This is a genomic window from Breoghania sp. L-A4 (assembly GCF_003432385.1).
GTDB lineage: Bacteria > Pseudomonadota > Alphaproteobacteria > Rhizobiales > Stappiaceae > Breoghania.
The window spans coordinates 4,054,037-4,509,670 of the sequence record NZ_CP031841.1 but is presented as its reverse complement, the minus strand read 5'-3'; the positions used below and the strand labels follow the sequence as shown (position 1 = coordinate 4,509,670).

At 64.8% G+C, this 455,634-nt stretch carries 396 protein-coding genes, 2 tRNA genes, 1 other RNA gene, 28 pseudogenes and 1 riboswitch (2 of these 428 only partly in view); of the genes and pseudogenes, 255 read left to right on the top strand and 172 right to left on the bottom strand.

The window, feature by feature from the left end:
• The 10 genes and pseudogenes from tkt (D1F64_RS20635) to D1F64_RS20590 all read left to right on the top strand — a co-directional run.
• A protein-coding gene (gene tkt / locus D1F64_RS20635; protein ID WP_117414752.1) for a transketolase crosses the window boundary here: on the top strand, window positions 1-531 show its 3' portion. It extends 1,434 nt beyond the left edge of the window; 531 of the gene's 1,965 nt are visible here — the last part of the coding sequence; the start codon falls outside the window, past its left edge; its stop codon occupies window positions 529-531.
• Between the two features lie 2 nt (window positions 532-533).
• Window positions 534-1,747 (top strand): annotated as a pseudogene (locus D1F64_RS20630) (phosphoglycerate kinase).
• Between the two features lie 2 nt (window positions 1,748-1,749).
• Window positions 1,750-2,829, top strand: a complete 1,080-nt coding sequence (gene fba / locus D1F64_RS20625; protein ID WP_117413959.1) for a class II fructose-bisphosphate aldolase — start codon at window positions 1,750-1,752, stop codon at window positions 2,827-2,829.
• A 32-nt stretch (window positions 2,830-2,861) separates the two neighbouring features.
• Window positions 2,862-4,318, top strand: a pseudogene (locus D1F64_RS20620) (form I ribulose bisphosphate carboxylase large subunit).
• A 41-nt stretch (window positions 4,319-4,359) separates the two neighbouring features.
• Entirely contained in the window at window positions 4,360-4,749 is a 390-nt protein-coding gene (locus D1F64_RS20615; protein WP_117413958.1) for a ribulose bisphosphate carboxylase small subunit, read from the top strand.
• 165 nt (window positions 4,750-4,914) lie between these two features.
• Window positions 4,915-5,874 carry a CbbX protein gene (gene cbbX, locus D1F64_RS20610; protein WP_117413957.1) on the top strand — a complete coding sequence of 320 codons (960 nt, stop codon included), beginning with the start codon at window positions 4,915-4,917 and terminating at the stop codon, window positions 5,872-5,874.
• Window positions 5,871-6,563: a ribulose-phosphate 3-epimerase gene (rpe, locus tag D1F64_RS20605; protein ID WP_117413956.1), complete on the top strand. Its 693-nt coding sequence runs from the start codon at window positions 5,871-5,873 to the stop codon at window positions 6,561-6,563. Before cbbX ends, rpe begins: the two co-directional genes overlap by 4 nt.
• A complete protein-coding gene (gph, locus tag D1F64_RS20600; protein WP_117413955.1) occupies window positions 6,560-7,249 on the top strand; it encodes a phosphoglycolate phosphatase in 690 nt (229 codons plus the stop codon). Before rpe ends, gph begins: the two co-directional genes overlap by 4 nt.
• Complete coding sequence (locus tag D1F64_RS20595) at window positions 7,249-7,962, top strand: HAD-IA family hydrolase (RefSeq protein WP_117413954.1); 714 nt, start codon at window positions 7,249-7,251, stop codon at window positions 7,960-7,962. Before gph ends, D1F64_RS20595 begins: the two co-directional genes overlap by 1 nt.
• A 33-nt stretch (window positions 7,963-7,995) precedes the next feature.
• Window positions 7,996-8,706 (top strand): annotated as a pseudogene (locus D1F64_RS20590) (rhodanese-related sulfurtransferase); the annotation flags it as partial.
• Window positions 8,707-8,753: 47 nt separating this feature from the next.
• Here the strand turns inward: D1F64_RS20590 and D1F64_RS20585 are convergent.
• Window positions 8,754-9,869: a YeeE/YedE family protein gene (locus D1F64_RS20585; protein WP_117413952.1), complete on the bottom strand. Its 1,116-nt coding sequence runs from the start codon at window positions 9,867-9,869 to the stop codon at window positions 8,754-8,756.
• Window positions 9,870-10,345: 476 nt separating this feature from the next.
• On the opposite strand from D1F64_RS20585, the gene D1F64_RS20580 reads away from it, so the two are divergent.
• From D1F64_RS20580 to D1F64_RS20560, 5 genes are all read left to right on the top strand, one after another.
• Entirely contained in the window at window positions 10,346-11,320 is a 975-nt protein-coding gene (locus D1F64_RS20580; RefSeq protein WP_117413951.1) for a phosphotransferase family protein, read from the top strand.
• Entirely contained in the window at window positions 11,317-12,099 is a 783-nt protein-coding gene (locus D1F64_RS20575; protein WP_117413950.1) for a glucose 1-dehydrogenase, read from the top strand. The genes D1F64_RS20580 and D1F64_RS20575 overlap by 4 nt, the downstream gene beginning before the upstream one ends.
• 97 nt (window positions 12,100-12,196) lie before the next feature.
• Window positions 12,197-12,991, top strand: a complete 795-nt coding sequence (gene otsB, locus D1F64_RS20570) for a trehalose-phosphatase (RefSeq protein WP_117413949.1) — start codon at window positions 12,197-12,199, stop codon at window positions 12,989-12,991.
• A gap of 297 nt (window positions 12,992-13,288) precedes the next feature.
• Window positions 13,289-14,770, top strand: a complete 1,482-nt coding sequence (locus tag D1F64_RS20565) for a glycoside hydrolase family 15 protein (RefSeq protein WP_346432271.1) — start codon at window positions 13,289-13,291, stop codon at window positions 14,768-14,770.
• Between the two features lie 38 nt (window positions 14,771-14,808).
• Entirely contained in the window at window positions 14,809-16,200 is a 1,392-nt protein-coding gene (locus D1F64_RS20560) for a trehalose-6-phosphate synthase (RefSeq protein ID WP_117413948.1), read from the top strand.
• A gap of 8 nt (window positions 16,201-16,208) precedes the next feature.
• On the opposite strand, the gene hppD is transcribed toward D1F64_RS20560, so the two are convergent.
• Window positions 16,209-17,321 carry a 4-hydroxyphenylpyruvate dioxygenase gene (gene hppD, locus D1F64_RS20555; protein WP_117414751.1) on the bottom strand — a complete coding sequence of 371 codons (1,113 nt, stop codon included), beginning with the start codon at window positions 17,319-17,321 and terminating at the stop codon, window positions 16,209-16,211.
• Window positions 17,322-17,443: 122 nt separating this feature from the next.
• Between hppD and D1F64_RS20550 the strand changes: the two genes are divergently transcribed.
• From D1F64_RS20550 to D1F64_RS20480, 15 genes and pseudogenes are all read left to right on the top strand, one after another.
• Window positions 17,444-17,911, top strand: a complete 468-nt coding sequence (locus D1F64_RS20550) for an Lrp/AsnC family transcriptional regulator (protein ID WP_205470557.1) — start codon at window positions 17,444-17,446, stop codon at window positions 17,909-17,911.
• A gap of 322 nt (window positions 17,912-18,233) precedes the next feature.
• Window positions 18,234-19,832: a GMC family oxidoreductase N-terminal domain-containing protein gene (locus D1F64_RS20545; RefSeq protein ID WP_162901748.1), complete on the top strand. Its 1,599-nt coding sequence runs from the start codon at window positions 18,234-18,236 to the stop codon at window positions 19,830-19,832.
• 153 nt (window positions 19,833-19,985) lie between these two features.
• On the top strand, window positions 19,986-20,339 hold the full coding sequence (locus D1F64_RS23630) for a hypothetical protein (protein WP_162901687.1): 354 nt from the start codon (window positions 19,986-19,988) through the stop codon (window positions 20,337-20,339).
• A gap of 351 nt (window positions 20,340-20,690) precedes the next feature.
• Window positions 20,691-20,915, top strand: a pseudogene (locus D1F64_RS24905) (GMC oxidoreductase); the annotation flags it as partial.
• Between the two features lie 330 nt (window positions 20,916-21,245).
• Complete coding sequence (locus tag D1F64_RS20535; RefSeq protein WP_117413945.1) at window positions 21,246-21,626, top strand: LysR family transcriptional regulator; 381 nt, start codon at window positions 21,246-21,248, stop codon at window positions 21,624-21,626.
• A gap of 40 nt (window positions 21,627-21,666) precedes the next feature.
• A complete protein-coding gene (gene modA, locus D1F64_RS20530) occupies window positions 21,667-22,461 on the top strand; it encodes a molybdate ABC transporter substrate-binding protein (RefSeq protein WP_117413944.1) in 795 nt (264 codons plus the stop codon).
• Window positions 22,462-22,465: 4 nt separating this feature from the next.
• Window positions 22,466-23,170 carry a molybdate ABC transporter permease subunit gene (modB, locus tag D1F64_RS20525; RefSeq protein WP_117413943.1) on the top strand — a complete coding sequence of 235 codons (705 nt, stop codon included), beginning with the start codon at window positions 22,466-22,468 and terminating at the stop codon, window positions 23,168-23,170.
• Complete coding sequence (gene modC / locus D1F64_RS20520) at window positions 23,170-24,273, top strand: molybdenum ABC transporter ATP-binding protein (RefSeq protein ID WP_117413942.1); 1,104 nt, start codon at window positions 23,170-23,172, stop codon at window positions 24,271-24,273. The genes modB and modC overlap by 1 nt, the downstream gene beginning before the upstream one ends.
• Before the next feature lie 656 nt (window positions 24,274-24,929).
• Window positions 24,930-26,720 carry an ATP-binding protein gene (locus tag D1F64_RS20510; RefSeq protein ID WP_117413940.1) on the top strand — a complete coding sequence of 597 codons (1,791 nt, stop codon included), beginning with the start codon at window positions 24,930-24,932 and terminating at the stop codon, window positions 26,718-26,720.
• A gap of 42 nt (window positions 26,721-26,762) precedes the next feature.
• Window positions 26,763-28,118, top strand: coding sequence for a sigma-54 dependent transcriptional regulator (locus D1F64_RS20505; RefSeq protein WP_117413939.1), 1,356 nt, complete (start codon window positions 26,763-26,765; stop codon window positions 28,116-28,118).
• A 256-nt stretch (window positions 28,119-28,374) separates the two neighbouring features.
• Window positions 28,375-29,379, top strand: coding sequence for a DctP family TRAP transporter solute-binding subunit (locus tag D1F64_RS20500; protein ID WP_117413938.1), 1,005 nt, complete (start codon window positions 28,375-28,377; stop codon window positions 29,377-29,379).
• Window positions 29,380-29,696: 317 nt separating this feature from the next.
• The gene (locus D1F64_RS20495) at window positions 29,697-30,260 is read left to right on the top strand and encodes a TRAP transporter small permease (RefSeq protein ID WP_117414749.1); all 564 of its coding nucleotides are present in this window, start codon (window positions 29,697-29,699) and stop codon (window positions 30,258-30,260) included.
• A gap of 10 nt (window positions 30,261-30,270) precedes the next feature.
• Window positions 30,271-31,671 (top strand): TRAP transporter large permease, encoded by a 1,401-nt coding sequence (locus D1F64_RS20490; protein ID WP_117413937.1) that lies wholly within the window; start codon window positions 30,271-30,273, stop codon window positions 31,669-31,671.
• A gap of 311 nt (window positions 31,672-31,982) precedes the next feature.
• Entirely contained in the window at window positions 31,983-32,186 is a 204-nt protein-coding gene (locus D1F64_RS20485) for a cold-shock protein (protein WP_117413936.1), read from the top strand.
• Between the two features lie 219 nt (window positions 32,187-32,405).
• On the top strand, window positions 32,406-33,632 hold the full coding sequence (locus tag D1F64_RS20480) for an adenylate/guanylate cyclase domain-containing protein (RefSeq protein ID WP_162901685.1): 1,227 nt from the start codon (window positions 32,406-32,408) through the stop codon (window positions 33,630-33,632).
• Here D1F64_RS20480 and denD read toward each other — a convergent pair.
• Together denD and D1F64_RS20470 are read right to left on the bottom strand one after the other, a co-directional pair.
• On the bottom strand, window positions 33,602-34,573 hold the full coding sequence (denD, locus tag D1F64_RS20475; protein ID WP_117413934.1) for a D-erythronate dehydrogenase: 972 nt from the start codon (window positions 34,571-34,573) through the stop codon (window positions 33,602-33,604). The two genes, D1F64_RS20480 and denD, sit on opposite strands and share 31 nt — an antisense overlap.
• 68 nt (window positions 34,574-34,641) lie before the next feature.
• Complete coding sequence (locus D1F64_RS20470) at window positions 34,642-35,514, bottom strand: isocitrate lyase/phosphoenolpyruvate mutase family protein (protein WP_117413933.1); 873 nt, start codon at window positions 35,512-35,514, stop codon at window positions 34,642-34,644.
• A 154-nt stretch (window positions 35,515-35,668) separates the two neighbouring features.
• Between D1F64_RS20470 and D1F64_RS20465 the strand changes: the two genes are divergently transcribed.
• Entirely contained in the window at window positions 35,669-36,154 is a 486-nt protein-coding gene (locus D1F64_RS20465) for an Rrf2 family transcriptional regulator (protein WP_117413932.1), read from the top strand.
• Window positions 36,126-36,857, top strand: coding sequence for a class I SAM-dependent methyltransferase (locus D1F64_RS20460; protein WP_117413931.1), 732 nt, complete (start codon window positions 36,126-36,128; stop codon window positions 36,855-36,857). The genes D1F64_RS20465 and D1F64_RS20460 overlap by 29 nt, the downstream gene beginning before the upstream one ends.
• A 16-nt stretch (window positions 36,858-36,873) precedes the next feature.
• Here D1F64_RS20460 and D1F64_RS20455 read toward each other — a convergent pair.
• A pseudogene (locus tag D1F64_RS20455) lies at window positions 36,874-38,705 on the bottom strand (IlvD/Edd family dehydratase).
• 400 nt (window positions 38,706-39,105) lie between these two features.
• The gene (locus tag D1F64_RS20450; RefSeq protein WP_117413930.1) at window positions 39,106-40,797 is read right to left on the bottom strand and encodes an FAD-dependent oxidoreductase; all 1,692 of its coding nucleotides are present in this window, start codon (window positions 40,795-40,797) and stop codon (window positions 39,106-39,108) included.
• Window positions 40,798-40,978: 181 nt separating this feature from the next.
• Here D1F64_RS20450 and D1F64_RS20445 point away from each other — a divergent pair, with 181 nt between their 5' ends.
• Entirely contained in the window at window positions 40,979-41,317 is a 339-nt protein-coding gene (locus D1F64_RS20445; RefSeq protein WP_162901684.1) for a hypothetical protein, read from the top strand.
• Window positions 41,318-41,492: 175 nt separating this feature from the next.
• Here the strand turns inward: D1F64_RS20445 and D1F64_RS20440 are convergent, their stop codons facing one another.
• The 3 genes from D1F64_RS20440 to D1F64_RS23625 are packed head-to-tail and all read right to left on the bottom strand — an operon-like array spanning window position 41,493 to window position 45,768.
• Window positions 41,493-43,835 (bottom strand): heavy metal translocating P-type ATPase, encoded by a 2,343-nt coding sequence (locus D1F64_RS20440; protein WP_117413929.1) that lies wholly within the window; start codon window positions 43,833-43,835, stop codon window positions 41,493-41,495.
• Entirely contained in the window at window positions 43,832-45,310 is a 1,479-nt protein-coding gene (locus D1F64_RS20435; RefSeq protein WP_162901683.1) for an adenylate/guanylate cyclase domain-containing protein, read from the bottom strand. Before D1F64_RS20435 ends, D1F64_RS20440 begins: the two co-directional genes overlap by 4 nt.
• On the bottom strand, window positions 45,271-45,768 hold the full coding sequence (locus tag D1F64_RS23625) for a hypothetical protein (protein WP_162901682.1): 498 nt from the start codon (window positions 45,766-45,768) through the stop codon (window positions 45,271-45,273). Before D1F64_RS23625 ends, D1F64_RS20435 begins: the two co-directional genes overlap by 40 nt.
• A 196-nt stretch (window positions 45,769-45,964) precedes the next feature.
• On the opposite strand from D1F64_RS23625, the gene D1F64_RS20430 reads away from it, so the two are divergent.
• Window positions 45,965-47,347 carry an FAD-binding oxidoreductase gene (locus D1F64_RS20430; RefSeq protein WP_117413927.1) on the top strand — a complete coding sequence of 461 codons (1,383 nt, stop codon included), beginning with the start codon at window positions 45,965-45,967 and terminating at the stop codon, window positions 47,345-47,347.
• 92 nt (window positions 47,348-47,439) lie between these two features.
• On the top strand, window positions 47,440-47,799 hold the full coding sequence (locus D1F64_RS20425; RefSeq protein WP_117413926.1) for an ArsC family reductase: 360 nt from the start codon (window positions 47,440-47,442) through the stop codon (window positions 47,797-47,799).
• Window positions 47,800-48,001: 202 nt separating this feature from the next.
• Here D1F64_RS20425 and D1F64_RS20420 read toward each other — a convergent pair whose 3' ends face one another.
• Window positions 48,002-48,409 carry a D-Ala-D-Ala carboxypeptidase family metallohydrolase gene (locus D1F64_RS20420; RefSeq protein ID WP_117413925.1) on the bottom strand — a complete coding sequence of 136 codons (408 nt, stop codon included), beginning with the start codon at window positions 48,407-48,409 and terminating at the stop codon, window positions 48,002-48,004.
• A 348-nt stretch (window positions 48,410-48,757) separates the two neighbouring features.
• Between D1F64_RS20420 and D1F64_RS20415 the strand changes: the two genes are divergently transcribed.
• On the top strand, window positions 48,758-49,183 hold the full coding sequence (locus D1F64_RS20415; RefSeq protein WP_162901681.1) for a glyoxalase superfamily protein: 426 nt from the start codon (window positions 48,758-48,760) through the stop codon (window positions 49,181-49,183).
• 108 nt (window positions 49,184-49,291) lie between these two features.
• On the opposite strand, the pseudogene D1F64_RS20410 reads toward D1F64_RS20415, so the two are convergent.
• The 5 genes and pseudogenes from D1F64_RS20410 to D1F64_RS20390 all read right to left on the bottom strand — a co-directional run bounded on the left by D1F64_RS20410 (window position 49,292) and on the right by D1F64_RS20390 (window position 54,004).
• A pseudogene (locus tag D1F64_RS20410) lies at window positions 49,292-50,262 on the bottom strand (transposase).
• A 315-nt stretch (window positions 50,263-50,577) separates the two neighbouring features.
• Window positions 50,578-51,378, bottom strand: a complete 801-nt coding sequence (locus D1F64_RS20405; protein WP_117413924.1) for a creatininase family protein — start codon at window positions 51,376-51,378, stop codon at window positions 50,578-50,580.
• A gap of 72 nt (window positions 51,379-51,450) precedes the next feature.
• Window positions 51,451-51,579, bottom strand: coding sequence for a DUF2474 domain-containing protein (locus tag D1F64_RS20400; protein WP_117413923.1), 129 nt, complete (start codon window positions 51,577-51,579; stop codon window positions 51,451-51,453).
• The gene (gene cydB / locus D1F64_RS20395; protein ID WP_117413922.1) at window positions 51,579-52,595 is read right to left on the bottom strand and encodes a cytochrome d ubiquinol oxidase subunit II; all 1,017 of its coding nucleotides are present in this window, start codon (window positions 52,593-52,595) and stop codon (window positions 51,579-51,581) included. The genes D1F64_RS20400 and cydB overlap by 1 nt, the downstream gene beginning before the upstream one ends.
• A complete protein-coding gene (locus D1F64_RS20390) occupies window positions 52,592-54,004 on the bottom strand; it encodes a cytochrome ubiquinol oxidase subunit I (protein ID WP_117413921.1) in 1,413 nt (470 codons plus the stop codon). Before D1F64_RS20390 ends, cydB begins: the two co-directional genes overlap by 4 nt.
• Before the next feature lie 241 nt (window positions 54,005-54,245).
• Between D1F64_RS20390 and D1F64_RS20385 the strand changes: the two genes are divergently transcribed.
• On the top strand, window positions 54,246-55,154 hold the full coding sequence (locus D1F64_RS20385; RefSeq protein ID WP_117413920.1) for a putative metalloprotease CJM1_0395 family protein: 909 nt from the start codon (window positions 54,246-54,248) through the stop codon (window positions 55,152-55,154).
• Between the two features lie 184 nt (window positions 55,155-55,338).
• Here the strand turns inward: D1F64_RS20385 and gfa are convergent, their stop codons facing one another.
• The 8 genes from gfa to D1F64_RS20345 form a co-directional block, all read right to left on the bottom strand.
• A complete protein-coding gene (gfa, locus tag D1F64_RS20380) occupies window positions 55,339-55,962 on the bottom strand; it encodes an S-(hydroxymethyl)glutathione synthase (RefSeq protein ID WP_205470821.1) in 624 nt (207 codons plus the stop codon).
• A gap of 719 nt (window positions 55,963-56,681) precedes the next feature.
• Window positions 56,682-57,308 carry a protocatechuate 3,4-dioxygenase subunit alpha gene (pcaG, locus tag D1F64_RS20375; RefSeq protein ID WP_117413918.1) on the bottom strand — a complete coding sequence of 209 codons (627 nt, stop codon included), beginning with the start codon at window positions 57,306-57,308 and terminating at the stop codon, window positions 56,682-56,684.
• Between the two features lie 3 nt (window positions 57,309-57,311).
• The gene (gene pcaH, locus D1F64_RS20370; RefSeq protein WP_248304526.1) at window positions 57,312-58,049 is read right to left on the bottom strand and encodes a protocatechuate 3,4-dioxygenase subunit beta; all 738 of its coding nucleotides are present in this window, start codon (window positions 58,047-58,049) and stop codon (window positions 57,312-57,314) included.
• A 262-nt stretch (window positions 58,050-58,311) separates the two neighbouring features.
• A complete protein-coding gene (locus D1F64_RS20365; RefSeq protein WP_117413917.1) occupies window positions 58,312-58,656 on the bottom strand; it encodes a hypothetical protein in 345 nt (114 codons plus the stop codon).
• Window positions 58,657-58,816: 160 nt separating this feature from the next.
• On the bottom strand, window positions 58,817-59,113 hold the full coding sequence (locus D1F64_RS20360; RefSeq protein WP_256372882.1) for a type II toxin-antitoxin system RelE/ParE family toxin: 297 nt from the start codon (window positions 59,111-59,113) through the stop codon (window positions 58,817-58,819).
• Complete coding sequence (locus tag D1F64_RS20355; RefSeq protein WP_248304525.1) at window positions 59,103-59,339, bottom strand: type II toxin-antitoxin system ParD family antitoxin; 237 nt, start codon at window positions 59,337-59,339, stop codon at window positions 59,103-59,105. Before D1F64_RS20355 ends, D1F64_RS20360 begins: the two co-directional genes overlap by 11 nt.
• A 125-nt stretch (window positions 59,340-59,464) precedes the next feature.
• Window positions 59,465-60,217 carry a sulfite exporter TauE/SafE family protein gene (locus tag D1F64_RS20350; protein WP_117414744.1) on the bottom strand — a complete coding sequence of 251 codons (753 nt, stop codon included), beginning with the start codon at window positions 60,215-60,217 and terminating at the stop codon, window positions 59,465-59,467.
• 426 nt (window positions 60,218-60,643) lie between these two features.
• On the bottom strand, window positions 60,644-61,987 hold the full coding sequence (locus tag D1F64_RS20345; protein WP_117413915.1) for an 8-oxoguanine deaminase: 1,344 nt from the start codon (window positions 61,985-61,987) through the stop codon (window positions 60,644-60,646).
• 365 nt (window positions 61,988-62,352) lie between these two features.
• On the opposite strand from D1F64_RS20345, the gene D1F64_RS20340 reads away from it, so the two are divergent.
• On the top strand, window positions 62,353-62,619 hold the full coding sequence (locus tag D1F64_RS20340; RefSeq protein WP_117413914.1) for a type II toxin-antitoxin system ParD family antitoxin: 267 nt from the start codon (window positions 62,353-62,355) through the stop codon (window positions 62,617-62,619).
• The gene (locus D1F64_RS20335) at window positions 62,592-62,891 is read left to right on the top strand and encodes a type II toxin-antitoxin system RelE/ParE family toxin (protein ID WP_117413913.1); all 300 of its coding nucleotides are present in this window, start codon (window positions 62,592-62,594) and stop codon (window positions 62,889-62,891) included. The genes D1F64_RS20340 and D1F64_RS20335 overlap by 28 nt, the downstream gene beginning before the upstream one ends.
• A gap of 28 nt (window positions 62,892-62,919) precedes the next feature.
• Here D1F64_RS20335 and D1F64_RS24900 read toward each other — a convergent pair.
• The 4 genes and pseudogenes from D1F64_RS24900 to D1F64_RS20325 all read right to left on the bottom strand — a co-directional run.
• Window positions 62,920-63,003: pseudogene (locus D1F64_RS24900) on the bottom strand (RidA family protein); the annotation flags it as partial.
• A gap of 92 nt (window positions 63,004-63,095) precedes the next feature.
• Window positions 63,096-63,905 (bottom strand): toll/interleukin-1 receptor domain-containing protein, encoded by an 810-nt coding sequence (locus D1F64_RS23620; protein ID WP_162901680.1) that lies wholly within the window; start codon window positions 63,903-63,905, stop codon window positions 63,096-63,098.
• 169 nt (window positions 63,906-64,074) lie between these two features.
• Window positions 64,075-64,620 (bottom strand): hypothetical protein, encoded by a 546-nt coding sequence (locus tag D1F64_RS23615; protein ID WP_162901679.1) that lies wholly within the window; start codon window positions 64,618-64,620, stop codon window positions 64,075-64,077.
• Window positions 64,617-65,006: a RidA family protein gene (locus D1F64_RS20325; RefSeq protein WP_117413912.1), complete on the bottom strand. Its 390-nt coding sequence runs from the start codon at window positions 65,004-65,006 to the stop codon at window positions 64,617-64,619. The genes D1F64_RS23615 and D1F64_RS20325 overlap by 4 nt, the downstream gene beginning before the upstream one ends.
• A gap of 322 nt (window positions 65,007-65,328) precedes the next feature.
• Here D1F64_RS20325 and D1F64_RS20320 point away from each other — a divergent pair, with 322 nt between their 5' ends.
• From D1F64_RS20320 to D1F64_RS20285, 8 genes and pseudogenes are all read left to right on the top strand, one after another.
• On the top strand, window positions 65,329-66,342 hold the full coding sequence (locus D1F64_RS20320; protein ID WP_117413911.1) for an ABC transporter substrate-binding protein: 1,014 nt from the start codon (window positions 65,329-65,331) through the stop codon (window positions 66,340-66,342).
• A 272-nt stretch (window positions 66,343-66,614) separates the two neighbouring features.
• The gene (locus D1F64_RS20315; protein WP_117413910.1) at window positions 66,615-67,445 is read left to right on the top strand and encodes an ABC transporter ATP-binding protein; all 831 of its coding nucleotides are present in this window, start codon (window positions 66,615-66,617) and stop codon (window positions 67,443-67,445) included.
• 62 nt (window positions 67,446-67,507) lie between these two features.
• Window positions 67,508-68,302: an ABC transporter permease gene (locus D1F64_RS20310; RefSeq protein WP_248304812.1), complete on the top strand. Its 795-nt coding sequence runs from the start codon at window positions 67,508-67,510 to the stop codon at window positions 68,300-68,302.
• Between the two features lie 46 nt (window positions 68,303-68,348).
• Complete coding sequence (locus D1F64_RS20305) at window positions 68,349-69,635, top strand: cytosine deaminase (protein WP_248304811.1); 1,287 nt, start codon at window positions 68,349-68,351, stop codon at window positions 69,633-69,635.
• Window positions 69,632-71,048, top strand: a pseudogene (locus D1F64_RS20300) (FAD-binding oxidoreductase). Before D1F64_RS20305 ends, D1F64_RS20300 begins: the two are co-directional and overlap by 4 nt.
• 272 nt (window positions 71,049-71,320) lie before the next feature.
• Window positions 71,321-71,902 carry an NAD(P)H-dependent oxidoreductase gene (locus D1F64_RS20295; RefSeq protein WP_117413907.1) on the top strand — a complete coding sequence of 194 codons (582 nt, stop codon included), beginning with the start codon at window positions 71,321-71,323 and terminating at the stop codon, window positions 71,900-71,902.
• A 175-nt stretch (window positions 71,903-72,077) separates the two neighbouring features.
• Window positions 72,078-72,743 carry a MarR family winged helix-turn-helix transcriptional regulator gene (locus tag D1F64_RS20290; RefSeq protein ID WP_117413906.1) on the top strand — a complete coding sequence of 222 codons (666 nt, stop codon included), beginning with the start codon at window positions 72,078-72,080 and terminating at the stop codon, window positions 72,741-72,743.
• Between the two features lie 545 nt (window positions 72,744-73,288).
• Window positions 73,289-74,248 carry a DMT family transporter gene (locus D1F64_RS20285; RefSeq protein ID WP_117414743.1) on the top strand — a complete coding sequence of 320 codons (960 nt, stop codon included), beginning with the start codon at window positions 73,289-73,291 and terminating at the stop codon, window positions 74,246-74,248.
• Window positions 74,249-74,260: 12 nt separating this feature from the next.
• Here the strand turns inward: D1F64_RS20285 and D1F64_RS20280 are convergent, their stop codons facing one another.
• Together D1F64_RS20280 and D1F64_RS20275 are read right to left on the bottom strand one after the other, a co-directional pair.
• A complete protein-coding gene (locus D1F64_RS20280; protein WP_117413905.1) occupies window positions 74,261-75,166 on the bottom strand; it encodes an NAD(P)-dependent oxidoreductase in 906 nt (301 codons plus the stop codon).
• 401 nt (window positions 75,167-75,567) lie between these two features.
• On the bottom strand, window positions 75,568-76,701 hold the full coding sequence (locus tag D1F64_RS20275) for a 5-methyltetrahydropteroyltriglutamate--homocysteine S-methyltransferase (RefSeq protein WP_117413904.1): 1,134 nt from the start codon (window positions 76,699-76,701) through the stop codon (window positions 75,568-75,570).
• 269 nt (window positions 76,702-76,970) lie between these two features.
• On the opposite strand from D1F64_RS20275, the gene D1F64_RS20270 reads away from it, so the two are divergent.
• From D1F64_RS20270 to mscL, 5 genes are all read left to right on the top strand, one after another.
• The gene (locus D1F64_RS20270; protein WP_117413903.1) at window positions 76,971-77,345 is read left to right on the top strand and encodes a hypothetical protein; all 375 of its coding nucleotides are present in this window, start codon (window positions 76,971-76,973) and stop codon (window positions 77,343-77,345) included.
• Window positions 77,314-77,775, top strand: a complete 462-nt coding sequence (locus D1F64_RS20265) for a hypothetical protein (RefSeq protein WP_162901678.1) — start codon at window positions 77,314-77,316, stop codon at window positions 77,773-77,775. Before D1F64_RS20270 ends, D1F64_RS20265 begins: the two co-directional genes overlap by 32 nt.
• A 74-nt stretch (window positions 77,776-77,849) precedes the next feature.
• Window positions 77,850-78,953 (top strand): LacI family DNA-binding transcriptional regulator, encoded by a 1,104-nt coding sequence (locus tag D1F64_RS20260; RefSeq protein WP_117413901.1) that lies wholly within the window; start codon window positions 77,850-77,852, stop codon window positions 78,951-78,953.
• A 153-nt stretch (window positions 78,954-79,106) separates the two neighbouring features.
• Window positions 79,107-80,069 (top strand): 2-hydroxyacid dehydrogenase, encoded by a 963-nt coding sequence (locus D1F64_RS20255; RefSeq protein WP_117413900.1) that lies wholly within the window; start codon window positions 79,107-79,109, stop codon window positions 80,067-80,069.
• A 130-nt stretch (window positions 80,070-80,199) separates the two neighbouring features.
• Window positions 80,200-80,634, top strand: a complete 435-nt coding sequence (gene mscL, locus D1F64_RS20250; protein ID WP_117413899.1) for a large-conductance mechanosensitive channel protein MscL — start codon at window positions 80,200-80,202, stop codon at window positions 80,632-80,634.
• A 14-nt stretch (window positions 80,635-80,648) separates the two neighbouring features.
• On the opposite strand, the gene D1F64_RS20245 is transcribed toward mscL, so the two are convergent.
• From D1F64_RS20245 to D1F64_RS20230, 4 genes are all read right to left on the bottom strand, one after another.
• Complete coding sequence (locus tag D1F64_RS20245) at window positions 80,649-81,017, bottom strand: DUF4112 domain-containing protein (protein ID WP_117413898.1); 369 nt, start codon at window positions 81,015-81,017, stop codon at window positions 80,649-80,651.
• 4 nt (window positions 81,018-81,021) lie between these two features.
• Entirely contained in the window at window positions 81,022-81,180 is a 159-nt protein-coding gene (locus D1F64_RS20240) for a YqaE/Pmp3 family membrane protein (RefSeq protein ID WP_117413897.1), read from the bottom strand.
• Between the two features lie 628 nt (window positions 81,181-81,808).
• A complete protein-coding gene (locus D1F64_RS20235) occupies window positions 81,809-82,990 on the bottom strand; it encodes a pyridoxal phosphate-dependent aminotransferase (protein ID WP_117413896.1) in 1,182 nt (393 codons plus the stop codon).
• Window positions 82,991-83,187: 197 nt separating this feature from the next.
• The gene (locus D1F64_RS20230; protein ID WP_117413895.1) at window positions 83,188-84,384 is read right to left on the bottom strand and encodes an aminotransferase class V-fold PLP-dependent enzyme; all 1,197 of its coding nucleotides are present in this window, start codon (window positions 84,382-84,384) and stop codon (window positions 83,188-83,190) included.
• A 346-nt stretch (window positions 84,385-84,730) separates the two neighbouring features.
• Here D1F64_RS20230 and D1F64_RS20225 point away from each other — a divergent pair, with 346 nt between their 5' ends.
• Window positions 84,731-86,149 carry a short-chain fatty acyl-CoA regulator family protein gene (locus D1F64_RS20225; protein WP_117413894.1) on the top strand — a complete coding sequence of 473 codons (1,419 nt, stop codon included), beginning with the start codon at window positions 84,731-84,733 and terminating at the stop codon, window positions 86,147-86,149.
• Here D1F64_RS20225 and D1F64_RS20220 read toward each other — a convergent pair.
• Window positions 86,128-86,445: a hypothetical protein gene (locus D1F64_RS20220; protein WP_117413893.1), complete on the bottom strand. Its 318-nt coding sequence runs from the start codon at window positions 86,443-86,445 to the stop codon at window positions 86,128-86,130. The two genes, D1F64_RS20225 and D1F64_RS20220, sit on opposite strands and share 22 nt — an antisense overlap.
• Window positions 86,446-86,611: 166 nt before the next feature.
• Here D1F64_RS20220 and D1F64_RS23610 point away from each other — a divergent pair, with 166 nt between their 5' ends.
• The 5 genes from D1F64_RS23610 to D1F64_RS20200 all read left to right on the top strand — a co-directional run bounded on the left by D1F64_RS23610 (window position 86,612) and on the right by D1F64_RS20200 (window position 91,179).
• A complete protein-coding gene (locus D1F64_RS23610) occupies window positions 86,612-86,782 on the top strand; it encodes a hypothetical protein (protein WP_162901677.1) in 171 nt (56 codons plus the stop codon).
• 289 nt (window positions 86,783-87,071) lie between these two features.
• Window positions 87,072-88,091, top strand: coding sequence for a fatty acid desaturase (locus D1F64_RS20215; RefSeq protein ID WP_117414742.1), 1,020 nt, complete (start codon window positions 87,072-87,074; stop codon window positions 88,089-88,091).
• A 223-nt stretch (window positions 88,092-88,314) separates the two neighbouring features.
• Complete coding sequence (locus D1F64_RS20210) at window positions 88,315-89,403, top strand: GTP-binding protein (protein ID WP_117413892.1); 1,089 nt, start codon at window positions 88,315-88,317, stop codon at window positions 89,401-89,403.
• Window positions 89,404-89,654: 251 nt separating this feature from the next.
• On the top strand, window positions 89,655-90,629 hold the full coding sequence (locus D1F64_RS20205) for a WD40 repeat domain-containing protein (protein WP_117413891.1): 975 nt from the start codon (window positions 89,655-89,657) through the stop codon (window positions 90,627-90,629).
• A 22-nt stretch (window positions 90,630-90,651) separates the two neighbouring features.
• Entirely contained in the window at window positions 90,652-91,179 is a 528-nt protein-coding gene (locus D1F64_RS20200) for a DUF2937 family protein (protein WP_117413890.1), read from the top strand.
• A gap of 3 nt (window positions 91,180-91,182) precedes the next feature.
• Here D1F64_RS20200 and D1F64_RS20195 read toward each other — a convergent pair whose 3' ends face one another.
• Window positions 91,183-91,725: a DUF2585 domain-containing protein gene (locus D1F64_RS20195; protein WP_117413889.1), complete on the bottom strand. Its 543-nt coding sequence runs from the start codon at window positions 91,723-91,725 to the stop codon at window positions 91,183-91,185.
• A gap of 223 nt (window positions 91,726-91,948) precedes the next feature.
• Here D1F64_RS20195 and D1F64_RS20190 point away from each other — a divergent pair, with 223 nt between their 5' ends.
• Window positions 91,949-93,538, top strand: a complete 1,590-nt coding sequence (locus tag D1F64_RS20190; protein WP_117413888.1) for a gamma-glutamyltransferase — start codon at window positions 91,949-91,951, stop codon at window positions 93,536-93,538.
• 4 nt (window positions 93,539-93,542) lie between these two features.
• Here D1F64_RS20190 and D1F64_RS20185 read toward each other — a convergent pair whose 3' ends face one another.
• Both D1F64_RS20185 and D1F64_RS20180 read right to left on the bottom strand, forming a co-directional pair.
• Entirely contained in the window at window positions 93,543-94,127 is a 585-nt protein-coding gene (locus tag D1F64_RS20185; protein WP_117413887.1) for a mobile mystery protein B, read from the bottom strand.
• Window positions 94,127-94,597 carry a mobile mystery protein A gene (locus D1F64_RS20180; protein ID WP_117413886.1) on the bottom strand — a complete coding sequence of 157 codons (471 nt, stop codon included), beginning with the start codon at window positions 94,595-94,597 and terminating at the stop codon, window positions 94,127-94,129. The genes D1F64_RS20185 and D1F64_RS20180 overlap by 1 nt, the downstream gene beginning before the upstream one ends.
• Window positions 94,598-94,891: 294 nt before the next feature.
• Between D1F64_RS20180 and D1F64_RS20175 the strand changes: the two genes are divergently transcribed.
• Window positions 94,892-95,800, top strand: coding sequence for a LysR family transcriptional regulator (locus tag D1F64_RS20175; protein WP_117414741.1), 909 nt, complete (start codon window positions 94,892-94,894; stop codon window positions 95,798-95,800).
• Between the two features lie 33 nt (window positions 95,801-95,833).
• Here D1F64_RS20175 and D1F64_RS20170 read toward each other — a convergent pair whose 3' ends face one another.
• From D1F64_RS20170 to D1F64_RS23600, 5 genes are all read right to left on the bottom strand, one after another.
• Entirely contained in the window at window positions 95,834-96,748 is a 915-nt protein-coding gene (locus D1F64_RS20170) for a Glu/Leu/Phe/Val dehydrogenase dimerization domain-containing protein (protein ID WP_346432270.1), read from the bottom strand.
• A gap of 1,554 nt (window positions 96,749-98,302) precedes the next feature.
• Window positions 98,303-99,313, bottom strand: coding sequence for a TIGR00341 family protein (locus D1F64_RS20165; protein WP_162901676.1), 1,011 nt, complete (start codon window positions 99,311-99,313; stop codon window positions 98,303-98,305).
• Between the two features lie 41 nt (window positions 99,314-99,354).
• The gene (locus D1F64_RS23605) at window positions 99,355-99,513 is read right to left on the bottom strand and encodes a hypothetical protein (protein ID WP_162901203.1); all 159 of its coding nucleotides are present in this window, start codon (window positions 99,511-99,513) and stop codon (window positions 99,355-99,357) included.
• A gap of 129 nt (window positions 99,514-99,642) precedes the next feature.
• On the bottom strand, window positions 99,643-99,807 hold the full coding sequence (locus tag D1F64_RS20160) for a DUF3309 family protein (RefSeq protein WP_117413885.1): 165 nt from the start codon (window positions 99,805-99,807) through the stop codon (window positions 99,643-99,645).
• A 121-nt stretch (window positions 99,808-99,928) separates the two neighbouring features.
• Window positions 99,929-100,075: a hypothetical protein gene (locus D1F64_RS23600; protein WP_162901675.1), complete on the bottom strand. Its 147-nt coding sequence runs from the start codon at window positions 100,073-100,075 to the stop codon at window positions 99,929-99,931.
• A 198-nt stretch (window positions 100,076-100,273) separates the two neighbouring features.
• Between D1F64_RS23600 and D1F64_RS20155 the strand changes: the two genes are divergently transcribed.
• On the top strand, window positions 100,274-101,383 hold the full coding sequence (locus tag D1F64_RS20155) for a DUF1007 family protein (protein WP_162901674.1): 1,110 nt from the start codon (window positions 100,274-100,276) through the stop codon (window positions 101,381-101,383).
• On the top strand, window positions 101,380-102,441 hold the full coding sequence (locus D1F64_RS20150) for a nickel/cobalt transporter (RefSeq protein ID WP_248304524.1): 1,062 nt from the start codon (window positions 101,380-101,382) through the stop codon (window positions 102,439-102,441). The genes D1F64_RS20155 and D1F64_RS20150 overlap by 4 nt, the downstream gene beginning before the upstream one ends.
• Here D1F64_RS20150 and D1F64_RS20145 read toward each other — a convergent pair.
• From D1F64_RS20145 to nthA, 3 genes are read right to left on the bottom strand one after another with little or no spacing between them, the layout of a single operon-like run.
• Window positions 102,438-102,812, bottom strand: coding sequence for a nitrile hydratase accessory protein (locus D1F64_RS20145; protein ID WP_205470554.1), 375 nt, complete (start codon window positions 102,810-102,812; stop codon window positions 102,438-102,440). The genes D1F64_RS20150 and D1F64_RS20145 overlap by 4 nt on opposite strands.
• Entirely contained in the window at window positions 102,799-103,458 is a 660-nt protein-coding gene (gene nthB, locus D1F64_RS20140; RefSeq protein WP_117413882.1) for a nitrile hydratase subunit beta, read from the bottom strand. The genes D1F64_RS20145 and nthB overlap by 14 nt, the downstream gene beginning before the upstream one ends.
• Window positions 103,455-104,135 (bottom strand): nitrile hydratase subunit alpha, encoded by a 681-nt coding sequence (gene nthA, locus D1F64_RS20135; protein ID WP_117413881.1) that lies wholly within the window; start codon window positions 104,133-104,135, stop codon window positions 103,455-103,457. Before nthA ends, nthB begins: the two co-directional genes overlap by 4 nt.
• 184 nt (window positions 104,136-104,319) lie before the next feature.
• Here nthA and D1F64_RS20130 point away from each other — a divergent pair, with 184 nt between their 5' ends.
• The gene (locus D1F64_RS20130) at window positions 104,320-105,183 is read left to right on the top strand and encodes a dienelactone hydrolase family protein (protein ID WP_117413880.1); all 864 of its coding nucleotides are present in this window, start codon (window positions 104,320-104,322) and stop codon (window positions 105,181-105,183) included.
• A gap of 57 nt (window positions 105,184-105,240) precedes the next feature.
• Here D1F64_RS20130 and D1F64_RS20125 read toward each other — a convergent pair whose 3' ends face one another.
• Window positions 105,241-106,011 (bottom strand): gamma-glutamyl-gamma-aminobutyrate hydrolase family protein, encoded by a 771-nt coding sequence (locus D1F64_RS20125; protein ID WP_117413879.1) that lies wholly within the window; start codon window positions 106,009-106,011, stop codon window positions 105,241-105,243.
• Window positions 106,012-106,299: 288 nt separating this feature from the next.
• Here D1F64_RS20125 and D1F64_RS20120 point away from each other — a divergent pair, with 288 nt between their 5' ends.
• The 8 genes from D1F64_RS20120 to D1F64_RS20095 all read left to right on the top strand — a co-directional run bounded on the left by D1F64_RS20120 (window position 106,300) and on the right by D1F64_RS20095 (window position 114,734).
• Window positions 106,300-107,400: a TRAP transporter substrate-binding protein gene (locus D1F64_RS20120; protein ID WP_117413878.1), complete on the top strand. Its 1,101-nt coding sequence runs from the start codon at window positions 106,300-106,302 to the stop codon at window positions 107,398-107,400.
• A gap of 367 nt (window positions 107,401-107,767) precedes the next feature.
• Window positions 107,768-108,586, top strand: a complete 819-nt coding sequence (locus D1F64_RS20115) for a hypothetical protein (protein ID WP_205470553.1) — start codon at window positions 107,768-107,770, stop codon at window positions 108,584-108,586.
• The gene (locus D1F64_RS25220) at window positions 108,586-108,714 is read left to right on the top strand and encodes a hypothetical protein (RefSeq protein WP_256372881.1); all 129 of its coding nucleotides are present in this window, start codon (window positions 108,586-108,588) and stop codon (window positions 108,712-108,714) included. Before D1F64_RS20115 ends, D1F64_RS25220 begins: the two co-directional genes overlap by 1 nt.
• A 21-nt stretch (window positions 108,715-108,735) precedes the next feature.
• Complete coding sequence (locus tag D1F64_RS20110) at window positions 108,736-111,210, top strand: TRAP transporter large permease subunit (RefSeq protein WP_205470552.1); 2,475 nt, start codon at window positions 108,736-108,738, stop codon at window positions 111,208-111,210.
• A gap of 2 nt (window positions 111,211-111,212) precedes the next feature.
• Window positions 111,213-111,398 carry a hypothetical protein gene (locus D1F64_RS25555; protein WP_205470551.1) on the top strand — a complete coding sequence of 62 codons (186 nt, stop codon included), beginning with the start codon at window positions 111,213-111,215 and terminating at the stop codon, window positions 111,396-111,398.
• 98 nt (window positions 111,399-111,496) lie between these two features.
• Window positions 111,497-111,904 carry a TRAP transporter small permease subunit gene (locus tag D1F64_RS20105; protein WP_248304523.1) on the top strand — a complete coding sequence of 136 codons (408 nt, stop codon included), beginning with the start codon at window positions 111,497-111,499 and terminating at the stop codon, window positions 111,902-111,904.
• Between the two features lie 142 nt (window positions 111,905-112,046).
• Complete coding sequence (locus D1F64_RS20100) at window positions 112,047-113,636, top strand: TRAP transporter large permease subunit (protein WP_117414738.1); 1,590 nt, start codon at window positions 112,047-112,049, stop codon at window positions 113,634-113,636.
• A 777-nt stretch (window positions 113,637-114,413) separates the two neighbouring features.
• Window positions 114,414-114,734: a TRAP transporter large permease subunit gene (locus D1F64_RS20095; protein WP_117413877.1), complete on the top strand. Its 321-nt coding sequence runs from the start codon at window positions 114,414-114,416 to the stop codon at window positions 114,732-114,734.
• 61 nt (window positions 114,735-114,795) lie between these two features.
• Here the strand turns inward: D1F64_RS20095 and D1F64_RS23595 are convergent, their stop codons facing one another.
• Window positions 114,796-114,972: a hypothetical protein gene (locus D1F64_RS23595; RefSeq protein ID WP_162901202.1), complete on the bottom strand. Its 177-nt coding sequence runs from the start codon at window positions 114,970-114,972 to the stop codon at window positions 114,796-114,798.
• A 272-nt stretch (window positions 114,973-115,244) separates the two neighbouring features.
• Between D1F64_RS23595 and D1F64_RS20090 the strand changes: the two genes are divergently transcribed.
• The 9 genes and pseudogenes from D1F64_RS20090 to D1F64_RS20050 all read left to right on the top strand — a co-directional run bounded on the left by D1F64_RS20090 (window position 115,245) and on the right by D1F64_RS20050 (window position 128,915).
• Window positions 115,245-118,712 carry an indolepyruvate ferredoxin oxidoreductase family protein gene (locus D1F64_RS20090; protein WP_117413876.1) on the top strand — a complete coding sequence of 1,156 codons (3,468 nt, stop codon included), beginning with the start codon at window positions 115,245-115,247 and terminating at the stop codon, window positions 118,710-118,712.
• A 337-nt stretch (window positions 118,713-119,049) separates the two neighbouring features.
• Window positions 119,050-121,053 (top strand): AMP-binding protein, encoded by a 2,004-nt coding sequence (locus D1F64_RS20085; RefSeq protein ID WP_117413875.1) that lies wholly within the window; start codon window positions 119,050-119,052, stop codon window positions 121,051-121,053.
• A complete protein-coding gene (locus D1F64_RS20080; RefSeq protein ID WP_117413874.1) occupies window positions 121,050-121,868 on the top strand; it encodes an ABC transporter ATP-binding protein in 819 nt (272 codons plus the stop codon). The genes D1F64_RS20085 and D1F64_RS20080 overlap by 4 nt, the downstream gene beginning before the upstream one ends.
• A gap of 23 nt (window positions 121,869-121,891) precedes the next feature.
• A complete protein-coding gene (locus D1F64_RS20075) occupies window positions 121,892-122,845 on the top strand; it encodes a branched-chain amino acid ABC transporter permease (protein WP_117413873.1) in 954 nt (317 codons plus the stop codon).
• 9 nt (window positions 122,846-122,854) lie between these two features.
• Window positions 122,855-123,933 (top strand): annotated as a pseudogene (locus D1F64_RS20070) (branched-chain amino acid ABC transporter permease).
• 126 nt (window positions 123,934-124,059) lie between these two features.
• A complete protein-coding gene (locus D1F64_RS20065; protein ID WP_117413872.1) occupies window positions 124,060-125,388 on the top strand; it encodes an ABC transporter substrate-binding protein in 1,329 nt (442 codons plus the stop codon).
• A gap of 248 nt (window positions 125,389-125,636) precedes the next feature.
• Complete coding sequence (locus D1F64_RS20060; protein WP_117413871.1) at window positions 125,637-126,476, top strand: ABC transporter ATP-binding protein; 840 nt, start codon at window positions 125,637-125,639, stop codon at window positions 126,474-126,476.
• Window positions 126,477-126,558: 82 nt separating this feature from the next.
• Complete coding sequence (locus tag D1F64_RS20055) at window positions 126,559-127,584, top strand: ribonuclease T (protein WP_117413870.1); 1,026 nt, start codon at window positions 126,559-126,561, stop codon at window positions 127,582-127,584.
• 86 nt (window positions 127,585-127,670) lie between these two features.
• On the top strand, window positions 127,671-128,915 hold the full coding sequence (locus tag D1F64_RS20050; RefSeq protein ID WP_117413869.1) for an AMP-binding protein: 1,245 nt from the start codon (window positions 127,671-127,673) through the stop codon (window positions 128,913-128,915).
• Here the strand turns inward: D1F64_RS20050 and D1F64_RS20045 are convergent.
• The gene (locus tag D1F64_RS20045; protein ID WP_117413868.1) at window positions 128,906-130,870 is read right to left on the bottom strand and encodes a PAS domain S-box protein; all 1,965 of its coding nucleotides are present in this window, start codon (window positions 130,868-130,870) and stop codon (window positions 128,906-128,908) included. The two genes, D1F64_RS20050 and D1F64_RS20045, sit on opposite strands and share 10 nt — an antisense overlap.
• Entirely contained in the window at window positions 130,842-132,845 is a 2,004-nt protein-coding gene (locus D1F64_RS20040; protein ID WP_117413867.1) for an ATP-binding protein, read from the bottom strand. Before D1F64_RS20040 ends, D1F64_RS20045 begins: the two co-directional genes overlap by 29 nt.
• A gap of 129 nt (window positions 132,846-132,974) precedes the next feature.
• Here D1F64_RS20040 and D1F64_RS20035 point away from each other — a divergent pair, with 129 nt between their 5' ends.
• From D1F64_RS20035 to D1F64_RS20015, 4 genes are all read left to right on the top strand, one after another.
• On the top strand, window positions 132,975-133,511 hold the full coding sequence (locus D1F64_RS20035) for a response regulator (protein ID WP_117413866.1): 537 nt from the start codon (window positions 132,975-132,977) through the stop codon (window positions 133,509-133,511).
• Between the two features lie 577 nt (window positions 133,512-134,088).
• Window positions 134,089-135,117 (top strand): ferrochelatase, encoded by a 1,029-nt coding sequence (hemH, locus tag D1F64_RS20025; protein ID WP_117413864.1) that lies wholly within the window; start codon window positions 134,089-134,091, stop codon window positions 135,115-135,117.
• 201 nt (window positions 135,118-135,318) lie between these two features.
• Window positions 135,319-136,338 carry an SPFH domain-containing protein gene (locus D1F64_RS20020; protein ID WP_117413863.1) on the top strand — a complete coding sequence of 340 codons (1,020 nt, stop codon included), beginning with the start codon at window positions 135,319-135,321 and terminating at the stop codon, window positions 136,336-136,338.
• The gene (locus D1F64_RS20015; RefSeq protein WP_117413862.1) at window positions 136,335-136,796 is read left to right on the top strand and encodes an NfeD family protein; all 462 of its coding nucleotides are present in this window, start codon (window positions 136,335-136,337) and stop codon (window positions 136,794-136,796) included. The genes D1F64_RS20020 and D1F64_RS20015 overlap by 4 nt, the downstream gene beginning before the upstream one ends.
• Window positions 136,797-136,933: 137 nt before the next feature.
• On the opposite strand, the pseudogene D1F64_RS20010 reads toward D1F64_RS20015, so the two are convergent.
• From D1F64_RS20010 to D1F64_RS20000, 3 genes and pseudogenes are all read right to left on the bottom strand, one after another.
• Window positions 136,934-137,584: pseudogene (locus D1F64_RS20010) on the bottom strand (flagellar motor protein MotB); the annotation flags it as partial.
• Between the two features lie 103 nt (window positions 137,585-137,687).
• A complete protein-coding gene (locus D1F64_RS20005; RefSeq protein ID WP_117413861.1) occupies window positions 137,688-138,455 on the bottom strand; it encodes a MotA/TolQ/ExbB proton channel family protein in 768 nt (255 codons plus the stop codon).
• 368 nt (window positions 138,456-138,823) lie between these two features.
• Window positions 138,824-139,788, bottom strand: a pseudogene (locus D1F64_RS20000) (KpsF/GutQ family sugar-phosphate isomerase).
• Window positions 139,789-140,265: 477 nt separating this feature from the next.
• Here D1F64_RS20000 and D1F64_RS19995 point away from each other — a divergent pair.
• The 3 genes from D1F64_RS19995 (at window position 140,266) to D1F64_RS19985 (ending at window position 144,323) form a co-directional block, all read left to right on the top strand.
• On the top strand, window positions 140,266-141,687 hold the full coding sequence (locus tag D1F64_RS19995) for an outer membrane beta-barrel protein (RefSeq protein WP_162901672.1): 1,422 nt from the start codon (window positions 140,266-140,268) through the stop codon (window positions 141,685-141,687).
• A 161-nt stretch (window positions 141,688-141,848) separates the two neighbouring features.
• On the top strand, window positions 141,849-143,099 hold the full coding sequence (locus D1F64_RS19990) for a lytic murein transglycosylase (RefSeq protein WP_117413859.1): 1,251 nt from the start codon (window positions 141,849-141,851) through the stop codon (window positions 143,097-143,099).
• A gap of 165 nt (window positions 143,100-143,264) precedes the next feature.
• A complete protein-coding gene (locus D1F64_RS19985) occupies window positions 143,265-144,323 on the top strand; it encodes a GDSL-type esterase/lipase family protein (protein WP_162901671.1) in 1,059 nt (352 codons plus the stop codon).
• 77 nt (window positions 144,324-144,400) lie between these two features.
• Here the strand turns inward: D1F64_RS19985 and D1F64_RS19980 are convergent.
• Window positions 144,401-145,829 (bottom strand): annotated as a pseudogene (locus D1F64_RS19980) (glutamate synthase subunit beta).
• A gap of 13 nt (window positions 145,830-145,842) precedes the next feature.
• Complete coding sequence (gltB, locus tag D1F64_RS19975; RefSeq protein ID WP_346432332.1) at window positions 145,843-150,480, bottom strand: glutamate synthase large subunit; 4,638 nt, start codon at window positions 150,478-150,480, stop codon at window positions 145,843-145,845.
• Between the two features lie 928 nt (window positions 150,481-151,408).
• On the opposite strand from gltB, the gene D1F64_RS19970 reads away from it, so the two are divergent.
• The 5 genes and pseudogenes from D1F64_RS19970 (at window position 151,409) to D1F64_RS19950 (ending at window position 155,232) form a co-directional block, all read left to right on the top strand.
• Window positions 151,409-151,714, top strand: a complete 306-nt coding sequence (locus tag D1F64_RS19970) for a DUF2282 domain-containing protein (RefSeq protein WP_117413856.1) — start codon at window positions 151,409-151,411, stop codon at window positions 151,712-151,714.
• Window positions 151,715-151,802: 88 nt separating this feature from the next.
• Window positions 151,803-152,698, top strand: a pseudogene (locus D1F64_RS19965) (DUF692 domain-containing protein).
• Window positions 152,682-153,464: a DNA-binding domain-containing protein gene (locus D1F64_RS19960; RefSeq protein ID WP_117413855.1), complete on the top strand. Its 783-nt coding sequence runs from the start codon at window positions 152,682-152,684 to the stop codon at window positions 153,462-153,464. The pseudogene D1F64_RS19965 and the gene D1F64_RS19960 overlap by 17 nt, the downstream one beginning before the upstream one ends.
• 81 nt (window positions 153,465-153,545) lie before the next feature.
• Window positions 153,546-154,118 carry a DoxX family protein gene (locus tag D1F64_RS19955; RefSeq protein ID WP_117413854.1) on the top strand — a complete coding sequence of 191 codons (573 nt, stop codon included), beginning with the start codon at window positions 153,546-153,548 and terminating at the stop codon, window positions 154,116-154,118.
• A gap of 58 nt (window positions 154,119-154,176) precedes the next feature.
• Window positions 154,177-155,232: a low specificity L-threonine aldolase gene (locus D1F64_RS19950; RefSeq protein ID WP_117413853.1), complete on the top strand. Its 1,056-nt coding sequence runs from the start codon at window positions 154,177-154,179 to the stop codon at window positions 155,230-155,232.
• A 158-nt stretch (window positions 155,233-155,390) separates the two neighbouring features.
• Here the strand turns inward: D1F64_RS19950 and D1F64_RS19945 are convergent, their stop codons facing one another.
• Window positions 155,391-155,840 (bottom strand): Hsp20 family protein, encoded by a 450-nt coding sequence (locus D1F64_RS19945; RefSeq protein ID WP_117413852.1) that lies wholly within the window; start codon window positions 155,838-155,840, stop codon window positions 155,391-155,393.
• 364 nt (window positions 155,841-156,204) lie between these two features.
• Here D1F64_RS19945 and D1F64_RS19940 point away from each other — a divergent pair, with 364 nt between their 5' ends.
• Both D1F64_RS19940 and D1F64_RS19935 read left to right on the top strand, forming a co-directional pair.
• Window positions 156,205-156,630: a hypothetical protein gene (locus tag D1F64_RS19940; RefSeq protein ID WP_117413851.1), complete on the top strand. Its 426-nt coding sequence runs from the start codon at window positions 156,205-156,207 to the stop codon at window positions 156,628-156,630.
• Between the two features lie 143 nt (window positions 156,631-156,773).
• Entirely contained in the window at window positions 156,774-157,715 is a 942-nt protein-coding gene (locus tag D1F64_RS19935; RefSeq protein WP_117413850.1) for an alpha/beta hydrolase, read from the top strand.
• A 48-nt stretch (window positions 157,716-157,763) separates the two neighbouring features.
• Here the strand turns inward: D1F64_RS19935 and hisN are convergent, their stop codons facing one another.
• On the bottom strand, window positions 157,764-158,558 hold the full coding sequence (gene hisN / locus D1F64_RS19930; protein WP_117413849.1) for a histidinol-phosphatase: 795 nt from the start codon (window positions 158,556-158,558) through the stop codon (window positions 157,764-157,766).
• A gap of 431 nt (window positions 158,559-158,989) precedes the next feature.
• Window positions 158,990-159,870: pseudogene (locus tag D1F64_RS19925) on the bottom strand (N-formylglutamate amidohydrolase).
• A gap of 311 nt (window positions 159,871-160,181) precedes the next feature.
• On the opposite strand from D1F64_RS19925, the gene D1F64_RS19920 reads away from it, so the two are divergent.
• The 6 genes from D1F64_RS19920 to D1F64_RS19895 all read left to right on the top strand — a co-directional run bounded on the left by D1F64_RS19920 (window position 160,182) and on the right by D1F64_RS19895 (window position 163,812).
• Window positions 160,182-160,541, top strand: coding sequence for a response regulator (locus D1F64_RS19920; RefSeq protein ID WP_117413848.1), 360 nt, complete (start codon window positions 160,182-160,184; stop codon window positions 160,539-160,541).
• Between the two features lie 160 nt (window positions 160,542-160,701).
• Window positions 160,702-160,775: transfer RNA gene (locus D1F64_RS19915), tRNA-Val, on the top strand.
• A 234-nt stretch (window positions 160,776-161,009) separates the two neighbouring features.
• On the top strand, window positions 161,010-161,135 hold the full coding sequence (ykgO, locus tag D1F64_RS19910; RefSeq protein WP_117413847.1) for a type B 50S ribosomal protein L36: 126 nt from the start codon (window positions 161,010-161,012) through the stop codon (window positions 161,133-161,135).
• Window positions 161,136-161,304: 169 nt separating this feature from the next.
• A complete protein-coding gene (locus D1F64_RS19905) occupies window positions 161,305-161,949 on the top strand; it encodes a tetratricopeptide repeat protein (RefSeq protein WP_162901670.1) in 645 nt (214 codons plus the stop codon).
• A gap of 205 nt (window positions 161,950-162,154) precedes the next feature.
• Window positions 162,155-162,868, top strand: a complete 714-nt coding sequence (locus D1F64_RS19900; RefSeq protein WP_117413845.1) for a hypothetical protein — start codon at window positions 162,155-162,157, stop codon at window positions 162,866-162,868.
• Window positions 162,869-162,894: 26 nt separating this feature from the next.
• A complete protein-coding gene (locus tag D1F64_RS19895) occupies window positions 162,895-163,812 on the top strand; it encodes a hypothetical protein (RefSeq protein ID WP_162901669.1) in 918 nt (305 codons plus the stop codon).
• A gap of 22 nt (window positions 163,813-163,834) precedes the next feature.
• On the opposite strand, the gene pyk is transcribed toward D1F64_RS19895, so the two are convergent.
• From pyk to D1F64_RS19875, 4 genes are all read right to left on the bottom strand, one after another.
• A complete protein-coding gene (gene pyk / locus D1F64_RS19890) occupies window positions 163,835-165,274 on the bottom strand; it encodes a pyruvate kinase (protein ID WP_117413843.1) in 1,440 nt (479 codons plus the stop codon).
• Window positions 165,271-165,687, bottom strand: a complete 417-nt coding sequence (locus D1F64_RS19885; RefSeq protein ID WP_248304810.1) for a DUF1036 domain-containing protein — start codon at window positions 165,685-165,687, stop codon at window positions 165,271-165,273. The genes pyk and D1F64_RS19885 overlap by 4 nt, the downstream gene beginning before the upstream one ends.
• 114 nt (window positions 165,688-165,801) lie before the next feature.
• Window positions 165,802-167,124, bottom strand: coding sequence for a glycerate kinase (locus D1F64_RS19880; RefSeq protein ID WP_117413841.1), 1,323 nt, complete (start codon window positions 167,122-167,124; stop codon window positions 165,802-165,804).
• Between the two features lie 58 nt (window positions 167,125-167,182).
• On the bottom strand, window positions 167,183-168,160 hold the full coding sequence (locus tag D1F64_RS19875) for a DMT family transporter (protein ID WP_117413840.1): 978 nt from the start codon (window positions 168,158-168,160) through the stop codon (window positions 167,183-167,185).
• Between the two features lie 138 nt (window positions 168,161-168,298).
• Between D1F64_RS19875 and D1F64_RS19870 the strand changes: the two are divergent.
• From D1F64_RS19870 to D1F64_RS19860, 3 genes and pseudogenes are all read left to right on the top strand, one after another.
• Window positions 168,299-169,089 (top strand): annotated as a pseudogene (locus D1F64_RS19870) (N-formylglutamate amidohydrolase).
• 19 nt (window positions 169,090-169,108) lie between these two features.
• A complete protein-coding gene (locus D1F64_RS19865) occupies window positions 169,109-169,414 on the top strand; it encodes a DUF1244 domain-containing protein (protein ID WP_117413839.1) in 306 nt (101 codons plus the stop codon).
• Between the two features lie 231 nt (window positions 169,415-169,645).
• The gene (locus D1F64_RS19860; RefSeq protein ID WP_117413838.1) at window positions 169,646-169,927 is read left to right on the top strand and encodes a DUF2312 domain-containing protein; all 282 of its coding nucleotides are present in this window, start codon (window positions 169,646-169,648) and stop codon (window positions 169,925-169,927) included.
• Window positions 169,928-169,986: 59 nt separating this feature from the next.
• Here D1F64_RS19860 and D1F64_RS19855 read toward each other — a convergent pair whose 3' ends face one another.
• Window positions 169,987-170,823 (bottom strand): DUF3445 domain-containing protein, encoded by an 837-nt coding sequence (locus D1F64_RS19855; RefSeq protein ID WP_248304522.1) that lies wholly within the window; start codon window positions 170,821-170,823, stop codon window positions 169,987-169,989.
• 218 nt (window positions 170,824-171,041) lie between these two features.
• Entirely contained in the window at window positions 171,042-172,856 is a 1,815-nt protein-coding gene (locus D1F64_RS19850; RefSeq protein WP_117414737.1) for a M3 family oligoendopeptidase, read from the bottom strand.
• Between the two features lie 360 nt (window positions 172,857-173,216).
• On the opposite strand from D1F64_RS19850, the gene D1F64_RS19845 reads away from it, so the two are divergent.
• The 8 genes from D1F64_RS19845 to D1F64_RS19810 all read left to right on the top strand — a co-directional run bounded on the left by D1F64_RS19845 (window position 173,217) and on the right by D1F64_RS19810 (window position 183,663).
• The gene (locus D1F64_RS19845; protein WP_117413836.1) at window positions 173,217-174,836 is read left to right on the top strand and encodes a sigma-54 dependent transcriptional regulator; all 1,620 of its coding nucleotides are present in this window, start codon (window positions 173,217-173,219) and stop codon (window positions 174,834-174,836) included.
• Window positions 174,837-174,983: 147 nt separating this feature from the next.
• Window positions 174,984-176,717 carry a L,D-transpeptidase family protein gene (locus D1F64_RS19840; RefSeq protein WP_117413835.1) on the top strand — a complete coding sequence of 578 codons (1,734 nt, stop codon included), beginning with the start codon at window positions 174,984-174,986 and terminating at the stop codon, window positions 176,715-176,717.
• 223 nt (window positions 176,718-176,940) lie between these two features.
• Window positions 176,941-178,455, top strand: a complete 1,515-nt coding sequence (locus D1F64_RS19835; protein ID WP_248304521.1) for a DUF882 domain-containing protein — start codon at window positions 176,941-176,943, stop codon at window positions 178,453-178,455.
• A gap of 260 nt (window positions 178,456-178,715) precedes the next feature.
• Window positions 178,716-180,113, top strand: coding sequence for an AarF/ABC1/UbiB kinase family protein (locus D1F64_RS19830; RefSeq protein WP_117413834.1), 1,398 nt, complete (start codon window positions 178,716-178,718; stop codon window positions 180,111-180,113).
• 79 nt (window positions 180,114-180,192) lie between these two features.
• A complete protein-coding gene (locus D1F64_RS19825) occupies window positions 180,193-180,555 on the top strand; it encodes an aa3-type cytochrome c oxidase subunit IV (protein ID WP_205470550.1) in 363 nt (120 codons plus the stop codon).
• Between the two features lie 31 nt (window positions 180,556-180,586).
• Window positions 180,587-181,768 (top strand): Re/Si-specific NAD(P)(+) transhydrogenase subunit alpha, encoded by a 1,182-nt coding sequence (locus D1F64_RS19820; protein ID WP_117413832.1) that lies wholly within the window; start codon window positions 180,587-180,589, stop codon window positions 181,766-181,768.
• On the top strand, window positions 181,768-182,256 hold the full coding sequence (locus D1F64_RS19815) for a proton-translocating transhydrogenase family protein (protein WP_117413831.1): 489 nt from the start codon (window positions 181,768-181,770) through the stop codon (window positions 182,254-182,256). Before D1F64_RS19820 ends, D1F64_RS19815 begins: the two co-directional genes overlap by 1 nt.
• A 15-nt stretch (window positions 182,257-182,271) precedes the next feature.
• The gene (locus tag D1F64_RS19810; protein ID WP_117413830.1) at window positions 182,272-183,663 is read left to right on the top strand and encodes an NAD(P)(+) transhydrogenase (Re/Si-specific) subunit beta; all 1,392 of its coding nucleotides are present in this window, start codon (window positions 182,272-182,274) and stop codon (window positions 183,661-183,663) included.
• 66 nt (window positions 183,664-183,729) lie between these two features.
• Here the strand turns inward: D1F64_RS19810 and D1F64_RS19805 are convergent, their stop codons facing one another.
• A complete protein-coding gene (locus tag D1F64_RS19805) occupies window positions 183,730-184,317 on the bottom strand; it encodes an NAD(P)H-dependent oxidoreductase (protein ID WP_117413829.1) in 588 nt (195 codons plus the stop codon).
• Between the two features lie 152 nt (window positions 184,318-184,469).
• On the opposite strand from D1F64_RS19805, the gene D1F64_RS19800 reads away from it, so the two are divergent.
• Window positions 184,470-186,071 (top strand): hypothetical protein, encoded by a 1,602-nt coding sequence (locus tag D1F64_RS19800; protein WP_117413828.1) that lies wholly within the window; start codon window positions 184,470-184,472, stop codon window positions 186,069-186,071.
• 114 nt (window positions 186,072-186,185) lie between these two features.
• Here the strand turns inward: D1F64_RS19800 and rpsU are convergent, their stop codons facing one another.
• Window positions 186,186-186,416 carry a 30S ribosomal protein S21 gene (gene rpsU, locus D1F64_RS19795; protein ID WP_117413827.1) on the bottom strand — a complete coding sequence of 77 codons (231 nt, stop codon included), beginning with the start codon at window positions 186,414-186,416 and terminating at the stop codon, window positions 186,186-186,188.
• Window positions 186,417-186,750: 334 nt separating this feature from the next.
• On the opposite strand from rpsU, the gene D1F64_RS19790 reads away from it, so the two are divergent.
• On the top strand, window positions 186,751-188,139 hold the full coding sequence (locus D1F64_RS19790) for an MATE family efflux transporter (RefSeq protein WP_117413826.1): 1,389 nt from the start codon (window positions 186,751-186,753) through the stop codon (window positions 188,137-188,139).
• Window positions 188,140-188,165: 26 nt separating this feature from the next.
• Complete coding sequence (locus D1F64_RS19785) at window positions 188,166-188,546, top strand: glyoxalase superfamily protein (RefSeq protein WP_117413825.1); 381 nt, start codon at window positions 188,166-188,168, stop codon at window positions 188,544-188,546.
• Between the two features lie 15 nt (window positions 188,547-188,561).
• On the opposite strand, the gene D1F64_RS19780 is transcribed toward D1F64_RS19785, so the two are convergent.
• The gene (locus D1F64_RS19780; protein WP_117413824.1) at window positions 188,562-189,656 is read right to left on the bottom strand and encodes a 5-(carboxyamino)imidazole ribonucleotide synthase; all 1,095 of its coding nucleotides are present in this window, start codon (window positions 189,654-189,656) and stop codon (window positions 188,562-188,564) included.
• Entirely contained in the window at window positions 189,649-190,146 is a 498-nt protein-coding gene (gene purE, locus D1F64_RS19775; RefSeq protein ID WP_117413823.1) for a 5-(carboxyamino)imidazole ribonucleotide mutase, read from the bottom strand. Before purE ends, D1F64_RS19780 begins: the two co-directional genes overlap by 8 nt.
• A 201-nt stretch (window positions 190,147-190,347) precedes the next feature.
• Here purE and D1F64_RS19770 point away from each other — a divergent pair, with 201 nt between their 5' ends.
• The gene (locus D1F64_RS19770; protein WP_117413822.1) at window positions 190,348-190,974 is read left to right on the top strand and encodes a GGDEF domain-containing protein; all 627 of its coding nucleotides are present in this window, start codon (window positions 190,348-190,350) and stop codon (window positions 190,972-190,974) included.
• A gap of 54 nt (window positions 190,975-191,028) precedes the next feature.
• Here D1F64_RS19770 and D1F64_RS19765 read toward each other — a convergent pair whose 3' ends face one another.
• A complete protein-coding gene (locus D1F64_RS19765; RefSeq protein WP_117413821.1) occupies window positions 191,029-191,235 on the bottom strand; it encodes a DUF465 domain-containing protein in 207 nt (68 codons plus the stop codon).
• A gap of 541 nt (window positions 191,236-191,776) precedes the next feature.
• Here D1F64_RS19765 and D1F64_RS19760 point away from each other — a divergent pair.
• Together D1F64_RS19760 and D1F64_RS19755 are read left to right on the top strand one after the other, a co-directional pair.
• Window positions 191,777-191,956 carry a DUF465 domain-containing protein gene (locus D1F64_RS19760; protein ID WP_117413820.1) on the top strand — a complete coding sequence of 60 codons (180 nt, stop codon included), beginning with the start codon at window positions 191,777-191,779 and terminating at the stop codon, window positions 191,954-191,956.
• A gap of 223 nt (window positions 191,957-192,179) precedes the next feature.
• Window positions 192,180-192,809 (top strand): MarC family protein, encoded by a 630-nt coding sequence (locus D1F64_RS19755; RefSeq protein ID WP_117413819.1) that lies wholly within the window; start codon window positions 192,180-192,182, stop codon window positions 192,807-192,809.
• Window positions 192,810-192,861: 52 nt separating this feature from the next.
• Here D1F64_RS19755 and D1F64_RS19750 read toward each other — a convergent pair.
• A pseudogene (locus D1F64_RS19750) lies at window positions 192,862-194,486 on the bottom strand (acyl-CoA synthetase).
• Between the two features lie 111 nt (window positions 194,487-194,597).
• Window positions 194,598-195,365: a sulfite exporter TauE/SafE family protein gene (locus tag D1F64_RS19745; protein WP_117413818.1), complete on the bottom strand. Its 768-nt coding sequence runs from the start codon at window positions 195,363-195,365 to the stop codon at window positions 194,598-194,600.
• Window positions 195,366-195,629: 264 nt separating this feature from the next.
• On the opposite strand from D1F64_RS19745, the pseudogene D1F64_RS19740 reads away from it, so the two are divergent.
• Both D1F64_RS19740 and D1F64_RS24895 read left to right on the top strand, forming a co-directional pair.
• Window positions 195,630-197,519 (top strand): annotated as a pseudogene (locus D1F64_RS19740) (propionyl-CoA synthetase); the annotation flags it as partial.
• A 144-nt stretch (window positions 197,520-197,663) separates the two neighbouring features.
• Window positions 197,664-198,455: an SDR family oxidoreductase gene (locus tag D1F64_RS24895; protein WP_248304809.1), complete on the top strand. Its 792-nt coding sequence runs from the start codon at window positions 197,664-197,666 to the stop codon at window positions 198,453-198,455.
• Between the two features lie 590 nt (window positions 198,456-199,045).
• Here D1F64_RS24895 and D1F64_RS19735 read toward each other — a convergent pair.
• The gene (locus D1F64_RS19735) at window positions 199,046-200,869 is read right to left on the bottom strand and encodes an ABC transporter transmembrane domain-containing protein (RefSeq protein ID WP_117413816.1); all 1,824 of its coding nucleotides are present in this window, start codon (window positions 200,867-200,869) and stop codon (window positions 199,046-199,048) included.
• 221 nt (window positions 200,870-201,090) lie between these two features.
• Here D1F64_RS19735 and rpmE point away from each other — a divergent pair, with 221 nt between their 5' ends.
• Window positions 201,091-201,315 carry a 50S ribosomal protein L31 gene (rpmE, locus tag D1F64_RS19730; protein WP_117413815.1) on the top strand — a complete coding sequence of 75 codons (225 nt, stop codon included), beginning with the start codon at window positions 201,091-201,093 and terminating at the stop codon, window positions 201,313-201,315.
• A gap of 171 nt (window positions 201,316-201,486) precedes the next feature.
• Here rpmE and D1F64_RS19725 read toward each other — a convergent pair whose 3' ends face one another.
• Both D1F64_RS19725 and D1F64_RS19720 read right to left on the bottom strand, forming a co-directional pair.
• A complete protein-coding gene (locus tag D1F64_RS19725; RefSeq protein ID WP_248304808.1) occupies window positions 201,487-201,936 on the bottom strand; it encodes a DUF1465 family protein in 450 nt (149 codons plus the stop codon).
• A 634-nt stretch (window positions 201,937-202,570) separates the two neighbouring features.
• Window positions 202,571-202,765: a DUF1192 domain-containing protein gene (locus D1F64_RS19720; protein WP_117413813.1), complete on the bottom strand. Its 195-nt coding sequence runs from the start codon at window positions 202,763-202,765 to the stop codon at window positions 202,571-202,573.
• Window positions 202,766-202,837: 72 nt separating this feature from the next.
• Between D1F64_RS19720 and D1F64_RS19715 the strand changes: the two are divergent.
• From D1F64_RS19715 to D1F64_RS19695, 5 genes and pseudogenes are all read left to right on the top strand, one after another.
• A pseudogene (locus D1F64_RS19715) lies at window positions 202,838-203,835 on the top strand (NAD(P)H-quinone oxidoreductase).
• 373 nt (window positions 203,836-204,208) lie between these two features.
• Complete coding sequence (locus D1F64_RS19710; protein WP_162901667.1) at window positions 204,209-205,531, top strand: PAS domain-containing protein; 1,323 nt, start codon at window positions 204,209-204,211, stop codon at window positions 205,529-205,531.
• Window positions 205,492-205,896 carry a hypothetical protein gene (locus tag D1F64_RS19705; RefSeq protein ID WP_117413811.1) on the top strand — a complete coding sequence of 135 codons (405 nt, stop codon included), beginning with the start codon at window positions 205,492-205,494 and terminating at the stop codon, window positions 205,894-205,896. Before D1F64_RS19710 ends, D1F64_RS19705 begins: the two co-directional genes overlap by 40 nt.
• A gap of 32 nt (window positions 205,897-205,928) precedes the next feature.
• Window positions 205,929-206,579 carry a response regulator gene (locus tag D1F64_RS19700; protein WP_117413810.1) on the top strand — a complete coding sequence of 217 codons (651 nt, stop codon included), beginning with the start codon at window positions 205,929-205,931 and terminating at the stop codon, window positions 206,577-206,579.
• A gap of 229 nt (window positions 206,580-206,808) precedes the next feature.
• Window positions 206,809-207,531, top strand: coding sequence for a cell cycle transcriptional regulator TrcR (locus tag D1F64_RS19695; RefSeq protein WP_117413809.1), 723 nt, complete (start codon window positions 206,809-206,811; stop codon window positions 207,529-207,531).
• Window positions 207,532-207,614: 83 nt separating this feature from the next.
• Here D1F64_RS19695 and D1F64_RS19690 read toward each other — a convergent pair whose 3' ends face one another.
• From D1F64_RS19690 to tkt (D1F64_RS19645), 10 genes are all read right to left on the bottom strand, one after another.
• Window positions 207,615-208,646, bottom strand: coding sequence for a peptidoglycan -binding protein (locus D1F64_RS19690; protein WP_117413808.1), 1,032 nt, complete (start codon window positions 208,644-208,646; stop codon window positions 207,615-207,617).
• 16 nt (window positions 208,647-208,662) lie between these two features.
• A complete protein-coding gene (locus D1F64_RS19685; RefSeq protein ID WP_117414735.1) occupies window positions 208,663-209,670 on the bottom strand; it encodes a flagellar motor protein MotA in 1,008 nt (335 codons plus the stop codon).
• A 130-nt stretch (window positions 209,671-209,800) separates the two neighbouring features.
• Entirely contained in the window at window positions 209,801-210,601 is an 801-nt protein-coding gene (locus D1F64_RS19680) for an inositol monophosphatase family protein (RefSeq protein WP_117413807.1), read from the bottom strand.
• 125 nt (window positions 210,602-210,726) lie between these two features.
• Entirely contained in the window at window positions 210,727-211,290 is a 564-nt protein-coding gene (gene efp, locus D1F64_RS19675; RefSeq protein WP_117413806.1) for an elongation factor P, read from the bottom strand.
• Window positions 211,291-211,519: 229 nt separating this feature from the next.
• Window positions 211,520-212,668 (bottom strand): tetratricopeptide repeat protein, encoded by a 1,149-nt coding sequence (locus D1F64_RS19670; RefSeq protein WP_117413805.1) that lies wholly within the window; start codon window positions 212,666-212,668, stop codon window positions 211,520-211,522.
• Window positions 212,665-213,324 carry a thiamine phosphate synthase gene (locus D1F64_RS19665; RefSeq protein WP_205470547.1) on the bottom strand — a complete coding sequence of 220 codons (660 nt, stop codon included), beginning with the start codon at window positions 213,322-213,324 and terminating at the stop codon, window positions 212,665-212,667. The genes D1F64_RS19670 and D1F64_RS19665 overlap by 4 nt, the downstream gene beginning before the upstream one ends.
• Window positions 213,325-213,489: 165 nt before the next feature.
• Window positions 213,490-214,515 carry a class I fructose-bisphosphate aldolase gene (locus D1F64_RS19660; RefSeq protein ID WP_117413803.1) on the bottom strand — a complete coding sequence of 342 codons (1,026 nt, stop codon included), beginning with the start codon at window positions 214,513-214,515 and terminating at the stop codon, window positions 213,490-213,492.
• Between the two features lie 89 nt (window positions 214,516-214,604).
• Window positions 214,605-215,801 (bottom strand): phosphoglycerate kinase, encoded by a 1,197-nt coding sequence (locus tag D1F64_RS19655; protein ID WP_117413802.1) that lies wholly within the window; start codon window positions 215,799-215,801, stop codon window positions 214,605-214,607.
• A gap of 186 nt (window positions 215,802-215,987) precedes the next feature.
• Window positions 215,988-216,998 (bottom strand): type I glyceraldehyde-3-phosphate dehydrogenase, encoded by a 1,011-nt coding sequence (gene gap / locus D1F64_RS19650; RefSeq protein WP_117413801.1) that lies wholly within the window; start codon window positions 216,996-216,998, stop codon window positions 215,988-215,990.
• Window positions 216,999-217,100: 102 nt separating this feature from the next.
• Complete coding sequence (gene tkt, locus D1F64_RS19645; protein ID WP_117413800.1) at window positions 217,101-219,089, bottom strand: transketolase; 1,989 nt, start codon at window positions 219,087-219,089, stop codon at window positions 217,101-217,103.
• 493 nt (window positions 219,090-219,582) lie between these two features.
• Here tkt (D1F64_RS19645) and D1F64_RS19640 point away from each other — a divergent pair, with 493 nt between their 5' ends.
• The 9 genes from D1F64_RS19640 (at window position 219,583) to D1F64_RS19600 (ending at window position 224,325) form a co-directional block, all read left to right on the top strand.
• A complete protein-coding gene (locus tag D1F64_RS19640) occupies window positions 219,583-219,864 on the top strand; it encodes a DUF4164 domain-containing protein (protein ID WP_205470546.1) in 282 nt (93 codons plus the stop codon).
• 5 nt (window positions 219,865-219,869) lie between these two features.
• The gene (locus D1F64_RS19635; RefSeq protein WP_117413798.1) at window positions 219,870-220,247 is read left to right on the top strand and encodes a cell division protein ZapA; all 378 of its coding nucleotides are present in this window, start codon (window positions 219,870-219,872) and stop codon (window positions 220,245-220,247) included.
• Between the two features lie 324 nt (window positions 220,248-220,571).
• Window positions 220,572-220,892 carry a RebB family R body protein gene (locus tag D1F64_RS19630; RefSeq protein WP_117413797.1) on the top strand — a complete coding sequence of 107 codons (321 nt, stop codon included), beginning with the start codon at window positions 220,572-220,574 and terminating at the stop codon, window positions 220,890-220,892.
• A gap of 54 nt (window positions 220,893-220,946) precedes the next feature.
• A complete protein-coding gene (locus D1F64_RS19625; RefSeq protein WP_117413796.1) occupies window positions 220,947-221,270 on the top strand; it encodes a RebB family R body protein in 324 nt (107 codons plus the stop codon).
• A complete protein-coding gene (locus D1F64_RS19620) occupies window positions 221,267-221,611 on the top strand; it encodes a hypothetical protein (protein ID WP_117413795.1) in 345 nt (114 codons plus the stop codon). The genes D1F64_RS19625 and D1F64_RS19620 overlap by 4 nt, the downstream gene beginning before the upstream one ends.
• 89 nt (window positions 221,612-221,700) lie before the next feature.
• Window positions 221,701-221,856, top strand: a non-coding RNA gene (gene ssrS, locus D1F64_RS19615) — 6S RNA.
• A gap of 88 nt (window positions 221,857-221,944) precedes the next feature.
• On the top strand, window positions 221,945-222,556 hold the full coding sequence (locus D1F64_RS19610; RefSeq protein ID WP_117413794.1) for a 5-formyltetrahydrofolate cyclo-ligase: 612 nt from the start codon (window positions 221,945-221,947) through the stop codon (window positions 222,554-222,556).
• Window position 222,557: 1 nt separating this feature from the next.
• The gene (locus D1F64_RS19605) at window positions 222,558-223,379 is read left to right on the top strand and encodes a TIGR00282 family metallophosphoesterase (RefSeq protein WP_117413793.1); all 822 of its coding nucleotides are present in this window, start codon (window positions 222,558-222,560) and stop codon (window positions 223,377-223,379) included.
• A 196-nt stretch (window positions 223,380-223,575) separates the two neighbouring features.
• The gene (locus D1F64_RS19600; protein ID WP_117413792.1) at window positions 223,576-224,325 is read left to right on the top strand and encodes a YebC/PmpR family DNA-binding transcriptional regulator; all 750 of its coding nucleotides are present in this window, start codon (window positions 223,576-223,578) and stop codon (window positions 224,323-224,325) included.
• Window positions 224,326-224,401: 76 nt separating this feature from the next.
• On the opposite strand, the gene D1F64_RS19595 is transcribed toward D1F64_RS19600, so the two are convergent.
• The 4 genes from D1F64_RS19595 to D1F64_RS19580 form a co-directional block, all read right to left on the bottom strand.
• Entirely contained in the window at window positions 224,402-224,905 is a 504-nt protein-coding gene (locus tag D1F64_RS19595; protein WP_117413791.1) for a hypothetical protein, read from the bottom strand.
• Window positions 224,906-225,093: 188 nt separating this feature from the next.
• Complete coding sequence (locus D1F64_RS19590) at window positions 225,094-225,594, bottom strand: N-acetyltransferase (RefSeq protein ID WP_117413790.1); 501 nt, start codon at window positions 225,592-225,594, stop codon at window positions 225,094-225,096.
• Between the two features lie 123 nt (window positions 225,595-225,717).
• The gene (locus D1F64_RS19585) at window positions 225,718-226,482 is read right to left on the bottom strand and encodes a sulfite exporter TauE/SafE family protein (RefSeq protein ID WP_205470545.1); all 765 of its coding nucleotides are present in this window, start codon (window positions 226,480-226,482) and stop codon (window positions 225,718-225,720) included.
• A gap of 159 nt (window positions 226,483-226,641) precedes the next feature.
• On the bottom strand, window positions 226,642-227,037 hold the full coding sequence (locus D1F64_RS19580; RefSeq protein WP_117413789.1) for an FKBP-type peptidyl-prolyl cis-trans isomerase: 396 nt from the start codon (window positions 227,035-227,037) through the stop codon (window positions 226,642-226,644).
• Window positions 227,038-227,253: 216 nt separating this feature from the next.
• Here D1F64_RS19580 and ruvC point away from each other — a divergent pair, with 216 nt between their 5' ends.
• The 7 genes from ruvC (at window position 227,254) to D1F64_RS19545 (ending at window position 234,457) form a co-directional block, all read left to right on the top strand.
• Entirely contained in the window at window positions 227,254-227,817 is a 564-nt protein-coding gene (ruvC, locus tag D1F64_RS19575) for a crossover junction endodeoxyribonuclease RuvC (protein WP_117413788.1), read from the top strand.
• A 4-nt stretch (window positions 227,818-227,821) separates the two neighbouring features.
• Window positions 227,822-228,439: a Holliday junction branch migration protein RuvA gene (gene ruvA, locus D1F64_RS19570; RefSeq protein WP_117413787.1), complete on the top strand. Its 618-nt coding sequence runs from the start codon at window positions 227,822-227,824 to the stop codon at window positions 228,437-228,439.
• A gap of 351 nt (window positions 228,440-228,790) precedes the next feature.
• On the top strand, window positions 228,791-229,834 hold the full coding sequence (gene ruvB, locus D1F64_RS19565; RefSeq protein ID WP_117413786.1) for a Holliday junction branch migration DNA helicase RuvB: 1,044 nt from the start codon (window positions 228,791-228,793) through the stop codon (window positions 229,832-229,834).
• Between the two features lie 141 nt (window positions 229,835-229,975).
• A complete protein-coding gene (locus D1F64_RS19560; RefSeq protein ID WP_117414733.1) occupies window positions 229,976-230,131 on the top strand; it encodes a DUF3096 domain-containing protein in 156 nt (51 codons plus the stop codon).
• A 265-nt stretch (window positions 230,132-230,396) separates the two neighbouring features.
• Complete coding sequence (locus D1F64_RS19555; protein WP_117413785.1) at window positions 230,397-232,517, top strand: methyl-accepting chemotaxis protein; 2,121 nt, start codon at window positions 230,397-230,399, stop codon at window positions 232,515-232,517.
• Window positions 232,518-232,662: 145 nt separating this feature from the next.
• Window positions 232,663-233,268, top strand: coding sequence for a TetR/AcrR family transcriptional regulator (locus tag D1F64_RS19550; protein WP_117413784.1), 606 nt, complete (start codon window positions 232,663-232,665; stop codon window positions 233,266-233,268).
• Window positions 233,269-233,362: 94 nt separating this feature from the next.
• Window positions 233,363-234,457 (top strand): alkene reductase, encoded by a 1,095-nt coding sequence (locus D1F64_RS19545; protein ID WP_117413783.1) that lies wholly within the window; start codon window positions 233,363-233,365, stop codon window positions 234,455-234,457.
• Here D1F64_RS19545 and D1F64_RS24025 read toward each other — a convergent pair.
• Window positions 234,427-235,431 (bottom strand): hypothetical protein, encoded by a 1,005-nt coding sequence (locus tag D1F64_RS24025; RefSeq protein ID WP_205470544.1) that lies wholly within the window; start codon window positions 235,429-235,431, stop codon window positions 234,427-234,429. The genes D1F64_RS19545 and D1F64_RS24025 overlap by 31 nt on opposite strands.
• A gap of 37 nt (window positions 235,432-235,468) precedes the next feature.
• On the opposite strand from D1F64_RS24025, the gene ybgC reads away from it, so the two are divergent.
• From ybgC to D1F64_RS24015, 13 genes and pseudogenes are all read left to right on the top strand, one after another.
• Complete coding sequence (gene ybgC, locus D1F64_RS19535) at window positions 235,469-235,921, top strand: tol-pal system-associated acyl-CoA thioesterase (RefSeq protein ID WP_117413782.1); 453 nt, start codon at window positions 235,469-235,471, stop codon at window positions 235,919-235,921.
• A gap of 328 nt (window positions 235,922-236,249) precedes the next feature.
• On the top strand, window positions 236,250-236,963 hold the full coding sequence (gene tolQ, locus D1F64_RS19530) for a protein TolQ (RefSeq protein WP_117413781.1): 714 nt from the start codon (window positions 236,250-236,252) through the stop codon (window positions 236,961-236,963).
• A gap of 8 nt (window positions 236,964-236,971) precedes the next feature.
• A complete protein-coding gene (tolR, locus tag D1F64_RS19525; protein WP_117413780.1) occupies window positions 236,972-237,421 on the top strand; it encodes a protein TolR in 450 nt (149 codons plus the stop codon).
• Window positions 237,422-237,423: 2 nt separating this feature from the next.
• A complete protein-coding gene (locus D1F64_RS19520; protein WP_117413779.1) occupies window positions 237,424-238,410 on the top strand; it encodes a cell envelope biogenesis protein TolA in 987 nt (328 codons plus the stop codon).
• Between the two features lie 177 nt (window positions 238,411-238,587).
• Window positions 238,588-239,855, top strand: a pseudogene (tolB, locus tag D1F64_RS19515) (Tol-Pal system beta propeller repeat protein TolB).
• Between the two features lie 208 nt (window positions 239,856-240,063).
• Window positions 240,064-240,531 (top strand): peptidoglycan-associated lipoprotein Pal, encoded by a 468-nt coding sequence (gene pal, locus D1F64_RS19510; RefSeq protein ID WP_248304520.1) that lies wholly within the window; start codon window positions 240,064-240,066, stop codon window positions 240,529-240,531.
• 178 nt (window positions 240,532-240,709) lie between these two features.
• Window positions 240,710-241,684 carry a tol-pal system protein YbgF gene (gene ybgF / locus D1F64_RS19505; RefSeq protein WP_205470543.1) on the top strand — a complete coding sequence of 325 codons (975 nt, stop codon included), beginning with the start codon at window positions 240,710-240,712 and terminating at the stop codon, window positions 241,682-241,684.
• A complete protein-coding gene (tilS, locus tag D1F64_RS19500) occupies window positions 241,668-243,092 on the top strand; it encodes a tRNA lysidine(34) synthetase TilS (protein WP_162901666.1) in 1,425 nt (474 codons plus the stop codon). Before ybgF ends, tilS begins: the two co-directional genes overlap by 17 nt.
• Window positions 243,093-243,205: 113 nt before the next feature.
• Entirely contained in the window at window positions 243,206-245,128 is a 1,923-nt protein-coding gene (gene ftsH / locus D1F64_RS19495) for an ATP-dependent zinc metalloprotease FtsH (RefSeq protein WP_117413776.1), read from the top strand.
• 190 nt (window positions 245,129-245,318) lie between these two features.
• Window positions 245,319-246,665: a phosphoglucosamine mutase gene (glmM, locus tag D1F64_RS19490; RefSeq protein ID WP_117413775.1), complete on the top strand. Its 1,347-nt coding sequence runs from the start codon at window positions 245,319-245,321 to the stop codon at window positions 246,663-246,665.
• A 554-nt stretch (window positions 246,666-247,219) separates the two neighbouring features.
• Window positions 247,220-247,969, top strand: a complete 750-nt coding sequence (locus D1F64_RS19485; RefSeq protein ID WP_117413774.1) for an outer membrane protein — start codon at window positions 247,220-247,222, stop codon at window positions 247,967-247,969.
• A gap of 142 nt (window positions 247,970-248,111) precedes the next feature.
• The gene (locus D1F64_RS24020; RefSeq protein ID WP_205470542.1) at window positions 248,112-248,429 is read left to right on the top strand and encodes a hypothetical protein; all 318 of its coding nucleotides are present in this window, start codon (window positions 248,112-248,114) and stop codon (window positions 248,427-248,429) included.
• Window positions 248,411-248,839, top strand: a complete 429-nt coding sequence (locus D1F64_RS24015) for a hypothetical protein (protein ID WP_205470541.1) — start codon at window positions 248,411-248,413, stop codon at window positions 248,837-248,839. Before D1F64_RS24020 ends, D1F64_RS24015 begins: the two co-directional genes overlap by 19 nt.
• 227 nt (window positions 248,840-249,066) lie before the next feature.
• Here D1F64_RS24015 and D1F64_RS23590 read toward each other — a convergent pair whose 3' ends face one another.
• On the bottom strand, window positions 249,067-249,954 hold the full coding sequence (locus tag D1F64_RS23590; protein ID WP_162901665.1) for a hypothetical protein: 888 nt from the start codon (window positions 249,952-249,954) through the stop codon (window positions 249,067-249,069).
• Between the two features lie 171 nt (window positions 249,955-250,125).
• Here D1F64_RS23590 and D1F64_RS19475 point away from each other — a divergent pair.
• Window positions 250,126-251,297, top strand: a pseudogene (locus tag D1F64_RS19475) (phosphoserine transaminase).
• A gap of 186 nt (window positions 251,298-251,483) precedes the next feature.
• Window positions 251,484-253,069 (top strand): annotated as a pseudogene (gene serA, locus D1F64_RS19470) (phosphoglycerate dehydrogenase).
• A gap of 165 nt (window positions 253,070-253,234) precedes the next feature.
• On the opposite strand, the gene D1F64_RS19465 reads toward serA, so the two are convergent.
• Window positions 253,235-254,164, bottom strand: a complete 930-nt coding sequence (locus D1F64_RS19465; RefSeq protein WP_248304519.1) for a DMT family transporter — start codon at window positions 254,162-254,164, stop codon at window positions 253,235-253,237.
• 129 nt (window positions 254,165-254,293) lie between these two features.
• Between D1F64_RS19465 and D1F64_RS19460 the strand changes: the two genes are divergently transcribed.
• Window positions 254,294-255,394, top strand: a complete 1,101-nt coding sequence (locus tag D1F64_RS19460) for an AraC family transcriptional regulator (RefSeq protein WP_117414730.1) — start codon at window positions 254,294-254,296, stop codon at window positions 255,392-255,394.
• Here D1F64_RS19460 and D1F64_RS19455 read toward each other — a convergent pair.
• Window positions 255,357-256,388 (bottom strand): alpha/beta fold hydrolase, encoded by a 1,032-nt coding sequence (locus tag D1F64_RS19455; protein ID WP_117413773.1) that lies wholly within the window; start codon window positions 256,386-256,388, stop codon window positions 255,357-255,359. The genes D1F64_RS19460 and D1F64_RS19455 overlap by 38 nt on opposite strands.
• Window positions 256,389-256,487: 99 nt before the next feature.
• Window positions 256,488-257,398, bottom strand: a pseudogene (locus D1F64_RS19450) (DMT family transporter).
• A 341-nt stretch (window positions 257,399-257,739) separates the two neighbouring features.
• Between D1F64_RS19450 and D1F64_RS19445 the strand changes: the two are divergent.
• The 3 genes from D1F64_RS19445 (at window position 257,740) to D1F64_RS19430 (ending at window position 261,424) form a co-directional block, all read left to right on the top strand.
• On the top strand, window positions 257,740-259,032 hold the full coding sequence (locus D1F64_RS19445) for an adenylosuccinate synthase (protein WP_117413772.1): 1,293 nt from the start codon (window positions 257,740-257,742) through the stop codon (window positions 259,030-259,032).
• Window positions 259,033-259,970: 938 nt separating this feature from the next.
• Entirely contained in the window at window positions 259,971-261,194 is a 1,224-nt protein-coding gene (locus D1F64_RS19435; RefSeq protein WP_117413771.1) for a hypothetical protein, read from the top strand.
• Between the two features lie 154 nt (window positions 261,195-261,348).
• Window positions 261,349-261,424 (top strand) — tRNA-Glu (locus D1F64_RS19430).
• 209 nt (window positions 261,425-261,633) lie between these two features.
• Here the strand turns inward: D1F64_RS19430 and D1F64_RS19425 are convergent.
• The 6 genes from D1F64_RS19425 to D1F64_RS19400 form a co-directional block, all read right to left on the bottom strand.
• Window positions 261,634-262,938, bottom strand: coding sequence for a sensor domain-containing diguanylate cyclase (locus D1F64_RS19425; protein WP_162901664.1), 1,305 nt, complete (start codon window positions 262,936-262,938; stop codon window positions 261,634-261,636).
• Between the two features lie 160 nt (window positions 262,939-263,098).
• Window positions 263,099-263,872, bottom strand: a complete 774-nt coding sequence (locus D1F64_RS19420; protein WP_117413769.1) for a glucose 1-dehydrogenase — start codon at window positions 263,870-263,872, stop codon at window positions 263,099-263,101.
• Window positions 263,869-265,176 carry a histidinol dehydrogenase gene (gene hisD / locus D1F64_RS19415; RefSeq protein WP_117413768.1) on the bottom strand — a complete coding sequence of 436 codons (1,308 nt, stop codon included), beginning with the start codon at window positions 265,174-265,176 and terminating at the stop codon, window positions 263,869-263,871. The genes D1F64_RS19420 and hisD overlap by 4 nt, the downstream gene beginning before the upstream one ends.
• 147 nt (window positions 265,177-265,323) lie before the next feature.
• Window positions 265,324-266,496, bottom strand: a complete 1,173-nt coding sequence (locus D1F64_RS19410; protein WP_117413767.1) for a HAMP domain-containing sensor histidine kinase — start codon at window positions 266,494-266,496, stop codon at window positions 265,324-265,326.
• Window positions 266,497-266,689: 193 nt separating this feature from the next.
• Entirely contained in the window at window positions 266,690-267,352 is a 663-nt protein-coding gene (locus tag D1F64_RS19405) for a response regulator transcription factor (protein ID WP_117413766.1), read from the bottom strand.
• A gap of 2 nt (window positions 267,353-267,354) precedes the next feature.
• Window positions 267,355-267,714 (bottom strand): PepSY domain-containing protein, encoded by a 360-nt coding sequence (locus D1F64_RS19400; RefSeq protein ID WP_162901663.1) that lies wholly within the window; start codon window positions 267,712-267,714, stop codon window positions 267,355-267,357.
• A 127-nt stretch (window positions 267,715-267,841) separates the two neighbouring features.
• Here D1F64_RS19400 and D1F64_RS19395 point away from each other — a divergent pair, with 127 nt between their 5' ends.
• The 3 genes from D1F64_RS19395 to D1F64_RS19385 all read left to right on the top strand — a co-directional run bounded on the left by D1F64_RS19395 (window position 267,842) and on the right by D1F64_RS19385 (window position 269,053).
• A complete protein-coding gene (locus D1F64_RS19395; protein ID WP_162901201.1) occupies window positions 267,842-268,114 on the top strand; it encodes a hypothetical protein in 273 nt (90 codons plus the stop codon).
• Window positions 268,115-268,208: 94 nt separating this feature from the next.
• Entirely contained in the window at window positions 268,209-268,493 is a 285-nt protein-coding gene (locus D1F64_RS19390; protein ID WP_117413763.1) for a PepSY domain-containing protein, read from the top strand.
• A complete protein-coding gene (locus D1F64_RS19385) occupies window positions 268,493-269,053 on the top strand; it encodes a cytochrome b/b6 domain-containing protein (RefSeq protein ID WP_117413762.1) in 561 nt (186 codons plus the stop codon). Before D1F64_RS19390 ends, D1F64_RS19385 begins: the two co-directional genes overlap by 1 nt.
• 150 nt (window positions 269,054-269,203) lie before the next feature.
• Here the strand turns inward: D1F64_RS19385 and D1F64_RS24890 are convergent, their stop codons facing one another.
• Window positions 269,204-269,365: a hypothetical protein gene (locus D1F64_RS24890; RefSeq protein ID WP_248304518.1), complete on the bottom strand. Its 162-nt coding sequence runs from the start codon at window positions 269,363-269,365 to the stop codon at window positions 269,204-269,206.
• Window positions 269,362-270,159 carry a cyclase family protein gene (locus tag D1F64_RS19380; protein WP_248304517.1) on the bottom strand — a complete coding sequence of 266 codons (798 nt, stop codon included), beginning with the start codon at window positions 270,157-270,159 and terminating at the stop codon, window positions 269,362-269,364. Before D1F64_RS19380 ends, D1F64_RS24890 begins: the two co-directional genes overlap by 4 nt.
• A 294-nt stretch (window positions 270,160-270,453) precedes the next feature.
• Between D1F64_RS19380 and D1F64_RS19375 the strand changes: the two genes are divergently transcribed.
• From D1F64_RS19375 to D1F64_RS19355, 5 genes and pseudogenes are all read left to right on the top strand, one after another.
• Complete coding sequence (locus tag D1F64_RS19375) at window positions 270,454-270,945, top strand: VOC family protein (RefSeq protein ID WP_117414729.1); 492 nt, start codon at window positions 270,454-270,456, stop codon at window positions 270,943-270,945.
• A gap of 62 nt (window positions 270,946-271,007) precedes the next feature.
• Window positions 271,008-272,155 (top strand): annotated as a pseudogene (locus tag D1F64_RS19370) (acyl-CoA dehydrogenase).
• 24 nt (window positions 272,156-272,179) lie between these two features.
• The gene (locus D1F64_RS19365) at window positions 272,180-272,752 is read left to right on the top strand and encodes a flavin reductase family protein (protein ID WP_248304516.1); all 573 of its coding nucleotides are present in this window, start codon (window positions 272,180-272,182) and stop codon (window positions 272,750-272,752) included.
• 105 nt (window positions 272,753-272,857) lie between these two features.
• Window positions 272,858-273,598 carry a TetR/AcrR family transcriptional regulator gene (locus D1F64_RS19360; RefSeq protein WP_117413761.1) on the top strand — a complete coding sequence of 247 codons (741 nt, stop codon included), beginning with the start codon at window positions 272,858-272,860 and terminating at the stop codon, window positions 273,596-273,598.
• Window positions 273,599-273,949: 351 nt separating this feature from the next.
• Entirely contained in the window at window positions 273,950-274,879 is a 930-nt protein-coding gene (locus D1F64_RS19355) for an IS110 family transposase (protein ID WP_117411581.1), read from the top strand.
• 132 nt (window positions 274,880-275,011) lie between these two features.
• Here the strand turns inward: D1F64_RS19355 and D1F64_RS19350 are convergent, their stop codons facing one another.
• Window positions 275,012-275,371 (bottom strand): hypothetical protein, encoded by a 360-nt coding sequence (locus D1F64_RS19350; RefSeq protein ID WP_117413760.1) that lies wholly within the window; start codon window positions 275,369-275,371, stop codon window positions 275,012-275,014.
• On the opposite strand from D1F64_RS19350, the gene D1F64_RS19345 reads away from it, so the two are divergent.
• Together D1F64_RS19345 and rpoH are read left to right on the top strand one after the other, a co-directional pair.
• Window positions 275,370-276,425 carry an RluA family pseudouridine synthase gene (locus D1F64_RS19345; protein WP_117413759.1) on the top strand — a complete coding sequence of 352 codons (1,056 nt, stop codon included), beginning with the start codon at window positions 275,370-275,372 and terminating at the stop codon, window positions 276,423-276,425. The genes D1F64_RS19350 and D1F64_RS19345 overlap by 2 nt on opposite strands.
• Before the next feature lie 180 nt (window positions 276,426-276,605).
• Window positions 276,606-277,514: an RNA polymerase sigma factor RpoH gene (gene rpoH, locus D1F64_RS19340; protein ID WP_117413758.1), complete on the top strand. Its 909-nt coding sequence runs from the start codon at window positions 276,606-276,608 to the stop codon at window positions 277,512-277,514.
• 92 nt (window positions 277,515-277,606) lie between these two features.
• Here rpoH and D1F64_RS19335 read toward each other — a convergent pair whose 3' ends face one another.
• The 5 genes and pseudogenes from D1F64_RS19335 to nrtS all read right to left on the bottom strand — a co-directional run bounded on the left by D1F64_RS19335 (window position 277,607) and on the right by nrtS (window position 282,535).
• On the bottom strand, window positions 277,607-278,281 hold the full coding sequence (locus D1F64_RS19335) for an outer membrane protein (protein WP_117413757.1): 675 nt from the start codon (window positions 278,279-278,281) through the stop codon (window positions 277,607-277,609).
• Window positions 278,282-278,672: 391 nt separating this feature from the next.
• Window positions 278,673-279,643: pseudogene (locus D1F64_RS19330) on the bottom strand (IS110 family transposase).
• 295 nt (window positions 279,644-279,938) lie between these two features.
• On the bottom strand, window positions 279,939-280,889 hold the full coding sequence (locus tag D1F64_RS19325; RefSeq protein WP_117413756.1) for an ABC transporter substrate-binding protein: 951 nt from the start codon (window positions 280,887-280,889) through the stop codon (window positions 279,939-279,941).
• 22 nt (window positions 280,890-280,911) lie between these two features.
• A complete protein-coding gene (locus D1F64_RS19320; protein ID WP_248304807.1) occupies window positions 280,912-281,568 on the bottom strand; it encodes an ABC transporter permease in 657 nt (218 codons plus the stop codon).
• 323 nt (window positions 281,569-281,891) lie between these two features.
• Window positions 281,892-282,003: riboswitch (TPP riboswitch) on the bottom strand.
• Window positions 282,004-282,256: 253 nt separating this feature from the next.
• A complete protein-coding gene (gene nrtS, locus D1F64_RS19315) occupies window positions 282,257-282,535 on the bottom strand; it encodes a nitrate/nitrite transporter NrtS (RefSeq protein WP_162901200.1) in 279 nt (92 codons plus the stop codon).
• A 124-nt stretch (window positions 282,536-282,659) separates the two neighbouring features.
• On the opposite strand from nrtS, the gene D1F64_RS19310 reads away from it, so the two are divergent.
• Genes D1F64_RS19310 through D1F64_RS19300 form a run of 3 tightly spaced genes read left to right on the top strand, consistent with a single transcriptional unit; the run spans window position 282,660 to window position 286,412 of the window.
• Window positions 282,660-283,508: a xanthine dehydrogenase family protein subunit M gene (locus D1F64_RS19310; protein ID WP_117413753.1), complete on the top strand. Its 849-nt coding sequence runs from the start codon at window positions 282,660-282,662 to the stop codon at window positions 283,506-283,508.
• Window positions 283,509-283,533: 25 nt separating this feature from the next.
• A complete protein-coding gene (locus D1F64_RS19305; RefSeq protein WP_117414727.1) occupies window positions 283,534-284,028 on the top strand; it encodes a (2Fe-2S)-binding protein in 495 nt (164 codons plus the stop codon).
• Window positions 284,025-286,412 carry a xanthine dehydrogenase family protein molybdopterin-binding subunit gene (locus D1F64_RS19300; protein ID WP_117413752.1) on the top strand — a complete coding sequence of 796 codons (2,388 nt, stop codon included), beginning with the start codon at window positions 284,025-284,027 and terminating at the stop codon, window positions 286,410-286,412. The genes D1F64_RS19305 and D1F64_RS19300 overlap by 4 nt, the downstream gene beginning before the upstream one ends.
• 3 nt (window positions 286,413-286,415) lie before the next feature.
• On the opposite strand, the gene D1F64_RS19295 is transcribed toward D1F64_RS19300, so the two are convergent.
• From D1F64_RS19295 to D1F64_RS19275, 6 genes are all read right to left on the bottom strand, one after another.
• Complete coding sequence (locus D1F64_RS19295) at window positions 286,416-288,179, bottom strand: ATP-binding protein (RefSeq protein WP_162901662.1); 1,764 nt, start codon at window positions 288,177-288,179, stop codon at window positions 286,416-286,418.
• 190 nt (window positions 288,180-288,369) lie between these two features.
• Window positions 288,370-288,504: a hypothetical protein gene (locus tag D1F64_RS25215; protein ID WP_256372880.1), complete on the bottom strand. Its 135-nt coding sequence runs from the start codon at window positions 288,502-288,504 to the stop codon at window positions 288,370-288,372.
• Between the two features lie 547 nt (window positions 288,505-289,051).
• Window positions 289,052-289,480: a CBS domain-containing protein gene (locus tag D1F64_RS19290; RefSeq protein ID WP_117413750.1), complete on the bottom strand. Its 429-nt coding sequence runs from the start codon at window positions 289,478-289,480 to the stop codon at window positions 289,052-289,054.
• A 422-nt stretch (window positions 289,481-289,902) separates the two neighbouring features.
• Window positions 289,903-290,787: a polysaccharide deacetylase family protein gene (locus D1F64_RS19285; protein WP_117413749.1), complete on the bottom strand. Its 885-nt coding sequence runs from the start codon at window positions 290,785-290,787 to the stop codon at window positions 289,903-289,905.
• 373 nt (window positions 290,788-291,160) lie between these two features.
• A complete protein-coding gene (pcaD, locus tag D1F64_RS19280; RefSeq protein WP_117413748.1) occupies window positions 291,161-291,958 on the bottom strand; it encodes a 3-oxoadipate enol-lactonase in 798 nt (265 codons plus the stop codon).
• A gap of 11 nt (window positions 291,959-291,969) precedes the next feature.
• Window positions 291,970-293,070: an LLM class flavin-dependent oxidoreductase gene (locus D1F64_RS19275; RefSeq protein ID WP_117413747.1), complete on the bottom strand. Its 1,101-nt coding sequence runs from the start codon at window positions 293,068-293,070 to the stop codon at window positions 291,970-291,972.
• Window positions 293,071-293,202: 132 nt separating this feature from the next.
• Here D1F64_RS19275 and D1F64_RS19270 point away from each other — a divergent pair, with 132 nt between their 5' ends.
• Window positions 293,203-294,120: a LysR family transcriptional regulator gene (locus D1F64_RS19270; RefSeq protein WP_162901661.1), complete on the top strand. Its 918-nt coding sequence runs from the start codon at window positions 293,203-293,205 to the stop codon at window positions 294,118-294,120.
• Window positions 294,121-294,529: 409 nt separating this feature from the next.
• Here the strand turns inward: D1F64_RS19270 and D1F64_RS19265 are convergent, their stop codons facing one another.
• The gene (locus D1F64_RS19265) at window positions 294,530-295,633 is read right to left on the bottom strand and encodes a C4-dicarboxylate TRAP transporter substrate-binding protein (RefSeq protein ID WP_162901660.1); all 1,104 of its coding nucleotides are present in this window, start codon (window positions 295,631-295,633) and stop codon (window positions 294,530-294,532) included.
• 432 nt (window positions 295,634-296,065) lie between these two features.
• Here D1F64_RS19265 and D1F64_RS19260 point away from each other — a divergent pair, with 432 nt between their 5' ends.
• The 3 genes from D1F64_RS19260 (at window position 296,066) to pobA (ending at window position 299,654) form a co-directional block, all read left to right on the top strand.
• Window positions 296,066-296,674 (top strand): TRAP transporter small permease, encoded by a 609-nt coding sequence (locus D1F64_RS19260; protein ID WP_117413744.1) that lies wholly within the window; start codon window positions 296,066-296,068, stop codon window positions 296,672-296,674.
• Window positions 296,675-296,711: 37 nt separating this feature from the next.
• Window positions 296,712-298,031 (top strand): TRAP transporter large permease, encoded by a 1,320-nt coding sequence (locus D1F64_RS19255; RefSeq protein ID WP_117413743.1) that lies wholly within the window; start codon window positions 296,712-296,714, stop codon window positions 298,029-298,031.
• Window positions 298,032-298,484: 453 nt separating this feature from the next.
• On the top strand, window positions 298,485-299,654 hold the full coding sequence (gene pobA / locus D1F64_RS19250; protein ID WP_117413742.1) for a 4-hydroxybenzoate 3-monooxygenase: 1,170 nt from the start codon (window positions 298,485-298,487) through the stop codon (window positions 299,652-299,654).
• Between the two features lie 46 nt (window positions 299,655-299,700).
• On the opposite strand, the gene D1F64_RS19245 is transcribed toward pobA, so the two are convergent.
• Window positions 299,701-300,879: a hypothetical protein gene (locus D1F64_RS19245; protein ID WP_117413741.1), complete on the bottom strand. Its 1,179-nt coding sequence runs from the start codon at window positions 300,877-300,879 to the stop codon at window positions 299,701-299,703.
• A gap of 472 nt (window positions 300,880-301,351) precedes the next feature.
• The gene (locus D1F64_RS19240) at window positions 301,352-301,846 is read right to left on the bottom strand and encodes a DUF1134 domain-containing protein (protein ID WP_248304806.1); all 495 of its coding nucleotides are present in this window, start codon (window positions 301,844-301,846) and stop codon (window positions 301,352-301,354) included.
• Between the two features lie 394 nt (window positions 301,847-302,240).
• On the opposite strand from D1F64_RS19240, the gene D1F64_RS19235 reads away from it, so the two are divergent.
• The 7 genes and pseudogenes from D1F64_RS19235 to D1F64_RS19205 all read left to right on the top strand — a co-directional run bounded on the left by D1F64_RS19235 (window position 302,241) and on the right by D1F64_RS19205 (window position 309,426).
• Complete coding sequence (locus D1F64_RS19235; RefSeq protein WP_117413740.1) at window positions 302,241-302,702, top strand: hypothetical protein; 462 nt, start codon at window positions 302,241-302,243, stop codon at window positions 302,700-302,702.
• Between the two features lie 228 nt (window positions 302,703-302,930).
• Complete coding sequence (locus D1F64_RS19230; protein ID WP_117413739.1) at window positions 302,931-303,575, top strand: histidine phosphotransferase family protein; 645 nt, start codon at window positions 302,931-302,933, stop codon at window positions 303,573-303,575.
• 154 nt (window positions 303,576-303,729) lie between these two features.
• Window positions 303,730-306,449 (top strand): annotated as a pseudogene (locus tag D1F64_RS19225) (chemotaxis protein CheW).
• Window positions 306,446-306,937: a chemotaxis protein CheW gene (locus tag D1F64_RS19220; protein ID WP_117413738.1), complete on the top strand. Its 492-nt coding sequence runs from the start codon at window positions 306,446-306,448 to the stop codon at window positions 306,935-306,937. The pseudogene D1F64_RS19225 and the gene D1F64_RS19220 overlap by 4 nt, the downstream one beginning before the upstream one ends.
• Window positions 306,938-306,975: 38 nt before the next feature.
• The gene (locus D1F64_RS19215) at window positions 306,976-307,341 is read left to right on the top strand and encodes a response regulator (protein ID WP_117414725.1); all 366 of its coding nucleotides are present in this window, start codon (window positions 306,976-306,978) and stop codon (window positions 307,339-307,341) included.
• Between the two features lie 25 nt (window positions 307,342-307,366).
• Window positions 307,367-308,542, top strand: coding sequence for a chemotaxis response regulator protein-glutamate methylesterase (locus D1F64_RS19210; RefSeq protein WP_162901659.1), 1,176 nt, complete (start codon window positions 307,367-307,369; stop codon window positions 308,540-308,542).
• Entirely contained in the window at window positions 308,539-309,426 is an 888-nt protein-coding gene (locus D1F64_RS19205) for a protein-glutamate O-methyltransferase CheR (RefSeq protein ID WP_117413736.1), read from the top strand. Before D1F64_RS19210 ends, D1F64_RS19205 begins: the two co-directional genes overlap by 4 nt.
• Window positions 309,427-309,779: 353 nt before the next feature.
• Here the strand turns inward: D1F64_RS19205 and D1F64_RS19200 are convergent, their stop codons facing one another.
• Window positions 309,780-310,475 carry a response regulator transcription factor gene (locus tag D1F64_RS19200; protein WP_117413735.1) on the bottom strand — a complete coding sequence of 232 codons (696 nt, stop codon included), beginning with the start codon at window positions 310,473-310,475 and terminating at the stop codon, window positions 309,780-309,782.
• Between the two features lie 369 nt (window positions 310,476-310,844).
• Here D1F64_RS19200 and fliI point away from each other — a divergent pair, with 369 nt between their 5' ends.
• Complete coding sequence (fliI, locus tag D1F64_RS19195) at window positions 310,845-312,170, top strand: flagellar protein export ATPase FliI (RefSeq protein WP_117414724.1); 1,326 nt, start codon at window positions 310,845-310,847, stop codon at window positions 312,168-312,170.
• Between the two features lie 29 nt (window positions 312,171-312,199).
• Window positions 312,200-312,610: a flagellar export protein FliJ gene (gene fliJ, locus D1F64_RS19190; RefSeq protein ID WP_117413734.1), complete on the top strand. Its 411-nt coding sequence runs from the start codon at window positions 312,200-312,202 to the stop codon at window positions 312,608-312,610.
• A 280-nt stretch (window positions 312,611-312,890) separates the two neighbouring features.
• Here fliJ and D1F64_RS19185 read toward each other — a convergent pair whose 3' ends face one another.
• Both D1F64_RS19185 and D1F64_RS19180 read right to left on the bottom strand, forming a co-directional pair.
• Complete coding sequence (locus D1F64_RS19185) at window positions 312,891-313,625, bottom strand: HAD family hydrolase (protein ID WP_117413733.1); 735 nt, start codon at window positions 313,623-313,625, stop codon at window positions 312,891-312,893.
• Complete coding sequence (locus tag D1F64_RS19180; RefSeq protein ID WP_117413732.1) at window positions 313,622-314,578, bottom strand: aminotransferase class IV; 957 nt, start codon at window positions 314,576-314,578, stop codon at window positions 313,622-313,624. The genes D1F64_RS19185 and D1F64_RS19180 overlap by 4 nt, the downstream gene beginning before the upstream one ends.
• 321 nt (window positions 314,579-314,899) lie before the next feature.
• On the opposite strand from D1F64_RS19180, the gene D1F64_RS19175 reads away from it, so the two are divergent.
• From D1F64_RS19175 to D1F64_RS19150, 6 genes are all read left to right on the top strand, one after another.
• Complete coding sequence (locus D1F64_RS19175) at window positions 314,900-316,717, top strand: diguanylate cyclase (RefSeq protein ID WP_117413731.1); 1,818 nt, start codon at window positions 314,900-314,902, stop codon at window positions 316,715-316,717.
• 84 nt (window positions 316,718-316,801) lie between these two features.
• A complete protein-coding gene (locus tag D1F64_RS19170; protein WP_117413730.1) occupies window positions 316,802-317,236 on the top strand; it encodes a paraquat-inducible protein A in 435 nt (144 codons plus the stop codon).
• A gap of 200 nt (window positions 317,237-317,436) precedes the next feature.
• Window positions 317,437-318,795 carry an NAD(P)-dependent oxidoreductase gene (locus tag D1F64_RS19165; protein ID WP_117413729.1) on the top strand — a complete coding sequence of 453 codons (1,359 nt, stop codon included), beginning with the start codon at window positions 317,437-317,439 and terminating at the stop codon, window positions 318,793-318,795.
• Window positions 318,796-318,807: 12 nt separating this feature from the next.
• A complete protein-coding gene (gene preA, locus D1F64_RS19160; RefSeq protein ID WP_117413728.1) occupies window positions 318,808-320,115 on the top strand; it encodes an NAD-dependent dihydropyrimidine dehydrogenase subunit PreA in 1,308 nt (435 codons plus the stop codon).
• A complete protein-coding gene (locus D1F64_RS19155; protein ID WP_117413727.1) occupies window positions 320,112-321,047 on the top strand; it encodes a DMT family transporter in 936 nt (311 codons plus the stop codon). The genes preA and D1F64_RS19155 overlap by 4 nt, the downstream gene beginning before the upstream one ends.
• An 85-nt stretch (window positions 321,048-321,132) precedes the next feature.
• A complete protein-coding gene (locus D1F64_RS19150; protein WP_117414723.1) occupies window positions 321,133-322,059 on the top strand; it encodes a glutaminase in 927 nt (308 codons plus the stop codon).
• A 10-nt stretch (window positions 322,060-322,069) separates the two neighbouring features.
• Here D1F64_RS19150 and D1F64_RS19145 read toward each other — a convergent pair whose 3' ends face one another.
• Complete coding sequence (locus D1F64_RS19145; RefSeq protein WP_162901658.1) at window positions 322,070-322,342, bottom strand: hypothetical protein; 273 nt, start codon at window positions 322,340-322,342, stop codon at window positions 322,070-322,072.
• Between the two features lie 92 nt (window positions 322,343-322,434).
• Here D1F64_RS19145 and D1F64_RS19140 point away from each other — a divergent pair, with 92 nt between their 5' ends.
• A complete protein-coding gene (locus D1F64_RS19140; RefSeq protein ID WP_117413725.1) occupies window positions 322,435-323,367 on the top strand; it encodes a LysR family transcriptional regulator in 933 nt (310 codons plus the stop codon).
• A gap of 13 nt (window positions 323,368-323,380) precedes the next feature.
• On the opposite strand, the gene D1F64_RS19135 is transcribed toward D1F64_RS19140, so the two are convergent.
• Window positions 323,381-324,292: a branched-chain amino acid ABC transporter permease gene (locus tag D1F64_RS19135; RefSeq protein ID WP_117413724.1), complete on the bottom strand. Its 912-nt coding sequence runs from the start codon at window positions 324,290-324,292 to the stop codon at window positions 323,381-323,383.
• A 103-nt stretch (window positions 324,293-324,395) separates the two neighbouring features.
• Here D1F64_RS19135 and D1F64_RS19130 point away from each other — a divergent pair, with 103 nt between their 5' ends.
• Window positions 324,396-324,872, top strand: coding sequence for a hypothetical protein (locus D1F64_RS19130; protein ID WP_117413723.1), 477 nt, complete (start codon window positions 324,396-324,398; stop codon window positions 324,870-324,872).
• Window positions 324,873-324,881: 9 nt separating this feature from the next.
• Here D1F64_RS19130 and rutR read toward each other — a convergent pair whose 3' ends face one another.
• Both rutR and D1F64_RS19120 read right to left on the bottom strand, forming a co-directional pair.
• Entirely contained in the window at window positions 324,882-325,550 is a 669-nt protein-coding gene (gene rutR, locus D1F64_RS19125; protein ID WP_117413722.1) for an HTH-type transcriptional regulator RutR, read from the bottom strand.
• Complete coding sequence (locus D1F64_RS19120) at window positions 325,547-326,185, bottom strand: TetR/AcrR family transcriptional regulator (RefSeq protein ID WP_117413721.1); 639 nt, start codon at window positions 326,183-326,185, stop codon at window positions 325,547-325,549. The genes rutR and D1F64_RS19120 overlap by 4 nt, the downstream gene beginning before the upstream one ends.
• Before the next feature lie 441 nt (window positions 326,186-326,626).
• Here D1F64_RS19120 and D1F64_RS19115 point away from each other — a divergent pair, with 441 nt between their 5' ends.
• On the top strand, window positions 326,627-327,964 hold the full coding sequence (locus D1F64_RS19115; RefSeq protein WP_117413720.1) for an aspartate aminotransferase family protein: 1,338 nt from the start codon (window positions 326,627-326,629) through the stop codon (window positions 327,962-327,964).
• A gap of 90 nt (window positions 327,965-328,054) precedes the next feature.
• On the opposite strand, the gene D1F64_RS19110 is transcribed toward D1F64_RS19115, so the two are convergent.
• Window positions 328,055-328,984 (bottom strand): IS110 family transposase, encoded by a 930-nt coding sequence (locus D1F64_RS19110; RefSeq protein WP_117411581.1) that lies wholly within the window; start codon window positions 328,982-328,984, stop codon window positions 328,055-328,057.
• A 694-nt stretch (window positions 328,985-329,678) separates the two neighbouring features.
• Here D1F64_RS19110 and D1F64_RS19105 point away from each other — a divergent pair.
• From D1F64_RS19105 to hydA, 4 genes are all read left to right on the top strand, one after another.
• Complete coding sequence (locus tag D1F64_RS19105; RefSeq protein WP_117413719.1) at window positions 329,679-329,963, top strand: cupin domain-containing protein; 285 nt, start codon at window positions 329,679-329,681, stop codon at window positions 329,961-329,963.
• A 10-nt stretch (window positions 329,964-329,973) separates the two neighbouring features.
• On the top strand, window positions 329,974-331,230 hold the full coding sequence (locus D1F64_RS19100) for a Zn-dependent hydrolase (RefSeq protein ID WP_117413718.1): 1,257 nt from the start codon (window positions 329,974-329,976) through the stop codon (window positions 331,228-331,230).
• 40 nt (window positions 331,231-331,270) lie between these two features.
• Window positions 331,271-331,498 carry a hypothetical protein gene (locus tag D1F64_RS19095; RefSeq protein ID WP_117413717.1) on the top strand — a complete coding sequence of 76 codons (228 nt, stop codon included), beginning with the start codon at window positions 331,271-331,273 and terminating at the stop codon, window positions 331,496-331,498.
• A 437-nt stretch (window positions 331,499-331,935) separates the two neighbouring features.
• Complete coding sequence (gene hydA / locus D1F64_RS19090; RefSeq protein ID WP_117413716.1) at window positions 331,936-333,390, top strand: dihydropyrimidinase; 1,455 nt, start codon at window positions 331,936-331,938, stop codon at window positions 333,388-333,390.
• 53 nt (window positions 333,391-333,443) lie between these two features.
• On the opposite strand, the gene D1F64_RS19085 is transcribed toward hydA, so the two are convergent.
• The gene (locus tag D1F64_RS19085) at window positions 333,444-333,857 is read right to left on the bottom strand and encodes a cupin domain-containing protein (RefSeq protein WP_117413715.1); all 414 of its coding nucleotides are present in this window, start codon (window positions 333,855-333,857) and stop codon (window positions 333,444-333,446) included.
• Window positions 333,858-334,001: 144 nt separating this feature from the next.
• On the opposite strand from D1F64_RS19085, the gene D1F64_RS19080 reads away from it, so the two are divergent.
• From D1F64_RS19080 to D1F64_RS19050, 7 genes are all read left to right on the top strand, one after another.
• Window positions 334,002-334,769, top strand: a complete 768-nt coding sequence (locus tag D1F64_RS19080) for an ABC transporter ATP-binding protein (protein WP_248304805.1) — start codon at window positions 334,002-334,004, stop codon at window positions 334,767-334,769.
• Window positions 334,770-335,315: 546 nt separating this feature from the next.
• On the top strand, window positions 335,316-336,197 hold the full coding sequence (locus tag D1F64_RS19075) for an ABC transporter permease (RefSeq protein WP_117413713.1): 882 nt from the start codon (window positions 335,316-335,318) through the stop codon (window positions 336,195-336,197).
• Window positions 336,194-337,360, top strand: a complete 1,167-nt coding sequence (locus D1F64_RS19070; RefSeq protein WP_117413712.1) for an ABC transporter permease — start codon at window positions 336,194-336,196, stop codon at window positions 337,358-337,360. Before D1F64_RS19075 ends, D1F64_RS19070 begins: the two co-directional genes overlap by 4 nt.
• 146 nt (window positions 337,361-337,506) lie before the next feature.
• Window positions 337,507-338,439 carry an ABC transporter substrate-binding protein gene (locus D1F64_RS19065; RefSeq protein ID WP_248304804.1) on the top strand — a complete coding sequence of 311 codons (933 nt, stop codon included), beginning with the start codon at window positions 337,507-337,509 and terminating at the stop codon, window positions 338,437-338,439.
• A gap of 94 nt (window positions 338,440-338,533) precedes the next feature.
• Window positions 338,534-338,977, top strand: coding sequence for a BLUF domain-containing protein (locus D1F64_RS19060; RefSeq protein ID WP_117413710.1), 444 nt, complete (start codon window positions 338,534-338,536; stop codon window positions 338,975-338,977).
• Between the two features lie 90 nt (window positions 338,978-339,067).
• Window positions 339,068-340,387: a ferredoxin reductase family protein gene (locus D1F64_RS19055; protein ID WP_117413709.1), complete on the top strand. Its 1,320-nt coding sequence runs from the start codon at window positions 339,068-339,070 to the stop codon at window positions 340,385-340,387.
• A gap of 134 nt (window positions 340,388-340,521) precedes the next feature.
• A complete protein-coding gene (locus tag D1F64_RS19050) occupies window positions 340,522-343,065 on the top strand; it encodes a bifunctional DedA family/phosphatase PAP2 family protein (protein ID WP_162901657.1) in 2,544 nt (847 codons plus the stop codon).
• Between the two features lie 1,017 nt (window positions 343,066-344,082).
• Here D1F64_RS19050 and hpaD read toward each other — a convergent pair.
• The 4 genes from hpaD to D1F64_RS19030 all read right to left on the bottom strand — a co-directional run bounded on the left by hpaD (window position 344,083) and on the right by D1F64_RS19030 (window position 348,012).
• Complete coding sequence (gene hpaD / locus D1F64_RS19045; RefSeq protein ID WP_117413707.1) at window positions 344,083-345,066, bottom strand: 3,4-dihydroxyphenylacetate 2,3-dioxygenase; 984 nt, start codon at window positions 345,064-345,066, stop codon at window positions 344,083-344,085.
• A gap of 188 nt (window positions 345,067-345,254) precedes the next feature.
• On the bottom strand, window positions 345,255-346,772 hold the full coding sequence (gene hpaE / locus D1F64_RS19040; protein ID WP_117413706.1) for a 5-carboxymethyl-2-hydroxymuconate semialdehyde dehydrogenase: 1,518 nt from the start codon (window positions 346,770-346,772) through the stop codon (window positions 345,255-345,257).
• A gap of 35 nt (window positions 346,773-346,807) precedes the next feature.
• Complete coding sequence (locus tag D1F64_RS19035; RefSeq protein ID WP_117413705.1) at window positions 346,808-347,185, bottom strand: 5-carboxymethyl-2-hydroxymuconate Delta-isomerase; 378 nt, start codon at window positions 347,183-347,185, stop codon at window positions 346,808-346,810.
• Between the two features lie 251 nt (window positions 347,186-347,436).
• Complete coding sequence (locus D1F64_RS19030; protein WP_346432269.1) at window positions 347,437-348,012, bottom strand: hemerythrin domain-containing protein; 576 nt, start codon at window positions 348,010-348,012, stop codon at window positions 347,437-347,439.
• A 273-nt stretch (window positions 348,013-348,285) separates the two neighbouring features.
• Here D1F64_RS19030 and D1F64_RS19025 point away from each other — a divergent pair, with 273 nt between their 5' ends.
• The 4 genes from D1F64_RS19025 (at window position 348,286) to D1F64_RS19010 (ending at window position 353,278) form a co-directional block, all read left to right on the top strand.
• Window positions 348,286-349,503: a lytic murein transglycosylase gene (locus D1F64_RS19025; RefSeq protein WP_117413703.1), complete on the top strand. Its 1,218-nt coding sequence runs from the start codon at window positions 348,286-348,288 to the stop codon at window positions 349,501-349,503.
• A 266-nt stretch (window positions 349,504-349,769) separates the two neighbouring features.
• Window positions 349,770-350,432: a transporter substrate-binding domain-containing protein gene (locus D1F64_RS19020; RefSeq protein WP_162901656.1), complete on the top strand. Its 663-nt coding sequence runs from the start codon at window positions 349,770-349,772 to the stop codon at window positions 350,430-350,432.
• Between the two features lie 222 nt (window positions 350,433-350,654).
• Window positions 350,655-352,571, top strand: coding sequence for a PAS domain S-box protein (locus D1F64_RS19015; RefSeq protein WP_117413701.1), 1,917 nt, complete (start codon window positions 350,655-350,657; stop codon window positions 352,569-352,571).
• A complete protein-coding gene (locus D1F64_RS19010; protein ID WP_117413700.1) occupies window positions 352,541-353,278 on the top strand; it encodes a response regulator in 738 nt (245 codons plus the stop codon). The genes D1F64_RS19015 and D1F64_RS19010 overlap by 31 nt, the downstream gene beginning before the upstream one ends.
• A gap of 84 nt (window positions 353,279-353,362) precedes the next feature.
• Here D1F64_RS19010 and D1F64_RS19005 read toward each other — a convergent pair whose 3' ends face one another.
• The 5 genes from D1F64_RS19005 to D1F64_RS25210 all read right to left on the bottom strand — a co-directional run bounded on the left by D1F64_RS19005 (window position 353,363) and on the right by D1F64_RS25210 (window position 357,505).
• On the bottom strand, window positions 353,363-354,115 hold the full coding sequence (locus D1F64_RS19005) for an ABC transporter permease subunit (protein WP_117413699.1): 753 nt from the start codon (window positions 354,113-354,115) through the stop codon (window positions 353,363-353,365).
• 8 nt (window positions 354,116-354,123) lie between these two features.
• On the bottom strand, window positions 354,124-354,924 hold the full coding sequence (locus tag D1F64_RS19000; protein WP_248304515.1) for an ABC transporter ATP-binding protein: 801 nt from the start codon (window positions 354,922-354,924) through the stop codon (window positions 354,124-354,126).
• Window positions 354,911-355,672: an ABC transporter permease subunit gene (locus tag D1F64_RS18995; RefSeq protein WP_117413697.1), complete on the bottom strand. Its 762-nt coding sequence runs from the start codon at window positions 355,670-355,672 to the stop codon at window positions 354,911-354,913. The genes D1F64_RS19000 and D1F64_RS18995 overlap by 14 nt, the downstream gene beginning before the upstream one ends.
• A gap of 66 nt (window positions 355,673-355,738) precedes the next feature.
• On the bottom strand, window positions 355,739-356,713 hold the full coding sequence (locus D1F64_RS18990) for an ABC transporter substrate-binding protein (RefSeq protein ID WP_117413696.1): 975 nt from the start codon (window positions 356,711-356,713) through the stop codon (window positions 355,739-355,741).
• A 93-nt stretch (window positions 356,714-356,806) separates the two neighbouring features.
• On the bottom strand, window positions 356,807-357,505 hold the full coding sequence (locus D1F64_RS25210) for an FCD domain-containing protein (protein WP_117414722.1): 699 nt from the start codon (window positions 357,503-357,505) through the stop codon (window positions 356,807-356,809).
• Window positions 357,506-357,673: 168 nt separating this feature from the next.
• Between D1F64_RS25210 and D1F64_RS18980 the strand changes: the two genes are divergently transcribed.
• Window positions 357,674-358,360 carry a fumarylacetoacetate hydrolase family protein gene (locus tag D1F64_RS18980; protein ID WP_117413695.1) on the top strand — a complete coding sequence of 229 codons (687 nt, stop codon included), beginning with the start codon at window positions 357,674-357,676 and terminating at the stop codon, window positions 358,358-358,360.
• Window positions 358,361-358,591: 231 nt separating this feature from the next.
• Here D1F64_RS18980 and D1F64_RS18975 read toward each other — a convergent pair whose 3' ends face one another.
• The 7 genes from D1F64_RS18975 to D1F64_RS23585 all read right to left on the bottom strand — a co-directional run bounded on the left by D1F64_RS18975 (window position 358,592) and on the right by D1F64_RS23585 (window position 365,597).
• On the bottom strand, window positions 358,592-358,849 hold the full coding sequence (locus D1F64_RS18975) for an acyl carrier protein (protein ID WP_117413694.1): 258 nt from the start codon (window positions 358,847-358,849) through the stop codon (window positions 358,592-358,594).
• Window positions 358,846-359,331 (bottom strand): 2-oxo acid dehydrogenase subunit E2, encoded by a 486-nt coding sequence (locus tag D1F64_RS25205; protein ID WP_205470540.1) that lies wholly within the window; start codon window positions 359,329-359,331, stop codon window positions 358,846-358,848. The genes D1F64_RS18975 and D1F64_RS25205 overlap by 4 nt, the downstream gene beginning before the upstream one ends.
• Window positions 359,332-359,336: 5 nt before the next feature.
• A complete protein-coding gene (locus tag D1F64_RS25200; protein ID WP_205470539.1) occupies window positions 359,337-360,041 on the bottom strand; it encodes a biotin/lipoyl-containing protein in 705 nt (234 codons plus the stop codon).
• A 6-nt stretch (window positions 360,042-360,047) separates the two neighbouring features.
• Window positions 360,048-362,051: a pyruvate dehydrogenase (acetyl-transferring) E1 component subunit alpha gene (gene pdhA, locus D1F64_RS24865; RefSeq protein WP_117413693.1), complete on the bottom strand. Its 2,004-nt coding sequence runs from the start codon at window positions 362,049-362,051 to the stop codon at window positions 360,048-360,050.
• Entirely contained in the window at window positions 362,048-363,802 is a 1,755-nt protein-coding gene (gene acsA / locus D1F64_RS18960; protein ID WP_117413692.1) for an acetate--CoA ligase, read from the bottom strand. Before acsA ends, pdhA begins: the two co-directional genes overlap by 4 nt.
• A 164-nt stretch (window positions 363,803-363,966) precedes the next feature.
• Entirely contained in the window at window positions 363,967-364,461 is a 495-nt protein-coding gene (locus D1F64_RS18955; protein WP_117413691.1) for a DUF1097 domain-containing protein, read from the bottom strand.
• A gap of 722 nt (window positions 364,462-365,183) precedes the next feature.
• Window positions 365,184-365,597, bottom strand: coding sequence for a hypothetical protein (locus D1F64_RS23585; protein WP_162901655.1), 414 nt, complete (start codon window positions 365,595-365,597; stop codon window positions 365,184-365,186).
• A 584-nt stretch (window positions 365,598-366,181) separates the two neighbouring features.
• Between D1F64_RS23585 and D1F64_RS23580 the strand changes: the two genes are divergently transcribed.
• Window positions 366,182-366,826: a hypothetical protein gene (locus D1F64_RS23580; RefSeq protein WP_162901654.1), complete on the top strand. Its 645-nt coding sequence runs from the start codon at window positions 366,182-366,184 to the stop codon at window positions 366,824-366,826.
• Window positions 366,827-366,985 (top strand): hypothetical protein, encoded by a 159-nt coding sequence (locus D1F64_RS23575; RefSeq protein ID WP_162901653.1) that lies wholly within the window; start codon window positions 366,827-366,829, stop codon window positions 366,983-366,985.
• Here D1F64_RS23575 and D1F64_RS18945 read toward each other — a convergent pair.
• Window positions 366,982-368,025 (bottom strand): NADP-dependent oxidoreductase, encoded by a 1,044-nt coding sequence (locus D1F64_RS18945; RefSeq protein WP_117413689.1) that lies wholly within the window; start codon window positions 368,023-368,025, stop codon window positions 366,982-366,984. The two genes, D1F64_RS23575 and D1F64_RS18945, sit on opposite strands and share 4 nt — an antisense overlap.
• 170 nt (window positions 368,026-368,195) lie before the next feature.
• Between D1F64_RS18945 and D1F64_RS18940 the strand changes: the two genes are divergently transcribed.
• The gene (locus D1F64_RS18940) at window positions 368,196-368,666 is read left to right on the top strand and encodes a MaoC family dehydratase (protein WP_205470538.1); all 471 of its coding nucleotides are present in this window, start codon (window positions 368,196-368,198) and stop codon (window positions 368,664-368,666) included.
• A 19-nt stretch (window positions 368,667-368,685) separates the two neighbouring features.
• Window positions 368,686-369,615: an SDR family NAD(P)-dependent oxidoreductase gene (locus D1F64_RS18935; protein WP_117413687.1), complete on the top strand. Its 930-nt coding sequence runs from the start codon at window positions 368,686-368,688 to the stop codon at window positions 369,613-369,615.
• Between the two features lie 30 nt (window positions 369,616-369,645).
• On the opposite strand, the gene D1F64_RS18930 is transcribed toward D1F64_RS18935, so the two are convergent.
• The 6 genes from D1F64_RS18930 to D1F64_RS18905 all read right to left on the bottom strand — a co-directional run bounded on the left by D1F64_RS18930 (window position 369,646) and on the right by D1F64_RS18905 (window position 376,018).
• The gene (locus tag D1F64_RS18930) at window positions 369,646-370,983 is read right to left on the bottom strand and encodes an NADP-dependent malic enzyme (protein ID WP_117413686.1); all 1,338 of its coding nucleotides are present in this window, start codon (window positions 370,981-370,983) and stop codon (window positions 369,646-369,648) included.
• Between the two features lie 74 nt (window positions 370,984-371,057).
• Window positions 371,058-371,765, bottom strand: a complete 708-nt coding sequence (locus D1F64_RS18925) for an aspartate/glutamate racemase family protein (protein WP_117413685.1) — start codon at window positions 371,763-371,765, stop codon at window positions 371,058-371,060.
• Window positions 371,765-372,604 (bottom strand): ABC transporter permease, encoded by an 840-nt coding sequence (locus D1F64_RS18920; RefSeq protein WP_117413684.1) that lies wholly within the window; start codon window positions 372,602-372,604, stop codon window positions 371,765-371,767. Before D1F64_RS18920 ends, D1F64_RS18925 begins: the two co-directional genes overlap by 1 nt.
• Window positions 372,605-372,608: 4 nt before the next feature.
• Window positions 372,609-373,478 carry an ABC transporter permease gene (locus tag D1F64_RS18915; RefSeq protein WP_117413683.1) on the bottom strand — a complete coding sequence of 290 codons (870 nt, stop codon included), beginning with the start codon at window positions 373,476-373,478 and terminating at the stop codon, window positions 372,609-372,611.
• 113 nt (window positions 373,479-373,591) lie between these two features.
• Window positions 373,592-374,884, bottom strand: coding sequence for a PotD/PotF family extracellular solute-binding protein (locus D1F64_RS18910; protein ID WP_117413682.1), 1,293 nt, complete (start codon window positions 374,882-374,884; stop codon window positions 373,592-373,594).
• 123 nt (window positions 374,885-375,007) lie between these two features.
• The gene (locus D1F64_RS18905) at window positions 375,008-376,018 is read right to left on the bottom strand and encodes an ABC transporter ATP-binding protein (RefSeq protein WP_248304514.1); all 1,011 of its coding nucleotides are present in this window, start codon (window positions 376,016-376,018) and stop codon (window positions 375,008-375,010) included.
• A gap of 245 nt (window positions 376,019-376,263) precedes the next feature.
• Between D1F64_RS18905 and D1F64_RS18900 the strand changes: the two genes are divergently transcribed.
• On the top strand, window positions 376,264-377,007 hold the full coding sequence (locus D1F64_RS18900; RefSeq protein ID WP_117413680.1) for a GntR family transcriptional regulator: 744 nt from the start codon (window positions 376,264-376,266) through the stop codon (window positions 377,005-377,007).
• A 33-nt stretch (window positions 377,008-377,040) separates the two neighbouring features.
• Here the strand turns inward: D1F64_RS18900 and D1F64_RS18895 are convergent, their stop codons facing one another.
• Window positions 377,041-377,340, bottom strand: a complete 300-nt coding sequence (locus tag D1F64_RS18895) for a hypothetical protein (RefSeq protein WP_117413679.1) — start codon at window positions 377,338-377,340, stop codon at window positions 377,041-377,043.
• Between the two features lie 527 nt (window positions 377,341-377,867).
• Between D1F64_RS18895 and D1F64_RS18890 the strand changes: the two genes are divergently transcribed.
• Window positions 377,868-378,089 (top strand): hypothetical protein, encoded by a 222-nt coding sequence (locus tag D1F64_RS18890; RefSeq protein ID WP_117413678.1) that lies wholly within the window; start codon window positions 377,868-377,870, stop codon window positions 378,087-378,089.
• A 98-nt stretch (window positions 378,090-378,187) separates the two neighbouring features.
• Here the strand turns inward: D1F64_RS18890 and D1F64_RS18885 are convergent, their stop codons facing one another.
• The gene (locus tag D1F64_RS18885) at window positions 378,188-379,474 is read right to left on the bottom strand and encodes an ATP-grasp domain-containing protein (protein ID WP_162901652.1); all 1,287 of its coding nucleotides are present in this window, start codon (window positions 379,472-379,474) and stop codon (window positions 378,188-378,190) included.
• A complete protein-coding gene (locus D1F64_RS23570) occupies window positions 379,471-381,792 on the bottom strand; it encodes a DUF1631 domain-containing protein (protein ID WP_162901651.1) in 2,322 nt (773 codons plus the stop codon). Before D1F64_RS23570 ends, D1F64_RS18885 begins: the two co-directional genes overlap by 4 nt.
• A gap of 735 nt (window positions 381,793-382,527) precedes the next feature.
• Here D1F64_RS23570 and D1F64_RS18880 point away from each other — a divergent pair.
• From D1F64_RS18880 to D1F64_RS18860, 5 genes are all read left to right on the top strand, one after another.
• Window positions 382,528-384,033, top strand: a complete 1,506-nt coding sequence (locus D1F64_RS18880; RefSeq protein ID WP_117413677.1) for a radical SAM protein — start codon at window positions 382,528-382,530, stop codon at window positions 384,031-384,033.
• A gap of 39 nt (window positions 384,034-384,072) precedes the next feature.
• Window positions 384,073-385,380: a radical SAM family heme chaperone HemW gene (gene hemW, locus D1F64_RS18875; RefSeq protein WP_117413676.1), complete on the top strand. Its 1,308-nt coding sequence runs from the start codon at window positions 384,073-384,075 to the stop codon at window positions 385,378-385,380.
• Window positions 385,381-385,518: 138 nt separating this feature from the next.
• On the top strand, window positions 385,519-386,976 hold the full coding sequence (gene amrS / locus D1F64_RS18870; RefSeq protein ID WP_117413675.1) for an AmmeMemoRadiSam system radical SAM enzyme: 1,458 nt from the start codon (window positions 385,519-385,521) through the stop codon (window positions 386,974-386,976).
• 28 nt (window positions 386,977-387,004) lie between these two features.
• Complete coding sequence (gene cpaM, locus D1F64_RS18865; protein ID WP_117413674.1) at window positions 387,005-387,658, top strand: corrinoid protein-associated methyltransferase CpaM; 654 nt, start codon at window positions 387,005-387,007, stop codon at window positions 387,656-387,658.
• 1 nt (window position 387,659) lies between these two features.
• Window positions 387,660-388,916, top strand: a complete 1,257-nt coding sequence (locus tag D1F64_RS18860) for an HgcAB-like fusion protein (RefSeq protein WP_117413673.1) — start codon at window positions 387,660-387,662, stop codon at window positions 388,914-388,916.
• 337 nt (window positions 388,917-389,253) lie between these two features.
• Here the strand turns inward: D1F64_RS18860 and D1F64_RS24860 are convergent, their stop codons facing one another.
• Window positions 389,254-389,592 (bottom strand): hypothetical protein, encoded by a 339-nt coding sequence (locus D1F64_RS24860; RefSeq protein ID WP_248304840.1) that lies wholly within the window; start codon window positions 389,590-389,592, stop codon window positions 389,254-389,256.
• Here D1F64_RS24860 and D1F64_RS18855 point away from each other — a divergent pair.
• From D1F64_RS18855 to D1F64_RS18840, 4 genes are read left to right on the top strand one after another with little or no spacing between them, the layout of a single operon-like run.
• The gene (locus tag D1F64_RS18855; protein ID WP_248304801.1) at window positions 389,512-390,525 is read left to right on the top strand and encodes a M14 family metallopeptidase; all 1,014 of its coding nucleotides are present in this window, start codon (window positions 389,512-389,514) and stop codon (window positions 390,523-390,525) included. The two genes, D1F64_RS24860 and D1F64_RS18855, sit on opposite strands and share 81 nt — an antisense overlap.
• On the top strand, window positions 390,525-391,331 hold the full coding sequence (locus tag D1F64_RS18850; protein ID WP_117413671.1) for a hypothetical protein: 807 nt from the start codon (window positions 390,525-390,527) through the stop codon (window positions 391,329-391,331). Before D1F64_RS18855 ends, D1F64_RS18850 begins: the two co-directional genes overlap by 1 nt.
• Complete coding sequence (locus tag D1F64_RS18845; protein WP_117413670.1) at window positions 391,328-393,067, top strand: alpha/beta fold hydrolase; 1,740 nt, start codon at window positions 391,328-391,330, stop codon at window positions 393,065-393,067. The genes D1F64_RS18850 and D1F64_RS18845 overlap by 4 nt, the downstream gene beginning before the upstream one ends.
• Window positions 393,067-393,966, top strand: a complete 900-nt coding sequence (locus D1F64_RS18840; RefSeq protein ID WP_117413669.1) for an alpha/beta fold hydrolase — start codon at window positions 393,067-393,069, stop codon at window positions 393,964-393,966. Before D1F64_RS18845 ends, D1F64_RS18840 begins: the two co-directional genes overlap by 1 nt.
• Window positions 393,967-394,220: 254 nt before the next feature.
• Here the strand turns inward: D1F64_RS18840 and D1F64_RS18835 are convergent, their stop codons facing one another.
• A complete protein-coding gene (locus D1F64_RS18835; RefSeq protein ID WP_117413668.1) occupies window positions 394,221-394,682 on the bottom strand; it encodes a DUF3775 domain-containing protein in 462 nt (153 codons plus the stop codon).
• Between the two features lie 596 nt (window positions 394,683-395,278).
• Here D1F64_RS18835 and D1F64_RS18830 point away from each other — a divergent pair.
• The 3 genes from D1F64_RS18830 (at window position 395,279) to D1F64_RS18820 (ending at window position 398,646) form a co-directional block, all read left to right on the top strand.
• A complete protein-coding gene (locus D1F64_RS18830) occupies window positions 395,279-396,409 on the top strand; it encodes a type III PLP-dependent enzyme (RefSeq protein WP_117413667.1) in 1,131 nt (376 codons plus the stop codon).
• 11 nt (window positions 396,410-396,420) lie between these two features.
• Window positions 396,421-396,978 carry an N-acetyltransferase gene (locus tag D1F64_RS18825; protein ID WP_117413666.1) on the top strand — a complete coding sequence of 186 codons (558 nt, stop codon included), beginning with the start codon at window positions 396,421-396,423 and terminating at the stop codon, window positions 396,976-396,978.
• Window positions 396,979-397,260: 282 nt separating this feature from the next.
• Window positions 397,261-398,646, top strand: a complete 1,386-nt coding sequence (locus tag D1F64_RS18820; protein ID WP_117414721.1) for a homospermidine synthase — start codon at window positions 397,261-397,263, stop codon at window positions 398,644-398,646.
• A 232-nt stretch (window positions 398,647-398,878) separates the two neighbouring features.
• Here D1F64_RS18820 and D1F64_RS18815 read toward each other — a convergent pair whose 3' ends face one another.
• A complete protein-coding gene (locus D1F64_RS18815) occupies window positions 398,879-400,591 on the bottom strand; it encodes a thiamine pyrophosphate-requiring protein (RefSeq protein ID WP_117413665.1) in 1,713 nt (570 codons plus the stop codon).
• Between the two features lie 173 nt (window positions 400,592-400,764).
• Between D1F64_RS18815 and D1F64_RS18810 the strand changes: the two genes are divergently transcribed.
• The 6 genes from D1F64_RS18810 to D1F64_RS18785 all read left to right on the top strand — a co-directional run bounded on the left by D1F64_RS18810 (window position 400,765) and on the right by D1F64_RS18785 (window position 408,768).
• Window positions 400,765-401,727, top strand: a complete 963-nt coding sequence (locus tag D1F64_RS18810; protein WP_117413664.1) for a TAXI family TRAP transporter solute-binding subunit — start codon at window positions 400,765-400,767, stop codon at window positions 401,725-401,727.
• Between the two features lie 8 nt (window positions 401,728-401,735).
• Window positions 401,736-403,676 (top strand): TRAP transporter fused permease subunit, encoded by a 1,941-nt coding sequence (locus D1F64_RS18805; RefSeq protein WP_117413663.1) that lies wholly within the window; start codon window positions 401,736-401,738, stop codon window positions 403,674-403,676.
• Between the two features lies 1 nt (window position 403,677).
• Entirely contained in the window at window positions 403,678-404,505 is an 828-nt protein-coding gene (locus tag D1F64_RS18800) for an IclR family transcriptional regulator (protein WP_117413662.1), read from the top strand.
• Between the two features lie 172 nt (window positions 404,506-404,677).
• Window positions 404,678-406,270: an FAD-dependent oxidoreductase gene (locus D1F64_RS18795; RefSeq protein WP_346432268.1), complete on the top strand. Its 1,593-nt coding sequence runs from the start codon at window positions 404,678-404,680 to the stop codon at window positions 406,268-406,270.
• A gap of 275 nt (window positions 406,271-406,545) precedes the next feature.
• Complete coding sequence (locus D1F64_RS18790; protein WP_117413661.1) at window positions 406,546-407,319, top strand: sulfite exporter TauE/SafE family protein; 774 nt, start codon at window positions 406,546-406,548, stop codon at window positions 407,317-407,319.
• Window positions 407,320-407,478: 159 nt separating this feature from the next.
• On the top strand, window positions 407,479-408,768 hold the full coding sequence (locus tag D1F64_RS18785) for a lytic transglycosylase domain-containing protein (protein WP_117413660.1): 1,290 nt from the start codon (window positions 407,479-407,481) through the stop codon (window positions 408,766-408,768).
• A 28-nt stretch (window positions 408,769-408,796) separates the two neighbouring features.
• On the opposite strand, the gene D1F64_RS18780 is transcribed toward D1F64_RS18785, so the two are convergent.
• The 9 genes from D1F64_RS18780 to D1F64_RS18740 form a co-directional block, all read right to left on the bottom strand.
• Window positions 408,797-409,180: a cytochrome c3 family protein gene (locus tag D1F64_RS18780; RefSeq protein ID WP_162901649.1), complete on the bottom strand. Its 384-nt coding sequence runs from the start codon at window positions 409,178-409,180 to the stop codon at window positions 408,797-408,799.
• Complete coding sequence (locus tag D1F64_RS18775; RefSeq protein ID WP_162901648.1) at window positions 409,123-410,769, bottom strand: cytochrome c3 family protein; 1,647 nt, start codon at window positions 410,767-410,769, stop codon at window positions 409,123-409,125. Before D1F64_RS18775 ends, D1F64_RS18780 begins: the two co-directional genes overlap by 58 nt.
• Window positions 410,766-411,347: a hypothetical protein gene (locus D1F64_RS23565; RefSeq protein ID WP_162901647.1), complete on the bottom strand. Its 582-nt coding sequence runs from the start codon at window positions 411,345-411,347 to the stop codon at window positions 410,766-410,768. Before D1F64_RS23565 ends, D1F64_RS18775 begins: the two co-directional genes overlap by 4 nt.
• On the bottom strand, window positions 411,347-412,171 hold the full coding sequence (locus D1F64_RS18765) for a hypothetical protein (protein ID WP_117413656.1): 825 nt from the start codon (window positions 412,169-412,171) through the stop codon (window positions 411,347-411,349). Before D1F64_RS18765 ends, D1F64_RS23565 begins: the two co-directional genes overlap by 1 nt.
• A complete protein-coding gene (locus D1F64_RS18760; protein ID WP_248304800.1) occupies window positions 412,159-413,874 on the bottom strand; it encodes a 4Fe-4S dicluster domain-containing protein in 1,716 nt (571 codons plus the stop codon). The genes D1F64_RS18765 and D1F64_RS18760 overlap by 13 nt, the downstream gene beginning before the upstream one ends.
• A gap of 16 nt (window positions 413,875-413,890) precedes the next feature.
• On the bottom strand, window positions 413,891-414,925 hold the full coding sequence (locus D1F64_RS18755; protein ID WP_248304513.1) for a cytochrome c family protein: 1,035 nt from the start codon (window positions 414,923-414,925) through the stop codon (window positions 413,891-413,893).
• A 92-nt stretch (window positions 414,926-415,017) separates the two neighbouring features.
• On the bottom strand, window positions 415,018-416,277 hold the full coding sequence (locus tag D1F64_RS18750; protein WP_117413654.1) for a 2Fe-2S iron-sulfur cluster-binding protein: 1,260 nt from the start codon (window positions 416,275-416,277) through the stop codon (window positions 415,018-415,020).
• 43 nt (window positions 416,278-416,320) lie between these two features.
• Entirely contained in the window at window positions 416,321-417,817 is a 1,497-nt protein-coding gene (locus D1F64_RS18745; RefSeq protein WP_117413653.1) for a hypothetical protein, read from the bottom strand.
• A 32-nt stretch (window positions 417,818-417,849) separates the two neighbouring features.
• Entirely contained in the window at window positions 417,850-420,111 is a 2,262-nt protein-coding gene (locus D1F64_RS18740; RefSeq protein WP_162901645.1) for a multiheme c-type cytochrome, read from the bottom strand.
• A gap of 601 nt (window positions 420,112-420,712) precedes the next feature.
• Here D1F64_RS18740 and D1F64_RS18735 point away from each other — a divergent pair.
• The 5 genes from D1F64_RS18735 to D1F64_RS18715 all read left to right on the top strand — a co-directional run bounded on the left by D1F64_RS18735 (window position 420,713) and on the right by D1F64_RS18715 (window position 423,799).
• Window positions 420,713-421,138, top strand: coding sequence for a hypothetical protein (locus D1F64_RS18735; protein WP_117413651.1), 426 nt, complete (start codon window positions 420,713-420,715; stop codon window positions 421,136-421,138).
• A gap of 112 nt (window positions 421,139-421,250) precedes the next feature.
• Complete coding sequence (locus D1F64_RS18730) at window positions 421,251-421,970, top strand: MotA/TolQ/ExbB proton channel family protein (protein WP_117413650.1); 720 nt, start codon at window positions 421,251-421,253, stop codon at window positions 421,968-421,970.
• The gene (locus tag D1F64_RS18725; RefSeq protein WP_117413649.1) at window positions 421,960-422,343 is read left to right on the top strand and encodes a biopolymer transporter ExbD; all 384 of its coding nucleotides are present in this window, start codon (window positions 421,960-421,962) and stop codon (window positions 422,341-422,343) included. The genes D1F64_RS18730 and D1F64_RS18725 overlap by 11 nt, the downstream gene beginning before the upstream one ends.
• A gap of 41 nt (window positions 422,344-422,384) precedes the next feature.
• A complete protein-coding gene (locus D1F64_RS18720) occupies window positions 422,385-422,807 on the top strand; it encodes a biopolymer transporter ExbD (RefSeq protein ID WP_117414718.1) in 423 nt (140 codons plus the stop codon).
• Window positions 422,804-423,799, top strand: a complete 996-nt coding sequence (locus D1F64_RS18715) for an energy transducer TonB (RefSeq protein WP_117413648.1) — start codon at window positions 422,804-422,806, stop codon at window positions 423,797-423,799. The genes D1F64_RS18720 and D1F64_RS18715 overlap by 4 nt, the downstream gene beginning before the upstream one ends.
• Before the next feature lie 37 nt (window positions 423,800-423,836).
• Here the strand turns inward: D1F64_RS18715 and D1F64_RS24855 are convergent.
• Window positions 423,837-423,954 (bottom strand): annotated as a pseudogene (locus D1F64_RS24855) (IS3 family transposase); the annotation flags it as partial.
• 207 nt (window positions 423,955-424,161) lie between these two features.
• On the opposite strand from D1F64_RS24855, the pseudogene D1F64_RS18710 reads away from it, so the two are divergent.
• A pseudogene (locus D1F64_RS18710) lies at window positions 424,162-424,792 on the top strand (glutathione S-transferase family protein).
• Window positions 424,793-424,970: 178 nt separating this feature from the next.
• On the opposite strand, the gene D1F64_RS18705 reads toward D1F64_RS18710, so the two are convergent.
• Both D1F64_RS18705 and D1F64_RS18700 read right to left on the bottom strand, forming a co-directional pair.
• Window positions 424,971-426,164, bottom strand: coding sequence for a CaiB/BaiF CoA-transferase family protein (locus D1F64_RS18705; RefSeq protein ID WP_117413647.1), 1,194 nt, complete (start codon window positions 426,162-426,164; stop codon window positions 424,971-424,973).
• A 158-nt stretch (window positions 426,165-426,322) separates the two neighbouring features.
• The gene (locus tag D1F64_RS18700; protein ID WP_162901644.1) at window positions 426,323-427,261 is read right to left on the bottom strand and encodes a LysR family transcriptional regulator; all 939 of its coding nucleotides are present in this window, start codon (window positions 427,259-427,261) and stop codon (window positions 426,323-426,325) included.
• Window positions 427,262-427,410: 149 nt separating this feature from the next.
• Here D1F64_RS18700 and D1F64_RS18695 point away from each other — a divergent pair, with 149 nt between their 5' ends.
• From D1F64_RS18695 to D1F64_RS18685, 3 genes are all read left to right on the top strand, one after another.
• Window positions 427,411-428,538: an iron-containing alcohol dehydrogenase gene (locus D1F64_RS18695; protein WP_117413645.1), complete on the top strand. Its 1,128-nt coding sequence runs from the start codon at window positions 427,411-427,413 to the stop codon at window positions 428,536-428,538.
• 71 nt (window positions 428,539-428,609) lie between these two features.
• A complete protein-coding gene (locus tag D1F64_RS18690; protein ID WP_117413644.1) occupies window positions 428,610-430,043 on the top strand; it encodes an aldehyde dehydrogenase family protein in 1,434 nt (477 codons plus the stop codon).
• Between the two features lie 516 nt (window positions 430,044-430,559).
• On the top strand, window positions 430,560-432,740 hold the full coding sequence (locus D1F64_RS18685) for a glutamine synthetase III (protein WP_117414717.1): 2,181 nt from the start codon (window positions 430,560-430,562) through the stop codon (window positions 432,738-432,740).
• Window positions 432,741-433,276: 536 nt separating this feature from the next.
• Here the strand turns inward: D1F64_RS18685 and D1F64_RS18680 are convergent.
• The 3 genes from D1F64_RS18680 to D1F64_RS18670 form a co-directional block, all read right to left on the bottom strand.
• The gene (locus D1F64_RS18680; RefSeq protein WP_117413643.1) at window positions 433,277-436,345 is read right to left on the bottom strand and encodes an efflux RND transporter permease subunit; all 3,069 of its coding nucleotides are present in this window, start codon (window positions 436,343-436,345) and stop codon (window positions 433,277-433,279) included.
• A 14-nt stretch (window positions 436,346-436,359) separates the two neighbouring features.
• Window positions 436,360-437,457 (bottom strand): efflux RND transporter periplasmic adaptor subunit, encoded by a 1,098-nt coding sequence (locus D1F64_RS18675; protein WP_162901643.1) that lies wholly within the window; start codon window positions 437,455-437,457, stop codon window positions 436,360-436,362.
• A gap of 176 nt (window positions 437,458-437,633) precedes the next feature.
• On the bottom strand, window positions 437,634-438,305 hold the full coding sequence (locus D1F64_RS18670; protein WP_117413641.1) for a GntR family transcriptional regulator: 672 nt from the start codon (window positions 438,303-438,305) through the stop codon (window positions 437,634-437,636).
• Between the two features lie 421 nt (window positions 438,306-438,726).
• Here D1F64_RS18670 and D1F64_RS18665 point away from each other — a divergent pair, with 421 nt between their 5' ends.
• The 9 genes from D1F64_RS18665 (at window position 438,727) to D1F64_RS18625 (ending at window position 449,480) form a co-directional block, all read left to right on the top strand.
• Window positions 438,727-439,503, top strand: a complete 777-nt coding sequence (locus D1F64_RS18665) for a class II aldolase/adducin family protein (RefSeq protein WP_117413640.1) — start codon at window positions 438,727-438,729, stop codon at window positions 439,501-439,503.
• Between the two features lie 72 nt (window positions 439,504-439,575).
• Window positions 439,576-441,123, top strand: a complete 1,548-nt coding sequence (locus D1F64_RS18660; protein ID WP_117413639.1) for an ABC transporter substrate-binding protein — start codon at window positions 439,576-439,578, stop codon at window positions 441,121-441,123.
• 139 nt (window positions 441,124-441,262) lie between these two features.
• Complete coding sequence (locus D1F64_RS18655; protein WP_117413638.1) at window positions 441,263-442,231, top strand: ABC transporter permease; 969 nt, start codon at window positions 441,263-441,265, stop codon at window positions 442,229-442,231.
• The gene (locus D1F64_RS18650) at window positions 442,231-443,070 is read left to right on the top strand and encodes an ABC transporter permease (RefSeq protein WP_117413637.1); all 840 of its coding nucleotides are present in this window, start codon (window positions 442,231-442,233) and stop codon (window positions 443,068-443,070) included. Before D1F64_RS18655 ends, D1F64_RS18650 begins: the two co-directional genes overlap by 1 nt.
• A gap of 10 nt (window positions 443,071-443,080) precedes the next feature.
• On the top strand, window positions 443,081-444,709 hold the full coding sequence (locus D1F64_RS18645; RefSeq protein ID WP_117413636.1) for an ABC transporter ATP-binding protein: 1,629 nt from the start codon (window positions 443,081-443,083) through the stop codon (window positions 444,707-444,709).
• 61 nt (window positions 444,710-444,770) lie between these two features.
• The gene (locus D1F64_RS18640) at window positions 444,771-446,219 is read left to right on the top strand and encodes an ArgE/DapE family deacylase (RefSeq protein WP_248304512.1); all 1,449 of its coding nucleotides are present in this window, start codon (window positions 444,771-444,773) and stop codon (window positions 446,217-446,219) included.
• A complete protein-coding gene (locus D1F64_RS18635; protein ID WP_248304799.1) occupies window positions 446,104-447,054 on the top strand; it encodes an NAD(P)-dependent oxidoreductase in 951 nt (316 codons plus the stop codon). The genes D1F64_RS18640 and D1F64_RS18635 overlap by 116 nt, the downstream gene beginning before the upstream one ends.
• A 22-nt stretch (window positions 447,055-447,076) precedes the next feature.
• Window positions 447,077-448,123, top strand: a complete 1,047-nt coding sequence (locus D1F64_RS18630) for a histone deacetylase family protein (protein ID WP_117413634.1) — start codon at window positions 447,077-447,079, stop codon at window positions 448,121-448,123.
• Between the two features lies 1 nt (window position 448,124).
• Complete coding sequence (locus D1F64_RS18625) at window positions 448,125-449,480, top strand: aspartate aminotransferase family protein (protein WP_117413633.1); 1,356 nt, start codon at window positions 448,125-448,127, stop codon at window positions 449,478-449,480.
• A 1,468-nt stretch (window positions 449,481-450,948) separates the two neighbouring features.
• Here the strand turns inward: D1F64_RS18625 and D1F64_RS18615 are convergent.
• Entirely contained in the window at window positions 450,949-452,079 is a 1,131-nt protein-coding gene (locus tag D1F64_RS18615) for a M20/M25/M40 family metallo-hydrolase (protein WP_117413631.1), read from the bottom strand.
• Between the two features lie 185 nt (window positions 452,080-452,264).
• On the bottom strand, window positions 452,265-453,323 hold the full coding sequence (locus tag D1F64_RS18610) for a COX15/CtaA family protein (RefSeq protein ID WP_117413630.1): 1,059 nt from the start codon (window positions 453,321-453,323) through the stop codon (window positions 452,265-452,267).
• A 269-nt stretch (window positions 453,324-453,592) separates the two neighbouring features.
• Here D1F64_RS18610 and D1F64_RS18605 point away from each other — a divergent pair, with 269 nt between their 5' ends.
• Window positions 453,593-453,805 (top strand): DUF2842 domain-containing protein, encoded by a 213-nt coding sequence (locus tag D1F64_RS18605; protein ID WP_117414716.1) that lies wholly within the window; start codon window positions 453,593-453,595, stop codon window positions 453,803-453,805.
• A gap of 304 nt (window positions 453,806-454,109) precedes the next feature.
• Here the strand turns inward: D1F64_RS18605 and D1F64_RS18600 are convergent.
• Together D1F64_RS18600 and D1F64_RS18595 are read right to left on the bottom strand one after the other, a co-directional pair.
• A pseudogene (locus D1F64_RS18600) lies at window positions 454,110-454,529 on the bottom strand (PaaI family thioesterase); the annotation flags it as partial.
• A 122-nt stretch (window positions 454,530-454,651) separates the two neighbouring features.
• A complete protein-coding gene (locus D1F64_RS18595; protein ID WP_117413628.1) occupies window positions 454,652-455,113 on the bottom strand; it encodes an Lrp/AsnC family transcriptional regulator in 462 nt (153 codons plus the stop codon).
• A 125-nt stretch (window positions 455,114-455,238) separates the two neighbouring features.
• Here D1F64_RS18595 and phhA point away from each other — a divergent pair, with 125 nt between their 5' ends.
• Window positions 455,239-455,634 carry the start of a phenylalanine 4-monooxygenase gene (gene phhA, locus D1F64_RS18590; RefSeq protein WP_117413627.1) on the top strand. 399 nt of this gene lie beyond the right edge of the window, so only the first 396 of its 795 coding nucleotides appear in the window; it begins with the start codon at window positions 455,239-455,241; its stop codon lies off the right edge, out of view.

Genomic DNA, 455,634 nt, shown 5'->3' with positions numbered 1-455,634 from the left:
GTGTTCCGCCCCGCCGATGCCATGGAAACGGCGGAGGCCTGGGCCTGCGCGCTTTCCCATCCCGACCGGCCCAGCGTGCTGGCGCTGACGCGGCAGGCGCTGCCGGCGTTCCGCACCGATGCGCGGGACGAGAACCTGGTGGCGCGCGGCGCCTATGTGGTCCGCGAACCGGTGGAGGGGCGTACCGTCACCCTGCTGGCAACCGGTTCGGAAGTGCCGCTGGCGCTCGAGGTGGCGGACCGGCTGAAGGCCGAGGGTATCCACGCGGCGGTCGTTTCCATGCCGTGTTTCGAACTCTTCGCCGAGCAGCCGGTCGCGTATCGCAAGGCGGTTCTGGGCGCTGTGCCGCGTATCGCGGTGGAGGCCGCGATTGCGCAGGGCTGGGACCGCTGGATCGGCGACGACGGCGTCTTCATCGGCATGGACGGCTTTGGCGCGTCGGCGCCGGCCGCAGATCTCTACCGCCATTTCGGCATTACCGCGGAGGCGGTCGTGGATGCCGCGCGGGCCTGCGTGTCGGAGGAGGTGTGATCATGGTGATGCGCAACATCGACAGCGTCGATCTCAATGGCCGCACGGTGCTGGTGCGCGCCGATCTCAACGTCCCCATGTCCGGCGGTCATATCACCGACGACACGCGGATCGCCCGCTTCGCGCCGACCGTCGCCATGCTTCAGGCGCGGGCGCCCGCGTGGTGGTCATGTCGCACAGGGGCCGTCCCGATGGCGAGGCGGATCCCAATCTGTCGCTGCGTCCGGTCGCAGCCGCGCTGTCCGAACTCCTCGGCGCGGATGTCGCCTTCGTGCCGGACTGCATCGGCGTGGTCGCGGAAGCCGCCGTCGGCATGCTGCCGCCGCGCGGCGTGGCGCTTCTGGAAAACCTGCGCTTCCACGAGGGTGAGACCGCCAATTCGGCGACCTTCGCGCTGCGGCTCTCCGTGCTTGGCGACATCTATGTGAACGACGCCTTCTCCTGCGCCCACCGCGCGCATGCCTCGACCGCGGCGATCACCGACATCCTGCCGCCTTTCGCGGGACCGTCGATGATCTCCGAAATCTCCGCGCTGACCCGGGCCCTCGACGCACCCCAGCGCCCGGTGGCGGCGATCGTCGGCGGCGCCAAGGTCTCGTCGAAAATTGCCGTGCTTGAGCATCTGGTGTCGCGCATGAACGCCCTGGTGATCGGCGGCGGCATGGCGAACACGTTTCTCGCAGCCCAGGGTCACGCGGTCGGCGCCTCGCTGCAGGAAGCCGGCATGCATGCCACCGCGTTGCGCATTCTGGAGCGGGCGGAAGCCTGCGGCTGCGAGATCCTGCTGCCGCACGACGTCATCGTCGCGGACCGCTTTGCGCCTGACGCCGAAACCATGAGCGTGCCGGTCGCTGTCATCCCCGACGGCTGGATGGCGCTCGACATCGGCCCCGCCACGCTGGCGGCGCTGATTGAAAAACTCTCAGGCTTCCGCACGCTGTTGTGGAACGGCCCGCTCGGAGCTTTCGAAATGCCCGCGTTCGCAGGCGGCACCATCGCGCTGGCGCTGGCCGCGGCCGAACGCACCGAGGCGCGGCAACTGGTCAGCGTCGCGGGCGGCGGCGACACGGTGGCCGCACTCAACATGGCCGGGGTGGCCGGCCAGTTTACCTATCTGTCCACCGCGGGCGGCGCGTTCCTGGAATGGCTGGAGGGCAAGACTTTGCCCGGCGTCGCGGCCCTCACCCTGTCCGAACCCCAATTCATGGAGGCCTGATCATGGCGCGTATCACGCTGAGACAACTGCTCGACCACGCCGCCGAATACGGCTACGGCGTGCCCGCCTTCAACATCAACAACATGGAGCAGGGCCTCGCCATCATGGAGGCCGCGAAGGTCTGCGATGCGCCGGTGATCCTGCAGGCCTCGCGCGGCGCGCGCACTTATGCCAACGACATCATGCTGGCGAAGATGATCGACGCTCTGGCCGAGATCTATCCCGACATTCCGCTGTGCATGCATCTCGACCACGGCAATCACGAGTCCACCTGCGCCACCGCCATCCGCCACGGCTTCACCTCCGTGATGATGGACGGCTCGCTGGAGGCGGACGCGAAGACGCCGGCGTCCTATGACTACAACGTCACTGTTACCGCCCGGGTGGCGGAGATGGCCCATTGGGTCGGCGCCTCGGTTGAGGGCGAGCTCGGCGTGCTGGGCTCGCTAGAGACCGGCGAGGGCGAGGCCGAGGACGGCCACGGCGCGCAAGGCAAACTCAGCCATGACCAGCTTCTGACCGACCCCGATCAGGCGGTGGATTTCGTCGCCCGCACCCAGGTCGACGCGCTGGCGATCGCCTGTGGCACCTCGCACGGCGCCTACAAGTTCTCCCGGCAGCCCACCGGCGACATCCTCGCCATGAATGTGATCGAGGAAATCCATGCCCGTCTGCCCGGTGTGCATCTGGTGATGCACGGCTCGTCGTCGGTGCCGCAGGAACTGCAGGACATCATCAACGCGCATGGCGGGGAGATGCCGCAGACCTTTGGCGTGCCGGTGGAGGAGATCGAGCGCGGCATCCGGCACGGGGTGCGCAAGGTCAACATCGACACCGACTGCCGCATGGCGATGACCGGCCAGTTCCGGAAAGTGGCGCGGGAAAATCCGCGTGAGTTCGATCCGCGCAAATTCCTCAAACCCGCGATGGACGCCATGCAGGCGCTGTGTCTGGACCGCTTCCAGCGGTTCGGAACCGCCGGCAACGCCTCCAGGATCAAACCCCTGCCGATGAGCGAAATGGCCGCGCGCTACGCAAGCGGTCTGCTCGACACGCAAGCCGCCGCCGCCAAGGCAGCCTGACGGAAACCAGAGATTTTTGAAGGAACGGACCCATGGACAGCACGACCACGGAAATCAAAGGCAAGGAACGCTACAAGGCCGGCGTCCTGAAATACGCCCAGATGGGCTATTGGGACGGCGACTATGAGCCCAAGGACACCGACGTGATCGCGCTCTTCCGCATCACGCCGCAGGACGGCGTCGATGCGATCGAGGCCGCCGCCGCGGTGGCCGGGGAAAGCTCCACCGCCACCTGGACGGTGGTCTGGACGGACCGGCTGACGGCATGTGACAGCTACCGCGCCAAGGCCTATCGGGTCGATCCGGTGCCGGGCACGCCGGGGCAGTATTTCTGTTACGTCGCCTACGACCTGATCCTGTTCGAGGAAGGCTCGATCGCCAATCTCACCGCCTCGATCATCGGCAACGTCTTCTCCTTCAAGCCGCTGAAGGCGGCGCGTCTGGAGGACATGCGGTTCCCGGCGGCCTACGTGAAGACCTTCAAGGGTCCGCCCACCGGCATCGTCGTGGAGCGCGAGCGGCTGGACAAGTTCGGCAAGCCGCTGCTCGGCGCCACCACCAAGCCCAAGCTCGGCCTGTCGGGAAAGAACTACGGACGCGTGGTCTACGAGGGTTGAAGGGCGGTCTCGACTTCATGAAGGACGACGAGAACATCAACTCGCAGCCCTTCATGCACTGGCGCGACCGGTTCCTCTACTGCATGGAGGCGGTGAACAAGGCGTCGGCCCAGACCGGAGAGGTCAAGGGCCACTACCTCAACATCACCGCCGGCACGATGGAGGAAATGTACCGCCGCGCCGAATTCGCCAAGGAGCTCGGCTCGGTCATCGTCATGGTCGACCTGATTATCGGCTGGACGGCCATCCAGTCGATCTCCGAATGGTGCCGCCAGAACGACATGATCCTGCACATGCACCGCGCCGGGCATGGCACGTATACGCGGCAGAAGAACCACGGCATCTCGTTCCGCGTCATCGCCAAGTGGCTCAGGCTCGCCGGCGTCGACCACCTGCACGCCGGCACCGCCGTGGGCAAGCTCGAGGGCGATCCGATGACCGTGCAGGGCTACTACAATGTGCTGCGCGAGACCCGCAACGAGGTTGACCTGCAGCGCGGCGTGTTCTTCGACCAGGACTGGTGCGATCTGCGCAAGGTCATGCCGGTGGCGTCGGGCGGCATCCACGCCGGCCAGATGCACCAGCTGCTCGATCTCTTCGGCGACGACGTGGTGCTGCAGTTCGGCGGCGGCACCATCGGCCATCCGATGGGCATCCAGGCGGGCGCCACCGCCAATCGCGTGGCGCTCGAGGCCATGGTGTTCGCCCGAAACGAGGGCCGCGACATCGCCAATGAGGGCCCGGAAATCCTGCGCGCCGCCGCCAAGTGGTGCAAGCCGCTGGAAGCCGCCCTCGATACCTGGGGCTCCATCACCTTCAACTATACATCCACCGACACGTCGGATTTTGTGCCCACAGCCAGCGTCGCCTGACAGCGGCCGCGGTCTGACCCGAACCGGACAAGGAGACCACAATGCGTATCACCCAGGGATGCTTTTCCTTCCTGCCCGACCTCGATGACGAGCAGATCGTCGCCCAGGTCGAATACTGCCTGCGCAACGATTGGGCGATCGGCGTCGAGTACACCGACGATCCCCATCCCAGAAACACCTACTGGGAAATGTGGGGCAACCCGATGTTCGACCTGCGTGACGCCGCCGGCGTGATGATGGAGCTGAAGGCCTGCCGCAAGGCCAATCCGGACTGCTACATCCGGCTCAACGCCTTCGACGCCACCCGCGGCTTCGAGACGGTGCGCATGTCGTTCATCGTCAACCGGCCCGAGGTCGAACCGCATTTCGAGATGACCCGCACCGAGGTCGCCGGCCGCACCGTCAACATCACCATGCGGACGGTCGGGTAGGGCCCGGCAGAAGACGAGCCGCGCGCAGCCCCTCTCCCCCTTGTGGGGAGATGCCCCCGTTAGGAGGCAGAGGGGGGGTGAGCGGCAGGCACCGGAGTTCGTGGCTCACCCCCCCCTGTCGGCTTCGCCGACAGAGGGGGGCGCAAAATATCTTGTTTCCGAAGGATCGCCAGTCATGCCCGACACCCCCTCGCACCCGATGCACCGGCGAGCGACGCACCGGAGAAGCCCGCCACGGTCGATCTTGCCGCGGATTACCGAGAGTCCGGCGTCGGCGAGATCCTTGAGGAACTCGACCGCGATCTCGTCGGCCTGAAGCCGGTCAAGCAGCGCATCCGCGAGATCGCGGCGTTGCTGCTGGTCGAGCGCGCCCGCAAGACGCTCGGCCTCGTGCATGAAACGCCGACGCTGCATATGAGTTTCACCGGCAATCCCGGAACCGGCAAGACCACGGTGGCGCTGCGCATGGCCGATCTGCTCTATCGGCTTGGTTACGTGCGCAAGGGGCATCTGGTGTCGGTCACGCGTGACGATCTGGTCGGCCAGTACATCGGTCATACGGCGCCCAAGACCAAGGAAGTCCTGAAGAAGGCCATGGGCGGCGTGCTGTTCATCGACGAGGCCTATTATCTCTACCGGCCCGACAACGAGCGCGACTACGGCCAGGAGGCCATCGAGATCCTGCTGCAGGTGATGGAGAACCAGCGCGACGATCTGGTGGTCATTCTCGCCGGCTACGCCGACCGCATGGACACGTTCTTCGCCTCCAATCCGGGGTTCCGCTCGCGGATTGCCCATCACATCGATTTCCCGGACTATTCGGACGACGAGCTGCTGCAGATCACCGAGAAGCTGCTGGCCGAGCAGAACTACCAGCTCAGCGACGAGGCGCGGGCGGTGATGCAGCGCTACATCCCGCTGCGCCGGGAACAGCCGCATTTCGCCAATGCGCGCTCGATCCGCAACGCGCTGGACCGGGCGCGGCTGCGGCAGGCGAACCGCTTGTTCGAGAGCGCAAAGGGGCCTATGACGGCGCAGGAACTGTCCGTCATCGAGGCGCAGGACATTAGCGTCAGCCGGGTGTTCGAGCAGCCCAAGACCGCGCAAAAGGATGCCGCCGAATGAGCTCAGACCTCGTCATCGCCCCCTCCATGCTGGCCTGTGACTTCTCGCGCCTGCGCGACGAGATCGTCGCGGTCGAGACCGCCGGCGCCGACTGGATCCATCTCGACGTGATGGACGGCCATTTCGTGCCCAACATCACCTTCGGGCCCGACGTCATCGCCGCCATGCGCCCGCACACAGCCAAGATCTTCGACACCCATCTGATGATCGCGCCTTGCGACCAATATCTGGAAGCCTTCGCCAAGGCGGGCTCGGACATCATTACGGTGCACGCGGAAGCCGGTCCCCATCTCGACCGCTCGCTGCAGGCGATCCGCAACCTGGGCAAGAAGGCCGGTGTGTCGCTGAACCCGGCGACGCCGGAAAGCGTCATCGAATATGTGCTCGACCGGCTCGACCTGGTGCTGGTGATGAGCGTGAACCCGGGCTTCGGCGGCCAGAAGTTCATCCACGCCATGGTCGACAAGGTCGCGCGCATCAAGCAGATGATCGGCGACCGGCCGATCGACATCGAGGTCGATGGCGGCGTCACCGCCGAGACCGCGCCGCTGGTCGCCAAGGCCGGCGCCAACGCGCTGGTCGCGGGCTCCGCCGTCTTCAAGGGCGGCACGCCGGAAACCTCCGATGTCTACGCCCGCCAGATCGCGGCCATCCGCGACGCGGCGCACGCCGTTCGGGCGGCCGCGTGAAGGCCGCGATCTTCGATCTGGACGGCACGCTGGTCGACAGCGTGGGGGCGATCGCCGATATCGGCAATCAGCTTGTCGGCGAACTCGGCCTGCCCGCGCTCACTGTCGCGGAGGCGCGCGGCTATATTGGCAACGGGGCGGCAATGTTCGTAAAGCGCGCGCTGGAAGCGCGCAATTTCCCCGTTACGGATGACGCGCTTGAACCCCACGTCGAGCGGTTCGAGGCGCTCTACGCCGCCGCGCCCGGCGAGGCCAACACGCCGTTTGCCGGCGCCGAGGCGGCGCTGCGCATACTGACGGCCCAGGGCGTCGCCATCGGCCTGTGCACCAACAAGCCCGAGACCCCGACGCTCAACCTGCTCGACGCGCTCGGCTGGTGCGAGCTGTTTGGAGCCGTCGTTGCGGGCGATACGCTTGCGACCCGTAAGCCCGATCCGGCGCCGCTGCACCATTGCGCGCGGCTTCTGGGAGCCGAGGTGAGCGATGGCGGCGTGGTCTATGTCGGCGACAGCGAGGTCGACGCGGCCACGGCGCAGGCGGCTTCCAGTCCCTTCGTCCTCTTCACCGAGGGTTATCGCAAGACCCCGGTCGCGGACATGGGCTGGCAGGCGACGTTTTCCGATTTCGCCCAGCTTCCCCAGGTGCTCGCCTCGCTGCCCCGCCTGCGGGCAATGGACGCTGTCTGATGGCGCGCGCGCTGATCTTCGACGTCGACGGCACGCTCGCCGAGACCGAGGAGGCGCATCGCGCGGCTTTCAACGCGGCCTTCGAAGACGCCGGGCTGGCGTGGCATTGGGACCGCGCGCAATACGAAGCGCTTCTGAAGGTCACCGGCGGCAAGGAGCGCATCCGCCATTTCGTGCGCAGCACCGGCGGCGATCCGCGGCACGCCGAGAACGCCTTCATCCGCGCCCTGCATGCGGAAAAGACCCGCCACTACACAGGCATCGTCGCGGGCGGCGGGCTGGAACTGCGCCCCGGCGTGCGCGAATTGATCGACCATGCGCGCAAGACCGGCCTTCGGCTGGCGATTTCCACCACCACGACGCTGGCCAATGTCGAGGCGCTGCTCGGCGCGGCCTTCGGCGGCATGGATCTGTTCGAGGTGATCGTCGCCGGCGACATGGTGGCGCAAAAGAAGCCCGCGCCCGATGCCTATCTGGAGACCCTGCGCCGGCTGGATCTTGCCCCGGCCGAGTGCCTGGCGCTGGAGGATTCCGCCAACGGCCTGCGCGCGGCGCTGGCCGCGGGTCTCGACACGCTGGTAACGCCCTCGGTCTATACGGCAGGCGAGGATTTTTCCGGCGCGCGCGCCGTGCTGCCCGATCTCGGGGCTCTGCAAGCCGTCGGCTGGGATGTGGATCACCCGTCTTTGCAGTCCGCGTCCCACCGCGTATAAGCGCGTCAACCGTCCCCGGCAGCCAAAGCATCCATGACCGAACTTCTCGTCGCCGCGCTCTACAAGTTTGTCTCTCTTCCGGATTTCCGCGAGATGCGCGATCCGCTGCACGGCGTCTGTGTGGAGAATGGCGTTTTCGGCACGCTGCTCCTGGCGGCCGAGGGCATCAATGGCACCATTGCCGGACCGGAGGCGGCAGTGCGCGCGGTGCTGGATTTCCTGCGCGCCGATCCGCGCATGGCGGATCTGGAGCACAAGGAATCCACGGCCTCGTCCATGCCGTTCAGGCGCATGAAGGTGCGGCTGAAGAAAGAAATCGTCACGCTCGGCGTGCCCGTTGATCCGAACCGGTCCGTGGGCACCTATGTGGCGGCGGAGGACTGGAACGCGCTGATCTCCGATCCGGATGTGGTGGTGATCGACACGCGCAACGACTATGAGGTCGAACTCGGCACGTTCGAGGGTGCGATTGACCCGAAGACGCCGAGTTTTCGCGATTTCCCCGCCTTCGTCGAGGCGTCCACCGCACTCGCCAACAAGCCGAAGGTGGCGATGTTCTGCACCGGCGGAATCCGCTGCGAGAAGGCGTCGTCCTATCTGGTCGAGCGGGGGTTCGGCGAGGTCTATCACCTGCGCGGCGGAATCCTGAAATACCTCGAGACGGTGCCGGAAGATGAGAGCCTGTGGCGCGGCGAGTGCTTCGTCTTCGACGAGCGCGCGGCGCTGGGCCACGGTCTGGCTGAAAGCGCGCGCGACGCCGATGACGCGCCCGAGAGCGCCGGCTGAGCGTACTACCGCACCAGGGTGAGCGCGGATTCCGGAGCCGGCGTCACGCTATCTTCCTGTTCCTGAGCCAGTTCGGCCTTGCGGTCCATCAGCCAGTCCGTCAGCGCGGCCGAGGCCCAGATCGTCGTCAGAGTCACCCAGGCGGTGATCGCGAAGATCGAGCCGCCGGTAACGCCCGCGCCGACCGCGCAGCCGCCGGCCAGCATGCCGCCGAATCCCATCAGCACCGCGCCGATGATGTAGCGCCGCATGCTCTGGCCGTCGCGAAAACCTTCCAGCTTCAGTTCGCGCGCCGACGAGGCGGCGAGGAAGGATCCCAGAAACACGCCGGGAACCAGGCCGATGCTGAAGTCGAAGGCGCCGCCCGGCGGGCTGAGAAACAGCATCAGCGCATCGGCGGAGGGCCCCGTGAACGTCATGCTTTGCAGCGGGATCGGGTCGAAGGCCTGTGAGGCCAGCGAATAGGTGAAGAACCAGCCGGCGGCGACAGTCAGCCCGACGCAGAAGGCGGCCACGCTGCGGCCCAGAGGCAGGCGGGCGCGGATGGCGAAGGCCACGGCGGCGGCCAGAAACAGCAGGCCGAAAACCAGGCCCGATCCGGCGCCCGTGCCCAGGATCGCCAACAGATCCGCCGTCTCTCCGCCGTCGATCGCCCAGAGTGCCGCAAGCTCGTTGCGCAGCGGCGAGAGAATACCGCGCAGCGAGGCCTGGGCGGTCACCGCGAAAATCAGGCCCGAGAGCAGCGCGCGCAGGTTGCCGTTGGCCGAAAGCACCAGGAGCCGGCTGGCGCAGCCGCGCGCCAGGATCATGCCGGTGCCGAACAGCGCGCCGCCGATGGCCGCGCCAGACAGGCTTGAGCGCGCGGCAAGCTGGCGCGCTTCTGACACGTCCAGCCATCCCGTCTCGATCAGCCCTTGCGTCGCCGCAACGGCGCCGCCGAACGTCAGCAGCCACACGGATGTCTTCACGCCGATCGATCCACGCGCGAACTCGATCACCGCGGCGCGCAAGCAGAAGCGGCTGCGCTGGGCGCAGATGCCGAACGCCATGCCGATCAGCAGCCCGCCGAAGGCCGCCGTGCCGCCCTCGCCAAGCCAGTCAATGAAACCGGTGAGATCCATCGCGATGTCCGTCGGTCGCCGGGGTGTGTCCAGGCTTTAACTCGTATTCGTATATATGAATTTAATGGAGGACGCGCGCGCCGCGTTGATCTGCCTCAAGCGGGTGTTATACCAACGGTCGTAACGAATGACCCATTTGATGGAGCCAAACCGGTTCATCCGGCAAGGCGCGTCGCGCGGCGCGACCCGCCTGGTCGGGCAAGCGGCGCAACGCTGTCCGGTGGACCGGTTTGGCCCACCGAAGGCCGGTTTTGCGCAACGACTGGACAGCGTCGCGCTTCTTGAACGATGCTCCTGCATCGCCCTGCGAACCGTTCCTTGCCAGACGTCGCGCAAAACCGGTCAAATGAATCATTCGTTATGACCGTTGGTATTACTGTGGCGTCGGACAACACAAGAATGTTTGCGGGAGGTACGATGGGGGAGGCGGTCTCGACACTCGATGACGCCCGGCTGGGGCTTATCTTCAGGCGCATGTGCCCGGCTTTCGCGGACCGCTGCGGGCGGAGAAATTCGCCGGCGGCCAGTCCAATCCCACCTTCCGCATCGAGGCGGAGAGCGGCACCTACGTGCTGCGCCGCAAGCCTCCGGGCAAGCTCTTGAAATCCGCCCATGCGGTGGACCGCGAGTTCCGCGTGATGACCGCGCTGCGCGGCACCGAGGTGCCCGTCGCCGATCCCCTGCACCTGTGCGAGGACGACGATGTCATCGGCTCGATGTTCTATCTGATGTCGTACAAGTCGGGCCGTGTGTTCTGGGACCCCGCCCTGCCGGAGCTGCAGCGCGAGGAGCGCGCCACCGTCTATGACGAGATGAACCGGGTGCTCGCCGCTCTCCACTCGGTCGATGTCGAGGCCGTGGGGCTATCGGATTTCGGCAAGCCGGGCAGCTATTTCGCCCGCCAGGTGTCGCGCTGGGGACGCCAGTACCGTGACAGCGAGACCGGGGCGATTCCCGACATGGATGCGCTGATTGCCTGGGTCGAAGCCAATGTGCCAGACGACGACGGCCGCGTGGCGCTGGTGCATGGCGATTTCCGCATCGACAATCTGATCTTTGCGCCGGACGCGCCGAAAATCATCGCCGTGGTCGACTGGGAACTCTCGACGCTCGGCCATCCGTTTTCGGATCTTGCCTATCAGTGCATGCAGTGGCGGCTGCCGCACGACGGGCTGTTTCGCGGGCTCGACGGGGTCGACCGCGCCGCCCTCGGCCTGCCGACCGAAGAGGCTTATGTGGCGCTTTATTGCGAGCGCATGGGGCTGTCGGGCATCGACGACTGGACCTTCTGTCTGGCGTTTTCCTTCTTCCGTCTCGCCGCCATCCTGCAAGGCGTGAAGAAGCGCGCGCTGGACGGCAACGCGTCGAATCCGGAGCGGGCCTTGGAAATGGGCACGCTGGTGCCGGAGCTGGCGCGCATGGGCGGGCGGCTGATCGGGAGCGGCGGATGAGCGGTGGATCATGTGATGGGCGCTATTCTGGCAAGACCGTCCTGCTGACGGGAGCGGCCGGTGGTTTCGGCCGCGCCGCGGCGTTGCGTTTCGCCTCCGAAGGGGCCGCGCTGTTCCTCTCGGATCTCGACGAGGCCGGGCTCGCGGACACGGTGGCGTTGCTGCCCGAGGGCGCGCAGGCGCGCGCCACCCGTTGCGATGTGGCGGATGAGGCCAGCGTCGCGGCGATGGTCGACGATGCGCTTGCGGCCTTCGGCCGCATCGATGTCGCCGTCAACAACGCGGGCATCGCCCATCGGCATGCGAAGATCGCCGACACGGATCTTCAGACCTTCGATCGCATGCTGGCGGTCAACCTGCGCGGGGTGTTTCTGTGCCTGCGCGCGGAACTCAACGCCATGAAGGCGCGTGGCGGCGTCATCCTCAATGTGTCCTCCGTCGCGGGCGTGCTCGGTGCGCCGCTGCTGGGCGCTTATGCGGCCTCCAAGCATGGCGTCATCGGCCTGACGAAGACGGCCGCCGCCGAGGCCGCGCGCGACAACATCCGCGTCAACGCGCTGTGTCCATCATATGCCGACACCGCCATGCTCACCGATCTCACGGTCACCATGCGCGGCACCCATGAGGACGCGACCGCCCGGCTGGTGCGCGGCATTCCGATGCAGCGGCTCGTGACCGCCACGGAGGTCGCCGCCGCCATGGCCTGGCTGTGCTGCGATGAAAACAGCTTCATGACCGGGCACGCCGTGCGGCTGGACGGCGGCGGCACGGCGGTTTAGGTGTCCGATGTTGCCGCCTCTTGAGAAGGCGGGTGACGTTTGCGTTGTGCAAGGGCACAGGGTGGCATTCGCACTCCGCAACGCATAGATTGTGGTCATGGGTTCTCCGCCTCTGCTTGCACCCAATGCCGCGTTGTTTCTCGATTTCGACGGAACCTTGGTCGACATCGCACCGACGCCTGCAAGCATTCACATTCCTGAAAAATTGTCTTCGTTGCTGGAGGACCTGATCGCGGCGTTCGACGGTGCGGTCGCGTTGATCACGGGGCGTCCGTTGAGCGAAGTCGACGGCTTTCTTGCGCCTCTCAAATTGCCCGCCGCCGGTCTGCACGGATTGGAGCGGCGAATGGAGTCGGACGAGGCTATCGAGAGGGTTGAAACCGGTCCCGAGCTGAACACGCTGCGCGAACGCATCGCGGGAGCCAGACTGCTCGATGATGCCGTGCAGCTTGAGGACAAGGGGCTGGCGCTCGCCGTGCACTATCGTCAGGCGCCGGAGCGCGGACCGGATATCGCCGCCGGCCTCGCCGCCGCCAGCGCTGACCTGCCGAGCCTGCACATGATCCACGGCAAGATGGTCGTCGAATTGAAATCCGGTGCCCAGGACAAGGGTCGGGCGCTGGCCGCCTTCATGGAACTGGTTCCCTTCGCGGGGCGTTATCCCGTTTTCGTGGGCGACGACGTCACGGATGAAGACGGATTCGCGGCCGCCGCGCGGCTGGGAGGCTTCGGCGTGAAGGTGGGCGCGGGGGAGACCTGCGCTGCATATCGGCTGGCCGGTATCGAAGCGGTGCGGGGCTGGCTGGAAAGCGCCGTCCGCCACGTCGGTCGCCTGGAAGCGTCACAACCCTACCCCCTGGACAAGGACCACAAAATGGATGTGAAACCTTGAGTTCCCTCGATCTCGCCATGATCGGCAATTGCTCGATTGCAGCCCTCATCGATACAAGGGCACGCCTTGTCTGGTGTTGTCTGCCGCGGTTCGACGGCGATCCCGTCTTCCATGCGCTGCTGGGTTCCAGGGACGGGAACGCGGATGAAGGGCCTTTTCCATCCAGCTGGAAGGCTTCGCGCGCAGCGAGCAGACCTACGTCGAGAACACCGCGGTCCTGAAGACGCGGCTTTATTCCGAAGATGGCAGCGCCATCGAGATCACGGACTTCGCCCCCGCTTCATTGCGCGTGGTCGCATGTTTCGTCCCATCGCTCTCGCGCGGCGGGTGGAGCCGCTCTGCGGCCGGCCTCGCATCGCGGTGCGCGTGCGTCCGCGGTTCGACTACGGGCGCACGCCGGCGACCGTGACCTTCGGCTCCAATCATCTGCGTTACATGGATGACGATCTGGTGCTGCGTCTGTCGACCAATGCGCCGATCACCTACATCCGGCATGAGACGACGTTCTCGCTCGACCGGCCGTTGTCGTTCTACCTGGGGCCGGACGAGTCGCTGTCGGATCACCCCAACACCCTGTTGCGCTCGTTCGAGGAAAAGACCACGGACTACTGGCGCCACTGGACCCGCAGGCTCGGTCTGCCGATGGAATGGCAGGAAGCGGTGATCCGGGCCGCGATCACACTGAAACTCTGCACCTTCGAGGAAACCGGCGCGATCGTTGCCGCCATGACGACTTCGGTGCCCGAGGCCGCCGATTCCGGCCGGAACTGGGACTACCGCTTCTGCTGGCTGCGCGATGCCTTCTTCGTCGTGCGCGCGCTCAATTCGCTCTCCGAAATGGAGACGATGGAGAACTATCTGCGCTATCTGACAAATGTGACCGCGATGATGGACGGCGATCATCTCAAGCCGGTCTATGGGATCGGTCTGGAAAGCGATCTGAAAGAAACCATCATCGACATGCCGGGCTACAGGGGCATGGGTCCGGTCAGGGTCGGCAACCAGGCGCATGAGCATTTCCAGCACGATGTCTACGGCAACGTGGTCCTTGGCGCGATCCAGGCCTTCTTCGACCAGCGGCTTCTGCACAGCTTCGGCGCGGAGGAATTCACCCGGCTGGAAGATTCCGGAGAGCGCGCCTACGCGCTGTATGCCTCCGCGGATGCCGGCATGTGGGAACTGCGAACCCGGGCGCGGATCCACACGTCTTCCTCACTGATGTGCTGGGCGGCCTGCGACCGGCTTGCCAAGGCGGCGTCGCATCTGGGGCTCGCCGAGCGCGCCGCGCACTGGCGCGGGCGGGCAAAGGAGATCCATGCAGTGATTTGCGAGCGCGCATGGAACGACAAGCTGAATTCATTCGTTGAAAGTTTCGAGGGCACGGACGTCGACGCCAGTCTTTTGCTCATGGCCGAGGTCGGTTTCCTGCGCGCGACCGATCCACGCTTCATTGCGACGGTCGATCGCATTGGAGAGCGCTTGCGGCGCGGGAACTTTCTGTTCCGCTACGCGGCGGCGGACGATTTCGGCACGCCGGAGACCGCCTTCAACATCTGCACCTTCTGGTACATCGACGCCCTGGCGCGGATCGGCCGCAAGGATGAAGCGCGCGAGATTTATGAATCGATGTTGGCGTGCCGGAATCACGTGGGGCTGCTGTCGGAAGACATTGATCCGGCCACCGGGGAGCTGTGGGGCAATTTCCCGCAGACCTATTCGATGGTGGGAATCATCAATGGCGCGATGCGCCTGAGTTCCGGGTGGGAGACGGTGATCTAGATGTTCGAGGCCGGACAGACACCGGAGGTTGCCGAGCGATGACGCGGCTTGTCGTTGTTTCCAATCGTGTGGGCCCGCTGAGGGACACCGGAAAGGCCGGCGGCCTCGCCGTCGGACTCGTGGATGCGCTAAAGCAAAGGGGCGGACTATGGTTCGGCTGGAGCGGGCGGATATCCGAGGAAGGGACCTTCGGCGTGCTTCACAATGAGGGCGAAGGCAGCGTGGAGCTGGCCACCATCGACCTCACCCAACAGGATTACGACGAGTTTTACGCTGGCTACGCCAACCGGGCGCTTTGGCCGGCGCTGCATTACCGGCTCGATCTGGTGGAGAATGAGCGTCATTTCGAAGACGGATATCGCCGCGTCAACCAGCGTTTCGCCACACGGCTGAAAGCGCTGCTAAGGGCCGATGACATTCTGTGGGTTCACGACTATCACTTCATTCCGCTGGGGGGCTGCCTGCGTGCCATGGGGGTCGAGAACCCGATTGGCTATTTCCTGCATGTGCCGTTCCCGGGACCGGATGTGCTCACGGCGCTGCGCAATGCCAATTCCCTGGTGCGCGAGCTGCTCGCCTATGATCTCGTCGGCTTCCAGACGGCTGGGGATTGCGGCAATTTCCGCCGCTACGTTCGCGAAGAGCTCGGCGGCGGCATGCGCGAGGGTGGCCTGGTCGAGGGATTTGCGCGCAAGACGGTTGCGCGCGCCTATCCCATCGGCATCGATACGGCGGGTTTCGCCGAATTCGCCGGTTCCCCCATTGCCAAGCGGCACCAGCAGCGCCTGGCGCGCGCGATGGGCGGCCAGCCGCTGATCATCGGGGTCGACCGGCTCGACTATACCAAAGGCATCCCCCAGCGGCTCAACGCCTTCGCCCGCTTGCTCGAGGATTATCCCGAGCATCGCGGCCATGTTTCCTTCATGCAGATCGCGCCGTTGTCGCGCTCCGAGCTTGACGCCTACGCCGACATCCGGCGGGAACTCACCGAGCTTACGGGCGCCATCAACGCGCGCTTTTCCGACATGGACTGGACGCCGGTCAGACTCATGTTCCGTTCGTTTGCGCGCATGGCGCTCGCCGGCATCTACCGGGAAAGCCGCATCGGCCTTGTCACGCCTTTGCGCGACGGCATGAACCTGGTCGCCAAGGAATTCGTCGCGGCCCAGGATCCGGACGATCCCGGCGTTCTCATCCTGTCGCGTTTCGCGGGTGCGGCGGAGGAGCTGAAGGAAGCTCTGATCGTCAACCCGTTCGCCGAGGAGGAAGTGGTCGAGGCCCTCCAACGGGCGTTGCGCATGAAGCCGGACGAACGCAAGCAGCGCTGGAAAGCGCTTTTCGGCCGGCTGGCGACAAATGACGCCAACGCCTGGAGCCGGCGTTTTCTTGCTGACCTCGCGGGGACGACGGACGGCCAGCTGGTGGCGTGAGGCGGCTGCTACTCCGCCGCATCCACGCTGATGACGCCGCGGCGGATCTGGTCTTCCTCGATGCTCTCGAACAGCGCGCGGAAGTTGCCCTCGCCAAAGCCCTCGTCGCCCTTGCGCTGGATGAACTCGAAGAAGATCGGCCCGATCACGGTCTTGGAGAAGATCTGCAGCAGGATTTTCGTCATGCCGCCGTTCACCACGCCCTCGCCGTCGATCAGGATGCCGTGCTTCTTGAGCTTGTCGATGGGCTCATCGTGGCCCGCGACGCGGGTCTTGCTCTTCTCGTAGTAGACCTCCGGCGGGCCGGGCATGAATTTCAGCCCGTTGTCGGCAAGCCGGTCGGTGGCGTCGTAGATCGCATCGGTGCCCACCGCGATGTGCTGGATGCCCTCGCCGTTGTATCTCTTCAGGTATTCGACGATCTGGCTGGTCTCGTCCTTGGATTCGTTGAGCGGGATGCGGATCTTGCCGCAGGGCGAGGTGATCGCCCGGCTGACCAGGCCGGTGATGCGGCCGTCGATATCGAAATAGTGGATCTGGGTGAAGCCGAAGAGCTCGCGGTAGAAATCCCACCAGGTGTCCATGTTGCCGCGATAGACGTTGTGGGTCAGGTGATCGAGATAATAGAAGCCCACGCCTTCCGGCTTGGGATCGCGCGCGCCCAGCCATTCGAAGTCGGCGTCATAGGCCGAGCCCTTCTCGCCATAGGTCTCGACGAAATACAAAAGCGAGCCGCCGATGCCGACGATCGCCGGCACATCCAGCGCCTTGTCGTCGGCCAGATAGGGCGTCGCGCCCTTGGAGACCGCGTGATCGAAAGCGTGCTGCGCGTCGACCACGCGCCAGGCCATCGACGCGGCACACGGGCCGTGCTCGTCGACGAAGCGCATGGCGTGGGAGCCGGGTTCCGCGTTCAGCACATAGGTGATGTCGCCCTGGCGGTAGAGCGTGATCGCCTTGCTCTTGTGCCTGGCCACCGGCACATAGCCCATCTTGCGGAACAGCGCGTCGAGCTTTTCGGCCTCGGGGCTGGCGAATTCCACGAATTCGAAACCGTCGGTGCCGGCCGGGTTGTTCTCAGTGATGGTCGCGACAGGCGCGTCGTGCGGAAACGGTCCCATGAAATCCTCCTCATGCCAGGGTCCGCACAGTATGCGGGGAAATCCATGCGACATGCGTGCAATTGCGCGTTAGATTGCCGATAAGATGCACAAATCATGCGGCATATGCTACAAGTGCGCACATGATTGCCTCTCTCGACGGTTTTGACATCAAACTGCTTGCATTGCTTCAACGCGATGCGGCGCTCACCAACCAGCAGGTGGGCGAGCGCATCGGCCTGTCCGCCTCCCAGGTCTCGCGCCGCCGGGCGCGGCTGGAGGCCGACGGCATCATCCGCCGCATCCGCGCCGAACTCTCGTCTGACGCCCTGGGGCTGATGGTCACCGCCTTCATCGGCGTGACGCTGAATGCGCACTCGCGCAACAACTCCCGCCGCTTCCGCGATCTCATCCAGGCCATGGACAGCGTCCAGGAGGCGCATGCGCTCACCGGCGAGATGGACTATCTGATCAAGATCACGGTTGCGGATCTCAAGACCCTGGCCCGCGTCATCAACGACGATCTGCTGGCCCATGAGGCGGTGCAGAACGTGCATTCCTCGGTGGTTTTGGAAACCATCCGCGACGACAACGCCCTGCCGCTGGGGTGAGGCAAGGACACACTGCGCGAGCAGAGACCGCTCCGCGAGCCCGCCGTATTCGTTCCCTCTCCCCGCCGGGGAGAGGGTCAGGGTGAGGGGGGGCTGCGATCCGCTCGGACGACACGCCCCCTCATCCGGCCCTGGCGGGCCACCTTCTCCCCGAGGGGAGAAGGCAGGGGCCACAAACGTCCATCCGCTATTCCCCACGGCTCATCACCCCGCGCAAAGCGGTTGTGCAGGCGCCATGCTTGTCTTTCCCCGTGCGTGCGGGCATCGTGCGCGTGAAACGATCCGCGCAAAGCGGACGGCAGGGGAGTGAACGGTGCGGGATCTGGGCAGCTGGGACTACATCATCGTCGGCGCGGGATCCGCCGGCTGCGTGCTGGCCAACCGGCTCTCCGCCGACCCGTCGGTCAAGGTCTTGCTGCTGGAGGCGGGCGGGCGCGACAACTACATCTGGATCCACATTCCCGTCGGCTATCTCTATTGCATGGGCAACCCGCGTACCGACTGGGGGTTTCACACCCAGCCCGAGCCGGGGCTCAACGGCCGCGCCCTGATGTATCCGCGCGGCCGGGTGCTCGGCGGCTGCTCTTCGATCAACGGCATGATCTACATGCGCGGCCAGGCGCGCGACTACGACCACTGGCGCCAGCTCGGCAATGCCGGCTGGAGCTGGGACGACGTGCTGCCCTATTTCCGCAAGTCCGAGGATCACTACCGCTGGGACGACGCTTGCCACGCGCGCGGCGGCGAGTGGCGGGTCGAGGAGCAGCGGCTGTCGTGGGATGTGCTGGACACGTTCCGCGAGGCTTGCGCCGAGGTGGGCATTCCGCGCACGGACGATTTCAATTCCGGCGACAATTTCGGCTCCAGCTACTTTCAGGTCAACCAGCGCCGCGGCGTGCGCTGGAACACCGCCAAGGCGTTTCTGAAGCCGGCAAAGAACCGGCCCAATCTGCGCGTCGTCACCCATGCCCAGGCGCAGAGCCTGATCATTGAGGAGGGCCGCGCGGCGGGCGTGTCGCTGAAGCTGCGCAGCGAGGACGCGGTCGCGCGCTGCGAGGGCGAAGTCATCGTCTCCAGCGGCGCCATCGGCTCGCCGCAGCTCCTGGAACTCTCCGGCATCGGCGATCCGGCGCGGCTCAAGCAACACGGAATCAATGTCACCCACGCGCTGCCGGGCGTCGGCGAGAACCTGCAGGACCATTTGCAGATCCGCACCATCTACAAGGTGCAGAACGCGGTGACGCTGAACCAGCGCGCCGGTACATTGTTCGGCAAGGCGAAGATCGCGCTGGAATATGCGCTCAACCGCTCCGGCCCCATGTCCATGGCGCCGAGCCAGCTCGGCGTCTTCGCCAGGACCGATGAGACGCAGGAGAGCGCCAACGTGGAATATCACGTGCAGCCGCTGTCGCTCGACAAGTTCGGCGATCCGCTGCACGCCTTTCCCGCGATCACCGCCAGCGTGTGCAACCTGCGGCCCGAAAGCCGCGGCGGCGTGCACATCGGCTCAAGCGATCCCCATGCGCACCCGGAGATCCGCCCCAACTATCTCGCCACTGCCGGCGACCGGCGGGTTGCGGCCGATTCCATCCGGCTCACGCGCAAGATCATGGGTGCGCCCGCCATGGCGAAACACGCGCCGCAGGAGCATCTGCCGGGACCGTCGGTTGAATCGGACGAGGATCTGGCCAGGGCCGCCGGCGACATCGGTACGACGATCTTTCACCCCGTCGGCACCTGCAAGATGGGCGACGATCCCATGGCCGTGGTCGACAGCCGGCTCCGCTTGCACGGGCTCGCGGGCCTGCGCGTCGTCGACGCCTCGGTGATGCCGACGATCACCTCCGGCAACACCAATTCCCCCACCATCATGATCGCCGAAAAGGCCGCCGCCATGATCATCGAGGACCGCAGGGGATAGCGCGCGGGGCAGAACATGTATTCCCCGGGACGGACCCTCGGTTGTCCGGGTTTATCGTGCCCGATAACGGCGTTTCCCCAAGGGGTTGCTGAGCCGGTGCTGGTATGCTCATGTTGGAGTACAGAGATTAAATTGATAAAGGGGGATATGGCTTTGACAAAGAAGTTGTTTATTATTTCGCTAGCCGTAGCGGCGCTTTCTGTAATAGCTCAGACTGGCGCGTCTTCCGCCGAAACAATGACTGCCGACCAGATAAAGAAAGAAATACTAGGCAGGTCCTTGAATTATAGCGGGGCGTTTTCTGGAAAAATAACGTACCACAACAACGGAAGTATTTCCTACACTGCCAAGGGGAAAAAGTTCACCGGCCAGTGGCGTTTCAAACAGAACAAATTTTGCACCAATCTTTCCAGCAGAATCCGAAATCAAACCTGGAATTGCTTTACCTTCTCGAAAAAATCAGACGGCCGCTACCGGACAAGTCTTGGCTACAAGGTGTGGCGATAGGCCCCCGATCCCGGGCAATCGTCCGGTCTGGCCTTGAAAGCGCTCGCCTCTTGTCTCGCCGTGGATGGAACGGCTTGCCTGCGGGTGGAACGAGGGTCGGGCAAGTGCCGACGATGGTCCTCTGTCTGAACCGTGGCCGCACCCTTCAACGGGGATGCGGCACGTAATGCGGCGGCTCGGAAACGAATGTCATTGCCGGCCTGCGATGGCGGCTGGAGGTCCGGGGCCGTCGTGGAGGGCCTGGAGCGACCGGCGCGCGGGTGCTTGACCGGTGTCCCGCGCGCCCGCATCCTCGCCTTCGGCCCGGGCAAGGCCGACCTGCTGCAGGCCGCCGCCGAAACCGGCTCCATCCGCACCGCCGGCGACATCGGCGCGACGATCTTCCACCCCGTCGGCATCTGCAAGATGGGCGATGATCCCATGGCCGTGGTCGACAGCGGCTTGAGGCTGCGCGGGCTCTCCAGCCGGCGCGTCGTTGACGCCTCCGTGATGCCGACGATCACCTCGGGCAACACCAATTCCCCCACCATCATGATCGCCGAAAAGGCGGCGGCCATGATCATCGAGGACCGGCGAGGGCAAGATGCCGCGTGTTATCGCCCGAGCGCTATACCCTCCGGCGTCATCACCCGGCGAAGTCCGGGTGATCCACTCTGGGTGCTAAAGCCTTCAGGCCCACGGATCGACACTGAGCCAGCGCTCAGAGCGAAATCGCAAGATCCTCACGAAACGGGGAGGAGAGTGGATTGCCCGGGCTTCGCCGGGCAATGACGACTGCGGGGACCTGCAGGCATTCTCTTACGATGGTTATCCCCGGCGCGCAGTGCCGCTTTGCAGACCCGGGACGCGTCATCCCGGGCCGAACGTCCGCTTGACCATCTCCGCCGCGCACATCACTTTGCCTGCATGACACCCTCGTTTCCCAAATGCCGCCTTCGCATCGTGCTGGCGCCGGGCGTGGCCTTCGGGCCGGGCAAGGCGGACCTGCTGCAAGGCCTTGCCGAGACCGGCTCCATTCGCGCCGCCGGAAGCCGCCTGGGTATGAGTTACAAGCGCGCCTGGAACCTCGTCGGCGCGCTCAACCGCGATTTCGCAGAGCCGCTGGTGACCACCGAGAAGGGCGGTGCGGGCGGTGGCGGCGGCGCGCGGCTGACGCCGCTTGGACATGAGCTTCTGGAGCGGTTTCGCCGCATCGAGGCGGTGATGCTGGAGGCGGGCGGTGCGGACCTCTCGGTGCTTCAGGGCGCTGTCAAATCACCGCTTGACGGTGCGGGGGAGGAAAAATAGGGTCGATATGTCTGATGAAACATATCGTGCCGGAGTCCTCATGAAATTCTGTGTCCGTCCCCTGATCCGCGCCCTGCTGGTGGGCGCGGCCGCCGCCGCCTGCACGCTTGCCGCGAGCATGAGCGCGCACGCGGCCGAGACGCCGGTGGTCTTCGCCGCCGCCAGCCTGAAGAACGCCATGGAGGACATCGGCGCGCGCTATCAAGCGAAGACGGGGACGAGCTTCGTCTTTTCCTTCGCCGCAAGCTCGGCGCTGGCGCGGCAGATCGAGGCGGGCGCTCCGGCCGACGTCTATGTCTCGGCCAATGTGGACTGGATGGATTATCTCGAGCAGCGCGGATTGATCGATGCCTCCTGCCGGGTCATTGTTGCCGGCAACACGCTGGTCGTCGTGGCTCCCAGGGACCGGGCCGAGCCGCTCGATCTGGCAAGCGCCGAGGCGGTGATGGCGCGGCTGGGCGACGGCCGGTTGTCGCTGGGCGATCCGGATCACGTGCCCGCGGGCCGTTATGCGCAATCCGCGCTGCAGGCCACCGGCCTGTGGCCGCGCGTTGCGGACCATCTTGCGCGCGGCGACAACGTGCGCGTGGCCCTGGCGCTGGTGGCGCGCGGTGAGGCGCCGCTCGGCGTGGTCTACGGCTCGGACGCGGCGATCGAGCCCGATGTCGCCGTGGTCGCCCAATTTGCGGACACCACCCATGCGCCGATCGCCTATCCCGCCGCTCCCGTGGCGGCCTCGCAACACAAGGATTTCGCGTTGGATTTCGTCGCCTTTCTCCTGTCCCCCGGCGCGCGCGAAGCCTTCGCCGACGCCGGCCTGAAGCCCGTGGACTAGCCGCATGCTGCCGGGGGGCTCACTGACCGACGCGGAGCTCGAGGCCATCGGCCTGACGCTGAAGGTCTCCGGCACGGCGCTGCTCGTCGCGCTGCCGCTGGCGGTGTTCGTTGCCTATGCGCTGGCGCGCTGGCGGTTCCCCGGCCGCGCGATCCTCAATGGCCTCGTGCATCTGCCGCTGGTCATGCCGCCGGTGGTCACCGGTTACGTGCTGCTGATCCTCTTTGGCCGCCAGGGCGCCATCGGCGCCTTTCTCTACGAGGTCTTCGGCGTCTCCTTCGCCTTCCGCTGGACGGGCGCGGCGCTGGCCGCCGGCGTCATGGCGTTTCCGCTGATGGTGCGCCCCATAAGGCTGGCGATCGAGGCGGTGGATCCCAAGCTCGAGGAGGCCGCCTCGACGCTGGGTGCCGCGCGCATCGTCAGCTTTGCCGTCGTCACCCTGCCGCTGGCCATGCCTGGCATTCTGGCGGCCGCCATTCTCGGCTTCGCCAAGGCCATGGGCGAATTCGGCGCCACCATCACCTTCGTCTCCAACATCCCCGGCGAGACCCGTACCCTGTCGCTGGCGCTTTACACCTTCACCCAGACGCCGGACGGCGATCTCGCGGCGCTCAGGCTGACGCTGGTCGCCGCCGTCATCGCCTTCGCCGCGATCCTGGCGTCCGAAGCCGTCTCACGGCGCTTCGCCAACCGGCTGAGGGGTGAGTGATGCTGTCGGTGGATATCCGCAAGCGGCTGGGGACTTTCGACATCGACGCGCGGTTTCAGACCGATGCGGCCGTCAGCGCGCTGTTCGGCCAGTCCGGCTCCGGCAAGACGACGATCGTCAACATGATCGCCGGTCTGGTGACGCCGGACGAGGGCCGCATCGAGCTCGACGGCCAGGTGCTGTTCGACAGCGCGCGCCGTATCAACGTGCCGGTCGGCAAGCGGCGGCTGGGCCATGTGTTCCAGGAAAGCCGGCTGTTTCCGCATCTCACCGTGCGCCAGAATCTCACCTTCGCCCATTGGGCGGGGCGCCGGCGCGGCACACGGCCGCTCGATGAGGTGGTTGAGCTTCTGGCCATCGCACCCCTGCTCGAGAGGCGGCCGGGGCGGCTGTCGGGTGGCGAGCGCCAGCGGGTGGCCATCGGCAGGGCGCTGCTGGCCGACCCGCGCGTGCTGTTGATGGACGAGCCGCTTGCCTCGCTCGATCAGGCGCGCAAGGCGGAGATCCTGCCCTATCTCGACCGGCTCAGGCGCGAGGCAGGCATTCCCATTGTCTATGTCAGCCATGCGCTGGACGAGGTGGCGCGGCTGGCCGAAACCCTGGTGATTGTCTCGGGCGGCCGCATCATGGCCAGCGGCCCTCTGGCCGAGATCATGACCCGGCTGGATCTGGGACCCGCCACGGGGCGGCACGAAGCCGGCGGCGTGCTCGAGGGCGTGATCTCGGGCTTTGATGCGCGCTGGGGGCTGCATCATCTCGATATCGAGGGGCGGCGGCTCGAGGTGCCGGCGCTGAAGGCGGACGTTGGTGACCGGGTGCGGCTGCGCATCCGCGCCCGCGACGTGGCGATCGCGCTGGAAAAGCCCGCCGGTCTCAGCATCCGCAACATGCTGGACGTCGAGATCATCGAGATCACCGAGGAGACGGGCCCCTATGCCGAGGTGCTCTGCGCGCTCGGCGAGCAGCGGCTGCGCGCCCGGCTGACCCGCGCTTCCGTCGTCGAGCTGGGTCTCGCGCCGGGGCTGCGGGTTCAGGCGCTGGTCAAGAGCATCGCGGTCGACCGGCCGCTGGTGATCGCGGGCGGCGAGGCTGCGCCGCTTTAGGGACCGCCAGCGCGCCGCCCGTCAGATCCCTTTTTCGGTGAGTGTCATCCGCCACTCGTCAATATTGACATGCCAAAATTATTTTGTATCGTGCATATCAAATGTATTTTTATGAAAACAAACTATAGGTGCGTCATGATCTTTCGATTTTCATTTCTATTCTTGGCTGCAATGGTTTTTTGTTTTTCTGAGGCGAAAACTACATCCGCATCGGAGTTGTCGCGGTCCGTGTGTGCGAAGCGGGTGAATGATAAATCTATTCGGATTGGATATCACGCTTTCGCCTACAGCGCGGATCGCGAGCATTGCGGGTGGGCCTGGAACAAGGATTCGATCCGGCACGCGCAAGCCCGCGCCATGCGCGGCTGCAAGAAATTCAAGGGCGCAGACTGCAAGATTGTGCACAGCGGCTGCGAGCCATCCGGGCGGACGTCCTGCGGGAAGTGAGGACGTCTGATATGGTTGTGAGACACCGGGGAGTGACTTGCGGTACATAGCCGGCGGGTGACGGTTCCGCGCGGCGGATTTTGGACGCCTCGAGCGGACCCTTCAGGTTGGATCTGTCCGCGGCCGCGCCTCGCAGGGCGTCCGCCCGCAACCCGAACCTCGGTGCAATTCCCCGAGAGCTTACGGCACGGCTGGGGTATATTGCGGCCATGAGACTGTTTCATCGCCTCGCCGCGCGGCGGCTGATATCGCTGGTTCTGGCCGGTTGCCTGATCGTGACCCTGCTGGTCGCCTGGGCCACCGCGCATGTCGCCGAGCGGTTGTTTCTCAACGAGATCGGCACGCGGGCGCAGGCGACGCTGGAGCTGCAATCCGCCGCGCTCGACAGTCTGCTCGACAAATACCGCATTCTTCCGCCGATCCTGGCGCGGCGCCCCGATCTGGTGGCGCTGGTGCGCGCGGGGGACCGCGAAGCGGGCCAGCAGATCGCGGTGAGCGCGGCGGGCATGACGGGCGCGGAAGAGGTTCGCATTCTCGATGCCGCCGGCCGGCTCATCGCGTCCTCGGATTTCGAGGCCACCGGCAACGCGTTTGACGAGGAGATCGTCCAGGCCGTCAATCAGGCGCGGCAGGGGCGGCTGGGGCGCCAGTTGCTTGTCACCAGTCCCGGCCAGCCGGCAAGCTATGTGTTCGCCGCGCCGGTGCGCTTTGAGCGGCGGATCGTCGGCGTCGTCGCCGCCCGTGTCGCGCTGGAGCGGGTGGAGCAGGCCTGGGCGCTGGCCCGCGATCCGGTGATGGCGCTGGATCGCACCGGACGCATTGTCGCCAGCAACCGCGCCGCGTGGCGGGGGCTGCGGCTGGCGGGCGGCAGCACGCGCGCCGGCGACGACAATCTGTGGGCAGAGCCGGTGATCCGCGGTGCGCGCAAGCTGCACAGTCTGCCGGTGGCCGACGGACGCCGGCTTTATCTGCGCGCGGAAAAGCCCCTTGCCGTGCTCGGCTGGTCGGTCGCGGTCTTCGCCGACGCGACGGCGGCGAGCCGCGAGGCGGCGACCGCAACAGCCGTCGCGATCCTGCTCTGCGTGATCGCCTCGGGCGTCGTCTGGGCGCTTCTGGAGCGGCGGCGGCAATTCGTGCGCCACATGCGCAGCCAGCGCGCCTCCGCGCTGAGGCTGGAGCGCCGCGTGCGTGACCGCACCCGGGATCTGACAAAGGCCAACGCGCGGCTGGCGCGCGAGGTCGCCGAGCGGCAGGCAACGGAGGCCGCGTTGCGGCGCGCCCAGGACGACCTTGTGCAGACGGCGAAGCTGGCGACGCTCGGCCAGATGTCGGCGGCGCTCAGCCACGAGTTCAACCAGCCGCTGGCGATCATCCGCTCGCATGCCGACAACGCGGAAATCCTGCTGCAGCGCGGCCGCGCGGACGCCGCGGGCGAAAGCTTGCGCAAGATCGCCGGCATGGTGGATCGGATGGCCAGGATCTCGGGCACCCTGAAGGGGTTCGCGCGCAAGCCGGGCAAGGACGTGCAGCCGGTCCCGGTCGGTCCGGTGATCGACGAGGCCCTGATGCTGCTGTCGCCGCGCATCAAACGCAGCGATGCCGAGGTGCGCTTCAATCGGCCGGGGGCGGATCTCGCGGCCATCGGCGACCATATCCGGCTTGAGCAGGTGGTGATGAATCTCGTGGGCAATGCGCTCGACGCGGTGGAGGGCATCGCCTATCCGCGGGTCGACATCCAGGCGCAGGCGGACGACGGCGAGGTGATCATCCGGGTCGCCGACAATGGCACCGGCGTCGACGCGGCGACCCGCGATCAGATCTTTGATCCGTTCTTTACCACCAAGGATGTCGGCAAGGGGCTTGGCCTGGGGCTCTCGATCGCCGACAAGATCATCCGCGACTTTGGCGGCCAGATCGTGCTCGAGGACGGCGAGAGCGGCGAGACGGTGTTCTGCATCCGTCTGCCGCGCGCCCGAGCCCGCGCGGCCGCGGCCGAATAGCGCGCGCGATCGCGCCGAACCGAATGATGAAGTGGGAATTGCATGGATCAGGCGACGGTTCTGTTTGTCGACGACGAGGACGAATTGCGTGAGGCGCTGGCCCAGGGGCTGGAGCTCGCCGGCCACGATGTGCTGGCCTTCGCTTCCGCCGAGGAGGTGACCGGCAAGCTGGCGCGCAATTTCTACGGCGTGCTGGTCACCGACATCCGCATGCCGGGCACCGACGGCTTCGCGCTGATGAAGACGGCGCTGGATATCGATCCCGCGCTTCCCGTCATATTGATCACCGGCCACGGCGATGTGCCGCTGGCGGTCGAGGCGATGCGCGGCGGCGCCTACGATTTCATGGAAAAGCCCTTCGCGGTGGCGCGGCTGACGGCGGCCATCGAGCGGGCGCTGCATCAGCGCCGCCTGGTGCTGGAAAACCGGGTTCTGAGGGAGCAATTGGGCGACAGCGCCAGCCTGGCCGCGCGTCTCGTCGGCCGCTCAGGCGTCATCGAACGGCTGCGCGCCACCGTGCATGCGCTCGCCGATACCGACGCCGATGTGCTGATTCTGGGGGAAACCGGTTCGGGCAAGGAGGTCGTCGCGCGCGCCCTGCACGACGAGGGGGGACGCAAGTCGGGCCCCTTCGTGGCGCTCAACTGCGGCGCGCTGCCCGCCGACATCATCGAGTCCGAGCTGTTCGGCCACGAGCAGGGCGCGTTTACCGGCGCCACCCGCCAGCGCATCGGCAAGCTGGAGCACGCCAACGGCGGCACGGTGTTTCTCGACGAAATCGAATCCATGCCGCTCGAATTGCAGGTCAAGCTGCTGCGCGTGATCGAGACGCGCTCCATCGTCCGGCTCGGCTCCAACAAGGAGATCGCGCTCGATGTGCGGTTCATCGCCGCCACCAAGGACGATCTGGAAAAGGCCAGCGAGGAACACCGCTTTCGCCAGGATCTCTATTACCGCCTCAATGTGGTGACGGTCGCCATTCCGCCCCTGCGCGACCGGCGCGAGGACATCCCGCTGCTGTTTCACCATCTGGCGCGTGAGGCGCGGGCGCGCTATCGCCGCGAGATCCCGGATCTGGAGCCGGAGATGCTGGCCGGGCTGATGAACCGCGACTGGCCGGGCAACGTGCGCGAGCTGCGCAACGTGGTCGACCGCTTCGTGCTCGGGCTTGGAACCGGGGGGGAGGCGGGCGGCCTCGCGGCGCCGGCGGGCGACGGCGAGGCGCTGCTTTCCACCCGTGTCGGTGACTTTGAGAAGGCGCTGATCGCGGCCGAGCTGAAACGCCAGGGCGGCAGCATCAAGGCCACCTACGAAACGCTCGGCCTGTCGCGCAAGGCGCTCTATGAGAAGATGAAGAAGTACGGTCTGGCCAGGGATGTCGCCGAGGCCGATTTCTGAGGCGGCGGCGCTGTCCGCACGGCTCCGACGCCCTCAATGGGTCGATTCCGACACATGGGCGCGGTTTCATGTTGCGATTCACGCCCATCATAAGGGGTCTTCCGGACGTGCCGCTGGGGAAGTCATGCGCGTCTCTGGCCTATTTGCGCCATATTTACTAAGATCGCGCATCTGGCACGCGGGTTGCAGTCCTGTTGATGCCGTACAAATCTCGCCGGCGACTGTCGGCGTATGCCAATGTCTGGGAGGACATCTCATGAAGAAATTTGCTCTGGTGGCCGCAACGGCCGCCACCTTCGCCTTTGCAGCTCCGGCTCTCGCCAGCGAAGGCTGCGACGATGGCGAAATGGTCATCAAGTTCAGCCACGTCGTCGCCGCCACGGGTCACCCGAAGGGCGATGCCGCAACGCTGCTGTCCGAGCGCGTCAACAAGGAGATGGACGGAACCGCCTGCATGCAGGTGTTCCCCAACTCGCAGCTGTTTGACGACGACAAGGTGATGGAAGCCCTGCTGCTGGGCGACGTCCAGCTCGCGGCCCCCTCGCTGTCGAAGTTCGAGGCCTACACCAAGAAGTTCCGCCTGTTCGATCTGCCGTTCCTGTTCTCCAACCTCGACGCGGTTGGCGCCTTCGGCAACTCTGAAAAGGGCAAGGAACTGCTGACCTCGATCTCCGATGTCGGCTACGTCGGCCTGGGCTACTGGCTCTCCGGTCTCAAGCAGTTCTCGGCAAACAAGCCGCTGCTGGTGCCGTCTGACGCCAATGGCCTGAAGTTCCGCGTGCAGACCTCCGACGTGGCCGTGGCCATGATCGAGGCGATGGGCGCCAACGCCCAGAAGCTCGCCTTCAAGGAAGTCTACGGCGCCCTGCAGACCGGCGTTGTCGACGGCCAGGAGAACTCCTGGTCCAACATCTACACGCAGAAGTTCTTCGAGGTTCAGGACGGCATCACCGAGACCAACCACCAGGTGCTCGCCTACCTGCTCGTCACCTCGGATGAGTGGCTGAACGGCCTGGAGCCGGCCGTGCGCGACCAGTTCCTGAAGATCGCCTCTGAGGTCACCGATACGGCGAACGCCAATGTCGCGGCTCAGGAAGCGGCCAACCGCCAGAACATTCTGGATGCCGGTTCGGTGATCCGCGAACTGACGCCCGAGCAGCGCGCCAAGTGGGTGTCCGCCATGAAGCCGGTCTGGGAGAAGTTCCAGGACGACATCGGCACCGACGTGATCGATGCCGCCATGGCCGCCAACGGCAGCTAAGCGTCTGCACCAGCCTGACAATGAACGGGGAGGGGCCGGGTCCGGCCTCTCCCGCACCCCTGTCCGCAGATGTCCTCGCATGAGGCGTCTGCGAGGACGGGGCGGCGGATCCATCGGATCCGGGCAGTTCGGGGGAAGCCGTGTTCGCGCGAAATTTCACTCTCATTGCGATTGCCGCGCTGGCGATTGTGGCCGTCTATGCGGCCGCCGTCACGCCGATCGTCTCCTTGGTCGCTATCGTGGCGATCCTGTTCCTTGCCGAGCGGCGCTGGCCGGACGGCGTGCGCAATTTCGAGGAAAATGTCCTCGCCATCCTGATGGCTGCGATGACGATCGTTTCCTTCACGCAGGTGGTCGCGCGCTACGGCTTCAACTCCGGCTGGGGCGGGGCGCTCGAGTTCACCCGCATCCTGTTCGCCTGGATGATCCTGTTCGGCATGAGTTACGGGGTGAAGATCGGCTCGCATCTGGGCGTGGACGCCGCCATCCGGCTGTTTCCCAAGCCTCTCTTTCACGCGATCGCCATCTTCGGCGCGCTCTGCGGCGTCGCCTACGCGGTGATCCTGATCTACAGCGACTGGCTGCAATATCTGGGCATCGGCACGCGCGGCGGCGCGGTCGACTACTGGTCCAAGATGTTCAAGATCGGCATCGGTCTCGACGACCTGCGCTATCCCGACCTGATCCAGGAGCTGTTCGGCACTCAGGAACGGGTGCAGCGCTGGATCGCCTATCTCATCCTTCCGGTGGGCCTCGCCCTGTTCGCCTATCGCTGCCTGCAGGCGGCCTGGGCGATCCATACCGGCGAACGCGAGATGATGATTGCCGCCCATGAGGCGGAAGATCTCGTTGCCGAAAACAAAGACGTGTTGAAGGACTGAGGAAAACACCATGGAAGCCGCAGTCCTCTTCGTCATGGTGCTCACGCTGCTGTTTCTCGGCGTGCCCATTGCCATCTCGCTCGGCCTGTCGAGCGTGCTCGCCATCGCCTTCTTCTCCAATGACTCGCTGTCGTCGGTGGCGCTGCAACTGTTCACCGCCTCGCAGAACTACACCCTGCTGGCGATCCCCTTCTTCATTCTCGCCTCCGCCTTCATGTCGACGGGCGGCGTTGCGAAGCGCATCATCCGCTTCGCGGTTTCCTCTGTCGGCCATGTGCGCGGCGGGCTGGCGATCGCGGCGGTGTTCTCCTGCATGCTGTTTGCCGCCCTGTCCGGCTCCTCGCCGGCGACCGTGGTCGCCATCGGCACCATCGCCATCGCCGGCATGCGCGAGGTCGGCTACACCAAGGAATTCGCCGCCGGCGTCATCGCCAACGCGGGGACCCTGGGCATTCTCATTCCGCCGTCCATCGTCATGGTGGTCTATGCGGCCGCCACCGACGTGTCCGTCGGCCGGATGTTCCTGGCGGGCGTCGTCCCCGGCATCGTCGCCGGGCTGATGCTGATGAGCGCGATTTACGTCTATGCGCGCATCAAGAATATGCCCAAGCAGCCCTTCGTCGGTTTCCGCGAGATCGCGTCATCGGCGCGCGAGGCGGGCTGGGGCCTGTTCCTGATTATCATTATCCTGGGCGGCATCTATGGCGGCATCTTCACGCCCACGGAAGCCGCCGCCGTCGCCGCCGTCTACGCGTTTGCCATTTCCATCTTCGTGTATCGCGACATGGGGCCGCTGAAAGACGTGCCGATGCGCTACGAGGACGAGCCGCTGGGCACCGCCGTGCTGCGCAACCTCTGGCTGACGGTGGTCAAGTTCCTGCCCGGCTGCCTGCATCCCGACACGCGCAAGGTGCTGGTGGATGCGTCCAAGACGACGATCATGCTGATGTTCATCATCGTCAACGCGCTGCTTTTCGCGCACGTGCTGACGTCCGAGCGCATCCCGCAGGCGATCACCGACTGGATGCTGGGCGCCGGCTTCACCTGGTTCACCTTCCTGATCGCGGTGAACCTGCTGCTGCTGCTCGGTGGTCAGTTCATGGAGCCTTCGGGCCTGCTGCTGATCGTGGCGCCGGTGGTGTTTCCCATCGGCATGCAACTGGGCGTCGATCCGATCCATCTGGGCATCATCATGGTGGTCAACATGGAGATCGGCATGATCACCCCGCCGATCGGGCTCAACCTGTTCGTGACCTCCGGCATCACCGGCATGTCGCTGCTCCAGGTGGTGCGGGCGGCGGCGCCCTTCGTGGCGATCCTGTTCCTGTTCCTGATCCTGGTGACCTATGTGCCCTGGCTGTCCACCACGCTGCCCTATGCGCTGATGGGGCCGGAGATCGTCACCCGGTAAGGCCGGCAACACGCAGGGACTGGCGCAATGCGACGGATGCCGGGGCGACCCGGCATCCGTTTTTTTACGCCCGCAATCCGGCACGCGCGCGCCGTTTTGGTGAACGAAACGTTAATCTCTTATTGTTAGTGTTGTCTTGATATCGTCACATGCATACGCCATATAGGTTCAGACCCGGCGTTTGCCGATGTATCGCGGCCCGCAGATTGCTTGGCCGCGCGTTCTTCTTATGAATGCATATATTCGGCGTTGACCGCTTCTTTTAAGTCGTGGGTCCGCCTTGTTATTTCATGAAAAAAAGGAAAAAAATCATGGAAAATGGAAATGTGAAGTGGTTCGATAAATCCAAGGGTTTTGGATTTATTCAGCCTGATAATGGCGGCCAGGACGTCTTCGTCCATATCAGCGCGGTCGAGAAAGCCGGCCTGCCCTCGCTCAGCGAAGGCCAGGTGGTGTTTTACGAACGCGAGAACTGTGATGGCCGTCTCACGGCGCAGGATCTGGCGCTGGTCTAATCCGCGCCCCTGCAGCTTCGTGATGCCGAGCGCCGCTTCCGACACCCGTCGGCGGCGGCGTTTTTGCGTCTGCCGCCGGCTTATCGCCGCGCAAGCCTTGTTTTCGCCGCCTCCAGACCCCAAATCGGGCGTCCGCCAATGTCTGCGGACGATTTTCTCCATCTTTTTCCTTCGCTGGCTACGCTATGCTGCGCCACCCATGACATTTCAGAGGCTCCCTTGGCAGCGCCCTTGTTGCACGATATCGAAACCTGGCTGATCCGCGATGCGCGGCTGCTGGATTCTCCGCAAGCGATCGTCTCCGATCTTTGCGAACGGCTGATCAAAGCCGGCATCCCGCTCATCCGCCTGCGCATCGGCCAGAGGGTGTCCAGTCCCCTGCATGTGGCCTGGGGCATCGTCTGGCATCTCGGCAAGGTCGAGTCCTTTTCGATCGAGCGCAGCGTTCTCAAGACCGACTCCTTCATAGGCAGCCCGTTTCATGTCGTGACCGTCAGCCACGGCCCCTATCGCCGCACGCTGGACACGCTGACAAACGACGATCACGAGACGCTGTTCGAGATGCGGGCTCTCGGCGGGGCCGACTATCTCGCCGTGCCGCTGGAATACGGCGACGGCACCATCCAGGTCGCCGCCTTCGTCATGGACGCCCTGCTGGACGGCGCGCAGCTTGACGCGATGACCAGCCTGCGCCACGCCATCGCCGCGGCGCTCGAGCCGACGGCGATGCGCTACAACACCCGCTCGATCCTCAGCACCTATCTCGGACGCGAGCCGGCGGAACGCATTCTGTCTGGCGCCATCCAGCGCGGCGACACCGTGCATATCGACGCGGTTGTGCTGTTCACGGATTTGCGCGGCTTCACGGAACTGGCCGATACGCTGCCCGAAGCCACCTTGCTGGACATGCTGGACACCTATTTCGAGGCGGTCGTCAGCGCCGTGCATGCTCACGGCGGCGAGGTGCTCAAATTCCTCGGCGACGGGGTCCTGGCGATCTTTCCGATCACCGAGGACGTCACGGCGCGGGCGGCCTGCGAGGCGGCCGTGGCGGCCATCCGGCTGGCCGACGAGACCCTGCGTTCGGAATGCGCGCGTGCCGCCGCCGGCGTGCTGGCGGGCGCCCTGCCGAACTGTTTCGCCGCCGCGCTGCACATCGGCCCGGTGGTCTACGGCAATGTCGGCAGCCGCGAGCGCCTCGATTTCACCGTCGTCGGCACCACCGTCAATCTGGTCTCGAGGCTGGAGCTCCTGGCCAAGGGCATGCCGCAGTGGATCGTCTGCTCGTCCGCATTCAACGAGGCCTGGGGCGGCAAGACACGGTCGCTGGGCGAGGTCTCCCTGAAGGGTCTCAGCGGCCTGCATATCGCCCATGTCATCGACCGGGGCCATACGCAGGCGGAACTGGAGGCGCCTCAGATCCGGATGCGCTCGTCCTCGATGTAGGCGCGGACGATCGCGAGGAAACTCTCGTCGGCCACAAACCCCAGTTCGGTGGCCCTTGCTGCGTCGAAGGCGCGCGGCCAGCCTGCGACGATGCGCGCGATCGCCTCGTCGGGCTGGAAGCGGATCAGATCCACGTGCTCCTGGCCTGCGATCTCGCGCAGCGCGTCGATCTCCTCACCGACGGTCACCGCAAGTCCCGGCATGGTCAGGGTGCGGCGTGCGCCCAGCGCCGCGCCGTCGAGCCCGGCCGCGTGCTCGAGAAAGCCCACCGCCGCGCGCGGGCTGGCCATCCAGTGCTTGACCGACATCTGCACCGGCAGGATGGCGACGTTGCCGTCCAGCGGTTCGCGGATGATGCCGGAGAAAAAGCCCGATGCCGCCTTGTTGGGCTTGCCCGGCCGCACCACGATCGTCGGCAGGCGGATGCCGATCCCGTCGCAAAACCCCTTGCGCGTGTAGTCCGCCAGCAGCAGTTCGCCGATCGCCTTCTGCGCGCCATACGATGTCAGCGGCGTGGTGTGGAAGGTGTCGGGAATGGCGTCGGGGAAGGGCGCCCCGAAAACGGCGATGGACGACGCATAGACGATGCGCGGACAGTAGTCCGCCTGCCGCACCGCTTCCAGCAGCGCCAGAGTGCCGTGCATGTTGATGCGGTAGCCTTTGTCGAACTCGACCTCGGCCTCGCCGGAGACGATGGCTGCGAGATGGAAAATGTGGCCAGGGCGGTGGGCCACCAGCTCCGTCGCCACGCCCGGGTCCGACAGGTCGGCGGCCACACAGCTCACCGGAATCGCGATTCCCTCGGGCGCGGCCGGCGCCACCACGTCGGCCAGGGTCATCCGGGTGATGTCCTGGCCGGCGATGCGGCCCGTGGCTGTCAGCTTCTCCACCAGCTTGCGGCCGAGCATGCCGGCCGCGCCGATCACCAGTACGTGGGTCATCTTTTCTCTCCTGCCCGCGCGGCTTTTCGCGCTCTGGCCGCAGTGTCTCTTCTTGAAATTTTTAGCTTTCAGGTCGATCCGCCACGGCGGCTGCGGCTGCGGGATTCGTTCCACGGCCGCAGGAGTTCCGTGATGGCCTCGAAGGCGGCGGCGTCATGCGCGAAATCGAAGGTGCCGTGATCGCGGATCTGCTGCGCGGCACGCAGGAAGGCGCCCATGGCGGCGCGCGAAAGCACCGAACCCAGGCTGATGCGCTTGACGCCGAGACTCTCCAGCTTGTCCACCGTCAGCGGCTTCTCGCCGATGCCCGCCAGCGCATTGACCGGAACGGAAACCGCGTGGGTGACGGTGTGGATGTCCATGGATTTCAGCAGGCCGGGCACATAGACCACGTCGGCGCCGGCCTTCTCGAAGGCGCGGATGCGGCGCAGTGCGTTTTCCAGCGCGTTCTGCTGGCCGATGAGTACGGATTCCGCGCGCGCCGTCAGCACGAAGGGGCTTTGCGCCTTGTCGATGACCGCGCGCGCCGCCTCGATGCGTTCGGTCGCGAGCGTGATGTCGTACAGAGGCTCGGCCGGGTCACCGCTGGCGTCCTCGATCGAGGCGCCGGCAAGACCGATGTCCATCGCCTGTTGAATCGTCTCGGCAACCTCTTCCGGCGTATCGCCGAAGCCTGATTCCAGATCGGCGGACACCGGGAGTTCGGTGGCGTCGACGATGGATTTGGCGTGCGCCATCGCCTCGTTGCGGCTGACCCGCCATTCGGAATCCGGCCGGCCGAGCGAGAAGGCCAGCCCGGCGCTGGTGGTCGCCAGCGCCTCGAAGTCGTGCGCCGCCAGGATACGGGCCGTTCCCGCGTCCCACGGGTTTGGCATCACGAAAACGCCGTCGCGCTCGTGCAGCTTGCGAAAGCGTTTGGCCTTGTCGTCGGCGCTGGACATGTCGGTTCTCCTGGCATCTTCCCGTCGCCAGCGCAGTGTGCGCGTATTCGGCGCGCCCGGGAAGGGTGCAATTCCATCAATGCCGTCGATCGTTATCAGGCCTCGGATGGTCCGGCGCTTGACGGATGTCGTTTCATGTAATAATTGAAGTTACATGAAAAGAGACAGCCGCCTCTCAGGTATCCTCCATGTCCTATTGCACATGGCCGAACACAGCGGTCCGGTGACGTCCGAAACCCTCGCGCGCGCCATGTGCACAAATCCGGTTGTGATCCGCCGGATCATGGGCGGATTGAAAAAGCACGGCTACGTGCGCTCGGAAAAGGGGCATGGCGGCGGCTGGAGCCTGGAGCCCCATTGGGAGTCCGTGACGCTGCGCGACATCTACGCCGCCATCGGCTCTCCCGCGCTGCTTGCCATCGGCAACCGCACCGAGATGCCCGGATGCCTTGTGGAGCAGGCCGTGAACGCGGCGCTCGGGGAGGCGTTCGCGGAGATGGAGACGCTGCTGCTTGCGCGCCTCGGGGATGTGACGCTTGCGGCTCTCAGCGCCGATTTTCATGCCCGATTCGCGGCCCGTGGCGGCCCGGCAACTCTGGAAGATGGAACCCATGACGAACACGACACCCGCCGCCCCTGACGCCCCGTCTGCGCCGGCCGCCGTTGACTTTACCGCCCATTTTTCCGATCCGGAGGCGGTCGCCCGCTATTCGGAAGGCCCGCCGCGCTTCGTGCCGGGGTTCGACGCGTTGCATCGCATGACCGGCCTCCTTCTGGCCGAAAAGGCGCCGCGGGACGCGCGCGTTCTGATTCTCGGAGCGGGTGGCGGGCTGGAACTCAAGGCGCTGGCCGCCATGTATCCCTGCTGGCGGTTTGTCGGTGTGGATCCGGCGGCCGCAATGCTGGGGCTTGCGCGCCGCACGCTCGGCGCCCAGGCGCAACGCGCCATGCTGGTGGAGGGCTATATCGATGATGCGCCCGAAGGGCCATTCGACGCGGCGGTCTGCCTGCTGACCTTGCATTTTCTCGATCGTGACGAGCGGCGGCGCACGTTGCGTGAGATCCATCGCCGCTTGGCGCCGGGCGCGCCTTTTGTGGCCGCCCATTCAAGTTTTCCGCAGGATGAGGCGGCGCGCGAGCGCTGGCTGTCGCGCTACATGGCGTTCGCCGTTGCCTCGGGCGCCGATCCGGTCAAGGTCGCATCCGCGAAGGAGGCGGTTGCGGCGAGTCTTTGCCTCTACGAACCGGAGGAGGATGCGGAATTCATGCGCGAGGCCGGATTCTCCGGCGTTGAGCTCTTCTACGCCGCCTTCACGTGGCGAGGATGGGTCGCGACTGCGTGACGCGACCCGGCCGTTTCTAGTGGTTGTCGCGCGGGATGCCCGGGATGCCGTGTTCGCCCACCGCCGGAGCCGAGTTGCCGACATCACGGTATTTGACCGCGGGTTTGAGCACCATGCCCTCGTCGAACTGCGCCACCATGGAGCGCTGAATCTCCTGCCACGGGGTCTGGTGCGGCGGATAGGCGTAGCCGCCGGCTGCCTCGAGTTCCTTGCGCCGTTCGTCCAGTTCCTCGTCCGATATCAGGATGTTGGCGGTGCCCTTGCGCAGGTCGATGCGCACCCGGTCGCCGTTCACCAGTAGCGCCAGCCCGCCGTTGGCGGCGGCCTCAGGCGAGGCGTTGAGGATCGAGGGCGATCCGGAGGTGCCCGACTGGCGGCCGTCGCCGATGCAGGCGAGCGAATGGATGCCGCGTTTGATCAAGGCCGCGGGCGGCTGCATGTTGACCACCTCCGCCCCGCCCGGATAGCCGATCGGGCCGGTGCCGCGGATGAACAGCAAGGAATGCTCGTCGACGCCGAGATCCGGATCCTCGATGCGCTCGTGATAATCCTCCGGCCCCTCGAAGACCACCGCGTTGCCCTCAAAGGCCTCCGGGTCGTCGGGATTGGAGAGATAGCGCTTGCGGAATTCCGGCGAGATCACCGAGGTCTTCATGATCGCGCTGTCGAACAGATTGCCGGAGAGATTGATGAAGCCGGCATCCTGCATCAGCGGGTTGTCGATGGGGCGGATCACCTTCTCGTCGAGGTTCTCCGTGTCGCGGCAGTTGTCGCCGATCGGCTTGCCGTTGACGGTGAGCGCGTCCGGATGCGGCAGCATGTTCTTCTTCATCAGCTCGGCGACCACGGCGGGCACGCCGCCCGCGTGGTGATAATCCTCGCCCAGATACTCGCCCGCCGGCTGCAGGTTGACCAGCAGCGGCACCTTGTGGCCGAGGGTCTGCCAGTCGTCGTTGTTGAGCTCGACGCCCAGATGCCGCGCGATGGCGTTGAGGTGGATCGGCGCGTTGGTCGAGCCGCCGATGGCGGAGTTGACCACGATGGCGTTCTCAAAGGCCTTCCGCGTCATGATTTTGGACGGCCGCAGGTCCTCGTGCACCATGTCGACGATGCGCTTGCCGGTGCGATAGGCCATCTGGCCGCGCTCGCGGTAGGGCGCGGGGATCGCGGCGGAGCCGGGCAGTTGCATGCCCAGGGCCTCGGCCAGAGAGTTCATCGTCGTGGCCGTGCCCATGGTGTTGCAGAAGCCCACCGAGGGCGCCGAAGAGGCGACCAGATCGGTGTAGCCGACGATGTCGATCTCGCCGGCGGCGAGCAGCTCGCGCGCCTTCCACACGATGGTGCCCGAACCGGTGCGCTCGCCGCGATGCCAGCCGTTGAGCATCGGGCCCACGGACAGCGCGATCGCGGGAATGTTCACGGTTGCCGCGGCCATCAGGCAGGCGGGGTGGTCTTGTCGCAGCCGATGGTCAGCACCACGCCGTCGATCGGATAGCCGTAGAGCAGCTCGACGAGCCCGAGATAGGCGAGGTTGCGGTCGAGCGTCGCGGTCGGCCGCTTGCCGGTTTCCTGGATCGGATGCACGGGAAACTCGAAGCAGATGCCGCCGGATGAGACGATACCGTCGCGTACCCGCTTGGCCAGTTCGATGTGATGCCGGTTGCACGGGCTGAGGTCGGAGCCGGTCTGGGCGATGCCGATGATCGGTTTGCCGGACTGCAGCTCCTCGCGGGTGATGCCGAAGTTCAGATAGCGCTCCAGATAGAGCGCGGTCATGCCGGGGTTGTCCGGGTTGTCGAACCAGGCCTGCGAGCGCAGCAGTTTCTTTCCGTCGCCGTTCGTTGTCATGGTGTTCTCCCCGGGGCGCTAGAGCGCTTCGTTGTTAAATAGAATCAATTCTGTTGGTCCAAACGGGATCGATCCGCGAGGAGACGGGCGAACGGCGTAGCCTGTGCTACGGCGGAGGCTGTCGACGCGGCGGGCGGCCGGTTTGGACCAACCCACTGGGCGGGATGAATTTTCCCGATTATCGGCAACGTTCGTCTCGGCCCTATCCGCGATAGGGCCTTCGACGACCCTCTTGATCCTCGACAAAATTCATCTCCGCAGAATGGTTCAATTTAACAACGAAGCGCTCTAGTTGTTTCTCCGCGCCGCGATCCTACGTCGTCGCAGGCCGCATTCCAATTGTATTATTAATTGAAACCGCTTCTCCAAACGGTTTCCAATCAGCGTTTCCCGTCCGATGTCAGGGCATGGCGGCGGCCTGCCGCAGCACGGCCGCGGCGTCGCGGTCGTCCAAGCCGCGCCAGGCGACGATCTGGTCGGGACGGATGAGCGCCAGATCCGCCTCATACAGCGCGCGGGCCTCCGCACTGTCCACGGAGACGATTTTGAGCGCCAGGCCCGCGGCCTGTGCGGCCTGTGCAAAACCGTCCGCGTCCGGCGCGCCGGGCCCCAGCCGCAACAGCGTCCATTCGAAGCCGAAGGTGTCGAACAGCGACGTGCCGTCGTCGAGCCACAGGTGCGGCGCGCGGCCGCCGGGACACGCGGTGGGGGTGTAGGTGTTGGCGCTGTCGGGCGGCGGCGCGGTGCCGTCGGAGACGATGATCGGCGAGCCGTCGTAGCGCGCGCCGAAGGTGACGCCGGGAATGTTGAATTCGCGCCGCACATGGGCGTTGAAATGGTCGGCCGCTCCCCGCCGCGCCGTTTCGCCCTCAGGTGTCGCTGTTTCCAGCGCAGGCGCGGGATGGAAATTGCCCATCGATTCGGCGAAGCCGCGCGCGTAGCCGGTGTTGCGGATCGCCACCGGGCGGCGTTCCAGCTCGTAGGTGTCCAGCAGCGCCGGCGCGGAGCGGCCCTTGATCACGGCGGCCAGCTTCCAGCCCAGGTTGACGGCATCCTCGATCGCGGTGTTGTAGCCGAGTCCGCCCGCGGGCGTGAACAGATGCGCCGCGTCGCCGCCCAGCAGCACCCGGCCGCGCTGGAATCCGTCGGCCACCAGCGCGTGCCCCGCCGTCCAGCAGCCATGCGACAGCACCTCCACCGCGAATCTGTCCGGCACCCCGGCTTCGTCCTCGCCGAACATCGCCTGCAGGAACATGGTCCGCGCCCGGTCCTCGGTGATCGCGCTCTCGTCCTCGCCCGGCCTGAGCTGCGTGTGGAAGGCGAATTCGTCGCGCCCGTTGACGCTGGCCATGAAGCTGCGCCGGTTCTCGTTGAAGGTGCAATACATCCAGGCGCGGGCGTGCGGCACCGCGTCGTAGAAGCCCGGCGCCTTCACATAGACCGCCAGCATGCGGCCGCCCATGAAATCGCGCGCGACGCCCGTCTCCCCGGCATAGTCGAAACCAAGCGCCTGGCGCACCGGGCTGCGCGGCCCGTCCGCGCCCACCAGATAGGCGCCGGTCACCGTGTGCCGCGCGCCGTCCGAGACCCGCTCGATCTCGGCGACGACGCCGTCGTCGGACTCGTCAAAGCCGCACAGCCGCCAGCCGTAGTTGACCGAAATCCCGTCGAGCGCCTCGGCCTTGTCGCGCAGCACCTTCTCGACGAATTTCTGCGACACCCGGTGCGGCAGTTCCGAGGTGCTCCACGAGCCGGATCCCTGGCGCGCCACATCGCCCGCCTTCGCAGCCGGCGGGAGCTGGAAGCGCGCCAGCTCATAGGCGGTGTGGCGGGTGAAATAGGCGATGTCGGTGGGGTAGTCGGCGGGAAGTCCCAGCGCGCGGATCTCGTCGGCGAAGCCGAGACGCCGGTAATGCTCCATGGTGCGCGCCTGGGTGGCGTTGGCCTGCGGGTTGAACGCGGTGCCCGGCTTGCGGTCGACCAGCACGGCGCTCACCCCGCGCCGGCCCAGTTCGTTGGCCAGCATCAGCCCGCAGGGTCCGCCGCCGGCGATGATCACGTCGCAGGTGCCTGGAATCGCTGTGTGCTGCATGGATGGTCCGTAACCAGGTTTTGAGGGGAGCGGAGCGCGGCTTTGGGGCCGCTGGTGAGCGGCCCGATGCCGGATGTCGGGATCCGCCGCGGAAACGAAGACCTGCCGCGCGAATCCTGTTCCAGAGGATGAGAGGAACTGATATGGAATCGTGCCCAATTGTGGGCCGGAAATAACCCCCATGACAATGAAGTTTATCGGTGCCGCTGTCGTCACCGCGTTTCTGTGCGCCGCGCCGGTCGCCGCCCACGCCGAGGACCTGGTCTTCACCATCACCAACGGCACGAACTCCGTGCTGACGGAATTCTACACCTCGCCAAAGGGCACGAAAGACTGGGAAGAGGATGTGTTCGGCAACGAGGTTCTCGAGCCCGGCGAAAGCATCGAGATTACCATCGCCGACGGCCGCGAGGTCTGCGTCTACGACATGCGGTTCGAATTCGCGGAAGGTTCCGACCTGGAGACGACCGAGGACACGCAGGATCTTTGCGCGCTTGGATCCTACACGATCCACGAATAGGCCGCTCTCTTGTCTGTCTCCCCCTTGAGGGGAAGATGTCACCCAAAGGGTGACAGAGGGGGGAGGCCACGACCACGGTGCTTGCCGCATTACCCCCTCTGTCGGCTGCGCCGACATCTCCCCCTCAAGGGGGAGAAAAAGGAAACTGCGCGTTTCCGGCAAAGACGGATCTGTTTTACACCTTCGCCTTCCAGCGCCGCAAAAGCCCTGCATTGGTGACCACCGAGACCGAGCTCATCGCCATGGCGGCACCCGCGATCGCCGGCGACAGCAGGCCGGCGGCCGCCAGCGGGATGCCCACAACGTTGTAGATGAACGCCCAGAACAGGTTCTGGCGGATTTTTTTCACCGTGGCGCGCGACACGTCCAGGGCGGCGGCCACAAGGCGCGGATCGGAGCGCATCAGGGTGATGCCCGCGGTCTCCATCGCCACATCCGCGCCGGTGCCCATGGCGATGCCGATGTCGGCGGCGGCGAGCGCCGGCGCGTCGTTCACCCCGTCGCCGACCATGGCGACGACGGCGCCCTTGTTTCTCAAGGCTTCGATCGCGGTGCTCTTGCCCGCGGGCTTCACGCCGGCCGCGATGTCGTCCAGCCCGATCGCGTCGGCAATGGCGCGGGCCACCGTTTGCGTGTCGCCGGTTATCATCTGCGCGCGCACGCCGCGCGCCTTCAGGTCCGCGACGCCCTCGCGGGCGCTGTCGCGCGGCCGGTCGGCCATGGCGATGACGCCGACCACGCGGCCGGCGATCGCCACCATGACGGTGGTCTTGGCCTGTTCCTCCATCTGCCGGCGCAGGGTGTCGGCGGTGAAGTGGTCGATGCCCAGGCTGTCGATCAGCGCCGCGTTGCCGATGGCCACCGGCTCGCCCGCCACCTCGGCCACCAGTCCCTCGCCGACGCGCGCCTCCGCCTTGGCCGGGCGCGAGAGCGTCAGCCCCTTGGCCTCGGCCGCGCGGACCATGGCGTGCGCCAGCGGATGCTCGCTCGCCATCTGGGCGGAAGCCGCGATCCGAAGCAGCCGGTCGGTCTTGCCGTCGAATGCATGGATATCGGTGACCTCGGGGCGGCCCTCGGTTAGCGTGCCGGTCTTGTCGAAGACCACCGTGTCGACGCGCGCCGCGGTTTCCAGCGCGGAAATGTCCTTGACCAGGATGCCGGAGCGTGCGGCCGCCCCCGTGCCGGCCACAAGCGCGGTCGGCGTCGCCAGGCCCAGCGCGCAGGGGCAAGCGATCACCAGCACCGAGACGGCGGCAATCATGGCGGCTTCGAAATCGGCGGTCGCCAGCCACCAGCCGGCGAAGGTCGCCAGCGCGATCACCACGACGACCGGCACGAAGATCGACGCCACCTTGTCGACAAGCTTCTGCACCGGCGCCTTGCCGCTCTGCGCGTTCTCCACCAGCCGGATGATGCGCGACAATGTCGTGTCCTCGCCCAGCGCGGTGGCTTCCACAGTCAGCGCGCCGGAGCCGTTGATCGTGCCGGCCGTCACCTCGGATCCTTGCGTCTTGGTGACCGGCAGGCTCTCTCCGGTGATCAGCGCCTCGTCCAGCTCGCTGGCGCCCTCCACCACGGTGCCGTCGACGGGCACGCGTTCGCCCGGCCGCACCAGGACGTGATCGCCAAGCCGCAATTCCGACACCGCCACCGTAGTGACGCCGCCGTCGCCCAGCCGGTTCGCGGTCTCGGGCCGAAGCGCCATCAGCGTGCGTACGGCGGCCGTGGTGGAGCGTTTGGCGCGCGCCTCCAGTAGCTTGCCGAAGATCACCAGCGTCAGGATCACCGCGGAGGCCTCGAAGTACAGATGCTCCTGCGCGGCCATGCCATCGTTCAGCACCCGGAAGACGGAATAGAAATAGGCGGCGGATGTGCCCAGCGCCACCAGCACGTCCATGTTGGCGGAGCCGCCTCGCAGCGCCTTGAAGGCGCCGCGATAGAACCGCGCGCCGGCGATCACCTGCACGGGAGTCGCGAGCGCCAGTTCGATCCATGGCGACAAATGCACAGGCAGAGGCGTGACCATGGCGATCATCTGCGCCACCAGCGGCAGCGTCAGCAACGCCGAGAGGATCAGGATCAGGAGGGTGCGCCGTTCCTCCGCCGCGTTCTCGGCCTCCGCGCGCTCATTGGCGGCGCGGCGGGCGGCGGGATCCTCGGCGCGCGGCCGGGCGCCGTAGCCCGCGTGCTCCACCGCCGCGACCAGATCTGCGGCAGTGACCGTCGTCCCCGCCATGACGTCGGCGCGTTCCAGCGCAAGATTGATGGTCGCATCGCGCACGCCCGGCACTGATTTCAGCGCGCTCTCAACGCGGCCGGCGCAGGAGGCGCAGGACATGCCGGTGACATCGAGCCGCAGCGTCTGAGACGGGCCAGGGGGTTCGGACCCAGGCCTGGTCACAGGGGCGGGCGTCGCCGGCGGCGCGGCCTTGTTCTTGCTGCAGCACGAGCCGGGGGCCGGGACTTCGATGTCCAGGTCGGCAAGGGTTTTGGAGGTGGATGTGGGCGCGGCGGTCATGGCTGCGACTTCCTTTGATGACGGTGCTCAGCGCAGATAGTCCTTCCAGTCACTGGAAGGTCAAGCCCGTCCTCGGAACCTTTCTCAAGGATGCGCGTGCCCTGCCGGATCAGGCGCGCCATCGGGGCCCGCTTTACCTGGGCCGCCGCCCTCGGCGTTGTCCGGAACGGGACTGCCGGCAGGCGCCAGCGTGTCGAAGCCGGACGCGATGATCGCCGCGTCGGGAAGGCGAGGACGGAAAGCGGTTCGGCGCGGCCGCGCACCGCGAACGCGTGGATTCCCACGCCGGGCGCTGTCGCCAGGCGTCCCAGTCCGGCCGCCTCGACCGTGTCCTGCGAGACCACCGCGAAGGCGGAAAGTTCCTTGGTGGCGCCCTCCAGCCGGCTGGCGACGTTCACCGTGTCGCCCAGCGCGGTGATGTTGGCCTGCGGTCCGGCGTGGCCGTGCAGCCCGATGCGGCCTAGAATCGCGGGTCCCGTGTGCACGCCGACGCCGAGCCGCAGCGGCGCGTCGAGCTGGGCGGCGAGATCGGCGTTGATGTGCTCGAGTTCCGCGGCCAGGTCGACGATGGCGTGCAGCGCCTGGCGCGCGCCCTCCGCGCCGCCCGACTCCACGCCGAACAGCGCCATGATGCCGTCGCCCATCACCTTGTCGATGCTGCCGCCCGCGGCCCGGATGACGCCGGTCGCCCCGTCGAGGTAGCGGTTGAGGATGAACACCGTGTCGAAGGGCAGCTTGTGCTCCGCGACGCTGGTAAATCCGCGCAGGTCGATGAACATCACCGCCACCTGCTGCTCGACGCCCCAGCGGAAGCGGTCGTCCTGCGTGGTCTGCGTTCCCTTTGAGCGCCCTGCGCCCAGCAGCGGCTGCACCTCCAGGTCGCGCACCGGGCGGATCTGGCAGGCCAGCCGCACGTTCTCGCGCGCCCCGGCCTTTTCCAGCGCCGCGCGTTCGGCGTTGGTCGGCGGCGGCAGGCTGTGTTCGCCGGAGAGGATCAGCGTGCGGCAGGTGGAGCAGCGCGCCCGGCCGCCGCACACGGAGGTGTGGGGAATGTTGTGCGCGCGGCTGATCTCCAGCAGCGTCGGCCCGGGCCGGGTCAGCACGGTCTTGCCGTCGCGGTAAAACAGCGTCACCTTCGGGCGGGTGAGGTCATGGAGCCAGCGGCCGACCTGCACCGCGAGAACGGCGATCAGGATCGCCAGAGCGGCCCAGCGAATCATTTCCGCCCACTCGGCCAGTTGTGCCTGCTGACCGGGTTCGAATCTGACTTTCTCGCCGACAGTCACCACCACCATCCGGGCGGCGTTGATCCAGCCGGTGAGCGCGAGCGTGGGCACCAGGATGGCGAGGGTGGCGAGCCACGGGCGCGCCCGAGGGTACCACCGCTTGAGCCGCAGCCAGAAGTGCAGCCCGACGCAGCCGTGCGTCCAGACGATCAGCAGCAGGATCGATTGCGACCAGGCCGCCCCGGCCACAGCACGGACAGCTCGTGGCGGTAGTCGACGAAGGTGTGGAAGCTGTTCATCGCGCCGCGGGTGCTGACCACGTGGGCGATCAGCAGATAGGGGATGGCCAGGCCGAGCAGCAGTTGCGCCGCCTCCCAGACGGGCATGCGCCAGGTGCGCCGCCGCGCAAGCTTCCACAGCGCCAGCCCGATATGCACGGCAAACGCGCTGTAGAGCGCGATCTGACCGGGCAGCGAGCTCCAGACCTCGTAGCGCAGGTCCTGTCCGTACTGCATGGCGGTCAGCGAGATGTTGCCCGCCGCGTGATTGAGAAAATGCGTGAGCACGAAGGTGAAGAGGATCAGTCCGGCGGCCAGACGCGCCCGCTGGTCCAGTGTGCCGCCACTCGGCAGGCGCTTCTTGTGCGGCGCCGTCAGGCTCTCGTGGGGCGCCGGCCGGGCAGCCGTGTCGGACGTGGTTTCGGGCATCGGGCGTTTCATCCGGGTGTCGGGCCGCGTGTGTTGTGTCGCGCCATCGTGGCTGGGCGCTCATCACTATGTGGGGGTTGCATCGCCATCGCAAGCCACCTTGTCCGCACAAACGGCGCGAATCCGCGGGTTTCGCTCAGTCCGGACTTGCTAAACATCTTTATGACGTTGTTATATATCGCAGGGTGGGGTTGGCATGAATGATTTGAACGCGTTCTGCGATGCGCTGGGCGACATTCCGCGGATGGATGACGCCGCGAGCGTGCGCATCAAGAGCCGGGATTTCTTCTGGTTCTCGCCAATTCTGCGCGGTGAGCTCGAGGGCAAGGTCGCCGATCTGGTGGTTCGCCCGCGCGACAAGGACGATGTGATCCGTGTCGCGGCGGCCGCCGCGCGCCATCGGATTCCCGTTACGCTCCGCGGCGGCGGCACCGGCAACTACGGCCAGGCCGTGCCCCTGCAGCGCGGTGTCGTCATCGACATGGCCGGCATGGACAAGGTGCTCGGCTCAGCGCCCGGCTCCGCCGTCATCGAGGCCGGCGCGACCATGCTGGAGATCGACCGCGCGCTCAAGCCCACGGGCTGGGAGTTGCGCATGCACCCCTCCACCCGCAAGGCCGCGACCATCGGCGGCTTCCTCGCCGGCGGCGCGGCCGGCGTCGGCTCGTGCACCTGGGGCCAGGTGTCCGATCCCGGCGCGGTGCTCGGCGTCGAGGTGGTGACGCTCGAGGAAGAGCCGCGCGTGTTGCAGCTTTCCGGCCGTGAGGTGATGAAGGTGATCCACGCCTACGGGGTCAACGGCATCATCACGCAGGTCACCATGCCGCTGGCGCCGTGCCAGCCATGGGCCGAGCGCATGCTCACCTTTCCCTCGCTGTCGAAGGCCGCGGCCTTTGGCCAGGCGCTGACGGCGGCCGATGCGATCGCCAAGAAGCTTGTCTCCGTGTTCGATCCGCGCATTGCGCCGCTGATCAAGCGCCTGGCGCCGCTGGTGCCGGACGGCAGGGCCATGGCGATTGTCATGGTGGCGGAACCGCAGGCGGGCGCCATGGCGGAGCTGGCGGCGGATTTTGGCGGCGAGATCGTGTTCGAGCGCGGCGCGAAGGACGCCGAGGACGCGGTCTACCGGGCGCTTGGCGGCATGCCGCCGCTGTATGAATACACCTGGAACCACACCACCTTGCACGCTCTGCGTGTCGAGCCGGCCTACACCTATCTTCAGCTTCGCTTTCCCCATGAGCGCAACCTGGCGCTGATCGACCAGGTGGCGGAGGAGTTCGGCGACGAGGTGCTGCTGCATCTGGAATTCCAGCGCCGGTTCGGGCACGCGACCTGTTCCAGTCTGCCGCTGGTGCACTACAGCGGCCGGACGCGGCTTTACAAGATCATCGACCGGCTCAATGCGCTGGATGTCGCCGTGTCCGATCCGCACACCTTCCGCCTCGACGGCGCGGGCTGGAAGCGGATCGATGCGCCGCAGCCCGAGTTCAAGGCGGAGGCCGATCCGCACGGGCTGATGAATCCGGGCAAGCTGGTCGAAACCGGCGATGCCATCCCCCCGAAAGCCGCTGTTGGCTGATTTCGCCGGCGCGTCTTCCGCTCCGGGACTGGATTTTGATGGCCGACTCGTCTTTGTTGGGCGCATCACACCCATGCGAGGAGACGCGCGCCATGAAGCTCTATGGCATCGCCAATTGCGATACGGTCAAGAAGGCGCGGCGCTGGCTCGACGACGCGGGCCTGGCGTATGACTTTCACAACTACAAGAAGGATGGCGTCGACGAGGAGCGGCTGCGCGCCTTCGTCGAGGAGTTCGGCTGGGGCACGGTGCTGAACCGCAAGGGCACCACCTGGCGCAAGCAGCCTGACGAGGTCAAGGATGCGGTGACGGACGCGGAAACCGCCGTCCAGCTGATGCTCGCCGAGCCGTCGATGATCAAGCGGCCGATTCTCGAGGCCAGGGGTCGCAATCTCATCGGTTTCGACGAGACCGGCTGGGAAATCGCCCTGGAAGCCGGCGAGCTGGGGTAGCACAACAGGTGCTGCGCTTTGGACCGTGGCCCATCCTTCGAGACACTCGCTCCGCTCGTTCCTCAGGATGAGGTTGAGTGGTTGGCGGTTTCACAAGAAAATCGACACGATATCCTCATCCTGAGGAGCCGCCGAAGGCGGCGTCTCGAAGGATGGGCAGCTTGCGTGGTGCGCGTGCTGTGACGAACTGGACGCTTCTCGCTCACCACGTGCGGCGGCGGCCGTTGTCGATGTGATAGTGTCCGCCGGGATAATATTTGTAGCCGCCCACGTCGCGCTGCGCCTTCAGAAAGGCGACGACGGAGGCGGGGTCGCCGCGCACGGAGAAGTCCACCGCCCGGCAGTCCAGGTGCATCGAATGTTTCGCGCCGCCCTTCCACCAGTTCTCCAGCCACCAGCGCTTGGTCGAATGCACCTGCACCCGGCCGTAGCGATCGGCCACGCGGTTGAGCACCTTCTTCAGCTTGCGCGGCACGCACCAGGCCGTGTCGTTGTAGGCGACGGCGGACGACGAGCCGCCGAGCCAGCCCAGGCCGGTGACCGAGGCGCAGCCCGACAGCGCCAGTCCGAAGACCAGCACAACGGCGATGGGATAAGTCCGGTTTCGCAAAACGTCACACCATTTTGGCACAAGGGCCCCCGGGGACGATGCTCGGCGCAAACCGTTAAAATTGTCGTGAAAGATCTGGTTAAGGATTTGCTTTTTTAGGCGAAACCAGACGCTCCGGCGTTAACGTTTGAGCCGCATGCCGCGCTTGCGGTGCGCCCGCACGCGCCCTCTTGATAAGCCGACGGGGTGTGCCTATCTTGGCGCCGGGTGAGAGGCCCTGCCGCTCGCGGGCGAAGGTCCACGGTGAATCCTCTCCTTGAACGGCCCCATCCATGTCCTGCGTCATGCGGTCCGATGGCAATGCGAGCACCGTCCGCTTTCCGCATGCAGACGCTTGTGAGGCATGCGATGAATACCCTTCCTTCCATCGAGACCTTGAAACTGCAGGCCAGACGCCTGCGCGCTGAGCTCACCGGCACCGGCGCTCCGGTCAACCACGGCCGGGCGCTTGAAATGCTGGCGCATCAGTATGGCTATCGCGACTGGAACACCCTGCACGCCAGTGTCGGCAACCAGCCCCGGCCCGTGAACGTCGGCGAGACGGTGAGCGGCCGGTATCTCGGCCAGCCCTTCACCGGCACCGTGATCGGCGTGCGGCTGCTGGGCGACAGCGGTCACCGGCGGGTCACCTTCGATTTCGACGAGCCCGTCGACGTGGTGACGTTTGACAGCTTCTCCGCCTACCGCAAGCGGGTGACCTGCGTCCTCACCGAGGACGGCGTCACCGTCGAGCGCACCTCCAACGGACAGCCGCACATGCGGCTCGACGTGTAGGGGCTTCTTCGCCCACGCGATGTCATCCCGGGCGAGCAGCGCTTGAATGTACCTCTCCCATGGGGAGAGGTCGGCGCGAACGCGCCGGGTGAGCATCTGTGTTTCAGGTCAAGCGTGTTTTGGGGTCCACAGTCTGTCCTCCTTGAGCAGGGTGTTGGCGAGGATGATGAGCTTTCGCATGACGGCGGTGAGGGCGACCTTGGGCTTTTTGGCGTTGTCGCGCAGGCGTTTGTAGAAGGCGGCGAGGTCGGGATTGTACCTGGCGGCGGACAGCGCTGCCCAATAGAGCGCGCGGCGGGGCATGGCGCGGCCGCCCCTGATGTGGCGCGGTCCCCGGATGTCGCCGCTGTCGTTGGCGAGGGGGCGACGCCGGCCAGGCTGGCGCAGGCGTGGCGGTCGAGCTGGCCGAGCTCGGACATGTCGGCGATCAGCACGGCGGCGACGGTGGCGCCGATGCCGGGGATCGAGGTGAGGATGGCCTGGCGCCGCGCCAGCCCCGGATCGTCGGTGATGCGGCGCCCGATCTCGCGGGCCAGCCGCGCGATGTGCCTGTCGAGGCCGGCCAGCAGCCGCCTGAGCTCGGCCTTGAGGACGGCGACGTGGCTGGCCGTCAGCCGGTTGGCGAGCGCGGTGCGCTCCTGGGTCGCGGCGGCGCGCGCATGCACCAGCTCCCGCAGTTCCTCGAGCGCTTCGGGCGCCGGCGGCGTGGCCTGGGGGGCCAGCGTCGCGCCGAGGATCGCCAGCATTTTCGCGTCGACGCGGTCGGTCTTGGCGCGGCTGCCGAGGACTTCGGCGAACAGCCGCGCGCGCAGCGGGTTGACGACCGCCACCGGCCAGCCAGCCTGGGCCAGCGAGCGGTGGACGAGCCGATGGTAGCTGGCCGTCGGCTCCAGCACGACGCGCGCGACGTCGTGTCGGGCCAGCAACCGCTTCAGCCGGCTCACGCCGTCGCGGTCGTTGGCGAGCCTCAGGCCGTGCCCGAGGGGATGCAGGTGGATGTCGAGATGGTCTTTACAGACGTCGATGCCGACGTAGACTGGCTGTGCGCCGGGTGTTTGCGGCTGGATCTGGCCTTGCATGCGGGTCTGGCTCCCAATCATCTGTTCAGAACAGGCGCAAAGGGATCGGCGGACCAGGCTCACCCGCGGGTCTCGACCAAGGGGATCGCGGCCCCGTCGATCCGGCCGCGTGCGGATGGCCATCCGCACGCGGCCAGCACAAATCATCGCCGATTTGCGCTGGAAACAACATGCAAGGGGATGTGAACTTCAAGGGCATCCCTTGATATTGGCACCCCTCACCCCACCCTCTCCCCATGGGAGAGGGTGTGCGTCCACCCGTCGCGGGTCGGACCCGGGTTCTCCTCTCGGAGGTTCGGTGGAGGCTAGCCCCGCCTACTCCCGGCTCTTCAGCCGGCTCATGTCGAAGCGGTGGACGTCATCCATCAGCTCGACGAAGCCTTGGGCGGCGTGGTCGACCGAGGCGCGGCCCTTCTCGGCGGTGGCGGCGGCGGCGTTGCCCACCGTGCCCCTGGACCCGAGATCTTGCGACTTCCAGCCGAACTGCGCCGGACCGTGCGCGCGCAGGTGCTTGAACTCCTGGATGAAATGCGTCTGCGCGGACTTGAAGTCCTCGGCGTTCTCCATGTGCACCAGCTCGGGATTCAGGTGCAGCATGATCGAGGTCTCCACGTCACCGCCGTGGATGCCATAGGTGAATTCGTCCGGCGGAAACACGCCCTCGGGCTGGCCGAAGCGCGACCAGGCCGTGCCGACCACCAGCATGTCGAAGCGCACCCGCAGCTCGCGCGCCACCGTGTCGATGATCGGCACGTTGCCGCCGTGCGAATTGATGATCACCAGCTTGCGGATGCCGGCGCGGTGCACGCTCTCGCCGATCTCCAGCCACATCCTCGTCAGCGTGTCCCATGAGGCGGTCAGCGTGCCGGGAAAGTCGATGTGCTCGTTGGATTTGCCCACCGCCTGGACGGGGAGGAAGGTGACCGGCAGATCATCGGGCATCAGTTCCAGCGCGCGTTTGATCTGGCCTTGCGCGATCGCCGTGTCGGTGGCCACCGGCAGATGCGGGCCGTGCTGCTCGATCGCCGCGACCGGCAGCACCGCGATCCAATCGCTGGTGTCGTTGGTCGAGAAGTCGAAAGTGGTCATCTCGTGCCAGAAGCGCTTTGGCAGCATGGGGATCTCCGCAAGGGGGGAAGGAGCCGGCAGCATAGCGCAGCGGTCCGGGCGAGAGAAGCGGCGGACGGCCTACGCGCCGATCCAGGCGCGGATGAGGAAGGCGACGGCGGCCAGCGTCAGCACGCTCGCCGCCCACAGGCCGGCGAACCAGGCGAGCCGGCGTCGCAGAGGCGGCTGGAAGGGATTGTCCTCGGGCATCAGTGGTAGCCGCTTTCACGGGTCACCTTGCCGCGGAACACCCAGTAGGCGTAGGCGGTGTAGGCGAGGATCACCGGAATCAGCACCACGGCGCCGGCCAGCAGGAAGCCCAGGCTCATCGGCGGGGCGGCGGCCGCCTCGATGGTCACCGAATGCGGCACGATGTACGGATAGAAGCCGATGCCGATGCCCACGTAGGACAGCGCGAAAAGCCCCAGGCTCGCGGCGAAGGGCTGGAAATCCCGGTCTTGCCTGAGGCCGGTGAACAGCAGGAAGACGCAGATGGCGACCAGGATCGGCACCGGCGAGGCGTAGACGATCTGCGGAAAGGAGAACCAGCGCTGCATGTACTGGGGATCGAGCACCGGGGTGATCAGGCTCACCGCGCCGATCAGCGCCACGGTGCCGAGGGCGGCCAGCTTGGCGATGCCGTTGGCGTGCTGCTGCAGCGGTCCCGTGGTCTTCAGCACCAGCCAGGTCGCGCCCAGAAGCGCGTAGCCGATGACCACCGCAATGCCGGTGAGCAGGGAGAACGGCGTCAGCCAGTCCCACCAGCCGCCCGCGTAGGCACGCTCGGCCACCGGAATCCCCTGCACCAGCGCGCCCAGCATGATGCCCTGCGAGAAGGCGGCGATCGTCGAGCCGCCGGCAAACGCCCAGTCCCACAGGAACCGGCCGCGTTCGGTCTTCCATCGGAACTCGAACGCCACCCCGCGGAACACCAGCGCCAGCAGCATGGCGATGACGGGCGCGTAGAGCGCCGACATGATCACGCTATAGGCCAGCGGGAACACCGCGAACAGTCCGCCACCGCCCAGCACCAGCCAGGTCTCGTTGCCGTCCCAGATGGGGGCGACGGTGTTCATGGCCGTGTCGCGGTCCGCGCGCGTGCGGATAAAGGGGAACAGGATGCCGACGCCGAGATCGAAGCCGTCGAGCATCACGTAGGCCAGCACCGCAAAGGCGATCAGCCCGGCCCAGATCAGCGGCAGGTTGGCGGTGACGAGGTCGATCATGACGCGGCTCCCTTGCTGGCGCCGCGGAAGACGGCGGTGCGCGCGGCGAGCGCCGCTTCCTGTGCGTCCGGCTCGTCGGGCGGCGCATCCGGCGCGCGGTGCATCAGCCGCAGCAGATAGAAGGTGCCGGCGCCGAAGACCGCGAAATACACTAAGATGAAGGCGATCAGCGATGCGCCCACGGCCTGCGCGTCCACCGGCGAGAGCGAATCCCGCGTGAGCAGCAATCCGTAGACGGTCCAGGGCTGACGGCCGGCCTCGGTGGTGATCCAGCCCGCGAGCACCGCGACGAAGCCCGCCGGTCCCATGGCGAGCGCCGCGCGGTGCATCCACGGCGCGTCATAAAGCCGATCGGTGTAGCGCAGCCACAGGCTCCACAGCCCCAGGCCCATCATGGCGAAGCCCAGGGCGACCATGATCCGGAAACTCCAGAAGACCAGCGGCGCGTAGGGGCGCTCCTCCGCAGGCCAGTTTTTCAGGCCCTGCACCTCGCCCTCCCAATCGTGGGTCAGGATCAGGCTGCCGAGTTTCGGAATCTCGACGGCGTATTTCGTCTCCTCCGCCTCCATGTCGGGCAGGCCGAAGAGGATCAGCGGCGCGCCCTTTTGACTTTCGAAATGCCCTTCCATGGCGGCGATCTTGGCGGGCTGATGCTCCAGCGTATTCAGTCCGTGGAAGTCGCCCGCCACGATCTGGATCGGCGCGACGATGGCCGCCATCCACATGGCCATGGAGAACATCACCCTGGCCGCCTCGTGGTCGCCCGGGATCCGCCGGCTTTTCAGCAGGTGCCAGGCGCCGGTGGCGCCCACCACGAAGGCGGTGGTCAGATAGGCGGCCAGCACCATGTGCACGAGCCGGTAGGGAAACGAGGGATTGAAGATCACCGCCCACCAGTCGACGGGCACGAACTGACCGACGTCATTGATGGCGTGGCCGGCCGGTGTGTGCATCCAGCTGTTGGCTGACAGGATCCAGAAGGCGGAGAGGAAGGTGCCGAAGGCCACCATCACGGTGGCGAAGAAATGCAGCCCCGGGCCGACGCGTTTGAGCCCGAACAGCATGATGCCGAGGAAGCCGGCCTCCAGGAAAAACGCCGAAAGCACCTCGTAGCCCATCAGCGGACCCAGCACCGGGCCGGTCTTGTCGGAAAACACGCTCCAGTTGGTGCCGAACTGGTAGCTCATGACGATGCCGGAGACGACGCCCATGCCGAAGGTCACCGCGAAGATGGTTTTCCAGTAGTCGAACAGCGTGCGGAACACCTGCCGCCGCGTCGCCAGCCAAAGGGCTTCCAGCACGGCGAGATAGCTCGCCAGCCCGATCGTGAAGGCGGGAAAGATGATGTGGAAGCTGACCGTGAAGGCGAATTGAAGGCGGGCGAGCATGGCCGCGTCGAAATCGAACATGGTGATCCTGCCGCTTTTCTGTGTCCCTCTACCCTGCGCATTCGCGCGCCGTCTTGCAATGGGGCGGACGCCGCCACGATGACGCAGCGACGCGTCGTCGCGCCCGCCTGGCGGTGATGCGCGCGACCCGCAAAGGCGGCGCATACGGGAAAACCCGCGCGGTTCTGTCACGAAAATATGAGCGGTCCGCAGGCCGTCTGTTAACCGCCTGTCGAAGCCTGTCGGCTTGAATCGGCCCACCATGGCAGTCTCGATCGGACCCTTCTCTGCGGCTCAGGCCTATCAACGGGCCAGCATCGGCGCGCGCGATGCGGCCCAGCCGCGCGGCGCTCCGGCGGCGGAAACGGATGGGCGGTCGGCCGTCGGCGCCGTCGAGGAGCTCAGCGCGGAGGAAAAGAAGCAGGTCTCCGACCTGCGCAAGCGCGACGCGGAGGTGCGCGCGCACGAAAACGCCCACGCGGCGGCCGGCGGCGGCCATGCCGGCTCGCCGTCCTACGAGATGCAGCGCGGGCCGGACGGAAAATCCTATGCGGTCGGCGGCGAGGTGGCCATCGACACATCCGCGGAGAGCACGCCGGAGGCCACCGCGCGCAAGATGCAGGTCGTCATCCGCGCGGCGCTCGCCCCCGCCGATCCGTCGCCGCAGGACCAGCGGGTTGCCGCGGCGGCGCGCCAGACGCTCATCGCCGCCCAGGCCGAGGCCCGCAAGGTGCGGGAGGCGGAACGCGGCGGTGAGGAGACGCAGCCGCCCGGCGACAGTGCGCCTGCGGGTGACGCGCAGGACGCGGTCCGCGCGCCCGAACCCGCCGGGGACTCCTTCGCCGCGGCAGACGACAGCGGACGCGGACAGACCGAACAGGCCCGCGCGGCGCAATTCTACGCGGCGCGTGGCGAGCGGCCGGATGTCGGGGGTACGGGATCGTCACCGGGTATCTTCGGCGGGGATCGGGCGGAGACCAGCGCACCGGTTTTCGCGGCCACGGGCGAGTTGGTCGGATTCGGCGACGCGCCTTTATCGCCAGCCGGGCGCGATCCGTTCACCGATCGGACTGAACAGGCCGATCGGCGGCTGACCGCGTCGCGCGCCTACGGCGGCGGCGCGAGCGATGATGGCGCCGCGCGCGTGTTTCAGATCCTGAGCCGCTTGTAGCCGCGCAGTCACAGCGAGTTGCGGGTATCCAAGACGCACGAAAAAGCTCCCCGCGATCCGCGCCCCTGCTCATGTGAACGATGGGATCGCGGATCGGGAGAGGGGTCGGTATGTCGCTACAACCGATCGCAGGCCTCCGCCGCGGCACGGATTTTCCGCCCGCCGCCGGAGGCCTCCGTCATGCCTACTTGGGCAACGCGCCGGTGCTCTTGGCGATATGCGTGGCAATCGCGTCCATCAATGCCGGCGACAGCGCGTCATAAGGCTCCAGACCGAGTTCTCTCAGCCGGCCGCGGATCTCGTCCATCTTCTCCGGCGGCGTGCCGGACTCGATGATCGAGGAAACGAAGGCGGCGAATTCGGGCGCGGCCCAGCCGCTCTGGTCCGAAAGCTCCGTGTGCACGAAGTCGAGACCGTAGAACGGGTGGTCCTTGTTCTCGATGCGGCCATACATGTGCACGCCGCACTCCTTGCAGGCGTGGCGCTGGATGGTGGCGCTCGGGTCGACGATCTGCAGCTTGTCCTCGTTGGCGATGACCGAGAGCTGATCGCGGCCGACAACAGCGACCTGCGAGAAGGTGGCGCCCGACGGTTTCCAGCACTTGGTGCAGCCGCAGACATGGTTGTGCGCCGTCTGCGAGGTGATCTTCACCTTCACAGGATTGGTGCGGCAGTGGCAGGTCAGCGTGCCGCCGTTGAACCCGGCCGCCGCCGGCTTGACGCCGCCATCAACCGCCGGGTGGATCTTGACATGCGTGTAGCGCGGCGCAGGCGATGAAGCCTCCGCGCCGCCGAATAGCGTGCTCATAATGCCCATGAGGAATTTCCCCCGCTCCGGATCACCTTGCGTGCTGATGGACGTGTCAGGACGCGCCAGGGTGATCGCGCTCAAAGTAAAGAAACTTGCTGTCCGCGGTACACCGCGCGCAGGCTGTTTCCGCTCCGGTTTTCTGTCGTTGTCGATACGGTCTGTCTGCCGATGCGTAATATTACCGCGTCGCCACGGGCGTTTACTATCGTACGAAGGAGCCATAGCCGCGGGCCGTGCGGGCGTGTTCTTCGCCATCCACGGCGGGGCGCGGCCGGGTGTTTTCATCGAAGTATATTGACGACAGTTCGCTGATCATTTTTCAAAATTTACTGATATTTCTGATTTTCATTTTTGCCAGCACACTGAACAGGTAATAAATTCATTTGCGGCATAGCAAGTTTCGTTGAAATGCAATTTCAATCAAAGAGAGTATTGCTTATCTTATCTGGGGATATTTGGATATGAACGCCCGGTCGGGGCGCCAGGAGTGATGAATGAGTATTCATCACTGCATTGCCACGAAGTCTATGCGGAACACGGTGATCGTGCTCGGCAATGAGCTGAAATTCGGCTGAGCGCTGCTGAAATTCGGCTGAGCGCTCCGGCCGGCTCGATGTGAAGCCCGATGTGAAGCCGGCTTGGCCGGCGCGGTCTGCCGCGCCGGCGGTGGTGTGTCCGTGATCCGCCCGGTTGGACGGCTGCGGGACGGCTGTGCCTCAGATGTCCAGAAACACCGTTTCATTGTCGCCCTGCAGATGGATGTCGAAGGTATAGATCACCTCGCCGTCGCGTTCCGAGCGCTGGGCGATCAGCGTCTCGCGGCGCTTCTCCAGCTCGATCAGGTTGAGCACGGGATCCTTGGCGTTGGCCTCGGTCTCGTCGGAGAAATACATCCGCGTGTTCAGCCCGATGTTGATGCCGCGCGCGACGATCCAGACATTGATGTGCGGCGCCATCGTGTGGGTGTGGCGCCCGCGCACGGCGCCCGGCTTGATCGTCTTGAACGTGTACAGGCCGGTCTCGAAGTGCGAGCCGGTGCGTCCCCAGCCCCGGAACGTCTCGTCCAGCGGCTTGCCCTGGGTATCGTCGGGGTGGTTGTAGCGGCCATCGGCGTTGGCCTGCCAGATCTCCAGCAGCACATCGCGCAAGGGCGTGCCGGTTGAATCGAACACATGGCCCTTGATGGTGATGCGTTCGCCCTTGGTCTCGGGCGTCAGCATCGTGTCGCCCAGCTGGTTTTCGAAAATGTCGAAGCCGGCCTGTTTCGGGATCAGCCCGATATGGACGTAGGGACCGGCGGTCTGTGACGCGGTTTCGCGCAGGTAATCAAGCGGTTGAACCATGGCTCAGTTCCCCTCCAGGCGGTTTTCGAACATCGTCGAGCGGCGGCCACGCAGCACGATGTCGAACTTGTAGGCCAGCGTGTCGATCGGGATCGAGGCGTTGAGATCCAGCGGCGCGATGAGCTGGCGGATGGCGTCGTCGTCGGGAATGCCGCGCACGATCGGGCAGCTCCAGATCAGCGGGTCGCCCTCGAAGTACATCTGGGTGATCAGCCGCTGGGCGAAGGCCGGGCCGAAGATCGAGAAGTGGATGTGGGCGGGGCGCCAGTTGTTGACGAAGTTGCGCCACGGATAGGGGCCCGGCTTGATCGTGCGGAACATGTAATAGCCGTTCTCGTCGCTCAGCGTGCGGCCGCAGCCGCCGAAGTTCGGGTCGATCGGCGCCAGATAGGTGTCCTTCTTGTGGCGGTAGCGGCCGCCGGCGTTGGCCTGCCAGAACTCCAGCAGCGCGTTCGGCTGCGGCCGTCCGGCCTCGTCCAGCACCCGCCCGTGCACGATGATGCGCTCGCCGATCGGATCGCCGCCGTGTGCGTAGTTGCGGATCAGGTCGTTGTCGAGCGCGCCGAGTTCGTTGTGGCCGAACACCGGGCCGGTGATCTCCGACAGGGAATTCTGCAGCGACAGCAGCGCGTTCTTGTGCGAGCGGGTGACGCTGGTCTTGTAATGCGGGGTGAGCGCTGGCGGATGCATGGTCCGGTCGCGCTGGAAATATTCGCCCTTGGGCGAGGTCGGGTGCTCCATGGGGATCCTCCATCGTGGCATGAAACGCTGCCATTGATGGCCCCAGCATCCGGGCGGGTGACCGGACCCGGCCTTGACGCAGATCAATTCGCGAAGGAATAACCAATAAAAATCAATCGCTTTGTACGCATTGCGGTCAGAATTCCGGCTAAACCGGTTTAGGTGGAACGCGTTTGGGCGGAATGCGGGTCATGTCCATCGCGCGATGGGGCCAGGCGCCCGGGGAGGGGCAGGCACCTGGCCGCTCGGGATCGCGCGCCGCTTACGGCACCGCGATCTGCAGCGTCTTGTTGGCGCCGATCACCTCGATGCCCTTCGTGCCCCGGTTGCTGCCGATGTCGGCCGCCTCGGTGTAGGGGGTTACGACCGGCAGGCCGATGCCGGTGATGCAGCCGATTACCTCGAAGCCCCAGTATTCCGGCTGCTTGACGTAGACCAGAGGCCGAAGGGTGATCTCGATGTTGGTCGACGGCTTGTCGCCGCTGACGATGAGAATGAAGGTGTTCGGCAGGAAGCCGGGATGCACCTGTGCCTTGTCGAAATCCATCAGCTTGCAGGCCTGGGGAGCCGGGCGGGCGGCGAACGTCTTGATATCCTCGTGTTTCATGGCAATTCCTTTAATAAAAATGTTAAGTTGCTTGGAAAATACGCCGAAGCGCGATGGGATTTATATCCCGGTGGCGTGCGAATACATGTGGCAATTGCCACGGGTGCGACATTTTTCAGATTTTACGACGGGCGCGCGCAGGGGCCGGACACGCGGCGGGTCAGTCGTCGAGGAGATCGCCCAGATCGCGGGCGCCGTGGATGACGCGGACGATCTCCACACCCGCGGCCGTCGTGCGGTACAGGATCAGATAGCTGCCGACCGGAAACGCGCGGGCATTGGTGCCGATATCGGTTCGCTGGCGCCCCAACTCGGGATGCCGTGCGAGCAACGCGAATTTCTCGTGGAATAAATCGGCGAGGCGATCTGCGGCGGTGAGGTCATCGGGTGCGATCGAGCACCAGATGTCCAGCATGTCAGTGTCGGCTTGGTCATTGACGACAAGTCTATCGATCATTTCCCGCGCGTTTTTGTCGCCGCGCGAGTTCCTCGCGGGCCCGAAATTTGAACTCCTTGATGTCGAATGCGCCGGCCGAACCGCTTTCTATGCCTTCCTGCCAGGCCTTGCGCAGGCGCTCGATATCGGCTGCTTTTGCCTGCTGCTTCAGCGTCCAGTCGCGCATGGCGTCGCGGATGACCTCGCCGGTCGAGGCGTAGTCGCCTGCGTCCACAGCGGCGCGCATGCGTGCGACGAGCTCCTCGGGCAGCGAGACGGAAATTTTTTCAACCCCAGACATCCGGGTTCCTCGCGAAGATCAGGATGGATGCGCGATCATAGCAAGAATTCGGCGCGAAGGCGACGAAGGCCTCACAGCCCCGCCCGGACCGCTTCGAAGGCGATATAGCCGCCCAACCCGAGAATGGCGAGGAAGAACAGCCGCCGGAACTGGGCTTCCGAGAGGCGTCTGCGCACGCGCTGGCCCAGCCAGACGCCCGACAGTGCCGGGATCACGGCGAGCACCGAATAGATCCCGACGCCGGGCGGCACGATGCCGCTTGCGCCCAGCGCCAGGCCCAGCGCCACGGTGGAGCCGAGAAACAGCATGCCCATCGCCTGGATGAACTGGTCGCGCGTCAGGCCGAGCCCTTGCAGGTACATCACTCCCGGCACCGCGTAGGCGCCGGTCATGCCGGTCAGCACGCCGTTGACCGCGCCCGTGAGCGGCCCCAGCCAGGGCTCGTGGCGTTTGGGCACGGTGATGCGAAGCCCGGCGAGGCTGGTCAGCGCATAGAGGATCAGAAGCGCGCCCAGCAGGCCGGCGAGGACATTCAGATCCATGCGCGTCAGCGCCAGCGCGCCGATCCACACGGTGAGGGTCGCCAGCAGTAGAAACAACCGGATCCGCCGCAGCACCAGATGCGCGCCGCCGCCGGCCATTGCCTGCCACACGTTGGTGAGAAACGCCGGCACGATCATCAGCGCCATGGCCTGCGGCAGCCCGATGACGGCGGTCAGGATGCCCAGGCTCACCGTCGGCAGGCCCAGCCCGACGACGCCCTTGACGAAGCCGGCGAGCACGAAGACGCCGGCGATGACGATCAGCAGGGGCGTGTCGAACATGAGGGCGTTCCGGCGGGCAACAGGGCCCGCGACAATGCCCGCCCCCGCGCCGATTGCCAAGGGGGCGCCGTCCGGCCCGCGGCTCAGGCCTTTCTCAACGCATCCGCCGCCCATGCTTCGAGACGGGCCTGATGGCCCTCCTCAGCATGACGTTGAGCGGGTGGCGGGCCGTATGCGGGGAGATGGCCATGTGCGTGTAGATGAATGAGCGCTCCCGCTTGATGCCCGCCCCACACCCAACGTCACCCTGAGGAGCCCGGCGCAGGCCGGGCGTCTCGAAGGGCGGGCAGCTTGCGCGATCGGCTCGCACGCCTCATCCGGCGCTGACGCGCCACGGTCTCCCCGGCGGGGAGAAGAAAGGACTACGCCGACGCCCGCCGCATCCGCACCCTCTCCCCGCCGGGGAGAGGGTTGGGGTGAGGGCGCCTACAGCGCCTCCAGAAACTTCTTCGCCGCCTCGCCGTGCTCAAAGCGCAGCTTGCCGACGTCCATGTGGGTCGGCAGGCAATCCTCGACCTTCCAGTCGCCGGCGATCATCACCCGGTCGGCCTCATGCGCGCCGCAGAGCACGAGCGTCGCCAGCGGGTCGCCGCCGCCGGAAAAGCGCAGGTCGTCGAGCCGGTAGAACGCCATGTCGGCCTGCATGCCGACGCGGATCGCGCCGATGTCGGTGCGGCCCAGGCAGCGCGCCGATCCTTCGGTGGCCCAGCGGAAGGCGTCGAAATGGGTGACGCTTGCCGCGTCATAGGTCAGCCGGTTGATCATCAGCGCGTGACGCACGCCTTCCATGAGGTTGGAATTGTCGTTGGACGCGGAGCCGTCGACACCGAGGCCCACGGGGGATCCGGCGGCCTCCAGCTCCTTGGTGCGGCACTGGCCCGAGGCCAGAACCATGTTGGACGTCGGGCAATGGCAGACGCCGACGCAGTGATGCCCGAGCTTCCTGATCTCGTCGTCGTTGAAATGGATGCCGTGCGCCAGCCACACGCGCTCGTTGAGCCAGCCGCATTCCTCCAGATAGTCGACCGGGCGGCACTGAAAATGGTGCTCGCAATAGTCATCCTCATCAAGCGTTTCGCCCAGATGGGTATGCAGGCGGCAGTCGTATTTCTCAGCCAGAGTGACGCTCTGGCGCATCAGGTTTTTCGTCACCGTGAAGGGCGCGCAGGGGCTCAGCGCCACCTGGATGAAGGCGCCGTCGGACGGGTCGTGGTATTTCTGCAAAACCCGCTCGCAGTCGGCGAGAATCGTGTCCTCGTCCTGCACCACGGCGTCGGGCGGCAGGCCGCCGTCCTTTTCCGAAAGATTCATCGAGCCGCGCGACACGGTCATGCGGATGCCCAGCCGCTGGGCTTCCTCCACCTGGATGTCCATGGCGCCCTCAAGCCCCGCGGGGAACAGGTAGTGGTGGTCGGCGGCCGTGGTGCAGCCGGACATCAGCAGTTCCGTCAGCGCCAGCCGCGTGCCGAGCCGAAAACTCTCCGGCGTCACGTTCTTCGCCCAGATCGGATAGAGCGCCTGCAGCCAAGGAAACAGCTCCTTGTTGATCGCCTGCGGATGCGCGCGGGTCATCGTCTGGAAGAAGTGGTGGTGGGTGTTCACCAGCCCGGGAATGATCACATGGGAGGAGGCGTCGAAGGTCTGCTCGACGGGCAGCATCGGCTGCTGGCCGGCGGCGACCAGTTCGATGATCACGCCGTCCTCGACGACAACGCCATTCTCGGCGCCGTCGGCCAGAATGGCGATGGGGTTCTTGATCCAGAGACGCATGAGGTGGTCCTTGTCATTGGACCTGCAGGCTTGGATAGCGGCCGGGGCCGCCCGAGTTCCGCGCAGGGGCTGAGGCGTGCTTCGCGCGGAAGCAGCCGTGTATGTGTCATTCAGTAACGGACATCCGGCATGGGGGTGCCGGCGGGCGCGCCGCATTGTCGAAGAGCTTTGGCGATTGCGCAAGAGGGCTCGGGGTGTGTGCCCTGTTCCCTGCGGGGCCTGCGGGGCCTGCGGGGCCTGCGGGGCCTGCGGGGCCTGCGGGGCCTGCGGCGTGACGCGGCAAGTCTGGCCGTGACGCCGGGACCTTGACAGATCATACCAAATTTTGGCAATCTTTGCCATCGGCAACGCGAAGGCGAAATCCCATGGCGACGATGAATGTGTCCCTGCCGGACCTGATGAAGGACTGGGTCGAGGAGCAGGCCCGCTCGGGCCGCTACGCCAACGCCAGCGACTATGTCCGCGACCTGATCCGCCGCGACCAGGAGCGCGCCGACAAGATCGCCGCCATGCGGGCGCTGATCGACGAAGGTCTGGCGGATGTCGCCGCCGGCAGGGTTCATGATTTCGATGCTGAAAAGATCATCCGGCAGGCGAGGGCGCAATTCACAGAAAGCTCACTCTCCGAATAACGGATCAGGCGGAGCGCGATCTGCAAGATATCTGGTCCTACATCGCGCGAGACTCGCCTGACGCCGCAGACAATTTCCTGCGGCAGATCACAATCCGCTTTGAGCCTTTGCGCCTTGCCCCGAATATCGGCGCCAAGCGGGACCAGTTGGCGCCGGGATTGCGTGTGCATCTCCATCGCGGTTACGGGATCTATTATGTCTTCGACGAGTGGGAGCTGATCATCCTGCGCGTGGTGCACGGCGCGCGCAGCGTTGAGGATCTTTTTTCCTGATAGCTGCCCGGGTGCCCGGGACTGACCCTCACCCTTGCTTCGCCGCCATCACCTCGATCTCGACCAAAAATTCCTCGCGGGCAAATCCCGAGACGATCATCAGCGTGGAGGCGGAGGAATTTCCGCATCGTCGCTGAAACGCGCGAACGGCGTGCGCATCTGACTGGATGGGATATGCCCGAGCATGGGCCGCCTCAGTTAATATTATTCATATACTGTAAAATATTCATATTCCTCTTGCGTTATTTGAAACATCTTTATTGGGTTGCCTAGTCCCCCAAAAACGATAGATGACGGAGCTGAATCAAGCAACACGTAAAGGCTTCGATTGCTATCAATTCTGTCGCCAATACTCGTGCCATGGAAATCTCCGTTGCAGGTCGATACTGTTCTGTCAGAAATCATTGTTGCATTCGGATCTGGACCCCGATCAGGAGTTCCTGGACATATCATCTCAATTTTGCTTTTTGAATTTTCCGGCACACCCAAGAAAGCAGGTTGCCATACCCCTATTCGAGGCCGTACCTGGACCCATATTTTATTTTTTTGCTTCTTAATTGTACACTTGAAATTGTGCTGCTTATTAATAGTATTTGTGTTTCTTCCCTCGACTGCGTCAGCAACCCTTTCAGCCCAATTCTCATTGTCCAAGGTAATATATAGGCGAGATGTGATTGCGGATGGAATTAGATCCCGATCCAGATCGGTTGGAAATATTCCAATTATCGGAAATCCAGATCCTCTTTTACTTAGGGCGCGATCCAAAGCGTAATATAATTCCTCTCGGCACGCTTCACTCCTAAGACTGCTCTCTGTCACATAGATAGCCCACGCATCAGTTTTTGTCTCATCGCTTATAAAGTTGTCTATTTGCTCCCAAAGTCTTTTTCCTCCAAATAATTTTGTTTTATCTACATGCACATCGATTTTGTTTTCTTTAAGCTTCGTTGCGATATAGTCTATATCGTTCTCTTCGTTATCCTTCCATGCATATGTCAGCCAAAGGCGCTTCATTTTCTGTCCTTTTCAATACTCGGGAGAATATCCCAATTATGATTTCAATTTTCGATAATTCTATAAGTTAGAATTTTTATTGACCTCGTATAAATTTACAATGGTATTCATAAAGTAAAATACATGGTAAATGAGCGTTTATCGCATGTATCAATTGGGAAGCTGAAATTTAAGATCCTGACCGAGACGATGTAAAATATCGATCGAACGCTAAATCGAACCCAAACCCCATCAACGTTGTTCCGATGATATGCAGGGTTACCATGCCGTCGAGATCCTTGAGCCGCATGACACTTTTGCCTAAATTGACCGTAGCGTAAAGTTCGCACTCCGGTGACGGCGGCACCAGAATTATCGCATTCCTGCGCCACAATTGCCGACCGAGGCGTCCTCGGGCACCGCAATGGCAAATAATGAAGCGGCGACGCTTACTTCTCTTGGGTTTGGCAGATTGGTGTTTGGTCCGAAGCGGAAGGGATTGGTTGTGCCGGGCAGAACCGATGCATTGCCGCGACCAGTCGGCAGTAGCCATATGCGCCAGCCCGTCCAAATCAGCGTGCCGACGGCTATACCGGCGATGGTCATTGGCGCCGGTTCGTGTCTGCGCGATGGTCATCTGTGGCGGGGCAGAGAAATTGGGCCTATGCGTTATACCGGTGTCGGCACAGACCGCGATCAGCGCTGACAGCGCATCGATTACGTCGGGGATCGTCATCCCTCCTTCGCCGCCATCACCTCGATCTCGACCAGAAACGCCTCGCGCGCGAAGCCCGAGACGATCATCAGCGTGGAGGCGGGCGGCGGGCTTTTGATAAAGCGGTCGCGCGCCGCCATATAGCCCGCCAGGTGTTCGCGGCCCGTCACATAGGCGTTGATGCGCACGATGTCGGCAAGTTCCATCTCCGCCGCGCGCAGCAGGGCGCCAACCGCCTCGAAACACAGCGCCGTCTGTTCTTCCACAGTCCCGGGGATCGCGTCGTCGGTCGCAATGCCCAGCTGGCCGGAACACACCAGCAGCCGGTGGCCTTGCGGGATCACCACGCCGTGGCTGTAGCGGGCGAAGGGCGCCCGGATCGTCTCGGGCGTCAGATGCGTCAGCATGGCTCAAATCCTTCTCGGCTCGGCGCGCGGGCGCCGCGTATGCAATCCCGCATTATGCGCGCGCGTGCGCCGGCGCAAGGGGTGCGGACGGCGATGTTTCAGTCGCGCCATGCCGCTTTTTTGGGCAGGTCTAATGCGCTAGTCTGCCTGCGCAACGGGCGGTCCGGCGCTTCGCGGCGCTGGCACGGCTCTTGCGATTTTTGCCCGGTTGCCCGCAATGACGCGGGCGGCCGACAGGTCAGGCCGGGTCTGACCGGTGACTGGCATCAGGAATTGCGCGCGGCCGCAACGCCGGAGAACGCGCGCAGGGTGGAGCTGCATCATGAAGCAACTGATCACATTCGCACTTGCCGCGGCGGCGCTTTCCGCGACGGCGACCCTTTCCGTGCCGGCACTCGCGCTCGACGAGGTGAAATTCGGCACCAACTGGCTGGCCGAGGCCGAGCACGGCGGTTTCTACCAGGCGGTGGCCGACGGCACCTATGAGAAATACGGCCTCGACGTGGAGATCGTGCAGGGCGGACCGCAGGCGGCCAATCAGGCGCTGCTGATGGCCGGCAAGATCCAGTTCTACATGCAGGGCAACCTGATCGGCTCGTTTTCCGCGCTGGAGCAGGAGATCCCGGTGGTCAATGTCGCGGCCATCTTCCAGAAGGATCCGCAGGTCCTGATCGCCCATCCGGACGCCGGCATCGAGACGTTTGGCGATCTCGCCAAGCTGCCGACCATCTTCATGGGCAAGGACCTGTTCGCCACCGGCTTCCAGTGGATGAAGAAGGCCTATCCGGGCTTCCGCGACGAGCAGTACAAGCCGTATACCTTCAACCCGGCGCCGTTTCTGGCCGACAAGCAGTCCGCGCAGCAGGGCTACATCACGTCCGAGCCCTACGCGATCGAGCAGGTCGGCGGCATCAAGCCGAAACTCTTCCTGATGGCGGACGCGGGTTTCGACACCTATTCGACGATGATCGAGACGACGACCGGCTTCCTCGAGGCCAATCCAGATGTGGTCAAGCGCTTTGTCGAGGCCTCTATCATCGGCTGGTACAACTATCTCTACGGCGACAACGCCGGCGCCAACGATCTCATCAAGGCCGCCAATCCGGAAATGACCGACGGCCAGATCGCCTTCACCATCAAGACGATGAAGGACTTCGGGCTGGTTGAATCCGGCCTGGCGCTGGAAAAGGGCATCGGCTGCATGACCGAGGAGCACGTGAAGACCTTCTACGACAAGATGGTCGACGCGGGCGTCGTCAAGGCCGGCATGGACATGTCCAAGGTCGCGATGACCGACTACGTCTGCAAGGGTCTCGGCATGGACCTGAAGAAGTAGGGGCGGCAGGGGCGGCCGGCGTTCATGCCGCGCGGTGGCCTGTATGACGCACAAAGTGAATGTCATCCCGGCCGCAGCGAAGCGGAGAGCCGGGACCCAGTAATCAATGGTGGTCGGGCTCCGGCACGCTCGCTGGCGGCAACGGCTACTGGGTCCCGGGTCTCGCCGCGTCTCGCCCGGGATGACATCGCAGGTGAAGCGGCCTTTCGAATCCAGTCCGACGCCTCCGCGCAAAACATGATCCTGAGAAGGGAACAAACGTCATAGTGAGCATGCAAACAGAGGCGACCCCGCCGTCCGGACTGGTCGCCAGCGCGCCTTTGGTCTCCCTGCGCGGGGTGTCGAAGACCTTCGCCAACGGCACCGTGGCGCTCAAGGACATGACGCTCGATGTGGCGGAAGGCTCGTTTGTCAGCCTGCTCGGCCCCTCGGGCTGCGGCAAGTCGACGGCGCTGAGGATCATCGCCGGGCTGGGCGACCCGACGGAGGGGCGCATCGACTGGCCAACATCGGGCGCCGCCTCATCCGGTTCAGGCGACACGGCGGAGCACGGCCACGAGATCAGCTTCGTGTTTCAGGAGCCCACATTGATGCCCTGGGCCACGGTCTTCGGCAATGTCTGGATGCCGCTCCGGCTGAAGGGTGTGTCCAGACGCGCGGCCCGCGCCGACGTCATGGAGGCGCTGGAGATGGTCGGGCTGGAGGGTTTTTCCGAAAGCTATCCGCGCGAGCTTTCCGGCGGCATGAAGATGCGGGTTTCCATCGCGCGTGCGCTGGTCACCCGGCCCAAGCTGCTGCTGATGGACGAGCCCTTCGCGGCGCTCGACGAGATCACCCGTTTCAAGCTCAACAACGATCTGCTGCATCTTTGGGAGAAATTCGGCTGGACGGTGCTCTTCGTCACCCATTCGGTGTTCGAGAGCGTCTATCTGTCCGATCGCATCGTGGTAATGGCCGCGCGGCCGGGCCGCGTCGTCGCCGATCTCGCCATCGAGGCGCCCTATCCGCGCGAGGAGGAATTCCGCACCTCGCCCATCTACAACGATTACTGCCGTCAGGCGTCGCAGGCGCTGCATGGCGCCATGCAGGCGAGCGACGCATGAGCATCGCCGTGGAACAGACGAAACCCGTAACCCTCGTGACGCCGGAACCCGCGAGCCTTCTCATGGCGCGATTGCGCGAGCAGGCCCTGCGTGTCTTCGTGCCGCTGGCCATGCTGGCGCTGCTGATCATGGCTTGGGCGCTCTATGTGGACGTCTACGACGTGCCGCACTACATCCTGCCCAGCCCCAAACGCGTGGCGATCGCGCTCTACACCGACTGGCCGATCCTCGGCCCCGCGCTGCTGGTCACGCTGAAGATCACCTTCGCCGCCCTGGCGCTGGCGCTCATTGGAGGCGTGGCGCTGGCGATCCTGGTGTCGCAGTCGCGCATCGCGGAGCTGGCGCTTTATCCCTACACGGTGATCCTGCAGGTCACGCCGATCGTCGCCATCGCGCCGCTGATCCTGATCTACGTGTCGTCGACCCAGGTGGCGCTGCTGATCTGCGCCTGGATCGTTGCCTTCTTCCCCGTGCTCTCCAACACCACGCAGGGGCTGAAATCCACCGACCACAACCTGCTCAACCTGTTCGAGCTCTATGGCGCGAGCCGCTGGCAGACGCTGGTGTTCCTCAAGATCCCCAATGCGCTGCCGTATTTTCTCGCAGGTCTGAAGATCGCCGGCGGGCTGGCGCTGATCGCCGCCGTGGTCGCGGAATTTGCGGCCGGCTCCGCGGGCGCGGGCTCGGGTCTCGCCTTCCGGCTGATTGAATCCGGCTTCCGGCTCAACATCCCGCGACTGTTTGCGGCGCTCGTGCTGCTCTCGCTCACCGGCGTGATGATCTTTTTCCTCACCAGCATCGTTTCCCACCTGCTGCTGAGAAAATGGCACGAGAGTGCGCTCAAGAGGGAGAACTGACGTGATCTCCGGCTTTGCCACCTTTCCCCGCGCGCAGCGCTTCTGGCTGCGCCGCGCCACGCTTCCCGCAGCCCTTGTCTCCGGCGTCACGCAGGACATCGCCGCGGCCGAGGGGCTGATGCGCGCCGATGTGCTGATCGATGACGGCCGCATGGCCGCCATCCAGGCATCGGGCATCGCCGCGCCCGACGATCTGCCGTTTGTCGATCTCGATGGCGGGCTGGTGCTGCCGACGCTTGTCGACTGCCACACGCATCTCGACAAGGGCCACATCTGGCCGCGCCGCTCCAATCCCGACGGCACCTTCCCCTCGGCGCTCGCGGCGGTGGGCGCGGACAGGATCGCCAACTGGTCGGCGGAGGACGTGCGCGCGCGCATGGAGTTCGCCTTGCGCTGCGCCTTCGCGCACGGCACCTCGGCGATCCGCACCCACATCGACAGCATCCCGCCGCAGGACGCGATTTCCTGGCCGGTGCTCGAAGAGCTCCGCGCCGAGTGGGCCGGCCGGGTCGAGGTGCAGGGCGCCTGCCTGTTCGCCATCGACCAGCTCGACGCCGATGACGGGTTCCTGGATTCCATCGCCGACCGGGTGGCGGCGGCCGGCGGCGTGCTGGGCGCGGTCACCTACATGGTGCCGCGGCTGGACGAGCATCTCGACGCGCTCTTCAGCGCGGCAACCGAGCGCGGGCTGGATCTGGATTTCCATGTGGACGAGACCGCCGATCCGGATGCCGAGAGCCTCAAGCACATCGCCGAGGCAGCCATCCGCAGCGGGTTCGACGGCACCATCCTGTGCGGCCACTGTTGCTCAATCTCCAACCAGCCGGAAGCGCGCGCCGATGCGACGCTCGATCTGGTGGCGCGCGCGGGCGTCCATGTGGTCTCGCTGCCCATGTGCAACATGTACCTGCAGGGCCGCGCCTCCGGCCGCACGCCGCGCTGGCGCGGCATCACCATGCTGCACGAGATGAAGGCGCGCGGCATTCCGGTGATGGTGGCCTCCGACAACACCCGCGATCCCTTCTATGCCTACGGCGATCTCGATCTCGTCGAGGTCTACACCCAGGCGACCCGCATCGCCCAGCTCGACCATCCGGTGGGCGACTGGATCACCACCGTCAGCACGGCCCCGGCCGACGTGATGCGTCTGCCCGCTCACGGCCGGCTCAGCGTGGGCGGCCCCGCCGACATGATCCTTTTCCGCGCGCGCGACTGGAGCGAGCTTCTGTCGCGTCCCGCCGGCCCGCGCGAGGTGCTGCGCTCGGGCCTCGCCATCGACCGGACCCTGCCGGACTACCGTGAACTCGACGCCCTTCTTGGAGTATCCCCATGAGCGAACCGGCCGTAGCCGCTTCCACCCTCGACGCGCTGAAGGCGGACCTGGCGGGTCTGGCGATGGAAGACAATCCGCGCCTGGTGCAGCAGAAGAGCCGCGATTTCTACTGGTATTCGCCGGTGCTCAAGGCGCGGCTGGAAAACGTCACCGGCGATCTCGTGGTGACGCCGAAATCCGAAGCCGAGGTGATCCGCGTGCTCAAAGCCTGCCACGCGCACGGGGTTCCGGTGACCCCGCGCGGCGCGGGCACCGGCAACTACGGCCAGGCCATGCCGCTGGCCGGCGGCGTGATCCTCAATCTAGCGGAGCTCAACGAGGTTCTGGAGATTCGTCCCGGCGTGGCGGTGGTGCAGGCCGGCGCCCTGCTGGTGGACATCGACGCGGTGGCGCGCGACAGCGGCCAGGAGCTGCGGCTGCATCCCTCCACCTACCGCAGCGCCACGGTTGGCGGCTTCATCGCCGGCGGCTCCGGCGGTGTCGGCTCCATCCGCTGGGGCGGCTTGCGCGATCTGGGCAATGTCATTCGTGTGCGGGTGATCACCATGGAGGCCGCGCCGCGCGTCCTCGAGCTTACCGGCGAGGATATTCACAAGGTGGCGCATGCCTACGGCACCAACGGCATCATCACCGAGGTCGAGGTGCCGCTGGCGCCGCATTACGACTGGACGGACGTGCTCGTCGCCTTCGACGATTTTCTCGAGGCAGCCGCCTTCGCCGATGCTCTCGCCAACCAGGACGGGATCCTGCTGAAGGAGCTGGCGGTGATCGCAGCCCCCGTGCCGCACGACTATTTCCTGCGTCACCGCAAATACCTCCAGCCGCATCACTCCGTCGTGGTGATCATGGCCGCTCCCTTCGCCATGGACGCGGTGGAAGCCTTCACCTCGCATTCCAAAGGCGCGATCGCCTACCGTTCGGACACGGCGGCGGCCGAGGAGAAAAAGGGTCTGCCGCCCGCCTATGAGCTGGCGTGGAACCACACCACGCTGCGGGGCCTGCGCGTCGATCCCTCGATCACCTATCTGCAGGTGCTCTATCCCTATCCCGAACACCTGACCCGGGTTGCGGAAATGACCGCACTGTTCGGCGACGAGGTGCCGGGCATCTGGAATTCGTGCGCTTTGACGGCAAGATCACCTGCTTCGGCCTGCCGATCGTGCGCTATTCCACCGAAGCGCGGCTCGACGAGATCATCGCGCTGCATGAGGACGGCGGCTGCCCGATCTTCAACCCGCACCGGGTCACGCTGGAGGAGGGGGCATGAAGCAGACCGACGCGACCCAGCTCGCCTTCAAGCGCGAGGCCGACCCCAAGGGCCTGCTCAATCCCGGCAAGATGGTCGCCTGGGAGAACCCGGATTTCGATCTCGCCAGCGACAAGATGTTCCTGTTCGGCGGTCTGAAGGGATGAGGCAGCGCGTTTGACGCGATATTACCTCTCCCATGGGGAGAGGTCGGGCCGCAGGCCCGGGTGAGGGGGTGCGCGCGTCCCGTGCCACGCCGGCATCGGCGCCCCTCACCCCACCCTCTCCCAACGGGAGAGGGAGTGCTGCCATTTTCGCTGGAGCGGGCGGAAATCAGAGTAGGCCCCGGGTCAAGCCCGGGGTGACATCAAGGATGACGATGCGCTTGCGGGCCATTGCCGCGGCCCGCGCGTCCCGACCACTGGAGCCTTTGTAACCCATGCGTGTTCTCGTTCTTTTCGCCCATCCGGTTGAGACCAGCTTCAACGCCGCGCTGCATGCCCGCGTGGTGGCGGAACTGACCAAGGCCGGGCACGAGGTCGACGATTGCGATCTCTACGCGGAAGGCTTCGATCCGCGGCTCAGCCGCGAGGAGCGGCTGGGCTATCACGATCTGGAGACCAACCAGCAAAGCGTGGCTTCGTATGTGGCGCGGGTGCAGGCGGCGGACGCTCTGGTGCTGTGCTTTCCGGTGTGGAACTTCGGCTACCCGGCCATCCTCAAGGGGTTTTTCGACCGGGTGTTTCTGCCCGGCGTTTCCTTCGTCATGAAGAACGGCAAGGCGTCGCCGTGCCTGCACAATATTGCCCGCGTGACGACCGTCACCAGCTACGGCGGCTCGCGCCTGCGCGCCTTTCTCGTGGGCGACCCGCCGCGCAAGGTGGTGACGCGCGCCTTGCGCGCCGTGATCCGGCCCATGGCCCCGATGCGCTATCTGGCGCATTACGACATGAACCGCTCCACGGATGAAAGCCGCGCGGCGTTCCTGGAAAAGGTCGGCCGGTCCATGGCGCGTTTCTGAGACGGTCTCCCACCTTGCACCGTTCGCGCATCCAGCCGCTTTCGGCCGGGCATGTGCGTTGCCGCCTCTCCCGCACAGGGTCATATTTGTTTCACAGGCGGCTGCTAGGGACGGGTATCCCCGGCTTTTGCGGCTGTGCCGCGCGCGGTCCGGTGAATGCGATGGAGAGCCGGCTATGGGTTTCAACTACAAGAAGAGCATCACCTTCCGGTTGGCGCAGGCGGCCAAGGCGCACCGCGCGCGCTCGGGCATCCATCTGGCGCGCATCGGCATGCATCCGGGCCAGGAGGCGGTGCTCAAGACGCTGGCCGACACCGACGGGCTGACCATGAGCGAGTTGGCCGCAACGCTCGGCGTGCAGCCGCCCACCGTCACCAAGATGATCACCCGCATGTCCGGCCAGCGGCTGGTGCGCCGCCAGGCGGCCGAGCATGACGGACGGCTGGCGCAGGTCTGCCTCACCGACGAGGGCCGCGCCCGGGTCGAGTTGATCGACCGCTGCTGGAAGCGGCTCGAGCGCGAGGCGCTCGCGGGCCTCGAGGACAAGGACCGCAAGAGGCTGCGCAAGCTGTTGCGCGTCGTCGAGCGCAATCTCGCCGCCAGCTTCTTCGAGGATCCCACGCTCGACGACGAGATCGACGCCGAGGATCTCGCCGCGGGCGGCGACGATGAGGCCGCCGAGGCGGCGTCGCTCGGCGCGGCTTCCGCCGCCGAGGTAAGGGCCGCCGACAAGGCCGCGCGCGCAAAGACGGCTGGAAAACGCGTGGCCGCCGGAAAGCGCGCCGGCAAGAAGGGATTGGATCCGAAACCCGCCGGCAAGATTTCCGAGCCCGCCGCCTGAGGTCCCGGCGCGCCGCGCGCTCCATGCCTTGCCAAACCCGCTGGCGTCATCACCCTGACTTCGCCGGGTAATGTCGGCGGCGGAGGGAACCGGTCCACGGCGCAGATCAACTGCCCCCGTTCCGGCATGCGCGGGATGCGGCCCGAACGCGTTTTGCTATGCAATTCACGCAATGGTCGTGGCGCGCGCTATGCGTTATACCAAGGGTCGTAACGAATGACCCATTTGATGGAGCCAAACCGGTTCGTCCGGCAAGGCGTGTCGCGCAGCGCGACCCGCCCGGTCGGGCAAGCGGCGCAACGCTGTCCGGTGGACCGGTTTGGCCCACCGAAGGCCGGCTTTGCGCAACGACTGGACAGCGTCGCGCTTCTTGAACGATGCCCCGCATCGCCCGCGAACCGCTCCTTGCCAGACGTCGCGCAAAGCCGGTCAAATGAGTCATTCGTTGCGACCCTTGGTATTACCCTCGCGTTCACGTGGCGGGTTTTCCGTGCGCATCCTTGGCCGCCGGCTTCGCCGGCGCTTTCATCACATTTCGGGGATCCATGGCGGACAGTCGACGCGGGTCGGGCCGTGTGGCCATCAATGTCGACGACACGGGCAGCTTTACGGCCGAGGAAACGCGCGCGCGGCTGAGCGGCATCGTGCTGATCGTCGGCGCGGTGGCCTGCTTCGCCTGTCTGGACACGATCGCCAAATACGTCAGCCAGTCGGTGCCGCCGCTGGAGGTCGTCTGGTTTCGATTCGCCACCCATCTTGTGCTGGCCTGCGTGGTGTTCCGCGTCTGGAAGCGCCGCGACCTGATCGCCACCAAACGGCCGGTTCTGCAGATCCTGCGTGCGCTGAGCCTGCTTGGCTCCACCTTCTTCAATTTCCTCGCCCTGCAGCATCTGCAGTTGGCTGAAACCATGTCGATCATGTTTGCCGGCCCGCTGCTGGTCACCGCGCTCGCCGGCCCGGTGCTTGGCGAGTGGGCGGGGCCGCGCCGCTGGGCGGCGATCTGCGTCGGCTTCCTCGGTGTGCTGGTGGTGACCCAGCCGGGCACCGGCGGGTTGCACTGGGCCGTGATGTACTCGCTGGCCGCCATGGTGTCCTACGCGTTCTACGCCCTGACCACCCGGATTCTGACCGGCACCGACAGCGTGCAGGGCATGCTGATCATCTCCGCCGCCGTCGCCGTCATGGTGATGACGCCGCCGGCCGTCGCCGTCTGGACGATGCCGCCGGACGCGCTGAGCTGGGTGCTGCTGCTGTGCACGGGCATCTTCGGCGGCGTCGGCCACTGGCTGCTGATCCGGGCGCATGCGATCGTCCCCGCGCCGGTGCTCGCCCCCTTTTTCTATTCGCAGATCGTCTGGATGGTCGGCCTGGGATGGCTCGTCTTCGCCGATCTTCCCGGCCCCTCGACAGTCATCGGCGCCTCGATCGTCACCGCCTCCGGCCTGTATCTGCTCTATCGCGAGCGGCGGCTGAAAAAACCAAAGCCGCCGCTTCCCGAGGCGTGAGGCGCGGGCTTCTCAGTCGTCCCGGCCAATCCCGTTGAGCTCGCGCACATAATCCGAGAGCATCGGCACATAGTCGCCGCCGCGGCCTGCGGCCTCCGCGCCCGCGTAATAGTTGCGCACCATCGAGGAAATCAGATTGATGCCGCCGGTGGCGCTGGCGAGATCCGCCAGGTAGCGCATGTCCTTGTGGGCGTTGGCGATGGAAAACTTGTGCGCGTCGCGGTCGCCGCCGACCACGTATTTCATGAAGGTCTCATAAAACCCGTTGGTCAGCCGGCCCGCGCCGATCACCTCGTGGAACTTTTCCGGCGCGATCCCGGCCTTCTGCCCCAGCGCGAGTGCCTCGGAGTAAAGCGCGCCGTAGCCGAGCGCCACGAAATTGTTGATCAGCTTCATCGTGTGGCCGGCGCCCACGTCGCCCACATGAATGATGTTGCCCGCCCAGCACCCGACCACCGGCAGGATTTCGGCCAGCGTTGCTTTGTCCGCGCCGATCATTGTATCCAGCGTTCCGGCCTCCGCCTCCTTGGGCGTACGCGACAGCGGCGCGTCCACGAAGCGGACCCCGAGCTCGCCCAGTTCCGCCGCCAGCGCCTGCGTCGAGGTCGGTTGCGACGTCGAGCAATCGACGATGATCAGCCCCTCATGCGCCCCGGCCTTCAGCCCGTCCGCTCCGCGGACAATCGCCTCCACCTGGACCGATCCCGTGACGCAGAGAAACACGATGTCGCTGGCCCGCGCCACATCCGCCGGCGTCGCCGCCTCGCTCGCCCCGCGCCCCACCAGATCGTCCACCGGCGCCCGGTTGCGGTGGCCCATCACCGTCAGCGGATAGCCGCCTTGCAGAATGTTCTTCGCCATCCCGTGTCCCATCAGCCCGATGCCGATGAAGCCGATTTTTTTCGCCGTATCACTCATATCCGCCTCCCGATGTTTTCCCCATCCTATGCGAGCCGGGGCGGGCGGGCCATGGGGAAGGGGCAGGCCGGGTTTCTCTCGCACCCCTCGATGTCATCCCGGGCGAGCATCGCGAGACCCGGGACCCAGTAAACACCGGCCTTCGCGGCTCCGCCGTGGCGGTGCCACAGCGCCTCGGAGAATCCCGCGCAAGAGCCAATGACGCTGTCGTTTACTGGGTCCCGGCTTTCCGCTGCGCTGCAGCCGGGATGACATTTTTGATGACGTTGCGGCGTGTGCCGCTCCCGCCGTCCGCCTATCCCGCGCCCGATCCCTTCTCCCGCGGAGAGAGGTCGCGCCCGCCCACGAAAAAAGGGCGGCCCCGGAAGAGCCGCCCTTTTGCATTTCAGAGAACCAACGTCTTACTTGTCGACGCCGCCCCAGATGGTTTCGGCGGTCTTCACCACCAGCTCCAGCTTGCGGCGCTGGTCGTCAAACGTGATCTTGTTGCCTTCCTCGGTGGAGGAGAAGCCGCACTGCGGCGCGATGCCGAGCTGGTTGATGTCGCAGAACTTCGACGCCTCGTCGAACCGGCGCTTCAGATCGTCGATGTTTTCGAGTTCCGGCGTCTTGGTGGTGATGAAGCCCGGCAGCACGCGCTTGTCGCCCTTGGGCAGCAGGCGCAGCGGCTCGAGGCTGCCTGCGCGGTCGGTGTCGTATTCCATGAAGTAGATGTCGATGCCGGTCTTGTTGAAGATGGCGTCGGCCGCCACGTCATAGGCGCCCTCGGCGGCGTGGGTCGACATGAAGTTGCCGCGGCACAGGTGCATGCCGATCTTCATGTCACTGGGCCGGTCCTCGATCGCCTCGTGCATCATCCAGGCGTAGCGGTCGATCAGCCAGTCGGGATCCTGGCCAATCGCGGCCTTGGCGGCGCGGTGCTTGGGATCGCACAGATAGGCGAAGAAGATGTCGTCCATCTGCAGGTAGCGGCAGCCGGCGGCGTAGAACGCCTTCACGGCCTTCTTGTAGGTGGCGGCGAGATCCGCGAACAGGACGTCGAGATCCTTGTACTCCGGCACGGTGATGTCGGCGGGATCGGTGCGGAAGTGGCAGCACGAGGGGCCGGGAATCGAGATCTTCGGCTGCACCTTGGTGTTCTCGGCCACGAACTTGTAATGCGCGAGCATCGGGTGGTCGTCGGGGAAGTCGAGCCTGGCGTTGATGACGGGCGAAACCGCGCGCAGCTTCACGCCGGCGAACTGCACGCCCTGTTCGGGGGAACGCTCGTCCAGATCAAGCCCGGTCAGCATGCCCATGAAATCATAGTGCCAGAAGGAGCGGCGCATCTCGCCGTCGGTCACGGCCTTCAGCCCGACCTCTTCCTGCATGCGGATCACGTCGACGATCGCCGCGTCCTCGACCTCTTTCAGCCCCTCAGCCGAAAGGGTCTTGTCTTCGTAATGAGCCTTGCGCGCGGCCTTGACGCTTTCCGGGCGCAGCAGGCTGCCGACGTGGTCGGCGCGATAGGGCGCTCCGGTGACGGGTTCAGTCATGTTTGGTCCTCCCGATGGGTTCTTGTGACTATAGGGTGGGTGCGCGGCGCGCGAAAGCGGCCTGAATGCGGCGCTTGCGGACGCGTCTCGATTCGTGGGTCCTGTCAGTTTCGCCAACTTAGGGGAGCCGGCGCGCGGCTGCAACAGATGCTGACGGGCGGCGGTCCTGCTCCACGGCATGACGCGACAGGCCGCCTCGGCGGGCATTGCTGGCGCAGCGGCGGCGGCTCGCTTATATTGGGAGGCTGACGGACGGATCGAGGAGCAGGATGATGCACACGGCCGGAGAACAGCTGCCGCCGGAGGCAGAGCGGGTCACACGCCGCCACTCATGGACCCTGCTTCTGCATCCGGTGGTTCTTGTCGCCTTGTCGCTGGCGGTCGCCGCCGCGGCGCTGCTGACCGGCGAGGAAATCTTGTCGCTCTCGGCGAACGCTATCTCCCTGTACAAGCTTCTCGGCGGCGCGGCCCTGCTCGTTTGCATCAGCGCGTATTTTCAGCAGCAGCAGCGGATCACCGAACGTCGCTCGGAGTTTAGCCGCATGCACGCGCTCGCCGACGACGAATTGGCGCGCATGGCCGGCGCGCTCAAGGCGCGCATGGAAACGCGCGATGCCGCCGAAGATGGCGAAACCCCGCGCTGAGACGAGCATGGCGCGATCGCCGGATCCGCTGGATCAAGAGGCAACGCGGATCGGGCGTCGGCTCGACCGTTTCGAGGCGCATGGCGATCTCGCGCAACTGCCGACGGCCGCGCTTCTCGATCAGGTGCTGGCGACGCGCAAGACCCTCAATGAGGCGAATCAGCTGTGCGTGCGGCACGATCAAGCCATGCCATCAGCGATATGGTTTTTCGTGTCTGTTGGCAGCGGGTTCGGCAGTCTGTTTTTCATGGAACCGACGCTCGCCTCCGTCGCGATCACCGCCGGTGGCGTGGCCGGCGCATTCAAGTCGCTCTACGACAGAGGGCGTCATCTGCTGATTGAACAACGTTATCTTGGTCTTTATTGGCGCGCCAACGCCCACCGCGAGGCGCTGGCCGTGGAGATGCACCGCCGCGGGATCCGCTACTGAGGGCTCGTGGCCGCCGGTCTTGCTCCCGCCCGGATTGCAAGCGATAACTCCGCAGGCGAAACGGGAGCGGCGCGATGCCGGACAGGAAAGATCGGCGCGGGGCGGCTCCGCCAGCCGGGGCGACCCCGGAGGAGGAGGCCAGGCCCGCGCGGCGCGGACGGCTGACGCTGAGCCAGCTCGCCGAGACGCTGAAGGTCTCCACCGCGACGATTTCGCTCGCCCTGCGCGACAGCCCGCTGGTGGCGGAGGCGACGCGCGAGCGGGTCAAGCAGGCGGCGCGAGAGCGGGGCTATATCTACAACCGCTCGGCCGCGGCGCTCAGGACCGCGCGCTCCAACGTCATCGGCGTCGCCGTGCACGACATTCTCAATCCCTATTTCGCGGAAATCTTCCGCGCGCTCGAGGATGCGCTGGGCGAGAACGACCAGGTGGTCTTCATCTGCAATCACCGCGACGACGTGGAGCGCCAGCGGGTCTTCACCCAGGCGCTGCTGCAGCACCGCGCCGACGGGCTGGTGCTGTGCCCCTCGGTCGGCACGGAGGCCGACGAGATCAACCAGCTCGTGGAGACCGGGCTGCCGGTGACCCTGATCTGCCGCGATCTGCCCGGCGTCAACGCGCCGGTCATCCGCGGCGACGACATAACCGGCGGGCGCAGGCTCACGGAGCAACTGATCGCCCAGGGTCATCGGCACATCGCCATGATCGGCGGGCGCGTGGAATCCTCGTCGGGCGTTCAGCGCCGCGCCGGCTGGGCCAGGGCGCTTCAGGAGGCGGGGCTCGATGTGGACAGCCAGTTGTATCTGCCGGAGCTGATGACCCGCGCCGACGGCTACGAGGTTGTGGATGCGATCCTCGCGCATGAGCCGCGCCCCACGGCCGTCTTCTGCTTCAACGACATGATCGCGCGCGGGCTGGTCGAGGCGCTGCGCCGCGCCGGGCTCAACGCGGGCCCGGATATCGCTGTCGCCGGCTACGACGACATCATCGGGGCGGCCACCTCCACGCCCTCGCTCACCTCGGTCAACAACGGCGCGCCGGAGATCGGCGAACGCGCGGCCCGGATGATCCTGGCGCAGATATCGGGCGAAAGCGTCGCTCCGGAGCGCGTGCTCATCGCCCCCACCTTGAAGCTGCGCGAGAGCACGGCCCAGGGACCGGCGGCAAACACGCAATAGCGCCGGCCTCGTCCGCGCTATCGTCCTGTTGTCTCGCGGCAAAGGAGTTTTCCCGTTTCCGCCGCAACGCCATCTTGCGGGCCCCCGCAAAGGGCGTCAGCATGCGTGCTGGACGCCGGCAAGGCGCATGCATGTGAGTTGGGGGAGTGGGCCATGAGCCGTCCGGAAGTTTTGATCGCGGGACCGATGCTGCCGTATGTCGTCGACGGTCTGGAATCGCGGTTCACCGTGCACAAGATCTGGGAACACGACGACCGCGACGCCTTCCTCGCCGACGCGGGGAAGCGGATTCGCGGCGTTGCCTGCAGCTACACCGGCGTCGACATGGCGCTGATCAACCAGCTCCCCAAGCTCGAAATCATTTCCAACTTCGGTGTCGGTTACGACGCGGTGGATACGAAGGCGGCGGCCGCACGCGGCATCATCGTCACCCATACGCCGGGCGTGCTCGATGACGAGGTCGCCGACACGGGGCTCGCCTTGATGCTCATGTGCGTGCGCGAGCTGCCCGCCGCCGAGCGATACCTGCGCGCCGGGCGCTGGGTCAAGGAAGGCCCCTATCCGCTGACGCGCGGCTCGCTGAAGGGCCGCACGCTGGGCATTCTCGGGCTTGGCCGCATCGGCAAGCAGGTGGCCAAACGCGCCGAGGCCTGCGGCATGAGCATCGTCTACCACGGCCGCAGCGAACAGGCCGATGTGCCCTACCGCTATTTCGCCTCGCTCACCGAGATGGCGAAGGCCTGCGACGTGCTGATCTCCGTGGCGCCGGGCGGGGCCGCGACCCATCACATCATCAACGCCGCGGTGTTGTCCGCGCTCGGCCCCGGCGGCTATTTCGTCAACATCGGGCGCGGCAGCGTGGTGGATGAAGCGGCGCTGGCCGAGGCGCTCGACAGGCGCGTGATTGCCGGCGCGGGACTGGATGTCTACGAGTTCGAGCCGAAGGTGCCGGCGGCGTTGATGGCGTGTGACAACGCGGTGCTGCTGCCGCATGTCGCCTCCGCCTCCATCCCCACCCGCAACGCCATGGGGCAACTGGTGATCGACAATCTCGTGAGCTGGTTCGACACCGGCCACCCCGTCACCCCGGTGCCGGAGACGCCGTTCAAGGCGTGAGGCGCTGCCGCGGTTCTCCGCAAAACCGCCAATGTTCTTTTCGCCATGCGCCGTGCTACCAGAGTCATCGGGTGGCCGGCGCGTGAGCGGTCATGTGATTTGCGCGGGAACAGTCCCGGGAGGACGCGATATGTTCAAGGAATTCAAGGAATTCGCCATGAAGGGCAATGTGCTCGACATGGCCGTCGGTATTGTCATTGGCGCGGCGTTCACCGCGATCGTTTCCTCCATGGTGGACGACATCATCATGCCGCCCATCGGGCTGCTGCTGGGCAATGTGGATTTCTCCGAACTCTTCGTGGTTCTTCAGGCGGGCGACCCCACAGGCCCCTACGCGACGGTCGACGCCGCCAAGGAGGCGGGCGCGGTCACCTGGAACATCGGGCTGTTCATCAACGCGATCCTCAAGTTCGTGATCGTCGCCTTCGCCGTCTTCCTGCTGGTCAAGGGCGTCAACAACCTGCGCCGCAAGGAGGCCGCTTCGCCTGCCAAGCCCGACGTGCCGCCCGCACCCACCCGCGATCAGGCGCTTTTGGAAGAAATCCGCGACCTTCTGAAGAAATAGGCGCGCGGCTCCGCCTACGCCGTGGCCATAGCCGCTGCGGCGTGTCGCGGGTCCTGCCGGCTTGCCAGATCCGCGCGCAGCAGGCGGATGTTGCGCATGTTGGCCCTGAAGGCGAGATCGAACAGATCGCCCAGAACCGGAACGGCGCCGGCGATCATGTCCACGGCGGTGTTCGCCGTCATGCGGACCAGCGTCGCCTTGCGCGCGCCCATCCTGTGCGCGCTGACAATGAGATAGGCCGCGGGCAGCAGCGTGGCGGCATCGCCCAGCCCCGGAATCACTCCCAGCACCGCGTCGAGACCGAAGCGCACGCCGAATATCTGGAAGCGGGCGTCGAGCAGCCTTGCCAGCCGGTCGAGCCTTTCAATGTCGCGCGGGCTCATGGGATCAGCGGCGCGCGATGATGTAGACCGCGTGCACGATGCCGGGGATGTAGCCGAGCAGCGTCAGCACGATGTTGATGAAGAACTGCTTGCCGACGCCGACTTCCATAAAGACGCCCAGCGGCGGCAGGAGGATGGCGACGATGATGCGGATGAGATCCATGAGACAGGGTCCTTGTGCTCAAAACTCCGGCCGTCGCGTCCTTGCCCCGGCCCGGTATTCCCCTGTTCAACGGCCGTCTCGCGTTTCCGTTCCCGCGCGCCCGGCTTTTTGCCGCAGCGGCCTCATGCGAGGCCGGCGCCTACGCTAGGCAGGCGGTCTGCGCGCCATGAGATCGTCAACACCCACCAATGTCACCCCGGGCTTGACCCGGGGCCTACTCTGATCTCGGCTTGTTGAGGCGCTCGCGGGCTGTCGGAAGCGTCTGCGCGCAAAGCCGGACCGCGGCACGGCTGGATCGGCATAGTGGGCCTCGGCTCGGGGGCCGGGGTGACATCGAGAGTGTCGGACGAACGGAGCTCACAACCGCCGGCTTGACCGGGACGGCACACGCCATGGATCATCCCTTCTCGACGCCATCCTGGCCCCGCGAACCCCCGCCGGGGACAAGTTTTTCGCGCGCGGAGTTGTCCCCGGGCGTTCTGTCGGCCGCCTGCGGGGATTCAACACGCAGATCAAATTCGAGTCAAAAAACCATCAAGAAACCTTCGAATTCCTGTCAATTCGACACGAATTCGACAGAAATTAGAAGTGCACGAAGCGAGCGTCCGAAGCTGGGGCGTGTCCCCGCTCATGCAGGCCTGTTGGCCCCGAGGAAATCCTTCATCCGGCCAAGGGCTGCCTCGATGTTGGCGCGGGAATTGGCGTAGGAGACGCGGATGTAACCCTCGCCGAAAATGCCGAAATCGGGTCCGCCGATCAGCGCCACGCCGGCCTCCTCCAGAAGCGCGGAAGCGAGCTTTTTCGACTTCCATCCGGTCGCCGAGATGTTGGGGAACGCATAAAATGCTCCCTTCGGCGTGGCGCAACTGACATTGGGAATGGCGTTCAGACCGGCGGTGACAAGTTTGCGCCGCGCGTCGAACTCCGCGACCATTTCGTGCACCGCGTCCTGCGGTCCGGTGAGCGCCGCGATGCCGGCATATTGGCTGGGCGCGTTGACGCAGGACCAGGCGTTGACGGCCAGTTTGCGCGCCTTGTCGACAAGCTGGTCGGGCCACACGGCGAACCCCATGCGCCATCCCGTCATGGCGTAGGTTTTCGACCAGCCGTCGAGCAGGATCAGCCGGTCGCGGATTTCCGGATAGCCCAGCAGCGAGACGTGCTCCTCGCCGTCATAGGTCATCTGGCCATAAATCTCGTCGGACAGAATCGCGATGTCTGGCCGCTCGGCCAGTCCCGCCACCAGCATGTCGATCTCGGTTCTCGGCGTGACGCCGCCGCAGGGATTGGCGGGGGAATTGACGATCACCAGCCGCGTGTCGGGTGTGAGCAGCGACAGCATTTCCTTGGCGGAAAAGGCGAATTCGTTTTCTTCGCGGATCGGCACGGCAATCGGGTTGGCGCCGGTGAACTCGATCATCGAGCGGTAGATGGGAAAGCCGGGATCGGGATAGAGAATGTCGACGCCGGGCGCACCGAACATCAGGATCGCCATGAACATGGTGACCTTGCCGCCGGGCACGATCATCACGTTGTCGGGCGAGACGTCGCAGCCGGTGCGGCGGTGGATGTCGGCGGCGACGGCCTCGCGCAAGGGGAGAATGCCGGTGGCCGGCGTGTAGCCGTGGTGACCGTCGCGCAGCGCCTTGATTGCCGCTTCCACGATGTGGCCGGGCGTGGAGAAGTCCGGCTGGCCGATGCCGAGGTTGATGATGTCCCGGCCCTGGCTCGCCAGCGCGGTCGCGCGGGCGAGGACAGCGAAGGCGTTTTCCTCGCCGATGCGGTCGAAGCCGCCGATTGTTTTCAGCATTCTTGTCCCCCTGTCCGCAGGCCGGCTTATGATCGCGCAAATCCGGTGCGTGTCTGCCTGCCGATTTCTAGATCGGATTTGATGGATTGGAAACGGGGGAGCGGTGGAATCGTTTGAACAGTGTCCAAACGCAATTCGGGCGGAGGAATCCTCCGCCCGAATCCGGCATCAGCGGTAATTCGCTGTCCCGGGAGCTGTTATTCGGCGGCGATCTGCAGCGCCGGGGCGTTGGCGTCGCGGTACCAGGCCTGGGCCGCTGCGACGCCCGAGCCGAGCTCGACCTTGATGCCCGCGTCCGCCATGGCCATCTCGGCGCTGGCCAGCGCGCTCAGGCACATGACCTCGTTGAGGTCGCCCAGATGGCCGATGCGGAACACCTTGCCGGCGACCTTGGACAGGCCGGAGCCGAACGAGGTGCGGTAGCGCTCGTAGCCGATCTTGATGACCTCGCGGGCGTCCGTGCCCTCGGGAACCACGATGGCGCTGACGGTATCGGAGTACCATTTCTCATGCTTGGCGCAGAGGTCCAGACCCCAGCCCTTGACGCCCCGGCGCACGCCTTCGGCGAGGCGATGATGGCGGGCGATGATATTCTCCAGGCCTTCCTCGAAGATCAGGTCAAGCGAGGCGCGCAGGCCCTGCAGCAGCTGGGTCGGCGGGGTGTACTGGAAGTAGCCGTTGGCGTTCATCGCCAGCATGTCGCCGAAGTCGAAGTAGCAGGTGCGCATGGTCTTGCCCTTCGAGGCCTCGATGGCCTTGGCGCTGACGCCGAGCATGCCGAGGCCCGCGGGCAGCATGAAACCCTTCTGGGAGCCTGCGACCGCCAGATCGACGCCCCAGTCCTCCATGCGGAACTCCAGCGAGCCGATGGAGCTTACGCCGTCCACGAACAGCAGCGCGGGGTGGTCGCAGGAGTCGAGCACGGCGCGGACGCCGGCGATGTCGGAGGCGACGCCGGTGGCGGTCTCGTTGTGGGTGGCGAAGACCGCCTTGATGGAGTGGCTGCGGTCGGCCTCCAGTTTCTGGCGGTAGGCCTCCAGCGGCACGCCTTCGCCCCATTCCACGTCGATCGCGTCGACGTCGAGGCCGAGGCGCTGGGCCATGTCGATCCACAGGTGCGAGAACTGGCCGAAGTCGGACATCAGCACCTTGTCGCCGACGTTCAGCGTGTTGGAGATCGCCGCTTCCCAGGCGCCGGTGCCCGAGGAGCCGAACAGGAGCACGGTGCCGGTCTCGGTCTTGAAGACCTTCTTGACGTCGGCAAACAGCGGCAGGGTCAGCTCGGGGAAGTCCGGCGCGCGCATGTCCTGCATGGGGACGTTCATCGCCCGGCGGACCTTCTCGGGGATGTTGGTCGGCCCGGGGATGCAGAGATGAGTGATGCCGGTTTTCATGGCGCGGTTTCCTCTTGATGGTGGCGCGACACCGCCGGACACTGCGTCCGGATCCCTCGGTCGGGCCTTATGGTCTGTTCGTCTGGAAGCCGGCGGTCGCTTGGGGAGGGGCGCCCGTGCGCCATCACACTCCTCAAGGTCTCGGGTTCGGTGCGCGTACTCGGACACTGATCAAGATGGCTGCGCGCGCCGCCGGCGAAGCTTCCATACCTGTCGCCGCTGACGCTGATCTATCACCGGACCGGGGCGAGGTGTACCTGAAACGGGTTGCCGTGAAACTTGTGTGATTTACAAAAATCGGATATGTAATTTTGTAAATTTACATGTTGCAGCGCACAGGCCGCCCATGCCCGTTGAAAAGAAATTCGTCGGCCCCCGGTTGCGGCAGTTGCGCCGGGAACGCAGGCAAACCCAAGGCGAAATGGCCAAGGCGCTCGGCCTGAGCACCACTTACGTCAATCTGCTGGAGAACAACCAGCGCAGCCTGTCGGTGCAGGTGCTGGTGCGGCTTTCGGAGGTCTATGGCGTCGACTGGCGTGAGCTGCTGCAGGACGATTCCACCTCGGTGCTCGCCGATTTGCGCAATGCTTTCAACGACCCTGTCTTCGGCGGCGATCCGCCCGACCTGCAGGAGCTGCGCGCGGCGCTCGACCATGCGCCGAAGGTGGCGCGCAATCTTCTGGCACTGCACAAAAGCTACCGGGCGCTGACGGAGCGATTGCTGGCGGCGGGCGAGAGCAAGGTGGCGGCTGTCGACGAGGTTCTGTCGTCCACGCCCGAGGCCGCGGTGCACGATTTGTTTCGCCGCAACCGCAACTATTTCGAGGTGCTGGAAGAGGCCGCAGACGCCTTTCGCCGGGGCGAGATGATCCCCACCGACGAGTTCTACAGCTACCTCAAGGCAAGGCTGAAGAGCCGCATGGGCATCGATGTCGTCCCGGTGCCGGTCTCGGCGCTGTCGGGCACCGTTCGCACCTACGACGAGGGCGAGAAAAAGATCCTGCTGTCGGAAGGGCTCGATTACCAGAACAAGGTTTTTCAGCTCACCCACATGGCGGGGCTGCTCGAGCACAAGGCGGAGATCGACGGCATCGTCGAGAGCGCCGGGGTCGATGGCGCCCGCGAACAGGCGCGCTGCCGGGTGGAGCTGGCCAACTATTTCGCCGCGGCCGTGCTGATGCCCTACACCGGCTTTTTCGCGGAAAGCGTCACCAGCCGCTACGACATCGACCATCTGGCGGCGCGCTTCGGCGTCTCCTTCGAGCAGGCCTGCCACCGGGTCACAACGCTGCAGCGCGAGGGCGCGCAAGGGGTGCCGTTCTTCTTCCTACGCATCGACAAGGCCGGCAATGTCACCAAGCGGTTCAACGCCACCAGCTTCCATCTGGCGGAATACGGCGGCGCCTGTCCGCGCTGGGACATTCATCTGAGCTTCCGCACGCCGGGGCGCATCCTGCCGCAGTTCGTCGAGATGCCCGATGGCTCGCGCTATTTCACCATCAACCGCACGGTGGACCGGCCGACGCTGGGCCATCGCAGCCAGGACAACCGGCTGGCGGTGACGCTCGGCTGCGCCATCGAGTTCGCGCCGAGGCTGGTCTACGGCGCGCAGTTCCAGTTCGACGACCCGGACCTGTTTACGCCCATCGGCATCAACTGCCGCCTGTGTCCGCGCCACAATTGCTCGCAGCGGGCGCATCAGCCGATGCATCTGGAACTGCCCATCGACGAGCGCCGGCGCGGTCAGACGCGGTTCGAGAGCTGAGGCGCTTTCGCATCGTGAAAGGCCGCCGGAAAGCCCGGCGCCGCATCGGCCTCGCGGCGCGGCAGGGCTTGCAAAGCGCCGCGCCGCGGATTGTCTTGTCCGCAGGGAGCCGGGGAACCGGCCCGTCGGAAACGCGCCTTTTCAGGGGAGAGACGCATGACCCGGCAGGCAAACGGGGCGTCGCGCGCGACGCTTCTGATGACCGTCAAGGGGAACCGGACGGTGGTGTTTTTCGACGAGGAGACGGGCACGTTGCTGGCCGCCCCGTCGTCGGCACGGCGCAGGCCAAGCCGCATGAGATCATCCTTCGGCTGATGGCTCCCGCGCCTTCGTCTCGCTCTATGGCGACAAGGGCACCGGCGACAATACGCCGGCCAACAAGATCGCCGTCATCGACGTGGCCGCGATGGCGCTCGATGTCTCCGACCCAATTTCCTGCTGCGGCCGCTGGCGCTGCTCGCCGTGGTGGCCGGTCTGGTCGCCGCCACCGGGAGGTTGGTGCTCGAGGATGTGCTGATCGCCTATCTGCTGCTGGCCTATCTGATCGCGGTGAGCCTGGCGGCGCTGATGTGGCGGCGCAAGGTGACCCCCATCTCGCCGCGCGAGAGAACCGACGGTTTGCGTGTCTCCTGAGGCAGGCGCCGCAAGCGCCGAGGATCTGACAACCGCCTGCGGCAAAGCCGCGCAATTCCTGTCACCGGCGCGGAGGAATCATGATTTCTTTCGGAGCTTGAAAGACCGCATTTGCGGATAGCGGGTACAACGCCCTGTTCTCTCGGCCGAAACCGCCTATATTAGCCACGCCTGACGCGGGTGGTGTTCCGTATTGGCCCTCAATCGCCATCCGCGTCATTGACCCTTATCATGCTGTCTGGCAGGAGGGTTGGGAACAAAATATAAGAATCAGGGAATGTGCACCTTCATGCAGGAAACGATCAAAGAACTCGCGGCGCATTGCGCCGCGTTCCGTGCGCCGAATTCCTTGCGTGCAATCAGCCAGATTCTCACAACCACCGCGCCATTTCTGATCCTGTGCGCGGCGATGTATCTGACAATCGACGTCAGCTACTGGATTACGCTGGCGCTCGCCGTGCCCACGGGGGGGCTGGTGATCCGCTTCTTCATCATCCAGCATGACTGCGGCCACGGCTCGTTCTTCACCTCCAAGACCGCCAATGACCTGACCGGCCGCATCCTGTCGGTGCTCACGATCACGCCCTATGCCTACTGGCGCCGCGCGCACGCGCTGCATCATGCGTCGTCGGCCAATCTCGACCGGCGCGGCATCGGCGACATCTCGACACTGACGGTGGCGGAATATACGGCGCTGCCGCCGCTCAAGCGGCTGGGCTACCGCATCTACCGCAATCCGCTGTTCCTGCTGCTGGTCGGCGGCCCGGCCTATTTCCTGGTGCTGCAGCGGCTGCCGCTCACGCTGCGCGTGCCGGCCAAGGAAATGTGGACCAGCGTTCTGACGCTCGATGCGGCGATGGTCGTCGTCTACGGCGCTGCGGTCTATTTCATCGGCTGGACCGATTTCCTGCTGATGTTCGCGCCCGTCATCGCGATCTCGTCGATCGCCGGCGTTTGGATGTTCTACGTGCAGCATCAGTTCGAGGAAACGCACTGGGAAAAAAGCGAGAACTGGGACCGCAAGACGGCCGCCGTGCTGGGCTCCTCCTACTATGTGCTGCCGCGCGTGCTGCAGTGGTTCACCGGCAACATCGGTCTGCACCACATCCATCACCTGTGCAGCCAGATCCCGAACTACCGGCTGCAGGAGTGCCTCGATTCGCACCCCATTCTCCCCACCATCAACCGGTTGACCTTCTGGCAGAGTCTGAAGACCGCGCGCCTGGCGCTGTGGTGCGAGGAGCGCAAGAAGCTGGTGGCATTTTCGGCCCGCCACTATGTGCCGGTCCCGGTTCGTGTCGCCGCCTGACAGGCGTCGGATTTGAGATTGTCATGCGCGCCGGAACCCCCGTTCCGGCGCGTTTTTGTTTGGCCGCAAGGCGTCGGGACAGCTCGCGACCGTCAATCAACGCGCGACATTGTGCAATAGCACTTGCGTGCACTCCCAATGCGCGCTGCGAACGCCTATGTTCGCTGTGAGGCTCGGGCAATCCAACCCGCCATGACATTCCACGACGCGTAAGGGACATCCCATGTCTGCGACAGACCAGATTTTGACTGACACCCGGATTCCCGTCACCGTGCTGACCGGTTATCTCGGCTCCGGCAAGACCACCTTGCTGAACCGCATCCTCACCGGCAACCACGGTAAGCGCTATGCGGTCATCGTCAACGAGTTCGGCGAGATCGGCATCGACAACGACCTGCTGGTGGAATCGGACGAAGAAATCTTCGAGATGAACAACGGCTGCATCTGCTGCACCGTGCGCGGTGATCTGATCCGCACGGTGGAGAACCTGATGAAGCGCAAGGGATCCTTCGACGCGATCCTGGTGGAGACCACCGGCGTGGCCGATCCGGCGCCTGTGGCGCAGACGTTCTTCATGGATGACGACGTGCGCAAGGCCGCCAAGCTCGACGCCGTGGTCGCGGTGGTCGACGCCAAGCATCTGCCGCAGCGCCTTGCCGATACCGAGGAAGCCGAGGACCAGATCGCCTTTGCAGACGTGATCGTGCTGAACAAGACGGATCTGGTCACACCTGAGGAGCTGGCCGGGGTGGAAGCCTCCATCCGGCGGATCAACCCGTATGCGCTGATCCACCGGACCGAGCGCTGCTCCATCGATCTGGGCAAGGTGCTGGACCGCGGCTCCTTCGATCTCGACCGCATCCTGACGCTTGATCCGCACTTCCTGCATGATCACGGCCACGACCATGAATGCGGTCCGGACTGCGATCACGAGCACCATGATCATGGGCACGATCACGGGCATGACCATCACGGCCACGATCATCACCACCATGACCATCATCACGAGGATGCGCATTCCGTCGCCAGTATCTCGCTTCGTGCCGGCGAGCTGGATGCTCAGAAATTCTTCCCCTGGATCCAGCAGATCACCCAGACGCAGGGGCCGAACATCCTGCGGCTCAAGGGCATTCTGGCGTTCAAGGACGACCCGCAGCGCTATGTGCTGCAGGGCGTGCACATGATCGTCGAGGGCGACCACCAGCGTGACTGGAAGGACGGCGAGCCGCGCGAAAGCCGCCTCGTCTTCATCGGCCGCGAGCTGCCCAAGGACATGCTGAAGGCCCATTTCGAGGCCTGCGTGCCGGATTAGGGAATGTGCCGCGGCGCGGGTCGCCCATCCTTCGAGACGCCGCCGTTGGCGGCTCCTCAGGATGAGGGTCCTGTGTCGATGAGGGGCGTTGACGGTCCCGCGCTTGCTCCACCCGATGCCTCATCCTGAGGAGCCTGTGAATGCAGGCGTCTCGAAGGATGGGCAACACGCTCAGACCTCGTATCCTGTTCAGGTGTGCTCCCACAGCTGCCCTGACATCTCGTTACGCGACACAAGTGCCGGATCATCCCATGCCCACCGTTGCTCCTTACGATTTCGACGCCTTCGTGGTTGCCGCCTGTTTCATCGACGACGTGCCGGCGTTCGCGCTGGGCGATGGTACGGTGAGGCTGATGGGTGCGGGCGAGACATCCGTGCATGCGCACAAGGGATCGGTGCTGGTGGCCGTGCGGGCGCGTGATGGCAAGGCGCTGGTGACCGGCGGCGATGACGGCACCGTGGTGCGGATCTCTTCCGACGGGACCCACGCGGTGCTGGCGGAGCGGCCGCGCAAGTGGATCGACATCCTGGCCTGCGGGCCTGACGGGGCGGTGGCCTTCGCCTCCGGCCGCATCGCCTGGACGCGCGACGGCAAGGGCGCGGAGAAGGAGTTTCCGCTCGAGCGCGCTGTCGGCGGGCTGGCGTTCGCGCCCAAGGGCATGCGGCTGGCGGTGTCACGCTACGACGGGGCGACGCTGTTCTGGGTCAACACTTCCGGCAGCCCCGTGGAGCTTGCCTGGAAGGGTGCGCACCAGGGCATCACCTGGTCGCCGGATGGAAAATACGTCGTCAGCTCGATGCAGGAAAACGCCCTGCACGGCTGGCGCCTGTCGGACATGCAGGACATGCGCATGGCCGGCTATCCGGGCAAGATCAAGTCGGTCTCCTGGTCGGCCAAGGGGCGCTATCTGGTGACCTCGGGCGCCAACGCGGCGATTGCCTGGCCGTTTTTCGGCAAGACCGGACCGATGGGCCAGAACCCGCTGCAGCTCGGCACGCGCGGCGATCAGATCGTGACATGCGTGGCCGCCCATCCGGGCGAGGACATGGCGGCGGTGGGCTATTCCGACGGCATGATCATGGCCTGCCGGTTCGTCGATGGTGCGGAGGTGCTGCTGCGCCGCCCCGGCACGGGCCCGGTGTCCGCCATGGAGTGGAGCGGGCAGGGCTCGCGTCTGGTGTTTGGAACCGAGACGGGCGAAGCCGGATTGATTACACTGCAATAGGGGTTTTCAAAGGGGGAAGGGCATGTTCGGCCGCGTCATCGTTCTGCTGATCGCGATTGCATCGGGCACCGTGACCTCGCAAGTCCCTGAGTTCGCGCAGCAATACCGGCAGCGGCTGGGCGGCGCGATCGACGCGCTGGCCGAGGTCGTGGCCGACTTCCGCCGCGACGCGGAAGCCGAGAACCTCACTCCCGAATCCGCCATCGCGCGGTTGAAGCTGAGCGATGACGCCTTCGCGCGCCGCCGGGGCGTCAGCATGGAGCGCGCCAGCGACCGGCTGGAGTCGCTGATTGACCAGATGAAGGCCATGCAGAATGCGGGGCCGATCCAACGCATCGCCGTCTTCGCGAGGCACGCGGACGGCGAGTTGATGCGCAGGACGGCGGCGGATTTCGAGCCCGGCGTGCCGGTGACCGGCGAGGGCGCGATCAGCGCCGGATTGGGCGTGTTGGCCGGCCTGATCGTGAGTTGGATGACGATGGCGGGTGGCCGCCGCGTCCGGAAACGCATTCGCCGCAAACGGGCCGGTGACCACGCCCGCGACGCGTGAGCGCTATCCGCCCTGCCAGGTCTTGATGGCCTCGAGCGGGTAGAGCAGCATGATCACGTTGAGCGCCAGATTGTCACGGATCACCCACAGCGCCAGAAGCTCGAAGGTGATGGCGACCAGAACCGTCAGCCAGACCGGCATGCGCCAGGCGAACCAGAAGCCGGTCAGCATCCAGACGATGTCGAAGACCGAGTTCAGAACGCTGTCGCCCGTGTAGCCGATGGCAATGGTGGCTTCGCGATAGCGGTCGATGATCCAGGGGCTGTTCTCGACAATCTCCCAGGCGGCCTCGATGGCGATCGCGCCCAGCGCACGTTCGCCGACCGGGCGGGAGCGGATCAAGAACCACAGTAGCCAGTAGAACAGAAATCCGTGGATGATGTGCGAAAGCGTGTACCAGTCCGCGATGTGCTGCGACGATCCCGAGACGTCGGAAGCCGGAGTCCACAGGCGCACGAAGCCGCACTCGCAGATGGGGATGCGGCCCATGGCCAGCAGAATGAGCGCGGTCGCGGCAATGAGGCCGATGCCCGTTGTCCATGTCATGCGTCGTGTCACGGGTCTCTCCCTCGGGTCTGAGCCGCTCGGTGTTCGGCAGGAGCCGACTGCGTCAGACGTCTGTGTCACAATCCGGCGCGCGGGCCAATGCCAATCGTGCGGCAAAAATGCTATTCCGGATTCTCGCTTTCGTTCGCCCGCCACCTTGGCGCATAGAACCCCTGCCGGTCTCTGCATACCGGCGCCCCGTTCAGCGCATTCGGAGAAACTCATGGACACGATCGTTTCCAACCGCGGCATGGTGGTTGCCCCGCATATGGAGGCATCGAAGGCGGGCGCCGAGATTCTTGAAAATGGCGGCACGGCCGTGGACGCGATGATCGCAGCCGCCGCGACGATCGCGGCGGTCTATCCGCACATGAACGCCATCGGCGGCGACGGCTTCTGGCTGATTGCCGAGCCGGGCAAGGACCCGTGGTACATCGAGGCCTGCGGACCCGCCGGCGCCAGGGCGACGATTGAGAACTACCGCAAATGGGAATGCGAGACGGTGCCGACGCGCGGACCCCTGGCCGCCGTCACCGTGCCCGGCACCATCGGCGGCTGGCACAAGGCGCATGAGATCGCAAGCGCGCTCGGCGGCGGCCTGCCGTTGCGCGACCTGCTGGGGAATGCCGTCGGCCATGCCAAGCAGGGCATTTCGGTGACCCGCAGCCAGGCGCAGCTCACCCGCGACAAGCTCGCCGAGCTTCAGGACCAGCCCGGGTTCGCCGATGTCTATCTGGTGGACGGTATGCCACCCGAGATCGGCGCGACGCTCAGGCAGGAGCGGCTGGCCGATACGCTGGATCAGTTGGCCCACGCGGGTCTGAGAGATTTCTACCGCGGCGACATCGCGGCGACGCTGGCCGAGGATCTGGAAGCCATCGGCTCGCCCGTGACGCGTCAGGACCTGCGACGCTATGAGGCGCGGCTGCGCAAGCCGCTGGCCGCAACGCTGTCCAAGGGACGCATCTTCAATTCGCGTCCGCCGACGCAAGGGCTGGCATCGCTGATCATCCTGGCGCTCTACGACCGGCTGAAGGTGGCACGGGGCGAGAGTTTCGAGCATATCCACGGGCTGATCGAGGCGACCAAGCGCGCCTTCATCGTGCGCGACCGGGTGGTGACCGATCACGATCATCTGGACGAGCGCCCGGAAGACTTTCTCACCGGCGAATGGCTGGATCGCGAGCTGGGCGAGATCAACATGAAGCGCGCCGCCCCCTGGCCGCATGTGGCCAAGGATGGCGATACCATCTGGATGGGCGCGATCGACAGGAAGGGCGTGGCGGTCTCCTTCATCCAGTCGATCTACTGGGAGTTCGGATCGGGCTGCATCTCGCCGCGCACCGGCATTCTGATGCAGAACCGGGGCGCCAGCTTTTCGCTGGACAAGAGTGCGCTCAATCCGCTTGAGCCGGGACGCCGGCCGTTTCACACGCTCAATCCGGCGATGGCGCGGCTGGATGACGGCCGCACGGTGGTCTATGGCACTATGGGCGGCGAAGGGCAGCCGCAGACCCAGGCGGCGATCTTTTCGCGCCATGTACTGCACGGGATGCCGGTGGGCGAGGCGATCGACGCGCCCCGCTGGCTGCTCGGGCGCACCTGGGGCGACGACACCACGGCGCTCAGGCTGGAGAACCGCTTCGACCCGGACCTGGTGCGGGCGCTGGAGCGTGCCGGCCACCAGGTGGTGGTCATGGACGAGCCCTATTCCGACATCATGGGCCACGCCGGCATGATCGTGCGCAACGTCAAGGGCGGGCTCGAGGGCGCCCACGACCCCCGCGCCGACGGCGGCGCGGCCGTGGGCTGAGGCGTCAGGCGCCGACGAAGCGCAGCAGCGCGGTGAAGTCGTGGTTGTCGGCGGCGCGGAGAGCGGCGATGTAGCGCCGCCGCCGCTCGCTGTCGTTCTGCAGGTCTTCGCCCGCCGCCCAGTCGATGCGCGGCTGACGGAAATGATCCTCGAGCAGGAGGTCCGCCGCGATGCGGGCGTGCCGTCCGTTGCCGTTGGCGAAGAGGTGGATCTGAACCAGCCGGTGGTGAAAGCGCGCGGCGGCTTCAAGCGGTGAATAGACGGTGCTGTTCACCCAGAAGCGGGCGTCGTCGAGCAGCATATGCACCTGAACGGGAATTTGCCGGGGGTCGATACCGATGTTGCTTTCGGACTGCCGGTAGCTGCCTGCCCAGGTCCAGACTTCGCCGAACAACCGTTTGTGCAAGAGACGCACGAAGGGCTCGGAGAGAATGTCGCCTCCGCGCCGCCGGGCAAGCCACCGCAATCCATCCGCGACGTTGGCCTGTTCCAGTTCATTGAGTTCGGCGCGGATCGTGACGTGGGGAAACCGCAGGCCGGCGGCATCGTCCGGATCAAGCGGCGTCGCTCCGTCCGGATCGCCAGCCATCAGTCCCGGTCCCAGAAATCCGCGGGGTGCCGGTCCGTCATCTGCGCGGCGATCCGCTCGATTTCTCCACTGGCGTGTTCGGGCGGTAGGGCCTGATCCTCCAGTGCCATGTGCACATGGGCTCGCCGCAACAGGGCTTTGGCCTTGTCGTGCGCCTGGCGTGTGACGAGATCGTCCACCGTCGTCTCCGGAACGATGGCGTAGACGAAACGGCCGCCCAGCGCCTCCGCCATCTTGCGCATCTGATTGAGGGTGATCGCGCCGTCAGGCTCGTTGCGTTCCGCCTGATAGACCGCCGCCTTGGTCACGCCCGCGCGGCGCGCCAGTTGCGGACCCGACATACGCAAGGCCTTGCGGAAGGCCGCAATCCAGCCCTCGCGCGGCGGGGAGAGTTGCGCGGTCTGCCGGGCTGCGCGGTCCAGCATACGGGCATATTGCCGAGCGGCTGCTTGCTTGACGCTTGTGTCCATGGCGCATGCACCTTTGTTGGATATGGTTTGATAGCCTCATGAGCGAGTAAAGTCAATTATCTGATATTCTATTTAGATGAAATTGGACATTAATTGATAGTCTACATGAGGCGCCGGCTCGAGATTGGCCCTTCGGGGCCCGTTTCCTCGATCCAGCGAGGATCGCGGTTCCGGGAATCTCGGGCATAGGTGTCTGGCCGCGTGGATGCAGGCGTGTTGCCGTGCGGAAATTGTTTTCCATGGGCGAACGATGGCTGTAAAAACGCTGACATCGTTCAACGTATGGAGACAATCATGGATGCGGTGACCCGGATGCGCTGTTTTATCCAGGTGGTGGACTCGGAAGGGTTTTCCGCCGCAGCGCGGGCCATGGGGCGGTCCAAGGCGCTGGTCTCCAAATATATCAGCGAGCTGGAGGACGAGCTTGGCGTGCGGCTTCTCAACCGCACGACGCGGCAGATCTCGACGACGGAAGCCGGGCTGGCCTACTATCGCGAAGCGTCCGACATCCTGCAGCGGATAGACGATCTGCAGTCGCTGCTGCGCGACACCCACCAGCAGGCGCGCGGGCAGTTGCGCGTGTCGGGTCCGCGCGCGCTGGGGGACCGGGATCTGGCCCGCGCGATCATGGAATTCATGGCGCAGAACCCCGACATCTCGCTGGACCTGAGACTTGAGGACCGCTTTGTCGACATGGTCGAGGAAGGGTTCGACGTGGCGATCCGGCTGACGGAACTGGCCGATTCAAGTCTGATTGCGCGCAAGCTGGCGCCGTTCCATCTGGCCACGGTGGCCACGCCGAAGGTGATCGCGGAACACGGCCGCCCGATGACGCCGGGCGATCTCGCGGGCGTTCCCTTCATCATCGACACCAACTACCGCTTCCGCAACAATCTGGATTATTTCGTCGACGGTGAGCGCAAGAGCATTTCGGTGCGCGGCCGGGTGGAGGTCAACAGCGCGGAAGCGGCGCGGGAGGCGGCGCTGGCGGACCTCGGCTTCGTGCGTACCCCGCTGTTCATGATCCGCAAGGATCTGGCGGACGGCCGGCTTGTGGCCGTTCTGGAGGAACACGAGAACCAGGCGACGGGCATCTACGCCGTCTATCCGCACAGAAAGCATCTCTCGGGCAAGGTGCGCGCCTTCGTTGACTTTCTGGTGCAGTGGTTCGACCGTGAACGCAAGCGCGGACTGGACTGCTAAGGCGAGGCGGCCGCGATGTTGCTTGACGCCTGCTCATGCTGGCCGCGGGGCGGCGTTCAGGCGCTCCTCGGCCAATGAATCCGCGACCGCCTGGGTGGGCCGGTTCTCGGCATCCGCGCGGCGGAAGATCGCCGTCAGCGTGTCGCCGATGGCCAGCACCGCCTTGCGGACAATCGTGTCATCCTCATCCGGCTTTCCAAGCGCGATCGAGATCACGCCGCCGGCGTTGATCGCGTAGTCCGGTGCATAGAGAATACCGGCCTCGCGCAGCGCCGCGCCGTCGGCCTCTCCGGCGAGCTGGTTGTTGGCGGCGCCCGCAATGATGCCGGCGCGGAGTTCGGGAATGGTGCGCGCGTTGAGGCCGGCGCCGAGCGCACAGGGGCAGAAGACATCGGCGGGAGCCTTGTGCGCGTCGCGCGGATCGGTGACCCTGGCGCCGAATTCCGCGACCGCGCGCGCAACCGCCACGCCATCGATATCGGCGACGATCAGCCGGGCGCCGGCGTCGTGCAGCAGCCGGGCGACGCCGAAGCCCACGTTGCCCAGGCCCTGGACGCAGACGGAGAGGCCGGCGAGATCATCGTCGCCGCGCCGGTGCGCCACCGCGGCCTTCAGGCCTGTGAAGACACCCAGCGCGGTATAGGGTGAGGGATCGCCCAGGCCGGTGGCCTTGGTGCCCAGGGCATGCGGGGTGATCGAGGAGACGATTTCCATATCAGCACTGTTGATGCCGACGTCTTCCGCCGTGATGTAGCGGCCGCCGAGACTCTCGACGTGATGGCCGAAGGCGCGCAGCAGTTCGGGCGTCTTGTCGTGTTTAGGATCGGCGATGATCACCGATTTGCCGCCACCGAGATCCAGCCCTGCCAGCGCGTTCTTGTAGGTCATGCCGCGCGACAGGCGCAAAGCATCCGTCAGCGCCTCGTGCGGCGATGCGTAGGGCCACATGCGGCAGCCGCCGGCCGCGGGCCAAGGCGCGTGTCGTGCAAGGCGATGATGGCGGTCAGGCCGCTCGCCGCGTCATGCGCGAAGAGGATTTGTTCGTGACCGCGGAATTCCGGATGGTCGAAAACACACGTTGGCGCCAGGGGCGCGGCGCAGATATTCATGATGATCGCTCCTCCTTGTGCAGGGCGATGACAGGTCCAAGCTTGATCAGAAGAATGCATCTATTGTGGCGCAAAAATCGGTCTATTTCGGCCGCCATTCCACGTATGCGACTCTAGAATTTTCCTGGATTGGCGGTTTCTCCGGAAAAGTATCCCTACGGGTGCGATCCGGCAGATGGCCGCGTTGCCGCGGGCGGCATGCGAGCGCGCCTGTTCCTGCCGCCGGCGCGTCTGGCAAGGCCCGGGAAGGGGCGGCTCGGCGCGCGGCCGCAATTCACGGAGATCAAACATCTATTTGCGTTGTGAACATGTTTTCCACAGGTGCCGAAGCGTTTGATTCGACTTTTCAAGTAATCATCCTAAGATATGTTTATCCGCGATGAGTGGTTTCCCCGCCCTTGCCTGGGTGGATCAGGTAACCTTCAATTGCGGCCCGCATCCGGATGTATTCGCTGGTCCTCCAGTGCAATGCCCGGAAAGGCGTGCGGGATCGTGCTTTACGGATGCGCACCGTGGAGTGCGAGCCGGTGTGAACGGCGGCTATCCGTTCTCGGGATGCATCGGCGAGGCCGCAAGCCCGTTTCGGTTCTCAGCTGTCCTGTCGAGGTGGCACCATTTCGGCGGAATTGCATGACGGACAGGACGTGCCCGGCGCAACCTTTGCATCGGAACCGGATGTTTTCCGTGCGTGTTGCCTGCATGGCTGATCGGATGCACGAATGGTTTGCCGCGTCAGCGGCGGCTCATCGGGGCGGACGGATGCGCGGGCCGGCAAGACGAGCGGCGGATGTCCGAGTTCGCGATCAGACCGGCGTGGGCCGGCGGATCGTCAAGGTGTGATTGACACGGGCGCGCCTGCCCGAAGCGACGGATCTCGTGAGGGTCATACTTCACCCGTTTCCGTCTTTCGCAAGGCGCGTTATCGGAAATCACGCCCACGACGATGCGGTACGCCCGCAACAGCCCGGCTGATACAGGGAGGCGCTGGTGAGTTTCCTCACCGGCGTCTTTCTGCGTTTGGGGGCTTCTGTGGAGCAGTTCGGCCCGCCTTTTTGAAGTAGTGCCTTCCATGGTGACCTTTTCTCGAAAAGTCTGTCTGTGACGCGCGGTGCCGCAAGCGGGATCGCACCGGTGTGTTCTGTGTTGGGCGCGCCTTGGAGTGTTTCTGCCGATGGGGCAAGCCGGCCATTCAACGCGCTGCGTTCAACACAGAGTTGGGCGGGCGGCAGCCACTCACCGTGCAGCGAACGAAGGGTCGAGGGGGCCATGAGCATCGCAATAGCTGAGAGGTGTCTTCCAGCTCTACGCTGCATTGCCGCTTCGAGCTGTTCACGATCATTCGCGACGACGAACAGAACCGCAGGCTGTCAATCGGCGTCCAAACGCGACCCTGTCAACCCTTGCGTGCCAGCAGGATCATGCCGACCAGTACTGCCAACAGCACCATCGACAGCGCAATGGCAATGCGCGTGGCCTTCACGGCCCGATCCTTTTCCAACCATGTCGTCGGCTTGATGCCTTGTACCCAAAACGTCGTCACACCTGCCAGGTTCACACAAATCAAGTTCACCAAAAACAGCGAGAAGGCGCCCGTGGCCAAGGTGGGATGTCCGCCGCCGAGCAGCAGACCGGACGTCACCAGCGGCGGTAACAACGCCACCGCGACCATGACGCCGATCAAGGCAGCCGATACCCCTGTCGTGAACGCCAACGCGCCCGCGCAGCCCGACGCCAGCGCCAGCACGATGTCGCCAAGACCCACTCGCGTGCGCGACGCCAATTCGGACAATGTTGAGTCCACGTTCAGCAGCATGCCGATGAGCACGGATAGCGCCAACGCTGCAGCAACCCCCGCCAGCGCCGTCAGGAGCCCGTGCCGAAGCAGCGACACATCGCCCAGCGTGATGCCAAGCGACAACGCCACGATTGGTCCCAGCAGAGGCGCAATCACCATGGCCCCGATGATGACCGCCACGCTGTCGTGATTCAGGCCAATGGCCGCCACCACTGTGGACAGCGCCACCATCGCCAAATAGACCCGCGTCAGTTGCGCGCCGTTCTTGATGTCCTCGTATAACTCCTCGCGGCCGATCCGCTCGGATGTCTTTTCCTCGGGCGCTGATTGCTCGGGCGCAGCAGGCGTTTCCGGTTCCGCGTCGGCGCGTGGCAATGTGGCTTCGACCGGCAGCATCACCACCCGGTTGCCCTCCTCGCCGGTGTAGCGTTTCTCCAACAAATCCAGCACCGTCTCGCTCTGCTCCGCATCCAGCAGGATGCGCACCAGCACTTCCCCGTCCGCCAACCGGATCTGTCGGTGTTCGATCACCATGCAATTCTCAAGAAGCTCGCGGACGTCGCCGCTATCCTTTTCCTGCAACACCAATTCGAGCAAGCGCAGCGCCATCGAGTCTCATCCTTTCGATGCGCAGCCGGGCCTGGCCGTCATTATATTTCCATCCGCTTCAGCAGTTCCCACACCGGCAACCCCGTTAGACCGCCGACAACCCCGCTCAGATAGCCCGGCATGTCGGTGTTGAAGAACCAGTGCCACAAGAAGCCGGCGACGAGACTCGTCACCAGCATGGTCGCGACCGTAATCAGCAATCGCTGCCAGCGGCATGTTGTCGCTCCCCGTCGCGATCGCCGCGGGAATGCCCATGGTCAGGCTTGCGGACGACGAAATGGTTCTCGGTATGCTGACAAAGACGACTTGTTCGACATCAATCCGTCAGATCAGATCCGCCCAAGCAGTACGAGGACCACGAGGATGATCAGGATGATGCCGATGACACCGACGCCGCCATGACCGAAGCCATAACCATAGCCGCCGAAGCGACCACTGAAGCCGCCAAGCAAGAAAATGACAAGGATGATAATGAGGATGGTTCCGAGTGACACAATCTATCTCCTACCATTGTATCTGATTGAAATATCAGGCCTCTTTGCATTCCGGCTGCGAGGCTCCCGCTGGGCATTTCCGGATGTGGAGGTATCGACGCCGTCATCCGGGAAAGCCGTATTACTTGGTCTCGACTGAAATCCCGCCTTTGCCGACGTTTATCTCGATGCTGCTCGTCTTCTGGCGCTCCTGGTAAAAATAATATCCCAAGACCAAGGTGGCGACAGCGAGCGCGCCGATAGCGAGGTAGAGAACGTTGCGATTCATATTTGGACAGTTCCCATTTCGGTTCGCATACACGAGCATTCCTCAGACGAAACTGCCATACGTCCGGCCAGTATCCCGCCCTCGTTCGGCTGTTTCGGTGCAGAAATTCGATGCACTGCTTTTCAATTCTTGATATTATTTAGATGATCCGCGGCAAATTCCATTGATTGAAATCAAGCCCAACTATCAGATGACGTTTTGACGTCAGGAGCCGATATCTGGCATCAAACGACGCAACGGCGGCTACGGGCCGATAACCTGCGTCCCATATACTTTCGCTTCTGGCGCGATGCGGTCGGGCATTCACCGCGTATTATTGTTGCTCATGTGCGGTTGGCGGGCCGTTTCAGGCCGGCGACGACTCCGCCGGGCAGATGCCGGATCGTGCGACGGGCTTTGTCGCAGGGGCGCGGCATAAGTCGCATTGAAATGGCGATCGCGCAAAAGACGGCGAGTGGCATCGCGACCGGTTTCGACCATGACCGCGCCGATTCCGAGCGGCACACGAAGGGCGGTGCGGCGAAGGGGCGTAGTCCGTGCGCTTCGCCTCGGCCACGCTTTCGCCGTCTTCGCGCGGCACGGGTGGACGCTGCCGACAATTCGGTTGCGCCATGCCACGGTGTTGGCGATCTTGAGGCCATGAAGCCCTTGCCCACGTTTTTCTCTCGAATGGCCGTCGTGGCCAGCCTGCTTTTCGCAATCGGTTCGCCCGCCTGGGCGCATCCGCATGTGTTCGTGGAGGCGCGCTCGGAAATTGTCTTCAACGACAAGGTCGAGGTGGTCGCGGTGCGCCATATCTGGCGTTTTGACGCGGCGTTCACATCCTTTGCGATCCAGGGGCTGGACACCGACGGCGACGGCAAGCTGTCCCAAGACGAGCTTGCGCCGCTGGCCAAGATCAACATGGAGTCGCTGAAGGACTACGAGTTCTTCACGTATCTCGACGTGGGTGCGGCGCAGGCCAAGTTTTCCGAGCCCGAGGAATACTGGCTCGATTTCTCCGACGGCCGTCTGACGCTGTTCTACACGTTGCCGCTCGAAAAGCCGCTGGCGGCATCAAAGCAGCGCAGCGAACTCGCGGTCTTCGACCCTGAGTATTTCATCGCGTTCGAGATGACTGAGACCGATCCCTTCGTGCTCGTCGATGCGGCCGCGGGCTGCAAGCTGGAGACCGCGCGCGCCGAGGCGCCGGATCCCGCGACCGCGGCGATGCTGGCGCAGATCCCGCAGGACGTACGCGAGTTGCCCAAGGAATTCCAGGCGGTGACGGAAACCCTGTCCAACAATGCCGTGGTGAGATGTCCGTGACGCCTCATGACTTTCGTGTGGCCGTGGCTGGCGTCGTCGTGCTGGCATTGGCTATTATTGTCTGTGCAGCCGATCCGGCAGTCGCGGCGCGCTCGCCGCTTGGCGTGGGCTTGCCCGATGCCTCTTCGTCCATGGGCGCAGGCGGGCCGCTGGCCGGGTTCTTCGCCTACGTGGCGGCCAAGCAGGCGGCGTTTTACCGGGAGCTGACGGCGACGCTGGCGCTGCTCAAGACCGATGGCCGCGCGTTCTGGCTGCTCGGTGGTCTGTCGTTCGCCTATGGCGTGTTCCATGCCGCGGGTCCCGGGCACGGCAAGGCGGTGATCTCGTCCTACATTCTGGCCAGCGAAGAGACGGTGAAAAAGGCCGTGGTGCTGTCGTTCGCCGCCGCCATGGCGCAGGGCGTCACCGCCGTCGTGCTGATCGGCATCGCCGCCATCATCCTCAACATGACCTCGATCGCCATCACCAGGACCACCGAGATTTTCGAGATCGGCTCCTACGCGATGATCACCGCACTGGGCGCTTGGCTGGTGTGGGGCAAGGTGTTGCGGCCGATATGGGCGCGTGCGTCCGTTTTGCAGTTCGTGCCCGCCGCGGCCGGTCATGCGCACGGGCATGATCACGTTCACGCTAACGGGCATAATCATGAGCATGCGCATGATCACGGGCCTGGAGAGGTCTGCTCGAGCTGCGGCCATTCCCATGCGCCGGACCCAACGATGCTGCAGGGCGAGATGACGCTGGCCAAGGCGTGGTCGGTTGTTCTTGCGGTGGGCTTGCGGCCGTGCTCCGGCGCGCTGATCGTGCTGGTATTCGCGCTTTCGCAAGGCCTGCTCGCCGCCGGCATCGCCGCGACCTTCGCCATGGCGCTGGGCACCGGACTGACGGTCGCGGCCCTTGCCAGTCTCGCCGTGGGCGCCAAGGGGCTGGCGATGCGGTTCGCCGGCGAGGGCAGCGGGCTCGCGGTCACCGTCCACCGGACGATCGAGATCCTCGGCGCGGTGGTCGTGCTGCTGCTGGGGCTGATCCTGCTGATCGCGGCGCTGGGCTGGGACTAACCCCGCTTCTCCGCGCCGAGTTCGATCGGTTGTCCGTGCGGGGTGGCCTTGGCGGCACGGTCCCAGGCGTTGCGGCGATCCTCAAGGGTGGCGGGGTCGCTGACGCCCTTGGCCGTGACGATGGTTTCCAGCGCCTTCAGCCAGTGCAGATAGTAGGTGTTGCCGGCGTCGGGATCGCCGCCGGCTTGCGCGTGCGCGATGGTCGCGGACAGGGTCTCGGCCCACTCGCTCCAGGTGAAGACGCCCTGCTCGTGCAGGCGTAGCGCCATAGCGAAGGCCTTGGCCTGCCAGGGTTCGGCGAACACCGGGCCATCCGCGTCGCGCGGGATCGATGGGATCGCTTCGAGGGCGGTGCGGTCAAGTACGTTCAAGATAGGGCTCCCACAAATCGAGGCGCAGGCTGAGGCCGGGATCGCTGTCCGGACCCCAGATGTCTGTGCCCTTGAAGGCGACCGAATAGAGCCATTGGGGATTCTCGCCCAGGCCATGGGCGTTGGTGTCGGGAAAGACATGCGCGCCGTGCACGCGCTCAATGACGCCGGGGGCGCCGCGCGCGTAGCGCGGCAGACGGGTGTGGCCGACCGGATGCATGATCCTGGTGCGGACCGCGTCGCCGGGGCCAAACAGCGCCTCCCTGTCCACCGGACGATCCGCCGGACCGCCCTTGGCGAGCGTGGCCGCGACGTCCTCGGCTTTGAGGATTCGAGACAGTTCGCGCGGAGGCGTCAGCGCCTTGCCCGCGTCGAGCTCCTCAGGTGACACCAGATCGCGTTCGGCCAGCAGTTTTTCCATCCCCGCGAGCCAGATCTCGTAGTAGCTCTTCGACAGATAGTCGGCTGGCGGGATGCTTTCGCGCGCATGGCGCGAGGCGTCGATGTTCCATTGGCCTGTGGCGCCCATGGCAAGCGTCAGCGCCAGAACGCGCCGCTCCCAGGCGGCGTGAAACAGCGGCTCATCCGCTTCGGGCGCCACGGGTCCGAACCCCATCTGGCCGCCCATGTCCTGCGCGCCGTTCATGACGGATCTCCCGCAGCGGCGAGCTCGTTGGGCGATGTCGCCAAGGTCGTTCCGATCATGCTGTCGCGGTTGACCAGGGCGGCGAGCCGCTCCTCGTTCCATCCCTCGGTGCCTTCGGGCCGCATGGGAATCACCAGATAGCGCACCTCGGCGGTTGAATCCCAAACCCGGATGCCGGTCGTCTCCGGCAGAGTGGTGCCGAATTCGGCGAGAACGCCGCGCGGATCGCGCACGACCCGCGAGCGGTAGGGCGCGGATTTGTACCACACCGGCGGCAGACCCAGCACCGGCCACGGGTAGCAGGAGCACAGGGTGCAGACGACCACGTTGTGCAGCTGCGGGGTGTTTTCCAGGGCCACCATGTGTTCGCCCTGCCGGCCGATATAACCGAGCGAATGAATCGCCGCCGTCGCATCCCTGAGCAGCCAGTCGCGGAACGCCGGGTCGCTCCACGCCTTGGCCACCACATGCGCGCCGTTGCGCGGGCCGACGCGGGTCTCGTAGGTCTCGATCAACGCGTCGAGCGCGGCCGGATCGACATAGCCCTTCTCGACCAGAATCGATTCCAGCGCGCGTACCCGCAACTCCGTCTCAGAGAGCTCCGAATGATCGTGATCATGGGAGTGCCCGTGCGCGTGGTGGTGATTCTCGTGATCGTTGTGTTGGTGATCGCTCATGTCGGCTCTCTCGAGTGCTCGTCGATCCCGCAGTTGTGATCGATCGGAGGCTGTGCGCACACCGTCAGGCGCGGCATCTTGTTTGTGAAAATACGCTAGCGGAGGCTGGCCGCGAGAACAATCCGTCTTGCCTTGGCCGCGGGGGCGGGCGGGTGTTCATGCGATAGCGACACGGGAGACTGTCATGCCGATTTCTCAGGACGTAATCAATCTTTACGACCGGTTCACCCATGGCACGATGAGCCGGCGGGCGTTCATGGACCGGCTGAGCCGGATCGCCGGCAGCACTGCAGCAGCGGCAGCTTTGCTGCCGCTGCTGCAGAACGACTACGCGCGCGCGGCGATGGTGGCCGAAGATGACGCGCGGCTCGACATCGGCACGCTGGAATACGAGGCCGAAGGAGTCACCGTTTCCGGCTATCTGGCGCGACCGAAGGGCGACGGGAAACTGCCGGCCATCGTCGTCATTCACGAGAACCGAGGGCTCAATCCGCATATGAAGGACGTGGCGCGGCGGCTGGCGGTTGAGGGCTTTCTCGTTCTGGCCCCCGATATCCTGTCGCCGCTGGGCGGCACGCCGGAGGATTCGGACAAGGCGCGCGACATGATCCGGGCGTTGGACGGGGAAGCCGCCACGGCGCAACTCGCCGCGGCCGTGCCGGCGCTCGAAGACCATCCGCAGAGCACGGGCAAGGTGGGCGCTGTGGGTTTCTGTTGGGGCGGCGGCATGGTGAACCAGCTCGCGGTTCGCGTGCCCGAACTGGATGCGGGTGTCGCCTATTACGGCCGCCAGCCCGATGCCTCGCAGGTGGCGTGGATCAACGCGCCGCTGCTGCTGCATTACGCCGGGCTTGACGAGCGCATCAACGCCGGCATCGCGGACTACGAGGCGGCGCTGAAAGCCGAGGGCAAGCAGGCGACGATCCACGTCTACGAGGGTGTGAACCATGCCTTCAACAACGACACCAACGCCGCGCGCTACGACAAGGCCGCCGCCGATCTCGCCTGGCAACGCACGGTGGCGTTCTTCAAGGAGACCCTCACCTGACGCAAGCGGCCAGGCCAGGGCAAGGCGTCATGCCTTGTCCTGGAGACGCGGGGAGATCTATTCTGCGGCCTCGCTTCGTTCACGCGCGTTCATGCGCTCGCGCATGGCGTCGCCGAATGCCCTGAATAGTTTCTGCGAGGTGTCGTCGCTGGCGATCCAATATTCCGGGTGCCATTGAGTGGCCAGGGCAAAGCCCTTGGCGCCGGTTGGGCGCATGGCCTCCACCGTGCCGTCCTCGGCCAGGGCGTCCACGGTCAGGGCCTGCCCCAGCGTGCCGACCGCCTGGCGATGCAGCGAGTTCACATGCACGGGCCCGGTGCCGAGAATCGCAGCGATGCAGCTTCCCGGTTCCGGCGTGATCGTGTGCGCCAGCCCGAACCGGGTTGCCTGATTGTCGGAGGGCGGCGCGCGGTGGTCGCGCTTGCCCGGCAGTGTCTGGATCTCGGTCACGAGCGTTCCGCCCAGCGCCACGTTGAGTTCCTGCATGCCGCGACAGATCGCCAGCAAGGGCACGCCGCGTTCGATCGTGCGGCGGATGAGCGGCAGAGTGGTCGCGTCGCGCTTGGGGTCGTAGGGGCCGTTCTCCTCCGTCGCGACCTCGCCGTAGAGCTCGGGATTGACGTTGGAGCGCGCGCCGGTCAGCAGCACCCCGTCCACGCGATCGAGAATGTCGTCGAGCGGGATCTCCGGCCCCAGCGAGGGGAGAATCACCGGAATCGCCTCGGACCCTTTCAGGACCGCCAAAAGGTAGGTGGACGGGGCCGCGTGCCATTCGTAGCCATCCGTTTCCCGGACATCGGCACTGACGAGAACGAGCGGTGTGGGCATGTGGCTTCCTGTCTCTCGCGGCCGCTTGCGGGGCCATGGGCCTGGGCGGCGGCCGGGGGATTTCCGGGTCATTGGCCAGCGCGCGCGCTGGGAGGCGGGCGCATGGCCGGATTTTCCAAGTGGTACAAACTTTTGTCCACGGTGAACGGGTTTCACTTGTAAGCCGCGGATACATGCGCTTTATATCAGATCCACGACTCTGGAAAAGGAGTCTTGCAGGGTGATCGGAAGGGAGCTGGTCACCTTCGAGCTTGAGTTCAATGTGTACACTTTCGGGAGGAAGCATTCATGGATCGTCGTTCTTTTCTGAAAAATGCAGGCATCGGCGCAGGTGCGGTTGCCGCCACGGGCGCGCTTGCCGCGCCGGCCATCGCCCAGTCGACCACCGACATGGTCATCGTGTCGACCTGGCCGCGCGATTTCCCCGGTCTCGGCATCAGCGCCCAGCGTCTCGCGGCGCGGATTGGCGAACTGACCGAGGGCCGTCTGAACGTCCAGTATTTCGCCGCGGGCGAGCGTGTTGGCGCATTCGACAGCTTCGATGAAGTCGCTTCGGGCAACGCTCAGGCATACATCGGCGCCGACTACTACTGGAAGGGCAAGCACCCGGCCTGGGCCTATTTCACGTCTGTTCCGTTCGGCCTGACCTACGCCGAGATGGATGCGTGGATCAAGTTCGGCGGCGGTCAGGAGCTGTGGGACGAACTGGCTGACGGCTTTGGGCTGCAGAACTTCGCGGCCGGCAACACCGGCGTGCAGATGGGCGGCTGGTTCAACAAGGAAATCGAAACGGCTGACGACCTCAAGGGTCTGAAGATGCGTATTCCGGGGCTCGGCGGCGACGTCATGGCCAAGCTGGGCGCGTCTCCGGTGTCCTTGCCGGGCGGCCAGATCTACGAAAATCTCGTCTCTGGCGCCATCGACGCCACCGAGTGGGTCGGTCCGTGGAACGACTACTTCATGAAGTTCTACGAAGCCGCGAAGTACTACTACTATCCGGGCATGCATGAGCCGGGCTCGCAGCTCGCGTTCGGCTGCAACAAGTCCTGGCTGATGAAGCTGTCGAAGACCGATCAGCAGATCATCAAGGCAGCCTGCATGGAAGAAAACGCCGTGCAGATGGCCGAGACCAATGCCAACAATGGTATTTATCTCGACAAGCTGATCAACGAGCACGGCGTGGAACTGAAGAAGTTCTCCGACGAGATTTACGACAGCTTCGGTGAAGCGTCGGAATCGGTGTTCGAAGAAGTTGTCGCACACAGCGATCTGGCCAAGCGGACCCACGAGAGCTTTGCCAAGTCCCGTTCGGAAATCGGCCGCTGGATGCTGCTGGCTGACACCGGCTATACCGAGCAGCGCAACCGGGTGCTCGGCATCACGGTCTGATTGCTTCTCAAACGAATGACGGGACGGAGCCACAGGCTCCGTCCCGTTCACATGATGAGTACTGATTGCGGGACACGCATCCAATTTGAAGGTTGAGGGTTCGTCCGGACCTGTCTGCTGGCGATAGGCAACGATCCGCCTTGCAGAGTACGGCAGTCCGGTGGAATCCGAAGGCTCCGAACCTTTCGAGGGGACCCTGCCAAAAGGGGTTTAGGTTCGAGGCACGCACGGAAGTGATCAGCGGCAAGGTCCGAAAAAACAAGGACCGCGCTCCGCCTGCACAAGACCCGGCCTCTCGCGCCGGGTCATCGTTCCTGCGACCGGCATGCTCTGGACGCGTTCACCCGCCGGGTCGGATGCGAAGACAATGATAGTTCGTCTGTTCGGTTGGACGGTGTTGGCGGTCCTGGCCGTCTTCCTGATCAATAATTATCTCAACTACTGGCAGGATCTCCCCGGAGTGGCCCCCGTGTTGAACGGCGGCGCGCCGCTGTTGTCGTGGGTGCAACTCGCGCTCTACGGTGCCGGAGCGGGGCTCGCCATGTTCTACGTCTTCACGCATCGCGGCGTGACATTGCGGCAGGACAGCCAACGCATCTCCGACATCAATGCCTTTCTGATCCGGGCCGCCTTCTGGGCCGTGCTGCTGGTCGGCCTGGCCGATATGGTGATTTCCTTCCTGCGCGTCGAAGGCCTGCTGGACGGGCTTGTTGGCCACGCCATCGCGGGGGACCTCGGTCGTTCGCATTGGCGCGGAACCTACATTCACATGCCGCTGATCGCATTGTCCATCGGGCTTGCCGCCGTCACCCGCACGCTCGGCTTTCCCTGGCTGGCGCTGCTGGTCGTGGGGGCAGAACTGCTGATCGTGCTTGGCCGCTTCATCTTCTCCTACGAGCAGGCCTTCATGGCGGATCTGGTGCGCTTCTGGTACGCCGCGCTGTTCCTGTTCGCCAGCGCCTATACGCTGCTGGAGGAGGGCATGTGCGCGTTGACGTGTTCTACGCCGGGTTCCACAGACGGACCAAAGGCAAGGTCAATGCCTTCGGGTCGATCGTTTTCGGCGTTGCCCTGTGCTGGGTCATCCTGGTCGTCGGCATGGGCGGAAAATCGAACATCATCAATTCGCCGTTGCTGTCCTTCGAGACGACGCAGGCCGGCTTCGGCCTTTATGTCAAATATCTGATGGCCGGCTTCCTGGGGATCTTCGCAATCTCCATGATGATCCAGTTCGTCAGCTATTTCCTCGATGCGGTTGCCGATATCCGCGATGAGCCGGGCGGTCGCGACCACGACGTCCACGCCGTGCAATAGGCCGAAACGAGACACATCTCCATGGAACTCTTTTTTCTCGCCCTCCTCGTCGTGTTGATGGCGACGGCCCTTGGCTCGGGCTTTCCCGTTGCCTTCGCGCTTCCCGGCGCGGCCATCGTCACCATCGCGCTCGCCGCGGGCTCGGGCTACCTGTTCTCCGGCAGCATCGATGCCTATTTTGCCCAGGGCGGGCCCAGCCAGTGGCTGTCGGCCGGTGTCACGAACTTCCGCGGCATCTATTGGGAAGCCGAGCGCGATACGCTGATCGCCATTCCGCTGTTCGTCTTCATGGGCATCATGCTTCAGCGGTCCAAGATCGCCGAGGATCTGCTCGTCACCATGGCGCAGCTGTTCGGACCCGTACCGGGCGGACTTGGCATCTCGGTGGTCTTCGTCGGCGCGCTGCTCGCGGCAACCACCGGCATCGTCGGGGCCACGGTCGTGGCCATGGGCCTGATCTCGCTGCCCGCCATGCTGCGGTCAAACTATTCCGTGCCGTTGGCCACGGGCACGATTGCCGCCTCGGGCACATTGGGGCAGATCATTCCGCCGTCCATCGTGCTGATCATTCTCGCCGACCAGTTGGCCAGCGCCGTCGATCAGGCCGGCACACTGCGCCAGACGCTGTACAAGGCCTCGACCGGCGAAATCTCGATGCCGTCGGATTTCGCGGTGACCTCGACCAGCGCCGGCGAAATGTTTCTCGGGGCGTTCATTCCGGGCCTGCTGCTCGTTGCCCTTTACATGCTGTTCATTCTCGGGTTCGCGATTCTGAAGCCGAGCTCCGCGCCGGCGGTCAAGCAGACCGAAAAACTGGACCGCAACTTTCTGATCAAGGTGGTCGTCACCCTCGTCCCGCCGCTGGCCCTGATTTTCCTGGTGCTGGGCTCGATCGTGATGGGCATCGCCACGGTCAATCAGGCCGGTGCGATCGGCGCCGCGGGCGCCATGATCATGGCGGGGTATCGCCTGCGCGAAGGCACGCCGGGCGCTTACCGGCCGGCGATGATAGCCATCCTGGCGTTGCTCACCATTGCGGTGGTGCTGAGCTTCCATTCCGTCAACATCAAACGCATCAATACGTCCGAAGACGTCACCATGGCGATCCTCGCGGGGATCGCCGTATCGATGTTGCTGATCGCGCTGGTCTGGAGCGGCTGGCGGACACTGAAGTTCGAGGACACGCTGCGCGGTGTCATGGTGGAGACCGCCAAGACCTCGTCGCTGGTGTTCATCATCCTGATCGGCGCGGCCATGCTGACGTCGGCCTTCCGTGCGTTCGGCGGCGAGGAGCTGGTGAAGGACTTCCTGCTGTCGCTTCCCGGCGGCTTCTGGATGCAGTTCACGATCGTCATGCTGGTGATCTTCGTTCTGGGCTTCTTCCTCGATTTCATCGAGATTGCCGTGGTGGTGGTGCCGATCGTGGCGCCGATCCTGCTGGCGGATCCGGGCGCCAATGTCACCGCCGTGTGGCTGGGCGTGATGATCGGTCTGAATATCCAGACGTCGTTCCTGACGCCGCCCTTCGGCTTTGCGCTGTTCTACCTGCGTGGTGTGGCGCCGAAAATCGTGCGCACGATCGACATCTACAAGGGCGTCATCGCCTTCATCTGCTTGCAGTTGATCGCACTGTGCGTTGTCGGTCTCAATCCCGCGCTGGTGAACTACCTGCCCAACCGGGTGTCGCTGCTTTCCGAGACGGCGCCGCCGCCGAAGAACCCGCGACTGCAGTACTGCCTGGAGAGCTACTCGGCCGATCAGTTCGCGAAAAACGGCGCCGCAATATCCAACGCGATCGATACCGTGTCACGGCTGGATCTGTCGATCCTGCCGGCGGATCTGCGCAAGGACCTGGCGGCGAGCTTCGAGGATGCCGCCAAGGTCATGCCGCTGATGGAGGAGATCCAGGCAAACGCCCGTGCGGTGGAGCAGGCGGCGCCGGCCTATCGGCCGCTGCATGGTCTGGTGCGTGCACTGGAGCGTGACGCCCTGCGGATAGAGGAACGCATCGAGGAGCTTCAGGTGATCGTCAACCGGTCGGGTCCGGGTGGGATCTATTCCGAAAGCCGCGGCGAGCGCGCCGAGGAACGGATCGCGGATCTGACCGAAAAGCACGATGCGCTGATCGCGCAGATCCCCGACGACTGGGACGCCCGCCACAAGGCCTTCGCCAAGATTCAGCAGGCAGAGGACAAGGCGCGGATTGTGTATCGCCGGGCGACCGATGATGCGTTCGAGCCGTTGCAGGAAGTGCTTGCAGTGATCCGCGACGCGGACAAGCTGGCCACGCTGGAGGCCGAGATCACAGGCCTGCAGACCAAGCTTTCGAGCCTGGATGCAGCCGCCTTCGTCGAGGAGACGGAACGCGTGCGCGGACTCGTCGGTGATGTCGAGGGCGCGGGCGATGTCCGCAAGGTCATCAACGAGGTTCGCAAGGCCATGCGCTCCAAGACGCCGGATCCCGAAAAGGCTCGGGCGGAACTCGGGAAGCGTTGAACGTGCTGCGGGCCGATCTCGCCTGGCGGCGTCAGGCGCAGACGTCCTTGTTGCCGGACCTGGAGGCCTATGACGCCGCGATCCGCGACACCATCGGCTTGCGCAGCTTGCCGGTGCTGCCGCGCGAGCAGGCGCTTTACGTCGCAAGCTGCAGTTCCGGGCATCGCGACGTGTCGCTGAGCTTCTGATCCGCTCACGCATGATATGAAACAGGCGGCGCCTGGCGGATCCCGTCAGGCGCCGTTTCCATTTGAGGCACGCAGTGGCCCGCAACCATGAGGCTTGAATGCGCGGATTGGCCGAATGCATCGACAGGCTGAGCATCGCCGTCGGCAGGACGGTGGCGTGGTGCGTGCTGGGCATGGTGCTCGTCCAGTTCGCGGTCGTGCTGCTGCGCTACGTCTTCGGGCTGGGCTCGATCTGCATGCAGGAAAGCGTCCTTTATCTGCATGGCGCGACCCTCATGCTCGCGGGTGCCTATGCCCTTGCGGTGGACGCCCACGTCCGTGTCGACATCTTTCACCGTGAGGCGGGCGCCCGCGTCCGCGCGCTGGTCGACGTTCTGGGAGCGCTGATTTTTCTGCTGCCCATGTGCGCGGTGATCCTCGTGGTCTCGGTGCCCTATGTGGCGCGCTCCTGGAGCGTTCTGGAAGGCTCGCGCGAGACGTCCGGCATCCAGGGGTCTTTCTGCTGAAGACGGTGATCCCGGTTTTTGCGGTGCTGATGGCGCTGCAGGGGTTGGCGCTGGCCGTGCGGGCCGTTTTGGCCCTCCGCGGTGACCCGCTGGCGCTTGAGCGCTTCACCGATCCTTCCCGCAAGGGTCTCCGGTGATCGCCATGGATCTGATCCTTACCAGTCTCGACATCGCGATGTTCGCGGTCCTGTGCGCGGCGCTGATGGCGGGCTTTCCGGTGGCCTTCACACTGGCCGGCACGGCGCTGGCCTTCGCGCTGATCGGATGGCTCTTCGGCGCCCAGCTCTCGCTCGGCGCGCTGCCGTCGCGCATCTTCGGGGTGATGACCAATGAGGTGCTCATCGCCGTCCCCCTGTTCGTCTTCATGGGCGTGATGCTGGAACGCTCCAAGGTTGCCGAGGATCTGCTGGAGGCGATGGCGGGGCTGTTCGGGGGGCGCCGCGGCGGGCTGGCGATCTCCGTGACACTCGTCGGCGCGCTGCTCGCCGCCTCCACCGGGATCGTTGGCGCGACGGTGGTGACCATGGGATTGATGTCGCTGCCGACCATGCTCAAGCACGGCTACAGCCCGCGGCTTGCCAGCGGAGCGATCGCGGCATCGGGAACTTTGGGGCAGATCATTCCGCCGTCGATCGTGCTGGTGATCCTCGGGGATCAGCTGTCCAATGCCTATCGCAGGGCGCAGCTGGACGCAGGCAATTTCGCGCCCGACAGCGTGTCGGTGGGAGATCTCTTCGCCGCCGCTCTGATCCCGGGACTGTTGCTCGTGTGCCTCTACATCGCCTATCTCGCCACAGTCGCAGTCCTGCGGCCGCAGGATGCGCCGGCCTTGCCGCGGGTGGTGTCATTTGGCGCGGGTCGCGCCGCTCGCTCGCTCGTGCCGCCCGTTATGCTGATCGTCGCGGTGCTCGGCTCGATCCTCGGAGGCATCGCGACGCCCACCGAGGCGGCCTCCGTCGGTGCGGTCGGCGCCTTGTTGCTGGCGTCCCTGCGCAGCGACGGGACGGCGCGATCGCTGTGGTCGACGATGCCCGTGGTGCTTTCCGGGCTTGCGGCCGTCTGCCTGCTGGCGCTGACGACGCTGATGGATCTGCGGGTCGCGCGCGACGCCATCCCCTTCGCCGACATGGGCGGCATTGTCATGGCAGTGGTGTTGTGCGCTGTCATCGCCTGGGGGCTTTTCGTGGCCTTGCGGCGCGTCTGGCGTGCCGATGTGCTGGCGCCGGTGGTCCACGCCACGGCGCGGATCACGGCGATGATCTTCGCGATTGTGATCGGCGCGAGCATCTTCTCCTTGGTGTTCCGCGATCTTGGCGGCGAGGAACTGGTGCACGCGATGCTGTCGGATCTTCCCGGTGGCACCCTGGGCGCCGTGCTCGCGGTGATGGCGGCGATGTTCGTGCTGGGTTTTTTTCTCGATTTCCTCGAGATCACTTTCGTCGTCGTGCCGCTGGTCGCACCGGTTCTGCTCAAGATGCCGATGCCGGACGGCACGCTGATGAGCCCTGTGTGGCTGGCGGTGATGATGGCGGTGAACCTGCAGACGTCGTTCCTGACGCCACCCTTCGGCTTCGCGCTGTTCTACCTGCGCGGCGTGGCGCCCGACAGCGTGCGCACCAGCGACATCTATCGCGGCATCGTGCCGTTTGTGGGCATTCAGCTGCTTGTGCTGCTGCTGCTGTGGTTCGCACCACGCCTGGCGACGTGGCTGCCGGGCGTGATCTACGGGTAGGAATGAATTAAGCGCGATCTTCACGCCATATGACACGGTTGCCCCAGTACCGGATTATTGGTGGAACGCTTTGAGGCCGAAGTTCAAACCAGAATTGATCCTGCCAAACGGCCCCGGTGCCAGTCGTCATTCCGGCCAACACGAGTTCGCCATTTCCCTCTCGGTAAATGATCTCAACCGGCCATTGCATATGTATTCCGCTGATGACAACGTCAGCGATACCGTCCCGGTCCTCAATAGGCCTGAAGCGAATTGTATAGAGGCCTTCCGGTCCTTGAACGACAATTTGAACGCCTCGGGAGCATTGGTCTTCATGGATCAATAGGTACGATATAGTTCCGAGGATTGCCATAGACCTACGCCGTTCTGCCGCATGTGTTGCCACGCAAGATTGCGTGGCCGAAGACCCGACGGGCGATATCGCGGATAACTGGCAGCTCGTTCATCGGCCTTGGCGGCGGTATGCTGCTTACCGAATCAAGAGTTTGTTGTCCGGTCCTTGTCGACTGCCGCCGTGAAGGGGTTAAGATGCGGATTCGGTGGAGGAATACACTTTCGATTGCGGTTTGGGAGAGACGCGCAATGGCGTTGACGAACGTTCAGCTCACGGACAAATACGACCTGGATACCGATCGGGTTTTCGTGTCCGGAACGCAGGATCTGGTGCGTCTGACCTTGATGTAGAAGGCGCGCGACTTGGCGTCGGGTTGGCGATCTCGGTGACAGTCGTCGGTGCTCTCCTGGCGGCCTCCACCGGGATTGTCGGGGGTGACGGCGATGACCATGGGGCTGATGTCGCTTCCGACCACGCTTAAGCATGGCTATAGCCCGAGGCTTGCCAGCGGAGTGATCGCTGCCTCGGGAACCCTAGGGCAGATCATTCCGCCATCAATCGTGTTGGTGATCCTCAGGGATCAGCTATCCAACGCCTATCGCAGAGCGCAGCTGGACGCTGGCAATTTCGCACCCGACAGCGTGCGCACCAGCGACATCTATCGCGGCATCGTGCCGTTTGTGGGCATTCAGCTGCTTGTGCTGCTGCTGCTGTGGTTCGCACCGCACCTGGCGACGTGGCTGCCGGGCGTGATCTACGGGTAGGCGCCGTGACGGCAGCCGCGCGGGCAACAAGAGCCGCGCGGCTGCCGCAAGTGCGGGCGTTCTACAATCCGCGGATCGTGCAGCCGAGCGCCAGGATGACGTAGGCGACGGCGACCCACCAGAACGGTGCGATCGGCAGGACGATCACGGTCGTGACGGCGGCGAGAATGCCGATCACGGCCAGAACCAGTGAGATTATGAACACAAGTTGTGTCGGCGCTTGAACTCTCAGTCGCATGTCAGTTCCCCCAAAATGCCCACGTGCTGCGGGCCGAAATACCTTAGCCCGGAACGCTCCCAGACTGTCCAGTGACATTCAGACAACGGCGGGAACCGCCAGTGGTTCCACGGACGCTCCCTGCGGGCAAAAAAACACCGCGGCATAAAGCCATTGACCCGGTGCCGTGGCCTCGCCAAGCTGGTGCACCATCATGTGGCGGCGCCGATTGGCCTGTGCCGGCCGCTTTTCACGCAACATCGGGTCCGGCTCTGGACCCCGCTGGAGGACCAATGCCGCTGAAGCCCGTTCGCCTTGATGATAAATTCGACCTCGCCACCGATCGGGTTTTCGTGTCCGGAACGCAGGCGCTGGTGCGTCTGACGTTGATGCAGAAGGCGCGCGATCAGGCGGCGGGGCTGAATACGGGCGGCTATGTCACCGGCTATCGCGGCTCTCCGCTGGGCGGTCTCGATCAGCAGTTCGCGCGCGCCAGGGGCGTGCTCGAGCCGGCCGACATCCACTTCCAGCCGGCGATCAACGAAGACCTTGCGGCCACCGCGCTGTGGGGCACCCAGCAGGTGGCGATGCGCGGCGAGGGCCGGGTGGATGGCGTGTTCGGCATCTGGTACGGCAAGGGGCCGGGCGTCGACCGCTCGGGCGATGCGTTCCGGCACGCCAATCTGGCGGGAACCTCCCCGCACGGCGGGGTGCTGGCCTTGATGGGCGATGATCATACCTGCGAGAGCTCGACCACCGCGCATCAGTCGGAATTCGCCTTTGTCGATGCGATGATGCCGGTGCTCAATCCAGCCGGCGTGCAGGAGATGCTCGATTTCGGCCTGCACGGCTGGGCGCTGTCGCGCTATGCCGGCATCTGGGCCGGGCTCAAGTGCGTCAAGGATAACGTCGAGTCGACCGCCTCGATCGACGGCTCGCTCAATCGCGTCATGCCGGTGCTGCCGGACTTCGCCTTTCCCGAAGGCGGCCCGCATATTCGGGTCAGCGATCATCCGCTGACACAGGAAGCGCGGCTGCACGAGCTCAAGCTGCCCGCCGCCATGGCCTATCTGGCGGCGAACGCGCTGGACCAGCTTGTGCATACGGGAGGCCGCAATGCGCGCGTCGGCATCGCCTCGACCGGCAAGAGCTGGCTCGATGTGCAGCAGGCGCTCGACAGCCTCGGCATCGACGAGGTCAAGGCGGCGGATCTCGGGTTGCGCCTCTACAAGATCGGCTGTTCCTGGCCTCTGGAGCCGCAGGGTTTCAAGCGGTTCGCGCAAGGGCTCGATCTGATCATCGTGGTGGAGGAAAAGCGCTCGCTGATCGAGAGCCAGGCCCGCGAGATCCTGTATCGGACCGCGAATGCGCCGGTGATCGTCGGCAAGCGCGATGAGGAGGGCCAATGGCTGTTCCCCTCCAAGGGCGCGCTGGACGCCAACGACATCGCGGTGGCGATCGGCGAGCGGGTCACGCAATTCGCCCCCAACGAGGCGTTGCAGGGCCGCATCGGGGCGCTGCGCGAGGCGCAAGCCACGTTGCGCGCGACAGAGGACGTGGCGATACGCTCGCCCTATTTCTGCGCCGGGTGTCCGCACAATTCCTCGACGGTGATCCCGGAAGGATCGCGCGCTTACGCCGGGATCGGCTGCCACTACATGGCGCAGTTCATGGACCGCAACACCGAGGGCTACACCCAGATGGGCGGCGAGGGCGCCAACTGGGTCGGCGAGGCGCCGTTCTCCACGCGCGATCACGTGTTTCAGAACCTCGGCGACGGCACCTACAATCACTCCGGATATCTGGCGGTGCGCGCCGCCGCCGCCTCGAAGGTCAACGTCACCTACAAGATCCTGTTCAACGACGCCGTGGCGATGACCGGCGGCCAGGCCCATGACGGCGGTCTGTCCGTGCCGCAGATCGCAGCCCAGGTCGCCGCCGAAGGCGCCAATCGGGTGGTGATCGTCTCCGATGAGCCGGACAAATATGCCGCCGGGACGGTCTGGCCCGAGGGCACGACGATCCATCACCGCAGCGAGCTGATCCCGGTGGAGAAGGAACTGGCGAAAGTTCCCGGGCTCTCGGTGCTGATCTACGACCAGACCTGCGCCGCGGAGAAACGCCGCCGGCGCAAACGGGGCACATTCCCCGATCCCGACAAGCGGGTGGTCATCAACGAACAGGTCTGCGAGGGCTGCGGCGATTGCGGCGTGCAGTCCAACTGCGTCGCGATCCAGCCGATGGAGACGGAGTTCGGCCGCAAGCGGCAGATCGACCAGTCGAGCTGCAACAAGGATTTCTCCTGCCTCAACGGCTTCTGCCCGAGCTTCGTCACGGTGCACGGCGGCACTTTGAAAAAATCGGCGGGCGTCGGCGAGGGCGCGGACGTTTCCGGGCTGGTGGCGCCGGAGTTGCCGGAACTCGATGGCGTCTACAACATCCTGCTGACAGGCGTCGGCGGCACGGGCGTGGTGACCATCGGTGCGGTGCTGGGTATGGCGGCGCATCTGGAAGGCAAGGGTATCGGCATCATCGACATGGCGGGGCTCGCCCAGAAGGGCGGTGCCGTGACCAGCCATATCCGCATCGCCGAGCGGCCGGAGGATATCTCCAGCATCCGCATCGCGGCAGGTGCCGCGGATCTGGTGCTTGGCTGCGACATGGTGGTTGCGGGTTCGGCCAAGGTGCTGGCGGCGGCCGATCCGATGCGCTCGACCATCGTCGTCAACACGCATGAGACCTATCCCGGCGACTTCACCCGCGACGCCGATTTCACGCTGCCGTCCCGCCGGCTGATCAAGGAGATCGAGGCGCGCGGGCGCGTGGGGCGCAGCCGGTTCATCGAGGCGACGAAGATCGCCACCGGCCTGATGGGCGACAGCATCGCCGCCAACATGTTCATGCTGGGCTACGCCTGGCAGTTGGGCGCCGTGCCGCTCGCCGCCGAGACCATCGAACAGGCGATCGAGCTCAACGGCGTGGCGGTCGCCATGAATCGCGATGCGTTCCGCTGGGGCCGCAAGGCGGCCGCCAATCCGGACAGCGTCGAGGCGGGGCGCGCCGTGTCCGCGGCGGATCTTGAGCATCGCCGGCCGAGCGAAAGCCTCGAAGAAGTGATCGCGCGCCGCACGGCGTTCCTCGTCGACTACCAGAACGCATCCTATGCGCAGGATTTCTCGAGCCGGGTCGCCCTGGTGCGCGCGGCGGAAGAACGTGTCGCGCCGGGTTCGACAGAGCTGGCGGAGACCGTGGCGCGCAATCTGTTCAAGCTGATGGCCATCAAGGACGAGTATGAGGTCGCGCGCCTGTTCAGCGACGGCTCGTTCCAGCGTCAACTGAAAACCCAGTTCGAGGATTGGAAGAAACTCGAGTTCCATCTCGCGCCACCGATCATGGCCAAGCGGGATCCGGAGACCGGCAAGCTGAAGAAGCAGGTTTTCGGGCCGTGGATGATGCGGGCGTTTGGCTGGCTCGCCGCGTGCCGCGGCCTGCGGGGCTCATGGGCGGATCCCTTCGCGCGCACCGGGGAACGGCGCATGGAGAAGGCTCTGATGGCGGATTACATGGCCGTGGTCGACGAGATCGCCGGAGCGCTGAACGCCGGCAACAGGAAAGAAGCGGCCCTGCTCGCGGCCTGGCCGGCGCGTATCCGCGGTTACGGCCATGTGCGCGAGCAGGCGGTCAAGCGCAGTGCGTCGGACCGGGCGGCCTTGCTGCAGGCCTTCCGCACGGCATCCGGGGTCCGCGAGGCGGCGGAATAGACCGTCGCGATCACCGGCATTTCTAGCCCGAGCGCGGCGTCGGCGTGTGTCTGCGCGGCGCTCCTTTCGCGGTGTATTCCGCACTGCGGGACAGTCGCATGCGGAATTGCCGTTGTGGACCTTTCTTATTGTTTTGTCGAAAAGAAGTAATGCCGCACTGCGATATCGCAGTGCGGTACGACGTTCCTGTGTTCGGACGCCGATAAATTTGCGAAATGAAACTTCGACGGGCTTGATATTGGTCGCCCGGTCGGATTTAGTTTCACCATAACAAACTAAGAAACAAAAACCCGCACCCGGATAAAAACCTTCCGCGGGGATCATGGTGAGGAAACGCATGGCGGAAGCGGCCCCAACCGCAGCCACACGTGGCGCTATAGGCGGCGACACATTTCCCAAGCTGCTGCTGCACAACGCGCAAACTCGAGGCGAACGCCCGGCCATTCGCGAGAAGGACCTCGGGATCTGGCAGGTCTGGACCTGGGCGGATGTGCTGGAGGAAGTGAAGACGGCCTCGATAGGGCTGGCGGCGCTGGGTCTGACGTGGGGCGACAAGGTCGCGATCATCGGCGCCAACCGGCCAAGGCTTTACTGGTCGATGGTGGCCGTGCAGGCGCTGGGCGCCGTTCCAGTGCCGGTCTACGCGGACTCGGTGGCTGAGGAAATGGCCTACGTGCTGGAGCACGCCGAGGCGCGTTTCGCGGTGGTCGAGGACCAGGAGCAGGCCGACAAGCTGCTGTCGATCGCCGATCAACTGCCGATTCTCGACGAGATCATCTACGACGAGACGCGCGGCATGCGCGATTACGACCCCACCCATCTGCACAGTTTCGAAGATCTTCAGCGGCGCGGCCGCGAGGCGATGGCGGCTGATCCCGCCACCGAAGCGGCATGGCGCGCTGGCGTCGAGAAGGCATCGGGGTCTGATATCTCGGTCATTCTGTATACATCTGGCACCACCGGCCGGCCCAAGGGCGTGATGTTGTCCTTCGACAATCTGATCCTGTCCGCGGTCAACGGCAACCGTTTCGATTCGCTCGGCGAGGAGGAGGAAACACTCGCCTATCTGCCGCTCGCCTGGATCGGCGACCACGTGTTCTCGCTCGCGCAAAGCTACACGGCCGGCTATTGCGTCAACTGCCCCGAAAACATGGAGACGGTTTTCGACGACCGGCGCGAGATCGGGCCGACATATTTTTTCGCCCCGCCAAGAGTGTTCGAGGGTCTGCTCACCCTGATCATGGTGCGGATGGAGGACGCCGGCCGGCTCAAGAAGAAGATGTTCGACTACTTCATGGGCGTGGCGCGGCGCTCGGGAGAGAAGATCCTCAATGGCGAAAGCGTGGCGTTTAGCGAGCGGATCCTCTACCAGCTGGGCGAGTGGCTGGTCTACGGCCCTTTGAAGAACCGCATGGGTTTTACCCGGCTGAAAGTCGGCTACACCGCCGGTGAGGCGATCGGGCCGGAGATCTTCCGCTTCTACCGCTCGCTGGGCCTGAACCTGAAGCAGCTCTACGGCCAGACGGAGGCCAGCGTCTACATCACGATGCAGCCGGACGGCGAGATCCATGCCGATACCGTCGGCATGCCGGCGCCGGATGTGGAAATCAAGATCGCGGAGAGTGGCGAGGTACTCTACCGCAGCCCCGGGACCTTCGTTGCCTATTACAAGAACGACGAGGCGACCCGGTCCACCAAGACCGATGACGGCTGGGTTCACACGGGCGACGCGGGCTTCTTCACCGATTACGGACACCTGAAGATCATCGACCGGGCGAAGGACGTGGGCAAGCTGACATCGGGCGCGCTGTTCGCGCCGAAATACATCGAGAACAAGCTCAAATTCTTCCCCAACATCAAGGAGGCCGTGGCCTTTGGTGACGGCCGCGACATGGTCTGCGTGTTCATCAACATCGATCTGACGTCGGTAGGCAGTTGGGCGGAACGCAACAATGTCAGCTACGCCAGCTACCAGGAACTGGCCGCCAACCCGCAGATCTACGAGATGATCCAGGGCCACGTCGACCAGGTGAACCGCGACCTGGCGTCCGAGCCGATGATGGCCGGCTCGCAGATCCATCGTTTCCTGGTGCTGCACAAGGAACTGGACGCGGACGACGGCGAACTCACCCGGACGCAGAAGGTCCGCCGCACCTTCATCGTCGAGCGCTATGCGCCGCTGATCGAGGCGCTCTACGACGGGTCGCTGGAGAAGCACGTGGTGACGGAAGTGACGTATGAGGATGGCCGCACCGGATCGATCGAGGCCAACGTGGAGATCCGTGACATGACGATCTATCCGGCAACCGGTGGCGACACTCTCAAGGAGGCGGCGGAATGACGGTGTTCGTCAACCCGGTCCAGACAGGCGCGGATGCCGTGCCCAAGCGCGAGGTGCTTCTGAGTGTCGACAATGTCTCGTTGTCCTTCGGCGGCGTGAAGGCGATCACTGACATCTCGTTCAACATCGAAAAGGGCGAGGTGCGCGCCATCATCGGCCCCAACGGCGCCGGCAAGACGTCGATGCTCAATGTCATCAACGGTTTCTATCATCCGCAGGAAGGCACCATCACCTGGCGCGGCCGCGAGCGGCGCAAGATGAAGCCCTATGAGGCGGCAAGCCAGGGCATCGCCCGGACGTTCCAGAACGTGGCGCTGTTCAAGGGCATGACGACGCTGGATAACATCATGTCCGGCCGCACCTTGCAGATGCACCGTAACTTTTTGTGGCAGTTGTTCTACTACGGCCCGGCGCGCAACGAGGAAATCGCGCACCGCCACCGGGTGGAGGAAATCATCGAGTTTCTCGAGATCCAGCACATCCGCCGGGTGCCCGTCGGCCGCTTGCCATACGGGCTGCAAAAGCGCGTGGAGCTTGGCCGGGCGCTGGCGATGGAGCCGGAGCTTCTGCTGCTTGACGAACCGATGGCCGGCATGAACCTCGAGGAGAAAGAGGACATGAGCCGCTTCGTTCTCGATGTGAACAGCCAGTTCGGCACCACCATCGCTCTGATCGAGCACGACATGGGCGTGGTGATGGACCTGTCGGACCGGGTGGTGGTCCTCGATTACGGCAAGAAGATCGCGGACGGCACGCCGCAGGAAGTGCAAGCCAATCAGGACGTCATCGACGCCTATCTCGGCGTTCCGCACTAGCAGTCCCGAAGGGTTGAGTTTTCATGCTTTACGACGTTTTCATCGATCCCTTCATGCAGATGGTGGAGCAGCCGGACTTTTTGCTGCAGGTGCTGTGGGAAGGCTTCGTCGCCGGAATCCTCTATGCGCTGATCGCGCTCGGGTTCGTGCTGATCTTCAAGGCCTCCGGCGTCTTCAATTTCGCCCAGGGCATCATGGTGGTGTTCGCCGGGCTGACGCTCGTCGGGCTGCACGAAAAGGGCGTGCCCGCCTATCTGGCGCTGGCGCTGACCATCGGGGTGATGGGGATCCTCGCCTATACGGTCGAGCGGGTGGTGATGCGGCCGCTGGTCAACCAGCCGGACATCATCCTGCTGATGGCGACCATCGGGCTGACCTATTTCCTCGTCGGCTTCGGAGAGTTCGTCTTCGGCGGCGAGCCGAAGCAGATGATCGCCGAGGAGCTCGGTCTGCCGACCGGCTCCACCGCGTTCAACGTGGGCGAGCGCGGGCTGGTGATCCTGCAGCACATCGACATCGCCGCGGCGGTGATCGCGGTGCTGATGGTCGCCGCGCTGGCTTTGTTCTTCAACAAGACACGCATCGGCCGGGCGCTCAGGGCCGTGGCTGACGACCACCAGGCGGCGCTTTCGGTGGGCATCTCGCTCAACCAGATCTGGGCCATCGTGTGGTTCGCCGCCGGCATCGTCGCGCTGGCGACCGGCATCATGTGGGGCGCGCGTTCGGACGTGTCGTTCGCGCTGGAAATCATCGCCTTCAAGGCGCTGCCGGTCTTGATTCTGGGCGGATTCACCTCGATCCCGGGCGCGATCATCGGAGGCCTGATCATCGGCTTTGGCGAAAAGATCGGCGAAATCTACTGGGGACCTCTGGTCGGCGGCGGGATCGAATCCTGGCTGGCCTACATCATCGCCCTTCTGTTTCTGCTGTTCAGGCCGCAGGGCCTGTTCGGCGAACGCATCATCGAGCGGGTATAGGGGCGCGGCATGCTGTATCGTGAAGCTGGACAATTCAAGACCACATACGAAAGCGATCAGGCGCTTTTCCCGCTGCGTCAGGACCGCATCGGTCTGGCGATCGTCTTCGCGGTCGCGTTCGTCGTCGTGCCGCTCCTGGGCAACGATTTCTTCCTGACCTCGATCATGACTCCGTTCCTGGTCTTCGCGCTCGCCACGATCGGCCTCAATGTGCTCACCGGCTATGCCGGCCAGCTTTCGCTGGGAACGGGCGCCTTCATGGGGTGGGGGCGTATTCGGCCTACAAGCTGACCTCGATCTTTCCAGAGGCCAATCTGATCGTGGTGCTGCTCGCCTCGGGGCTGTTTTCCGCCGCCGTCGGCGTCCTGTTCGGCCTGCCCAGCCTGCGCATCAAGGGGCTGTATCTGGCGGTGACCACGCTGGCGGCGCAGTTCTTCCTCGAATGGTGCTTCATCCGCATTCCGTGGCTTTACAATTACAACGCCTCGGGCGCCATCGAGGTGCCGCAGCGGGAAATGTTCGGCACCATCGTGACGGGCGCGGCGGCGGCGCCGCTGACGCAGTATTTCTTCGCGCTGGGCATTGTCGTTGTGCTGACCTGGCTGGTCTCGAATGTCATCCGGGGCCGTATCGGCCGCGAGTGGATGATGATCCGCGACATGGATATCGCCGCCGAGCTGATCGGTGTTCGGCCGCTGACGGCAAAGCTCTCCGCCTTCGCCGTTTCCTCGTATCTGTGCGGGGTCGCGGGCGCCATGATGGTGTTCTTCTGGCTTGGCGCGGCGGAGCCCTCGGCCTTCGCCATCTCGTTGTCGTTCCAGGTGCTGTTCATGACCATCCTCGGGGGGCTCGGCTCTCTGATCGGATCGTTCATGGGGGCGGCGTTCATCTGGGTCCTGCCGGTTCTGTTGCGCAGCGTGCTGCCGTCACTGGGCCTTGAGGTGGGGGCGGAAACCGTCGAGCACCTGACGTCGATGATCATCGGAGGATTGATCATCTTCTTCCTGATCGCCGAACCGCATGGCCTCGCCAGGCTGTGGCGTCTGGCGAAGGAAAAACTGCGGGTCTGGCCGTTCCCCTACGGTTGAGGCTCATCAAAAAGGACGCCGGCACAAGGCGTCCGGAACAAGCCGCCGGGCATTGGGAGCCGGTCCGGGGCAACGGCTAACGGCTTTTCGTCCGGCGTCGTGAGGCGCCGGAACAGGGAGGAAGATATGAAACACAGCTATATGGCCTCGGGCCTGGCCGCGCTGGCGTTGGCCGGCGGCATCCTGGCGACCGTACCCGCGCAGGCGGCCGACTCGATCTACATCCCGCTGTTCACCTACCGTACGGGCCCCTACGCCGGTTCGGGCATTCCGATCGCCAACGGCATGGAAGACTATTTCGCCATGCTCAACGCCCGAGACGGCGGCGTCGGCGGCGTGATGCTCGACGTCGAGGAATGCGAGACGGGCTACAACACGCAAAAGGGCGTGGAGTGCTACGAGACCGTGAAGGCCAAGAACCCGATCGTGATCAATCCGTATTCCACCGGCATCACGCTGCAGGTCATTCCGAAGGCGTCGAACGACAAGATCCCGGTGCTGTCCATGGCCTACGGCCTGTCGGCGGCGGCGGAAGGCAAGATCTTCCCTTGGATCTTCAACGCACCGGACACCTACTGGGACGGCGCTTCGGCGATCATCAAGGACATCGGCCGCCGGGAAGGCGGACTCGACAAGCTCGGCGGCAAGAAGATCGGCTACATCTTCCTCGACGCCGGTTACGGCCGCGAGCCGATCCCGCTGCTGGAGGATCTCGCCAAGAAATACAGTTTTGAGCTGGTCCAGTACCCGGTGGCGGGCAAGGAAATGCAGAACCAGTCGTCGCAATGGCTCAATGTGCGCCGTGACCGGCCGGACTACATGATCATGTGGGGCTGGGGCGCGATGAACCCCACCGCCGTCAAGGAAGCCACCAAGATCCGCTACAACATGGAGAACTTCTATGGTGTGTGGTGGTCGGGCGGCAACGACGACGCGGGCGCCGGCGGCGAAGCCGCCAAGGGCTATCGCACGCTGAACTTCAACGGCGTGGGCAAGGACTACGGTGTCATCCAGGACATCAAGAAGTACGTCGTCGACGCTGGAAACAGCCAGGTCGAGCCGGAGAAGTTCGCCGACAACCTCTACAACCGCGGCGTCTACAATGCGATGCTGGTCGCCGAGGGCATTCGTTCGGCGCAGATGCTGACCGGCAAGACGGTCATTTCCGCCGAGGACATGCGCGCGGGCCTGGAGGCGCTCGACATCGATGAGGCGCGGATCGCAGAGATGGGCATGGAAGACTTCATGCACCCGTTCAAGCTGTCGTGCGAGGACCACAACGGCCACGCGCCGGTCTACATCATTGAGTGGGACGGCAAGGACTGGAAGAAGGCGTCCGACTGGTTCGAGCCGATGACCGATGTCGTAGCGCCGCTGTTGAAGGCGGCGGCGGATGAATATGTTGCCTCGAATGCTCCGTGGCCGGAGCGCGAAGTGCCCTGCGCCGGCGAATAAGCCGCGCATGACGACTCCGGATCGCGGGCGGCTCTTGCCTGCGGTCCGGCCCATTGAGACTCGTCCTCATTCGATTGTCATTCCGGTCGGCGCGCAGCAGAGAGCCGGGAACCAGGAGCCATTCCGGTTGAATGGGGCACTCCGTGTTCCGGCCGCAACGGTTACTGGGTTCGGAATGACATCTGGAGGCTTGGCGAAACCATGCTGGTGACGGGCGGCTGTCAAAGGGCCGGGAAGAGAGTGATACGATGATAGCGACCACCACTTCTGCCACGGAATCTCCCGCCGAGACCATTCTCGTCGTCAACAATATCGAGGTGATCTACGATCATGTGATCCTCGTTCTCAAGGGCGTGTCGTTGACCGTGCCCAAGGGCGGCATCGTGGCTTTGCTCGGCGCCAACGGCGCGGGCAAGACAACCACGCTGAAGGCGGTCTCCAACCTGCTCGGCGCGGAGCGCGGCGACGTCACCAAGGGCAGCATCCATTTCAAGGGCGAACAGGTCGAGGCGCTGTCGCCCAACGATCTGGTCAAGCGCGGCTGTATCCAGGTGATGGAAGGCCGGCATTGCTTCGGCCACCTGTCGATCGAGGAGAACCTGCTCACCGGGGCCTACACGCGGCGCGACGGTTCGGCCGCCGTGAAGCGCGATCTCGAGATGGTCTATGACTATTTTCCGCGCCTGCGCGAGCGCCGCGGCAGCCAGGCGGGCTACACATCCGGTGGTGAGCAGCAGATGTGCGCCATCGGCCGGGCGCTGATGTCGCGTCCCGACATGATCCTGCTCGATGAGCCGTCGATGGGGCTGGCGCCTCAGCTCGTCGAGGAAATCTTCGAGATCGTCAAGGAACTCAACCAGAAGCAGGGCGTCTCCTTCCTGCTGGCGGAACAGAACACCAATGTGGCCCTGCGCTACGCCACCTATGGCTACATTCTCGAGGCGGGCCGGATCGTGCTTGACGGCGCGGCGAGCGCGTTGCGCGAGAACCAGGATGTGAAGGAATTTTACCTCGGCACGGGCGGCGAGGGGCGCCGCTCATTCCGCGAAGGCAAGCACTACAAGCGCCGCAAGCGCTGGCTGGCCTGACGGCTCCGACACGCTCCTGAAATAGTCTTCGCTGTAGTATTATTCGGCGATGCCCGGTGGCCGGGGGGCGAGCGAGACTGTCATGAAGCACTTTGTTTCTGCCGTTTTCACGGCCACATTTCTTCTTCTGCCCCAACCGATCCATGCGGAAGTGCCGCTCAACGGGTACTTCATCGCCCGGGCCGCCTGTCCCGCCGTGCAGTCGATCCGCAAGGGGACGAACCCCGGCGACGTCGTGACCGCTGTCGACCATGCCTATACGCTGTTCGCCAAGAATCGCCCGGCGGCGAGCCACTATCTGATTCTCGTTGAAGGAGCCGCGCCGGAGCGGCGCTGGGTGGCGGTGTCGTGCGGTGAACACGTGGTGCCGGCCGACGGCTCGCAGGTGGTGCTTAATGACGGGGATGCGCCGGATGGGGACGTGCCTTCCGGCCAGCCGTCTTCGACGGGCGCGCCGGCCTTCGTGCTGGCGGCAAGCTGGCAGCCGGCCTTTTGCGAAACGCGACCTATGAAGACCGAATGCCGCAACCAGACGGGCGATCGCTTCGATGCGAGTCACTTCGCGTTGCATGGCCTGTGGCCACAACCGCGCGGCCTGGACTACTGCGGTGTCTCCGCGAGAGAACGCGCAGACGACAAGGCAGGGCGATGGGATGCGCTTCCCGCGCTCGAACTCTCCACGCAGACGCGTGATCAGCTCGATCATGTGATGCCGGGAACTCAGTCCAATCTTCAACGGCATGAATGGACCAAACATGGCAGCTGCTATCCCGGCTCGTCGGAGGACGAATATTTCCGCGCCGCGCTGCTGCTCATGGAGCAATTGAACGCTTCGGCCGTTCGGGAGTTGTTCGCCAACAACATCGGTGCGACCATTGACGCGGAACAGATCCAGGCGGCATTCGATGCCGCCTTCGGCGCGAACGCCGGGCGGCGCGTGCGGATTTCCTGTGCGTCCGATGGCGGCCGCAGGATCATCACCGAATTGCAGATCAGCCTGCGCGGCGTGATCAGCGACGAGACTGCGATGGAGGATCTGTTCGCCGAAGCGGCGACCACGCAGACCGGTTGTTCTGGCGGTACGGTGGACCCGGTTGGATTGCAGTAGCGGCGCGCTTGCGGCGGATGTGCCATCGACATGAGTGCAAAGGCGGGCCCGGTCAGGCCCCGAGAGATGGGGCTTGGGAAACGCGTATGAGTGATTTTTTCGACGATCTGGAAACCCGTGACCCGGACGTGCGCGAGGCGGACCTGTTTCGCAGGCTTCCCGGCCACATCGGCACCGCCATGGAACAGGCGCCGGGGCTCGGCGTCCACTTGAGCGGCGTCAATCCCGCGGACATCACCTCGCGCGAGGCGCTGGCCAAGCTGCCGGTGCTGCGCAAGATGGATCTGATGGACGCGCAAAAGGACAAGCCGCCATTCGGCGGCTTTACCGTGGAGGACGGCAGCGCGCCGTCACGTGTGTTTCTCTCGCCCGGTCCCATCTGGGAGCCGCAAGGGGAGGGATCGGATCCCTGGCTTGCCGCAAGAGCGCTGTTTGCCGCGGGCTTCCGCCCGGGCGACGTGGTGCACAACTCCTTCGCCTATCACATGACGCCCGGCGGCTTCATATTCGACACCGGCGCGCGGGCACTGGGCTGCTCCGTGTTTCCCGCGGGCGTGGGCAACACCGAGATGCAGGTGGAAGCGATCGCGGCGCTGCGGCCGCGCGGCTGGAGCGGCACGCCGGACTATCTGAAGGTCATCCTCGACAAGGCGCGGGAGATGGGGGCGGACTGTTCATCGATCGAGATCGCCAGCGTCGGCGGCGGCGCGTTGTTCCCCGCCCAGCGCGAGGAATATGCGAGCCGCGGCGTTTCCGTTCTGCAGACCTATGCGACAGCGGATCTCGGCATCATCGCCTTTGAAAGCGAGGCGCGCGAGGGGATGATCGTCAACGAGCAGTTCATCGTCGAGATCGTTCGCCCGGGAACCGGCGAGCCGGTGGCCGAGGGGGAGGTGGGCGAAATGGTGGTCACCACCTTCAACCGGCGCTATCCGCTGATCCGTTTCGCGACCGGGGATCTTTCGGCCGTGCTGCCCGGACTCTCGCCGTGCGGCCGCACGGGCATGCGCATCAAGGGTTGGATGGGGCGGGCCGATCAGCGCACGAAGATCAAGGGCATGTTCGTTGATCCCGCGCAGGTGGACGCGATCATCAAGCGGCATCCGGAAATCGCCCGTGCGCGGTTGGTGGTCATGCGCGAGGGCGATCAGGATGCGATGGTCCTGAATGTGGAACTCAAAGACGCCGCGTCGGCTTCGGCTGACCTCGAGGAGGCGATCGTTGGATCCTTGCGCGACGTGACGAAGCTCTCCGGCAGGGTAGCGATCGCCGCCAGGGGCGCCTTGCCGAATGACGGCAAGGTCATTGCCGATGAGCGCAGCTACGAGTGAGGGATTGCCGCCGGCCCGTCGGCAATCGAGGCGCCCGGTATGGTCAGGATGAAATCGCTGCCGGGGTGATCTGCGCGCGGAGCCGCTCGGATTTTCCAGCCGTGCCCCTCGGCGATCGACTTGCACATGGCGAGGCCAATGCCCGTGCCGGAAAAGGCGGTCGGTTGCAGTCGGGCGAAAGGCTCGAAGATCTTTTCCACCGCATCGGGTGGAACGCCGATGCCATTGTCGCGGACGGTGACCTGGATGTCGCCGTTGGCCAGGGGTGTTGAAAAAATCTCGATCCGCGGCGGATGACCAAGGCGCCTGTAGGTCAATGCGTTGTTGATCAGGTTGTGGAACAACCGCTCGACTGGCACCCGATCGCAGCGAAACGCCGGCAGCGGATCAATGGTGATCCGCGCGTCGCTTTCCTCGATGAGCAGGACCATGTCGTCGAGCACGGTGTTGAGAATGGCGGCAGGGTCGACGACCGCCTGCGCATAGTCGCGTTCTGTCTGTTTGGAATAGGCCAGGAGATCCTTGACCAGCTTCGACAGGCGCTGCGATGAGCGCACCACGACGGCGAGCGATTCCAGAACCTCGGTATCGTCGCTTCCGACCAGTGCTTCCTTGAGGATGTCGCCGTAGATGCCGATCTTGCGAAGCGGCTCCTGCAGGTCGTGCGCAGCGATGGCGTTGAAGCGCTTCAGACCGTCGTTGGCGCGGTGCAGTTCGTCGTTGCCCCGGGTCAGACTGCGCTGGGCGCGGTTGCGGTCCGACACGTCGATGGCGACGACAAGAGCCTCGCTTTCGAGCCCCGCCTTCGCATCCAGGGTCGAGACTTCCGTTTCCACCACGGTGCCGTCGCTGTGTCTGAAACTGCGCCGCATGCCGGTGGCTGATTCACCAAATGCCTGGGCGACCATCCCCTTGGCTTCGGCGGCGCCCTCGGGGATCAAGAAGTCGGTGATGTCCTTGCCGAGGGCGTAGCTCTTGTCGTAGCCAAGCGTCGCCGCCCACATGTCGTTGACGTTCGTCAGCCGGCGATCCTTGCCTATCGTATGCATCATGATCGGCGAGCGATCGAACACATTGCGATACGTTTCTTCGTTTCTCGAGATTTCCTCGATCTTTTTCTCGCGCGTCAGCGTGAAGGTGACCCATTGCACGAGAATTTCGCAGAACTGGATTTCTTCAGCGGTGAACAGTTCCGGCGACCGCTTGCCCGAGCCGAATGAGAGGGTGCCATAGCACTCGCCGTCAATCATGAGCTTTGAGGCTATCAGGCGTCCGACGGGATTTTTCTTGTAGAAGCGCGTGTGCATGTAGTCGGATGCGCCGGTGTCCGAAATTGTGACGATCCGGTTTGACGCGATGGCGAGCGATGAATAGGAATCTTCGACCGGTATGGGCTTACCGACGTCGATGGGAAACGTTTCCGGGTGGACATGCACGGCGACGATACCGTCGTCAGTCAGCCGGGAGATCGCTCCGACTTCGGTTCCATAATAGTCGCAACCGATGGCGACGATCCGGGTGAGCGTCTTCTCCGCGTCGAGAGTGCGGTCGCTTGTCAATTGGATCAGCCGTTCCAGCGCGTTGCTGTAGCGGTGTTCGGCGGTGACGTCCCAGCATGAAGACCAAAGGGACCGCAAAGTGCCATCCGCATTGAAAGCGCCGGTGTTGCTCCAGATGAGCCATTTCTCGCGTTTGTCCACCCGGATCGGCTGCTTGTCGCCGAGGGTCGTCGGTTGCTGTGGTGTCAGTTGAGACATGAGCATGCGCAACCGGTTCTGATTGCCTGAAGCAATGACGTCCGCAGCCCGAGTGCCGATGAGTTCTTCCCTCGAACGGGCGCAGATCTCGCAGAGGGCCTCGTTGACGTCGATGATGATGCCGTCGGGCGTGCTCTGGCATGACGGCAAAGGCATTTGCTCCAGCGATTCAATTTGGCCGGGGTTCTGGTGGCTCATGTCGATTGCGCCTGACCGACGCTCGTGGCCGCGTGTTCGTTCGATGCTGACGCCTCCGAGGCTCCTGTGGCCGTTTCCCGATCCAGGGTGATGATGAGGTCGGCCCCCCCGCAGCCCGGTTTTCCGCGCGTATGGTCCATCCGTGGCCCGTGGCAATTGACTTGCAGATCGCCAGGCCAATGCCTGATCCAGATGATTTTTCCGGTTGAATGCGAACGAAGGGCGCGAAGATCTTTCGCTCTTCTCCAGGCTTGAACCCGATGCCGTTGTCCCTGACGATCAATTCAAGCGATTCCTCGGCGCCGGTGCGTGCGAAGATTTCGATTTCGGGATTGATGTCTTCCCGGCGGTACTTGAGCGCGTTGAGAATCAGGTTTGTGAACAGGCGCTGCAGCGGCACCGGATCGCCTTCGATCTCGGGCAGGTCGAAGATCCGAATCTGCGCATCGGTATCGGCGATGATCAGGGCAAGGTCATTGATGGCTTCGTCGAGCAGCGGCGCCAGGTTCACTTTCTGGCGGGCGTAGGAGCGCTCGCTTTCCCGGCTGTACAAGAGGAGGTCCTTGACCAGCGTCGTCAATCGATTCGCGGCGTCGATGATTTTCTCGATCGCCGTCTCGATCTCGGGGTTGGCGGTGTCTTTGAGCGCCGACTTCAAGATCCCGCCGAACAGGCGGATCTTGCGAAGCGGCTCCTGCAAATCATGCGCGGCGATCGCGTTGAAGCGTTTGAGTTCCTCATTGGCCTTTGTCAGTGTCTTGCGAATGTTCGTCAGGTCCAGAAGCACCCGGTTGCGCTCGGTGACGTCGACCATCACCGCCAGGGTCGCCGAGGTCGCTTCGGTACTGCCCAGCGTCGAGAGCCGGCTCTGCACGATCTGCCCGTCGCGGGTGACGAGGTCGAGGGGCACGTTGTGCACGTCGTGCTGCAGTTCCGGAGTCGGGCCATTCGCATGGGGCGCTGCGAAAAAATCGGTGACGCGCCGGCCGATAACGGACGTGCGCTCGTAGCCGAGGGTCGTGAGCCAACTGTTGTTTACATCTGATATGCGCTCGCTCGCATCGAGAATGCTGATCATCGCAGGCGCATCTTCGAAAAGATGGCGGTATTTGCGTTCCCGCAACTGAAGCTCGGTGAGGAAACGGTGTTGTTCGATGATGAAACCCAGCCACTGGCCGACGAGCGTGCAGTATTGCGTCTGCTGACTGGAGAACTGTTGCGTGCGGGGGCGGTTGCTGGCGAAGACCACCGCACCGTACAATTTGCGGTTCACGTAAATTCCCGACGCCAGCAATGCGACAGGGGACAAGGGCGCCTTTTCCGACAATGCGGCGTGAGGTGTCTTGCCGATATCGGGGACGGCGAGCACTTTCCCGCTGTCGATCAGGAGACCGAGCGCGGTGTCGGCCAAGGGGATGCTCTGCCTATCTTGAGCGGTGATATCGCCAAGGCCGCGCTGATCGACTTCCGTGAATGCGCCGTCCTCGCTGAGCCGTTCGACATGGGCCGTGTCCATGTCGAAGTAGTTCCGCGCGCAGGTGAGAATGCCGCAGGCACGCGCGTCGTAGTCAAGCGCCGGGTCGTTGGCGACCTTCAGCAGGCTTTCAATCGCCGTGCGATAGTTGAGGTCGTCGGAAGCCGGGCGTGCGAATGCCGTGATGAAACGCAAGGATCCCTCGGGCGTGAAGTCCGCCTTGCAGTCCCACACCAGTGGAATGGATCCGCCTTTGCCGTCGACAATCGGGATACGCACCGAGGAGGAGGGGTTTTGTGGCGTCAACCCGGCGAGCGCGGCAAGATCTGCGTGAAAGGCTTCGGGCACCATGTCAAGCAGTCGCGAACCGATGCACGGCTCCGAATCACGGTCAAAGACTGTGGAGAAAAGACTGTTGAAATAGATTATTGTTGTGTTGGCTGTGAATCGGCATGCTGCTGTTCTCAGCGTATCCATCGTGAAAATGCCGGTGTCTGCCATTATTGAAGCAAGCTCTTGTGATTCATTCTTGGTCAATGAGACACGGCCCTGCTTTGCCCGTGGGAATCCATGGTTTCTGTTGTGGCATCAATTGACCAAACACTATAATGTTTTCCCAGAGAGTGACATATGGCGATTGATCCGGAGATCATTGTCGGCTCTTCGAAACCAAATGACTCTTCGAGAGGTCCTTGGCGAATGGCAGTTGCGTTAGGCCCGGATGAACGGGCGGAAGCTACCGTCGATGCACACGTCTTGCTGGTCGAGGACGATCCTGACGACGTTATGGTGATCAAGCGCTCCTTGCGCGATTCTCCGATTAAGCTCGATATGCGGGTTTGCGAGGACGGGAAGATCGCGTTCGATTACCTCGAAGCGCGGGCCGCGGAGGATCTGGCGCCGCCGGACCTTATTCTGCTCGATCTGAACATGCCTGTGATCGATGGCGCCACCTTTCTGCAAAAGCTGCGCGCGCACGATACGCTGCATTCCATTCCGGTTTGCGTGCTCACGACGGCGACGGATGAGGAAACCATCCGCCAAGCCTATGAGTCCGGCGCCAACGCGGTGGTCAGCAAGGTCGACACACTGGAAGGCATGAGTGCGATCCTGAACACGATTGTCGAGTTCTGGTTCAGTACGGCCCAGCGCTATTATCTCGACTGATCGGTTCACGACATTTCCACTGGTCATATCGGCCTTGTCGGAGTTTCGGGCAGTGTTCCGTCTGACGCTCCCAAGCCTGTTCATCGACCGTCGTTCGCGGCGCGGGGATTTCGCGGCTGTGCCGCTTGCGCACCGGCGAGGGAAGGCGCGGGGATTTGCCGTGCAGGTCTCCGGAAACGTCGTGGATAATGTCCATAGTCGCGGCAAGGCGACTTATTCAAATTTGTAGGCGCATTTTTCGTTTTTGTATATCTTCGCTAAAATTCACCTTGTCTATAATTCGAGTATGAGATCTTGTTTCCAACAAACACTGTTCTGTAACCACCCATTCTTGTATTACGAAGCAGCTCCGCTGGCCGATGTGATGCCATCTGTGCGCGCGCGTACGCCGTTCGCGCGAAACGTGGTCGAAAACACCGTTCTGCGGCCGCGTGTCCGGTTGCCTGCCCGTTCGCTCTGCCATACGGTCCAGCGGCCGCATGAGCGGACCGACGTCAGACATTTCGCCTGCACAATCAGGATGCCCGCTTTGACCCATGCCTCTCCCTCATCGACCGACACAAGCCGCGCCGCGAGCATGCGCGAGGCGGCGCTCCCGGAAGGGCATCCGCCGGTTGCTACCGGAAAAATCGGCGTGCTGCTCGTCAATCTCGGAACACCGGACGGCACCAGCTACTGGCCGATGCGCCGCTACCTGCGCGAGTTCCTGTCCGACCGGCGGGTGATCGAGCTGTCGCGCTGGCTGTGGTTGCCGATCCTCTATGGCATCGTGCTGGTTTTCCGGCCGAAGAAGTCCGGACGCGCCTATGCTGAAATCTGGAACAACGAGCTGGACGAATCGCCGTTGCGCACGATCACCCGCAGCCAGAGCGACGCATTGGCCGCCGCCTTCGCCGCGGACGATCGCGTTATCGTTGATTGGGCGATGCGCTACGGTCAGCCGTCGATCGAGGAGAAGCTTCTTGGCCTGAAGGATGCAGGGTGCGAGCGGATCCTGGTGTTTCCGCTGTATCCGCAATATTCGGCGTCGACGACCGCGACCGTGAACGACAAGACGTTCGAGGCCTTGATGAAGCTGCGCTGGCAGCCGGCCCTGCGGACCGTGCCGCCCTATCACGACGATCCCGTGTATATCGACGCGCTGGCCGAGAGTATCGAGACGGCGGTCGCCGGGCTGGATTTCGAGCCGGAGCAGATTCTGGCGTCATTTCACGGCGTGCCGCAATCCTATTTCGCCAAGGGCGATCCCTATCACTGTCATTGTCAGAAAACGACGCGGCTGCTGCGCGAGCGCCTGGGATGGGACACGGACCGGCTGAAAATCACGTTTCAGTCGCGGTTTGGTCCGGAGGAGTGGCTGCAGCCCTACACCGACAAGACCGTCGAGGCGCTGGCCAAGCAGGGTGTCAAGCGGATCGCCGTGATCAATCCCGGATTCGTCGCCGACTGCCTGGAGACGCTAGAGGAGATCGCCGGAGAGGCGGCGGAGATTTTCGAGCACAACGGTGGCGAGAAATTCGCCCATATCCCGTGCCTGAACGACAGCGCGGGCGGGATCAAGGTGCTTGAAACGGTTGTGCGGCGCGAGCTTCAGGGCTGGCTGTAAATTCGCGTGCGCGGACTGGCGATAGCCGCAAAACCGGTCGATACTCGATGCGCGCAGCGGACCCGTTGCCGACAGGACCCGGGGCCGGTTTCGCGCTGCTGCATCTCGCAAATCCGACCGGGAAATCTCATTTGAGTGTCGGAGGATTTTTGTTTGTCGGGGGATTAGCTCCCGCCTAATTCGCCCCACTGGGAGACTGCCATGCCTTTCGACGTCTACGGCTTCGATGTCGCGATCATCATTCTTCTCGCCCTTGTCGTCATCGTCGTCCTGTCCGGCGTCAAGACGGTGCCCCAGGGCTATACCTTCACGGTCGAGCGCTTCGGGCGCTACACGCGCACGCTTGCACCTGGGCTCAATCTCATCGTTCCCTTCGTCGACCGTATCGGCCGGAAGATGAACATGATGGAGCAGGTTCTCGACGTGCCCTCGCAGGAAGTGATCACCCGCGACAACGCGACCGTCACGGTCGACGGCGTGACCTTCTACCAGATCATCGACGCGGCGCGCGCCGCCTATGAGGTCCTTGGCCTGGAGAACGCCATCCTCAACCTCACAATGACCAACATCCGCTCGGTGATGGGGTCGATGGATCTGGACGAACTGCTGTCCAACCGCGACGAGATCAACGCCAAGCTGCTGCGCGTCGTCGACGCGGCGGCCGAGCCCTGGGGTCTCAAGATGACCCGCATCGAGATCAAGGACATCAACCCGCCGCGCGATCTGGTCGAGGCGATGGGCCGGCAGATGAAGGCGGAGCGCGAGAAGCGCGCCTCGATCCTGGAGGCGGAAGGCGAGCGGCAGTCGGAAATTCTCAAAGCCGAGGGCGAGAAGCAGGGCCTGATCCTGCAGGCCGAGGGGCGGCGCGAGGCGGCGTTCCGCGACGCGGAGGCGCGGGAACGGTCGGCTGAGGCCGAGGCGAAGGCGACGCAGATGGTCAGCGAGGCGATTTCCACCGGCGACGTCCAGGCGATCAACTATTTCGTCGCCACCAAATATGTCGAGGCGCTGACCCAGATGGCCAAGTCGCCGAACCAGAAGATGCTGTTCCTGCCGATGGAGGCCACCTCGATCCTGGGAACGCTGGGCGGGATCGGCGCGATCGCGCGCGAGACCTTCGGCACGGACGCGCCTGCCGGACGCCGCGCAGGCTCTGTTCCGGCCACTGGCGCGGCGCCGGGCGCGACACCGCGTCCGGGCGGCGAGGGAGAGCGGTCTTGAGCTACGCCGAAACGCTGGTTCAGATGCTCGGGCCGTGGAGCTGGCATGTTGCCGGCCTGCTGCTGCTCGGGCTGGAAATCCTGGTGCCCGGCACCTTTTTCCTGTGGTTCGGCGTCGCGGCGCTGATCGTCGGCACGCTCGCGCTGTTCGTCGACATGCCCTGGCAGCTCACCTTGCTGCTGTTCATGGCAATCGCGCTGATCTGCCTGTTCGCCGGACGCAGGCTGATGAAAGGGCGCGAGAGCGGCGAGGGCGATTCGGGCCTCAACCGGCGCGGTCAGCGTTATGTGGGACGCCACTTCATTATCGACGAGCCAATCGTCCAGGGTGCGGGGCGGCTGCACGTCGATGACACGATCTGGCGGATCTCGGGCCCCGACCTGCCGGCCGGCGCGCGGGTGACCGTCACCGGAGTGAACGGCGCTTCCCTTGTCGTCGCGGCCGCGGTTGGCGACTGATCAGGGACGGTAGTCGACCGGAAGCGGGGGGCTTCCGCCATCAGCAGGATGCTGATGCGCCGGTTGGCGGCCAGAAACGGATCGTTGGGAAACATCGGGTCGGTGTCTGCCTTGCCGACGACAGAGTAGAACCGGTCGCTGGCAACGCCGTATTCCGACAGGATCTGCCGCGCGGCGTTGGCACGGTCAGCCGACAGCTCCCAGTTCGTGTAGCCGGGATTGCCGGCGATCTGACCTGACATCGTGTGCCCCGTGACCCGGATGCGGTTCGGCATCTCCATCAGCACCGGAGCCATCTTGGCGAGCAATTGACGCGTCAGCTCGTAAGGATACTTCGAGCCCTCGGGAAACATCGAGCGGCCGTCCTGATCCACCAGCATGATGTTCAGCCCCTCGTCGTTCTCCTCGACGATCAGGTTGCTGGACAGCTCGGTGATCTCGGGCATTTCCTGCCAGGCCTGACGGATGGAGGCGGCGGCCGTCGCGAACTGCCGTGGACGCTCGATATCGGCCTTCTCGAGATCGTGGGTATTGGCTTCCGGACCCTGCTTGCTGCGGGTTTCATGACGTTGGCTTGAGAAGTCGGAGTCCAGATTGATCGTTTGCGAGGAAACGTCCTTCATGAATTCGCGGATGGGAATGCCTTTGACCTCAATGACGCCGTTGCGGCGCGAGGTTTCCTTGACGCCGAAGGCGTCGCGCATCGAGCCGGCGACGACCTGCAGCTTCTGCTTGTCCTGAATCGAGAACGAGATGATGAGCACGAAGAAGCACACCAGCAGCGACATGAGGTCGGCGAAGGTCACCAGCCAATCCGGCGCGCCGGGGTATATTTTCTTGTTCTTGCCCTTGGCCATGGTCGGGTTCCGTTTTTCCTGAAGGCGGTGGCCGTTAGGCCGCGTCTTCCATACCCTGGCGCGCCTTCTCAGGAAGATAGGCGATGAGCATTTCGCGGATGATCGCCGGGCTCTTGGATTCGCGAATCTGCATCACGCCATCGATCACCAGGGTCTGGTTCAGCTCCTCGACATCAAACTTGGCGTCAAGCTTGTCGACCAGCGGAAGGCAGATGAGGTTGGACAGCAGGGCTCCGTAGAGCGTCGTCAGCAACGCGATCGCCATGGAAGGGCCGATGGTCGAGGGATCGTCCATATTGGCGAGCATCTGAACAAGGCCAACCAGAGTGCCGATCATGCCGAAGGCCGGCGCACTGTCGCCCAGCCCCTTGAAGACGCGTTTGCCTTCAGCAAGCCGTTCCAGATAGAGATCGCGCTCGCGCTCCATCGATTCGCGGATGAAATCGGTTTCATAGCCATCGGCGATGTACTGCACGCCCTTGGCCAGGGTCGGATCGTCGATTTCGACGTTCTCGAGCCCGAGCGGACCGGACTTGCGCACCACGTCAGCCATCTCGGTGATCTGTTCAACGAGATCGCGCGGTTCGATTTTCTTGTGTGTGAAGCCGACCTTGCTGCCGACGATAAAGGCCCCCACGATTCCGCTCAGCGGAAAGCGGATCAACGTCGCGGCGAGGCCGCCACCAAGGACGATCAGGAGCGAGGGTACGTCAATGAACTGCGAAAGGCTGCCGCCGATGAAAATGGCGACAAACACCACGGCGGCGCCAGCGACCATTCCGATGATTGTTGCCAGATCCATGCTTGCGTATTGCTCCTGACCACACGCTCACCGGAGGAAGACCGGAGATTTCTACGACACCGGGGGTGGCGATGCCGCTCGGCGTTGAATTCGTCGAACCGGCAGTCTAGGGGCGCTTGCCTAAACAATTGCTAATCAAGGAAACGGAAAATGGATTGGAAAATATTGTTTTGCTTAAGGTTTACAAAGTCCAAACGTCCGCGCGGGGAGGGCAGCGGCGGCGTTTCGGGCATCCGGCTGTCGCGCTGACCGAACGCAGCTTGATACCTTCGGCGGATATCAAGGCATTGAAAGCAATATATTTTCTCGGTCAGGTGCGAGTTTTCCCGAAACCCTTGGCAGTTTTGCGATGGGGGCGGCGGCGACGGTCAGGCCGCGCCGACACGCAGCAGGTCATGCAAGTGGATGATGCCGATCGGGCGCTTGTCTTCCACCACATAGAGGGCGGTGATGCCCGAGGCGTTAAGCATCTCCAGGGCGGAGGCCACGAGGATTTCCGGCGAGATGACCTTAGGATTCGTGGTCATGATGTCTTCCACGGCGCGCTCGAGCACATTGCCGTCGAGGTGGCGGCGCAAGTCGCCGTCGGTCACGACGCCGACCATCTGGTGCAGTTCGTTGACCACCGCGAGAGAGCCGAAGCCCTTGGTGGTCATGAGCACGATCGCCTCGCGCACGGAGGTGCCCAGGGGGTGACCGGAATATGATCGCCGGTGTGCATGATGTCGCGGACGAGACGCAGGCTGGCGCCGAGGCGGCCGCCGGGATGGAACACGCGGAAGTCGCTCGCGGTGAAGCCGCGGCTTTCCAGGAGCGCCAGCGCCAGCGCGTCGCCAATCGCCATCTGGATAATCGTCGAGGACGTTGGCGCCAGTCCATGCGGGCAGGCCTCTTCGACCTTCGGCAGGCACAGCACCACGTCCGCGGCGCGGCCCAGCGCGCTGTCGGCGCGCGAGGTGAGCGCGATCAGCGGGATCTTGAAGCGGCGTGAAAAGGCGATCGAACTCGCCAGTTCCTGCGTTTCGCCCGACCAGGAAATCGCGATGATCACGTCACGGTCGGTGATCATGCCGAGATCGCCGTGGCTCGCCTCGCTGGCGTGCACGAAGAAAGCCGGCGTGCCGGTGGAAGCGAAGGTCGCCGCCATCTTGGTGCCGATATGCCCCGACTTGCCCACGCCGGTAACGATCACCCGGCCGTTGATCGACTGGATCAGTTTGACAGCTTCGGTAAAGGGAACGGACAGGCCGTTGCGCAGGGAGGTGCGGACGGACTGGAGCGCCGCGATTTCCGTGTCCAGAGTGCGCTCCGCGGAATTGATCCAGCCGTCCATGGACGGATCGGTTGCGGCGGCGGCGTTCAGGGGATCGGCGGCATTCGCGGGCATAGGCGGACTTTCGAAACTGACCGCGCCATGAGGCTGCGGACTGAGGCCTGTATCCTGTATCCTAGCGGATTTTCATCAGGCTGTGAGGCCCTTGCTACGTTGCAGCGCACAAGCCTCGGGCAAACGGTGCGACATCAGGCGGTCACGCCGACCATGTCGCATTCCTCAGCGCGTGTCTCAAGCGAAATCAACCGAGACACTGATCATACGGCGGAATTGGACTTTCTCAAGGCTGTGAATCGCTTCCATCCGGGCGGGGTCATCGGGCGCCGGGTTTTCGTGGGCCGGCCGCCGGACACATGCGAATGCGCGCGTGCAAAGACAATATTAACCTTACCTTTTTACCTTTGGGCAACAGTTTCACGTCGTGTCAAAGCTGCAATCCGGCCGTTGCAGGCCGCGTGCTCGGAAATCAGTCCCGCCATGCCATATCGCCTGCGCCTTGGTCTTTGTCTCTTCGCTCTCGCCGGTCCGGCGGCGGCGCAGCAGATGGATGACCCGATGGCGCTGCGTGGGGTGATGGCGCGGGATGACGAACGGGATGCGGCGACGGACATGGGCGCGGATGCAGAGACGCCGGCCGATGCCGTTGACACGGTCGAGGCCGCATCCGAACAACCCTTGTTGATCGATGCCGTCGAAGCCAACGCGCCGCAAGGGCGGGTGCGTTCCGTTCAGCCCTTGACCACGGGCAGCATTCGCCCCGGATCCCAGCCCATCGAGGACGAGGGCGTGTTCGGCGGCGATACGCAGCGAGATGCGGCGCGCGGCATCCGGGCAGGCAGCTTTCTGGTGTTTCCCGAGCTTACGTTGCGGGGCGGTGTCACTGACAACGCATCTGGTGCCCCGGGCGGTGCGTCCGGATCACTGTACCGGGTGGAGCCCGGGCTTCGTCTTCGCTCCGATTGGGAACGCCACGCCTATGAGTTGAGTCTGCGCGGATCCTACAAGGGCTACATCGATGATCCGGATGATAACGCGCCGTCGCTCGACTATTCATCGAGCCTTCGGATCGACGCAACCGACGAGACGACGCTCGAAGGCACTTTGACCTACGCGCTGGCGACCGAGGGCCGGTCGACAGCGGAAAGCGCGGGCAACACGGGCAAGCGCGTGCTTTCGCATGATCTCGAAGGCACGCTCTCGGCGACCCGCGAAGTCGGGCTGATCGCTGCGACCTTGCGCGGTTCCGTGGGCGGGTCCGCCTATACCGGAGGCACTGGGACATCGCGCAACAATGCGGTGGCCTCAGCGGGGCTGCGGCTTGGATATGATTTTCGTGCGGCGATCTCGCCGTTCGCGGAGGCGGCCGTTCTTGGCCGCATGTACGAGAATGCGCCGGGACGTGACGCCCTGGGTTACGAGTTGCGCGGCGGACTGGCGATCGATCGGGGCGACAAGCTGAGCGGCGAAGTGGCCGTGGGCTATCACCTTGAGGACCTGGAAGGGACGGGCTTCAAGACTCTCGAGGGCGTGCTCGTGGAGGCGGCGCTGGTCTGGTCGCCGAGCCGCCTGACCACGGTGACGCTGAATGCCTCGACGGCATTCGAGGCTACCTCGCTGGCGGGCAGTTCCGGATCGATCGTCTATGGTGGCGACGCTACGGTCGCGCACTCGCTGACCAGCGATCTTGCGGTCGATGCCGGTGGCACGGCGGCCTACCGGCGCTATCAGGGGCTGGATCTTGAGGAACTGACGCTGTCGGGTTCTGTGGGCGCGACCTACGCGATCACCTCCTATGCGGCAGTGCAGGCGCGCTACACCTACGAGTGGTTCGACAGCACGCAGGCCGGAAGCAACTACACGAGCAACACGATCGAAGCCGGGCTCAGACTGCGGCGGTGAGCGCCTTGCGCCATTTTTGCGTCACCATCGTCGGCTTTGATTTTTTTGGATGGATATTCGCTTCCACGCGGGAGAGAGACCGGCAAGCCATTGGCTGCCGCGTCATCTTGAGGCCATCACGCGGTGGAACAGCGGTATCGGGCGGACGATCGGGTGAAACAATGCGCGAATTGATATTTGGGCGAACTCTTGAAGTCATGCGGCGGCTCGCCGCCGGGCTGCTCGTCGCGGTGATCGCGGCCGGCGCTGGATCCGGCGACGCGCTCGCGGATCGCGGGTTCGACACCTGGGTGCGGGATTTCTGGCCGCAGGCGCACAGTGCCGGGATCTCGCGCGCAGTGTACCAGCGCGCCTTCGCCGGCGTGACGCTCGACCGGGAGGTGGTGAACAAGACCGATCGCCAGGCCGAGTTCGTCAAACCGGTGTGGGAGTACCTCAACAGCGCGGTATCCGACAAGCGGCTGGTCAACGGCCGCGCCATGCTCGACGAGCACGCGCGGCTGCTCGACCGGATCGAGGCCAAATACGGCGTCGATCGCCATGTCGTGGTGGCGATCTGGGGCATGGAGTCCTCCTACGGCGCGGTCCTGGACAACCCCAAGATCGTGCGCAACGTCATCCAGTCGCTGGCGAGCCTTGCCTATGCCGGCGGACGCTACCAGCGGTTTGGGCGCACGCAGCTGATCGCCGCCCTGAAGATCCTGCAGCGCGGCGACATCTCGGCAGACGGGCTGACGGGCTCCTGGGCGGGCGCCATGGGTCACACGCAGTTCATCCCCGCAACCTACAACGGCTATGCAGTGGATTTCGACGGCGATGGCCGCCGTGACATCTGGAACTCGATTGCCGACGCGCTGGGATCGACCGCGGCCTATCTGAACCGTTTCGGTTGGGTCAGCGGCAAGACCTGGGGCTATGAGGTGAGCCTGCCGGAGGGTTTCGACTATTCGCTCGCCGACGGCCGCTCCGAGCGCAGTCTCGGAAAATGGGCGGCGCTGGGCGTTCGCCGGGCAAAAGGATCGGCGTTCCCCCGGCCCGAGGACGATGCCTGGTTGTTGTTGCCCGCGGGCGCGGGCGGAGCGGCCTTCCTGATGCTGAAGAATTTTTCCGTCATCAAGCGCTACAACAATGCCGATGCCTATGCGCTTGCGGTGGGGCATCTTGCCGACCGGTTGCGCGGCGGCGAGGCGTTTGTGGCGGACTGGCCGGAGAGTGAGCGGCCGCTCACGTCGGACCAGACGAAGCTCCTGCAAGAGGTGTTGTCGCGGCGCGGCTATCCGGTTGGCGCCATCGATGGCAAGCTCGGTCCGAACACGCGCGCGGCGATCCGCAAGTTCCAGCGTTCGGTCGGCCTCACGCCCGATGGATACCCGAGCACCGGCTTGCTGGGACGGGCGCGCGGCGACAGCTGATCGCGCCAGCGGTGGTTGTCATCGGCATGGCGGAAGCCTGCTTCGGCGGATATGCTGCCGGCAACCAGCCGACTCTCGGAAAAGGCGGTCATGGCCTTTAACTGGGGTGGTCGGAGCAACGAACGGACAATGGCGGCAATGCGAGCAAGGGCAACCGGAATTCTGATGATGGCGTTCGTCGCGGCGATGGGCGGCGAGGCCCTTGCCGCGGGTCCTGCGCCCGAGAACGCGCCTATCGTCGTTGCACAGAATGAGGGCTGGCATCCATTGCGGCCATTGTTCCGCCTGTTTGGCGGCGGGCGAACCCAGAAGCGTACCGTGAAAGAGGTTGAGCAGAAGAAACCGGTGGTGCGGCGGGCCCCGGTCGCGCCGAAGATTGTCGAGGTTCCGAAAGATCCGGATGCGCGCGTCATCCTCGTGGTTGGCGATACGATGGCGGACGGAGTGCACACAGGGCTGACCAGCGCGTTGGCCGAAACGCCGGGGCTCAAAGTCGAGAAGCTTGTTCAACGATCGCAAGGTCTTGTGCGCGAGCCGGAGTGGCCTGCTCGCATCATCGAAGCGCTGGAGACCCAGCAGGTCGATCTCGTGGTGGTGATGCTCGGTGCTGACGACCGGCGCCCGATCCAGGGGAAAGCTGGACGGCTGACCTTTCGCGATCCGGAGTGGGAACGCGCCTATCGGGACTATGTTCAAGGGGTGGTGTCGGCGGTGCGCGAGGCGCGCAAGCCTCTGATCTGGGTCGGGCTCCCGCCGGCCAGCGGCCCCGACAGACGCGCCGACTTCCTCTATCTGAACGACATCTACAAGGCACAGGTCGAGCCCGCCGACGCGATATTCGTCGATATCTGGGAAGCGTTCCTGAGCGAGGCTGGCAAATACACCTCCTACGGCGCGGATGTGGACGGCACCCGACGCCGGCTGCGGACCGAGGATGGGCTGTATTTCAACTGGTGGGGATACCGCAAAGTGGCGTTCTTCGTGGAACAGCCGATCGCGCGGATTCTTGGCGAGGGTCCCGCGTTGGACCTGGCGCTGCCGCAGAACGATCCCGACTTCCTGCTGCTCACCGGCATCGCGAGCGAAGAGGAAACGCTGGCGGGAGCCGAAATCGCGCCGGCCATTCCGATCGAGGGATCACTGCAGCACAAGCTGATCGTCGAAGGCCGGGCGCTGCCGCGGGTCGCCGGACGGGCGGATGATTTCACGAGACCGGCCGAATAACGGGTTCTGTCCTGGCACAATGAAAAAACCCGGCAGCCGTGCGGCGCCGGGTTTTTTTGCTTGCCGGGATTTCTCGCTCAGCGCGGAAGTTCGCTCGACCCCATCAGGTCGAGGTCGATGGAGCGCGCCGCCTGGCGCCCCTCACGGATCGCCCAGACCACCAGGGACTGGCCGCGGCGCACGTCGCCGGCGGTATAGACCTTGTCGATGGAGGTTCGGTAGTCCTCGGTGTTGGCCTTGACGTTGGTGCGCGGGTCCAGTTCCAGCGCGTCGCCGGCCTGCTTGATGTAGGTCTCCAACTCGGGACCCGAGAAGCCGATGGCGGCCAGCACCAGATCGGCGCGCAGGATGAACTCCGTGCCGCTGATCGGGCGGCGTTTTTCATCCACGCGGGCGCATTTCACACCCGTGACGTGACCATCCTCGCCGATGAGCGCCAGCGTCGCCGCGGAGAACTCACGCTCCGCGCCTTCCGCCTGCGATGAGGACGTGCGGAACTTGGTCGGCCAATAGGGCCAGACCGTCAGCTTGTCTTCCATCAGCGGAGGCAGGGGCGGATGTCGAGTTGGGTGACCGACAGCGCACCCTGGCGGAACGAGGTGCCGACGCAGTCCGACGCGGTGTCGCCGCCGCCGATGACAACGACGTGCTTGCCGCCGGCCCACAGCGGTTCCTCGCCCGATATGTCCTCGCCGCCGAGGCGGCGGTTCTGTTGCACCAGGAACGGCATGGCATAGTGGCAGCCCGCCTGATCCATCCCCGGCACTTCCGGGTCACGCGGGCGTTCCGCGCCGCAGGTCAGCAGCACGGCGTCGTGCTCGGCCTTCAGATCGTCGATGGACATGTTGACGCCGAGATTGGCGCCGTAGTGGAACGTCACGCCTTCGGCCCCATCTGTTCCGCCCGGCGGTCGATGTAGTGCTTTTCCATCTTGAAGTCGGGGATGCCGTAGCGCAGCAGCCCGCCAATCTTCGGCTCGCGCTCGTACAGGTGCACGTCGTGACCGGCGCGCGCGAGCTGTTGGCCGGCGGCCATGCCGGCCGGGCCGGCGCCGACGATGGCAACGCTCTTGCCGGTCTTGCGCGTGGCAGGTTCGGGGTGCATCCAGCCCTGTTCCCATGCCTTGTCGGCGATGGCCTGCTCGACGCTCTTGATGTTGACCGGAATGTCCTCGAGGTTCAGCGTGCAGGCTTCCTCGCAGGGCGCGGGGCAGATGCGACCGGTGAACTCGGGGAAATTGTTCGTCGAGTGCAGGTTGCGCGAGGCCTCTTCCCAGTCGCCATTGTAGACGAGGTCGTTCCAGTCCGGGATCTGGTTGTTGACCGGGCAGCCGTTCGGCCCGTGGCAGAACGGAATGCCACAGTCCATGCACCGCGCGGCCTGCTGCGCGACCTGCTGGTCGCCGAGCGGCAAGGTGAACTCGCGGAAATGGCGGATACGGTCGGAGGCAGGCTGGTACTTCTGGTCCTGCCGGTCGATTTCGAGAAAGCCGGTTACTTTACCCATACTGTCTGCGTCCCTACTCGGCTGCCTGTGCGCCGAGGCGCTTGTCTTCCATTTCCTTCAGCGCGCGGCGGTATTCGACCGGCATCACCTTGACGAACTTCGAGCGGAAGTCGTTCCAGTTCTCGAGGATCTCCCTTGCCCACGCCGACCCCGTGTAGTGGATGTGGCTGGCCAGGAGCTGACGAAGGCGCTCGTCGTCGTGCCGGGTCATATCGCCGGTGAGATCAACGCGGCCCTTGTGCTCGATGTCGCCGCCATGGTGGTGCAGCTTCTCAAGCAGATCGTCTTCCTCGGTCAGCGGCTCGATATCCACCATCGCCAGGTTGCAGCGGTCGCGGAAGGTGCCTTCCTCGTCCAGCACATAGGCGACGCCGCCCGACATGCCGGCCGCGAAGTTGCGTCCCGTCCAGCCGAGCACGACGACCACACCGCCGGTCATGTATTCGCAGCCGTGATCGCCAATACCCTCAACCACCGCGATCGCGCCGGAGTTGCGCACGGCGAAGCGTTCGCCGGCGATGCCGCGAATGTAGCATTCGCCCTCGGTGGCCCCGTAGAGCACCGTGTTGCCGGCAATGATCGAATAGTCGGGATCCGCCGCGCAATTGGGGTTCGGGCGGATGACAATGCGTCCGCCGGAGAGGCCCTTGCCAACGTAGTCGTTTGCGTCGCCGATGAGATCGAAGGTGACGCCGCGCGACAGGAAGGCGCCGAACGCCTGACCGGCGGTGCCCGAAAGCGTGACGTGGATGCTGTCGGGTGCGAGCCCCTTGTGGCCATACCGCTTGGCGACTTCGCCCGAAAGCATGGCGCCGGTGGAGCGATCGATGTTGCGGATGGTCGTCTCGATCGTGACCGGCGTACGGTCGTCGAGCGCCGGCGCGGCTTCCGCGATCAGCTTGCGGTCGAGAATGTCAACGATCGGATGCTGCTGGCGCTGGGTCCAGCGGATCGCGTCGTCAGGCGCTTCCGGCTTGTGGAACATGCGCGTGAAGTCGAGGCCCTTGCCCTTCCAGTGATCGATCATCGGCTGCTTGTCGAGCAGCTGCGACTGACCCACCAGCTCGTCGAGCTTGCGCACGCCGAGTCCGGCCATCAGTTCGCGCAACTCCTCCGCGACGAAGAAGAAGTAGTTGATGACATGCTCGGGCGCGCCCTTGAAGCGCTTGCGCAGCACCGGATCCTGGGTGGCGATGCCGACCGGGCAGGTGTTGAGGTGGCACTTGCGCATCATCAGGCAGCCGGCCGCGATCAGCGGCGCGGTGGAGAAACCGAACTCGTCGGCGCCCAGAAGCGCCCCGATCAAGACGTCGCGGCCCGTGCGCAGGCCTCCGTCGACCTGCAGCGCGACGCGCGAGCGCAGCTTGTTGAGGACCAGCGTCTGGTGGGTTTCGGCAAGCCCCATTTCCCAGGGCGAGCCTGCGTGCTTGAGCGAGGTGAGCGGTGATGCGCCCGTGCCGCCGTCATAGCCGGAAATGGTGATGTGGTCGGCGCGCGCCTTGGCGACGCCGGCGGCAACGGTGCCGACACCGACTTCGGAGACGAGCTTGACCGAGATGTCGGCCTCCGGGTTGACGTTCTTCAGATCGTAGATCAGCTGCGCCAGATCCTCGATCGAATAGATGTCATGGTGCGGCGGCGGCGAGATCAGGCCGACGCCCGGCGTCGAATGGCGGGTCTTGGCGATGACCGCGTCGACCTTGTGGCCGGGCAGCTGGCCGCCTTCGCCGGGCTTCGCGCCCTGGGCCACCTTGATCTGGATCATGTCGGAGTTGACGAGATACTCCGTCGTCACGCCGAAGCGGCCAGAGGCCACCTGCTTGATCGCAGAGCGCTCGGGATTCTGCGAGCCGTCGGGCAGCGGCCGGAAGCGTTCGGGCTCCTCGCCGCCTTCGCCGGTGTTCGATTTGCCGCCGATGCGGTTCATTGCCACGGCCAGCGTGGTGTGCGCCTCGCGGCTGATCGAGCCGAAGGACATGGCGCCGGTGGAGAAGCGCCTGACCAGCTCGATTGCAGGCTCGACCTCGTCGAGCGGCACCGGCGTGCGCCCGGCTTCTTCCGCCGTCTTGATGCGGAACTGGCCGCGCACGGTGTAGCGCCCGCTGTCCTGGTTCACGATGCGCGAGAACTCGCGGTACGTCTCCGGCAGATTGCTCCGCACGGCGTGTTGCAGGTTGGCGATGGCGTCCGGCGTCCACATGTGGCTCTCGCCGCGGATGCGGAAGGCATATTCGCCACCCACGTCGAGGGCATTGCGCAGCACCGGCTTGTCGGAAAAGGCGTCGGCGTGGCGGCGAACGGTTTCCTCCGCGACCTCCTCGAGGCCAATGCCCTCGATGGTCGTGGCGGTGCCGAAGAAATATTTCTCGACAAAGGCCGAGGACAGACCGACGGCGTCGAAGATCTGCGCGCCGCAATAGGACTGGTAGGTCGAGATGCCCATCTTGGACATCACCTTGAGGATCCCCTTGTCGATCGACTTGATGTAGCGCTTCACGACCTCGTAGCGGTCGACTTCCTCGGGAAACTCCATCCGCTCGTGCATGGAAAGCAGCGTCTCGAAGGCGAGATAGGGGTTGATGGCTTCCGCGCCATAGCCCGCCAGCAGGCAGAAGTGATGGATCTCACGGGCTTCGCCGGTTTCCACCACCAGCCCCACCGAGGTGCGCAGGCCCTTGCGGATGAGGTGATGGTGCACGGCGGCGATGGCCAGCAGCGCGGGGATCGGAATGCGGTTGTGCGCCACAAGGCGATCGGACAGCACGATGATGTTGTAGCCGTCGTGCACCGCCTTTTCCGCGCGTGCGCAGAGTTCCGACAGCGCGAGCTCCATGCCGGCCGCGCCCTTGTGGGCGGCGTAGGTGGTGTCGAGCGTCTGGGTCTGGAACTGGTTGTCGGCGATGTCGCCGATGGCGCGGATCTTTTCCAGATCCTCGTTCGTCAGGATCGGCTGACGAACCTCGAGCCGCTTGCGCGTCGACATGCCTTCCAGATCGAACAGGTTCGGCCGCGGTCCGATAAAGGACACCAGGCTCATTACCAGTTCTTCGCGGATCGGATCGATCGGCGGGTTGGTGACCTGAGCGAAGTTCTGCTTGAAATAGGTGTAGAGCAGCTTCGACTTGTCCGACAGTGCGGAAATCGGCGTGTCCGTGCCCATCGAGCCGATGGCTTCCTGGCCGACGGCGGCCATCGGCGCCATCAGGAGCTTGATGTCTTCCTGGGTGTAGCCGAACGTCTGCTGGCGATCGAGCAGCGTCTCGTTGGAGGACGGCGCCCGGCCCGAGACCGGCGGCATGTCTTCCAGAACGATCTGGCTGCGCGCCAGCCATGACTTGTAGGGGTTCGCCGTCGACAGCTTCTTCTTGATGTCGTCGTCGGAAATGATGCAGCCTTCCTCGAGATCGATGAGCAGCATCTTGCCCGGCTGCAGACGCCACTTGCGCACGATCTTTTCCTCCGGAATCGGCAGGACGCCGGCTTCCGAGGCCATGATCACGTTGTCGTCGTCGGTGACGATGTAGCGGGCCGGACGCAGGCCGTTGCGGTCCAGCGTCGCGCCAATCTGACGGCCGTCGGTGAAGGCGACAGCGGCGGGGCCGTCCCACGGCTCCATCATTGCCGCGTGATACTCGTAAAACGCCCGCCGTTCCTCATCCATCAGCGGGTTGCCGGCCCAGGCTTCCGGGATCAGCATCATCGCCGCATGGGCCAGCGAGTAGCCGCCCATGACGAGGAATTCCAGCGCGTTGTCGAAACAGGCGGTGTCGGACTGGCCCTCATAGGAAATCGGCCAGATCTTGGAAATGTCGTCGCCGAACAGGTCGGACGCGATCGACGCCTGGCGCGCCGCCATCCAGTTGACGTTGCCGCGCAGCGTGTTGATCTCGCCGTTGTGGGCCACCATCCGGTAGGGATGCGACAGCTTCCACGATGGGAACGTGTTGGTGGAGAACCGCTGGTGCACGAGCGCCAGCGCGGTCTCGAAATCGGGATCAAGCAGATCCTGATAATAGGAGCCGACCTGTTCGGCCAGGAACATGCCCTTGTAGACAATCGTGCGGCTCGACAGCGAGACGATATAGAAGTCGTTGCCCGGCGGGGTGTCGATCTCCTTCAGCATCGCGTTGGAGATCACCTTGCGGGCGATGTACAGCTTGCGCTCGAAAGCACTGGCGTCGAGGGGCTGCGGCCGGCCGATGAACAGTTGCCGGTGCGCGGGCTCGGTCATCGCGATCTCGGGATCCTTCGACAACGCGCTGTTGTCGACGGGCACGGTGCGCCAGCCGATCAGGGGCAGGCCTTCCGCTTCCAGGACGCGTTCAACGATGGCCTTGCACTGGCCGCGCACGGCTTCGTCGCGCGGCATGAACGCGTGGGCAACCGCGTAGTCGCCCGGTTCCGGCAGCGTGAAGCCCTGATTGACGCAATCTTTCGCGAAAAACTTGTGCGGAATCTGGATGAGCATGCCGGCGCCGTCGCCCATCAGCGGATCCGCTCCCACGGCGCCGCGGTGGGTGAGGTTGACCAGCATCCGCAGGCCGTCCTGGGCGATCTGGTGCGACTTCACGCCCTTGAGATTGGCGATGAAACCAACGCCGCAGGCATCGTGCTCGTTGCGCGGATCGTAGAGACCGCGGGCGACAGGCAGGCCTTGAGCCGTGGTGGCCGCTGTGTGGGGGGCGCGGTTCGAGCGGGTGCCTGCCGCGCCGGTGTCGACGGTGCCGTCATGCCGATCCTGGTTCGCCAAATCCATCCGCTTCATGTCAACCCTCGCTTCTATAGGACCACTCCGGCCGGATGCGGACATCCGTGCCGGGTAACCCCGTCTCGTTGCAGCACTCCTGCGAGCAGGAGCGCCTTCGCGCGCGGTGCGCCGTCAGGCGTCGCCGCGCTGGGCGTCCCGGACCCTCTGATGCAGAAGGTGTTGCGGACGCGCGTTTCGCCGGGCGTCGGGTCAGCCTTCCCCGTTCGGGTCGCACATTATGAAAGTGCGGCTCGAGCGACGAGACCGGCCAAACGCCGCGGCTCTGTCGAGTGTGAACGGCGCCTCCCCGGAGACCCGTTCAAAGTTGGACAGGGGCGGTCCCCTGTTTTTCGCGCAACGGACCCCAATGCCGGGTTTTGCGCTGCGCCGCTTCTTTCGTCAAAAAGCGCCGACATTCGTCGGGAGTGGCCCTGCGTCCGGGCCGACTGTCGTATGCCCCACCACCGTCCGACGCCGGGACCTGATCTGGCGGGCAACGGGATTAATGGGACAGTAATCCTGTCCTATTCGGGACGGGCAACATGCCAGATTTCCCCTCTGGGGCAAGCGGCATTCCCGCTACCGTCATTATGTTTGTTTCAGCGGTGGTTGCGCAATCATCTCCTTTGCAATTTCCAGCGACGTTTCGCGCAACTTTCTTTCCTGTGATGCTATCACAGTGCGGTGAGCGTGCCTCTGGGACAGTATAACGGGGCTTTGATTTCCCGTTGATGGCTTTGATCCACACAGTGGGGCCGTCGGTGCGACTCAGGCAGCGCGCGAACGTGTTGGTGTGATACCGCACGCCGATCAGAGGCCAAGGGAGAGTTCAATGTCCGCGAATTCGAGATCCGTCGCAGCGGCGGTTGTCGCCGGCGCCGTCGCCACAGCCCTGTCGTCGGTCGCCGCGCCGGCAAGCGCTTACGCCCAGGCCAAGGAGAAGTGTTACGGCATTTCGCTGAAGGGTCAGAACGACTGCAAGGCCGGGCCGGGCACGACGTGTGCCGGTACGTCGACGGTCGACTATCAGGGCAATGCCTGGAAGCTCGTGCCCAAGGGCACGTGCGAGGAAATGACGGCTCCTGGCGATCGGCATGGTTCGCTGACGGCGCTGGAGCGCGACAACCCCCAGGGATGATCGCGCGTTGTCACGCATCTTTGGCCTGGCCGGGCGATGTCATCGCCGTTCGGCCATGCTTGCTGCCGCTTCCATATGAAAGACCATCATGAGTGCATTGGCACCTCCGGCCTCTGGCCTCCTCCGGTCACGGGTCCCCGCGCGCGCCGGCGCCGGGTTGAAGGGCGAGCATGTGCCGGCCATTCTCGAGACCCGGCCCGATATCGGTTTTTTCGAGGTGCACGCCGAGAACTACATGGGGCGGGTGGTGCGCCGCACCGCCAACTCTCGGCGATTCGCGAGATGTATCCGCTGTCGCTGCATGGCGTCGGGCTGTCGATCGGCGCGGACGGTCCGCTGGACGCGGACCATTTGTCGCGGCTGAAGGCGCTGAATGAACGCTACCAACCCGGCCTGTTCTCCGAGCACCTTGCCTGGTCGACCCATGACGGCACCTACTACAACGACCTGCTGCCGGTGCCCTATACCGACGCGGCGCTGGACCGGGTCGCGCGGCACATCGGTCAGGTGCAGGAGGTTATGGGCCGCCAGATGCTGCTGGAGAACCCATCCACCTATGTCGCCTTCGATACCAGCACCATGAGCGAACTGGCGTTTCTCGAACGCATCGTGGCGAAAACCGGCTGCGGGCTCTTGCTGGATGTCAACAACGTCTACGTCTCTGCGATCAACCACGACACCTCGCCGGAAGCCTATCTCGATGCGATTCCGGTGGAGCATGTGGGCGAGATCCATCTCGCGGGCCATGCGCCCGATCTCGACGATGCGGGCCGGCCGTTGCTGATCGACGCGCATGACAGGGAAGTGTCGGAGGTGGTTTGGCGGCTTTATAATCGGGTCCTGGCGCGCACCGGGCCGCTGCCGACACTGATCGAATGGGACAACGACGTTCCGGCCTGGCCCGTGCTGCTGGATGAAGCGCGCAAGGCGGATGGTCTGCTTGCGTCTGCTGCCGAGGGGCCGCACCATGCCGCCCTTGGCTGAGTTGCAGCGCGGTTTCGCTGGCGCATTGCTCGACCCGTCCCGGGACATGCCTCAGGGAATCATGGGTCCCGATGGCGAGCCTGCGGCGCGCCGTTTCAATGTCTACCGCAACAATGTCATCGTCTCGCTAAGCGAGGCGCTGGCCGCGACATATCCGGCCGTGCAGCGGCTGCTGGGCGAGGCCTATTTCCGGGCGCTTGCCGCCGAGTACATCCGTGCGCATCCGCCTCGATCGCCGGTCTTGTTGTTCTACGGGTCCGCGTTTGCCGATTTCCTGGAAAGCTTTCCGCCGCTTGCGGCCTATCCCTATCTGGGGGATGTGGCGCGCATCGAGTGGGCCTGGCTGCAGGCCTATCACGCGGCGGACGCCGAACCGCTGGCGCCCGAATCGCTGGCAACCATCGCGCCTCGTAATCTCGCCGCGCTGCGGTTCGTGCCGCACCCGGCCGCCTGCGTCCTGCGCTCCGCCCATCCGGCGCTGACGATCTTCTCCCGAAATCGCGATGAAGAGCATCGCACCGGCGATGGCGCCGAAACCGCCCGGGCGGGCGAGGACACCCTGGTGACACGGCCCGTCTGGGACGTGCAGGTGTGTGCGCTGCCGCCCGGCGGCGCGGCGTTCCTTGGTGCCCTGTTTGGGGGCGCTCGCCTTGGCGAGGCGGCGGCGGAGGGAGAACGCGCCGCAACACAGGTGTCGGAGGCCTTCGATCTTGCCATCAATATCGGCGGGATGCTGGAGGTGGGCGTCTTCCAGGGACTCGCCTGAACAGATTGGAAGCGGGCCGGCGAGACAGCATCGCTCTCGCGGCTCGGACATACGGCGGCCGAAGGCCGAGGGGAAACTGTCATGGGACGGATCACGGAATTTTTGATCATGCTGCATGCCGCGGTCTTCGGGCTCGTGACGCGGCTGGCGAGTGGCTGGTTCCTGGGCCTCGCCGCGCGGCTGATGTTTTCCTCCGTGCTGCTGTTCTATTTCTGGAAGTCGGCGGCGACCAAGGTCGGCTCTGGGGCTTTAGGTTTTCTCAGCCCCTCCGACGGTGCCTACGCCCAGATTTTGCCCACTGTTCTGGAACAGGCGGGATACGACACCTCGCAGATCGCGTTTCTCCCCTATGGGCTTATCGTGCTCTTGGGCACATGGGCGGAGTTCGTGCTGCCGCTGATGATCCTGCTGGGACTGTTCACCCGGATCGCGAGCCTTTCGATGATGGGCTTCATCGCGGTGATGACCTATGTCGACATCACGGGCCATCACGTGGAGGCGCAGACGATCGGCGCGTTCTTCGATGCTGTGCAGGATTCAGCGATCAGCGACCAGCGGCTGCTGTGGGTGTTTCCGCTGCTTTATCTGGTGGTGCGGGGTCCGGGGCGCGTGTCTGCCGACTGGTTGCTGATGCGCGCCTACCACCATCTCTAGCACGCGCTCGCAGCCTCGCCTCTTGCGTCCGCTTGCGCGGCGGATTACGGCTTTTGCCATGAACTTTGCAAGCGACAATTGGGCGGGTGCCTCGGAGCGGGTCATGGCCGCGCTGAACACAGCCAACGATGGTTTCGCCGCCGCATATGGCGCGGACGATCTCACCCGCCGGGTCGAAGCCCGGTTCAACGACATTTTCGAGCGCGACGTGGCGGTGTTTTTCGTCGCCACGGGTACCGCGGCCAACGCTCTGGCGCTGAGCGCCGCGAACAGGCCCGGCGGCGCCATCTTCTGTCATGCGGAAGCGCATGCGGCGGTGGATGAGTGCGGCGCGCCGGAGTTCTTTACCGGCGGCGCCAAGCTGGTGGGATTGCACGGGCCAAATGGCAAGATCACGCCGGATGGCCTGTCACAGGCGCTGGGCGCCTTCCATGAAGGCTTCGTGCATCATGGTCAGCCGCAGGCGGTGACGATCACCCAGTCGAGCGAGATCGGCACGGTCTATTCAGTCGAGGAAATTCGCGCCGTCAAGGCGGTGGCCAAGACCCGCGATATTCCGCTGCACATGGACGGGGCGCGGTTCGCCAATGCGCTGGTGTCGCTCGGCGTGAGTCCGGCGGAGATGACGTGGAAGGCGGGCGTCGACATGCTGTCCTTTGGCGGCACCAAGAACGGCTGCTGGTGCGCGGAAGCCGTGGTCATGTTCGATCCCGACAAGGCGACCGCCATGCCGTGGCTGCGCAAGCGCGGCGCACAGCTGTTTTCCAAGAGCCGCTTTGTCGCGGCCCAGTTCGACGGTTATCTGGCCGACGGCTACTGGCTGGATCTGGCGCGGCATTCCAATGCCATGGCACAGACCCTGGCGGATGCCATCGAAGCCATTCCGCATGCGCGGCTGGCAGCGCGGCCGCAGGCCAACGAGCTGTTCGCCATCGTGCCGAAGGCGAGAATCGCTGCCCTGAGGGCCGCGGGCGGAAGCTTTTACGAATGGCCGTCCGAGGGGCTGGCGCCGGAGCAGCGGCCGGCCGCCGACGAGGAGCTGATTCGCCTGGTGACAAGCTTTGCGACCCGTGACGAGCATATTGCCGGCTTCGCCGCGGTGCTGGCGGGCTGACTTTCAAGGCGCTGGAAAAGGGGACGCCGGCACGTCGTGATGACCTGCCGGCGGAAACGATTGGATTTGCAGGGAGGGACGCCCCGGCAGGGGGAGCCGGGGCGTCTCTTTCTCGGGCGCCCGGGGAGGGACGGCGCCCGAAGCGTGTGCCGGACCGGTTAGGCGGCCGAAGCCTCGATCTGCTTGTTTTCGCCGGACCGGATCTCGATCTTGCGCGGCTTCATCTCTTCCGGAATCTCGCGAACCAGGTCGATGTGCAGCAGGCCATTCTCGAGGCTTGCGCCCTGGATCTTCACGTGATCGGCGATCTGGAAGCGGCGCTCGAAGGCGCGGGCGGCAATGCCGCGATAGAGGAAGTTCTTGTCTTCCGCTTCTTCGCCTTTCTCACCCACGACTGTCAGCACCGATTCCTTTGCCTCGATCGAGAGGTCGTTCTCGGAAAAGCCGGCCACCGCCATGGTGATCCGGTAGGCGTCTTCGCCTGTGCGCTCGATGTTGTAGGGCGGATAGGTCGGTGCGCTGTCGCCGCTGATGTTGTCGAGCATCGAAAACATGCGGTCGAAACCGACGGTGGAGCGATAGAGCGGGCTGAGATCAAAGTGACGCATTGGAAAGTCCTCCTTTGAGCGACTGACTGTGGTTGCGACTGTCCGGGGAACACATAATTTCGTCCCCGGGGTATGTTTTCGAACCGCGCTGCACCCGCCATCATGGCCGGGCCGACGCGCCGTTCTGCAGACCCGATTGGCGCCTGCACCGTATATGTGGTCATGACAAATCTGGCCTTCAAGAGGGTCCGCGTTCGGTTTCGAGCCCATTCGCGATTTTTTGAAAACCGGTATCTTCGCTGCCTGCGGCGTTTCATGAACCTCGGCTGAATGCCGTCTTCCGGCAGCGTTCAGGCGCACGGCGGCATGATGGTTTCAACGCCCGGGAAGAGCCCGGGTCAGATTGCATAGAGGAGTTGCCGTCATGCTGAAGACCACCATTGCCGCCGTCATTGTTTCCCTCACCACCATGAGCGCCCTGCCGCAGGCCGAGGCGCGCTCGCTGACCCCGGTCGCACCGGCGGCGCAGGCTGAAAAGCTCGTCGTTCCGGTCGGGCATCGTGTCGATCGCCGGGATTATCGCCGCCATGCGCGTCCGCATCACCGCCGTCTGGGGCGTGGTCAGATCGTCCGCCGGCTGGCGTGGCGCGGCTATTACGGGTTCTCGCGGGTGCGTGATCGCGGCCCGGTCTATGCCGTGACAGCCTTCAGCCCGCGCGGTCACCGCGTATCGCTGCGCGTCGATGCAAGGACGGGCGATATCGTGCGGCGCCGTCAGGCCGGGCGGCACATGGGTCCGGGCCGCAATCACCGTGGCCGCGACGGCCGGGGTCCGCGCTTCTCGCGCTAGAACCCGTATCTGATTGGCGTTGTCGCAGGCGCGCCGTCCGCCCCGACCCCGGGGAAGGCGGCGCGCCTTCGCTGTTGTGGTGCCGGGGTCGCTTCGCTATGTGTGGGCGACACATTTTCAACGAGTGCGCCGGGCCCGACGCGATGGATCTCTTCGATCACCCCGACAATCCGATACCTGAAGGCGCGGTTTCCGGCTTCGTGCGCACACGCGATGGAAAGCGGATCCGCTATGGGCGGTTTCCCGCGACGACCTCGCCCGTGCGCGGGACGGTGACGCTGCTGCAAGGCCGCTCGGAGTTCATCGAGAAATATTTCGAGACCATCGGGGATCTTCGCAAGCGCGGGTTTTGCGTGGTTACCTTTGACTGGCGCGGGCAGGGCGGATCCGATCGGCTGGTGAAGAAGCCGCACCGGGGCCATGTCGACAGCTTTTACGATTACCTGCGCGATCTCGACGCCGTGATGGAAGAGGTGTCGTTTCCCGACGGACCCGCGCCGCACTTTTGCCTCGCCCATTCGACAGGGGCGGCGATTGCGTTGCTGGGGGCGGAGCGGCTGCGCACGCGCTTCGAGCGCGTGGTGCTGTCCTCGCCGCTGATCGGTTTCGGCGGCACAGGCATCGCGGAATCGCTGGTCTGTCCCCTCGCATTGTCGCTGACGTTTCTGGGATTTGGGACGTTTCGCGTTCCCGGCACGCCGAACCAGCGCAAGCGCGAGCCGTTTGAAGGCAATGTGCTGACCAGCGATGCGACCCGTTACAACCGGGGCGAGGACGTTCTGGACGCTCATCCGGAGCTGGTCACGGGGTCGCCGACGATCGCCTGGATCAACGCCGGATGTCAGGCCATGCGGCGCTTCGCGCGCTTCGATTTCGGGCCATCGGTTTCCGTGCCCATGCTGATCATCGCCGCGGGCGCGGACAAGGTGGTGAATTCGAGGGTGAGCGAGGAACTGGCGTCACGGATGCGCGCGGCGGGCTACGTGGAAATTCCCGGCGCACGGCATGAGCTGATGATGGAGGCGAACCGTTTCCGCGAACAGTTCTGGGCCGCCTTCGACGCCTTTGTCCCCGGATCTTCTTGATCGCTGCGCTGGCGCCCGCGCCTGACACCTCCCGGATATCGAAAGCGGTTAGCCAGCCGGGCACCGCGACAGATCGCGCAGCACGATGTCATGCAGGCGCTTGTCGCCGCTGGCAATGATGCGGCCGCCATCCATGATCGAGCCGCCGGTCCATGTGGTGACCGCGCCGCCCGCGCCCTCGATGATCGGCGCCAGGGCAACGATGTCGTAGCTCTGCAACCCGGCTTCGATGACCAGATCCGCCTGACCCGCCGCGACCATGCAATAGCCGTAACAATCGGTGCCGTAGCGCGCCAGCCGCGCCTGTTCCTCTATCCGGTCGTAGCAGACCCGCTCGACCGGGCTGAACAGCGCCGGGGTCGTGGTGAAGACGACCGCGTCGGACAGGGCGGAGCAGGCGCGGGTCTTCAGATCCCGCTTGCCTTTCGGGCCGCTGTACCAGGCGCGTTTGCCGTCGCCCGCGAAACGCTCGCCGATATAGGGCTGTGCCATCATCCCGGCCAGCGGGCTGCCGTTGCGGGTCAGGCCGATCAACGTGCCCCACAGGGGGACGCCGGTAATGAAGGAGCGGGTGCCGTCGATCGGGTCGAGGACCCAAACGTGCTCGGCGTCCGCCCGCACACTGCCGAATTCTTCGCCGACGATGCCGTGATCGGGATACGTGGACTCGATCAGGGCGCGCATGACTTGTTCCGCGCCGCGATCGGCGATGGTCACGGGGTCAAATCCCTCGGAAAGTTTGTTGTCCACGTCCATTGCGTCGCGGAAATGCCGCAGCACCACATCGGCGGCGGCATCGGCAAGGCGATCGGCGAAGGAAATCAGGTCTGTGTCACTGTGCATGGCTGATATGTCAATTTTGCATAGGGGGCGAATCTGCGACGAGGCGATGCCTGGTCAACGGCTAGGATGTTCAGCCAGAATAGGCAAACTCACTTTGAAATCAAATGCTTATTTTATTTTGGCCGGAGCCTCTCCGGGGCATGGAAATGCGGACGATTCGACCAATGGCTAGGGGCACTGACACTGTTCACTTGGTTGACATTTGTGCGGCGCACAGGCATATTATTGCAATGCGATATGGGTTCATATCGTAGCCCTCCTTTGGGCGTTTCCTCCCTAGACTTGGGCCGCCTCGAAAGAGTGCGGCCTTTTTTTTGGCTCCGATTCCGATTGTAAAAAACGCCGTGTTTCCGCCGAGTTCGCCGTCATGGCGCCGGCGTCGTGCGTGTGGCTTGATTGGTCGGATGGGTACGCAACTCCGCGCGGAGCCGTCATTCCGCGGCGATGTTGATGGCCGGCAAATCATGATCGGGAATGGCGGTGAGGTGCCGGGCAAAGGTTGCCAGGTCGTTGGCGATGCGCGCAAAGCCATCGTGCAGACAGTGCCGTTCCTCATCCATGTACAGCGCGCGGTTTATTTCCAGCTGCAAGGCGTGCAATCCCTTCGCCGGCCGGCCGTAGTGCTCCGTGATGAATCCGCCTGCATAGGGCTTGTTGCGCGCGACCCTGTAGCCCATCGAGGCAAGGATCTCGCCGGCCGCCTCGCTCAGCGTCTGCGAGCAACTGGTTCCATAGCGATCGCCAATGATAAAATCCGGCCGGTGCGACAGGGCCTGCCCGCGCACCACGGAGGGCATCGAATGACAGTCGATGAGCACCGCATGCCCGAAGGCGACATGCGTCTCGGCAAGCAGGCGGCGCAAGGCGGTGTGATAAGGCTTGTAAACGATCTCGATGCGTTCGAGCGCCTCTTCGACGTCCAGCCGCTTGCGGTAGATCTCCTGGCGCTCGCTGACGATGCGGGCGATCGTTCCAAGCCCCCCGCGACCCGAACCGAGCGGATGTTCGCATAGGCGGGCAGGCTGCCGTTGAACATCTTGGGGTCGAGTTCATAAGGTTCGCGGTTGACGTCCAGATAGGCGCGCGGAAACAGCGCCCGGATCAGCGGCGCGCCCTGGGGCACCACGGAGACGAACAGATCGTCGACGAAGGCGTCTTCCGAACGCCGGATGGCGAGCGAATCAAGCTTCGAGGCGTCGAGAAAATCGCGTGGATAGCACCGGCCGCTGTGCGGCGAATTGAAAACGAACGGAAGCCGCTGCTGCGCCGGCGCCAGGACCTCGAACGGACAACGGTCGCCAAAACCCTGCACGATCTCGATCGAGCGGTCGGCTGAGGTTTTTGCCGGGACCTCGTTCACGCAGTTGGTCTCCCCTGGCGGATGGCGGGCCGTCCGCTGCCCTGAACGTCTCCCGCCGAAGGAAATTGTGCCGGGCGCGAGGGTTCGATATGGTGCGCTTGGATGTTGCCAACAATTCGGTGTCAATGTCCACAGTGTTGGGATTGTGACGTATGGCGCGTCGTTTTCACTGGATGTTTACTCCGTTGCCCGCATATGAGTGAGAGGGTCCGGGAAATCACGATCCTCCCCGCAACACACGACAATGGTGATGGTTCTTGACTATGTCGCGCATCCTTCTCGCGGAAGATGATAACGATATGCGCCGCTTTCTTGCGAAAGCGCTGCAGAACGCGGGGTATGACGTCGTGTCGTTCGACAACGGCATGAGCGCCTATGAACGAATTCGCGAGGAGCCGTTCACCCTGTTGCTGACCGATATCGTGATGCCCGAGATGGACGGAATCGAGCTTGCCCGCAGGGCGACGCAGCTGGATCCCGACCTCAAGGTGATGTTCATCACCGGCTTTGCGGCGGTGGCGCTCAATCCCGATTCCAACGCTCCGAAGGACGCCAAGGTGTTGTCCAAGCCGTTCCACCTGCGCGATCTGGTGGCCGAAGTGGAGCGTATGCTGGTCGCCTGACGCGCCCGGCTCCGGAGAGTCGCCCGGGATCGGCGCGCGCACGCCTTGCGCAATTCACAGGCAGAGCAGAAAGCCGACATCCGGCCTTGCGTGTCGCGAAATTCCCCGTTATATCGCTCTCCACCGCAGCGCTTCGGGGCGTTGCACACCGAACAGTTTCGGGCGATTAGCTCAGCGGGAGAGCACTACGTTGACATCGTAGGGTCACTGGTTCAATCCCAGTATCGCCCACCATTCTCTTCCCGGACCGGGTCTCTCAAGGATCCGTTTCCGGGATTGAGGAGACGGACTTCTCGGAAAACTCGCGGCGACAGAATCGGCTGGATCTTCGGTCCCTTGGGTCGTTGACAGGGTCTGGCGCCTTCCGTATCGTCCGCGCGACTTTCAGGGTGCCTCGCGTGCCCAGCTTTTAGCGCTTGGAGTTCGCTCCCGGCTTGACCATGAAGATCCCGAACGGGAACTGAAACGATGAAGATCAAGAATTCGCTCAAGTCGCTGATGGGTCGCCACCGCGAGAACCGCATGGTGCGTCGCCGTGGCCGCGTCTACATCATCAACAAGAAGAACCCGCGCTTCAAAGCCCGCCAGGGCTGAGCCGGATTCGGGCTCGACGCCTGCGCTCACACCATTGTGAGTGAGGCGGGCGTGAAGAGTCATTGTAAGCGATAGTCCGCCTTTGACGGCCGCAGCCAACGCGTTCATAGTCGCTGGCATGCGGCTTTTTCTGTTTGCCATATGCCTGTGTGCGGGCAGCAGCCTCTTGATGGCTTCCTCCTCCGGCGCCCTTTCGGCCGAGGCTCAGGTCGTGCCTGTGCCGCCCGGCGTGGGCGAGGGCATCCCCGACGAGATGGATCCCGCGGTCAAGCCGCCACCGGCGCCCATCACGCCGTCCGGTGAGACGGACGGGGCCGACGATGCGGCCCAGGCTCCCCCAGACCTCGATACCCTCTTCAAGAAACTTGCGGATGCCAAAAGCGCGTCGGCGCGGGCGCGGGTCGTCCATCAGATCCAGGTCGAATGGAGCCGCTCGGAAAGCCCCACGATCGATTTGCTGATGGCTCGCGCTCACAGCGCTATCCAGAACAAGGCGCCGGGGCTGGCGCTCGACCTGCTTGATGCGGTTGTGCGGTTCAAGCCTGATTTCGTTGCGGGCTGGAACCGCCGCGCAGCCGCCTATTTCCTGTCGGGCGACATCGGCAAGGCGCTGGTCGACGTGGAGCGGGCGCTGGCGCTCGAGCCGCGCCACTGGGGCGCTCTCGCGGGCCTTGCGGCCATCCAGCAGTCCTTGGGCGATGACAAGGCCGCGCTGGCGACCTACGAGCGTATTCTGGAGATCTATCCGGAGATGGACAAGGCCGAGGAAGCGCGGAAGAAGCTGAGCGCGAAGACCGAAGGCCGCACGCTTTAGCACCGGCCGCTCCCAGCGCCGTTCGCAGCCTTTTTAGCGGCAATCCTATAGCCCAGTCCCGTTGTCACAGCACCACGCGCGCTCTTGCAGCCACTCTCTCGTTGAAAATACGGATGCTGATGGCTATGTTTCCAAGGGTTAGTTTTTGACCCTCCATTCGCATCGTGCGCGTGGGTGTTGTGTCCGTTGTGAGCGTTGAGAGCCCATGGACAGCGAAACCGTTTTCTACGTCAGTGCGATGGTCCGGCTCATTATGATGGTGAGCCTCTGCGCGGTGTCCCTTGGCTGCATAGTCGTCGGGACCAGGATTTTTGGCAAGGCAGTCACGCTTTTCCTGCAACAAGGCAGTCAGGCCGAGGAAGAGGCAACTGTAAAAATGAGCCGCTCGAACGTGGAAATTTCATTCCGCGGCGGTTCCGGCCTTATTCTAATCATGTTGGGCATTGTTGCTGCGATTGCTGTCGTTCGGACAGAGATCCGCTTCGAGTATGACGTCGAAAAAGGATCGTTCGGCATCGATCAGCCGATATCCTGGCTCATTTCCGGCGCCCTTGCGCAGGGCGGGGGCGGCAATGACGTGGTTGCGGACTTTTGTGAATTCACGCTTCGCGGGGCTACGTCCCGTGTGCGTATACGCGCCGCCGGTGGTTCGACTTTGACCACCAATCGCAAGCGCATTCTCAGCTTTTTGAATCAGACCATGGAGGGGCGGTTTGCGCAGATGAGCGATGCTCAGATCGCAGGATTGGCAGAGGATTTGGCAGCCGATCCTCTATTGGCGCGACATCTGCGGTTCGTTATCGTTCAAAGCGCTTTGCCGCGCGAGGAAACCGAGCGCTATTGTCGCGCGGGTGCCTATGAGCGAACCGGGACCGGCGAGAAGATCTATGAGCTTTTGGTGATCGGGCTGAAACCATGAGAACTTTGGTCTGGATCTGCCTGTGCTTGCTGCTGTCCCTGGGTGAGGGCTCTGCGCAGACACGTATCGACAGGCAGCAAACGGCAAGCGATCGCGCTCAGCAGAGAATGTTCATGACGATGTTTGGCGACTTCGCCCCGCGCCTTAAATCTGTCTGGGACGATGAGATTGTTGCCAGCGCGCGCCTAGCCATCAGCGATGTGGACGCCGGGCATATGCGTCGGATGGAGTTTTATTTTCCCAAGGATCCCTGCGCCTACGAGATCAGTATCTATCCGGGGAAAGAGCGTTTTGACGTGCCGCTTTCGCACAATTATGTCGCGTTTTCGTTCTCCTATATTCTGCCCATGTTTTTGTATCTCGTCGGCGAGCCGGAGTTTGATGATGCGTCGCGCGTCATCGACTATGTGATGCGCCGGATGCATGGCCAGATACGGGACTTTCAGGCTGCTTGTCTTGATCGGGCCAGCAGCTTCTCTCTTGTGAGCCCGGCGGCAGAACTGTTTGGAAGCCAGCACAAATACACAGCGGCGATGGTACGGCTTTCATCGCAGCCGGGAACCATGCACCTTGCAAATGAAATCGCGGGACTGCCGATCATCTTTGTGATGCTGCATGAATATGCGCACGCCTATTTCGGGCATCACAATAAAGATTTTTCGCCGGCCCAGGAAACGGAAGCCGATCAATTCGCCGCGCGGATATTCGAACAGGCGCGTTTACCGGCGATGTTCGGTGCGCTGGGAATTTTGGTGTTTCAGGCGGACGCACATCAAAAGTCGAATGAACGCGCCTTGTCTTGCCGGTTGGCCGCGCTGATGGATGAGAAACACATGGCCCAAACCGCCAGCGCATTTGCGACAGTTGAGCAGGGGGTGCAGCGCCTGACGGCTTTGCAGGCGGCGTTGCGTCGGCTCGCCAAGGGCCGTTGCGACGCCGGTTGATTTCAGTGGCGTTGGAGCGCGGCTAAATACCGCCCAGTCCGTCCGAGCCGACGAAGGCGATGCGTAGCATGTTGGTCGCGCCTGGTGTGCCGAAGGGCACGCCAGCGGTGATGATCACCCGCTGGCCGGGCTTGGAGAAGCTTTCGCGGAAGGCGATGCGGCAGGCGCGGTCGACCATATCGTCCTCGTCGTGCGCATCCTCGCTGACGACGCAATGCAGCCCCCAGCAGATCGCCAGCCGCCGGGCCGTGGCCAGAACCGGCGACAGCGCGATGATCGGTGTGCTGGGACGCTCCCGCGCCGCGCGCAGGCCCGTGGCGCCCGAGGACGTGTAGCAGATGATGGCGGCGAGATGCAGCGTTTCGGCGATCTGGCCGGCGGCGGCGGAAATCACGTCCGCGCCCGTGGCTTCGGGTTCGGTCCGCTGCGCGCGCATGATGTTGTTGTAGTTGGGGTCGCGCTCGACCTGTTCGGCGATGCGGTTCATCGTCTCGACCGCCTCGACCGGGAACTCGCCCGCGGCCGATTCGGCCGACAGCATGACCGCGTCCGCGCCCTCGAAGACGGCGGTGGCCACGTCGGACACTTCCGCACGTGTGGGAACCGGTGAATTGATCATGGATTCAAGCATCTGGGTGGCCACGACCACCGGCTTGCCGGCGCGCCGCGCCGCGCGCGTGAGCTGCTTCTGGATTCCGGGGACGGCCTCAAGCGGCATTTCGACGCCGAGATCGCCACGCGCCACCATGATGGCATCGGACAGCTCGATGATTTCCTCGAGGCGTTCAACCGCCTGCGGCTTTTCGATTTTCGCGAGAATGCCGGCGCGTCCGCGCGTGATCTTGCGCGCTTCGGCTAGATCCTCCGGCCGCTGGATGAATGACAGGGCGACCCAGTCGATCTCGTTGGTGGCCAGCGCGGCGTCCAGGTCCTTGCGGTCCTTTTCCGTCAGCGCGCCCAGCGCGAGCGTGCTGTCGGGAACGCTGACGCCTTTGCGCGCTGACAGCTTGCCGGACACTTCGACCCGGGTAACGGCGTAGTCCTTGCCGCATTCGGTGACGACGAGCTTGATCTTGCCGTCGTCGAGCAGCAGCCGGTGTCCGGGTTCGAGCGCGGCGAGAATTTCGGGGTGCGGCAGATAGACCCGCTCGGCGGTGCCGGGCGTATCGTCGGAATCCAGCGTAAACGTCGCGCCGATCTCCAGCTGGACGGATTTTTCCTTGAATGCTCCGACCCTGAGCTTGGGTCCCTGCAGGTCGCACAGGATGCCGATCGGGCGCTCGACGGCGGCCTCAACGGCGCGGATGCGCTTGATCAACTCGCGCATCAGGTCATGATCGGCATGACTCATGTTGATGCGGAACACATCCGTACCGGCGCGAAAAAGCTTTTCGATGGTGGCTTGGTCGGACGATGACGGGCCTAAGGTGGCGAGGATCTTGACCCGTCTGTTGCGTTTCATCGTCCGCCTGTTCCTTGCTGGACGGGTTCCGTCAACTGGACGGTCCAGCTACGTTGTTCACCCGTATCGATTTCAAAAAAGCCAGTTCTTTCATAGCCCCGGGCAACGCAGTCAGCAATACCCGCAATCGTAAACTCTTTTTCCCGCGTGCACATGAATGCGCGGCCGCCCCATTCGCCGCCCTGGTCATAGTCTATGGCGTAGATATAGTAAAAACGTGACGCCAGCTGTCCGGGGATCAGGGTCTCGCAGGAATTCGCGGGCAGGTTCCACCAGCCTTCCGTCGACCATTCGACCTTGGAGCGGTAGCCGACGGCGATGCCGACCTGGCTGTCGGTCTTGTTGCACAGCCGCAGTTCCGCGCTGGCCGGGCTGGCGAACAGGAAAGTGAGAAAAATGGTCGCGGGAATGATTGAACAAGCGAACGCTGTCGTTCGCTGCAAGGGGCGCGTCAGAGCGCATAGAGAGAGGCAAGTCGGTCTCATTGGACGGGCTATTTTCCGCAACTCTGTGTCTTGTTGTTATTGCTAATACGATTGTCTCTTGTCAACGATCACGCATCGGAAGTCGTTGACATTCGTATGGCTTGGACCGGGTGTCAGGAGTGCGTCGACCGCCCTGAAAAATCCGGTTGAATCGTTTCGCCCGAGAAATGCGGCGGCATCAAGGCCCAGCGCGTTGGCACGTACGAGGCAATCGGGTCCGACAATCGCCCCCGCCGGATCGTTCTCCGCCCCGCGTCCTCCATCTGTGCCGTCGGTGTCCGCGGCAAGCCCTGTGATCGCAGGATGGCCGTCCAGCGCCAGCGCCAGCGCCAGGGCATATTCCTGGTTCGGTCCGCCGTCGCCATCGCCTTGTATGGTCACTGTGGCCTCTCCACCGGACAACAGTACCACCTTGCGGCCCGCGTCGGAAAGCGCGCATGCCATACCCGCGTGCTCGGCCGCCAGATCGCGGGCTTCGCCCTCCAGCGCGTCGCCGAGCATCATCACCTCGTAACCCGCATCACGGGCCAGTGCGGCTGCCGCTTCCAGCGATGCCTGCGGCCGGGCGATCAAGGTGAATTGGGTGTTCTCAAAGGCAAGATCGCCGGGCTTGGGGCTTTCGTTGTCGGGATTGTTTAGGGCGTCGCGAATGAGCGCGGGCGTTGCTTCCAGACGCCGCTCGCAGATTGCGCGCGCATCAGCGAGCGTTGTCGTGTCGGGGACGGTGGGACCGGATGCGATCACGGCGGGATCGTCGCCGGGCACGTCCGAAATCGCCAGCGTCACCAGTCTTGCGGGGGCCACGGCGCGGGCGAGCCGGCCGCCCTTGATGCGCGAGAGGTGTTTGCGCACGGTGTTGATCTCGCCGATGGTCGCGCCCGAGCGCAACAGTGCGCTGGTCAGCGCCTGCTTGTCGGCGAGCGTCAGACCCTCCGCCGGGGCCACCCAATTGGCCGATCCGCCGCCTGACATCAGCACCACGACGAGATCGTCTTCGGTTGCATCCTGCGCCAGGGCGAGCGTCTCCAGCGTGGCGTCGACCCCGGCCTGATCGGGTACCGGATGCCCTGCCTCGACGATCCGCAGCGATGCCGTGGGGCGGGCGTAGCCGTGCCGCGTGACGGCCAGCCCGATGAGCCGGTCCGGGCCAAGCCCTAGGTCCTCGCGATAGTGCCGTTCCGCGACCTGCATCATTGCCCCGGCCGCCTTTCCCGCGGCCAGCAGGATGACGCGGCCCTTGAGCGGCGGTTCCGGCAGGTGCGGCGGCAGGCAGGTCTCGGCCTGGGCTGCCTTGATTGCCGCATCCAGCATGGCATGTGCGAGGCGGCTTTGCGCGGTGGAGAGTGCGGTGGATGTGTCGGTCATGGGCCCTGCGGAACTTGCCTTGAAGGTTGGCCGGGCTCGTCCCGGATGTGAATGTGTCTCAGCCGCTGCGCGGCCGCGCAACCCAGATACCGAGCAATATGGCGGCGCCGCCGGCGAATTGCATGTTGGTGAGGGCTTCGCTGAACACCAGCCAGCCGAGTATGGCGGCGGCGAGCGCCTCGAGAAAGATCACCAGCGAGGAGAACGCGGCCGAAAGATGTCCCAGCGCGAATGTCAGCATCCCCTGACCGCCGGCATGGCTGACAACTGCCAGGGTGATCAACGCCGCAACGCCGACCCAGCTCAGGGGCAGGAACATGGTTTCCATGATCAGGGCCGCGGCGACCAGCAGGACGGCGGTGACCATCGAAGAGCGGAACAGCACCAGCGCGGCGGGCGCGCGGCGCCTGGCCGTCCGGATGGCGAGAAAATAGGCGCCGAAGAACACCGAGGTGATGACGCCATATATGTCGCCATCAAGCCGTTCGGGGGCGATCGACAGGCTGGCGCCGATCAGCGCGCCCGCGCCGAGAATGCACAGACCCAGGCCCGCCACCATCATGCGGTTGACGGTCTCGCCGATGAAGATGCCCGAACCAAGGACGACCCAGACCGGCGCCATGGTGGCCAGCAAGGTCGCGTTGGCGACCGTGGTGTTGACGATGGAGAGATGCCAGAAGATCAGGTCGCCCGCGAAAAACACGCCCGCCAGCACGGTGGCCAGATCGAACGGCGTCTGCGCGGAAAGGGTTGCCCGGCCGGATCCGGCGGGAATGACCAGTCCCGGCGGCGCCATTTCCGGAGGCGCAGGACGGATCCTGCGGGTACGGCCCAGCTCGATGCGGCTCAGCAGCCACAAAAGCGGCAGTGCCAGCACGACACGGTAGGCCGCGCTGGTAAAGGGCCCCACCTCGGCGAAGCGCACGAATACCGGGGACGCGCCCATGGCGATCGCGCCGCCCACCAGCGCTGCGAAGGCGGCAATCGCGACGCCTGTATCGGGGCTTGCGGGACCTGTGATGCTCGGTCGGCTCATGCGGGCACAATCTTCGCGTGGAACGGGCTTGAGGGTGGACTGGGGAACCATTCGTATGGCAAGTGCAGACGCAGGTCACTAGGTTTGAAACCATGAACGACCCAAGCACACAGTTCCTTTCACAGCACGACAGGCCTCATGCACGCTCCCGCCGGTGATTTCCCTCCCTTCGTCGCCATCGAGGGCGACGTATCCCGAGGCCTGCTGATCATCTGCGATCACGCGAGCAACGCGATGCCCGCGGAGTATGGCACGCTGGGACTGCCGCAAAGCCAGCTGGAGCGGCACATCGGCTACGACATCGGTGTTGCGCCGCTTACCCGGCTGCTGGCCGAGCGGCTCGGCGTGCCGGCCGTGCTGTCGACGTTCTCTCGGCTGCTGATCGATCCCAATCGGGGCGAAGACGATCCGACGCTGCTGATGCGGCTGTCGGACGGCGCCATCATTCCGGGCAATGCGCGGGTGGGGGGGATGAACGCGAACGCAGGCTGCAGCGTTACTACCGGCCCTATCACGACCGGATTTCGCAGACCATCGACGCGATGATCGCCACCGGCCGTCCGCCGGCGGTCTTTTCCATTCACAGCTTCACGGCCAATTGGCGCGGCTGGCCGCGGCCCTGGCATGCCGGTGTGCTGTGGGACAAGGATCCGCGCATGAACCTGCCGTTGATCGAGGCCTTGCGGCGCGATCCGGCGCTCGTCGTGGGTGACAACGAGCCTTATGTTGGCGCTCTTAAAAACGACACCATGTACAAGCATGGAACGAGCCGCGGGCTGGCGCATTCGCTTCTGGAGGTGCGTCAGGACCTGATCGGCGATGCGCGGGGCGTGGCGGACTGGGCCGACCGGCTTGCGCCGATCCTGGAGGAACTGATGCAGCTTGCGGATATCAACCAGGTGCGCCACTTCGGCTCGACGACGGACTGAACACAGGGAAGGGCAGGAAATGGCTGAGATGGATGAGAAAACCGCCACCGAACTGGAAGCGGCCGCGTTCCGTCGGCTGCTTTCGCATCTTCGCGGACGCACCGACGTACAAAACATCGACATGATGAATCTGGCGGGCTTCTGCCGCAATTGCCTGTCCAACTGGTATCAGGACGCCGCGGCCGACCGCGGCCTGGAGTTGTCCAAGGCGGAAGTGCGCGAAATCGTCTACGGCATGCCTTACGAGGATTGGAAGGCGCAGCACCAGACCGAGGCCACGACCGAGCAAAAGGCCGCGTATTCGGCGAACAAGCCTGCTCATTGAAGCCACCGTTCCGGTTGATGTTCCCGTTATAGTCCACCGTAATTTGCGCCGCTATCCTTGACCGGGCGGCCTGTTTCCGGCACATAACCGACCCTGAATTCCATCGCATCGACAGAGCGTCGCGGCCTGCTGGGCGCAGCACGAACTGTCATTCCAGCATCGATCAGACTCTTGACGGCGCGCCGGATCCGGTTCGCCGCAGGCTGATCCACCAGACGAGGATCCGACATCATGGCTGATACGGGCGGAGTTTCTGCTTCCGGTGGCGTTGCCGCCGACCAGCTGCGCGCTTTCGTGGAGCGCATCGAGCGTCTCGAGGAAGAGAAGAAGGCCATTTCCGACGACATCAAGGATGTCTATGCGGAAGCCAAGGGCACGGGCTTTGACGTCAAGATCCTGCGCCAGGTCGTGCGCCTGCGCAAACAGGAGCCGCATGAGCGCGAGGAACAGGAAGCGATTCTCGATCTCTACCTGCACGCACTCGGCATGACGCCGGCCGCCAACGACGCTTGACGCGACGCGTCATCGCCATGAGCTGCAAACGGTCCGCATCGCGGGCCGTTCTTGTTTGCTCAGGCCAGGGTTTCCGCGAGGCGTTCCAGCCGTTGCGCGATGGAGTCGCGCTGCCGGGTCAACCCCTTGTAGGCGAGTTGATCGGCATCCAGCGCGAGCAGTTGCTGACGCAGGCCTTTGGCCAGCCGGGCGCCGTCGGGATGCGCGGCAAATGCGCTCAACGGGTCGTGGTGAATGCGGATGGTGAACAGGATGTCTGCGCTTTGGGGAAGTCTGCGCAGGGTCTGCCGTTCGACCCGCACGAAGAGTTCCTGATTACTGCCGGCCACCCGCGCATCGAGCGATTTGGGACTGGGGTGATGCAGCTCTCCGTCTCCGTAGAGCGACCAGTTGAGCCGCCATACCGGCGTGTCGATGTTGAGCGTCTCAAAGATCCGCGCCACGATGCGGCCCATGCGGGCATCGTTGAACCCCGGCACGTTGTCATGAATCGCCGGCATCTCCTGTCCGAATTTTTCCGCCAGTGACCAGGACGATGGAAAGCACAGAGCCGCGGCCGCCAGCCGGTACGCGTTCTCGCCCTTTCGCATGATCACCAGGTCTTCCTGCACCAGAAGGGCCGCTAGTTTCAGCGGCGCCTCGCTCCAGTCGTCTTTGCGGTATCTCGCGCCCGTTGGAATGACGCGGATGCTGTTGGTGTCGGCCTCATAGAGATGGGGAAACCGCCGGGGAAGATGGCAGAGCAGAAGCGCCAGCACTTCCCGCTGCGCCTCCACCGTATCCTCTTGAGCGCGAAACACGGCTGTCTCGTTCAGCGCAAAGAGCCGCTCCTTTTCCGCCAAGTGGGCGCCAAGCATGCCGTCCGGCTCGATCCAGTCCGCGAGATCGAGCGGCAAGAGGCCGACGGTGAACGGCTGCTTGAAGCCGTCATAGGGGTGTGGGCGAGTGACATGGGCTATTCTTGGCGGCCTTCACCGCGGCTTCGCAAGGACCACGCTCCGAAAGCCATGGAGCCAGGGAGGGTCCCTTTTCACAGCAGCGGATGGTCCCCTTGCTCCATATCTCCGGTTCCCCGCCGGGTGAGCGTCCCACGCGGGGAACCGGGTGGGACATTTTAGTCGTCCATCGCGTCCAATTCGTCGATCATGCGCTCGATGACCGACAGGCCCTTCTGCCAGAAGGCCGGATCGGTGGCGTCCAGGCCGAAGGGGGCGAGCAGCTCCGAGTGGTGCTTGGTGCCGCCGGCCTTCAAGAGCTCGAAATACTTGTCCTGGAAGCCGCTCTCGGCTTCCTCGTAGACGGCGTAAAGCGAGTTCACCAGGCAGTCGCCGAAGGCGTATGCGTAGACATAGAAGGGCGAATGGATGAAATGCGGGATGTACGTCCAGAACGTCTCGTAGCCCTCGTGCAGGCTGATGGCCGGACCGAGGCTCTCGCGCTGCACGTCCATCCAGATCTCGCCGAGCTGCTCGCTTGTCAATTCGCCGTTTCGGCGCTCCAGATGCACGTTGCGCTCAAACGTGTAGAAGGCGATCTGGCGGACCACGGTGTTGATCATGTCCTCCACCTTCGACGCCAGCATGATCTTGCGCCGGGCCGGATCGGTTGCGCCTTCGAGCAGCGACTTGAAGGTCAGCATCTCGCCGAACACGGACGCCGTCTCGGCGAGCGTCAGCGGCGTCGGAGCCATCAGTGCGCCGTTGGGCCCCGCGAGCACCTGATGCACGCCGTGGCCAAGCTCATGCGCCAGGGTCATGACGTCGCGCGTCTTGCCCTGGTAGTTGATCAGCACATAGGGGTGGGCACTGGGCACGGTGGGATGCGCGAAGGCGCCGGGGGCCTTGCCCGGACGCACCGGCGCGTCGATCCAGCCGCCGTCGAAGAAGCGCTGGGCGATCTCCGCCATCTCCGGCGAGAATTGGCCGTAGGCGTCGAGTACCGTCGATTTTGCCTCGCTCCAGGGGATCAAGCGCTTGTCGGCGGATGGCAGCGGCGCGTTGCGGTCCCAGTTGGGCAAGCTCTCCTGGCCGAGCCATTTGGCCTTCATCGCGTAATAGCGGTGCGACAGGCGCGGATAGGCCGCGCGCACGGCGTCGACCAGCGCGTCGACAACCTCACGCTCGACGCGGTTGGCGAGGTGGCGGCTGTCAGCCACATCCTCGAACCCGCGCCAGCGGTCGGAGATTTCCTTGTCCTTGGCCAGAGTGTTGGTGATCAGCGCGAAGGTGGAGAGGTTGTCCTTGAAGGTCCTGGCAAGTGCTTCCGAGGCCGCCTTGCGCTTGGCGCCGTCTGAATCCTGCAAGAGGTTCAGCGTCGCCTCGATGCCGAGCATCTCGCCGTCGATCTCGAATTTCTGCGATGAAATCGTTTCGTCGAAGAGCCGGTTCCAGGCACCGCGGCCGGTCACCGATTTCTCGTGGAAAAGCTGCTCCACGCGGTCCTCGAGCTGATAGGGGCGCTCCTTGCGGATGTCGTCGATCCACGGCTTGTAGTGCGCGAGCCGGTCATTCGCCAGCGCGCCTTCCAGAATGGCGTCCTCGATGCGGTTCAATTCGAGCCCGAAGAACAGCAGATGCGTGCTGGCCGTGGTGATCTGTTCCTGTACGTCGCCGTAGAACTTCTGCCGCGCGGGATCGGTCGTATTGCCGGAGTAGACGAGGCCGGCGAAGGAGATCAACCGCCCGAGCAACTCCTCGATTTTCTCATAAGCGACAATGGCCTCGGCAAGCTCCGCGCCGCCTGCGCGCGCATGCGCGTCCAGCGTGCCCTTGAACCGGGTCTCGAACGCCTTGCTGTCGGCCAGCGCCTTGTCGAGATCCGAACGCACGGCGGGGGCGTCCATCGCGTCGTAGAGATCGGTGAGATTCCATTCGGGCAGGGCGCCCAGATCCCTGGACGCGGCGGCGGGATCGGTGGCGGCAAATTTCATGCGGGGCTCAAAGATAGTGGTGTCGGTCGGGACCATGAATGGAAACTTCCGTGCAAGGGAGAATGGGAACGTCTGATGTGGGCGTCCGGGGTCTCGCCTTAAGGCGATGATCACGTGACGGCTGGTCGAAAGTGCGGCCCGGTAGCGCGCCGGTTGTGAGCAACATATTGGGTCGAAGGCACAAAGTGCAATCGGCGTGCGGGTTCTGCTCCGCGGTTCGAGCCGAGCCGATAAGCAGTTTCTTTACTCGCGCCCCGCATAATGCCCCGAAATGAGACAGTCGCCGAGCGTCGTTTCCCGGATGCGGAATGACGGGAACGCAAAATGCGCGCTGCGGCGGCGCAAGGGGAACCGCGTTTTATGAGTGGACGCATTCTGATCGTCGACGACGATCCGATCCAGCGCCGGTTGCTGGAAGAGGCCGTGAAGCGATTCGGCTATTCGGCCCGTGTGGTCGAGGATGGCGCGCAGGCGGTCGCGGTGATGACCGGGCCCGAAGGCAGCGACATGGATCTGGTCATCCTCGATCTGGTGATGCCGGAACTCGATGGCCATGCGGTGCTGGGCAAGATGCGCGAGAAGGGCATCGCCACGCCGGTGATCGTGCAGACGGCGCAGGCCGGCATCGACACGGTGGTCGGCGCCATGCGGGCCGGCGCGCAGGATTTCGTGGTCAAGCCGGTCAGTCCCGAACGGCTCGAAGTATCCATTCGAAACGTTCTGAAGGTCTCCGCGCTTCAGGATGAAATCACCCGTATCCGCAAGTCGGCGGCTGGAACGCTGACATTCGACGACATCATTACCCGCTCGCCCGCGATGGAACGCGTGCTGCGGCTCGGCGACCGCGCGGCATCCTCCAACATCCCGATTCTCATCGAAGGCGAATCAGGTGTCGGCAAGGAACTGATCGCGCGGGCCATCCAGGGCTCCGGCGATCGCGCCTCAAAGCCCTTCGTGACCGTCAACTGCGGCGCGATTCCGGAAAATCTCGTGGAATCGATCCTCTTCGGTCACGAGAAGGGGGCGTTCACGGGCGCCACCGAAAAGCACGTCGGCAAGTTCCAGGAAGCTCACGGCGGCACGCTGTTTCTCGACGAGGTCGGCGAACTGCCACTCGACGTTCAGGTGAAACTCCTGCGTGCGCTCCAGGAGAGTGAAATCGACCCCGTCGGCGCGCGGCGTCCGGTGCGTATCGATTTCCGGATGATCTCCGCCACCAATCGCAGGCTGCTCGATCTGGTCAAGGAAGGCCGCTTTCGCGAGGATCTCTACTACCGGCTCAACGTGTTTCCGATCTGGATTCCGCCGCTGCGCGACCGGCTCGAGGACATTCCGGATTTGGCGCGGCACTTCCTTGCCCGATTCGCGGCGGAGGAGAACAAGCCGCAGGTGGCGTCGATCGCGCCGGAAACCATCGCATTGCTGCAGTCCTTCGACTGGCCGGGCAACATCCGTCAATTGGAGAACGCCGTCTTCCGCGCCGTGGTGCTGTGCGACGATACCTATCTGCAGCCGGAGGATTTCCCGCAGATTCAGGCCATGCGCGGCTCTGGCGGCGCGGGCGCGATCCCGGCTGGCGCTCCCGGCGGCTACAGCGGCGGCGACATGATCGGTGTCGCGGCCCCCAGGCCGTCCGTTCAGGCGGGTACCGGTGAGTCCGCCGACGCACCGGGAGAGGCATACAAGGGCCATGGCGATCTGGCGCAAGGCGGTTTCGCGGGCGTCGCGGAAGGCGTTGCTCCCTTCGGTTTCATGCGCGCGCTGGACGACACCGGCCACGTCAAGACGCTGGAAGCGGTCGAGCGCGACATGATCGTCACCGCGATCGATCACTACGGCGGACGCATGGCGGAAGTCGCGCGCAGGCTCGATATCGGCCGGTCGACGCTCTACCGCAAGCTCAAGGACTACGGTCTCGATGGTTCGTCCGATCAGGCCGCCTCGGAGTTGGATGAGATCGCCGCACGAGCGTCGCGGTAGCATTGTAATAATGAAGTGATGGCGTTTGGTGCTGAACCGGATTGCCGGCAGCACCGGCTTCATCGTATCGATCGCCGATCCGTGCCCCACGGGTCGTGCAAATAGTCGCAGGGCGTCGGGCCTTGGTTTGGGACAGGACAACGAGTGATGATGCGTTCGCTGGGTGTTGCAGGTTTCTCGTTGGCGTTTTCGGTTGTTGTGGGCGGCGTGGCGGCGGTGCCGTCATGGGCGGCGGTTCACGACGACCCCGCCATCATCGTGATGCCGGCGGCGGATGGCGCTGCGCCGGGCGAACAACCCGCAGCGGGTCCGGATGGGCTGCCGGCCGCGTCACCCGCCGTGGAGCCGGCTGTTGAGACCGGTGCGCTGCTGGACCCGGTTTCCCTGGCGCTGCGTGACCTGCTCGAGACAACCGGGGATTCCGGTCGCGGCGATCTGGCCGCGGTCGCGGAGTTCTATCTCGAGCGCGAATGGGTGCCTGCCTGGACTCTGGACGGCCGGTTGAGCGCCGCGGCCCTCGCCGTGATCGAGCGGCTGCGCCACGCCGATGAGGAGGGCTTGGATCCCGACGCCTACCCGATCCCTTCCGCGCATCTCGGCGACGGGCTGCCTTCCACGCCGATCCTGCTCGCGGAGGCGGAAATCGAGCTGTCGCGCTCGGTCGCAGCCTATGCCCGACACGCCATGGGCGGCCGCATCGCGCCGTCGTCAATCTCCGGCTATTTCGATCTGTCGCCTCCGCAGCTCGATCCCGTCGAGGCGCTCGATACGATCGTCAGCGCCGAGAACCCGGCCGTCGCCCTGATCGGCTTCAATCCGCAACATGACGGTTATCGGCGCCTGAAGGCCGAACTGGCACGGCTGCGTGCACTTCCCGATCAAGTCGAGCGTCCGGTGGCGCTTCCCGAAGGACCGCTTCTCAAACTTGGATCCCGAGATTCGCGGGTGGAAATCCTGCGCAAACGGCTGAATGTGGCCGCGCCTGAATTCGACGCGGATGTCTTCGATGCGGAGGTGCAGGCCGCGGTCTCCGATTTTCAGCGTACGAACCAGCTGTACGTCGATGGCATGGTCGGCCCGCGCACGCGGGCGGCGATCAACGGCGGCGACGAAGGCAATCCGGTTGCCGACGTGATCGCCAACATGGAGCGGTGGCGGTGGATGCCGCGCGATCTCGGCCGCTACTATGTTCAGGTGAATATCCCGGAATTCATGGTCCGGCTCATCCGGGACGGCGCGGTGTATCACGAGACCCGCGTGGTCGTCGGCAAACGCAGCAACCAGACGCCGATCTTTTCCGACGAGATGGAGCATGTCATCGTCAATCCCTATTGGAACGTGCCGCGGTCGATCGCGTCGAAGGAAATGCTGCCGCGCATTCAGCAAGATCCCGTCTCGTTCTTCGCGCGTTCGGGATACGAGGTGTTGTCGCGTGGCCGCCAGGTGCATCCGCTGGACGTGAACTGGTGGAACGGCAGCCTGAGCTCCGTTCGGATCCGCCAAAGACCGGGTGCCGGCAATGCGCTCGGGCGCATCAAGTTCATGTTTCCGAATCGCCACTCGGTCTATCTGCACGACACGCCAAGCAAGAGCCTGTTCAACCGATCCGTCCGGGCGTTTTCCCATGGATGCGTGCGGGTGTTTGAACCGATGAAATTTGCCGATGCGCTGCTTGTCGAGGAGAACGACTGGGATGCGCAGCGTCTGACGCGGCTGTTTGGCGGACGCTCGCGGCAGGTGAACCTGACCCGGCATATCCCCGTTCACATCACCTATTTCACCGCCTGGGTGGATGATGCCGGTGTGCTGCAGCGGCGCTCCGATATCTACGGACATCATCAAAAGCTCATCAAGGCCTTGGGCCTAGATGATGATGCGTAGGTAAAAACGCTTTGATTTCTGTTGCTTGTAGGGCACGATTTTCTCGCATTGAAAAATACGGTAAATACTTCTTAACTTGCCGTGCCGTATTTTAGTCACCCTTGGGGGTGTAGTGATGCCGCGGCATCGGGTCAGTCTAAACAACTGGCCTGGCCGCGTGCGGTGAATTGCGAGACACGATTTGAGCGTTTCCCTACCCCGGTCGCTTCGAAACATCGGATGCGTGATCAAGGCTGGCGTGCGCGCTGCGGCCTGCTTGCGCTCCCTCGCCGTCGTGGCGGCAGGCGCGATTGTGTTGTCGGCGGCGTATGCGGGAGCCGCGGAGGCTTCATCGCGCGCCCTGAGGCTCTACAACACGCACACCGGCGAACGCGCCGAGATCACCTTCAAGAAGAACGGCCGATTCGTGGACGGCGGTCTGCGCGAACTCAATCAGTTCCTGCGCGACTGGCGCCGCAATGAACCGACCAAGATGGACCCGGAGCTCTTTGATCTGATCTGGGACGTCTACCAGAAGTCGGGCTCCAAGGATTATATCCACGTTGTCTCGGGTTACCGTTCTCCGGCGACGAACAACATGCTGCGCGGCCGGTCGCGCGGCGTCGCCAAGTTCAGCCAGCACATGCGCGGCAAGGCGATGGATTTCTTCCTTCCCGACGTCAGCATCTCAACCCTGCGCAAGCTCGGCCTGCAAAAGGAGATCGGCGGCGTCGGCTACTATCCGAAATCGAATTCGCCGTTTGTGCATATGGACACCGGCAGCGTGCGCCATTGGCCGCGTATGACCCGCAAGCAACTGGCGAGCGTGTTTCCTGACGGCAAGACGGTGCATGTACCTTCCGACGGCAAGCCGATGCCGGGCTACAAGCAGGCGCAGGCGGCCTTGAAGCGGCGCGAACGCGATGGCGGCCAGCAGATCGTTGTGGCGTCCGCGGCACCGACGCCGACTGCGCGCATTCGCGGCGGCGACAACCAGGCCATCCGCCCCGTTCCGGTGAGTCGCTCGAACACGGGCAAGGGCTTCATTGCGTCGCTGTTCTCGGGGAATTCCTCAAACGACGGCCCGACGCCGCCCGCGGCGCTGGGCCGCGCGCCCGGCGCGATCGCGGCCGTGGTGCCGACGAGCATCCGTCCGCCGCAGAAACCGGATGATCTTCCGGGCGTGAGCGGCGACGATGAGCCGGAAGAAGCGCCTGTTGAAGCCAACGAGTCCTCGGCCGAGGAAGTGCCGATTCTGGTTGCCGCGCTGCCGCTCGCCAAGCCGCGCCCAATCGCAGCCGAGCCGACCGTTTTGGCGGCGCTGCCAATGCCCGCGCCATCCAATCCGCATGATGCGATATCCGCGCTAACCGATGCCGAGACGCCGCGGGCCGCCAAGCCCGACACCATCGCGCCCGGCGCCGCGCTCGCCTATGCGTCCGCCATTCCGCGCCCACTGCCGCCGACGTTCTCCGGCGCCCGCGCGGCCGACGACAAGCCGGCAAAGCAGCCGATTGTCCTGGCCAGCCTCCAGGGCACACGAACGGATGAGACGGAACTGCGCGCCTTTTCGCCGCCGCGCCGTTCCGCAGACGATCTGCCGCAGCCGTCCATCACGGGAAGCTTCCCGCGCGGGCGGATCCGTTCGCGCGATTCGCGGCTCTGCCGGGTGGCGACGAGCCGCGTCTGTTGTCGGGCGAGAGCACCACGCGGACGCAGGCGTTTGCCGATCTCCGGCATCCCGATCAGCGCCGTCTGACCGCATTGATCGGACGGCCTGCGCGGATTCTGCTCGCACGCTTTGACCATGACGTCTATGGCGCGCTCCGTACGGATCAGTTCATGGGTCCCGCCGTGGTGTCGCTGCCGACGGCCTCGGCCGAATAATCCTTCCCATAGAGCATCTCTGCTCCGCCCGGTGCGGCTTGCGGGCGCGCGTCTGGCTCTGGTTTTCCGATCAGATCAGCCTATCTTCGAAGCGCGCTTCGCGAGCAACCCGACGCGCAAGGATGAACATCTATGGCGGATTTCGACAACGACAGGCCCGCGCGCGACAAGGAAGCAAACAGGCTCAGTGCCCGCGTCGGGCGCTATGCCCGAGTCGGTGGCAACGTTGGCGGGCTTGCCGCCAAGATGGCGGGAGCGCGGCTGTTTGGAAACGGCGCGGGCAAGGACAGCGACGCCGCGGACATCACGGCGCTGCTGGGCGGCCTGAAGGGGCCCCTGATGAAGGTGGCGCAGCTGCTCGCAACCATCCCTGACGCCGTGCCGCCGGAATACGCGGCGCAATTCGCTACATTGCAGTCGAGCGCCCCGGCCATGGGGCGCGCCTTCGTCAAACGCCGCATGATGGCGGAGCTCGGTGCGAACTGGGAAAGCCGCTTCGGCGCGTTCGACCGCGATGCGGCGGCCGCGGCGTCATTGGGCCAGGTGCATCGGGCGAAGGCGTCCGATGGGCGTCCGCTGGCCTGCAAGCTGCAATATCCCGACATGGAATCCGCGGTCGAGGCCGACTTGCGGCAACTGTCGCTGCTTCTGTCTGTGCATCGGCGCATGAAACCGGCAATCGATACGCGCGAGATCGCGGCGGAGATTGGCGAACGCGTGCGCGAGGAACTGGACTACGGCCGCGAGGCGCGACATATGGCCGCGTATCGGCGCATCTTCGCCGATGATCCGACGATCCGCGTGCCCGATGTGGTGGACGATCTTTCGACCGGCCGGCTATTGACCATGGGCTGGCTCGAGGGTCGGCCGCTTCTGGATTTCACCAAGCATTCGCTCGAGCAGCGCAATCGGCTGGCAAGCGTGATGTTCCGAGCGTGGTGGCACCCTTTCAGCCATTTCGGAATCATTCACGGCGACCCTCATCTGGGCAACTATTCCGTCTTCGAAGAGAACGGCGATCCGGCCGGCATCAACCTGATGGATTACGGCTGCGTGCGGATCTTCCCCGCGGGCTTTGTCGCAGGCGTCGTCGATCTGTATCGCGGCTTGCAGGAAGGCGATGACGATCGCGTCGTTTCCGCCTACGAGACGTGGGGATTCAAGGGGTTGAGCCGGCCGTTGATCGACACGCTCAATATCTGGGCGCGATTCATTTACGGGCCGCTCCTGGAGGACCGGACCCGCGCAATCGCCGACGGGGTAAGCCCGGCGGAATACGGCCGCAGGGAAGCGTTTCGTGTCCACAAGGCGTTGAAGGAACTGGGTCCGGTGACGGTGCCGCGCGAGTTCGTGTTCATGGATCGGGCGGCGATCGGGCTTGGCGGCGTGTTTTTGCATCTCAAGGCGGAGCTGAATTTTTTCCGTCTGTTCAACGAACAGATCGAGGCTTTCGATGAGCGGGTCATTTCCGGGCGGCAGGCGTCGTTGCTGGCGGATGTCGGCCTTTCGAACGATAGCGTCCGGACCTGAAAAATGATCAAAACGCGCGCAATGACAGCGTCTTTGCACATTGCCGCGCGGAGCGTGAAAACACTGTTGCAAAACGGCAATGCGACTTTGGATTGCCGTTACAGGGCTTTTTGTTCTAAAAGCGTGGCAACTGAAACTTGCGACCAAAGGGTACGTCATGGCTGAAAATTCCGTTCCGAGCATGGACTACGCGGAGCATGAAAAGACCTATTCTGGCTTTATCGCCTTTTCCAAGCTGGGCGTGGTGACCGTCTTGAACTTCATGCTCTGCCTGCTGGTTTTCGGCTTCGGCGGTGCATGGGCAAGCGTGATCGGCACGGTCGGTGTTCTGGCCTCGCTGTTGGCCTGCGCGATCGGCCTGTTCATGGGCCAGAACGGCTGGCGGCCGGCGGCGATCGTCCTCGTCGTGTTTGGTCTGCTGACGGTCCTGTCTGTTTCCTGAAAATAAAAATGTAAATCGTTGGAGGGGTTATATGAAAATCGGGGTGCCGCTCGAGCGCGACGCCGTCGAAACGAGGGTGGCTGCCACCGCTGAGACGGTGAAGAAGTTCATCGGTCTCGGTTTCGATGTGGTGGTGGAAAAGGGAGCCGGTAAGGCGTCCCGTATCCTGGATGCCGACTACAAGGACGCCGGTGCGAAGATCGCAGCGGACGCGAGCGCCACGCTTGGCGATGCGGATGTTGTCCTGAAGGTTGGCCGTCCGGGCGCCGATGAGCTGAAGCTCATGAAAAAGGGCGCCCTCGTTTTCGCCATCATGGACCCCTTCGGCCATGAAAAGGATGTCAAGGCCATGGCGACGGCCGGCGTTTCCGGCTTTGCCATGGAGTTCATGCCGCGCATTACGCGCGCGCAGGTCATGGACGTGCTGTCCAGCCAGGCGAACCTGGCCGGCTATCAGGCGGTGATCGACGCCGCCGAGGAATATGACCGGGCGCTGCCGATGATGATGACCGCGGCGGGCACGGTGCCTGCGGCGCGGGTCTTTGTCATGGGCGCGGGTGTCGCGGGTCTTCAGGCGATCGCCACAGCCCGCCGGCTGGGCGCCTCCGTCTCGGCCACCGACGTGCGGCCCGCGGCCAAGGAACAGGTCGAATCGCTTGCGGCGAAATTCGTCGCTGTCGAGGATGACGAGTTCAAGCAGGCCGAGACCGCTGGCGGTTATGCCAAGCAGATGTCTCCCGAATATCAGAAGAAGCAGGCGGAACTGGTGGCGAGCCACATCGCCAAGCAGGACATCGTCATCACCACGGCGTTGATTCCGGGACGGCCCGCGCCGCGCCTGATCACCAAGGAAATGGTGCAGTCCATGCGGCCGGGTTCGGTGCTCGTTGATCTGGCGGTCGAGCGTGGCGGCAACGTCGAAGGCGCCAAGCCGGGCAAGGTCATCAAGGTGGGCGAAGTGAAGATCGTCGGCCATCTCAATGTTCCGGGACGCATCGCGGCCACCGCTTCGGCGCTCTATGCCAAGAACCTCTATGCCTTCGTGGAAACCATGGTCGACAAGGAGGCCAAGAGCCTCAATGTCGATTGGGATGACGAATTGGTGACGGCAACGGTTCTCACGCGTGACGGTGCGGTCGTCCATTCCGCCTTCACCGGGAGCAAGCCCGCACCCGCGGTGCCGGCCGCGGCGAAGAAAGAGGGGGGTGAATAATGGCGACCATGACGTCCAGCGAGGCCCTGGAACGGGCCCGCGCGGCGGCGGAAGCCGCCAGGGAGGCGGCCGAGACCGCGCAGAGCGCGGCCCAGGCGGCCCAGACCTACGCCGATCAGATTGCCAGCGGACTTGACGGCGGCGCGGCCGACGGCCTGGCGGCCGCTGCGCATGCGGCAAGCGGCGGGGTCATCGACCCCTTCGTGTTCCGCCTGTCGATCTTCGTTCTGGCGATTTTCGTCGGCTATTTCGTGGTGTGGTCGGTAACCCCGGCGCTGCACACCCCGTTGATGTCGGTTACCAATGCGATCTCCTCCGTGATCGTCGTCGGCGCGCTTCTCGCGGTCGGGGTCGACGCTGCGGGAGGCGCGGGCGCCGAATGGGCGCGCGGCTTTGGTTTTGTAGCCCTTGTGCTGGCAGCTGTGAATATCTTCGGTGGCTTTATGGTCACCTCTCGCATGCTTGCCATGTACAAGAAAAAGTCGTGACGGGGGAAGCTGAACATGTCCGCGAATATCATTGCGCTTCTCTATCTCGTCTCCGGGGTGCTGTTCATCCTGGCGCTCAAGGGCCTGTCGCATCCGGAATCGTCGCGCCGGGGCAACATCATGGGCATGGCTGGCATGACGATCGCCATCCTGACCACGCTGTTTGCCGCAGCACCTGGCGGAATGGGCTGGGTGCTGATCCTGCTGGGCCTGGCGCTTGGTGGCGGTTTCGGCGCCATTGTCGCCAAACGCATCCCGATGACCGCGATGCCGCAGCTCGTGGCGGCCTTTCACTCGCTGGTCGGCATGGCCGCGGTGCTGGTGGCGGCCGGCGCGCTCTATGCGCCCGCAGCCTTCGGCATCGGCAATGTCGGCGAGATCCACGGCGCGAGCCTGGTGGAAATGTCGCTCGGCGTCGCCATCGGCGCGATCACCTTCACAGGCTCGGTCATTGCCTTCCTGAAGCTCGACGGCCGCATGTCCGGCGCGCCGATCATGCTGCCCGCGCGGCACATGATCAACGCCGGTCTCGCCATCCTGATGGTGGTGCTGGTCGCCCTCTTCGTCGGCAACGAGAGCCACACGCTGTTCTGGGCGATCACGGCGGTCGCGCTGCTGTTCGGCATCCTGATCATCATCCCGATCGGCGGCGCCGACATGCCGGTGGTGGTTTCGATGCTCAACTCCTACTCGGGGTGGGCTGCGGCCGGCATCGGCTTCACGCTGGGCAACACGGCGCTGATCATCACCGGCGCGCTGGTGGGCTCCTCGGGCGCGATCCTGTCCTACATCATGTGCAAGGGCATGAACCGCTCGTTCATCTCGGTCATTCTCGGCGGCTTCGGCGGCGAGACGGTGACCGCTGACGGCGGCGAGGAAACGCGCCCCGTCAAGCAGGGCTCGGCCGAGGATGCGGCCTTCCTTCTGAAGAACGCCTCCAAGGTGATCATCGTGCCGGGCTACGGCATGGCGGTGGCCCAGGCGCAGCATGCGCTGCGTGAAATGGTCGATACGCTCAAGGAAGAGGGTGTCGAGGTCAAATACGCCATCCATCCGGTGGCGGGCCGTATGCCGGGTCACATGAACGTGCTGCTGGCGGAAGCCAATGTGCCCTACGACGATGTCTTCGAACTCGAGGACATCAACTCGGAGTTCGCGCAGGCCGACGTGGCCTTCGTTATTGGCGCCAACGACGTGACCAACCCGTCGGCGCGCACCGACAAGCAGTCGCCGATCTACGGCATGCCGATCCTCGACGTCGACAAGGCGAAGACGGTGCTGTTCATCAAGCGCGGCATGGCCTCCGGCTACGCCGGCATCCAGAACGAGCTGTTCTTCCTCGACAAGACGATGATGCTGTTTGGCGACGCCAAGAAGATGACGGAGCAGATCGTCAAGGCGATGTAATCCGCTTCGCGACGCTCCGGTTTGAATTGGGCCGCCCGTTTGGGCGGCCCATTTCGTTTCCCGCGCTCAAACGGCTCTGTCGCCGAGCTTGCGCATCTTTTCAAGCCAGCCCTTGCGCGTCGCGTCGCTGACGCCATCGACCATGCCGAACAAGGTCTCGCGCACCGGCTTGATGCCGACGAAGCGCAGGATGTTGCGCTCGAAGCCGCGCAGCCCGTGTGCCAGGAACCACCAGCGGTAGATGAAGGCCGGCATGCCCATGGTGACGACGATGCGGGCGGAGATGCCGGACAGCTTGCCATGCGGCCAACGGGCGCCGGATTCCTGTTCGAAGGCGGTGTCGTGACGCAGGACCTGTTCGAAGAAGCCTTTCGTCAGCGCGGGCAGCGTGCCGAGCCAAAGCGGGAACACCAGAACGAGATGGTCCGCTGCGAGAATGGCCTCCGCCGCGTCCTCAAGTCCGGGCGGTGTTGGCCCCTTGTAATAGTCCTCCGGGCTGCGCAGCAGCGGAAAGTCCAGTGCCGCGATGTCGATGAGCGTGACTGTGTGCCCGGCGTCACGCGCGCCTTGCGCGTAGGCATCGGCCAGCGCCCGGCACAGGCGTGCGGGGTCCGGATCAGGGTGTCCCTGTATCAGAACGATGTTTCTGCTCATGTGTGAACCACCATCCGTTGAGCGGTTATTGCGCGGTGCAGTGTTCCTCACGCGCGCAGGCGGTGCGTTGATACAGGTCAGCGGCAAGGGCGTTTCCGAATTCTGACGGTGTGGTACCCTCCAGCGTGCTCTTGCGAAACGGGGAGGGGATCATGGTGGACAGGAAACAGGACGGCGATTTGCCGGACAAGCAGGCCGTTATCGTCATCCACGGAATGGGCGAACAAAAGGCCATGGACACGTTGCGCGGTTTTGTCGACGTGGTGTGGAGCGGGGACGAGCGCCAGAGGCCGTATGGCGGCGGCCCGCAGGTGTGGAGCAAGCCGGACACCATTTCTGACGCCCTCGAGCTGCGGCGACTGACCACCAATCACAATTTCGACGGCGTGCGCACGGATTTTTTCGAGTTCTACTGGGCGCACCTGATGTCGGGCACCAAGATCAGCCACGTGGTGTCCTGGGTGAAATTGCTGCTGTTTCGCAACCGCAAGGACGTTCCGGATCAGCTGTATGCGGCCTGGATCGCGCTGTGGGTGCTGTGCGGGCTGATCACCTTGCTGGTTGTCGATCTCTCCCTGGACGAAGGCTCGAAATTCCTCGGGCTGACTCCGTTCTGGACCATGTTGATTGGCGCGGTCCTGCTCTATCTCAACACGAAAATCATCGCACCGATCATTGGCGATGCGGCGCGCTATCTGAGCCCCGCGCCCGTCAACGTCGGGCAGCGCCGCGCGATCCGCGACGAAGGCGCGACGCTGCTCCGCAAGCTGATCGAGTGCGGTGACTATCGCCGCATCATCGTCGTGGGGCACAGCCTGGGGTCGATCATCGGCTATGATATCCTGCGCGATGTCTGGGCGGAGTATAACACTCGGATGGCGGGCGACGGGCCGAGCGACGCGCTCGACCGGCTTCAGGCGCTGGCCAATACCCGTCCGCTGGACCGTGAGGCCTATCGCGAGGCGCAGCGCGACTATCTCGATGAGTTGCGCGCCAACGGCAACAAATGGTGTGTGTCCGATTTCATCACCATGGGCAGCCCGCTGGCGCATGGCAACGCGCTGCTGGCGCGCACGTTCGACGAGTTCGATGAGCGGGTCGCCCAGCGCGAGTTCCCGGTGTGTCCGCCGCTCGCGGAGACGGACAGCAAGGGCACGGCGCGGTTTTCCTATGACCGCACCGTCGGGAAGGGCGAGGAACAGGTTCGGATGGCGGTTCCGCACCACGCGGCGGTCTTCGCGCCGGTGCGCTGGACCAACATCTATTTCCCCTGCCGCAACATCATCGAAGGGGATCTGATCGGCGGGCCGATCGAGCCGGTGTTCGGCGAGGGCGTGGAGGATGTGGCGGTGACGCCGCCAGGCAACCGTTATCTGGCGCACACCCGGTATTGGACGATCGCGCCGGGCGGCGACCGGCACGCTCCCGGCGCGCATATCATCGCGCTTCGCGAGGCCTTGAAGCTTGCCGAGGACCGTCCCGAACAGCCCCAGTCATCGGTTGAGTCCGAACCCGTCGAGCCCTCCGGAAGCCGCGCAGCATCCGCCGCGCCGGAAATTGTCGCGCAAGCGGGCGAAGCGGCAGCAGGCGCGGCGGACACGCAAGCCGGGACGCCGATCCGCAAGTCAGCGCGGGCATCAAGCCCCAAGGGCACCACGCGCAAACCGGCGAAGGCCGGGCCGACGACCACCAGGAAGACACGCGCGCCGCGCAAACCGCGTAAACCGAAGGCGCCGCCGTCAGCGAGTTCGTGAGCCGGAAGGCTTTCGTGTCCGGCGCAATCCGGCTCGCTGGTTCGGCAGTCCCGAATCACGAAAGCCCGGGCGCGGCGCCGCACCCGGGACAAATTCCTGACGATACGGATCGTATCAGCGGCGTGCGGCGGCCTTCGACGGCAGCAGGCCTTCGCGCTCGGCGAGCTTGCGGGCCATCTTGCGCGCGCGGCGGACGGCTTCGCCCTTTTCCCGCGCCTTCTTTTCCGACGGCTTCTCAAAATGATCGCGAAGCTTGATTTCGCGGAAAACGCCCTCGCGCTGAAGCTTCTTCTTCAGCACCTTGAGAGCCTGGTCGACGTTGTTGTCGCGAACGAGAATCTGCACGCGTGGTATCCCGTGTTGCCGATGTGATCGGTTTTGGCGAATGTCGGAGCGGGCCGGTGCCGGACGAAACCGCCTGGAACTGCAGCCGCGAAAACTGGTGGCCATGAGCCTGTCTCGCAACGGAAGAGAGGGTTCAAGCCGCAAATTTCGCGCGTTCATTATCAGACGGCGATTTGCCTGTCCAGCAACTAAGCTTCGCCGGCGCGTATTGGCGGATCCTCGCGTCTTGACGTCGTTGTGAGACGGAACCGCTGGACCACAACCGCGACGGCGGATACGGTCCGCCCTCGCCGCGGATACCGACCATCCAAGCGGCAATCCGTGGAGAACGATCATGCTGCTTTCGGCGGGGACCCCGCGGCCTCTCACGGGGCTTGCGATCTGGTCGAAGGAAATCCGGGCGACCCTCGTCCTGGGGTTGCCGATCGTGGGCGCACAATTGGCGCAGATGGCCATCAACACCACTGATGTGCTGATGATCGGCTGGCTTGGGACCGAGGAACTCGCGGCCTCCGTGCTGGCGTTCAATCTCTATATTCTGTTCTGGCTGTTCGGCTCCGGTGTCGTTCAGGCGGTCATGCCGATCGCGGCGCGGGCGCGTGGCGACAAGCGTCTGCGCGACGTGCGCCGCAGTGTGCGCATGGGCATGTGGGTGGTGATTGCCTATTCCGTGCCGGTGATGCTGCTCATGTGGCACACCGAGTCGCTTCTGTTGCTTCTCGGGCAGGAGTCGGAGGTCTCGCATCGCGCGGGCGAATACATGCGCGTGCTGCAATGGGCGCTGCCGCCGTCGCTGGCCACCATGGGCTTGCGCAACTTTGTCACGGTGATGGAAAAGACGCAGGTCGTTCTCTGGGCGACGGTGGCGGGCGCGGTGCTCAACGCCGGTTTCGACTACGTGCTGATTTTCGGCGCCTTCGGGGCGCCGCGGCTGGAACTTGTGGGCGCCGGGATCGCCTCGATGATGACGGCGAGCGCGGTGTTCCTGCTGCTGGTGGTCTATGTGACCCGGGAACGCCGCCTGCGCCGCTTCACGGTACTGGGCCGCTTCTGGCGGTCCGACTGGCAGGTGTTCTTCTCGATTCTGCGGCTCGGAATTCCGATCGCGCTGACGATTCTCGCCGAGGTTGGGCTTTTTTCCGCCTCCGCCATGATGATGGGATGGATCGGCACGGTGCCGCTGGCCGCGCATGGCATTGCGCTGCAATGCGCGGCGCTGACCTTCATGGTGCCGCTCGGTCTGGGGCATGCGGGCGTCATCCGTGTCGGCCTGGCGCACGGCCGGGGCAACGGGCTCGCCGTCGGCTATGCCGGCTGGAGCGCGATGATCCTTTCCGTGGCCTTCATGAGCATGGCCGCGCTGCTGTTCTGGCTCATGCCGGAGTTGCTGATCGGCGCCTTCACCAAGGCGGACAATCCCAACACGCCGGCCGTCCTCGCCGCCGGGGTAAGCTTTCTGGCGGTCGCGGCGGTGTTTCAGATCTTCGACGGCGCGCAGATCGCGGGCGCCAGCATCCTGCGCGGGTTGTCGGACACGCGCGTTCCGATGATGCTGGCGATCGTCGGCTACTGGGGCATCGGTGCGCCGGCGGCTTATCTGCTGGCGTTCGTGTTCGACATGGGTGGCGTCGGCCTGTGGTGGGGCATGGCGCTGGGCCTCGCGGTCGTGGCCGCCGCCGCGGTCACGCGGTTTGCCTGGCGCGAGCGGCTCGGGCTGGTTTAGATTTCGCGTTGAGGAAGGGCAATGTGATGAGTGATGGTGAGGTTTCATTTCGACCGGCGGTGCCGATCCTGCGGATCTTCGATGTCGACAAGGCCCGGGAGTTCTATTGCGACTATCTTGGCTTCACGATCGATTGGGAGCACCGTTTCGACGACTCCGCGCCGCTTTATTGCCAGGTGTCGTTCGGGTCGCTGCTGCTGCATCTGAGCGAACATCACGGTGATTCGACGCCAGGCACGCGGATCTTCGTCCCCATGCAGGGCATTGATGTCTGGCATGAGGATCTCGCGCAAAAGCAATACCGGTACGCCAGGCCGGGGCTTGAGATGATGGACTGGGGCTTCCAGTTCACCGTTATCGATCCTTTCGGCAACCGTCTGACATTCTGTGAGCAGCGCTCCGAGTGATGCGGCGGGGCGCGCCTATTTCAGCCGGTTGACGTGCCCCATCTTGCGGCCCGGCCGCGTTTCCCGCTTGCCGTAAAGATGCAGGCAGGCGCCGGGTTCCGACAGGATGTCGTACCAGCCGTCGGCGTCGAAGCCGATGAGGTTTTCCATCTCGACATCGCTGTGCCGCTTCGGGTCGCCCAGCGGCCAGCCGGCGACGGCGCGCACATGCTGGTCAAACTGCGAGACCGCGCAGCCGTCCTGTGTCCAGTGGCCGGAGTTGTGTACGCGCGGGGCGATCTCGTTGGCGATCAGATGCTCACCGGTTCCGTCGCGCACCACGAAGAGCTCCACCGCGAGGACGCCGACATAGTCGAGGCCGCTCGCCACCTTCATGCCCAGCTCGCGGGCGCGCGCCATTGTCTCCTCAGACAGTGTGGAGGGCACGCGGGTCCACTTGAGGATGTGGTTCTCGTGCACGTTCTCGGCGATGTCATAGGCGATGGTGTTGCCGTCGATGTCGCGCGCCGCGATCACCGAGCACTCCAGCGCGAACCCGACGACGCCTTCCAGCACAGCGGGCGCTTCGCCGATGCGCTTCCAGGCCGCAAGCGCGTCGTCGAGGCTCTCGATGCGGGTCTGGCCCTTGCCGTCGTAGCCCATGCGGCGGGTCTTCAGGATCGCCGGCAGCCCGGTGATCTCCGCGGCGCTGGCGATGTCCTCGGGGCCGTCGACGGCCGCATAGGGCGCGATCGGGATGCCGATCTCCTGTAGGTAGCGCTTTTCGTTCAGCCGGTCCTGGGCAACGGTCAGCGGACGCACGCCGGGCCGCACGGGCACGCGGGCGTCGAGAAATCGCGCGGTGGCGTCCGGCACGTTCTCGAACTCATAGGTGACCGCGTCGACGGCGTCGGCGAACCGTGCCAGCGCGGCCTCATCGTCATAGGCCGCGACCGTGTGGGCATGGGCCACTTCGAAGGCCGGGCTTTCCGCGTCCGGGCAATAGACGTGGCAGCGCAGGCCAAGCTCGGCGGCCGATTGGGCGAGCATGCGGCCAAGCTGGCCGCCGCCGAGAATGCCCAGCATCGAGCCGGGCGCGAGACGAAGCCGCGCGGTGGTGGAATCAGCCATCGGTTTCGGGACGTTCCTTCACCTGGGCGCTCTGGTTGGCGCGCCATTCATCGAGGCGTTCGGCCAGGGCGGGGTCATTGAGCGCGAGCACGCTGGCGGAGAGGATCGCCGCGTTGATCGCGCCCGCGCGGCCGATGGCGAGCGTTCCCACGGGTACGCCCGCAGGCATCTGGACGATCGACAGCAGGCTGTCCTCGCCCTTCAGCGTCTTGGTCTCGATCGGCACGCCGAAGACCGGCAGCGGCGTCATGGCGGCGGTCATGCCGGGCAGGTGAGCCGCGCCGCCGGCGCCCGCGATGACCACCTTGAACCCTTCCGCCTTCGCGCCCTTGGCGAAGGCGACGAGCCGGTCCGGCGTGCGGTGCGCGGAGACGATGCGGGCATCATAACCGATGCCCAGGGTAGCCAGCGTGTCGGCGGCGTTCTTCATCGTCGGCCAGTCGCTCTGGCTGCCCATGATAATCGCCACCGGTTTCGCGCTATCGCTCATGCCTTGTCCTTGCGGGTCTTGCCTTGGAAAGGCGCGGATTATAGAAATCATTGGCCGCCAAGCAAGCGGCCGCCGCAATGTATCTGAATTCGCCAGTTTTGCGGAGCGTCTCTTCGGAGCGCTTGAGTGGGTCCGCCTCCGGGTGCGGACCGTTTTCCGGCAGCGAATGGCGGGCCGGCGTAGGGGGCGAATCTGTTGACCATGGCCAGTTCCAAGAACGATACGCCTGCCCGGCTGTCGCTTGATCTCTCCAGCTTGCCCGCAGAGGCGCGGGAGTATGTCGAGAGCCTGCAGGACGAGATCGCGCGGCTCAACGACAAGCTCGTCGAGCAGAAGGCCCAGATTCGCGACCTGCGCCGCGAAGCGATCCGTGATTCTCTCACCGGCCTGCTGAACCGGCGCGGCTTTCAGCGGGTGGTTGAGCGAACGCTCGATTTCGTGCGCCGCTACGATTCTTCGGTCGGCCTCATCTTCATCGATATGAACGCCTTCAAGACGATCAACGACACCTACGGCCATGCCTGCGGCGATCAGATGCTGCGTCACGCAGCCGGCGTTATCCGCGCGACGCTTCGCAGTTCCGACGTGGTCGGGCGCATTGGCGGCGATGAATTCGTGGCTCTGCTGTGGAAGGCGGACGAGGCGAGCACCCGCGATACCGCCACGCGCGTTGTCGAGGCATTGGCGCGGGCGCCGATGACGTTCGAGGGCATGGAGATCTCGGCGTCGGCGAGCGTCGGGGTGACGCGGCTTCTGGACGGCGATGACGTGGATTCGGTGCTCGATCGCGCCGACAAGGACATGTACCGCGCCAAGACGGCCCGGTAAGACTGATCGGTGTCCGGTGGCGACTGCTGCCGCCTCCCGCGCTCCGGATGACGATCAGGCGATGATGTCGGGGAGCAGATTGTCCTCGATCAGCGTGATCCGGTCGCGAATCTTCAGCTTCTTCTTTTTCAGCCGTTGCAGCTGGATGACGTCGGCCTTGCCACTTTCAGCCATGGCGGCGATCGCTGCGTCGAGGTCGCGGTGCTCCTGGCGCAGCTCCGACAGTTCGGCCCGCAGGGCCTGTTCCATGTCTTCGGTCATACGCCGTATTCCGGGACTTGCATCCGGCACTGTTCCACTCGTTCTGCCTGGCGGCTCGCCGCGCGGGACCCGCGTGTCGGACGAACGCGGCCCGCCGGATCTCGCTCCGGCGCGGGGGCAATTGCAACGGCATTTCTATTAGAACATCTTGGCGATTACGGAAAGGTTGAGACGCTGCGAAAGCGCATTGGCGCGGCTCTTCTCTCTTTTTTCTCGCGCCGTCACGTTCCGCGCCGCGTTGAAACGTCGCGGGCTGCGCATCACTACGTAGGTATTCAAACGCGCATGAGGCGCCGGGTGGACGTTACAAACCGGCGCTTCCAAGATAGTCTGCGGAAAGCATAATGTTTTCATGGAGCTTGCAGCGCCGCACGGCCGAAAGGATTGTTCCGGGCGCGTTTACACACTTGTAGGGCTGCTTTGTTTTTAACCCTTGTGTACTGCGCAGGCGCGCTTTTTTCAGCGTCTTGAGGTTCGACACGTGATGCGCCTTATGTCACACTCCTGTTGTCAAAGTCGTACTAGATAGGAGGCTTTATTCATGTCCTTGCAGTCGCATCTGTTGCAGCTTGAGCGCCGGCACGCCGACCTCGATCGCGAAATCGAAAAGGCGATGGCGCACCCAAGTACCGACACTCTGGAGATTGCGAAACTCAAACGGACGAAGCTTCAACTGAAAGACGAACTGGAGCGTCTGAAGGCGGCCACAACGGTACACTGACCCTTCCTCCCCCTGTGAAGTGCCTCACGGCGGTTCACCATTCAGATCTAACGCCAAGCCGCGATCCGAACCGGGTCGCGGCTTTTTTTGATGCTCGGGGACGTCCGTCCGGCAGCGCTGCCGGAAACGCGCCTCGCGAATCGCACGCAGCCGCTTTGTTTCGTCTCGCGGCGGCGAATCTGCTATTCACCGAGCGCCCGTTCCGCCCGCTGAGGCCATGCCCATGTTCGCCGACCTGAATACGTCCTTGCTGGTGCAGCAATTCGCCACGATTTTCGCGGTGATCGACCCTGTCGGTACGGTCCCTGTGTTTCTTGCCGTCACCGCTTCGATCGAGGCCGGACGGCGCAAGGCGGTGGCGTTGCGCGCGGTTGTCATCGCCGCGCTGGTGCTGCTCGGGTTTCTGGTCGCCGGTCAGCCGGTGCTCACGGCCATCGGCGTCAATCTGACCTCGTTTCAGATCGCCGGCGGCATTGTGTTGTTCCTGTTCGCGCTGACGATGATCTTCGGGCCGTCCAAGCAGGACGCGGAAATCGCGCAGGTGCCCAAGACCGATGTGGAGCACGCGGTATATCCGTTGGCCATTCCGTCCATAGCGTCCCCCGGCGCGATGCTGGCGGTCGTGGTTCTGACCGACAACGATGTCTATCCGGTCGGCGCGCAGGTGATCACGGCGGGGATAACCCTGCTGGTGCTGTCCATCACGCTGGTCCTGCTGCTGGCGGCCATCCGGATCCAGAAGATCATTGGTCCGGCGGGCGCCTCGATCATCAGCCGGGTGATGGGCCTCATCCTGGCGGCGATCGCGGTCGACAACGTCATCGACGCAATCATCATCCGCTTCGCGCTTTAGACAGTCCGGGCGCTCCTGATCCGTCCGCCCGGACTGTTTGTGGTCCGGCGCCTCAGGCCTTCTTCGCCATCTCGCGCAGCACGTATTTCTGCACCTTGCCGGTCGACGTCTTCGGCAGTTCGGTGAAGATCACGTGGCGCGGGCACTTGAAGCGCGCCAGATGCTCGCGGCACCACGCAATGATCTCGTTCTCGCTGACGGGGGCATGCCGGCCTTCAGCTCGACGAAGGCGCAGGGTGTCTCGCCCCATTTTTCGTCCGGCCGGGCAACCACGGCGGCGGCGGAGATGGAGGGGTGCTTGTAAAGTGTGTCTTCCACCTCGATGGAGGAGATGTTCTCTCCTCCGGAAATGATGATGTCCTTGGAACGGTCCTTGAGCTGGATGTAGCCGTCGGGATGCATGACGCCGAGATCGCCGGAATGGAACCAGCCGCCGGCGAAGGCCTCCGCGCTGGCCTTTGCGTTCTTCAGATAGCCTTTCATCACCACGTTGCCGCGGAACATCACCTCGCCGATGGTCTCGCCGTCGGCGGGCACCCGCTGCATGGTCTGCGGGTCCATGACGGTTAGGTCTTCCAGGGGCACGTAGCGCACGCCCTGGCGCGCCTTGCGGGTTGCCTGTTCCGCCGGCTCCAGAGCGTCCCATTCCGCCTTCCAGTCATTGACCACCGCCGGGCCGTAGGTTTCCGTGAGCCCGTACAGGTGGGTGACGTTGAAGCCGGCGGCCTTCATGTTGGCCAGCACCGTTTCCGGCGGCGGGGCGGCGGCGGTGAAGAATTCCACCTGGTGATTGAGTTCGCGCTTGTCGGCGGCGGGGGTGTCGAGGATCGTCGACATGACCACCGGCGCGCCGCACAGATGCGTGACCGTCTGGTCGGCGAGCGCGTCCCAGATCGGTTTCTGGCGCACCCAGCGCAGGCACACATGGGTGCCTGCGACGATCGACATCGACCAGGGGAAGCACCAGCCGTTGCAGTGGAACATCGGCAGCGTCCACAGATAGGTCGCGTGCTTGCCCATGCTGCCGGTGATGATGTTGCCCTGCGCCAGCAGGTAGGCGCCGCGGTGGTGGTAGACGACGCCCTTTGGATTGCCGGTGGTGCCGGATGTGTAGTTCAGTGAGATGGCGTCCCACTCGTCGTCGGGCAGCGACCAGGCGAACTCCGGATCGCCGCCGGCGATGAAGGCCTCGTATTCGACGGATCCGAGCATTTCGCCGGTTTGCGGGAATTCCGGGTCGTCATAGTCGATGACGAGCGGGTCGACGCTGGCCAGCGAGAGCGCTTCCTTGATGGTGGACGCGAACTCGCGGTCGGTGATCAGCACCTTCGCTTCCGCATGGTCGAGCTGGAAGGCGATGACGGCCGCGTCCAGCCGCGTGTTCATGGAGTGCAGCACGCCGCCGGTCATCGGCACGCCGTAGTGCGCCTCCAGCATCGGCGGTGTGTTGGACAGCATCACCGAAACCGTGTCGCCCTTGCCGATGCCGTGCCGGCTGAGTGCCGAGGCAAGCCTGCGCGCGCGCTCGTAGAAACGGTGATACGGCGTGTGCTGCGCGCCATGCACGATCGCCACATGATCGGGAAAGACCGCCGCTGCGCGGGCGAGAAAGGACAACGGCGACAGCGGCTGATAGTTCGCCGCATTCTTGTCGAGATCGGTGGCGTAAGCGTTCATGGGTGTTTCCCGGACCGATTGTATGTTTTGCACTGCATCAAAGCGTAAGTCGCACGCCGGTTCAATGGGAACGGAGGCCGGGGCGCCAAACGGAACCCGGGCGTGGGCCGTTTACCCGAAGAATGCGCCGCTCACACCGTCGTAGATCAGCTTCAGCGAGACGACGAAGATCGCAATATACATGATCCGGTAAAACGCCTCCTGCGAGACCACGCGCACCAGCCGCACGCCGGCATAGGTGGCGATGGGCGCGAGCGGCAGCAGCGCCGCGGATGTCAGAAGGTTGGCGCGGTCGAATTGCCCCAGCAGGAAATAGGGCACCAGCTTCGCCGCGTTCATCACCGCGAACAGGATGATGATCGTTCCGGCCATCACGAACTTATCCAGCCGCTGCGGCAGCAGGTACATCTGGATCGGCGGACCGCCGGAATGGCTGACGAAGCTGGTGAAACCGGACAGCATGCCCCAGACCCATCCCGCGGCGACGCGCGGCTTGGCCGGCGGACGCGAGGCGCTGGTGCCCAGCCAGTGGTTGAGCACGAAGGCCAGCGTCACGATGCCCACGATCAGCCGCACATGCGCGTCCGTCACATAGGCCGCCGTCAGGTAGCCGATGAAGATGCCGGTCAGGGCTGCGGGAATCAGCACGACCAGGGACGCGGTGTGGAATGAACGCCGGTAGGCGGCCACCGCGACCAAGTCCATCAGCACCAGGATCGGCAGCATGATGCCGGCCGCCTGCACCGGCGAGATGACCAGGCTCATCAAGGGCACGCCGAGCAGCGATGTGCCGCCGGAAAAGCCGCCCTTGGACAGGCCGACCAGAAGCACCGCGGGAATGGCCACGACGTAGAACCAGGGATCGGTGATGAGCGTCAAGGTGCGGGCTTTCGGTTGCGGTGTCGGGGCCGTCAGGAAGGATTGCGGCGGAGGTTGGACGATGGATTAGATCATTTTCGCGCCCGCGTGAATTCCGTCTTGGTCCCCGCGTGCCGTCGGCGGGCCGCGATGCGGCCCTGCGACAATTTGGTGTGCGGATTCGAGCAGAAAGTTGCAGGGGCGCCATATTGCTTTTGTCGGGGTGCTTGGCCCACTCTCTCATTCAAAAGAACAACACAGACACAGCGTGCGAGAGGAGCGACCATGGCGAGCCGGTATCATGAGGTCTATGCCGATTGGCGGCGCGATCCGGAAGGGTTTTGGGCGAAGGCGGCGGCGGACATCGACTGGTCCAGGCCCTGGGACACGGTGTTCGACGCAAGCCAGGGCGCCTATGGGGCCTGGTTCTCCGGCGCCGAATGCAACACCTGCTACAATTGTCTCGACCGGCATGTGGAGCGCGGCCGGCCTGGCCAGGCGGCGCTGATCTACGACAGCCCGATCACCGGCCGCACGATGAGCTACACATATCAGGAACTGCTCGGCCACGTGAACGCGCTGGCGGGCGTGCTGCTCGACAGCGGCGTGTCCAAGGGTGACCGGGTGATCCTCTACATGCCGATGGTGCCCGAAGCGGTCATGGCCATGCTGGCTTGCGCGCGCATCGGCGCGGTGCATTCGGTTGTCTTCGGCGGCTTCGCGGCGCATGAACTCGCGACCCGTATCGACGACGCCACCCCGAAAGCCATCATCACGGCGTCTTGCGGCATCGAGCCGGGACGGGTGATCGCCTACAAGCCGCTGCTGGACAGCGCGATCGATCAGGCGACGCACAAGCCCGACGCCTGCCTCGTCCTGCAGCGCGAGGAACTGACGGCGGATCTCATCGAGGGCCGCGATATCGATATGGGCGCGGCCATGGAACGCGCGCGCTCCGTTGGACGTCAGGTTCCCTGCGTGCCCGTCGCCGCCACCGATCCTCTCTACATTCTCTATACCTCCGGCACCACGGGCCAGCCGAAAGGCGTGGTGCGCGACAACGGCGGCCACATGGTGGCGTTGAAGTGGTCCATGTCCAACCTCTATGGCGTCGAGCCGGGGGAGGTGTTCTGGGCCGCGTCCGACGTGGGCTGGGTGGTGGGGCATTCGTACATTGTTTACGCGCCGCTGCTGCACGGCTGCACGACCATCGTATTCGAAGGCAAGCCCGTGGGCACGCCGGACGCCGGCACATTCTGGCGGGTGATTTCGGAGCATGGCGTCTCCGCCCTGTTCACCGCGCCGACCGCCTTCCGGGCAATCCGCAAGGAGGACCCGAAGGCGGAGTTCCTTGAAAAATACGACATGAGCAGCTTCCGCACGCTGTTCCTGGCCGGCGAGCGCGCCGATCCCGACACCGTGCAATGGGCGGAGCGCACGCTGCGGGTGCCGGTGATCGATCACTGGTGGCAGACGGAGACAGGCTGGTGCATCGCGGGCAATCCGGTCGGGCTCGGCATGCTGCCGATCAAGCACGGCTCGTCGAGCGTGGCCATGCCGGGCTATGATGTGCGCATTCTCGACGATGCGGGTCACGAGGTGGCGCCCGGCATACTGGGCAACATCGCGGTGAAGCTGCCGTTGCCGCCGGGGTGTCTGCCGACGCTGTGGCAGAACGACGCCCGGTTTATCGAGAGCTACCTGGCGGAGTTCCCCGGCTACTACAAGACGTCGGACGCGGGCTATGCGGATCAGGATGATTATCTGTTCATCATGGCGCGCACCGATGACATCATCAATGTCGCCGGGCACCGGCTGTCGACAGGCGCCATGGAGGAGGTGCTCGCGGGCCATCCGGATGTCGCGGAGTGCGCCGTCGTTGGCATTGCCGATGCGCTCAAGGGCCAGCTCCCGTGCGGTTTCGTGGTGCTGAAATCCGGTGTCGACCGGCCGATCGCCGAAATCGAGAAGGAACTGGTCACCCGGGTGCGCAACGAGATCGGCCCGGTTGCTGCCTTCAAGCTGGCGATCACCGTCGAGCGGCTGCCGAAAACGCGGTCTGGAAAGATCCTGCGCGGCACCATGCGGCAGATCGCGGACGGCGACGAATACCGCATGCCGGCGACAATCGACGACCCCGCGATCCTCGAGGAAATCACCGATGCGCTGAAGTCGCGGGGCTGGCGAAGAAGCCGTAAGTCTGCCACGGGCGGGGCGACCTTGCGCGACGTCATCTGGAAAGGTGCCCCCGCCCCTGTTCGCCGCCGCCCGAAACGCTATAAAGGCAGATTGACGCATACGGCGAAGGGGGATTTGTCCGTGTCCTTGAACAACAAGGTTGCCATCATCACGGGTGCCGCGCGCGGCATCGGCTACGCGATCGCGCGGCGCTTTGTCGAAGACGGCGCAAAGGTCGTGCTGTCGGACGTCGACGATGAGCGGGGCGAGGCGGCGGCCGAGGAGCTGAACGGCCTCGGCGAGGCGATCTACGTCCACTGCGATGTCGGCGAACGGCTCGACGTGCGCAACCTGATCGCGGCGACGCTCGACGCCTATGGCGATATCGACATTCTGGTCAACAACGCCGGCATCGTCGCGGCCGGCGATTTCCTGGAAATCGGCGTGAAGGATTTCGACCGCGTGCTGCGCGTCAACCTGAAGGGCAGCTTCCTGTGCGGCCAGGCGGTTGCCAAACACATGGTGGAGAAGGTCGCAGGCGGCGGCGCTCCGGGCGCCATCGTCAACATGTCGTCGGTCAACGCGGTCTTCGGCCTGCCCAATCAGGTGCCCTATTCGGTTTCCAAGGGCGGCGTGAACCAGCTCACCAAGGTGATGGCCGTCTCGCTGGCGCCGCATGGCATCCGCGTCAACGCCATCGGCCCGGGCTCGATCATGACCGACATGCTGGCCTCGGTGAACGACGATCCGGCGGCGCGCAACCGCATCCTGTCGCGCACGCCGATGGGCCGCATTGGTGATCCGCGCGAAATCGCCTCCATCGCCGCCTTCCTGGCGGACGATGACGCCAGCTACATCACCGGCCAGACGGTCTACGCCGACGGCGGCCGGCTGCCGCTTAACTACACGGTGGATGTACCCGAAGAAGATTGAGCGATACCCGCGTGTGAAATGTAAAGGCGGTCCCGAGGGGCTGCCTTTTCTAATTGGGTGTCTAAGCGGCCCATCCTGAGGATCGCCAGAGGCGCGCCTCGAAAGATGGCTGCGCAACACGGCTAAGCTCTATTTATCTTCGATGTGAATATTCAGGGATTTGAAAATTTTGGCTGATTTAAGTGCTCTTTCGCCGTAGCCACCCGGTTTAAGCCAACCCTTCTCGGCTTCAATTTCAATCGGTCGTATCATGACGTTAATAGCGTGTGGCCCTACGCCCCACATCCAAAAAACGAACACTCCGAGAACCCCAGTATCCACAGTGTCATTCCTATATATTGCAGCGCACCTATATATTGCAACGCAGTTGGGTCATTGGTTCGTTTAAAAATTTCGTAAAATCCGAAGAAAAAAACTGCGAATCCAACCATCGGGATTAATGAAAATTTCAAAATAAATTTATTTGTGGTGCGTTTCATCCGTAAATTCTATCCGTTGTTACTGACTCTTCCAATAAGATCCATTTTTTTTGCATAAAATAAAGGTCGTTGGATCGTTGCATACTTTACCAGTGATTCGCCGCCGTCTATTTACTTCGCGGCGATGGCTTCCATGGCGTCGGAGCCGGTCTGGAACTGCAGCCGGGCGAGGCGGGCATAGAGACCGCCTTTTTCCACCAGGCTCTTGTGATCGCCGGTTTCGACAATGCGGCCCTTGTCCATCACCAGGATCCGGTCGGCCTTGAGCACCGTCGCGAGCCGATGCGCAATGACCAGCGTCGTGCGGCCCCGCATGAGGGTTTCCAGCGCGCTCTGCACCAGCGTTTCGCTTTCCGCGTCCAGTGCCGAGGTCGCCTCGTCCAGGAGCAACACGGGTGCGTCCTTGAGGATCGCCCGCGCAATGGCGATGCGCTGGCGCTGGCCGCCGGACAGGGTCACGCCGCGCTCGCCGATCACCGTGTCGTACCCATTCGCCATCTCCGAGATGAACTCGTCGGCGAGCGCCGCGCGCGCGGCGGTGCGGACGTCCTCATCGCTGGCGCCGGCGCGTCCGTAGCGGATGTTCTCGGCCGCCGTGGCGGCGAAGATCGTGGTGTCCTGAGGCACGAGCGCGATGCGCTCACGCACGGCGCGCGGATCGGCGGCGCGCAGGTCAACATCGTCCAGCAGGATGGCGCCCCGGATGGGGTCGTAGAAGCGCATCAGGAGGTTGAACAGCGTCGACTTGCCCGCGCCGGACGGCCCGACCACGGCGATGGTTTCGCCGGGAGCCGCGCTGATGTCGATTCCTTCGAGCACGGGCGCGTCGGGCATGGAGGGATAGGAGAAGGCGACCGCATCGAAGCGGACGTTGCCGCGCGCGGGCAGGGGCAGGGAGACCGGATTCTTGGGGCTCTCCACCGCCGGCTTGACGGCGAGCAGTTCGGCGAGGCGCTCGGCCGCGCCCGAGGCTTGCGCCACTTCGCCCCAGACCTGCGACAGCTCGCCGAGCGCGCCCGCGGCGAACACGGAATAGAGCACGAACTGACCGAGCGCGCCGGGGCTGAGCCGTCCGGCGAGCACGTCCTGCGCGCCCATCCACATGACGGCGACGACGCTTGCGAAGATGATGAAGATGGCGAAGGCGGTGAGTACGGCGCGCGCGGCGGTCGAGCCCCGCGCCGCCACGAAGGCCCGTTCGACCTGGGCGGCGAATCGCGACGAGGCGATTGCCTCGTTGGTGAAGGCCTGCAGCGTGCGGATGGCGCCGATGGCTTCCGAGGCGAAGGCCGAGGCGTCAGCGAGCTGGTCCTGGGCATAACGCGACTTGCGGCGGACAAGCCGTCCGAAGACGATCAGCGGAATCACCACGAAGGGGATCGCCAGCAGCACCAGGCCGGAAAGGCGCGGACTGGTGATCACCATCATGCCGGACGCGCCGAGGAACAGAAACAGGTTGCGCAGCGCTATGGAGGCACTGGCGCCGACGGCGGCCTTCACCTGGGTGGTGTCGGCGGTCAGCCGCGAGACGATCTCGCCGGACTTGGCGGTGTCGAAAAACAGCGGGCTGAGCGTCGTCACATGGGTGAACACGTCAGTGCGCAGATCGGCAACGATGCGTTCGCCGAGCCAGGTGACGAAGTAGTAGCGCGCGGCGCTGGCCATGGCGAGGGCGGCCACCACGAAGATCAACATGCCGAAATAGCGGTCGATGAAGGCGGGGTCGGCGGCACCGAATCCGAAATCGATCATCCGGCGGACGGCCAACGGCACGGCCAATGTGGCGATCGAGGCGGCGACGAGTGCGGCGAAGGCCGCGAGGACCTGCAAGCGGTAGCGCTTGAGATAGGGCAGCAGGGAGACCAGCGGACGGATCGACCGGCTCGGTTTCTGTTCTGAATCGGGGACGTCGTGTGTGCTGTAGCCTCGCGCCAAGTCATGTCTCCAGCTGTGTCTTGAGGAGCGGCAGAATGCCCCGGCTGATGGATGGCCGCAAGTCGCGGGTTTGACTTGTAACGCCTCGCTGACTGAGCTATAGGGTCGCACAGAGAATTCAGGCCGTCGCTTGTGAAAGGCGTGCGGCCGTTCCGTTTGTGCTTTCGGTCGCGATTTTCGCAACGATATGCAGCGGGAAAACGCAACGAGAGGATCCGGCGATGAAACAGGACATCCATCCCGATTATCACACGATCAAGGTCGTCATGACCGATGGCACCGAATACATGACCCGTTCGACCTACGGCGAAGAGGGCGCTGAGCTGCGTCTCGAAATCGACCCGACGTCGCACCCGGCGTGGACCGGTGGTCAGCAGACCCTTCTTGACCGCGGCGGCCGTCTGTCGCGCTTCAAGAGCAAGTACGCGGGCATCCTGGGCAACTAGGCCCCGGGTTTCCGGCACGCGAATACAAAAAGCCCCGGCCGGATGGTCGGGGCTTTTTTGTTGGCGCATTCAGAGACGGGCGGCGTGACGCCGGTGATGTGTCTGCTGCGGTCGCGCCGCGATAATCGGGACGCCGTCGATCCGGTGCGGTCCGTCCCGCGGCCGGACCGGCTAGGCGTTCGAACCGAAGGCCGCCACCAGCCGGTTGATCTGCTGGTTGACCACATTGCCCTGCGGCGCGGCGAAGGGCTTGCCGGCATTGTTGTACACGGCGTCGTCAATGTGCTTCACCCGCGTCTGCAGGCGGAGCGACTCGGCGATCAACTGCTTCAGCCGTTCGGGCAGATCATCCCAGTCGGCGCTGGTGCGATCGGACTCCAGACCCTTCAGCTTGACCTTGTTTTTCTCCTGGCCGGCCTGGGCTGCGGTCATCTCGCCGTCGTTGACGGCGCGCTGCAGCAACAGCCAGGACGCAAGCTGCATCAGGCGAGTGGTCAGACGCATCGACTCGGTGGCGTAGAGCAGGGATGCCGGACGCGGCAGCTGCCTGGACGCTTCCCGCCCCTCTCCGTCGAGATAGGCGGCGGTCTCTTCAACCAGCGTCATGCCCTCGCGGAACATGGCCTTGAATGTTTCGGAGCTTGCCAGATGCTCCGCGAACACAATGGGCGTCTCAGAATTCGCGGCGTGGAAATCGATCGGGTCCGTCATCGCACTCGCTACTCTCTGTCGCTTGGGCGCATCATCGTGTTCTGGGGGTATCGGAGTTTGACGCGTCGTCCGATCCGGCACGGCCCGTTTGCGAGCATGTCGCGTTCAGGGGCTCGTCAGGATCCGGCGCTCCGTTTCACCAGATGATCATGCGGCGGAAAGATCGGGACTCACTGTCCCAATACGATCCAGATTGCATCATTGCGCCTTCAACTCCGCAAGTGCCGTGCCAGAGATATCCAACATCGGAATACCGTTTGCGCCGGTTTGCGGGGGCGGAGGCCCTCGGTTGGTAAATGCAATCTTAACACAGCTCGCAGGAATAAAAAAAAGAGCCGCTAAAAAGCGGCTCGAAGAGTTAACAGGGAGGCGTCAAACAGAGTGGACAGGAGCCACTCGAGATCCAGAAAACTGGATGCAAAAAAGTAATACCGTAGAAAGCTTAACCAATCGTAAACAGCGGACACCTTGCTTGGCGCGAGCCCTCCGTGTTCTGCGGATTCCAGCCATGCGGCAGGACCGTGTCAGTAAAATCCCTGACACCCTAGTCCTTGAAGAGTGTATTCGCTGCCGAGAGTACTGTCAGTTTTGACGCGATCTCCTTTTCAACGCGGGTTATTTCGGCACGAAGAAGGGCGATTGTGTCGTTCAATTCCTCGACGGAAAGGCTGGACAGGTCGGCGCCGACGACATGTGGCGTGCGCCGGCTTGGCGAGAGCTCATCTTCGAAAAGGGCCATGCGCGTGTCTCCTTTCAATTGCAGCGCTAACGTTTTAAATCCTGACAGGGTGTTTCAAAAGAGGAATCAGACATGACGCAATTGCCCGCGATGATGACCGCCGTCGCCGTTCCCGAGCCGGGTGGTCCCGAAGCGCTGGTTCCCGTGCGCCGCGCCTTGCCCGAGATCAGCGGCAGCGAGATCCTCATCAGGGTGCGGGCGGCGGGCGTGAACCGCCCGGATGTCTTCCAGCGTCAGGGCAGCTATCCGCCACCGCCAGGCGCTTCGGACCTGCCCGGTCTCGAGGTCGCGGGCGAGGTGGCCGCTGTGGGTCCGGATGCGAAGCGGTTCAAGGTTGGCGACGAGGTCGTCGCGCTGACGCCGGGCGGCGGCTACGCCGAATACTGCAAGGTCGACGAGACCAACACGCTGCGCAAGCCGGCGGGTCTCAGTTGGGAAGAGGCGGGGTCCATCTGCGAGACATTCTTCACCGTGTGGTCGAATGTTTTCGAACGCGGTGGTCTGAAGGAAGGAGAGCGCTTCCTTGTGCATGGGGCACCTCGGGCATCGGCACTGCCGCGATCCAGCTCGCCAAGGCGTTTGGCGCCACCGTCTACACGACGGCGGGTTCGGACGAGAAATGTGCGGTGTGCGAGGAGCTTGGCGCGGATCTGGCGATCAACTACAAGACCAAGGATTTCGTGAGTGAGATCAAGACGGCCACGGAAAAGCGCGGCGTCGACGTGATCCTCGATATGGTCGGTGGCGACTATGTGGAGCGCAACTGGAAAGTGGCCGCCAATGATGGTCGCATCGTGCAGATCGCGACGCTGAACGGCCCGTCGGAAAATGTCAACTTCGCGATCCTGATGGTCAAGCGCCTGATCCACACCGGATCCACGCTGCGTCCGCGCTCGGTCGCCTTCAAGGCCGAGATCGCTCGCGCGCTGGAGGAAAAGGTCTGGCCGCTGGTGGAGGCGGGTGAGATCAAGCCCGTGATGGACTCGACCTTTCCGCTGGCCGAGGCATCCAAGGCGCATGCGCGCATGGAAAGCTCCGGTCACGTCGGCAACATCGTCTTGATTGTATGAGGATGATGCCGCTCCGGCGCAGGCTGCGTACTGCTTTGTCTTTCGCTGGGTTTGCGTGATGGACTGACGAGTTCTAGTTGCCTTAATGTCATTTCGGGGCGCCGGTATTCGGCGCCCCCATTTCCGTACGTTAGAACTACGTATATTGAGTTGTTTCTTGTACGGCCGTGTTTGAGATGCGACTTAATTTCGTTGAGTTTGCTCTTGTGACGTTTCACTCTCAAAGAACTATTTGAATAAATTTGAACGGTTCGCTGTTCATAAGATCGTCAGCGCAGATTTCCGAAGGGTGAGCTGAGATGTTGCCGGCAGAGGCACCATGAGGAAGGGCTTAAATGAGCGTGTCCACTCGCGCGCCCGCGCAGCGTCGCGCGTGGCCGTCGCGTTTGCCGGCGCTATCGCTTGCGTCGCCTTGGTGGGCTGGATGCTGGCGATCCCCGTTCTCACCAGCTTGCGGGCCGATCTGGCGTCAACGTCGGTGCCGACCGCCATCGGGCTGCTTCTTGGCTGTTTCTCCGTTTGGTGGATCACCAGCAGCGGGGCGTTGCGCACGCAAAGGCCTGGCGTTCCAGCTGACACTTTGAACTGGCTGGAGCGGGTTCCATCGATCGTCATCGGACTGACCGCCGTCTATGTGATTGCGCGGTATGCGGTTGGAGACCCGCTGGCGGGAGAGCTTTTCGGACCGACGCTGGGACGTGTCGCCTTGGCGACGGCGATCAGTTTCCTGCTTTTCTCGATCGCGTTGCTGACCCTGGATTTCGGCCGCGGCGGAGTCGGTGTGACCTCCGCAAGTCTTGGCCTTGTGGTCACCGGGATCGATCTCACCGGACACGTTTATGACGTGCAGGCGCTGTATCAGGTGATGCCGTTCACGGTGATGGCTGTTCCCACCTCCTTGGGTCTGGCCGCACTCTTTGTCGCCTTGCTGCTCGCACGCCCGGATCGCGGCTGGCTCAGGTACGCATTTCGTGACGATGACATTGGCGGGGTGTTCCGGCTGGTGCTGCCGGCCGTGGCCATCGTGCCCCCGTTGCTGGCCTTCGCGGCGATGCGGGCGATGGAAAGCGGGCTGTTTGAGCCGTCGTTTGGTTTCGCGGTGCTTGCGGTGGTGACGACCGTCGTGCTGACAACGGTCGTTTGTTCGGCAACGGCCTGGATGTCGCATGTGCACGCAGCCCTGCGCGAGACGCGGGAAGCCTTGCTTGAGAACGCGCAGTTGCTCGAAGTCGCCATGGATATCGCGCATATTGGCGCCTGGTCGGCCAGTATCGCGCAGGATGCGCCTGACGCGTCGCATGTGGATCTGTCCACGGAGGCGTACGGGATCTTTGGTCTTGAGAAGGATGCATTCGACGGCCGCTTCGATACGGTGTTGGCCCTGGTCCATTCGGGCGACAGGGACGTTGTCATGGATGCCAACAAGGCGGCCTTTGACCGGAAGCGCGGTGAGGAGCCGGCCAGCGTGAACTACCGGATCATCCGGCCGGATGGCGAGGAACGGTGGCTGCGCCAGCAGGTGCGCGTGCTGCATGATTCCGGCGGCCAGCCGCTGCGGATCATCGGGGTTGTCCAGGACATGACCAACGCGCGGCTCGTCGACCGGCGGCTGGCGCAGGCGCAGAAAATGGAAGCCATCGGCAGCCTGACCGGGGTATGGCGCATGATTTCAATAACCTGCTCGCCATCATTATAGGCAATCTCGATCTGTTGCCGCCCGACGTGCTGGAGGCTGAGGCGTCGGGCGAGCTGATCCGCAATTCGCTTGACGCAGCCTTGCGCGGGGCCGAGCTGACACGTCGGCTTCTGGCCTTCGCCAGCCGTCAACCGCTGCAGCCGGAACCCGTGGCGCTGAACGAGCTGGTGAGCAACATTGTCAGCCTGTTGAGCCGCACGATTGGTGAGGCGATCGAGGTGTCGCTGGATCTCTCATCGGATGTCGGGACCGTGGTCGTGGATCCAGCATTGCTTGAGGCGAGTATCGCCAATCTCGCCAACAACGCCCGCGATGCGATGCCCAAGGGGGCAGGCTTGTCATTTCCACCGCGCTTCGCGAGATAGACGAGGACCATATTGCCGGCCGGTTCGAGGTCATGCCGGGCAGCTATGTGATGATCGCCGTGAGTGACTCAGGCACCGGCATGGCGCCGGATGTGATGACCAATGTCTTTGAACCGTTTTTCACAACCAAGCGGCAGGGGACCGGGTTGGGGCTGAGCATGGTCTTTGGCTTCTTGAAGCAATCTGGCGGCTACATTGATGCCTACAGTGAGCCCGGCCTCGGCACGACCTTCAGGCTCTACCTGCCCCGGGCGGAGGAGAATGCGGCGGTGCCGACGGCGGCGGCCGAACCGAACAAGCACCTGGCGACTCGTCACGAGACCGTGCTCGTGGTCGAAGACAACGACGCGATACGGCGCGTGGTCGTGCGTCAGTTGATCGAACTCGGCTACCAGGTGCTTGAAGCGGCTTCGGGCGCGGCAGCGCTTGACGTGCTGACCGAGCGCAAGGTCGATCTTCTGTTCACCGACATTGTAATGCCCGGCCGCATCGATGGACGCGAGTTGGCGAATCTCGTCACGGAGCGCTGGCCTTCAGTCAAGATCGTGCTGACCTCCGGTTTCCCGCAGGTTCGCAACAATGCCGAGGGTCGCGCGGAAGATATCGGCAACCTGCGCTTGTTGACCAAGCCCTATCGGCGCACTGATCTGGAGCGCGTAATACGCCAGGCGCTTCGCTCCTGACGCGCCCGCCCGGGACGGTTGCCACGGGCGCCGGGTGGGGCCAGATTCGTTCTGGCGCGGGCATCCCGCGGGGCCATCGGGAGGGATACGCATTTCCGGGAAACGATGAAATGCCGATTTGCGTTGCGGTTGATGTCGCCTTATATTCGCGAAGATTTCCCGTCAATTTGACGTTTCTTGGCTTTACCGGGTGAAAGATCCCGGGGAGCGGACAGGAGGAGTTTATCCAATGGCGAACACGCCGCTCATGCCGAAGGCAACCGCAGTCTGGCTCGTGGACAACACGTCCTTGTCTTTCGACCAGGTCGCTGCCTTCTGCAAGCTGCATCCGCTTGAGGTCAAAGCGATTGCCGACGGCGATGCCGCACAGGGTATCAAGGGCCTGGATCCGATTCTGACCGGGCAGTTGACCCGCGAGGACATCGAGAAGGCACAGGCCGACCCGTCTGTCATCCTGAAGGTCGCGCCGCCCAAGACCACGGTCCCCGAGGCGAAGCGCCGCGGCCCGCGGTATACGCCGGTCTCGCGCCGGCAGGACCGTCCGAACGCGATCCTCTGGCTGGTGCGCAATCATCCCGAGCTCAAGGATGCCCAGGTGATCCGGCTGGTCGGCACGACCAAGCCGACGATCGAGGCGATCCGCGAGCGCACCCATTGGAACTCGGCAAACCTGACGCCGATGGATCCGGTGACGCTTGGCCTGTGCACGCAGATCGAGCTTGATCTGGAAGTCAGCAAGGCCGCGAAATATGCGCCCCAGCCTGTTGTTCAGCCGGTCGAGGAGACGTTGCTTCCGGTCGATGAGACGACGAGCGACGATGCCATGGCGGCCGCCTTCGCGACCCCGGCTCCGGTCGAGCAGAAGGACGAGGAGGAATTCGACGCCGACGCTGTCTTTGCCAAGCTCTCCTCGCTGAAGGGCGATGGCGAAGAGGTCGATCGGGACGACTGACGGTTCGGCAGGCCCCGATAGCAATACCGGGATAAGGAAGGGCGCCTCATCGGGCGCCCTTTTTCGTGCGCGGTCCGATGCGCTCAGCGCTCGGTGAGCTTCAGCTCGATGCGGCGGTTGCGGGCATAGGCTTCCGGCGTGTCGCCATCGTCAAGCGGCTGAAATTCGCCGAAGCCCGCCGCAACCAGCCGCTTGGGATCGACGCCCTTGTCGATCAGCGCGCGAACCACGGAGATGGCGCGGGCCGCCGACAGTTCCCAGTTCGTGCGGAAGCGGCTCGCGGAGGAGACCGGCCGTTCGTCGGTATGGCCGTCGACGCGCAGCACCCAGTTGATCTCCTCGGGGATCTGGTCGCTCAGTTCCAGAATGGCCTCGCCGAGCTTGTCGATCTCCGAGCGTCCGGCGGCGTTGATCTCGTCGGAGCCGGAGGAAAACAGCACCTCGGACTGGAACACGAAGCGGTCGCCGACGACGCGGATGTCGGAGCGCTGTGACAGGATCTGGCGCAAGCGGCCAAAGAAGTCGGAGCGGTAGCGCGACAGCTCCTGAACGCGGGCGGCGAGCGCCACGTTCAGCCTGCGGCCCAGGTCGGCGATCTTTGTCTGGCTTTCCTTGTCGCGGAACTCGGAGGCTTCGAGCGCCGCTTCCAACGCGCCGATCTGGCGGCGAAGGGCGGAAATCTGCTGATTGAGTATTTCGACCTGCGAAAGCGCCCGGGCGCTGATACGCTTCTCGCTGTCCAGCGTGTTCTCGAGTTCTGCGACGCGACCGCCGGCGCTCGACGCTGCCCCGGCCTGGGTGTCGAGCAATCCCTGCAACCGGTCGCGCTCGGATTCAGCGCCAGAGAGATTGGCCTGCAGAACCGACAGGGTTTCCTCGAGGTCGCGGCTGTTGCCGCGCTCAAGCGCCAGCAGTTCGGTCAACTCGCTGATCTGGGAGTTGAGCCGGTTGAGAACGGTATCGCGGCCCGAAATCTCCTGGCTGAGGAAGAACTGCGCCAGCATGAAGACCGACAGCAGGAAGATGATGACGAGCAGCAGCGAGGCCATGGCGTCGACGAAGCCGGGCCAGTAGTCGGCTCCCCGGTCGCGTTGGCGTCCGCGCGAAATGGCCATGGCGCTCGTCCCTCACCTAATCCTTGCCGCGGCCAAGCGCGGTCGTCAGGTTCTCGAGAAGCGTCTCGATGCGTTTTTGCTGGTCGGCCTGGCTTTCCGCCCATTCGCGCATCATTTTCTGTTCCGTGCGCACATGCTGGACCAGTCCCTGAATGCCCTCGGCCAGGTTGGCCATCGCCTGGGATGTAGCCCGGCTCGACCCGGCGCTGGAGCTGTCGGTGACGCTCTGGCGCAACTGGTCGATGGCGATACGCAGATCGGAGACATCGTGCGAGGTGTCGCGGCCGGGCTCGGAGACATCTTCGATCTCGATCTCCGTGACCGTCGACAACCAGTCCTCGAGCTCGTTGTAGAAGCGCGACTGCGCCTGGCCGGCCTGCAGTTCGAGAAAGCCGAGCAGCAGGGAGCCGGTCAGGCCGAAGAGCGAGGACGAGAACGCGGTGCCCATGCCCGCGAGCGGAGCTTCCAGGCCGGCTTTCAGATCCTCAAAGATCACGTTGGTGTCGCCGTTCCCGACGTCGAGCGACTGGATGACGCCGCCAACCGCGCTGACGGTCTGCAGCAGCCCCCAGAAGGTGCCCAGAAGGCCGAGGAACACCAGCAGCCCGGTGAGATAGCGGCCCAGTTCACGCGCTTCGTCCAGGCGGGTTGCGATCGAGTCCAGCAACGAGCGCATGGTCTGCGGGGTGAGCGCCATGTCGCCGATCTTGTTGCCCAGCAGCACGGCCATGGGCGCCAGCAGCACCGGGGGGCGCTCGAGCTCCAACCCCTGCTCGGAGCGGCGGAAGCCGTTCACCCAATTGACTTCGCGAAACAGCCGCACGACCTGCACGAAGGCCAGAGCGATGCCGAGAATTGCGACCAGGATGATCAGCGAATTCAGCAGCGGGTTGCTCTGGAAGGCCTGCAGGATCGGTCTGTAGAGGATGAGCGGGATGAAACTGAGCACCCCGAGGAAAATCAACATCCGCCACAGGTAAACCTGCGGGCTCGAAAGCTTGTAAGGATCGAGGTCGCGCACCATCATCGGCCGATCAGACTGTTAACTGTCGGTCAAATTGATAGCGTGATTTCGGGGCCGAATGAAACCGGAAATCGAAAAGGCGTGACGGTGCGGCTGTTTCGGGCGCCGGATTTGACCCCGGCAGGCCAGCTCAGGCGGGCTTGGCCGCGGATTTCAGCCTGTCCAGCAGCGCGCGATGGATCTGCTCGTTGCCGGCAACCACGGAGCCGGTTTCGAGGATCTTGTCGCGGCCGTTGACGTCGCTGGCGTATCCGCCCGCTTCGCGAATCATCAAAAGACCCGCCGCCATATCCCAAGGCTTTAGGTTGTGCTCCCAGAAACCGTCCAGCCGTCCGGATGCCACCCATGCGAGATCGATGGCGGCCGCGCCGCAACGGCGGATGCCGGACACTTCGCCCATGATGTGGCGCATCTCGAGCAGGAAGCGGCCGTGCTCGCCGCGGCCCAGGTGCGGTATGCCGGTGCCGATGACAGCGTCGGTCAACTCGCGGCGTCCGGCGACGCGCATGCGCCGGTCATTGGCGAAGGCGCCGTTGCCCTTCTCGGCGGTGTAAAGCTCGTCCATCACCGGATTGTAGATCACGCCGGCGACGATCTGGCCCTGGCGTTCCAGCGCGATGGAGATGGCGAAAATCGGAATGCCGTGCAGGAAATTGGTGGTTCCGTCGAGCGGGTCGACGATCCAGCGGTGCTGGTCGTCCTTGCCCTTGATCTCACCGGATTCCTCCATCAGGAAGCCGTAGCCCGGGCGCGCCTGCGCCAGCACTTCCTGGATGATCTCCTCGGCGCGGTGATCGGCGGCGGACACGAAGTCGCCGGGGCCCTTGCGGGAGACCTGCAGGTTTTCCACTTCGCCGAAGTCGCGGGCGAGCGTACGGCCGGCCTTGGTTGCGGCCTTGACCATGACATTCAGAAGGGCCGAACGGGCCATTGCTCACTCCGGTTTCGCGGGTCGTGTTTCGGTCTGGGCCGAGGCATGCGCCGCCAGGCGGGCTGACGGCGGACGCGCACAGACCCTGTGCCTGATGGCCGCCCTTGCGGGCATCTTATAGGGGATCAGTCGGCGCGGCGCACGTACGTGACTTCGCTGGTGTCGACGACGATCTTCTCGCCCGCGGTGATGAACGGCGGCACCAAGACGCGCACGCCGTTTTCCAGCATCGCCGGCTTGTAGGAGGAAGACTGCGTCTGGCCTTTGACCACCGCGTCGGCCTCGGTGATTTCCAGCGTGACGAACTGCGGCAGGTTGATGCCGATCGGTTTCTCTTCGTGCATCTCCAGCGTCACGGTCATTCCGTCCTGCAGGAAGGCGGCGCGTTCGCCGACGAATTCGCTTTGCAGCTCGATCTGCTCGTAGGTGTCGCTGTCCATGAACACCAACTGATCGTCCTGGGCATAGAGGAACTGAAAATCCTTCTGTTCCAGGCGCACGCGCTCGACCTTGTCCTCCGACCGGAAGCGCTCATTGAGTTTGCGGCCGTCGATCAGGTTCTTCATCTCGACCTGGGCGAAGGCGCCGCCCTTGCCGGGCTTCACGTGCTGGACCTTGACCACCGCCCAAAGCGTGTCCTGGTGCTGGAGAACGTTGCCGGGCTTTATTTCGTTGCCGTTGATCTTCATGGATTTGGATCGCGTCGCTTGTGCTGATGGTCGGGTGCGTCTGATTGGGTGCGTTTGGCAGGACTGTCCGACCGGGCGGGTACGGCCGTCTATGGGAATGCCGGCCGGCGGTCGCTCGTTCGACGCTGGAAACGCCGCTGGCCGCCTGTCCATCACACTTCGGCGTTCAATTCAAGGTAAAAAGGCGGAATGCTCCTCCCGCCGGGCCCTTGGGCCGGCGTCGTGACAGCTATTGAGCGGGCGTCGCGGGCGCCTGTGCCTGGGTGCCCGGACCGATCGACCCGGTCCACTGCGCGGCGCGTTCCGCCGCCTTGGTGCGGGTCTCGGCGTCCAGACTCTCCACGTAACCGTCGAGGCGCAGGTCGGAGATGCCGGTGGCGCGAGCGATCAGGTGCCATGTCGCGGCCTCGAGCGCATCATGGCCCACTCCCTCTCCGTAAGCGTAGAGCCGGGCCAGCCGGTTCATGGCGACGGGGTTGCCGGAGGTCGCGGCGCGCTGGAACCATTGCGCGGCGTCCTTCTTGTCGGGTTCAACGCCGGTGCCGTTGTAACGCATGATGCCATAGTACACCTGGGCGGCGACATGACCGCCGCGGGCCGCGCGGCCCATCCAGAAGGCGCCCAGGCGTTCGTCGCGCTGGACGCTGTCCTCCTCGAGGTAGGCCTGCGCCAGGGCGTATTGCGCGTCCTGATCGCCGTCGGTGGCGGCCTGCTTGAAAAGCGCAAGCGCCTTGGCGGGATCGCGCTCGATGCCGGTGCCTTCCATGTGCAGGACGCCGAGGTTGTAGGTCGCGCCCGCCAGTCCGCTCTTGGACGCCTGCTCGAACAATTCGGCCGCCTTCGCCTCGTCGCGCGGCACGCCGGAACCCAGCAAGTGATAGAGGCCGAGCCGATAAGCCGCCTGGGCGTCGCCGCGCGCGGCGGCAAGCGCGTACCAACTCGCGGATTTCGCAACATCCTGATCGACGCCGATGCCGCGCTCGTAGAGCACGCCGAGCAGCGTTTGCGCGGCGGGATCGTTTTGTTGCGCGCGGCGGGTCGCCAGCGCAAGGGCGGTCAGATAGTAGCCGCGCTGGAAGGCGCCGTAGGCGCGGTCGGGTCGATCCTGCTTTTCACCCGGCTCGGGGGCGGCAGACCGTGTGGCGTCCTCACCGGAGCGAAACGCTTGCGGCGGCACCCGGATCGGCATCGGCAGCGTTGCCTTTGTGCCGACTGTTTTGGGCACACCGCCTGCGGTCGTCGGAAGCACGGCGCTTGGCACTGCCAGAGGTGCCGCGGGCTGCTCGGTCGCGGCAAAGGAGATAGCATACGCGCCGAGGATGAGCGGCAGCGCCATGACGGACGAGACGGTTGCGGAGCGGACGGCGGACCTCCTCATCCAGCGTTGTCCTCCAGCGCCTTCAGGTCCGCGGCCGCCGCATCGAGTGCGGCATTGGCGTCGGCCACCGCCTTGCGCGGGCCTTCCGGGTGTTCCCAAACGCCGGCCCGCAGGGCGACGAAGTCCGCCCGCGTCATGGCGATGTCGTGCACCGAAGCGGGGTCGCGTCCCGCCATTACCACGCACGGCACTTCGAACACCTCTGCCCACCATTCACCGAAGTCCAGGTTCTTGGGGTGCGCTTCATCGCGTTCTTCGAGATCGAGCATTCCGAAGAAAATGTAGTCCGCGTCCGTCGAGCCGATCATCATGGCGGTGTGCCGGTCCTTGATCCCGCCCGCGCCGACGATGCGGTTCGGCCGCATGCTCTCCAACGCCAGAAGCAGATCGTCAACGTCGGTGTCGACATGGACGCCGTCGGCGCGTGAGCGGCCCGCCGCCTGCGTGTCGTTGCGAATGAGCACCGCGACATCCGCATCCTGGGCGATCGGCGTCAGCACTTCAGCCACAGTTTGCATCTTCTCGGTGTCCGCGCCGTCAAACGCGATCAGCAAGGACGCGACGTCGCCGCCCGCGAGGGCCTCGCGCAGTTGCGGCGCGAAGGTCTCCACGTCAAAGACGGTGGGGGTGATCAGAAACAAGCGGGAACGGAACACGGGTTTCTCCGGGGCACTGGTACAGGCAGCTTGTATCCAGAAATGGCACATGAGGGCCAAAAACGGCAAAAGAGGGGTGGCGGACGCAGTTTCCGATTCAACCGGAAAACGTCCGCAGCCCCTCTTCAACTAGTCTTGTTGCGTTGACGGGGGTTTAATCCCGCCCTACGCGGTCTCCAGCTCCCGCGACCAGGTGCCGGTGGCGGCGAGACCGTTCATCTTCGCGCGATGGGCGAAGGCGGCCTGGCCGGCCGCAACGTTCTCCGCCTTGCCGCCCCAGGCCTTGAGCGCCGCCTGCTGCAGGGCGCGGCCATAGGAGAAGGTCAGCGTCCACGGCAGACCACCCATGGCGTTCATCAGGGACAGATTCTCGGTCGCCTGAACATCGCTCTGGCCGCCCGACAGGAAGGCGATGCCGCCAACCGCGGCGGGCACCGTCGATTTCAGGCAGCGCACGGTCATCTCCGCGACTTCCTCGGTGGACGCCTGCTCTGCGCATTTCTGACCGGCAATCACCATGTTCGGCTTCAGCACCATGCCCTCCAGCAAGACGCCGGCCTGATACAGCTCGCTGAAAACCGTGTTGAGCGCCCATTCGGTGACGTCGTAGCAGGTCTCGATGTCGTGGTCCGCATTGGGGCCGTCCATCAGCACTTCCGGCTCGACGATCGGCACGATGCCGGCTTCCTGGCACAGAGCCGCATAGCGGGCCAGCGCATGGGCATTGGCCTGCACGCAATTGGACGACGGCATGGCCTCGCCGATGGCGATCACCGCGCGCCACTTTGCGAAACGGGCGCCGAGCTCATAATACTCGTTCAGCCGCTCGCGCAATCCGTCGAGACCTTCGGTCACCGTCTCGCCCTCGAAGCCGGCCAGCGGTTTGGCGCCCATGTCGACCTTGATGCCCGGAACCGCGCCCGCGGCCTTGATCAGCTCGGTCAGCGGCGTGCCGTCCTTGGCCTTCTGGCGGATCGTCTCGTCGTAGAGAATGACGCCGGAGATATTGTCGCTCATCGCCGGCTCGGTGCGGAACAGCATTTCCCGGTAGTCGCGGCGGTTGTTCTCGGTGTTCTCGGTCGCGATCTGGTCGAACCGCTTCTTGATGGTGCCCGTGCTCTCGTCGGCGGCCAGGATGCCCTGGCCCTTGCTCATCATGGCAGCCACAATATCTTCAAGCAGTTCGCTCATTCTCTAGCCCCTTCGATCGTCCATACGTTGTGCCCGTGCAAGGCATGCCAGCCGTGGCGCGCGCATTCATCGCGCGCCGGATTCTATCATTATTCGGATTCCAGCGCAGCGACGCCGGGCAATTCCTTGCCTTCGAGCCATTCCAGGAAGGCGCCGCCGGCGGTGGAAACATAGGTGAAATCCTGCGCCGCGCCCGCATGGTTGAGGGCCGCCACCGTGTCGCCGCCGCCAGCCACCGACAGAAGCGCGCCGGCCTTGGTGCGCGCGGCGGCGTGCCGCGCGGCAGCGACCGTGGCTGTGTCGAAGGGCGCGATCTCGAAGGCGCCAAGCGGGCCGTTCCACACAAGCGTCGCGGCGGCGTCGATCTTCTCCGACACATGGGCAATGGAGGCCGGGCCCACGTCGAGGATCATGGCGTCGGCGGGAATGGCGTCGAGCGCCACCGTTTCGCTGGGTGCGTTGGCGGCGAATTCGCGCGCCACAACCGCGTCCACCGGCAGAACGATTTCGCACCCGGCGGCCTTCGCCGCAGCCATGATGCGCGTCGCCGTCCCGGCCAGGTCGTGCTCGCACAGGGACTTGCCCACATCGATGCCCTGGGCGGCGAGGAAGGTGTTGGCCATGCCGCCGCCGATCACCAGCATGTCGACACGGCCGACGAGGTTTTCCAGAAGGTCTATCTTGGAGGAGACTTTCGCGCCGCCGACAACGGCGAGCACCGGACGCTTCGGGGTCCCAAGCGCGGCATTCAACGCGTCAAGCTCGGCCTGCATGGTGCGTCCGGCGCAGGCCGGCAGCAGGCGCGCCAGACCTTCCGTCGATGCGTGCGCGCGGTGGGCGGCGGAAAAGGCGTCGTTCACGTAGACGTCGCCGTTGGCGGCCAGCGCCTTGGCAAACGCGGGATCATTCTTCTCTTCGCCCGCGTGGAAGCGGGTGTTTTCCAGCAGCAGGACGCCGCCGTCGACCATCTTGGCCACAGCGTCGGCCGCCGGCTGGCCGATGCAGTCGCTCGCGAAATCGACGCTTTGTCCCAGCAGTTCGCTCAGCGGGCGCACGACGGGCTTCAGCGACATCTCGGCCACCGGCTTGCCCTTGGGGCGGCCGAAGTGGGCCAGCAGGATCACCTTGCCGCCCTGATGCACGATCTCGCGGATCGTGGGCAGGATACGTTCGATGCGGGTCGTGTCGGACACCACGCCATTGGCCATCGGCACGTTGAGATCGACCCGAACCAGCACGCGCTTTCCGGAGAGGGTCATGTCGTCGAGGGTTTTGAAGGATGTCATGCACAACTCCGGGAGCAGTTTCGTTCGGCTGTCGCGTTTGGCCCGACGAATGCAATCGCGTACTGCTGACGAACTGAGCGCCAAATCAGGACACCGCCAGGACGGCGGCATGATGGGTTTCAGGCTTTGCGCAGGCCGGCTTTCATAAAACGAGCGGGAACCGGAGCCCGGTTCCCGCTCTGTTGATCAGATCAGCTTCGCCATGGCGACGGCGGTATCGGACATGCGGTTGGAGAAGCCCCACTCGTTGTCGTACCAGGACAGGATGCGCACGAAGGTGCCTTCCATGACCTTGGTCTGGTCCATGTGGAAGATCGACGAGTGGCTGTCGTGGTTGAAGTCGATGGAGACCAGCGGCTCGTTGGTGTAGCCGAGAATGCCCTTCAGCTTGCCGTCGGCCGCCGTCTTGATCGCGGCGTTGATCTCCTCGACGGAGGTCTCGCGCTTGGCGATGAAGTTGAGGTCCACCACCGAGACATTCGGGGTCGGCACGCGGATCGATACGCCGTCCAGCTTGCCGTTGAGCTCCGGCAGCACCAGGCCGACGGCCTTTGCCGCTCCGGTGGAGGTCGGGATCATCGACATGGCGGCGGCGCGCGCCCGATACAGATCCTTGTGCATCGTGTCCAGCGTCGGCTGGTCGCCGGTGTACGAGTGGATCGTCGTCATGAAGCCCTTTTCGATACCGACGGTCTCATTCAGCACGTAGGCGACGGGCGACAGGCAGTTTGTGGTGCACGAGGCGTTGGAGACGACGAGATCGTCCTTGGTCAGCGCGCTGTCGTTGACGCCGAAGACGATGGTCTTGTCGGCGCCGGCGGCGGGAGCGGAGACCAGCACCCGCTTGGCTCCGGCTTCCAGGTGCAGCGCGGCCTTGTCCCGGGCGGTGAAGATGCCGGTGCATTCCATCGCGATGTCGACGCCGAGTTCGCCCCAGGGCAGGTCCTTGGGATCGCGGATCGCGGTGACCTTGATCGGCTTGCCGCCGTCAATCGCGATGGTGTCGCCGGAGACAGTCACTTCGGCCGGGAAGCGGCCGTGCACGGAATCATAGCGCAGCAGATGGGCATTGGTTTCCACCGGGCCCAGGTCGTTGATACCGACGACCTCGATGTCGGTCCGGCCCGATTCCACGATGGCGCGCAGCACGTTGCGGCCGATGCGTCCAAATCCGTTGATTGCTACCTTGACTGCCATTGTCGTCTCCCGTCGTGCCGGGCCTGCGCCCGGTCTCGCCCGTATCAATTCAAGTTCGAAATGGTGCCGCGGCGTCCTCTGGTGAAGATGCCGCGGGGGTTTTTATTGCGCCAGCTTCGCGGTGGCCTGCTCGACGATGGCTTCGGCGGTGATGCCGAAGTGCTTGTAGAGTTCCTTGTAGGGACCCGAGGCGCCAAAGCCCGACATGCCGATGAAGATGCCGTCGGTGCCGATGAAGCGATCCCATCCCATCCGGACACCGGCTTCAACCGCAACCTTGACCGGGGCGTCGCCGATGATCGATGCCTTGTAGTCCTCCGAGCGGGCCTCGAAGAGCTCCATGCAGGGAACGGAGACGACTCGTGCGGCAATGCCGTTCTCGGTGAGCGTGGCATGCGCTTCCAGCGCGATCTCGACTTCCGAACCGGTGGCGAAGATCGTCACCTGTGCGTCGTCCTTGCTGCCGGCGACTTCATAGGCGCCCTGGGCGGACAGCAGCTTGTCGTCGGCCTGGGCGCGGAATGCCTTGAGGTTCTGCCGGGTCAGCGCCAGGATCGTCGGGCCACTGGTATGCTCGAAGGCAATCTGCCAGCACTCGGCGGTTTCCATGGCATCGCCCGGGCGCATGACCAGGAGGTTGGGCATGGCGCGCAGGCTCGCCAGATGCTCGACCGGCTGATGCGTCGGGCCGTCTTCGCCCAGGCCGATGGAGTCGTGCGTCATCACGTGGATCACGCGCTGGTTCATCAGGGCCGCGAGGCGAATCGAGGGGCGGCAGTAGTCGGTGAACACCATGAAGGTGCCGGAATAGGGAATCACGCCGCCGTGCAGCGCCATGCCGTTCATGGCGCCGGCCATGCCGTGCTCGCGGATGCCCCAATGGATGAAGCGGCCGGAGAAATCGCCCGGCGCGATCGCCTTCATGTCCTTGGTGCGGGTGTTGTTGGAGCCGGTCAGGTCGGCCGAACCGCCGATGGTTTCGGGCACCGCCGCGTTGATGGTCTCCAGCGCCAGTTCGGAAGCCTTGCGGGTGGCCAGCGTCGGCTCGTCCGCGGCGAGCTTCGTCCTCAGCGCGCGCATGGCGTCGCCGAAACCCGCCGGCAGGTCGCCGCGGATGCGGCGATCGAACTCGGAGCGGATCTCGCCGTCCAGGCCCTCGAAACGCTTCTCCCATTCCTTGTGCGCCTGGCCGGAGCGCAGGCCCGCGATGCGCCATGCGTCGCGCACGTCGGCGGGAATTTCGAACGGCGCTTCTTCCCAGCCGAGTTCCTTGCGCGTCAGGGCGATTTCGTCGGCGCCCAGGGGCGAGCCATGCGCGGAGGACTTGCCGGCCTTGTTGGGCGAGCCGAAGCCGATGGTCGTCTTGCAGGCGATCATCGTCGGCCGGTCGGCGGCGCGCGCCGAGGTGATCGCGGCTGCGATCTCGTCGGGGTTATGGCCGTCGACGCGAATGGTGTTCCAGCCCGACGCCTCGAAGCGCGCGGCCTGATCGGTCGAATCCGAAAGGCTCACGGCTCCGTCGATCGAGATGCCGTTGTCATCCCAGAACAGGACGAGCTTGGAAAGCTGCAGGTGGCCGGCCAGCGAGATGGCTTCCTGGCTGATGCCTTCCATCAGGCAGCCGTCGCCTGCCAGAACATAGGTGTGGTGGTCGACGACATCGTCGCCGTATTGCGCATTCATGATGCGCTCGGTGAGCGCCATGCCCACGGCGTTGGCGATGCCCTGGCCGAGCGGACCGGTGGTCGTCTCGATGCCGGCGCCGTGGCCGTATTCCGGATGGCCCGCCGTCAGCGCGCCGATCTGGCGGAAATTCTTCAACTGGTCCAGCGTGAAGTCTTCATAGCCCAGCAGGTGCAGCGATGCGTAAAGCAGCATCGAGCCGTGTCCGGCCGACAGCACGAAGCGGTCCCTGTCCGGCCAGTTCGGCGCGGTGGGATCGAACTTCAGGAATCGTGTGAACAGCACGGTGGCAATGTCGGCGGCGCCCATGGGCAGCCCGGGGTGTCCGGACTTGGCCTGCTCGACGGCATCGATGGCGAGAAAGCGGATCGCATTGGCCATCCGGTTGTGTTTTTGAAGATCGGTCATTTGGTTCCCGTCGCACGGACCGGCCCGTACGGCCGACGCTTTCGTCCGAGGTCCTGTCGCTTGGGCAGCTGGCGTGCGCCCGGTGAAATCGCGGTCTGGCGTGAGCGCCTGCCGCGAGGCGCACGACAAATAGCAGGAACCTTTGCCGAGTCAATGCAACCGGGCGCCGCAGCAGAGATTCAATGGCTTCCCTATGGGCAGCCGCCGCACCGGCATTGACGTGGTAATTCTCCTGAGCCTAGGCTTCGCAAGAGGATGCCGGATAGATCTTCATGCACTTTCGAAGCGGATCGTGATATTCGAATGGGATGCGTGCCGGATTGCCGGTTCGGGTCTTCGGGTTGCGACGTGCGCCTTGTGTCAGGGAATCGGTGCCACGCCCGGCCCGGGACGGCATGGATGGCGCGGGAGCGGCCGATAGACCCAGGCGACCGCGTACGGCTGAAGACAGGACGACAGTGGCGATGGTTGCAGCAGGCCGCCGGGGTAGATCATGACGCAATCCAGCAAACTCGACGCGGCCTTCACCCGCCTGTCCGCCGCGATCGGACAGCTTGAAGCGGCTGTCAACCGGCGGCTCGACAGCGACACGACCGTGGCGGCGCTGCAGGATGAGCTGCAGCGGCTGGGCGAGGACCGCGCGCGGCTCGCCGAGACGCTGGACACCTCCGAAGGACGATCGGACCGGCTCGAAAGCGCCAACAAGGAAGTCTCGCGGCGTCTGGTTTCCGCCATGGAATCCATCCGCACCGTTCTTGAAACCCATGGAGGGTAAGCCGCATGGCGCAGGTGACCGTAACGATCAATGGCCGCAACTACAGAATGGCGTGCGATGATGGCGAGGAAGACCGGCTGATCGGGCTGGGTGAGCGGTTCAACGAGACCATCGGACAGTTGAAGGGTGGTTTCGGGGAAATCGGCGATCAGCGGCTGACGGTCATGGCGGGCATCATGATGGTCGACCAGCTCTCCGAAGCCGAGCGCCGCATCAAGGGGCTCGAGGGCGAACTCGCGAGCTTGCGCGAGTCGCGCGCCGCGACCGTCGATCGTCTCGAGGAGAACGAGAACACAATCGTTGCGCGCGTCGACGAGGCTGCCGGACGCATCGAGGAACTGGCGCAATCGCTCAACCGTTCCGTGCGCGCCTCGACAAGCTGAAAAGGTTCCGACGCCGCGGTCCCGATGGCTGCACATTATTGACCGCAATGACTGCGCGTCTTTAAAAGCCGGCCGTATTTGCGGCAGGCTTGCGGCTTGAGGGGCTTGCCATTCCCTCCGGTTTCGCGTTCCATGCGTCTGCCGTAGCGTTATTTTTGGCGCGGCGGCACTCCGGAATGCCTAGCGTCCGCCGCGCCCGGACGCATGTTCGGCCGGCCCGGATCTTGGGGCAGACCTTCTTTTGTCGCGCCTGTTTCGGGCACGCATTCGTTTTGAACCGGCTTTGCCGGAGACTGAATTTTCGACTTCAGGGAGGAGAATTGCATGCCCGACTCGACAACCGTGAACCCCCAGGTCACCGATGCCGTAACCCAGACCAACACCGGGGTGCTTGGCGAAGCCCCGGCCATGGCGATGGGGAATCTCTATCAGACGTTGGCCCATTCGACCGGGATCCTGATGGAAAACGCGGTCGCCGCGCAGCAGCAAGCCGCGGTGCTGGCGCAGGCTGCGGCGAACCAGGGCGTCATCCAGATCTACACGCTCAATGCGGCCACGATGAAAGTGGCCCAGTCAGATGTCCCCGACAACATGTTGTCGCTGCTCTCCGCTCTGCGGGCCACCACCGAGCCCAAGCCCAAATAGGCGTTCAGATCCGGCGAGACGAACACGCTCGCGTCACAATCCAGGGGAGACTTCATGCCCACTCAAACGAACGAAGCCGCGCAACCGTCCGAGGCGGACGAGGTGGTTCCGGCTCCGCAACGCGTCGCAGCGGCCGCGCTGATGCAGGTGCGCGCGCAGAGCGCCAATCTGTCGATGATCAACGCCGTGCAGGCGCAGCAGAACGCGTCCATCACGGCAAACGCCGCTGTCGTCAGCGCGGTGACGCGTATTCTCGCGGTGAGCGCCGTGGCGAAAGCGGGTGGCGAAGCCGCGGCGCGGCCGGCGAAAACCGCGTCCGGCAAACCTGCCCAGACCGCGGGTCAGAAGGCCGAGAAAGCAGGGAGTGCGTCTGTATGAGCCCCACGAAAACCCAACCGGACGAGTTGGCGGCGGCTTTCCACGAGAAGGTCGGCCTGGCACAAGATCTTGAGACCTCCGCCGTTCCCGGGCCGGCGGTGATGATCGAGCAGGCCGCCGCCATGGCCGTTCAGGATGCGGTTGCCCATTTGCGCAACACCCAGACCATTGCCAATGCGGTGCTGGGGGTGGCGGAGGAAATGCTGCTGCGCGACGGGGACGGCCCGCAAGCCAACGAGGCGGTGGCCCTGGCGCAGAGCGCCGTCGACTCGGCCACATTGAATGTTGAAAGGATCAGCGCGCTGGCGGCGGCGATGATCGGCAAGAACGCCGCCGGCTGATCGCGCATGCGACCGGCGGCTCCGTTTTGACACGCACGGCGACGGCTGCCTCTGGCGCTCGGGCACATGCGGGTCTATATCTGCTTCTGGCGTCGCTGCGCGGTGCGTTTGAGACACAATCCCCGGGGCCTTAATGATCCCCACGGGAGCTGTTCCTGACCGGGCCCGTGGGCCCGGACACACGGCGCCCACCTACGTTGTAGGTTCCCGGGATCACAACCTCGGACGGCCGAGGCGGCTTCGCCAACCTGTTGCCCTCGCCCTTTCCGGCGCCTCTTGCCCGCGGTGATCGTCGCGGGCACGCCGAACCACCACTCTCCCAGGACGGATCTCGTGACCGACGCCGCTGTCATCGCTTCGAAGGACGCGCTGCGGCGGGAGGCGCTTGGCCGTCGCGGCGCTCTCGGCCCGCAGGTGCGTATCGAGGGCTCGCTGGCGCTCATGGACCATCTCGACAGCCTTGATCTGCCCCAGGGCGCTATTGTTTCCGGATTCTGGCCGATTTTTGACGAGATCGACCCGCGCCCCCTGATGCACGCCATCGGCCAGCGTGGGCACCGGCTGTGCCTGCCGGTCGTCCGCCAGCCGCACATGATCTTTCGCGAGCTCTCGCCCGAGACCGAGCTGGTGCCTGCCGGCTTCGGCACATCCGAACCGTCGGAGGCGTCCGAGGAACTGCAGCCCGACGTGCTCTTGGTGCCGCTTGCGGCGTTTGACCGGCGGGGCAATCGCATCGGCTACGGCAAGGGGCATTATGACAAGGCGATCGCCAAACTTGAGGAAGCCGGCCCGCGCGTCTTGATCGGCATCGCCTTTTCGGTGCAGGAAGTGCAGGCCGTGCCGGACGAGCCGCACGACAAGCCTCTGGGCCGCGTGCTGACGGAGGCGGGACTCATCACCTGCTCCGGCCAAAAGGACTTGAGCGCAAGCACGGACACAAACTGATATGAGGCTGTTGTTCCTCGGTGACCTGGTCGGCAAGACCGGCCGCAACGCGGTGATCGAGCGGCTGCCGTCGCTGGTCGACGACCATGCGCTCGATTTCGTCATCGTCAACGGCGAGAACGCCGCCGGCGGCTTCGGCATTACCGAGGAGATCTGCCAGGACGTGATCGACGCGGGCGCGGATGTCGTGACGCTCGGCAACCACTCCTGGGATCAGCGCGAGGCGCTGGTGTTCATCGAGCGCCAGGACCGGCTGCTGCGGCCCGTCAACTATCCCAAGGGCACGCCCGGACGCGGCGCCAATCTCTACAATGCGCGCAACGGCGCGCGCGTGCTTGTGATGAACGTCATGGGCCGCATCTACATGGACGCGCTCGACGATCCCTTCGCCGCGGTGGAGCGCGAATTGGATGCCTGCCCGATGGGCGAGGTGGCCGACGCCGTGGTCATCGACATGCACGCGGAGGCCACCAGCGAGAAGCAGGCCATGGGCCATTTTCTCGACGGCCGGGTCAGCCTCGTCGTCGGCACCCACACCCATGTGCCCACCGCCGACCACCAGATTCTTGCCCACGGCACCGCCTATATGTCGGACGCCGGCATGTGCGGCGACTACGACGGCGTGCTGGGCATGGACAAGGAGGAGCCGATCAACCGGTTCCTGCGCAAGATCCCCGGCGCGCGCTTTCAGCCGGCCACCGGCGAGGCGACGATCTGCGGCGTCGCCGTGGAGGTTGATCTCAACACCGGGCTGGCCACCCATATCGCGCCGCTGCGGCTCGGGCCGAACCTGTCCGAGACCATCCCGGATTTCTGGAACTGAGTTTTACGGAAGGCGCGGCGGGTGCGCGCGAGGCGTGCGCAGCGCTGGATTTCGCGTTCATCCCGGCTTATAAGCGGCCGACCGTTTCAATCCCGGGACCTGGTTGAGGCGCGGAGACATTTGTCTCTGCCGGCCCTCGACACGGCTCCCGCCCGGAGGCAGGGCCGCGAAGGCTCACGTTAAAGCAGAGACAACCATGGCCGGACATTCGAAATTCAAGAACATCCAGCACCGCAAGGGCCGCCAGGACGCGGTGCGGGCGAAGCATTTCTCAAAACTGTCGAAGGAAATCACCGTGGCCGCCAAGGTCGGCGGGCCGGATCCGGACGGCAACCCGCGCCTGCGCCTGGCGATCCAGAACGCCCGTGGACAGTCGGTGCCCAAGGATAACATCGAGCGCGCGATTTCCAAGTCGCAGATGGGCGATGCCAGCGATTATGAGGAAATCCGCTACGAGGGTTATGGCCCGGGCGGCACGGCGGTGATCGTCGAGGTGCTGACCGACAACCGCAATCGCTCCGCCTCCAATGTGCGCTCCACCTTCTCCAAGAACGGCGGAACGCTGGGCGAGACGGGCTCCGTCTCCTTCATGTTCGATCGCATCGGCGAGATCGTTTACAAGCCCGAGGCCGGCGACGCGGACACCGTGCTGGAACAGGCGGTCGAGGCCGGCGCCGAGGACGTGCAGTCGGACGAGGACGGCCACACGATCACCTGCGCCTTCGAGGATCTCGGCGACGTGTCCAAGGCGCTCGAAGCCGCGCTGGGCGAGGCGGAATCGGTGAAGATGATCTGGCGCGCGCAGAACGACATCGAGGTCGACGAGGAAAAGGCGGCCACGCTGATGAAGCTGATCGAGACGCTCGAGGACGATGATGACGTGCAAAACGTCTACACCAACTTCGAGGTCTCCGATGAGGTGATGGCGAAGCTCACGGCCGCCTGAACGATACGGTTTACGTGGAATTGAAAAAGGGCGGACCCATCCGGCGCCCGTCCTTTTTCACTGCGGGCGCGGAGCGCTACTGCGTGTACCCCTGATAGCCGCTTTGCGAACATGCCAGATCGATGACGCCGTTGCTGCCTGGCGACAGTGTCCAGGTCCAGCTTGCCGCGGTCGATTTGTCGTCCTCCGTGCGATAGTTGCAGGCTGGCATGACGACATTTCCATAGCAGTAACCTGACGCTGAATTCGACTGGCAGCTTTCGCTTTCGCCGGCATCAAGCAACGACTGGCAACTGCTGTCGATCGAGACGTTCATGGCGCTGGGCATGCAAAGGATGTTGCCAATATTTTTCGGGATCGATGACTGATCGTCGGTCACCGTGCAGGATGGTTTGCTGCCCGTCGTGCACGAGTGGAATGCGGCGCCGAGATCCGACGTCCGGATGCCGATTTCGATGTTGCTGTTCGAGAAATTATTCAGCGTCACCTTTGCCGAGACCTCCTGGCTGTCGGCGAGAGCCGGGCCTGCCATGATGGTGATAACGCAGGCGACGAGGCATTTGATTGCGGTATTGCGCATGTCCGTCTCCAAGAATTGTTGAGTGAATAAACTTACGTAACGGAATTTACGCGTGGTCTTGATGATGCCCGGTGAGATTTCTCACTCTGCCGATCTGAAGGCAGGTTTGCCGTGGCACCCAGTAGAACGCCGGCAGCGCGCCGATCGCCGCCAGGAAACAGGCTGCGCGCCTTTCCGCTTTTAGGCGGCTAGTCCGTAGCGAGCGGCCGTTCATAGATGGCGGCGGGAATGCCGGTGCGGCCGCCGCAATCCTTCGTCTCGCCGACCTTTTCAAACCCGTGTGCCCGATAGAAGCCGATGGCCTTCTCGTTGGCCGGCTCCACCTCAAGCCTCAGGGCGTTGGCGTCTGGAAAGGCGTCGATGATCTCGCCGAGGAGCGCTGCGCCTATTCGCTGCCCCTGGCAGTCGGGGTGGACGTAAAGCTGGTGCAGCGTGACCCGCTTCGTCTGCTGATCGGACCACGCCGCAAAGGCGACACCGCCGATGCGCGTGCCATCGTCGGCGACGATGAATTCCGACGCCAGTTGCGTGAGCTTCGCCTCCAGGGACTGGCGCGAATGCCACGATGCGGTGATCTCCGCGACCCTGTCGGGTCCGTAGATTGCGTCATAGGTGTCGTGCCAGGTTTCCGACAGGAGCGCCAAGATGGCCTCAAGGTCCTGCTTTCCGGCGGTACGTACGAAGAACATGTGACTTCCGGTTCCGTTCGATAAATCCGTCATCACGCTTTTACATCAGATGAGTGTGATTTGCGCTGAACAGCCATCGCACTGATGTTCGGGGACGATCCGTGTCTGCGGCGCGGCCGTCGCCTATCTGAGCACGCCGTCCAGCACCGGCAGCGAGCCGATCGCGGCAATCGCCACCATTCCGTAGGCGACGAGGCGGAAAAGCCGTTCTGATGAGCGCGAGAAGAAATGCGAGCCGCAATAGAGCGCCAGCGCGTTGACCGGCATGATGATCACCAGTGTCTTGGCGACATCCAGCGTGAACAGCCCGTTCCACCAGTAGGCGGCCAATGCGCCGAAACTGGCCAGCGCGAAATAGACGATCAGGTTGGCGCGGATGATGATCGCGGGCTGCGGGCCGCTCATCCAGAAGGCGACCACGGGCGGTCCGGCGACCTGCGACACGCCGCTGAGAAAACCGGAGGTCGCGCCGACGCCCAGCGAGACGGGCAGGGTCGGCGCGCCCTTGTAGCGCCAGCCGGAAATCAGCAGCCCCAGCAGCGCCAGCACCAGGATCGAGATCCCCCAGCGCATCGTCAACTGGTCGGCATTGGCCAGCATCAGCGCGCCCAGCGGCACGGTCAGCAGCGCGCCGACGAAGGCCGGCAGCACCGTGCGCCAGTCGCAGATCCGTGCCGCGCGCAGCGCCATCGGCATGGTCAGCACATCATCCATGACGAGGAAGGCGGCCGCGGCGATCTTCGGGTCGATGACGATGCTGGCCACCGGCATGAAGATCATCGCCGCGCCAAAGCCCGCGAAGCCGCGCACGGCCCCGCCGATCATCGCCGCGACAAGAATGGTCAGCACGGCCGGATCCGAGAAATCCGGCATGAGGTCCGCGATCATGGACGGGGTGTCACTTCAAATGGGTGGCGTGAAGGCAACCGGATCCTCCAGACCCGGAAAAAGGCGGAGGGTCGCGAAACCGGGGATCGATCCGGGAGGGCAGGCCGCGCGCCGGCAGGATTTCGGCGCGCGGTCTTGAACGTACCGGGACGGCGCGCGTCAGTCCGCGCCGTTGACCTTGAGCAGTTCGACCTCGAAGCTCAGTGTCGCATTCGGCGGGATGACGCCGCCGGCGCCCCTGGTGCCGTAGCCAAGCGCCGGAGGGATCGTCAGTTCGCGCTTGCCGCCGACCCGCATGCCGGCGACGCCCTGGTCCCAGCCCTTGATGACCTGTCCGGCGCCCAGGGTGAACCGGAACGGCTCACCGCGATCGCGGCTTGAGTCGAACTTGGTCGAGTCCGCCAGCCAACCGGTGTAGTGCACGGACACCAGATCGCCGGTCGTGGCTTTCGTGCCGGTGCCGACATCGATTTCCTTGATCTTGAGATCGGCCGCGACGGCGGGCACGCCGATCAGGGCGGCGCCGACCAGGGTCGCGAAAAATGCTTTCAACATGTTGGTATGTCCTCGTTCCCATATGTCATGCATGAGTGGCAGATGCGTGCCCAATAGGCCGGTGGAAGTCAAGCAGGCCGTGCCGCGCAAAGCAGGCCGCCGCGCCGTCCGCTTGTGTCGCCGGCCACATTTCAGGCAAGGGCCAGGCGCGCTATTGCACGGTGCCAGGCAGGATAATCTGGCGTTCACGCGGTTTCGTTGTTACCCCTTTGTTCTATGAACACCACGATTCGAATCCTCGGTATCGATCCGGGCCTGCGTAATACGGGATGGGGCGTCATCGACGTCACCGGCACGAACCTGAAGTTCGTGGCCTCGGGCACGGTCGTATCGACGTCGAGCCGCGCGCTGGCCGACCGGCTGGTGCAGTTGCACGACGGACTGGTGAACGTGCTGGAAACCCATCGCCCGGATGAGGCGGCGGTTGAGCAGACCTTCGTCAACAAGGACGCCAACGCGACGCTGAAGCTTGGCCAGGCGCGTGGAATCGCCATGCTGGTGCCGGCCATTGCCGGGCTGGTGGTGGGCGAATATCTGCCGAACCTCGTCAAGAAGACCGTCGTCGGAGCGGGCCACGCCGACAAGAAGCAGATCCGCATGATGGTGAAGGTCCTGATGCCGAAGGCGACGTTCAATTCCGACGACGCGGCCGATGCTCTCGCCATCGCCATCTGTCACGCGCAACATCGCGGGCGGCCGCCGCGCACGCGCGTCTGGCGGAGAGGATCGGGCAATGAGACAGAGGCCACCGACGGCACGGCAATACGGATAGCGGGGTAGGGGCTTGATTGGCAAACTCAAGGGCGTCATCGACAGCTACGGCGAGGATTTCGTGATCCTCGACGTCCATGGCGTCGGCTATCACGTGCAATGTCCCTCCCGGGTGCTGCAGGGCCTGCCGCCGGTCGGCGAGGCGGCGGTCCTTTCCATCGAGACCTATGTGCGCGAGGACCAGATCCGGCTGTTCGGCTTTGCCTCCGATCTGGAGCGCGAGTGGTTCCGCATGCTGATGACGGTGCAGGGTGTGGGCGCCAAGGTGGCGCTCGGCATTCTCGGTATCCTCAAGCCCGGCGAGGTCGCCAACGCCATCGCGCTGCAGGACAAGGTCACCATCGCGCGCGCGCCGGGAGTCGGCAAGCGGGTCGCCGAGCGCATCGTCACCGAGCTCAAGGCCAAGGCCCCGGCCTTCGCGGATGCGGATAGCGGCACCGTCCAACTGGCGTCCGAGATCGCCGGGAAGACCGCCCCGCGCCCGGTGGCCGATGCTGTCTCCGCGCTTGTCAATCTAGGCTATGGGGGGCCGCAGGCCGCCGCCGCTGTCGCCAGCGCGCAGCGCAGCGCGGGTGAGGACGCGGGCACCGCCACGCTCATCCGTCTCGGCCTCAAGGAACTGTCGTCATGAGCGGGGACACATTGGTCTTTCCGCGAGCCATCGGCACGCGCGTCGTGCTTGGGGCGAGGCGCGTGCCGTACGGTCCCGGTGCGTGGCCCATCCTTCGAGACGGCGCTGGCGCGCCTCCTCAGGATGAGGTTGAGGGGGCGGCGAGCACTGTGTCGACATCGTTCTGGACGCGACCCTTCGGGATGGGGTGCGTGCGCAAGGCCGCTTTGTCATGCCCGCCAAACCCCCAACCTCATCCTGAGGAGCCCGTGGCACACGGGCGTCTCGAAGGATGGGCGGCAAACGCCGAACGCCCCACGAGCCGTCTCGAAACCGAGCCCGTTTCCCGCAATTCAACGCTGGGGCCCACCCATGAGCGATGATCGAGTCGTCACGCCCCGGGAACGCGGCGACGAGCCGGACAGCTCCATGCGGCCGCTGGCGCTCGGCGAGTTCGTCGGTCAGGCGCAGGCGCGCGCCAATCTGTCGGTGTTCATCGAGGCGGCCAAGGCGCGTGGCGAGGCGCTCGACCACGTGCTCTTCGTCGGTCCTCCCGGGCTGGGCAAGACCACGCTGGCGCAGATCATGGCGCGCGAATTGGGCGTGAGCTTTCGCGCCACCTCCGGCCCCGTCATCGCCAAGGCCGGGGACCTTGCGGCGTTGCTCACCAATCTCGAGGAACGCGACGTGCTGTTCATCGACGAGATTCACAGGCTCAGCCCGGCGGTGGAGGAAATTCTCTATCCCGCCATGGAAGACTTCCAGCTCGATCTGATCATCGGCGAGGGGCCGGCGGCGCGCTCGGTGAAGATCGATCTGTCGAAGTTCACGCTGGTCGCCGCCACCACCCGGCTCGGTCTGCTGACCACACCCTTGCGCGACCGCTTCGGCATTCCCGTGCGGTTGAATTTCTACACCGTCGAGGAACTGGAACTGATCGTGCGGCGCGGCGCGCGCATTCTCGGCATCGGGATGACGGACGATGGCGCCAACGAGATCGCCAAGCGCGCGCGCGGCACGCCGCGCATCGCCGGACGTCTGCTGCGCCGGGTGCGCGATTTCGCCGTTGTCGCCGGCCAGGACGCCGTGGACGCGAAGATCGCCGACAAGGCGCTCAACCAGCTCGAGGTCGACAAGGCCGGACTGGATTCACTTGATCGCCGCTACCTCTCAATGATCGCGGAGAATTTCGGTGGCGGCCCGGTCGGCATCGAGACGATCGCCGCGGGGTTGTCGGAGCCGCGCGACGCCATCGAGGACATCGTCGAGCCTTTCATGCTGCAGCAGGGGTTCATCCAGCGTACGCCGCGCGGCCGCCTGTTGATGCCCAAGAGCTTCGCCCATCTCGGCCTTGCCGTGCCGCCCGCCATCGCCACGCCGCAGATGGGACTGTTCCAGGAAGAGGCGCCGGACTGAGCGACTGATATTCCGCAACCAAATCCTCGCCCGGTCGTTTAAGATGCGACAATCGTCCGTGTATCGTCGCGCCTTTTCAGTTCCGCATCCCGGGCGCCGCCTTTGCTGCCGGGATGCGGCGCCACATTCCAGGAGAATTTCATGCTCATCACCTCCGCGCATATCGCGCCGCTCGTCGCCCTCATCGCCGGCATCCTGATCCTGCTGATGCCGCGGCTGCTCAGCTTCATCGTGGCGATCTATCTCATCATCACCGGCCTGATCGGCTTGGGCGTTCTCACGAAGATCATCGCCTGACGCTGTTGTACCTTGTCGTTTCCGCCCTTGACGTGGCGTCTTGATGGACGCGCGAACGGTGTTTGCGCGGTCTTCATGCTGCGGTTGTTTCCTGCTGCGGAAGATGCGTCCAAGGGGCGGAAATTTTTCAAATTGTGCAAAGTACGTACAATATCGTATTGATATCAGGAGGATGCGAGGATTGTGACGTCTCGCGAATGCTCCTGTCTTAAGTCTTCCTTTTTGATTTCCGCGCTATTTGGAAACCTGAATTCGGGAGGTTTTCATGCTGCGCAATCGACTTTCGACAAAGCTGGTGCTCTTGTTTCTTGCCGGGGCCATCGTGCTGTGTTCCGCGCTGGTGCTGACGGCATCGCAACTGGCCAGTTCCGTTGCCAATGAGCAGGCTGACAAGGCGCTGACAAGCGCCACGATCGGCAAGCGCAAGTCCATGTCGCTCGCCATGCAGCAGATCGGCGACGGCGTGCGCAACTATGTCTCCCTGCCGGCGGCCAAGGACAGCATCCTGAAGATGGGTGCCGGCTGGAAGAACCTGAAGGAAAACCAGAGCGCCCAGCTGCGCGAGATGTTCATCGCCAAGAACCCGCATCCGGATGGCGAGCGCCATTTGCTGATGGAGCCGGAGGCCAAGAACTACTACACGAGCTCGCACGTGATTATTCACGATGCCATCGGCGCGCTGGTCGGACAGGGACTATTCAGCGATGTGGCCATCGGCAACACCGACGCAAACATCGTCTACAGCTACCGCAAGGGTGAGGACTTCGCCCGCGCCGTCGCGGCGCCGGAGCTCGCGGACAACGCGGTGAGCATCGCGCTCAAGCCGCTGTATGCGGCGGCGGCTGACGAAACGCTCAAGCCGGACAGCCTCTTCTTCTCCGGATTTCAGGTCTCACAGGCGGGCGATGTCTCCGCCGTCGTTTCGGCGCCGGTGTTCTATCTCGACAGATTTTTCGGCGCGCTCGCCTTCACCATCAAGATGGACAGGCTCGCGGCGATTCTGAACGACGCGACCGGTATCGGTGAAACCGAACGCACGATGCTCGTCAATGGCGACGGCATGGCGATCCGTTTTGCCACGGACGGTTCGGATGCGGCAGCGACAGTTCTCAAGTTCGAGGAGATCCGCCTCGCTGACGATGCTGTGTCGATCGATGGTCGGGAGTGGCGGTTTCATTCGGCCATCGAAAGTTTCCTCGGCAAGCAGTTCACCGTTGTCGAAGCGGTCACCCTGGACGAATTGTCCGAGGCGGCATCGACGATTACCACCGGCGTTTCCATCGCCGGGCTGTTGTGCCTGTTGCCGATCATCGGTCTGATGTGGTGGCTGGCGACGCGGATGTTCGCGCCGCTCGCGGCCCTGTCCGTTGTCTCCAAGCGGATCGCGGAAGGTGATCTCTCGGCAGAGATCAAGAGCGCCGACCGGGCCGACGAAATCGGCGAGATGGCGCGCAGCGTCGCGATTTTCCAGAAGAACTCGCTTGAGCGCGAGCGTTTGGCGGAAGAAAGAAAGGCCGGGCACATCGCGCGGGAAACGCGCGAAAAGGCCATCGACTCGATGATCCAGTCGTTCCGCGCGGAGGTTCAGTCGGTGTTGGAGATGGTCGAGGACAATTTCGAGAAGGTCGCCGTCACGGCGGTGGGGCTCACCGAACGTTCGGCCACGGCTGCGGCGCGTGGCGCCGAAGCGGTGCAGGAATCCGAGCGCGCCTCGCACAACGTGCAGGCCGTCGCCTCGGCCACCGAGGAGCTCAACGCCTCGATCGAGGAAATTTCGCGTCAGGTCGCGACCACGGCGACGATCGTCGAGACGACCGCGACCAGCGCGTCGTCCTCCAACGCCAAGATCGGCGGCCTGGCCGAAGCCGCCAACCGCATCGGCGACGTGGTCAAGCTGATCTCCGATATCGCCGAACAGACCAATCTTCTGGCGCTCAATGCGACCATCGAGGCGGCGCGCGCGGGCGAAGCCGGCAGGGGGTTCGCCGTGGTGGCGGCGGAAGTGAAGGAACTTGCGTCGCAGACCGCGAAGGCGACCGAGGAAATCTCAAGCCAGATCGCCGGTATCCAGACGTCCACCAGCGAAGCGGTCGGCGAGATCGGTTCGGTGACCGAGGCCATCGACGAGGTCAACCGCTACACCGCGACAATCGCGGAAGCGGTGCGCGAACAGGGGTCCGCCACCAACGAGATCGCGCGCAATGTCTCGCAGGCGGCTCAAGGCACGCTGTTGGTAACCGAAGCCGTGTCCTCGCTCAACGGCGATGTCAGCGAAAGCTCCCGTTCGGCGGACGCCATGAGCGCGGTCACCAGGGACATGAAGCAGGCGTCCACGGCGCTGCGCACGTCCATCGACCGGTTCCTGACCGACGTCGCGGCGGCGTAAAACCGTCCCACATCGCGCACGGCCAACAGACGCTTGCCGGCGGATCATTCCGGCGGCGGCGGTTTTGCGTCGGGCGAAACGGGATTGCAGTCGGCATTCCTCGAGCAGCTCTTGTATTCTGGAACATACGGTCCACATTGGAGTCATGAGCACCGGAACATCATCGCGACAGCACCACAAGCCCCAATGCGGGCCCGGGCGTCCGCGCGCCTTTGACGAGGCGACGGCGCTGAAGGCGGCGCTTGAGCTGTTCTGGCGCCAGGGCTATGAGGCAAGCTCGATCGCTGCGCTCACCGAAGCAATGGGCATCAGCCGTTCGTCGTTCTACGGCTGCTTCGGTTCCAAACACGACGTGCTGATGGCCGCTTTGCAGAGTTATTCCGACGCGGCTTACGCGGCGCTTTCGCAGATGGCGGACGGTCCCGCCGCGGAGGCCGTGCCGCGCATGATCACAGCGCTTGCGGATCCGACCGGCGGCGAGCGTGGCTGCATGTTCGCCAACACGGTGTCCGAAGTCGCGCCGCACGCACCGGATGTGGCGGATCTCAGCCGCCGGCATCTGGCGCGGATCGAGGCTCTCTTCGCCCGGGCGCTTTCGCCGGATGATCCCGATGGAGCGGCCGACCGGGCTGGCGCCATCGTGGCGCTGGGCCTCGGCATCATCGTCCTGAGAAAGGCCGGCGTGCCCTCGGCGCGACTGGAAGCCATGCTCGATCAGGGCCGCGCCCTCATCGGCACTCAGGCAAGCTAGGGGACGGAACCGCCCAAACACGCCCGACTTGCGCCGAATAATGGAACGATCGGTTCAATAATACGTTGACTGTTGCAGACCAAAAGGACCTGACATGACCCAAGCAAAGCTCTTCACCCCCATCAAGGCCGGCGACATCGCGCTCGCCAACCGTGTCGTCATGGCGCCGCTCACTCGCAACCGGGCGCGGGCCGAGGACGACGCGGCCTATGAACTTCATGCCGAGTATTATTCCCAGCGCGCCGGCGCCGGGCTGCTGATCACCGAGGGCACCCAGATCAGTCCGGAAGGCAAGGGCTACGCCTGGACGCCCGGGATCTATTCCGAAGCCCAGGTCGCAGGCTGGAAAAAGGTTACCGATGCGGTGCATCTCAAGGGTGGCAGGATCGTCGCCCAGATCTGGCACGTGGGACGCATCTCGCACACCTCGCTGCTTGACGGTCAGCCCCCCGTGGCGCCCTCGGCAATCGCGGCCGCGTCGCGCACTTTCGACGGCACGGGTTTTGTCGAGACCTCCACGCCGCGCGCGCTGGAACTGACCGAGATCTCGCGCGTCATCGAGGACTACCGCAAGGCGGCGCGCAACGCCGATGCCGCAGGCTTTGACGGCGTGGAGATTCACGCCGCCAACGGCTATCTGCTCGACCAGTTCATGCGCGATGGCTCCAACAAGCGCACCGACGCCTATGGCGGCTCGCTGGAAAACCGCGTGCGTCTGCTTGGCGAGGTCGTCGAGGCCGTGGTGGAGGTTCTTGGCGCCGGACGCGTCGGCGTGCGGTTGAGCCCGTTCTCGAACGCCAATGCGATCGAGGACAGCGACCCGGTCGCCCTGGCGACCGCGGCGGTCGATCGCATCAGCGGTCTTGGTCTCGCCTTCCTGCATATGGTCGAAGGCCAGACCGGCGGCGACCGCGCGCTGCCCGAGGGTGCGGATCTCGCGGCGTTGAAAGCGCGCTTCGATGGTCTTTACATGGCCAACAACGGCTATGACCGCCAGATGGCGCTGGATGCGGTAGAAGAGGGCCGGGCGGATCTCGTCGCCTTCGGCAAGCTCTATATCGCCAACCCGGATCTGGCCGAGCGGCTGGAGAAGGACGCTCCGCTCAACGCCTGGGACGGCGATACCTTCTATGGCGGTGGCCGCGAGGGCTACACGGATTATCCGTTCCTCGACGACAAGGCCGCCTGACCACTCCGCGGCTGTTGAACAGATCGTCCGCCCGGAAAGTCTTCGGGCGGACGTTTTGCGTTTGGCGCGCTATCCCCGACCGTCAGACGGCACAGCACGATGTTGTCACGTTCGAGATCCGGGCCCCAGATGAATTTCGCCGACCGCGACCAGCGGATCCGGTTGTAGCCGTCCTTCGGGCTCACGCTGCTTTTCGAATGGGTTGAGGCCTTGCGCCAGCGCGAGTCGTCGAAGCCCGGCGCGGTCCAGTTGCTCGGCCGGCTGACGACCTTTTGCTTGCATGCACCCTTGTTGACGGTCGGATTGCGCTCCCTGGCGCACGACTTGTCGACGGGCGCGTGCTGCACGGTCAGACACCGCCAGGAACTGTTCGTGACCGCCATCACCTTGCCTGTCTTGGTATCCGTGAACTGGGCGATTGCGCCGCCGTCGCCCATCTGCTGCCGGCGGGTGCCGATGTATTCGAGCCCGGTTTCATTCTGCATGAAATCGCGAAATTCGAAGGCAAGCGTGACCGGCAATTTGGTCTTGAAGGTGAAACGCTCGGCGTTGAACGAACGTTCGGTGCGGATCGAAACGCTGTCCTGGGCCACTTTCTTGCCGTTCGCGTAGAATTGGAACCAGTTGTCGACCCAGACCTCGCCGGACAGGGTCACGGACGCATTTTGCGCATGGGCGGCCGGCGGTGCGAAGGCAGCGAACAGGTACGCGACAAACAGGACGGCGCGCGCCGGATGATGGAAAATTGGCATGGCTTGTGCTCGTTGAAAGGACCTTGGTGTTTTTGCGGATGCCTCAGGTTTAGCAAAGCCGGGCGCGATAATCATCTTTTTTGCGAGTTGGACTTGGAGACAACCGGCCATGGTCTGTCTTGCGGCGCCGGGTGGTGGCGCCCGGCGACGATCGGTGCCTGAAGACACCCGGGCGGCTTGACGGGGCCGCCCGATTGCCGGATGACGCGGGATCGATGCCATGGGCGGGGTTCGCCCGGCACACAGGAGGAGTGGACGCATGACCGGACCCGATGACCGCTGGCCGGATCTCGCCGGCGCCCTGACCGGCGAGGGGCACCTCCTGGCCGTGCGCGTCTACTATGAGGACACGGATTTCTCCGGCGTCGTCTATCATGCGTCGTACTTGCGGTTCATGGAGCGGGGCCGTTCCGATTTCCTGCGCCTGTGCGGCATTCATCACAACCAACTCGACGCAGGCCTTGCCGGCGAGCGTCTGGCGTTTGCCGTGCGGCACATGGACATCGATTTTCTCAAGCCCGCTCGCATCGATGACGTGCTCGAAGTGCACACCGTGTGCGAGCAGGCGCGCGGCGCGCGGCTGGTGCTTGCCCAGGAAGTGCGGCGCGGGGCCGAGGTGCTGATCAAGGCGCGGGTCACGGCGGCGGTGATCAACGCGGAGGGAAAACCGCGCCGCATGCCGAAGGACCTGGCAGCGCGCCTGCAGCAATAGCCGGCCAGGTGGCCATTCCGTCCGTCATCGCGCGAAATTCCGTCGTAAGACCAAGGGAAACGCTTGGATCCGGCGCGATTTTAAGTCTTCCGTAACCATAACGATGGCTTTGTAGACGTGGTGTTCGCCGCGGGATCTGCGTGCGATGCCGCATGCCCGGTGCAGGGGTCGATCGGACAGGAACCCGCGATTCAGCCCCGGTTTCGCCAAATTCCATCGCCACAGAAGCAGGCGAGAAGGCCGGATGCGCGTTTGAGCCGTTGATGGTTTGAAGCGAAGAACGGTCCAGCCATGTCCCGGCGCTGGCCACGGACAAGAGGTCCCTTGAATGATATCCGCAGCCTTTGCGCAAACTGAACTCGCCGCGCCCAACGGCGATATTTCTTTTCTGTCCCTGTTTCTGGAAGCGCATATCGTCGTTCAGCTTGTCATGGTTGGACTGATGGTGGCGTCCGTCTGGTGCTGGGCGATCATTGTCGACAAGGCCATCCTGTATGCGCGCACGCGCCGGCAGATGAACCGCTTCGAGACGGTGTTCTGGTCGGGCCAGTCGCTGGAGGATCTCTACCAGACACTGTCCAATCGCTCGAACCACGCCATGGCGGCGCTGTTTGTCGCCGCGATGCGCGAATGGAAGCGCAGCCACGAAGGCGCCCGTCCGGCGATCCACAGCCTGCAGCAGCGCATCGACCGGGTGATGAACGTGACCATCACCCGCGAGATGGAGCGGCTGGAGGGACGGCTCCTGGTGCTGGCGACGGTGGGTTCGGCTGCGCCGTTCATCGGCCTGTTCGGCACGGTCTGGGGCATCATGACGGCGTTCCAGGCCATTGCCGCGTCCAAGAACACCAATCTGGCCGTCGTGGCGCCGGGCATCGCGGAAGCGCTGTTCGCCACCGCGCTTGGCCTCTTGGCGGCCATTCCCGCGGTCATCGCCTACAACAAGTTCTCCGGTGAGAGCGGCAAGCTGGCCAGCCGGCTGGAAGGCTTTGCCGACGAGTTCTCCGCCATCCTGTCCCGCCAAATCGACGAACGGATGTGAACTGAATCATGGGAGCACAAATGGGAACGGGCGGGGGACGGAGTTCGCGGCGCGGCCGCGGCCGCCGTCATCAGCCAATGAGCGAGATCAACGTCACGCCGTTTGTCGACGTGATGCTGGTGCTCTTGATCATCTTCATGGTGGCCGCGCCCCTGCTGACGGTTGGCGTGCCCATTGATCTGCCCCAATCGCGTGCCAAACCGCTGCAAGGTGACAGCGAGCCGATCACCATTTCGGTGAAGAATGACGGTGGGGTGTTCATCCAGGATACGGAAATCGATCCGACGGAAATTGTCGAAAAGCTGATCGCGATCGCCGCCAATGGGTACGAAGAGCGCATCTATGTGCGCGGCGACCGGGACGCGGATTACGGAACGGTGATGCGGATCATGGGACGAATCAATGCGGCCGGATTCACGCGCATCGGTCTGGTGACGCTTGAGGAGCAGGGCAACTGACCATGCGCGCGGGGTTCGTGGCATCGGCGGTGGGTCATCTGGCCATTCTCGCATGGGGGCTCGTGGCGCTTCCGGCGGCGGAGCGCTTTGAGGTGGCCAACGTCGAGTCCCTGCCCGTTGATCTGGTGCCCATCGAGGACATAACGCGTCTGCGCATCGGCGCGCGGGATGCCGAACAACGCGAGGAAGCCCGGCCGGAGCCGGCAAAGAAGCCGTCCGAAACACCGACAGAGGCCGAAAAGCCCGGCGACACGCCCGCCAGGGAGGCGACGAACGCCCCGCCGCCCGCGCCGGAACCCGCGCCCGAGCCTGTCGCCGAACCGGCGCCCACACCCGAGCCGGAGCCTGTCAGCGAACCTGCGCCCGCGCCGGAACCGCAGGCGGAGCCCGAGCCGGCGAAGGAGCCCGTTGTCGAGGCGGCCAAGCCGGAGCCGGTGCCCGAGCCCGTGAAGGTCACGCCGCGCACCAAGCCGACGCCGCCGAAACCGGTGCAGGTCGCCAAGGCGATGCCGCAGACGCCGCGGACCCCGGATACGCCCGAGAAGCCGGAGAAGAAATTCGATCCCAACAACATCGCGGCGCTGCTCAACAAGGTCGAGCCGCGCGGCGGAGCGGCCGAGCCAAGCCCGGAGCCCGCGTCGCTGGGCAGCCAGCTGTCGAAGGACACCGGCCGGCTGACGGCCAGCGAAATGGAGTTGCTGATTACAAAGATCCGTCAGAGGTTTTACTACTGGGGCGACGACTATCCGGACGATCTGAATATCACGATCCAGTTCAGCCTGTCCCAGGACGGGCGCCTTGTGGGGCGGCCGCAGGTCATCAATTCGCATTCGTATCCGAAATTCGACGCGCTGGCCCGGGCGGCCGTGACTGCGGTCAGCCGGGTCGACCAGGAAGAGACGTTCGCGTTCCTGCCGCGCGACAAATTCGGCGGTGTGAACGGTTGGAGCACTGTGGTGGTCAATTTCTATCCGAAGCAGGCCTATTGAGCGCGCTCCGATTTGAACGAAGCGGCGAGGCGCGCGTTGATTGGCTGCAGGGACGAGAAACGCGAAGACGACACGAGGTATCTGTCGATGATGCAGTTTAGTAAATTTGGCCGGATGACCGGCGCGAGCGGGCTCTTCGCGGCCCGGGTGGCGCGCACGCTGGCGCTGGCGGTCCTGATGGCGGCGGCGCTGGCGCGGCCGGCCAGTGCGTTGGTGGAAATCGATATTCGCGGCGGCAACATCGAGCCGCTGCCGATCGCCATTCCGACCTTTGGCGGCGTGGATTCGAAGATCTCCGCCGATATTGTCGGTGTGGTTGTGGCGGATCTGAAACGCTCCGGCCTGTTCCGCCCGCTCGATCCGAAGAGCTTCATCCAGAAAGACATGGACGTGAACACCCAGCCGCGTTTCGGCGACTGGCGGATCATTGCGGCCCAGGCTCTGGTGTCCGGCACCATCACCACCCAGGGCGACGGTCGATTGCGTGCGGAATTCCGCCTGTGGGACGTCTTCGCCGGCGAACAGATGGTGGGTCAGCAGTATTTCACCACGCCCAAGCACTGGCGGCGGCTGGCGCATATCATCGCGGACGCGATCTACGAGCGGCTGACCGGCGAGAAGGGCTATTTCGACACGCGCGTCGTCTTCATCGACGAGACCGGTCCGAAGGACAAGCGTGTCAAGCGGCTGGCGATCATGGATCAGGACGGCGCCAACGTGCGCTATCTGACGTCCGGCGACGATCTGGTGCTGACGCCTCGGTTCTCGCCGACCAGCCAGGAAGTCACCTACATGTCCTATGCGGGCGGCGAGCCGCGCGTGTATCTGCTCAATATCGAGACGGGTCAGCGCGAGGTTGTCGGCAACTTCCCCAACATGACCTTTGCGCCCCGGTTCTCGCCGGATGGCCAGCGCATCGTCATGAGCCTGCAGCAGGAGGGCAACGCCAACATCTACCTGATGGACCTGCGTTCGCGCAACAAGACGCGGCTGACCAATTCGGCTTCCATCGACACCAGTCCGTCCTATTCGCCCGATGGCAGTCAGATCGTCTTTGAATCCGACCGTGGCGGCAGCCAGCAGCTCTACGTGATGAATGCCGACGGCAGCGCGCCCAACCGGATCAGCTTTGGGCCGGGTCACTACTCCACCCCGTGTGGTCGCCGCGCGGCGATCTCATCGCCTTTACCAAGCAGCACCAGGGCCGCTTCATGATCGGCGTCATGCGGCCCGACGGCTCGGGTGAGCGGATCCTCACGGAAGGCTTCCACAACGAGGGACCGACATGGGCGCCCAACGGCCGGGTGCTGATGTTCTTCCGCGACACGCCGGGCGCCAATGGCGGGCCGCAATTGTGGACCGTGGATCTTACCGGGTACAATGAACAGCGCGTGGGCACGGCGGCTTTCGCCTCCGACCCCGCCTGGTCGCCCTTGATCGAATAGGGTCGGGGGCCTACCCTCGCACGAACACGAGACGGCGGCGAAACGGCCGTCCGTCTCGGAAAATGAAAATCGGCGTCGTCGCGGATTAATGTTTGGTTAACCATTTCCGCCAACGGCTGCTTAACCATCCCGCGATAGGGTATCTTTAACCCTAGAGGGGCGGTGGGGGTCAGGAGTTGCGGGAATTATGAAGACGAACGGGACTTTCATGCGTGGAATTCGATTTGTCGCGCTTGTCGCGGCCGCTCTCAGTGTTGCTGCCTGCGCGCAGACTCGACCGGACAGCATTGCCAACAGCGCGGTTACGCCGGGCACGGCGCAGGACTTTGTCGTCAACGTGGGCGATCGCGTGCTTTTCACGGTCGATAGCTCGGACCTGACGCCGGAAGGTCGCGCAACGCTCGATCTTCAGGCGCGCTGGTTGCAGAAGTATTCGAAATACGCCGTCACGATCGAAGGCCACGCCGACGAGCGCGGCACGCGACAGTACAACATCGCGCTGGGCGCCCGCCGGGCGACAGCCGCGCGGGACTATCTGGTCAGCCAGGGTGTCCCGGCAACCCGGATGCGGACGATCTCCTACGGCAAGGAACGCCCCGTGGCGGTGTGCAACGACATCTCCTGCTGGTCGCAGAACCGCCGCGCGGTGACCGTGATCAACAACGCGGGAAGCTGATCGAACGGATCGCCTGACGCATTCAATACTACGAACCGGCGGCCTTTCGGCCGCCGGTTTTTTTGTGCCCGGATTTCCGGCAAGCATCCGGACGCGGCGCGGCGCGTCAAATTTTAGCCGAAGTCCCGGCGACTTATGCTAGGTCATGGTATCGCGCAGACAGCCACGGAAGTACGAGATGCAGATGAACGTTTATCTACGCGCCCTTGCCGGAATGCTTCTGGCGGCGATGCTGGCGACGCCGGCGATGGCGCAGGGTGGGTTTTTCGGTTCCTCGTCGCGCAACGAAGGGGAAGCGGTGGTCCGGATCAACCGCGTCGAGGAGCAAATGCGGGCGCTGACCGGCCAGATCGAGGAACTGAGCCACCAGGTGCGCGAGCTTCAGGATCAGCTCAGGCGCGCGCAGGAAGACACCGAGTTCCGGTTCCAGGAACTGGAAGGCGGAGGCGCCCCGCGCAGCCGTTCCGAGGTGAGCCCGTCCCAGAGCCCGCAAGGCTCTCAGGGCAACATCAACACCGCGGGCTCGGCGCAACTTGGCGCGCCGCCCCAGTCGCTCGGTGAAATCGAGCAGCGTGAGGCCGCACGCACCGGCGGCGGTGATCTTCCGCTCCCCTCGGGCCGGCCTCTTGATCTTTCCGCTCTCGCCACCGGCTCGGCGAATGCCGGAGGGCGGCCGGGCGAGGCGCTTCCCGGCGTGCGCGGCTCCGACGACCCGGCGGCCACGGATGGCGACGCCATCGGCCAGCTTGTTCTGGCCCCGACCACGGGGATTGCGCGCGATGACTACGATCGCGCCTACAATCAGGTGCTGAACGGCGATTATGCGCAGGCCATCCAGAGCTTTCAGCAGTTCCTCAACGATTATCCCGATGATCCGCTGGCCTCGAACGCGCAATACTGGATGGGCGAGAGCTACTACGGCAGCGGCCAGTACCGCGAGGCGGCGGACGCGTTTCTCAAGACCTATACGGACTACCCCGAAACCGGGAAGGCGCCCGACAGCCTGCTGAAGCTCGGCTTGTCGCTTGGCAGCCTCGGTCAGGGTGATGCGGCTTGCGCCACCTATTCCGAGCTTCTGGCCAAATATCCCGATGGCGCGCCGGCGGTGCTCAACCGCGCGCGGGCGGAGCAGAAGAGTGCCGGTTGTTCCTGACGCGCCGGGGCCGTCTGACGGCCCGCTCGCGGAACACGAGATCGACGCCGTGTTCGCGCCGCTTCGGCAATGTCGAAAACTGGCGCTGGCCGTCTCCGGCGGCGCGGATTCCTCCGCTCTTCTGCATTTTTTCCAGCAATGGCGATCCCGGCAGGCGCGCGTGCCCGACGCAATCGTCTTCACCGTCGATCACGGGCTGCGGCCGGAGGCGGCCGATGAGGCGCTTGCCGTCGCCCGGCGTTGCGCTTTCTGCGGCCTTGAACACCGTATTTTGCGCTGGGAGGGCGACAAGCCCGCCTCCGGCATCCAGAAGGCGGCGCGCGACGCGCGGTTCGCGCTGATGCGCGACGCGATGCGTGCCTGCGGCGCCGACGCGCTGGTGCTGGCCCATCATCGCGACGATCAGGCGGAAACCTTTCTCGACAGGCTGGCGCGCGGCAGCGGCGCCTACGGGCTCGCGGCCATGGCGCCATCAAGCACGCGTGACGGCGTGACCATCTGCAGGCCGCTTCTGGATCTGCCCAAGGCGCGGCTGGTCGCGAGCCTGCGCGCCGCGAATCTGGACTGGTGCGAGGATCCCTCCAATGCCGATCCGCGATATCGCCGGGTTGCCATGCGCGCGCTGCTGCCGGTGCTGGAGGAGGCGGGGCTGGGCGCGGAGCGTCTGGCGGCGACCGCGCGGTCGATGAAGCGGGCGGCCGACGCGCTGGACAGCTGGGTCGGCGCGGTGATGCGCGCGCATGTGGAGCGCCATGAGGCCGGTCCGTGCCGCTTTGATCTTACGGCGCTTGAAGGACTGCCGGAGGAGATCGTGTTGCGGCTGTTCGCGCGGCTGGTGCGCGATTGCTCCGGCGCGGCATACGTTCCGCGGCTGAGCGCGCTCGAGGGTGCCGTCGCCGCGCTGACGGATCCCTCCGGTGAGGCATCGGTGACGCGGACGCTTGGCGACTGTCTCCTGCTGCGCCGCAAGGGCGCGGTGCTGATCTGCCGCGAGGCCGGACGCAACCCGCCGCGGGCGCTCGATCTGGCGCCCGGCGAGCGCGGCGTCTGGGACCGGCGTTTCCAGGTCTCGCTGGAAGAGGCTGCCTCGGAGGGCGTGCGGGTCGCGGCGCTGGGGAAGGCGGCTTGCGTCGTGCGGGCCTGGATCCGCAGGACGGCTGGCCGCGCGCGGTGTTCGACAGCGCGCCCGCGATCTTCGCCGGCGGCGCGCTTGTGGCGTTGCCGGGGTTCGTCCTGCCGGCGCGCGCGCAGGCGGATGCGGAGCCATGGCGGGGGCTGGTGCACGCGCGACGCGTTGCCGCAAATGACGGCGCGGCTGGCGCGCCGCATCGTTGAATTCACAGAGGGTCTTGTGAATTTTAACGAAGGGCGCGGTATCCTGCCGCCTCTTAACAAAAAAAAGACATGAACCCATTCATCATGCGCGTCTTGTCCGCTGGCATGCCGCGGCCTATCTTGTGGGCAGGTGGTCGCGACATGTGACAGATATTACTGCCGCCCGCAGGCGGCAAAAGGGTCGATATGAACGCAAATTTCCGGAATTTCGCACTGTGGGTAATCATCGGTCTTCTGTTGATCGCGCTTTTCCAGTTGTTCCAGAATCCGAGCCAGCGCACGGCGACCAATGACATTCCCTTCTCCCAGTTCCTCAATCAGGCGGAACAGGGCGAGGTGCGGGAGGTCACAATCCAGCAGCAACAGATCGCGGGACGCTTCGCCAACGGCGGCACGTTCCAGACCTATGCGCCGGACAACGCCCAATATGTCGAGTTGCTGCGCTCCAAGGGCGTGCTGATTTCCGCCAAGCCCAAGACCGAGAGCATCTCGCTGATCGGGACCCTGATTTCCTGGGCTCCGATGCTGATCATTCTCGGTATCTGGATCTTCGTGATGCGCCAGATGCAGGGCTCGGGCGGCAAGGCCATGGGGTTTGGCAAGTCCAAGGCGAAGATGCTGACGGAGGCCCATGGCCGCGTCACCTTTGAGGATGTCGCCGGCGTCGATGAAGCCAAGGAGGATCTCGAGGAGATCGTCGAGTTCCTGCGCGACCCGCAGAAATTCCAGCGCCTGGGCGGCCGCATCCCCCGCGGCGTGCTGCTGGTCGGCCCTCCGGGCACCGGCAAGACGCTGCTGGCGCGCGCCATCGCCGGCGAGGCTAACGTTCCCTTCTTCACCATCTCCGGTTCCGATTTCGTCGAGATGTTCGTCGGCGTCGGCGCATCCCGTGTGCGCGACATGTTCGAGCAGGCGAAGAAGAACGCGCCCTGCATCATCTTCATCGACGAGATCGACGCCGTGGGCCGCCATCGTGGCGCGGGCCTGGGCGGCGGCAACGACGAGCGCGAGCAGACGCTGAACCAGCTGCTCGTCGAGATGGATGGCTTCGAGGCCAATGAAGGCGTGATCCTGATCGCGGCGACCAACCGTCCCGATGTGCTCGACCCGGCGCTGCTGCGCCCGGGCCGTTTCGATCGCCAGATCGTGGTGCCGAACCCCGATTTCACCGGCCGCGAGAAGATCCTCAAGGTGCATGTGCGCAAGGTGCCGCTGGCGCCGGACGTGAACTTGAAGGTTCTCGCGCGCGGTACGCCGGGTTTCTCCGGCGCCGATCTGATGAACCTCGTCAACGAGGCGGCTCTTCTCGCCGCGCGCCGCGGCAAGCGGCTGGTGATGATGGCCGAGTTCGAGGACGCCAAGGACAAGGTGATGATGGGCGCGGAACGCCGCACCCTGGCGCTCACCGAGGAAGAGAAGAAGCTGACCGCCTATCACGAGGCCGGGCACGCGCTGGTGGCGCTGCATATGCCGGCGTCGGATCCGATCCACAAGGCGACGATCATTCCGCGCGGCCGCGCGCTGGGCATGGTGATGCGCCTGCCGGAGAAGGACCAGGTCTCGCTGACCCGGGCCAAGTGTCACGCCGATCTGGCGGTGGCCATGGGCGGGCGTGTGGCCGAGGAAATGATCTTCGGTCACGAGAAGGTCACATCAGGCGCGTCCGGCGACATCCAGATGGCGACCAAGCTTGCTCGCGCCATGGCGACGCAGTTCGGCATGTCCGACAAGCTGGGGCCGTTGATGTACGGCGAGAACGAGGAAGAGGTCTTCCTCGGCCACTCGGTGGCGCGCAGCCAGCATGTTTCCGACGAGACCCAGAAACTGGTCGACGCGGAGATCAAAGGCTTCGTCAACACCGGCTACGAGACGGCGAAGAAGGTGCTCACGGACTTCCAGGACGAACTGGTGACGATCGCCGAGGGCCTGCTCGAATACGAGACGCTGTCGGGCGACGAGATCAAGGGCCTGCTCGTGGGCAAGCCGCCGGTGCGCGAGACGGATGACGACCAGCCGGTCGGCCGTTCATCCGCTGTTCCGAAAACCGGCTCGACCAAGAAGGACGGCGGCGAGGCCGCTGGCGGACTGGAGCCTCAGCCGCAAGGCTGATGGCGGCGTATTCGCCCTGACAGAAAGTACAAGGACCCGGCTCGCAGCCGGGTCCTTTTCTATGAGCGGGAACGGGCGGAGGATCGCGCGGCGTTCACGTCTGTCACAGAAGAAAACAATTTTTGAACCAATCCTTGCTAGAATACGCAGTATTAAAAACAACACCCAAACCACTGGACACGGCGAAGCGATGACACGCAGTTATTTCGGCACGGATGGAATTCGCGGGCAGGCCAACCGCTGGCCCATCACGCCGGAAATCGCCATGAAGGTGGGTATGGCCGCGGGCGTGGTGTTCCGCAACGGCGGTCATCGCCATCGCGTGGTGATCGGCAAGGACACGCGGCTGTCGGGTTACATGATCGAGACGGCGCTGGTGGCCGGCTTCACCTCCGCCGGAATGGACGTGTTTCAGCTCGGGCCCATTCCGACGCCGGGCGTGGCCATGCTGACGCGGAGCTTGCGCTCCGATATCGGCGTGATGATCTCCGCCTCGCACAATTCGTTCGAGGACAATGGCATCAAGATATTCGGACCCGACGGCTTCAAGTTGTCGGACGAGGTCGAAGCCCGCATCGAGCGCCTGATCGAGAGCGACATGTCGGGTGAGCTCGCCGGCCCCTCCGATCTGGGCCGCGCCAAGCGCGTCGACGGCGTGCACGATCGTTACGTCGAGTTCGCCAAGCGCACGCTGCCGCGCAACATGAGCCTCGAGGGGCTTCGCGTGGTGATCGACTGCGCCAACGGCGCCGCCTACAAGGTTGCGCCGCTGGCGCTGTGGGAGCTGGGCGCGGAGGTGTTTTCCATCGGCGTCGACCCGGACGGCATCAACATCAACAAGGATTGCGGCTCCACCTCCACCGCCGCTCTTCAGAAGAAGGTTCAGGAGCTGCGCGCCGATATCGGCATCGCGCTCGATGGCGACGCCGACCGGGTAATCCTCGTCGACGAGAAGGGCGAGGTCGTCGATGGCGATCAGTTGATGGCCGTTGTCGCGGAAAGCTGGCAGAAGGCGGGACGGCTGACGCAGCCGGGCATCGTCGCCACCGTCATGTCCAATCTCGGCCTGGAACGCTATCTCGCGGGCCACGGCCTGTCGCTGGTGCGCACGAAGGTGGGTGACCGCCACGTGGCCGAGCACATGCGCCAGCATGGCCACAACGTCGGCGGCGAGCAGTCGGGCCACATCATCCTGTCCGACTTCTCGACCACCGGCGACGGGCTGGTGGCGGCGCTGCAGGTGCTGGCCGTGGTGCAGCAGGAGGGCCGCTCGGTCTCCGACGTGTGCCGCCGGTTCGAGCCGGTGCCGCAGATCATGAAGAACGTCCGGATCTCCTCCGGCGCGCCGCTGGACGACGAAGCGGTCAAGCATGTCATTGCCGATGCCGGCCTTCGGCTGGGCAACTCCGGCCGCCTGGTCATCCGGCCCTCGGGCACCGAACCGCTGATCCGCGTGATGGGCGAGGGCGATGACGAAACGCTCGTCAACGCGGTTGTCGATGACATCTGCGCCGCGGTCTCCAACGTCGCCGCCTGAGCGGCACGCGGCCCCATCTCCCGGCTCTTTTTCGCAGTAATCATCATTCCGCATCCGGCTGATTGGCTGCCAGTCATGGTAAATGCGTGCGCATGTCCGTGCGCTCCTGATTTCACGGTTTCGGGCGAATAAAGGTTTCCTTAACCATGAAGCGCCGGATTCGAGATGCTCGTTAAGCATACGAAAATTGAAAATTATCTTCCGTAAGGGCACTTATCGCCGCCGCCGCGGCGCGAGAGCCTCGGTACTTTCATCAGGAAACAGAATTGATGGCGCCACAGGAGTTGCAGAATAACTGTTATTTTTCAATGGTATGACTGCTGTATTTGGTGAAGTCTCTTGCCTGCTTTCTTTCCGCGCGGCGTGCGAGCGTGCCGTTATGGTTAACAGTAGTCTAACAAAGGGAATTCCGTAAATCCTTTGTTAATACTCTAATTTTTCGAAATTTGTTAGGGTTAAGTCAGTATTAATATTTCTCGGCGCATCCTCTCCTCGTCAATCTTTGGTTCATTGCTGGTTTCGGGTATCGCCAGCGTATTAGGAAAGGGTGCGAGATGAGCAGCCTGAGGAACATCTTCTTCGTAACCGTCAGCGTCGTGCTCGCTCTCCCGACGCTGGCAAGTGCCGCCGACATTATCGACTACATCCCCGAGCCGGATCCCATCCCCTACGGTGGCTGGTATCTGCGCGGTGATATCGGCGCGAAAATCTATCACGCTCCGGAGGCCCGCTTTAACGCTAATGGTGTCGGCGCGTTCCGCAACGAGCACCTCGATTCCACGTTCACGGTTGGCGCCGGCGTCGGCTACCGCGTCAACGATTGGTTCCGCACCGATCTGACGGTGGACTACGAGTTCCCAGCAGGTTTCCGTGGAGAGGCGCTCTGTCCCAACCCCTGCGGTGCCTTGCTTGCCGACGGATTTTCGCGTGAAAGCGCGGATATCGATGCCTGGACCGTCCTGCTCAATGCCTACTTCGACATCGGCACCTGGCACGGCGTGACGCCCTACGTCGGTGCCGGTATCGGTGCGTCCTATCTGACCACCAGCAACGTGCGGTTCTACAACCCGAACGGCGCCACCGGCACCTACAGGGGCGCAAGCAAGTGGAATCTGGCCTGGGCGCTGATGGCCGGTGCGGCTTTCGATCTCTCGCCGAACATGACGCTCGACGCGGGCTACCAGTTCCGCTCGCTGGGCAGCGCCGAATCCGGCGTGGTCCAGGCCTTCGCGCCTGCGAAGATCGAGTACAAGGACATTTACGCCCACGAGCTGCGCGTCGGTCTTCGTTACAACTTCAACTGATCGACGTCTTTACAGACAAAACGTCAGACGGCGGGCTCAGGCCCGCCGTCTCGCGTTCGAGCGATCAGCGGTGATGCGATGCATCCACGGCGTTTGACCTGGATCCTTTACGCGGGGCCTCGCGGATGGCTTGATCGGCTGCATGTCCGATACAACAACCGTCCTGATCTTCGCCCTGCTGCCCGTCCTGGGCAATTTCGCCGGCAGCCTGCTTGCCGAATGCATTCACACGCCGCGCTGGCTGCTCGGCGCGGCGCTGCATGGGGCCGCCGGCGTGGCCATCGCGCTCGTCAGCATCGACCTGATGCCGCGGATCCTGCAATCCGCGCCCATGTGGCTGCTGGTTCTGGCCTTTCTCGCCGGGGCCTTTGTCTCCGTCATGCTCTATCGGGGGCCGGTTGGGCGCGGTGGAGGGCGGGCGCGGGAAGCCGCGGCGCGTGGATGGTCTATTTCGCCGTAATGGCCGATCTTTTCAGCGATGGAATGATGACGGGGGCGGGATCGGCGGTGGGCACGGAGCTCGGCTTTCTGATTGGCGCCACCCAGGCGGTCGCCAATATTCCCGGTGGTTTCGCCGCGACAGCGAACTTCCGCGATGACCGTATGCCGCGTTGGCGGCGCATGGCGATGGCCGGTTTGCTGCTCGTGCCGACGCTCGCCAGCGCCCTCTTCGGCTTTGTGCTGCTGCGTGGTGGCGGCGCGTGGTTTCAGAGCGCGGCGCTGGCTTTCATCATCGGATTGTTGCTGCTGGCGACTGTCGAGGATGTGCTGCCCGAAGGCGATGCGCCGCAACCGCCGCGCTGGATCTCGACCGCCGCCTTCGCCGGCGGCTTCGCGGCCATGGCGCTGCTGTCGGGCTATCTGCGCTAGCGGCGCACCACACGCAGCCGTCCGTCCGTTCCTAGGTAGACAAAACCTGGCTCTCCGTGATCAGCCCTATGTCCGAGCCGACAGCCGCGGGCAGACGAATGGCGGCCAGATCTCTAAGGCGGCCGTTCGCTAGGGTCATGAGCCGTAGGGCGCGTCGGCTGGCCGAGGGGGATGCGAGATTGGGCAACCCGTTACCCGTCAGATCGACGGCGGCTGATACACGTTGCTCATTCAGATATAGTTTGGTTTTCTGGATAGTATTTTAATAAGCTAGTTATAATATTTATTGACGCATACAGTATAAATATTACCATAAAAAAGCAAAAAGAGTATAAGCTTGGCGTCCAGTCAGCGTAAAATTCCATATTCCAAATCCTAATTTCGGGATCTTGGATATTGATGTCTCCGAAAATTATTTTTAATTTTACCGTATTCAGTAATACCAATAAAATTATTGTAGAAAGAGAAAATGAAATCAAAAACGTTTTATCTTTTAATTGAGAAACGCTTTTATTATGGAGTGCTAAGAACAAAGGAATATATAATACATGCATCATGAATATTTCACCCAGCATTATTGGCCTAGAATTAACTATTGGAATGCTATGAAATACGTAATTACTTGAAAAATATATTATTAGTATGTATAGCAATACTATAAGGCTGGTGTATCGAAGCAAATTGACTCTAGAATCCTTTTTGAAAAAAAGTACAAATACGCCTACCAAGCCACCGTAGAGCATTCCATATACAATGGAAATAAATACGCGATAAAAGAAAAAATTTTCTTCATCGAAGTATCCGACCGGTGCGAAGGAGGCCGCTGCGACTGAGAAGCTCGCAACAAGACCGCTTATTGTTCCATCGGCCAAGCCAGAAAGAATTGAAATCCCAAAAGCTTTGTCGATAAATGCAATAATGATCAGCGCAATTCCTATAAATAAAATTAATGTTCCTATTAAATTGATTGTCCCTTTGTCTGCAACATGTTCTGGGAGGCGGTCTGATAAAAAAATAACTAACGCGCCCAATACTGACAGTACAACTGGAATCTTGACCGATTCCAATTTTTCACTTATTAGTATATCAATTATTTTTTCTATAATGCTATTCATTGAAAATAGATCACTTTTTCAGCATAGCGAGGAAAGAGTGAGAATTTGATCTTAGTAAAATGTGCATCGCAATTCAACCAAGTTCGGCTTGACGTTGTCGCACGAGAGGCATAACCCAGTTGGCGGGACACCCCTCCCCAACGAGGGGCATCTATCTGTGAGGATAGCGACATGACAGCGACTGCCAAACCGGCCCTGCGGCCGGAAAATCCCCGATTCTCCTCCGGTCCGTGCGCCAAGCGCCCGGCTGGTCCGTCGAGGCGCTGAAAGATGCGGCATTGGGCCGCTCGCACCGCGCCAAGATCGGCAAGACCAAGCTTTCCGACGCCATCGAGAAAACCCGCGAGATCCTGCGGGTTCCCGCCGACTATCGCATCGGCATCGTGCCGGCGTCCGACACTGGCGCCGTCGAGATGGCGCTGTGGTCGCTGCTGGGCGAACGCCCGGTCGACATGCTCGCCTGGGAAAGCTTCGGCTCGGGCTGGGTCACCGATGTGGTCAAGCAGCTCAAGCTCGACGCGCGGCTGATCGAGGCGGGCTATGGCGCGCTGCCGGACCTCACCTCCGTCGACTTTTCCCGCGACGTGGTCTTCACCTGGAACGGCACCACCTCGGGCGTCCGGGTTCCCGATGCGGAGTGGATTCCGGCGGACCGCGACGGCCTGACGATCTGCGACGCCACCTCGGCGGCCTTCGCGCAGAACCTCGATTTCTCCAAACTCGACGTGGTGACCTTCTCCTGGCAGAAGGTGCTGGGCGGGGAGGCGGCGCACGGCATGCTGATCCTCTCTCCGCGTGCGGTCGCGCGGCTGGAAAGCTACACGCCGGCCTGGCCGCTGCCGAAGATCTTTCGCATGACCAAGGGCGGCAAGCTCATCGAGGGCATCTTCAAGGGCGAGACCATCAACACGCCGTCGATGCTCTGCGTGGAGGACTATCTCGACGCGCTCGACTGGTCGGCGTCCGTCGGCGGTCTCACCGGCCTGATGGCCCGCGCCGATGCCAACGCCAAGGTCATCGCCGACTGGGTGGCAGCCACCCCGTGGGTCGATTTTCTCGCGACCGATCCGGCGACCCGGTCGAACACCTCCGTGTGCCTGAAGATCGTCGACCCGGACGTTTGCGCACTGGATGACGCGGCGCAGGCGGCGTTCGCCAAGGCAATGGCCTCGGCGCTGGACGCGGAAGGCGTGGCCTATGACATCGCGGCCTATCGCGATGCCCCGTCGGGCTTCCGCATCTGGTGCGGCGCGACCGTCGAGGCATCGGATGTCGCCGCGCTGACGCCCTGGCTCGACTGGGCCTTTGCGACGCAGAAAACGGCGCTGTCTGAGGCGGCGTGAAGCAATCGTTGGAATCCGATGTCATCCCGGCCGCAGTGAAACGGAGAGCCTGGATGACATCGGATTTTGGGCCGGTGCTTCAAAAGCTTTTCGTCTTTTCCATCCAAATGACCGGACAGCCACAGGCCTGATTGGCGCGACGCGCGACATTTCAAGGACCGGCGGTCTCATGCGAGGAACACGTAAATGGCTCCCAGAGTTCTGATTTCCGACAAGCTTTCCCCGGCCGCCGTGCAGATCTTTCGCGATCGCGGACTGGAGGTCGATTTCCAGCCCGATCTGGGCAAGGACAAGGACAAGCTGCTCGAGGTGATTGGGCAGTATGACGGTCTGGCGATCCGCTCGGCGACCAAGGTCACCGAAAAGATCATCAAGGCGGCCACCAATCTGAAGGTCATCGGCCGCGCCGGCATCGGCGTCGACAACGTTGACATTCCCGAGGCGACGAGCCGCGGCATCATCGTGATGAACACGCCCTTCGGCAATGCCATCACGACGGCCGAGCATGCGATCGCCATGATGTTTGCCGCCGCCCGCCAGATTCCCGCCGCTGACGCCTCGACACAGGCCGGCAAATGGGAGAAATCGCGCTTCATGGGCGTGGAGATCACCGCCAAGACGCTCGGCCTGATCGGCTGCGGCAATATCGGCTCGATCGTCGCCGACCGCGCCATCGGGCTGAAGATGAAGGTCGTCGCCTTCGATCCGTTCCTGTCATCCGAGCGGGCACGGGACCTCGGTGTGGAGAAGGTGGAGCTCGATGAACTGCTGCGCCGCGCCGACTTCATCACATTGCACACGCCACTGACGGACAAGACCCGCAACATCATCTCAGCGGACGCCATCGCGAAGATGAAGAACGGCGTCTACGTGGTGAACTGCGCGCGCGGCGGGCTGGTCGACGAGCAGGCCATGCGGGTTGCACTGGACGGCGGCAAGGTGGCGGGTGCGGCATTTGACGTCTTCGTCGACGAGCCGGCCAAGGAGAACGTGCTGTTCGGCGCGCCGAACATGGTGTGCACGCCGCATCTGGGCGCGGCCACCTCGGAAGCGCAGGAGAATGTGGCGCTGCAGGTGGCCGAGCAGATGGCCGACTATCTGATCAGCGGAGCCGTCACAAACGCACTCAACATGCCGTCGATCTCGGCCGAGGAAGCGCCGAAGCTGACGCCCTTCGTCAAGCTGGCCGAGCAGCTCGGTTCCTTCGCTGGGCAGTTGACCGAGAGCGGCATCAAGGGCGTGCGCCTGGAATACGAGGGCGCGGTCGCCGACATGAACACCAAGGCGCTGACGGCCGCCGCGCTGACCGGCGTGCTGACGCCGCTGCTGCAGACCGTCAACATGGTCTCCGCCCCGGCGATGGCGAAGGAGCGCGACATTCACGTGGAGGAAGTCCGCCGAGAGCAGATGGGCGCCTATGAGACCTACATCCGCCTGACGGTGGTCACCGAACGGCAGGAACGCTCGGTTGCGGGCACGGTGTTCGCCGACGGCAAGCCGCGCATCATCCAGGTGAAGGGCATCAACATGGAGGCTGAGCTGGGGCCGCACATGCTCTATATCACCAACGAGGACAAGCCGGGCTTCATCGGACAGTTCGGCTCGCTGCTCGGCGAGGCGGGGTCAACATCGCCACCTTCAACCTTGGCCGCGACAAGGCAGGCGGCGACGCCATCGCGCTGATCGAGGTGGACGGGCCGGTCAACGGCGACGTGCTGAACAAGATCACGGCGCTGCCGTTGGTCAAGCAGGCCAAATCACTGGCGTTCTGAGGACAGACATATGCGATGCGAAGGCGGCCCCAAGGGGCCGCTTTTTTGTTGGGCGGGCGATTCAATCATTTCGAATGGCCAGACTAATTTTGCTTCTTTTGAGCGTTTTTTGATCCGAATTCGAGGGTTTTTCGACACGGATTTGAATTGGATTTGTACTGCTGGTCAGGCGAGGCGGGTGCGCCTCAGACGCTCCAGAAGTCGCTCCAGAAGACGCCCGTCGATAGCCGCCAGCGCCACGGCGATCAGCGCCACCCCGAGCCAATGGCGCGGTTCCAGGACCTCGCCGAGAAACGCCGCGCCGAGCACGATGGCGCTGACGGGAACCAGGAAGGTGACCATCGCCACATTGGTCGGGCCGGCCTGGGCGAGAATGCGGAAATAGAGGATATAGGCGAAGGCGGTGGAGACCAGCGCCAGGGCGAGAACCGATCCGGCGACATGTGCCGACGGCGGCACAAGGGTGGTCGCTCCACCCGCGATCAGCACCAGCGGCAGCATCAGGATGGAGGATCCGGTGAGCTGGCCGGTGGCGGTGACCAGCGCCGGTTGTCCCCGGAAGCGGCGGCCGAAAATCCCCGCGCAGGCATAGGAGACCGTGGCGGCGAGACAGGCGAGCTGCGCGGTCACGTTCTCGGTGATGCCGTCGAGCGCCTCGGGGCCGATCATCACCGCGACGCCGCCCAGGCCGATCAGCACGCCGGCGAGCTTTTGAGGCGTTGCCCTGTCGGTGTCGGTGAGCAGATGGGCGATGATGACGGTTGAGATCGGCGTCATCGCGTTGAGCACGGCGGCGAGGCCGGAAGCGATATGGGTCTGGCCCCAGGCGAGCAGCGTGAAGGGCACGGCGTTGTTCAAGAGCCCCATCACCACGTAAGGGGCGAGGGCCGCGCGGGTCCAGGGGAAGGCGATGCGGCGCAGGCGCAGCACCAGATGCAGGGCGAGCGCGGCAATCGCCACCCGCGCCAGGGTCAGCGTCAGTGCCGGAATTTCCGCCACCGCGATCTTGGTGAAGAAGAACGACCCGCCCCAGAGGCCCGAGAGCAGGATCAGCAGCACCCAGCTTGCGGGCGTCATGCGGGCGGATTGGGTCATGGTCATGTTTCCTGTGGTCCTGCCACCTGATATCGGATGACCTCCTTGCACGACACCCGATTTGCGACATGATCCTGGAGTTGTGTTGTCTCACTCATGCCGCGCATACCGCGCTATCCGGCTGTCCCGATGTTTGCCATTCCCCTGCCTTTCGTTGTCGCCTTGCTGCTGGTGGTGCTGTTGGTGCGCATGGCGTGGCATGGGAACGCGGAGAACCGCGGCGCGATGATCTATCTGGCGCTTTGCGCCGCGATGCTGACCGTCGTCGGCTTGCGCTGGAGCCTCGATCTGCCGATGGTCCGTTTTCTGCAACCGGTCAGCGCGTCGTTGCTGCCGCCGGCCGCGTGGCTTTGCTTTTCGGGCCTGGCGCTGGAGACGCCGCGCCCCTTGCGGCGGCAATGGCCGCATGCGGTGCCGGTGGTCGTCATCATCGGGCTTTCCGCGAGCTGGCAGGCCTGGCAATCGCCGATCGATCTGGTCCTGGCGGCAATGTTCTACGGCTACGGCTTCGCACTTTTGCGTCGCGCCTGGGGTGGGCCGGACGCGCTGGGCGGCGCGCGGTTGGGGTCGGCGGACAAGGCGGTCCGCGCCGTTGCGCTCGCCGGTGCGACGCTGATCGCGTCCGGCAGCGTCGATCTCGCGGTCGCCGTCGATTTTGGTCTTAGCCAGGGGGAGCATGCGGCCAGCATCGTCGCCTTCGCCAATTTGCTGACGCTGGGACTGGCCGCCTATGCGGTCACCGTTGCTGGCCGCAGCCGCCCTGCGACGCAACGCGAGGCGGACGCAGCCGTGGAGACACAGGACGCGCCGCGGGCGGAGGAGAGACGCCCGGAGCCGGGAGACGCGGACGTGCTCGGGATCATCGACGGGCTGATGCGTGAGCGCCGGCTGTTCCGTGATCCGGATCTGACGCTGAACAGGCTGGCGCGGCGCGCCGGCGTCCCGTCGCGCAGAATTTCCGCCGCGATCAATCGTATTCATGGCCGCAATGTTTCGCAGGTGGTCAATGAGTACCGGATCGCGGAGGCACGGAGGTTGCTTGCCGAAACGGAAGAGCCGGTCACGACGATCCTGTTCGACTGCGGGTTCCAGACGAAATCCAATTTCAATCGCGAGTTTCGGCGGGTTACGGGCATGAGCCCGAGCGACTACCGCCGCTCGGGAGGCGGCCGCGACGGCTTTGCCGCGGAAGTCAGTTTTCCGGCAGAGCCTCCGCCAGAAACCCGATGATCCGATCCGCGACCTGACGGTGGATGGTCCGACGGTCGCGGCCGCCGGCGTCGCGGCAGATCATGCTGTCGCCGTCGGCATCGGCCTCGAGCAGCGTGACGCCGCCGGGCTTGCAGACAGACAGGAAGCTGAAGTGACTGGCGTCGGCGATCTCGAGATAGCGGGTCCGCGTTTGCGGCAGGCGGGCCACGAGATAGCGCGATTCGAGCTGGGCCGGCAGCAGCGGGTTGGGTGATCCGGCGGCGATCACCAGAACAGGGATTTCGATGGACGCGAGGCTTGGCGGATCGAAGGCGCGGGCAAGCCCGAGGTCGAGCGAGATGGCGGCCGCAATCCGGCTGTCGCGGAGGTCTTGCGCCAGCGCCGTTCGCGACGCCGCGTCGCCTCCGGCGCCAATGGATTTATAGACTTCGCAGTCGACGAGTTCCGGGTGAGCCTCACACTCCGCATCGTGCAGGTCGGGATCGAAGCGGGCGCCGGCCAGCTCGATTGCCGTCCAACCGCCGAGCGAATGGCCGGCAACGGCGATCCGGTTCCGCGCGATCTCACCGGCGATTCTGCGATCCCCGGTGAGCGCGTCGATGACGCGGCTGACGTCGCGTGGGCGCTGCCATAGCCGAGCGGCCCGCACAAGGTTCATATCGGCGGTTGTCGTGCCGGGATGATTGGCGCTGGCCACCACATATCCCTGACGCACCAGCTTCTCCGCCAGCCAGGCCTGATTGCGCCAGTTGCCGCCGAAGCCGTGCGACAGAACCACGAGAGGATGGCTGCCGGCGGACGCGGGCGCATCGTGTACAACGGCGACGCCGACGAAGACGGGGTTTCCCGCCACGTGCGTCGGGGCTTGTTCGCTGACAGCGGGATACCAGACCGCAACTGAAAGGGGTCTTTCGGTATCAGGCAGGGCGAGCCGGCGAAATCCGGTCACATCGGCCGCATGGGCGGAGACGCTTAGAAGCAGGGTGAGGGCGGCAAGAAGGGGCTTGATCATGTCGGTTCCGATTGCTGTTCGTCGTGCGCAACGGATGCCTCGATCGGCGCCGTGCCGCGACCTGGAACGCGATCGAGGTCGTTTATTGCTGTGCTCCACTCAACGCGCGGCACGCTGGGCGAGCGCGATGCCGGCGAGAATCAGGGCGTAGCCGGCGGCGTGGAAGAGCTGGAAATGTTCGCCCAGGAACAGGATCGCCAGGATCGAGCCGAAAAGCGGCACGAGGTGGAAGAAGGGCCCCGCGCGGTTGGGGCCGATCAGCTCGACGCCGCGGTTGAAACCGATGTAGGCGACGATGGAGGCGAACACGACGACATAGGCCAGCGCGCTCAGCGTCGTTGCGTCGAACGTCATCAGGTAGCCGGTGGAGACCTCCCAAAGGGTTGCGGGCAGCAGCATGAGGGCGCCCAGGCCGATGGTGATGGTGATCAGCGTCATCGGGTGCAGCGGCGGCTTCTTCTTGAGAAGCGCCGCATAGAACGAATAGCACGCCATGGCGCTGATCATCAGAAGATCGCCTGGATTGACGCTCAGATGCGCCAGCACGGTGGCGTCGCCGCGGCTGATGATGGTGAGCACGCCCGCCGTCGACAGCAGGATGCCGGCGATCTGGCCGCCGGTCAGCCGGTCGCGGAACAGCACCAGCGACCACAGCGCAATCCACAGGGGGCTGTGGACTGCATCAGCGAGCCGTTGATCGCCTGGGTGTACTGCAGGCCGATGTAGGCCAGCGTGTTGAACATGGTGATGCCGGCGAACGACAGCACCAGCAGGATCGGCAGGTTGGCGCGGATCACCGGCCAGTCGCGCTTGACGCGCGGCCAGAACAGCGGCAGCAGGATCAGGAACGCGCAGGTCCAGCGCAATTGCGCAAGGGCGACGGGCGGAATGTGGCCGGCGGCGACCCGGCCGACGATGATGTTGCCCGACCATGACAGCGCGGTGATCGACAGCAGAAGATAGGGCTGGTTGTAAAGCCAGCCTCCGGCGCGCGCCGCGATCGTTGTCATGCCCGTCCGTCCCCCGAGAGTGGCTGTGCAGTGGCATCCCGATTAATGGCTTGTGCGAGGTGTGTAAAGATGCGGCCGGCGGCCGAGAACGGGACTCGTCATCACGCGGGGATCTGGCTATAGTCCGCCCGCTTCACGCACCCCGGACCGCTTCCGGGGTTCTTTGTGTCGGCATCCCGCTGGCAATGCCCAAGGCCGGATCGCCGGGGCCGGGCGGACACGGGATCTCCGGGCGCGCCGCTCGCGATGACGCGCGCGACTCAGTCGCGTCACAATCGATCAACATGGTGCCGCCGGCGCGGACGGCACGCGGATCTATCGGAATAAGGAACGCAGCGCTTATGGCCAATGTAGTGGTTGTCGGATCGCAGTGGGGCGACGAGGGCAAGGGCAAGATCGTTGACTGGCTCTCCGAACAGGCCGACGTCGTCGTGCGCTTCCAGGGCGGTCACAATGCCGGCCATACGCTGGTCATCGACGGTGTGAGCTACAAGCTGTCGCTGCTGCCCTCGGGCTGCGTGCGGCCGGGCAAGCTGGGCGTCATCGGCAACGGTGTGGTGCTGGATCCGCATGCGCTGGTCAGCGAGATCGCGCGGCTGGGCGCGCAGGGCGTGACGATCACGCCGGAGAACCTGCGGATCGCCGAGAACGTGCCGCTGATCCTGTCGCTGCACCGCGAGCTCGACGCGCTGCGCGAGGCGTCGACCACCAGCACCAAGATCGGCACCACCAAGCGCGGCATCGGCCCCGCCTATGAGGACAAGGTGGGACGCCGCGCCATCCGGCTGATGGATCTGGCCAACAACGAGACCCTGCGCGACAAGATCGGCCGGCTGCTGGTGCATCACAACGCGCTGCGCGCAGGCCTGGGCGAGCCCTTGATCTCGGCGGATGCGATCTATGAGGAACTGACGTCGGTCGCCGATCAGGTGCTGCCCTATATGGACATCGTGTGGAAGCTGCTGGACGATGCGCGGCGCGACGGCAAGCGGATCCTGTTCGAGGGCGCGCAGGGCGCGCTGCTGGACATCGATCACGGCACCTATCCGTTCGTCACCTCGTCGAACACGGTTGCCGGCCAGGCTTCGTCCGGCTCGGGCGTCGGCCCGAATGCGCTCAATTACGTGCTGGGCATCACCAAGGCCTATACGACGCGCGTGGGCGAGGGACCGTTTCCGACCGAGCAGATGAACGAGGTTGGCCAGTTCCTCGGCGAACGCGGGCATGAATTCGGCACGGTCACCGGCCGCCAGCGGCGTTGCGGCTGGTTCGACGCGGTGCTGGTGCGCCAGACGGTGCGCACCTCCGGCATCACCGGGCTGGCGCTGACCAAGCTCGATGTGCTCGACGGCCTCAAGGAGATCAAGATCTGCGTCGGCTACATGCTCGATGGCAAGGAAATCGACTATCTGCCGGCCTCCCAGGGTGCGCAGGCCCGGGTCGAGCCGATCTACGAGACGCTGCCGGGCTGGGAGGAAACCACGGCGGGCGCGCGCAGCTGGGCCGAACTTCCCGCCCAGGCGGTGAAATACGTGCGCCATGTCGAGGAGCTGATCGGCGCGCCGGTGGCGCTGCTGTCCACGAGCCCGGAGCGCGACGACACGATTTTGGTTCAAAATCCGTTTCAGGATTAGCCAAAACGTGGCTACGATCCACGACAGTATTTTAGTCGTGACTGGGGCGCCGGGAACCTGTGCGGGGACCGGCGCGTTGCCCCAACACCTTAGAGTGCGGTTCACTTTTTGCGTTCAATCGTCGCTGTCTGAGCGTATATAAGTCGATCCAGCAAACGACCAGGCGGTACCGAACAGATCGATGGCGGATTATCACGCTGTACTTAAACGGGCGATTGACGCGCTTCCCGAGAACACCGGCAGTGCGCGTCGCGCCGTCTACCAACGCGCGCGAACGGCGATCGTCAACCAGCTCAAGAGCTACGATCCTCCGCTGTCGCCCTCGGACATCACCACCGAGCAGCTGCATCTGGAAGAAGCCATCCGCAAGGTGGAAGCCGATGCGGCGCGGCAGACGCTCGGGCTCGGTCCGCAGCAGCCGTCCAGGCCCCCGCGGAGACGCGTCCGGCCGCGTCCGATTCCCAGAACGGTGCGGGATCCCGGGGATCGTCGCCCCAGGGAACCGCATCGCAGGGAGCCGCATCTCTGGGATCCGCGTCGCAGGGGCCAGGAGCCCATGGGTCCGCACCGGCGGTCGCCGCGCCACAGGCCTCCCCGTCCGATGCCCCGAAATTCGCGGCACCCAAATCCGAAGCGCCGCAGGTCGATTCCGTCCAGCGGGCGGGGCCGCGCCGGAATCGGCAGAGGCGTCCGCGCCCAAGGCGCCACCCGTCACCGGATCGCGCGAGGCCGAGATCTCGTCGGCCAAGGGCGCGGAGCCCGCAACGACGACCAAGCCGCCAGAGGAGCCCGCAAAGGCCAAGGGCGGGTTTTTCTCACGCCTGAAATCCAAGACGCCCGACAAGACCTCCGGCGACGCGAACAACGGCGGCAGCGAGCCGGAGCTTGGCGACGGCACGACCGCGAAGCCCGATCCCGCGGCGCCAAAGCCCGCTCCGATGTCCGGTCCGACCCTGTCGTCACCCCGGGCTGGCAGGCCGGCGGGCGAGGCATCGGGCACTGAGACCACGCCGGGCGCGGCGATTCTTGCCAAGGACCCCGCCGCACCGGCCATGCAACGCAGCTCCAAGGCGCTGGACGCCGCCATGCGCGCGAATCGCGACACGGTGGCCAGGCCAACGAAGCTTCCCGCGATCGCGGCGATCATCGCCGCGCTGATCATTTTCGGCGGTCTGGCCGCCGGCGTCTATTCGCAGCGCGATGCGATTCTGGCGATGATCGAGTCGATCGGCAGCGATGTGGCGACCGCCCCGGACGAGAGCGTCGAGGTGCCGCAGGAGACGCCGGTTGCCGGGGTGCCCGGGAACGGGCGGCAGCCAAAGAGCGACGAGCGGCTGTTGAGCGACGACGGCTCCGCGGCCGCCCCCGACGCGCGCGCGGTCACCACGACCCGGATCACGCCGCCGTCCGATGCCGAAGGCGGTGTGACGAGCGCCGCGCCGTCCGGCAACGGCGCGCGCGTGGTGACGCCGGAAGCGCAGCCTGAGGCGGAAGCCGAGGCGCCGCAATCCGAGACCGCTCAGAGCGGTGCCCCCGAAAGTGCCGAGACGCCGCTGGCCGCGCTGCCGTCGATCCCCGGGGCCGAGCCGCCAGGTCAGAAGGAAGAGGGCCTGCAAATCGCCCAGCGCTCGATCCTGTATGAAGAAGGCGAGGGCGCGGATGCGTCCGGTTCCGCGTCGCAGGGCCAGGTTGTCTGGTCGACGCTGCAGGAAGCCGCGCCGGGCACCGAGATCATCGATACGGTGCTGAAGGCCAACGTGGTGATCCCCGATCGCGACATCACGGTCAACGTCACCATCCGGCCCAACCGCGACGAATCGCTGCCCGCGAGCCACCTGATCGAAATCCGCTTCACCCTGCCCAAGGAATTCGAGGGCAAGGGCGTGGCCAATGTGCCGGGCCTGATCATGAAGACCACGGAAGAAGCGCGCGGCGACGCGCTGGTCGGCGCTTCCGTGCGGGTCGACAGCGGCTTCTTCTGGGTCGCGCTGTCGTCGCTGGAGGCGGAGAAGCAGCGCAACGAGACGCTGCTGCGCGATCGCGGCTGGATCGACATTCCGATCCTCTACGACAGCGGCAAACGCGCCATCCTGACGTTGGAAAAGGGCACCGCGGGAGACCGCGCCGTGCAACTGGCGCTCGACGCCTGGACGGGCGGCTGATCTGATCTTTGGCCGCGGCGCGGATGCGCGGCGCGGTCATCCACAGGCAGGCCGCACGGAATCGCGGCCGCCGGCAAAGGGACGCGTTTCACACTTGCAATGATCCTGGAGGCGGGCTATATCCGCGCTTCGTCACTGGTAACAGTACGGCCGTGCTCCCATCGTCTAGCGGTCCAGGACGCCGCCCTCTCACGGCGGAAACAGGGGTTCGATTCCCCTTGGGAGTACCAATTTCCCCGGTACAATCAAAACTGTATCGCGCCGCGCCCTCAAGCGCGGCCGCAGGCGCGCGATTGATGGGGTTCTCCAGAGCCACACCGTTCTCCGCGGACTCGGCGTTTCGAAGGGTCGGCGTCATGTCCGGGCGCCAGCTTGATTTTCGGCCGTGTCCCTTGGTTGACGGGAGTGACCGTCTGTTTCCACGATAAGCAGGTCCGACCTAGCCGACGGCCACCTGGTTTCGCCCGGCGTTCTTGGCCCGGTACAGCGCCTTGTCGGCGCGCTTCAGAAGGCTTTCCAGGGTGCTGTCCGTTGCGGCCATGGTGGCCGTGCCGATGCTTACGGTGAAGGGTACGGCACGCGCGCCGCGGCGGCTCCTGGATGACTGGCTTTGATAGTTGCCACGGATGCGTTCGGCCATTTCCCGGGCAACATCCTCGGTGGCGCCGGGCATTAGCACGCCGAATTCCTCGCCGCCCAGGCGCGCGAAGATGTCGGTGCTGCGCACGCTGCTTACGCCGAGCCGCGCCGCGAACCTCAGGACGTCGTCGCCAATATCATGGCCATGGGTGTCGTTGATGCGCTTGAAGTGATCCAGATCGAGCATAAGCAGGGACAGCGGCGCGTGGCTGCTTGCCGATGCTTCGAAGAGTTCGCGGCCGCGTAGGTCAAACTCCCGGCGGTTGAGCAGTCCGGTAAGATGATCGGTGCGCGCCTTCTCCGCAAGCTGGTCGAGCAGTTGTAGCCTTTCGGATGCGTCGCGGACAATGGCTGTGAACTCGACCGTGCCGTGCACATCGAGTTTCGAGATGGCGATGTCCACCGGAAAGGTCGTGCCGTCCTTGTGCCGGCCCAGCACATGGCTGCGGTCGCTCATCGCCTGGGACGCCTGCGAACCGCGGGAGAACGTGGCGATATACTGTCCGTGCCGCGCCCTGAACTCATCCGGAATGAGGCGCTCTATCGGTTCGCCGATGATCTCGCTCGCGGCATAGCCGAACAATTTTTGCGCGGCCTGGTTGAACAGGATGATCCGGCTTTGCTGGTTGATCGTGATGATCCCGTCGTAGGCGGCTTCCACGACCGCGGAAAAGCGCGAATTGACGAGCGTGATCTGCTTTTCCGCCAGCTTCTTTTTCGTGACGTTCTGCGCCGTCGTCAGAATCCCGCTGATGCGGCCGTCTTTGTCCAGCAGCGGCTTCAGTGACATCCGCCAGTTCTTCGCAGGGTCCTCAAACATGCAGGTATGCAGGAACTCCACCGGCTCGCCAAAGGTGAAGCATTCTGTGATCCTCTCGACGAACTCGGTCCGGTTTTCGGATTGAAGGATCGAGTCGAGCGCGACCGGAAGTCGCCGTATCCGTTCGTCGCGCGCAGGCGTGCGATCGCAAAAGATGTCGGCGAACCGATTGTTGCAGGCGCTGATGATGTAGCCGCCATGATCACCTTCCTCGATGACCGCAACGCTGGCGGCAATGCTGGACACAATGTGTGACAGGGGGTGTTTTCTTATTTTTTCGATCACGAGACACACGCACCATGCAAGGGACGCTCCAGACTATCGCGAACTCTTGTCGAATTCCTTTCGACGTTCAAAAGAGATTCGGCGCACGTCCGCAAGGACAGCGGTACCGTGCGGGATCGCACCCGCTTGTCTGAAAGCACGTCTGCCGCCGTCCGCTCGCCTACTCCGCGGTCCAGCCGCCGTCGATCATCAGCGAGGAGCCGGTGATCAGCGAGGCGGCCTGGGACGCCAGGAAGACGATGGGGCCGGAGATCTCCTCGATGGTGCCGACGCGGCCGAGCTGGATCTTTGCCAGCACCTTTTCCTTGAACGCCGGATCGTCGAAATAGGGCTTTGTCAGCGGCGTCTCGATGAAGGTCGGGCAGATGGTGTTGACGCGGATGTTGTGCGGCCCCAGTTCCACGGCCATGGCGCGGGTGAACCCCTCGACGGCGAATTTGGACGCGCAATAGACCGAGCGTCCGGCGCTGCCCACGTGACCCATCTGCGACGAGGTGTTGATGATCGAGCCGCCGTTGCCCGCCGCCAGCATCATTTTCGCCACCGTCTGGGCGACGAAATAGGCCGCGCGCACGTTGAGATCCATGATGGCGTCGAAGTCCGCCTCCGGCACCTCGACCATCGGCCTGGGCCGGTTGGTGCCGGCGTTGTTGAGCAGGATATCCAGCGGACCGAGCGCCGGGATCCTGTGCCGGACGGCATCGAGATCCATCACGTCGAGCTCCAGCGCCTCGGCCGACTGGCCGAGCGCGCGGATGGCGGAGGCCGCGGCCTCCACCTCCGAAAGCGTCCGCGAGGCGAGGATGACGTGCGCGCCGGCGTCCGCGAGGCCGACAGCGGCGCCCAGGCCGATGCCACGACCCGCGCCGGTGATCAGCGCACGTTTGCCGTCGAGTCGGAACGAAGGAGGGCGGGGAAGCGAGATCTCGGTCATTCGGCTGCGGTCCCGTATGCGATGTTGCGGCCGCCGTAGCGGCGCACGCGGATGTTGGCCTGCTCGGCGTGACCCACGAAGCCTTCCAGCATGCACAGGCGCGAGCAGTACTCGCCGACCATGGCGCTGGCCTCATCGGTGAGCACCTTTTGGTAAGTGCAGGTCTTCAGGAATTTGCCGACCCACAGGCCGCCGGTGTAGCGCGCGGCCTTCTTGGTCGGCAGCGTGTGGTTGGTGCCGATCACCTTGTCGCCGAAGGCGACGTTGGTGCGCGGGCCGAGGAACAGCGCGCCGTAGTTGGTCATGTTGTCGAGGAAATAGTCCGGGTCGCGGGTCATCACCTGCACGTGCTCCGAGGCGATGCGGTCGGCTTCCACCACCATTTCCGCCTCGTCCTTGCAGACGATGACCTCGCCGTAATCCGTCCAGGATTTTCTGGCGATTTCGGCGGTGGGCAGGATGGTCAGCAGGCGCTCGACCTCGGCCATCGTCTCGCGCGCCAGTTTTTCCGAATTGGTCAGCAGGATCGCGGGCGTCGTCGGGCCGTGCTCGCCCTGGCCGAGCAGATCGGTGGCGCAGATCTCCGCGTCCACGGTCTCGTCGGCGATCACCAGCGTCTCGGTGGGACCGGCGAAGAGATCGATGCCGACGCGGCCGTAGAGCTGGCGCTTGGCTTCGGCCACAAAGGCGTTGCCGGGGCCGACCAGCATGTCGACGGGATCGATGGTCTCGGTGCCCAGCGCCATGGCGGCCACCGCCTGCACGCCACCAAGCACGAGGATCTCGTCGGCGCCGGCCAGATGCATGGCGGCGACGATCGCCGGATGCGCCGCGCCCTTGTAGGGCGGAGCGGCCGCGACCACCCGCTTGACGCCCGCGACCTTGGCGGTGACCACGCTCATGTGGGCGGAGGCGACCATCGGATAGGCGCCGCCGGGCACGTAGCAGCCGACGGAATTCACCGGGATGTTCTTGTGACCGAGGATGACGCCGGGCAGGGTCTCGACTTCCACGTCACGCAACGCTGCCTTCTGTGCTTGCGCGAAACCGCGGACCTGTTCTTGCGCGAACTTGATGTCCTCGAGATCGCGGGCGGAGACCTTCGACATGGCCTCCTGGATCTGCGCCTCGCTCAGGCGAAAGGTTTCCGGTGACCAGCCGTCGAATTTCTCCGACAAGGCGCGCACCGCCTTGTCGCCGTTCTTCGCTACATCGCCGAGGATGCTCTCGACGGTCGCGCGGACCTTCGCGTCGCCCTCTTCGATATCAGAGGCGCTCTTGCCCCGCTTCAGCCATTCCGCCACGGTCGTCTTCTCCTCATGCGCATCGCCACCGGCGGGCCGGCGGCGCGACTCAATTTTCTTGTTGGGGGCATGGTAGCGGCTCGCCGCATGCTGTCGAGAGTGTCGCGCGGCGCCGGTGTTTCAACGGCGGGGCAACGGTTCGCGGACTCAGGCCACTTGCGTCAGGCGCACCAGCAGGCCGCGCCCGCCTTCGGCTGGTGCCGTGGTGACGTCGATGCCGTTGGCCGCGCAGATCTCTGAGACGATCGACAGTCCCAGGCCGTGGCCGGGCCGGCGCTCGTCCAGCCGCACGCCGCGGCGGAAGGCCTGTTCGGCCTGCTCCGGAGGCATGCCGGGTCCGTCATCCGTGATCTCCAGAACCGTGGCGCGGCCTTCCTCCCGGACGCGGACGGCAATCCGGCTGGTGGTCCATTTGACGGCGTTTTCCAGCAGATTGCCCAGCATCTCGGTGAGATCGGAGCGGTCGATGCGGAAGCTCGCGGTGGCCGGGACATCGACCTGCCAGACGACGGCCTCGCCGGCTGGCGTTTGCCTCAAGGTGCGCACAAGCCGGTCGATCGTCTCCCCCAGCGGGCAGGGTTCGCCGGCGCGGCCATCTGAGCGGGTGCGGATGCGGGTCAGGACCAGCTGGTGCTCGACCTGGCGCCGCATGTCGGCGCCGATCGCCTCGATATCGTCGGCCGCGCCTTCCTCGCCGCCGCGCCGCAGCCGCTGGCCGAGCGCGCGCAGTACCGTCAGAGGTGTCTTCAGGCCGTGGGCGAGGTCGGCGGCGCGCGCGCGGGCGTGATCGATGGCCTTTTCCTGTTCCTGCAGCAGGTCGTTCACCGCGGTGACCAGCGGCATCACCTCGTCGGGATGGTCCACGGGAAGCTGGCGGGTTGCGCCGCTCCTGACGGCGGCGACATCGCGTTCCAGCCGGCGCAGCGGGCGCAATCCAACAAACGCCTGAGCGACCGCCGCCGCGATCAGGGCCGCGGCCAGCAGACCCAGCGACGGCAGGATGGCGAGAGCATAGTCGCGGCGCGCGTCCTCGATCTCCGCCGCCTCGATGGCGACAGCGACGCGCAAGCTTCGCGCGCCCTGGGGCGAGGGGTGCTGCACGCGCTGCTCGCGCACGATCAGCGGCGTGCCGCCGGGACCGTCCAGACGGTGCCGGTGCACGGCGCCGGGCTCGAGATCGTCGCTCGGCAGATCGAGCGTGTCGTCCCACAGCGAGCGCGAGCGCAGCACCTGGCCGCGCTGGTGCACGCTGATCATCCAGTACAGGCCCGACAGCGGCTGGGCGAAGCGCGGATCGGCGAGATCGCGCGTCAGACGCACTGCGCCGTCCGCGTCAAAGGCGACCGCGGCGACGAGCTGGCTGATGTAGGTGTCGAGCTCCCGGTCGATACGGGCCTCGTATTGCCGGGAGAAGATGGTGACCAGGCCGACGGCCGACAGGGCCAGCGCCAGCAGGAAGATGACGCCGGAGATCAGCAGCAGCCGGGTGCGCAGCGACGACAGGCGGGGCGGGTCATGCTGGCGTCTCGGCGATGTAGCCGAAGCCGCGCCTGGTGCGGATCGCCTCGGCGCCGATCTTCTTGCGCAGGCGGCCGATCATGACCTCGATGGTGTTGGTGTCGCAGTCGGCGTCGCCGCCGTAAAGATGCTCGATCAGTTCCGAATGGCTGACGACGCGGTTCTGGTGGTGCATGAAATACGACAGCAGCCGGTACTCCTGCGGCGACAGATGCAGCAGCCGGCCGTTGCGGGTGACTTGCATATGTTTGGGGTCGAGCGCCAGATCTCCCAGCGCAAGATTGGGGTTGGCGTGACCGGACGCGCGGCGGATGATCGCCCTGAGGCGCGCCAGCAGCTCTTCCATCTGAAACGGCTTGGGCAAGTAGTCGTCGGCGCCCGCTTCGATCCCTTCGACCCGTTCCATCCATGATCCCCGGGCGGTGAGCACGAGAATCGGAAAGCGGCGGGCGTTGGCCCGCCAGCGCTTGAGGATCGTCAGCCCATCGAGACCGGGCAGGCCGAGATCGAGGATCACGGCGCCATAGTCCTCCGTGTCGCCAAGGAACCAGGCATCCTCTCCGTCCGCCGTCTGCTCGACGAGGAAGCCGGCATGGGTGAGCGTTTCGGCAATATCGTCGGCAATCCGCGCATCGTCCTCGACCAGCAGGATCCGCATGGTCACTCGATCCCGAGAATGCGGCCGGTGCGCGGATCGATGAGATATTCGCGCACGACGCTGTCGCTGGTCAGGATCTTCAGCTCATAGACCTGGCTCCCGTGGTCCTCCTCCAGATCGACCTCGATGATCCGGCCGATGCTGTCGAGACCGTTCCGGCGGATGACTTCGGCGAGCGGCAGGATCTCGCCGCGGTCGCGCAGGCGGATGGCGCGCTCCTGCGGCGTCAGCCGATGATCGTCATCCGATCCATACGCCAACCCGCCGAAGGCCGCGCAGGGCAGCAGCAGGGCGAGCGCCAGCAAGGCCGCCTTGAGGCCGCCGGAGATTTTCTTTTTGGAACTGGATGAACGCGCGCGCATGGCCCCCTTCTCGCATCCTCCGCCTGACAGTTTCCTGACAATCCTCGTCACCATGCCGTCAGCCGCTCCCGTCTAGGGTCGGTTCGTCAGCAACGCCCTATGGCACCTGCACAGGAGGATAGCCTCAATGCATACGATCCCGAAATTGATGTTCGCCAGCGTCGCGATGACCGCGCTTTCGCTGGGTATCGCGGCGGCGGCCAGCCCGCAGCAGAACAGCGCCGCCGTCACTGTCGCGGCAACATCCGGCGGCGGCACGGCCACTGCCCGGAGCCATGACGACGGCGCGGGCCACGACGCCGGCGATGACGGCGGCTCGGAAAGCGACAGCGGCTCGGACAGCGACTCCGATGGCGATTCCGGCGGCGGAGACTCCGATAGCGGCTCCGGCGACGACTGAGGCCTGCCCCTTGACCATGCCCTGGCGGAACCCCTCGTGGCCGCCGCCAGCCGCAGACCAATCCTGAAACCACTCCCAATCAAGGAAGACCAGCATGCGTAAACTTCTTCTCGTTCTCGGCGCCAGCGCCGTTCTCGCCGGCGCCACCGGCGCCTATGCCTCTGAAAACGAGGGCTCCTGCGGCAATGCGCCCAGGGACCAGTGGATGAGCACCGACGCCGCCAAGGCCAAGGCCGTGTCCATGGGCTATGAGGTGCGCCGCGTGAAGATCGAGGGCGGCTGCTACGAGATCTACGCCATCGGCAAGGATGGCAAGCGCACCGAACTCAACATGAATCCGGTGTCCGGCGCGATCGTCGCCAGCAAGGACGACGATTGATGTCGAGCGCCTCCGAGGCGACCTCCTCCGGCCGCGTGGAGCGGCCGGAGGAGGTCCGGGTGTGGGATCCGCTCGTTCGCCTGTTTCACTGGAGCCTGGTGGCGGCGTTCGTTTTCGCCTATGCGACCGGCGACGAATGGGGCGCAGCGCACGAGAAGGCCGGTTACGTCATCGCGGGTCTTGTCGCGCTGCGCGTGGTCTGGGGATTTGTCGGGTCGCGCCATGCCCGTTTTCGCGATTTCGTGCGCGGTCCCAAAGCGGTCGGCGCGTATCTGCGCGACAGCGCAACGCGGAAGGCGCCGCGCCATCTCGGCCACAATCCCGCCGGCGGCGCCATGGTGATCGCCCTGCTGGTGATGCTGTCGCTGATCACCGCCACCGGCGTGATGATGACCATGGACCGGTTCTGGGGCGTCGAGTGGGTCGAAGAGGCGCATGAGATCGTCGTGAACCTGACGCTCGGGCTGATCGCCCTGCATCTCGCCGGCGTGGCGTTTGCCAGTCTTGCGCACGGCGAAAACCTGGTGCGCGCGATGATCACCGGGCGCAAGCGCCAGTGAGCCGTATGCCCGATCTCGCGGGGCACGCGATCCGGCGCCGCGCCGCGAACATATTGGAGGTGGAGGACGCGCCCCTTGCGTCCTCCACCCGGCGATTCCGCGCGGATGCCTCTGGCTTCCGCGCGGATCGCCTGTCTGCTTCCGACCGGTCTACTTGATCGCCTGGGGGTTGATCGGGCTGCCGGCGGCGCCGGGCAGATGCATGGGCGGGGCAGTGAAGAAGAACTCGTAGACACCGTCCTTCGCACAATCCTCCGCCAGTTCCTTCACATAGAAAATCTCGCCCATGGAAATGCCGATCGCCGGGATCACCACCCAGTGCCAGGGCTGGTTGGCCTCATTGGTCTGGTTTGGACGCACCTCGCAGCCCCAGGTGTCGGAACAGATGGCGGCGATGTCGTGTTCCCTGATCCAGTAGGCAGTCTCGAACGCGTAACCGGGGAATCGCCGCCGGCGTAGCCGGTCCAGTCGCCGGCGGCCAGGCACCGCTCCTGGTGCCCGGTCCTCAGAATAACGAAATCGCCTTTCCTGATCTCCACCCCCTGATGCGCCGCGCAGGCGTCCAGATCGGCGTTGGTCACCGCGTAGCCGTCATCGAGGCTGTCGACGCCCTTGAAGCGCGCCATGTCGAGCAGCACGCCGCGGCCGACCATCTTGTCGCGCACATGCTCGATGCCGAGTTTTCTTGCGCCGCGCGCGTCCACCTCCGTCGCGTCATAGCCATTGTACATCTTGTCATCGAGGAAGATGTGGCACAGGGCGTCCCACTGGGTGGAGGCCTGGCACGGCATGTTGATGGCGTCATCCGCGTAGCGCAAATACGGCGCTGGATCGTCCTGATTGCCGGCCGCCGCGTCCGTGCCGGTGGCCAGCATGGTGTGGATGGGGTTCCAGCGGCCGCCGAACAGCCCGGACTGGATCGGCTCCTTGAGCGACAGTCCGAGCGAGAAGACCTGGCCCTTCCTGATCAGCCCGGCGGCCGCGACGATGTCCGACGGTTCGATGTTGTTGAGCGTGCCGATCTGGTCGTCGTGGCCCCAGCGGCCCCAGTTGGAGAGCTTCTTGGCCGCCTCGTAGATCGCCGCCTTGCCCCTGGAAATGTCCATGTCGCCTCCCGTGTCGCCTGTGTGCGGCGCTTGCTGTTGTTTCGTTGGCCGCAAGGGCCGGGCGGACTGCCCGGCGCCGCGCGCTTCCTTGCGCTTGGAATCGGAGTTATTTATCGATTGAAAAATAACTGACGGGTTCTGTCAAACGATGGTCGCCGCCAGCGCCGCATGGGGTGGGTTTTCGAGACAATCGGGTGTATGTCTGGTGCGCATCGTGTCTCTATCCGGCGGGGATTGCCCGTCCTATTGGATTGCGCTATTAATTTATCAATCGATAAATAAATGGAGAATGACATGCGCGCAACCGGTTTGAATCACCTGTCCATCGGTGCGACCGATCTCGATGCCTCGCTGCGCTTCTACGAGGAGGTGCTCGGGATGGAGCGGATTCCAACCTACAATTTCGGCTTCCGCACCCAGTACCTGCGCCTGGGTGATCTGCAGCTGCATGTCTTCGAACTGGAGGACGTGGTTCCCGCCTTCCAGCATTTCGCCATCGACGTGGACGATTTCCATGCCGTCTACGACAAGGCCAAGGAACTGGGCCTGCTCGACGGCACGACGTTCCGCAACGCCATCAACGAGCTGCCGGACGGCGCGGTGCAGATGTATCTGCGCGATCCCGGCGGCAATCTGGTGGAGATCGACTGGCCGGACGTCACCACGCTCGACCGCGCGCGAATCCCGGAAATGCGGCCGCTTGCCGATTTCGCGCCGCAGGAGGGCGAGGCGCTGAAGGCGTCGTTGTATTTCGATCGCCCGGAGCGGCGCGGAGCGAAGGCATGAGTGCGCCCACTGCGGTGGAGGTGGCCCCGGATCGCGCGCAGGCTTACGAGCGGCGGCTGGAGATGGCGCGCGCGCTCGCGCCGAGCCTGCGAGAGCGCGCTTCGGAGGCTGAGACGCTGCGCCGCCTGCAGCCGGAAACCGAGCGCGACCTGCATGCGGCGGGGATCTTCCGCGTGTTGCAGCCGGCGCGGATCGGCGGCGACGAATTCGACTATGTGGCGCTGGTGGATTTCGCGGAAGTCCTGGCGTACGGCGACGCGTCGGTGGGCTGGGTGTTCGGCAATCTCGCCAGCCATCACTGGATGCTGGGGATGTTCCCGCCGCAGGCCCAGGAGCGCCTGTGGGCGGAGGATCCGGATGTGCTGATCGCCTCGGCGTTCATTTTCCCCTGCGGCAAGGCAACCCGGGTCGAGGGCGGATACAGGCTCTCCGGCCGCTGGCCGTTTTCCTCCGGCATTGGCCCAGCAGCTGGAACATGCTGGCGGGCGTCGTGCAGCCCGAAGAGGAAATCCAGCCGGCGGAAAGCCGGGTGTTTCTGGTGCCGCAATCCGACTACACGGTGATCGACACCTGGCACGTGGCGGGCCTGTGCGGCACGGGCTCCAACGATGTGGCGGCCGACGGCGTCTTCGTGCCCGAGGAGATGACCCTCAGCGTCGCCGATCTGAAGGGTGGGCCGCCGCCGGGCGCCGCGCTCAATCCCAATCCGCTCTACCGCATTCCGGTCTTCGCGCTGTTTCCCTTCGTGCTGTCGGGCGTGGCGCTGGGCAACGCGCAGGCGCTGCTCGACGAGTTTACCGAGCGCATGCGCATGCGCACGGCGAAATACTCCGGCGGCCGGATCTCCGATTTCCAGTCGACGCAGATCAGGATCGCGGCGGCCGGCGCCCGGGTGGATGCCGCGCGGCGGATCATGCGCGGCTGTTGCATCGAGGCGATGGAGGATGCGCGGGCCGGCCGCGTGCCGGATATGGCGACCAAGACGCGCTACCGGCGCGACGGCGCCTATGCGGTGGGCCTGTGCACCGAGGCCGTGAACCTGCTGTTTTCCTCCTTCGGCGCGGACGCGCTTTATTCGAAATCCGCGGCGCAGAGGCGGTTTCGCGACGCGCATGCCATCGCCACCCACATCGCGTTCAATTTCGACGCCTCGGGCGCCACCCACGGCCGCGCCGAACTGGGCCTGCGCGTCGACAACGCGACCCTGTGACATCAACCCCGGAGTGAGTGACCCGTGACCAACCGAGCCCGCAAGACGGCCAATCCGGAGACCGCGGCGCGCCGTGGCGCGAGCGATCCCCGCGGCAGTGGCGGCGGCCCGGGTGATCCCGGGGATCCGCGGGCGTTTCGCGACGCGCTGGGCTGCTTTTCCACCGGCGTCACGGTGATCACCGCGATGGGCGGGGACGGCGCGCGAATCGGGCTGACCGCGAATTCGTTTTCGTCCGTTTCGCTCAACCCGCCGCTGGTGCTGTGGAGTCTCGCGCAATATTCGCCCAACCTGGCGGTGTTCCAGAACGCCAGTCACTTCGCCATCAATGTGCTCGGCGTCGACCAGGCCGATGTGGCGATGCAGTTCGCCAAGCCGGTTGAGGACCGGTTCAGGGGAATCGCCACGGAAACCGGGCTCGGCGGGGCGCCCCTGATCAGGGATGCGGTGGCGCGCTTTCAGTGCCGCAACGAAGACCGCTATTATGGCGGGGATCACGTGATCTTCCTGGGCGCGGTGGAAGCCTATGACACGCAGGCGCGCGAGCCCCTGGTATTTTGCGGCGGGGCTTTCGGTTCCTTCGCAAAGAGCGTATGAGGCGGCAATCGGATTTCACGGAAAAACCTTGCATGGCCGCGGGCGCTTGCCGCCGGAAGCGTGCGGGGAACCGGGATATTTTTTGAACGTGCGAAACAGCGGACCATGAGCAGCGACCGAGACAGCGACAGCGCGGCAGCCGCCGTCCCCGGCAAGGCGCCCGCCAAGGCGGCGGGACGGCAGAAGCGGCTGACGCCCGAGGAGCGCCGGCAGGATTTCGTCGATAAGGCGGTGGCGTTTTTCGCGGAAGTCGGCTTTGACGGCGGCACGCGGGAACTGGCGCGCCGGCTCGGCGTCACCCAGCCGCTGCTCTACCGCTATTTTCCAACCAAGGACGATCTGATCCGCGAGGTCTACGACCAGGTCTACGTCAACCGCTGGAACCCGGAGTGGGACGTGCTGCTGGCCGATCGCGCGCGGCCTCTGCGCCAGCGGCTGCAGGATTTCTACGAGGCCTATACCGACGCCATCTTCACCCGCGAATGGATGCGTATCTACCTGTTCTCGGGCCTCAAGGGCGTCGAGATCAACAAGTGGTACGTGACGATCGTGGAGGATCGCATCCTCAAGCGGATCGTGCTGGAGTATCGCGCCGAAGCGGGACTGCCGACCGTGGAGCCGCCCTCAAGCGCCGAGCTGGAGCTGGGCTGGATCCTGCACGGCGGCATCTTCTATTACGGGTTGCGCAAGCACATCTATGAAATCCCGGTGATGGAGAACAAAGCCCGCGTGATCGCCAATGCGCTCGACGTGTTCCTGGAAGGCGCCGCGCATATGTTCGGCGCCGGCATCAAGGTCCGCACCACCCGCGTCCGCCCCGCCCAGTGGGCCGGCGACCTGGGGTAGCGGGCCTGGTGCTCTTCTCTTGGGTGCCATCAACTGAGTTTTCGCAAGTCGTTGATGTCATCCCGGCTGCAGCGAAGCGGAAAGCCGGGACCCAGTAGCCGTTGGATTTTCGGCTCTTGTTTCGGACTTGTTGCACGCTGTGGCGATGGCACGCTTGAACCGCTGAGGCTGTCGGCTACTGGGTCCCTGTGTATTGTCGATGTGTCAGAATGGGTGCGGACGGGAGATCGTTGGGTCCCAGGTTTTGCAGACCGAGAACCGGCACGGATCCCCGCCCGCGCAGACAGATCCAAACCTGAACAGTTGATCGAGGCCGCCGCAACCGGACCTCGCAGCACAGGGACAGGCGCCATGAGGATACACCCTGGCTTCATTGGAATCGATGTTTCCAAGCATCATCTCGATATTTTTGATGGGCTTTACGACACCCATCGGCGCGTTGACAACACGGCCGAGGCCATCGAGGCATGGCTCGCAGGCCTTGGTGAGCGTCAGCTCTTCGTCGTCTTCGAGGCGACGGGCCGCTTTGACCGCACGCTTGCCCGGGCGTTGGCCGGACACGCGCTGCGCTTTGCCCGGGTCAATCCCTCCCGTGCCCGCGACTTTGCCCGCTCACTCGGCCTCATCGCCAAGACGGATGCCATCGACGCCCGCATGCTCGCCGCCATGGGGCAGTGCCTCGATCCGCAGGCCACGCCGGCGGCCGACGAGGCGCGTGACCGGCTCTCCGGCGTACACAAGCGCCGCGACCAGTTGGTCGCCATTCGCCAGCAGGAAAAGCTTCGTCTTGCCGAGGCCCATGAGTGCGAGCGGTCGAGCCTGGAGCGCCACCTTGCCTGGCTGAATGAGGAGATCGCCGCTGTGGAGGCCGAGCGCGCCGCCCTCATCCGGGCCAATGCGACGTTCGCGGGGATGGAAAGGCTGCTGCGCTCCATTCCCGGTATCGGCCCGGTCGCCGCCACGACGCTGATCGCGCTGATGCGTGAGCTCGGCACCACATCGCCCAAGGCGATCGCGGCGCTTGCGGGTCTTGCGCCCTTCAATGTCGACAGCGGCCGTTTCCGGGGCCACCGCGCGATCAAGGGTGGGCGCAAGCGGGTGCGCGACGCCCTCTACATGGCCGCCGTCACCGCGGCGCGCTCCAACTCGCGTTTCAAGGCCTATGCCCGGGCCCTGGTCGATCGCGGAAAACCCTTCAAGGTCACCATGATCGCGCTGGCCAGAAAAATCCTCGTCACCGCAAACGCCATCCTAAGAGACGGTGTCCCGTTCCACGCATGACACACTCAACAACACAGTTGCCGGGTCTCGCCATGCTCGCCCGGGATGACAATCTATTGTGTGGCAGGCCCGGTCCCGAAGCGCGAATGGCCTTGCCCCCTCGCCCCAATCCTCCCCAAGCAAGAGGGCGGGTTACCGCGAGACGAAGTCGGTGCGGGAGAGGACGCGGCCGGTGGCGGGGTCTATCTGCAGCAGCGCGGTGGCCGTGCCTTCCTCGATCAGCACGATCATGCGACCGTTCTCGAACTCGATGTCGCGCACCTTGGCGTCGGGGCCTACGGCGATGGTGGCGGCTATCGCTTCCGCAGAAATCGCAGCGGGCTTGGCGCCCGGACCGATCACCTTGTAGAGAATCACCGAAAAGACCGCGATAAGTCCTCCAACCATGATAAGGGACGAGAAGAAAACCAGCCGGCGCAGCTTCTGCTGCAGCCGTTCGGCGGCGGGATCGAGCGGGGTCTCGTCGCCATCGTTGAAATTGGAAGTGCTCATGGCGGATGTGTCCGTGCAAGATAATGTGGAAGACGACGAGGAAGACGGCGCGGGCGCCGTGCTGACATTCACCGTGGCTGTGGAGGAGACCGGCCAGCGGTTCGACTCATGGCTGACCGCGCGCGCCGGAACCCACAGCCGCAGTCGCTACAAGGCACTGATCAAGCAGGGCGCCGTGCGCGTCGGCGGGCGCACGATAGTCGAGCCCAATTACCGGGTCAACGAAGGCGATGTGGTCGAGGTCGATGAACCCGCGCCAGTGGACGCCAATCCGCAGCCCGAGGACATCCCGCTCACCGTGGTCTTCGAGGACGACGACCTGATCGTCATCGACAAGCCGGCGGGCCTGGTGGTGCATCCCGGTCCCGGCAACTGGACGGGCACGCTGGTCAACGCGCTGCTGCATCACTGCGGCGACACGCTGTCGGGCATCGGCGGCGTCAAGCGGCCGGGCATCGTCCACCGTATCGACAAGGATACCTCGGGACTGCTGGTGGTGGCCAAGACGGACGCCGCCCACCGCGGGCTGTCCGCGCAATTCGCCGACCACGGCCGCACCAACGCGCTGGAACGCGCCTATATGGCGCTGGTCTGGGGCGCGCCGCCCTCGCGCCGGGGCACGATCGACGCGCCGCTGGCCCGTTCGCTCGCCAACCGGCTGAAGATCGCCGTGGTGCGCTCCAAGGAAAGCCGCGGCGGCAAGGAAGCCATCACGCATTGGGAAATGAAGACCCGGTTCGGAGCCCTGGACACCGACGCGATCGCCTCGCTGGTCGAGTGCCGGCTGGAGACCGGCCGCACGCACCAGATCCGCGTGCACATGGCGCATATCGGCCATCCGCTGATCGGCGACGCCGACTATGGCGCGCATTTCAAGACCAAGGCGCAGAAGCTGCCCGAACATGCGCGCGAGGTTGTCGGCCGGTTCCACCGCCAGGCGCTGCACGCCGTGCTGCTGGCCTTCGAGCATCCGACAACGGGCGAAATCCTGCGCTTTGAGAGCGCATTGCCCGAGGATTTCGCGGAGCTTGTCGCGGCTTTTGGAGAAATTTAGACCCCAAAGCCGTGAAATTGACGCATTGCACCCTATATCATAACGACCGGGCGTGCCGCTATGGGCGCCCGGACCAGATGCCTTGCCTTAAGGGGAAGGTTCGTCGGTGGCCTGAAAACCGCGAGAATACGCCGTTTTTTCCGCCACCGATCATCCGCAATCATTTGAGGGGTGCATTGCATGGCCCGTGCCGCCGTTCCCGCTATCTCTGCCGGTGAAAACGGTCTCAGCCGTTATCTCACCGAAATCCGCCGCTTCCCGATGCTGGAGCCGCAGGAAGAATACATGCTCGGCAAACGCTACAAGGAGCATGAGGATTCCGAGGCTGCGCACAAGCTGGTGACGTCACACCTGCGTCTCGTGGCCAAGATCGCCATGGGCTATCGCGGCTACGGCCTGCCGATCGGGGAAGTCATTTCCGAAGGTAATGTCGGGCTGATGCAGGCGGTGAAACGCTTCGAGCCGGACAAGGGCTTCCGTCTCGCCACCTATGCGATGTGGTGGATCAAGGCCTCGATCCAGGAATACATCCTGCGCTCGTGGAGCCTCGTGAAGATGGGCACCACGGCCAACCAGAAGCGGCTGTTCTTCAACCTGCGCAAGGTCAAGGGACAGATCCAGGCGCTGGAAGACGGCGAACTCAACCATGAGCATGTGACGAAGATCGCGACGCGCCTTGGCGTGTCGGAGGAAGAAGTCATCTCCATGAACCGGCGCCTGTCGGGCGACAGCTCGCTCAACGCGCAGATCCGCACCGACGGTGACGGCGGCGGCGAATGGCAGGACTGGCTCGTCGACACCAGCGAAAGCCAGGAAACGTTGCTGGCCGAGCAGGAAGAGCTCGATCATCGCCGCTCGCTTCTGACCCAGGCGCTGGACGTGCTCAACGAGCGCGAACGCCGCATCTTCGAGGCGCGCAGGCTGTCGGAAGATCCGATCACGCTCGAGGATCTCTCGGGCGAATTCGGTGTGTCGCGCGAACGTGTGCGGCAGATCGAGGTCCGCGCCTTCGAGAAGGTGCAGTCAGCGATGATCTCGCAGTCCAAGGCGCTTGAAGCCGGCGCGGCCGAGGCCATCGCCGCGTCGTAAGGTCGCCGTCAGGCATCACGAAAACGGGCGTCCGCTGCAAAGCGGGCGCCCGTTTCGTTTGAGGCAAGGCGTGTGGTTGTTTCGCCGCCGGTTCAGTAGCCGCCGGAGAACCAGTCGACATGGTAGTTGAGGCCCACGCGGACGATCGAGAGGTCGTTGACCTTCGCCGCCACGGGAATGGCCACCGTGTATCCGCCGTCACCCAGATCGGCATAGAGATACTCTGCCTTGACCGAGAGATTCGGGGTGAACTTCGCCTCGACACCGGCGCCGACGGTCCAGCCGACTTCCCAACCGGAGTTCGTGAAGCCGGGCTGGCCGGATTCGATGAGCCCCCAGGCGAGGCCGCCAGTCACATAGGGCAGGAAATTTCCGAACGCCCAGCCGATGCGCGGCCGCAAGGTTCCGAAGGACTGGATCTCGGTCGAGCACCCGGGGGCGCAGCCACCGGTGGTCGATCCTTCGATATTGGCGAAGCCCCAATCCGCTTCCAGACCGAAGACAATGTTGTCGGCCTGCCAGTTGTAGCCGACTGTGGCGCCGATCAATCCGCCGCTGATGTCGAAATCGGAGGACCGGGTGCCGGCGGTATCGATGTGGTAGCTGTTGCCCCAGCCAAAGCCGCCGTTCAGGCCACCGTAGAGGCCGGTCCATGTGGAGGCGACCGTGACAATACTCGGAGCAGAATAATCCGCCGCCAATGCCGTGCCGCCCATCAAGGAGGCAGCGAAACCGGCCGCGAGTGCACTTTTGATAATACGATTCATGGCTTTCACCAATCTGTTTCGGTCTCACGTTGAGTCAATTTCCGAATCAACAATTACACGAATGGTAGATTGAAGTATGTATCCCGTATGCAACAGTTTTATCAGAATGATATGCCGTAGCGTATGTACTGGGGATGCACGGGTGTTCCGAGTAACGCGTTACCGCAAATGAATGGATATTTGAAAAGGTATCTGTTTTCGGCGTGGGTGCCGCAGGGGTCGATTTGTGGTCGAGCGCAGCGCATTTGCGGGAAAACGGGCGTCCGCCGCGCTGCGGGCGCCCGTTTCGCGTTCACGGCACTGTGGTCCGCGCGTCATCCTTTTACGGAAGCAACCGGATCCGCCCCCTCTCCCACAGGGAGAGGGTTGGGGTGAGCATCTGTGTTTCAGGTCAAGCGTGTTTTGGGGTCCACAGTCTGTCCTCCTTGAGCAGGGTGTTGGCGAGGATGATGAGCTTTCGCATGACGGCGGTGAGGGCGACCTTGGGCTTTTTGGCGTTGTCGCGCAGGCGTTTGTAGAAGGCGGCGAGGTCGGGATTGTACCTGGCGGCGGACAGCGCTGCCCAATAGAGCGCGCGGCGGGGCATGGCGCGGCCGCCCCTGATGTGGCGCGGCCCCCGGATGTCGCCGCTGTCGTTGGCGAGGGGGGCGACGCCGGCCAGGCTGGCGCAGGCGTGGCGGTCGAGCTGGCCGAGCTCGGACATGTCGGCGATCAGCACGGCGGCGACGGTGGCGCCGATGCCGGGGATCGAGGTGAGGATGGCCTGGCGCCGCGCCAGCCCCGGATCGTCGGTGATGCGGCGCCCGATCTCGCGGGCCAGCCGCGCGATGTGCCTGTCGAGGCCGGCCAGCCGCCGCCTGAGCTCGGCCTTGAGGACGGCGACGTGGCTGGCCGTCAGCCGGTTGGCGAGCGCGGTGCGCTCCTGGGTCGCGGCGGCGCGCGCATGCACCAGCTCCCGCAGTTCCTCGAGCGCTTCGGGCGCCGGCGGCGTGGCCTGGGGGCCAGCGTCGCGCCGAGGATCGCCAGCATTTTCGCGTCGACGCGGTCGGTCTTGGCGCGGCTGCCGAGGACTTCGGCGAACAGCCGCGCGCGCAGCGGGTTGACGACCGCCACCGGCCAGCCAGCCTGGGCCAGCGAGCGGTGGACGAGCCGATGGTAGCTGGCCGTCGGCTCCAGCACGACGCGCGCGACGTCGTGTCGGGCCAGCAACCGCTTCAGCCGGCTCACGCCGTCGCGGTCGTTGGCGAGCCTCAGGCCGTGCCCGAGGGGATGCAGGTGGATGTCGAGATGGTCTTTACAGACGTCGATGCCGACGTAGACTGGCTGTGCGCCGGGTGTTTGCGGCTGGATCTGGCCTTGCATGCGGGTCTGGCTCCCAATCATCTGTTCAGAACAGGCGCAAAGGGATCGGCGGACCAGGCTCACCCGCGGGTCTCGACCAAGGGGATCGCGGCCCCGTCGATCCGGCCGCGTGCGGATGGCCATCCGCACGCGGCCAGCACAAATCATCGCCGATTTGCGCTGGAAACAACATGCAAGGGGTACAAGGCTCTCAGGGATATCGATAATTCTGATCCCCTCACCCGGACCTGCAGTCCGACCTCTCCCTGTGGGAGAGGTGAGGTGCACGTCGCGTTTCCGTCCCGGTTGAGACGCGCTACCTCAGCTCCACCGCGTAGTCCTCCACTGGCGAAAGCGTCTTGACCAGCCCGGCGTCCTTCATGAAATGGCCGAAGCGCTCGTAGCGGCCGGCATCAAGGGCCGCGGGGCGCTTGGCGAAGCGCGGCAGCGTGTCGAACCAGGCGCGGCGGTTGAGTTCGTCGTCGAGATCCGCATGAGCCTTGATGAAGGCGGCAAACCCTTGCTCGGGATGGTTGGTGAGGAAAATCGTGGCGGCCTCCACCGCGCGCAGGAAGCGCTTGAAGCGGTCGTCATCGAGCTTTTCACTGTTCACGATGTAGATCAGCTCGTCATAGACCGGCACGCCGTGTTCCTCGGGGTAGATGGCGATGCCGGGCTTGCCCTCGATCTCGAGCTGGGTGAGTTCGAAATTGCGGTAGGCGCCGATGACCGCGTCCACCTGTCCGGACAACAGGGCGGGGGTGAGCGCGAAGTTGACGTTGATCATCTCCACATCCGCTTCCGTGAGACCCACGGTCTTCAGCATGGTCGAGAGGATCGCGTCCTCGAAGCCGGAGATCGAGAAGCCGACCTTCTTGCCCTTCAGGTCCTTGAGCGACTTGATGGGGCCATCCTTCAGCGCGATCAGCGCGTTGAGCGGCGTTTCCACCAGCGTGCCGATGCGGGTGAGCGGCAGTTCCGCCTGCACCTGCTCGTAGAGTGTGGGCTGGTAGGAAACGGCGATGTCACCCTGGCCGGCGGCGACCAGCCTGGGTGGCGCGCTGGGATCGGAAGGCGCGATCAGCTCCACGTCGAGGCCTTCCGCTTCAAAGTATCCCAACTCCTGGGCGACGATCAGCGGGCCGTGGTCGGGGTTGACGTACCAGTCCAGCAGCACGGTCAGCTTGTCGCTGGCATATGCCGGTGATTGCAGCGCGGGCGTCAGCAGCATGAGCGCGGCAAGGGCCGCGAGGCAAAGGCGTTTCATTCAAAGTCCTCCAGTGGATGGGTCAGTCGGTTTCGGCTTGCCATGGGACCATGGCGGTGGTGATGCGGGCGACGGCGAAGCGCAGAAGAAGCGCCATGACCGCGAGAATGGCGAGCGCGGCGAAGACCAGATCGGTCTGTACGCGGGCGTTGGCCTGAAGCATGACGAAGCCCAGGCCGGCGCTTGATCCGACCCATTCGCCGACGATCGCGCCGATGGGGGCGAAGACGGCGGAAACGCGCAGGCCGGTGGACAGGGCGGGAAGGGCGGCGGGAATACGGAAATACAGCATCACCTGCCACCGGGTGGCGCGGGTCAGCCGCGCGTAGTCCAGCAGATCGGGGTCGGTGCGCGTCAGTCCGTCATAGAAGGACGAGGCCACGGGGAAGAAGATGATCAGCATCGCCATGACGATCTTGGAGGCAATGCCGAAGCCGAACCACAGCACCAAAAGCGGCGCTATGGCGAAGACCGGCAGGGCCTGGGTGATGACGATGGCGGGCAGCGCGAAGCGGCGCACGAGGGGCGACAGGCTCATGGCCACCGCGATGAGCACGCCGGTGAGACAGCCCAGCACGAGGCCCGCGAGGGTTTCCAGCGCCGTGATGCCGGCGTGCGAGAGCAGATAGTCGCCGCGTGTCCACAGGGCCGCGCCCACACGCGCGGGGCCCGGCAGCATGTAGGCGGGCAGCGCGAAGGCCCACACGCTGATCTCCCAGACGGCCAGGAACGCGGCGGCGCTGACGCCGATGTTGACGGCCGCGCGTCCGCGCGCGGACGCGCCGGGCGCATCGCGATGCGATGGCCTCATGCCAGGCACCGCGATGGGGCAGTGTGGGCTTCATGCGCATGCCGACGGGTCCGGCCGGGATGCCGAGGTGCGAAAACGCGCGTGCCCTTGGGAAGGGGGTAAGAGCGTGCGGCGCGCGCAGGGGCGCACCTTGTAAGACAAAGCATGGGATCTCCCCGTCCTTGATATCAAAGACCATGGAGACCCGGGAGAGTGGCTCAGGTTCCCGTCCCTTCGCCGGTATGACCCGGATCAGGTTCGAAGGGTTCGGCAGCCTCGGAAGACCGACCATCTCAGTTCAACGGAACACCCCTCGGAACTTGGCCGCAAGCATGCTCGGTTCGTTTCGTTCGCGCAAGGGGGGCTGTGAATTTCGCGACTGTCGGAGTGGAGGGCGCGGAGGATTTCCTGAACCGGTCTGTGTCGGGGGTGGATGCTCGGGACAGGCCCGAGCATGACGAATTTTGTTTTTTGTCAGCGACTTGCGCCGATCTTTCGTCATCCTCGGCCTTGTGCCGAGGATCCATTCCGTTCTGATGCTCGCGGGGAAGGGGTTGCCGTTTGTCGTGCGGGTCCCTCACTCGCCGTGCGGCCCGGGCGGCACGTGCAGCAGCGCCTGCTTGATGCGCTCGTGTTCGCGTAGGGCGCCCCAGGCGGCGTAGCTGGAGACCACGAGCGGCACCAGATAGGTGAGCAGGATCTTCGTCCAGCGGACCTCGCCGGCCAGGATCGCCTCGCCCTGGTTGACGGCGGTCAGGATGGTGCCGACGAACAGGCAGATCTTCATGCTGCGGTAGACCACGGGCGGCCGCAGCACCGCATCCAGCGCCACCCAGCCGGGCGTCTTGTCGCTCATTTCGCCTTCCTTCCGATTGGTGCTTGTCACTATTTATCTTTCGATAAATAATGTCGACAGAAATGAACCGCCGCGCAAAGGGCGGTCACGCGCCGCCCTCAAGGGCCGCTCCGGGGGGAGAGACATGAAAGCAGCCGATTTCGCCTATGCGCGACCCGACACGCTTGCGCAGGCCGTGGCGCTGATGAGTCGCGACGGCGTGGACGCGGTGGCGCTGGCCGGCGGGCAGAGCCTGATGCCGGTGATGAATTTCCGCTTCAACGAGCCGGACCTTGTGGTCGATCTCAATGCGATCGCCGAGCTGTCCGGCATATCGGAGACGCCGGCAGGCCTGCGCATCGGGGCGCTGACCCGGCATGCCGAACTGATGGCATCCCCGGTGATCGCCGAGCACGCGCCGCTGATCGCGCTGGCCATGCCGCATATCGCCCATCCGGCGATCCGCAACCGCGGCACCATCGGCGGCAGCATCGCCCTTGCCGATCCGGCGGCCGAGCTGCCCGCCTGCCTGCTGGCGCTGGGCGGCACCGTGCATGTCGCGGGGCCCAACGGCGCGCGGTCGATCGCGGCGGACAATTTCTTTCTCGGTCTTTACGACACCGCGCTGGGGCCGGCCGAGCTGATCGTCGCGCTGGAGGTGCCCAGGCCGGCGCCCGGCGCGCGCTTCGCTTTTCGCGAGCTGACCCGCAGGCATGGCGATTACGCCATGGCGGGGCTGGCGGTGGCCGCGCAGGTGGAGGACGGGCTGATCTCGTCCGCGCGGATCGCCGGCTTCGGGCTTGCGGACCGCCCGGTGCGGCTCGGGCAGGCGGAAGCGGCCATTACCGGGTTTCCGCCGCGCGACGCGCAGGCCGTCTTCAAGGCCGCGGCCAGCATGGAAACGCTGGACACCCACGGCGATCTCAACGCCTCGCCGCAGATGAAGCGGCATCTGGCGGCGGTGCTGATGAAACGCGTTTTGAGCGGGCTTTGAGACCATGCCAGGAAACGAGCCAATGATGGATCGGACGCGAGCACTTGCGATGACGGTGAACGGCGAGGCGGTGTCCCGCGACGTTCCCGTGCGCATCAATCTTGTCGATTTTCTGCGCGGCGAACTGGGGCTCACCGGCAGCCATGTGGGCTGCGAGCACGGCGTGTGCGGCGCCTGCACCGTACTGGTCGACGGGCAGAGCGTGCGCGGCTGTTTGATGCTGGCGGTGCAGGCCGACGGCGCCGAGGTGACCACGGTCGAGGGCTTCGCCGAAGCGCCCGGCGAGACGGGACGGCAGGCGCGCGCGCTGCAGCAGGCGTTCCACCGCCACAACGCGTTGCAATGCGGCTTCTGTTCGCCCGGCATGCTGGCGAGCGCATTGGAACTGGTGCAGGCGGGCAAGACGTGCGACCGGGCCGAGATCCGTGAGCACATCTCGGGCAACTACTGCCGCTGCACCGGCTATCAGGCGATTGTCGATGCCATTGAGGACGTGATGCTGGGGAGGGGCGGACAATGAGCGCCGAGACAAAAGCGGGTCTGCATGATTTCGACCGGCCCAACAGCTACATCGGCAGCACGGTGCCGCGCCCCAACGCCAAGCGGCTGCTGGAGGGCCGGGGCCGCTACGTGGACGACTTCAGCCCGCCGCGCATGGTGCACGCGGCCTTCGTGCGCAGCTCGCACGCGCATGCAAGAATCACCGCCATCGATGTGACCGAGGCGGTGGCGCTGGACGGCGTGCTGCGGGTGTTCACGGCCGCCGATTTCGAGGGCGTCGTGACGCCCTGGGTGGGCGTGCTCAGCCATCTGGCGGGGCTTCGATCCGCGCCGCAGTCGCCGCTGGCGACAGACACGGTGCGCTGGCAGGGCGAGCCCGTGGTGATGGTGGTGGCGGTCAGCCGGGCGGTGGCCGAGGACGCCTGCGCGCTGGTGGGCGTGGATTACGAAGAACTGCCCGCGGCCTGCGACATGGAGCGCGCGCTGGAGCCCGGCACACCGGTGATCCACGCGTCGTTCGGCGACAATCTCGCCTGGGAACGGGTGGTGGAGACCGGCGACGTCGCGGCGGCGTTTTCGCGCGGCGACGTGACAATCGTCGAGCGCACCTTCCGTTTCAACCGGCACACCGGCGTGACGCTCGAGCCGCGCGCGGCGCTCATCGATTTCGACCCGTCGGAGCAGCGGCTGACGTTTCGCTATTCCGGACAGGCGCCGCACATGATGCAGGCAGTGCTGGCCAAACATCTGGACCTGCCGGAGGAGAACGTCCGCATCATCGCCGGCGATGTGGGCGGGTCCTTCGGCATCAAGATCCACACCTATGGTGACGAGATCGCCGTGGCGGCGGCGGCGAAGATCCTCAAGCGGCCGGTGAAATTCACCGCCGACCGGCTGGAGAGTTTCGTCACCGACATCCACGCCCGCGACCACCGGGTGACGGCGAAGCTGGCGGTGGACGCCGACGGCCGCATGGTGGCGCTGGAAATGGACGATCTCACCGGCATCGGGCCCTACAGCGTCTATCCGCGCACCTCGGCGATCGAGGCCAACCAGGTGCTCAATCTGACCGGCGCGCCCTACCGCATTCCCGCCTACAAGGCCCGCGCTCGCGTCGTCTTCCAGAACAAGAACGTCATGTGCCAGTACCGCGCCGTCGGCCATCCGATCGCCATGGCGGTGATGGAGGGGCTGGTGGAGGACATGGCGGCGAAGACCGGAATGGACCCGGTGGAACTCAGGCGCCGCAACCTTATTCTCGACGACGCCTATCCGGCGACCTCGGCCTCGGGCATGAAGCTGGCGGATCTGTCGCACCACCGTTCGCTCGCAAAGCTTCTGGAGATCATGGACTACGACGGCCTGCGCGCCCGCCAGAGCGAGATGCGCGAGAAGGGCGTCTACCGCGGCATCGGGTTGTGCTCGATGGTCGAGGTCACCAACCCCAGCCCGATGTTCTACGGCATCGGCGGCGCGCCGATCGCCGCGCAGGACGGGGCGACGATCCGGCTGGACACTTCCGGCGCGATCCATGTGTCGTCCTCGATCACCGAGCAGGGCCAGGGCACGGAGACGATCCTGGCGCAGATCGCCGCCGACGGGTTTGGCGTCTCCATCGACAAGGTGAAGGTGACCACGGGCGACACGGAGACCACGCCCTACGGCGGCGGCACGTGGGCCTCGCGCGGCGCGGGCATCGGCGGCGAGGCGGCGCTCTTGGCGGCGCATGCGCTAAAAGGTCAGGTGCTGGAGGTGGCGGCCTCCATCCTGCAGGCGGAGCAGGGCGCGCTGGACATCGTCGATGGTCAGGTGACGGACGCGTCCGGTCCGCGCATCAATCTCGATGAGTTGGCGCGCATCGTCTACTACCGCGGCAACGAGCTGCCCGACGATCTCAAGCCCGAACTGGTCGCAACCCGGCATTACCGGGTGACGGAATTCCCCTTCGTCTTCACCAACGGCGCGCTGGCCGCGCACGTGGAGGTGGACACCGAGACCGGACTGACAAAGGTGTTGGACTTCTGGGTGGTGGAGGACTGCGGCCGGGTGATCAACCCCAAGCTGGTGGACGAGCAGATCCGCGGCGGCGTGGTGCAGGGCATCGGCGGCGCGCTGTTTGAGGAATGCGTCTATTCCGAGGACGGGCAGATGCTCAACGCCTCGCTCGCCGACTATCTGGTGCCCATGGCGGGCGAGATGCCCGACATCGCGGTCGCCCATATCGAGACGCCGACGCGCACCTCGGTTCTGGGCGCGAAGGGCGCGGGCGAGGCGGGCACCGGCGGCGCGCCTGCCGCCATCCTCAACGCCATCAACGACGCGCTCAGGCCGCTCGGCGCGTCGCTCTACGAGCAGCCCGCGACGCCCATGCGCGTGCTCACCGCGCTGGGGGTGTTGGGGTAGGGATCAGGCCGGGATCGACTCGGGCTGCGGCAGTGCGGCCTCGCGGTTGCGCGGCAGATAGAGCCGGAAGGTCGTGCCGCGGCCGAGCGCGCTATCGACGCTGACGAAGCCGTTGGACTGCGCCACGAAACCATAGACCATGCTCAGGCCGAGACCGCTGCCCTTGCCAAAGTCTTTGGTGGTGAAGAAGGGTTCGAACATGTGCTCCAGGGTTTCCGGCGACATGCCGGTTCCGGTATCGCGCACGGAAATCACCACGTAGTCTCCAGGCATGATTTCCGCGCGTTGTTCGAAGAACGCCTCCTTGACCGTCTTGTTCCGCGCCGACATTTCCAGAAGTCCACTTGCCGGGATCGCGTCGCGCGCGTTGATCGCGAGGTTGATCAGCGCGTTCTCGAGCTGGTTCTGGTCCACTTTCGCCCACCAAAGGCCGGCGCTCAGGCGGATTTTCAGGTGGACCTCCGCGCCCAGCGTGCGTTCGAGCAGTTCGCGCAGGCTGTGCAGCAGCGTGCCGATGTCTGTGGGGACGGGCGAAAGCATTTGCTGGCGCGAGAAGGCCAGCAGCCGGTTGGTCAGCGAGGATGCACGGTCCAGCGCCTTGTGGATCATGTCAAGCCGCGCGCGCGCCGCCTTGTTTCCGGCGAGCTCGTCTTCGAGGATTTCCGAATTCAGCGACATGATGGACAGCAGATTGTTGAAGTCGTGGGCGATGCCGCCGGTCAGTTGGCCGATGGCTTCCATCTTGTGGGCCTGGCGCAACTGCGCCTCGGCCTCGCGCTGCTCGGTGATGTCACTGACGATGCCGTCGACCACCGTTGTCCCGTCCTCGCGGCGGATGTCGATGCTACGATCGTGCAGCCAGCGCCAAGCGCCTTTGGCGTCGCGGATGCGGTAGATGATATCAAAGGGCGTGCCGTCTTCGGCCTTCGCGAGGCCTTCAGCGAGTATTGCCGTATCGTCGGGGTGAACGCTCTCGGTCCACAGGCGGGGATGGCGGATCATGTGCGCGGGCGAATGGCCAAGGACGTCCTTGACGCGCGGCGAGTAATAGGCGCCGCCGATCGCGGGCGTCCACGAATAGACAATCTCCGGCAGATTGGCGACCAGGCGGCGGTGCTGGGCCTCGCTCCTCTCCAGAGCCTCCGCATGGTCATGGGCGGTGTGCAGCGATTGCAGCAAGAACCCGTTGAGCGAGCCGATGGCCAGCACGAGCGAGCCGTTTGTCAACACCCATGCGGTGATAAGCACGAACCAGGCCGGCGCGGAGATGGCATAGGGACCGGCGTCGATAACTGGGGACTGGTATCCGAGCACGATCGAGGCGCCGATCACGCACGCGGAGAGCGAGATCGCCGCGAGCAGCATGACGGCGAAGCGGGCGGTCAGGAAAAGCGCCGCCAGAATTGGCGCCACGAGCAGGAACGGGATGCCGCCGGCCAAAAGGCCGAAGCTCCACAAGCCGGCCAGGCCTATGGTCACAAAGAAAAAAATCAAAAAGCCGACGCGCAGGGTATACGGCAGGCGATTGCGTAACAGCGTCGCGATGACAAGCGAGACCGCCATCACGAGGTACAGTGTCATGACCGGTTGCCAGCCGGTGCTCATGGAGGGGTACAGGCTGGCAGCAAGCGTCGGTATGGCGACAATCGTGATGGCGACAAGATGTGCGTTGCAGATCTTGGACCGGACCTGCATGTATGCATCATTCGTCGATGTCATCTGGCGGCCTTGATACTGGCGAGCCTTGTCTGGCATGTCGGCGCTCATCTCAATGCAGATTGGCGCGCCGAGGAATTGCGTCCTCGCGGTACGGGCCGATTTTATGCGCGACGGATGGCACGTCCGGCGTGTTCCGGGCGCCTTGCCGGGCATTATCCGGCGCGTGGCGCCGGTGTGCGAAGGCGGACGAGATCGACGGGCCGCCGGCCTCGTCCGCGCTCGGGCATTTCCGCCAGGCCTATTTGACCTTCTTGCCGCCCATCGTGAGCGTCGATGAACCGGACTTCAGGTCGGAGGTGGCGGCCACTTTCGGCTTCACCTGCTTTTGCTTGCGGACTTCCTTGTTGCCGCGCGCGTTGTTGCCTTTTCCCATTGGATTTTCCTTTCAGACCGCGTCCGGCCCAGGGTCGGGGGATCGCGTCTTGGTTCGGTCTGCGCCGGGCGCGCGATGGCGCGGACGGCGGAAACACGGTCAGATGACTGATTGCCGGCGTGCATCGGTGTCAGGCGTCGGCCTCCAAGATGGCGGCCGTATCAAGAACGGCATGCGCTTTCGCCGCGACGGTTCGCCGGAAGGTCTGCATTCCGGCATGCGACCGCGATTGTGCGGGCGGACGGCGCAACCGGATCGGCAGACGTATTCAGGACATCAAGAGGCGCAAGAAAGACGAACGCTGTCAAAGGGCATCACCGCCGCGTGCGATGCGGCGGGGCTGTCGTGGAGGACCGTTCGGTTCCGCCCGGCGTTCCGATCAGGCGGCGGCTTTCTCCGCGACAAGATTTACTCCCGCCCGCACCGTTAGGCAAGCTCGCTGGCGCTAGCCTAACGGTGGCCGGTCCCGGTCATGCATGCACGAACAGCACCGACAGGGCGCATGAAACCAAATGAGGCAGTCAGGAGCCTCGCGCGAGCGGGCCCGTCAGTTGGTGATGTAGTGCTCGAGCTGTTCGATGATGAATTTCTGGTCGCTGATGATGCTTTTCACCAGATCGCCGATCGAGATGACACCGATCAACTGTTTCTTGTCGAGAACGGGAAGATGGCGCACGGCCTTGTCGGTCATCACCGCCATGCATTCCTCGACCGTTTGCTCCGGCCACGCGCAGACAACGCGGTCGGACATGATCTCGCGAACGGTTGTGTTCGGTGACGATTTTCCCTTGAGGAACACGTTCCGCGCGTAATGGCGTTCGGTGATGATGCCGGCCAGCTTGCCGTCCTCGAGAACCACCAGCGATCCCACGTTCTTATCCGCCATCAATCTGATGGCGTCGAGGACGCTGTCGTCCGCGCCTATCGACAAGACCTCGTGTCCCTTCGCGTCGAGCAATTGCCTTACCGTCGCCATCTGCTGCAGCCCTTTCGTCTGGTGACCTCGGCTTCGTGCGGTCGATTTTAGCGGGCAAAAGGGGCCATGGCCATGATTCCGATCATGCGGTGACAGAGGGCGCCGCGCGTGTTGGCACGGAGGGCGGCTATGCCCAGTCGGATGGCTGCCGGAAAATGATTGGCCGGTTCGGTTATTCCGATCCTCGCGAAGGCGAGAATTGGTCGTATCCGCGAACCCGCGGCACCAACCCTGATCAAGGGTGGTGCCGCGCGCTGAGCGGACGCCAGGCCTGTGGCCTTCTGCCTGTCGCTCGCGGTCGGCAAGCCCGGCTTCGCGCTGGCCGTCGGGATCACCGGGACAGGCCGGGCAAGGGCTGATGGACCGGGCCCGTCGTCCTGGCGTCATGAGTGTCAGGGGCGGCAGGTCTTCCCGGCGATCCGCTATCCGGCGAGACGCGTCATTTCACCCCGATACCAGTCCGCCATCTCGCCCGCGGTCATCATCACCACGCCCGCGTGCGCCTGGATGTGGTCCAGCAGCGCCTCGACGAAGCCGATGCGGTGCGGCACCCCGGTGAGATAGGGGTGGATGGAGATCGCCATGCAGCGCGGATTGTCCGCGCCTTCCTGATACAGTCGGTCGAATTGGTCGGTGCCGCGTGAGAGAAATTCCGCCGCGGGCTGCTGCTGGATCGCATGCACCACCACGTCGTTGGTCTCCACCGTATAGGGAAGCGCCAGCATGGGGCCGTGTGCTGTGGCGATGGTTTCCGGCAGATCGTCAAACACCCAGTTGGCGACATGGTCGACGCCGTGTTCGCGCAGCAGATCGAGCGTCTCGTCGGTCTCCGTCAGGCCGGGGCTTTCCCAGCCGCGCGGCGGCTTGCCGGCGAAGGCGGCGATCGCGTCGATCGTTCGGGAAATCGCGTCGCGCTGATCCGTCACCTTGTGCATCGGGCCTTGCAGGAACCCGTGCCCCATGAACTCCCAGCCGGCCTCCTTCGCGGCGCTTGCCACGCGCGGGTAGGATTCGCAGACGCTGCCGTTGACCGCAAACGTCGTCGGGATGCCGCGCGAGGTCAGCGCCTCGAGCTGGCGCCAGAAGCCCGAGCGCATGCCGTATTCGTGCCATGACCAGTTGGGCACGTCGGGCAGCAGCGGCTGGCCCATGGGCGGCGGCAGCACCGTGCGCGGCATGGCGCCCTCCATGCGCCATTCCTCCGCATTGACGATCACCCAGACGGCGACGCGCGCGTCGCCCGGCAGGCGCAGCTTCGGGCGGTCGATTATGGCCTGATAGGGCACGCGGTCAGACAATACGGACATGCTGGCTTCTCCCCCCGGAGTTGCATTCGTTTATTATCGATCGATAAATAACACGAATCGTCCGGGAGGGGAGCGTCTATGTTGCGCGGGGCAATCGTCGGACTGGGCTTGTGGGGACGCGAGATCGTCGCCCCGCGCAGGGCGTGAGAGCTGTGTTCGCGCGCGGGTTCTTCGGTCGTGGCGCGCGGAGTGAGTCCTGCGGACTTCGCCGGGGGATGACGGCGGAGAGTGGGGTGGAGGACGCGAAGATGGCGATCGGATTGGGGGCTTGCTCAGGCATGACGGTGCGCGGGTGCCAACAAGTGCCTGGTATCCCGGGATGACGCAGGACGTATCCCGAAACGGATCTGGGAACGGGGGGCGGCCCGTCTCCCTACGTCAACCCCAGGAACGCCTTGATCGCGGCGTTGAAGGCCTCCGGCTCGTCGACGTTGGCGATGTGCGCCGCGCCGGCGATTTCGGCCATGACCGCGCCGGGGGTGCGCTCGGCCATGTCCTTCATCACCGCTGGAGGCGCGCCGAAATCCTCGTCGCCGACGATATAGAGCGTCGGGCAGGCGATCTTGTCGAGATCTTTGAGATAGTCCAGCGTCTTGAGCGCCGCGGCGCAGCCCTTGTAGCCGGTCACCGAGGTTTCCAGGAACATGGAGCCCATGGCGGCCATCTGGTCGGGCTGATTGTCGCGGAAGTCTTGCGAGAACCAGCGTTCCATGGTGCCGCGCAGGATCGAGCCCAAGCCGCCGGCCTCGATCGCGTTGATCCGCTCGTCCCAGCTTTTCACAAAGCCTTCGGGCGCATCGGCGCGCGCGTCGCAGCAGATCAGACGGCGCACCCGCTCGGGGTGGTTGATGGCAAGCCCCAGTCCGGTCATGCCGCCCAGCGACAGGCCCATGAAATCGGCCTTTTTGATCCTGAAATGATCCAGCAGGGCGACGACGTCGCCGACAAGATCGTCGAAGGAATAGGGGCCTTCGGGGGCGTCGGAGCGGCCGTGACCGCGGGTGTCGTAGCTCAGCACCCGGTAATGCTGGCCCAGCAGTTCCAACTGCGGCATCCACATTTCCATGGAGGCGCCGAGCGAATTGGACAGCACGATCCAGGGCGCGCCTTCCGGACGGCCGGTGACGGAGGTGGCGAGATAAAACGCGCCCCGGTCCACTTTCTGCATCATCGTGACGGTTCCTATTGCGCGGCCTGCGCGCCGGTGGCGCTGTTGATCCCCGGCAGCACCTGTTCGGCCAGCAAGACCATGGAGCGGCGCGCCAGATCGCGGTCGGCCCAGTCCTTGCCGGCATAAAGCAGCGTGCCGAAGTCGCCCGTCTGTTCGCGAAAGGCCAGGACCTCGTCGGCGACCTTGTCGGGCGTGCCCCAGATGACCAGATCGTCCAGCACCTTGTCCAGCGTCACTTCGTCATCGGACATCGACTGGTCCGCCTTGAAGAGGTTGGCGCGGCCGTGCTTCTTCATCTTGATCAGCAACTGGTTGTAGTAGAACCGGTAGGGGCTGTCGGGGCCGAGCGCGTAGTCCCGCGCCTTGTCGAGATCGTCGGCGACGAAAATGCTCTTGGCGACGCGCCAGTTGGCGGGATCGGCCGGACGGCCCGCGCGCTCGCAGCCCTCGACGTATTTCGGCCAGTGGCTGGCCACCCATCTGGGCAGCAGGAAGTTGGCCGAAATCGGCTCCCAGCCGCGCGCGGCGGCCTCCGTCACGCCCTTGGAGAAAGGCGCGACGACGGTGACGATGATCGGCGGATGCGGCTGCTGCAGGGGTTTTGGCAGGATGCCCTGGCCGATGTCAGTCATCTGGGTGCGTTCGGTGGAGACGTTCCAGAAGGCGCCCTCGATGTTGTAGGGCGGATCGCTCTCCCAGATCTTCAGCACCATGTCGATCGCCTCGACGAACATGGCGTTGCGGTCGTTGTCCATGTTGCCGAAGACTTCCGCATCCGAAATCAGGCCGCCGGGCGAAATGCCGAAGTTCAGCCGCCCGTCCAGCATGTGGTCGAGCATGGCGATCTGGCCGGCAACGGCGGCGGGATGGTTGTTGGGCATGTTGACCGTGCCGGTGCCCAGGCGGATGGTCTTCGTCGCCGCCGCGACCCAGGCGAGGAACATCGAGCAGGAGGTGATGTTCTCCGCCTTGTCGGTCACGTGCTCGCCGCAATAGGCTTCGGTGAAGCCCAATTCGTCGGCCAGAACAAAGGCCTCGCGGTCCTCGGTCAGCGTCTCGCGCCAGTCGCGATCCAGCGGGTGGATCGGCATGGTGAAAAATCCAAGCTGCATCTGGTCCCTCCTGCGCCGCGCGTCCGTGCGCCTGTTTTCGCGGCTTTTCGCATTTGAATTTAGGGCGGTGCGCTCAGTTGAAAAAATGATATTATTTACTCAATTGGATTAGTTTTTCTAATGCGAGATGCCATGATCTCCCTGCGCCAGATCCGCTCCTTCGTCTCCGTCTTCGAGGAGTGCTCCTTCACGCGCGCCGCCGCGCGCGAGGGCTCCACCCAGTCGGGCATCTCGCAGCACATCAAGCAGCTCGAGGCGCATATCGGCCGGGCGCTGTTCGAGCGCGAGGGGCGGGTGGTGGTGCCGACGCCGGTGGGCGAGGACTACTATCGTGATTGCGTGGAGACCTTGAGGCGGCTCGATGCGGCGACGCAGACGGCAAGCGCGGGACGTCACGCCGGGCGGCTGCGTATCGGCCTGATGCCGACGTTCACCCGGGGCGCGCTGGCGCCGGCGCTCGCGCGCTTCATGCAGGCCACTCCGGGCGCCGAGGTGCATATCACCGAAGCCTACTCCGGCGTCCTGACGGAGATGGTGCGTTCGGGCGATCTGGATTTCGCCGTGGTGCCGGGGTTCGAGGGCGCGCGCGGGCTATCGACGACGCTTCTGGCGCGCGAACGCGAAATGCTGGTGGCCGCCCGCGGCGAGACCGCGCTGCATTTGCATCCCGCGCGGCCTCGGGATCTCGATGGCCGCGACATCATCCTGCCCAGCGGGGTCAACACCCGGCGGCACACGCTGGAGACCTATTTCACCACGCATGGCGTCGCGATTGGCCGGCGCATGGAGATGGACGCGATGATCGGCACGCTGGAGTTCATCGCCCAGTCGAGCTGGGTGGCGATCCTGCCGTCGATCATGATGGTGGGGGACCGGATGGGCGAGCGGTTTTCCATCCGGCCGCTGGAGCACCCTTCGCTGTCGTCGGATTTCGTGCTGATCGAGCCGTCGCGCCAGGCCATGAGCGCGCCGGCGCAGGCCTTCGCCGATCTGCTGCGCGACGAGACCGCGCGGATATCCCGGCAATGGGAGGATCTGCTGGCGGCGTGAGGGCGCGGTGCGGCCGACGGCTATGTCCCCGTCACCCTTCGTGGTCATCCCGTGCGCGGTGCAGCACGCAGTGATGCTCCGCAGACCCGGGACGCTCCTGTTGTGGCCTGCGCCCCGGATCTGCAAAGCGGCACGATGCGCCGCATTGCGTCCGGGGTGACGCCTGCGGACTTCGAAGCCTGTGCAGCCCCACGAAAAAGGGCGGCCCAATGGACCGCCCTCAGACTCATGGCAATGCCGAACCCTCTCTTCTTCGTCATGGTCGGGCTTGTCCCGACCATCCATAAGCCATTGAAAACATGGATCCTCGGCACAAGGCCGAGGATGACGACCGAGGGGGCGAGGGCTCTCCATAAGTTCAGGGCGGCCCGATGGGCCGCCCTGTCGTCTGTTGTTCAGTGCCCTCCGCTCAATCGAGCGAGTAGCTGACCGGCCACTTGTAGCCCGCTTCGGTGACGGCTTTGAGATAGGCCTTCATCACTTCCGTGCCGGGCATGCCGCGCTCGTCGGCGTCCTTGGCCTGGCGGGCGGGGAAGCCCGTCAGCGCGTTGGCCCATTCGATGCGGGCGGATTCAGGCAGCTTGGTGATGTGCGCGCCCTTCTCCTCAAGCCCCTTGAGGCCCGCGGCCTGACGGCGGTTGAGCTCGGCGCCCGACGCGGCTTCGTAACCCTCGCCGACTTCGCGAATGATCGTCTGCACGTCCTCGGGCAGGCGGGCGAGGCTGTTGGTGTTCATCGTCAGCCCGTTGACCGCCATCGCGCCGAAACCGATCAGCGTGTAGTAGGGCGAAGGCTCATAGTACTTGAAGCCCAGATAGGCGGAGGGGAACATCAGCCAGCCGTTGTACACGCCGGTCTGCATGGCGAGATAGCCCTCGGGCAGGGTCGACTGCACCGGAATGGCGCCGGCGTATTCAAGCCACGGCAGGTTGGGGCCTGCGCCACCGATCTTGTAGCCCTTCAGATCCGTGACCGTCTTCCAGGGATCCTTGGTGCCCAGGTGATAGTTGTCCCAGCCGGACAGGCCGAGCAGTACCTGCTTGTAGTCCTTTTCGAAGACTTCCGAGAGCCACGGGATCTGGTCGTAGACCTTGCGGGTGGCGGTGAGCGCCTGGGCGGAATCCTGCGGGCCGAACGGCGCGTAATAGGGGAAGTTGTGCAGGAACAGCTTGGCGGGCTCGAAGCAGAAGCAATAGGCGCCGATGTCCAGAATGCCCTGCTGCACGGATTCCAGCGTCTCGGCAACGCCGGCGATCGCGCCGCCATAGCCCTCGACGAACTCGATCTCGTGTTCCGTTTCTTCCTTCACCCGGCGCTTGACCTCGGGCACGAAATAGTCGGCGACCATGGACACATAGACGGCCGGACCATTGGGGTGGCCGGCGCCGATGCGCAGGGTGTAGCTGTCGGCGGATGCGCCACTGAGCGTGAGCGCGCAGGCGCCGGCGCCAAGCGCGGCGGTGGCGAGGGTCCTGCGGATAAGAGACCGGACCCGGTCTGTAAGATGGTGCATTGTTTCCTCCCTTGGCGGACCTTGAGCGTTCTCGTCCCCGCCCTTTTCGTTGTCTCGCATCGCCGTTCCCGGCACGCGGTAGCCATTGTATCATCGTCGAATTTTGTTATTTATCGATCGCTCAACAATGTGCCATTGTCAGCGAGGATCGGGGCCAACGTCAAGCCGGGTTCGGAGGATGGCGTTGCGGACCGCGCTCCGAAGCGTGGGATGCTCATGAGCTTATCGGTCGATAAATAGATTGCGGGATGACAGGCCGTGATTTTATGCTCTAATTGACACAAAACCGACCGGGACAACCGGCAGGCATTTCGCGCGTCAAGGACGCGGCCGGCGGGGCAATTCGCGGCAACCAGCGACCGGCGGCCACGGCATGCGAGGGGAACGCAAACGGAGGGGGCGGCGGCCGAAAAGGCCGCGGCGCAAGCGTATATGACCGACATCAATCCAGCACCGGACCCGATGAAGGGGCGCGGCGCGCCGCGCAGCCCGGCGCACGGGCGGAGCATCCCGGAGCGCGGAATAACCGCGTCCATCGTCAATGTCGCGCGGCTGATCCACCTGATCTCGGCCTTCTGGACCTTCGGGCTCGCGGTGATCATCTTCATCGACGTGGCCGGCCGCGGCATGTTCGGGGCGCCGCTCCCCGGCACCAAGGAAATCATCCAGAACTCCATCGTCGCCATCGCCTTCCTGCAACTGCCGCTGGCGATCTACACCGGCTCGATGCTGCGCACGCCGCTGGTCGCCGACGCGCTCGGCCCCACGGGCCGCCGCGTGCTGCGCACCTTCGCCGGGATCCTCGCCATCGGGCTGTTTCTCGGTCTCGCCTATTCCTCGTGGGAGCCGATGCTGGATGCCTGGCGGATCGGCGAATACGAGGGCGAAGGCTCGCTGCGCGTGCCGACCTCGCCGGTGCGCACGCTGCTGATCGTCACCGCGCTGTTCTCAGCCCTCGCCTACGCCATGATGATCGTCTTCGACTGGACCGGCCGCTTGCCGGACGAAGACGCCATGCCCGTTTCACTCACGCGGTCCTGAAGGCCCGGCTCACCAAAACACAGGGGGATCGGGGCTGATGGGTGCCGATATCGTTCTCTGGATGATCGCCTTGCTGATCATCCTCATTCTCATGGGCGTTCACATCACCGTTGCGCTGGGCGTCACAAGCGCGCTCGGCGTCTACCTGATGATGGGCAGCTTCGATGTCGCCATGTCGATCATCGGCACCACCGCCTATGAGGCCATCCGCAAGGATGTCTTCGCGGTGATCCCGCTGTTCGTGCTGATGGGAGATCTCGTCGGCCGCTCCGGCGCCGCGCGGGATCTCTACCGCATCTGCGACCGGCTGCTGCGGCGCATTCCGGGCCGTCTCGCGGTCGCCACGGTCGCCGGCAACGCGGTGTTCGCGGCCGTCACCGGCGTCTCGATCGCCGCGGCCGCCACCTTCTCGCGCATTGCCTATCCGGAAATGCGCAAGCTCGGCTACCGCCAGACCTTCGCGCTGGGCGCGGTCGCCGGCTCCGCCTGCCTCGGCATGCTGATCCCGCCGAGCGTGCTGATGATCGTCTGGGCGATCCTGACCGAAATGTCCGTGGGCGCGCTGTTCATGGCGGGCATCGTGCCCGGCGTGCTGCTGGCGGTGATGTTCGCGCTCTACTGCGTGGTGGCGGTGAAGCTGGATCCCTCCATCGCGCCTCCGGCCACCGACAACAATCTCGCCGACATGAGCGCGGCCGAACGCCGCTCGGAGGCCATCGGCGGGCTTGGCATCGGCGCGCTGGTGATGCTGGTCATCGGCGGCATCTGGGGCGGGCTGTTCACGCCGACCGAGGCCGCCGGTTTCGGCGTGCTCGGCGCGCTGGTCATCGGCCTGGTCAAGGGCATGCGCTGGAGCCAGATCATCGACGCGATCTACAACGCCGGGCGGACGACGGCGCCAATCATGATCCTGCTGGTCACGGCCACGATGTATTCGCGGCTGCTGGCCCTGGGCGGCGCGGTGAACGCCATCAAGGCGATGCTGCTGGGCACCGGCCTGGGGCCTATCGCCTTGATGATGATGATGGGCGGCATCTGGCTGGTGCTGGGGATGCTGATCGACTCGGTCTCGATCATCCTGCTGACGGTGCCGATCTTCGCGCCGCTGGCCATCCAGCTTGGCTACGACCCGCTGGCCTTCGCCATCTTCGGAATCCTGATCATCGAGGCGGGGCTGCTGACGCCGCCCTTCGGCCTGCTGGTCTACACCGTGAAGGCGTCGGTGCCGGACCGGGCCGTGTCGCTCGCGATGATTTTCCGCGGCTCCATGCCCTACTGGATCCTGATCGTCGTGGCCGCGGCCATGGTGCTCTTCGTGCCGGGACTGGCCAACTGGCTGCCGCAGATGATGCGCTGACGCGGATCAAAGGCCCAAGACACGCGGAGCCGACCGGAAAATTCCGGCCGGCCGATGCCGCGGACAAGGCATAGCAACCTCTTCCTCGTCATGGTCGGGCTTGTCCCGACCATCCACAAGCCATTGAAACCATGGATCCTCGGCACAAGGCCGAGGATGACGACCGAGGGGTATGCGTCTTGTCGCCAAATGGCGCTGGCCGGGGAAACCCGGCCGGCGCCCTTGCGTTTGTGCGCCGGGCGCGTGGGCGGCGCAAAATGTTCAAGCGTTTCTGGATTTCCTCCATCGCCTGCCCCGGGCAGGTGCATACTGTGCCGGTGCGAATTCGCTTGCAGCGGATGCGGTTCTCAAAGAAGCGGATCTTGGCTCCAAGCCATTGTTTTTACGCAAATCCGGACGGATAAACCGGTTTCCCCTTGGTCCTGGATTTGCTTGAGGAGGAAACACGAGACCATGCGCACCCAAGTCGCGATCATCGGCGCGGGCCCCTCGGGCCTGCTGCTCTCTCAGATCCTGCACCGGCAGGGCATCGACTCGGTAATCCTTGAGCAGCGCAGCCTGGAGTATGTGCTGGGCCGGATCCGCGCCGGCGTTCTCGAGCAGGGCGCGGTGAAGATGCTGGACGAGGCGGGCGTTGGCGCGCGCATGCACCGCGAAGGGTTGATCCATGACGGCACGGAACTGTGTTTCGACGGCAGTCGCCACCGGATCGATTTCAAGGCGCTGACCGGCGAGACCGTGATGGTCTATGGCCAGACGGAAGTGACCAGGGACCTGGTCGACGCGCGGCTGGCCGAGGGCGGCGTGATCGTCTACGAGGCCGAGGACGTGGCGCTGCACGACTTCGACGGCGCCAAGCCCCATGTCACCTATCGCAAGGACGGGGTAACGCATCGTCTGGACTGCGATTTCATCGCCGGTTGCGACGGCTATCATGGCGCCTCGCGCAAAGCGGCCCCGCAGGATGTGCTCAAGACGTTCGAGCGGGTCTATCCCTTCGGCTGGCTCGGAATTCTGTCGGAGACCCCGCCGGTCAGCCACGAGCTGATCTACGCCAATCACGAGCGCGGCTTCGCCCTGTGCTCCATGCGCTCCAACGTTCTCAGCCGCTACTACGTGCAGTGCCCGCTCGACGACAAGGTCGACGCATGGTCGGACGACCGCTTCTGGGATGAGTTGCGCCGCCGGGTGGACACGGAGACGGCGGAGGCGCTGATCACCGGCCCGTCGATCGAGAAGAGCATCGCGCCGTTGCGTTCCTTCGTCGCCGAGCCGATGAAATTCGGCCGCATGTTCCTCGTCGGGGACGCCGCCCATATCGTGCCGCCGACCGGCGCCAAGGGGCTCAATCTGGCGGCCTCGGACGTCTATTACCTGGCCCGCGCGATGATCGATTTCTACGACAACGGCTCCGAGATGCTGATCGAGCGCTATTCGGAGGACGCGTTGCGGCGGATCTGGAAGGCGGAGCGGTTCTCCTGGTGGATGACCAATCTGCTGCACACGTTCCCCGACAGCTCGGCGTTCGACCGCAAGATGCAGATCGCCGAGCTGGACTACGTCACCTCGTCCAAAGTGGGCGCGGCGGCGCTCGCGGAGAACTATGTGGGATTGCCGTACTAGGTATTGGGAAGGGAGACGCCCTGCGCGTCTCCGCGCGTGAGATCCCTTAGCGGGACTGGGCGGCGGGCTTGGGCTCGTCGGCGGGCTTGCGCAGGCCGCGGATCCGGTCGGCGAGACTTCCCGGACGGCCGGACGGGCCGTTGGCGCGCTGCTGCGCGCCGCCCTGCGCCTCTTCCGCGTCCGTGAGGATCTTGTCGATGGCCGAGCCCGCGCCTTCCTTGTCCGCCGTCATCGCGGCGAACTGGGCCGCGAGCTGGGTGATCTGTTCACGCAGCGCGGAGTTCTCGCGGTCCTCGGCCTGGGCCAGCTTCTTGAGTTGGCTCTCCAGCCGGCCGCGCTCCACCGCGGTGCGGTTCAGCTCCTCGGCGAGCGCATTGTTCTCCGCCTCCAGCGAGACGAGCGCGCCTTCCATGTTGTCGCCGCCGTTGCCGCGCAGGCTCTCGAGCTGCAGCGACAGGCGGGTGATCTCCGCCTGGGATTCCACGTTGCGGCCTTCCAGGTCGATGACCAGCCCCTCCAGCTTCTGCATGACGGCGTTGCTGGCCGGGGCCGTGCGCCCGGGGGCGGCCGTCATGCCGATGCGCGCGTCTTCCAGGGCGGCATAGCGGCGGCGGAGTTGCGACAATTCGCTTTCCAGCGCGAGGATCTTCGCCTCGTCCGCGCTGCGGCGGGTCTTCTGCGCGGCGATCTCCGCTTCCATGACAGCAAGTTCGGGGAATTCGCCTCCGGCATTCTCGGCGCTGGTCACGGCATCGCGCGTCAGCTTTTGCGACAGTTCGACGAATTGCTGCGAGCGGCGCTTGAGATCCATCTCGGTTTCGCGCAGGCGGGCGGAGACGCGGGCCAGCTCGGTCTCGTTGTGGCGCAGTTCCGCGCGCAGCGCCGTTTCGCGGGCTTCCGCTTCATCGATGATCTTGAGTTTCTCGCTAAGGTCCAGCGCGATCGACTTGGCGGCCTCGCGGCTGCCGGAAATCTCGACCTGCTGGCGCACGACCTTGTCGGAGAGCGCCGTGCGGGCAAGTTCCAGACGGCGGGTCTCAACCGCGTATTCCGCCCGCAACTGATCACGCGCGGCATGCACCTCGGCCAGGGACATCGGGGTGGTCGCCTCGACCGCGCGCCGGGTCAGCCGCACGGCCCGGCGCCAGACGGCCGGTCCGATCAGCAGCATCAGCAGCCCTGCTGTCAGGGCGCCGAGGGCGAAAAACATTGCCGCGTTGATCACGTTTCAATTCCGTACACACGCCCGTCGTGACGTCCCGACCGGCAACTGCCCGGGATGCAGCGCCGGGACCCGCAGTGGTTGACCGCACCTTCGGTGCGAGAGCATTCAGCGGTCTGTGCCGGAACGCCAATCATACTGCTAACTGTTTGAAACTTTATACAGACGTATCGTAAAACAAGAAAGTCTTCCGATGTGATCCGTCGTCAGGCGCACACTCCGAAATAATTGCAATCGGGTGGCCTTTGCGCACGCCAAGATGTTGAATTACTAAGCGATTTACTATCGCGGAAATGCTCCATTTTTGTCAAACGACACCGAATTGAACCGTCCGTCATGCCGCGGGCGTGGCGTGTTTCCGCCGCGCGGCATGATGTTTAGCATGATTACCCGAGGAACGTGCGCAGGCCAAGGGCGGGCTTATGCGGAACCGCCAAACCGCCTCATGAAGATTGCGACCTGTGGCGCGGAGGCCTCAGAACGGGTTCCACGTCGGCTTCTGGGTGAACTTGAGATAGCCGACGTTGATGCCGAGCCGGGCGCCGACGCCGGAGCGGATCGGCACGACGTAGATGTCGTGGTTGGAGACCACCGACATGCCGAAGCCGCCGACAAGATAGGCGGAGCCGTTCACGCCGATGAAGCGGTTGTACATGGCGTCCACGTTCGGCAGATTGTAGACCAGCATCATGGTGCGCGCGCCGTCGCCGCCAAAGTCCCAGCCAAGCGACGGCCCCTGCCAGAACACGGTGTGGTTGCCGGCGTTGCGCGTGTAAAGCGTGCCTTCGCCGTAGCGGGCGCCGGCCACGATCGCGCCCGATCCCTCCTCGCCCAGGATATAGCCGTTGGGGCTGCCATACTGGGAGACGGCGCGTTCCACCATGGCGGCGAGGCCGCCGGAAACCTTGCCGAAGAACTTGTGCCCGGCGTTGACGATTTCGTCCTGCGAGTAGGTGTTTTCTTCCGGCATCTGCGCCTGAGCTGCCTGCGGCAGCAGCAACGCGGAGGCAATCGCCAGCACTCCCAGCGCGCGCCGCGCGAGGGCCGAAACGTTCAATCCCGTGTTCTTGCCCATGTTCATGCAACGAACTCCCATGTCTTCTGCGGCGCCGGAGCGAACGTCCGGGCGCGAATGTTGACCGTATATCGAGCGCCAGACCATGCTGTGGCGATCATCGGTTGCGGGAGCGATGATCGCGCGGCGTTCCGGCGTGGCGTCAGTGCCGACATTTCCCGCCAAACGCTCTATGGTCTGCCGCGCGGAAACGCCGGTGTGGATTGCGCGGCCGGCATGGCCGCGACGGTGAAAGCGAATCGATGCCAAAGTCTAGACGAAATCCGGCGAGGATAGGGCGGGGGCCGCGATGGTGCTTGCGGCAATGGTGCTGGGGGCGATCGCGGGTCCGAACGGGCCGCGGGCGGTGCGGGCGCAGAGCATGGATCCCGCCGGCTCTCCGTGGCAAATGTCCGATGGCGGGATGCCGGCCGCGCCCGATCTGTCCACGCCCGACGCGGCCGCGCCGCAATCGGCGCCGGAACCGGCCACAAGACTGCCGACGAACTCCCGCGATATTCTCGTCGACCCGATGACCGGCCTGGCGCTGCTCGGTTACGATCCCGTGGCCTATTTCGTCGACCGCAAGCCGCGGCGCGGTGAGCGGCGATATGAGCTTTTCTGGTCCGGCGTGGTGTGGCGCTTCGTCAATGAAGGCAATATGGCTGCCTTCGAGGCCGCGCCCGAGGTCTATGCGCCGCAATTTGGCGGCTACGACCCGTTGGTGCTGGCGTCGGGGCCACGACCCACGGCGACCCGGCGATCTGGCTGATCTACGGCCGGCGGCTGTATTTCTTCTTCTCACCCTCCAAGCGGTTCCTGTGGCTGTCGGCCGCCAAGCAGAACCTGGCGGCGGCCGAGCGCGTCTGGGCGGAGCGCGCCCGTTGAACAGGCTCAGCGCCCTGCAATGCGTGGCTGTTCGTCTTGGCACGGCGGGGCTGCAGGTGTAACGCTCATGGCACCGCCACGAATCAACCAGACAACGGTTGCCGAGGATTTCATGACCAAGCCATTCGATCTGTCGCCTCTCGACCTTGCTGCGCTGGTTGCCAGCCGCGTCTGCCACGACATCATCTCGCCGGTGGGCGCCATCACAAACGGGCTGGAAGTGCTTGACGAGGAAGGCAACGAGGACATGCGCGAGTTCGCCATGGACCTCATCCGCAAGAGCGCGCGACAGGCGTCCGCCAAGCTGCAGTTCGCCCGGCTGGCGTTCGGCGCGGCCGGTTCGGTGGGCGCGGAAATCGATCTCGGCGACGCGCAGTCGGTGACCGAAGGCTACATGGCGGGCGAAAAGGCGGACCTGGAATGGGTTGTGCCGCGTCTGCTGATGGCCAAGAACCAGGTCAAGCTGTTGATGAATCTCGTGCTGATCGCCAATCAGTGCGTGCCGCGCGGCGGCTCCATCAAGGTGGAGCTTGAGGAAGGCGGCGAGAAGCCGCTGTTCCGGCTGACGGCGAAGGGCCTCAACGCGCGCATCCCCGTGGCGGTGCCGGACCTGCTCAACGACGAGGAGGTCGAGCGTGTCGATGCGCATGCGGTGCAGCCCGCGTATACCGGGTTGCTCGCGCGCGACTGCGGGGTGACTGTAACGCTTGTGAAAACCGATGAGACGGTGGTGATTTCAACCGTCCTCGGTCGGTAGTTTCACGCAATTCGAGCCCGATCCAGCTTCAATCTATCTTAACCTATTCCTCCGACACTCTCGGTCGTGGGCAGTCCGCTCACATGTCGCGTTGTGACCCTTTCATCACGCTGCGATGCAATACTGGCCGAACAGTTGCGGGTGGGCACAGGGAATGGATGATCTACTTCGGGAGTTTCTGACCGAAACAAACGAGAGTCTTGACGTCGTCGACGTGGAACTCGTGAAATTCGAACAGGAACCTAACAACGCGACAATCCTCAACAATATCTTCCGTCTCGTTCATACGATCAAGGGAACCTGCGGGTTCCTCGGCTTGCCCGTCTGGAAGCTCTGGCGCATGCCGGCGAGACGCTGATGGGCAAGTTCCGCGACGGTGCACCGGTTACCCAGGACGCCGTGTCGCTGATTCTCGTATCCATCGACCGGATCAAGGAAATTCTTGCCGATCTGGAACAGGCCGAGGGCGACGAGCCGGCCGGGTCCGATCAGGACCTTATCTCCCAGCTCGAGGAACTGTCCGAAAACGCATTCAACGTGGCCGCGGATGAGGTCGTTGCGGAGGCGCCGGTGGAGGCTGCCCCGGCCGCCGCCGCCGAGCCCGACCGCGGCCTGCGCCCTGGCGAGGTCTCCGAGGAAGAGCTCGAGCGGGCCTTCCGCGAGACGGCCGTCGAGATCGAGCTTCCCGCACCCAAGCCGAAGGCGCTCGAGCTTCCGGCGCTGGAAGCCGCCGACGATGAGCCCGAAGCCGCCGCAAAGCCGGCTGGCGACAAGGCGACCGGCGACAAGAAGGGCTCCGTTTCCAACCAGTCGATCCGCGTCAACGTGGAAACGCTGGAACACCTGATGACGATGGTCTCCGAGCTGGTGCTGACACGCAACCAGCTTCTGGAAATCGTCCGCAGGCACGAGGATTCCGAGTTCAAGGTGCCGCTGCAGCGTCTGTCCAACGTGACGGCCGAACTGCAGGAAGGCGTCATGAAGACGCGCATGCAGCCGATCGGCAACGCCTGGCAGAAGCTGCCGCGCGTGGTGCGCGATCTGGCGCAGGAACTCAACAAAGACATCGACCTGGTGATGGTTGGCGCCGAAACGGAACTCGACCGCCAGGTGCTGGAGCTGATCAAGGATCCGCTCACGCACATGGTCCGCAACTCCGCCGACCATGGCCTTGAGACGACCGAGGGCCGTATCGCCGCCGGCAAGTCGGAAAAGGGCACCGTGACCCTTTCCGCCTTCCATGAAGGCGGCCACATCATCATCGAGATCAAGGATGACGGCAGGGGTCTCGACGTCGACGCGATCAAGCGCAAGGCAATCGACAGCGGCCTTCACACCGAAGCCGAACTGGAGAAGATGACCGACGCGCAGATCCATCGGATGATCTTCGCCGCCGGCTTCTCCACCGCCGCCAAGGTGACGAGCGTTTCCGGCCGCGGCGTCGGCATGGACGTGGTGCGCAACAACATCGAGATGATCGGCGGTTCGGTCGATCTGAAGTCGGTGCCCGGCAAGGGCACCACCTTCATGATCAAGATCCCGCTGACGCTGGCCATCGTCTCCACGCTGATCGTCGAAAGCTCCGGCGACCGGTTCGCCATTCCGCAGCTGTCGGTGGTCGAACTCGTCCGCGTGCAGAACAACTCCGAGCACCGGATCGAGCGCATCAAGGATACCCCGGTGCTGCGTCTGCGCGACAAGCTTCTGCCGCTGCTCCATCTGTCGCACATCCTGGGCATGGAAAGCGCCAAGGAAGTCGACGAGAGCCTGGATCACGACAACGGCTTCATCGTCGTCATGCAGGTCGGCAACCAGACCTTCGGCGTCGTCGTCGACGGCGTGTTCCACACCGAGGAAATCGTCGTCAAGCCGATGTCCACGATGCTGCGCAACATCGCCATGTTCTCGGGCAACACCATTCTGGGCGACGGCTCGGTGATCATGATCATCGATCCCAACGGCGTCGCCAGCGCGATGGCCAGCCACGCATCCTCCGCCCTGCTTGAGCAGAGCGAGGAAGAGGCGGAAGCGGCCGCCAAGCGCAAGATCGTCAACAACCACGACGTGACCTCCATGCTGCTGTTCCGCGCGGGTTCGAAGGAGCCCAAGGCGGTTCCGCTGTCGCTGGTCACGCGTCTGGAAGAGTTCGATATCAACGACATCGAGCGTTCCAACGGCCGCGACCTGGTGCAGTATCGCGGCGCGCTGATGCCGCTGGTCTACATCCAGGCGGGCTCCACGCACCGCACCGAGGGCACCCAGCCGATGCTGGTGTTCTCCGACAGCGGCCGTTCGATGGGCCTGGTGGTCGACGAGATCGTCGATATCGTGGAATGCCAGCTCGACATCGAGGTGGGATCCGACAGCCCCGGCGTTCTCGGCTCCGCGATCATCAAGGAGCGGGCCACCGAGATCATCGATCTGGGTCACTACCTGCCGCAGGCTTTCGAGGATTGGTTCATCCGCAAGGAGATGGCGGAGGACGCACTCACCAAGAAGCTGTTGTTCGTCGACGACTCGGCGTTCTTCCGCAACATGCTGACGCCGGTTCTCAAGGCGGCGGGCTACGACGTGACCGTGTGCGACAGCGCGCGCGCCGCCGTGGAACTGCTGCAGAGCGGCCGCAAGTTCGATGTGGTCGTCAGCGACATCGAGATGCCGGACGTCAACGGCTTCGAATTCTGCGAGGCGCTCAGGCGCGACCCGCGGTACCGCCAGATGCCCATTCTCGCCCTGTCGTCGCTGGTTACCGCCGCGTCGATCGAGCGCGGGCGCCAGGCCGGCTTTGATGACTATGTCGCCAAGTTCGATCGGCCCGGCCTGATCGCGGCGATCAAGGAAGCGTTTTCGAACGAAGTTAGGATTGCGGCATGAGCGGGAAAGACAGGGCCAACATCAACCACGCCGATGTCGCCACCGGCACGACGCAATATGTGACCGTGGTCATCGGTGGTCAGCTCTTCGGATTGCCGATCAACCAGGTGCACGACGTGTTCGCGCCTGAAAGCGTCACCAAGGTGCCGCTGTCGCCGCCGGAAGTCGCGGGCGTTCTCAACCTGCGCGGCCGCATCGTCACGGCGATCGCCATGCGCCGCCGCCTGCATCTGGAGCCGCTCGAAAGCGACCAGACGATGATGGCGGTCGGCATCGAGTACAAGGGTGAATCCTACGGCCTCGTCATCGACGCCGTGGGTGAGGTGCTCAATCTTCCGGAGAGTTCACGCGAGCCGAACCCGACGAACCTCGACCAGCGGTGGGCCGAGATTTCCGCCGGTGTCCACCGCCTTGACGGCCAGCTCATGGTTATCCTCGACGTCGCTCGCCTCCTTGGCGCAATGATGAGCGAGCCTTTGGCTGCCTAATGTTTGATCCCCGCATCATTGGGGTCCAGGAGAGTGCGATGAAAACGTGTTTGGTGGTCGATGATTCAAGCGTCATCCGAAAGGTGGCGCGCCGGATTCTCGAAGATCTGGAATTCACTATTTCGGAAGCCGAAGACGGCAAGGAAGCCCTCGACATCTGTCGAGCCGCCATGCCCGACGCGATCCTGCTCGACTGGAACATGCCGGTCATGGACGGGATGGAATTCCTCACGAACCTGCGTCAGGAAGAGGGCGGCGAGAAGCCGACCGTCGTCTTTTGCACCACGGAAAATGATGTCGCCCATATTGCCAAGGCCATTCGCGCGGGCGCGAACGAATACATCATGAAGCCGTTCGACCGCGAGATCGTCGAGGCGAAATTCCAAGAAGTCGGCCTGCTTTAAAAAATAAATATGATCGGCGCACATCATGACACTCGCTTCCCAGCCGGCTTCCCACGGAGCCGCAACGGTCACTGATCCCGTTCGCGTAATGGTCGTTGACGATTCCGTCGTCATCCGCGGTCTCATCGGGCGCTGGATCGACGCCGATCCGGCGCTTGCCGTGGTCGCGACTCATCGCAACGGCCAGCTCGCGGTCGATGACATCGAGCGCAGCAATCCCGATGTGGTGGTGCTGGATATCGAGATGCCGGTCATGGATGGCATGACGGCCCTGCCGTTGATGCTCGCCAAGAGGCGCGATCTGGTCGTGGTGATGGCGTCGACGCTGACCCGGCGCAACGCCGAGATCAGTTTGAAGGCGCTGTCGCTCGGCGCCCAGGAATACGTCCCGAAACCCGAATCCTCCGCCAACGTCACCACCTCGGTCGATTTCCGCCGGGACCTTATCGACAAGGTCAAGTCGCTGGGCATGCGCAAGCGTGACCGCGCCGCCGGCATCCGCCGGCCGATGCGCGCGGAAACCGCGGCAGGTGCAGCCGCCGCCCCGGCCGCCGCGCGCGCCGCAACGCGGCCCACTGGCCATACGGCAACGTTCACGCTGCGTCCCTACGCCTCGGTGAAGCCGCGCGTACTCGCCATTGGCAGCTCGACCGGCGGCCCGCAGGCGCTGCAGGCGCTGTTTCGCGATATCGGCTCGAGCCTGCGTGAGGTGCCGGTGCTGGTGACCCAGCATATGCCGCCCACATTCACGGCCATTCTGGCCGAACACATATCCAAGGCGGCAATGTGCCCGGCGGCGGAAGCGACCGACGGCGTGTTGCTGAAGCCCGGCCACATTTATGTGGCGCCCGGCGGCAAGCACATGGTCGTCGAGAAGACCGCGGCGGGTGTCGTGGCGCGCCTGAACGAGGATCCTCCGGTGAATTTCTGCAGGCCCGCCGTCGATCCGCTGTTTGACAGTGTGGCCAAGGCCTATGGGTCGGCGACCCTGGCGATCGTGCTGACCGGCATGGGGTCGGACGGCGCCAATGGCGCGCGCGCCATCGCCGCGAGCGGCGGCAGCATCATCGCGCAGGACGAGAAGAGCAGTGTCGTGTGGGGCATGCCGGGCGCGGCCGCGCATACCGGCCAGTGTTCCGACGTGCTTGCGCTGTCTGAAATCGGACCGAAGATCACACGCATTCTTGGAGGTCGCCGTTGACCCCCGCCGAGTTCGAGTATCTCAAAGGATTCCTGAAGACGCGCTCGGGCCTCGTGCTGAGCAGCGAGAAGCAGTATCTCGTCGAGAGCCGGCTGATGCCGATCGCGCGCAAGACCGGCCTGGAGTCGCTCAGCGTCCTGATCCAGAAGCTCAGGACCGGCACGGCGCGGGCGCTGGAGACGGATGTCGTCGAGGCGATGACGACGAACGAGTCGTTCTTCTTCCGTGACAAGACGCCCTTCGACAATTTCACGAACGTGATGCTGCCGGCGCTGATCGAAAAGCGGGCGATGAAGAAGCGCCTTCGCATCTGGTGCGCGGCCGCCTCGACGGGGCAGGAGCCCTATTCGCTGGCCATGTGCCTGAAGGAAGCCGCCGCGAAGATGCCCGGCTGGCGGTTCGAGATCATCGGCACGGACTTGTCGAACGAGGTGCTGGAGAAGGCCAAGACCGGCATCTACAGCCAGTTCGAGGTGCAGCGCGGGCTGCCGATCCAGCTGCTCTTGAAATATTTCAGCCAGACCGGCGACGTCTGGCAGGTGAACCCCGAGATCCGCGGCATGGTGCAGTGGCGCCAGCTCAACCTGCTGGAGAATTTCTCCACGCTGGGCGAGTTCGACATCATCTTCTGCCGCAACGTGCTGATCTATTTCGACCAGGCGGCGAAGTCCGACGTGTTGACGCGGGCGGCGAAGATCCTGCCCGCCGACGGCTATCTGGCCTTGGGGGCGGCGGAAACCGTGGTCGGGCTGTCGGACCAGTTCCAGCCGGTGCCGACCCTGCGCGGGCTCTACCAGCTACGCCCGGTGGCGGGGAGCGCCGCTTCCGGCGCAAGCATGCCGAAAGCCGCGGTTAGCGGCGGGCTGTCGCGCCTGGCGCGCTGAGCGATCACGGACAGACAATCGATAAAAAGGGAGCGTGGCCAGCCGTCACGCTCCCTTTTTTGTTTCGCAAGCGGTTCAAATGCAGCCCCGCGATGCCCGTTGCCGCTTACCCTGGACATCGGCTTCCCCGGCTGGTGCATGGGCGCCATGCGCGGGCGCGCGGGGATACCATTCATTGCTGTCCGCACGCGGGACGGGCGCGGCACGCCGTGCGCGCAACAGAAAGGGGCCCATGCCTGCGACGGCATGGGCCCCTTTATCCGGTATCTCGGGATTCTGAGCCGCTCCCGTGGGAAGACGCCTGGCCAATCTGGATGCGGACCGCGGGTGGGTCCGTCCGAAACAAGCCGGTCCTAGGAGGCGACCTTTTCCTCTTCCGGTTCGCGCAGCACGTAGCCGCGTCCCCAGACGGTCTCGATGTAGTTCTTGCCGGCTGTCGCGGCCGCCAGCTTCTTGCGAAGCTTGCAGATGAACACGTCGATGATCTTCAGTTCCGGCTCGTCCATGCCGCCGTAGAGATGATTGAGGAACATCTCCTTGGTGAGCGTCGTGCCCTTGCGCAGGGACAGAAGCTCCAGCATCTGGTATTCCTTGCCCGTCAGATGCACGCGCTGGCTGCTGACCTCGACCGTCTTGGTGTCGAGATTGACCGTCAGGTCGCCGGTCGTGATGACCGACTGGGCGTGGCCCTTGGAGCGGCGTACGATCGCGTGGATGCGGGCGACCAGCTCGTCCTTGTGGAACGGCTTGGTCATGTAGTCGTCCGCACCGAAACCGAGCCCGCGCACCTTGTCCTCGATGCCGGCGAGGCCGGAGAGGATCAGGATAGGCGTCTTGACCTTCGAGACCCGCAAGGTGCGCAGCACCTCGTATCCCGAGACGTCCGGCAGGTTCAGATCCAGCAGGATGATGTCATAGTCATACAACTTACCGAGGTCGATGCCTTCCTCGCCAAGGTCAGTCGTATAAACGTTAAAATTCTCGGACTTGAGCATCAATTCGATGCTCTGCGCCGTGGCGCTATCGTCCTCAATCAGCAGTACCCGCATGCCAAATTCCTCGTCTTGCCTATTCTGGGCAAATCGCACCTCAGTAAGGTCAGCGATCGCGGCGAATGACTGCTGTTAACCGCGGATCGAACTTTCGACACAATGGTTAACAAAAACTGATTCACTACCGCAAGCAATTTAAGGTCGAGTCTGTGGATTTTCGTCGAATTAGTTGAAATCCCCGATGAAAACCGCGTTCCGGTTGGTCAGAAATAACATGAGCGTTCCGACGTAAGTTGCCTTTTTGACTCGTACCTTCGATTGCATTGACCCGAAAGGCTCATGTTCCACCATAGCCTCGAGAATATGATTAACCAGATGTGTAAACGATCGGTTACCATCGGCGAAATGATTAACGGGATGGCGGAATTGCGCACCCTAATTAACGAAATCGAATCACTGGACCCGGTGGAAATCTACGGGCGGGTCGTGGGCGTGCAGGGATTGCTCGTCGAAGTCGCCGGTCCGGTGCACGAGATGAGCGTCGGCGCGCGCCTTTCCATCGAAAGCGACGGGGCGCTCGACAACGTTCTCGCCGAGGTGGTCGGCTTCCGTGACGAACGCGCGCTGTGCCTGCCGTTTTCCGGCATGGAGGGCGTGCGCATGGGCTGCCGGGCGGTGCTCGCCGAGCGCGACAGTTCCGTGCGGCCGTCGCAGGCCTGGCTCGGCCGGGTCATCAACGCCATGGGTGAACCGATCGACGGCAAGGGCGAACTTCCGCGCGGGCTGGAAGCGCGGGCGCTGCGGCGCAAGCCGCCGGCGCCGGGCGAGCGCATGCGCGTCGGCGGGCCGATCGATCTCGGGGTGCGCGCGCTCAACACCTTCGCCACCTGCTGCCAGGGGCAGCGGATGGGCATTTTCGCGGGCTCGGGCGTCGGAAAGTCGGTGCTGCTGTCGATGCTGGCGCGCAACACCTCCGCCGACGTGACGGTGATCGGACTGATCGGCGAGCGCGGCCGCGAGGTGCAGGAGTTCATTCAGGACGATCTGGGCGATGAGGGCCTTGCGCGCGCGGTGGTGATCGTCGCAACGTCGGACGAAAGCGCGCTGATGCGCCGCCAGGCCGCCTATCTGACGCTGGCGGTCTCGGAGTTCTTCCGTGATGAAGGCTCCAGCGTCTTGTGCATGATGGATTCCGTGACCCGCTTCGCCATGGCGCAGCGCGAGATCGGTCTGGCCGCCGGCGAGCCGCCGACCTCGAAGGGGTATACGCCCACGGTGTTCACGGAACTGCCGCGGCTTCTGGAGCGCGCGGGCCCCGGTCCCGCCGGAAGCGGAACGATCTCGGCGTTGTTTACGGTTCTGGTGGAAGGCGACAACCACAACGAGCCGGTGGCGGATGCGGTGCGCGGCATTCTCGACGGCCACATCGTGATGGAGCGCGCCATCGCCGAGCGCGGCCGCTTCCCGGCCATTAATGTTTTGAAATCAGTTTCGCGTACAATGCCTGGCTGTGTACCGGAACATGCCCGAGAGTTGATTCTTCAGGCGAGGCGGCTGATGTCCGCCTACGCCGATATGGAGGAATTGATCAGGCTGGGCGCGTACCGGAGCGGGTCCGATCCGCTCGTCGACGCTGCGATCGCCAAACACGATGCGCTGGAAGCCTTCCTGAATCAGGGAAAAGCCGAGGCCACCAGCATCGAAGACGGTTATTTGCAGCTTGCCAACCTTTTGGAAATGACTCTGGAGTAGCGTGTCTCAGGTCAGGGGAGTACTGCGTAATGAAGTCCCGTGAGAGCCTAATTCGCCTGAAACGGTTTCAGGTCGACGACAAACGACGCCAGTTGGCGCAGATCGAGACGATGATCGCCGAATTCGACCGCATGGCGGGCGAGCTCGATGCTCAGATCGCATCCGAGCAGGAGCGCGTCGGCATCGACGACGTGAGCCATTTCGCCTATCCAACGTTCGCCAAGGCGGCGATGCAGCGGCGCGACAACCTCAAGGCTTCGGCCGAGGAGTTGCACGGCCAGCAGGAGCGTGCCCAGGACGAACTGGCGGAAGCGGTCGAGGAGCTCAAGAAGATCGAGCTGCTCGAGGAGCGTGATCAGGAACGCGAGCGCGAAGCCGCGGATCTGGCCGAACAGGAAGAACTGGACGAGATCGCCGGCCGCAATCACGCGTACCGTTGAGGCGGGCGCGCATGCCTGCCGGCGATGAGTTCCTTTCGCATCCCTGACGCTGCTGTGGGCCGTCCGGCGGTCCGCACCCGATGGTTCACACGATCCTCACCCCGTCTGTTGTATCGTATCGCCAATTCGCGTTCCCGCATCCCGCTGTGCTTTTTCCCTCTGCTGCGCGTCCACCCGCACGCAGATGGAGTTCTTCGCTTTCCCCGGCAACGGGCCCTGGCCGGACGCCGCCTCGCGGTGCGCGCATCGAGGCCGTGACGGCGCGACATACCGATCCCGATCAGAGGCGATGTTTCGCCAGCCTTTCGTAGTGCGGGCGCGCGGCCTCGGCGATGGGTTTCAGGGCATCGTCGAGAGTCTCGAACGCGACCGGGTCGCGCGGCGGCGCGAACCCCGTCGAGGCCTCCACCGCGTGATACCAGTGCGGCGCCCAGACGCCGTCGCTGTCCCTGCGGCCCGCAGGCCACGACAGCATGGCGGGATCGAAGGCAACGCCGAGCGCCGCGCACAGCCGCGTAAGCACCCCTCGCGGATCCGCCAGCACGTCATTTGACGCCACCACAGGCGGCGCTTCACCCAAACGCTCCGCGACGCGATCGAAAATCTCCGCCTGCTGCGTGAAGCCGATGTCGTCGAGCGTGACCGCGCCGCGCTTGACCGTGTAGGAGGCCAGCACGCTCTCCGGATCGCGGATCAGAAACGCATGCCGGACCTCCGCGTGGTCCATCCAGTCGCGGCCGAAAGCGCCGACCATGTGCTGCGTCATGTGCTTCTGGTAGAACACCGGCGCGCCGCCGGGCGCGGGACCGATGGCCTGCTCCGCGACCTTGCGCCAGTCGGTCTCGTGGTGGGCGAGAATGGCGTCGCCCATCGGATGCTCGATGCGGGTCTGCCTGAGATAGGCGGCGTAGAAGGGCTCGTCCCACACGGCGGTGTCCGCGCGGTTCTCGAATGCGCGCATCATCGCGGTGGAGATGTTGCGCGGACCCGACCACATGGCGATGCGGATCGTCATTGCGCGCGCCCGTCCTTGCCCTGGGGACGTGTGACCGTGGATTTCGCGAAGTCCTTGTAGAGCGCACTCAGTTTCGCCGTGAGCGGGCCGCTGTGCCCGCCGCCGGGCGCGGGCGCCCCGATTTCGCGGCCGTCGACGGAGCGCACCGGGGTGAGCCCCGCGAAGGTGCCGGTGACGAAGGCCTCGTCGGCGCCATAGACATCAAACAGCGAGAAGCGTTTCTCGTGCACCGGAATGCCGTTGGCGCGGCAGAGCGCGATGACGTTGGAGCGGGTGATGCCGCCCAGGCAATAGGTGCCGTCCGAGGTCCAGACCTCGCCGTTGCGAATGATGAAGAAATGCGTCGAGTTGCAGGTGGCTACGCAGCCCTGCGGATCCAGCATCAGGGCCTCGTCGGCGCCGGCCTTGGTCGCCTGGATGCAGGCCTGGATGCAGTTGATCTTGGAGTGGCTGTTGAGCTTCTGGTCCTGCATGTCGGGCGCTGTGCGGCGCACGTGCACGGTGAACAGCGTGATGCCGTTTTCGATGACCTGCGGATTGGCGGTCTTGTACTCCGGGATGATGACGATGGTCGGTCCGCCGATGGTGACGCGGGGATCCTGATACGGGGTCTTCTTGACGCCCCGGGTGACCATCAGGCGAATGTGCGCGCCCTCGACCATGCCGTTCGCGGCCAGGCACTCGAAGATCCGGGCCGTGAGTTCCGTCCTGTCCAGCCCGATGTCCATGTCGAGATATTTCGCGCCGTCAAAGAGCCGGTCGAGATGCGCGTCGAGGAAGGCGATGCCGCCGTCGACCACGCGCAGGCCCTCCCAGACGCCGTCTCCGAGAATGAAACCGGAGTCGAACACCGACACCACCGCCTGCTGCCGGGGCACCAGCTCGCCATTGACGGAAATCAGGATATCCGCGTTGCGCGGGTCGTCGAAATAGTCGTGCGTGCCGGTCGTCATCGTCGGGAATTGCCTCGGGTGTGGGGACAGGGAAGGCGACTGTTCCACGCGTCTGACTGATTGGCAATCGCGATGCTGTGAGGCGTTTCTGCGGGCCGGAAGCGGCCGGCCATAAGGCCATGACCTCGAGCCGGGGATCGACTGTGAGAAGGCAGGTAGGTTGCCTGTCCGTGTAAGTATATATCCGCTGTATGGGCGGTGATTGTTTTAAATACCAAGGATAAATTTTCGGATTCTATGTGTTTTTCAGATATTAGACGTTGTTTCATATATTTGTAGTGTTCTGGAATCCAGGGATGCGAAAAATCCGGGACTTCGTGAATGATCCAAAAGGGCGTGGTTGAAATTCTCAAGGGGATCGTGCTGACGCAGGTGGCGATCTTCGCCATCGCATTTTGCGCGATCTCCGGCGCGGCGGCGTTTTCGCTGGTCCAGCAGTATCGGCTAACCAAGGAGCATGATCGGGCGCTCGTCAGCGCGCATCTCTCCGACGCGTCCGACAAGCTCAGGGGCATCGTGATTGATTTCGGTTTCTGGGACGAAGCCGTCGACATGATCGCGAGTCGCGATGTGGAGACGTTGGAACGGGAGCTGACCGGCTATCTGCTCACCGTTCACAAGCTGGATCTCGCCGTGGTGATCGACGCGGCGGGGACCCGCATGGCCCCGGTTGAAAAGGAAGATCATCACGCCGACGATTTTCGCGAGCTCTTCAAGGTGGAGATCGCGAAGCTGATCGCGCGGCGCAATGAGCGCATGGAGGGACAGCAGAACGCCGGCGGTGCGGTGGGCTGGGTGATGCTGGGCGGACTGCCGCATCTGGTGGCGCTGTCGCCTGTCTACACCTCGGAGCAATTTGAGACTCGGACCTTGCCCGCGGTGATGTCGTGGCTCGTCTTGGCGATGGCGGTTGACGGCGCGATGCTCGGCAGGATGGCAGAGCGCTATTCCCTGAAGGACGCGGCGGTGACACCCGCAGGCGCGGACGGGTTCAACAATGCCCTTCGCCTGCGCATGAACGACGGCACGGTTCCTGTGCAGATCGCCTGGAACAGCCGGCCGATCGGCGTGATGTTCGTGCTCGTCGCGGTGCCCTTCATGCTGGTCAGCACGTTGTTGCTGTTCGCGTTCAGCTTGCGCGTGATCCGGCGCACCCAGGCGGTGGGTCGTTCCCTGGATATTCTGCATCACGAGACGCAGATGGAGCGGGCGCAGCTGCGCTCGCTGTTCGACAACGCGCGCGATTCCCTTCTGGTGTATGACGCCACCCGCACGATCGTCGACTGTAACCACCAGCTCTGCGAGCGTCTGGGCTTTGCCCGCGAGTCGCTGATCGGCCGGCCGGTCGAGACGATTGTCGTCGAGTATCCGGGAGACAATCCGGTGGCCTCTGGCGCCGAGGACGAGTTTGTGAGCGCGTTGCGCACCGTATCGAACGAAATGGTTCCCGTGGAAGTCCGCCTGGGATTTTTCGGCAAGGAAGACGAGCGTCAGTATCTTATTTCCGCGCGCGACATCACCGCCCGCCTCGAGGCGGAAAAGGCGATCTGGCACAAGGCGCACTTTGACCCCCTGACCGATCTGCCAAACCGGGCCCTGTTCGGTTCCGAATTCGCTGACCATCTGGATCGCTCGGCGGAAGCCGGGAGCCGCTGCGCGCTGTTGTATGTGGACCTGGACGGTTTCAAGGCGATCAACGACACCTACGGGCATGATGCGGGCGACGCGCTGTTGCGCGCGGTGGCCAATCGGTTTCGCGGTCACATGCGCGAGAATGATCTCGTGGCGCGGCTGGGCGGCGACGAGTTCGCTGTGATCCTTCCCGGCATCGCCGCGCCTGAGGATGTGATTGGCATCGCGGAAAGCCTCGCCGGGCGGCTGGCCCAGCCCTATGATCTGGAGCAGGCTCGGGTGGAAATCTCCGCCAGCATCGGAATCGCCATTGCGCCCGAGGACGGACGCACGCCGGGCGCGCTTCTGCTTGCCGCGGACAAGGCGATGTATGAGGCCAAGTATTCCGATGGCGGATGCTATCGCCTGGCCGGCGCCGTCGTTTCATCCGGCAAGCCCGGCAGAGACGACGCCGCGCCCGGCGGGCCGGCGCGGACTGTAGCCGGCAGGCGTACACGGCGCGGGTAGGCCGGCGGCTTGCCGTGGCGCGGGCGCTGTGGGACAACGGCGGGGCCGTCGCGCGCGGCCTCCCGCACACAGCCAAGGTCGCCCATGCGCCTGTTTCTCTCCCTCTTGCTGCCGCTCGCCTCCTTCTCCTTCGCGCTGGGGCTCACGCTGCCGCTGGTGCGCTTCGAGAAGCTGTATTTTTTCGAGGAAACCCCGTCGCTCATCGAGATCGTGCTGGAGCTGACGCGCGGCGAGGACGCGGCGCTCGGTGTGCTGGTGGGCTGCTTTTCCATTGCGTTGCCGGCCGTCAAGCTGCTGCTGTTGCATGTGGTGGCCTTCGGTGGCGGACGCGGCCGCTCGCTGACGCTGCTGGGCGCTGTCGGCAAGTGGTCGATGATGGACGTGATGCTGGTGGCGCTGGTGATTTTCGCGGCCAAGACCAGCGGCTTCGCCACCGCCGTGACCCAGCCCGGCATCTGGTTCTATGCCTTCGCGACGCTCGCCAGCGCCGTGGCCGCGCTGATCTGCGGCCGCCGCTGATTTGGCTGATCTTTCTGATTAATTTTTACCTGTGCCGTCTTTTGCGGCACAATCGGCGCCGCGCGCGCAAAATTCGCGCGGCCGGGCGCGCAATTAATATTTGACTATTTGGTCAAAAAATACCGAAACTGACGATGCAGCTCCTCCGCGCAACGAGAGGAGCGCCGGAGAATGATCGCCAACACCTTTCGGAGGTTTCCATGACCGAAGCCAAGGCCGGTCCGGACATTGCGCCCGGCCGTCTGTCCGCGGACTCCTATTTGAGGAATTTCCAGGACCTGCATCCGCCGCTGCACGCGCATGAGGCCATCGTCGAGGCCGACCGCTGCTATTTCTGTTTTGACGCGCCGTGCACCATCGCGTGCCCGACGTCGATCGACATCCCGATGTTCATCCGCCAGATTTCCACCGGAAACCCGGTCGGTTCGGCCAAGACCATTTTCGAGCAGAACATTCTGGGCGGCATGTGCGCCCGCGTCTGTCCGACCGAAACCCTGTGCGAGCAGGCCTGCGTGCGCATGGAGGGTGAGGGCAAGCCGGTGAAGATCGGCCAGCTGCAGCGCTATGCGACCGATCACCTGATGGAGATCGACACGGTCGATTTCCACACCCGCGCCGCGCCCACGGGCAAGCGCGTGGCGGTCGTCGGCGGCGGCCCGGCGGGGCTGGCCTGCGCGCACCGGCTGGCTGAACTGGGCCATGATGTGACGATTTTCGAGGCGCGCGAGAAACTCGGAGGCCTCAACGAATACGGCATCGCCGCCTACAAGACGGTCGACGGCTTCGCTCAGGCCGAGGTGGACTTCGTGCTCGCCGTCGGCGGGATTTCGGTCGAGACCGGCAAGGCGCTGGGCCGCGACATTACGCTCGCGGGGCTGCGGTCCGAATATGACGCGGTGTTTCTCGGCATGGGGCTGGGCGGCGTCAACGCGCTGCGCGCCGAGGGCGAGGATCTCGACGGCGTGCTCGACGCGGTCGATTATATCGCTGAGTTGCGTCAGGCGAAGGATCTCTCGACGCTGCCGGTGGGGCGGCGCATCGTCGTCATTGGCGGCGGCATGACGGCCATCGACATCGCGGTGCAGACAAAGCTTCTGGGCGCCGAGGAGGTGACGATTGCCTACCGGCGCGGCGCGGAGCAGATGAACGCCAGTCCTTACGAACAGGAACTCGCCATGACCTCCGGCGTCACCATCCGGCACTGGATGAAGCCGGTGGCGATCGAGGGCGAGGCGGGCCATGTGACCGGCGTCGTGCTGGAGCGTACAATCCTCGATGACGCGGGCCGGTTGATCGGCACCGGCGAGGCCACGCGGATTTCCGCGGATCAGGTGTTCAAGGCCATCGGCCAGACGTTCATCGCGGATGCGGTGAGCGGCGGCGCGGACGCGCTGGAGCTCGACGGCAGCCGCATCAAGGTCGACGCCGACGGCCGCACGTCACTCGCCGATGTCTACGCGGGCGGCGACTGTGTCGCGGGCGGCGAGGACCTCACGGTCGCGGCCGTCGCCGACGGCAAGCGCGCAGCGGATGCGATCCACGCATCCTTCGGTCTTTGAAGGGAGGCACCCATGGCTGATCTGAGAACCACTTTCGCCGGCATCACCTCGCCGAACCCCTTCTGGCTGGCCTCCGCGCCGCCGACCGACAAGGAATACAACGTCGTGCGTGCCTTCCAGGCGGGCTGGGGCGGCGTGGTCTGGAAGACGCTCGGTGACGGCGATCCCGTCGTCAACGTCAACGGCCCGCGCTATGGCGCGACCCACGGCAAGGACCGGCAACTGACCGGCTTCAACAACATAGAGCTGATCACCGACCGGCCGCTGCAGCTCAACCTGCAGGAAATCAAGCGAGTCAAGAAGGACTGGCCCGACCGCGCGCTGGTGGTCTCGCTGATGGTGCCGTGCGAGGAGCAGAACTGGGCCGATATCCTCAAGCTTGTCGAGGAGACCGAGGCCGATGGCGTCGAACTCAACTTCGGCTGTCCGCACGGCATGAGCGAGCGCGGCATGGGCTCGGCCGTCGGCCAGGTACCGGAATACATCGAGATGGTCACGCGCTGGTGCAAGAAGCACACGCGCATGCCGGTGATTGTCAAGCTGACGCCCAACATCACGGACATCCGTCATCCGGCGCGTGCCGCCTTCCAGGGCGGCGCCGACGCGGTCTCGCTGATCAACACCATCAACTCGATCGTCAGCGTCGATCTCGATCTGATGGCGCCCACTCCGACGATCGACGGCAAGGGCTCGCATGGCGGCTTCTGCGGTCCGGCGGTCAAGCCCATCGCGCTGAACATGGTGGCGGAGATCGCCCGCGACGCGGAGATGCCGAAGCTTCCGATCTCCGGCATCGGCGGCATCACGACCTGGCGGGACGCCGCGGAATTCATCGCGTTGGGCTGCGGCAACGTGCAGGTGTGCACGGCGGCGATGACCTACGGCTTCAAGATCGTCGAGGAGATGAAGGAAGGCCTGTCGGACTGGATGGACGAGAAGGGCTATGCGAGCGTCGAGGAGATCGTCGGCCGCGCGGTGCCCAATGTCACCGATTGGCGCTATCTCAATCTCAACTACATCGCCAAGGCGAAGATCGACCAGGAGCTGTGCATCAAGTGCGGCCGCTGCCACATCGCCTGCGAGGACACATCGCATCAGGCGATCACCTCGTCGATCAACGGGGTGCGGGGCTTTGAGGTGATCGATGCGGAATGTGTCGGCTGCAATCTCTGCGTCAGCGTGTGTCCGGTGGAGAACTGCATCACCATGGAGGCGATGGCGCCCGGCGAGATCGACCCGCGCACCGGTGCGCCGGTGCTCGGCACCTACGCCAACTGGACGACGCACCCCAACAACCCCAGCCGGGTCGCGGCGGAGTGAGCGACGCCGTACCCGTTGCGAATGACTCGGCCCCGGCGCATCCCGCCGGGGCCGAAATCGGCTTGGCGCATGCGGCGATGCTGCTGTTCGCGTTGATCATCAGCACGTCGTTTCCGCTCGGCGCGGCGATCGCCTCCGAGCTCGATCCGGTCGTCCTCACCTTGCTGCGCTTCGTGCTGGCGACGGCGCTGTTCGGCGGGCTGGTCACGGCGCGCGGCGGCTGGTACCGGCCGGGTCTGCGGCAGGCGGGCGGCTATCTGTGGATCGGCTCGCTGCTGGCGCTCTATTTCATCTCCATGTTCGAGGCGCTGCGCTGGACGAGCGCGGTCAACACGAGCGCGCTGTTCACGCTGGTGCCCGTGGTCGCGGCGGTGGTCGCCTATTTCCTGCTGGGGCAGCGGATCTCGCGGCTGCAACGCGTCTGCCTGGGGCTTGGGGCCGCCGGCGCGCTGGTGGTGCTGTTCGGCGAGGACCTGGCGCAACTCTCCGCCTTCCGGCTGGGCCATGGCGAACTGGTGTTCATCGTCGGCTGCGTCGCCTATGGCACCTACATACCCTTCGTGCGCAAGGCGCACGGACGCGAGCCGCTGGTCTCCTTCACCTTCTGGTGCCTGGCGGCCAGCACGCTCATTCTGGCGCTGGCGTCGCTGCCCAGGCTCGGCGGCGTCGACTGGACGGGCCTGCCCTCGCACATCTATCTCGGCATCGCCTATCTGGCGGTCTTTCCCACCGCCATCACCTTCTATCTCAGCAAATACGCCGGGCTGCGGCTGCCGTCCGGCCCGCTCATGGGCTACACCTATCTGGTGCCCGGTTTCGTCGTCGTGGAGGAACTGATCCTCGGCGGACCGTGGCCGGGGCCATATGTCATCGGCGGCGTCCTGCTCACCGCCATCGTGACGGTGATCCTGCAGATCGGCGGCCGGCGCTGAGCTTTCAGACGCGAGGACGGGCGACTTGCCCCGCGCGCATGAAACACTCATGGTGCCGCCGCACCCGCTGTTGGAGACATGCCGCGTGACTGACCTGAGAACCGTCGTGAGCGAGATCGCGCAGGAGATGGCCGGGCGCTCCGAGCGTGGGACGGTGGCGCATTACATTCCCGAACTGGCCTGCGTCGATCCCGCGCGCTTCGGCATCGCGGTGATGTTGGCCGACGGTACGCAGATCGCGGCAGGCGACTGCGACGAACCGTTCTCCATCCAGAGCGTGTCCAAGGTCTTCACGCTGACGCTGGCGCTCGGCAAGGTCGGAGACGGGCTGTGGCGCAGCGTCGGGCGCGAGCCCTCGGGCAACGCGTTCAACTCCATCGTCCAGCTCGAGCAGGAGCAGGGGCGGCCGCGCAATCCGTTCATCAACGCCGGCGCGCTTGTGGTCACCGACACGATCCTGTCCGGCCACCAGCCGCGCGAGGCGCTGGGCGAGATCCTGCGGTTTTTGCATTTCATCACCGGCGACGACGGCATCGGCATCGACGAGGCCGTGGCCGCGTCGGAGAAGCAGACCGGCTACCGCAACGCTGCGCTCGCCAACTACATGAAATCCTTCGGCGTGCTGGACAATCCGGTGGCGCATGTTCTGGGCGTGTATTTTCATCATTGCGCCATCGCCATGAGCTGCCGCCAACTGGCTTCGGCCACGCGCTATCTGGCGTTTCTGGGGCGCAATCCCGACACCGGTCATTCGGTGATCTCGGTGGAGCGCGCCCGGCGCATCAACGCCCTGATGCTGACCTGCGGGCACTACGACGGCTCGGGAGAGTTCGCCTTCCGCGTCGGTCTTCCCGGCAAGAGCGGGGTGGGCGGCGGCATCATCGCGGTTGTGCCGGGAATCGCCTCGGTCGCGGTTTGGTCGCCGGGGCTCGACCCGGTCGGCAATTCGCGGCTGGGCACCGAGGCTCTGGAAATGCTCGCCCGGCGCATGCACTGGTCGGTGTTCGGCTGAGGCGTGGCGCTCAGATTTCCGATTGACGTACGGCGCTCAGGGCGTTCTCCACCAGCGTCAGGTGCTTGACGAGCCATCGGCGCGTCTCGGCGTCCGGCCGGTCGTCACCGTCCAGCGCGTGCCGGATCTTGGCGCGGGCGGCCATCAGTTCCGCGCGGCCGATGACCAGGCACTCGGCGACCTCGACCCGGACCGTATCATCGAAACCGAGGTTCTCGGGAAACGGCAGGGTGCGGAGGTCCGGCATTCCGCCGGGGCCGCATGAGGCTTCTTGCTGGCGCATGAGCAGTCTCCCGTTTCATTCCCCACTCAGGCTAGCGCTGTCATTGCATACTTGCTATACGAGTCTCGATACAATCTTCATATGTTTTGGATATGATGGACCTGCGGCAGCTGCGCTATTTCATGGCCGTTTTCGAGGAGCGCCACATCACGCGGGCGGCCGAACGCCTGTCCATGCAGCAACCGCCATTGAGCACGCAGATCAAGGCCTTGGAGACGTCGCTCGGCGTGCGCCTGTTCCATCGTGTGCCGCGCGGCGTGGAACCGACGCCGGCCGCGATTTCGCTCTACGACGACGCTTGCCGGATCGTCGACCTGATGCGCGATGCGGTTGAGAAAACCAGGAAGATCGACCGCGGCACGGCGGGGCATCTGGTGGTCGGGGTCACCGGATCGACCCTGACGCATCCGCTTGCCAAACAGGCGATCGGCCGGTTCCGCCAGGAGCGTCCCGAGGTGACCATCTCGATCCGCGGCGACGGCTCGGTCGAACTGCAGGCGGGTCTGGCGGCCAGGATGATCGATGTCGCCTTCGTCCAGCGCATGCGAAAGACCGACGCGTCGCTACGGTTCGAGGAACTGGTTGAGGAGGCGATGATCGCGGTCGTGCCGGAGACGCTCGCCGAAGCCTACGGCATTGCCGGCGACACGATCACGCTGAGCGCCCTGTCGCGCCTGCCGCTTATTCTCTACCGGCGGTCGACCGAGCCGGTTCTCTACAACGAGATCCAAAGCGCCTTCGCCAACGCCGCGCTGCCGTTTGACGTGGTGCAGGAGGCTCCGAACCTGACCGGTGCGATCGATCTCGTATCCACCGGGCTGGGCGTTTCCATCGTCCCGCGCTCCGTCCGCGGGAGCCGCATGCCCGGCGTGCGTTATGTGCGCATCGAGGGCGGCATGGGACCGGTCTCCACCGTGGTGCTCGGCACGCGGCGGCTGGAGCCGTCGGAACTGGTCAAGGCGTTCCGAGCCACCGTGCTGCGGGTGCAGGACGCCTATCGTGCGTCGGATCCATCGGGAGGCTGAGGGCGCGCCCAGCCTATCGCAGCGGATCGGCCAGAAGCCCGGTCGGACGCGCCATCAGCAGTGCAGTCATGGCGGCGAAACTGGCGACATCGCGGTACGTCGCGGAGACGAGAACCGTCCAGGCTGTTTCGAACCCCGCCAGCGCCAGCGCGCCGAGTACCGCGCCGCCGGGCGCGGCGAAGCCGCCCAGGATCACCACATAGAGCGCCTTGAGCCCGATGATCATGCCGCCGGAAAAGCTTGAATTGCCGTAGAGCACCGCCATCAGCGCGCCCGCGGAGCCGGCCAGCAGCGCCGACAGGGCCAATGTGGCCGTGATGGTGGCGCCTGTATTGATGCCAAGAAGCCGCGCCATGGCCGCGTCCTCGCTCACCGCCCGCCATGCCCTGCCGAACGCGGAGAGGCGCAGCAGTGCCAGCAGTCCGCCGGTAAGCGCGGCGCAGGCGGCCAGCACGATCAGCCGCATCGGGGTGATCAGGACCGCAAAATCCTCGCCGCCAAGCAGCAGGACCGGGTCGGCCAGCACCGGCTCCATCCACAGCTCGCGCGACAGGCTCGCCAGCCGCACCGTCTCCTCGAGCACGATGGCGACGCCGATGGTGGCGATCAGCATGGCGAGCCCGCGGCTGTTCGCCAGCGGCTTGACGACGATGGCGGCGAGGACCAGGCCCAGAAGCACGGAAGCGGCGAGCCCGTAGCCGAGCGCGAAGACGAGGGGAATCGCGGTGGCATAGGGCAGGAGGATGCCGGCCAGCCCGAACCCGGCGATGGTCATGGACCCTCCCCACATGGCCATCGCGCCAAACGCCAGGTTGATGCGCCCGGTGACGCCATGCAGCAGGATGTAGGCGACCGCCAGCAGCGCATAGAAGCCGGCCACCTGGAGGGTGTTCAGGATCTGCTGCAGGAGGTAGCCGAGGGACATGGGACACCCGGGATGGACGACGGACGTGACGGCCGGAGCCGCTTGCCACTTAGATCGCACCCGCTCATTGTGGCAAGCGGATAGCGGAAAATGGTGCGGGGCGATGACGATCCGAGTGGCGTGGGGACTGGTCCTGGCGGCGTTGGTGCTGGCGGGATGCGATTCCGGTGACACGCCTTATCTGAAGATCGCGGGCGGCGGATTCGTGTTCAACTACCGCATTGCCGAAGCCACCTGCAACGTCGTGGCGGAACCCTTGCGCGCGCTGCCCGAGGGCGCGGTTCTGGAGGGGGAATTCGAGAACCCGCAAGGCGGCGAAGCCTTGCGCGTCACCCGCACGCCGGTGGCGCCGCAGCGGCGGTACATGCTGACCTCGCCGCCCTTGCACGGCGTCCAGGCGGACCGGCCCTACGGCGTGACACTGCGTTTGCGCGATGCGGCCGGAACGCTGCTGGAGGAGCATGTCCGCGCGTTCACATCGACGGTCGACCAGAGCGTGCTGCCCAAGGTGCCGTTGACCATCGGTCCGGGATACACGCGCAATCCGGAGTCTTTCGGTGGCGTGCCGCCTGCCAGATAGGCATGCGCCTCAACGCGGCAGCAGACCTTCCAGGATCATCCGCGTAACGGTTTCCTTGGCGGTGCTCTCGAAGGCGGGATCGTCAACACCGGTGCCGGTGAGCGCGCGGATCTGGATGTCGAAATCGGCGTAATGCTGGGTCGTCGCCCAGATCATGAAAATCAGATGATGCGGATCGACGGGCCGGATGCGGCCCTGCTCGGCCCAGGCGTTGATCACCTTGGCCTTGGCGTCCATCAGATCCTTCAGCGGGCCCTTGAGGAATCCGCCGATCATCGGCGCGCCCTGCAGAATCTCGCCAGCGAACAGCCGTGAGGCCTTGGGATTGCTGGCCGAGAGTTCCAGCTTGCGCGCGATATAGGCGCTGATTTCCTCCGCCGGATCGCCGTCGACCTCCAGCGTGCGCAGCGGCGCCAGCCATTCGTCGAGAATATGTTCGAGCACGGCCGTGTAGATCAGCTTCTTGGAGCGGAAATAGTAGAGCAGGTTGGATTTTGACATGGCTGCCGCGCTTGCGATCTGCTCGATGGTCGAGCCGCGGTAGCCGTAGCTGGAAAACACCTCCAGCGCCGCCTCAAGGATTTTCTCGCGGTTCTGCGTCTGGATGCGCGTGGCCGGCTTCGCCCCGTTCCCGGCCGTTTTCGCTGTCCGTGGCGCGGGCGCCTTGCCCTCGCTCATGGGTGCGTGCGCCTGGCGCCGATGCCCGTCAGAATGGTCGAGATCACGGTCTGCTTGGCCTCCTCGAATTGCGCGTCGCTCAAGGGTTTGCCGCCGTTCAGCGTGTCGATCTGGTGGTTGAAGTCGGCATAGTGCTGTGTGGTGGCCCAGATCATGTACAGCAGATAGTCCGGGTTCACCGGCTGGATCCTGCCCTGATCGATCCAGCGCCTGATGATCGCCACGCGGCTCGCGGTCCATTCGCGCAGCGTGGTCTCCAGATAGTCCTGGATCACCGGCGCGCGGTGCAGGATTTCATTCGCCCAGACCTTGGAGCCCATCGGGTGCTGGCGGGAAATGTCCATCTTGATGGAAATGTAGCGCGTCAGCGCCTCGACCGGATCGTCGCAGTCGTCGAAGGTGTCGGCGGCCGCCAGCCAGACGTTGAAAATATCCTCCACAACCCGGCGATACAGCGCCTCCTTGGTGGGAAAATAATAGTGCAGATTGGCTTTCGGCAGGCCCGCGCGCCCGGCGATCATCGCGGTCGTCGCGCCCTTGTATCCGTATTCCGCGAACACCGTTTCCGCCGCTTCCAGGATGAGCCGCTCATTTTCTGCGCGCGCTGCCGATTTTTGCCGTGTTTTCTGCGCCATTCGCTGTGATCGTTTTTCCGCCTCGGTGGGCAAAAATTGGCCTTGACCGGCTGGTCGGGCATTCATATCGTGAACTTGACCATTTGGTCAGCTTTAATCGCTGATCAACTGGTAACAAGCGGCGGACGGTGAAGCAAGAACTCAGAATTCGCCGCGCGAACGACACCGTCCTTCCTATGGATACACCGGATGGGCGCGTGTGTACGATTTTGAACGGACGCGACACGGGAGCCGGCCGCGCACGGGAAATGGGAACAATCCTGCAAGCGGCCAATGGGGCTTGCATGGGAGCATGGATTTGCGACGCTTGATCCGCGATGCTCGCCAGGCGGGTGACCCATACAATGAATGAGCCGCGCGCGACGGTGATGATCGCCTCGCGCAAACGGCGGGAAAAACGACGTTCGCACCGGCAAGACGCCGTGTGCCGCGGGAGGATGCATGTCTCAGTCTGCGAAACCGGCCTCTTTGGAGACCAACAATCTCGAAGCCTTCTGGATGCCGTTCACGGCGAACCGGCAGTTCAAGCAGGACCCGCGGCTGTTCGTGGCCGCCAAGGACATGCATTACACGACGGCCGACGGACGCCAGGTGCTCGACGGCACCGCCGGGCTGTGGTGCTGCAACGCCGGCCATGGCCGCCCGAAGATCGTCGAGGCGGTTCAGAAGCAGGTGGCCGAGCTCGACTACGCGCCGGCCTTCCAGATGGGCCATCCCAAGGCCTTCGAGCTGGCGGCCCGGCTGTCGGCGATGCTGCCCTCGCCGCTCGACCATGTGTTCTTCACCAACTCCGGTTCTGAATCCGTCGAGACGGCGCTGAAGACCGCCATCGCCTATCATCGCGCCAGGGGCGACGGCGCGCGCTTTAGGCTGATCGGCCGCGAGCGCGGCTACCACGGCGTCAATTTCGGCGGCATCTCGGTGGGCGGCATTTCCGGCAACCGCAAGATGTTCGGCACCATGCTGACCGGCGTCGACCACATCCGCCATACCCACGATCTGGAGCGTAACGCCTTTACCCGCGGCGAGCCGGAGAACGGCGCGGAATACGCCGAGGACCTGATCCGGCTGGTGCAACTGCACGATCCCTCGACCATCGCCGCCGTCATCGTCGAGCCGGTGGCCGGCTCCACCGGCGTCCTGATCCCGCCCAAGGGCTATCTCAAGCGGCTGCGCGAGATCTGCGACCAGCACGGCATCCTGCTGATTTTTGATGAGGTCATCACCGGGTTCGGCCGCCTCGGCACGCCGTTCGCGGTCGATTATTTCGATGTGGTGCCGGACATGGTGACCACCGCCAAGGGCTTGACCAGCGGCGTCATCCCCATGGGCGCGGTCTTCGTCGCCAACACGATCTACGAGGCCTTCATGCAGGGGCCCGAGCACATGATCGAGTTCTTCCACGGCTACACCTATTCCGGCAATCCGGTGGCCTGCGCCGCGGCGCTGGGCACGCTGGACACCTACGAGGACGAGGGGCTTTTGACGCGCGGCGCGGATCTGGCGGACTACTGGGCCGACGCGCTGCATTCGCTCAAGGATCATCCGCATGTGATCGACGTGCGCAACATCGGGCTGATCGGCGCCGTCGAGCTGGAGCCGATTGCGGGCAGCCCGACCAAACGGGCGTTCTCGGCGTTCCTGAAAGCCTATGAGGAAGGCCTGCTGATCCGCACCACCGGCGACATCATCGCCCTGTCGCCGCCGCTGATCATCTCGAAGGCGCAGATCGACGAACTGATCGTCACGCTGGGCAAGGTGCTCAAGGCGATCGACTGAGGGTCTTTTTGGTAGACGGGGAGCGGGAGAGTTAATCGATGTCATCCCGGGCGAGCAACGCGAGACCCGGCAACTGTGTTGTTGAGTGTGTCATGCGTGGAACGGGACACCGTCTCTTAGGATGGCGTTTGCGGTGACGAGGATTTTTCTGGCCAGCGCGATCATGGTGACCTTGAAGGGTTTTCCGCGATCGACCAGGGCCCGGGCATAGGCCTTGAAACGCGAGTTGGAGCGCGCCGCGGTGACGGCGGCCATGTAGAGGGCGTCGCGCACCCGCTTGCGCCCACCCTTGATCGCGCGGTGGCCCCGGAAACGGCCGCTGTCGACATTGAAGGGCGCAAGACCCGCAAGCGCCGCGATCGCCTTGGGCGATGTGGTGCCGAGCTCACGCATCAGCGCGATCAGCGTCGTGGCGGCGACCGGGCCGATACCGGGAATGGAGCGCAGCAGCCTTTCCATCCCCGCGAACGTCGCATTGGCCCGGATGAGGGCGGCGCGCTCGGCCTCCACAGCGGCGATCTCCTCATTCAGCCAGGCAAGGTGGCGCTCCAGGCTCGACCGCTCGCACTCATGGGCCTCGGCAAGACGAAGCTTTTCCTGCTGGCGAATGGCGACCAACTGGTCGCGGCGCTTGTGTACGCCGGAGAGCCGGTCACGCGCCTCGTCGGCCGCCGGCGTGGCCTGCGGATCGAGGCACTGCCCCATGGCGGCGAGCATGCGGGCGTCGATGGCATCCGTCTTGGCGATGAGGCCGAGTGAGCGGGCAAAGTCGCGGGCACGGGAGGGATTGACCCGGGCAAAGCGCAGCGCGTGTCCGGCCAACGCCCGGGCAAGCGTGCGGTCAAAGCGGCCCGTCGCCTCGAAGACGACGAAGAGCTGACGCTCACCAAGGCCTGCGAGCCATGCCTCGATGGCCTCGGCCGTGTTGTCAACGCGCCGATGGGTGTCGTAAAGCCCATCAAAAATATCGAGATGATGCTTGGAAACATCGATTCCAATGAAGCCAGGGTGTATCCTCATGGCGCCTGTCCCTGTGCTGCGAGGTCCGGTTGCGGCGGCCTCGATCAACTGTTCAGGTTTGGATCTGTCTGCGCGGGCGGGGATCCGTGCCGGTTCTCGGTCTGCAAAACCTGGGACCCAACGATCTCCCGTCCGCACCCATTCTGACACATCGACAATACACAGGGACCCAGTAGCCGACGGCTTGTCGGCTCTTGCCGCTGGTCCGCCCCGGGCTGTGGCGATGGCTCGGGGTCATCGCAGGGTCAGGCGTTTACTGGGTCCCGGCTCTCCGCTGCGCTGCGGCCGGGATGACATATGAGGTGGGGCTGGCGAGACAGGAGACGGTATGCGCGAACAGGCGCAGATCGACGAGCTGATCGGCACGCTGGGCAAGGTGCTCAAGGCGATCGATTGAGGATGCGTTGGTGAAGGAGACCGGCGTCCCTGTGACTGCCCCTCTCCCATGGGGAGAGGGCCGGGGTGAGGGGATGCTGACTTTCGGGGATGCGGGAAATCCCGTTCCCCTCACCCGGACCTGCGGCCCGACCTCTTCCCATGGGAGAGGTGATTTCGGTGGCGGCCGCGGGCTGGCGGCAGCGGTCGCGGGGGCCGCGCCGTCGGGTTGGCGACAGGGCGTTCCTGGCCGGGGCCCCGGCTCTCCGCTGCGGCCGGGATGACATGCGGGATGAGGCTGGTTGATACAGGAGACGGCATGCGCGAACAGGCGACGGCGACGCAGATGATCGATGACGAGCGGGTGCGGGTGACGCGGTTTGATTTCGCGCCCGGCGCGGAGACGGGCTGGCACACCCACTCCATGGACTATGTCATCACGACGCTGACCGACTGCCACATGCTGCTGGAGGAGCCCGGCGGCGGCAGCCGCATGGTGACCATTCCTTCGGGCACCAGCTACCGGCGCGAAGAGGGCGTCGAGCACAATGTCGTCAATGGCGGGGGCGCGGTCATGTCCTTCGTCGAAGTTGAATTGAAGTAGGAGAGAGCCGATGCCGGCACCGGGCGAGAACCTCAAGATCAACGGCGAGCGGCTGTGGGACAGCCTGATGCAGATGGCGAAGATCGGCCCGGGCATCGCTGGCGGCAACAACCGCCAGACGCTGACCGACGAGGATGCGGAAGGCCGCAGACTGTTCCAGAAATGGTGCGAGGACGCGGGGCTCACGATGGGCGTCGACAGCATGGGCACCATGTTCATGACGCGGCCGGGAACCGAGCCGGACCTTCCCGCAGTCTACGTCGGTTCGCATCTCGACACCCAGCCCACGGGCGGCAAATACGACGGCGTGCTCGGCGTGCTTGCGGGGCTGGAAATCGTGCGCACGCTCAACGATCTCGGCATCAAGACGAAACATCCCATCGTGGTCACCAACTGGACCAACGAGGAGGGCACCCGCTACGCCCCCGCCATGCTGGCCTCGGGCGTCTTCGCCGGCGTGCACGAGGAGGACTGGGCCAACGCCCGCGAGGATGCCAAGGGGCTCAAGTTCGGCGACGAGCTTGAACGCATCGGCTGGAAGGGCGACGAGCCGGTGGGATCGCGCAAGGACAAGATGAAGGCCTTCTTCGAGCTGCACATCGAGCAGGGACCGATCCTGGAGGCCGAGGGCAAGGACATCGGCGTCGTCACCCACGGCCAGGGGCTGTCCTGGACGCAGGTGACCGTGACCGGCAAGGAAAGCCACACCGGCTCCACGCCGATGCCGATGCGCAAGAACGCCGGTCTCGGCATGGCGCGGATTCTGGAACTCGTCGATGAGATCGCCTGGGCGCACAAGCCTGACGCGGTGGGCGCCGCCGGCCACATCGACATCTACCCCAATTCGCGCAACGTGATCCCCGGTAAGGCCGTGTTCACCGTGGATTTCCGTTCGCCCGACCTCGCCACCATCAAGGCCATGGAACAGCAGCTCGATGCGGGCGCGAAGAAAATTTGCAACGACATGGGCCTGGGGCTGGAGATGGAGACGGTCGGCGGCTTCGACCCGGTCACGTTTGATGAGACCTGCGTCACCGCGATCCGCAACGCCGCCGAACGGCTGGGCTACTCGCACCGCGACATCATCTCCGGCGCCGGGCACGACGCCTGCTGGATCAACCGCGTGGCGCCGACCGCCATGGTCATGTGCCCCTGCGTCGACGGGCTGAGCCACAACGAGGCGGAAGAGATTTCCCTCGATTGGGCCCGCGCCGGCGCCGATGTGCTGTTCCACGCGGTCGTCGAGACGGCGGAGATTGTGGAGTGAGCAGGCCTTCCGTATATTCACGTTACGGAAGGATTGGGCCATGTCCGACACGGTCACCAATGAGCTCATTTACGAGACGCTCAAGCGGATGCAGGACACGCTCTCCCTGCACACGCAATTTCATATGGAGACCAAGGAACGGCTGGGGCACGTTGAAACGCAGGTCGGCGGGCTCAATGCGGCCTACGCCAGCCTCTCCACCCGCCTCGACCGGCTGGACGAGCGCGTCGGCCGCATCGAAAAGCGGCTTGACCTGCTCGACGCGTAAGCGGGTAGGGGCTTCGGTCTGTTCCGATTTCACTACACATTCCGCCGTCATCACCCGGCTTCGTCCGGGTGATCCATTCGCGCTCTCCGCGTCTGCTGCCGCCGGCATTGGATTGCCCGGACTGCGCCGGGCAATGACGGGGGCGAGGCGTGCCAGGCCCGGCGCCGACGCGCCTTTTTCACGCGATGGTCGAGACGGCGGAGATCGCGAAGCGATTGGCACACGCTTGCCGCCCGCACGGTGTCATTCCCGAGAGGGCGTAGCCCGGGTCGGGAACCCAGTACCCCGTGGCGTCGCCGGCGGTGCGAAGGTCGAAAGACTGGTGGTTACTGGATCCCCGCCTTTGCGGGGATGACACGGTGTGACGGGACGGCTCCGAGCAAGGATTACGACGCATCCGACAAGGGATGTGCCGACGCAAACAAAGGGGAACAGACATGGCAACAGTCATCAAGGGCGGCACGGTCGTCACCGCGGATCTGACCTATGAGGCGGATGTGAAGATCGAGGGCGGCAAGATCATTGAGATCGGGCCGAATCTTTCCGGCGACGAGGTGCTGGACGCCACCGGCTGCTATGTCATGCCCGGCGGCATCGATCCGCACACCCATCTGGAAATGCCCTTCATGGGCACCTATTCGTCCGACAATTTCGAAAGCGGCACCCGCGCGGCGCTGTCCGGCGGCACCACCATGGTGGTCGATTTTGCGCTGCCCGCCCCCGACCAGTCGCTGCTGGAAGCCCTGCAGATGTGGGACAACAAGTCGACGATGGCGTCATGCGACTATTCCTTCCACATGGCGATCACCTGGTGGGGCAAGCAGGTGTTCGACGAGATGGAAACGGTGGTGCGCGAGAAGGGCATCAACACCTTCAAGCACTTCATGGCCTACAAGGGCGCGCTGATGGTCGACGATGACGAGATGTACGCATCGTTCTCCCGTTGCGCGGAACTTGGCGCGCTGCCGCTGGTGCACGCGGAAAACGGCGATGTCGTCGCGCAGCTTCAGGCGAAACTCATGGCCGAGGGCAACACCGGGCCCGAGGCGCACGCCTATTCGCGGCCCGCGGAAGTGGAAGGCGAGGCGACCAACCGCGCCATCATGATCGCCGACATGGCCGGCGTGCCGGTCTATATCGTGCACACCAGTTGCGAGCAGTCGCACGAGGCGATCAGGCGCGCCAAGCAGAACGGCATCCGCTGCTACGGCGAGCCGCTGATCCAGCATCTCACACTCGATGAGAGCGAATACCAGAACGGCGACTGGGACCACGCGGCGCGGCGCGTCATGTCGCCGCCGTTCCGGGACAAGAAGCACCAGGACAGCCTGTGGGCGGGGCTTGCCGCCGGCACGCTGCAGGTGGTGGCGACCGATCACTGCGCCTTCACCACCGAGCAGAAGCGCTATGGCGTCGGCGATTTCACGAAAATCCCGAATGGCACCGGCGGGCTCGAGGACCGCATGCCGATGCTGTGGACCTACGGCGTCGCCACGGGTCGGATCACCATGAACGAGTTCGTCGCCGTCACCTCGACCAACATCGCCAAGATCCTGAACGTCTATCCGAAGAAGGGCGCGGTGCTGGTCGGCGCCGACGCCGATCTCGTCGTCTGGGACCCGGCAAAGGAAAAGACGATCACCGCCGCCTCGCAGCAGTCGGCCATCGACTACAACGTCTTCGAGGGCAAGAAGGTCAAGGGCCTGCCGCGCTACACGCTGACGCGCGGCTACGTCGCGATTGAGGACGGCGCGATCAGGACCCGCGAAGGCCACGGCGAGTTTGTTGCGAGAAAACCCTTCACCGCCGTCAACACCGCGCTGTCGCAGTGGAAGGAAATCACCGCCCCGCGCAAGGTGGAGCGCTCGGGCATTCCGGCGAGCGGCGTGTAGGGCCGCGGCGGATGGACGTGGAGCGGACCGGCAGAGTCAGGCGGCGATACGGCTTAGCGGGGCACGCAGCTCTCCAGTTCGGGCAGCAGCGTGACGCTTTCCTGCTCGTTGGGGTCGGTGCGGGCGATGATCGCGCGCACCGGCTTGTCGGACAGGTTGACCGGCAGATGCGGCACGTTCGCCGGTATGTAGACAAGATCGCCGGCTTTCGTATGCATCATGTTCTCGAGGCGTTCGCCGTGCCACATCACCGCTTCGCCTTCCAGCACGTAGATCGCGGTCTCGTGGCTGTCATGCTTGTGCGCCTTCGCCCGCCCGCCGGGCGGGATTTCCAGAAGGTGCATGCAGAGTCCGGACGAGCCGACGGTCTGTCGCGCAATGCCTTCGAAGTAGTCGAAGCCCTGCTTGCCGGCATAGGTGCCTTCCGGGCGCAGGACCCGGCATTCGGGGCGGCGAGATGTTGACATGAGGCAGGCACTCCCTTGCTATCCGATATCGGGAGAGGATCGGACATGACCGCTCTCACTCCGCAAAAACAAAGCTATAAAGCACAAAAAGGTGAGGCCGTGCCGAAGACAAAGTCAAGCGATGGGCATCCGGAGCGCTCCGTCATCGGCATCGACGATCTGTCGCTGACGTTTGAGACCGGCGACGGCCCGGTCCATGCGCTGTCGAACATCGATCTCGAGGTGGAACGCGGCGAGTTCGTCTCTTTCATCGGGCCGTCGGGCTGCGGCAAAACCACGCTGCTGCGCGTCATCGCGGATCTGGAGAAACCCACGGGCGGATCGATTTCGGTCAACGGCATGACGCCGGAAGAGGCGCGGCTGCGGCGCGCCTACGGCTATGTGTTTCAGGCGGCCGCGTTGTATCCGTGGCGGACGATCGCCGGCAACGTCGGCATGCCGCTGGAGATCATGGGGTTCTCCAAGGCGGAGCGCGCGGAGCGGATCGCCAAGAATCTCGATCTGGTGAACCTCACAGGGTTCGAGCGAAAATTCCCATGGCAGCTGTCGGGCGGCATGCAGCAGCGCGCCTCGATCGCCCGCGCCCTGTCGTTCGATCCCGATCTGCTCTTGATGGACGAGCCCTTCGGCGCGCTCGACGAGATCGTCCGCGATCATCTCAACGAACAGCTTCTGAAACTCTGGGCCAAGACCGACAAGACGGTCGTCTTCGTCACCCACTCGATCCCGGAAGCGGTTTTTCTGTCGACCAAGATCGTCGTCATGTCGCCCCGCCCGGGCCGCATCCATGACGTTATCGACAGCACGCTGCCCAGGATACGCGATCTCGACATTCGCGAGACCCCGGAATTCCTCGAAATCGCGCACCGGGTGCGCGAAGGCCTGCGTGCGGGGCACAGCTATGAGGATTGAGGAACGCAGGCCGACGATCCGTCATGCTGCGGTGTCATCCCGGGCGCGCTGCAGCACGTCAGTGATGCTGCGCAGAACCGGGACCGGGCGCGTCCAACCCTTCAATGTCATCCCGGCCTCCGAGCCGGGATCCATTGCCGTCTCTACATCCGATGACCCCACTCCGGCGCGCGGCGGCGCGCACATTCGGCCCGCAGACGCGTCGCAAGATCGGGGCCGAAGGTGCGTGTCTGCGACACGCCGGGTCATTGCCTTCCCGCGTGGAGAGCGCAATGGATCCCGGCTCGGAGGCCGGGATGACATCGAGTGGATGGTGGGGTCCGGTATCTTGCGGAGGACTCCAATCACCTCTCCCATGGGGAGAGGTCGCGCCCCTCGGGTCTGGCCTTCGGCCAGCCCAAGGACAGGCTCCGGTCCGGGTGAGGGGATACTGGGTCTCCGTATCCCCGGGACCCTTCAACCCCTCACCCCAGCCCTCTCCCCATGGGAGAGGGGGCGATCCGACGCTTGCATCGCCTCGGCACCGGATCGTCGGAGGGCAGCCACATGACCCGCCTCTTCTCCGGCAAGACCGGCCCCGTGCTGGTCGTCGTGCTCGCGATCTTCGTGATCTGGTATGGCGCGGCGATCATGCTCAACACGCCGTTTCAGCGTGACATTTATCTGCGCGGCGATCTGACCGACGTGCCGGTCACCCGGCTCGTTTCCGACACGCTGAACCAGGATCGGCCGGTGCTGCCCGCGCCGCATCAGGTGGTGACGGAAATCTATCAGACCACGGTGCTGAAGAAGATCACCTCGAAACGCAGCCTCGTCTATCACGCGGGCGTCACGCTGTCCTCGACGCTGCTCGGCTTTCTGATGGGCACGGTGCTGGGGATCTTTCTCGCCGTGCTGATCGTCCACTCGCGCGTACTCGACAAGTCGCTGATGCCCTGGGTGATCTCCTCGCAGACGATCCCGATCCTGGCGATCGCGCCGATGATCATCGTGGTGCTCAATGCGGTGGGTATCTCGGGCCTGCTGCCCAAGGCCTTCATCTCGACCTATCTGTCGTTCTTCCCCGTCACCGTCGGCATGGTGACGGGCCTCAGATCGCCGGAGGCCATTCATCTCGATCTGATGCGCACCTACAATGCGTCGAAATCCCAGACCTTCTGGAGCCTGCGGTTTCCCTACGCGGTGCCCTATCTCTTCACCTCGATGAAGGTGGCCGTGGCCGCCTCGCTGGTCGGCGCGATCATCGGCGAGCTGCCGACGGGCGCGGTCGCGGGACTGGGCGCGCGGCTGCTGGCGGGGTCTTACTATGGCCAGACGGTGCAGATCTGGTCGGCGCTGATCATGGCGGCGGTGCTGGCCGGCAGTCTCGTCGGCATCGTCGGGCTCGTAAACGCGATGGTTCTTAAGCGGATGGGGATGGCGCGATGAGCGGTCTTTTCTCCGTGCGGCGGATCCTGCTGGCTGTGGCCGCGCTCTGCGCGCTTGCCAGTCTCGTCCTGCCGTTGTTTGAAGCCGATGGTGTGATTGTCCGAATCTGGACCGCGCCGGCCCTGTTCGCGCCGGCGCTGGCGATTCTGGTGCTGATTGTCGTCGGCCAATTCACCTCTCCCCATGGGAGAGGGTGTGAGAGCGCCTGGCTCGGCGGCATGACCCTTGATCTCGCCATCGGCGTCGTGGCGCACGCGGGCGCCTTTTTGCTGATCGGCGCGCTGGAGGGCCGCGCGGGCGAGGCGGCGGGCGGCTTCTGGGCGCTGGTCGTCGCCTGCTGGCTGCTGGCCTGGGCCTTCGTGGACGCGATGGCGAACTGGCGGCTCACCGACCGCAACGCGCAGCGGGTCGTGAACATCGCCATTCCGCTGGTCTTTGGCGTCTGGCTGCTGATCCTGTGGCAGCTCATCGCCGTGGGGTTCGCGATTCCCCAGGTGCTGCTGCCGCCTCCGAGCATGATCGGCACGCGCTTCGCCGCGTCGCTGCCGACCCTGTGGGCGGATTTCCGGCAGACGTTTCTGCAGGCCGTGCTGATCGGCTATGCGCTGGGCTGCGGCTCGGGCTTCGTGGTCGCCATCCTCGTCGACCGGGTGCCGTTCCTCAAGCGCGGGCTGCTGCCGGTTGGCAATCTGGTCTCCGCGCTGCCGATCATCGGTGTGGCGCCGATCATGGTGATGTGGTTCGGTTTCGACTGGCCGTCCAAGGCCGCCGTCGTGGTCATCATGACGTTCTTTCCCATGCTGGTGAACACGGTGACGGGGCTGGCGGCGAGCGAAAGCATGCAGCGCGACCTGATGACCACCTACGCGGCCGGCTACTGGCAGACGCTTTTCAAATTGCGCTTGCCACAGGCCACGCCGTTTATCTTCAATGCGCTGAAAATCAATTCCACGCTGGCGCTGATCGGCGCGATCGTCGCCGAGTTCTTCGGCACGCCGACCGTCGGCATGGGCTTCCGCATCTCGACCGAAGTCGGACGCATGAATATCGACATGGTCTGGGCGGAAATCGCCGTGGCGGCTCTGGCCGGCTCGGTTTTCTACGGGATGGTGACACTGCTCGGCAGGGCAATTACGTTTTGGCATCCATCGGTTCGAGGATAAGGCCGGGTTTGCTGTTTCAGAGGAACTAGAAACGATCGGCGCGGATATATCGGAGCATACCCCGGACGGGCCGGTCCAACGGGAGACGAGATATGAAGAAGACAGTACTGACCGCATTGGCCGTGGCCGTCGGCCTGGGAACGGGAATGGCGCAGGCCGCCGATTCCGTGACCTTGCAGCTCAAATGGGTGACCCAGGGCCAGTTCGCGGGCTACTACGTGGCCAAGGACAAGGGCTTTTACGAAGAGGAAGGCCTCGAGGTCGAGATCAAGCCGGGCGGCCCGGACATCGCTCCGCCGCAGGTGATCGCGGGCGGCGGCGCCGACGTGATCATCGACTGGATGCCCTCCGCGCTCGCCTCGCGCGAGAAGGGTGTGCCGCTGGTCAACATCGCCCAGCCGTTCAAGAAGTCCGGCATGATGCTGACCTGCCGCAAGGAAACCGGCATCACCAAGCCGGAGGATTTCCGCGGCAAGACGCTGGGCGTGTGGTTCTTCGGCAACGAATATCCGTTCCTCTCCTGGATGAGCAAGCTCGGCATCCCGACCGACGGCGGCGAGAATGGCGTGACGGTTCTCAAGCAGGGCTTCAACGTCGATCCGCTGCTCCAGAAGCAGGCCGATTGCGTCTCGACCATGACCTACAACGAGTACTGGCAGGTGATCGACGCCGGCCTGACGCCGGACGATCTGGTGGTCTTCAAGTACGAGGAGCAGGGCGTCTCCACCATGGAAGACGGCCTCTATGTTCTCGAGGACAACCTCAAGGATGAGGCCTTCGTCGACAAGATGGCCCGCTTCGTGAAGGCGTCCATGAAGGGCTGGGAATACAGCCGCGCGCATCCCGAAGAGGCCGCCGAGATCGTGCTCGAGAACGACGCCACCGGCGCCCAGACCGAAAAGCATCAGATCCGCATGGTCGGCGAAATCAACAAGCTGACCGAAGGCTCCGATGGCACGCTGGATCCGGCCGACTACGAGCGCACCGTGCAGACGCTGCTCTCGGGCGGCTCCGATCCCGTCATCACCAAGGAGCCGGAAGGCGCCTGGACGCATGTCGTGACCGACAAGGCCATGTAAGGCGCTTGATCGAGCACGCTGAACAGCAGGCGGCGGACGGACTTGTCCGCCGCCTGCACCCCGTCACCGACCGGGTATAAACCGAGGCCTTCCAATGAGCATCGGCCTGATCCATCTGATCTACACAAGCACCGCGGTGCGCGACATGCAGGTCGACGACATCGAGTCGATCATGCGGGCATCGCTTGAGCGCAACGCGCGCCTGGATATCACCGGCCTGCTGGTCTATTTCGGCGGGACGCGGGAATTCATCCAGCTTCTCGAGGGCGAGGAAGCGGCGGTGCTCGGCCTCTATCACGATTTCATTCGCCGCGACGAACGGCATTCGCAGGTGCGCATCTATTTCGTCGAACGTGCCGCGCAACGGCTGTGCCCCGATTGGCGGATGTCATTTCGCCTTGCCGGTGATGGCGCATTGCGCGACCGGCTGCCGGTCTCTGATTTCGTCGATGGCGGTCCGCTTGACGGCGATCATCGGGCTCTGTCGCGGGCCGTGATGATCGGCTTTCGCGACGAGATCATTCGAGAGCAGGCGTAGCAGACGGGCCGTCACGCCGCGTTTTGCGGCCGTCCATCGTTGCGTGATCTATGTCATGGGAGTGCGATCCCGTCGCGCTATGGTGTTGTCATGCCGTCATTTGTCCTCATTCCCGTCTATATCGCGCTGATGATCACGCCGCTCGTACTGTCGTTCGGCCAGGATCTGCCCGCGCGCGGCCTGCGGAACGATCTCGCCAGTGGTCTCGCGCTGGTGGCCTTCACCATTCTGCTGGTCGAGTTCGTGCTTTCGGGCCGCTTTCGCGTGATCTCGCGCCGCATCGGCAGCGACGTGTCCATGCGCTGGCACCAGTTGCTGGCGCGCGGGGCGATCGTGTTGGCGGTGGCGCATCCGTTCCTCTATTCGGCTCCCTATGCTCCCGCGCGGCCCTGGGATCCGACCCGGGCGGAGACGCTGCTGATGCGCGCCGACTACCTGCTGGCTGGCACGCTGGCTTTGGCGCTGCTGGTGCCTTTTGTGCTCACGGCGATTTATCGTGATCAGCTTTCGTATCGATACGAGACGTGGCGGAGAATGCACGGCATCGGCGCCGGGCTGATCGTGGGGCTCGTCGCGGTTCATGCGCTGATAGGCGGGCGCTACAGCGCGCAAGGCCCGCTGGCCGCCTATTGGGTGGCGCTGCTGGCGATCGCCGCCGCGTCGCTGCTGTTTGTCTACGCGCTCAAGCCGTTGTCGCAACTGCGCCATCGCTATCGCGTGGCGTCGCTCGAGCGGATCGCGGAACGGACGTGGGAGGTGGTGCTCGAGCCCGACGGCGGCGAAGCGATGACCTTTCGCGCCGGCCAATTCGTTTGGCTGAACATCGGCCACAGCCCCTTCTCGCTCGATGAGAACCCCTTTTCGATCGCCACGGCGCCGGGCGACCGGCCGCGCATCGGTTTCCTGATCAAGGAGGTGGGCGATTTCACCCGCTCGCTCGGCGCGGTCGAGCCCGCGACCCATGCCTACATCGATGGGCCGCATGGTCACCTGACCATCGACGGGCGGCAGGCCGACGGCATTGCGCTGATCGCCGGCGGCGTCGGTCTGGCGCCGCTGATGAGCATCGCGCGGCAGATGCGCCATGACGGGGACTCCCGGCCCGTGGTCCTCGTGTATGGCAACCGCACCGCGGAGCAGATCGCCTATCGCGCGGAACTCGATGACATGTCGCGTGCGATGGACATGCGGGTGGAGCATGTTCTCAGTGAGCCGCCCGAGGGGTGGTCCGGCCGGACTGGCATGATCGACGAGCCTCAGTTGGCGGCGATTTTCGGCGGGCGGCCCGACCCGCGCTGGCTTTATGTCCTGTGCGGGCCGCCCGGCATGCTGAGGGCCGCTGAAAATGCGCTCCGCGGCCTCGGCGTGGCCCCGAACCGCATCCTGTCGGAACGGTTCGTTTATGACTAAGGCCCGTCCGGGCCGGACCCTTCGGAGGCGGGACTACTGTCAAAGCCCCTGTTCACGCCGCCCCAAACCGACTAGAGCGTTTCGCAACAGTCTTTCACGTCGGCATTCGTTCAAGGCGCTTCATGATCTCTCCGATGGACCTTGCCCAGTGGGCCATTGATTTCCTGGCGCAGAATCCGCTTCTGTCGATCGCCATCGTGTTTCTGATCGCCATGGGCGAGGCGCTTTTGATCGTCGGGCTGTTCGTGCCGAGCACCGTGGTGTTGGTGGGCGCGGGCACGCTGGTGGGCAGCGGAAAGCTCGATTTCTGGCCGATCTTCGTCGCCACGACCGTCGGCGCCATCCTCGGCGACGCGGCTTCCTACTGGGCGGGGCGGATCTATGGCCAGCGGCTCAAGCTGCTGTGGCCGTTGAACCACTATCCGGGCCTGGTGCAGCGGACCGAGAATTTCTTCACCGACCATGGCGGCAAGAGCATCGCCATCGGCCGCTTCGTGCCGGGCGTGAAAGCCGTGATCCCGGGCATCGCCGGAATGATGGGCATGAGCCATCCGCGCTTTGTCACCATCAATGTGATTTCCGCCGTCGCCTGGTCCATCGCGCATCTGACGCCGGGGATCCTGATGGGCAAGGGGCTGGCGCTGGCCAGCGAGGTCTCGGGCCGCTTCGCCGCCGTGCTGCTGGCGCTTTTCATCACCGTTTTCGTGACCGCCTGGCTGATGCGCATCGCGGTGATGAGCGCGATTCCGCTGCTGTTGTCGGCGCAGACGCGCTTCGTCGCCTACGCCGCGGCGCGGCCGCATCCGGTCTGGCAGTGGCTGGCGGAGACCCTGTCGCCTGACAATCCCCGCGCCATTCGCGTGGTGCTTCTGTCGGCGGTGAGCACGGCGTCGATCATCGGCTTCATCAGCCTGTTCGAGGACCTGGTCGCACGCGACACGCTGCTCAACGCGGACGTTTCCATCGGCAATCTCGTGCAGTCGTTACGCAACACGCCCGCTGACCGGGTGATGGCTGTGGTCACCATGGCGGGCGACGGCATCGTGCTCGGCGTGCTGGGCGCGGTCATCGTCGCGTGGCTGGTGTGGCGGCGCGCCTGGGCGATCGCCGGGGCGGCGAGCATCGCCATCCTGTCGTCGGCGCTGTTTGTTCCTTTCATGAAGACGGTGCTGCAGCGGCCGCGCCCCATCGACATCTATTCCGGCGCGGACGCCTACAGCTTCCCGTCCGGTCACGCGACGCTTGCGACCGTGGTCTTCGGCGTGCTGGCGGTTCTGGTGAGCCTGCGGCTGGGCCGCTGGGGCAAGGCGCTGGTGTTCGCGAGCTTTGGCGCGCTGGTGGTCGCCATCGCGTTCTCGCGCATCTATCTCGGCGCGCACTGGCCCTCTGACGTGGCGGCGGGATTCCTGTTCGGGGTCGCGATGACGGCGGCCTTCGCGCTGACGCTGGAAGCCACCCGGATCGACACGATCGCGCCGCTGGGCCTGGCGCTGGTGGCGGGGCTTGCCTACAGCAGCGTCGCGGTGGTGCATGTGGTGAGCGGCCATGCCGCTGCCCTGGAGTTCTATGGCGCGCGTCAGGCCGTGCGCGAGATCTCGATGAGCGATTGGCGCTCGGGTGGCTGGGCGGAACTGCCCGCGCGCCGTATCGAGCTGACGGGCGAGACCGAGGAGCCCTTCGTCGTGCAATGGGTCGGAACGCCCGAGAAGTTGGAAGCCGTCCTCGGCGCGCATGGCTTCAAGCGGGTGCCGAGCTGGTCATGGACCGATGTGCTGACCTACGCGGATGCGCGCAACGATATCGATGTGCTGCTGCCGCGACCGTCGCTGCACGCGGGCAAGCTCGCGCGCCTGAGCATGACCAGACCGGTGGAGGGCGACGACCAGGCCAGGCTGGTGCTGCGCGCCTGGGCTGCGGAGGTTTCGGTGTCAGGCGCGCCGGCGCTGCTCGTGGCGCTCACCGAGGAGCGCAAGAAGAAACTGCCGATTGTCGCGCTTCCCGATGACGAGCAGGCTTCGCCGGACGATGTCGCGACGATCCTGAACCTGCTGAGCGCCTCGCCGGAGGTGACCACGGTGCGGCCGCCGAGCCGAAGGGCGAAATGGCGCCGCTGCTCGCGATCGCCGAAGCGCCTTAGATGTTTAGCCTCTGCGCGGCGCGTTGTTCGATTTCTTGTCGCGCAGCGCATTGATCATCTTGTCCAGGGCGACATAGAGCTCCTGGATCAGCTCCGGGCCGATGTCGTCCGCGATGGCGTTGTAGATCCGTTCGGATTCCGGCGCGATGCGATCGAACAGGTCGCGGCCCTTGGGCGCGATGGACACGATCACGCGGCGCTGGTCGGCCTCGTTGGGGCGGCGGTTGATGATGCCGGCGGCGTCGAGCTTCGGCAGGATGCGCGACAGGCTCGCGGGATGGATGCCGCAGACCTCGCTCAGGTCGAGGATCTCGAGCGATTCCACTTCCATCAGCGCGCGGATGATGCGCCATTGCTGGTCCGTCAGTCCGTTCTCGTGCAGATGCGGCCGGAACCGCTGCATGATTTCCTCACGCGCCCACATGAGCTGCATCGGCAGCGAGCGCCCGAACGGGCGCATGCCCGTGCGGGTGCCGGCTTCGGCCGTGTCGGAAACACCGTCGCGTTGTCTTACATCCGAGGTCAATGGTCTGCCTTATGATTTGCGGTTGCGGTCATCCGGCGCTCCCTGCGGGGGCGCCATGCGAGGCAGTCTCGGGAGGTGCGGTTGTCTGCCGGACTTTTTTGTCGCCAGCTACTTTGTCAAATGTGTGGGGCGGAGCGTCCGCCGGAATTCTTGTGCCGCCTGAACGTCGCACGCCTTCATGGCCGCGCGCGTCGCCCTGTTCGTCGTTGCTCGGCCCGCGAGGACCTTATCATGTTGCATACCGGATTCTTGCCGGCTGCAGAATACTGTAATTCCGGCGATTGAAACTCCGGCGCGATCGTACCAGAGGGTTGCGCGCGTCCGGGCGGTCCGCGGCCCCAACGTCCGCAATTCCGCTCGCGCCGCCTTGGTTCGTCGTTCCGGCATCGCCGCCTGCCGCCCGCGCGCGCTTGGCGGGGATCGGCTGAAGAATCTGGAGGCCCCCGGAGGCGATCCTTCGACGTTCGTTGAGGGTCTTGTCGAAAGCAATAGCGCGCTTCGCGACGGATGGCGAGACAATGCCGCCGGGAATTCGGCGGACGTGCGGAGGCACCCGCAAACTCTCAGGCCCGGACAACCCTTGCCGGCTTTGCCCTCCTTCGCGTTGATTTAACAGGTTAGTTCACTGTCGGAGCCCAAAACAAGCCATTTCTTACGTTGCGGAACATTAGAGCGTTTCCTTGTTAAATGGAACCATTCTGCGGAGATGAATTTTGTCGAGGATCAAGAGGATTGGCGAAGGGCATATCGCGGATATGGCCGAGACGGGCCTCGCCGATAATCGGGAAAATTCATCCCGCCCAAAGGGTTGGTCGAAACCGGCCGTCCGCCGCGTCAACGGCCTCCGCCGTAGCATGGGCTACGCCGTTCGCCCGTTTCCTCGCGGATCGAACCGGTTTGGACCAACAGAATTGATTCCATTTAACAAGGAAACGCTCTAGCTGCTTATTGGACTCTTATCACTGCCTTTTTCGCCTCGATGATTGCTCCGGCATGCGGCGGCGGGGTCTCCCGCCGCCGTGTCCCGCGGGCTTACGCGGCGACGATGGGTTTGGGCGCCATGACGGGCGCGCGCACCTCGGCGCCGGGGAAGATCGAGCCTTCCTCGAACCAGCTCTTGGGCGCCGGATGGCCCCACAGGGTCTGGCGCTGCGGATCGTCGAAATTCCAGCGGATCGGCTCGAGATCCGGGTCCACCGTCATGTAGTCGCTGGTGAAGAGCTCGACCCGGTGGCCGTCGGGGTCGCGGACATAGAGGAAGAAGGCGTTGGAGATGCCGTGCCGGCCGGGACCGCGCTCCATGTTGGGAAGGAAGCCGGTGGTCGCCATCACGTCACAGATGTGCAGGATGTCCATCGGCGTCGCCGTGTAGACGCCGATGTGATGCAGCCGCGGCCCGAGCCCGTTGGTGAAGGCGATGTCGTGCACGCCGCCCTTGCGGTGCATCCAGATGGCCCAGATCTTCGGATCCACGTCTCGCGTCTCGGTGTATTCGGTCGGCCGGAATCCGAGGTCGGCATAGAATTCGTAGCTGGCCTGCACGTCCGGGCTGAAACAGTTGACGTGGTCGATGCGCTGGATGCGGGCGCCGGAATAGGCCCCGTATTTCTGCAGCATGCACTCCGCCTGGTCCATGGCGCAGTAGAACTGCAGCGGCATGCCGAAGGGATCGCGCGCGGCGAGCGTGCGGCCCTGGAAGGGGGCGGTGACGAACTCCGCGCCCAGGCCCCGCGCCGTGAACCAGGCCTGCGCCTTGTCGAGATCCTCCTCGCTGGCCACCTTGAAGCCGAGCGCCAGGGCTTGCGCCTGCGGGCTCTTGCGCAGCACCACCGAGTGGTGGTTGCGCTCCTCGAGATTGCGCAGATACAGCGTCTGCGGGTCATCGTGCGTCAGCAGGTAGCCCAGACAATCAACGTAGAAGGCGCGGCTGGCCTCAAGGTCGGTCACGGCGAATTCGACGTGGCTGACCCGCACGATGTCGAAGGGCGGCTTGCTCGTCTGCTTGCGGATAGGCATGTGTGTCTGCTCCCTGGCGATCCCGGCGCCGGTCGTCGCGCGGGTTCGGTTCTCTTATCTCGTACCCTTTGACGCGCCGTGTTTCGCGCCGGCATGTCCGGCCTCTCCGATCCCCGGCCGGTATCTGGGGCGTCTGGCAATGAAGGCGCAAATCGCGCTCGCGTCCTTGCGATCGATCAACACGCGCGTCACGCGCCGATGCGCGGGATTGTGTGACTGTCCAGCGCGATCGCGATGTTCTTGGTCTCCATGTAGAAATCGAAACTGTAGTCGCCGCCGTCACGGCCGATGCCCGACGCCTTCATGCCGCCGAACGGCGTGGGCAGGTGGCGGACGTTTTCGGAATTCACCCAGACCATGCCGGCATCGAGCGCGCGCGACACCCGGTGCGCGCGTCCGGTGTCCCGGGTCCACAGATAGCCCGCCAGGCCATAGCGCACGCCATTGGCGATCCGCACCGCCTCCGCCTCGTCCTCGAACGCGATCGCGGTCAGCACCGGCCCGAAGATTTCCTCCTGCGCAATCGTCATGTCGCTGGTTGCTCCGGTGTAGAGCGTCGGCTCGACGAAGTGGCCCATGCCGCCGCCGAAGTCCGAGCGATTGCCGCCGGCGGCCACGGTGGCGCCCTCGGCCCGCGCCTTGGCGGGATAGGACAGCACCTTGTCGAGATGACGGGCGTGAATCAGCGGCCCGAGTTCGGTTGCCGGATCGAGCGGGTCGCCGACCCTGATGCGGGCGACGCGTTCGGCCAGCCGCGTGGTGAAGTCGTCGTAGATCGACGCTTGAATGAGCACACGGCTGGACGAGGTGCAACGCTCGCCGTTGAGGCTGTAGATCATGAACAGCACCGCATCGAGCGCCCGGTCGAGATCCGCGTCGTCGAAGACAATGACCGGGTTCTTGCCGCCGAGTTCGAAGTGCACGCGCTTCAGCGTGTCCGCGCCTTGCTTCATGATGCGGCTGCCGGTGACGCTTTCGCCGACGAAGGCGATAGCCTTGATGTCGGGATGCTCGGTGAGCGCTACGCCGGCTTCCTCGCCCAGGCCATGGACGGTGTTGAGAACGCCCGCGGGCAGGCCCGCGTCGGAGCAGATTTCCGCCAGCAGGCTGGCGGTCAGCGGGCTCCATTCGGCCGGCTTGTGCACCACCGTGCAGCCGGCGGCCAGTGCGGGGGCGATCTTCCACGTCGACAGCATGAAGGGCGTGTTCCACGGTGTGATGACGCCGACCGGGCCGATGGGCTGGCGCGTGGTGTAGTTGACGTGATCGGCGGAAGGCAGGGAGAGACCGTCGTTGGCCGAGGGCGCGCGATCGGCAAAGAAGCGGAAGTTCTCCGCCGCCCGCAGCGCCGCCTTGGCCATGTAGCGGATCGGCTGGCCTGTATCCATCACCTCGATCAGGGCGATCTCGTCGGCGCGCGCGACGATGCCGTCGGCGATGGCGTGCAGGATCGCGCGGCGTTGCGCGCCGCCGGTCGCAGCCCAGCTCTCGAAGGCTTCACGCGCGGCAACGGCCGCGCGGTCGACATCGGCCGCGGTGCCGCGCGCCACGCGGGCCAGCAGCCTGCCGTCGGCGGGGCAGTGGGTGTCGAAGGTCTCGCCCGAGCCCGCATCGCTGCGTCCGGCGATGAAGTGGCCGACCGGTGAGCCGGAAAATCGGGACAGCGCCGCGGCCGCGCGGCTCGGGTTGTCGTCGGGGGTTGGCATGTGCGGTTCCTGTGCGTCGCTGTGGGCCACGGCGGTCAGCCGTTCCGGTCCTTGACTGTGTTGCGGCGGAAGGTCCGCTGGGTGATCTCGTGCAACTCGAGGGTCACCGCGAGGGGGTGAGTGTCATAAGCCCTGGCGAGGGCCGTGTTGAGGCTGGCGAACAACGCCTCGCCGAGCGCCTCGACCTGCGCCGGATCGCGGCCTTCGCGGAAGCGCGCGATCACCTGCACGAAGCCGTTGGCCGGATCGCCGTCGCCGACGCGATACTGTTCGCGTCTTGCGGCGCGGGTGCGGATGGCGCCGATATCGAACAGGCCCGATCCGGCAGCGGCCAGATGCAGCGCGTCGACGGCGCCCTGCACATCGATCGCTTCCGCCAGATTTGCGGAATATTCCAGGGTGATGTGTGGCATGAGACCTCCCTCATCGCGGTTCGTGAAACGCAGAGTTGAACTTTAACATGTTAATTTAATAGGCGCAGCAACAGATAACAACGGGACTCCGGCAAGCATGATGGGACGGGGGGCGTCGCCCCGGCGGCAACGGTGTGGTCGCCATGATGAGCCGGGTCGTCCGGATCAATCAACCCCAAAATGCGCCCCGCGCCGGACGGCGGCGCCCCGCTGTGCGCAAGCGGGGCTGCCAATGATGCGGCGGCCAGGGCTCAGCCGACGCCGAGGGCCGGCTCACCGCGGTCCAGAATCAGCGGGATGATCAGGTCTTCCTCGTCGTTGAGATGGCGCATCAGCTGGCCCAGCAGGGCGTCGCTCACATCCGCGTAGCGGTCGGCGGCAAAACGCCGCGCGTCGCCGGACTTGTGCAGCGCGCCCAGCAGCTGGTTGGCGCTGTCGGCATTGGCGGCGAGCGCCTGGTGGATGGTCTCGTGGTCGCTCTCGAGCACGTCGAACCCGCGCGCCAGCCGCTTTTCCGCCGCCTGGAACACCGGGAAATAGTGATGGTCCTCGATGTTGTGGTGTTCGTGCAACTGGCCGAGAAAGAATTGCAGCCGGGGCACGAGCCAGGCCTGGAACTGATCGGCCGAGGTTTCGCCCTCGCGAAAGGCGTGGGTGCCCTCCTTGAGCATGCCGCCGAGTTCACGGAACATGTCGTGGCGCTGCAGCCAGAAACGGGCCATGGAGCCCAGATTTCCGTGCGCCTGCCAGGTGTCGCGGGGATAGCGGTCGACCAGAAAGCGCAGGTCCTCGGGCCAGCCGGTGCGGGTGTTCAGATCGAGCGTCAAAACGATGTCCTCATTGCATGGGCGTGACGATTGTACCCCGGGCCGTCTCCAAGGCCGTCGCGCGGCGCAGTGTGCGACGGCAGCGCGTCTCAGGCAATCGGCGCGATCGGGGACAGTCTGTTGCATCCCGAGCATCGCGGCGGCCGTCGCCGCGGCCCTTGACTGTCGGGGGTGGGCTGGCACAGTTGTGGCACTGATTTGCGGCACTGATTTGCGCAACGGGATTGCGGACAATCGTTTGAGGAGGATGCGATGCGGCACGGGCGGACAGGAATGACGGCGGGGGCCCGTTTGCGGGCCGCAATCGCGGGCCTCGCGCTGGGCGCGAGCCTCGTTGCGAGCGCCGTGACCGCGCAGGCTGCTGGCTGCCGCAACACCGCGAATTTTGACCGCTGGCTGGCGGACTTCAAGGCGGAGGCGAGGGCGCAGGGCATCTCCGCGCACGCCATTTCCTCGGCGCTGGACGGCATGACCTATGCGCCCGAAATCGTGCGCAAGGACCGCGCCCAGGGCGTCTTTTCGCAAAGCTTTCTGACGTTTTCCGACCGCATGGTGGCCAAATACCGCATGCAGCACGGCGCCAAGCGGATGAAGACCTATGCCAAGATCTTCGCCGCGCTGGAGCGCGAGTACGGGGTACCGGCGCCGGTGATCACGGCGTTCTGGGGGCTGGAGACGGATTTCGGCGCCAACATCGGCGATCTGCCGGTGCTGCGGTCTCTGGCGACGCTGGCCTATGACTGCCGCCGGCCGGAGCTGTTCCGGCCGCAGTTGATGGACGCGCTGCGGCTCATCGACCACGGCGATCTGACGGCTCGGCAGATGGTCGGCGCCTGGGCCGGCGAGCTTGGCCAGCTTCAGTTCCTGCCCTCCGATTATATGCGCCTGGCGGTGGATTACGACGGCGACGGCCGCCGCGACCTGCTGCGCAGCGAGGCGGATGTGCTGGCGTCGGGCGCGCGGCTGATCAAGGATTTCGGCTGGCACGCGGGCGAGCCGTGGCTGGAGGAAGTGCGGGTGCCGCGATCGATGCCCTGGGAACAGGCCGACCTGTCGATCCGCCTGCCGCGCTCGCAATGGAAGTCCTGGGGCGTGACCCGCGCCGACGGCAGCGCACTGCCGGGCGACGGTACGCCGGTGGCGCTGTTGCTGCCCATGGGACGCAACGGTCCCGCCTTCATCGCCTACCGCAACTTCGATATCTACCTGGAGTGGAACCAGTCGTTCGTCTATGCGACGACGGCGGCGTATTTCGCCACCCGGCTTGCGGGTGCTCCGCCGCGCAGCCGCGGCAACGCGGAGGTGACCGCGTTGAGTGCGGCGGAGACGAAACAACTCCAGCAGTTGCTCGTGAGCAAGGGATATGATGTCGGTGGTGTCGATGGCACGATTGGCGCCATGACACGTGCGGCGGTGCGGTCCGTTCAGCAGCAGCTCGGCCTGCCGGCGGACGCCTATCCGACCCCGGACCTGCTGGCGCGCCTGCGATAGGCGCGGCGAGGGAGACGGTCCAATTGCGATTTCGGGGCCGCCGGGGCGGGATTCCGGCGCTCCGGTGATCCGCAAGCGACGCCGAGAGAGGAGCGGGCGGGATGTTGATGGCCCGGTGCGGGCATTTCGCGAGGGCTCGATCCCCGCGACACGGGCGGGGCGGATCGGCGTGGCTGCTGCTCGTCTTCGTCTTGACCCTTCCGCTGTCCCCGATCCTCGCCCGGGCGCAACCGGATGCCGCGCAACCGGCCGCAAGAACGCTTCATATGGTCACCGCCGTGGGACCGCCCTTCTCCCGCACCCGGGACGGCGCGCCGGGATTTCTCGACAGGCTGTTTGCCGAGGCCTTCGCCAGGCTTGGCGTCGGCATCACGATCACGCGCCTTCCGGCGGAGCGCGCGTTGATGAACACCAACGCGGGCATCGATGACGGCGATCTGTTCCGCGTGGCCGGTCTCGAGGCGCGCTATTCAGGTCTGGTGCGGGTTCCGGAGAGCTATTATCAGGCGGAGTTCGTCGTCATTGCGCGCAAGGATACGCCGCCGATCGACGGCTGGAGCGCGCTGAAGGGCCGTGCCGTCGGCTTCCTCAACGGCCTCAAGATCGCCGAACAGAGGCTCTCCGGAATCGCGACGACGGTGGAGGTCGACACGATCGGGCAATTGTTCCAGATGCTGCAGCGCGCGCGTGTGGACTACATCATCATCGAGCGTCAGGTTGGCCTGCGCAACTTGCGCCGGCGGCGCCTCGAGAAGACGCATCATGTGCAGGATCATGTGCTGATACGGCCGGATATCTACGTCTATCTGAATGTTCGGCATGCCGATCTGGCCGGCCCGCTCGCCGATGTGCTGCGCGAGATGAAGGCCAGCGGCGCCTATGACGCCATCGTGCGGGCGTCGTTTCCCGCGGCGCGCGGCGGCCGTTGACCGGGTGCTGTCTCGCGAGGCCGTCCCGGCACCCGTGTTTCTGCGACGGCATCGTGTCCGGACAACGCACTTTCCCTCGATTGCGCGTCGTCCGTACGCAATTATAGTGATTGCTTCGCGGCGCGATTGACCCAGATTGGGGACCGTTCCGCCCGGAGCTGCGCCGGGCGAAGGGATGCCGCTTCGCCTGGCAGTCATTCGGCGATGATCAGGTGATGATCAATGGGGAAGCAATACCCGAAACGGGTCGTGCGCACGATGATCTACTACATCGTCGCCTTCAGCTTGCTCATCGGCGTCCTGAGCGGCGCCGTCCAGGTCTACACCGAATACAAGGCCAGCCGCTCGGATCTCGAGGCGGCGTTTCTTGACGGCAAACGCGACGCCGAAGGGGCCATCGCGCTGGCGCTCTGGGTGCAGGACCTCGCGCAGCTCAACAATCTGGTGCGGGCGATCGCGAAGCATCAGGATTTCACCGAAGTCAGCGTTCTTGAAGGCGAAAGGGTGCTGGTGAGCGCGGGCGCGGCCGACAATCCCGACGCCACGCTCATGCGGGTTTACCCCATCGAGTACAGCTATCGCGGCGACGCGCTGCATATCGGCGACCTCGCCATCTCCGCGGATATGACCAGCGTCTATTCGCGCCTGTTTGGTCAGGCGCGGGCGATCCTGCTGTGGACGATCGTCCAGACCTTCCTGGTCGCGATCTTCATGTTCTTCATCTTTTACCAGTTGATGACCCGGCACGTGCACGGGATCGCCGGCTATCTCACGGCGCTGGATCCAGAGAACATGGGGATACCCATGCGGCTGGAACGCAAACCCAATCCGCCCGAGCATCGCGACGAACTCGACATGCTGGTCTCGGCCTTCAACGAGTTGCGTGGCCGGCTGAAGCTCTCGCAGGATGCGGTGCGGGCGAGCCGTGAGGAGGTGGAAGCCAGCGAGCGGCGCTACCGGGCGATCCTCGATGACATGGTGGACACCTACTACCGCACGGATGTGGAAGGGCGCATTGTCATGGTGTCGCCCTCCGCGGAGACGCTGCTGGGGTACACCATGCCCGAGATGATCGGCAAGCAGCTTGCCGACGTCTATGCCGACCCCGCCGGGCGCCCGCGTTTTCTCGCGGCCTTCCGTGATTCAGGTGGCCTGATACAGGGGTACGAGGAGCGGCTGCGCCGCAAGGATGGCGCCCTGGTCTGGGTGTCGACCACGGCGCGCATGATCCGCGACGAGGATGGCGTCTTCGTCGGCGTGGAGGGGATTGCCCGCGACATCACCGCGCAGCGGACCGCCGCCGAGGCGCTGCGCGAGAGCGAGCAGAACCTGCGTCTTGTCGCGGACTCGCTGCCCGCGCTGGTGCTCTACGTGGACCGCTCCATGCGGTTTCGTTTCGCCAACCGGGAGGCCACGATCTGGTATGGCCGTACACCCGAGGACGTGCTGCAGATGAATGCCGCCGAGGTTTTCGATCCGGAGGTCTCCAGCCGGCTCCAGCCGCGGCTGATCGGCGTCTTGCGCGGCGAGACGCAGGCGTTCTCGGAGGTCCTGACCTATCCGGACGGCAAGACCCGGAACGTCGAGTTGCGGTTCGTGCCGCAAAAGGGCGAGGACGGCACGGTGGAGGGATTTCTCGCTCTCGGCATCGATGTCACCGAGCGGCGGATGCTCGAGGAGCGGCTGCGCCAGTCACAGAAGATGGAAGCGCTGGGCCAGCTCACGGGCGGCGTGGCGCACGATTTCAACAATCTGCTCGGCGTGATCCTGGGCAATGTCGAGCTGCTGCTGGAGGAGCCGGATCTGAAGGCGTCCGAGCGCGAGGAGCTGTTGCAGGCGATCGCGCGGGTGGGTGCGCGCGGCGCGGGCCTGACCCGGCAGTTGCTGGCGTTCTCGCGCCGGCAGCCGTTGAGACAGGAACCGACGCAGCTGGATACGGACCTGTCCGAGTTCGCCGTGCTGCTGCGGCGCACGCTGGGCGAGTCCATCACGCTGACGATCCGTCACGACACGGGCCTTTGGCGCTCTCTGGTGGACCGGCCGCTGCTGGAGAACGCGCTTCTCAATCTCGCGCTGAACGCCCGGGACGCCATGCCTGACGGGGGCACTTGTCGATTGTCACCACCAACGCGGATGTGAACGACCCGATTGTCGCCGGCGAACTGGAGCTGCCGCCGGGCAACTATGTCTCGATCGCCGTCACGGACAATGGCGAGGGCATGTCCAAGGACGTGGTCGCGCATGCGTTCGAACCGTTCTACACCACCAAGGACGTGGGAGCCGGCACCGGGCTTGGGCTCAGCATGGTCTACGGTTTCGCGCTGCAGTCCGGCGGCGGGGTGTCGCTGTCGAGCGTCGCGGGTGAGGGCACAACGGTGGTGCTGTATTTGCCGAAACTCGACGATGACGCTCTCATCGACAGCGATAATGTTCCGATCAGGCACGTCGCGGCCGGCGCTGAGGACATCCTGGTTGTCGAGGACGACGCGGATATGCGCCGGATCGCGGCGGAATCGCTCGAGCGCCTCGGCTACCGCGTGACCGTGGCGGCGGATGGTCCGGAGGCGATCGCCATTCTGGAGCAGGGCGCGGAGTTCGACCTCCTGCTGACCGACATCCGTCTGCCCAACGGCATGCCGGGCGCCGATGTGGCGCGGCGCGCGCGGACGCTGTCTCCGACGCTGTCGGTGGTCTTCATGACCGGTTACGCGGAGACGGCGCGCGTCGGCGCCGCGGAGCTCGGCGAGGACGCCATCCTGCTGCGCAAGCCGTTCCGGCGGATCGAGCTGGCGCGGGCGTTGAACCGTGCGCTGCTGCGCGATGCGGAGGCGCGCGACGGAGTCTGAACGCCCGGCAATGAAAGAGCGCCATGAAATGAAAAAGAGCAGGCCGTTTCGGGCCTGCTCCTTTGATCTTGTGGCGCCGGACCTTTAGCGGCTTGCGGCGTAATAGGCCACCCGGCGTTCCAGGTAGGCGAGAAACTCCGAGACGGTGAAGGCAAGCGCGAAGAGCACCAGCAGCACCGCCCAGAAGTGGGCCATCAGGAAGTTGTTGGCGTAGAGCTCGAACAGCGCGCCGAACCCCACGATGGAGATCAGCAACTGGCCGATGATCACGCCCTTCACCGCCCGGATGACGCCGATGCGGACGCCGCCAAGGATTTCCGGCAGGGCCGCCCAGAAGTAGATCTTGAAGAACGCATCCAGCGGGCTTGCGCCGTAGCTGCGTGCCATCTCGACCAGCGAGCGGTTGATCTGCATGACGCCGGCCCGCGAATTCAGGATGATGATCCAGATCGCGAACAGCGACGTCGTGATGATGATCGACTTCATGCCGAAGCCGAAGAGCACCATCAGCACCGGAACAAGCGCCGTCAGCGGCGCGCTGAGGAAGATGTTGACCCAGGGCAGGAGCAGTTCGTCCAGCAGGCGGTTCTTGCCCATCAGGATGCCGATCGGGATTCCGATCACGATCGAGAACATCACGCCGGCGCTGAACGCGTATGCCGTCTCCGACAGAGCCTTCAGGAAGGGCTTGGTTCCAATGATCGAAAGCAGGGTCGTGAACACTTCGGACAAGGGCGGGATGAAGAAGGTCAGATCTGCCTGACCGACGATCTCCCACAGCAGTCCCCACAGGATCAGCGACGACATTGCCGGAAGTTTGTATCCATATACGGTCATGTCACCCCCTATTCCACGTAGCTGCGCAGGGACGCCCAGATCTTGTCGACGATATCCAGGTATTCGGGATCGCGGCGGATGCCGTCGATTCCCTTCTGGCGGAAGCCGCCAGGCCGGATGATTTCCGAAACCCGGCTGGGACGCGGCAGCAGGATGGCGATCTGATCCGACACGTAGACGGCTTCTTCGATCGAGTGGGTTACGAAGATGAACGTCTTGTTCTCGTGCTGAACCAGGTTGAGCAGATCCTCCTGGAACTTGCGCCGGGTCTGTTCGTCTACCGCGGAGAAGGGCTCGTCCATGAGCAGGACCTGCGCGTCGACGGAGAGCGCGCGGGCCAGGCCGACACGCTGGCGCATGCCGCCGGAAAGCTCGTGCGGATAGCTCTTCTCGAAGCCGGCCAGGCCGACGTCCTTGATGTATTTCTCCGCGATGGCCTCGCGCTCGGACTTGGGCGTGCCGCGCAGCTCCAGCCCGAAGGCCACGTTGCGGATCACGCTCGCCCAGGGAAGCAGCGCGAAATCCTGGAAGACGAAGGCGCGATCGGGTCCCGGTCCATCGACCGGCTGCCCGTTCACCTCGATCTCTCCCGACGTCGGCTCCAGCAGCCCGGCGATGATCTTCAGCAACGTCGTCTTGCCGCAGCCCGAGGGGCCGAGCAGGGACGTCAGCTGGCCACGCGGAAACTCCAAGGAGAGATCCTTGAGCGCCTCGGTCTTGCCGTAGGTCTTGGAAACGTTCCGCGCGACCACGGCATTGTCCGGCTTCGGCACGTCAAGCTCGCCGGTGACTTCTTTAATCTGAGGCATAACCACGGACATTTCCTTCAAACAAAAACACTTCAAGACGCTCGAGCAGGTTCAGGAACAGGATCGCGAGCAGGATGATCGAGAAGATCGCCGCGTACATGCTTGGGTAATCGGCAATCGAACGGCTGTAGGTGATGATGTCGCCGACGCCGGTCGGCGTGATTTTCAGTTCCGCCAGGATCGCGCCGATGAAGCCCGCCGACATGCCCAGACGCAGGCCCGAGAAGATCAGCGGCGAGGCGGCGGGGACGATGATCTTCAGGACGATGTCGAACCGGGATCCGAGAAACGCGCGGCCCATTTCCTTGAACGAGGCGGGCGTATTGCGAACCGCGCCGCTGGTGTTCAGGACGATGACGGGCATCGCCATGATGCAGACGACAAAGACCTTTGACGTCAGTCCGATGCCGTAGGCCATCACCAGAAGCGGGATCAGGGCCGCGAGAGGTGCGGCCTGCATGACCACAAAGATCGGTGAGAACAGCCAGTCGAACTTGCTCGACAGGCCGATCCAGAGACCGAGGCCGATTCCGAGAAACGCGGAAATTCCGACACCGACTACAAGCGGCTGCAGCGTCTCGATATAGGCGACCCACAAGGTGCCGTCGATCGCCATTCTGACGAGCGCGACCATGGAGTCACTGAAGGTTGGAAAGGCATAGCTGACCGGAATCCGGCCTGCGATTTCCCATGCGCCAAAGACAAGCACAGCCGACAGGAATTTCAGGAGGAGCGAACGGCTCGGCATCAATTTATTCCTCGATTTGAGCGAGTGCGGCCGCCGGAACTGGTGCCCGGCGGCCGCGCGACCGGCTTACTTGGTCGCTGCGTCGAGAGGAGCGAGGTACCAGAAGTCCTCGATGTTCAGCGTCTCCGGATCACCTTCCAACTGACCGGCGGCGGTGTACCACTCCATGTCCGCCTTGGCGGCCTTGCGGCCACCGCCGTTGGGGTCGTAGAGACCGCCCTCGACGGCGTTGGTGTAGAACTCGTCGAGGCTGCCGAGGATTTCCGGCGGAAGCTGGCCGATCGGGCCTTCCGGATTGGTTTCGCGGCTGATGATCGTCGGATCCTTCGCCATGTCCTGCCAGGTGCTGACCAGCGCCTTCACGAAGATGTCCACGTCCTTCTCGTTGGCCTTGATCCAGTCGAGATTGGCGAACAGCGCCTCGTCGCTCGCGTCGACCTCGAACATCGGCAGGACGTTGAACTTGTCGCCGGCGAGCTTCATCACCTTGTTCTTGTTGGACAAGTCGACGATGGTCGCGTCCGTCTGACCGGCCATCAGGGCGGCGACGCGGTTGGACGAGCCGGGCACGTAGGAGCGGTCGCCGAACTTGATGCCCACCTTCTCCTCGATGACGTTGGCAATGGAGTCCGTGCCGCCGCCGCGCGAATGCAGCATGATCGGCTCGCCGTTCAGATCTTCCAGCTTGGAGTACTTCTTCGACGTGACGGGGAAGAACTTCAGCTTGGAGAGCTGGAACACGATGCGCAGCGGCGCCTTGGAGCGCTGCATGGCCGCGTATGGTGTGCCGAAGCCGATGTCCATCTGGCCGCTGAGCACCGCCTGGATCGCCAGTTCCTCATCGGAGAAGGCGGTCCATTCGTAGTCCAGCCCGGCGGCCTTGGCGCGGTCGAGCGCGACAAAGAAGGCGGCAAGTTCGTCCGAGGGCGTTTCCGCCAGTGCGATCTTGATCGTGTCGGCCTGGGCCGCGGAGGCCATCAGCCCGATGGCGAGCGGGACCGCCGCCAGCGTTGCACCGAATTTGCGTAGTAAGGTCTTCATGGTTTTCCTCCCAAAGAACGGACATGTGTCCGGTGAATTGCAAAAGGCCGCGGCGTGTAGCTCTGTCTGACCTTCTGAATAGAAATCCCTGCGTCACACCTCCCCGAAAAGGCGTGCCGAGACAGAGCCGATGTGCCGGCGCATGGCGTCATAGGCGGCCTTGGAATCACGGTCCGTGATCGCGGCCACGATGCGTTCATGCTCCAGAAAACTTGAGTGCCCCTCGGGCGGGCGGTCCGTGTTGCGGATGACCGTGCTCACCGCGACGGCACGGCGCACGCGATTGAGCTGCTCGAAGAGCGAGATCAGCAGGATGTTGTCCGACGCCTCCGCGACCGAGCGGTGAAACAGGTCGTCCTGGGTCTCGTAGTCTGCCCAGCTTTGCGCGCGCCGGGCGCGGTCCATGGCCAGCTTCACGCGGGTGACGGCCTCCTTGGAGGCGTTGACCGCGGCCTCGCCGGCGATCGCCGGCTCGATGCACAGCCGCGCGCGCATCATGCGCACCGGGGTGAGCTGCTGGGCAATGCCCGCGAGGCTGCCGATCGTGCCCAGCCCATTGTCCTGGCTGTGGCCGGAAACAAACGTCCCCTTGCCGACGTGCCGCCAGATGACGCCCTCGCGCTCCAGCGCATCCAGCGCCTTGCGCAGTGTGGTGCGGCTGATCTGCAGGTGCCCGATCAGCTCGCGCTCCGCCGGCAGCCGGTCGCCGGGGCCATAGGCGCTCGATTCGATGAACGCGCGCATGGCGGCGATGGCATTTTCCCGCTCGGATGATTCCGGTCTCGTCAGCACGCGCAACCTCTATATTGGTTGACCAATTCAGGCTCAATTGCCCATATCATCGCAAACCATTTGATTATTGCAAGGGGGAATCTAAAAATAAGAAATTGGTTGCGATTGGTCGAAAATTGTTTAGGGTTTTCGCGAGTGTTCAACGCCCATAGAAAACAGAGGTTTTGCATGTCTGAGTTCGTGATCACACCGCCGGCCACGGTGGCAATCCCGGTCAAGGGAACCAGCCAGGAGTTTCCTGTGCGCCGGGTGTATTGCATCGGCCGCAATTACGCGGCGCACGCCATCGAGATGGGTCACGATCCCGACCGCGAGGATCCGTTCTTCTTCCAGAAGAATCCGGACAACATCGATCTGTCCGGCGAGTTCCCCTATCCGGCGCAGACGTCCGATGTGCATCATGAGGTCGAGTTGATCGTGGCGCTGAAGAGCGGCGGCACGAACATCCCGGTCGAGAAGGCGCTCGACCATGTCTACGGCTATGCGGTCGGTCTCGACATGACCCGCCGCGACCTGCAGGGCGTGGCCAAGAAGCTCGGCCGTCCGTGGGAAATCGGCAAGGCGTTCGAGCGCTCCGCGCCGATGGGCCCGATCGTGCCGGCCTCCGAGATCGGCCATCCGGACAGCGGCCTGATCGAACTGAAGGTCAACGGCGCGGTGCGTCAGACGGGTGACCTCAACCAGTTGATCTGGAAGGTGCCGGAAATGATTTCCTATCTGTCGGACTATTTCGAGCTGGCGGCGGGCGATGTGATCATGTCGGGCACGCCTTCGGGCGTCGCCGCCGTCGTCAAGGGCGACGTCATGGAATGTCATGTCGATGGCGTGGGCGATCTGACCGTCACCGTGGTCTAGAGCAGATCCGATTCTCACAGAATCGGATCGTTGCTCTAAGTCCTTGTTTTGGCGCAAATCCGGACGGATAACCGGTATCCACTTATCCTGGATTTGCTCCAGGACCGCTTCGATTCCATACGATGAAGTGCGCCCTGTCCGGATCCTCCGGGCAGGGCGTTTTCGTGTCCTCGGCCTGTGCGGTGCGGACCCCGAACATTCGCGATGGCCCGCAGGAACAGGTGTCCCGTATTACGCGGCGCTCTCCCCGAGCGTCTTCGCCACATAGGCGGCGGCGCCGTCGAGCGTCGTCAGTTTGGGGTAGTCGAGCTCCGGAATGTCGATCCCGAGACGCTGGTGCAGGGCGGTGATGAAATTGAGGAAGTCCATGGAGTCGATATCCAGTTCCTCGCGCAGGTCGCTCGTTGGATCCACCGCGCCGAAATCGATGTCCGGCGCGATGCGCTCCAGTTCCTCGCTGATCGCCTGACGAATGTCCTGATCGGTCATAGGGCCTCCGGGTCTTGCATCAAGCTGCCGATTTTTGAGAGAAACAGCGCGCCGCGATGGCCGTCGCTGACGCGGTGGTCTGCGGCGAGCGTCGCGGTGACGAGCGCGCGCGGCACGACGACGCCGTCCACGACCCAGGGCCGCTCCGCCGCCTTGCCGAAGCCGACGATGGCCACCTGCGGCGGATAGATCACCCCATAGAGCGCCTCCACGCCCCGGTCACCGAGACTGGAGACGGTGATGGTCGGGTCGGCGATCTCGGAACTCCTGAAGCGTCCGGCCCGCACGCGGGCCACCAGATCGCGCAGGGCGGTCATGACCTCGTCGAGCGACAGGTGAGCTGTGTCGTGGATCGCGGGAGCGACGAGACCGCCGCCGCGAATCGCGATCGCCACGCCGACATGGGTGGAGGGCGCCGGCGTGAAGCCGTCTTCGCCATGGCTGCCGCTGAATTCCGGATACTTGAGCGTAGCGATCGCCACGGCCTTCACGAAGAGAGCGGCCAGAAGCAGCCGTTCCGCCGGGGGCGCTCGGCATTGGCGTCCGCCAGCCAGGCCTGCGCGTTCGTCACGTCGACGGTGTCGCGCAGATAGTAGTGCGGGATTTCGCGTTTGGAGCGCGCCATGGCGGCGGCGATGGCCGTGCGCATGGCCTCAAGGTTGACGCTGCCGGCCGGCTGCGCCTTCTCCGGCGGCTTCGCGGCAAGCCGTCCGGCCGCCGCGCGCTCGACGTCATTGAGAACGATGGCCCCGTCCGGCCCGGAGCCGGCGAGGGCGGCGGTGTCGATTTTCTCGCGGGCGGCGAGGCGTCGCGCCGCGGGGGAAATGCGTTGCCGGCCCGCGCCACCCTGCTCGGCGTGCGGCCTCTCCGCAATCACCGGTCGTTCGGGCACGACAGGCGTTTCTGGTGTGGGGACAATGGGTGGCGCGGCGGCGGGCGCCTTGCTCGGTTCCGCCCCCGCGCCGTTGATGATCGCCAGCGGCGTGCCGACCGGAACCGTGTCGCCAATCTCCACGAGAGACGTCTCGAAGACGCCGTCCTCGAAGACCTCGATCTCGATGGCGCCTTTCTGGGTCTCGACGACGGCGATGATGTCGCCATGCTTCACGGTGTCGCCGGGTTTGACGAGCCATTCGACCAGCGTGCCGGCCTCCATGTCGGCGCCAAGCGAGGGCATTCTGAATTCGCCCATGACCCGTCACCCCCGGCCGAGAACGGTTTTGGCGGCCGCAACGATGGTCTCCGCCTGCGGGATGGCGGCGTCTTCCAGGTGTTTGGGATAGGGGATCGGCACTTCCGCGCTGCAGACCCGGCCGACCGGCGCGTCGAGATCCCAGAACGCCTGCTCGGTGATGCGCGCGGAAATTTCCGCCGCCAGACTGCCCGAGCGCCAGCCCTCGTCAATGATCACCGCGCGATGGGTCTTCGCCAGCGAGGCCATGATGGTGGCGTCGTCCAGCGGCCGCAGGCTGCGCAGATCGATGACCTCCGCCTCGATGCCGTCGGAGGCCAGCGAATCCGCCGCCTCCAGCGTCTTGAACAGCGAGCCGCCGTAGGTGATCAGCGTCAGCGCATCGCCCTCGCGGCGCATAACGGCGCGGTCGATGTCCACAGGCCCGGCGTTGGCCGCGAGCGTGCCGGCGCGGTTGTAGAGCATGACGTTTTCAAAGATCAGCACCGGATCGGGATCCTGCAGGGCGGTCCACAGCATGCCGCGTGCGTCTTCGAGCGTGGCCGGCGCCAGCACCCGCAGGCCGGGAATATGCGCGTACCAGCCCTCGAGCGAATGCGAATGCTGGGCGGCGAGCTGGCGGCCGGCGCCCGTCGCCATGCGGATCACCAGCGGCACGCCGAACTGGTTGCCCGACATGTGGCGGATGGTGGCGGCCGTGTTGAGGATCTGGTCCAGCGCCAGCAGGCTGAAATTCACCGTCATCAACTCGACGATCGGCCGCATGCCGGCGAGCGCCGCGCCGATGCCCGCTCCGGTGAACCCGGATTCCGACAGCGGCGTGTCGCGGATGCGGTCGGGGCCGAATTCGCCGATCAGCCCCTTTGTGACCGCATAGCAGCCCCCATAGCGGCCGACGTCCTCGCCCATCAGAAAGACGCGCTCGTCGCGGCTCATCGCGTCGATGATCGCCTCGCGCACGGCTTCGCGGTACGTCGTCTGGATCGTCTTTCCCGCGGGCCGGGGCGCCGCGGGCGGTGCCGGTCGGTCCTCGGCGGTGACGAACCGCGCCAGATCCGCAAGCGGTTCCCACTCGGCCGCTTCGGCGAAGGCCACCGCCGCGTCGATTTCCGCCGCAACCTCACGCTCGATCGTCTCGATATCCGCCTCATGCGCCAGGCCGGTCTGTTGCAGCCAGCCGCGGAAGCGGACGATGGGTCCCTTCTTGCGCCACTCGTCGATTTCGGCCTTCTCGCGGTAGAGCTGGGCGTCGAACATCGAATGCGGCCGGAAGCGATAGGTGCGGCATTCCAGAAAATACGGTTTGCCGCTGGTGTTGATCATCTCCTGGGCGCGCCGCGCCGCCGCCTCCACGGCGACCACGTCCATGCCGTCGACGGCCTCGGATGCGATCTCGTAGCTGGCCGCCTTGGCGTGGATGTCGGTCTCGCTTTCGGAATACTCCAGCGCCGTTCCCATCGCGTAGCGGTTGTTCTCGCACACGAAAAGCACCGGCAGGTTCCACAGGGTCGCCAGGTTCATTGCCTCGTGGAACTCGCCTTCGGCCACCGCGCCCTCGCCGAAGAAGCAGGCGGAAATGCGGGTCTCGCCGCGCATCTTGTCCGCCAGCGCCAGGCCCACGGCCAGCGGCAGCCCGCCGCCGACGATGGCGTTGCCGCCGCAGAAATTTCTCGCGGCGTCGAAGAGATGCATCGAGCCGCCGCGCCCGCCGGAACACCCCGATTTCTTGCCGTACATCTCCGCCATCACGGCGTTCATCGGGATGCCGCGCGCCAGCGCATGGCCGTGCTCGCGGTAGGTGGCGACGATGCGGTCGTTCGGGCCCAGCACCGGGATGATGCCCGCGGCGATCGCCTCCTCGCCGTCATAAAGATGCAGGAAGCCGCGGATCTTCTCCCGGGTGTAGAGCTCGGCGCATTTGTCCTCGAACATCCGCACGCGGATCATCGCCCTGAGCAGATCGAGCGCATGGCCGCGCGTCAGATGCGGCTTTGATGTCGTTGCGGTCATCGTTCCTCGCTTTCCAGCGTCGAGGTGTCGCCCTCGGGCAAGCCGAGCTCGCGCGCCTTCAGCAGGCGCCGCATGATCTTGCCGCTGCGGGTCTTGGGCAGGTTTGTCCGGAAGGCGATCTGCTTGGGCGCCACGGCGGGACCAAGCTGCACCCGGGCATGTCCCAGCAGTTCCTTGGCCAGGTCGTCGCTCGGCGTGTAGCCGGGCTTCAGTCCGACGAAGGCCTTCACCACCTCGCCGGCGACGGGATCGGGGATGCCGATGACACCGACCTCCGCGACCGCCTCATGCTCCATCAGGGCGCTTTCCACCTCGAACGGTCCGATCAGGTGGCCCGCGCTCTTGATCACGTCGTCGGCGCGGCCGACGAACCAGAAGTATCCGTCCTTGTCGCGCATCGCGAGATCGCCTGACAGATACCAGCCGTCGTCGAAGCACTTGCGGTAGCGCGCGTCCTCATGGAGATACGCCCGCATCATCGACGGCCAGCCGGGCCTGAGCGCCAGTTCGCCGACCGTGTTGGGCTTGGTGATTTCGCGCAGGCCCTCGTCGGTGCGTTCGACGACGCTGGCCGCGATTCCCGGCAGCGGTTTGCCCATCGAGCCGGGCCACACGTCCATGGCCGCGTAGTTGGCGATCATGATGCCGCCGGTCTCCGTCTGCCACCAATTGTCGTGGAAGGGGCGGCCAAAGACCTCGTTCGACCACGTGACGGCCTCGGGATTGAGCGGCTCGCCGACGCTCGCCATGAAGCGCAGGTGCGACAGGTCGTATTGCCCGATGATGTCGCCGCCGATCTTCATCAGCATGCGGATGGCGGTCGGCGCAGTGTACCAGACCGTGACCTTCTGATCCTGCAGGATGCGGTACCAGCGTTCCGCATCGAATTCCGCCTGGTCGACGATCATCGTGCAGCCGATGGCGAGCGGCGAGATGATGCCGTAGGAGGTGCCGGTGACCCAGCCGGGATCGGCGGTGCACCAGAAGATGTCGTCTTCATGCAGGTCGAGCGCGTAGCGGCCGGTGACAGTGTGCGCGACCACGGCTTCATGCACGTGCACGGCGCCTTTCGGCTTGCCGGTGGTGCCGCTGGTGAAATGCAGCAGCGCCATGTCCTCGGGCCCCGTGGGCTCGATGTCGAAGTGGCTGGAGGTGTTGCGCATCAGGTCCGCGAGATCCAGCGTGCCTTGCGGCGGCGCGCCGTGCGCGTCGATCACCAGCACATGGCGCAGGCTCGGAACCTTGTCGCGGATCGGCGCGATCTTGCGCTTGTACAGCGCGGCGGTCGTGACCACCACGGTGGCCTCGCCGATGGACATGCGCGCGAGGATCGGCTCCGGCCCGAAGGCCGAAAACAGGGGCGAGAAGACGCAGCCGCACTTCAGCCCGCCCAGCACCGCCACGTAGAGTTCGGGAACACGGCCGAGCAGCGAATAGACGCGGTCGCCCTTACCGATACCGAGGCCGCGCAGGACGTTGGCGAACTTGTTGGTTTCCAGCCGCAACCGGTCGTAGGTGTAGTCGTCCACCCGGTCGTCGCGGCCGATCCAGCGCAGCGCGAGCTTGTCGCCCGCGCCGTGCACGACGTGCCGGTCGACGGCTTCGTAGGCGATGTTCAGTCTGCCGTCCGGCAGTCCGTCCAGCAGAAGGCGCGCTTTTTCCCAGGAAAACGACAAGACCGTGGCATCGTAATCGCGCAGGTTCGCGCGCGATGCATCCTTGGCCGTCTTTCTGATGGGCTCCCACTCCATCGAATCCTCCCGGCTTGGTTTCTCGGAACCATGGGCTGTTCGGGAGAGATTGAAGGAACGCGGCGGCGGCAACCATGACGCAAATCAAGAGCGGTGCGCGAAACGCCCGTCAGCTTGGGCGGCGGCAAGCGGCCGGGGCCGCTTGCCGTGATTGCGTCGACCGCTCAGTCCTTGGAGATCGCGCCTGCGAGTTTCTCCGACACGATGCCGAAGATCGCGCCAATCGCCATGGAAATCACGATGCAGATCAGCGGGTTGGCGAGATCGATCACCAGAATGCTGGCGCCGGACAAAAGCGCGTAACCGGCGGTGGCCGCATAGCCGTAGACGCCGGCGGGAATCGCCGCGAATGCCTCTATCTTGGCGCCGAGCACCAGGATGAAGACGGTGACGGCGACCACGATGGCCGGCCACAGCGGGCCGGGCAGGCCCGGATTGACCTGAGTGATCAGGAACAGGGCCACCGTGGCCATGATCGCGCCCCAGATGTTGGCGAGCAGGCTCTTGCGCAACCCGTCGGACCCGCCGCCGCAGTGGTAGAAGCTGCCCCATCCGATGAACGCCGCCCAGATCTGAATGGTGCCGATGGTCAGGAAAAGATAAGTGGCGACGCCGCCCAGAAGGCCGATCGACACCGCAAGCGCTGTAATAAGATCCATAGCAGAATTCCCCCAATGCATGTGATGCGCCGCGCATAGGCGGGTCGCATTGCATCGCGCCGCTGTGCCCGGAAGGGGCAGGCGCCGCCCGTGCGCCCGCGCGGCATCACGGGTCAGAGACGCGTGCCGACGGACGGCGCAACGGTAGGTTTCTGTATTCAGTCCCGGCAATAGTACTTAGGTGCCGCTGCGATTAAGTAATTTGAATATATCCGTAAATGTTCCCTGCCTGAAAATTGTGCAATGCGGCATTGGACTTCCCGGAAGTCGCCGTTTTGAGAGAATCAGTCCAGTTGTGCGGAGTGGCTTGGCTTTCAAAAGACGGCGCCGCGGCGCGTTCGCCGGGGCGGAGTCTCGAAAGTCTTCGGTCGCTGCTTGGCGACAACACGGGCTCCGGCGCGGAAATTCGCGCGCCGTTCAGCGTCCCTGAGCTCAAGTCCATCATGGCTCGTGCTCCATGGCGACGTCCGACGCATGCGCTGCCTAGGGAATATCCCTGAAACGGGAAGATTGACGCAGTTCGACGGACAGGGGTCTTATCAATTCCAGGTCGTCATGGCTGTTTGCGAGCCTCATGGTCGGCTTGCCGTTTTTCACTTTCCGAGAACCGTTGTTCGTCCTCTTAAGCTTCTTTCCGTGCCTTCTAGTATCGAGTCGATTCTATCTTGCGCCGAAATCAGATAATCAGTCATCTATTGAACCTCGAAGCTTATGTCGAATGCTCACCAGCATCTCACGTCTAAATTTGCACTATAGGGGCCGCTTGTAATAATAAATAAATAATATACACCCACCTTATACATTTCTCTCTTCGGAGAAGAGCCACCTTCATGAACAGGAGAAAAATGATATTTTTCAAAATTTGTTGCGATATTCGGAAAATACTTATCCGGCGTCGACGCAAATATGACAGCAGCAGCCCTATAGCCACACATCTCCCCATTTCCGCCGACGTAAATACTCGAATCTCCCGTTATAATTTCATAGTGCTCAATATTTTTCGAAAGAAATATGTCTAACTGGCGGCTAAAAACATGAAGCAACCAATTATTCAAGGCTATTTGGATAGCAAAAGGCAGTGAGATTATAATAACCACTACAAAAAAATTATAGTTAATTTCTTTCTCATCTTCCAATGCCTTTAGAATGGTAGCAATACTTTATATGCCGTGTTTGTTCTCAAAATAGGCAGTGCTGAAAATCTCACATTTCCCAGCGCATCTACAACTCATGAGAACGATGCACATTAAGAGAATTTGAATCTCCATTACACCAATTTGATCGTTCTTTCTAAATTCCAACACCTATGCCCCGAGATTGACCTGAGCCCCAACTTCCCTCCGGTATTTCGGAGAGTCCTTGGGTTGATTTCTGGTCTTAAGCGGCTCGTTTTTCCGCAATTTTCTCTGCAATCGCTGCAAGGGAACGGGCGACGGGTGGAGTTCTCTACATGCGTGTCGCGGGGTGCTTGCACTTGTCAGTTTCTCCGATAAGGTTTTGTTAAGGGTCATCAGGTGGCCAGGTGGGCCTCGCGAAGCAGGCACATGAACCAATGTGAAGGCATAGGTCTCCGACATGGTGATGGGTGAAAGCAAAGAGGGCGGTTGACGCCGGAACGCGGGTATTAATCGAGATTCAAGATCTACAATGTTTTTGAGTTGTTCGAAAATTGCGATGCGTCACAATATGGGTATGAGAATTATGTATCTCCGGAACGGTTATGCTAGAATCAATAAATAATATAAATAGTTTTTGCGAATATAGAAAGCGTGCAGAGCGTTTGCTGCCATACACTTCCGGAAATGTGTATGATAATTATGATTTTTATGTTTGGTGGAATTTGAGATTTGCTATTCTGGCGATTGTAAGTTCTATAGTTTTTTTTGTTGCCAGTATGATCATTCCACCGTTAATAAATAGCGAAGCTTTCTTTAGTGAAGTTATTTTCAGAACGCCACTATTGAAAGTTTTTTCTGATCGCTATGCTGATTTGTATAAATATAGTTTGTATAGCTCCCAAAGATATATAATTGCACTTGTTCTGACGTTTGTATTTTCATTTATTAATGCGTTTATATTTGTATATGGCTATATAAAACATTGGAGGGGTTCTATTGACGCTGAAAAGGTTGGGTTTAGGGCGTTTTTTGGAAGTATAGGATTCGTTATTATTGCATGTATTTTGTTCTATTATATTTACGTTTATAATTTTAAATTTTCCGAAGAAAAGTATTTGGGGATGGGGTATTTCTTGGTTGGCGTTTTGTTTCCTGTAATGGGCTCGCTATACGCTGCGTTGAACGCGTTATTTCTTTCACAGATTGTAATTTTTTTCATAAAACTGACGGCTCAGGGGCGGGAGTAAATGGCTGGATACACCTTGAGCGGCGGATATGACCTGGATTCAAAAGATTTGGCGATGGCCGGAATTACAGGTGTGCGTCAGGGGTCATTGGATTTTTCAGCCCATGTTGGCTGCATTTCAGGGAAAGTCGCAGGAAGAATTGATGAGCCGGCGTCCTAGCGCGTCGGGTCCGCGCCCACCTGCACGAGCTGCTTGCCGAAATTGCCGCCCTTGAGCATGGCGAGAAAGGTCTCGGGTGCATTCTCAAGCCCCTGCGCGATGCTCTCGCGGTATTTCAGGCGGCCGTCTCGGATGTGGCCGGAGACCTCCTCGACGAAGGCGGGGAAGCGGTCGTAGTGATCGAAGATGATGAAGCCGCGCACGGTCAGCCGCTGCACCAGAATGGTGCGCCACATCTTCGGCAGCCGGTCGGCGCCCTCGAGCCGGCCCGCGCCCAGACCGCCGAGATCGTACCAGGCGATCATGCCGCACAGCGGGATCCGGCCCCAGACGTTCATCAGGGGCATCACCGCCTCGAGCGTCGCGCCGCCGACGTTCTCGTAGTAGATGTCGACGCCCTCGGGACAGGCGTCCTTGAGAAGAGTTGCGAGATCCGGATCGCGGTGATCGATGCAGGCATCGAATCCCAGTTCCTCCACCGCATAGGCGCATTTCTCCGCGCCGCCCGCGACGCCGACAACCCGCAGCCCGTAGATCTTGCCGAGCTGGCCGACGACGGAGCCGACCGCGCCCGTGGCCGCGCCCACCACCAGCGTCTCGCCCGCTTTCGGGCGGCCGTGGTCATTGAGGCCGACGAAGGCGGTCAGCCCGGGCATGCCGAGCACGCCCACGGCGGTGGAGATCGGCGCCTGCGCCGGGTCCAGCTTGCGCACCATCGTGCCATCGGAGACCGCGTGGCTGGCCCAGCCGAACATGCCGTTGACGAAATCGCCGGCCTGGAACTTCGGATGGTTCGAGGCGATCACCTCGCCCACCGCGCCGCCTTCCATGGTCGCGCCCACCTCGACCGCCTTGGCGTAGGATTTCGACGCATCCATGCGTCCGCGCATGTAGGGATCGAGCGACAGGTAGATCACCCGCACCAGGAACTCGCCGTCGCCGGGCTCGGGCAGGGCGGCCTCCTCGAGGCGGAAATTCTGCGGTCCCGGTGTGCCGTCCGGGCGGCTCGCCAGAACGATGCGCTTGAACCCGTCTGTCATGGGTGATGTTTCCTTCAATGAGGTCTTCTGGTTCTCTGATTTGCCGCTATCTTGCACGCAAACGCTTTGATGAAACAGGCTTGGTTGCAACGCGCCAGGGTTGTTTTCGGCGGCTGTGAGACAGCGTTTGGCCGCGCACGTGCCGTGCCGGCTGGTTGAGAGGTGAGCGGATGACGCAGCGACCCGGCGTGAGCGCTGTCGATTACATGGCGCAAGTCGGCAAGGACATCGGCGTCTCCGGCTGGATCGAGGTGACCCAGGCGATGATCGACAGTTTCGCGAAGACGACCTTCGACGAGCAGTTCATCCATGTCGATCCGGCGCGCGCGAAAGCCGATAGCCCCTTCGGCGGCACCATCGCGCACGGGTTTCTGACGCTGGCGCTGCTCAGCCGCATGGCGGTGGAGGCGCTGCCGCGGATCGACGGGCTGACGATGAGCGTCAACTACGGCTTCGACAAGGTGCGCTTTCTCTCGCCGGTGCCTTCGGGCGCGCGCATCCGCGGCCGTTTCCGGCTGATGGAGGCGGAGGAACGCACCTCCGGCGAGGTGACGCTGCACCATCAGGTCAGCGTGGAGATCGAGGGCGCGGACCGTCCGGCGCTGGCGGCCCTGTGGCTGACGCGCATCTATTTCGACTGACAACATCAAGGGAGCATTCATGAGCATTCGATTTGACGGGCGGGTCGCGATCGTGACCGGCGCGGGCACCGGTCTGGGCCGGGCGCATGCGCTCGGGCTGGCGGAGCGCGGCGCGAAGGTGGTGGTCAACGATCTCGGCGTCAGCCGCGAGGGCACGGGCAGCTCCTCGGAGGCCGCCGAGGCGGTGATCGCGGAGATCAAGGCCGCCGGCGGCGAGGCCATGGCCAATGGCGCCAATGTCGCCGATGCCGCGCAGGTCGCGGCGATGGTGGAGGAGACCATGGCGGCCTGGGGACGGGTCGATATCCTGGTCAACAACGCCGGCATCCTGCGCGACAAGACATTCGCCAAGATGGCGCTTGAGGATTTCCGCGCGGTCGTCGAGGTGCACCTGATGGGCTCGGTGAATTGCACCAAAGCGGTGTGGGAGATCATGCGCGCCCGGAACTATGGCCGGGTGGTCTTCACCTCGTCGTCGTCCGGGCTCTACGGCAATTTCGGCCAGTCGAACTACGCCGCCGCCAAGGCCGCGATGATGGGGCTCATGAACACGCTGCATCTGGAGGGCGCGAAGAACAATATCCGCGTCAATGCGCTGGCGCCGACCGCCGCCACGCGGATGACCGAGGACCTGATGCCCGAGGAGATGCTGGCGCTGCTCAAGCCTGAATCCATCACGCCGGGCGTTCTCTATCTGGTGTCCGAGGACGCGCCCTCGCGGGTGATCCTGTGCGCGGGCGCGGGCTGCTTCGCGCGCACGCTGGTCACCGAGACCGACGGCATCTGGCTGCCGGAAGACGAGCGCACGCCCGAAGCCGTGGCCGCGCAATTCGGCGCGATTTCCGATCCTGCCGGCGAGCAGACCCTGCAGTCGGCCTTCGAGCAGACGGGCAAGTTCGTGAAGCGCGCCGCGCGGGAACTGGGGCTGGAGCTGCCCGAGCGCGCGTAGTGTCCATACGGACCGCGCAGCGACGGCGGATCAATCCGGCAGGGGCGCGATGCAGCCGCCGTCGATCAGCGCGTCCATTGCCTTGCGGGCAGCCGTAATCGCGGTGACCGCCTGGTTGAAGAGATTGTCCGCGTCGAGCACGATGCGGGCGGCGCCCTCGCGGCACGCGGCCACACCGGTCGCGGCGGCGACGCTTGCCGCGACATCGATCTCGTCGGCGCGCGGAAGCAGCGCGGTTTCCGACAGGCCGGCGCGCCGTCCGCACTGCATCAGCGCATGCGCCGCGGCCCGCGCCATGCCGTCGCTGATCCTGCGCGCACGGACATCCAGAACGCCGCGAAACACGCCGGGAAAGGCGAGGCAGTTGTTGACCTGGTTGGGGAAATCGCTGCGGCCGGTGGCGATGATCGCGACCCCCGCCGCTTTCGCCGCCTCGGGCAGGATTTCCGGCACCGGGTTGGCGCAGGCAAAGACGATGGCCCGCGCCGCCATTCCCGATACGGCCTGGGCCGGGATCGTTTCCGGCCCGGGTTGGGAGAACGCGATGCAGACGTCCGCCCCGCGCAGCGCCTCGGCGATTCCGCCGGTGATGGTCTCGGGGTTGGTCTCCTCGCAGACCTGCCATTTCTCCTGAAAGGTGTCGCGCGCGTGGCTGATATCGGCGCGGCCGCGATGCAGGATGCCCCGGCTGTCGCAGGCGATGAACTGTTCGCCCGAAAGGCCCTCGGCGCGCAACAGCCTGTAGACCGCCATGTTGGCCGCGCCGATGCCGATCAGCGCGATGCGCACGCTGTCCATCCGCTTGCCGGTCACCTCCAGCGCGTTGAGCAGGGCCGCCAGCACCACGGTCGCCGTGCCCTGCTGGTCGTCGTGCCAGACGGGCACCTCGCAGTTGCCGCGCAGATCGTCGAGCAGGCGGAAACACTTCGGGGCGGAGATGTCCTCGAGATTGATTGCGCCGACGCTGGGCGCGATGGCCCGGGCGAAGGCGGCAATTTCCTGCGGCGCTTGCGGGCGGATGCACAGGGGCACCGCGTCGATGCCGCCAAAATGCTTGAACAGCAGCGCCTTGCCTTCCATCACCGGCAGGCCCGCTTCCGGTCCGATGTCTCCGAGCCCGAGCACACGGCTGCCGTCGGAGATAATCGCGATCGTATTGGCGCGATTGGTCAGCTCATAAACGTCGTCGGGATTGCGGGCGATCGCGCGCGACGCGTCCGCCACGCCGGGCGTGTACCACAGCGCCAGATCGCCGTAGGAGCGCAACGGCGCCTTGGCCATCATCTGGATCTTGCCGCGATAGGCGCGGTGCAGGGTCAGGGCGCGCGGGGGTGCCGCAGCGGCTGCTTCCGCCTTGTTCGACGCCATCGGTCCGTTCCTTCCGCTCATTGGTTCCGCCGGCTCGATTGTGGCGCAAAGGACGGGAAGAACCTTGATACAGGTCAGGCGACGGGGCGTGTCTCCGCTGGCGCGAAGGACGCCGGCGCGGAAATGCCCGCGCCGTGCAGGGCTTGCGCGAAGGTGACGGCGGCGGCGACGCCGTCGATCACCGGCAGGCGGAATTCATCGCTCAGGGAGCGCGCCAGATCGGCCATGCCGGCGCAGCCCAGAATGATCGCCTGTGGGGCATCCTCCGTGATCGCGGCGGCGATTTCCCGCGCGATGCGGCCGCGCGCGCCGCTGCGCGGGTCTTCCAGATCCAGCACCGGCACGTCGGAGGCGCGCACCCGGGCGCAGCGCGCGGCAAAGCCCGCGTCCGCGATATTCGCCTCGATGACCGGCAGCGAGGCGGCCAGCGTCGTCACCACCGAGAAGCGCTGTGCCACCAGCATCGCGGCGTGGTAGCCGGCCTCGCCGATGCCCAGCACCGGCACAGGAGAGCGCGCCTTCAGCGGCCAAAGCCCGGTGTCGTCGAAACAGGCGATGATCACCGCGTCATAAGTCTCGTCCGAGGCCATGGCCGCGTCGAAGAGCGCGAAGAGTCCGGGAAGCGCCGCCGCCCCGTCTTCCGCGCCCTGGATCGCGGCGGGACCGGTGTCCGGATTGACCGCGGTGATCCGCGTGTCCTGGCCCGCGACCGCCTGCGCCGCTGCGCCGATCTTGTCCGTCATGGAGGCGGTGGTGTTCGGGTTGACCACCAGGATGTGCATCACACGAGCCCCTTGCCGGCGTCCGAGCCCAGTCTGGTGCGGCGGCGGCGCAGGACGACGCCGATCGTCAGGAACGAGCCGATGATCACCAGGGAAAACAGCGTCGTCAGCGTGCCCAGCGCGTAGAGCACCGGCGAGGTGACGTTGGTGGTCATGCCGAAGATTTCCAGCGGCAGCGTGTTGTAGGACCCCGCCGTCAGCAACGTGCGGGCGAATTCGTCGTAGCTCAGCGTGAAGCCGAAGAGCGCGATGCCGATCAGGCTCGGGCCGATGATCGGCAGCACCACGTGGCGCAGCGTCTGCCAGGCGTTCGCGCCGAGATCGCGGGCGGCCTCCTCATAGGAGCGGTCGAAGCGGTTGAAGACGGCGAACATGATCAAGAGGCCAAACGGCAGCGTCCAGGTGAGCTGTGCGCCGAAGCCCGAGGTCGCCCAGTGCACGTCGAGATCGAGAATGTTGAAGATCAGCCCGACGCCCAGGGAGACCAGGATCGAGGGAATGATCAGGCTGGCGATGATGACGTAAAACAGCACGGTGGAGCCGCGGAAGCGGTTGCGGAAGGCCAGCCCGCCCATCACCGAGAACACCACGGTGACGATCATCACCATCAGCCCGAGCGCGAAGGAGCGGCGAAACGACCCCCAGATGTCGCCCACCGCCTGCTGTTCGAACAGATCGGCGAACCAGTGCAGCGACACGCCGTTCATCGGGAACGTCAGCCCGCCCTGCGGGCCCTGGAACGATAGCACGCCGATGGTCAGGATCGGGCCGTAGAGAAAGATCACGAACAGCGCGAAGAAGGCTGCCAGAAGATAGAAGGAGCGCGGACGCGGTTCCATGGGTTCACAGCTCCTTGCGGATGTCGACGAAGCGCATCATCACCGCGATCATGATCAGCACGGTGCACAGCAGCACAACGGAGCTGGCGGCGGCGGAGGGGTATTGCAGCAGCGCGATCTCGTTGGAGATGAGGCGGCCGACCGAGGCGCTCTGGCCGCCGGACATGTGGCGCACGGTGATGAAGTCGCCCATCACCACGGTGACCACGAAGATCGAGCCGATCATGATGCCGGGTTTGGTCAGCGGGATGATCACGTTGGTGAGGATTTGCAGGCTTGAGGCGCCGGCGTCGCGCGCCGCCTCGATCAGCGATTTGTCGATGCGCATCATGGTGTTGAAGATCGGCACCACCATGAAAAGCGCGTAGAGATGCACAAACGCCAGCACCACCGCGAAATCCGAATACAGCAGCCATTCCAGCGGTTCGTCGATCACGCCCATGCCGATGAGCGCGGAATTGGCGATGCCGTTGCGCCCCAGGAACGGGATCCAGGAGATCATGCGGATGATGTTCGACGTCCAGAAGGGGATGGTGCAGACGAGAAACAGCGCGATCTGCACCGACAGCGAGCGCACGTGGAAGGCGAGGAAATAGGCCACCGTGAAGCCGATCGCGGTGCAGAAGATCCACGTCAGCGCCATGAACTTCAGCGTCTTCAGGTACGTCGCCCATGTCACGTGCGACGTCAGGTGGAAGGCGTAGTTGTCCAGGATGAAGTCGGGAAAGAACGACCACTCGTTGTAGTTCCAGAAGCTGACCACGGTGATCGTGGCGATCGGCAGCAGCAGGAAGAAGGCCAGCACGCAGGCCAGCGGCGTGACCAGCAGCCAGCTGACTTTTTCCGCGCGGGAGATCGGATCGGTTGTCTTCATCGCCTGGATTTCGCTTCCTGGATGCGGTGAACGGTGAGGCGCTTCGGCGGGCGGGCCGAAGGGCCTGCCCGGACGGGAGGCCGGGCAGGCGGGGCGGAAACGTGTTCAGGCGGTTACGCCGCGATGAACTCGTTCCATTTGCGGACCATGTACTGGTTCTCGTCCATCACCGCGTTCCAGCAGGCGACCGAGCCCATGCGGTCGTAGAAGGAGCCGCCGTCGCGCACGGCGCCGGCCTTCTCCATGACGTCGCCGAAGGGATTCTTGATCTCGCCTTGGGCCGGCTTGCCCTCGAACCAGAAGCCCCACTCGTCCTCGCTCATGTAGTTCTTGGAGGTCTCCGGCACGGCGGAATAGTAGCCCTGGCGCATCAGGAAGCCGCCGACCCAGCCGTCGAGGTACCAGTTGATGTACTCGTAGGCCGCTTCCAGCTCGAGGCCGGAGAGGTTCTTCGACAGGCCGAGACCGCCGCCCCAGGAGCGGTAGCCTTCCTTCAGCGGCTGGTAGACGCAGGGAATGCCCTTCGAGCGCACGGCGGTGATCGCCGGCGACCACATGGACTGGATCACCACCTCGCCCGAGGCCATCAGGTTGACGCTCTCGTCGAACGACTTCCAGAAGGCGCGGAACTGGCCGTTCTTCTTGGCTTCGGTGAAGATGCCGAGCGTCTTGTCGATCTCTTCGCGGGTCATGTTGCCCTTGTCGGGATACTTGTATTCGCCCATCGCCTCGACAACCATCGCCATGTCCATGATGCCGATCGACGAGATGTCGAGGATCGACGCCTTGCCCTTGAACTCCGGGTTCAGAAGCTCGGCCCATGTGTCGATCGGACGGCCGATGAGGTCGGGGCGGATGCCCAGCGTATCGGCGTTGTAGATGGTCGGGATCAGCGTCATCCAGCCGGATTCCTCGGCGACGAAATCCTTGCCGTCCGGACCCGACGTGAAGCCGACCGTGTGCGGCGCGGTGCCCTGGGCGATCACGCTTTCGGGGGTCAGCTTGCCGCTCTTGAACGTGCCGACGATCTTGTCGTAGTTCTTGATCTTGGAGGTGTCCATCGCCTGCAGGTTGCCCGCGCCCCAGACCTTCTTGCAGATCCAGTACTCGATGTCGGCGATGTCGAAGCTCTTGGGCTGGGTGGCGGCGCGCTGGGTCACGCTGTCGGAATCGAGCGCCGTCATCTCCAGCGTGAAGCCGAGGTCTTCCTTCACCTTCTGCGCCACTTCATTGAGGTTCGACACGCCGGTGCCGAACTGGCGCAGCGTGACGTCCTTGATGTTCTGCGCCCAGATGGTCGGGAAGCCGGTCACGGCGCCGGAGCCGATGGCGGCGCCCGTGATGGCGGCGCCGCCCTTCAGCATGGTGCGGCGGCTGAACGTTGTCTTGTCGTTCCCTGTCGTCATGGCTCTTGCTCCTGTTTTCTGCGGTTCGGCCCGTGATGCCTTGGGGCCTGGGATGATCTGGTGTCGGTGAAGGGTCCCGGTGCGGGATGGCCCCCGGCCGCGCGCGGCCGGAGGATTTTGCGGTCAGGCCGCAAGCGGGTGGGCGTCTTCCGGTTTCCAGCTGACGAAGACGGAAGCGCCCGGTTCCATGGGGTTCTTGAAGAACGCGTCGTCGGGCAGCGTGGCGGTGAGGTCGCCCGCCGCGCCCGCGTCGACGGAGAGATTGACCGTCGTGCCCAGATACTCGATGCCGCGCACGGTGGCCGCGAGCGCGTCGCCCGCCCTGGTCTGGGCGACGGTGAGCCGGTCGGCGCGGATCGCCTTGGGTCCGGAGGCGTCGTGCAGGATGTTGTGGCCGCCGATGAAGCGGGCCACGAATTCGGTGCGCGGGGCGTTGAAGACCTCGTGCGGGGAGCCCGCCTGCTCGATGCGTCCCGCGTTCATGACGATGATGCTGTCGGCCAGCGCCAGCGCCTCGTCCTGCGAATGCGTCACGTGCACAAACGAGATGCCGAGTTCGCGCTGCAGCCGCTTGAGCTCCACGCGCATGCGGATGCGCAGGAACGGATCGAGCGCGGACAGCGGCTCGTCGAGCAGCAGGGCGGAGGGCTCGGTGATCAGTGCGCGGGCCAGAGCGATGCGCTGCTGCTGGCCGCCGGAGAGCTGGTTGGGAAAGCGCGCGCCAAACTCCTGCATGTCGACGAGTTCGAGAAGCTCGTGCGCGCGGGCCAGCCGCGTCGCCTTGGGCGTGCCCTTCATCTTCAGGCTGAAGGCCACGTTGTCGGCGATCGAGAGATGCGGGAACAGGGCGTAATTCTGGAACATCATCGCGGTGCCGCGCGCGGCCGGCGGCAGATTGGTGATGTTCTTGCCGCCCAGCAGGATGTCGCCGGAGCTGACATGCTCGTGGCCGGCGATCATTCGCAGCGTCGAGGACTTGCCGCAGCCCGACGGCCCCAGAAGACAGGAGTAGGTGTTGGCCTTGAAGCGGTGGCCGATCGCCTCGACCGCCAGCGTGTCGCCGTAGCGCTTGGTGGTGGCGACGAGCTCCAGTTCCATGTTCTGCCCCGAACTTTGCATCGTGGATGTGGTCATTGGCACGCGCACGCCCCTCTGGTGACTGACAGGGCGAGGGGTTTGCAACCGCCATGCCAGAATGAGCGGGCCTGTAAGATTTTGTATTTGTTGAATTTTATTTTCCAGGGCAGCAATTGCCCGCATGCGTGCACAATTTTTGCTCATATCGAATACGAAATGCACAAATTTTGTATACGATTTAGATTGTGCGGCGCGGAGGAGGTGCTATATCGAATTCAGGCAAGAGTGAAAGCGAGACCATCATGTCCCTGGAGGCGGTACGGGAGGCTGCGGCGCTGGTGACGGCGCATGGCTTCGAGGAGGCGTTTTCGCTGCCCCCCGGACGGGCGCTGGACATCTGCCTCAACCTGCAGCGCGCCATTCTGGAGCACCGGCTCGGCCCGGGCACCAAACTCTCCGAAGATGAAGTGGGCGAGATTTACGGCGCCTCGCGCACCGTGGTGCGCGCAGCCCTTCAGGCGCTGGCGCATTCCGGCCTTGTCGCGATCGAGCGTAACCGCGGCGCCTTTGTCTCGAGGCCGACGATCCGCGAGGCGCACGAGGTGTTCGAGGCCCGCGCGTTGATCGAGCCGCGCGTGGCGCGCACGGCGGCGCAGCTGATGACCGACGACGACGTCGCGCGTCTGAAGGCCCATATCGATGCCGAGCATGTGGCGCTGCACGCCGGCGACATGGGCAAGGCGCTGTCGCTGTCGGGGCTGTTTCACATCGCCATCGCGGATATCGCGCAGCAGCAGATCTTCGCGCGCATGGTGCGCTCGCTGATCTCGCGCTCGTCGCTGATCATCGGGCTCTACTGGAAGCGGGCGGACACCGCCTGCGAGAGCCATTCGCATCATGCGCTGATCCAGGCCTTCGCGGATCGCGACGCGACCCAGGCGGACGAGCTGATGAAGAGCCACATCGTCGATCTGCACTCGGGCCTGGATCTCGTCGAGAAACCCAGCCAGGCGCTGCCGCTGGCGCAGGTGCTCGGACCCCGGTGACAGCGCGCCGATGCGCGCCGGCCCGCCCGCGCGTCAGTCGCTCGTGTCGGTCAGCCGGTGGGCGGCGGTTGAATCGAGATCGAGATCGTAGATCGCCTTGAGCTGGGTGATGCGCTTCACCGCGCCTTCGTCAAAGGCGCAGTCGCCTTCAAACGAGTGCAGCACGATGCCCTCGATCAACTCGCCGACGGAAATGTCGTAATATTCGGCGATCGCCTTCAGCACCTTCAGAATGCGCTTTTCGATCCGCACGCCGGTCTGCACCCGGTCAACCGTGATCTTCCCCGTTGATGCGCTCGCCGGTTTGCGTGCGGGCTTTTTCGTCTCGGTCATCGCGTGCCATGCCTTGCTTGCTGTCGGCGTTCCGTCCGGTTGGCGTGCCGCCGGCTGGAAAATGTGAAATCCAAATCAGAAGTCACAACAGACTGCTGACAACGTCTCGGGTTCTCCCGCTCGTCATACGCGGGTTTGTCCCGAGTATCCATAAGCCGTTGAAAACATGGATCCTCGGCACAAGGCCGAGGACGACGATCGACGGACCTCGGTTTTATCAGCAGCCTCAAAATTCAGCCTGTCGTTTCAACCGTCTGTAACACAGATCGCGGCGATCGTCAGGCACCGGGCTTGTTCGCCGGCCGGCGGGCGCGCGTTCCGGGGGCCGGCGCGCCGTGATTGACCGGAATCGAATATACTGTTACTTATGTACCAAGGTAATGCCGATGGTGTCGGCGTGCCTGCTTCGGGGACGTCGCGTCTGCGGAGCCTGCCGGCAGGGCCGTTCCGGCGCGGACCGGCGGGCATCGGGCGGGTTTCCCGCGGCCCTTGTTGCTATTCCCCTATTTCTGCACGGAGGACGTGTTATGGCGAAAATTTCCGATCTTCATCAGTCGACCCACGATGCTCTTCTGAGCACGCTGGAATCCTATCACGAGGAACTCGCGCGCATCAGCGCGGCCGAGGAACGTCTCCAGCTTCAGCGCGGCATCGTGAAGGCGACGGCCGCGGCCGAGCTTCAGGGCATGTCCGACAAGCTGCGCGTTTCCAACGAGCATGTCGGCGCGCTCGTGGCGGCCTGCTGGTAACGTGATCAGGGCCTCCCGGGGCAACCGGGAGGCCCCGTTACGGACCGGGCGGGTCGGTATGGCCCGCCCGTTTTGTCATCGTCGCGCATTACCCCGCGTCATGCGCCGTCCTCGACGACGAAGACGAGGTTTTCGCGGATCCAGCAGTACCCGGCTTCGGCGTCCTCGGGCGCGGGGCCGCCGACCACCGCCAGGCCGCACAGGTCCTTGAAGGTTTCCAGCTTGCGCACCGGCTGGCCCGGCGCCACGTCCAGCGCCAGCCAGACCAGATCCTCGCGCTGTTTGAGCGCCTCCAGCCCTTTGATTTCCTTGAGCGTCCCGCTCTCAGTGGCGTAGAGCGCCAGCAGCGCGTGCCAGGCCTCGGGCGGGCGCCTGCGGGTGCTGACGAACCGGCCCATCGCCAGATCGATGTTGATGGTCATCAGATCGATGCCATAGGTGCGCTCGATGATCTCGACCGAATGCTGCCCCGGCGTGCGCGCCGCGCATTCGATGATGAAGGGCTGGCCGTCGCGCAGGTGCACTTCCGCGTGGAAGATGGTGTTCTGGACGCCAAGCGCCGCGACGCATTGCCGGGCGATGCCGGCGAGCGCGTCGCTTTCCGCCTTGGTGACGCGGGCGGGGATATAGTGGCCGATGACGAGAAAATTCTCGTTGGTGATCTTCTCGCAGAAGTTGAGCACCTCGACGCGGCCGTCCTGCACATAACCCTCGACGGTCAGTTCCCGCCCGCCGATGAACTCCTCCACGATCACCTTCTGCGCCAGATCGAAGGCGACCTGCAGCCCGCGCCGGTTCTCGACGATCGTGTACCAGGCGTTCTCCAGCTCCTCACGGCTGCGCACGCGGAAGACGTTGAAGCTCGAGGCGTAGTCGACCATCTTGACCATGCAGTCGCCGCCGAACGCCTCCCAGGTTGCGAGCGCGTCGGGGAGGCTTTCGGCCGTGCGGTAGCGCGCGGTGGGAACGCCGCGCTCGATCAGCCGGCGCTTCATCGCGGATTTGTCGCGCTGGCAGTCCGCGTCCTCGGGCGTGGCGTAGTTGAAGCCGAGCGCGCGGCCGAGCCTTGCTGCGGCCGGGACGGGGAATTCGTCGCCCGCGATTACCCCGGCGATGCGCCCGCGATAGGGCTCCAGAAGACGCGTCAGCGTGTCCGGATCGGGCGAGTCGTAGGGCACGAAGACATCGGTCCAGGCCTCGTCGTATTCCGGAACCCGCTGCTTGTAGAGCGCTTGCTCCGCCCGATAGGCGTCCGGATCGGCGCTCATCACGATGGTCTTGTACCCCATCTCGCGCGCGCTGCGCAGGTAGCGGAAGTGCGCGGTGCCGGGATCCAGTATGGCGATGAAGCTGTCGGGCCGTTGGGCCGCGTCGGGTGTCGTCATGGCGTCTGACCTCTTTGGACGTGGCGCACCTGGGCGCGCATCTTCTGGCTGAGGAAATACAGATCCATCGCGTCGGTCATGGCGAAGAACTGCATGGAGACGACGTCGTCGGGAAAGCCCTCGGGGAAGTGGAAGGTGGCGGTGCGCTCGATCTCCTCGCCCGGCGCCAGCGTCGCCTCGCCGATGTTGCCGTCCGCCTTGATGCCGAGCTGTCCCCAGGCGTTGAAATGCAGGCAATAGCCGATGCCCAGCGGGTCCTGCGTGCAATTGGCGATGGTGAAGGTCTGCCGTTGGGTGGGCGCGGGCAGGGCCGCGACGGTGGCGAGCGCGATGGTGGCGGTGGGCTCGGCCGGAACGTCGGCGATGATGCCGCATTGGTTGCACACCCACAGCCTGCGCGGCGGGAAATGCAGGCAGGTGTCTTCGTAGCGCCAGCAGGTGGTGTGCTCTGCGCAATGCGGACAGACGCCGTCGGCCCGCGGGCCCGCGCGCGCGATGTGCGGATAGGCATGGGCGTAGCGCTGGCTGATCCAGACCCGCTTGTGTTCCAGTTCCTCGAGCATGGCGCGCAGGGAGGCGCGGCGCAGGCTCTTGAAATCGGCAGCCACGAGCGCATCGATGTTGCGCACCATCGACTGGCCCATGGCCAGTTCGACCGGGCGGGGAAAGCCGGCGGCTGCGCGCAGGAACGACAGGATGCTGGCTTTCGCGCACCTTGCCGCGCGGTTGTCCAGCCCGATCTCGGAGATCAGCGACAGGCGGTTCAGCCGGCCCAGGATGTCGTCATGGTCGACCGGCCCCAGGCGCGCGGCCTGCTCGACGCGAAACAGCAGCGGGCCCTTGGGGAGCCGGTCGCGGGCGAACAGCGTGATTGTCAGCGCGCGGGCGGCGGGGCGCGGGGTCAGCGTGTAGAAGATGTCGGGATCGCGCAGCGTCTCGCCGAGCGGCTCCAGCGCTAGCGGCGGCAAGGGTCCGTCTGTATCGTCGGGATCATACGCGATGGTGGTTTCGAGCGCCGGCGCGCCGTTCGAGCGCAGCTCCAGGACAAGCCCGCCCGGCTCGGGCGCGACCCGCGCCGCAACGATGGGGTCTTGCGCGGCCATGGTCAGTTCCGGATCGCCGAGCACCAGATAGGCGGGATCGGGCAGCGTGCCGTTGCGCGCCCTCTCGTTCAGCCGCCGGGCGATGCCGCCGAGCGAAAATCCGCCCTTGAGCAGCGCGCCGGCCAGCAGAATGAGGCCTTCGTTGAACTGGACGTGCTTGAAGGGCGCGAGCACGCTCGCGGCCATGCCGTCGAGAAGGCTCATAAGCAGATTGACGCCGGGCGGCGCCAGGCCATCGGCCAGGGTGAAGGCGTCGCAGCTGAGCAACAGTAATGCGTGGGCGGGGATCTCGCGGGCCGCGAAGCGGTTGTCATAGGGGCAGTTGCGCGTGCAATCGAAGCCGGAGGGATCGGGCGCGGCGTTGGCGCCGCACAGCACCTCGTCGTCCATGTGATCGAGATGCATTTCGTTGCCGTGCGCGCCGATGACGTAATATTCCATCGGCGTCATTGCCGCGGCCGGGATCGGTTCGAGATCCGGCGGCCGCATCAGGCTCTGGCCGCCGGCATGAAAATCGCGATGCATCAGCAGCCGCGCGACGATGCCCGACGCCTGCTTCGCCGAGCGTCCGGACAGAATTCCGAAATCGGCCGGCCCGTCCGCGCCCTGGCTCCATGCCAGCAGCGCCTGCAGGCGGCTCTTGGTGAAATCGTGGCGGTCAGACGCCAGCATGACCGACGCCGGGCGCTGTCCGGACAGTTGCGGTTCCAGGTCCTCCAGCGTCTCCAGCGTGATCAGCCGCCTGCCGGTGGCGTCGGCATAGAGGGCGGCGGGCAGCGACAGGGCGCTGTTGCGGTTCACGATCATGAGCCTGGCGCCGTCGATGCTGGGCGACGGCGCGGGCGGCCTCTTGGCGCCCGTCGCCGCCGCGTCGAAGACGATCGGGCGGCCGGTCTCGAGCGAGCGCATGAGCGCGTCCAGCAGAGCGGACGGCGGGGCGTCGGGGGCAAGGCTGATCGGGGTGGCATCGCTCCATTCGAGCTGCGCGGCCAGAAACCGGCCGCGGTCCGCCGGATCCGCGCCGCGCACAATCTCGGAAAAGGCGGTCAGAGCACTCCCGTAGGGACGCAAGGCGGCCTGCAGCCGGGCGGCCCCGGAGGCTGAACTCAACAGCGGATAGCAGGCGGCGGCGTCGCAAAACGCACCCAGCCTGCGATGGGCGCTCGCGGCCAGCGCGTAGTCGGACAGCGTGTCGGCCCAGATGATCCGGTTCATTGCGCGACTGCCTTCTGCCGAGGCCTGACGTGATGCGATCTCTCTTGAAGCCGGCGCCGGCATGGGGCGCGGCGGCTGATCGCGGCCGGAGCGCCTTTCGGGCGGCGCGGCAAAGCGCCAAGGACATGTCAAATGGCGAGGCGATCATGGCAAGCTTAGCGCATGGTTTAAATCGCGTCCATTTGCAGTGGCCTGTATGTCTTGTCGAGGAAACGGATAATTTCTTCTCATCGATAGTTGTTATGAGAATTTTCTCAGCAGTCCCGGGTGTCTGTCTCGTGAATTCTCGAAAACACAACATTTCCGAGAATCCGTGATTTTGTCAACCCATGGTTGTCGCCTGACGGGAAACCGTCGCGCACGGGTGGCCGAACGCGGGCCGGACGTCTCGCGCGCGCACCGCGGGTGCCGCCTTGCCGGGGCCTTCATCGCGTACTGCAACCGCCCGCCGCCGCGGCCGCCCGAACACGCTCCAGATGCGGTCGCACGTGCCGCGCCCGGGCGCGGCTCCAGCGGGGAGGTTTCTCTAAAAGCTTATCTATTTCATATAGATGAAACGCTGGCAGAAGCGTCACCGCCAATTTTAACCGTGCCAGATTGACAGAAGCAATTTTAAGCTGCATCATCAGTATAACCTAACTTAAGGTTGTAAATATATAAATTAGTTTTTCAAACGCGCCCCTTTGCAGCGCGTCTGCTCGCTCGGTCGAACACCTGAAAAGTGTGAGGCACGCCATGGGCATTGAGCCCCGAAATTTTGAGATCGTCACTGTCGATCCGGAAACCGGCGGCACCGTTTTACTGGACAGTGAGTCCCATCGTCTTTTCACGATCTCGAACGCCCTGCGCGACCAGTTGACCCGCGACAACCCGGTCTGGCCGGAAGAGGCCGAGGCGGAACTCGAGAGCCTGCGGGCCTCCGGGGTGCTGGCGCCCTACAACGCCCGCGCGCTGTCGAAGGCGGATCCGCTGGCCGGCGCCAATCTGGCGCTGAACATCAATCTCACCGCCTTCTGCAACCTGGGCTGCACCTACTGTTTCGCCGAAGGCGGCGACTACGGCCGGCTCAAGGGCAAGCTGTCGAAGGACGTGGACGTCGACGCCATTGTCGCCTTCATCGAGGAGAAGACACGCCCGGGCGAGACCGTGCGGTTCGAGTTTTTCGGCGGCGAGCCCTTGATGAATTTTCCGGTCATCGAGGAGCTGTGCGCGCGCTCGCTGGAGATGCGCGCGCGGCTGGGCATCGAGTTCATCTACCGGGTCTCCACCAACCTGACGACGAAGCTGACCGGGCGCGAGCTGTCGCTGTTTCACCGGTTCCGGTTCATCGTGTCCGTGTCCATCGACGGCGGCGCGAAGACGCACGACCGCAACCGGCCGCGCAAGTCGGGGCGCGGTTCGCAGGAGGCGATCGCGCGCAACTGCGAGCAGGTGCGCGCGGCGTCCGAGGACATCACGCTGGTGGCGCGGATGACCTACGTGCCCTATCCCGACTCCTCGCTGGTCGAGGACATGCGGCATCTCTACGACATGAACATTTTCGACTGGTTCCAGATTCTCCCGGCCGCGGTGGCGGAGGAAAACCACGCCGCCGTCTATGGCGACGCGGCCTTCGACACCGCGGATCTGGAGGACCGGCAGGCACCTTACAACGCCAAGATCGAGGCCGAGTTCGAAGCGCTGCACGACCGGTATCTCGATCTGTTCACGCCCGCAAACCGCTTCAAGGGGATCCTCGAGGTGGAAACGGTGATGCGGATGATCCTGGACGGCGAGTTCGCCAACGGCTTCTGTTCCGGCGGGCGCAACTATTTCACCTTCTCGCCCGACAAGTCGATCATGCCGTGCCACCGGCTGGTGGGCGACGAGGGCTTCCAGGTCGGCGACTTTCACGCGGGCGTTGATGACGCCAAAGTGGCGGCCTGGCGGACGGGCGTCAACGCGCAGCCGGTGTGCTCGCGCTGCTCCATCCGCTACATCTGCGGTGGCGGCTGCAAGCAGGAAAACACCATCGCCACCGGCGACATCAACGCGCCGGATCCGGCCAAATGCGCCTTCCAGTTCGCGCTCGTGCGCAGCGCGGTCCGGATCATCGCGCGTGGCGGCGAGGCCCTGCGCGCACGCGACCGGGGCCGCCTGAGCGCGCTCTTCGTCTCCTGCGGCCGCCCGATGATGCCCAACAATCGCAAGCATGCCGGCAGCCCGGACACGTCGTTCGAGCATTTGCGTCTGCTTGCCTGAAACCGTTTCGAATTCAGCTCTTGAGCGGAGGTGTGATCCATGTCCGATGCATCAGAGAAATATATCAGACGTAACATTCATACGTATCCGTTCAAATATACCTACAGCGAGTTCAACGATTTCTTCAAGATGCAGGACGCATCGATCTATATCCATATCCCGTTCTGCTCGACCAAGTGCCATTTCTGCGACTACACCGTCTACGTGAACACAAAGCTCGACCTGCGCGAGCAATACGTGCAGGCGCTGTGCGTCGAGATCGAGCGGTTTCCGGACAATCCGGTGTTTCCGCGCTTCGAGATCAAGGCGATCTATTTCGGCGGCGGCACGCCCGGGCTGTTGTCGTCGGAGCAGCTGATCCGCATCCTGGAGGCCGTGCGCGGCACGTTCGATGTGGCGGCGGACGCGGAAATCGCCATCGAGTTCGACCCCAGGAGCGTCGAGCAGGAGAAGGTCGACGCGCTGTTTGACGCCGGCTTCAACCGCTTTTCCATCGGCATCCAGAGCTTTGATGAGAAGATCCTCAAGGATACCAACCGGCCGCATGGCCGGGAGGATATCGACAAGGCCGTCGACATCATCCGCAACTCCGGCTTCACCCATGTGAATGTGGATCTGATCTATCCGCTCATCGGGCTGACCAGCGAGATCTGGGAGGATTCGGTCAGGCGCGCCATCGATCTCGAGTTTTCCTGCATCACCGCCTATCCGCTCGAGGTCTGGACCAACACCGCCTACCACAAGTGGATCGTGGCGCGCGGCATGAAGCTGCCGAAGATCGCCGAGGAAAAGGCCATGGCGCTGACCGCCTTCAACCTGCTGGAGGCGGCCGGCTATGTGACGGGCAGCACCTCGGGCTACTACCATCCCGACCGGTGCAGGATCTATTGCCGCTTCCTCGACTACTACTGGCGCACGTGGCCGATGATCGGTTTCGGCGTGTCGTCCAAGTCGGCGATCCAAGAGTTCATGTACACCAACATCACCGACATCAAGGACTACATCGCGCGCATCAATCGCGGCGAGCCGGTGCTGGATTTCTCCACCTATCTGTCCAAGGACCAGGAAATGCGCCGGGTGATGATCCGGGGGCTGAAGGTCGGCAACGTCTACAAGGACGATTTCCAGGCGCGCTTCGGCGTGCCGATGAAGCTGGTCTACGGCGAGATCATCGATGAACTGGCGGCCGAGGACTATCTGGTCGACGGCGAGTACGACGTGCATCTGACGCGCAAGGGCCAGCTTTACTCCAACGCGGTGTGGGAGCGCTTTTATACCGAGGACGACCTGCGCCCGCCTAGGGAGGGCGAGGTCAACTTCGGACTGTCCGAACTGATACTCGATTAGGCAAGCCTGCCCCGGAATTGACCGGGCGGAAACGGGTTGCCCGACGGGATCCATCGCAAGGGACGTCATCACGCCGCACCCGGGCTGGGAGCGGCGGCGGGTCCCCTTGTCCCAGGTGTGGCGTGAGGGAGTGTGACCATGAATATCATCCCGGAGGTCCAATGGACGCGCGAACACGCGCCGGCCGATTTCTGGCAAAGGGCCGAGGGCACCGCGGACGGCGTGGTGTGCAAGCTCAGCCCGCGCAATTGCCGGATCGCGCCGGGCAAGATGGGCAAATGTGGCGTGCGCGGCAACGTCGGCGGGGAGCTGCGCACCTTCAACTACGGCAAGTCGGTCGAGGCGACGATGGAGTTCATCGAGACCGAGGCCGTCTACCACTACCGCCCCGGCGCGCGCATCCTCAGCCTGGGCAACATCGGCTGCATGATGTCCTGCGACTTCTGCCAGAACTGGAAGACCTCGCAGGTTCGCCATCTCAACCCGCACGACGTGAAGCACTACAGCCCTGAGCAGATCGTCGAGACCTGCCTTGCCACCGGCATCGGCGTGATTTCCTGGACCTACAACGATCCCGTCGTCTGGCACGAATTCGTGGTCGAGACCTCGAGGCTGGCGCAGGCAGCCGGTATCCGCACGCTTTACAAGTCCGCCTTCTACATCGAGGAGGCGCCGGTCGACGAATTGATCGGCTGCATCGACATCTTCTCCATCTCGCTGAAGTCGATGGACGACCGCTTCTACCGCAAGTTCACCGGCGGCACGCGGCTGCAGCCGGTGCTCGACCGCATCAAGCAGGTGCACGCCTCCGGCCGGCATCTGGAAATCAGCCAGCTCATCATCACCGGCCGCAACGACAACGCGGAGGAGATCGGCCGCACCAACGACTGGGTGCTGGAGAACCTCGGCGACCGGGTGCCGCTGCACTACGTCGGCTTCCACCCCGCCTATCTCTATGTGAACACCACCCGGACCGATCCGGAAATCCTGCTGATGGCGCAGCACATGGCGCGTCAGGCGGGCATTCGCTTCTGCTACGTCGGCAACACCTTCAAGGATGGCGTGTCGGACACGCGCTGCGCCTCGTGTGGCGGAACGCTCGTGCGGCGCTACGGGCTGGATGCGGAGGTGGTCGGCATCGCGCGGGACAACACCTGCATGTATTGCGGCGCACCGACCCCGATCACCGAGCCGCATGACGACACGGGCCTCGCCGCCGCAGCTCCGCTTTCTCTTGATAACGCGGGCGCCACGCGGACGGATTTTACCTGGGTGGCGGAATCCCAGTCGGCGCATATCGAGGCGCGCCAGGCGACGAATGGCGCCTCGCCGCCGTGTGCGATCAGCGTGACGCGGCTCGGCGCGGAAGCATTGCCGCCGCAGACCTACACGCTGGGCGGCGCGCTCAAGCGGATCATCGTGTCCAAGCAGCACGATCAGGAGACGGGTATCGCGGTGCAGGCGCCGCCGGGCGTCGAGATCGTCATCTTCCCCGTGCTCGACCGGGCGCATTTCCCCACATCGACGGAGTTGAGCGGCGAGTTGCGCGGCTACCGCGACGCGCGCGCGGCGCCGGCCGCCGGGGAGAGGGTCTGAAGCGCCGCGTCTGTCCGGGAGAACGACGATGCTGATGTACAGTTGGATGGTCTGGGTCGAATACGCGCCCGAGCGTTACGACTGGTCGGTCAAGCTTCTGACCGGCGGCAAGATCGACCGCATCAAGACCGAGATCGCGAACCGCGTCCGCCCCGGCGACCGGGTGCTGGACATCGGCTGCGGCACCGGCTCGCTGGGCGTCAAATGCGTGAACAAGGGCGCCACCGTCACCGGCATGGACATCTCCGAGAGCATGCTCAAGGAGTGCCGCAAGACGATCGCGAAGAACGACTGCGCCGACCGCTTCACCATCATCAAGGACAGCGTCACCGACCTGCCCAAATATTTCGAGCCCGAAAGCCTCGACGCGATCGTCTCCACCATGGTGGTGGGCGAGCTGTCACGCGAATACCTCGACTACATCTTCCGCGATTGCCGCACGATCCTGAAAGACGGCGGGCGCATCATGATCGCCGACGAGGTGTGGCCGGAGAACAGGGCGCTGCGGGCGCTCTACCGGGTGGTCATGGCGATCATGTGGGTGCCGCAGTTCGCCATCCTGCGCCGGGCCTGCTTCCCCATCAAGGACCTGCGCGGCGTCATCGAGGCGGCGGGCTTTTCCATCGAGGAGACGAAGAGACTGCCGATGTCCTCCTTCCAGCTCATCGTGGGGAGGAAGTGACATGGCGGGCCGGATCTGGGGCATGATCAAGCTCAGGTTCTACGAGATCTTCCACGTGCTGTTCCGGCATTTCAATTTCCCCTGCGAGCTGGGCCTGCGCGAGATCGGCCGCCCCGACGAGCATTCGCCGGTCTTCTTGAGCGGCAACTACACGCTCACCGTGCACCGGCTGCTCAAGCGCCTCTCCGGCATCGACTGCTACCTGATCGTCGCCAACTCCAAGGGCTCCAACGTCTGGTGCGCGGCCGGCATGAACGAGTTCAACGAATTCGACATCATCGACGCCATCAACGTCTCCGGCATCAAGGACAAGGTGCTGGCGCGGCGGATCATCGCGCCGCCCTATGCCGCGCCCGGCGTCAACGCCAAGGAGGTGCAGGCGCGCACCGGCTTCAAGCTCGTGTGGGGGCCGACCCATTTCGATGATCTGCCCGCCTATATCGCCGGCAACTACCGCCGCACCTCGGAGATGACCCGCGCCCAGTTCGGCTTTTGGGACCGCATGGAGCAGGCGGTCTCCACGGCGCTGGTCTACGCCATGACGATCTTCTTTCTGATCTTCTTCTTCCCCGCCTACACGCTGATCACCATGGGGCTGATCCTGCTGTTCCATCTCACCTGGTTCGCCCTGTGGGACGTGCTGCCCGAGGAGCGACTGTGGCTGAAGACGCTGAGCCACTTCGGCGTCGGCGTCGCCGGTCTGGCGCTGGTCGGCCTGTTCCACGACTTCACCTTGAGCGAATTCGCCATCTGGACGGCGACGATTGGCGGCGTGGTGCTGCTGATTTCGCTCGACGGCTGCGGCAGCTCGACGATCTACAAGACCACGCCGCGCCACTGGATCACGAGGGGCGATTACCGCAGCCACTTCGAGCCGATCATCGATCCGGTCAAATGCACCAGCTGCTACGACTGCGTCTACGTCTGTCCCAAGGGGGTGCTGGCGCGGCTGCCCAAGGGCCCCGCCGTCTCGGTCCGCCCCGACGATTGCATCGAGTGCCTGGCCTGCGTGAAGAGCTGCCACGACGACGCCTTCTACAACCGCTCGCAGCAGTGGAAGGGCGACGTGAAGAGCATCGACGATTTGCAAACCATCATGACGCGCGACTGGCATCATCTCGAGGACGAGATGAAGTGGATCAACGCGCCGACGAAGTACGACAAGGTCATGCTGGTGGTGGACACCGACGCCATGGAGGCGGGGAAACGCACGCCGCCCGAGGCCTACATTCGGGAGCCGGCCGATGCGGTGGCGTGAGGCACAACCGGACGCGCGCCCCACGACGGATGGCGGCACCCCCTCTCCCATGGGGAGAGTGTGGGGTGAGGCGTTGTCGGGGAGGCGGTCCCTCGCTGTCCTTGGAGCAGGGTCACCGCAAGTGGCTTCGCGGCGAACGGCTCGCCCCCTCTCCCATGGGGAGAGGGTTGGGGTGAGGGGATCAGCGCTCTCCTGGATACGTCGAGTTTTTCACCCCTCACCCGGCGCATGCGCGCCGACCTCTCCCCATGGGAGAGGTTTGTCGGGCGCTGACCTCCGGGCGAGCGAACACCACCCTGCGCAGTCATCCCGCGATGTCCAGGCTTCGCCCCGATTGTCATCCCGGGCGAGCGAAGGCGAGACCCGGGACCCAGTAACCGACAGCCCGCGCGATGACCCGTCGCCACAACGAGGCCGAGAACCAACGGCAAGAGCCGAGGGGCCGGCGGCTACTGGGTCCCGGCTCGGAGGCCGGGATGACAGCGCGGTTGGAGCGGCGGTTTCGGCGATCCGACATGCGCGAGGCGCGCCCCGGACCACAGGCGATGAGGTTTCCGATTTCCACCCCACCTTTGAGGCCGCCCGCGCGGCGTTCCTGGATCTTTGCCGCGATCTGGATCTGCGCGTTGATCACCTGCCCATCGGCGGCGCCGATGACGTCATCGACGTGGCGCACGCGGGCGATCTGACGTCGCCGCGCAAGCTGGTCGTCACCAGCGGGCTGCACGGCATCGAGGGCTATTGCGGCAGCGCCGCGCAGATCGCGTTTCTGCGCGCGCGGGCGTGGAGCCTCGAAACCGTCCACGTGCTCGTGGTGCACGTCATCAATCCCGCGGGCATGAAGGCGCGCCGCCGGGTGAACGGCGCCAATGTCGATCTCAACCGCAATGTCCTCGACCATTCAGCGGTTGACCGGACGGTGGACGCCCGCGCCGCCGCCATCGATGACTGGGTCAACAGCGTGGGAAAATTCCGCGCGCTCGGCGCGTTCTGGATGCCGGTCTTTTTTCTCAGGCTGATGGGCCTGGGCGGCATATCCGCGCTGAAGGAGGCGCTGGCGGGCGGTCAGTTCGTCAACCCAGACGGGCTGTTTTACGGCGGTGACGCGGTGCAGCCCGAGATCCGCGCGCTTGCGGATTATCTCTCGGGCATGCTTGGCGAAGGCGCGCTGGACAAGGCGATTTTCGTTGACCTGCATTCCGGCATCGGGAGCTACGGTCAATGCCAGTTGCTCGCCACCGCGGCCGATGTCGCAGGCGCCGAGGCGATCTTCCGGACGCCGATCACCATGAGCCACGCGGGCGACGACGCGCTCTACAGCGTGCGTGGCGATCTGCTCACCGGTCTGATGCGCGGGATCTCATGCCGCGATCTCTGCGGCGTTACCTTCGAGTGCGGCACGGGGCCTGCGCTGCGCACCTTCCTGGCGCTGCGGCTGGACACCATCGCCCACCGGCATTTCGCGCATGACCCGGCGTTGCTCGCCAGGGCGCGGGCGCGGATGACGCGGGCTTTCTGCCCCGACGATCCGCGCTGGCGGCAAGCCTATGTGGCCGGCGCGGCCCGCTGTCTGGACGATGCGGTGCGCCATCTGAGCGGAGAGGCGTGATGTTTACGGGCGCGGAAAGGATCCCGTTTCGCCGCTACGAGCTGGTGATCCTGCGCGACGCCAAGGCGTATCGCAATGAGCTGCGTGCGCTCGAGGACGAGATCCTGACCATCGCCACGCTGTCGCGCGGCTGGGACGGGAGCCACGTCGCGCGCATGCGCGCCATCTTCAAGATCTCACCGCTGTATCTCGCAACCGCGCTGGCGCTTGTCTTCGAGGACGGCGTCTTCAAGGGCATCGCCGGCTGCGACACGGACTTCGACTGCGGGCCGGGCAGCGGCATAAACGGCACCATCGTGCATCTGTGTTCGATGAACTTCTCGCGCGACATCCAGGGCACGGGGCTTCTGTCGTTCCTGTTTCTCGCCCTTCTCGAACAGATCTCCGGTCTCGTCGCGCGGCACGGCGACACGGTCTATGTCACCTCGATTTCGCAAAGCCCGCTGGTCTACTCCATGCTGGGGAAGCTCGCGCATGTCTATCCCAACGCGCGGGACATCCCGCCGCCGGACGTGATCCGCGTGGCCCGCGCGGTGGTCGACAAATACGACCCGGATGTGACCTTCGAGCCCGAAAACCTGATCCTGCGCAACGAGTGCGACTTCTTCTACAACCCCTTGCCGCAAGCGCCCGATCGCCGGATCAACGATTTTGTCCGCTCGAAACTGGACATTGCGGCGGGCGACGTCTTCGTGCCTGTCGGCAGGAGCTCGGCGGCGCGTCTGAACGCCTATGGCGCGCGGTTCCGCGCGCGCTTCGCGTCGCGCCAGCAAGAGCGGCGCGCGGTTGCCGCGGGAGGGTTATGATGGCGCTGAGCGAGACGTACCGGGAATCCTTTTCGCGCAACATCGGCATCCTGCGCGAGGCCGAGCAGGAGCGGCTCGCGCGCGCCACCGTCGCCGTCGTCGGCACCGGCGGCATCGGCTCCAACTGTCTTGTGACGCTGGCGCGCATGGGCGTGGGCAACTTCAATATCGTTGATCCCGACACCTTCGAGCTCGCCAACATCAACCGCCAGGCGGGCGCCGACAGCACCACCGTGGGCGCGCGCAAGGTCGATGTGGTGGAGCGTGAGATCCTGGCCATCAATCCCGACGCCAGCGTGCGGACGTTCGCGGAGAAATTCTGCGACGCCAACGCCGATGCCGTTCTGGGCGATGCCGACATCTGCATCGACGCCATCGATTTCTACGCCATCGAGGATCACCTGAGGCTGCATCGCGCGGCGCGCGCCCGCGGGCTCTACATCCTCATGGGCTCGCCCGTCGGCTTCAGCGCCTCCATGCAGGTGTTCGATCCCGACGGCATGGACATGGAGACCTTCTGCGGCATCACGGACGACATGCCGCCAATGGAAAAGCAGTTGCGCTACGCCTGTTCCGTCGTGCCGAAGCTGGCGCACATCAGCTACTTCGATGTGTCAAAGGGCGACTCCAACACCGACTTTCTCCGCGGCACCGGCCCATCCATCGCCTCCGCCTGCCTGATGGCGGCCTCGCTGGTGGCGAGCGAGGTCGTGCTGATCCTGCTTGAGCGCCGCAAGCCGCGCGCCATTCCCTACATCTTCCAGTTCGATCCCTACACCCACCGCTACGAGAACGACTATCTCGATGGCGGCATGACGCACTACGATCCCAGCGAGGTGCTCGAGAGCATCCCCGACCGCGGCTCGCTTGTCGCCAACATCTTCGATCATTTCTACCGCAAGGTGCATGCCGAGCGGCTGCCGCTCAGCCACGGCGGCTCGCTGTGCTACCGCACCGAAGGCGAGGGCCCGCCGGTGCTGTTCCTCTGTCCGGTGGGCACGGACACCAGCTTCTGGTCGCGCCAGTGCGGCACCCTCAACGACGCCTTCCGGCTGATCACCGTCGACAACCGTGGCGCGGGGCGCAGTTCCGCGCTGCCCGACAGCGCGAACACGCGGGACATGGCCGGCGATGTCATCGCGCTGCTTGATCATCTCGGCGAGCGTGGCGTCAGCATCGTCGGGCTGGCGCTGGGCGGGCTGATCGCCCAGCAGGTGGCGTTGCTGCGCCCGGATCTCGCCGGCAGGCTGGTGCTGGTCTCGGCTTACGAGACGGCCGACGATCTGATCCTGAGAACCACGGCTGCGTGGCGGGAGAAGGCTGCGCGCGAGGGCATGCAGGCGCTGTTCGACGAGACGATCCCCTGGGTGTTCTCCGAGGACTATCGGGGCGAGAGGGCCGACGAGCTCTACAAGCTGAAGACGTTTTACCGGGTCAACCGCCAGGACGCGGCGTCGTTTTCCGCCCAGACGCTGGCGGGGAACACGCACCGGCCCGCACACCCGCTGTCGGAGATCGCTTGCGAGACGCTGATCATCCATGGTGAGCAGGACCGGCTGGTGCGGCTGCATCACGCAGACGCGCTGCAGCGCGCCATTGCGGGCAGCGAGTTGGCGCTGATGCGCGGCGGCGCGCATTTCATGAACTGGGAGATGCACGAGGCCTTCAACGATGTGCTGCGCGGCTTTCTCAGGCGCGAAGGCGTCGCCGCGCCGCAGGCGGCGCAAAGGGGGTAATGATGTTCCTGCCGCGCAATCTTTCCGGATCGCGGGTCGCCAAGACCGATCTCCACGCGGGGGGATTCCGCGACGAGATGTACCCTCATGCCCAGACCGTGAGCCTGGACGGCTTCGAGATCTGCTATCGCGAGGCCGGTGAGGGCGAGACGATCCTCCTGCTGCACGGCATCCCGCTGTGCATGACCACCTGGCAGGCGGTCTTCGCGCCGCTGTCGCAAAGCCATCGGGTGGTGGCTGTCGACATGCCCGGTTACGGCCGCTCGTCGAAAACCGGCGAGGACTATTCGCTCGACGCCATCGCCGGCAGGATCATCGCGCTGTGCGCCGCGTTGCGGATCGCGCGGGTCCACGTGGCGGGCAGTTCCTTCGGCGCGGCGGTGGCGATCACCATGGCCCTGCGCGCGCCGGATCTCGTCGGCCGGCTGATCATCGTCAACAGCGTCGGGATCGCCGGCGGCGCCCATTCAATCGAGAAGCTGGTGCGCAGCGGGCTGATCCGCTGGGCGGTCGCGGGGCTGTTGCGCCGGCACGGCACCGGCAAGGCGATCTTCCGCTCCAAATTGAGAAAATCCTACGCCGCCACTGTGCCCGACGCGGCGCTGGTCGATCACTGCTACGGCCTGCTGCTGCGCGATCATGGCGAGCGCGCCTTTCTCAAGACCCTGCGCCAGTTCTCCGAAGGCGCCCTGCAGAAGCGCCTGCCGGAATTGCGGCACACGGTGCTGTCGGTCTGGGGATCGCGCGACGGCGTGCTGCCGGTGAAGAACTCGGTCAACATCCAGATGCGGCTGGCCGATTGCTGGTCGGTGATCCTGCCCGACGCCGGTCACCTGCCGCACGAGGAGCGACCCGAGGCCTTCGTCGCGCTGGTGCGCCGCTTTCTGGCGATGCCGTGAGTCGCGGGGAAATATTATTCGTTGAAAAAACCAAGAAACTGGCCGCATCCGCCCCCTCTCCCATGGGGAGAGGGTTGGGGTGAGGGATGTCCGTGGGCGCCGCCGATCCTTCGAGACGCCGTCTGCGACGGCTCCTCAGGATGACGTTATCGTGTTGATATATTTACAATATTTCCACCTCATCGACGTCATCCTGAGGAGGCCCGAAGGGCCGTCTCGAAGGATCGGCGCAACATTCACGCGCCTCCGCTCGTTCAAAGCCGCCCCGTCTCGAATTCCTCGCAGGAATGGCCCAGCTCGCCCAGGCCGTTCTCGAGATAATCGGGCAGCAGCGGAATGCCGAGCAGATACTGCGCGGTGCGGTCGTTGTGACCGCCTGCGGCTTCCTCGCGCAATTCGTCCCAATCGGCCAACGTCCCGTCGCCGCGGCCCAGCCGGGCGATGGTTACCAGATCGATCTGTTCGTCCTCGTTCATCGCGTCGATGAACGAGATGATCTCCTCCTCCACCGGGTCGTCGCCGCCCTCGTCCAGCACGTCGATCATCCTGTCGTCGGCGGCGTTGGAACCGGAGTCGATATCCGTTTCCCCCTCCTTGGCGTCGTATTCGCGCGCCTTGACGATCAGGAAGCAGACCTGCTCGGGCGAGATCGACAGCACGGGCCCGTCGTCCGCGTCCGGTTCCTGGCTCTGGGTATTTTCTGGATGCTCGCTCATGCTGCGTGTCCGTCGCTGGTTGGAGTGTAACGAACAGTCTCGGCCGAAGCCGCGCCGCCCGCGTTGAGCCAAATCAACGGCGGGGAGGGGACTTGGTTCCTCAACGAATGGCGGCATGACGCGGTCGCGGGCGGGGCGGCTGGGCCCCGGGCCGGATCCCGCCCGAAAAAACTTGCCCCCGGGCGCAAAAAAATCTTGCATTCGGAACAAAAGGGCGCGATGCAATGCGTGCCCAAATTCGCACGTGCCCGTGGTCGTCCATCGAATAAGTGGCAGTCGCCTTACCCGGATCCTCAAGGGTCCCAAGGCGGCAAAACCGGACGGCTTAAAGCAACGACGTAAGAGGGCTTTTTTGGTCTCAGTCGGGGTCTCCAACCCCCGGTGTCACTGAAGAGGCACTTACCTCCTTGCCAGCCGTGCGGAAACGGGGATTCCCGTTCCAATCCAAGGCATCACACGCGGGACAGCAGTCGGCTCTTGCCGTTCGCTCGACCGTTCGCGCGATGTATCGCCGCGCGTCCTTGCGTTTCCATCGCGCAGGGGCGGGCGCGATCGCATCCGCCCCTGCGACGTGATTACATATTGGGAACGGATCCATGACCGACCGCATTCGCGATTTCCTCCGCAGCCGACGTGACGACGGCCCCTGCGTCGTTGTCGATCTCGACATCGTGCGCGACAACTACGAAGCCTTCGCCCATTCGCTGCCCGACACCTCCGTCTACTACGCGGTGAAGGCCAACCCGGCGCCGGAAATCCTCAACCTGCTGGCCCGCCTGGGCTCGTCGTTCGACTGCGCCTCCGTGGGCGAGATCGAAATGGTTCTGGCCACCGGCGCGGGCGCCGGCCGCATCTCGTTCGGCAACACCATCAAGAAGGAGCGCGACATCCTGCGCGCCTTTGAAATGGGCGTGCGCCTGTTCGCGGTCGATTGCGAGGCGGAAGTCGAGAAGATCGCCCGCGTCGCTCCGGGCTCCAAGGTGTTCTGCCGCATCCTGTGCGATGGCGCGGGCGCCGAATGGCCGCTGTCGCGCAAGTTCGGCTGCGCGCCGGAAATGGCGCCCCGTGTTCTGGAATCCGCCCACCGCTCGGGCCTCACCGCCTATGGCGTGTCCTTCCACGTCGGCTCGCAGCAGGGCAACGTGGACGCGTGGGACCAGGCGCTGGCCTCCGCCGCCGCGATCTTCCGCGAGATGGCCGAGCGCGGTATCCAGCTTTCCATGGTCAACATGGGCGGCGGTTTTCCGACCGACTATCTCAAGAAGATGCCGGGCGTCGCGTCCTATGGCGAGGCGATCTTCCGCGCCCTGTCGCGCCACTTCGGCAACCGTCTGCCCAGGACCATCATCGAACCGGGCCGCGGCATGGTCGGCAACGCCGGCATGATCGAGGCCGAGGTCGTCCTGATCTCCAACAAGTCCGATGACGATCCGATCCGCTGGGTCTATCTCGACATCGGCAAGTTCAACGGCCTGGCCGAGACCATGGACGAGGCGATCCGCTATCCGATCCGCACCGAGCGCGACGGCGACGCGAAGACCCCCTGCGTGCTGGCCGGTCCGACCTGCGACAGCGTCGACGTGCTCTACGAGAAGGCGCCCTATGAGCTGCCCGTGTCGCTGTCCATCGGCGACAAGGTGCTGATCGAGGCCTGCGGCGCCTACACCACCACTTATTCCACGACCGGCTTCAACGGCTTCGCGCCGCTGGCATCCTACGTGATCTGAGGCGGGCTTCGATGATCGACATTGCCGACGAGGTGTCTTGGCATCACGGCGCGCGCGAGAGCCTGCTCGATGCCGCCTTCGGGGCCGAGCGGTTCACCAAGACCTGCGAGCGGCTGCGCGAAGGCCGCCTGCCGGCGATCGCGCTGAGCGCGACCGACAGCGACAGTGGCGCGCTGATCGGCACCGTGCGGCTGTGGCATGTCACCGTGAACGGCTGCCGGGCCCTGCTGCTCGGCCCGCTCGCGGTGTCGCATCTGCATCAGGGCTGCGGGCTGGGCGCCAAGCTCATGCGCGCGGGCCTCAACCGTGCCGCCATGGCCGGTCATCAGGCCGTCATTCTGGTGGGCGATGCCGAATACTACAGCCGTTTCGGCTTTTCCGCCGGGCTGGCGCAAGGGCTCGACTTGCCAGGTCCGGTGGATCGGGCGAGGCTGCTGGCAACCGAACTGGTCGCCGGTGCGTTGGTCCATGCTCATGGGATGGTGCTCGCCGACGGCGCTGCCGACCCGATGTGCGGCGAAAACAAGCGCGGCCCCTGGGGCCATCCGAAACTGCGTCTCGATGCGTGACGCGACAGTTGCACCCGCGCGGCACGCCCGCCGCGCGGGCATCTTATCTTGAAAGGACAGGCCACACGCCGTTGTGACAAGGCGGGCCACCGAAAGGAATTGATCGCGATGACGACCTCCCGCAAGCCGGCAGCCAAGACCAAGCCGAAATCCTCCGCCAAATCCGCCTATCCCAAGCCCGCTTCCAAGGCCGCCGCCTCCAGGCCCACGGCCTCGCGGCCCGCCGCCAAGGCGCCGGGCAAGCCGTGGCCGGTGCATGGCGCCATCACGGGTCCCGTGGTGATGATCGGCTTCGGCTCGATCGGCAAGGGAACGCTGCCGTTGATCGAACGTCACCTGAGCTTCGACAAGGCGCGGCTGACGGTCATCGATCCGCTGGAGGAGGAAGGCAAGGCGGTGGTCGAGCGCGGCTACGCGTTCAACAACATCGCGCTGACGCCGGAAAACTATCGTGAGGTCCTCACGCCGCTGCTCACCGAAGGCGAGGGCCAGGGTTTTTGCGTCAACCTCTCCGTCGACACCTCCTCGCTGGATATCATGAAGCTCTGCCGCGAGCTCGGCGTGCTCTATATCGACACCGTCGTGGAGCCGTGGCCCGGCTTCTATTTCGACAAGGACGCCGGCATCGAGGCGCGCACCAACTATGCGCTGCGCGAGACCGTGCGCCGGGAGAAGAAGAAGCATCCCGGCGGCACCACCGCGGTCTCCTGCTGCGGCGCCAACCCGGGCATGGTCTCGTGGTTCGTCAAGCAGGCGCTGCTGGACATCGCCCGCGACACCGGCGTCGATACGCCCGAGCCCAGGACACGCAAGGGCTGGGCGAAGCTGATGCAGAAGCTCGGGGTCAAGGGCGTGCACATCGCCGAGCGCGACACGCAGATCTCCGACAAGCCCAAGCCGCTCGACGTCTTCTGGAACACCTGGTCCGTCGAGGGGTTCCTCTCGGAAGGCTTCCAGCCCGCCGAACTGGGCTGGGGCACGCATGAGACGTGGATGCCCAAGAATGCGCGCAAGCACAAGAAGGGCAACAAGGCGGGGATCTATCTCGAGCAGCCCGGCGCCAACACGCGCGTGCGCACCTGGTGCCCCACGCCGGGCGCGCAATACGGCTTTCTGGTCACCCACAACGAGGCGATCTCGATCGCCGACTATTACACGGTGAAGAAGGATGGCAAGGCGGTTTACCGGCCGACCTGCCACTACGCCTATCACCCGTGCAACGGCGCGGTGCTCTCGCTGCACGAGCTGTTCGGCAGTGCGGGCAAGATCCAGCCGCAATTCCATCTGCTGGAGGAGAGCGAGATCATCGACGGCATCGATGAGCTCGGCGTGCTGCTCTACGGCCACAAGAAGAACGCCTACTGGTACGGCTCGCAGCTCTCCATCCAGGAAGCCCGCGAACTGGCGCCCGATCAGAACGCCACCGGCCTGCAGGTGACCTCCGCCGTTCTCGCCGGCATGGTGTGGGCGCTGGAGAATCCGGACGCCGGCATCGTGGAGACCGACGAGATGGATTTCCGCCGCTGCCTGGAAATCCAGACGCCGTATCTGGGCCCGGTGAAGGGATATTACACCGACTGGACCCCGCTCGACGACCGCCCCGGCTTCTTCCCCGAGGATATCGACGAGACCGACCCCTGGCAGTTCCGCAACATCCTGGTGCGGTGAGGGGGGCAGAGTCAGACCGGGGACGGTTGGCTTCTGTCGCACGCCCGCCAAACCCGCCGCCGTCGTCACCCGGCCCGCCGCATCCGCCCCCCCTCATCCGGCGCGTGCGCGCCACCTTCTCCCCGGCGGGGAGAAGGAAGGACCGTGCCGCTCCGTTCCGCCGTATCCGCCCCCTCTCCCTTCAGGGAGAGGGCTGGGGTGAGGGGCTGCACTCACAAGGAACGCGCCCCCCTCAATGCCTGTCCGACACCGCGATGCGAACGTCAAGCACGGCCTGGCGGCGTTCCACGCGGATGACTGTCAGCGCGCGGGCGAGTGCTGCGGGCAGATCCGCGCCGTTTTCGACACGCTCCACATGCGCGCGGCTGGCTGACGCCACTTTCAGATAGTCCGGCGCCGGCTCGAGCGAGGTCAGCGGCATGGTGTTGGCGCGCACCGCCTCGCCTTGCGGATAGCTGTTGAGCACCGAGCGGCGGACCGCGTTCCACATCCCGTTGTTCTTGATGATCGTGAGGATCGGCAGCTCCAGCGCCTCGGCGATCTGGTGGCAGGCCACAGGATTGGCGAAGATGTAGGAACCGTCGCCGATACAGGCGACGCACAGACGGCTGCGGTCGGCCAGTTGCGCGCCAAGGGCTGCGGGCAGCGCCCAGCCCAGCCCGCCGGAGTGCGGGTTGTTGAAGATCCGGTTGGGGCCGGCGGGGGTCATCGCGCCGGGCACCACGCCGAGCTCGCCGAACACCATCGCCTGATCGCCGATGGCCTCGCTCAGACACTGGCTCATCCACTCCGCGCTCATCGGGCTTCCGCTGCCTTCCGCCGCCGTCCGCGCCACGGCCGCGCGGCGTTCATGAGAGGCATGTTCGATGCGTCCGCGCCGCGTGGTCACCGCGAGATCGGGTTCTGGCAGCGCCGCGGCCAGCGCCTTCAGCGTGGCCGCCGGATCGGCGGTGATGGCGAGATCGGTCTGGTAGCCGCGCACTGGCATGCGCTGGAACAGCGGATCCGCGCCCACATGGATGATGCGCTTGCCGGGCGCGGGCGCGTGCAAGGCCTCGATCCACGGAATGTCGCAATCGAGCACCAGCACCACATCGGCCCGTTCCAGCGGACCCTTCACATCGTTGCCGAGGAACATCGGATGCGCGCCGGGCATCACGTTGCGCACCGTGAACGGCTCGGCGACGGCGATGCCGAACCGCTGCGAGAAGGCGGCGAGCTCCGCGGCGGTGGCCCCAATCGGGTCGCTGCGCTGGATCAGGATCAGCGGCTCTTTTGACTCGCTCAGCCACAGCGCCGCGGTGGCGATGGCAGCGGGGTCGGGCTGCGCCGGTGTCGCGGGCGTTTGCGCCGGGGAGGGGTCGCGCAGGTGCTCCGGGATCTCCTCCATCAGCGGCTCGCGCGGCAGGCTGAGATAGACGGGTCCGCGCGGCTCGCTCATCGCAAGCGCATACGCCCGCGCCGTCAGGCTGTCGCCCTGCTCGGGATAGCGCATTTCGTAGTGGTACTTGGTCACGTTGCTGACCAGCGAAGACTGGTCGTACATCTCCTGGCCGTACTGGATCGGGGTCGCGCGGGCGCCCGGACGGCCGCGCTCGGTGATCGGCGTCCGCCCCGACATGACGATCACCGGCACATTGTCCGACGCCGCGTTGATCACGCCCATCGCCGCGTTGGCGAGCCCGACGTTGACATGCACCATCACCGCCTGCGCACGGCCCGTGGCCAGGTAATAGCCATGCGCCATGGCGACGCTGGCGGTCTCGTGCGGTACCGTCACGGGCTGCGGTATGGCGCCGGGATCCAGCGATGCGATCGCCTCGATCACCGGCGGAAAATCGGTGCCGGCGTTGGCGAACAGATAGTCCACCCCGGCGCGCTTGAGACCGAGAAGCATCGCCTCGGCGCCGTTTTTTGGCCGAGCCTTGGTCGTGTCCGCCGTCATTGCATCCCCTCCGAATGGCCTTCCTTGCGCGTGCCTTGGTACGGTCGCGTCATTTGCGCGCAGTTTCCTCTTGTCAGCCGCCGCCGCGCAAGTGCATTCTGCTCAAAATCTCAATATAAGAGTTTTGTGTACGCTTCGGAGCAACCGGGCGGCATTCTGAGGGAGGGAAACACATGCGTCAGATCATCACCTCGGCGGCCTTCGCCGCCGCCATGGCCGTCGCCGCGACGCTGGGAAGCGCCGCATCGGCGCAGACCGTCGGAATCGCGACATCCAATCCGGGGTCGCTGTTCCACAACATCGGCAGCGCGGTCGCCAATGCGGCCAACCAGGCCGGGCTGAACACCACCATCCAGCCCGCGACCAGCCCCAACCAGTTCATTCCGTTCATCAATTCCGGCGGTATCGAGTTCGGCGTGGCGAATCTGCAGGAAGTCAACTATGCGGTCACGGGCGAGGCCTGGTGGAACGGCGTCAAGAACCCCAACCTTCGCGTCGTGGCGATGCTGATGCCGCTCGTTGAGGCGATCTTCGTGCGCGCGGACAGCGACATCATGTCGATCGCCGACCTGAAGGGCCGGCCGATGGTCGATGGCTACACGGCGCAAAACACGATTCTGCCGCAGCTCGACGCCTTCTATTCCACGGCGGGAATGACCCGCGCCGACATGAAGCCGGTCAACGTGCCGAGCGTCGTCGCGGGCGCCAATGCCTTCATCGCCGGTGAAGCGGACGGCTTCATCTTCGCCCACGGCGCGGGCAAGGTGCGGGAGGCGGATGCGGCGGTCGGCGGCTTGCGGGCGCTTCCCGTGGCGGACGCGAGCGATGCGGCGCTTGCCGCGGCGCGCAAGCATTGGCCGACGGCGTTTTTCAAGAAGCTGCCCAAGGGCGCCATGCCGGGCGTGCTGGAGGACAATATCTACATCGCCTTCCCGCAAGTGATCTTCACCCACGCCAACGTGCCCGACGACGTGGTCTACGCCATGGCCAAGGCGATGCATGAGAACGCCAAGGTCATGGCCGACACGTTCAAGCCGTTCGCGGCCTTCAAGCCCAGCGAGATGAAGGGCGACCCCGGCGTTGCGGAGTTCCATCCCGGTGCGCTGCGGTTCTTCAAAGACGCAGGCCTTGAGTAGGATCCCCGATGAGCGACTCCAGTGAGGGAGAGGCCGGCTCCGGCCTCTCCTTGCGTGTCTTGCGGCCCGTCATCGACGGGCTCGCCATGCTGCTGACGCTGACGGCGATCTGCTGGGCCTTCTCGGTTCCGCGCTATCTCGGCCTCGGCTTTTATCCGCAGCAGTTCTTCGCGGCCATTCTGGCCTGCGCGCTGACGCTCGCCTATCTGACCCTGCCGGCGCGGCGCGCAACGACGCGCAGGCGCGTGCCCTGGACGGATCTCGCGCTCGCGCTCGCCAGCTTCGTGAGTGTCGGCTATATCGCCTATGGCTATCCGGAGCTGGTGCTCTTGATCTTCTCGCGCCCGCCCGCCGTCTGGGTGCCGGGGCTCATCGTCACCCTGCTCGTGCTCGAGGCGCTGCGGCGCGCCACCGGAATGGCCCTGGTGGTCATCATCGCCGTCTTTCTGCTCTATGCGCTCTTCGGCGACGCGATCCCCGGGCGGCTGTCCGGACGGCCGCAGAACTGGCAGATGCTCGCCGGTTACATGGCCTATGATTCCAACGGAATTCTCGGGCTGCCGCTGTCGGTGGCCTCCACCGTCGTGGTCACCTTCATTCTGTTCGGCGGGCTGCTGTCGATCACCGGCGGTTCCCGCTTCTTCACCGACGCCGCCATGCTCTGCATGGGCGGATTCCGCGGCGGTTCGATGAAAATCGCCGTGCTGGCCTCGGGTCTGTTCGGCTCGATCTCGGGCTCGGCGGTGGCCAATGTCGTGGGCACCGGCGTCATCACCATTCCGATGATCAAGCGCAACGGCTATCCGGCGCACAAGGCGGCGGCGATCGAGGCGGTGGCGTCGACCGGCGGGCAGCTGATGCCGCCGGTGATGGGCGCCTCGGCCTTCCTGATGTCGGAATTCCTCGCCGTTCCCTATTCCACCATCGTGATGGCGGCGCTGGTGCCGGCGATTCTCTATTACGTCGCGCTGTTCATCCAGGCGGATCTGGAAGCCGCGCGCATGAACATCGCGCCGGTGCCGAAGTCGGAAATTCCGTCGGCGGCCAGCGTGCTGCGCGGATTGCACTTCGTGCTCTCCTTCGCGGTGCTGATCTACGCGCTCTTCGTGCTGCGCTGGCAGCCTGAACGCGCGGCGCTGCTGGCGGCGGTGGCCCTCATCATCACCTCTCTGGCGCTGGGGTATCAGGGCGTGCGGCCGTCGCTTGCCGACATCTTCCGCGGGCTGTCGCGCACCGGCCACGCGGTTGTCGAGATCATCCTGATTTCGGCCGCCTCGGGCCTGGTCATCGGCGTGCTCAACGTCACCGGGCTGAGCTTCAATCTCACCTATGCGCTGGTGCAGGTGGGCGGCGGCAACGCCACGGTGCTGCTGGCCCTGTCCGCTGTGGTCTGCATCATTCTGGGCATGGGCCTGCCAACGCTCGGCGTCTATGTGCTGCTGGCGGCCCTGGTAGCACCCGCGCTCATCCAGGTGGGCATCGAGCCGATCGCGGCGCATCTCTATGTGCTGTATTTCGGCATGATGTCGATGATCACCCCGCCGATCGCGCTGGCGGCGTTTGCCGCGGCCAGCATCGCCCAGGCGCCAGCCATGGCCACTGGGCTCGCCGCGATGCGCTTTGGCTGGTCGGCCTATGTGATTCCGGTGCTGTTCGTCTTCTCGCCGACGCTGATCCTGATCGGCGAGCCTCTCGACATCGGCGTCGCGATCGTCACCGCAGGCATCGGCGTGTGGCTGATCTCGGCAAGCCTTGCGGGTTATTTCTCCGCGCGGCTCTCGATGCCCATGCGCCTCGCCTTCGCCGTCTGCGGTCTCGCGGCCCTGGTGCCCGGGACGGCGTTCGAAGGCGCGGTCATCAGCGACATCCTGGGTGTCGGCGGCGGTCTGCTGCTGATGGCATCGGAGGTCCGGCGCAAACGCCAGCGCCTTGCGGAGAGTGTTGTCTGACATGGCCACGCAAACGAGCCTCGAACGCGTTCTCGCCGTTCTCGAACTGTTTTCCGAAGACCGGCTCGAATGGACCCCGGAAGAGCTGATGGAGACGCTCGGCTACAGCCGGCCGACGCTCTACCGCTATCTCAAGACGCTGAAGGAGGCGGGGCTGCTCACCTCGCTGCCCAACGCCGGGTTCACGCTCGGGCCCAAGGTGGTCGAGATGGACTATCTTATGCGCAAGTCGGACGCGCTGGTGCTCAACGGCGAAACCTCGCTCAAGGCGCTGAGCGACCGCTATCCGTGCTCGGCGCTGCTGGTGCGCTGGTACGGCGACAAGATCCTGTGCGTGGCCTCCACCTGCTCGACGCCCGATCCGCTTTCCAGCTATCCGCGCGGACGGCCGATGCCGCTGGCGCGCGGCGCGATCTCGCGCGCCATCATGGCGTTCATGCCGCGCCGCCAGCTGTTGCCGATGATCGAGCGTAATTTCGAGGAGCTGCAGGACATCGGTCTGGGCGACACCATCGACGCCATCCGCGCCCGCATCCGCCAGGTGAAGAAGGCCGGCTACGCGGTTGCCTATGGCGAGGTGACGCCGGGCGTGGTGGGTGTCGCCGCGCCCGTGTTCGACGCGGCGAAGATCCCCATCGCCGCCGTCTGCGTCACCATCGCCGCGGAGACATTCGCGGATCTCGATCTCAAGGACGTCGGCGCGCAGGTGAAGGCGGCGGCGAGCGCCATCAGCGCGCAGCTGTTCTGCGAGCGCAGCGAGTCCCCGGGCCATTCCGCCGGCGCGGATCCGCTCGGGCTGGAGGCGGGCGGACCCGGATCGCGGCCTTGACTGGCGGCGTCCACGACTCCCGATCGCGGCCGGCGCGGCTGTTCCCGCATACGGCGGGTTGATCGAGGGATCTCCGGCCCGATGCCGCCGGTTTGAGAGGGTGCGACGCCGGATCCATTCGCGTTTCTCCCGGCGTACCGGCACTTAGAGACGAACAACCCTGGAGCAATCTGTGAACGTGCAAGTCAAATCCCACGACGTGGTGATCGTCGGCGGCGGCCCGGTCGGCATGGGCCTGGCGATCGAGCTGGGCCAGCGCGGCATCTCCGTCGCCGTGGTCGAGCGCCACCCGGAGCCGCAGCCGATCCCCAAGGGGCAGAACCTCACGCAGCGGACGGCGGAACACTTCCATTTCTGGGGTTGCGAGCCGGAGCTGCGCGCCGCGCGCACGGTGCCGGGCGATTACGGCATCGGCGGCATGACCGCCTATGGAACGCTGCTGTCGGGCTATTACAACGACTGGCTGCCGCGCGAGCTGGTGCGCCCGTTCTACTTCACCGACAACGAGCGTTTGCCGCAATACGCCACCGAGAAGGTGCTGCGCGATCGTGCCGCGGTGCTGCCCTCGGTCGAGCTTGTCTACGGCTGGCGCGCGGTCGATGTGACGCAGGACGCGGATGGCGCGATTGTTGACATTGAAGAGCGGAAGGGATTGGGCAAGCGACGGTTGCGCGGCCGTTTCGTGGTGGGCTGCGACGGTGCGAATTCCGTGGTGCGCGAGAGCACCGGCATGACCCAGACCCGCACCGACCACGACAAGCTGATGGTGCTGCTGGTGTTCAGGTCGACCGGCTTGCACGAGCTGCTGAAACGGTTCCCCGGGAAATCCTTCTACAACGTGCTGCACCCGGATCTGAAGGGCTACTGGCGCTTCTTCGGCCGCGTCGATCTCGGCGAGACCTGGTTCTTCCACGCGCCGGTGCCGGCCGGCACCACGAAGGAGAATTTCGATTTCAACGGGCTTCTGTATGACTCCGTGGGCGCGGAATTCGACGTCGCCTACGATCACATCGGCTTTTGGGATCTGCGCATCGCCATCGCCGACACCTACCGCAACGGTTCGGTGTTCATTGCGGGCGATGCGGCGCACAGCCATCCGCCCTACGGCGGCTACGGCATCAACACGGGCTTTGAGGACGCGCGCAATCTGGGCTGGAAGCTCGCGGCGGTGCTTGAGGGGTGGGGCGGCGACGCTCTGCTCGACAGCTACGACGCCGAGCGCCGTCCCGTTTTCGCATCGACGGCGCGCGATTTCATCGAATCGGCGATCATCGACGACCGCGATTTTCTCGAGGCGTACTACCCGCCCAAGGATGCCGGATCGTTTCAGGCGGCGCTCGATGCCCGCGCCGCGGGCTCCAAGTCCGAGGTGCTGGCGTTCGAGCCGAATTACGCCGGATCGCCGGTGGTTTTCGGGCCGGAGACTGCGGTGTGCAGCGCCAAGGGGCAGCACTGCTATGAGGCTCGCCCAGGTCACCATCTGGCGCCGCGGGCGCTGTCCTCGGGCGGCAACGTCTTCGAGGCGCTGGGCCGCGGGTTCAGCTTGCTCGCTTTCGGCGCGCCGGCACAGGCGGTCGCCGCGTTCGAGCTGGCGGCCCACGCCATGGACGTGCCGCTGACCGTGATCGCGGACACGGCGGCGGACGGCCGCGAGGACTATGCGGCGGCGCTGGTGCTGGTGCGGCCGGACCAGTTCGTCGCCTGGGCCGGGGAGGCGGCGTCTCTGGATGCGGCTGCCGTCCTGAAACGCGCGCTCGCGCGCTGAGCGTCATCGCTGGCGTGGCGCTCAAGGCGCTATCCGCGCATCCGGACCGCTGACAAAGCCGGGGAAACTCTCTGTCGTCATGGTCGGGCTTGTCCCGACCATCCATAAGCCGTTGAAAACATGGATCCTCGGCACAGGGCCGAGGATGACGATTGAGGGGCATGAGCTTCCTCATCAAGTTCAAGGCGCTATCCGCGCGCATGGTTTTGCGCTAGATCGGCTGCCAGGCGACGCCGGGGTGCGGGCGCCGCTTCGCATGGCTGGGGACTTCGTGAATGATGGATTTTCTGGTGCTGCCCGAGGGCGTGGCCGTCTGGGCGGCTTACGTGATGATTCTGGCCAGCCTGGCAACCTCCTTCATCACGGCGGCCTTCGGCATCGGCGGCGGCATGGTGATGATCGCCGTGCTGGCGGTGCTGCTACCGCCCGTGGCGCTGATCCCCGTGCATGGCGCGGTGCAGTTCGGCTCCAACGCCGGGCGCACCGCCTTGATGCTGGGCCATGTCGACCGCTCGACGCTGCTGCCCTTCACGCTGGGCAGCCTGCTCGGCGTGGCGCTCGGGGGGCTGCTGTTCGTTCAGTTCCCGCCCTGGGCGGTGCAGCTCGGCCTGGCGCTGTTCATCATGTGGTCGGTCTTCGGCCGGTTTCCGCGCATCAGCGGACGGCACCTGTTCGCCGGCGGCATCTTCTCCAGCTTCCTGACCATGCTGTTCGGCGCGACGGGGAGCTTCATCGCGGCGATGGTCAAGACCATGCGTCTCGATCCGCTGGACCACGTGGCGACCCATTCGGCGCTGATGACCCTGCAGCATCTGCTGAAGGTCATCGCCTTCGGGCTGCTCGGCTTCGCCTTCTCCGCCTATCTGCCGCTGGTGCTGGCGATGATCGTCAGCGGCTTTGTCGGCACCTATCTCGGCAAGCAGATCCTGGTGCGCATGGGCGCCGCCTACTTCAAGCCGATCCTCAACGCGATCCTGCTGCTTGCCGCCGCCCGGCTGCTGTGGAGCGCCGCCGAGGCGCTGATGCGTAGCCCCGGCACCGGGGGCTGACGCGCGAGGCCGTGATGGCGGGCCGCCGGATTTCCAATTCCGTCCATGCTGGATACCCGTTACATTGCCCATGGTTGTCGCGTGTGGCGCGTGACGGGGACACGTGAGGCTCGGCGGATGGCTGGCCGGTTGCATCATTGGATCGGAGTTGGCGTGGGCATGGCCGTGTCCGCGGTCTCGCCCTGCCGGGCGGAGAACGCGCTGCCGCCACCGGCGTTCATTCCCGCCGCCCTTGCAGACGCCGCCAGCGCAGATGCCGTCGCCGAGGCGCCGCGCGGCCCGTTGTATGTGGTCACCGACGAGGCGGCCTTCGTCAAAAATGTCTGTGAACGGATCGAACGCGAGGCGAATGCGCACGGTCTGCCGCCGGGCTTTCTGGCGCGGCTGATCTGGACCGAAAGCCGGTTCGATCCCAACGCCATCAGCCCCATGGGCGCGGAGGGCATCGCTCAGTTCATGCCGGCCACCGCCCGGGTCTGGGGGCTTGCGAACGCGTTCGAGCCGATGGCGGCGATCTCCGCGTCGGCGACGCTGTTGGGCTCGTTGAACCGGGGCTACGGCAACCTCGGGCTCGCGGCTGCAGCCTATAACGCCGGTGAGAACCGGGTGGACGCGTGGCGGGCGGGCCACGGCCGGCTGCCGCTGGAAACCCGCAACTACGTGCACGCGATTACCGGGCACAGCGCGGGTGCGTGGAACGGCAAGGATCTGCCGGACGTCCGCTTCATGCTGGACGAGACGCAAGGTTTTCAGGAATCCTGCACGGAAATGCCGCTGCTGCGCGCCCCAATGCAGCGCCGCTTCGCCAACACCTATTTCAATCGCGGACTGGCGCTGGCGAATGCGAAGAAGTTCCGCGAGGCGATCGTTCGCTATTCCGTCGCCATCCGGCTCAAGCCCGGGTTCCCGCACGCCTACAACAACCGCGGCATCGCCTATCGCCGTCTGGGGGATCTCGAGCGGGCGATCGCCAACTACGATGCGGCGATCCGCCTGAAGCCCGACTATGCGGCCGCCTACAACAACCGCGGCTACGCCCGCCGCAAGCTCGGCCAGTTCGAGGAGGCGGTGGCCGATTATGACCAGGCGCTTCGATTGAAGCCCGACTACGACGCGGCGCGCTTCAACCGCGGGTTTGCGCATTCGCAGCTCAGGCGGTTCGACGCCGCGATCGCGGATTATTCCATCGTGCTCAAGCGGCAGCCCAAGCATGCGCTGGCGCTCTACAACCGCGCGCTCGCCCGGATCGAGACCGGCGAGACGGAGGCCGCGCTCACGGATTTCGACCGGGTCATCGCCGCGCGGCCCGGTTTCGCCCGCGCCTATTTCCGCCGCGCCGAATTGCTCCAGCAGCTTGGCCATTCCGAACGCGCGCGGAAAGACTATGCCAGGTCCGTGGCGCTCAACGCCGGCTTCGCCGACGAACGCTATCGCGTGATGTTCGACTGAGCCAAGGCCCCGCCGCCCGCACACCCCATCACTTCGGCAGCCTGGTTCCCGACATCGGCCGGTCGAGGTCGGTGGTGTGATAGCTGTGGCACAGGGTGCAGCTCTCGCCCGCCTTGCTTTCCGTATGACACGTTGCGCACAGCGCCTTGTCCGGGTTCTTGAAATTCGGCACGAATGCCGCCGGATCACCGCCGAGATAGGTCTTCAGGAACGCATTGCCCTGGCTCGCCGGTGCGGTTTCAGTCAACGCATGGCAGGCGATGCAGCCTTGCGGTCCGACGGCGCTGACATGCGGTTCGTGCGAGAAGCGGGTGAAGCGGCCGGAGACCCGGCCGGTGCTGAAGCCGCGCCACTTCACATGCTTGCGGCCGTCCTCGTCGTCGACGCTGTGGCACTTGGTGCAGCGCCCCACGGCGCTTTCGGGCGCGAGCTGCTCGAACACCGGCGCAAACGCCGGCTGCATCGGCGTGCCGAAGGCGGCGCCGGAATAGTCGAGCCAGGCGCGCAGGAAGCGGTCGGCGTGGCCGGACGGCCGGTAGCGGATGGTGAAGTCCTGCCGGTACCAGCCGCCGAACTCCGCCCAGGATTCCGGATCGAAGGGCTCCGCGGCTGTGTCCACTTGCTGGTCCCGTGCAGGTTCGAGGTCGGGATCCGGCGTGTCGCCGCCCAGCAGCGCGTCGAGCCCGCCGTCGGCGGCCTGCGCGTCTGCGGAGAGAATATCGTCGCCACCAAGAATATCACCGCCAGCATCATCACCGCCGCCCAAAATGCTGTCGTTCCCCCGAGGATGTCGTCGGCGGACGCAGGCGTCTCGGCCGGCACATCGGCGCCCGCGGGAAGACCGAGCAGATCCAGACCGGCGTCCGCCGGCTCTCCCGGGCTCGATGTGTCTCCGCCGAGAATGGCGTCATCCGCGCCGCCGAGAATGTCGTCGCCGGTGGCGGATGCGTCGTTGCCCAGAATGTCGTCCGATGGCGCCTCGTTGGCCGGAACGTTATTCGCCGCGTCACCGGTTCCCGCAACCGGCGTTGCTGCCGGTTCGAGCGCCGCCCGTGCATCCTCGAAGGCCTGTGTCGGCGCGCCGCCGGCGTGCCGCTGGAGTTCTTCCCCAAGCCCCGGGAACCAGTCGCGGTTGGCCGCGCGGATCACGTCGTGCGGCAGCAGGCCGGTCATCCAGGCCATCTGCATGCGGTCCATGTCCGTGCCCATGGCGTCGCCCGGAAGCGTGATCACCTCGGACAGCGGCGTGGTCTCCAGGCGGTTGAACAGCCGCTTGACGGACCATGCGAGCTCCGCGATGCGGGCAAGATCCGCGTCGCTGGCCTCGCGCAGGTCGAGCAGGTCGAGCGAGTCCGCGGCGGCGATCGCCTCCCGGATGTCCCCGGAACCGTCATGCGCCCCGCCGCCCAGAAGCAGCGTCTTCAGGAACGCGGTCATCCCGGCTTCGGCGGCGTCCGGCCAGACGCCGATATCGACGCCGCGTGCGGTGAGCGTGGCCACGTCGAGGCCCGGCACGCCGAGGAAGTCGATCCCCTTGGGGCCCATGGCCCGGGTGGTGCCCAGAATGTCGCCGTTGTGGCAACTGGTGCACATGCTCTCAAAGGAGCCGATCTCCATGTACCGGCGGCCTGGTCCCGGCTCGTGGCAGTCGGTGCACACGCCCGGCACCGTCTGGCCCGGCGCGGGCGCCTCGGCGGTCTTGGGGAAGTGGATGCCGAAATGCGACTTGTGGTCGAAGATGATGCGGGTGCGGCGGTTGAACGGATATTCCGTGAATTGCGGATGCGAGGTGGCGAAGGCGCCGAATTTGGACACATGGCAGGTCTGGCAGCGGTCGTTGCCGACCGCCGTCAGGTTCGCGATGCCCTGGTGTTCCTCGTGACAGGTGGCGCAGAAGATCTGCGCATCGCCCGACGCGGAGGTGTTCTGCGGCGCGGGGAAGCTGATGCGGTGCGGCCAGCTCTCATCCTTCGGGCCGCGGGCCTGCAGCGCTTGCGTCATCGCGCGCAGCTCCTCCACCGGATGCGTGTGCGGTGTGAACGGCGTGTCTCCGACACCGTGACACGTGATGCAGAGTTTGGCGTTGTCTTCGGGCGCGGCCGCGGTGACGGCCCGGTGCAGCCAGCCGAGATTGTCGGGGCGACGCCCGCGTGGCAACTCGAGCACTCGCTCTGGCTGGCGTGATGCGCCGACAGAGGCCCCGGCATCAGGAACCGGCTGGCCTGGCTGCCGCTCAGCCCCACGACCGCGAGCCCCACGACCAGGCACGCCGCCCACAACGAGACGCGCCGCCGCGTGGCTCTCAGGCTCGGCTGGGGCACGCAGCGCTCGAGCTGGATGCAGCAGCGTCCGCCGGGCAGGGGACCGGCGTCGCAGGGGCCGCCGTCCTGCTGCGAGCGGCGGCATTCCCAGCGGTCGCCGTCGCGATGCGGCTGGCAGGCGGCGGTGACGCGGCACTGGCCCTTGGCGCCGGGGCCGAGCGAACACGGCTTTCCTTCCGCCAGCCGGCCGCAGACCCAGCGGTCCTGGGGCCGCTCGTAGGCGCTGTCGCGGAAGCCGAATTTCTGCAGGATTCTCATCAGGCGATCCCTGTCGAGAAGGCATAGCCGGCCAGCACGTGCACGACGATGGCAATGATCAGCGCGTAGGTGGGCGGAATGTGGAAGAACAGCCACAGTTTCAGCAGCCCGCCGTTGGCGTGGTGAAAATCGAGATTGTTCTTGGCCACCACCAGATCGCGCATGGTCGCCAGGCGATGCTTTTCGGTTTCGTCGAGGTAGCGCTCGATGGAATCCAGCTCGCCCAGGATGCGCGTCAGCGGCACGGTGGAACCCTGCAGATGCGCCAGGATGTTGCGCGGCCGGGCGAAATACTCCGCCAGACTGCGCTTGTAGAGCTGGGTCAGGCTGACCGCGTCACCCGCCTTCACCGAGGTCAGCGCCAGGGCTTCCGCCTCGTCGGCCAATTGCGCGCGAAACACGGGGATGCGTTCAAACAGAATGCGCTCGCCGCGCGCCTCGAGCTGCGGCGGAATGCGCTTGGACAGCAGCCCGCCGATCACCCCGCTCACCGCGACACCCACGAACAGTCCCCACAGCAGCCACTCCGGCGGGCTGTCGGGCAGCCGGTAGCGCGTGTGCACCAGAAATACGCCGATGGTGGCGAAGCCGAGATAATAGTGAAGCTGCAGCCAGCGGCGCACGCGCCCCAGCGGCAGGATCACCAGCCGTTTGCGGATCGTCAGCAGCAGCATGACGAAGATGCAGCCCGCCAATACCCAGCCGTTGAAATACTGCACGTCGCGCAGCGACACCGCGTAGCCGCGGTTGGTCACCGCGAAGAGTGCGAAGGCGGCCGCCGAAAACCCCAGGTTGAGCGCGACGCCGCGGGTCAGCCAAGCCATTTGAGCAACTTCTCGGTATCGCGGATGTTGACGCGGGCCAGCGCGTCGTGCGGGCAGGCCTGGGCGCAGGCGGGTCCGGTGAGCTGGCCCGCGCACAGGTCGCATTTGGTGGCGCGCGCGATCGGCCGGCCCTCGCGGTCGCGCATGATGGCGCCGGTCTCGTCGCGGATGTCGACCATGCGGATGTTGTTGTAGGGGCAGGAGTTGGCGCAGGTGGAGCAGCCGATGCAGATGCTGTCATCGATGATCACCGTGCCGGTTTCCGCCGTGCGGTGGATCGCGCCGGTCGGGCAGCCGATCAGGCAAACGGGATCGCTGCAATGCATGCAGGCGTTGACGATCATGGCGTTTTCGAACGCATGGCCGTGGCGGACGAAGCGCGGATTGTTGTCATGCGCGGTGGCGCAGGCGCGCACGCAGTCGTCGCAGCCCACGCAGCGGTCGAGATTGATCACCATGGCGTTTTCGCCATTAATGAAGCGGTGATCGACGACGAAATCCATCATGCCCTGGCGCATCGGCTCGGCGGTCTCGGCCTGCCCGGACTGATCGCCGGATGACGCTTTGAGGAAGTGCGCGGGCAGGCCGGGCAGCACGTGTTCGCGGATCAGGCTCGTGGGGATGCGGATCACGTCGACATAGCCGATCGCCCGCAGGCTTGCCGACAGCGTCACGCCGTGTTCGCCGCGTTCCATGGCGGCGATCTCGCTCAGACCGAACGTGTCGTCGTGCGACAGGTGGCCGATGGTGCGTTCGCCGTGATCCACGCGCTCGGACACGCGGGCAAACCCGTTGTTGATCAGGAGCAGCCCGTCCACATGGTTGCCCTCCTGGCAGATCAGCGGTTCCTGCTCGATGATGTGGCCGGTGCCGCGCCGGCGGCCGATCTCGCTCTTGAAGCGCTGCGTCCAGTCGAAATTGCCGTAGGTCTCGAACAGCGAGTGCTGCGCGATCTCGTCCAGCGCCGCGTCGCCGACGTGATCGAACACCGGGCATTGCAGCAGCCGGGTGAGCAGGCCGCGCTCGTGGTACAGGGCGTCGATGCGTTCGCGGAACGGCAGCGACCAGTTGCGGATCTCGCGCAGGCCCTGCCAGCGCAGCTCGAACAAGACCGTGTCGTCTTCCAGGGCGAAGACGGAGGCGTTGCGCGGGCTTCGCGTCAGCGCCGCGATTTCGCCGAACATCTCGGGCGCCGACAGGGTGAAGGTGCCGCTTTTCGCCATCAGGGCGTTCACATCCACCTTGCCGATGCCCTGCAGGGTGTCGGCGCGCGCGGCCTGATGCCGGGCGCGGCGGTTGTGCCGCGTGGCGCGGTATTCCGGTGGCGTGGGGCGGGCAAACAGCCGGCCGAGCGCGCGGCGCCACGAGGGACGCGTGCGGCGTCCGGCTCTGGTCCCGCGCGTCTCCGCGGCGCTGGCGCCCAGTCCGGCGACCGCGCCTTCCAGGATCACGAAGAGCGAGTTGCCGTAGTCGCCCTTGCGGATGATCACCTCGCCGCGGTTGACGCGGCGCAGCCGTCCGTCATTGGCGAGGATGTCCGCAAGCGGCAGCCACGGCGGAAAATTCTCCGCCTCCACATCAGTGAAGGCGGGCAGGGCGAGCACCCGCGCGACGGCCTGCGGATCGAGCAAGGTGTCGCCGAAGGGTTCGTCCCAGCGCCGGTTGCGCTCGTCGCGTTCATCCTGCTGGTCGAGGAGTTCCACGTCCAAAACGGCGTCCTCAATTGGCCGGCTTGCCCTTGAACTTGTCCGGGCCGGGAATGTATTTGTCGATCGCCCCGAAGCTCGATCCGTCATAGCTGTCGGCGAATTTCAGCCCCAGCACGGAAATCTGGCCCGCGGCGGCGGCGAGCTCCGCCTCGTTGTTGAGCTTCAGCGCCGCGGAGGTGGCGGCCTTGTGAACCTCGGCGAGTTCGGGCGCCTCGGGCAGCAGCTTGGCGAGGCTGGCGATCACCTTGCGCGCGTTGTCGGCGCGCTTGGCCATCTTCAGCGCGTAGTCCGCCTTCTCGGTCGCCTTGGAGACGCCGATCAGCGCGGTTTCCAGCTCGGCGATGCGGCCGACGAGAAACAGCATGCGCTTGCGCTCGAGCGAGGCTTCGGGGTTGGAGGCGCCCTTGTTGTACCAGGTGTTGTGGCGCACTTCGCCCTGCGACCAGCTCACCAGCTCGAACGCGCTGCCGGCGGTGTGACCGCCCACGTTGACCAGCTTCTCATGCGGCACCAGGTGGCAGCTGAAGCAGTTCTTGGCGAGCCGGTAGGTCATCTTGGGACGGATCATGCCGGCGGCTTCGGACTTGGCCCAGCGCGCGGCGATCTCTTCCTTGCTCTCCTGGCCTTCCTTCTTGCCGGAGAAACCGGAATGCACCTTGTACCAGTTCCTGGCTTCGCCGTGACACGACTCGCACGAGTTGCCGGCAATCGCCTTGGTCTCTCCCGCCACCGTCTGGACGGTGAAATGGCAGCTCAGGCAGGCGCTGTCGGCCTTCAGCCGCTTGACGCCCATCTTGTCGCCGATTTCCTTGGCTTCCTTGCTTTGCGGCAGGTCGCGGAAGGTCGTGAAATGGTGGGTGCCCTGCCAGATCGCCGTCTCCTTCTTGTGGCATTCGGCGCATTCGTTCGGCCCGACCACCAGCTCCGGATTCATGTCCGAGGCCAGCGCCGGCCGCGCCAGGCCGACCGCCATCACCATGGCCGCGAGGAGTCCGGCCCTCAGAAACCCGGCCGCCCGCCCGGTATTCGTTGCATTGAGTCTCATTTCACCGTCCCATTTCTCAAACTGTGGTGAAAACGCCGCCTCTGCGAAGATGGCTTCAGGGCGCCCGGAGGCAATCCGGCGCGGCCCGCGTTTCATGCGTCCAGGGCAATATCTCCTTGCGGACAGGCGATGCACAAGAGCGCCGATCCCGCGGGTGGCTTGCTCGCGGGTGTTGTCACGTAGCTGACGCTGCCGCGTGTCAGCGCGGTCGAACAGGTGCCGCAATTGCCCACCCGGCAGCCGGAACTGATGCGCACGCCATGCGCGTCGGCCAGCTCCAGCAAGGTGCCCTCGGTTTCCGTCCAGATCAGCTTCTTGCCCGAGCGGGTGAATTCCACCTTGATGGCCTTGCCCGAGGTTTCGGCGGAATGCGGTTTCTTGACCGAGGCCGGGCCGAAAGCCTCGAAATGGACGTCGCGGTCGGGCACGCCCCAATCGCGCAGATAGGCGGTGACGGTTTGCATCATCGGCGGCGGACCGCAGACGTAGAAGTCGTAGTTGGAGGTCCCCAGCGTGTCCTTGAGCACGTCCAGCGTCACGAAGCCGGTGTGATCGTAGTCCTCGCCCTGCACGCAGGTCCCGGTCGGCTGGCTGTAGAGAACCACCGAGTGGAAATGGCTGTTGTTGTCGGTGATGGCGCGAATCTCGTCGCGCATGGCGATGTCGTCGCTGTTGCGCACCGCCTGGAAGATCCACGTCTCGCGATGGCTGCCCGTGTCCGCCAGCCACTTGAGCATCGACAGTAGCGGCGTCAGCCCCACCCCGCCGGCGATCAGCACGATCGGCCGGTCGGAATGGGTGTCGAGGCAGAAGCCGCCGTTGGGCGCCATCACGTCCAGCACGTCGCCCGGTTTCACCGCGTCGTGGAAGAAGTTTGACGACAGGCCGGGGGGCGCATCGGTGCCGGGCGGCGGGCCGAGCCGCTTGATGGTGATGCGGTAGCTGTCGTGATCCTCGGGACTGCCGGACAGCGAATAGCAGCGCACGACGGGGCCGGGCTGGTCGGGAATCTTCAGCTCGAAGGTGAGGAACTGTCCGGGCAGGAAGGGCGGCAGGAAGCCGCCGTCATGCGGCTTGAGGATAAAGGAGCAGATGTCGCCGCAGCGGTTTTCCACGCGCCGCTCGGCAACCCGGAACTTGCGCTTGCCTGCCCAGGTCAGCTCGCTGCGCTGGCGGTCGGCTTCCGCGCGCCGGATCAGGATGTCGGTCTGTGTCTTGAACTGCGCCAGTCTGTGGCGGTCCATGCGCCGGTTGCGCAGCACACGGGTGATCTCGGCCGTGGCGCCCGCGCCGGCCTGCAGCAAGGCGGCCGCGACGATCAGCGCGCCGCAGATCTGGAGCGCCAGAATCATCGCGCGCTCCTTGTGCTTGTCTCGCCATGCGGCGGTGCGTGCATCAGAACCGTGTCCTCAATTCAACGCGCAGGCCGGATCCGAATGTGCGGTTTTGCCCCTCCGATATGAAGGCATCGAGTTGTACGCTGCTTCTGTTGTCCAAAGCGTGCAGCAATTGGCCGCCCAACGCAACGGCACCCTGGTTGGAGCCGTCAGTGTCCTTGCGGCCGCCGAGTTCCAGCGTCAGCTGGGTTTTCTCGTGGTTGAAGAACATCTGGTAGCCGAGCGCGCCGCCGACCACGTGGTCGGCGCGGTTGGAGAGCGCCGCCCCGCCAAGCCCCACGGCGGGTGCCGCGAACAGGATTCCGGTGCGGCCGAGCGGTCCGCCGGCGGTGGGGTCGCGGGCGGCGGAGGAGTAGTTGCCGATGCCCCAGAAGGCATTGGCGTAATAGATGTTTTCAGATCCTGTCTCGGTTCTTGATACTTCCGAGAACAGCAACACGCCGTCGTCCACGGCGTTGTTGGGCGAGGGGCCGCGTCCGTTGACGGCGGTCGAGGTGTTGACACGGAACGAGGTGTTGTAGAGCCCGATGCGCTGGGTGGCCGCGGCGCCCAGGTACAGCCCGTCGCCGCCGTTGGGATTGGTCGACAGCACATAGGCGGCGTCCAGATTGACGGTGCTCTTGCGCAGGTCGGTCTCGGTGAACAGGCCGAACAGCCACGCGTCGCGGTCGCGCAGGTTGTTATCGCGGTGGACGTTGCTCCAGCCCACAAGCGCCGTGGCGCGCATGTCGGGCGTCAGGCCGGGAATGACGATCGTGTCCCGCGTAATGCCCAGCGCGTCCACCGTGTCGTTGATCATGATCCCCTCCTGGAACAGCAGCGGCTGGCGGCCGATGGCGAAGCCGAAGTCCAGGCTCTTGGTGTCGTCGGGGTCGAGATTGGGAAAGATCTCGCCGAACTCGCCTTCGAAGAACAGCGTGGTGATGTAGGGGTTCAGCCCGTTGACGAACCGGGTGCCGGTGGAGGAGCGGTGCAGGATCCCGGTGTGGTCATTGCCGTCGGACAGCGGCGAGATCCCAAGCAGCACGCGCTCGGTCGGCGTGAGCTTGAGGTTGAGGAACAGATCCAGCCGGTTGGCCTGGAATTGCCGGCTTTCGGCCGCACCGTTGTCGAAATGGCCGGCGGTGGTGCGGAAGTCGCCGAACACCCACAGCGCCGGCTGCCAGATCGCGCCCGTGGGCAGGGTGATGCCGGGCGTGATGTTGCCGCTGGCGAGGAACTTGTCGCCGCGCTCGAAGATCGGCGGCGTCGGCTTCGGTTCCTGTTCCTCTGTGAGCAGCGGCGTGGGCTTCTCGCTCAGCGTGCTGTCGTGAGGATCCCCGGCGCGCGGAGCCGGCTCTCCGCGCCGGCGGGCGATCTCGGCCTCGGTGATCAGTGGAATGGGCTCGTCGCTGAGCGCGCTGCTGCTGGCGGCCAGGGCGCCACCCGGAGGCGCGGCACTGATGAGTGCGGCCAGGACGATCGCCGCGGCGGCGAAGGGCGCGGCCGCGCGCAAGAGGGTCTGTCGTTCTGCGATCCATGGCGCGGTCACTGGATCGTCACCCGGGTTGTGCGGGTCCACAGGGTGGAGGCCCCGCGCACCACTTCGCGGGCGATCTGCGCCGGGCTCATGCCGTAGTCGAAGCCCGCGCCCTGGATCGCGGCGATCAGGTTGACCGGCACCATCTGCGAGATCAGCTTCACGGTGACGGTGTAGCGCTCGCCGCGCTTGAGCACATCGGCGGGGACGGAATACTCCGCGGTGCGGCTGCCGCCGGGCTCAATCGACTGCTTGTGCTTGCGCGCGCCGCGCGGGCGGCCGAACAGGGTGGTGGCCCGGCGCTCGGGACGCACCAGCGGCAGCACGTCCATCGAGCTGTTGACGGCCAGCACCTGTTCGCGTTCGCCGCCGCGCAGCAGCCGGACGACGAATTTCGACTGCAGCGAGAACAGGTCCTTGTCCAGGCGTAACTCGCCGTTGTGCACGTAGAGCGAATGGGCGTCGCGCACGTCGCCGTTGGGGTCGCGGTCGCCGGACACATAGACCGTGTTGCCGCGGCTGTCCTTGACCGTGACCTGCAGGAAGATCAGCCGCTCGGCGTCAAAGCCGGTGGGCACGCCGTGACCGTCGGTGCCGTTGCGCACGGCGATCCGGAAATCCAGCCCGCGCGTGTCGCTGCGGGTCACCTCGATGTCGCCCAGCTTGAAGCCGTTGCGCAGCACCTGTTCGCGCAGCCGCCGGGCCTTGGCCAGCCGCTCGTGCTGCACCTTGAGGATGGCGCGCGCGTCGTAGCGGTCGTCAATCGAGGTCCAGGCCTTTGGGAATTTGTAGCTGTCGGAGACCTTGTCCTCGAAGGCGTCGGTGCCCCAGCCGGCGCGATCGTTGAACTGCAGCCATTCTTCCAGCGTCTTGAGCTGCGCCGCTTCCACGTTGTGCGGGAAGATCCCCGGATGGATGATCGAATAGTCGGGGCCCGCGAAGGTGTGGTTGGCGAGCTTGCGGTTGCGCGTCGGCACGTCGCCGACGATCGCCGCCGGACCGTAGTCGTAGCCCGAGGCCACGCCCTGCACCTTGCCCATGTGGCAGTCCTGGCAGGTCTCGCCGCGCCTGGCCGCTGGCGTCTGCTTGTATTCGGCAAACGCCTCTTCCAGGCGGAAGCCGTTGAACAGGGTCACGTCGTGGCAGGTGCCGCAGAAGCCCGGCTTGGTCAGCGCGAAGAAGGGCTTCGCCTCGGTGTGGATGGAGCGGCCGGGATCGTCGCGCGATTGCGAGACGCGGTATTCCTCGGGGCTGTTGAGCACGCGCCTGAGTTCCTGCCCTCCCTTGGGGCCGTAGACGGGCGAGAAGACGTCGCCTTCCTCAAGCGCGAAGCGGCCGGAAATCTTGCCGTAGTTCTTGTTCACCCGGTGACAGGCGACGCAGGTGATGCCCTCGCGCGAGGTCGGCGTGCGCTTGAGATTGGAGACGTAGAGCGACTCGCCCAGGTTCATGCCGACGGGATTGTGGCAGCGGATGCAGAAGTCGCCGTTGGTGGCGCTGGTCTTCATGTTGATGGTGGTCTGCATCGCCATGTAGATGGGAGAGAGCTGCGCGTAGGCGTGCTGGGAGGCCGACCAGTCCTCATACTGCCGGGGGTGGCAGGTGGCGCAGGTGTTGGCCGAGGGGTATTTGCTCTCCAGAAACAGCTTCTCGTGCTCGGCGTTTGCCGTCTGCCTGCGCGCCGCGGCCTCTTCCTTCTTCTTGGCTTCTTCCGTCTCGTTCGCCCCGCCGTCGTCGCCGGTCAGCAGCAGATCGTCGATCGCGTCGTCGGAGGGTGCCAGCAGATCATCGTCGCCGCCCAGCAGCGTGTCACCGGAGCTGTCCGATGGCGCCAGAAGATCGTCGCCGCCGCCCAGCAGGCTGTCGGCGGAGCCGTCGGAAGGCGCGAGCAGATCGTCGCCGGAGTCGTCGGCGTTGAGCAAATCGTCGGAGCTGCCGGACAGCAGGTCGTCCGACGGGGCGGGCTGGCCGGCCCCCGGCAGATCATCGGAGGGCGCCGGATCCAGCAGGCTGTCGTTTTCCGCAGGCGCGTCGAGCAGCAGATCGTCGTTGGCCGCGAGCCGCATGCGCGCGCCGGCGTCGATTTCCTCGAGATAGCGTTCGAGCTGCGCCAGCGTTCCCGCGCGGCCCGAGTGGATCGCCATCAGCGGCGGTTGCGATGCGAAGGGGTCTGGCGATTGCGCGGACGCGGGGACGGCAGCGCCCCAGGAAAGCAGGGCCAGGGCGGCAATCAGACGAGGCCAGACATGATATTCAGCAGTCGCAACCATCAATCTGCCCGTCACGGTACTCACACCGGTCAAAGAATCCATGAAAATGCGTATGCCGCACGGTAAGAGCGGGGCACTGAAAGTTCAATCAAAAAGGGCGCGTCAACGCCCGAGCGCCCGCAATTTGCTGGTGAAATCAAATACTTGAAAAGTATAGTCAAGTTTGCGCCGCATGCGCGGCGGCGGATAAGCGCGCGCCGGCGCTCCGGCGTAATCGTCGGCGAGGGTCGCGAGGACGGACTATTGCTTGGCTGCGTCACCGAACAGCGCCAACAAGCCGTCCGACAGCGCGCCATCGGGAGGAGATGGCCGTGTGCTTCCGGGACATCGTACGGCAACTGGCTCTTTCCATGCCGACCCGACCATTCGGATGGCACACATGATTGTCGTTCCCGCAATCGTTTGCGCGATTGTCGCGTCGGCCGCTTTCGGTGGAATAGATACATGAATATGATTGTCAGGTTTTAGACTGTCGTTTAGAGAACTCCCATGGCCACGCTGGGGCGTGCCCGTAAACGGGGAGCGACATCCGGCACCTGCTCGCAGAACGCCGTCGCATGACCATCACCCCCGCAGGACCACCGAACAAGGAGCGCCCAGAATGTCGCGAAAACTTCTCCTCACCCTTCTGGCGCTGCTGGCGGCGCCGGTTTCGCCTGCCGCGGCGCAAGAAGCAGCCAAGGGCATACATTTCGAGCTGAACAAGGCGGAGACCGTCAACGGCACCTGCCGGGTGACGCTGGTCACCCGCAACGACATGGCGTCCGCGCTGAAGGCGTTCTCGGTCGATCTGGTGGTCTTTGACGATGCCGAGGGCGTCGCCGGCTATGCGGCGATCGACATCGGCGCGCTGCCCGCCGGCAAGACGCGGGTGCGCCAGTATGACGTCGCCAAGGGCGACTGCGGCGGCTTCTCGCGCTTTCTGGTGAACGACGTGCGCGCCTGCGAGGGCGCCTCCGGCGAGGTGCAGGATTGCCTCGGCGCGCTGCGGCTGTCGTCGCGCACGAAAATCGACCTGGTCCTGTAGCAGCGGCGGCGCGGGTCCCCGCGCTTGCCCGGTGTCCTGTCCGCGCGCATCCGTCCGGGAAGCCGGCGCCACCTGATCCCGGATGCGAGCTGTTTACGAAGTGAGGAAAATCATGCTGTCCAATCTGACGCAAAGCGTACCGGCCTTCGCAAGGCCGCTGGCCGAACTGGTCCAGTCCGGCGGGCCGGTCGTGATGCTGTTGCTGGCGCTCTCGGTCGTCGCCGTCGCGCTGATCATCGCGAAACTGATGCAATTCGCCCATCTGCGGGTGGGCAGTCACGCCCGCGCCCAGCGGGCGCTGGCGCTGTGGAACGACGGCCGGCCGCAGGACGCGCTGCGCGAGGTGTCGGCCGGACGCTCGGTGGTCTGCGGCGTGCTGCAGAAGCTGATCCAGAGCGGCCTTCGCCCCGGCACCAACACGGAACTGCTGCGCGACGATATCGAGCGGGTCTGCGTCAACCGGGTGGCGACGCTGCGCGCCTATCTGCGTCCGCTGGACATGATCTCGCAAACCGCGCCGCTGATCGGCCTGCTGGGCACCGTCATCGGCATGATCGAGGCGTTCCAGGCCATGCAGGGCGCGGGCGCCGCGGTGGATCCCTCGGTCCTTGCGGGCGGTATCTGGGTGGCGCTGCTGACCACCGCCGTCGGCCTGACCATCGCCATTCCGGTCTCCGCGATCGTCGGCTGGTTCGACGGCAAGGTCGAGCGCGAGGAGGCCGAGATGGAATCGCTGGTGACCGCGTTCTTCACCGGCGCGGTCGCGGACCGAAGCGCCGGCACGGTGGTGGCGCTGGAAAGCACCAGCCAGGGACCGCGCTATGCGGGCTAGGACCCGGGTCAAGAGAAAGGCTGTCGGCCTGACCTCGTTGATCGACGTGATCTTCCTGCTGCTGTTGTTTTTCATGCTGGCGTCCAGCTTCACCCGCTACCAGCTCGTGCCGGTCGCCAGCGGCGCGTCGGGTGGCGGCGCGGCGGCGCGGCCGGCGCTGATCCGGGTGCATTCCGCCTCCCGGATGGATCTCAACGGCGTGGCGGTGGCGGGCGACGACATGCAGGCGCGCTTTGAGCGCATCGCCGATGGCGAGGGCAAGACCCTGGCGATCTGGTCCGGCCCCGAGGCGAGCGTGCAGGACGTCACCGACGTGATGATCGCGGCGCGCGCGGCCGGATTGAACGCGGTCATGCTGACCGGCAACGACTGATGCTGTGCGCAGAACGTGAATTTGAGAGCAGGAACAGGCCGATGCGGCTGAAGAAACGCGCCCGGCGGACACCGCCCGATAACACCATACCGCTCATCAACATCGTCTTTCTGATGCTGATCTTCTTTCTCTTCGCGGGCTCGGTGGCGCGTGACGACGCGCGCCGCATCGCGCCGCCGGACAATGTCGCCGAGGACGAAAGCGTGCGCTCCACCGGGGCGCTGGTCATCGACGCGGACGGCCGCTTCTACCTGCGCGATGAGGAAGTGGATCTGGAAACCTTCCTCGCCGCGCAGACCGGCGGGGGCGCGATGGATGGCGGGGAAGACGCCGGTTCGGGCGCGCGCATCAAGATCGCCGCCGATGGCGCGCTAGCCGCCGACAAACTGGAAGAGGTCCTCAAGAGGATCGCCGAGACCGCGCCTAGAGAGGTCGTGCTGATCACCAGGAGGCAGTCGAAATGAGATTTCCCCGGCTTCTCTGCGCGGGGCTGATCGCGTCCGTGGGGCTGCATGCCGGCGGCTCCGCCTATATGAGCGGCGGCGACGACGCGGTCCGGATCGAGGCCTCCGCCGGCGGCGCGGTGTCTGTGGTCGGCTCGCTCGAGGATCTCGTGGCGGGCGCGGAAGTGGCCGCCGTCGAGACGCCCGACGACCCGACGCCGCCGGTCCAGGCGCCGGCCGATCCCATGGACCCCGTGACCACGCCGCAGGTGATGGCGGCGGTCGAGCCGCTTCCCGTTCTGGAGCCTCTGGACGTGACCCCGGCGCCGCCGCGCGCGGGCGTCACCGAGGTGCGCGAGGTCACGCCCGAGACGGCGGAGACCGTAACGGTGAAGCCGCTCGACGCGGTCAGCGAAACGCCGAAGACGGCGGTGCCGCCGAAGCCGTTGGAGGCCCGGCCGCCGGTCGAGCCGGTCGCGCGCGCCACACCCATTGAGCCGGTGGCCGTGATCACGCCGGACGCCGTGCTCACCGCCAAGCCGGTGCGGGTCGCCACGCTTGAGCCGGTCAAGGAAAAGCCGAGGAAGACGAAGCCGAAGAAGGTCCGCCAGCCCAAGGGCGCGAAGGCCGACTCGCGCCGCGGCGCGGAAACGGTGACCTCGGACCGGGGCCGGTCGAACGCCAACGGCCGCGCCACGGCGACGGATGGCGAGCGCGGTCAGGCGGCGACCTCCAACTACAAGGGCAAGGTGCTCTCGCGTCTGCGCCGCGCCAAGCGCTATCCGCGCGAGGCCCGGCGGGCCGGGGTTTCCGGCACGGCGACGCTGCGCTTCACCGTGTCGCGCGACGGCAGCGTCAGCGGTGTCCGGATCGTGCGCTCCTCAGGCGCCGCGGTGCTCGACGAGGCGGTGCTCGACCTGATCCGGCGCGCCTCGCCCATGCCGTCGTTCCCTTCCGAGGTCAGCGGCAATTCGATGACCTTCAGCGTGCCGATCCGCTTCTCCAGGGGGTAGCCGACACCCGGAAACTGACGAACGCGGAGGGAGGCCGTTGGCGCGGAATGGTCTGATGGAGATCCAGATCACGGGCAGCCTGCGCCAACGCCCCGATCCTTCACCAACCTCACTGCCTCGAGCTTGAACTCGCGGCTGAGCTTCCCGCTTTCCATTCCCACTCTCCAGTTCCGCCAAACACCTTATTTCGGTGTCTAGGAAACCGGCAGCAGGCCGCAGAGACTGATCTTTCCCTTGGCTCATCGACAGGTTGTACACAGTCGGCCGGCCCAAAGCTGCCGCGTCCCCTGTTGTCGCCTTGTCATGCCCAGGCGCGATGGTGAACTATCGGGGAGCGAACGATAAGCAAGGAGGCGCCGCCCATGTCCGAGATCATCTTCTACACAAATCCCATGTCACGCGGGCGCATCGTGCGCTGGATGCTCGAGGAACTGGGGCAGCCTTACGAGACGCGGGTGCTGGAATATGGGCCGCAAATGAAATCACCCGACTATCTGGCGATCAACCCCATGGGCAAGGTGCCCGCTCTGCGGCACGGAGACGCCGTGGTGACCGAAGCGGCCGCCTGCTGCGCCTATCTCGCCGCCGCCTTCCCCGAGGCGGGGCTCGCCCCGGCGCCGGGCACCCCGAGAGTGCGGCCTACCTGCGCTGGATGTTCTTCGCCGCCGGTCCCGGCGAGGCGGCGATTACCAACGCCTCCTTCGGTTTCGAGCTGCCTGACGATCCGCAGGCGCGGGGCGGGCCGGGTACGGCTCGTTGGAGGCGGTCGCCGATGCGCTCGCCGCCATGCTGTCGGATGGGCGGGACTATGTCACCGGAGGGACGTTCAGCGCCGCGGATGTCTATGTGGGCTCGCAAATCCTCTGGGGACGGATGTTCGGCACCTTGCCTGACCGGCCGGGGTTTGCAGAATACGCAGAGCGCCTGACCGCGCGCCCCGCTGCGGTGCGCGCACGCGAAATCGACGATGCCCTGATGCCGTCACCGAGTTGAGACGAGCCCCGCGGGCCGGATTCCGGGGTGCGCTCCGAAATCCGGTCCGCGCAAGACATTCCTTTCGAAAGCATGTCGAATTTCATTCAAATTTGACGCAAATTTCATTCAAAACATCTGCAATTCGACAGAAATTAGTCGGGACAGTTGAATTGGCCCGACACGCCGTGTCTTGCGTTTAAATCACTGAATCTTCGCGCATTTCCGCGATTTCCCGCGCGCTGTAGCCCAGATCGCCGAGGATGGCGTCCGTGTGCTGGCCGCAGGTCGGCGGCGGTTCGGAAATCGTGCTCGGCGTGCGGCTCATGATGATCGGCTGACCCACCAGATGCGTGTCGCCGCGCTCGGTGGAATGCACCGGCTGCGCCATGCCCAGATGTTTTATCTGAGGATTTTCAAACACTTCATCGATGGAATTGATCTCGCCGCAGGGCACGCCGGCCTCGTTGAGCACGGCGATCCATTCGGCGCTGCTGGCGCTCTTGAGCCGGTCCTCGATGATCGCGTTCAGCCGGTTGCGGTTGGCCGATCGCGCCTGCGGGTCGGCAAACTCCGGGTCGTCGTTCCACTCGGTTGTCCCCAGGGCCTCGCACAATCGCAGCCAGATCGCCTGGCCCGCGCAGGCGATGTTGATATGCCCGTCGGCGGTCTTGAAGACGCCGGTCGGGATGACCGTGGGATGGTTGTTGCCCGCCTGTTGCGGCACCTCGCCATCCACCAGCCAGCGCGCCGCCTGGAAGTCGAGCAGGAACGCCTGCGCCTGCAGGAGCGACGTCTGTATCCACTGGCCCTCGCCGGAAACCTCGCGCTCCAGCAAGGCGGTCAGCACCCCTTGCGCACAGAATATCCCCGCGCAGAGATCGGCGATCGGGATGCCCACGCGCACCGGCCCCTGGCCGGGAAGCCCGGTGATCGACATCAGGCCGCCCATGCCCTGCGCGATCTGGTCGAAGCCGGGGCGGTCGCGGTAGGGTCCGTCCTGGCCGAAGCCGGAAATGCTGGCCAGAACAATCCCCGGGTTGAGCGCTTTGAGATCCTCGTAGGCGATGCCGAGCCGGTGCTTCACCGCGGGCCGGAAATTCTCCACCACCACATCCGCCGTTGCCGCGAGCTTGCGGAACACCTCAAGCCCTTGTGGCGTCTTGAGGTTCAGCGTCAGGCTGCGCTTGTTGCGGTGCAGGTTCTGGAAATCCGAGCCCGCCCGGGGGCCGCCCATGCCGCCGCCGTCGTCGCCGCTTGCCGGCATCTCGATCTTGATCACATTGGCGCCCCAGTCGGCCAACTGACGCACGGCGGTCGGTCCCGAGCGCACCTGCGTCAGGTCGAGGACGGTGATGTGGTTGAGGGCCGTGCTGGCCGGGCGAAACGTCATAGCGTACCTCTATCCCCTTGATTTTATAAGCGATCATCAGCGGAAGTTGCCGCCGCGCCGCATTGGGACGAAGTATAGGAAGCGTGATCGCCGTTAGGCCAGATTCAATTTCGGACAATGTGCTGTCGCGAAACGAAGCCGGTGCGGACGATGCGCGTTCAGGTGGCCTCAACCAGCGTGAGCACGCCCTCGGTCTCCCACGGCCGGTGGAAGCGCCAGTGGTGCTTGAGGAAATCGATGAAGGCGCGCAGGTTCGGCGCCATGCCCAGATGCGGATGGAAGACCGCGTTGAAGGTCACCATTGGTCCCCGGCAATCCAGCAGAACCGGCACAAGCGCTCCGCTGCTCACATGCTTTCGCGCCAGCCATGCCGGCAGCAGCGCGACGCCCTGGCCCGCCAGCGTCAGCGACAGGATCGCCTCGTGGTCGCGCACCGCCACCCTTGGCACGATGCGGACGCTGGTGGTTTCCCTGCCGCGCTCGACCTTCAGATCGAAGGGGCCGGCGGCGGTGTTCGCGGCGATGAAGGCGTGCTGCTGCAGCGCCACGGGCTCGTCGAGCGGCGGCGCGCCTTCCAGATATCCGGGCGCCGCATAGAAAAACTGCGCGGAATCGCCCAGCGGGATCACGCACAGGCTCTCGTCGTCGATCACGCCCTTGCGCACCGCGATGTCGCAATGCTCCTCGATCAGATCGACGTTGCGGTTGGTGAAGGTCAGGCTGAGCCGGATATCGGGATAGCTGTCGAGAAACTCCGGCAGCAGCGGCAGGATGAAGGCGCGTCCGAGCGTTTCCGGCAGGCTGACGCTCAGCAGCCCGGTCGGCTTGGTGTTCAACGCGCTGATGGCCGCATCCGCCGCGCGCGCCTCTTCCATCACCCGCGCGCAATGCTGATAATAGACCCGGCCGCTTTCGGTGAGACCGATCTTGCGCGTCGTGCGATGCATGAGGGTCAGTTGCAGGCGGGTCTCGAGCGCGGCCACGCGTCGGCTGATGTTGGATTTCGACATTTTCAGCGCGTCGGCAGCCGCGGAGAACCCGTTGTGCTCCACGACGGCCGCGAAGACGGCCATGTCCGTCAACAGCTCGGTGTCCATTGATTGTCCCTGTGACGCAACAATACGTTTCAATTTGATATATTGTTCCATGAGCCAAAGCAATTTATTGTCGGCGTCCGGACCCGGGAACGCGCGGCAACCGGTTTTCACCGCCGCATGAACATCGAGCGCAGCAGGAAACGACCCGCATGGCGGTTATCAGCTATCTCACGACCATCGAATTTGAGGCAGGCGCCGTCGCCACTCTGGGCGCGCATCTTGAGCAGCTCGGCGTCGCGCGTCCGCTGCTGATCAGCGACCGGGGCCTGGAGGCGACGGGGCTGGTTGCGGATGTCGTGAAACTGTGCCCGCAAGGAACGCAAGTATTTCTCGACGTGCCGTCAAATCCGACCGAAGAGGCGACGCTGGCGGCGGTCGCGGCCTACAAGGCGGGGGGCTGCGACGGCGTGGTGGCGCTCGGCGGCGGCTCGCCGATCGATCTCGCTAAGGGCGTGGCGCTGCTGGCCACCCACGAAGGGCCGCTGGAGCGCTACGCGCTGATCCTCGGCGGTCTGCCGCGGATCACCGATGCGGTCGCGCCGCTGATCGCGGTGCCGACCACCGCGGGCACCGGGGCCGAGGTGGGGCGCGCCGCGCTGATCACGCTCACGGACGGACGCAAGCTCGGCTTCATCAGCCCGCATCTGATCCCCAAGCGCGCGATCTGCGATCCGGAACTCACCCTGGGACTGCCGGCGGGGCTCACGGCGGCCACGGGACTGGATGCGCTGTCGCATTGCATCGAGACCTTCCTGTCGCCGCGGATCAATCCGCCCGCCGACGCCATCGCGCTCGACGGCGCGGGAAAGATCTGGCGCAATCTGGAGACGGCGGTCACCGACGGCTCGAATCTGGCCGCGCGTTCGGAACTGATGATGGGCTCGCTGCAGGGCGGGCTGACGTTCCAGAAGGGGCTTGGCGCGGTTCATTCCCTGTCGCATGCCCTGGGCGGGCTCAAGGAGCCGAACCTGCATCACGGCACGCTCAACGCGATTCTCATGCCGGTGGTGGTGCGGTTCAACCAGCCGGTGGCGGGCGAGAAGATCGACCGGCTCAAGCAGGCGATGGGCCTCGGTCCCGCGGCCGATCTGGCCGACGAACTCGACGCGCTCAACAAGCGGCTTGGCATTCCGGCCGGGCTGAAAACCCTCGGGGTGACGCCCGACAGGCTCGACTGGGTCATCGAGCGCGCGCTCGCCGATCACAGCCACGCGACCAACCCACGCGAGCCCAGCGCATCCGACTATCGCGGCCTTCTCGAGGCCGTCATGCATTGAGGATGCCGTTGTCGGCGCACGGCCGGCGACCTCCTCATCCAACTCGTTCAAATCAAGGCGGAAAAAGCATCATGACCATCCATCAGAACCTCATCGACGGCGAGTGGACCGGCGCGGAAGCCATCGAGAACATCAATCCCTCCAACACCGACGAGGTCGTGGGCCTCTATGCGCGCGCCAATGCCGACGACGCGCGCAACGCAATCGCGGCCGCGAAGGCCGCCGCACCCGCGTGGGCGCGCTCAGGCATCCTCGAGCGCCACGCGATCCTGCGCAAGGCGTCGGACGAGATCCTGGCGCGCAAGGAAGAACTCGGCCGCCTGCTGTCCAGCGAGGAAGGCAAGACGCTGGGCGAGGGCATCGGCGAGACCGTCCGCGCGGCGCAGATCTTCGATTTCTTCGCTGGCGAGACCCTGCGGCTGGCCGGCCAGGTGCTGCCGTCCGTGCGCCCGAACATCGGCGTCGAGATCACCCGCGAGCCGGTCGGCGTCGTCGGCATCATCACGCCGTGGAATTTCCCCATCGCCATCCCCGCGTGGAAGATCGCCCCGGCGCTGTGCTACGGCAACACGGTGGTGTTCAAGCCGGCCGAACTGGTGCCGGGCTGCTCCTGGGCCATCGTTGATATCCTGCACCGCGCGGGCCTGCCCAAGGGCGTGCTGAATCTCGTGATGGGCAAGGGCTCCGTCGTCGGCCAGGCGATGCTCGACAGCCCCGACGTCAACGCCATCACCTTCACCGGCTCGGTCGCGACCGGCAAGCGGGTGGCCGCGGCATCGGTCGAGCACAACCGCAAGTATCAGCTCGAGATGGGCGGCAAGAACCCCTTCGTCGTGCTCGATGACGCGGATCTCGCCGTCGCCGTTGACGCGGCGCTCAACAGCGCCTTCTTCTCCACCGGCCAGCGCTGCACGGCGTCCTCGCGCCTCATCGTCACCCAGGGCATCCACGATCGTTTCGTCGCGGCGCTGAGCGAGAAGATGGCGGCGGTGAAGGTCGGCAACGCGCTGGACAGCACGACGCAGATCGGCCCCGTGGTCGACGACAGCCAGCTCAAGCAGGATCTCGACTACATCGAGATCGGCCGCAAGGAAGGCGCCAATCTGGCATTCGGCGGCGAGCGTCTGAACCGCGAAACGCCGGGCTTCTATCTGCAGCCGGCGCTGTTCACGGAAGCCAACAACCAGATGCGCATCTCGCGCGAGGAAATCTTCGGCCCCGTCGCCTCGGTGATCCAGGTGAAGGACTACGACGAGGCGCTGGCTGTCGCCAACGACACGGCGTTCGGCCTGTCCTCGGGCATCGCCACCACCAGCCTCAAGCACGCGACGCACTTCAAGCGCAACGCGGAGGCCGGCATGGTGATGGTCAACCTGCCGACGGCAGGCGTCGATTTCCATGTGCCGTTTGGCGGCCGCAAGGGATCGAGCTACGGCTCGCGCGAACAGGGTTCTTACGCGGCGGAGTTCTACACCACCGTGAAGACGGCCTACACGCTGGCCTAAGCCGGCACGGGGCGCCGCGCGGTTTCGCGGCGTCCCAATCTCTTCCCTGTACCGCGCGCGCTTCAAAAATCCGCTGCTGATCGGCCCGATACGGTCACATCTGCCAATTTCCTGGTCACCGCCCGCCGGTTGGATGATTTGTTGAGCAGTTTTCATCGTGACGTTACGGGAGTTTTGCGTGCGACTCCAATGGTTTGCCTGAAAAGCAGGCAACTGACGGTCTGCAATGGCGGGCGATGGTTTGCGGGCACGCGGTTTCGCCGCTTTGCGGCCCCGTGTGTCCGCGCCATCCATGCGCGCCGATATCTGTGTTCAACGCCTTGATCTTAAATCCCTTTTAATCGTTCGATCGCTACTGGGACCGCAGCTCGCAGCAGCGCCGGGTCACGCCCGTGCGCGGGCGGCGGCTGGCCGTCCGGCTGCCGCGGAATACGCCGCGCGGCTGGCATGCGCATTGCTTAGCCAGGCGCAGGACTTCTGATCCGAATGCACCGGAAAACGTCAAAGGGAATGCTCATGAGCGGGAACGCTGCGCGGCTTAACGCCATTTCGTCGATTGTCTCGGCCCCGGACATCGTCTCGGGCATCGATTTCGTCTCCAGCCCCACCAGCAGCGTCTGGGGAGACAATGTTTTCAGTCTGAACGAGATGGCGAAGCGTTTGCCGAAGTCCACGTTCAAGTCGCTGAAGAAGACGATCACCTCGGGCGAGCAGCTCGACATCACCACCGCCGACGCGGTCGCCGAGGCGATGAAGACCTGGGCGCTGGGCAAGGGCGCGACCCATTACGCGCATGTGTTCTATCCGCTGACGGGTCTGACGGCGGAGAAGCACGATTCCTTCTTCGATCCCGACGGCGACGGCGGCACGATCGCGACGTTCGCCGGTTCCGCGCTGATCCAGGGCGAGCCGGACGGCTCCTCGTTTCCCAACGGCGGCATCCGCCAGACGTTCGAGGCGCGCGGCTACACCATCTGGGATGTGACCAGCCCCGCCTATATCATCGAGAACGTCAACGGCACGACGCTGTGCATTCCGACGGCGTTTGTCTCCTGGACGGGCGAGGCGCTCGACAAGAAGACCCCGGTGCTGCGCTCCATGCAGGCGCTCAACAAGCAGACCCAGCGGGTGCTGAAATTCTTCGGCACCGACGGTCCCTTCGTCTCCGCCACGGCCGGCGCCGAGCAGGAATATTTCCTGATCGACAACCACTTCTTCTATTCGCGTCCGGATCTTCTCGCCTGCGGCCGCGCGCTGTTCGGCTCGCCCCCGCCCAAGGGCCAGGAGTTCGACGACCACTATTTCGGCGCCATCCCCGAGCGCGTGCAGGCCTTCATGTTCGAGGTCGAGCGCGAGTGCTTCAAGCTCGGCATCCCGAGCAAGACGCGCCACAACGAAGTGGCGCCGGGCCAGTTCGAGATCGCGCCGGTGTTCGAATACGCCAATGTGGCCACCGATCACCAGCAGATGATGATGACCATCCTCAAGAAGGTCGCCACGAAGTACGGCATGGCCTGCCTGATGCACGAGAAGCCGTTTGCCGGCGTCAACGGCTCGGGCAAGCACGTGAACTTCTCCATGGGCTCGTCGGCCGCCGGCAACCTGTTCGATCCGGGCGACACGCCGGCCGAGAACGCGCAGTTCCTGGTGTTCTGCGCGGCGATGATCTCGGCGGTCTACAAGCACGCCAAGCTGCTGCGCGCCGTCGTCGCCTCGGCTTCGAACGACCACCGCCTGGGCGCCAACGAGGCTCCCCCGGCGATCATCTCGATCTTCCTGGGCGCGGAGCTCAACGAGATCATGGAAGCCATCGTCAACGGCGGCACCGTGAAATCCAAGAAGAGCTCGCTGTCCGTCGGCGTCGACGTGCTGCCGCCGATCCCCAAGCATTCGGGCGACCGCAACCGCACTTCGCCGATGGCCTTCACCGGCAACCGCTTCGAGTTCCGCGCCGTCGGCTCCTCGCAGTCGATCGCCGGTCCGATGGTGGCGCTGAACACCATCATGGCGGAAGCGCTCGACGAGGCGGCGACGATGCTGGAAGCCGCCGACACCGGCACGCCGGAGAAGCTGGGCAAGGCCGTGGCGGCCTACGTCAAGAAGATCTGGACGGAATGCTCGTCCGTCGTGTTCAACGGCGACGGCTATTCCGACGACTGGCACAAGGAGGCGGAAAGGCGCGGCCTGCCGAACCTCAAGACCACCGCGGACGCGCTGGGCGTCTATCTCGACAAGACCTACACGGACCTGTTCGAGAAATACGGCGTGCTGTCCGAGCGCGAGCTGCACTCGCGCTACGAGGTCTATGCCGAGCAGTACATCGCCTCGGTGAACGTGGAGAGCAACCTGGTCGTCGAGATGGCGAAGACGATGATCTTCCCCTCCGCGGTGCGCTACCAGGGCGAGCTCGCCGGCAGTCTCGCCGCCCTCAAGGCCATCGGCATCGAGGCCGATCATGACACCGTGCTGATGGTCACGGGCCTGATCAAGGACCTGCAGGACAGCGTCGCGGTGCTCGAGGACCTCAAGCACAAGGAGCATGAGACCGACGGCGTCCAGGCGCACAGCCTGTTCATCAAGGAGAAGATCCTGCCGCAGATGCTGGTGATCCGCGAGAAGGTCGATGCGCTGGAAGGCGTGGTCGCCGATAACCTCTGGCCGCTGCCGACCTTCCAGGAAATGCTGACCATCAAATAGGCGGTCTTTCGCCTCAACGACGATGAACGCCGGCCGGGGAGACCTGGCCGGCGTTTTATGTCTTGGGGACGGCTTCCAGCGGGTGCCGCGTGGCGCGCCCGGCGCTTCACGCTCGGATGTCATCCCCGAGAGGGCAAAGCCCGGGTCGGGGATCCAGTAACCACAGGTCTCGCAGACTGTGGGCGAAAGCCGGCTGCACGGGATGCTGGATCCCCGGGCAGGCCTGCGGCCTCCCGAGGATGACACCATGAGGGGACAGGGCTGATGACAACGGGGGGCGTCCCGGGTCTGCGAAGCGGCACTGCGCACCGCATCGCGCCCGGGATGACAGTCGAGGGCGCGCGGCGGTTGGCGAAGGTGTTCCGGTTGCCCATCCTTCGAGACGGCGCTTGCGCGCCTCCTCAGGATGACGTCATCGTGTTGATATCGTTATGAGATCACTACACACTCAACCTCATCCTGAGGTGCCCGCGCAAGCGGGCCTCGAAGGATCGGCGGCTGGCGCTGTCCATCCTTCCGGGCGACGCGCGCCCGCGTCACTCCGCCGGCTGTGCCACGGCGGGCGCCGGGGCTTCGGCGGCCGCGCGGTTGCGGGCGAACAGCGTGTAGGCGGTGGGGATGACGAAGAGCGTCAGCACCGTGCCGAAGCTCATGCCGCCGACGATCACCCAGCCGATCGCCTGTCGGCTTTCGCCGCCCGCGCCGTGGGCGAGCGCCAGGGGGATCGCGCCGCAGACCATGGCGCCGGTGGTCATCAGGATCGGGCGCAGCCGCAGGGCGGCGGATTCGATCACCGCGTCGCGCTTGCTCCGGCCTTCCTCCTGAAGCTGATTGGCGAACTGGACGATCAGGATGCCGTGCTTGGTGATTAGCCCGATCAGCGTGATCAGCCCGATCTGGCTGTAGATGTTCAGCGTCCCGCCGCTCCAGTGCATGGCGGCCAGTGCGCCGAGCATCGACAGCGGTACCGTCAGCATGATGATGAACGGGTCGACAAAGCTCTCGAACTGCGCCGCCAGCACCAGGTAGATGAAGCCGAGCGCCAGCACGAAGATGAACAGCAGGCTTGAGCCGGTCTGGCGGAATTCGCGCGAAATGCCGCCGTAGTCGGTGCGGGTGCTGGCCGGCAGGACGCTGCGGGCCGTCTGGTCGAGATACTCCAGCGCCTCGCCGAGCGAATAGCCCGGCGCCAGGTTGCCCGATATCTTCACCGCCCGGAGCTGATTGAACCGGTTCAGCTCCTTGGCCGAAACCGTCTCCTTGACCGTGATCAGGTTCGACAGCTGCACCATGGCGCCGTTCTGGCCGCGCACGTAGATGTCCTGCAGGTCGGCCGGGGTGCGGCGGTCGGTGGGGGCCACCTGCACCAGGACGTCGTATTGCTCGCCGTTCATGTTGAAGCGCGTCACCTGACGGCCGCCGAGCAGGGTCTCCATGGTGCGGCCGACGGCAAGCACGCCCGCGCCCACGTCGGCGACCCGGTCACGGTCGAGCGCCACCTCGATCTGCGGCTTGTTCAGCGTCAGGTCGCTGTTCATGTTGACGAGGTTCGGATTCTCCTCGATCGCGTCGAGAAACTGCTGCGTGTAGGCGTCGAGCTTCTCGTAGGGCTCGGCGGTGAGGATCAGGAACTCGATGGGCCGGGCGCGCGGGCTCTGGCCAAACGAGCCCGGGTTGTTGACCGAGGCGCGCAGGCCCGCGACCTGACGGACTTTCGGCTGCAGTTCCGCGCCGATCTCCATCTGGGTGCGCGCGCGGGTCTCCCACGGCTCGAGCTGCGAGAAGGACACGATGTCGGTGACTTCCGGCGATCCCGCGATCATGAAATAGGATTTCACCTCCGGCACCTTCGCCAGAAGCGCCTCGACCTGATCGCCGTAGCGGCTGGTGAAGTCGATGGTGGAGCCCTCGGGCGCGGAGCCGGTGAGGAACAGCACGCCGCGGTCCTCGAGGGGAGCGAGTTCGGATTTCAGGGTGGTCAGCATCATGTAGGAGCCGCCGCCCACCGCCAGCACCAGCGCCACGATCAGCCAGCGCGCCTTGAGCGACTGGATCAGCAGCCAGCGGTAGCCGGCGTTGAGCTCATTGAGCCCGTTCTCCAGCGCCTGCGAGACGCGGCCGCGCCTTTCGTGCGCGCGCATGAGCTGCGAACACATCATCGGGCTCAGCGTCAGCGCCACGAGGCCTGACATCAGCACGGCCGCGGCCAGGGTGAGGGCGAATTCGGTGAAAAGCTTGCCCGTGCGCCCCGGCGCGAAGGCCACCGGCGCGTAGACGGCGGCCAGCGTCAGCGTCATGGCGACGACGGCTCCGGAGATCTCCTGGATGCCGGTGATCGCCGCGCGCACCGGCTTGACGCCGTTCTCGATGTGCCGGTGGATGTTCTCCAGAACCACGATGGCATCATCGACCACCAGCCCGATGGCCAGCACCATGGCCAGCAGCGTCAGCGTGTTGATGGAGAAGCCCAGCGCGTACATCACCGTGCAGGCGCCGATCAGCGACACCGGAATCGTGACCAGCGGGATCAGCGTGGCGCGGATCGAGCGCAGGAAGAAGAAGATCACCAGCACCACCAGCACCACGGCTTCCGCGATTGTGGTGAACACCGCCTGGATCGAGCGTTCGATGAAGATCGACTTGTCGTAGGCGATCTGGGCGTTCATTCCGGCCGGCAGGTCGCGGCGGATGTCCGGCATCACCGCGTTCAGCGCATCGGAAACCTCCAGCGGATTGGCGGTGGCCTGCTTGTTGATGCCCAGGATCACCGCGTTGTCGCCGTTGAAACGGGTGGAGCGGCGCTCGTCCTCGGGACCGATTTCCACCCGCGCGACGTCGCCGATGCGCACGGAGAAGCCCGAGGCGTCCTTCAGCACGATGCGTTCGAACTGCGCGGTGGTGCTGAGGCCGGAGCGCGACAGAACGGTGAACTCGCGGTCAAGGCTCTCGATGCGGCCCGAGGGAACCTCGACGTTCTGCTGGCGCAATGCGGTCTCCACGTCCTGGACGGTGAGGTCGTAAGCCGCCAGCCGGGTGCGGTCGATCCAGATGCGCATGGCGTAGCGGCGCTCGCCGAAGATCCGCACCTCGGCGACGCCGGGCATGTTCTGCAGCCGGTCGCGGATGTAGCGGTCGGCGTAGTCCGACACTTCGATCGGGGTGGCCCGGTCGGAGGTGAGCGCCACGAAGATGATCGACTGGGCGTCGGCCTCCACCTTGGCGATGACCGGCTCGGAGACTTCCGCGGGCAGCCGGCCGCGCACGCGGCTGACGCGGTCGCGCACGTCGCTTGCGGCCACTTCCGGGTCGACCGACAGCAGGAAGCGCACGGTGATGCGGCTGGATTCCGGCCGCGAGCGCGACTCCAGCACCTCGACCCCGCCGATACCGGCGATCGAGCCTTCCAGCACCTGGGTGACCTGGGATTCGATGATCTGCGCGCTGGCGCCGGGATAGTCTGTGCGCACGGAGACGACCGGCGCGTCGATGTTGGGATATTCGCGCAAGGTGAGGCGGTCAAACGACACGAAGCCGAGCAGCAGCAGCATCAGGCTGACGACGGTCGCGAAAACGGGGCGGCGGACAAAAAACTCCAGAATGGTCATGCCATCAGCCTCCGTCAGGCGCCGCCGGGGCCGTCGACCACTTTGACGCTTGCGCCGTCGCGCAACAGCAATTGGCCCGCGGTGACGACGATATCGTCGCTCAGCAGACCGTCGCGGATCTCGACGGTTCCGGGCTGGCGCTGGCCGATGCTCACCGCCGTCTTCTCCGTCTTGCCGGAGCGGATGCGGTAGACATAGAGTTGGCCGCCGTCCTGGAACACGGCCGCCTCGGGCACCACCATCGCGCCGGGACGCTGATCGACGATGACGCGGATGCGGGCGAACAGGCCGGGCGACAGCCGTCCATCGGGATTCGGCACCTGGGCGCGCAGGCGGATCGCGCGGCCGCCCACGTCGACGATCGGGTCGATCGCGGTGATCTTGCCGGTGATCTGCTCGCCGGGCCGGGCGTCGACGGTGACATGCACCGGCAGTCCGATGACCAGCGCGGGCAGATAGGTCTCCGAGACCTGGAACTCGACCTTCAGCGGGTCGATGCTGGCCAGTTCGACGATGCGCTGGCCGGGGGTCACATAGGCGCCGGCGCTGATGGCCCGAAAGCCCACGACGCCCGCGAAGGGCGCGGTGATCCGCGTCTTCGCCAGATGCGCTTCGGCAAGCGCGAGGTCGACGTTCGCGGCGCGATAGCTGGCCGCGGTTTCGTCGCGGGCTCTCAGCGTGCCGCTGCCTTGCGCCGCGAGCTTGTCCGCGCGTTCGAAATTGCTTTTCGCCAGCTCGACGTCGGATCGGGACTTGTCGAGCTGCGCCTTGAGGATCTCGGCGTCGAGCTCGATCAGCACGTCGCCGGTCTTCACCGATTGCGCTTCCGTGAAGTGGATTTTCGCCACCCGGCCGGCGATTTCCGGCGCGACGATCACCGATTCATTGGCCACCAGCGTGCCGAAGGCGCGGATGTCCTCGACGATGGTGCCGACGCCGACTTCCGCGGTTTCCACCGCCACGCCGGGGCGCGTCTTTTCCGTGCCGGATGCCGTGGGAGAGGCTTCCGCCTCGTTCACCGTCTGCTGGGTACGGCTGAGATAGGTGACCCCGCCCGCCAGCGCCACAGCCAGAGCGACAGTGCCGATTGCCGGCCATCTTACCAACGGCATGTTCGGTTTTTCCATGGGCGAACCCGGGATTGAGCCGGGCGGAGGTCCGAACTCCCGGCTGCGCGGCGTTCCGCTTCTGGCAACATAGCGAGAGCCGGAAATGGTGACAAGATATCATCGGCGACGCGGGGAAATCGCCGGTTTCCCGCCGCTCTGCTGCGCTGTCGGCGGAACGCTCAGGCGCTGTCGCGCTCGATGCCGTCGAACAGCGTCACCACGGCATCCTGGGCGGCGGCGATGTGGTAGTGCAGGGCCTCGCGCAGCTCTTCGCGGTCGCCCTTCTTCAGCGCCTCGACGATCGGCACATGGGTCTCGGCGATGCGGTGCGGATCGTCGTAGAGCTTGCCGATCAGCGTGATCCCGGCGCGCAGTTCCATCGCCAGCCCGTCATAGACCTTCAGCAGCCGGGCGTTGCCGCTTGCCGTGCAGAGCATGCGGTGGAAGATGAAATCCTCGAAAATCTGGCTCTCGATGGAGCCTTCGTCCGCCAGCCGGTAAAGCGTCTCGATCTGACGCTCCAGACCGGCGATGTCGTCGGCCCCGACGCGGGTCAGCGCCAGGTCGGCGGCGTGCAGTTCCAGGCCGATGCGCAGCTCGTAGATGTCGCGCAGGTCGGCGGCGGTCAGCGTGCGCACGAAGAAGCCCCGCCGGGGGCTGAAGACCACAAGGCCCTGGCTTTCGAGCAGCCGCGCCGCCTCGCGCACCGGCGCCCGGCTGGTGCCGAACTCGCGCGACAATTGCAGCTCCGTCAGCCGCGCGCCGGGTTTCAACTGCCCGTTGACGATCGCCTCGGCGATCTGCCGCGCGATCTGCGTGACCAGGTCTGTCGTGGAAACGGTCAGGAACATGTCCGGGCGCCTTCGTTGTCTGCGGCCTCGCGCGCGGCGGGAGGTCGTCCATCCCGGGGCCGTTTCTCGCGCTTTGGCTGCGGAGGGAATCGCCCGCGAGCTGCCGGGGTGGGCGCAGGATGCCCCGAATCATTTCCCCCGTTCAAGTTTCTCACCCTCACCCTGTCGCCGGCACGAACGGCTGAAACGGTGCGAAAAACTGCGTCCCGGACCGTCGTGTTCCACTGCTGCCTTGAATATAGGCGCTGTGCAGATTGTCGACAATTGACAATTTGAGCGCGTGTGTGCTTGCTTGTCGGCTTGAGCGCCGGACCGGATCGCCTGGAGGGTCGTTTGCCGAAACTCCGCCCGGCCGGCCGAAGGTCACCACACGAATGGCGCGCCGGTTCTCATCCGGTCGCGCCGGTCAGGAAGCATATCGATGCGCGTTGAGACTCCGTCGTCCGCAGGCACGCAAGCCCGTCAGCCAGAAGAGCGGATCCAGCTTGCCGCGGCCTACCGTCTGATCGCCTATTTCAAGATGGACGACAGCATCTTCACCCACATCTCCGGCCGCGCGCCGGCGGATGAGGGCGAGCACGCCTTCCTGATCAACCCCTTCGGGCTGCGGTTTGACGAAGTGAAGGCGAGCGATCTCGTCACCGTCGATCTCAACGGCGACATCCTGCGCGACAGCCACGGCGCGGGCATCAACAAGGCCGGCTTCACCATCCATTCCGCGGTGCATGAGGCGCGGCCCGATGTGCACTGCGTGCTGCACACCCACACCGTGGCCGGCGTGGCGATCTCCTCGATGGAGGAGGGCATCCTGCCGCTCAATCAGTGGTCGCTGCAGTTCCATGACCGGCTCGCCTTCCACGACTACGAGGGCATCGCGCTGGACCTGGGCGAACGCGAGCGGCTGGTCGCCGATCTGGGCGATCGCAACGTCATGATCCTGCGCAACCATGGGCTGCTGACCTGCGGGCGCAGCGTCGGGGAGGCTTTCGCGCTGATGTACAACATGGAGCGCGCCTGCCGGGCGCAGCTCGCCATCATGTCGTCGGGCGGCACCCCGCGCAGGATCGATCCTGCGCTGGCCGAGAAGACCGCCCGCCAATACGAGCAATGGGACGCGCATCACGATGCCAACCGCGACCCGCAATGGGACGCCTTCCAGCGTCTCGCCATCAAGCACTACCCGGATCTGGTGACCTAGATCCTGGCACAAGCAAAGCACTCGGCGACAAGAGGCAAAAGCCCGTTCGCCGCCACCAGAGGGACATAAGCGATGCTGAAGAGAATGACGATACTTGCGGCGGGCCTGCTCGCCGCCACACTGGCTCACGCCGAGCCGGTGTCCGGCGGGCGCGCCAATGTGGTGATCCAGCCCGAGCCGCCCAGCCTGATGCTGGGACTGGTGCAGAACGGCCCCACGCAGATGGTCGCCGGCCAGATCTACGAGGGTCTGCTGCGCTACTCCACCAAGATGGAGCCGATGCCGCAGCTCGCGAAATCCTGGGAGATTTCCGACGACGGCATGACCTACACGTTCCACCTGCACGACAACGTCAAGTGGCACGATGGCGAGCCCTTCAGCTCCGCCGATGTGGTGTTCTCCGCCGATGTCTTCCTGCGCGAGACCCATGCGCGGCTGCGCGGATCGCTGTCGCATGTCGCCTCCATCGAGGCGCCGGACGCCAACACGGTCGTCTTCAACATGAAGGAGCCGTTCGGCCCGTTCATCGGCGTGTTCGAGGCCGGCACCATGCCGATGATCCCCAAGCACATCTACGAGGGCACGGACTACAAGGCCAATCCGGCCAACAACACGCCGATCGGCACCGGCCCCTTCAAGTTCAAGGAATGGGTCAAGGGATCGCACATCCTGCTGGTCAAGAACGAGGAGTACTACGAGGACGGCAAGCCCTATCTCGACGAGATCTACTGGCATGTCATCCCCGACGCCGCCTCGCGCGCCGTGGCCTATGAGACCGGCACCGTCGACATCCTGCCGGGCGGTTCCGTCGAGAACTTCGACGTCGGCCGCATCTCCGAGCTGCCCAACACCTGCGTCACCGACAAGGGCTGGGAATACTTCGGCCCGCACTCCTTCATGTGGCTGAACAACCGCGAGGGCCCGACCGCCGACAAGCGCTTCCGTCAGGCCGTCATGTACGCCATGGACCGTGAGTTCGCCCGCAGCGCGCTGTGGAACGGTCTGGGCAAGGTTGCCCAAGGTCCGGTGTCGTCCTCGACGAAGTTCTTCTCCGACGAGGGCACGTCCTACGAGCACAATCCGGAGAAGGCCAAGGCGCTTCTCAAGGACATGGGCTACGACGGCACCCCGGTGCGTCTGCTTCCCCTGCCGTATGGCGAGACCTGGCAGCGCTGGGCCGAGGCCGTGAAGCAGAACCTCGGCGAGGTCGGCATCCCGGTCGAGATCGTGGCGACCGACGTCGCGGGCTGGAACCAGAAGCTGGCCGAGTGGGACTACGACATGGCCTTCACCTACCTCTACCAATACGGTGATCCGGCTCTCGGCGTCTCGCGGACCTATGTGTCCACCAACATCGCCAAGGGTTCCCAGTGGAACAACGTCGAGGGTTACGAGAACCCGAAGGTCGACGAGCTCTTCGCCAAGGCGGCTCTCGCCGTCACCGATGCGGAGCGCCAGGCGATCTACACCGAGGTGCAGAAGATCCTCACCGACGATGTTCCGGTCGCATGGCTGCTCGAGCTCGGCTTCCCGACCATCACCCGGTGTTCGGTCAAGGACCTGGTGACGACGGCGATCGGCGTCAACGACGGCTTCAAGAACGCCTACATCGAGAAGTAGGCTGTCCTGTCATCCGGGCACGCGGGCCTGATGGTCCGCGTGCCGCCTCGTTCGGCCGCGCCTGTCCGCCTCGTCGCATTGAGCGGCGGGCCGGCCGGCGGGACGCGGTTTTGCCGATACCCGGCGCTGAAAGGGTCCGATGCTACGCTTTATCGCAATGCGCCTGGCGAAGGCGGTGGTCATCCTGCTCGCCATTCTCGTTCTGAACTTCTTCCTCATCCACGCCGCACCCGGCGATCCGGCGGCCGTCATGGCTGGCGAGGCGGGGGCCGCGGACGCGAAATTCATCGCTCAGCTGCGCGAGCAGTTCGGCCTCGACAAGCCGCTGCTGACCCAGCTTGGTCTGTATCTCGGCGGCGTCGTGCAGCTCGATCTCGGCTTCTCCTATCGCCAGCAGATGCCCGTGGCCGATCTGATCTTCGACCGGCTGCCCGCCACCGTGCTGCTGACCATGACGGCCTTCGTCATCTCCTTGCTGCTTGGCACCATTGCCGGCGTGCTGGCGTCGGCCCGCGTCGGCAAATGGTCGGACACGGCGATCTCCACCCTGGCGCTGCTGTTTTATGCGACCCCGCTCTACTGGGTGGCGCTGATGGCGGTGCTGGTGTTCTCGGTCTATCTCAACTGGCTGCCCGGCTTCGGCTACGTCACGGTGGGCGCCAATCACGAGGGCTGGCGCCGGGTCCTCGACATCGGCGAGCACCTGATCCTGCCGGCGGTCACGCTGGGGCTGTTCTTCATGGCGGTCTACATGCGCATGACGCGGGCCGCGATGCTCGAGGTCAGCCAGCTCGATTTCGTCAAGACGGCTCGCGCCAAGGGGCTCAAGCCCGGCATCATCCAGCGCCGGCACATCTTTCGCAACGCCATGCTGCCCGTCGTCACCCTGGCCGGTCTGCAGGCGGGCCAGCTTGTCGGCGGCGCGGTGCTCACCGAGACGGTGTTCGCCTGGCCGGGTATCGGCCGGCTGATGTTCGAGGCGCTGGCCCAGCGCGACTACAACGTGCTGCTCGGCGTGTTCTTCGTCTCCGCCGCCATGGTGCTGCTGTTCAACCTGATCACCGACATTCTCTACCGTGTCGTTGACCCAAGAATCCGGGTGTCGTGATGATGGACTTCTGGAAACGCTACAGCCGCAACCGCGGCGCGGTCATCGGCATCATCATCCTGGCGCTGGTCGTCGCGGTCGCCCTGCTGGCGCCGCTGCTGTTCCCCGCCTCGCCGTGGAAGATGGTGCAGCGGCCCTTCGTGCCGCCGCTCGACATGAACGCCTACCCGCTGGGCACCGACGCGCTCGGCCGCAACGTGGTCGCCGGGCTCGCCTATGGCGCGCAGGTGTCGCTGATGGTCGGTCTGGTCTCCACCGTGGTCGCGCTGCTGATCGGCATTCCCATCGGCGCGCTCGCCGGCTACTTCGGCGGCTGGATCGACGATGCGCTGATGCGCTTCACCGAGTTCTTCCAGACGGTGCCGAGCTTCGCGCTGGCCATCGTGCTGGTGGCCATCTTCGAGCCGAGCATCGAGTCGATCATCGCGGCGATCGCAATTGTCAGCTGGCCGCCGGTGTCCAGGCTGGTGCGCGGCGAGGTGCTGTCGCTGCGCTCGCGCGAATATGTCGAGGCCGCCGTGCTCTCGGGGCAATCGAGCGCTACGATCATCTGGCGCCAGATCCTGCCCAACACGCTGTCGCCGATCATCGTGCTGGCCTCGCTGATGGTGGCCACCGCGATCCTGCTGGAATCCTCGCTGTCGTTCCTCGGGCTCGGCGATCCGAACCTGATGTCCTGGGGCTACATGATCGGGGCTGCGCGCACCGTCATCCGCCAGGCCTGGTGGCTGTCGTTCTTCCCCGGCGTCGCCATCCTGCTCACCGTGCTGGCGCTCAACCTCATCGGCGAGGGCCTCAACGACGCCCTCAACCCCCGCCTCGCGCGGCGCGGCAAATAGGAGCGTGGCCATGACGACCCCCGTCCTGAGCATCGAAGGCCTGCGCATCTCCCTGCCCGAGGGCGCGGACCGTCCCTTCGCGGTCGATGACGTCAGCTTCGACCTGAACGCCGGCGAGATCCTGTGCATCGTGGGTGAATCCGGCTCCGGCAAGTCCATGTCGGCCAACGCCATGATGGGGCTGCTGCCCGATCTGGTGCGCCCGGTGGCGGGAAAAATCCTGTTCGACGGCATGGATCTTCTTCAGCTTTCCGAAACGGAGCTGATGGATCTGCGCGGCCGCCGCCTGGCGATGATCTTCCAGGAGCCCATGTCGGCGCTCAACCCGCTGATGCGCGTCGAGGACCAGATCTGCGAGGTGTTCGAGGCGCATGGTCTGCTGAGCCCGAAGGAGCGCCGCGCCCGCGCCATCGAGCTGCTCGACGAGGTCGGCATTCCCGAGCCCGCGAAGGCCGTGCGCGCCTATCCGTTCCAGTTGTCCGGCGGTCAGCGCCAGCGGGTGATGATCGCCATGGCGCTGGCGCTCGAGCCCGACATTCTCATCGCGGATGAGCCGACCACCGCGCTCGACGTGACCACCCAGGCCCAGATCCTGGAGCTTGTGCGCAACCTGCAAAAGCACCGCGGCATGGCGGTGATGTTCATCACCCATGATTTCGGCGTCGTCGCCGAGATCGCCGACAAGGTCGCGGTGATGCAGGAAGGCCGCATCGTCGAGGCCGGCACCGCCGAGGCCGTGCTCGACAATCCGCAGCATCCCTATACGCGCAAGCTGATCGCCGCCATTCCGACGCTGCGCATCGGCGCGGAAGAGGGCGAAGCACGCAAGAAGCGCCCGCGCATTCTCGAGGTCATCGGCCTGTACAAGACCTACCGCACCGGCGGCGGGCTGTTCTCCGGCCCCGCGCGCGTCGTCGAGGCCGTCAAGGACGTGAACCTGCGGCTGGAAGAAGGCGAGACGCTGGGTATTGTCGGGGAATCCGGATCCGGCAAGTCGAGCGTCGGGCGCTGTCTGGTGCGGCTGATGGATCCCGATCGCGGCAACGTGCTGCTGGCGGGCACCGACATGGCGCACCTGAAGGGCGAGGCACTGCGCGAGGCGCGCAAGGCCATCCAGATGATCTTCCAGGACCCCTATGCCTCGCTCAATCCGCGCGCCCGCGTCGGCCGCATCATCGCCGAAGGCCCCATGGCGCATGGCGAGTCGCGCGAAAAAGCCTATGCCCGCGCCGCGGACCTTCTGGAACTGGTGGGCCTCGACGCCTCCGCCATCGAGCGCTATCCGCATGAATTCTCCGGTGGTCAGAGGCAGCGCATCGGCATCGCCCGCGCGCTGGCGCTCGAGCCGCGGGTGATCATCGCCGATGAGGCGGTCTCCGCGCTCGACGTGTCCATCCAGGCGCAGGTGCTCGATCTGCTCGCCGAGCTCAAGCAGCGGCTGAACCTGTCGCTGGTCTTCATCACCCATGACCTGCGGGTCGCGGCCCAGATCTGCGACCGCATCGCGGTGATGCAGAAGGGCGTGGTGGTGGAGCAGGGCCCGGCGCGCGAGATTTTTGAGAACCCCCGCACGGCCTACACCCGCTCGCTGATCGAGGCGATCCCGGGCCGCGAGAAGGAATTGGCCGCCGCCGGCTGAGGCCGCGCCGCACCGAATTTTCCGGACCCCTTTGCGAAGACACCATGACCGGCGAGACCCCATGACCGAAGAGACATTGGCGCAACAGATCCTGGACGCCGTCGAGCAGGGATTTGACGCGCAGATCGCCTTTACCGAGGACCTGATCCGCTTTCCCTCGCTGCGCGGCGCGGAAAAGCCGGCGCAGGATTTCATCGGCAAGGCGCTTGAGGCGCGCGGCTACGCGGTCGACAGCTTCGTGATCGACGTGGACAAGATCCACGATCATCCAGGCTTCTCGCCGGTCGCGGTGGATTATTCCGAGGCCGTCAACGTGGTCGCCACCCACACGCCGCGTCAGGCCACCGGCCGATCGCTGATCCTCAACGGCCACATGGACGTGGTGCCCGAAGGCCCGCACGAGATGTGGGAGGTCTCGCCGCCCTGGGAGCCCAAATGCGAGGGCGACTGGCTCTATGGCCGCGGCGGCGGCGACATGAAGGCCGGGCTTGCGGCGAACATCTTCGCGCTCGACGCGCTGCGCCGGCTCGGCTTCCAGCCGGCGGCCAAGGTGCATGTGCAAAGCGTCGTCGAGGAGGAATGCACCGGCAACGGCGCGCTCGCCTGTCTCATTGAGGGCTATACGGCGGATGCGGCGATCATCCCCGAGCCCGAGGACGAGATGCTGGTGCGCGCCAACTGCGGCGTGCTGTGGTTCGAGGTGCATGTGGCGGGCCATCCGGTGCATGTGCGCGAGGCCGGCACCGGCGCCAACGCCATCGAGGCGAGCTTTCGCGTCATCGAGAGCCTCAAGGCGATGACCGAGGGCTGGAACGCGGAGAAGGTGAACTATCCGTATTTCGAGGACCTCGAGCACCCGATCAACTTCAACGTCGGCAAGATCGAGGGCGGCGACTGGGCGTCGACGGTGGCCGCCTGGTGCAAGCTGCAATGCCGCATTGCCATCTATCCCGGCGACGATCCCAAGATGCGCGCCGCACAGATCGAGGCGCATCTGGCGAAGGATCTCGCGGGCGACCCGTTCCTCGGCAACCGGCCGCCGACGATCACCTGGAACGGGTTTTTCGCGCGCGGCTATGTGCTGGAGGAGGGCAGCGACGCGGAAGCGGCGCTCGCGGACGCGCATCGCCGCGCCACCAGCCAGGAACTCGAGAGCTTCGTGACGCCGGGCTATCTGGACGCCCGCGTCTTCGTTATCTACGCGGACATGCCGTGCCTGGTCTACGGCCCGATCACCGAGAACATCCATGGCTTCGACGAGCGTGTCTCGCTGTCGTCGATCAAGCGGGTGACCGGGGCCATCGCGCTGTTCATCGCCGAGTGGTGCGGGCTGGAGCCGATCGTACCGCAAGCCGACGCAGAGGGGACGGCCGCGCATGACGGGTACCGCCCCGATCGAGGGGGTCTATCTCAGCGCCACGCTCGACATCGAGCAGCACATCGGCGCCGCCTTCGACGCGCATCGCGGCGCGATCCGGCTGCGGCGTCCCGAGGACATCGACGACCCTAAGGCCGTCCGCTTCGCCGTCGCCTGGCAGCCGTCCGACTTCGCCTTCGAGCGCTATCCCAACGTGAAGATGGTGGCGTCGATCGCCGCCGGCGTCGACAGCATCGTCAACTGTCCAAGCCTGCCGGATGACGCTGTCGTCACCCGGGTGCGCGACGACAGCCAGGGCGATCTGATGGCCGGCTTCGCCGCCTGGCACGTGATCTGGCATCACCGCGCGATGCAGGTGCATCTGGACGCGCAGGCGCAAGGCCGCTGGCGGCGGCAGCGCTTCGACAATGTCGTCCGCCCGCGCGACTGTCCCGTCGGCATTCTCGGCTTCGGGCTGATGGGCCGCGCCGTGGCGCGCGCCGTCACCGGTATGGGCTTTCCCGTCATCGCCGCCGTGCGCAGCGCGCCCAAGGGCGAGGCGATGCCCGGCGTCAGCTTCGAGACGGGTCCTGGATCGGCCCAACGCACCGCGGCGCGCGCGCGGATGCTGATCAACGTGCTGCCGCTCACCGAGGCCACGCGCGATATTCTGAGCGCCGGTCTTTTCGACCAGATGCCGATGGGCGCGGTGCTGATCCAACTGGGCCGGGGCGAACATCTGGTGGAGGCGGATCTCGACGCGGCGCTCGACAGCGGCCGGCTGTCCGCCGCCTCGCTCGACGTCTTCCGCCGGGAACCCCTGCCACCGGAGCATCCGTGGTGGCGCGATCCGCGCATCCTGATCACGCCGCATCAGGCCAGCGACACCGCGCCGGAGCTGGTGGCGCGCCAGATCGCGCGCGCAGTGCACGAGGTGATGGACGGGCGGACGCCGGACACCGCCGTTGACCGCGCCAGCGGCTATTGACTTCACGAACGGGACGCCATCCATGAAAGCGATTTTCGACGAACGTCAGCTCAAACACACGCCTCAGCGGTATTTCCGCCGCGGCGCCTATATCCCGCATCCCGAGCAGGCGGAGCGCGCCATCCTGATCCGCGACATGCTTCTGGCCAACGGTTTCCCAATCGAGGCGCCGCAGGACTACGGCGATGCGCCGATCAAGGCGGTGCACGACGCGGGCTACGTGGACTTCTGGAAGGACGCCTATGAGCGGTGGGTCGCGGAAGCCGGCGACGCCGAGCCGATCCCGACCTATCATCCGGGCCGCCGCGCCGGGCGGCGTTCGGACTCCATCTACGGCCAGCTCGGCTGGTACGCGACCGACACCTCGGTGCCGCTGACGGCGGGCACCTGGGAGGCGATCTACTGGTCGGCCCAGACGGCGATCGAGGCTGCGGCGCGGGTGATGGCCGGCGAGCGCATGGTCTACGGCCTGTCGCGACCACCGGGGCACCACGCGCTGCATGATGCGGCCAACGGCTTCTGCGCCTTCAACAACGCGGCCGTCGCCGCTCAGAAGCTGCGCGAGAAATTCGCCAAGGTCGCGGTTCTCGATATTGATACGCATACCGGCAACGGCACGCTTGATATTTTCTATGAACGCGGCGATGTGTTCCTGTGCTCGCTGCATGTCGATCCGGCGGTTTATCCGACCTATTATCTCGGCTATGCGGACGAGTGCGGCGCGGGCGAAGGCGAGGGCGCGACCCTCAATCTGACGCTGCAGCCGGGCTGCACCGAGGAGAGCATTCTGGAGCGCTTCCGCGAAGGGCTTGCGGCGATTACGGAATTCGGCGCGGAAGCGCTGGTGGTCTCGCTGGGCTTTGACATGGCGAATGACGATCCGTTGTCCGAAGTGAAGATGACGGGCGCGGGTTTCGAGATCATGGCGCGCGAGATCGTGCGCATGGGCCTGCCCACCGCGCTGATCCAGGAAGGCGGCTATCTCGGCCCCTCGCTTGCGAAAAACGCCGAAATCTACCTGACGGCCAGCCGGGACGAGCTGGCGAAGACCGAGCCCGTTGAGGTTTAAGATGAGCCAATTGCCGAATTCCATCGAGGCGCGCGATATCGCCTTCCAGATGCATTCCTACACCGATGCGCGCCGCCACGAAGAGATGGGCCCGCTGGTCATCGAGAAGGGCGAGGGCATCTACGTCACCGACAATCACGGCAAGCGCTACATCGAGGGCATGTCGGGCCTGTGGAGCGTGGCGCTCGGTTTTGGCGAGAAGCGCCTTGTCGAGGCCGCCACGCGGCAGATGGAGACGCTGCCCTACTACCACACGTTCACGCACAAGTCGCACGGGCCTTCCGTGGAGCTGGCGGAAAAGCTGATCGGCATGGCGCCGGTGCCGATGTCCAAGGTGTATTTCACCAACTCCGGCTCGGAAGCCAACGACACCGCGATCAAGCTGATCTGGTACCGCTCCAACGCGCTGGGCCAGCCCGAGCGCAAGAAGATCATCTCGCGCGTGAAGGGCTATCACGGCGTGACGCTGGCCTCGGCCAGCCTCACCGGCCTGCCCAACAACCACCGTTCCTTCGATCTGCCGATCGCCGGCATCCTGCACACCACCTGCCCGCACTACCGCACGATGGCGCGCGACGGTGAGGACGAGGCGGCCTTCGCGAAGCGCTGTGCGCAGGATCTGGAAGACATGATCCTGGCCGAGGGTCCCGAGACCATCGCCGCCTTCTTCGCCGAGCCGGTGATGGGCGCTGGCGGCGTGATCGTGCCGCCGGACGGCTACTGGGAGGCCGTGCAGCCGGTCTTGAAGAAATACGGCATTCTCTTCGTCGCCGACGAGGTGATCTGCGGCTTCGGACGCACCGGCGAGATGTTCGGCACCACCACCTACAAGCTGCAGCCGGACATGATGACGCTCTCCAAGCAGCTTTCGTCCTCCTACGTCCCGATCTCGGCCCTTCTGGTCAACGACACCGTCTATCAGCCGATCGCCGATGAATCCCATCGCATCGGCGTGCTCGGTCACGGCTATACCGCCAGCGGCCACCCGGTGGCCTCGGCCGTTGCGCTGGAGAACCTGAAGATTATCGAGGAGCGCGATCTGCTCGGCCATGTCAAGGACATCAGCCCGCGCTTCATGAGCCGGCTCACGGGGTTGCTCACGCATCCGCTGGCGATCGAGACCCGCGGCATCGGCCTGATCGGCGCCGTCGAGGTGTCCCATGAGGCCTTCGCCGCAACGCCCGGCGCGCTGGGCGGCAAGATGAACCTGGAAATGCAGGAACGCGGCCTGATCTCGCGCAACATGGGCGACGCGCTGGCCTTCTGCCCGCCGCTGATCACCACGGAAAAGCAGATCAATGAGATCTTCGACATCGCCGAAGCCTCGCTCGACGCGGTCGCCAAGGCGGTCGGCTGAGGGGAGCGGTTTCCGCTCGATGGTGTTGCTGCGTCTGGGCCCCACCGAATGCGGTGCAATGAGGGCTCAGACAATGCGCCAGGCGCTCGTTCCGAAAGAACTTGTTTCCTTTAAAAAATGAGGATGCTTGTTATCGGCCGATTGTCAACTTAGCGCTTTAAGCGTGTTTTCATTCAATGCGATTGGCTCGCAGGATCGTTCAAGAGGTGGCGTCATGAATGAATGAGTAAGTATGGATAATTCGACATTATTTATTTAGTATGAGCAGCAAATCTGATGTTAAAATTAGCTTATTTTATAAATGTACCGCTTTTTAAGTTTCCATCTACACTGATGCTTTCTTTAATTTTCTTAATGAATTCCAATACAATATTTTATCTATTAATCGTAATCCCGATAATATTTTTGTTTGAGCTCATTTTTAGTAGAATAATTGAATTGTATTGCATTGATGGAGGTGTAGTTCGTAAGTACAACGTCACATTTTATTTTGTATTATTTATAATTTCTTTATCTTTTTGGATATCTGTAACTGTCTTGGAATATAAATATTCCTCTTTTTCATATATTGTTAGTTGGCTTCCTGTATTCTTCGTTTTAATGCTTCATAATCTCTTTAAGGGTGCACAAGTATTCGTTCATTCGAGCGATCTGGCACGAAATCGAAAATTCCTGGGGATGTTCAAATACGGTCGGGTTATAGATGCGTCCGCTCCGGGTGAATTGCGTATCGGCGACAAGATCGGTCTGGCTTTGGTCGCATTTATTCTCCCTGTGCTTTATATAATTTCGTTCGCTCCGGTTCTGTTACGTGCCAACGGAATCATGCCGCCATATTGGGAGAGTGTTGGTGGGGCGTCGTTTCTTTTTTTCGTCGTTCCTCTTTTTATTTTTAACTATTATACTATGATAATTTTTCTTGTGATGTCGCGCGGACGTTACGAATACTACAAGTGAATAAGAGTTTTATTCTGTGTGAATGCCCCCGGTTTGTCATCAACGCTGTTTCCCACCCCGATTGTCACCCCGGCCCCCGAGCCGGGGCCTACTCTGGTCTCTGCTTGTTGAGGCGCTTGCGGGTTTGGTGGTGAGGCACGAGCTTACGCACAAACGTCCTCATTCGCCGAGCGGCATAGTGGGCCCGGGTCAAGCCCGGGGTGACAATCGGGGAGGAGGGTCCCCGCTCTCCGCTTCGCTGCGGCGGGGAGGGCGCCGGGGCGTGGCGACTGCCTGGCATGGCACGCCCCTCGCCATCTCATCCGTGTCATCCCCGAGAGGGCGAAGCCCGGGTCGGGGATCCAGTACCCACAAGCCTCACGGACCGCGTGCCGGCGCTGGCCGCACGGACTACTGGATCCCCGGGAAGGCCTGCGGCCTCCCGAGGATGACACCGCGTGGGAGTGGCGTTGCCCAATCCGGTCATCCAGCGAGCCGCTCCGCAGGCGCCCCTCTCTGCAATGACGCCCTCTTACGCCAGCCTCAGCAGCATGCCGGCGATGAGTTTCGCGCGCTCAGCCAGGCTGTCGATCTCGATGTGCTCGTCCAGCGTGTGCAGGCCCTTGCCGCGCACGCCGATGGAATCCAGCGTCGGGATGCCCAGCGCGCCGGTGAAATTGCCGTCCGACCCGCCGCCGGCGCTCTCATGCGTGAGGTTGAAACCGATATCGGCGGAAATCTCCCGCGCGACCTCGTAGAGCGCCAGCGTGCCGGCGTCCGGCTCCCACACGGGCCGGGTCACGCCGCGCGTCACCTCCGTTGTCACGCCGTTCTCCTCGCCCGACAGCGCCAGCATGCGCTGCACGCCCGCGTCCAGATCGGCCTGCCGCTTGGCCATGGAGAGCACTTCCGCGTCGCAGGACGAGGAGACGCAGTTGACCCACTGGCCCGCGTGCACGACGCCGACGGAGAAGGTGCAGTCTTCCTCGGTCATCGCCTCGATCTCGAGGATCTTCTTCGCCATGGCGGCGATGGCCGAGCGGCCGTCCTTCAGCGCCCAGCTCGCGTGCGCCGGCCGGCCGGTGGTCTTCACGTTGAAGCGCGCGATGGCGTAGCGCCCGGTCACCGCGCCGCCGCCGGCGCAGGCGGGTTCGGGCACCAGCACGTATTTGTTCGCCTTGGCCTCTTCCTCGATCAATTCGCGGGTGCTCGGCGTGCCCACTTCCTCGTCCGGCGTGAAAAGCACAGTTATGGGCAGCGGCGTCTCCAGCCCCGCGCGGGCCAGTTGCCGGATGGCTTCCAGCGCGCAGTAGTTGCCGCCCTTCATGTCCATGATGCCGGGGCCGTAGCAGCGGCCGTCCTCGATGCGCCACGGCAGCACGTCCAGCGTGCCGATGGGGTGCACGGTATCGAGATGCCCGCTGATTAGCACGCCGGGATTGCCGGAATTCTTGTGCGGAAAGCGCGCCCGCACCGATCCGCCAAATCCCATGGTTCCGGGTATCCGGTCGATGGTTGCGCCGGCGGCGGCCATCTCGGATGCGGCCAGATCCATCATCCGGTCGACGGCGGCTGCATCGAAGGTGGGGCTTTCGCATTCCACCCAGGGCCTCAGCCCCGCGAGCATGGCGTCGGCGTCGAACGGCAGGTCTTTGTAGGTCACGAAAGGGCGTCCCGGATTGTCTGAGGTATCGCGATGGTAGCGGCGGGCCGGACGCGATACAAGGCGCGATCAGGAGCGCGAAGCTTCTGGAAAGACTGACGCTTTCGCGCAAGCATGCCGGCACCCGCGTGGACGCTGCCGGCGGATTGGATCACCTCGGGGAGCTGCGCGCCGGGCGCGCTGTGCTATCGCGCCTTCGACAACGCTTGTGCGTGCACCACCAGCATGCCGAGCACGGCGACGGCCAGCGCCTGATGGGCCAGCGCGAACCAGAAGGGCACGACGAGCAGCAAGGTGGCGATGCCGAGAACCGCCTGCGACGTCACCGCCATGAAGGCGCCCATGGCCCGTTTGGCGTGGCCAGGGCTGCGGCGGCGCACATCGATCAAGTGCGCCAGCGCGCAGGCGAACAGCACATAGGCGCCGATCCGGTGCTGGAACTGCACCAAGGTGATGTTCTCAAAGAAATTCCGCCACGCGGGCTCGAGCATCAGCAGCCCCGACGGCACCAGCTCGCCATCCATCAGCGGCCAGGTGTTGTAGGTCAGCCCGGCGTGCAGCCCGGCCACGAGCCCGCCCAGAAAGACCTGCGCCAATCCGAGCACCACGAGGAGGATGGCGACACCGGCCTGGCCGCGGGCCGCAGGCTCGCTGGCGCGCTGTGGCGCCAGCCCGCGCGCCAGCCACAGCGCCCAGGAGAAAATCAGGCAGGCGATGGTCAGATGGATCGCCAGCCGGTACTGGCTGACGTCGACCCGGTCGACAAGCCCCGAGCTCACCATCCACCATCCGATGCCGCCCTGCAGTCCGCCGAGCAGAAACAGCCCCACCAGCCGCGGCTTCAGCTTCGGCTCGATCTGGCCGCGCGCCCAGAACCACACCAATGGGACGAAGAACGCCACGCCGACAATCCGCCCCAGCAGCCGGTGCGCCCATTCCCACCAGAAGATGAACTTGAACTCACTGAGCGTCATGCCCTTGTTGATCTGCTCATACTCCGGAATCTGGCGGTATTTGGCGAATTCCTCCTGCCATTCGGCCTCGCCGATCGGCGGAATGGCGCCGTGGATCGGCTTCCATTCGGTGATCGAAAGGCCTGAATCGGTCAGCCGTGTCGCTCCGCCGACAACCACCATGGCGAAGACCAGCAGGCAGATGCCGTAGAGCCACCAGCGGATCTGGCGCCGGCTGCGCAGGGCGCGCTCGGTGGGGTAGGGCGGGGTATACAGCGCGGCGTCGGTCATGGATCTCTCGCAAACGATCTCGGGCGATCATACTCCCATCTCCGCGGCCGGGGACAAGAGCCGTGAAACAGACCCTGCGCGGATAGCGCGTCGCCGCGCGCCGCACAAGCGCGCCGCAGCCGCCAGGCGGACCGCATGCGCGCGACATAGCGCCACGGCGGGGCCTTGCGAGGGACGATTTTCGCTCGACAAGCCCGTCCATCTTGCTATGCACGGGCCAAAGCGCGGCGGCCACGCGCGGCACGGCACGAACACGCAAGGACCTGACCATGATTCCGCCCCTCAAGCGACTCTTCGGAACGATCGTGCTGGTGGTTTTCGTGGTCGTCTATGCCTTCCTCGCCATGGTGATCGGCGACATGAGCCTGCAGCAGTCCTCCACCCCCGTGAAGCTGATCTATTACGCCATCGCCGGCCTGATCTGGATCGTCCCCGCCGGCGCCATTATTTCCTGGATGTACCGCGCGCCAAAAGAAAAATAGCCCGGCGTTCCGGGATGGGGCGGGGGCGCTGTTCTGCCATGAGCGTGTGCCCATGCGGCTGGACAGCGAGGCCGCGGGATGGCGCATGGATCCTCGGCACAAGGCCGAGGATGACGAGGCGGGTAGATTTATTCATGAAAAACAACGACCTTCGTCATCCTCGGCCTTGTGCCGAGGATCCATGCGGTGGCACCCTGCATCATTTCGTGTCCGCCGCTTCGGCGCCAGCAGAAGCGGCTTTGCAACCAACATGCGGGACCCGTCGCACCGCAAGGCGCACGCGCCTTCCGCCTCCGCCGTCACCGGGCGGGATCGAGTAGGTCGCGGTGGCGTGCGCGACCAGATCCTCCATGCCTTCCGTGGCGATGGCGCATTCGGTGACCGCCAGCCGCTTGCCGAGCTTCAGAAGCCGGCAGGTGCCGAGCAGGTCGCCCGGCTCGGGCTTTCTCAGGAAATTGATGTTGAGGTTGGTGGTCACCGCCAGCGCCACGGGACCGATATGCGCCATGATCGTCACATAGGCCGCCAGATCCGCGAGCGCCATCATGGACGGGCCCGAAACGGTCCCGCCGGGCCGCAGATGCATCTCGCTGGCGGACAGACGCACGACGGCCTGACCTTGCGTGATGCTGTCGATGGCATAGACGCGCCCGCCGGCGTGGATCTGCGGAAACTCCCGATCCAGAAACGTCGATACGTCTTCAGCACTCATCACGGGTGTCATACGGCTTGCCCTCCGGTCGCGAGACCACTCCCCTGATCCCGTAGATGTTTCTCTTGCAAATTACGTATCCGTCAGCGTCGCGAAGCGCAACGCGGCTGTTTGCTCCAATGCCCCATATGGCATCAGTCGAGCGGCAGGGCCGGGCCGGATTTCGTGTTCCGCAGGACGAAATTGGTGACCGATGCCCGCACCAGCCCCGGCGCCAGCAGCCGTTTCATGATGAAGGCTTCAAGCCCTTCCGGATCATGGGCAACCACCTTCAGCACGTAGTCGCTTTCGCCGGTGATCGAACTGCATTCGATGACCTGATGGTCGGTTTGAACCAGATCGTCAAACGCCTCGATCGTCTCGCGGGTATGATCCACCAGGGACACATGCACATAGGCCATGGCATTCAGGCCCAGCTGCTTGCGATCGAGAACCGCGACGTATCTGTCGATGACGCCGGCCTCTTCCAGACGCCGCACCCGGCGCCAGCACGGCGACACCGACATGCCTGCCTCGGCGGCCAGGTCCTTGGTGCTGATCCGTCCGTCCCGTTGCAGAAGGGCCAGAAGCTTCTTGTCCGCGGCATCCAGTTTCATGGGATGTTTTTACCCGTAATCTGACGATTATATCGATTTCTTTTCCATTAAGGCAGAACAGCCGCGGAAATGGAACGCAAATTCCCGCCATATCGTCGTATTCTTTCTTTCAGGAGGAAGGCACTATGGCAAAATCGAGCGCATACACGGCGAAGGCGCCGCAGCCGGATGGGCGCATTGTCTACACGGAGGAGGAGAATCTGGTCTGGCGCGATCTCTACGCCAGGCAGGAGGCCAACGTCCGGCGCTGGTCGGCGCCTGAATATAACGTCGGCTTCGACCGCCTGGCGCTGCCCGCGGACAGAGTTCCCCAGTGTACCGACGTCTCGCGCACGCTCACGGCGTTGACCGGCTGGAAGGTCGAGCCTGTTCCCGCGCTGATCGGCTTTTCGAAGTTTTTCGGAATGCTGGCGAACCGGACCTTTCCGGCGGCGTCCTTCATCCGCAGCCGCAAGGACTTCGACTACATCAAGGAACCGGACATCTTTCATGAGATTTTCGGTCACACGCCGCTGTTGACG

Excerpts from the sequence above, each read along its gene's own strand:
- fba (WP_117413959.1), top strand. The coding sequence starts at position 1,750 with ATGGCGCGTATCACGCTGAGACAACTGCTCGACCACGCCGCCGAATAC.
- D1F64_RS20615 (WP_117413958.1), top strand. The coding sequence starts at position 4,360 with ATGCGTATCACCCAGGGATGCTTTTCCTTCCTGCCCGACCTCGATGAC.
- rpe (WP_117413956.1), top strand. The coding sequence starts at position 5,871 with ATGAGCTCAGACCTCGTCATCGCCCCCTCCATGCTGGCCTGTGACTTC.
- D1F64_RS20595 (WP_117413954.1), top strand. The coding sequence starts at position 7,249 with ATGGCGCGCGCGCTGATCTTCGACGTCGACGGCACGCTCGCCGAGACC.
- D1F64_RS20585 (WP_117413952.1), bottom strand. The coding sequence starts at position 9,869 with ATGGATCTCACCGGTTTCATTGACTGGCTTGGCGAGGGCGGCACGGCG.
- D1F64_RS20575 (WP_117413950.1), top strand. The coding sequence starts at position 11,317 with ATGAGCGGTGGATCATGTGATGGGCGCTATTCTGGCAAGACCGTCCTG.
- otsB (WP_117413949.1), top strand. The coding sequence starts at position 12,197 with ATGGGTTCTCCGCCTCTGCTTGCACCCAATGCCGCGTTGTTTCTCGAT.
- D1F64_RS20565 (WP_346432271.1), top strand. The coding sequence starts at position 13,289 with ATGTTTCGTCCCATCGCTCTCGCGCGGCGGGTGGAGCCGCTCTGCGGC.
- D1F64_RS20560 (WP_117413948.1), top strand. The coding sequence starts at position 14,809 with ATGACGCGGCTTGTCGTTGTTTCCAATCGTGTGGGCCCGCTGAGGGAC.
- hppD (WP_117414751.1), bottom strand. The coding sequence starts at position 17,321 with ATGGGACCGTTTCCGCACGACGCGCCTGTCGCGACCATCACTGAGAAC.
- D1F64_RS20550 (WP_205470557.1), top strand. The coding sequence starts at position 17,444 with ATGATTGCCTCTCTCGACGGTTTTGACATCAAACTGCTTGCATTGCTT.
- D1F64_RS20535 (WP_117413945.1), top strand. The coding sequence starts at position 21,246 with ATGACACCCTCGTTTCCCAAATGCCGCCTTCGCATCGTGCTGGCGCCG.
- modA (WP_117413944.1), top strand. The coding sequence starts at position 21,667 with ATGAAATTCTGTGTCCGTCCCCTGATCCGCGCCCTGCTGGTGGGCGCG.
- modB (WP_117413943.1), top strand. The coding sequence starts at position 22,466 with ATGCTGCCGGGGGGCTCACTGACCGACGCGGAGCTCGAGGCCATCGGC.
- modC (WP_117413942.1), top strand. The coding sequence starts at position 23,170 with ATGCTGTCGGTGGATATCCGCAAGCGGCTGGGGACTTTCGACATCGAC.
- D1F64_RS20510 (WP_117413940.1), top strand. The coding sequence starts at position 24,930 with ATGAGACTGTTTCATCGCCTCGCCGCGCGGCGGCTGATATCGCTGGTT.
- D1F64_RS20505 (WP_117413939.1), top strand. The coding sequence starts at position 26,763 with ATGGATCAGGCGACGGTTCTGTTTGTCGACGACGAGGACGAATTGCGT.
- D1F64_RS20500 (WP_117413938.1), top strand. The coding sequence starts at position 28,375 with ATGAAGAAATTTGCTCTGGTGGCCGCAACGGCCGCCACCTTCGCCTTT.
- D1F64_RS20495 (WP_117414749.1), top strand. The coding sequence starts at position 29,697 with ATGGCTGCGATGACGATCGTTTCCTTCACGCAGGTGGTCGCGCGCTAC.
- D1F64_RS20490 (WP_117413937.1), top strand. The coding sequence starts at position 30,271 with ATGGAAGCCGCAGTCCTCTTCGTCATGGTGCTCACGCTGCTGTTTCTC.
- D1F64_RS20485 (WP_117413936.1), top strand. The coding sequence starts at position 31,983 with ATGGAAAATGGAAATGTGAAGTGGTTCGATAAATCCAAGGGTTTTGGA.
- denD (WP_117413934.1), bottom strand. The coding sequence starts at position 34,573 with ATGACCCACGTACTGGTGATCGGCGCGGCCGGCATGCTCGGCCGCAAG.
- D1F64_RS20470 (WP_117413933.1), bottom strand. The coding sequence starts at position 35,514 with ATGTCCAGCGCCGACGACAAGGCCAAACGCTTTCGCAAGCTGCACGAG.
- D1F64_RS20465 (WP_117413932.1), top strand. The coding sequence starts at position 35,669 with ATGAAAAGAGACAGCCGCCTCTCAGGTATCCTCCATGTCCTATTGCAC.
- D1F64_RS20460 (WP_117413931.1), top strand. The coding sequence starts at position 36,126 with ATGACGAACACGACACCCGCCGCCCCTGACGCCCCGTCTGCGCCGGCC.
- D1F64_RS20450 (WP_117413930.1), bottom strand. The coding sequence starts at position 40,797 with ATGCAGCACACAGCGATTCCAGGCACCTGCGACGTGATCATCGCCGGC.
- D1F64_RS20445 (WP_162901684.1), top strand. The coding sequence starts at position 40,979 with ATGACAATGAAGTTTATCGGTGCCGCTGTCGTCACCGCGTTTCTGTGC.
- D1F64_RS20440 (WP_117413929.1), bottom strand. The coding sequence starts at position 43,835 with ATGACCGCCGCGCCCACATCCACCTCCAAAACCCTTGCCGACCTGGAC.
- D1F64_RS23625 (WP_162901682.1), bottom strand. The coding sequence starts at position 45,768 with ATGCCCGAAACCACGTCCGACACGGCTGCCCGGCCGGCGCCCCACGAG.
- D1F64_RS20430 (WP_117413927.1), top strand. The coding sequence starts at position 45,965 with ATGAATGATTTGAACGCGTTCTGCGATGCGCTGGGCGACATTCCGCGG.
- D1F64_RS20425 (WP_117413926.1), top strand. The coding sequence starts at position 47,440 with ATGAAGCTCTATGGCATCGCCAATTGCGATACGGTCAAGAAGGCGCGG.
- D1F64_RS20415 (WP_162901681.1), top strand. The coding sequence starts at position 48,758 with ATGAATACCCTTCCTTCCATCGAGACCTTGAAACTGCAGGCCAGACGC.
- D1F64_RS20405 (WP_117413924.1), bottom strand. The coding sequence starts at position 51,378 with ATGCTGCCAAAGCGCTTCTGGCACGAGATGACCACTTTCGACTTCTCG.
- D1F64_RS20400 (WP_117413923.1), bottom strand. The coding sequence starts at position 51,579 with ATGCCCGAGGACAATCCCTTCCAGCCGCCTCTGCGACGCCGGCTCGCC.
- cydB (WP_117413922.1), bottom strand. The coding sequence starts at position 52,595 with ATGATCGACCTCGTCACCGCCAACCTGCCGCTGATCTGGGCCGGGCTG.
- D1F64_RS20390 (WP_117413921.1), bottom strand. The coding sequence starts at position 54,004 with ATGTTCGATTTCGACGCGGCCATGCTCGCCCGCCTTCAATTCGCCTTC.
- D1F64_RS20385 (WP_117413920.1), top strand. The coding sequence starts at position 54,246 with ATGGCAGTCTCGATCGGACCCTTCTCTGCGGCTCAGGCCTATCAACGG.
- gfa (WP_205470821.1), bottom strand. The coding sequence starts at position 55,962 with ATGAGCACGCTATTCGGCGGCGCGGAGGCTTCATCGCCTGCGCCGCGC.
- pcaG (WP_117413918.1), bottom strand. The coding sequence starts at position 57,308 with ATGGTTCAACCGCTTGATTACCTGCGCGAAACCGCGTCACAGACCGCC.
- pcaH (WP_248304526.1), bottom strand. The coding sequence starts at position 58,049 with ATGGAGCACCCGACCTCGCCCAAGGGCGAATATTTCCAGCGCGACCGG.
- D1F64_RS20365 (WP_117413917.1), bottom strand. The coding sequence starts at position 58,656 with ATGAAACACGAGGATATCAAGACGTTCGCCGCCCGCCCGGCTCCCCAG.
- D1F64_RS20360 (WP_256372882.1), bottom strand. The coding sequence starts at position 59,113 with ATGATCGATAGACTTGTCGTCAATGACCAAGCCGACACTGACATGCTG.
- D1F64_RS20355 (WP_248304525.1), bottom strand. The coding sequence starts at position 59,339 with ATGCGCGCCGCTGTGGACGCAGGCGACTACGCCTCGACCGGCGAGGTC.
- D1F64_RS20350 (WP_117414744.1), bottom strand. The coding sequence starts at position 60,217 with ATGTTCGACACGCCCCTGCTGATCGTCATCGCCGGCGTCTTCGTGCTC.
- D1F64_RS20345 (WP_117413915.1), bottom strand. The coding sequence starts at position 61,987 with ATGCGTCTCTGGATCAAGAACCCCATCGCCATTCTGGCCGACGGCGCC.
- D1F64_RS20340 (WP_117413914.1), top strand. The coding sequence starts at position 62,353 with ATGGCGACGATGAATGTGTCCCTGCCGGACCTGATGAAGGACTGGGTC.
- D1F64_RS23620 (WP_162901680.1), bottom strand. The coding sequence starts at position 63,905 with ATGAAGCGCCTTTGGCTGACATATGCATGGAAGGATAACGAAGAGAAC.
- D1F64_RS23615 (WP_162901679.1), bottom strand. The coding sequence starts at position 64,620 with ATGACGATCCCCGACGTAATCGATGCGCTGTCAGCGCTGATCGCGGTC.
- D1F64_RS20325 (WP_117413912.1), bottom strand. The coding sequence starts at position 65,006 with ATGCTGACGCATCTGACGCCCGAGACGATCCGGGCGCCCTTCGCCCGC.
- D1F64_RS20320 (WP_117413911.1), top strand. The coding sequence starts at position 65,329 with ATGAAGCAACTGATCACATTCGCACTTGCCGCGGCGGCGCTTTCCGCG.
- D1F64_RS20315 (WP_117413910.1), top strand. The coding sequence starts at position 66,615 with ATGCAAACAGAGGCGACCCCGCCGTCCGGACTGGTCGCCAGCGCGCCT.
- D1F64_RS20310 (WP_248304812.1), top strand. The coding sequence starts at position 67,508 with ATGGCGCGATTGCGCGAGCAGGCCCTGCGTGTCTTCGTGCCGCTGGCC.
- D1F64_RS20295 (WP_117413907.1), top strand. The coding sequence starts at position 71,321 with ATGCGTGTTCTCGTTCTTTTCGCCCATCCGGTTGAGACCAGCTTCAAC.
- D1F64_RS20290 (WP_117413906.1), top strand. The coding sequence starts at position 72,078 with ATGGGTTTCAACTACAAGAAGAGCATCACCTTCCGGTTGGCGCAGGCG.
- D1F64_RS20285 (WP_117414743.1), top strand. The coding sequence starts at position 73,289 with ATGGCGGACAGTCGACGCGGGTCGGGCCGTGTGGCCATCAATGTCGAC.
- D1F64_RS20280 (WP_117413905.1), bottom strand. The coding sequence starts at position 75,166 with ATGAGTGATACGGCGAAAAAAATCGGCTTCATCGGCATCGGGCTGATG.
- D1F64_RS20275 (WP_117413904.1), bottom strand. The coding sequence starts at position 76,701 with ATGACTGAACCCGTCACCGGAGCGCCCTATCGCGCCGACCACGTCGGC.
- D1F64_RS20270 (WP_117413903.1), top strand. The coding sequence starts at position 76,971 with ATGATGCACACGGCCGGAGAACAGCTGCCGCCGGAGGCAGAGCGGGTC.
- D1F64_RS20265 (WP_162901678.1), top strand. The coding sequence starts at position 77,314 with ATGCCGCCGAAGATGGCGAAACCCCGCGCTGAGACGAGCATGGCGCGA.
- D1F64_RS20260 (WP_117413901.1), top strand. The coding sequence starts at position 77,850 with ATGCCGGACAGGAAAGATCGGCGCGGGGCGGCTCCGCCAGCCGGGGCG.
- D1F64_RS20255 (WP_117413900.1), top strand. The coding sequence starts at position 79,107 with ATGAGCCGTCCGGAAGTTTTGATCGCGGGACCGATGCTGCCGTATGTC.
- mscL (WP_117413899.1), top strand. The coding sequence starts at position 80,200 with ATGTTCAAGGAATTCAAGGAATTCGCCATGAAGGGCAATGTGCTCGAC.
- D1F64_RS20245 (WP_117413898.1), bottom strand. The coding sequence starts at position 81,017 with ATGAGCCCGCGCGACATTGAAAGGCTCGACCGGCTGGCAAGGCTGCTC.
- D1F64_RS20240 (WP_117413897.1), bottom strand. The coding sequence starts at position 81,180 with ATGGATCTCATCCGCATCATCGTCGCCATCCTCCTGCCGCCGCTGGGC.
- D1F64_RS20235 (WP_117413896.1), bottom strand. The coding sequence starts at position 82,990 with ATGCTGAAAACAATCGGCGGCTTCGACCGCATCGGCGAGGAAAACGCC.
- D1F64_RS20230 (WP_117413895.1), bottom strand. The coding sequence starts at position 84,384 with ATGAAAACCGGCATCACTCATCTCTGCATCCCCGGGCCGACCAACATC.
- D1F64_RS20225 (WP_117413894.1), top strand. The coding sequence starts at position 84,731 with ATGCCCGTTGAAAAGAAATTCGTCGGCCCCCGGTTGCGGCAGTTGCGC.
- D1F64_RS20220 (WP_117413893.1), bottom strand. The coding sequence starts at position 86,445 with ATGCGGCTTGGCCTGCGCCGTGCCGACGACGGGGCGGCCAGCAACGTG.
- D1F64_RS20215 (WP_117414742.1), top strand. The coding sequence starts at position 87,072 with ATGCAGGAAACGATCAAAGAACTCGCGGCGCATTGCGCCGCGTTCCGT.
- D1F64_RS20210 (WP_117413892.1), top strand. The coding sequence starts at position 88,315 with ATGTCTGCGACAGACCAGATTTTGACTGACACCCGGATTCCCGTCACC.
- D1F64_RS20205 (WP_117413891.1), top strand. The coding sequence starts at position 89,655 with ATGCCCACCGTTGCTCCTTACGATTTCGACGCCTTCGTGGTTGCCGCC.
- D1F64_RS20200 (WP_117413890.1), top strand. The coding sequence starts at position 90,652 with ATGTTCGGCCGCGTCATCGTTCTGCTGATCGCGATTGCATCGGGCACC.
- D1F64_RS20195 (WP_117413889.1), bottom strand. The coding sequence starts at position 91,725 with ATGACATGGACAACGGGCATCGGCCTCATTGCCGCGACCGCGCTCATT.
- D1F64_RS20190 (WP_117413888.1), top strand. The coding sequence starts at position 91,949 with ATGGACACGATCGTTTCCAACCGCGGCATGGTGGTTGCCCCGCATATG.
- D1F64_RS20185 (WP_117413887.1), bottom strand. The coding sequence starts at position 94,127 with ATGGCTGGCGATCCGGACGGAGCGACGCCGCTTGATCCGGACGATGCC.
- D1F64_RS20180 (WP_117413886.1), bottom strand. The coding sequence starts at position 94,597 with ATGGACACAAGCGTCAAGCAAGCAGCCGCTCGGCAATATGCCCGTATG.
- D1F64_RS20175 (WP_117414741.1), top strand. The coding sequence starts at position 94,892 with ATGGATGCGGTGACCCGGATGCGCTGTTTTATCCAGGTGGTGGACTCG.
- D1F64_RS20170 (WP_346432270.1), bottom strand. The coding sequence starts at position 96,748 with ATGTGGCCCTACGCATCGCCGCACGAGGCGCTGACGGATGCTTTGCGC.
- D1F64_RS20165 (WP_162901676.1), bottom strand. The coding sequence starts at position 99,313 with ATGGCGCTGCGCTTGCTCGAATTGGTGTTGCAGGAAAAGGATAGCGGC.
- D1F64_RS23600 (WP_162901675.1), bottom strand. The coding sequence starts at position 100,075 with ATGAATCGCAACGTTCTCTACCTCGCTATCGGCGCGCTCGCTGTCGCC.
- nthB (WP_117413882.1), bottom strand. The coding sequence starts at position 103,458 with ATGAACGGCGCGCAGGACATGGGCGGCCAGATGGGGTTCGGACCCGTG.
- nthA (WP_117413881.1), bottom strand. The coding sequence starts at position 104,135 with ATGAGCGATCACCAACACAACGATCACGAGAATCACCACCACGCGCAC.
- D1F64_RS20130 (WP_117413880.1), top strand. The coding sequence starts at position 104,320 with ATGCCGATTTCTCAGGACGTAATCAATCTTTACGACCGGTTCACCCAT.
- D1F64_RS20125 (WP_117413879.1), bottom strand. The coding sequence starts at position 106,011 with ATGCCCACACCGCTCGTTCTCGTCAGTGCCGATGTCCGGGAAACGGAT.
- D1F64_RS20120 (WP_117413878.1), top strand. The coding sequence starts at position 106,300 with ATGGATCGTCGTTCTTTTCTGAAAAATGCAGGCATCGGCGCAGGTGCG.
- D1F64_RS20115 (WP_205470553.1), top strand. The coding sequence starts at position 107,768 with ATGATAGTTCGTCTGTTCGGTTGGACGGTGTTGGCGGTCCTGGCCGTC.
- D1F64_RS25220 (WP_256372881.1), top strand. The coding sequence starts at position 108,586 with ATGGCCGGCTTCCTGGGGATCTTCGCAATCTCCATGATGATCCAGTTC.
- D1F64_RS20110 (WP_205470552.1), top strand. The coding sequence starts at position 108,736 with ATGGAACTCTTTTTTCTCGCCCTCCTCGTCGTGTTGATGGCGACGGCC.
- D1F64_RS20105 (WP_248304523.1), top strand. The coding sequence starts at position 111,497 with ATGCGCGGATTGGCCGAATGCATCGACAGGCTGAGCATCGCCGTCGGC.
- D1F64_RS20100 (WP_117414738.1), top strand. The coding sequence starts at position 112,047 with ATGGATCTGATCCTTACCAGTCTCGACATCGCGATGTTCGCGGTCCTG.
- D1F64_RS20095 (WP_117413877.1), top strand. The coding sequence starts at position 114,414 with ATGACCATGGGGCTGATGTCGCTTCCGACCACGCTTAAGCATGGCTAT.
- D1F64_RS23595 (WP_162901202.1), bottom strand. The coding sequence starts at position 114,972 with ATGCGACTGAGAGTTCAAGCGCCGACACAACTTGTGTTCATAATCTCA.
- D1F64_RS20090 (WP_117413876.1), top strand. The coding sequence starts at position 115,245 with ATGCCGCTGAAGCCCGTTCGCCTTGATGATAAATTCGACCTCGCCACC.
- D1F64_RS20085 (WP_117413875.1), top strand. The coding sequence starts at position 119,050 with ATGGCGGAAGCGGCCCCAACCGCAGCCACACGTGGCGCTATAGGCGGC.
- D1F64_RS20080 (WP_117413874.1), top strand. The coding sequence starts at position 121,050 with ATGACGGTGTTCGTCAACCCGGTCCAGACAGGCGCGGATGCCGTGCCC.
- D1F64_RS20075 (WP_117413873.1), top strand. The coding sequence starts at position 121,892 with ATGCTTTACGACGTTTTCATCGATCCCTTCATGCAGATGGTGGAGCAG.
- D1F64_RS20065 (WP_117413872.1), top strand. The coding sequence starts at position 124,060 with ATGAAACACAGCTATATGGCCTCGGGCCTGGCCGCGCTGGCGTTGGCC.
- D1F64_RS20060 (WP_117413871.1), top strand. The coding sequence starts at position 125,637 with ATGATAGCGACCACCACTTCTGCCACGGAATCTCCCGCCGAGACCATT.
- D1F64_RS20055 (WP_117413870.1), top strand. The coding sequence starts at position 126,559 with ATGAAGCACTTTGTTTCTGCCGTTTTCACGGCCACATTTCTTCTTCTG.
- D1F64_RS20050 (WP_117413869.1), top strand. The coding sequence starts at position 127,671 with ATGAGTGATTTTTTCGACGATCTGGAAACCCGTGACCCGGACGTGCGC.
- D1F64_RS20045 (WP_117413868.1), bottom strand. The coding sequence starts at position 130,870 with ATGAGCCACCAGAACCCCGGCCAAATTGAATCGCTGGAGCAAATGCCT.
- D1F64_RS20040 (WP_117413867.1), bottom strand. The coding sequence starts at position 132,845 with ATGGCAGACACCGGCATTTTCACGATGGATACGCTGAGAACAGCAGCA.
- D1F64_RS20035 (WP_117413866.1), top strand. The coding sequence starts at position 132,975 with ATGGCGATTGATCCGGAGATCATTGTCGGCTCTTCGAAACCAAATGAC.
- hemH (WP_117413864.1), top strand. The coding sequence starts at position 134,089 with ATGCGCGAGGCGGCGCTCCCGGAAGGGCATCCGCCGGTTGCTACCGGA.
- D1F64_RS20020 (WP_117413863.1), top strand. The coding sequence starts at position 135,319 with ATGCCTTTCGACGTCTACGGCTTCGATGTCGCGATCATCATTCTTCTC.
- D1F64_RS20005 (WP_117413861.1), bottom strand. The coding sequence starts at position 138,455 with ATGGATCTGGCAACAATCATCGGAATGGTCGCTGGCGCCGCCGTGGTG.
- D1F64_RS19995 (WP_162901672.1), top strand. The coding sequence starts at position 140,266 with ATGCCATATCGCCTGCGCCTTGGTCTTTGTCTCTTCGCTCTCGCCGGT.
- D1F64_RS19990 (WP_117413859.1), top strand. The coding sequence starts at position 141,849 with ATGCGCGAATTGATATTTGGGCGAACTCTTGAAGTCATGCGGCGGCTC.
- D1F64_RS19985 (WP_162901671.1), top strand. The coding sequence starts at position 143,265 with ATGATGGCGTTCGTCGCGGCGATGGGCGGCGAGGCCCTTGCCGCGGGT.
- D1F64_RS19970 (WP_117413856.1), top strand. The coding sequence starts at position 151,409 with ATGTCCGCGAATTCGAGATCCGTCGCAGCGGCGGTTGTCGCCGGCGCC.
- D1F64_RS19960 (WP_117413855.1), top strand. The coding sequence starts at position 152,682 with ATGCCGCCCTTGGCTGAGTTGCAGCGCGGTTTCGCTGGCGCATTGCTC.
- D1F64_RS19955 (WP_117413854.1), top strand. The coding sequence starts at position 153,546 with ATGGGACGGATCACGGAATTTTTGATCATGCTGCATGCCGCGGTCTTC.
- D1F64_RS19950 (WP_117413853.1), top strand. The coding sequence starts at position 154,177 with ATGAACTTTGCAAGCGACAATTGGGCGGGTGCCTCGGAGCGGGTCATG.
- D1F64_RS19945 (WP_117413852.1), bottom strand. The coding sequence starts at position 155,840 with ATGCGTCACTTTGATCTCAGCCCGCTCTATCGCTCCACCGTCGGTTTC.
- D1F64_RS19940 (WP_117413851.1), top strand. The coding sequence starts at position 156,205 with ATGCTGAAGACCACCATTGCCGCCGTCATTGTTTCCCTCACCACCATG.
- D1F64_RS19935 (WP_117413850.1), top strand. The coding sequence starts at position 156,774 with ATGGATCTCTTCGATCACCCCGACAATCCGATACCTGAAGGCGCGGTT.
- hisN (WP_117413849.1), bottom strand. The coding sequence starts at position 158,558 with ATGCACAGTGACACAGACCTGATTTCCTTCGCCGATCGCCTTGCCGAT.
- D1F64_RS19920 (WP_117413848.1), top strand. The coding sequence starts at position 160,182 with ATGTCGCGCATCCTTCTCGCGGAAGATGATAACGATATGCGCCGCTTT.
- ykgO (WP_117413847.1), top strand. The coding sequence starts at position 161,010 with ATGAAGATCAAGAATTCGCTCAAGTCGCTGATGGGTCGCCACCGCGAG.
- D1F64_RS19905 (WP_162901670.1), top strand. The coding sequence starts at position 161,305 with ATGGCTTCCTCCTCCGGCGCCCTTTCGGCCGAGGCTCAGGTCGTGCCT.
- D1F64_RS19900 (WP_117413845.1), top strand. The coding sequence starts at position 162,155 with ATGGACAGCGAAACCGTTTTCTACGTCAGTGCGATGGTCCGGCTCATT.
- pyk (WP_117413843.1), bottom strand. The coding sequence starts at position 165,274 with ATGAAACGCAACAGACGGGTCAAGATCCTCGCCACCTTAGGCCCGTCA.
- D1F64_RS19880 (WP_117413841.1), bottom strand. The coding sequence starts at position 167,124 with ATGACCGACACATCCACCGCACTCTCCACCGCGCAAAGCCGCCTCGCA.
- D1F64_RS19875 (WP_117413840.1), bottom strand. The coding sequence starts at position 168,160 with ATGAGCCGACCGAGCATCACAGGTCCCGCAAGCCCCGATACAGGCGTC.
- D1F64_RS19865 (WP_117413839.1), top strand. The coding sequence starts at position 169,109 with ATGGCTGAGATGGATGAGAAAACCGCCACCGAACTGGAAGCGGCCGCG.
- D1F64_RS19860 (WP_117413838.1), top strand. The coding sequence starts at position 169,646 with ATGGCTGATACGGGCGGAGTTTCTGCTTCCGGTGGCGTTGCCGCCGAC.
- D1F64_RS19850 (WP_117414737.1), bottom strand. The coding sequence starts at position 172,856 with ATGAAATTTGCCGCCACCGATCCCGCCGCCGCGTCCAGGGATCTGGGC.
- D1F64_RS19845 (WP_117413836.1), top strand. The coding sequence starts at position 173,217 with ATGAGTGGACGCATTCTGATCGTCGACGACGATCCGATCCAGCGCCGG.
- D1F64_RS19840 (WP_117413835.1), top strand. The coding sequence starts at position 174,984 with ATGATGCGTTCGCTGGGTGTTGCAGGTTTCTCGTTGGCGTTTTCGGTT.
- D1F64_RS19830 (WP_117413834.1), top strand. The coding sequence starts at position 178,716 with ATGGCGGATTTCGACAACGACAGGCCCGCGCGCGACAAGGAAGCAAAC.
- D1F64_RS19825 (WP_205470550.1), top strand. The coding sequence starts at position 180,193 with ATGCGACTTTGGATTGCCGTTACAGGGCTTTTTGTTCTAAAAGCGTGG.
- D1F64_RS19820 (WP_117413832.1), top strand. The coding sequence starts at position 180,587 with ATGAAAATCGGGGTGCCGCTCGAGCGCGACGCCGTCGAAACGAGGGTG.
- D1F64_RS19815 (WP_117413831.1), top strand. The coding sequence starts at position 181,768 with ATGGCGACCATGACGTCCAGCGAGGCCCTGGAACGGGCCCGCGCGGCG.
- D1F64_RS19810 (WP_117413830.1), top strand. The coding sequence starts at position 182,272 with ATGTCCGCGAATATCATTGCGCTTCTCTATCTCGTCTCCGGGGTGCTG.
- D1F64_RS19805 (WP_117413829.1), bottom strand. The coding sequence starts at position 184,317 with ATGAGCAGAAACATCGTTCTGATACAGGGACACCCTGATCCGGACCCC.
- D1F64_RS19800 (WP_117413828.1), top strand. The coding sequence starts at position 184,470 with ATGGTGGACAGGAAACAGGACGGCGATTTGCCGGACAAGCAGGCCGTT.
- D1F64_RS19790 (WP_117413826.1), top strand. The coding sequence starts at position 186,751 with ATGCTGCTTTCGGCGGGGACCCCGCGGCCTCTCACGGGGCTTGCGATC.
- D1F64_RS19785 (WP_117413825.1), top strand. The coding sequence starts at position 188,166 with ATGAGTGATGGTGAGGTTTCATTTCGACCGGCGGTGCCGATCCTGCGG.
- D1F64_RS19780 (WP_117413824.1), bottom strand. The coding sequence starts at position 189,656 with ATGGCTGATTCCACCACCGCGCGGCTTCGTCTCGCGCCCGGCTCGATG.
- purE (WP_117413823.1), bottom strand. The coding sequence starts at position 190,146 with ATGAGCGATAGCGCGAAACCGGTGGCGATTATCATGGGCAGCCAGAGC.
- D1F64_RS19770 (WP_117413822.1), top strand. The coding sequence starts at position 190,348 with ATGGCCAGTTCCAAGAACGATACGCCTGCCCGGCTGTCGCTTGATCTC.
- D1F64_RS19765 (WP_117413821.1), bottom strand. The coding sequence starts at position 191,235 with ATGACCGAAGACATGGAACAGGCCCTGCGGGCCGAACTGTCGGAGCTG.
- D1F64_RS19760 (WP_117413820.1), top strand. The coding sequence starts at position 191,777 with ATGTCCTTGCAGTCGCATCTGTTGCAGCTTGAGCGCCGGCACGCCGAC.
- D1F64_RS19755 (WP_117413819.1), top strand. The coding sequence starts at position 192,180 with ATGTTCGCCGACCTGAATACGTCCTTGCTGGTGCAGCAATTCGCCACG.
- rpmE (WP_117413815.1), top strand. The coding sequence starts at position 201,091 with ATGAAACAGGACATCCATCCCGATTATCACACGATCAAGGTCGTCATG.
- D1F64_RS19725 (WP_248304808.1), bottom strand. The coding sequence starts at position 201,936 with ATGTTCCGCGAGGGCATGACGCTGGTTGAAGAGACCGCCGCCTATCTC.
- D1F64_RS19720 (WP_117413813.1), bottom strand. The coding sequence starts at position 202,765 with ATGGCCCTTTTCGAAGATGAGCTCTCGCCAAGCCGGCGCACGCCACAT.
- D1F64_RS19705 (WP_117413811.1), top strand. The coding sequence starts at position 205,492 with ATGGCGCATGATTTCAATAACCTGCTCGCCATCATTATAGGCAATCTC.
- D1F64_RS19700 (WP_117413810.1), top strand. The coding sequence starts at position 205,929 with ATGCCGGGCAGCTATGTGATGATCGCCGTGAGTGACTCAGGCACCGGC.
- D1F64_RS19695 (WP_117413809.1), top strand. The coding sequence starts at position 206,809 with ATGGCGAACACGCCGCTCATGCCGAAGGCAACCGCAGTCTGGCTCGTG.
- D1F64_RS19690 (WP_117413808.1), bottom strand. The coding sequence starts at position 208,646 with ATGGCCATTTCGCGCGGACGCCAACGCGACCGGGGAGCCGACTACTGG.
- D1F64_RS19685 (WP_117414735.1), bottom strand. The coding sequence starts at position 209,670 with ATGGTGCGCGACCTCGATCCTTACAAGCTTTCGAGCCCGCAGGTTTAC.
- D1F64_RS19680 (WP_117413807.1), bottom strand. The coding sequence starts at position 210,601 with ATGGCCCGTTCGGCCCTTCTGAATGTCATGGTCAAGGCCGCAACCAAG.
- efp (WP_117413806.1), bottom strand. The coding sequence starts at position 211,290 with ATGAAGATCAACGGCAACGAAATAAAGCCCGGCAACGTTCTCCAGCAC.
- D1F64_RS19670 (WP_117413805.1), bottom strand. The coding sequence starts at position 212,668 with ATGAGGAGGTCCGCCGTCCGCTCCGCAACCGTCTCGTCCGTCATGGCG.
- D1F64_RS19660 (WP_117413803.1), bottom strand. The coding sequence starts at position 214,515 with ATGAGCGAACTGCTTGAAGATATTGTGGCTGCCATGATGAGCAAGGGC.
- D1F64_RS19655 (WP_117413802.1), bottom strand. The coding sequence starts at position 215,801 with ATGACATCCTTCAAAACCCTCGACGACATGACCCTCTCCGGAAAGCGC.
- gap (WP_117413801.1), bottom strand. The coding sequence starts at position 216,998 with ATGGCAGTCAAGGTAGCAATCAACGGATTTGGACGCATCGGCCGCAAC.
- tkt (WP_117413800.1), bottom strand. The coding sequence starts at position 219,089 with ATGACCGATCTTCAAAAACACAACCGGATGGCCAATGCGATCCGCTTT.
- D1F64_RS19640 (WP_205470546.1), top strand. The coding sequence starts at position 219,583 with ATGACGCAATCCAGCAAACTCGACGCGGCCTTCACCCGCCTGTCCGCC.
- D1F64_RS19635 (WP_117413798.1), top strand. The coding sequence starts at position 219,870 with ATGGCGCAGGTGACCGTAACGATCAATGGCCGCAACTACAGAATGGCG.
- D1F64_RS19630 (WP_117413797.1), top strand. The coding sequence starts at position 220,572 with ATGCCCGACTCGACAACCGTGAACCCCCAGGTCACCGATGCCGTAACC.
- D1F64_RS19625 (WP_117413796.1), top strand. The coding sequence starts at position 220,947 with ATGCCCACTCAAACGAACGAAGCCGCGCAACCGTCCGAGGCGGACGAG.
- D1F64_RS19620 (WP_117413795.1), top strand. The coding sequence starts at position 221,267 with ATGAGCCCCACGAAAACCCAACCGGACGAGTTGGCGGCGGCTTTCCAC.
- D1F64_RS19605 (WP_117413793.1), top strand. The coding sequence starts at position 222,558 with ATGAGGCTGTTGTTCCTCGGTGACCTGGTCGGCAAGACCGGCCGCAAC.
- D1F64_RS19600 (WP_117413792.1), top strand. The coding sequence starts at position 223,576 with ATGGCCGGACATTCGAAATTCAAGAACATCCAGCACCGCAAGGGCCGC.
- D1F64_RS19595 (WP_117413791.1), bottom strand. The coding sequence starts at position 224,905 with ATGCGCAATACCGCAATCAAATGCCTCGTCGCCTGCGTTATCACCATC.
- D1F64_RS19590 (WP_117413790.1), bottom strand. The coding sequence starts at position 225,594 with ATGTTCTTCGTACGTACCGCCGGAAAGCAGGACCTTGAGGCCATCTTG.
- D1F64_RS19585 (WP_205470545.1), bottom strand. The coding sequence starts at position 226,482 with ATGATCGCGGACCTCATGCCGGATTTCTCGGATCCGGCCGTGCTGACC.
- D1F64_RS19580 (WP_117413789.1), bottom strand. The coding sequence starts at position 227,037 with ATGTTGAAAGCATTTTTCGCGACCCTGGTCGGCGCCGCCCTGATCGGC.
- ruvC (WP_117413788.1), top strand. The coding sequence starts at position 227,254 with ATGAACACCACGATTCGAATCCTCGGTATCGATCCGGGCCTGCGTAAT.
- ruvB (WP_117413786.1), top strand. The coding sequence starts at position 228,791 with ATGAGCGATGATCGAGTCGTCACGCCCCGGGAACGCGGCGACGAGCCG.
- D1F64_RS19560 (WP_117414733.1), top strand. The coding sequence starts at position 229,976 with ATGCTCATCACCTCCGCGCATATCGCGCCGCTCGTCGCCCTCATCGCC.
- D1F64_RS19555 (WP_117413785.1), top strand. The coding sequence starts at position 230,397 with ATGCTGCGCAATCGACTTTCGACAAAGCTGGTGCTCTTGTTTCTTGCC.
- D1F64_RS19550 (WP_117413784.1), top strand. The coding sequence starts at position 232,663 with ATGAGCACCGGAACATCATCGCGACAGCACCACAAGCCCCAATGCGGG.
- D1F64_RS19545 (WP_117413783.1), top strand. The coding sequence starts at position 233,363 with ATGACCCAAGCAAAGCTCTTCACCCCCATCAAGGCCGGCGACATCGCG.
- D1F64_RS24025 (WP_205470544.1), bottom strand. The coding sequence starts at position 235,431 with ATGGCATCGATCCCGCGTCATCCGGCAATCGGGCGGCCCCGTCAAGCC.
- ybgC (WP_117413782.1), top strand. The coding sequence starts at position 235,469 with ATGACCGGACCCGATGACCGCTGGCCGGATCTCGCCGGCGCCCTGACC.
- tolQ (WP_117413781.1), top strand. The coding sequence starts at position 236,250 with ATGATATCCGCAGCCTTTGCGCAAACTGAACTCGCCGCGCCCAACGGC.
- tolR (WP_117413780.1), top strand. The coding sequence starts at position 236,972 with ATGGGAGCACAAATGGGAACGGGCGGGGGACGGAGTTCGCGGCGCGGC.
- D1F64_RS19520 (WP_117413779.1), top strand. The coding sequence starts at position 237,424 with ATGCGCGCGGGGTTCGTGGCATCGGCGGTGGGTCATCTGGCCATTCTC.
- pal (WP_248304520.1), top strand. The coding sequence starts at position 240,064 with ATGCGTGGAATTCGATTTGTCGCGCTTGTCGCGGCCGCTCTCAGTGTT.
- ybgF (WP_205470543.1), top strand. The coding sequence starts at position 240,710 with ATGCAGATGAACGTTTATCTACGCGCCCTTGCCGGAATGCTTCTGGCG.
- ftsH (WP_117413776.1), top strand. The coding sequence starts at position 243,206 with ATGAACGCAAATTTCCGGAATTTCGCACTGTGGGTAATCATCGGTCTT.
- glmM (WP_117413775.1), top strand. The coding sequence starts at position 245,319 with ATGACACGCAGTTATTTCGGCACGGATGGAATTCGCGGGCAGGCCAAC.
- D1F64_RS19485 (WP_117413774.1), top strand. The coding sequence starts at position 247,220 with ATGAGCAGCCTGAGGAACATCTTCTTCGTAACCGTCAGCGTCGTGCTC.
- D1F64_RS24020 (WP_205470542.1), top strand. The coding sequence starts at position 248,112 with ATGTCCGATACAACAACCGTCCTGATCTTCGCCCTGCTGCCCGTCCTG.
- D1F64_RS24015 (WP_205470541.1), top strand. The coding sequence starts at position 248,411 with ATGGTCTATTTCGCCGTAATGGCCGATCTTTTCAGCGATGGAATGATG.
- D1F64_RS23590 (WP_162901665.1), bottom strand. The coding sequence starts at position 249,954 with ATGAATAGCATTATAGAAAAAATAATTGATATACTAATAAGTGAAAAA.
- D1F64_RS19465 (WP_248304519.1), bottom strand. The coding sequence starts at position 254,164 with ATGACCCAATCCGCCCGCATGACGCCCGCAAGCTGGGTGCTGCTGATC.
- D1F64_RS19460 (WP_117414730.1), top strand. The coding sequence starts at position 254,294 with ATGTTTGCCATTCCCCTGCCTTTCGTTGTCGCCTTGCTGCTGGTGGTG.
- D1F64_RS19455 (WP_117413773.1), bottom strand. The coding sequence starts at position 256,388 with ATGATCAAGCCCCTTCTTGCCGCCCTCACCCTGCTTCTAAGCGTCTCC.
- D1F64_RS19445 (WP_117413772.1), top strand. The coding sequence starts at position 257,740 with ATGGCCAATGTAGTGGTTGTCGGATCGCAGTGGGGCGACGAGGGCAAG.
- D1F64_RS19435 (WP_117413771.1), top strand. The coding sequence starts at position 259,971 with ATGTCCGGTCCGACCCTGTCGTCACCCCGGGCTGGCAGGCCGGCGGGC.
- D1F64_RS19420 (WP_117413769.1), bottom strand. The coding sequence starts at position 263,872 with ATGACCGAGATCTCGCTTCCCCGCCCTCCTTCGTTCCGACTCGACGGC.
- D1F64_RS19405 (WP_117413766.1), bottom strand. The coding sequence starts at position 267,352 with ATGCGGATCCTGCTGGTCGAGGACGATGCGCGGATTGCCGACGATATT.
- D1F64_RS19400 (WP_162901663.1), bottom strand. The coding sequence starts at position 267,714 with ATGCGCGCGCGTTCATCCAGTTCCAAAAAGAAAATCTCCGGCGGCCTC.
- D1F64_RS19395 (WP_162901201.1), top strand. The coding sequence starts at position 267,842 with ATGCATACGATCCCGAAATTGATGTTCGCCAGCGTCGCGATGACCGCG.
- D1F64_RS19390 (WP_117413763.1), top strand. The coding sequence starts at position 268,209 with ATGCGTAAACTTCTTCTCGTTCTCGGCGCCAGCGCCGTTCTCGCCGGC.
- D1F64_RS19385 (WP_117413762.1), top strand. The coding sequence starts at position 268,493 with ATGTCGAGCGCCTCCGAGGCGACCTCCTCCGGCCGCGTGGAGCGGCCG.
- D1F64_RS19380 (WP_248304517.1), bottom strand. The coding sequence starts at position 270,159 with ATGGACATTTCCAGGGGCAAGGCGGCGATCTACGAGGCGGCCAAGAAG.
- D1F64_RS19375 (WP_117414729.1), top strand. The coding sequence starts at position 270,454 with ATGCGCGCAACCGGTTTGAATCACCTGTCCATCGGTGCGACCGATCTC.
- D1F64_RS19360 (WP_117413761.1), top strand. The coding sequence starts at position 272,858 with ATGAGCAGCGACCGAGACAGCGACAGCGCGGCAGCCGCCGTCCCCGGC.
- D1F64_RS19355 (WP_117411581.1), top strand. The coding sequence starts at position 273,950 with ATGAGGATACACCCTGGCTTCATTGGAATCGATGTTTCCAAGCATCAT.
- D1F64_RS19345 (WP_117413759.1), top strand. The coding sequence starts at position 275,370 with ATGGCGGATGTGTCCGTGCAAGATAATGTGGAAGACGACGAGGAAGAC.
- D1F64_RS19350 (WP_117413760.1), bottom strand. The coding sequence starts at position 275,371 with ATGAGCACTTCCAATTTCAACGATGGCGACGAGACCCCGCTCGATCCC.
- rpoH (WP_117413758.1), top strand. The coding sequence starts at position 276,606 with ATGGCCCGTGCCGCCGTTCCCGCTATCTCTGCCGGTGAAAACGGTCTC.
- D1F64_RS19335 (WP_117413757.1), bottom strand. The coding sequence starts at position 278,281 with ATGAATCGTATTATCAAAAGTGCACTCGCGGCCGGTTTCGCTGCCTCC.
- D1F64_RS19325 (WP_117413756.1), bottom strand. The coding sequence starts at position 280,889 with ATGAAACGCCTTTGCCTCGCGGCCCTTGCCGCGCTCATGCTGCTGACG.
- D1F64_RS19320 (WP_248304807.1), bottom strand. The coding sequence starts at position 281,568 with ATGCTGCCGGGCCCCGCGCGTGTGGGCGCGGCCCTGTGGACACGCGGC.
- nrtS (WP_162901200.1), bottom strand. The coding sequence starts at position 282,535 with ATGAGCGACAAGACGCCCGGCTGGGTGGCGCTGGATGCGGTGCTGCGG.
- D1F64_RS19310 (WP_117413753.1), top strand. The coding sequence starts at position 282,660 with ATGAAAGCAGCCGATTTCGCCTATGCGCGACCCGACACGCTTGCGCAG.
- D1F64_RS19305 (WP_117414727.1), top strand. The coding sequence starts at position 283,534 with ATGGATCGGACGCGAGCACTTGCGATGACGGTGAACGGCGAGGCGGTG.
- D1F64_RS19300 (WP_117413752.1), top strand. The coding sequence starts at position 284,025 with ATGAGCGCCGAGACAAAAGCGGGTCTGCATGATTTCGACCGGCCCAAC.
- D1F64_RS19295 (WP_162901662.1), bottom strand. The coding sequence starts at position 288,179 with ATGAGCGCCGACATGCCAGACAAGGCTCGCCAGTATCAAGGCCGCCAG.
- D1F64_RS25215 (WP_256372880.1), bottom strand. The coding sequence starts at position 288,504 with ATGGGAAAAGGCAACAACGCGCGCGGCAACAAGGAAGTCCGCAAGCAA.
- D1F64_RS19290 (WP_117413750.1), bottom strand. The coding sequence starts at position 289,480 with ATGGCGACGGTAAGGCAATTGCTCGACGCGAAGGGACACGAGGTCTTG.
- D1F64_RS19285 (WP_117413749.1), bottom strand. The coding sequence starts at position 290,787 with ATGTCCGTATTGTCTGACCGCGTGCCCTATCAGGCCATAATCGACCGC.
- pcaD (WP_117413748.1), bottom strand. The coding sequence starts at position 291,958 with ATGATGCAGAAAGTGGACCGGGGCGCGTTTTATCTCGCCACCTCCGTC.
- D1F64_RS19275 (WP_117413747.1), bottom strand. The coding sequence starts at position 293,070 with ATGCAGCTTGGATTTTTCACCATGCCGATCCACCCGCTGGATCGCGAC.
- D1F64_RS19270 (WP_162901661.1), top strand. The coding sequence starts at position 293,203 with ATGATCTCCCTGCGCCAGATCCGCTCCTTCGTCTCCGTCTTCGAGGAG.
- D1F64_RS19265 (WP_162901660.1), bottom strand. The coding sequence starts at position 295,633 with ATGCACCATCTTACAGACCGGGTCCGGTCTCTTATCCGCAGGACCCTC.
- D1F64_RS19260 (WP_117413744.1), top strand. The coding sequence starts at position 296,066 with ATGACCGACATCAATCCAGCACCGGACCCGATGAAGGGGCGCGGCGCG.
- D1F64_RS19255 (WP_117413743.1), top strand. The coding sequence starts at position 296,712 with ATGGGTGCCGATATCGTTCTCTGGATGATCGCCTTGCTGATCATCCTC.
- pobA (WP_117413742.1), top strand. The coding sequence starts at position 298,485 with ATGCGCACCCAAGTCGCGATCATCGGCGCGGGCCCCTCGGGCCTGCTG.
- D1F64_RS19240 (WP_248304806.1), bottom strand. The coding sequence starts at position 301,846 with ATGCCGGAAGAAAACACCTACTCGCAGGACGAAATCGTCAACGCCGGG.
- D1F64_RS19235 (WP_117413740.1), top strand. The coding sequence starts at position 302,241 with ATGGTGCTTGCGGCAATGGTGCTGGGGGCGATCGCGGGTCCGAACGGG.
- D1F64_RS19230 (WP_117413739.1), top strand. The coding sequence starts at position 302,931 with ATGACCAAGCCATTCGATCTGTCGCCTCTCGACCTTGCTGCGCTGGTT.
- D1F64_RS19220 (WP_117413738.1), top strand. The coding sequence starts at position 306,446 with ATGAGCGGGAAAGACAGGGCCAACATCAACCACGCCGATGTCGCCACC.
- D1F64_RS19215 (WP_117414725.1), top strand. The coding sequence starts at position 306,976 with ATGAAAACGTGTTTGGTGGTCGATGATTCAAGCGTCATCCGAAAGGTG.
- D1F64_RS19210 (WP_162901659.1), top strand. The coding sequence starts at position 307,367 with ATGACACTCGCTTCCCAGCCGGCTTCCCACGGAGCCGCAACGGTCACT.
- D1F64_RS19200 (WP_117413735.1), bottom strand. The coding sequence starts at position 310,475 with ATGCGGGTACTGCTGATTGAGGACGATAGCGCCACGGCGCAGAGCATC.
- fliJ (WP_117413734.1), top strand. The coding sequence starts at position 312,200 with ATGAAGTCCCGTGAGAGCCTAATTCGCCTGAAACGGTTTCAGGTCGAC.
- D1F64_RS19185 (WP_117413733.1), bottom strand. The coding sequence starts at position 313,625 with ATGACGATCCGCATCGCCATGTGGTCGGGTCCGCGCAACATCTCCACC.
- D1F64_RS19180 (WP_117413732.1), bottom strand. The coding sequence starts at position 314,578 with ATGACGACCGGCACGCACGACTATTTCGACGACCCGCGCAACGCGGAT.
- D1F64_RS19175 (WP_117413731.1), top strand. The coding sequence starts at position 314,900 with ATGATCCAAAAGGGCGTGGTTGAAATTCTCAAGGGGATCGTGCTGACG.
- D1F64_RS19170 (WP_117413730.1), top strand. The coding sequence starts at position 316,802 with ATGCGCCTGTTTCTCTCCCTCTTGCTGCCGCTCGCCTCCTTCTCCTTC.
- D1F64_RS19165 (WP_117413729.1), top strand. The coding sequence starts at position 317,437 with ATGACCGAAGCCAAGGCCGGTCCGGACATTGCGCCCGGCCGTCTGTCC.
- preA (WP_117413728.1), top strand. The coding sequence starts at position 318,808 with ATGGCTGATCTGAGAACCACTTTCGCCGGCATCACCTCGCCGAACCCC.
- D1F64_RS19145 (WP_162901658.1), bottom strand. The coding sequence starts at position 322,342 with ATGCGCCAGCAAGAAGCCTCATGCGGCCCCGGCGGAATGCCGGACCTC.
- D1F64_RS19140 (WP_117413725.1), top strand. The coding sequence starts at position 322,435 with ATGATGGACCTGCGGCAGCTGCGCTATTTCATGGCCGTTTTCGAGGAG.
- D1F64_RS19135 (WP_117413724.1), bottom strand. The coding sequence starts at position 324,292 with ATGTCCCTCGGCTACCTCCTGCAGCAGATCCTGAACACCCTCCAGGTG.
- D1F64_RS19130 (WP_117413723.1), top strand. The coding sequence starts at position 324,396 with ATGACGATCCGAGTGGCGTGGGGACTGGTCCTGGCGGCGTTGGTGCTG.
- rutR (WP_117413722.1), bottom strand. The coding sequence starts at position 325,550 with ATGAGCGAGGGCAAGGCGCCCGCGCCACGGACAGCGAAAACGGCCGGG.
- D1F64_RS19120 (WP_117413721.1), bottom strand. The coding sequence starts at position 326,185 with ATGGCGCAGAAAACACGGCAAAAATCGGCAGCGCGCGCAGAAAATGAG.
- D1F64_RS19115 (WP_117413720.1), top strand. The coding sequence starts at position 326,627 with ATGTCTCAGTCTGCGAAACCGGCCTCTTTGGAGACCAACAATCTCGAA.
- D1F64_RS19110 (WP_117411581.1), bottom strand. The coding sequence starts at position 328,984 with ATGAGGATACACCCTGGCTTCATTGGAATCGATGTTTCCAAGCATCAT.
- D1F64_RS19105 (WP_117413719.1), top strand. The coding sequence starts at position 329,679 with ATGCGCGAACAGGCGACGGCGACGCAGATGATCGATGACGAGCGGGTG.
- D1F64_RS19100 (WP_117413718.1), top strand. The coding sequence starts at position 329,974 with ATGCCGGCACCGGGCGAGAACCTCAAGATCAACGGCGAGCGGCTGTGG.
- D1F64_RS19095 (WP_117413717.1), top strand. The coding sequence starts at position 331,271 with ATGTCCGACACGGTCACCAATGAGCTCATTTACGAGACGCTCAAGCGG.
- hydA (WP_117413716.1), top strand. The coding sequence starts at position 331,936 with ATGGCAACAGTCATCAAGGGCGGCACGGTCGTCACCGCGGATCTGACC.
- D1F64_RS19085 (WP_117413715.1), bottom strand. The coding sequence starts at position 333,857 with ATGTCAACATCTCGCCGCCCCGAATGCCGGGTCCTGCGCCCGGAAGGC.
- D1F64_RS19075 (WP_117413713.1), top strand. The coding sequence starts at position 335,316 with ATGACCCGCCTCTTCTCCGGCAAGACCGGCCCCGTGCTGGTCGTCGTG.
- D1F64_RS19070 (WP_117413712.1), top strand. The coding sequence starts at position 336,194 with ATGAGCGGTCTTTTCTCCGTGCGGCGGATCCTGCTGGCTGTGGCCGCG.
- D1F64_RS19065 (WP_248304804.1), top strand. The coding sequence starts at position 337,507 with ATGGCGCAGGCCGCCGATTCCGTGACCTTGCAGCTCAAATGGGTGACC.
- D1F64_RS19060 (WP_117413710.1), top strand. The coding sequence starts at position 338,534 with ATGAGCATCGGCCTGATCCATCTGATCTACACAAGCACCGCGGTGCGC.
- D1F64_RS19055 (WP_117413709.1), top strand. The coding sequence starts at position 339,068 with ATGCCGTCATTTGTCCTCATTCCCGTCTATATCGCGCTGATGATCACG.
- D1F64_RS19050 (WP_162901657.1), top strand. The coding sequence starts at position 340,522 with ATGGACCTTGCCCAGTGGGCCATTGATTTCCTGGCGCAGAATCCGCTT.
- hpaD (WP_117413707.1), bottom strand. The coding sequence starts at position 345,066 with ATGCCTATCCGCAAGCAGACGAGCAAGCCGCCCTTCGACATCGTGCGG.
- hpaE (WP_117413706.1), bottom strand. The coding sequence starts at position 346,772 with ATGCCAACCCCCGACGACAACCCGAGCCGCGCGGCCGCGGCGCTGTCC.
- D1F64_RS19035 (WP_117413705.1), bottom strand. The coding sequence starts at position 347,185 with ATGCCACACATCACCCTGGAATATTCCGCAAATCTGGCGGAAGCGATC.
- D1F64_RS19025 (WP_117413703.1), top strand. The coding sequence starts at position 348,286 with ATGACGGCGGGGGCCCGTTTGCGGGCCGCAATCGCGGGCCTCGCGCTG.
- D1F64_RS19020 (WP_162901656.1), top strand. The coding sequence starts at position 349,770 with ATGGTCACCGCCGTGGGACCGCCCTTCTCCCGCACCCGGGACGGCGCG.
- D1F64_RS19015 (WP_117413701.1), top strand. The coding sequence starts at position 350,655 with ATGGGGAAGCAATACCCGAAACGGGTCGTGCGCACGATGATCTACTAC.
- D1F64_RS19005 (WP_117413699.1), bottom strand. The coding sequence starts at position 354,115 with ATGACCGTATATGGATACAAACTTCCGGCAATGTCGTCGCTGATCCTG.
- D1F64_RS19000 (WP_248304515.1), bottom strand. The coding sequence starts at position 354,924 with ATGCCTCAGATTAAAGAAGTCACCGGCGAGCTTGACGTGCCGAAGCCG.
- D1F64_RS18995 (WP_117413697.1), bottom strand. The coding sequence starts at position 355,672 with ATGCCGAGCCGTTCGCTCCTCCTGAAATTCCTGTCGGCTGTGCTTGTC.
- D1F64_RS18990 (WP_117413696.1), bottom strand. The coding sequence starts at position 356,713 with ATGAAGACCTTACTACGCAAATTCGGTGCAACGCTGGCGGCGGTCCCG.
- D1F64_RS18980 (WP_117413695.1), top strand. The coding sequence starts at position 357,674 with ATGTCTGAGTTCGTGATCACACCGCCGGCCACGGTGGCAATCCCGGTC.
- D1F64_RS18975 (WP_117413694.1), bottom strand. The coding sequence starts at position 358,849 with ATGACCGATCAGGACATTCGTCAGGCGATCAGCGAGGAACTGGAGCGC.
- D1F64_RS25200 (WP_205470539.1), bottom strand. The coding sequence starts at position 360,041 with ATGGGCGAATTCAGAATGCCCTCGCTTGGCGCCGACATGGAGGCCGGC.
- pdhA (WP_117413693.1), bottom strand. The coding sequence starts at position 362,051 with ATGACCGCAACGACATCAAAGCCGCATCTGACGCGCGGCCATGCGCTC.
- acsA (WP_117413692.1), bottom strand. The coding sequence starts at position 363,802 with ATGGAGTGGGAGCCCATCAGAAAGACGGCCAAGGATGCATCGCGCGCG.
- D1F64_RS18955 (WP_117413691.1), bottom strand. The coding sequence starts at position 364,461 with ATGGATCTTATTACAGCGCTTGCGGTGTCGATCGGCCTTCTGGGCGGC.
- D1F64_RS23580 (WP_162901654.1), top strand. The coding sequence starts at position 366,182 with ATGCTAGAATCAATAAATAATATAAATAGTTTTTGCGAATATAGAAAG.
- D1F64_RS23575 (WP_162901653.1), top strand. The coding sequence starts at position 366,827 with ATGGCTGGATACACCTTGAGCGGCGGATATGACCTGGATTCAAAAGAT.
- D1F64_RS18945 (WP_117413689.1), bottom strand. The coding sequence starts at position 368,025 with ATGACAGACGGGTTCAAGCGCATCGTTCTGGCGAGCCGCCCGGACGGC.
- D1F64_RS18940 (WP_205470538.1), top strand. The coding sequence starts at position 368,196 with ATGACGCAGCGACCCGGCGTGAGCGCTGTCGATTACATGGCGCAAGTC.
- D1F64_RS18935 (WP_117413687.1), top strand. The coding sequence starts at position 368,686 with ATGAGCATTCGATTTGACGGGCGGGTCGCGATCGTGACCGGCGCGGGC.
- D1F64_RS18930 (WP_117413686.1), bottom strand. The coding sequence starts at position 370,983 with ATGGCGTCGAACAAGGCGGAAGCAGCCGCTGCGGCACCCCCGCGCGCC.
- D1F64_RS18925 (WP_117413685.1), bottom strand. The coding sequence starts at position 371,765 with ATGCACATCCTGGTGGTCAACCCGAACACCACCGCCTCCATGACGGAC.
- D1F64_RS18920 (WP_117413684.1), bottom strand. The coding sequence starts at position 372,604 with ATGGAACCGCGTCCGCGCTCCTTCTATCTTCTGGCAGCCTTCTTCGCG.
- D1F64_RS18915 (WP_117413683.1), bottom strand. The coding sequence starts at position 373,478 with ATGAAGACAACCGATCCGATCTCCCGCGCGGAAAAAGTCAGCTGGCTG.
- D1F64_RS18910 (WP_117413682.1), bottom strand. The coding sequence starts at position 374,884 with ATGACGACAGGGAACGACAAGACAACGTTCAGCCGCCGCACCATGCTG.
- D1F64_RS18905 (WP_248304514.1), bottom strand. The coding sequence starts at position 376,018 with ATGACCACATCCACGATGCAAAGTTCGGGGCAGAACATGGAACTGGAG.
- D1F64_RS18900 (WP_117413680.1), top strand. The coding sequence starts at position 376,264 with ATGTCCCTGGAGGCGGTACGGGAGGCTGCGGCGCTGGTGACGGCGCAT.
- D1F64_RS18895 (WP_117413679.1), bottom strand. The coding sequence starts at position 377,340 with ATGACCGAGACGAAAAAGCCCGCACGCAAACCGGCGAGCGCATCAACG.
- D1F64_RS18890 (WP_117413678.1), top strand. The coding sequence starts at position 377,868 with ATGGCGAAAATTTCCGATCTTCATCAGTCGACCCACGATGCTCTTCTG.
- D1F64_RS18885 (WP_162901652.1), bottom strand. The coding sequence starts at position 379,474 with ATGACGACACCCGACGCGGCCCAACGGCCCGACAGCTTCATCGCCATA.
- D1F64_RS23570 (WP_162901651.1), bottom strand. The coding sequence starts at position 381,792 with ATGAACCGGATCATCTGGGCCGACACGCTGTCCGACTACGCGCTGGCC.
- D1F64_RS18880 (WP_117413677.1), top strand. The coding sequence starts at position 382,528 with ATGGGCATTGAGCCCCGAAATTTTGAGATCGTCACTGTCGATCCGGAA.
- hemW (WP_117413676.1), top strand. The coding sequence starts at position 384,073 with ATGTCCGATGCATCAGAGAAATATATCAGACGTAACATTCATACGTAT.
- amrS (WP_117413675.1), top strand. The coding sequence starts at position 385,519 with ATGAATATCATCCCGGAGGTCCAATGGACGCGCGAACACGCGCCGGCC.
- cpaM (WP_117413674.1), top strand. The coding sequence starts at position 387,005 with ATGCTGATGTACAGTTGGATGGTCTGGGTCGAATACGCGCCCGAGCGT.
- D1F64_RS18860 (WP_117413673.1), top strand. The coding sequence starts at position 387,660 with ATGGCGGGCCGGATCTGGGGCATGATCAAGCTCAGGTTCTACGAGATC.
- D1F64_RS18850 (WP_117413671.1), top strand. The coding sequence starts at position 390,525 with ATGTTTACGGGCGCGGAAAGGATCCCGTTTCGCCGCTACGAGCTGGTG.
- D1F64_RS18845 (WP_117413670.1), top strand. The coding sequence starts at position 391,328 with ATGATGGCGCTGAGCGAGACGTACCGGGAATCCTTTTCGCGCAACATC.
- D1F64_RS18840 (WP_117413669.1), top strand. The coding sequence starts at position 393,067 with ATGATGTTCCTGCCGCGCAATCTTTCCGGATCGCGGGTCGCCAAGACC.
- D1F64_RS18835 (WP_117413668.1), bottom strand. The coding sequence starts at position 394,682 with ATGAGCGAGCATCCAGAAAATACCCAGAGCCAGGAACCGGACGCGGAC.
- D1F64_RS18830 (WP_117413667.1), top strand. The coding sequence starts at position 395,279 with ATGACCGACCGCATTCGCGATTTCCTCCGCAGCCGACGTGACGACGGC.
- D1F64_RS18825 (WP_117413666.1), top strand. The coding sequence starts at position 396,421 with ATGATCGACATTGCCGACGAGGTGTCTTGGCATCACGGCGCGCGCGAG.
- D1F64_RS18820 (WP_117414721.1), top strand. The coding sequence starts at position 397,261 with ATGATCGGCTTCGGCTCGATCGGCAAGGGAACGCTGCCGTTGATCGAA.
- D1F64_RS18815 (WP_117413665.1), bottom strand. The coding sequence starts at position 400,591 with ATGACGGCGGACACGACCAAGGCTCGGCCAAAAAACGGCGCCGAGGCG.
- D1F64_RS18810 (WP_117413664.1), top strand. The coding sequence starts at position 400,765 with ATGCGTCAGATCATCACCTCGGCGGCCTTCGCCGCCGCCATGGCCGTC.
- D1F64_RS18805 (WP_117413663.1), top strand. The coding sequence starts at position 401,736 with ATGAGCGACTCCAGTGAGGGAGAGGCCGGCTCCGGCCTCTCCTTGCGT.
- D1F64_RS18800 (WP_117413662.1), top strand. The coding sequence starts at position 403,678 with ATGGCCACGCAAACGAGCCTCGAACGCGTTCTCGCCGTTCTCGAACTG.
- D1F64_RS18790 (WP_117413661.1), top strand. The coding sequence starts at position 406,546 with ATGATGGATTTTCTGGTGCTGCCCGAGGGCGTGGCCGTCTGGGCGGCT.
- D1F64_RS18785 (WP_117413660.1), top strand. The coding sequence starts at position 407,479 with ATGGCCGTGTCCGCGGTCTCGCCCTGCCGGGCGGAGAACGCGCTGCCG.
- D1F64_RS18775 (WP_162901648.1), bottom strand. The coding sequence starts at position 410,769 with ATGACGCAAGCGCTGCAGGCCCGCGGCCCGAAGGATGAGAGCTGGCCG.
- D1F64_RS23565 (WP_162901647.1), bottom strand. The coding sequence starts at position 411,347 with ATGAGAATCCTGCAGAAATTCGGCTTCCGCGACAGCGCCTACGAGCGG.
- D1F64_RS18765 (WP_117413656.1), bottom strand. The coding sequence starts at position 412,171 with ATGGCTTGGCTGACCCGCGGCGTCGCGCTCAACCTGGGGTTTTCGGCG.
- D1F64_RS18755 (WP_248304513.1), bottom strand. The coding sequence starts at position 414,925 with ATGAGACTCAATGCAACGAATACCGGGCGGGCGGCCGGGTTTCTGAGG.
- D1F64_RS18750 (WP_117413654.1), bottom strand. The coding sequence starts at position 416,277 with ATGATTCTGGCGCTCCAGATCTGCGGCGCGCTGATCGTCGCGGCCGCC.
- D1F64_RS18740 (WP_162901645.1), bottom strand. The coding sequence starts at position 420,111 with ATGGTTGCGACTGCTGAATATCATGTCTGGCCTCGTCTGATTGCCGCC.
- D1F64_RS18735 (WP_117413651.1), top strand. The coding sequence starts at position 420,713 with ATGTCGCGAAAACTTCTCCTCACCCTTCTGGCGCTGCTGGCGGCGCCG.
- D1F64_RS18730 (WP_117413650.1), top strand. The coding sequence starts at position 421,251 with ATGCTGTCCAATCTGACGCAAAGCGTACCGGCCTTCGCAAGGCCGCTG.
- D1F64_RS18725 (WP_117413649.1), top strand. The coding sequence starts at position 421,960 with ATGCGGGCTAGGACCCGGGTCAAGAGAAAGGCTGTCGGCCTGACCTCG.
- D1F64_RS18720 (WP_117414718.1), top strand. The coding sequence starts at position 422,385 with ATGCGGCTGAAGAAACGCGCCCGGCGGACACCGCCCGATAACACCATA.
- D1F64_RS18715 (WP_117413648.1), top strand. The coding sequence starts at position 422,804 with ATGAGATTTCCCCGGCTTCTCTGCGCGGGGCTGATCGCGTCCGTGGGG.
- D1F64_RS18705 (WP_117413647.1), bottom strand. The coding sequence starts at position 426,164 with ATGACGTTTCGCCCGGCCAGCACGGCCCTCAACCACATCACCGTCCTC.
- D1F64_RS18700 (WP_162901644.1), bottom strand. The coding sequence starts at position 427,261 with ATGGACACCGAGCTGTTGACGGACATGGCCGTCTTCGCGGCCGTCGTG.
- D1F64_RS18695 (WP_117413645.1), top strand. The coding sequence starts at position 427,411 with ATGGCGGTTATCAGCTATCTCACGACCATCGAATTTGAGGCAGGCGCC.
- D1F64_RS18690 (WP_117413644.1), top strand. The coding sequence starts at position 428,610 with ATGACCATCCATCAGAACCTCATCGACGGCGAGTGGACCGGCGCGGAA.
- D1F64_RS18685 (WP_117414717.1), top strand. The coding sequence starts at position 430,560 with ATGAGCGGGAACGCTGCGCGGCTTAACGCCATTTCGTCGATTGTCTCG.
- D1F64_RS18680 (WP_117413643.1), bottom strand. The coding sequence starts at position 436,345 with ATGACCATTCTGGAGTTTTTTGTCCGCCGCCCCGTTTTCGCGACCGTC.
- D1F64_RS18675 (WP_162901643.1), bottom strand. The coding sequence starts at position 437,457 with ATGCCGTTGGTAAGATGGCCGGCAATCGGCACTGTCGCTCTGGCTGTG.
- D1F64_RS18670 (WP_117413641.1), bottom strand. The coding sequence starts at position 438,305 with ATGTTCCTGACCGTTTCCACGACAGACCTGGTCACGCAGATCGCGCGG.
- D1F64_RS18665 (WP_117413640.1), top strand. The coding sequence starts at position 438,727 with ATGCGCGTTGAGACTCCGTCGTCCGCAGGCACGCAAGCCCGTCAGCCA.
- D1F64_RS18660 (WP_117413639.1), top strand. The coding sequence starts at position 439,576 with ATGCTGAAGAGAATGACGATACTTGCGGCGGGCCTGCTCGCCGCCACA.
- D1F64_RS18655 (WP_117413638.1), top strand. The coding sequence starts at position 441,263 with ATGCTACGCTTTATCGCAATGCGCCTGGCGAAGGCGGTGGTCATCCTG.
- D1F64_RS18650 (WP_117413637.1), top strand. The coding sequence starts at position 442,231 with ATGATGGACTTCTGGAAACGCTACAGCCGCAACCGCGGCGCGGTCATC.
- D1F64_RS18645 (WP_117413636.1), top strand. The coding sequence starts at position 443,081 with ATGACGACCCCCGTCCTGAGCATCGAAGGCCTGCGCATCTCCCTGCCC.
- D1F64_RS18640 (WP_248304512.1), top strand. The coding sequence starts at position 444,771 with ATGACCGAAGAGACATTGGCGCAACAGATCCTGGACGCCGTCGAGCAG.
- D1F64_RS18630 (WP_117413634.1), top strand. The coding sequence starts at position 447,077 with ATGAAAGCGATTTTCGACGAACGTCAGCTCAAACACACGCCTCAGCGG.
- D1F64_RS18625 (WP_117413633.1), top strand. The coding sequence starts at position 448,125 with ATGAGCCAATTGCCGAATTCCATCGAGGCGCGCGATATCGCCTTCCAG.
- D1F64_RS18610 (WP_117413630.1), bottom strand. The coding sequence starts at position 453,323 with ATGACCGACGCCGCGCTGTATACCCCGCCCTACCCCACCGAGCGCGCC.
- D1F64_RS18605 (WP_117414716.1), top strand. The coding sequence starts at position 453,593 with ATGATTCCGCCCCTCAAGCGACTCTTCGGAACGATCGTGCTGGTGGTT.
- D1F64_RS18595 (WP_117413628.1), bottom strand. The coding sequence starts at position 455,113 with ATGAAACTGGATGCCGCGGACAAGAAGCTTCTGGCCCTTCTGCAACGG.